Origin of the sequence: Thalassobacillus devorans (genome assembly GCF_900176565.1) — a bacterium.
Taxonomy (GTDB): domain Bacteria; phylum Bacillota; class Bacilli; order Bacillales; family Halobacillaceae; genus Thalassobacillus; species Thalassobacillus devorans_A.
Genome location: NZ_FXEH01000005.1, coordinates 691,137 through 1,152,509 on the forward strand (window position 1 = coordinate 691,137; position 461,373 = coordinate 1,152,509).

General features: G+C 44.3%; 442 protein-coding genes, 5 pseudogenes and 6 riboswitches (2 of these 453 running past the window's edge). Of the genes and pseudogenes, 163 read left to right on the forward strand and 284 right to left on the reverse strand.

Features of this window, described 5'->3' with window-relative positions; translation table 11 throughout:
• On the reverse strand, positions 1 to 816 hold the 5' portion of the coding sequence (locus B9Y67_RS08025; RefSeq protein ID WP_085506214.1) for an AEC family transporter. Its footprint begins 84 nt before the window's first position; the window shows 816 of its 900 coding nt (coding positions 1-816); its start codon is at positions 814 to 816; its stop codon lies off the left edge, out of view.
• Between the two features lie 149 nt (positions 817 to 965).
• On the reverse strand, positions 966 to 1,820 hold the full coding sequence (locus tag B9Y67_RS08030) for a MurR/RpiR family transcriptional regulator (RefSeq protein WP_085506215.1): 855 nt from the start codon (positions 1,818 to 1,820) through the stop codon (positions 966 to 968).
• A 202-nt stretch (positions 1,821 to 2,022) separates the two neighbouring features.
• Here B9Y67_RS08030 and gntK point away from each other — a divergent pair, with 202 nt between their 5' ends.
• The 3 genes from gntK to gnd are packed head-to-tail and all read left to right on the forward strand — an operon-like array spanning position 2,023 to position 5,868.
• Positions 2,023 to 3,582 (forward strand): gluconokinase, encoded by a 1,560-nt coding sequence (gene gntK, locus B9Y67_RS08035; protein WP_085506216.1) that lies wholly within the window; start codon positions 2,023 to 2,025, stop codon positions 3,580 to 3,582.
• Positions 3,583 to 3,596: 14 nt separating this feature from the next.
• Positions 3,597 to 4,946 (forward strand): GntP family permease, encoded by a 1,350-nt coding sequence (locus tag B9Y67_RS08040; protein WP_085506217.1) that lies wholly within the window; start codon positions 3,597 to 3,599, stop codon positions 4,944 to 4,946.
• Positions 4,947 to 4,971: 25 nt separating this feature from the next.
• Complete coding sequence (gene gnd / locus B9Y67_RS08045) at positions 4,972 to 5,868, forward strand: phosphogluconate dehydrogenase (NAD(+)-dependent, decarboxylating) (RefSeq protein WP_085506218.1); 897 nt, start codon at positions 4,972 to 4,974, stop codon at positions 5,866 to 5,868.
• 57 nt (positions 5,869 to 5,925) lie between these two features.
• On the opposite strand, the gene B9Y67_RS08050 is transcribed toward gnd, so the two are convergent.
• The 9 genes from B9Y67_RS08050 to B9Y67_RS08090 all read right to left on the reverse strand — a co-directional run bounded on the left by B9Y67_RS08050 (position 5,926) and on the right by B9Y67_RS08090 (position 13,805).
• A complete protein-coding gene (locus tag B9Y67_RS08050; RefSeq protein ID WP_085506219.1) occupies positions 5,926 to 6,243 on the reverse strand; it encodes a helix-turn-helix domain-containing protein in 318 nt (105 codons plus the stop codon).
• A 163-nt stretch (positions 6,244 to 6,406) separates the two neighbouring features.
• Positions 6,407 to 6,559, reverse strand: coding sequence for an anti-repressor SinI family protein (locus B9Y67_RS08055; protein ID WP_139823756.1), 153 nt, complete (start codon positions 6,557 to 6,559; stop codon positions 6,407 to 6,409).
• A 25-nt stretch (positions 6,560 to 6,584) separates the two neighbouring features.
• A riboswitch (cyclic di-GMP riboswitch) is annotated at positions 6,585 to 6,691 on the reverse strand.
• Between the two features lie 221 nt (positions 6,692 to 6,912).
• Positions 6,913 to 7,821, reverse strand: a complete 909-nt coding sequence (murQ, locus tag B9Y67_RS08060) for an N-acetylmuramic acid 6-phosphate etherase (protein ID WP_085506220.1) — start codon at positions 7,819 to 7,821, stop codon at positions 6,913 to 6,915.
• Positions 7,822 to 7,851: 30 nt separating this feature from the next.
• Positions 7,852 to 8,811 (reverse strand): N-acetylglucosamine kinase, encoded by a 960-nt coding sequence (locus B9Y67_RS08065; protein WP_176223938.1) that lies wholly within the window; start codon positions 8,809 to 8,811, stop codon positions 7,852 to 7,854.
• Positions 8,798 to 9,622: a carbohydrate ABC transporter permease gene (locus tag B9Y67_RS08070; RefSeq protein WP_085506222.1), complete on the reverse strand. Its 825-nt coding sequence runs from the start codon at positions 9,620 to 9,622 to the stop codon at positions 8,798 to 8,800. The genes B9Y67_RS08065 and B9Y67_RS08070 overlap by 14 nt, the downstream gene beginning before the upstream one ends.
• Positions 9,623 to 9,634: 12 nt before the next feature.
• Positions 9,635 to 10,522, reverse strand: coding sequence for a carbohydrate ABC transporter permease (locus tag B9Y67_RS08075; RefSeq protein WP_441007557.1), 888 nt, complete (start codon positions 10,520 to 10,522; stop codon positions 9,635 to 9,637).
• A 105-nt stretch (positions 10,523 to 10,627) separates the two neighbouring features.
• Complete coding sequence (locus B9Y67_RS08080; protein WP_085506224.1) at positions 10,628 to 11,920, reverse strand: ABC transporter substrate-binding protein; 1,293 nt, start codon at positions 11,918 to 11,920, stop codon at positions 10,628 to 10,630.
• Positions 11,921 to 11,946: 26 nt separating this feature from the next.
• The gene (locus B9Y67_RS08085; RefSeq protein WP_254901747.1) at positions 11,947 to 12,963 is read right to left on the reverse strand and encodes a serine hydrolase domain-containing protein; all 1,017 of its coding nucleotides are present in this window, start codon (positions 12,961 to 12,963) and stop codon (positions 11,947 to 11,949) included.
• Positions 12,960 to 13,805: a MurR/RpiR family transcriptional regulator gene (locus B9Y67_RS08090; RefSeq protein WP_085506225.1), complete on the reverse strand. Its 846-nt coding sequence runs from the start codon at positions 13,803 to 13,805 to the stop codon at positions 12,960 to 12,962. The genes B9Y67_RS08085 and B9Y67_RS08090 overlap by 4 nt, the downstream gene beginning before the upstream one ends.
• A gap of 255 nt (positions 13,806 to 14,060) precedes the next feature.
• On the opposite strand from B9Y67_RS08090, the gene B9Y67_RS08095 reads away from it, so the two are divergent.
• Complete coding sequence (locus tag B9Y67_RS08095) at positions 14,061 to 14,798, forward strand: CBS domain-containing protein (protein ID WP_062442334.1); 738 nt, start codon at positions 14,061 to 14,063, stop codon at positions 14,796 to 14,798.
• A 26-nt stretch (positions 14,799 to 14,824) separates the two neighbouring features.
• The gene (locus B9Y67_RS08100; protein ID WP_085506226.1) at positions 14,825 to 15,163 is read left to right on the forward strand and encodes a PilZ domain-containing protein; all 339 of its coding nucleotides are present in this window, start codon (positions 14,825 to 14,827) and stop codon (positions 15,161 to 15,163) included.
• 88 nt (positions 15,164 to 15,251) lie between these two features.
• On the opposite strand, the gene B9Y67_RS08105 is transcribed toward B9Y67_RS08100, so the two are convergent.
• The 5 genes from B9Y67_RS08105 to B9Y67_RS08125 all read right to left on the reverse strand — a co-directional run bounded on the left by B9Y67_RS08105 (position 15,252) and on the right by B9Y67_RS08125 (position 22,207).
• A complete protein-coding gene (locus tag B9Y67_RS08105; protein WP_085506227.1) occupies positions 15,252 to 18,317 on the reverse strand; it encodes an efflux RND transporter permease subunit in 3,066 nt (1,021 codons plus the stop codon).
• Position 18,318: 1 nt separating this feature from the next.
• A complete protein-coding gene (locus tag B9Y67_RS08110; protein WP_085506228.1) occupies positions 18,319 to 19,662 on the reverse strand; it encodes an efflux RND transporter periplasmic adaptor subunit in 1,344 nt (447 codons plus the stop codon).
• Between the two features lie 21 nt (positions 19,663 to 19,683).
• Positions 19,684 to 20,562, reverse strand: coding sequence for a TetR/AcrR family transcriptional regulator (locus tag B9Y67_RS08115; RefSeq protein WP_085506229.1), 879 nt, complete (start codon positions 20,560 to 20,562; stop codon positions 19,684 to 19,686).
• Between the two features lie 351 nt (positions 20,563 to 20,913).
• Positions 20,914 to 21,534, reverse strand: coding sequence for a hypothetical protein (locus B9Y67_RS08120; RefSeq protein WP_085506230.1), 621 nt, complete (start codon positions 21,532 to 21,534; stop codon positions 20,914 to 20,916).
• A gap of 205 nt (positions 21,535 to 21,739) precedes the next feature.
• Positions 21,740 to 22,207 (reverse strand): competence protein ComK, encoded by a 468-nt coding sequence (locus tag B9Y67_RS08125; RefSeq protein WP_085506231.1) that lies wholly within the window; start codon positions 22,205 to 22,207, stop codon positions 21,740 to 21,742.
• Between the two features lie 208 nt (positions 22,208 to 22,415).
• Between B9Y67_RS08125 and B9Y67_RS08130 the strand changes: the two genes are divergently transcribed.
• Positions 22,416 to 22,604 (forward strand): YjfB family protein, encoded by a 189-nt coding sequence (locus B9Y67_RS08130; RefSeq protein ID WP_085506232.1) that lies wholly within the window; start codon positions 22,416 to 22,418, stop codon positions 22,602 to 22,604.
• Between the two features lie 74 nt (positions 22,605 to 22,678).
• On the opposite strand, the gene B9Y67_RS08135 is transcribed toward B9Y67_RS08130, so the two are convergent.
• Entirely contained in the window at positions 22,679 to 22,951 is a 273-nt protein-coding gene (locus tag B9Y67_RS08135) for a hypothetical protein (protein ID WP_085506233.1), read from the reverse strand.
• Between the two features lie 152 nt (positions 22,952 to 23,103).
• Positions 23,104 to 23,526 (reverse strand): 3-hydroxyacyl-ACP dehydratase FabZ, encoded by a 423-nt coding sequence (fabZ, locus tag B9Y67_RS08140; RefSeq protein WP_062442357.1) that lies wholly within the window; start codon positions 23,524 to 23,526, stop codon positions 23,104 to 23,106.
• A 166-nt stretch (positions 23,527 to 23,692) separates the two neighbouring features.
• On the opposite strand from fabZ, the gene B9Y67_RS20435 reads away from it, so the two are divergent.
• Positions 23,693 to 23,839: a lmo0937 family membrane protein gene (locus tag B9Y67_RS20435; RefSeq protein ID WP_139823758.1), complete on the forward strand. Its 147-nt coding sequence runs from the start codon at positions 23,693 to 23,695 to the stop codon at positions 23,837 to 23,839.
• A 29-nt stretch (positions 23,840 to 23,868) separates the two neighbouring features.
• Here B9Y67_RS20435 and B9Y67_RS08145 read toward each other — a convergent pair whose 3' ends face one another.
• From B9Y67_RS08145 to B9Y67_RS08415, 54 genes are all read right to left on the reverse strand, one after another.
• On the reverse strand, positions 23,869 to 24,927 hold the full coding sequence (locus tag B9Y67_RS08145) for a class I SAM-dependent methyltransferase (RefSeq protein ID WP_085506234.1): 1,059 nt from the start codon (positions 24,925 to 24,927) through the stop codon (positions 23,869 to 23,871).
• Positions 24,920 to 26,260, reverse strand: coding sequence for an FAD-dependent oxidoreductase (locus tag B9Y67_RS08150; protein ID WP_085506235.1), 1,341 nt, complete (start codon positions 26,258 to 26,260; stop codon positions 24,920 to 24,922). The genes B9Y67_RS08145 and B9Y67_RS08150 overlap by 8 nt, the downstream gene beginning before the upstream one ends.
• Positions 26,261 to 26,435: 175 nt before the next feature.
• Positions 26,436 to 26,747 (reverse strand): DNA-directed RNA polymerase subunit beta, encoded by a 312-nt coding sequence (locus B9Y67_RS08155; protein WP_085506236.1) that lies wholly within the window; start codon positions 26,745 to 26,747, stop codon positions 26,436 to 26,438.
• A 20-nt stretch (positions 26,748 to 26,767) separates the two neighbouring features.
• The gene (locus tag B9Y67_RS08160) at positions 26,768 to 27,598 is read right to left on the reverse strand and encodes a flagellar hook-basal body protein (protein ID WP_085506237.1); all 831 of its coding nucleotides are present in this window, start codon (positions 27,596 to 27,598) and stop codon (positions 26,768 to 26,770) included.
• 12 nt (positions 27,599 to 27,610) lie between these two features.
• Positions 27,611 to 28,429 carry a flagellar hook-basal body protein gene (locus B9Y67_RS08165; protein ID WP_085506238.1) on the reverse strand — a complete coding sequence of 273 codons (819 nt, stop codon included), beginning with the start codon at positions 28,427 to 28,429 and terminating at the stop codon, positions 27,611 to 27,613.
• Between the two features lie 123 nt (positions 28,430 to 28,552).
• A complete protein-coding gene (locus B9Y67_RS08170) occupies positions 28,553 to 29,557 on the reverse strand; it encodes a rod shape-determining protein (RefSeq protein WP_062442373.1) in 1,005 nt (334 codons plus the stop codon).
• A 167-nt stretch (positions 29,558 to 29,724) separates the two neighbouring features.
• Positions 29,725 to 30,012: a sporulation transcriptional regulator SpoIIID gene (gene spoIIID / locus B9Y67_RS08175; RefSeq protein ID WP_062442375.1), complete on the reverse strand. Its 288-nt coding sequence runs from the start codon at positions 30,010 to 30,012 to the stop codon at positions 29,725 to 29,727.
• 337 nt (positions 30,013 to 30,349) lie between these two features.
• Positions 30,350 to 31,276, reverse strand: coding sequence for a M23 family metallopeptidase (locus tag B9Y67_RS08180; protein ID WP_085506239.1), 927 nt, complete (start codon positions 31,274 to 31,276; stop codon positions 30,350 to 30,352).
• 375 nt (positions 31,277 to 31,651) lie between these two features.
• Positions 31,652 to 32,683, reverse strand: a complete 1,032-nt coding sequence (spoIID, locus tag B9Y67_RS08185) for a stage II sporulation protein D (RefSeq protein WP_085506240.1) — start codon at positions 32,681 to 32,683, stop codon at positions 31,652 to 31,654.
• Between the two features lie 274 nt (positions 32,684 to 32,957).
• Complete coding sequence (murA, locus tag B9Y67_RS08190) at positions 32,958 to 34,268, reverse strand: UDP-N-acetylglucosamine 1-carboxyvinyltransferase (RefSeq protein ID WP_085506241.1); 1,311 nt, start codon at positions 34,266 to 34,268, stop codon at positions 32,958 to 32,960.
• A 34-nt stretch (positions 34,269 to 34,302) separates the two neighbouring features.
• The gene (locus tag B9Y67_RS08195; RefSeq protein WP_085506242.1) at positions 34,303 to 35,022 is read right to left on the reverse strand and encodes a YwmB family TATA-box binding protein; all 720 of its coding nucleotides are present in this window, start codon (positions 35,020 to 35,022) and stop codon (positions 34,303 to 34,305) included.
• Positions 35,023 to 35,113: 91 nt separating this feature from the next.
• On the reverse strand, positions 35,114 to 35,359 hold the full coding sequence (locus B9Y67_RS08200) for a DUF1146 family protein (RefSeq protein ID WP_085506243.1): 246 nt from the start codon (positions 35,357 to 35,359) through the stop codon (positions 35,114 to 35,116).
• 294 nt (positions 35,360 to 35,653) lie between these two features.
• On the reverse strand, positions 35,654 to 37,159 hold the full coding sequence (gene nuoN, locus B9Y67_RS08205; RefSeq protein ID WP_085506244.1) for an NADH-quinone oxidoreductase subunit NuoN: 1,506 nt from the start codon (positions 37,157 to 37,159) through the stop codon (positions 35,654 to 35,656).
• 4 nt (positions 37,160 to 37,163) lie between these two features.
• Positions 37,164 to 38,633 carry a complex I subunit 4 family protein gene (locus B9Y67_RS08210; protein WP_085506245.1) on the reverse strand — a complete coding sequence of 490 codons (1,470 nt, stop codon included), beginning with the start codon at positions 38,631 to 38,633 and terminating at the stop codon, positions 37,164 to 37,166.
• The gene (nuoL, locus tag B9Y67_RS08215) at positions 38,633 to 40,498 is read right to left on the reverse strand and encodes an NADH-quinone oxidoreductase subunit L (RefSeq protein WP_085506246.1); all 1,866 of its coding nucleotides are present in this window, start codon (positions 40,496 to 40,498) and stop codon (positions 38,633 to 38,635) included. Before nuoL ends, B9Y67_RS08210 begins: the two co-directional genes overlap by 1 nt.
• A gap of 52 nt (positions 40,499 to 40,550) precedes the next feature.
• Positions 40,551 to 40,865 carry an NADH-quinone oxidoreductase subunit NuoK gene (nuoK, locus tag B9Y67_RS08220; protein WP_085506247.1) on the reverse strand — a complete coding sequence of 105 codons (315 nt, stop codon included), beginning with the start codon at positions 40,863 to 40,865 and terminating at the stop codon, positions 40,551 to 40,553.
• On the reverse strand, positions 40,862 to 41,377 hold the full coding sequence (locus tag B9Y67_RS08225) for an NADH-quinone oxidoreductase subunit J (protein ID WP_085506248.1): 516 nt from the start codon (positions 41,375 to 41,377) through the stop codon (positions 40,862 to 40,864). Before B9Y67_RS08225 ends, nuoK begins: the two co-directional genes overlap by 4 nt.
• Positions 41,374 to 41,793 (reverse strand): NADH-quinone oxidoreductase subunit NuoI, encoded by a 420-nt coding sequence (nuoI, locus tag B9Y67_RS08230; RefSeq protein WP_062442402.1) that lies wholly within the window; start codon positions 41,791 to 41,793, stop codon positions 41,374 to 41,376. Before nuoI ends, B9Y67_RS08225 begins: the two co-directional genes overlap by 4 nt.
• Before the next feature lie 75 nt (positions 41,794 to 41,868).
• On the reverse strand, positions 41,869 to 42,888 hold the full coding sequence (nuoH, locus tag B9Y67_RS08235) for an NADH-quinone oxidoreductase subunit NuoH (RefSeq protein WP_085506249.1): 1,020 nt from the start codon (positions 42,886 to 42,888) through the stop codon (positions 41,869 to 41,871).
• Positions 42,888 to 43,988, reverse strand: coding sequence for an NADH-quinone oxidoreductase subunit D (locus tag B9Y67_RS08240; RefSeq protein WP_085506250.1), 1,101 nt, complete (start codon positions 43,986 to 43,988; stop codon positions 42,888 to 42,890). The genes nuoH and B9Y67_RS08240 overlap by 1 nt, the downstream gene beginning before the upstream one ends.
• Before the next feature lie 3 nt (positions 43,989 to 43,991).
• Positions 43,992 to 45,083 carry an NADH-quinone oxidoreductase subunit C gene (locus B9Y67_RS08245; RefSeq protein WP_085506251.1) on the reverse strand — a complete coding sequence of 364 codons (1,092 nt, stop codon included), beginning with the start codon at positions 45,081 to 45,083 and terminating at the stop codon, positions 43,992 to 43,994.
• Complete coding sequence (locus tag B9Y67_RS08250; RefSeq protein ID WP_085506252.1) at positions 45,080 to 45,598, reverse strand: NuoB/complex I 20 kDa subunit family protein; 519 nt, start codon at positions 45,596 to 45,598, stop codon at positions 45,080 to 45,082. The genes B9Y67_RS08245 and B9Y67_RS08250 overlap by 4 nt, the downstream gene beginning before the upstream one ends.
• Complete coding sequence (locus B9Y67_RS08255; protein ID WP_085506253.1) at positions 45,589 to 45,963, reverse strand: NADH-quinone oxidoreductase subunit A; 375 nt, start codon at positions 45,961 to 45,963, stop codon at positions 45,589 to 45,591. The genes B9Y67_RS08250 and B9Y67_RS08255 overlap by 10 nt, the downstream gene beginning before the upstream one ends.
• A gap of 484 nt (positions 45,964 to 46,447) precedes the next feature.
• On the reverse strand, positions 46,448 to 46,849 hold the full coding sequence (locus tag B9Y67_RS08260) for a F0F1 ATP synthase subunit epsilon (protein WP_139823759.1): 402 nt from the start codon (positions 46,847 to 46,849) through the stop codon (positions 46,448 to 46,450).
• 96 nt (positions 46,850 to 46,945) lie between these two features.
• Positions 46,946 to 48,358 carry a F0F1 ATP synthase subunit beta gene (atpD, locus tag B9Y67_RS08265; protein ID WP_085506255.1) on the reverse strand — a complete coding sequence of 471 codons (1,413 nt, stop codon included), beginning with the start codon at positions 48,356 to 48,358 and terminating at the stop codon, positions 46,946 to 46,948.
• A 42-nt stretch (positions 48,359 to 48,400) separates the two neighbouring features.
• Positions 48,401 to 49,264 (reverse strand): F0F1 ATP synthase subunit gamma, encoded by an 864-nt coding sequence (locus tag B9Y67_RS08270; RefSeq protein ID WP_085506256.1) that lies wholly within the window; start codon positions 49,262 to 49,264, stop codon positions 48,401 to 48,403.
• Between the two features lie 39 nt (positions 49,265 to 49,303).
• Positions 49,304 to 50,812 carry a F0F1 ATP synthase subunit alpha gene (gene atpA, locus B9Y67_RS08275; protein ID WP_085506257.1) on the reverse strand — a complete coding sequence of 503 codons (1,509 nt, stop codon included), beginning with the start codon at positions 50,810 to 50,812 and terminating at the stop codon, positions 49,304 to 49,306.
• Positions 50,813 to 50,827: 15 nt separating this feature from the next.
• Complete coding sequence (locus tag B9Y67_RS08280; RefSeq protein WP_062442425.1) at positions 50,828 to 51,376, reverse strand: F0F1 ATP synthase subunit delta; 549 nt, start codon at positions 51,374 to 51,376, stop codon at positions 50,828 to 50,830.
• Positions 51,373 to 51,897, reverse strand: a complete 525-nt coding sequence (atpF, locus tag B9Y67_RS08285) for a F0F1 ATP synthase subunit B (protein WP_085506258.1) — start codon at positions 51,895 to 51,897, stop codon at positions 51,373 to 51,375. The genes B9Y67_RS08280 and atpF overlap by 4 nt, the downstream gene beginning before the upstream one ends.
• Positions 51,898 to 52,085: 188 nt before the next feature.
• Complete coding sequence (atpE, locus tag B9Y67_RS08290; protein WP_062442430.1) at positions 52,086 to 52,298, reverse strand: F0F1 ATP synthase subunit C; 213 nt, start codon at positions 52,296 to 52,298, stop codon at positions 52,086 to 52,088.
• 51 nt (positions 52,299 to 52,349) lie between these two features.
• The gene (gene atpB / locus B9Y67_RS08295; protein ID WP_062442433.1) at positions 52,350 to 53,072 is read right to left on the reverse strand and encodes a F0F1 ATP synthase subunit A; all 723 of its coding nucleotides are present in this window, start codon (positions 53,070 to 53,072) and stop codon (positions 52,350 to 52,352) included.
• 22 nt (positions 53,073 to 53,094) lie between these two features.
• Positions 53,095 to 53,463: an ATP synthase subunit I gene (locus B9Y67_RS08300; protein ID WP_085506259.1), complete on the reverse strand. Its 369-nt coding sequence runs from the start codon at positions 53,461 to 53,463 to the stop codon at positions 53,095 to 53,097.
• A gap of 1 nt (position 53,464) precedes the next feature.
• Positions 53,465 to 53,683 (reverse strand): AtpZ/AtpI family protein, encoded by a 219-nt coding sequence (locus B9Y67_RS08305; protein ID WP_229717845.1) that lies wholly within the window; start codon positions 53,681 to 53,683, stop codon positions 53,465 to 53,467.
• A 252-nt stretch (positions 53,684 to 53,935) separates the two neighbouring features.
• On the reverse strand, positions 53,936 to 56,113 hold the full coding sequence (locus B9Y67_RS08310) for a S8 family serine peptidase (protein ID WP_085506260.1): 2,178 nt from the start codon (positions 56,111 to 56,113) through the stop codon (positions 53,936 to 53,938).
• A 177-nt stretch (positions 56,114 to 56,290) separates the two neighbouring features.
• A complete protein-coding gene (gene upp, locus B9Y67_RS08315) occupies positions 56,291 to 56,923 on the reverse strand; it encodes a uracil phosphoribosyltransferase (RefSeq protein ID WP_062442441.1) in 633 nt (210 codons plus the stop codon).
• A 678-nt stretch (positions 56,924 to 57,601) separates the two neighbouring features.
• Complete coding sequence (gene glyA, locus B9Y67_RS08325) at positions 57,602 to 58,837, reverse strand: serine hydroxymethyltransferase (protein WP_085506262.1); 1,236 nt, start codon at positions 58,835 to 58,837, stop codon at positions 57,602 to 57,604.
• A 35-nt stretch (positions 58,838 to 58,872) separates the two neighbouring features.
• The gene (locus B9Y67_RS08330) at positions 58,873 to 59,442 is read right to left on the reverse strand and encodes a TIGR01440 family protein (RefSeq protein WP_085506263.1); all 570 of its coding nucleotides are present in this window, start codon (positions 59,440 to 59,442) and stop codon (positions 58,873 to 58,875) included.
• Positions 59,443 to 59,692: 250 nt separating this feature from the next.
• Entirely contained in the window at positions 59,693 to 60,133 is a 441-nt protein-coding gene (rpiB, locus tag B9Y67_RS08335; protein ID WP_085506264.1) for a ribose 5-phosphate isomerase B, read from the reverse strand.
• Between the two features lie 74 nt (positions 60,134 to 60,207).
• Positions 60,208 to 60,831, reverse strand: coding sequence for a low molecular weight protein arginine phosphatase (locus B9Y67_RS08340; RefSeq protein ID WP_085506265.1), 624 nt, complete (start codon positions 60,829 to 60,831; stop codon positions 60,208 to 60,210).
• 67 nt (positions 60,832 to 60,898) lie between these two features.
• On the reverse strand, positions 60,899 to 61,447 hold the full coding sequence (locus B9Y67_RS08345) for a manganese efflux pump MntP (RefSeq protein WP_085506266.1): 549 nt from the start codon (positions 61,445 to 61,447) through the stop codon (positions 60,899 to 60,901).
• Positions 61,448 to 61,509: 62 nt separating this feature from the next.
• Positions 61,510 to 62,556, reverse strand: a complete 1,047-nt coding sequence (locus tag B9Y67_RS08350; RefSeq protein WP_441007551.1) for an L-threonylcarbamoyladenylate synthase — start codon at positions 62,554 to 62,556, stop codon at positions 61,510 to 61,512.
• A gap of 204 nt (positions 62,557 to 62,760) precedes the next feature.
• Positions 62,761 to 63,171, reverse strand: coding sequence for a hypothetical protein (locus B9Y67_RS08355; protein ID WP_085506267.1), 411 nt, complete (start codon positions 63,169 to 63,171; stop codon positions 62,761 to 62,763).
• Positions 63,172 to 63,228: 57 nt separating this feature from the next.
• Positions 63,229 to 63,846 (reverse strand): stage II sporulation protein R, encoded by a 618-nt coding sequence (gene spoIIR / locus B9Y67_RS08360; RefSeq protein WP_085506268.1) that lies wholly within the window; start codon positions 63,844 to 63,846, stop codon positions 63,229 to 63,231.
• Between the two features lie 64 nt (positions 63,847 to 63,910).
• On the reverse strand, positions 63,911 to 64,777 hold the full coding sequence (gene prmC, locus B9Y67_RS08365) for a peptide chain release factor N(5)-glutamine methyltransferase (protein ID WP_085506269.1): 867 nt from the start codon (positions 64,775 to 64,777) through the stop codon (positions 63,911 to 63,913).
• A gap of 1 nt (position 64,778) precedes the next feature.
• Entirely contained in the window at positions 64,779 to 65,849 is a 1,071-nt protein-coding gene (gene prfA, locus B9Y67_RS08370) for a peptide chain release factor 1 (protein WP_085506270.1), read from the reverse strand.
• Positions 65,850 to 65,967: 118 nt separating this feature from the next.
• Complete coding sequence (locus B9Y67_RS08375) at positions 65,968 to 66,360, reverse strand: hypothetical protein (protein ID WP_085506271.1); 393 nt, start codon at positions 66,358 to 66,360, stop codon at positions 65,968 to 65,970.
• 141 nt (positions 66,361 to 66,501) lie between these two features.
• Entirely contained in the window at positions 66,502 to 67,116 is a 615-nt protein-coding gene (locus B9Y67_RS08380; RefSeq protein WP_085506272.1) for a thymidine kinase, read from the reverse strand.
• A 174-nt stretch (positions 67,117 to 67,290) separates the two neighbouring features.
• Positions 67,291 to 67,536 carry a type B 50S ribosomal protein L31 gene (locus tag B9Y67_RS08385; protein ID WP_085506273.1) on the reverse strand — a complete coding sequence of 82 codons (246 nt, stop codon included), beginning with the start codon at positions 67,534 to 67,536 and terminating at the stop codon, positions 67,291 to 67,293.
• 137 nt (positions 67,537 to 67,673) lie between these two features.
• A complete protein-coding gene (gene rho, locus B9Y67_RS08390) occupies positions 67,674 to 68,975 on the reverse strand; it encodes a transcription termination factor Rho (RefSeq protein WP_085506274.1) in 1,302 nt (433 codons plus the stop codon).
• A 356-nt stretch (positions 68,976 to 69,331) separates the two neighbouring features.
• Positions 69,332 to 70,300, reverse strand: coding sequence for a class II fructose-bisphosphatase (gene glpX / locus B9Y67_RS08395; protein ID WP_085506275.1), 969 nt, complete (start codon positions 70,298 to 70,300; stop codon positions 69,332 to 69,334).
• 57 nt (positions 70,301 to 70,357) lie between these two features.
• Positions 70,358 to 71,644, reverse strand: a complete 1,287-nt coding sequence (locus B9Y67_RS08400) for a UDP-N-acetylglucosamine 1-carboxyvinyltransferase (RefSeq protein WP_085506276.1) — start codon at positions 71,642 to 71,644, stop codon at positions 70,358 to 70,360.
• A gap of 173 nt (positions 71,645 to 71,817) precedes the next feature.
• Positions 71,818 to 72,465 carry a fructose-6-phosphate aldolase gene (gene fsa / locus B9Y67_RS08405; RefSeq protein WP_085506277.1) on the reverse strand — a complete coding sequence of 216 codons (648 nt, stop codon included), beginning with the start codon at positions 72,463 to 72,465 and terminating at the stop codon, positions 71,818 to 71,820.
• Positions 72,466 to 72,559: 94 nt separating this feature from the next.
• Positions 72,560 to 73,423 carry a class II fructose-1,6-bisphosphate aldolase gene (gene fba / locus B9Y67_RS08410; RefSeq protein ID WP_085506278.1) on the reverse strand — a complete coding sequence of 288 codons (864 nt, stop codon included), beginning with the start codon at positions 73,421 to 73,423 and terminating at the stop codon, positions 72,560 to 72,562.
• 182 nt (positions 73,424 to 73,605) lie between these two features.
• Positions 73,606 to 73,989 carry a response regulator gene (locus B9Y67_RS08415; RefSeq protein WP_254901748.1) on the reverse strand — a complete coding sequence of 128 codons (384 nt, stop codon included), beginning with the start codon at positions 73,987 to 73,989 and terminating at the stop codon, positions 73,606 to 73,608.
• Between the two features lie 148 nt (positions 73,990 to 74,137).
• Here B9Y67_RS08415 and B9Y67_RS08420 point away from each other — a divergent pair, with 148 nt between their 5' ends.
• Positions 74,138 to 74,653: a DUF2529 family protein gene (locus B9Y67_RS08420; RefSeq protein WP_176223939.1), complete on the forward strand. Its 516-nt coding sequence runs from the start codon at positions 74,138 to 74,140 to the stop codon at positions 74,651 to 74,653.
• Between the two features lie 78 nt (positions 74,654 to 74,731).
• Here the strand turns inward: B9Y67_RS08420 and B9Y67_RS08425 are convergent, their stop codons facing one another.
• The gene (locus B9Y67_RS08425) at positions 74,732 to 76,333 is read right to left on the reverse strand and encodes a CTP synthase (protein ID WP_085506281.1); all 1,602 of its coding nucleotides are present in this window, start codon (positions 76,331 to 76,333) and stop codon (positions 74,732 to 74,734) included.
• Between the two features lie 261 nt (positions 76,334 to 76,594).
• Complete coding sequence (gene rpoE / locus B9Y67_RS08430) at positions 76,595 to 77,116, reverse strand: DNA-directed RNA polymerase subunit delta (RefSeq protein WP_085506282.1); 522 nt, start codon at positions 77,114 to 77,116, stop codon at positions 76,595 to 76,597.
• A gap of 238 nt (positions 77,117 to 77,354) precedes the next feature.
• Between rpoE and B9Y67_RS08435 the strand changes: the two genes are divergently transcribed.
• A complete protein-coding gene (locus tag B9Y67_RS08435; RefSeq protein WP_085506283.1) occupies positions 77,355 to 77,666 on the forward strand; it encodes a hypothetical protein in 312 nt (103 codons plus the stop codon).
• A 330-nt stretch (positions 77,667 to 77,996) separates the two neighbouring features.
• Here the strand turns inward: B9Y67_RS08435 and icmF are convergent, their stop codons facing one another.
• From icmF to B9Y67_RS08475, 8 genes are all read right to left on the reverse strand, one after another.
• A complete protein-coding gene (gene icmF / locus B9Y67_RS08440) occupies positions 77,997 to 81,242 on the reverse strand; it encodes a fused isobutyryl-CoA mutase/GTPase IcmF (protein WP_085506284.1) in 3,246 nt (1,081 codons plus the stop codon).
• A gap of 15 nt (positions 81,243 to 81,257) precedes the next feature.
• On the reverse strand, positions 81,258 to 81,899 hold the full coding sequence (locus B9Y67_RS08445) for a TetR/AcrR family transcriptional regulator (RefSeq protein ID WP_085506285.1): 642 nt from the start codon (positions 81,897 to 81,899) through the stop codon (positions 81,258 to 81,260).
• Entirely contained in the window at positions 81,892 to 82,842 is a 951-nt protein-coding gene (gene meaB / locus B9Y67_RS08450) for a methylmalonyl Co-A mutase-associated GTPase MeaB (protein ID WP_085506286.1), read from the reverse strand. The genes B9Y67_RS08445 and meaB overlap by 8 nt, the downstream gene beginning before the upstream one ends.
• A 16-nt stretch (positions 82,843 to 82,858) precedes the next feature.
• Complete coding sequence (locus B9Y67_RS08455) at positions 82,859 to 84,001, reverse strand: acyl-CoA dehydrogenase (protein WP_085506287.1); 1,143 nt, start codon at positions 83,999 to 84,001, stop codon at positions 82,859 to 82,861.
• A 21-nt stretch (positions 84,002 to 84,022) separates the two neighbouring features.
• The gene (locus B9Y67_RS08460; protein ID WP_085506288.1) at positions 84,023 to 85,168 is read right to left on the reverse strand and encodes an acyl-CoA dehydrogenase; all 1,146 of its coding nucleotides are present in this window, start codon (positions 85,166 to 85,168) and stop codon (positions 84,023 to 84,025) included.
• Positions 85,169 to 85,189: 21 nt separating this feature from the next.
• Entirely contained in the window at positions 85,190 to 86,044 is an 855-nt protein-coding gene (locus tag B9Y67_RS08465; protein WP_085506289.1) for a 3-hydroxybutyryl-CoA dehydrogenase, read from the reverse strand.
• A 37-nt stretch (positions 86,045 to 86,081) separates the two neighbouring features.
• The gene (locus tag B9Y67_RS08470; protein ID WP_085506290.1) at positions 86,082 to 87,269 is read right to left on the reverse strand and encodes an acetyl-CoA C-acetyltransferase; all 1,188 of its coding nucleotides are present in this window, start codon (positions 87,267 to 87,269) and stop codon (positions 86,082 to 86,084) included.
• Between the two features lie 193 nt (positions 87,270 to 87,462).
• Positions 87,463 to 89,595, reverse strand: coding sequence for a heterodisulfide reductase-related iron-sulfur binding cluster (locus B9Y67_RS08475; RefSeq protein WP_085506291.1), 2,133 nt, complete (start codon positions 89,593 to 89,595; stop codon positions 87,463 to 87,465).
• 205 nt (positions 89,596 to 89,800) lie between these two features.
• On the opposite strand from B9Y67_RS08475, the gene cls (B9Y67_RS08480) reads away from it, so the two are divergent.
• Complete coding sequence (gene cls / locus B9Y67_RS08480) at positions 89,801 to 90,991, forward strand: cardiolipin synthase (RefSeq protein WP_085506292.1); 1,191 nt, start codon at positions 89,801 to 89,803, stop codon at positions 90,989 to 90,991.
• A gap of 2 nt (positions 90,992 to 90,993) precedes the next feature.
• Here the strand turns inward: cls (B9Y67_RS08480) and B9Y67_RS08485 are convergent, their stop codons facing one another.
• The 3 genes from B9Y67_RS08485 to B9Y67_RS08495 form a co-directional block, all read right to left on the reverse strand.
• The gene (locus tag B9Y67_RS08485; RefSeq protein ID WP_085506293.1) at positions 90,994 to 91,173 is read right to left on the reverse strand and encodes a XapX domain-containing protein; all 180 of its coding nucleotides are present in this window, start codon (positions 91,171 to 91,173) and stop codon (positions 90,994 to 90,996) included.
• A gap of 200 nt (positions 91,174 to 91,373) precedes the next feature.
• Positions 91,374 to 93,044, reverse strand: a complete 1,671-nt coding sequence (gene argS, locus B9Y67_RS08490) for an arginine--tRNA ligase (RefSeq protein ID WP_085506294.1) — start codon at positions 93,042 to 93,044, stop codon at positions 91,374 to 91,376.
• Positions 93,041 to 93,484 (reverse strand): YwiB family protein, encoded by a 444-nt coding sequence (locus B9Y67_RS08495; RefSeq protein ID WP_085506295.1) that lies wholly within the window; start codon positions 93,482 to 93,484, stop codon positions 93,041 to 93,043. Before B9Y67_RS08495 ends, argS begins: the two co-directional genes overlap by 4 nt.
• Positions 93,485 to 93,851: 367 nt before the next feature.
• Here B9Y67_RS08495 and B9Y67_RS08500 point away from each other — a divergent pair, with 367 nt between their 5' ends.
• Positions 93,852 to 95,129, forward strand: a complete 1,278-nt coding sequence (locus tag B9Y67_RS08500; RefSeq protein WP_085505375.1) for an IS110 family RNA-guided transposase — start codon at positions 93,852 to 93,854, stop codon at positions 95,127 to 95,129.
• A gap of 733 nt (positions 95,130 to 95,862) precedes the next feature.
• Here B9Y67_RS08500 and speB read toward each other — a convergent pair.
• Both speB and speE read right to left on the reverse strand, forming a co-directional pair.
• Positions 95,863 to 96,735, reverse strand: coding sequence for an agmatinase (gene speB, locus B9Y67_RS08505; RefSeq protein WP_085506296.1), 873 nt, complete (start codon positions 96,733 to 96,735; stop codon positions 95,863 to 95,865).
• An 11-nt stretch (positions 96,736 to 96,746) separates the two neighbouring features.
• Entirely contained in the window at positions 96,747 to 97,574 is an 828-nt protein-coding gene (gene speE / locus B9Y67_RS08510) for a polyamine aminopropyltransferase (protein WP_085506297.1), read from the reverse strand.
• A 196-nt stretch (positions 97,575 to 97,770) separates the two neighbouring features.
• Here speE and B9Y67_RS08515 point away from each other — a divergent pair, with 196 nt between their 5' ends.
• Entirely contained in the window at positions 97,771 to 99,819 is a 2,049-nt protein-coding gene (locus tag B9Y67_RS08515; protein WP_085506298.1) for a transglycosylase domain-containing protein, read from the forward strand.
• A gap of 158 nt (positions 99,820 to 99,977) precedes the next feature.
• Here the strand turns inward: B9Y67_RS08515 and B9Y67_RS08520 are convergent, their stop codons facing one another.
• Positions 99,978 to 100,520, reverse strand: coding sequence for a YwhD family protein (locus tag B9Y67_RS08520; RefSeq protein ID WP_085506299.1), 543 nt, complete (start codon positions 100,518 to 100,520; stop codon positions 99,978 to 99,980).
• Positions 100,521 to 100,678: 158 nt separating this feature from the next.
• On the opposite strand from B9Y67_RS08520, the gene B9Y67_RS08525 reads away from it, so the two are divergent.
• Entirely contained in the window at positions 100,679 to 100,861 is a 183-nt protein-coding gene (locus B9Y67_RS08525) for a 2-hydroxymuconate tautomerase (protein WP_085506300.1), read from the forward strand.
• Between the two features lie 91 nt (positions 100,862 to 100,952).
• On the opposite strand, the gene B9Y67_RS08530 is transcribed toward B9Y67_RS08525, so the two are convergent.
• A complete protein-coding gene (locus tag B9Y67_RS08530; protein ID WP_085506732.1) occupies positions 100,953 to 101,726 on the reverse strand; it encodes a dimethylarginine dimethylaminohydrolase family protein in 774 nt (257 codons plus the stop codon).
• 318 nt (positions 101,727 to 102,044) lie between these two features.
• Here B9Y67_RS08530 and B9Y67_RS08535 point away from each other — a divergent pair, with 318 nt between their 5' ends.
• The 4 genes from B9Y67_RS08535 to B9Y67_RS08550 all read left to right on the forward strand — a co-directional run bounded on the left by B9Y67_RS08535 (position 102,045) and on the right by B9Y67_RS08550 (position 103,327).
• On the forward strand, positions 102,045 to 102,245 hold the full coding sequence (locus B9Y67_RS08535) for a hypothetical protein (RefSeq protein WP_085506301.1): 201 nt from the start codon (positions 102,045 to 102,047) through the stop codon (positions 102,243 to 102,245).
• Positions 102,246 to 102,349: 104 nt separating this feature from the next.
• Positions 102,350 to 102,562, forward strand: a complete 213-nt coding sequence (locus tag B9Y67_RS08540; protein WP_062442550.1) for a stress-induced protein, KGG, repeat-containing protein — start codon at positions 102,350 to 102,352, stop codon at positions 102,560 to 102,562.
• A gap of 71 nt (positions 102,563 to 102,633) precedes the next feature.
• Positions 102,634 to 102,849, forward strand: a complete 216-nt coding sequence (locus tag B9Y67_RS08545; RefSeq protein WP_085506302.1) for a stress-induced protein, KGG, repeat-containing protein — start codon at positions 102,634 to 102,636, stop codon at positions 102,847 to 102,849.
• An 88-nt stretch (positions 102,850 to 102,937) separates the two neighbouring features.
• The gene (locus tag B9Y67_RS08550; RefSeq protein WP_085506303.1) at positions 102,938 to 103,327 is read left to right on the forward strand and encodes a con-10 family general stress protein; all 390 of its coding nucleotides are present in this window, start codon (positions 102,938 to 102,940) and stop codon (positions 103,325 to 103,327) included.
• A gap of 134 nt (positions 103,328 to 103,461) precedes the next feature.
• Here B9Y67_RS08550 and B9Y67_RS08555 read toward each other — a convergent pair whose 3' ends face one another.
• Together B9Y67_RS08555 and B9Y67_RS08560 are read right to left on the reverse strand one after the other, a co-directional pair.
• Positions 103,462 to 103,965: a YwgA family protein gene (locus B9Y67_RS08555; RefSeq protein ID WP_085506304.1), complete on the reverse strand. Its 504-nt coding sequence runs from the start codon at positions 103,963 to 103,965 to the stop codon at positions 103,462 to 103,464.
• A 13-nt stretch (positions 103,966 to 103,978) separates the two neighbouring features.
• Positions 103,979 to 105,274 carry an HD domain-containing protein gene (locus B9Y67_RS08560; RefSeq protein WP_085506305.1) on the reverse strand — a complete coding sequence of 432 codons (1,296 nt, stop codon included), beginning with the start codon at positions 105,272 to 105,274 and terminating at the stop codon, positions 103,979 to 103,981.
• 246 nt (positions 105,275 to 105,520) lie between these two features.
• Here B9Y67_RS08560 and B9Y67_RS08565 point away from each other — a divergent pair, with 246 nt between their 5' ends.
• Entirely contained in the window at positions 105,521 to 106,360 is an 840-nt protein-coding gene (locus B9Y67_RS08565; protein WP_085506306.1) for an octanoyl-[GcvH]:protein N-octanoyltransferase, read from the forward strand.
• A 115-nt stretch (positions 106,361 to 106,475) separates the two neighbouring features.
• Complete coding sequence (locus tag B9Y67_RS08570; RefSeq protein ID WP_085506307.1) at positions 106,476 to 106,718, forward strand: hypothetical protein; 243 nt, start codon at positions 106,476 to 106,478, stop codon at positions 106,716 to 106,718.
• Between the two features lie 418 nt (positions 106,719 to 107,136).
• On the opposite strand, the gene pta is transcribed toward B9Y67_RS08570, so the two are convergent.
• A complete protein-coding gene (pta, locus tag B9Y67_RS08575) occupies positions 107,137 to 108,108 on the reverse strand; it encodes a phosphate acetyltransferase (RefSeq protein WP_085506308.1) in 972 nt (323 codons plus the stop codon).
• Between the two features lie 220 nt (positions 108,109 to 108,328).
• Here pta and hemQ point away from each other — a divergent pair, with 220 nt between their 5' ends.
• The 3 genes from hemQ (at position 108,329) to B9Y67_RS08590 (ending at position 110,222) form a co-directional block, all read left to right on the forward strand.
• Positions 108,329 to 109,072 (forward strand): hydrogen peroxide-dependent heme synthase, encoded by a 744-nt coding sequence (gene hemQ, locus B9Y67_RS08580; RefSeq protein WP_085506309.1) that lies wholly within the window; start codon positions 108,329 to 108,331, stop codon positions 109,070 to 109,072.
• A gap of 210 nt (positions 109,073 to 109,282) precedes the next feature.
• Positions 109,283 to 109,846: a spore coat protein GerQ gene (gerQ, locus tag B9Y67_RS08585; protein WP_441007552.1), complete on the forward strand. Its 564-nt coding sequence runs from the start codon at positions 109,283 to 109,285 to the stop codon at positions 109,844 to 109,846.
• Positions 109,847 to 109,973: 127 nt separating this feature from the next.
• Positions 109,974 to 110,222, forward strand: a complete 249-nt coding sequence (locus tag B9Y67_RS08590; RefSeq protein WP_085506310.1) for a hypothetical protein — start codon at positions 109,974 to 109,976, stop codon at positions 110,220 to 110,222.
• A 2-nt stretch (positions 110,223 to 110,224) separates the two neighbouring features.
• Here the strand turns inward: B9Y67_RS08590 and B9Y67_RS08595 are convergent, their stop codons facing one another.
• The 4 genes from B9Y67_RS08595 to B9Y67_RS08610 form a co-directional block, all read right to left on the reverse strand.
• A complete protein-coding gene (locus B9Y67_RS08595) occupies positions 110,225 to 110,593 on the reverse strand; it encodes a DUF423 domain-containing protein (protein ID WP_085506311.1) in 369 nt (122 codons plus the stop codon).
• A 12-nt stretch (positions 110,594 to 110,605) separates the two neighbouring features.
• A complete protein-coding gene (locus tag B9Y67_RS08600; RefSeq protein ID WP_085506312.1) occupies positions 110,606 to 110,932 on the reverse strand; it encodes a YwdI family protein in 327 nt (108 codons plus the stop codon).
• Between the two features lie 276 nt (positions 110,933 to 111,208).
• Entirely contained in the window at positions 111,209 to 111,664 is a 456-nt protein-coding gene (locus B9Y67_RS08605) for a GNAT family N-acetyltransferase (RefSeq protein ID WP_176223940.1), read from the reverse strand.
• 4 nt (positions 111,665 to 111,668) lie between these two features.
• The gene (locus B9Y67_RS08610) at positions 111,669 to 113,012 is read right to left on the reverse strand and encodes a sodium-dependent transporter (RefSeq protein WP_085506314.1); all 1,344 of its coding nucleotides are present in this window, start codon (positions 113,010 to 113,012) and stop codon (positions 111,669 to 111,671) included.
• 399 nt (positions 113,013 to 113,411) lie between these two features.
• On the opposite strand from B9Y67_RS08610, the gene B9Y67_RS08620 reads away from it, so the two are divergent.
• Complete coding sequence (locus tag B9Y67_RS08620; RefSeq protein ID WP_085506315.1) at positions 113,412 to 113,636, forward strand: hypothetical protein; 225 nt, start codon at positions 113,412 to 113,414, stop codon at positions 113,634 to 113,636.
• A 1-nt stretch (position 113,637) separates the two neighbouring features.
• Positions 113,638 to 114,123: a YwaF family protein gene (locus B9Y67_RS08625; protein WP_085506316.1), complete on the forward strand. Its 486-nt coding sequence runs from the start codon at positions 113,638 to 113,640 to the stop codon at positions 114,121 to 114,123.
• Positions 114,124 to 114,710: 587 nt separating this feature from the next.
• Here B9Y67_RS08625 and B9Y67_RS08630 read toward each other — a convergent pair.
• From B9Y67_RS08630 to coxB, 3 genes are read right to left on the reverse strand one after another with little or no spacing between them, the layout of a single operon-like run.
• Positions 114,711 to 115,286, reverse strand: a complete 576-nt coding sequence (locus tag B9Y67_RS08630) for a cytochrome c oxidase subunit 3 (protein WP_085506317.1) — start codon at positions 115,284 to 115,286, stop codon at positions 114,711 to 114,713.
• The gene (locus tag B9Y67_RS08635; protein ID WP_085506318.1) at positions 115,279 to 117,204 is read right to left on the reverse strand and encodes a cytochrome c oxidase subunit I; all 1,926 of its coding nucleotides are present in this window, start codon (positions 117,202 to 117,204) and stop codon (positions 115,279 to 115,281) included. Before B9Y67_RS08635 ends, B9Y67_RS08630 begins: the two co-directional genes overlap by 8 nt.
• Before the next feature lie 23 nt (positions 117,205 to 117,227).
• Positions 117,228 to 117,905 carry a cytochrome c oxidase subunit II gene (gene coxB, locus B9Y67_RS08640; protein WP_085506319.1) on the reverse strand — a complete coding sequence of 226 codons (678 nt, stop codon included), beginning with the start codon at positions 117,903 to 117,905 and terminating at the stop codon, positions 117,228 to 117,230.
• 267 nt (positions 117,906 to 118,172) lie between these two features.
• Here coxB and B9Y67_RS08645 point away from each other — a divergent pair, with 267 nt between their 5' ends.
• Entirely contained in the window at positions 118,173 to 119,027 is an 855-nt protein-coding gene (locus B9Y67_RS08645; RefSeq protein ID WP_085506320.1) for an STAS domain-containing protein, read from the forward strand.
• Between the two features lie 326 nt (positions 119,028 to 119,353).
• Here the strand turns inward: B9Y67_RS08645 and B9Y67_RS08650 are convergent, their stop codons facing one another.
• The 3 genes from B9Y67_RS08650 to B9Y67_RS08660 form a co-directional block, all read right to left on the reverse strand.
• Complete coding sequence (locus B9Y67_RS08650) at positions 119,354 to 120,709, reverse strand: IS1182 family transposase (protein ID WP_085506321.1); 1,356 nt, start codon at positions 120,707 to 120,709, stop codon at positions 119,354 to 119,356.
• Between the two features lie 142 nt (positions 120,710 to 120,851).
• A complete protein-coding gene (locus B9Y67_RS08655) occupies positions 120,852 to 121,160 on the reverse strand; it encodes a phasin family protein (RefSeq protein ID WP_085506322.1) in 309 nt (102 codons plus the stop codon).
• Positions 121,160 to 122,821, reverse strand: coding sequence for an ABC1 kinase family protein (locus B9Y67_RS08660; protein WP_254901749.1), 1,662 nt, complete (start codon positions 122,819 to 122,821; stop codon positions 121,160 to 121,162). Before B9Y67_RS08660 ends, B9Y67_RS08655 begins: the two co-directional genes overlap by 1 nt.
• Positions 122,822 to 123,133: 312 nt before the next feature.
• On the opposite strand from B9Y67_RS08660, the gene B9Y67_RS08665 reads away from it, so the two are divergent.
• Positions 123,134 to 125,251, forward strand: a complete 2,118-nt coding sequence (locus B9Y67_RS08665; RefSeq protein WP_085506323.1) for a M6 family metallopeptidase — start codon at positions 123,134 to 123,136, stop codon at positions 125,249 to 125,251.
• A gap of 57 nt (positions 125,252 to 125,308) precedes the next feature.
• Entirely contained in the window at positions 125,309 to 126,241 is a 933-nt protein-coding gene (locus B9Y67_RS08670) for a GNAT family N-acetyltransferase (protein WP_254901750.1), read from the forward strand.
• Between the two features lie 67 nt (positions 126,242 to 126,308).
• Here B9Y67_RS08670 and B9Y67_RS08675 read toward each other — a convergent pair whose 3' ends face one another.
• The gene (locus B9Y67_RS08675) at positions 126,309 to 128,603 is read right to left on the reverse strand and encodes a glycoside hydrolase family 65 protein (RefSeq protein ID WP_085506325.1); all 2,295 of its coding nucleotides are present in this window, start codon (positions 128,601 to 128,603) and stop codon (positions 126,309 to 126,311) included.
• Positions 128,604 to 128,791: 188 nt separating this feature from the next.
• Here B9Y67_RS08675 and B9Y67_RS08680 point away from each other — a divergent pair, with 188 nt between their 5' ends.
• The gene (locus B9Y67_RS08680; protein WP_085506326.1) at positions 128,792 to 129,541 is read left to right on the forward strand and encodes a helix-turn-helix domain-containing protein; all 750 of its coding nucleotides are present in this window, start codon (positions 128,792 to 128,794) and stop codon (positions 129,539 to 129,541) included.
• A gap of 38 nt (positions 129,542 to 129,579) precedes the next feature.
• The gene (locus tag B9Y67_RS08685) at positions 129,580 to 130,449 is read left to right on the forward strand and encodes a fructosamine kinase family protein (RefSeq protein ID WP_085506327.1); all 870 of its coding nucleotides are present in this window, start codon (positions 129,580 to 129,582) and stop codon (positions 130,447 to 130,449) included.
• A 4-nt stretch (positions 130,450 to 130,453) separates the two neighbouring features.
• On the opposite strand, the pseudogene B9Y67_RS08690 reads toward B9Y67_RS08685, so the two are convergent.
• A pseudogene (locus B9Y67_RS08690) lies at positions 130,454 to 130,908 on the reverse strand (DUF523 domain-containing protein).
• A gap of 133 nt (positions 130,909 to 131,041) precedes the next feature.
• Here B9Y67_RS08690 and B9Y67_RS08695 point away from each other — a divergent pair.
• On the forward strand, positions 131,042 to 132,391 hold the full coding sequence (locus B9Y67_RS08695) for a YjiH family protein (protein ID WP_085506328.1): 1,350 nt from the start codon (positions 131,042 to 131,044) through the stop codon (positions 132,389 to 132,391).
• 55 nt (positions 132,392 to 132,446) lie between these two features.
• Here the strand turns inward: B9Y67_RS08695 and B9Y67_RS08700 are convergent, their stop codons facing one another.
• The 8 genes from B9Y67_RS08700 to ribD form a co-directional block, all read right to left on the reverse strand.
• On the reverse strand, positions 132,447 to 133,112 hold the full coding sequence (locus tag B9Y67_RS08700) for a type 1 glutamine amidotransferase domain-containing protein (RefSeq protein ID WP_085506329.1): 666 nt from the start codon (positions 133,110 to 133,112) through the stop codon (positions 132,447 to 132,449).
• A 131-nt stretch (positions 133,113 to 133,243) separates the two neighbouring features.
• Positions 133,244 to 134,233: an acyltransferase family protein gene (locus B9Y67_RS08705; RefSeq protein ID WP_085506330.1), complete on the reverse strand. Its 990-nt coding sequence runs from the start codon at positions 134,231 to 134,233 to the stop codon at positions 133,244 to 133,246.
• A gap of 220 nt (positions 134,234 to 134,453) precedes the next feature.
• Positions 134,454 to 135,695: an aminopeptidase gene (locus B9Y67_RS08710; protein WP_085506331.1), complete on the reverse strand. Its 1,242-nt coding sequence runs from the start codon at positions 135,693 to 135,695 to the stop codon at positions 134,454 to 134,456.
• Positions 135,696 to 136,405: 710 nt separating this feature from the next.
• On the reverse strand, positions 136,406 to 137,800 hold the full coding sequence (locus B9Y67_RS08715) for an L-cystine transporter (RefSeq protein ID WP_085506332.1): 1,395 nt from the start codon (positions 137,798 to 137,800) through the stop codon (positions 136,406 to 136,408).
• Between the two features lie 188 nt (positions 137,801 to 137,988).
• On the reverse strand, positions 137,989 to 138,459 hold the full coding sequence (gene ribH / locus B9Y67_RS08720) for a 6,7-dimethyl-8-ribityllumazine synthase (protein WP_085506333.1): 471 nt from the start codon (positions 138,457 to 138,459) through the stop codon (positions 137,989 to 137,991).
• 21 nt (positions 138,460 to 138,480) lie between these two features.
• Entirely contained in the window at positions 138,481 to 139,674 is a 1,194-nt protein-coding gene (locus B9Y67_RS08725) for a bifunctional 3,4-dihydroxy-2-butanone-4-phosphate synthase/GTP cyclohydrolase II (RefSeq protein ID WP_085506334.1), read from the reverse strand.
• 14 nt (positions 139,675 to 139,688) lie between these two features.
• Positions 139,689 to 140,348, reverse strand: coding sequence for a riboflavin synthase (gene ribE, locus B9Y67_RS08730; RefSeq protein WP_085506335.1), 660 nt, complete (start codon positions 140,346 to 140,348; stop codon positions 139,689 to 139,691).
• Positions 140,349 to 141,446 (reverse strand): bifunctional diaminohydroxyphosphoribosylaminopyrimidine deaminase/5-amino-6-(5-phosphoribosylamino)uracil reductase RibD, encoded by a 1,098-nt coding sequence (gene ribD / locus B9Y67_RS08735; RefSeq protein WP_085506736.1) that lies wholly within the window; start codon positions 141,444 to 141,446, stop codon positions 140,349 to 140,351. It lies immediately after the preceding gene.
• Positions 141,447 to 141,587: 141 nt separating this feature from the next.
• A riboswitch (FMN riboswitch) is annotated at positions 141,588 to 141,766 on the reverse strand.
• Between the two features lie 151 nt (positions 141,767 to 141,917).
• On the opposite strand from ribD, the gene B9Y67_RS08740 reads away from it, so the two are divergent.
• Complete coding sequence (locus B9Y67_RS08740; RefSeq protein ID WP_062442641.1) at positions 141,918 to 142,232, forward strand: hypothetical protein; 315 nt, start codon at positions 141,918 to 141,920, stop codon at positions 142,230 to 142,232.
• A 42-nt stretch (positions 142,233 to 142,274) separates the two neighbouring features.
• Here B9Y67_RS08740 and B9Y67_RS08745 read toward each other — a convergent pair whose 3' ends face one another.
• From B9Y67_RS08745 to B9Y67_RS08760, 4 genes are all read right to left on the reverse strand, one after another.
• Positions 142,275 to 142,727, reverse strand: a complete 453-nt coding sequence (locus B9Y67_RS08745) for an OsmC family protein (RefSeq protein WP_085506336.1) — start codon at positions 142,725 to 142,727, stop codon at positions 142,275 to 142,277.
• A gap of 86 nt (positions 142,728 to 142,813) precedes the next feature.
• Positions 142,814 to 143,173 carry a DUF488 domain-containing protein gene (locus tag B9Y67_RS08750; protein ID WP_085506337.1) on the reverse strand — a complete coding sequence of 120 codons (360 nt, stop codon included), beginning with the start codon at positions 143,171 to 143,173 and terminating at the stop codon, positions 142,814 to 142,816.
• Between the two features lie 152 nt (positions 143,174 to 143,325).
• Positions 143,326 to 143,514, reverse strand: a complete 189-nt coding sequence (locus tag B9Y67_RS08755) for an SE1561 family protein (RefSeq protein ID WP_085506338.1) — start codon at positions 143,512 to 143,514, stop codon at positions 143,326 to 143,328.
• Positions 143,515 to 143,587: 73 nt separating this feature from the next.
• Positions 143,588 to 144,355: a TerC family protein gene (locus tag B9Y67_RS08760; RefSeq protein ID WP_085506339.1), complete on the reverse strand. Its 768-nt coding sequence runs from the start codon at positions 144,353 to 144,355 to the stop codon at positions 143,588 to 143,590.
• Positions 144,356 to 144,855: 500 nt separating this feature from the next.
• On the opposite strand from B9Y67_RS08760, the gene B9Y67_RS08765 reads away from it, so the two are divergent.
• Together B9Y67_RS08765 and B9Y67_RS08770 are read left to right on the forward strand one after the other, a co-directional pair.
• The gene (locus B9Y67_RS08765) at positions 144,856 to 145,947 is read left to right on the forward strand and encodes an AI-2E family transporter (RefSeq protein WP_369668748.1); all 1,092 of its coding nucleotides are present in this window, start codon (positions 144,856 to 144,858) and stop codon (positions 145,945 to 145,947) included.
• Between the two features lie 75 nt (positions 145,948 to 146,022).
• Positions 146,023 to 147,210, forward strand: coding sequence for an MFS transporter (locus B9Y67_RS08770; RefSeq protein ID WP_085506341.1), 1,188 nt, complete (start codon positions 146,023 to 146,025; stop codon positions 147,208 to 147,210).
• Positions 147,211 to 147,264: 54 nt separating this feature from the next.
• Here B9Y67_RS08770 and B9Y67_RS08775 read toward each other — a convergent pair whose 3' ends face one another.
• The 4 genes from B9Y67_RS08775 to B9Y67_RS08790 all read right to left on the reverse strand — a co-directional run bounded on the left by B9Y67_RS08775 (position 147,265) and on the right by B9Y67_RS08790 (position 151,371).
• The gene (locus tag B9Y67_RS08775; protein ID WP_085506342.1) at positions 147,265 to 148,341 is read right to left on the reverse strand and encodes a DctP family TRAP transporter solute-binding subunit; all 1,077 of its coding nucleotides are present in this window, start codon (positions 148,339 to 148,341) and stop codon (positions 147,265 to 147,267) included.
• A gap of 36 nt (positions 148,342 to 148,377) precedes the next feature.
• On the reverse strand, positions 148,378 to 149,643 hold the full coding sequence (locus B9Y67_RS08780; RefSeq protein WP_085506343.1) for a TRAP transporter large permease: 1,266 nt from the start codon (positions 149,641 to 149,643) through the stop codon (positions 148,378 to 148,380).
• 49 nt (positions 149,644 to 149,692) lie between these two features.
• A complete protein-coding gene (locus tag B9Y67_RS08785; protein WP_085506737.1) occupies positions 149,693 to 150,241 on the reverse strand; it encodes a TRAP transporter small permease in 549 nt (182 codons plus the stop codon).
• Positions 150,242 to 150,531: 290 nt separating this feature from the next.
• Positions 150,532 to 151,371 (reverse strand): GNAT family N-acetyltransferase, encoded by an 840-nt coding sequence (locus B9Y67_RS08790; RefSeq protein ID WP_085506344.1) that lies wholly within the window; start codon positions 151,369 to 151,371, stop codon positions 150,532 to 150,534.
• Between the two features lie 83 nt (positions 151,372 to 151,454).
• Between B9Y67_RS08790 and B9Y67_RS08795 the strand changes: the two genes are divergently transcribed.
• Complete coding sequence (locus B9Y67_RS08795) at positions 151,455 to 151,634, forward strand: SE1832 family protein (protein ID WP_062442668.1); 180 nt, start codon at positions 151,455 to 151,457, stop codon at positions 151,632 to 151,634.
• A gap of 41 nt (positions 151,635 to 151,675) precedes the next feature.
• Here the strand turns inward: B9Y67_RS08795 and B9Y67_RS08800 are convergent, their stop codons facing one another.
• Positions 151,676 to 153,529, reverse strand: coding sequence for a cation:proton antiporter (locus B9Y67_RS08800; protein ID WP_085506345.1), 1,854 nt, complete (start codon positions 153,527 to 153,529; stop codon positions 151,676 to 151,678).
• A 395-nt stretch (positions 153,530 to 153,924) separates the two neighbouring features.
• Here B9Y67_RS08800 and brnQ point away from each other — a divergent pair, with 395 nt between their 5' ends.
• The gene (gene brnQ / locus B9Y67_RS08805) at positions 153,925 to 155,238 is read left to right on the forward strand and encodes a branched-chain amino acid transport system II carrier protein (RefSeq protein ID WP_085506346.1); all 1,314 of its coding nucleotides are present in this window, start codon (positions 153,925 to 153,927) and stop codon (positions 155,236 to 155,238) included.
• 126 nt (positions 155,239 to 155,364) lie between these two features.
• Here brnQ and B9Y67_RS20990 read toward each other — a convergent pair whose 3' ends face one another.
• From B9Y67_RS20990 to B9Y67_RS08820, 4 genes are all read right to left on the reverse strand, one after another.
• Positions 155,365 to 156,216, reverse strand: a complete 852-nt coding sequence (locus tag B9Y67_RS20990; protein ID WP_254901751.1) for a transglutaminase family protein — start codon at positions 156,214 to 156,216, stop codon at positions 155,365 to 155,367.
• A gap of 96 nt (positions 156,217 to 156,312) precedes the next feature.
• Positions 156,313 to 157,275 (reverse strand): alpha-E domain-containing protein, encoded by a 963-nt coding sequence (locus tag B9Y67_RS20995; protein ID WP_254901752.1) that lies wholly within the window; start codon positions 157,273 to 157,275, stop codon positions 156,313 to 156,315.
• The gene (locus tag B9Y67_RS08815) at positions 157,268 to 158,728 is read right to left on the reverse strand and encodes a circularly permuted type 2 ATP-grasp protein (RefSeq protein ID WP_085506347.1); all 1,461 of its coding nucleotides are present in this window, start codon (positions 158,726 to 158,728) and stop codon (positions 157,268 to 157,270) included. Before B9Y67_RS08815 ends, B9Y67_RS20995 begins: the two co-directional genes overlap by 8 nt.
• A 99-nt stretch (positions 158,729 to 158,827) precedes the next feature.
• The gene (locus tag B9Y67_RS08820) at positions 158,828 to 159,763 is read right to left on the reverse strand and encodes an NADP-dependent oxidoreductase (RefSeq protein WP_085506348.1); all 936 of its coding nucleotides are present in this window, start codon (positions 159,761 to 159,763) and stop codon (positions 158,828 to 158,830) included.
• A 100-nt stretch (positions 159,764 to 159,863) separates the two neighbouring features.
• On the opposite strand from B9Y67_RS08820, the gene recQ reads away from it, so the two are divergent.
• Positions 159,864 to 162,008: a DNA helicase RecQ gene (gene recQ / locus B9Y67_RS08825; protein WP_085506349.1), complete on the forward strand. Its 2,145-nt coding sequence runs from the start codon at positions 159,864 to 159,866 to the stop codon at positions 162,006 to 162,008.
• Positions 162,009 to 162,247: 239 nt separating this feature from the next.
• Here the strand turns inward: recQ and rbsK are convergent, their stop codons facing one another.
• Genes rbsK through B9Y67_RS08845 form a run of 4 tightly spaced genes read right to left on the reverse strand, consistent with a single transcriptional unit; the run spans position 162,248 to position 164,743 of the window.
• Complete coding sequence (gene rbsK / locus B9Y67_RS08830; protein ID WP_085506350.1) at positions 162,248 to 163,138, reverse strand: ribokinase; 891 nt, start codon at positions 163,136 to 163,138, stop codon at positions 162,248 to 162,250.
• Positions 163,139 to 163,165: 27 nt separating this feature from the next.
• On the reverse strand, positions 163,166 to 163,663 hold the full coding sequence (locus tag B9Y67_RS08835; protein ID WP_085506351.1) for a GNAT family N-acetyltransferase: 498 nt from the start codon (positions 163,661 to 163,663) through the stop codon (positions 163,166 to 163,168).
• A gap of 11 nt (positions 163,664 to 163,674) precedes the next feature.
• A complete protein-coding gene (locus tag B9Y67_RS08840; protein ID WP_085506352.1) occupies positions 163,675 to 164,301 on the reverse strand; it encodes a fumarylacetoacetate hydrolase family protein in 627 nt (208 codons plus the stop codon).
• Positions 164,294 to 164,743, reverse strand: a complete 450-nt coding sequence (locus B9Y67_RS08845; RefSeq protein WP_085506353.1) for a GNAT family N-acetyltransferase — start codon at positions 164,741 to 164,743, stop codon at positions 164,294 to 164,296. The genes B9Y67_RS08840 and B9Y67_RS08845 overlap by 8 nt, the downstream gene beginning before the upstream one ends.
• A gap of 172 nt (positions 164,744 to 164,915) precedes the next feature.
• Here B9Y67_RS08845 and B9Y67_RS08850 point away from each other — a divergent pair, with 172 nt between their 5' ends.
• Positions 164,916 to 166,340, forward strand: coding sequence for an MDR family MFS transporter (locus B9Y67_RS08850; protein ID WP_085506354.1), 1,425 nt, complete (start codon positions 164,916 to 164,918; stop codon positions 166,338 to 166,340).
• Positions 166,341 to 166,388: 48 nt separating this feature from the next.
• Here the strand turns inward: B9Y67_RS08850 and yfkAB are convergent, their stop codons facing one another.
• Positions 166,389 to 167,513: a radical SAM/CxCxxxxC motif protein YfkAB gene (gene yfkAB / locus B9Y67_RS08855; RefSeq protein ID WP_085506355.1), complete on the reverse strand. Its 1,125-nt coding sequence runs from the start codon at positions 167,511 to 167,513 to the stop codon at positions 166,389 to 166,391.
• Between the two features lie 155 nt (positions 167,514 to 167,668).
• Between yfkAB and kynU the strand changes: the two genes are divergently transcribed.
• Positions 167,669 to 168,949: a kynureninase gene (gene kynU / locus B9Y67_RS08860; RefSeq protein WP_085506356.1), complete on the forward strand. Its 1,281-nt coding sequence runs from the start codon at positions 167,669 to 167,671 to the stop codon at positions 168,947 to 168,949.
• Positions 168,950 to 168,962: 13 nt separating this feature from the next.
• The gene (gene kynB, locus B9Y67_RS08865; protein ID WP_085506357.1) at positions 168,963 to 169,583 is read left to right on the forward strand and encodes an arylformamidase; all 621 of its coding nucleotides are present in this window, start codon (positions 168,963 to 168,965) and stop codon (positions 169,581 to 169,583) included.
• Between the two features lie 43 nt (positions 169,584 to 169,626).
• On the opposite strand, the gene B9Y67_RS08870 is transcribed toward kynB, so the two are convergent.
• Both B9Y67_RS08870 and B9Y67_RS20650 read right to left on the reverse strand, forming a co-directional pair.
• Positions 169,627 to 171,144: a BCCT family transporter gene (locus tag B9Y67_RS08870; RefSeq protein ID WP_085506358.1), complete on the reverse strand. Its 1,518-nt coding sequence runs from the start codon at positions 171,142 to 171,144 to the stop codon at positions 169,627 to 169,629.
• Between the two features lie 118 nt (positions 171,145 to 171,262).
• Positions 171,263 to 171,436 carry a hypothetical protein gene (locus B9Y67_RS20650; protein WP_176223941.1) on the reverse strand — a complete coding sequence of 58 codons (174 nt, stop codon included), beginning with the start codon at positions 171,434 to 171,436 and terminating at the stop codon, positions 171,263 to 171,265.
• 150 nt (positions 171,437 to 171,586) lie between these two features.
• On the opposite strand from B9Y67_RS20650, the gene B9Y67_RS08875 reads away from it, so the two are divergent.
• Complete coding sequence (locus B9Y67_RS08875) at positions 171,587 to 172,465, forward strand: alpha/beta hydrolase (RefSeq protein WP_085506359.1); 879 nt, start codon at positions 171,587 to 171,589, stop codon at positions 172,463 to 172,465.
• A gap of 113 nt (positions 172,466 to 172,578) precedes the next feature.
• Here B9Y67_RS08875 and B9Y67_RS08880 read toward each other — a convergent pair whose 3' ends face one another.
• The 3 genes from B9Y67_RS08880 to B9Y67_RS08890 all read right to left on the reverse strand — a co-directional run bounded on the left by B9Y67_RS08880 (position 172,579) and on the right by B9Y67_RS08890 (position 176,562).
• On the reverse strand, positions 172,579 to 173,040 hold the full coding sequence (locus tag B9Y67_RS08880) for a hypothetical protein (protein ID WP_085506360.1): 462 nt from the start codon (positions 173,038 to 173,040) through the stop codon (positions 172,579 to 172,581).
• Between the two features lie 266 nt (positions 173,041 to 173,306).
• Positions 173,307 to 174,548, reverse strand: coding sequence for an aminopeptidase (locus B9Y67_RS08885; protein WP_085506361.1), 1,242 nt, complete (start codon positions 174,546 to 174,548; stop codon positions 173,307 to 173,309).
• A gap of 109 nt (positions 174,549 to 174,657) precedes the next feature.
• A complete protein-coding gene (locus tag B9Y67_RS08890; protein WP_085506362.1) occupies positions 174,658 to 176,562 on the reverse strand; it encodes an ABC transporter ATP-binding protein in 1,905 nt (634 codons plus the stop codon).
• A 191-nt stretch (positions 176,563 to 176,753) separates the two neighbouring features.
• Between B9Y67_RS08890 and B9Y67_RS08895 the strand changes: the two genes are divergently transcribed.
• The 3 genes from B9Y67_RS08895 to B9Y67_RS08905 all read left to right on the forward strand — a co-directional run bounded on the left by B9Y67_RS08895 (position 176,754) and on the right by B9Y67_RS08905 (position 180,412).
• Complete coding sequence (locus tag B9Y67_RS08895; protein ID WP_085506363.1) at positions 176,754 to 177,863, forward strand: Fe(3+) ABC transporter substrate-binding protein; 1,110 nt, start codon at positions 176,754 to 176,756, stop codon at positions 177,861 to 177,863.
• 217 nt (positions 177,864 to 178,080) lie between these two features.
• Entirely contained in the window at positions 178,081 to 179,691 is a 1,611-nt protein-coding gene (locus tag B9Y67_RS08900; RefSeq protein WP_139823782.1) for an ABC transporter permease, read from the forward strand.
• 1 nt (position 179,692) lies between these two features.
• Positions 179,693 to 180,412: an ABC transporter ATP-binding protein gene (locus B9Y67_RS08905; RefSeq protein ID WP_085506365.1), complete on the forward strand. Its 720-nt coding sequence runs from the start codon at positions 179,693 to 179,695 to the stop codon at positions 180,410 to 180,412.
• Positions 180,413 to 180,481: 69 nt separating this feature from the next.
• On the opposite strand, the gene B9Y67_RS08910 is transcribed toward B9Y67_RS08905, so the two are convergent.
• From B9Y67_RS08910 to B9Y67_RS08920, 3 genes are read right to left on the reverse strand one after another with little or no spacing between them, the layout of a single operon-like run.
• The gene (locus B9Y67_RS08910; RefSeq protein WP_062442734.1) at positions 180,482 to 180,994 is read right to left on the reverse strand and encodes an acyl-CoA thioesterase; all 513 of its coding nucleotides are present in this window, start codon (positions 180,992 to 180,994) and stop codon (positions 180,482 to 180,484) included.
• 13 nt (positions 180,995 to 181,007) lie between these two features.
• Positions 181,008 to 182,363 carry a sensor histidine kinase gene (locus B9Y67_RS08915; RefSeq protein WP_085506366.1) on the reverse strand — a complete coding sequence of 452 codons (1,356 nt, stop codon included), beginning with the start codon at positions 182,361 to 182,363 and terminating at the stop codon, positions 181,008 to 181,010.
• The gene (locus tag B9Y67_RS08920) at positions 182,360 to 183,055 is read right to left on the reverse strand and encodes a response regulator transcription factor (RefSeq protein WP_085506367.1); all 696 of its coding nucleotides are present in this window, start codon (positions 183,053 to 183,055) and stop codon (positions 182,360 to 182,362) included. Before B9Y67_RS08920 ends, B9Y67_RS08915 begins: the two co-directional genes overlap by 4 nt.
• Before the next feature lie 183 nt (positions 183,056 to 183,238).
• Here B9Y67_RS08920 and B9Y67_RS08925 point away from each other — a divergent pair, with 183 nt between their 5' ends.
• Positions 183,239 to 184,384 carry a S1C family serine protease gene (locus B9Y67_RS08925; protein WP_085506368.1) on the forward strand — a complete coding sequence of 382 codons (1,146 nt, stop codon included), beginning with the start codon at positions 183,239 to 183,241 and terminating at the stop codon, positions 184,382 to 184,384.
• 813 nt (positions 184,385 to 185,197) lie between these two features.
• Here the strand turns inward: B9Y67_RS08925 and cls (B9Y67_RS08930) are convergent.
• The 5 genes from cls (B9Y67_RS08930) to megL all read right to left on the reverse strand — a co-directional run bounded on the left by cls (B9Y67_RS08930) (position 185,198) and on the right by megL (position 190,299).
• Entirely contained in the window at positions 185,198 to 186,649 is a 1,452-nt protein-coding gene (gene cls / locus B9Y67_RS08930) for a cardiolipin synthase (RefSeq protein WP_085506369.1), read from the reverse strand.
• Positions 186,650 to 186,788: 139 nt separating this feature from the next.
• The gene (locus B9Y67_RS08935; RefSeq protein ID WP_085506370.1) at positions 186,789 to 187,331 is read right to left on the reverse strand and encodes a transcription repressor NadR; all 543 of its coding nucleotides are present in this window, start codon (positions 187,329 to 187,331) and stop codon (positions 186,789 to 186,791) included.
• 76 nt (positions 187,332 to 187,407) lie between these two features.
• Positions 187,408 to 188,223 (reverse strand): PRD domain-containing protein, encoded by an 816-nt coding sequence (locus B9Y67_RS08940; protein WP_085506371.1) that lies wholly within the window; start codon positions 188,221 to 188,223, stop codon positions 187,408 to 187,410.
• A gap of 28 nt (positions 188,224 to 188,251) precedes the next feature.
• Positions 188,252 to 188,746, reverse strand: a complete 495-nt coding sequence (locus tag B9Y67_RS08945) for a PTS sugar transporter subunit IIA (protein WP_085506372.1) — start codon at positions 188,744 to 188,746, stop codon at positions 188,252 to 188,254.
• 344 nt (positions 188,747 to 189,090) lie between these two features.
• Positions 189,091 to 190,299, reverse strand: a complete 1,209-nt coding sequence (gene megL / locus B9Y67_RS08950) for a methionine gamma-lyase (protein ID WP_085506373.1) — start codon at positions 190,297 to 190,299, stop codon at positions 189,091 to 189,093.
• 170 nt (positions 190,300 to 190,469) lie between these two features.
• Here megL and B9Y67_RS08955 point away from each other — a divergent pair, with 170 nt between their 5' ends.
• From B9Y67_RS08955 to B9Y67_RS08970, 4 genes are all read left to right on the forward strand, one after another.
• Positions 190,470 to 192,047 carry an FAD-dependent oxidoreductase gene (locus B9Y67_RS08955; RefSeq protein WP_085506374.1) on the forward strand — a complete coding sequence of 526 codons (1,578 nt, stop codon included), beginning with the start codon at positions 190,470 to 190,472 and terminating at the stop codon, positions 192,045 to 192,047.
• A 316-nt stretch (positions 192,048 to 192,363) separates the two neighbouring features.
• On the forward strand, positions 192,364 to 193,263 hold the full coding sequence (gene rarD / locus B9Y67_RS08960; protein WP_085506375.1) for an EamA family transporter RarD: 900 nt from the start codon (positions 192,364 to 192,366) through the stop codon (positions 193,261 to 193,263).
• A 72-nt stretch (positions 193,264 to 193,335) separates the two neighbouring features.
• Entirely contained in the window at positions 193,336 to 193,713 is a 378-nt protein-coding gene (locus tag B9Y67_RS08965) for a PH domain-containing protein (RefSeq protein WP_062442770.1), read from the forward strand.
• 133 nt (positions 193,714 to 193,846) lie between these two features.
• Positions 193,847 to 195,202, forward strand: coding sequence for an IS1182 family transposase (locus B9Y67_RS08970; protein WP_085506321.1), 1,356 nt, complete (start codon positions 193,847 to 193,849; stop codon positions 195,200 to 195,202).
• Positions 195,203 to 195,422: 220 nt separating this feature from the next.
• On the opposite strand, the gene B9Y67_RS08975 is transcribed toward B9Y67_RS08970, so the two are convergent.
• The 4 genes from B9Y67_RS08975 to B9Y67_RS08990 form a co-directional block, all read right to left on the reverse strand.
• Positions 195,423 to 195,875 (reverse strand): hypothetical protein, encoded by a 453-nt coding sequence (locus B9Y67_RS08975; protein ID WP_254901753.1) that lies wholly within the window; start codon positions 195,873 to 195,875, stop codon positions 195,423 to 195,425.
• 115 nt (positions 195,876 to 195,990) lie between these two features.
• Positions 195,991 to 197,490: an alkaline phosphatase gene (locus B9Y67_RS08980; RefSeq protein ID WP_254901754.1), complete on the reverse strand. Its 1,500-nt coding sequence runs from the start codon at positions 197,488 to 197,490 to the stop codon at positions 195,991 to 195,993.
• A gap of 176 nt (positions 197,491 to 197,666) precedes the next feature.
• A complete protein-coding gene (locus B9Y67_RS08985; protein ID WP_085506376.1) occupies positions 197,667 to 198,896 on the reverse strand; it encodes an NAD(P)/FAD-dependent oxidoreductase in 1,230 nt (409 codons plus the stop codon).
• A gap of 178 nt (positions 198,897 to 199,074) precedes the next feature.
• Positions 199,075 to 199,272, reverse strand: coding sequence for a DUF2188 domain-containing protein (locus tag B9Y67_RS08990; protein WP_085506377.1), 198 nt, complete (start codon positions 199,270 to 199,272; stop codon positions 199,075 to 199,077).
• Positions 199,273 to 199,532: 260 nt separating this feature from the next.
• Positions 199,533 to 199,641, forward strand: a riboswitch (SAM riboswitch).
• Positions 199,642 to 199,774: 133 nt separating this feature from the next.
• On the opposite strand from B9Y67_RS08990, the gene B9Y67_RS08995 reads away from it, so the two are divergent.
• Both B9Y67_RS08995 and B9Y67_RS09000 read left to right on the forward strand, forming a co-directional pair.
• Positions 199,775 to 201,484, forward strand: a complete 1,710-nt coding sequence (locus B9Y67_RS08995) for an O-acetylhomoserine aminocarboxypropyltransferase/cysteine synthase family protein (protein ID WP_085506378.1) — start codon at positions 199,775 to 199,777, stop codon at positions 201,482 to 201,484.
• Between the two features lie 75 nt (positions 201,485 to 201,559).
• On the forward strand, positions 201,560 to 202,567 hold the full coding sequence (locus B9Y67_RS09000) for a homoserine dehydrogenase (RefSeq protein WP_085506379.1): 1,008 nt from the start codon (positions 201,560 to 201,562) through the stop codon (positions 202,565 to 202,567).
• A gap of 35 nt (positions 202,568 to 202,602) precedes the next feature.
• On the opposite strand, the gene B9Y67_RS09005 is transcribed toward B9Y67_RS09000, so the two are convergent.
• The 3 genes from B9Y67_RS09005 to rpiA form a co-directional block, all read right to left on the reverse strand.
• On the reverse strand, positions 202,603 to 204,033 hold the full coding sequence (locus B9Y67_RS09005; protein ID WP_085506380.1) for a polysaccharide deacetylase family protein: 1,431 nt from the start codon (positions 204,031 to 204,033) through the stop codon (positions 202,603 to 202,605).
• A gap of 107 nt (positions 204,034 to 204,140) precedes the next feature.
• The gene (kynA, locus tag B9Y67_RS09010) at positions 204,141 to 204,977 is read right to left on the reverse strand and encodes a tryptophan 2,3-dioxygenase (RefSeq protein WP_176223942.1); all 837 of its coding nucleotides are present in this window, start codon (positions 204,975 to 204,977) and stop codon (positions 204,141 to 204,143) included.
• 123 nt (positions 204,978 to 205,100) lie between these two features.
• Complete coding sequence (gene rpiA, locus B9Y67_RS09015) at positions 205,101 to 205,799, reverse strand: ribose 5-phosphate isomerase A (protein WP_085506381.1); 699 nt, start codon at positions 205,797 to 205,799, stop codon at positions 205,101 to 205,103.
• Between the two features lie 133 nt (positions 205,800 to 205,932).
• On the opposite strand from rpiA, the gene B9Y67_RS09020 reads away from it, so the two are divergent.
• Positions 205,933 to 206,121 (forward strand): hypothetical protein, encoded by a 189-nt coding sequence (locus B9Y67_RS09020; RefSeq protein ID WP_085506382.1) that lies wholly within the window; start codon positions 205,933 to 205,935, stop codon positions 206,119 to 206,121.
• Positions 206,122 to 206,138: 17 nt separating this feature from the next.
• Here B9Y67_RS09020 and B9Y67_RS09025 read toward each other — a convergent pair whose 3' ends face one another.
• The 7 genes from B9Y67_RS09025 to B9Y67_RS09055 form a co-directional block, all read right to left on the reverse strand.
• Positions 206,139 to 207,110 (reverse strand): ring-cleaving dioxygenase, encoded by a 972-nt coding sequence (locus tag B9Y67_RS09025; protein ID WP_085506383.1) that lies wholly within the window; start codon positions 207,108 to 207,110, stop codon positions 206,139 to 206,141.
• A gap of 268 nt (positions 207,111 to 207,378) precedes the next feature.
• Complete coding sequence (locus B9Y67_RS09030; RefSeq protein ID WP_085506384.1) at positions 207,379 to 208,149, reverse strand: sugar phosphate isomerase/epimerase family protein; 771 nt, start codon at positions 208,147 to 208,149, stop codon at positions 207,379 to 207,381.
• A gap of 21 nt (positions 208,150 to 208,170) precedes the next feature.
• Positions 208,171 to 208,803: a response regulator transcription factor gene (locus tag B9Y67_RS09035; RefSeq protein ID WP_085506385.1), complete on the reverse strand. Its 633-nt coding sequence runs from the start codon at positions 208,801 to 208,803 to the stop codon at positions 208,171 to 208,173.
• Positions 208,796 to 209,839: a sensor histidine kinase gene (locus tag B9Y67_RS09040; RefSeq protein WP_085506386.1), complete on the reverse strand. Its 1,044-nt coding sequence runs from the start codon at positions 209,837 to 209,839 to the stop codon at positions 208,796 to 208,798. The genes B9Y67_RS09035 and B9Y67_RS09040 overlap by 8 nt, the downstream gene beginning before the upstream one ends.
• Positions 209,836 to 210,561, reverse strand: a complete 726-nt coding sequence (liaF, locus tag B9Y67_RS09045; protein ID WP_085506387.1) for a cell wall-active antibiotics response protein LiaF — start codon at positions 210,559 to 210,561, stop codon at positions 209,836 to 209,838. The genes B9Y67_RS09040 and liaF overlap by 4 nt, the downstream gene beginning before the upstream one ends.
• A 73-nt stretch (positions 210,562 to 210,634) precedes the next feature.
• Positions 210,635 to 211,279, reverse strand: a complete 645-nt coding sequence (locus B9Y67_RS09050) for a PspA/IM30 family protein (RefSeq protein ID WP_085506388.1) — start codon at positions 211,277 to 211,279, stop codon at positions 210,635 to 210,637.
• An 18-nt stretch (positions 211,280 to 211,297) separates the two neighbouring features.
• Positions 211,298 to 211,657 carry a lmo0954 family membrane protein gene (locus B9Y67_RS09055; RefSeq protein WP_085506389.1) on the reverse strand — a complete coding sequence of 120 codons (360 nt, stop codon included), beginning with the start codon at positions 211,655 to 211,657 and terminating at the stop codon, positions 211,298 to 211,300.
• Between the two features lie 274 nt (positions 211,658 to 211,931).
• On the opposite strand from B9Y67_RS09055, the gene argF reads away from it, so the two are divergent.
• Positions 211,932 to 212,957, forward strand: coding sequence for an ornithine carbamoyltransferase (gene argF / locus B9Y67_RS09060; RefSeq protein WP_085506390.1), 1,026 nt, complete (start codon positions 211,932 to 211,934; stop codon positions 212,955 to 212,957).
• A 116-nt stretch (positions 212,958 to 213,073) separates the two neighbouring features.
• On the opposite strand, the gene B9Y67_RS09065 is transcribed toward argF, so the two are convergent.
• The 3 genes from B9Y67_RS09065 to B9Y67_RS09075 form a co-directional block, all read right to left on the reverse strand.
• Positions 213,074 to 214,174 (reverse strand): M24 family metallopeptidase, encoded by a 1,101-nt coding sequence (locus tag B9Y67_RS09065; protein ID WP_085506391.1) that lies wholly within the window; start codon positions 214,172 to 214,174, stop codon positions 213,074 to 213,076.
• Between the two features lie 435 nt (positions 214,175 to 214,609).
• Positions 214,610 to 215,035 carry a hypothetical protein gene (locus tag B9Y67_RS09070; RefSeq protein ID WP_085506392.1) on the reverse strand — a complete coding sequence of 142 codons (426 nt, stop codon included), beginning with the start codon at positions 215,033 to 215,035 and terminating at the stop codon, positions 214,610 to 214,612.
• A 24-nt stretch (positions 215,036 to 215,059) separates the two neighbouring features.
• A complete protein-coding gene (locus B9Y67_RS09075) occupies positions 215,060 to 215,440 on the reverse strand; it encodes a VOC family protein (protein ID WP_085506393.1) in 381 nt (126 codons plus the stop codon).
• Between the two features lie 167 nt (positions 215,441 to 215,607).
• On the opposite strand from B9Y67_RS09075, the gene B9Y67_RS09080 reads away from it, so the two are divergent.
• The gene (locus B9Y67_RS09080) at positions 215,608 to 216,009 is read left to right on the forward strand and encodes a hypothetical protein (protein WP_085506394.1); all 402 of its coding nucleotides are present in this window, start codon (positions 215,608 to 215,610) and stop codon (positions 216,007 to 216,009) included.
• A gap of 114 nt (positions 216,010 to 216,123) precedes the next feature.
• Here B9Y67_RS09080 and B9Y67_RS09085 read toward each other — a convergent pair whose 3' ends face one another.
• From B9Y67_RS09085 to B9Y67_RS09100, 4 genes are all read right to left on the reverse strand, one after another.
• Positions 216,124 to 217,188, reverse strand: a complete 1,065-nt coding sequence (locus B9Y67_RS09085) for a PQQ-dependent sugar dehydrogenase (protein WP_085506395.1) — start codon at positions 217,186 to 217,188, stop codon at positions 216,124 to 216,126.
• A 34-nt stretch (positions 217,189 to 217,222) separates the two neighbouring features.
• The gene (locus B9Y67_RS09090) at positions 217,223 to 218,773 is read right to left on the reverse strand and encodes a hypothetical protein (protein ID WP_085506396.1); all 1,551 of its coding nucleotides are present in this window, start codon (positions 218,771 to 218,773) and stop codon (positions 217,223 to 217,225) included.
• A gap of 194 nt (positions 218,774 to 218,967) precedes the next feature.
• Positions 218,968 to 220,203 carry an L-lactate MFS transporter gene (locus tag B9Y67_RS09095; protein WP_085506397.1) on the reverse strand — a complete coding sequence of 412 codons (1,236 nt, stop codon included), beginning with the start codon at positions 220,201 to 220,203 and terminating at the stop codon, positions 218,968 to 218,970.
• A gap of 226 nt (positions 220,204 to 220,429) precedes the next feature.
• Positions 220,430 to 222,733, reverse strand: a complete 2,304-nt coding sequence (locus B9Y67_RS09100; protein ID WP_254901755.1) for an ATP-dependent DNA helicase — start codon at positions 222,731 to 222,733, stop codon at positions 220,430 to 220,432.
• A gap of 186 nt (positions 222,734 to 222,919) precedes the next feature.
• On the opposite strand from B9Y67_RS09100, the gene B9Y67_RS09105 reads away from it, so the two are divergent.
• Positions 222,920 to 223,831 carry an SGNH/GDSL hydrolase family protein gene (locus B9Y67_RS09105; RefSeq protein ID WP_254901756.1) on the forward strand — a complete coding sequence of 304 codons (912 nt, stop codon included), beginning with the start codon at positions 222,920 to 222,922 and terminating at the stop codon, positions 223,829 to 223,831.
• Positions 223,832 to 223,870: 39 nt separating this feature from the next.
• On the forward strand, positions 223,871 to 224,503 hold the full coding sequence (locus tag B9Y67_RS09110; protein ID WP_085506398.1) for a YpmS family protein: 633 nt from the start codon (positions 223,871 to 223,873) through the stop codon (positions 224,501 to 224,503).
• Between the two features lie 42 nt (positions 224,504 to 224,545).
• Here the strand turns inward: B9Y67_RS09110 and helD are convergent, their stop codons facing one another.
• Positions 224,546 to 226,852, reverse strand: a complete 2,307-nt coding sequence (gene helD / locus B9Y67_RS09115) for an RNA polymerase recycling motor HelD (protein WP_085506399.1) — start codon at positions 226,850 to 226,852, stop codon at positions 224,546 to 224,548.
• Between the two features lie 266 nt (positions 226,853 to 227,118).
• On the opposite strand from helD, the gene cysK reads away from it, so the two are divergent.
• The gene (gene cysK / locus B9Y67_RS09120) at positions 227,119 to 228,048 is read left to right on the forward strand and encodes a cysteine synthase A (RefSeq protein ID WP_085506400.1); all 930 of its coding nucleotides are present in this window, start codon (positions 227,119 to 227,121) and stop codon (positions 228,046 to 228,048) included.
• Between the two features lie 114 nt (positions 228,049 to 228,162).
• On the opposite strand, the gene B9Y67_RS09125 is transcribed toward cysK, so the two are convergent.
• Entirely contained in the window at positions 228,163 to 228,774 is a 612-nt protein-coding gene (locus B9Y67_RS09125) for a trimeric intracellular cation channel family protein (RefSeq protein ID WP_062442836.1), read from the reverse strand.
• 265 nt (positions 228,775 to 229,039) lie between these two features.
• On the opposite strand from B9Y67_RS09125, the gene B9Y67_RS09130 reads away from it, so the two are divergent.
• Positions 229,040 to 229,564: a helix-turn-helix transcriptional regulator gene (locus B9Y67_RS09130; protein ID WP_085506401.1), complete on the forward strand. Its 525-nt coding sequence runs from the start codon at positions 229,040 to 229,042 to the stop codon at positions 229,562 to 229,564.
• A 22-nt stretch (positions 229,565 to 229,586) separates the two neighbouring features.
• A complete protein-coding gene (locus B9Y67_RS20440) occupies positions 229,587 to 229,742 on the forward strand; it encodes a sporulation histidine kinase inhibitor Sda (RefSeq protein WP_139823763.1) in 156 nt (51 codons plus the stop codon).
• A gap of 168 nt (positions 229,743 to 229,910) precedes the next feature.
• Here B9Y67_RS20440 and B9Y67_RS09140 read toward each other — a convergent pair whose 3' ends face one another.
• The 13 genes from B9Y67_RS09140 to B9Y67_RS09195 form a co-directional block, all read right to left on the reverse strand.
• Positions 229,911 to 231,860 (reverse strand): aconitate hydratase, encoded by a 1,950-nt coding sequence (locus B9Y67_RS09140; protein ID WP_085506403.1) that lies wholly within the window; start codon positions 231,858 to 231,860, stop codon positions 229,911 to 229,913.
• A 221-nt stretch (positions 231,861 to 232,081) separates the two neighbouring features.
• Complete coding sequence (locus tag B9Y67_RS09145; RefSeq protein WP_085506404.1) at positions 232,082 to 233,494, reverse strand: MBL fold metallo-hydrolase; 1,413 nt, start codon at positions 233,492 to 233,494, stop codon at positions 232,082 to 232,084.
• A gap of 392 nt (positions 233,495 to 233,886) precedes the next feature.
• Positions 233,887 to 234,390, reverse strand: a complete 504-nt coding sequence (locus B9Y67_RS09150) for a DUF6933 domain-containing protein (RefSeq protein ID WP_085506405.1) — start codon at positions 234,388 to 234,390, stop codon at positions 233,887 to 233,889.
• Between the two features lie 151 nt (positions 234,391 to 234,541).
• A complete protein-coding gene (gene treR, locus B9Y67_RS09155) occupies positions 234,542 to 235,255 on the reverse strand; it encodes a trehalose operon repressor (protein WP_085506406.1) in 714 nt (237 codons plus the stop codon).
• A gap of 24 nt (positions 235,256 to 235,279) precedes the next feature.
• Entirely contained in the window at positions 235,280 to 236,962 is a 1,683-nt protein-coding gene (gene treC, locus B9Y67_RS09160; protein WP_085506407.1) for an alpha,alpha-phosphotrehalase, read from the reverse strand.
• 73 nt (positions 236,963 to 237,035) lie between these two features.
• Entirely contained in the window at positions 237,036 to 238,445 is a 1,410-nt protein-coding gene (gene treP / locus B9Y67_RS09165; protein WP_254901757.1) for a PTS system trehalose-specific EIIBC component, read from the reverse strand.
• 21 nt (positions 238,446 to 238,466) lie between these two features.
• Entirely contained in the window at positions 238,467 to 238,961 is a 495-nt protein-coding gene (locus B9Y67_RS21000) for a PTS sugar transporter subunit IIA (RefSeq protein WP_254901758.1), read from the reverse strand.
• Between the two features lie 184 nt (positions 238,962 to 239,145).
• Positions 239,146 to 239,934: a putative hydro-lyase gene (locus B9Y67_RS09170; protein WP_085506408.1), complete on the reverse strand. Its 789-nt coding sequence runs from the start codon at positions 239,932 to 239,934 to the stop codon at positions 239,146 to 239,148.
• 19 nt (positions 239,935 to 239,953) lie between these two features.
• A complete protein-coding gene (locus B9Y67_RS09175) occupies positions 239,954 to 241,144 on the reverse strand; it encodes an NRAMP family divalent metal transporter (protein ID WP_085506409.1) in 1,191 nt (396 codons plus the stop codon).
• Between the two features lie 18 nt (positions 241,145 to 241,162).
• Positions 241,163 to 241,933 (reverse strand): LamB/YcsF family protein, encoded by a 771-nt coding sequence (locus B9Y67_RS09180; protein ID WP_085506410.1) that lies wholly within the window; start codon positions 241,931 to 241,933, stop codon positions 241,163 to 241,165.
• Complete coding sequence (locus B9Y67_RS09185; protein WP_085506411.1) at positions 241,933 to 242,946, reverse strand: 5-oxoprolinase subunit C family protein; 1,014 nt, start codon at positions 242,944 to 242,946, stop codon at positions 241,933 to 241,935. Before B9Y67_RS09185 ends, B9Y67_RS09180 begins: the two co-directional genes overlap by 1 nt.
• Positions 242,943 to 243,659 (reverse strand): 5-oxoprolinase subunit PxpB, encoded by a 717-nt coding sequence (pxpB, locus tag B9Y67_RS09190; protein ID WP_085506412.1) that lies wholly within the window; start codon positions 243,657 to 243,659, stop codon positions 242,943 to 242,945. The genes B9Y67_RS09185 and pxpB overlap by 4 nt, the downstream gene beginning before the upstream one ends.
• Before the next feature lie 833 nt (positions 243,660 to 244,492).
• Positions 244,493 to 245,770: an IS110 family RNA-guided transposase gene (locus B9Y67_RS09195; RefSeq protein ID WP_085505375.1), complete on the reverse strand. Its 1,278-nt coding sequence runs from the start codon at positions 245,768 to 245,770 to the stop codon at positions 244,493 to 244,495.
• Positions 245,771 to 246,194: 424 nt separating this feature from the next.
• Between B9Y67_RS09195 and B9Y67_RS09200 the strand changes: the two genes are divergently transcribed.
• The 7 genes from B9Y67_RS09200 (at position 246,195) to B9Y67_RS09230 (ending at position 255,354) form a co-directional block, all read left to right on the forward strand.
• On the forward strand, positions 246,195 to 247,409 hold the full coding sequence (locus B9Y67_RS09200; RefSeq protein WP_176223943.1) for an MFS transporter: 1,215 nt from the start codon (positions 246,195 to 246,197) through the stop codon (positions 247,407 to 247,409).
• A gap of 125 nt (positions 247,410 to 247,534) precedes the next feature.
• Positions 247,535 to 248,686 carry a CapA family protein gene (locus B9Y67_RS09205; protein WP_085506413.1) on the forward strand — a complete coding sequence of 384 codons (1,152 nt, stop codon included), beginning with the start codon at positions 247,535 to 247,537 and terminating at the stop codon, positions 248,684 to 248,686.
• 187 nt (positions 248,687 to 248,873) lie between these two features.
• Positions 248,874 to 252,137: a nitrate reductase subunit alpha gene (locus B9Y67_RS09210; protein ID WP_085506414.1), complete on the forward strand. Its 3,264-nt coding sequence runs from the start codon at positions 248,874 to 248,876 to the stop codon at positions 252,135 to 252,137.
• The gene (gene narH, locus B9Y67_RS09215) at positions 252,127 to 253,674 is read left to right on the forward strand and encodes a nitrate reductase subunit beta (protein WP_085506415.1); all 1,548 of its coding nucleotides are present in this window, start codon (positions 252,127 to 252,129) and stop codon (positions 253,672 to 253,674) included. Before B9Y67_RS09210 ends, narH begins: the two co-directional genes overlap by 11 nt.
• Complete coding sequence (narJ, locus tag B9Y67_RS09220) at positions 253,661 to 254,197, forward strand: nitrate reductase molybdenum cofactor assembly chaperone (protein ID WP_085506416.1); 537 nt, start codon at positions 253,661 to 253,663, stop codon at positions 254,195 to 254,197. The genes narH and narJ overlap by 14 nt, the downstream gene beginning before the upstream one ends.
• Before the next feature lie 15 nt (positions 254,198 to 254,212).
• Positions 254,213 to 254,923, forward strand: a complete 711-nt coding sequence (gene narI, locus B9Y67_RS09225; RefSeq protein WP_085506417.1) for a respiratory nitrate reductase subunit gamma — start codon at positions 254,213 to 254,215, stop codon at positions 254,921 to 254,923.
• 14 nt (positions 254,924 to 254,937) lie between these two features.
• Positions 254,938 to 255,354: a hemerythrin domain-containing protein gene (locus B9Y67_RS09230; protein WP_085506418.1), complete on the forward strand. Its 417-nt coding sequence runs from the start codon at positions 254,938 to 254,940 to the stop codon at positions 255,352 to 255,354.
• Positions 255,355 to 255,400: 46 nt separating this feature from the next.
• Here the strand turns inward: B9Y67_RS09230 and B9Y67_RS09235 are convergent, their stop codons facing one another.
• Positions 255,401 to 256,897 (reverse strand): nitrate/nitrite transporter, encoded by a 1,497-nt coding sequence (locus tag B9Y67_RS09235; protein ID WP_085506419.1) that lies wholly within the window; start codon positions 256,895 to 256,897, stop codon positions 255,401 to 255,403.
• A 231-nt stretch (positions 256,898 to 257,128) separates the two neighbouring features.
• Here B9Y67_RS09235 and trhO point away from each other — a divergent pair, with 231 nt between their 5' ends.
• The 3 genes from trhO (at position 257,129) to B9Y67_RS09250 (ending at position 260,503) form a co-directional block, all read left to right on the forward strand.
• Positions 257,129 to 258,079: an oxygen-dependent tRNA uridine(34) hydroxylase TrhO gene (gene trhO / locus B9Y67_RS09240; RefSeq protein ID WP_085506420.1), complete on the forward strand. Its 951-nt coding sequence runs from the start codon at positions 257,129 to 257,131 to the stop codon at positions 258,077 to 258,079.
• A 62-nt stretch (positions 258,080 to 258,141) separates the two neighbouring features.
• Entirely contained in the window at positions 258,142 to 259,557 is a 1,416-nt protein-coding gene (locus B9Y67_RS09245; protein ID WP_085506421.1) for an amidase, read from the forward strand.
• A gap of 76 nt (positions 259,558 to 259,633) precedes the next feature.
• Complete coding sequence (locus B9Y67_RS09250) at positions 259,634 to 260,503, forward strand: SDR family oxidoreductase (protein ID WP_085506422.1); 870 nt, start codon at positions 259,634 to 259,636, stop codon at positions 260,501 to 260,503.
• 51 nt (positions 260,504 to 260,554) lie between these two features.
• Here B9Y67_RS09250 and B9Y67_RS09255 read toward each other — a convergent pair whose 3' ends face one another.
• Genes B9Y67_RS09255 through B9Y67_RS09265 form a run of 3 tightly spaced genes read right to left on the reverse strand, consistent with a single transcriptional unit; the run spans position 260,555 to position 263,456 of the window.
• Positions 260,555 to 261,385, reverse strand: a complete 831-nt coding sequence (locus B9Y67_RS09255; RefSeq protein WP_085506423.1) for an ABC transporter ATP-binding protein — start codon at positions 261,383 to 261,385, stop codon at positions 260,555 to 260,557.
• Between the two features lie 14 nt (positions 261,386 to 261,399).
• A complete protein-coding gene (locus B9Y67_RS09260; RefSeq protein ID WP_085506424.1) occupies positions 261,400 to 262,455 on the reverse strand; it encodes a FecCD family ABC transporter permease in 1,056 nt (351 codons plus the stop codon).
• Complete coding sequence (locus tag B9Y67_RS09265; protein WP_085506425.1) at positions 262,452 to 263,456, reverse strand: FecCD family ABC transporter permease; 1,005 nt, start codon at positions 263,454 to 263,456, stop codon at positions 262,452 to 262,454. Before B9Y67_RS09265 ends, B9Y67_RS09260 begins: the two co-directional genes overlap by 4 nt.
• Positions 263,457 to 263,658: 202 nt before the next feature.
• Between B9Y67_RS09265 and B9Y67_RS09270 the strand changes: the two genes are divergently transcribed.
• Positions 263,659 to 264,648, forward strand: a complete 990-nt coding sequence (locus B9Y67_RS09270) for an ABC transporter substrate-binding protein (protein ID WP_085506426.1) — start codon at positions 263,659 to 263,661, stop codon at positions 264,646 to 264,648.
• A gap of 259 nt (positions 264,649 to 264,907) precedes the next feature.
• On the opposite strand, the gene argH is transcribed toward B9Y67_RS09270, so the two are convergent.
• The 3 genes from argH to thiD (B9Y67_RS09285) all read right to left on the reverse strand — a co-directional run bounded on the left by argH (position 264,908) and on the right by thiD (B9Y67_RS09285) (position 268,557).
• Positions 264,908 to 266,332 carry an argininosuccinate lyase gene (gene argH, locus B9Y67_RS09275; protein ID WP_085506427.1) on the reverse strand — a complete coding sequence of 475 codons (1,425 nt, stop codon included), beginning with the start codon at positions 266,330 to 266,332 and terminating at the stop codon, positions 264,908 to 264,910.
• Positions 266,329 to 267,588 carry an argininosuccinate synthase gene (locus B9Y67_RS09280; protein WP_085506428.1) on the reverse strand — a complete coding sequence of 420 codons (1,260 nt, stop codon included), beginning with the start codon at positions 267,586 to 267,588 and terminating at the stop codon, positions 266,329 to 266,331. Before B9Y67_RS09280 ends, argH begins: the two co-directional genes overlap by 4 nt.
• 165 nt (positions 267,589 to 267,753) lie before the next feature.
• On the reverse strand, positions 267,754 to 268,557 hold the full coding sequence (gene thiD / locus B9Y67_RS09285) for a bifunctional hydroxymethylpyrimidine kinase/phosphomethylpyrimidine kinase (RefSeq protein WP_085506429.1): 804 nt from the start codon (positions 268,555 to 268,557) through the stop codon (positions 267,754 to 267,756).
• A 150-nt stretch (positions 268,558 to 268,707) separates the two neighbouring features.
• Here thiD (B9Y67_RS09285) and B9Y67_RS09290 point away from each other — a divergent pair, with 150 nt between their 5' ends.
• The 7 genes from B9Y67_RS09290 to B9Y67_RS09315 all read left to right on the forward strand — a co-directional run bounded on the left by B9Y67_RS09290 (position 268,708) and on the right by B9Y67_RS09315 (position 275,479).
• Entirely contained in the window at positions 268,708 to 269,856 is a 1,149-nt protein-coding gene (locus B9Y67_RS09290; protein ID WP_085506430.1) for a conserved virulence factor C family protein, read from the forward strand.
• A gap of 59 nt (positions 269,857 to 269,915) precedes the next feature.
• Positions 269,916 to 270,344 (forward strand): BrxA/BrxB family bacilliredoxin, encoded by a 429-nt coding sequence (locus B9Y67_RS09295; RefSeq protein ID WP_085506431.1) that lies wholly within the window; start codon positions 269,916 to 269,918, stop codon positions 270,342 to 270,344.
• Between the two features lie 301 nt (positions 270,345 to 270,645).
• A complete protein-coding gene (locus tag B9Y67_RS09300) occupies positions 270,646 to 271,581 on the forward strand; it encodes a PD-(D/E)XK nuclease family protein (RefSeq protein WP_085506432.1) in 936 nt (311 codons plus the stop codon).
• Positions 271,582 to 271,691: 110 nt separating this feature from the next.
• A complete protein-coding gene (locus tag B9Y67_RS21005) occupies positions 271,692 to 271,826 on the forward strand; it encodes a hypothetical protein (RefSeq protein WP_254901760.1) in 135 nt (44 codons plus the stop codon).
• Positions 271,786 to 273,366, forward strand: a complete 1,581-nt coding sequence (locus B9Y67_RS09305; protein ID WP_176223944.1) for a M4 family metallopeptidase — start codon at positions 271,786 to 271,788, stop codon at positions 273,364 to 273,366. Before B9Y67_RS21005 ends, B9Y67_RS09305 begins: the two co-directional genes overlap by 41 nt.
• Before the next feature lie 190 nt (positions 273,367 to 273,556).
• Positions 273,557 to 275,077, forward strand: coding sequence for an acetaldehyde dehydrogenase ExaC (exaC, locus tag B9Y67_RS09310; RefSeq protein WP_085506433.1), 1,521 nt, complete (start codon positions 273,557 to 273,559; stop codon positions 275,075 to 275,077).
• A gap of 33 nt (positions 275,078 to 275,110) precedes the next feature.
• Complete coding sequence (locus B9Y67_RS09315) at positions 275,111 to 275,479, forward strand: DUF779 domain-containing protein (RefSeq protein ID WP_085506434.1); 369 nt, start codon at positions 275,111 to 275,113, stop codon at positions 275,477 to 275,479.
• A 35-nt stretch (positions 275,480 to 275,514) separates the two neighbouring features.
• On the opposite strand, the gene hutH is transcribed toward B9Y67_RS09315, so the two are convergent.
• Together hutH and hutP are read right to left on the reverse strand one after the other, a co-directional pair.
• Positions 275,515 to 277,032, reverse strand: coding sequence for a histidine ammonia-lyase (gene hutH / locus B9Y67_RS09320; RefSeq protein WP_085506744.1), 1,518 nt, complete (start codon positions 277,030 to 277,032; stop codon positions 275,515 to 275,517).
• A gap of 96 nt (positions 277,033 to 277,128) precedes the next feature.
• Positions 277,129 to 277,566, reverse strand: coding sequence for a hut operon transcriptional regulator HutP (gene hutP, locus B9Y67_RS09325; RefSeq protein ID WP_085506435.1), 438 nt, complete (start codon positions 277,564 to 277,566; stop codon positions 277,129 to 277,131).
• A gap of 439 nt (positions 277,567 to 278,005) precedes the next feature.
• On the opposite strand from hutP, the pseudogene B9Y67_RS09330 reads away from it, so the two are divergent.
• Positions 278,006 to 279,282: pseudogene (locus B9Y67_RS09330) on the forward strand (IS110 family transposase).
• A gap of 673 nt (positions 279,283 to 279,955) precedes the next feature.
• Entirely contained in the window at positions 279,956 to 280,135 is a 180-nt protein-coding gene (locus B9Y67_RS09335) for a small acid-soluble spore protein H (protein ID WP_085506436.1), read from the forward strand.
• A 26-nt stretch (positions 280,136 to 280,161) separates the two neighbouring features.
• On the opposite strand, the gene B9Y67_RS09340 is transcribed toward B9Y67_RS09335, so the two are convergent.
• Positions 280,162 to 281,601 (reverse strand): PAS domain S-box protein, encoded by a 1,440-nt coding sequence (locus tag B9Y67_RS09340; RefSeq protein ID WP_085506437.1) that lies wholly within the window; start codon positions 281,599 to 281,601, stop codon positions 280,162 to 280,164.
• Between the two features lie 230 nt (positions 281,602 to 281,831).
• Between B9Y67_RS09340 and B9Y67_RS09345 the strand changes: the two genes are divergently transcribed.
• Positions 281,832 to 283,004: a pyridoxal phosphate-dependent aminotransferase gene (locus B9Y67_RS09345; protein ID WP_085506438.1), complete on the forward strand. Its 1,173-nt coding sequence runs from the start codon at positions 281,832 to 281,834 to the stop codon at positions 283,002 to 283,004.
• 74 nt (positions 283,005 to 283,078) lie between these two features.
• Here B9Y67_RS09345 and B9Y67_RS20655 read toward each other — a convergent pair whose 3' ends face one another.
• Positions 283,079 to 283,240, reverse strand: coding sequence for a hypothetical protein (locus B9Y67_RS20655; RefSeq protein ID WP_176223945.1), 162 nt, complete (start codon positions 283,238 to 283,240; stop codon positions 283,079 to 283,081).
• 14 nt (positions 283,241 to 283,254) lie between these two features.
• Entirely contained in the window at positions 283,255 to 284,274 is a 1,020-nt protein-coding gene (locus B9Y67_RS09350; protein WP_085506439.1) for an AimR family lysis-lysogeny pheromone receptor, read from the reverse strand.
• Positions 284,275 to 284,529: 255 nt separating this feature from the next.
• Here B9Y67_RS09350 and B9Y67_RS09355 point away from each other — a divergent pair, with 255 nt between their 5' ends.
• A complete protein-coding gene (locus tag B9Y67_RS09355; protein WP_085506440.1) occupies positions 284,530 to 285,240 on the forward strand; it encodes a nucleotidyltransferase domain-containing protein in 711 nt (236 codons plus the stop codon).
• 71 nt (positions 285,241 to 285,311) lie between these two features.
• Here B9Y67_RS09355 and B9Y67_RS09360 read toward each other — a convergent pair whose 3' ends face one another.
• On the reverse strand, positions 285,312 to 286,145 hold the full coding sequence (locus B9Y67_RS09360) for an STAS domain-containing protein (protein WP_085506441.1): 834 nt from the start codon (positions 286,143 to 286,145) through the stop codon (positions 285,312 to 285,314).
• Positions 286,146 to 286,294: 149 nt separating this feature from the next.
• Between B9Y67_RS09360 and B9Y67_RS09365 the strand changes: the two genes are divergently transcribed.
• Positions 286,295 to 286,744, forward strand: coding sequence for a hypothetical protein (locus B9Y67_RS09365; RefSeq protein ID WP_085506442.1), 450 nt, complete (start codon positions 286,295 to 286,297; stop codon positions 286,742 to 286,744).
• On the opposite strand, the gene B9Y67_RS09370 is transcribed toward B9Y67_RS09365, so the two are convergent.
• Positions 286,741 to 287,130, reverse strand: a complete 390-nt coding sequence (locus B9Y67_RS09370; RefSeq protein ID WP_085506443.1) for an HIT family protein — start codon at positions 287,128 to 287,130, stop codon at positions 286,741 to 286,743. The genes B9Y67_RS09365 and B9Y67_RS09370 overlap by 4 nt on opposite strands.
• Before the next feature lie 238 nt (positions 287,131 to 287,368).
• Entirely contained in the window at positions 287,369 to 288,127 is a 759-nt protein-coding gene (locus B9Y67_RS09375) for a TrmB family transcriptional regulator (protein ID WP_085506444.1), read from the reverse strand.
• A gap of 370 nt (positions 288,128 to 288,497) precedes the next feature.
• Here B9Y67_RS09375 and B9Y67_RS09380 point away from each other — a divergent pair, with 370 nt between their 5' ends.
• Positions 288,498 to 289,655 (forward strand): MFS transporter, encoded by a 1,158-nt coding sequence (locus B9Y67_RS09380; RefSeq protein ID WP_085506445.1) that lies wholly within the window; start codon positions 288,498 to 288,500, stop codon positions 289,653 to 289,655.
• A gap of 16 nt (positions 289,656 to 289,671) precedes the next feature.
• Here B9Y67_RS09380 and B9Y67_RS09385 read toward each other — a convergent pair whose 3' ends face one another.
• The gene (locus B9Y67_RS09385; RefSeq protein WP_085506446.1) at positions 289,672 to 290,145 is read right to left on the reverse strand and encodes a DinB family protein; all 474 of its coding nucleotides are present in this window, start codon (positions 290,143 to 290,145) and stop codon (positions 289,672 to 289,674) included.
• A 138-nt stretch (positions 290,146 to 290,283) separates the two neighbouring features.
• On the opposite strand from B9Y67_RS09385, the gene B9Y67_RS09395 reads away from it, so the two are divergent.
• A complete protein-coding gene (locus B9Y67_RS09395; protein WP_254901761.1) occupies positions 290,284 to 290,895 on the forward strand; it encodes a peroxiredoxin in 612 nt (203 codons plus the stop codon).
• Positions 290,896 to 290,989: 94 nt separating this feature from the next.
• On the opposite strand, the gene nagE is transcribed toward B9Y67_RS09395, so the two are convergent.
• The 5 genes from nagE to B9Y67_RS09420 all read right to left on the reverse strand — a co-directional run bounded on the left by nagE (position 290,990) and on the right by B9Y67_RS09420 (position 296,258).
• The gene (gene nagE, locus B9Y67_RS09400; RefSeq protein ID WP_085506448.1) at positions 290,990 to 292,924 is read right to left on the reverse strand and encodes an N-acetylglucosamine-specific PTS transporter subunit IIBC; all 1,935 of its coding nucleotides are present in this window, start codon (positions 292,922 to 292,924) and stop codon (positions 290,990 to 290,992) included.
• Between the two features lie 191 nt (positions 292,925 to 293,115).
• The gene (pabB, locus tag B9Y67_RS09405; RefSeq protein ID WP_085506449.1) at positions 293,116 to 294,855 is read right to left on the reverse strand and encodes an aminodeoxychorismate synthase component I; all 1,740 of its coding nucleotides are present in this window, start codon (positions 294,853 to 294,855) and stop codon (positions 293,116 to 293,118) included.
• A gap of 1 nt (position 294,856) precedes the next feature.
• Complete coding sequence (locus B9Y67_RS09410) at positions 294,857 to 295,522, reverse strand: anthranilate synthase component II (RefSeq protein WP_369668749.1); 666 nt, start codon at positions 295,520 to 295,522, stop codon at positions 294,857 to 294,859.
• A 44-nt stretch (positions 295,523 to 295,566) separates the two neighbouring features.
• Positions 295,567 to 295,752, reverse strand: a complete 186-nt coding sequence (locus B9Y67_RS09415) for a YjzC family protein (RefSeq protein WP_085506450.1) — start codon at positions 295,750 to 295,752, stop codon at positions 295,567 to 295,569.
• A gap of 128 nt (positions 295,753 to 295,880) precedes the next feature.
• Positions 295,881 to 296,258: a DUF2512 family protein gene (locus B9Y67_RS09420; RefSeq protein WP_176223946.1), complete on the reverse strand. Its 378-nt coding sequence runs from the start codon at positions 296,256 to 296,258 to the stop codon at positions 295,881 to 295,883.
• 197 nt (positions 296,259 to 296,455) lie between these two features.
• On the opposite strand from B9Y67_RS09420, the gene B9Y67_RS20660 reads away from it, so the two are divergent.
• The 6 genes from B9Y67_RS20660 to B9Y67_RS09445 all read left to right on the forward strand — a co-directional run bounded on the left by B9Y67_RS20660 (position 296,456) and on the right by B9Y67_RS09445 (position 303,206).
• Positions 296,456 to 296,611 carry a hypothetical protein gene (locus tag B9Y67_RS20660; RefSeq protein WP_176223947.1) on the forward strand — a complete coding sequence of 52 codons (156 nt, stop codon included), beginning with the start codon at positions 296,456 to 296,458 and terminating at the stop codon, positions 296,609 to 296,611.
• Positions 296,612 to 296,803: 192 nt separating this feature from the next.
• Positions 296,804 to 297,916 (forward strand): M14 family zinc carboxypeptidase, encoded by a 1,113-nt coding sequence (locus tag B9Y67_RS09425; RefSeq protein WP_254901762.1) that lies wholly within the window; start codon positions 296,804 to 296,806, stop codon positions 297,914 to 297,916.
• A gap of 238 nt (positions 297,917 to 298,154) precedes the next feature.
• Positions 298,155 to 299,531 (forward strand): M28 family metallopeptidase, encoded by a 1,377-nt coding sequence (locus B9Y67_RS09430; protein WP_085506452.1) that lies wholly within the window; start codon positions 298,155 to 298,157, stop codon positions 299,529 to 299,531.
• A 62-nt stretch (positions 299,532 to 299,593) separates the two neighbouring features.
• On the forward strand, positions 299,594 to 300,937 hold the full coding sequence (locus tag B9Y67_RS09435) for a M20/M25/M40 family metallo-hydrolase (protein ID WP_085506453.1): 1,344 nt from the start codon (positions 299,594 to 299,596) through the stop codon (positions 300,935 to 300,937).
• Between the two features lie 227 nt (positions 300,938 to 301,164).
• Positions 301,165 to 302,781 (forward strand): mechanosensitive ion channel, encoded by a 1,617-nt coding sequence (locus B9Y67_RS09440; protein ID WP_085506454.1) that lies wholly within the window; start codon positions 301,165 to 301,167, stop codon positions 302,779 to 302,781.
• A 140-nt stretch (positions 302,782 to 302,921) separates the two neighbouring features.
• A complete protein-coding gene (locus B9Y67_RS09445; protein WP_085506455.1) occupies positions 302,922 to 303,206 on the forward strand; it encodes a hypothetical protein in 285 nt (94 codons plus the stop codon).
• 123 nt (positions 303,207 to 303,329) lie between these two features.
• Here B9Y67_RS09445 and B9Y67_RS21140 read toward each other — a convergent pair whose 3' ends face one another.
• The 3 genes from B9Y67_RS21140 to B9Y67_RS09455 form a co-directional block, all read right to left on the reverse strand.
• Positions 303,330 to 303,407: a putative holin-like toxin gene (locus tag B9Y67_RS21140; protein ID WP_220387482.1), complete on the reverse strand. Its 78-nt coding sequence runs from the start codon at positions 303,405 to 303,407 to the stop codon at positions 303,330 to 303,332.
• 136 nt (positions 303,408 to 303,543) lie between these two features.
• Positions 303,544 to 303,792, reverse strand: a complete 249-nt coding sequence (locus B9Y67_RS09450) for a hypothetical protein (RefSeq protein ID WP_085506456.1) — start codon at positions 303,790 to 303,792, stop codon at positions 303,544 to 303,546.
• A gap of 100 nt (positions 303,793 to 303,892) precedes the next feature.
• Positions 303,893 to 304,717, reverse strand: a complete 825-nt coding sequence (locus B9Y67_RS09455; RefSeq protein WP_085506457.1) for an aldo/keto reductase — start codon at positions 304,715 to 304,717, stop codon at positions 303,893 to 303,895.
• A 102-nt stretch (positions 304,718 to 304,819) separates the two neighbouring features.
• Between B9Y67_RS09455 and B9Y67_RS09460 the strand changes: the two genes are divergently transcribed.
• Positions 304,820 to 305,359 carry an HD domain-containing protein gene (locus B9Y67_RS09460; RefSeq protein ID WP_085506458.1) on the forward strand — a complete coding sequence of 180 codons (540 nt, stop codon included), beginning with the start codon at positions 304,820 to 304,822 and terminating at the stop codon, positions 305,357 to 305,359.
• A 70-nt stretch (positions 305,360 to 305,429) separates the two neighbouring features.
• Here B9Y67_RS09460 and B9Y67_RS09465 read toward each other — a convergent pair whose 3' ends face one another.
• From B9Y67_RS09465 to B9Y67_RS09490, 6 genes are all read right to left on the reverse strand, one after another.
• A complete protein-coding gene (locus B9Y67_RS09465) occupies positions 305,430 to 306,335 on the reverse strand; it encodes an NAD(P)/FAD-dependent oxidoreductase (RefSeq protein WP_085506459.1) in 906 nt (301 codons plus the stop codon).
• Positions 306,336 to 306,499: 164 nt separating this feature from the next.
• Positions 306,500 to 307,381 (reverse strand): hypothetical protein, encoded by an 882-nt coding sequence (locus B9Y67_RS09470; protein WP_139823766.1) that lies wholly within the window; start codon positions 307,379 to 307,381, stop codon positions 306,500 to 306,502.
• 155 nt (positions 307,382 to 307,536) lie between these two features.
• Positions 307,537 to 308,142 carry a hypothetical protein gene (locus tag B9Y67_RS09475; RefSeq protein ID WP_085506461.1) on the reverse strand — a complete coding sequence of 202 codons (606 nt, stop codon included), beginning with the start codon at positions 308,140 to 308,142 and terminating at the stop codon, positions 307,537 to 307,539.
• Positions 308,143 to 308,151: 9 nt separating this feature from the next.
• Positions 308,152 to 309,348, reverse strand: coding sequence for a ParM/StbA family protein (locus B9Y67_RS09480; protein ID WP_085506462.1), 1,197 nt, complete (start codon positions 309,346 to 309,348; stop codon positions 308,152 to 308,154).
• Between the two features lie 662 nt (positions 309,349 to 310,010).
• The gene (locus B9Y67_RS09485) at positions 310,011 to 311,717 is read right to left on the reverse strand and encodes an ABC transporter ATP-binding protein (RefSeq protein ID WP_085506748.1); all 1,707 of its coding nucleotides are present in this window, start codon (positions 311,715 to 311,717) and stop codon (positions 310,011 to 310,013) included.
• A 129-nt stretch (positions 311,718 to 311,846) separates the two neighbouring features.
• On the reverse strand, positions 311,847 to 313,565 hold the full coding sequence (locus B9Y67_RS09490) for an ABC transporter ATP-binding protein (protein ID WP_085506463.1): 1,719 nt from the start codon (positions 313,563 to 313,565) through the stop codon (positions 311,847 to 311,849).
• Positions 313,566 to 313,700: 135 nt separating this feature from the next.
• Here B9Y67_RS09490 and B9Y67_RS09495 point away from each other — a divergent pair, with 135 nt between their 5' ends.
• On the forward strand, positions 313,701 to 314,426 hold the full coding sequence (locus B9Y67_RS09495) for a DUF421 domain-containing protein (RefSeq protein WP_085506464.1): 726 nt from the start codon (positions 313,701 to 313,703) through the stop codon (positions 314,424 to 314,426).
• Position 314,427: 1 nt separating this feature from the next.
• On the opposite strand, the gene B9Y67_RS09500 is transcribed toward B9Y67_RS09495, so the two are convergent.
• Positions 314,428 to 315,024, reverse strand: coding sequence for a DNA-3-methyladenine glycosylase (locus B9Y67_RS09500; protein ID WP_085506465.1), 597 nt, complete (start codon positions 315,022 to 315,024; stop codon positions 314,428 to 314,430).
• Between the two features lie 201 nt (positions 315,025 to 315,225).
• Here B9Y67_RS09500 and fdhF point away from each other — a divergent pair, with 201 nt between their 5' ends.
• The 3 genes from fdhF to B9Y67_RS09515 are packed head-to-tail and all read left to right on the forward strand — an operon-like array spanning position 315,226 to position 318,888.
• Entirely contained in the window at positions 315,226 to 318,216 is a 2,991-nt protein-coding gene (gene fdhF, locus B9Y67_RS09505; protein WP_085506466.1) for a formate dehydrogenase subunit alpha, read from the forward strand.
• Positions 318,191 to 318,685, forward strand: a complete 495-nt coding sequence (locus B9Y67_RS09510; RefSeq protein ID WP_085506467.1) for a helical membrane plugin domain-containing protein — start codon at positions 318,191 to 318,193, stop codon at positions 318,683 to 318,685. The genes fdhF and B9Y67_RS09510 overlap by 26 nt, the downstream gene beginning before the upstream one ends.
• Complete coding sequence (locus tag B9Y67_RS09515) at positions 318,682 to 318,888, forward strand: heavy-metal-associated domain-containing protein (protein ID WP_062443057.1); 207 nt, start codon at positions 318,682 to 318,684, stop codon at positions 318,886 to 318,888. The genes B9Y67_RS09510 and B9Y67_RS09515 overlap by 4 nt, the downstream gene beginning before the upstream one ends.
• Positions 318,889 to 319,061: 173 nt before the next feature.
• Here the strand turns inward: B9Y67_RS09515 and B9Y67_RS09520 are convergent, their stop codons facing one another.
• On the reverse strand, positions 319,062 to 319,517 hold the full coding sequence (locus B9Y67_RS09520) for a hemerythrin domain-containing protein (protein ID WP_085506468.1): 456 nt from the start codon (positions 319,515 to 319,517) through the stop codon (positions 319,062 to 319,064).
• A 226-nt stretch (positions 319,518 to 319,743) separates the two neighbouring features.
• On the opposite strand from B9Y67_RS09520, the gene B9Y67_RS09525 reads away from it, so the two are divergent.
• Positions 319,744 to 321,528: a Xaa-Pro dipeptidyl-peptidase gene (locus B9Y67_RS09525; RefSeq protein WP_085506469.1), complete on the forward strand. Its 1,785-nt coding sequence runs from the start codon at positions 319,744 to 319,746 to the stop codon at positions 321,526 to 321,528.
• A gap of 29 nt (positions 321,529 to 321,557) precedes the next feature.
• Here the strand turns inward: B9Y67_RS09525 and B9Y67_RS09530 are convergent, their stop codons facing one another.
• Positions 321,558 to 323,225, reverse strand: coding sequence for an IS1182 family transposase (locus B9Y67_RS09530; protein WP_254901763.1), 1,668 nt, complete (start codon positions 323,223 to 323,225; stop codon positions 321,558 to 321,560).
• A gap of 510 nt (positions 323,226 to 323,735) precedes the next feature.
• On the opposite strand from B9Y67_RS09530, the gene B9Y67_RS09535 reads away from it, so the two are divergent.
• The gene (locus B9Y67_RS09535) at positions 323,736 to 323,897 is read left to right on the forward strand and encodes an aspartyl-phosphate phosphatase Spo0E family protein (RefSeq protein WP_176223948.1); all 162 of its coding nucleotides are present in this window, start codon (positions 323,736 to 323,738) and stop codon (positions 323,895 to 323,897) included.
• A gap of 76 nt (positions 323,898 to 323,973) precedes the next feature.
• On the opposite strand, the gene rpoN is transcribed toward B9Y67_RS09535, so the two are convergent.
• The 6 genes and pseudogenes from rpoN to B9Y67_RS09565 all read right to left on the reverse strand — a co-directional run bounded on the left by rpoN (position 323,974) and on the right by B9Y67_RS09565 (position 329,666).
• Positions 323,974 to 325,278, reverse strand: a complete 1,305-nt coding sequence (rpoN, locus tag B9Y67_RS09540; RefSeq protein WP_176223949.1) for an RNA polymerase factor sigma-54 — start codon at positions 325,276 to 325,278, stop codon at positions 323,974 to 323,976.
• A gap of 218 nt (positions 325,279 to 325,496) precedes the next feature.
• Positions 325,497 to 326,114: a thiamine phosphate synthase gene (gene thiE / locus B9Y67_RS09545; RefSeq protein ID WP_085506472.1), complete on the reverse strand. Its 618-nt coding sequence runs from the start codon at positions 326,112 to 326,114 to the stop codon at positions 325,497 to 325,499.
• Positions 326,111 to 326,881, reverse strand: coding sequence for a hydroxyethylthiazole kinase (thiM, locus tag B9Y67_RS09550; protein ID WP_085506473.1), 771 nt, complete (start codon positions 326,879 to 326,881; stop codon positions 326,111 to 326,113). The genes thiE and thiM overlap by 4 nt, the downstream gene beginning before the upstream one ends.
• Positions 326,878 to 327,684, reverse strand: coding sequence for a bifunctional hydroxymethylpyrimidine kinase/phosphomethylpyrimidine kinase (gene thiD / locus B9Y67_RS09555; protein ID WP_085506474.1), 807 nt, complete (start codon positions 327,682 to 327,684; stop codon positions 326,878 to 326,880). Before thiD (B9Y67_RS09555) ends, thiM begins: the two co-directional genes overlap by 4 nt.
• A complete protein-coding gene (gene tenA, locus B9Y67_RS09560) occupies positions 327,681 to 328,370 on the reverse strand; it encodes a thiaminase II (protein ID WP_085506475.1) in 690 nt (229 codons plus the stop codon). Before tenA ends, thiD (B9Y67_RS09555) begins: the two co-directional genes overlap by 4 nt.
• A gap of 72 nt (positions 328,371 to 328,442) precedes the next feature.
• A riboswitch (TPP riboswitch) is annotated at positions 328,443 to 328,545 on the reverse strand.
• Between the two features lie 213 nt (positions 328,546 to 328,758).
• Positions 328,759 to 328,873, reverse strand: a riboswitch (TPP riboswitch).
• Between the two features lie 76 nt (positions 328,874 to 328,949).
• Positions 328,950 to 329,666 (reverse strand): annotated as a pseudogene (locus B9Y67_RS09565) (sulfite exporter TauE/SafE family protein).
• Positions 329,667 to 329,879: 213 nt separating this feature from the next.
• Between B9Y67_RS09565 and B9Y67_RS09570 the strand changes: the two are divergent.
• The 5 genes from B9Y67_RS09570 to B9Y67_RS09590 all read left to right on the forward strand — a co-directional run bounded on the left by B9Y67_RS09570 (position 329,880) and on the right by B9Y67_RS09590 (position 332,813).
• Positions 329,880 to 330,569, forward strand: coding sequence for a DsbA family protein (locus B9Y67_RS09570; protein WP_085506476.1), 690 nt, complete (start codon positions 329,880 to 329,882; stop codon positions 330,567 to 330,569).
• The gene (locus B9Y67_RS09575; protein ID WP_085506477.1) at positions 330,562 to 330,981 is read left to right on the forward strand and encodes a disulfide oxidoreductase; all 420 of its coding nucleotides are present in this window, start codon (positions 330,562 to 330,564) and stop codon (positions 330,979 to 330,981) included. Before B9Y67_RS09570 ends, B9Y67_RS09575 begins: the two co-directional genes overlap by 8 nt.
• A gap of 153 nt (positions 330,982 to 331,134) precedes the next feature.
• On the forward strand, positions 331,135 to 331,560 hold the full coding sequence (locus B9Y67_RS09580; RefSeq protein WP_085506478.1) for a DMT family transporter: 426 nt from the start codon (positions 331,135 to 331,137) through the stop codon (positions 331,558 to 331,560).
• A 17-nt stretch (positions 331,561 to 331,577) separates the two neighbouring features.
• Positions 331,578 to 332,273: a Crp/Fnr family transcriptional regulator gene (locus B9Y67_RS09585; RefSeq protein WP_085506479.1), complete on the forward strand. Its 696-nt coding sequence runs from the start codon at positions 331,578 to 331,580 to the stop codon at positions 332,271 to 332,273.
• Between the two features lie 12 nt (positions 332,274 to 332,285).
• Positions 332,286 to 332,813 carry a DMT family transporter gene (locus tag B9Y67_RS09590; protein WP_085506480.1) on the forward strand — a complete coding sequence of 176 codons (528 nt, stop codon included), beginning with the start codon at positions 332,286 to 332,288 and terminating at the stop codon, positions 332,811 to 332,813.
• Between the two features lie 109 nt (positions 332,814 to 332,922).
• On the opposite strand, the gene B9Y67_RS09595 is transcribed toward B9Y67_RS09590, so the two are convergent.
• From B9Y67_RS09595 to B9Y67_RS09605, 3 genes are all read right to left on the reverse strand, one after another.
• Positions 332,923 to 333,246, reverse strand: coding sequence for a DUF4387 domain-containing protein (locus B9Y67_RS09595; protein WP_085506481.1), 324 nt, complete (start codon positions 333,244 to 333,246; stop codon positions 332,923 to 332,925).
• Between the two features lie 14 nt (positions 333,247 to 333,260).
• Positions 333,261 to 334,640, reverse strand: a complete 1,380-nt coding sequence (locus B9Y67_RS09600) for an acyclic terpene utilization AtuA family protein (protein WP_085506482.1) — start codon at positions 334,638 to 334,640, stop codon at positions 333,261 to 333,263.
• A gap of 234 nt (positions 334,641 to 334,874) precedes the next feature.
• Complete coding sequence (locus tag B9Y67_RS09605) at positions 334,875 to 335,624, reverse strand: GntR family transcriptional regulator (protein WP_085506483.1); 750 nt, start codon at positions 335,622 to 335,624, stop codon at positions 334,875 to 334,877.
• A 239-nt stretch (positions 335,625 to 335,863) separates the two neighbouring features.
• On the opposite strand from B9Y67_RS09605, the gene B9Y67_RS09610 reads away from it, so the two are divergent.
• The 4 genes from B9Y67_RS09610 to B9Y67_RS09625 all read left to right on the forward strand — a co-directional run bounded on the left by B9Y67_RS09610 (position 335,864) and on the right by B9Y67_RS09625 (position 339,474).
• Positions 335,864 to 337,234 (forward strand): TRAP transporter large permease subunit, encoded by a 1,371-nt coding sequence (locus B9Y67_RS09610; RefSeq protein ID WP_085506484.1) that lies wholly within the window; start codon positions 335,864 to 335,866, stop codon positions 337,232 to 337,234.
• A gap of 16 nt (positions 337,235 to 337,250) precedes the next feature.
• Positions 337,251 to 337,559, forward strand: coding sequence for a hypothetical protein (locus B9Y67_RS09615; RefSeq protein WP_085506485.1), 309 nt, complete (start codon positions 337,251 to 337,253; stop codon positions 337,557 to 337,559).
• A gap of 19 nt (positions 337,560 to 337,578) precedes the next feature.
• Positions 337,579 to 338,316 carry a gamma-glutamyl-gamma-aminobutyrate hydrolase family protein gene (locus B9Y67_RS09620; protein ID WP_085506486.1) on the forward strand — a complete coding sequence of 246 codons (738 nt, stop codon included), beginning with the start codon at positions 337,579 to 337,581 and terminating at the stop codon, positions 338,314 to 338,316.
• Positions 338,317 to 338,451: 135 nt separating this feature from the next.
• Complete coding sequence (locus B9Y67_RS09625) at positions 338,452 to 339,474, forward strand: LLM class flavin-dependent oxidoreductase (RefSeq protein ID WP_085506487.1); 1,023 nt, start codon at positions 338,452 to 338,454, stop codon at positions 339,472 to 339,474.
• Between the two features lie 41 nt (positions 339,475 to 339,515).
• Here the strand turns inward: B9Y67_RS09625 and B9Y67_RS09630 are convergent, their stop codons facing one another.
• From B9Y67_RS09630 to B9Y67_RS09655, 6 genes are all read right to left on the reverse strand, one after another.
• Complete coding sequence (locus B9Y67_RS09630) at positions 339,516 to 340,772, reverse strand: M48 family metallopeptidase (protein WP_085506488.1); 1,257 nt, start codon at positions 340,770 to 340,772, stop codon at positions 339,516 to 339,518.
• A 466-nt stretch (positions 340,773 to 341,238) separates the two neighbouring features.
• Positions 341,239 to 342,726: a glutamate synthase subunit beta gene (locus B9Y67_RS09635; protein ID WP_085506489.1), complete on the reverse strand. Its 1,488-nt coding sequence runs from the start codon at positions 342,724 to 342,726 to the stop codon at positions 341,239 to 341,241.
• A gap of 18 nt (positions 342,727 to 342,744) precedes the next feature.
• Positions 342,745 to 347,334: a glutamate synthase large subunit gene (gene gltB / locus B9Y67_RS09640; protein WP_085506490.1), complete on the reverse strand. Its 4,590-nt coding sequence runs from the start codon at positions 347,332 to 347,334 to the stop codon at positions 342,745 to 342,747.
• A 622-nt stretch (positions 347,335 to 347,956) separates the two neighbouring features.
• Complete coding sequence (locus B9Y67_RS20665) at positions 347,957 to 348,118, reverse strand: hypothetical protein (protein ID WP_176223950.1); 162 nt, start codon at positions 348,116 to 348,118, stop codon at positions 347,957 to 347,959.
• 182 nt (positions 348,119 to 348,300) lie between these two features.
• Positions 348,301 to 349,629 carry a S8 family peptidase gene (locus tag B9Y67_RS09645; protein WP_085506749.1) on the reverse strand — a complete coding sequence of 443 codons (1,329 nt, stop codon included), beginning with the start codon at positions 349,627 to 349,629 and terminating at the stop codon, positions 348,301 to 348,303.
• Positions 349,630 to 350,042: 413 nt separating this feature from the next.
• On the reverse strand, positions 350,043 to 350,765 hold the full coding sequence (locus B9Y67_RS09655; protein ID WP_085506492.1) for a 3-ketoacyl-ACP reductase: 723 nt from the start codon (positions 350,763 to 350,765) through the stop codon (positions 350,043 to 350,045).
• Between the two features lie 122 nt (positions 350,766 to 350,887).
• Between B9Y67_RS09655 and B9Y67_RS09660 the strand changes: the two genes are divergently transcribed.
• The gene (locus tag B9Y67_RS09660; RefSeq protein WP_085506493.1) at positions 350,888 to 351,346 is read left to right on the forward strand and encodes a DinB family protein; all 459 of its coding nucleotides are present in this window, start codon (positions 350,888 to 350,890) and stop codon (positions 351,344 to 351,346) included.
• A 71-nt stretch (positions 351,347 to 351,417) separates the two neighbouring features.
• Here B9Y67_RS09660 and B9Y67_RS09665 read toward each other — a convergent pair whose 3' ends face one another.
• The 3 genes from B9Y67_RS09665 to B9Y67_RS09675 form a co-directional block, all read right to left on the reverse strand.
• Positions 351,418 to 352,908 (reverse strand): Na+/H+ antiporter NhaC family protein, encoded by a 1,491-nt coding sequence (locus B9Y67_RS09665; protein ID WP_085506494.1) that lies wholly within the window; start codon positions 352,906 to 352,908, stop codon positions 351,418 to 351,420.
• 285 nt (positions 352,909 to 353,193) lie between these two features.
• Positions 353,194 to 353,634 (reverse strand): cell wall hydrolase, encoded by a 441-nt coding sequence (locus B9Y67_RS09670; protein WP_085506495.1) that lies wholly within the window; start codon positions 353,632 to 353,634, stop codon positions 353,194 to 353,196.
• A 318-nt stretch (positions 353,635 to 353,952) separates the two neighbouring features.
• Positions 353,953 to 355,209, reverse strand: a complete 1,257-nt coding sequence (locus B9Y67_RS09675; protein ID WP_085506496.1) for a cytochrome P450 — start codon at positions 355,207 to 355,209, stop codon at positions 353,953 to 353,955.
• Between the two features lie 152 nt (positions 355,210 to 355,361).
• On the opposite strand from B9Y67_RS09675, the gene B9Y67_RS09680 reads away from it, so the two are divergent.
• The gene (locus B9Y67_RS09680; protein WP_085506497.1) at positions 355,362 to 355,751 is read left to right on the forward strand and encodes a DUF1259 domain-containing protein; all 390 of its coding nucleotides are present in this window, start codon (positions 355,362 to 355,364) and stop codon (positions 355,749 to 355,751) included.
• Positions 355,752 to 355,790: 39 nt separating this feature from the next.
• Here the strand turns inward: B9Y67_RS09680 and B9Y67_RS09685 are convergent, their stop codons facing one another.
• Positions 355,791 to 357,221, reverse strand: coding sequence for a YfcC family protein (locus B9Y67_RS09685; RefSeq protein WP_254901764.1), 1,431 nt, complete (start codon positions 357,219 to 357,221; stop codon positions 355,791 to 355,793).
• A gap of 181 nt (positions 357,222 to 357,402) precedes the next feature.
• Between B9Y67_RS09685 and B9Y67_RS09690 the strand changes: the two genes are divergently transcribed.
• Positions 357,403 to 358,608 carry an amidohydrolase gene (locus B9Y67_RS09690; RefSeq protein ID WP_085506498.1) on the forward strand — a complete coding sequence of 402 codons (1,206 nt, stop codon included), beginning with the start codon at positions 357,403 to 357,405 and terminating at the stop codon, positions 358,606 to 358,608.
• 40 nt (positions 358,609 to 358,648) lie between these two features.
• Here B9Y67_RS09690 and B9Y67_RS09695 read toward each other — a convergent pair whose 3' ends face one another.
• Entirely contained in the window at positions 358,649 to 360,523 is a 1,875-nt protein-coding gene (locus B9Y67_RS09695) for a Xaa-Pro dipeptidyl-peptidase (protein WP_085506499.1), read from the reverse strand.
• A 564-nt stretch (positions 360,524 to 361,087) separates the two neighbouring features.
• Here B9Y67_RS09695 and B9Y67_RS09700 point away from each other — a divergent pair.
• The 3 genes from B9Y67_RS09700 to B9Y67_RS09710 all read left to right on the forward strand — a co-directional run bounded on the left by B9Y67_RS09700 (position 361,088) and on the right by B9Y67_RS09710 (position 363,715).
• Positions 361,088 to 362,458: an alkaline phosphatase gene (locus tag B9Y67_RS09700; protein WP_441007553.1), complete on the forward strand. Its 1,371-nt coding sequence runs from the start codon at positions 361,088 to 361,090 to the stop codon at positions 362,456 to 362,458.
• A 70-nt stretch (positions 362,459 to 362,528) separates the two neighbouring features.
• The gene (locus tag B9Y67_RS09705) at positions 362,529 to 363,188 is read left to right on the forward strand and encodes a hypothetical protein (protein WP_085506500.1); all 660 of its coding nucleotides are present in this window, start codon (positions 362,529 to 362,531) and stop codon (positions 363,186 to 363,188) included.
• A 140-nt stretch (positions 363,189 to 363,328) separates the two neighbouring features.
• Positions 363,329 to 363,715 (forward strand): hypothetical protein, encoded by a 387-nt coding sequence (locus B9Y67_RS09710; protein ID WP_085506752.1) that lies wholly within the window; start codon positions 363,329 to 363,331, stop codon positions 363,713 to 363,715.
• 37 nt (positions 363,716 to 363,752) lie between these two features.
• Here the strand turns inward: B9Y67_RS09710 and B9Y67_RS20670 are convergent, their stop codons facing one another.
• Both B9Y67_RS20670 and B9Y67_RS09715 read right to left on the reverse strand, forming a co-directional pair.
• Entirely contained in the window at positions 363,753 to 363,929 is a 177-nt protein-coding gene (locus B9Y67_RS20670) for a hypothetical protein (protein ID WP_176223951.1), read from the reverse strand.
• Positions 363,930 to 363,941: 12 nt separating this feature from the next.
• Positions 363,942 to 365,141: a CynX/NimT family MFS transporter gene (locus B9Y67_RS09715; RefSeq protein WP_085506501.1), complete on the reverse strand. Its 1,200-nt coding sequence runs from the start codon at positions 365,139 to 365,141 to the stop codon at positions 363,942 to 363,944.
• Positions 365,142 to 365,297: 156 nt separating this feature from the next.
• Between B9Y67_RS09715 and B9Y67_RS09720 the strand changes: the two genes are divergently transcribed.
• On the forward strand, positions 365,298 to 367,466 hold the full coding sequence (locus B9Y67_RS09720) for an FUSC family protein (RefSeq protein WP_085506502.1): 2,169 nt from the start codon (positions 365,298 to 365,300) through the stop codon (positions 367,464 to 367,466).
• A gap of 31 nt (positions 367,467 to 367,497) precedes the next feature.
• Here the strand turns inward: B9Y67_RS09720 and B9Y67_RS09725 are convergent, their stop codons facing one another.
• The 7 genes from B9Y67_RS09725 to B9Y67_RS09755 form a co-directional block, all read right to left on the reverse strand.
• Positions 367,498 to 368,151 (reverse strand): superoxide dismutase family protein, encoded by a 654-nt coding sequence (locus tag B9Y67_RS09725; RefSeq protein WP_085506503.1) that lies wholly within the window; start codon positions 368,149 to 368,151, stop codon positions 367,498 to 367,500.
• 236 nt (positions 368,152 to 368,387) lie between these two features.
• The gene (locus B9Y67_RS20445; RefSeq protein ID WP_139823768.1) at positions 368,388 to 369,347 is read right to left on the reverse strand and encodes a hypothetical protein; all 960 of its coding nucleotides are present in this window, start codon (positions 369,345 to 369,347) and stop codon (positions 368,388 to 368,390) included.
• A 56-nt stretch (positions 369,348 to 369,403) separates the two neighbouring features.
• Complete coding sequence (locus B9Y67_RS09735) at positions 369,404 to 370,339, reverse strand: prolipoprotein diacylglyceryl transferase (RefSeq protein ID WP_085506504.1); 936 nt, start codon at positions 370,337 to 370,339, stop codon at positions 369,404 to 369,406.
• Between the two features lie 124 nt (positions 370,340 to 370,463).
• Complete coding sequence (locus tag B9Y67_RS09740; protein ID WP_085506505.1) at positions 370,464 to 371,681, reverse strand: dicarboxylate/amino acid:cation symporter; 1,218 nt, start codon at positions 371,679 to 371,681, stop codon at positions 370,464 to 370,466.
• Positions 371,682 to 371,797: 116 nt separating this feature from the next.
• Entirely contained in the window at positions 371,798 to 373,204 is a 1,407-nt protein-coding gene (locus B9Y67_RS09745) for a LysM peptidoglycan-binding domain-containing protein (RefSeq protein WP_085506506.1), read from the reverse strand.
• A 117-nt stretch (positions 373,205 to 373,321) separates the two neighbouring features.
• Entirely contained in the window at positions 373,322 to 373,621 is a 300-nt protein-coding gene (locus B9Y67_RS09750; protein ID WP_085506507.1) for a 2Fe-2S iron-sulfur cluster-binding protein, read from the reverse strand.
• The gene (locus tag B9Y67_RS09755) at positions 373,618 to 375,273 is read right to left on the reverse strand and encodes an L-aspartate oxidase (protein WP_176223952.1); all 1,656 of its coding nucleotides are present in this window, start codon (positions 375,271 to 375,273) and stop codon (positions 373,618 to 373,620) included. The genes B9Y67_RS09750 and B9Y67_RS09755 overlap by 4 nt, the downstream gene beginning before the upstream one ends.
• Before the next feature lie 192 nt (positions 375,274 to 375,465).
• Here B9Y67_RS09755 and B9Y67_RS09760 point away from each other — a divergent pair, with 192 nt between their 5' ends.
• Positions 375,466 to 375,645, forward strand: coding sequence for a small acid-soluble spore protein H (locus B9Y67_RS09760; RefSeq protein WP_085506509.1), 180 nt, complete (start codon positions 375,466 to 375,468; stop codon positions 375,643 to 375,645).
• Between the two features lie 40 nt (positions 375,646 to 375,685).
• Here the strand turns inward: B9Y67_RS09760 and B9Y67_RS09765 are convergent, their stop codons facing one another.
• Positions 375,686 to 375,937: a hypothetical protein gene (locus B9Y67_RS09765; RefSeq protein ID WP_085506510.1), complete on the reverse strand. Its 252-nt coding sequence runs from the start codon at positions 375,935 to 375,937 to the stop codon at positions 375,686 to 375,688.
• A 212-nt stretch (positions 375,938 to 376,149) separates the two neighbouring features.
• On the opposite strand from B9Y67_RS09765, the gene dcuS reads away from it, so the two are divergent.
• From dcuS to B9Y67_RS09815, 9 genes and pseudogenes are all read left to right on the forward strand, one after another.
• Positions 376,150 to 377,760 (forward strand): DcuS/MalK family sensor histidine kinase, encoded by a 1,611-nt coding sequence (gene dcuS, locus B9Y67_RS09770; protein WP_085506511.1) that lies wholly within the window; start codon positions 376,150 to 376,152, stop codon positions 377,758 to 377,760.
• Positions 377,753 to 378,455: pseudogene (locus tag B9Y67_RS09775) on the forward strand (response regulator). Before dcuS ends, B9Y67_RS09775 begins: the two are co-directional and overlap by 8 nt.
• Positions 378,456 to 378,972: 517 nt before the next feature.
• The gene (locus tag B9Y67_RS09780; protein WP_085506512.1) at positions 378,973 to 379,776 is read left to right on the forward strand and encodes a carbonic anhydrase; all 804 of its coding nucleotides are present in this window, start codon (positions 378,973 to 378,975) and stop codon (positions 379,774 to 379,776) included.
• A 272-nt stretch (positions 379,777 to 380,048) separates the two neighbouring features.
• Entirely contained in the window at positions 380,049 to 381,317 is a 1,269-nt protein-coding gene (locus B9Y67_RS09790) for a 2-hydroxycarboxylate transporter family protein (protein ID WP_441007558.1), read from the forward strand.
• 19 nt (positions 381,318 to 381,336) lie between these two features.
• Entirely contained in the window at positions 381,337 to 382,173 is an 837-nt protein-coding gene (locus B9Y67_RS09795) for an HpcH/HpaI aldolase/citrate lyase family protein (RefSeq protein WP_085506515.1), read from the forward strand.
• A gap of 10 nt (positions 382,174 to 382,183) precedes the next feature.
• A complete protein-coding gene (locus B9Y67_RS09800; protein ID WP_085506516.1) occupies positions 382,184 to 383,332 on the forward strand; it encodes a CaiB/BaiF CoA transferase family protein in 1,149 nt (382 codons plus the stop codon).
• Positions 383,333 to 383,400: 68 nt separating this feature from the next.
• Positions 383,401 to 384,333 carry an AEC family transporter gene (locus B9Y67_RS09805; protein ID WP_254901765.1) on the forward strand — a complete coding sequence of 311 codons (933 nt, stop codon included), beginning with the start codon at positions 383,401 to 383,403 and terminating at the stop codon, positions 384,331 to 384,333.
• A 47-nt stretch (positions 384,334 to 384,380) separates the two neighbouring features.
• Positions 384,381 to 384,863 carry a PaaI family thioesterase gene (locus B9Y67_RS09810; RefSeq protein WP_085506518.1) on the forward strand — a complete coding sequence of 161 codons (483 nt, stop codon included), beginning with the start codon at positions 384,381 to 384,383 and terminating at the stop codon, positions 384,861 to 384,863.
• A gap of 219 nt (positions 384,864 to 385,082) precedes the next feature.
• On the forward strand, positions 385,083 to 385,889 hold the full coding sequence (locus B9Y67_RS09815; RefSeq protein WP_085506519.1) for a C40 family peptidase: 807 nt from the start codon (positions 385,083 to 385,085) through the stop codon (positions 385,887 to 385,889).
• Between the two features lie 66 nt (positions 385,890 to 385,955).
• On the opposite strand, the gene B9Y67_RS09820 is transcribed toward B9Y67_RS09815, so the two are convergent.
• The 3 genes and pseudogenes from B9Y67_RS09820 to B9Y67_RS09830 all read right to left on the reverse strand — a co-directional run bounded on the left by B9Y67_RS09820 (position 385,956) and on the right by B9Y67_RS09830 (position 388,547).
• The gene (locus B9Y67_RS09820; protein WP_085506520.1) at positions 385,956 to 386,498 is read right to left on the reverse strand and encodes a GNAT family N-acetyltransferase; all 543 of its coding nucleotides are present in this window, start codon (positions 386,496 to 386,498) and stop codon (positions 385,956 to 385,958) included.
• Positions 386,499 to 386,592: 94 nt separating this feature from the next.
• Positions 386,593 to 387,686: pseudogene (locus B9Y67_RS09825) on the reverse strand (NAD(P)-dependent alcohol dehydrogenase).
• A 117-nt stretch (positions 387,687 to 387,803) separates the two neighbouring features.
• Entirely contained in the window at positions 387,804 to 388,547 is a 744-nt protein-coding gene (locus B9Y67_RS09830; protein ID WP_085506521.1) for an SDR family oxidoreductase, read from the reverse strand.
• A gap of 182 nt (positions 388,548 to 388,729) precedes the next feature.
• Between B9Y67_RS09830 and B9Y67_RS09835 the strand changes: the two genes are divergently transcribed.
• Entirely contained in the window at positions 388,730 to 389,314 is a 585-nt protein-coding gene (locus B9Y67_RS09835) for an LOG family protein (RefSeq protein WP_085506522.1), read from the forward strand.
• A gap of 49 nt (positions 389,315 to 389,363) precedes the next feature.
• Here B9Y67_RS09835 and B9Y67_RS09840 read toward each other — a convergent pair whose 3' ends face one another.
• On the reverse strand, positions 389,364 to 390,575 hold the full coding sequence (locus B9Y67_RS09840) for a M14 family zinc carboxypeptidase (protein ID WP_085506523.1): 1,212 nt from the start codon (positions 390,573 to 390,575) through the stop codon (positions 389,364 to 389,366).
• Positions 390,576 to 390,767: 192 nt separating this feature from the next.
• On the opposite strand from B9Y67_RS09840, the gene B9Y67_RS09845 reads away from it, so the two are divergent.
• Both B9Y67_RS09845 and B9Y67_RS09850 read left to right on the forward strand, forming a co-directional pair.
• On the forward strand, positions 390,768 to 391,430 hold the full coding sequence (locus B9Y67_RS09845) for an NAD(P)-binding domain-containing protein (RefSeq protein WP_085506524.1): 663 nt from the start codon (positions 390,768 to 390,770) through the stop codon (positions 391,428 to 391,430).
• 82 nt (positions 391,431 to 391,512) lie between these two features.
• A complete protein-coding gene (locus B9Y67_RS09850; protein ID WP_062443250.1) occupies positions 391,513 to 391,716 on the forward strand; it encodes a hypothetical protein in 204 nt (67 codons plus the stop codon).
• Between the two features lie 47 nt (positions 391,717 to 391,763).
• On the opposite strand, the gene B9Y67_RS20675 is transcribed toward B9Y67_RS09850, so the two are convergent.
• The 3 genes from B9Y67_RS20675 to B9Y67_RS09860 are packed head-to-tail and all read right to left on the reverse strand — an operon-like array spanning position 391,764 to position 394,173.
• On the reverse strand, positions 391,764 to 391,940 hold the full coding sequence (locus tag B9Y67_RS20675; protein ID WP_176223953.1) for a hypothetical protein: 177 nt from the start codon (positions 391,938 to 391,940) through the stop codon (positions 391,764 to 391,766).
• Positions 391,941 to 391,970: 30 nt separating this feature from the next.
• Positions 391,971 to 392,870, reverse strand: a complete 900-nt coding sequence (locus B9Y67_RS09855; protein WP_085506525.1) for an endonuclease I family protein — start codon at positions 392,868 to 392,870, stop codon at positions 391,971 to 391,973.
• 55 nt (positions 392,871 to 392,925) lie between these two features.
• Positions 392,926 to 394,173, reverse strand: a complete 1,248-nt coding sequence (locus tag B9Y67_RS09860) for a vWA domain-containing protein (protein ID WP_085506526.1) — start codon at positions 394,171 to 394,173, stop codon at positions 392,926 to 392,928.
• A gap of 251 nt (positions 394,174 to 394,424) precedes the next feature.
• On the opposite strand from B9Y67_RS09860, the gene B9Y67_RS09865 reads away from it, so the two are divergent.
• The 3 genes from B9Y67_RS09865 to B9Y67_RS09875 all read left to right on the forward strand — a co-directional run bounded on the left by B9Y67_RS09865 (position 394,425) and on the right by B9Y67_RS09875 (position 397,295).
• Entirely contained in the window at positions 394,425 to 395,477 is a 1,053-nt protein-coding gene (locus B9Y67_RS09865; RefSeq protein ID WP_085506527.1) for a Delta(5) desaturase DesA, read from the forward strand.
• Between the two features lie 79 nt (positions 395,478 to 395,556).
• Positions 395,557 to 396,699, forward strand: a complete 1,143-nt coding sequence (locus B9Y67_RS09870; RefSeq protein WP_085506528.1) for a sensor histidine kinase — start codon at positions 395,557 to 395,559, stop codon at positions 396,697 to 396,699.
• Positions 396,696 to 397,295, forward strand: coding sequence for a response regulator transcription factor (locus tag B9Y67_RS09875; protein WP_085506529.1), 600 nt, complete (start codon positions 396,696 to 396,698; stop codon positions 397,293 to 397,295). Before B9Y67_RS09870 ends, B9Y67_RS09875 begins: the two co-directional genes overlap by 4 nt.
• Positions 397,296 to 397,580: 285 nt before the next feature.
• On the opposite strand, the gene B9Y67_RS20875 is transcribed toward B9Y67_RS09875, so the two are convergent.
• The 3 genes from B9Y67_RS20875 to B9Y67_RS09890 form a co-directional block, all read right to left on the reverse strand.
• Complete coding sequence (locus B9Y67_RS20875; RefSeq protein ID WP_085506530.1) at positions 397,581 to 398,570, reverse strand: hypothetical protein; 990 nt, start codon at positions 398,568 to 398,570, stop codon at positions 397,581 to 397,583.
• A gap of 139 nt (positions 398,571 to 398,709) precedes the next feature.
• On the reverse strand, positions 398,710 to 399,708 hold the full coding sequence (locus B9Y67_RS09885) for a helix-turn-helix transcriptional regulator (RefSeq protein WP_085506531.1): 999 nt from the start codon (positions 399,706 to 399,708) through the stop codon (positions 398,710 to 398,712).
• Positions 399,709 to 399,803: 95 nt separating this feature from the next.
• Positions 399,804 to 399,986, reverse strand: coding sequence for a YjzC family protein (locus B9Y67_RS09890; RefSeq protein ID WP_085506532.1), 183 nt, complete (start codon positions 399,984 to 399,986; stop codon positions 399,804 to 399,806).
• Between the two features lie 241 nt (positions 399,987 to 400,227).
• Here B9Y67_RS09890 and B9Y67_RS09895 point away from each other — a divergent pair, with 241 nt between their 5' ends.
• The 6 genes from B9Y67_RS09895 to B9Y67_RS09920 all read left to right on the forward strand — a co-directional run bounded on the left by B9Y67_RS09895 (position 400,228) and on the right by B9Y67_RS09920 (position 406,367).
• On the forward strand, positions 400,228 to 400,965 hold the full coding sequence (locus B9Y67_RS09895) for a YqjF family protein (RefSeq protein WP_085506533.1): 738 nt from the start codon (positions 400,228 to 400,230) through the stop codon (positions 400,963 to 400,965).
• A gap of 145 nt (positions 400,966 to 401,110) precedes the next feature.
• Entirely contained in the window at positions 401,111 to 402,694 is a 1,584-nt protein-coding gene (locus B9Y67_RS09900) for a spore germination protein (RefSeq protein ID WP_085506534.1), read from the forward strand.
• On the forward strand, positions 402,691 to 403,896 hold the full coding sequence (locus tag B9Y67_RS09905; protein ID WP_085506535.1) for a Ger(x)C family spore germination protein: 1,206 nt from the start codon (positions 402,691 to 402,693) through the stop codon (positions 403,894 to 403,896). Before B9Y67_RS09900 ends, B9Y67_RS09905 begins: the two co-directional genes overlap by 4 nt.
• 3 nt (positions 403,897 to 403,899) lie before the next feature.
• Positions 403,900 to 404,127 carry a hypothetical protein gene (locus B9Y67_RS09910; protein ID WP_085506536.1) on the forward strand — a complete coding sequence of 76 codons (228 nt, stop codon included), beginning with the start codon at positions 403,900 to 403,902 and terminating at the stop codon, positions 404,125 to 404,127.
• An 18-nt stretch (positions 404,128 to 404,145) separates the two neighbouring features.
• Complete coding sequence (locus B9Y67_RS09915; protein ID WP_085506537.1) at positions 404,146 to 405,246, forward strand: GerAB/ArcD/ProY family transporter; 1,101 nt, start codon at positions 404,146 to 404,148, stop codon at positions 405,244 to 405,246.
• Positions 405,247 to 405,266: 20 nt separating this feature from the next.
• Positions 405,267 to 406,367 carry a GerAB/ArcD/ProY family transporter gene (locus tag B9Y67_RS09920; RefSeq protein WP_085506538.1) on the forward strand — a complete coding sequence of 367 codons (1,101 nt, stop codon included), beginning with the start codon at positions 405,267 to 405,269 and terminating at the stop codon, positions 406,365 to 406,367.
• Here the strand turns inward: B9Y67_RS09920 and B9Y67_RS09925 are convergent, their stop codons facing one another.
• Complete coding sequence (locus tag B9Y67_RS09925) at positions 406,368 to 406,751, reverse strand: VOC family protein (RefSeq protein ID WP_085506539.1); 384 nt, start codon at positions 406,749 to 406,751, stop codon at positions 406,368 to 406,370.
• A gap of 4 nt (positions 406,752 to 406,755) precedes the next feature.
• Positions 406,756 to 407,163, reverse strand: coding sequence for a VOC family protein (locus B9Y67_RS09930; protein ID WP_085506540.1), 408 nt, complete (start codon positions 407,161 to 407,163; stop codon positions 406,756 to 406,758).
• 126 nt (positions 407,164 to 407,289) lie between these two features.
• Here B9Y67_RS09930 and B9Y67_RS09935 point away from each other — a divergent pair, with 126 nt between their 5' ends.
• Complete coding sequence (locus tag B9Y67_RS09935) at positions 407,290 to 408,351, forward strand: PRK06851 family protein (RefSeq protein WP_085506541.1); 1,062 nt, start codon at positions 407,290 to 407,292, stop codon at positions 408,349 to 408,351.
• A gap of 92 nt (positions 408,352 to 408,443) precedes the next feature.
• On the opposite strand, the gene B9Y67_RS09940 is transcribed toward B9Y67_RS09935, so the two are convergent.
• Positions 408,444 to 409,556, reverse strand: coding sequence for a 5-methyltetrahydropteroyltriglutamate--homocysteine S-methyltransferase (locus B9Y67_RS09940; protein ID WP_085506542.1), 1,113 nt, complete (start codon positions 409,554 to 409,556; stop codon positions 408,444 to 408,446).
• Positions 409,557 to 409,702: 146 nt separating this feature from the next.
• Positions 409,703 to 409,805, reverse strand: a riboswitch (SAM riboswitch).
• Positions 409,806 to 409,969: 164 nt separating this feature from the next.
• On the opposite strand from B9Y67_RS09940, the gene B9Y67_RS09945 reads away from it, so the two are divergent.
• Together B9Y67_RS09945 and eutH are read left to right on the forward strand one after the other, a co-directional pair.
• Positions 409,970 to 410,152, forward strand: coding sequence for an aspartyl-phosphate phosphatase Spo0E family protein (locus tag B9Y67_RS09945; protein WP_139823784.1), 183 nt, complete (start codon positions 409,970 to 409,972; stop codon positions 410,150 to 410,152).
• Positions 410,153 to 410,356: 204 nt separating this feature from the next.
• The gene (gene eutH / locus B9Y67_RS09950) at positions 410,357 to 411,433 is read left to right on the forward strand and encodes an ethanolamine utilization protein EutH (protein ID WP_085506544.1); all 1,077 of its coding nucleotides are present in this window, start codon (positions 410,357 to 410,359) and stop codon (positions 411,431 to 411,433) included.
• A gap of 93 nt (positions 411,434 to 411,526) precedes the next feature.
• On the opposite strand, the gene aceA is transcribed toward eutH, so the two are convergent.
• From aceA to B9Y67_RS09965, 4 genes are all read right to left on the reverse strand, one after another.
• Positions 411,527 to 412,822: an isocitrate lyase gene (aceA, locus tag B9Y67_RS09955; RefSeq protein ID WP_085506545.1), complete on the reverse strand. Its 1,296-nt coding sequence runs from the start codon at positions 412,820 to 412,822 to the stop codon at positions 411,527 to 411,529.
• Between the two features lie 146 nt (positions 412,823 to 412,968).
• Positions 412,969 to 413,091: a hypothetical protein gene (locus B9Y67_RS21010; RefSeq protein WP_254901766.1), complete on the reverse strand. Its 123-nt coding sequence runs from the start codon at positions 413,089 to 413,091 to the stop codon at positions 412,969 to 412,971.
• Between the two features lie 302 nt (positions 413,092 to 413,393).
• Complete coding sequence (locus B9Y67_RS09960; RefSeq protein WP_254901767.1) at positions 413,394 to 413,759, reverse strand: YbaN family protein; 366 nt, start codon at positions 413,757 to 413,759, stop codon at positions 413,394 to 413,396.
• A 50-nt stretch (positions 413,760 to 413,809) separates the two neighbouring features.
• Positions 413,810 to 415,159: a dipeptidase gene (locus tag B9Y67_RS09965; protein WP_254901768.1), complete on the reverse strand. Its 1,350-nt coding sequence runs from the start codon at positions 415,157 to 415,159 to the stop codon at positions 413,810 to 413,812.
• A gap of 185 nt (positions 415,160 to 415,344) precedes the next feature.
• Here B9Y67_RS09965 and B9Y67_RS09970 point away from each other — a divergent pair, with 185 nt between their 5' ends.
• The 5 genes from B9Y67_RS09970 (at position 415,345) to B9Y67_RS09990 (ending at position 419,628) form a co-directional block, all read left to right on the forward strand.
• Complete coding sequence (locus tag B9Y67_RS09970; RefSeq protein WP_085506548.1) at positions 415,345 to 415,995, forward strand: YdhK family protein; 651 nt, start codon at positions 415,345 to 415,347, stop codon at positions 415,993 to 415,995.
• Between the two features lie 131 nt (positions 415,996 to 416,126).
• Positions 416,127 to 417,248: a M14 family metallopeptidase gene (locus B9Y67_RS09975; protein ID WP_085506549.1), complete on the forward strand. Its 1,122-nt coding sequence runs from the start codon at positions 416,127 to 416,129 to the stop codon at positions 417,246 to 417,248.
• Between the two features lie 113 nt (positions 417,249 to 417,361).
• Complete coding sequence (locus B9Y67_RS09980) at positions 417,362 to 418,684, forward strand: APC family permease (protein WP_085506550.1); 1,323 nt, start codon at positions 417,362 to 417,364, stop codon at positions 418,682 to 418,684.
• 60 nt (positions 418,685 to 418,744) lie between these two features.
• A complete protein-coding gene (locus tag B9Y67_RS09985; RefSeq protein WP_085506551.1) occupies positions 418,745 to 419,095 on the forward strand; it encodes a DoxX family protein in 351 nt (116 codons plus the stop codon).
• A gap of 227 nt (positions 419,096 to 419,322) precedes the next feature.
• Positions 419,323 to 419,628 carry a MerR family transcriptional regulator gene (locus tag B9Y67_RS09990; protein ID WP_085506552.1) on the forward strand — a complete coding sequence of 102 codons (306 nt, stop codon included), beginning with the start codon at positions 419,323 to 419,325 and terminating at the stop codon, positions 419,626 to 419,628.
• Between the two features lie 221 nt (positions 419,629 to 419,849).
• Here B9Y67_RS09990 and B9Y67_RS09995 read toward each other — a convergent pair whose 3' ends face one another.
• From B9Y67_RS09995 to B9Y67_RS10020, 6 genes are all read right to left on the reverse strand, one after another.
• Positions 419,850 to 421,016, reverse strand: a complete 1,167-nt coding sequence (locus B9Y67_RS09995; RefSeq protein ID WP_085506553.1) for a lactate 2-monooxygenase — start codon at positions 421,014 to 421,016, stop codon at positions 419,850 to 419,852.
• Positions 421,017 to 421,240: 224 nt separating this feature from the next.
• Complete coding sequence (locus B9Y67_RS10000; RefSeq protein WP_085506554.1) at positions 421,241 to 423,163, reverse strand: endonuclease MutS2; 1,923 nt, start codon at positions 423,161 to 423,163, stop codon at positions 421,241 to 421,243.
• A 412-nt stretch (positions 423,164 to 423,575) separates the two neighbouring features.
• Positions 423,576 to 423,770 (reverse strand): DUF378 domain-containing protein, encoded by a 195-nt coding sequence (locus tag B9Y67_RS10005; protein ID WP_085506753.1) that lies wholly within the window; start codon positions 423,768 to 423,770, stop codon positions 423,576 to 423,578.
• A gap of 251 nt (positions 423,771 to 424,021) precedes the next feature.
• The gene (locus B9Y67_RS10010) at positions 424,022 to 424,519 is read right to left on the reverse strand and encodes a hypothetical protein (RefSeq protein WP_085506555.1); all 498 of its coding nucleotides are present in this window, start codon (positions 424,517 to 424,519) and stop codon (positions 424,022 to 424,024) included.
• A gap of 12 nt (positions 424,520 to 424,531) precedes the next feature.
• Positions 424,532 to 426,037 carry a sensor domain-containing diguanylate cyclase gene (locus tag B9Y67_RS10015; RefSeq protein ID WP_085506556.1) on the reverse strand — a complete coding sequence of 502 codons (1,506 nt, stop codon included), beginning with the start codon at positions 426,035 to 426,037 and terminating at the stop codon, positions 424,532 to 424,534.
• Between the two features lie 180 nt (positions 426,038 to 426,217).
• Positions 426,218 to 427,309 carry an NAD(P)/FAD-dependent oxidoreductase gene (locus tag B9Y67_RS10020; protein ID WP_085506557.1) on the reverse strand — a complete coding sequence of 364 codons (1,092 nt, stop codon included), beginning with the start codon at positions 427,307 to 427,309 and terminating at the stop codon, positions 426,218 to 426,220.
• Positions 427,310 to 427,485: 176 nt separating this feature from the next.
• On the opposite strand from B9Y67_RS10020, the gene B9Y67_RS10025 reads away from it, so the two are divergent.
• From B9Y67_RS10025 to B9Y67_RS10045, 5 genes are all read left to right on the forward strand, one after another.
• Positions 427,486 to 427,809 (forward strand): DMT family transporter, encoded by a 324-nt coding sequence (locus tag B9Y67_RS10025; RefSeq protein WP_085506558.1) that lies wholly within the window; start codon positions 427,486 to 427,488, stop codon positions 427,807 to 427,809.
• A gap of 18 nt (positions 427,810 to 427,827) precedes the next feature.
• Positions 427,828 to 428,175 (forward strand): DMT family transporter, encoded by a 348-nt coding sequence (locus B9Y67_RS10030; protein ID WP_085506559.1) that lies wholly within the window; start codon positions 427,828 to 427,830, stop codon positions 428,173 to 428,175.
• A 76-nt stretch (positions 428,176 to 428,251) separates the two neighbouring features.
• Entirely contained in the window at positions 428,252 to 428,446 is a 195-nt protein-coding gene (locus tag B9Y67_RS10035; RefSeq protein ID WP_085506560.1) for a hypothetical protein, read from the forward strand.
• Between the two features lie 2 nt (positions 428,447 to 428,448).
• Entirely contained in the window at positions 428,449 to 428,574 is a 126-nt protein-coding gene (locus B9Y67_RS21015; protein WP_254901769.1) for a DUF6254 family protein, read from the forward strand.
• An 818-nt stretch (positions 428,575 to 429,392) separates the two neighbouring features.
• Positions 429,393 to 430,283, forward strand: a complete 891-nt coding sequence (locus tag B9Y67_RS10045; protein WP_085506562.1) for a fructose bisphosphate aldolase — start codon at positions 429,393 to 429,395, stop codon at positions 430,281 to 430,283.
• A gap of 43 nt (positions 430,284 to 430,326) precedes the next feature.
• On the opposite strand, the gene ppsA is transcribed toward B9Y67_RS10045, so the two are convergent.
• Positions 430,327 to 432,684, reverse strand: coding sequence for a phosphoenolpyruvate synthase (ppsA, locus tag B9Y67_RS10050; protein ID WP_085506563.1), 2,358 nt, complete (start codon positions 432,682 to 432,684; stop codon positions 430,327 to 430,329).
• Positions 432,685 to 432,897: 213 nt separating this feature from the next.
• Here ppsA and B9Y67_RS10055 point away from each other — a divergent pair, with 213 nt between their 5' ends.
• Positions 432,898 to 433,467, forward strand: coding sequence for a biotin transporter BioY (locus B9Y67_RS10055; RefSeq protein ID WP_085506564.1), 570 nt, complete (start codon positions 432,898 to 432,900; stop codon positions 433,465 to 433,467).
• Positions 433,468 to 433,623: 156 nt separating this feature from the next.
• Here the strand turns inward: B9Y67_RS10055 and B9Y67_RS10060 are convergent, their stop codons facing one another.
• The 5 genes from B9Y67_RS10060 to B9Y67_RS10080 form a co-directional block, all read right to left on the reverse strand.
• Positions 433,624 to 434,160: a small multi-drug export protein gene (locus B9Y67_RS10060; protein ID WP_085506565.1), complete on the reverse strand. Its 537-nt coding sequence runs from the start codon at positions 434,158 to 434,160 to the stop codon at positions 433,624 to 433,626.
• Positions 434,161 to 434,178: 18 nt separating this feature from the next.
• Positions 434,179 to 434,610, reverse strand: coding sequence for a hypothetical protein (locus tag B9Y67_RS10065; protein WP_085506566.1), 432 nt, complete (start codon positions 434,608 to 434,610; stop codon positions 434,179 to 434,181).
• On the reverse strand, positions 434,607 to 434,816 hold the full coding sequence (locus tag B9Y67_RS10070; protein WP_085506567.1) for a helix-turn-helix transcriptional regulator: 210 nt from the start codon (positions 434,814 to 434,816) through the stop codon (positions 434,607 to 434,609). The genes B9Y67_RS10065 and B9Y67_RS10070 overlap by 4 nt, the downstream gene beginning before the upstream one ends.
• 186 nt (positions 434,817 to 435,002) lie before the next feature.
• Complete coding sequence (locus tag B9Y67_RS10075) at positions 435,003 to 435,596, reverse strand: hypothetical protein (protein ID WP_085506568.1); 594 nt, start codon at positions 435,594 to 435,596, stop codon at positions 435,003 to 435,005.
• Between the two features lie 81 nt (positions 435,597 to 435,677).
• On the reverse strand, positions 435,678 to 436,916 hold the full coding sequence (locus B9Y67_RS10080) for a GNAT family N-acetyltransferase (protein ID WP_085506569.1): 1,239 nt from the start codon (positions 436,914 to 436,916) through the stop codon (positions 435,678 to 435,680).
• 178 nt (positions 436,917 to 437,094) lie between these two features.
• On the opposite strand from B9Y67_RS10080, the gene B9Y67_RS10085 reads away from it, so the two are divergent.
• Positions 437,095 to 439,029 carry a DUF2075 domain-containing protein gene (locus B9Y67_RS10085; RefSeq protein ID WP_085506570.1) on the forward strand — a complete coding sequence of 645 codons (1,935 nt, stop codon included), beginning with the start codon at positions 437,095 to 437,097 and terminating at the stop codon, positions 439,027 to 439,029.
• 63 nt (positions 439,030 to 439,092) lie between these two features.
• Here B9Y67_RS10085 and B9Y67_RS10090 read toward each other — a convergent pair whose 3' ends face one another.
• Positions 439,093 to 439,560, reverse strand: coding sequence for a hypothetical protein (locus tag B9Y67_RS10090; protein WP_085506571.1), 468 nt, complete (start codon positions 439,558 to 439,560; stop codon positions 439,093 to 439,095).
• The gene (locus tag B9Y67_RS10095) at positions 439,557 to 439,766 is read right to left on the reverse strand and encodes a helix-turn-helix transcriptional regulator (protein WP_085506754.1); all 210 of its coding nucleotides are present in this window, start codon (positions 439,764 to 439,766) and stop codon (positions 439,557 to 439,559) included. Before B9Y67_RS10095 ends, B9Y67_RS10090 begins: the two co-directional genes overlap by 4 nt.
• Before the next feature lie 177 nt (positions 439,767 to 439,943).
• Between B9Y67_RS10095 and B9Y67_RS10100 the strand changes: the two genes are divergently transcribed.
• From B9Y67_RS10100 to B9Y67_RS10130, 8 genes are all read left to right on the forward strand, one after another.
• The gene (locus B9Y67_RS10100; protein ID WP_254901770.1) at positions 439,944 to 441,029 is read left to right on the forward strand and encodes a thermonuclease family protein; all 1,086 of its coding nucleotides are present in this window, start codon (positions 439,944 to 439,946) and stop codon (positions 441,027 to 441,029) included.
• Positions 440,968 to 441,111 (forward strand): excalibur calcium-binding domain-containing protein, encoded by a 144-nt coding sequence (locus tag B9Y67_RS21145; RefSeq protein WP_085506756.1) that lies wholly within the window; start codon positions 440,968 to 440,970, stop codon positions 441,109 to 441,111. The genes B9Y67_RS10100 and B9Y67_RS21145 overlap by 62 nt, the downstream gene beginning before the upstream one ends.
• A 128-nt stretch (positions 441,112 to 441,239) precedes the next feature.
• Entirely contained in the window at positions 441,240 to 441,650 is a 411-nt protein-coding gene (locus B9Y67_RS10110) for a hypothetical protein (protein ID WP_085506572.1), read from the forward strand.
• A gap of 129 nt (positions 441,651 to 441,779) precedes the next feature.
• Positions 441,780 to 441,908, forward strand: a complete 129-nt coding sequence (locus tag B9Y67_RS21020; RefSeq protein WP_254901771.1) for a hypothetical protein — start codon at positions 441,780 to 441,782, stop codon at positions 441,906 to 441,908.
• A 68-nt stretch (positions 441,909 to 441,976) separates the two neighbouring features.
• The gene (locus tag B9Y67_RS10115) at positions 441,977 to 442,231 is read left to right on the forward strand and encodes a hypothetical protein (RefSeq protein WP_085506573.1); all 255 of its coding nucleotides are present in this window, start codon (positions 441,977 to 441,979) and stop codon (positions 442,229 to 442,231) included.
• Between the two features lie 328 nt (positions 442,232 to 442,559).
• The gene (gene wrbA / locus B9Y67_RS10120; protein WP_085506757.1) at positions 442,560 to 443,171 is read left to right on the forward strand and encodes an NAD(P)H:quinone oxidoreductase; all 612 of its coding nucleotides are present in this window, start codon (positions 442,560 to 442,562) and stop codon (positions 443,169 to 443,171) included.
• Positions 443,172 to 443,318: 147 nt separating this feature from the next.
• A complete protein-coding gene (locus tag B9Y67_RS10125; protein WP_085506574.1) occupies positions 443,319 to 444,089 on the forward strand; it encodes an SDR family NAD(P)-dependent oxidoreductase in 771 nt (256 codons plus the stop codon).
• Between the two features lie 471 nt (positions 444,090 to 444,560).
• Positions 444,561 to 445,151 (forward strand): hypothetical protein, encoded by a 591-nt coding sequence (locus B9Y67_RS10130; RefSeq protein WP_085506575.1) that lies wholly within the window; start codon positions 444,561 to 444,563, stop codon positions 445,149 to 445,151.
• Between the two features lie 159 nt (positions 445,152 to 445,310).
• On the opposite strand, the gene B9Y67_RS10135 is transcribed toward B9Y67_RS10130, so the two are convergent.
• From B9Y67_RS10135 to B9Y67_RS10150, 4 genes are all read right to left on the reverse strand, one after another.
• The gene (locus tag B9Y67_RS10135) at positions 445,311 to 446,300 is read right to left on the reverse strand and encodes a LacI family DNA-binding transcriptional regulator (protein ID WP_085506576.1); all 990 of its coding nucleotides are present in this window, start codon (positions 446,298 to 446,300) and stop codon (positions 445,311 to 445,313) included.
• A 66-nt stretch (positions 446,301 to 446,366) separates the two neighbouring features.
• Complete coding sequence (locus B9Y67_RS10140; protein WP_085506577.1) at positions 446,367 to 447,197, reverse strand: carbohydrate ABC transporter permease; 831 nt, start codon at positions 447,195 to 447,197, stop codon at positions 446,367 to 446,369.
• 18 nt (positions 447,198 to 447,215) lie between these two features.
• The gene (locus B9Y67_RS10145) at positions 447,216 to 448,103 is read right to left on the reverse strand and encodes a carbohydrate ABC transporter permease (protein WP_085506578.1); all 888 of its coding nucleotides are present in this window, start codon (positions 448,101 to 448,103) and stop codon (positions 447,216 to 447,218) included.
• An 82-nt stretch (positions 448,104 to 448,185) separates the two neighbouring features.
• Positions 448,186 to 449,415 (reverse strand): sugar ABC transporter substrate-binding protein, encoded by a 1,230-nt coding sequence (locus B9Y67_RS10150; protein WP_085506579.1) that lies wholly within the window; start codon positions 449,413 to 449,415, stop codon positions 448,186 to 448,188.
• Positions 449,416 to 449,641: 226 nt separating this feature from the next.
• Here B9Y67_RS10150 and B9Y67_RS10155 point away from each other — a divergent pair, with 226 nt between their 5' ends.
• On the forward strand, positions 449,642 to 451,804 hold the full coding sequence (locus B9Y67_RS10155; protein WP_085506580.1) for a glycoside hydrolase family 3 N-terminal domain-containing protein: 2,163 nt from the start codon (positions 449,642 to 449,644) through the stop codon (positions 451,802 to 451,804).
• Between the two features lie 221 nt (positions 451,805 to 452,025).
• Positions 452,026 to 452,469 (forward strand): VOC family protein, encoded by a 444-nt coding sequence (locus tag B9Y67_RS10160; protein ID WP_085506581.1) that lies wholly within the window; start codon positions 452,026 to 452,028, stop codon positions 452,467 to 452,469.
• Positions 452,470 to 452,526: 57 nt separating this feature from the next.
• Here the strand turns inward: B9Y67_RS10160 and B9Y67_RS10165 are convergent, their stop codons facing one another.
• Positions 452,527 to 453,153, reverse strand: coding sequence for an NUDIX hydrolase (locus B9Y67_RS10165; RefSeq protein ID WP_085506582.1), 627 nt, complete (start codon positions 453,151 to 453,153; stop codon positions 452,527 to 452,529).
• 321 nt (positions 453,154 to 453,474) lie between these two features.
• Between B9Y67_RS10165 and B9Y67_RS10170 the strand changes: the two genes are divergently transcribed.
• Both B9Y67_RS10170 and B9Y67_RS10175 read left to right on the forward strand, forming a co-directional pair.
• Positions 453,475 to 454,773: an MFS transporter gene (locus B9Y67_RS10170; RefSeq protein ID WP_085506583.1), complete on the forward strand. Its 1,299-nt coding sequence runs from the start codon at positions 453,475 to 453,477 to the stop codon at positions 454,771 to 454,773.
• Between the two features lie 118 nt (positions 454,774 to 454,891).
• Entirely contained in the window at positions 454,892 to 455,533 is a 642-nt protein-coding gene (locus tag B9Y67_RS10175; protein WP_085506584.1) for an acetylglutamate kinase, read from the forward strand.
• Positions 455,534 to 455,562: 29 nt separating this feature from the next.
• Here B9Y67_RS10175 and B9Y67_RS10180 read toward each other — a convergent pair whose 3' ends face one another.
• Together B9Y67_RS10180 and B9Y67_RS10185 are read right to left on the reverse strand one after the other, a co-directional pair.
• The gene (locus tag B9Y67_RS10180) at positions 455,563 to 455,751 is read right to left on the reverse strand and encodes a hypothetical protein (RefSeq protein WP_085506585.1); all 189 of its coding nucleotides are present in this window, start codon (positions 455,749 to 455,751) and stop codon (positions 455,563 to 455,565) included.
• Positions 455,752 to 455,874: 123 nt separating this feature from the next.
• Positions 455,875 to 456,495 carry a DUF3298 and DUF4163 domain-containing protein gene (locus tag B9Y67_RS10185; protein ID WP_139823769.1) on the reverse strand — a complete coding sequence of 207 codons (621 nt, stop codon included), beginning with the start codon at positions 456,493 to 456,495 and terminating at the stop codon, positions 455,875 to 455,877.
• Positions 456,496 to 456,688: 193 nt separating this feature from the next.
• Between B9Y67_RS10185 and B9Y67_RS10190 the strand changes: the two genes are divergently transcribed.
• On the forward strand, positions 456,689 to 457,177 hold the full coding sequence (locus B9Y67_RS10190; RefSeq protein WP_085506586.1) for a hypothetical protein: 489 nt from the start codon (positions 456,689 to 456,691) through the stop codon (positions 457,175 to 457,177).
• 113 nt (positions 457,178 to 457,290) lie between these two features.
• Here the strand turns inward: B9Y67_RS10190 and B9Y67_RS10195 are convergent, their stop codons facing one another.
• Positions 457,291 to 458,715 (reverse strand): S8 family peptidase, encoded by a 1,425-nt coding sequence (locus B9Y67_RS10195; protein ID WP_085506587.1) that lies wholly within the window; start codon positions 458,713 to 458,715, stop codon positions 457,291 to 457,293.
• Between the two features lie 362 nt (positions 458,716 to 459,077).
• Between B9Y67_RS10195 and B9Y67_RS10200 the strand changes: the two genes are divergently transcribed.
• Positions 459,078 to 459,533, forward strand: a complete 456-nt coding sequence (locus B9Y67_RS10200; RefSeq protein WP_085506588.1) for a staygreen family protein — start codon at positions 459,078 to 459,080, stop codon at positions 459,531 to 459,533.
• On the opposite strand, the gene B9Y67_RS10205 is transcribed toward B9Y67_RS10200, so the two are convergent.
• From B9Y67_RS10205 to B9Y67_RS10215, 3 genes are all read right to left on the reverse strand, one after another.
• Positions 459,487 to 459,771: a hypothetical protein gene (locus B9Y67_RS10205; protein ID WP_085506589.1), complete on the reverse strand. Its 285-nt coding sequence runs from the start codon at positions 459,769 to 459,771 to the stop codon at positions 459,487 to 459,489. The genes B9Y67_RS10200 and B9Y67_RS10205 overlap by 47 nt on opposite strands.
• Before the next feature lie 312 nt (positions 459,772 to 460,083).
• Positions 460,084 to 460,221 carry a hypothetical protein gene (locus B9Y67_RS20680; RefSeq protein ID WP_176223954.1) on the reverse strand — a complete coding sequence of 46 codons (138 nt, stop codon included), beginning with the start codon at positions 460,219 to 460,221 and terminating at the stop codon, positions 460,084 to 460,086.
• Between the two features lie 69 nt (positions 460,222 to 460,290).
• Positions 460,291 to 461,373, reverse strand: partial view of a malate:quinone oxidoreductase gene (locus tag B9Y67_RS10215; RefSeq protein WP_085506591.1) — the 3' portion only. It continues 426 nt past the right edge of the window; the window shows 1,083 of its 1,509 coding nt (coding positions 427-1,509); its start codon lies off the right edge, out of view — the gene reads right to left on this strand; its stop codon occupies positions 460,291 to 460,293.

Genomic DNA, 461,373 nt, shown 5'->3' on the forward strand with positions numbered 1-461,373 from the left:
CGGTTTGGCATCGAACTGGAGGGCATACATTGTAGTCGTAGCTGCTGATGGGCAGGCGGCAGCTACAATCATCACTTTTGCCATCAATGGATCCATCGGCAGTACTAATGTCAACATATAGGCGATCAACGGGGATGCCAGCAGACGAACCGTCGCACCATAGCTGATTTTGACCCAGTTCATATTTTTTACGGTAATTTCAGCGAGCTGCATTCCGAGCGTAATCATCATTGTAGGAATCGTCGCATCCCCCACCAGCGTGATAGCAGATAACAGGCTATCCGGTACAGGAATCGACCCCAGGTTCATCACTAAGGCAATGATGACCGCGTAGGTCGGCGGCATTTTCAGCACGGATTGGAAGGCAAGCTTAATTCCCGCACTTCCCCTTGCTGCATAATACACACCGAAAAAGTTCATGATGATCGCCTGCAGCACCATAAACGAAACGGCATAGGTGAATGCTTCCTTCCCGAAAGCAAAAAGGATGATCGGCGTCCCGTAATTCCCTGAGTTCATGAAGGCAGTTGATAGAATCATGCCGCTCTCCATCGCCTGATCATAGTTTCTTAATTTAGCGACAATTTTATTAATTAAAAGGATCGCAATCAATAGCAATGCTGCAAAAATCAGCATGACGACATATTCTTTATCGAGCTCCGCTTCATAAAACGTATTGAATACGAGGTTCGGCAGCATGATGTATAACGTAATGGTAGCGAGCGACTTGATGTCGAGGTGCGCCACCAGCTGGATGATGTACCCCGCCCCGAATATGAGCAGGACCGGCAGGACAACGGAGAGAAATACTGTCATTGTGCTGTCAGCTCCTCTAGATTATTTGTTAGATATATGTGTGCTGCTGCCATAGTTATTTTCCTTTCTCTATACTGTTCGCGCTTTACAGTTGTGCTATCTCACTTGATTCCCCTGTTTGCGCTATTTTAATTCGCTCCTGCTCAACCTTATAATCTCTTCCGCGAAATCGCTTTTCGCATTTTCGCCATCGCCTTCTGGGATTGCTCTTTCTTTTTCACACTGTAATTAACATAGAGTGCATCTATAATCGAAAGTTCAGCAAGCCTCGATGCCAGCGCTTCGGAGCGATAGCCAGTTTCCGGTGAAACGGTATACAGACAGACGTCCACCGCCTTACTGAATGGAGATTTGGCATAGTTGGTGATACCTATTGTCGGGACCCCATTCTGTTTGGCGACATCAACGACTTCCAGCAAGTCCTTGTTCGTTCCGGTATGGGAAATGAACAGCGCTGCATCTTCACTCGTCAGCTGGGACGCTGCCATCAGCTGCAAATGCGTATCTGTATAGGCGTGGCTCGGCAGTCCGCTTCGCATGAACTTATGCTGGCCGTCCTGAGCCGCTACCCCGGAGCCCCCATTGCCATAAAAGTGGATCTGTTTTGCATTGAGTATGATATCGAGCACCTTTGTAAAATTATTTTCATTTTGGATTTCTCGTGTATATTCGATGGCATTGATGTTTGCCTGGAAAACTTTTTTCATAATATCCATTTCGGTGTCATCTTCAATGATCTCCTCATGAATATCTTTGATTGGGCTTACCAGCTCAGAAGCGAGCGCAATTTTCAAAGCCTGATAGCCTTTGAATCCAAGCCGCTTGCAAAAACGGAACACGGTTGCATCGGCCACTTTCAAATCGTCTGCCACTTGATTAATGGAAGAATGAACGATTTTCTCAGGATTGGAGATGATATAATCCGCAATCTGCTTTTCTTTTTCACTGAACTGCTGATATGATGAACGAATTCTTTTTAATACGTGTGATGGTGCTTCAGCCATGCTCCGTCCCCCTTTTTCAGACATGTAATCAGTTTAAACGATTTAATTTCCTATTAAAAGTAATAGGTGAAAATATTTTTCATCTGTAAGGGTTGATTCGAAAAATATTTATTGTATAATCGGTTTTGAAGAAAATAATTTTCACTACATGCATTATTTTTTTATTAAAATTGAAAACGCTTCAATGATGGGAGGGATAGAGATGCAGCAATCTGTTGTCATCGCCATAGATATCGGTACTACGAGCACAAAGACATTAGCCTATGATACCAAAGGAACCATTTGGTCAGAGGTGGAACAGGAATATCCGCTCCACTCCCCTGTGCCGACAAGAAAAGAACAAAACCCGGAAGAAATCTACCAGGCAGTAAATTCGACACTGACAGAAGTTGCTAAACAAGTCTCTGAGAAAAACGCCAGGATTGCAGGCATCGGCTTCAGTTCTGCTATGCACAGCCTGTTGGCACTCGATGAAAATGGCCAGCCGCTCACGAATGTGATCACTTGGGCGGACCAGCGAGCGACAGAGGAAGCAGAATCTCTGAAAGCGAATGGCGGGCATGACATCTATTTACGAACCGGAACTCCGATTCACCCGATGTCACCGCTGACGAAACTGCTCTGGTTTCGGAAATATAATCCGGAAGTTTTTGACCAGGCGGCGAAATGGGTTTCCATTAAAGAGTATGTATTTTTTCGATGGTTCCAGCGTTTCGTTGTCGATTATTCGATCGCTTCCGCTACCGGTCTATTCCATTTAGAAAATCTGAACTGGGATGAAGAAGCGTTGAAACTGGCAGGGATTAACGAACAGCAATTGTCCCACCCTGTTTCGACTACTTACACCCTTGAAGGAATAGACGAAAACCTGGCAGAAAAACTGCACCTTGACCCTTCAACCCCGGTGGTGATTGGTGCGAGCGATGGTGTTCTTGCCAATATCGGCGTCGGTGCTATTGATCCTGGAGTTGTCGCCTGTTCGATTGGGACAAGTGGAGCGATCCGGACTGTGGTCGACAAACCGACAGTCGATCCGAAAGGAAGAATCTTCTGTTATGCCTTGACGGAAGACCAATGGGTGATTGGCGGCCCGATCAATAACGGTGGCATCGCCTTCCGCTGGGCGCGGGATGAGTTGTTTGCTGACTTGAAAGAAGCTACAGAGGGAGATGTCTATCAGGAGCTGACCAGTCGGGCAGAGAAAATCCGTCCCGGTGCAGATGGTTTATTGTTTTTACCATACTTGACCGGTGAACGTGCGCCGTTCTGGGATGCCGATACCAAAGGAATGTTTTTTGGCCTGACCTTGAACCATGGACGCGACCATATGGTGCGCAGTGTGCTCGAAGGAGTCATGTTCCAGATGTATTCGGTCGTAATCGCTATGATTGAATCAGGCGTGGAACCAAAGCAGTTCCGTGCTGGCGGAGGTTTCGCCCGGTCGGAATTATGGCGGCAAATGATGGCGGATATTTTCGAAGCGGACATTGTCATTCCAGAAAGCCATCAAAGTTCGTGCCTCGGTGCTGCCTGGCTTACAATGAAAGCGCTTGGAATGATTGAAGACATAACTAGCATCAAATCAATCATCAATACAAAAATGAAGCATTGTCCAATTGATGAAAACTTGAAAATCTATCGTGATTTGAAGCCGATTTTCTTAAGGCTTGCCCGCCAGATGGGCGATGAATTCAAAGCAATATCGGATTTTCAGCGTACACACGGCCACGGAGACGAAAAATTGTCAACCAGAATTAACTAGAAAGGAGTTTTCACATGACTTCAACTGCAGGACTGATTATTACCGCTGTCCTCGGTGTTCTACTTTTGTTATTTTTAGTAATGCGTACCAAATTGCAGGCATTCATCGCTTTACTAGTCGTCAGTATTCTGATCGGGTTAGCTGTCGGAATGCCATTACAGGATATAATTTCGACAATTGAAGAAGGAATGGGAGGAACGCTCGGATTCATCGCCGTCATCATCGGACTTGGCGCAATGTTTGGCGAAATGCTGCGTGTCTCCGGTGGTGCTGAGCGTCTCGCCCTGACATTAATGGACAAGTTTGGGGAAAAGAATATCAGCTGGGCCATGGGGCTCACCGGCTTTATCGTATCCATCCCGGTATTCTTAGATGTCGCACTTGTCATCCTGGTGCCAATCTTATACAGTTTGACACAAAAAACACAAAAATCGCTCTTATACTTTGGTATTCCTTTATTAGCTGGTCTTGCTGTCACGCACAGCTTTATCCCGCCTACGCCAGGTCCAATTTCGGTCGCATCCCTGCTTGGGGCGGACCTGGGCTGGGTCATTCTGTTTGGTATTTTGGCTGGGGTTCCAGCGATGATAATTGCCGGCCCTATTTTTGGTAAATATATTTCCAAGAAAATTCATGTCGGTGTTCCGGAATATATGATGGAACAGATGAAAGAAACGGAGTTAGACAGAGATCTTCCCAGTTTTAAAAGCGTTGTAGCAATCATCACCCTGCCGCTTGTATTAATTTTATTAAATACGACTGCAAGCCTCGTATTATCTGAAGGCAGCACAGTGCAGAGCGTCCTGACATTTATCGGTCATCCCTTCGTGGCCCTGACAGTGGCTGCCCTGTTGACGTTCTATATCTTCGGCTACAAACGGGGGTATAAAAAAGAGGAAATCCAGAAAATCACGACAAAAGCGCTGGAGCCTGCGGGGATCATCATCCTTGTTACTGGAGCCGGTGGTGTATTTGGTGAAATGCTGATTACATCAGGAATCGGTGACATCTTGGCTGATATGATGAAAAATGCTCAAATGCCATTGATCGTGTTTGCTTTTATTACAGCAACTGTTGTGCGGATTGCACAGGGCTCTGCAACTGTTTCCATGATTACGGCAGCCGGGCTTGTCGCACCACTGCTAGATTCATTCGATGTCAGTGAACCGATGTTAGGGTTGTTGGTTATCTCCATCGCCTCTGGGGCAACCGTCGTTTCTCACGTGAACGATTCTGGATTCTGGCTCGTTAACCGTTACTTCGGTTTAACAGAAAAACAAACGCTCCAATCATGGACGATCATGGAAACATTGATCGGGCTGGTCGGATTCGCAGTAGCATTATTGTTGAGTATTTTCGTATAAAAAATAGAGAAAAGAGGTTGATCATATGAAAGTAGGTTTGATTGGATTAGGAAAGATGGGTTTCAATATTGGAGCTCAAATGCTGGAGAAAAATCATGAAGTTGTCGCAACTGATGTCAATGAGGAAGCTGTCCGCGACTTTGAAAAAGAAGGCGGAAAAGGCACGGACTCGTATGAGGAATTGGTGAATAGTCTGGAGCAACCACGCGTGATTTGGATGATGGTTCCTGCCGGGGAAATTACAGACCAAGTCATCGAAGAGCTCTCTCCTTTGCTTGATGACGGTGATATCCTGATCGATGGCGGGAATTCCAATTACAAGAAGACTCTCGCCAACCACGAGAAATTGAGCGCTAAAGGTATTCAGTTTTTCGATGTCGGAACCAGTGGCGGGATTTCCGGAGCACGTCATGGCGCCTGCTTTATGGTCGGCGGCGACAAAGAGACGTTTGAAACCATCGAGCCGCTATTCCGCGACCTAGCTGTTGAAGACGGGTACCTTTACACTGGAAAAGGCGGCAGCGGCCACTTCTTAAAAATGGTTCACAACGGTATTGAGTATGGCATGATGGCCGCAATTGGAGAAGGGTTCGAGCTGCTTGAGAAAAGCCCGTTTGATTATGACTATGAAGATGTCTCAAAAGTGTGGAACCATGGCTCCGTCATTCGCGGGTGGCTGATGGAACTGATGCAGGATGCCTTCCGTAAAGATGCCAATTTGGATGACATCAGAGGTGTCATGAATTCTTCTGGTGAAGGAAAATGGACCGTAGAAACAGCACTCGATTTCGAAACGCCGGCGCCGGTCATTGCACTTTCCTTGATGATGCGCTACAGATCCCAGGAAAATGATACATTTACCGGAAAAGTCGTATCTGCTTTACGCCATGAATTTGGCGGTCATGCTACTGAGAAGAAATAAGGAAAGTATAAAAATACCCTTGCACTTTCGGGAATGCCCGAGCGTGCAAGGGTTTTATTATTGTTTCAATTTCCATTTATTAAATTCCAGGTATTCTTTAAACTGTTCTTTCGTCACGCCTGACTCCTGTGCATCTTTGACGAGCTTCATCCATTCTTCATCGAGAGCAGGATCTTCCTCGCCGCCATGTAATAAATAATTAATAGAAACGTTCAACTCAGAAGAGATTTTCTCCAGGAATTGAATCGATGGATTCGTTTGAAGATTCCGTTCAATCGAGCTGAGGTATGATTTTGCCACCCCGGCCCGTTCCGCCAGCTCGGTTAACGATAATGCTCTTTGTGTACGGATTTCTTTAATTCTATCGCCTATCATCCCACTCACCCTCTTTTTAGAAAAACTGGCATATCACCAAGTTCTTATGGCGAAGGCCTAAGTATTTCTTATACTTTACCCCTTCAACAAAGGGAAACTTTTTTAAAGTACAAAAAAATTATACCATACAAAAGATGAGTGTTCTATGATAAGCACAAAGAAATCAGTTTCCGTATGTATTTGTTCTCCCTATCCGCCTTTCATCTAAGAAATGTCTCACCTCTTCCTTGCTCATCCCCATTTCTTTTGCCTGTTTCATCAATTCTACCCACTCCATGTCTAACCCGCCTGTTTTCACTTGTTTAGTAATCGCCATCACATGATCCTCCATTTTTAGTCTTTCAGGTAGTCCAGCCGCCATAGTTTTGTTCCTTTGTGTGCCATCTATGTACACCTTAGGCCTGCGACTTTGCGCCCTTATTTTTCAATAAGGTAGCCATTTTCTGAAGAATCTGTCTCATTTATTAAGTAGAATATACTATAGATGTGTTATTAAAGTGTGTAGAAATTTGTCGATGGTCGTGCACTAGTTTTGTCGAACGGTAATTTTTTGGAAAAATTGTAGGTTTTTAGTTTGTGTTTATGGTTCATTATGCCCAATCACTTACCAAGCGGGCATAAAAAAGCTTGCAGAATTTGGTTTTCTGCAAGCTTGAGTAGGTTCCTGTATTAATTTTTCTTCAGATGATTTACTGCAGCGGAGAAGTGTTCGTTTTCTTGTTTTAACACGCGGCTTGCTTTTTGAGCATCAATTTGGAACATGAGCATGAGGATGGCAATCCTTGCGTCTCCTTCTGCCTGGATGCTTGCTTTTTGTGCTTCTTCTTCGGTTGCGCCGGTCAGCTCCTGGATGATCGATACCGAGCGCTGCTTCAGTTTTTCATTGGTCGCCTGGACGTTTACCATCAGGTTTTTATAAACTTTCCCGGTTTTTACCATGGAAGCGGTGGATAACATGTTCAACACCATTTTTTGTGCAGATCCTGCCTTCAGTCTTGTTGATCCGGTCAACACTTCCGGTCCGACCAGCACTTCAATCGGAAAGTCAGCTGCTTCTGCCAGCGGAGTTTGTCCGTTGCATGTTAGGCCGACTGTTTTCGCACCGAGCTTTTTAGCGGCCTCGATCGCGCCTAGTACATACGGGGTCCGGCCGCTGGATGCAATACCTACTATGACGTCTTTCACATTGGCGGCTTCTTTAATCGCTTTTTCGCCTTCAGCCCAATCATCTTCGGCATTTTCGATAGCATGCCGGAGTGCGTGGTCGCCGCCCGCGATGATGCCCTGGACTAAAGTTTCCGGGACACCAAACGTCGGCGGGCATTCGGAGGCATCGAGAACGCCCAGACGACCGCTCGTTCCTGCACCTATGTATAACAGCCGACCGCCATTGTTCAATGCAGCGACAATCGTGTCGATTGCTTTTTCGATTTGCGGCAGGCTTTTTTCAATAGCAGCTGGGACTGTGTGATCTTCCTCATTCATCAGGCGGATGATTTCCATCGTCGATAATTCATCCAGCTGATGGGACTTGCTGTGCCTCGATTCGGTCAACGTTCGTTCTTTTGTGTCACCCATTCATTCAGCCCCCAATTTCTTAAATTTAGTTCACACTTTTCTGTAGGATTCTTTAATGGATAGTACCGTTGTATCGGTCACCGATATGCCAGCATCAAGCAGCGCGCAGCCGTATGCCCCAACGGCCGGCGGCATAGCGGCCGGTAAAAATTCCATGCCGTTTTGAAAACGCGCCCGGCTCCGCTCGATGAACCGTCCGGTGAAATAGTCGGATTGAAAAACCCCACCCGCCAGGACAATCGGTGATACCTTTTCCCTCTTTTCCATTTGTGCTGCGATTAATTGCAGCAATGCTGTCGCAGCGTTATGGACGATTTCATCTGATACCGGGTCGCCCTCACTAGCCGCTTTTATCACTTCATTGGCTAAGGAAGCAATCGCAAGTCTAGGATAGTCGTGTTCATAAATGAACGTAATCAGCTGTTCCGGCTCATCAAGGCCGAATCGCTCCAGGAACCTGCCAGTCAGCTTTGTTTGTTTCTTCCGTCCATCATAAGCCTGCATGACCGCCTGCAGTCCGTGACGTCCGATATCAAATCCGCTGCCTTCGTCTCCAAACAGATAGCCCCATCCTCCGGTACGGACTGGCTTTTCCCCTGGCTGGAAGGTATATAGAATCGAACCGGTGCCCGCAATCAGGACGGATCCTTCTTTTGTAAAAGTAGTGCCGGCCAGTGCGGCAATGGCGTCATTTTCGACGGAAACTTCAGGTTCCTCTCTTACAATTTCACGGATCCATTGTTCCCACCGCTGCTTATCTTCCGTACGATCGCCACCTGCTGCCGCAACAAAAATATGCTCAATTGGACCGGGAATATCCTGCAGCAGCTGGTGCACCGTTTCCCTGACTTTAATTTCACTTCTCGACTTCAAATTTGTGGACGCGCCTGTTTTCGACAAAGTTACCTTACCGGTCTCATCTCCCAAAACCAGCTCTGTTTTTGTGCCGCCGCCATCGATTCCGATGAAGTACCGCTTATTTGATGGCACCAGCCGTCAGTCCTTCCATGAATTGTTTCGATGCGATGAAGAATAGGATCATCATCGGCAAGGAAGATAGCGTCAGCCCGGCAAACAGCGCTCCCCAATCGGCTGAGTACTCACCGAACAAAGACAGCATCCCGACGGGTATCGTCTTTTTCATTTCGTTCGAGATGAAAATGAGCGGGAAGAAGAAATCATTCCACGCCTGGATGAAATTGATGATCATGACGGTTCCAAGTGCCGGACGCATTAATGGCAGCAGGACATTCCATAAGATGCGCAGGTCAGTAGCTCCATCAATCCGGGCCGCTTCTTCCAGCTCTACCGGCATCGTCCGGAAAAACCCGGTCAAAATCAAAATCGATAACGGAATGCCTGTAGCTGTGTAAATGAAGATCAACGACCATAACGAGTTCGTTAACCCGAGATCCTTCATCAAAATGAATAATGGTACAATGCCCAGTTTGATTGGGATCATCATTCCCATTAAGAAAAAGAAAAACAGTGCGTTATTCCACCAGAATGTGTACCTGGCGATATAGAAGGCCGCGAGCGACCCGCAAATCAAGATCAGAAGGACGGCTGTCACACTGACGACGACACTGTTATAGAAATAAGTCATGAACGGCACCTGTTCAATCAGGTTGCGGTATGGCTCCAGGCTGAAGCTTTTCGGAAGGGATAATGGATTCATGAAAATTTCATTGCTAGGCTTGAATGACGACATGATCATCAAGAACAGCGGATATAAGCTAATAGATGCGACTAAAAAGGCAATGACGTAATACAACGGTCTGGTCCAGATGTTTTCTTTCATGTTTCTCCCCTCCTACATTTCTACTTCTTTTTTGCGCATGAAATAAAGCAGGATTGCTGTGAATACTGAGATGAACAGGAACAATACGACTGCAAGCGCGGAACCTAACCCGATTGCTGAAGAACCGCCACCGGATGTACCACCGAATGCGAGACGATAGAAATAAATCGCCAGTGTATCGGTAGAATGATAAGGTTCTCCCTGTGATCCTTGCATCGCATAGACAAGTTCAAACGCTTCAAATGACTGGATGAATGTTAATACGGTAATGATCGTGATGGCCGGCATCATCAGTGGGATGATGATTTTGCTCATCATTTTCCAGCCTTTTGCCCCGTCCAATGTAGCTGCTTCTATCAATTCATGTGGAATTGACTGAATGCCTGCTAAGAAAATCAATACCGCAAAGCCTAAGCCGAACCAGGAGTTTACGAGAATGATAGCCATCAATGCCGTATCAGGATCCCCGAGCCATGCTTTTTGCAGGTTCTCCAAGCCAAACTTGCCTAAAATGACGTTAAGCGCACCGAAGTTCGGGTTCAGAATCAGTTTCCATAAGAAACCGACAACGATGATCGACAACAGCCGCGGCATGAAAAAGGCAATTTTGAAAAACTCTGCCCCTTTGATTTTTTTATAGATGATAAAGGCAAGCACGAATGCCAGCCCATTCTGTACAATCATCTGAACGACAAAATAAAGGATATTGTGCTGAAACGCATTCCAGAATAAATCTTTATAAGGCTGCAGGGAAAATAGCGCTTTAAAATTTTCTAACCCAACGAACGCTCCCCTAACGAGCCCATTCCAATCAAATAGACTGTATGTAAATGCAGCAAGTATGGGATAAACGATAAATAATCCATAAATGATTAAGGCGGGAATAGGGAAAAGATGGATAGCCCATCTTTTCCATTTCCTTTTTGTTTTCGTTTTAGCAGCTGGCTTGTTGACAGCTTTGACTTGGGTTTCAGCAGTATTCAACGTATTCACCGCCTTGAATAATTAGTTTTGAAAAGGTTCGTAGTAGCCTTCGGCGCTTTTCTGTACGGCTTCTGCTACGCCTTCTGGTGTCTGCTCTCCTAAATACATGCCTTGCAGTTCTGTTTCAAGTTCTGCTTTAGAGGATGGATTTCCTTTGGCAAAGTGGACCAGGATCAAGTATGGTGTCGAAATTTCATCGGCTGCCTGGGCAAGGTCACTGACCAATTGATTGTCAGACTCTACGCCAGGAACCGCACTGACCATACTGAATTCTTCTGTGAACATTTGACCGAACTCTTCGGTTGTCATCCACTCAAGGAATTTCTTCGCTTCTTCTTTATGTTCCGAATTAGCGTTGATGGCGTAAGAACCATCGACCCACGTGGTAATGGTTGGTTCTTTTCCAACTGCAGACGGCATCGGGAAGAAATCAAGTTCAAGGTCAGGGTTCATTTCTTTCAATACTTCGATTTCCCAGCTTCCAAGCGGGAACATCGCTGCCTGCTCGGTGAAGAACAACGTACGGATATCTTCCATACCGAGTCCTTCTGAATTATCCGGGAAGTAGTCTTTCAACTGCTCCATCGCTTCGATCGATGCTACATACTCGTCGCTGACAAAGTCCGTTTCACCGTTTTCAATTTGTTCCACGAATTCATTGGCTCCATAATGCGCTGGACCTACAATTCCATGCATCAGGGACATCAGCCAGCCTTCTTTTGTGCCCATGGCAAGCGGTGTGTAGCCCTCTGATTTAAACGTTTCATTAAGCTCGATGAATTCTTCATATGTTTGAGGTTCTTCCAATCCCAGTTCATCGAAAATTTTCTTATTATAGAACATTTGTGTTGTACTCATATTTAATGGAACGCCATATTGCGTGCCATCGGATCCTTGTGCTGCCATCAGGGATGAATCAGGGAACGTATCCAATCCTTCAAGGTCCTCGATTGGCTCCAGGTACCCTGCGTCAGCAAGCTCAGCACCTGCTGCGTACGGACGAAGCTGCATGATATCCGGGCCTTCCCCACTTTGCAGCGCCGTGTTCAAGATCGTATTGTACTCTGTGTTCTTTGACGGCTTGAACTCCAGTTGGATATCCGGGTGCTTCTCATTGAATGCTTCAAAAAGTTTCTCATACTTAGCGGTATCTTCCGTTCTCCAACTGCCCACTTCCAATGTGACCGTATCGCCATTTTCCTCGTTGTTTTCTGTTTCGCCCTCAACAGAACCATCTGTGTCAGACGAACAGCCAGTTAAGATCAAAATAAACGCTAATAATCCAATCATCCAAGCTTTCGTGATTTTCGCCATGCTTGTTCCCTCCTGTAATAAATGATTTATTTTGTAAAACATTGATGCACAAGACTGTGTAACTGTTTACGGATTTCCTTTAAGTTGTGGTTCCTTCCGTAATGGACGACATTTGTAAGAAAAACAGTGACGATTTCATCATGCGGATTGATCCACATGCTCGTGCCCGTAAATCCGGTATGACCAAAAGATCCCGCCGGCCACTCGTTCCCGCATGATGGCGGCGTTCCTTTACCATTCCACACTTCCCAGCCAAGACCGCGGCCGGGTTCCTGTTCTTTGCTGGCATTTTTCAAAAGAGACGGTGCAATGACTTGCTGTTGATCCGGATACAGCCAATTCAATCCGTAGGCTTCCACATCTTCCGCTGTCGTGAACAGGCCTGCGTTGCCGCTGACTCCGCCCATTTGAAACGCTTTTTCATCATGGACCTCTCCTTGAAGGTATTGGCCGTTATCCCATTCCGTTGCTGCCGCTTCTGCTTGCTGCGCTTCCGTCAATCGATATGTAGTGTTCGGCATGCCCCATGGCTCGAAAAGGTGTTCAGCTGTGAACTCATCGAGCGGCTGCCCGCTGATTCGTTCGATCACCTTGCCAAGCAAAATCATGCCAAGGTCCGTGTATTTGACGGTTGTTCCCGGTTTCGTCGTAAGCTTTGATGTCAGTACTTCATGGAAAACATGGCGCTTTTGCCAGCGGTTTTTATAGGTAAGATCCGCTGATAGGCCTGCTGTGTGGGTCAATAGATGATAGATGGTGATAGGCTTGAAGTGGAATTCTGGGATGTAGTGGTTCACTGGTGCTTCTGGTTTCAATTCCTGGCGGTCTATTAAAAATAGGGCTGCCGGGAGCGTCGCCATCACTTTTGTAAGTGAGGCTGCATCGAATCTCGTAGAGCGTGTGATGGGCTGTGGTGTGCCGTCCCGGGCCTGGTAGCCGCCGAACGCTTCGAAATATCGGCGCTCGCCTTTGACATTAACGATGACGACCCCTCCGGGAATTTCCCGATCAGCTGTAAGCTGGTTCAGATAGGCTGTGATCACTTAATCATTTTCACCACCTTCCGTGTCTTTTCAAGGGCTGCGATATTGGCCTCCTGGTTGTTACGTGTGATGCCTAAAAACAAGATATCAATCACATTCAACTGGGCAATCCGTGAACTGGTGGCACCACTCCTTATGTTTTTTTCCAGTGAAGTCGTGTGTAAAGCTATGTCAGCCAGTGAAGACACTGGATTCTCCCCCATTTTTGTAAGTGTAATGATCGTTGCTCCGTTATCTTTGGCTACTTTCAAAGATTCATAGATGTCCCGGGTCTGACCGCTGTAGGAGACCCCAAAAGCGATATCCTTATTGGTAAGGTTCGCTGATATCGTCAGCTGGGCGTCGATATCGAGGCCCACCTCACACCAGTTATCAATCCGGGTCAGCTTCTGCTTGAAATCCTGCGCGATGAATCCCGATGCCCCGATACCGTAAACAGCAATCTTGCGAGCATTGGTCATCAGCTGGATAGCAGCTTCTACATCTTTCGTGTCGAGAATATTGAGCGTATTTTCCAGCGACTGGATGTTGTTATAGGAAACATTGTTGATAAGTGACTCAATGGAATCGTCATCCGGAATGTCCTGATATTTCTCCGGGGTCGTTTCAAAAACAGCCATTTCCCTTGCGATTGTAAGTTTCAAATCCTGAAAACCCTTACATTTCAGCTTTTTCGAGTACCGGATGATGGTCGCCTCGCTGACTGCAGTATTCTCTGCAAGCTTTTGAATCGATGAGTTCACTACTTCATCCGGATGCTTTAGAATGTATTCGGCTACTTTTTTCTCGGATGGTTTACAGCTGTCGAGGGATTCCTGGATGAAAATCAGTTGATTGGTCATAAGCGTTGCTCCAATGTCGAAATATTTTTACTTATTGTTATCTTACAAAATAATGTTACTTTATACAATACATTTCATGAAACTTTATTACATTTTACGAATTGGCAGATAAGTTTATGCTTTTTCTTTAACTATTCCTCTCCAGCAAATATTTGACTATCTTTCACCTCGTGCGCCGGCCTGATGTTTTTTTATGCGTGAATCCGTTATAATAAGAAGAAACATCAATCTTTACATACAAAGCAGGTGACTACGATGAACGGCTCACAAGAAGAATTGGAGCTTGCCGAGCGTTTTGAGATTGCATTCAATCAGATCCACCAGCAATTGAAGGCAATCAACGGCTTTCCGAAAAACGACAATTTCATGGAACTCGTCCAGCGTTCGAAACAGAAGCACAGTGTCATCCGGCATTACTTCGACAATTTGAAACAATATGCGAAGCTTCGTAATGCGCTTGTTCATGAGAAAATCCGTGATGATTACTACATCGCCTACCCGCACCGGGAAGTCGTCGAGGAAATTGAGAAAATTAAACAAACGCTTGATCAACCGCCGAAAGCGATTGAAGTTGCGACACGCCCCGTGCTTTTTTTTAAAACGGACTCTCATCTGACAAAAATTGTCGAGGCATTCAACCGCTTCAAAGTCTCCCAGTTCCCTATTTATGGGGATAATCAGCGGTTTTTAGGTCTCTTGACAAATGACGGGGTCGTGCGCTGGCTGTCACAGAATATGCAAAAAGGCTGCATTGAGCTCGAAGATGTTCGCGCTGCTGATATCTTGAAATTGGAAAAGAATCACAACGTGCGTTTTTTGAGTGAGAATAATTCGATATTCGACCTGGAATCATCCTTTGAACGCAGCTTCGAGCAGAAGCAGAAGCTGAAAGCGGTCATCATTACAGCGGATGGTTCCCAGCATAACAAGCCGCTTGGCATCGTCACGACTTGGGACCTGATAAAAATCGATCGTTATGGGGATGAGAGTTAACATTTTTAAAGGGAGAGGGAGCAGCTATGTATTACCGAAGAAATGAAGCCTTCCGTTATGCTTTTGATCCAAGCTTGCCTGGGAATTTCATTGCCCATACCACCCCGCCAATAAAAGGAGAACTCCATATATTAGACCTCAGTGTAAAGGGCATGAAGGTTGAAGTCCCGGTTCATGATTATCAAATTGGCGACCGTATGATTATCCAATTCAACCTGGTAAATCAGCAATTGGATGTCGATGGCCAAATCGTCTGGGTAAAAAATTTCGGCAGAAAAGTCCAGGCCGGCATTAAACTACATACTAGTGAAGACATGCAAAAACAATTAGTCTCTCAATTAAAGTTATATGTAAAACAGAAGTAAGAAAGGTTACTGCAGATACTATAAAGCCCCCCTGTTTGAAAAGTACATCAAACAGGGGGGCTTTATTTAGAAATGATTCAACCCGATATTATTTATTTTTCCCGAACCAGCCTGTAACTTTGTTCGATAAGTCATCAAAATAAGTGTAGACAACTGGAATCAGCAACAGCGTGAAAAAGCTGGAGATCGTCAGGCCGAAGATAATCGTCACGGCAAGCGGCTGTTGGGCTTCCGCTCCCTGACCGAGTCCCAGGGCAAGGGGCACCATTCCGAGCACAGTCGTCAGTGTGGTCATCAGGATTGGCCGCATCCGGCTTGGCCCTGCTTCCAAAATAGCTTCGTAGCGGTCGACGCCTTTTCGCCGGATGATGTTGATGTAATCGACGAGTACGATAGCGTTGTTGACGACAATCCCGGCGAGCATGATAATCCCGACAAATGCCGGCAGACTCAATGGCAGGCCGGTAATGAACAAACCGCTCATTACTCCGACGATAATCGAAGGCAAGGAGAACATGATAATGAACGGGAACAGGAAGTTCTCAAACTGAACAGCCATGACGGCGTACACGAGGAAAATCGAGAATATGAGCGCCAGTGCCAAATCGCCAAAGGCCTCTTGCATATCCTGAGCCTGTCCGCCGATTTCATAACTGTATTCATCCGGGAAGTTCAAGCGTTCCAGCTCTTCGCGGATGTCATTGGTTACACTTCCGAGATCCCGTCCGACGATTTCACTCTCGACGTTGACCTGGCGCTGCTGATTTTCACGCAGCAAGGTAACCGGGCCTTGCACCTGCTTCAATTCTGCTACGCTGGCAAGAGGAATCAATCCCCCGGTTGGTGTCTGCAGGCTCATACCTTCAAGGTCAGCAATCGTCTGCCGCTCTTCTTCTGGCAATATCATACGGACATTGATTTCATCGCTGCCATCCCGGTAGCGTGTGGCTATCTGTCCGTTGAACCCGAGCTCGACCTGACTAAGAACCTGCTGGTAGCTCAAACCGTACTGTGCTGCTTTATCCCGATCGACTTCCACTTGCATTTCCGGCCGGCCCTCATCGGTTGAAGATTCCGGGTTGTGAACACCATCGACATCTTCAATCATATAAATGACCTGGTCAGCGAGTTCAGTCAGAACATCATAGTCCGGACCATTCAACTGAATCTGAATCGGTGCGCCGCTACCGAACCCTGCCCCGATTTCATTGACAGCAATCTCTGCTCCTGGGATGTCGGATACATCGGCATCAATCGCCTGCATGATTTCGCTGGTCGTACGTTCGCGATTGGCAGGATCCACAAGCTGAATCGTATATGTCGCTTCATTGGAAGAGGAAGAGAAACTCTCAAATCCACCGCCACCGACCGTAATGTAATTTGTCTCGATGATATCTTCATAAGCAGTCAGTTTTTCATTTACTTTTTCTGTCACACTCTCCGTAGTTGCAAGTGATGTTCCTGCAGGTGTCGTCACGCTGATTTCTACTTGTCCCTGATCGGAAGGTGGGATAAATTCCGTACCAATCATCGGAACGAGGAAACCGCTGGCTGTTATCGTCAGTACCGTAACAAGGACGGTTGTTTTTCGCCATTTCAACACACGGCGGAGCATGGACTGATACCCATTGTTCACTTTATCGAGGAACCGGTCAAACCAGTACCTGCGACCGGAAGTCTGCAATGGTTTCGTCAATAATTTCGAAGACAGCATCGGAATCAACGTAACAGAAACGATCAAGGCCGCAATTAAAGCGAACGAGATGGTCAGCGCTAGCGGCGTGAACAGTTCCGATGCGATTCCTTCTACGAAAATGATCGGTAAAAATACAACGATAGTCGTGGTCGCTGAAGCGATGACGGCTGGCGCCAGTTCAGACGCCCCTTCTTTGGCTGCTTCAATCATCGAGTAACCGCGCTGGCGGTAGCTGACGATGTTTTCCAGGATGACGATGGAACTGTCGACCATCATCCCGATGCCAAGTGCAAGACCACCCATGGTCAGTACGTTCAATGTCTCTCCGGTAAAATACATCAACGTAAATGTTGAAATAATGGCGATCGGAATCGAGATGCCAATGACGATTGTTGCCCGAATGCTTTTTAAAAACAACAGCAGGACGAGAACCGAGAAGATTCCTCCAATGATGATGTTCATCATGACAGAATCAATCGATTGGGTAATGAATTCCGAGGTATCGAGCACAACGCCCATGTTGACACTTTCCGGCAGGCGTTCTTCTATGTCCTCCATCGCCGCGGTGACATTATTGGCTGTCTCGACGGTATTACCATCCGATTTTTTCAAAATGGATAGTACTACCGATGATTTCCCGTTAACCTTAGAAATCGTTGAAGCCTCTTCATACGTATCCTCAACGTCAGCGATCTGATCGAGGCGGATCTGCGCTCCATTCTCTGTCTGCAGCACGGTATCCTCTATTTCTTCAACCGATTCAAATTCGCCATCAATCCGGATTTGCAGGTCTTTGTCGCCTTTTTCCACGGCTCCCGCAGATGCGGACTTATTGGCGGCATTCAAGGACTGGACAATGGTTTCCGAGGTCAGTCCATATTCGTTCATCTGTCCACGGTCGATTAAGACACGGACTTCACGGGCATTCCCACCTTCGATACTGACGGACCCTACCCCTTCCTGGCGCTCCAGAAAAGGAACGATACGATCTTCCGCAATCTGCTGAAGCTCTTCCGGACTATCACCGGTGAGGCCGACCCACATGACCGGAATCTGCTGAGGATCAAAACGGAGAACATTCGGCTCGCCCGCTCCTTCCGGCAGCATCCCTTTCACCTGGTCCACTTTTTCCCTTACATCGAGCAAAGCATTGTCGAGATTCACACCCGTATTGAATTGCATAAAAACAATCGAGGCGCCTGTCTGGGATTGCGACTGGACAGTTTCTATCCCTTCGATGGAACTGACCGATGATTCGATCGGTTCACTGATCAATTTTTCTGACTCCTGTGGTGCGGCGCCGTCATAACTGGTAGATACGACGGCAATCGGCAGGTCGATTTCCGGGTAAAGGTCGATGGCCAGATTACGCAGCGACATGAAGCCGAGCGCCAGAATGGCCAATACGATCATGATTACCCCAACCGGGCGTTTGACTGATGTATTGACGAGTTTCAAATCAAGCATCCTCCTTTATGATGCTGACTTTCGCTCCGTCAGACAACGTCAATTGACCCGTAGTGACTATTTCAGCACCTGCTTGCAGGCCACCTTCAACCGCAGTGAGATCGGATTGCGCTTCCACTATCGTCACTTCCACTTTTTCTGCTACTTCGTCAACGATTTCATAGAGATAAGCTTCGCCGCCTTCTTCCACGACTGCTTCTGTCGGTACTAAAAACGTGTCTGATACGACGGTTTCCGGAAGCAGGAAGGTGGCCATTGTCCCCGGCTTGATCGCTTCCCCTTCATTGGCGATCGTGGCTTCGACCGGATATAAGCCTGTGTCATTCGGTACGGAAGCCACATAATCGACTGTCGCAGTCACTGGCTCTTCGACACCATTGATATCTACGTCTATTTCCTGTTCTTTTTCGAATAAATTAAGCTGATCCGATGTCACTGTCGCTTCGACGGTCATTGGATTTAACGCAACAATTGCTCCAATTGGCTGCTGGTTGGATACCATGTCGCCAACTTTTGCATCAAGAGAAGTGATTTCTCCGGAAGATGGTGCCGATATGGTATTGTTGGAATTCTGCTCACGCGCCTGATTCAGCTGGACCTGGGCCTGTTCGACTTGAAGCTGCGCCTGTTCCACGCCTACTTCTGCCTGCGCAAGCTGTTCCTCCGCCTGATCAACCTGTGCTTCCGCTTGTTCTACTTCTGCAGAAGATGGGGCAGTCTGATTCTTCGCCTGCTCGTACTGAGCGTATGCCTGATCCGCCCGGTTCTTTGCTTGTTCATATAACACTTCCGGGATGGTGCCCTCGTCTGCCAGCTTCTTTGTCTGATCAGCGAGCTCTTTCGCCTGCTCATATTGCTGGTAGGCTGCCTGTTCCTGACCCTTGGACTGCTCAGCCCGTGCCTGTTGGGCCTCTTTCGCGGCATCGACTTGTTTCTTAGCATTCTCGACCCCAAGTGCTGCCTGACGTCTTGAAATCCTGGCATTTTCCAGCTGCTTGCTCGCCTGCTGGACGGCATTTTCCTGCAGCTCTACTTGACTTTGTGTATCCTGAGCGTCTACTTGCCCGATGGCATCTCCTTTTTCTACTCTGTCCCCTTTTTCTACGTTCAAAGCGACAAGTTCCCCTGGTGTCCGCGGAATGATTTGTGAAGTATCAGCTGGTGCCGTCCGTCCGACGATTTTCCGCTCAATGCTCAAATCCCCTTTTTCTACGACTGCCGTTTCTACCGGGGTGACGCGCTCTACTTCTTCTTCCGGTTCTTCATTATTGGAACAGCCACTGATCAATCCGATCGAAAGCAACGCCACGATGGCCGGCTGGATAATTTTTTTCATACCATGACTCCTCTCGTCTTCCTATATCAATTCAATATTCAAATCTCTGGCAATTTGGCGGCATTCCTTGTCAAATGCAGCTATCCCTTTAAAATGGGATAGCATGCCTTGGAACAAAATCGGCTGTGGCTGCTCTTTTTTTATTTCATTCAACAGTACATCCACTACTCCATGCAGGTCTTCCCTTTTCTGCTTTGCCATTTTCAGCGAGTCAATTTTGCCTCTCATCGCAGTCAGCTGCTCTTTCACCCGGCTGTGAGGGTCCTGCTGATGAAATGAAGGAAAATGTCGCTTGACATTATCCAAGGTGATCAACGGTTTTTCCTCTTTTTTCAGGATGCCCTCGACTGCATCGACAATTCGCTCCTGAATAAATGAAGCAAGCCGCTGCGGTTCGACATCGAGTTCATCAATAACGAGCCATTTGGCATACCCATCGAGAATCCCTTCCATAAGGATGGAGCTATCGACTATGTATGGTTCGACCGCTTCTCCGAATAGTTCTTTCAGATTTTCACTTGTCCAACGGAAGCTTTCTGCTTTCATCTCTAGGAGAAAGTCATCGACTTGCGGACTGAGCGACACATTATCACGCAGATGCATGATGATAAACTCTTTGTTCTCCATTAAACTGGTGATAAACACTTCGAGTTGACGGGTCATTTTCTCCTTGGGTGGCAAATCGGTCTGACGCACTTCTTCTACTTTTTGCATCAATTGCTGGTAATAAAATTTATAGATAGCCAAAGTCAGATCTTCTTTCGAGTCAAAATGAAGATAAAAGGCTCCTTTAGAGACGTCACTTTGGCTGGCAATTTCCTGAATGGAGGTTGCGTGGTAGCCTTTCTGGGCAAATAGCTTCATTCCAGCTTCAATTAACTGGCGTTTCCGTTCATGCATCTATATCCCTGCTTCCTTTTCTTTCTGACCAGTCAGTCACAACAAGGTTAATCGTACTAAATTACCAGACAAATTTCAATCACTATCGACTTGTTTTTTAAGCATTTGCTTTTTACAAAAAAAGAGACGAAAAGTCGAAGACTTGATTTTGAGATATCTAGGGTCCTTTACCATAAAAGTGTCAGGGGCGGCTGGAAGCTCACCGTACGCCCATGGAAAGCGAGTAATTTCCCGGGCCTCCAAACGCTCTCGAATATAACGGAAACTATCTGCAAATCTGAAAGAAACCATGCAGTAAGACGCAGAAAAGCCAGGTGACTGTGAGGTCACCTGGCTTTTTTGGGGTTCTTGTCAGGAAATTTGTCTTCCCATTTCTGACACCATTAAATCCAATTTCTTCACTTTTGAAAGACCGCTCTTTGGGAAACGGCGATCAAAATTATCGAACATTACCTTAAGGCTTTCCTCCTCCAGTAATATACTGTAGGTATCAAAGGTATGTCGGTACTGATCAATATACCGCTTCATCTTTTTATAAAAGCTATTCAAATGATAAGTTGAAGAAAAATCAAATGCCTTTGCTACATCACTGTCATACGTCGGGAAATTACCATTAAGTGTATGTAGCATAGCGGTAGCAAGCGGGAATTGCATCGTTGGGTTCCCTTTATGGTTTTTCACTTCATAAAGATCAGTTACGACCCGGACGATATTCGGCCTGCTTTCATTGCGTTGATTTTCCATGATTTCAAAAAAACGTTCCTGAAATTCCTGCGTCAGGCTCGGGTTGTCCAATTTATAAAAATAACGGAAAGCAAACTGGAAGACGAGATCCTTTGTTACATCCGTCTCTTTAAATCGGTCATGCAGGAAGCGATAAACTTCAATTTTTTCAGGATCGATTTGGTTGATTATGTTTTCCTGATCATCAAGCAGGAGATCTTTGATGTCATCTGCCGTTCTATATTTCATCCGAATCACCTCTCCTATTGATTTTCCCTTTGCCAAGAATAAGAAAACTATCAATTTTTCCCATTGGAACATGGCATTCAAACGCTCTCTTATTCTAAAGATGATGGCGTTTTCACGATAAATTATGTATGTTCATCTTACCATAAAAATAGGGAAGGAAAAACGAAAGGGTATTCATTAAGGCAGAAGAAGCTTCCTGCCTGTTTCAGGCGTGATGCAGCCGATTGACAAGCCGGGCGGCAAGTATGAATTGCCGGTTAAAGGAAGCTTTGGAGGTATCAATCGTATACGTCGTATTATCAGAAAAAAGTATTTCCATTTTGCCAGGGGCTGATTCTCTCTGGTCCTTGACATGATGGTAGTTAAACCATACTTGTTCGCCGGTAATATTATCACGAAGTGGAAACATGACAATTCCCGAAGGAGAACTTACTTCAATCGGCAACTTTTTATCGGTATGCAGGAAAGCACGGGCAAAATCCCTTCTTCCATTAAAGGAGGACCCATATAAAATACAGCTGTTATTAAGGATGTTCTGGACGCTCATCTTTGCACAAACCACGTGACTATCTTCCAGTATCAGCGCAGCCAGCTTACCTTCCTGCAGATTCGGTTTTACCATCATTGTCTTTTTATTGATCAAGTATTCTAACGCTCTTTCAGCACATTCCACATCTCCACCCCATCATCTCTCTATTCTATTACCTACGACCATATTACTATAATACCTATTTTCAAGTCGCATCGCTTATTGACAAAATTGTGAACAATACCCAATTCACCCATTTGTTGGTCACCCCAGAGGTGACCAGGAAATTCCATATTCATTAATCCAATATCAGGTCGATATTAGAAATAGTTCAGGAGAAAGGAGTGAAGCTATGGATGTTGCGACCGTCTCTGTCCTGATGAGCCAGCATTATGTGAAGCAGAATGCCAGTCTTGCCGTGATGGATAAATCGATGGATCAGGCCAGACAGCAAGGTGCCCAGATCGTCGAGATGCTTGAGACTGCCAAGCCGGAAGTTCAGCACCCGACACTCGGAGGCCGCCTTGATTTACAAGGTTAAGTGGTGGGAAAAACAAAGAAGACGCCGGCTGATCCTGTGCAGGTTACAGCGGCGTCTTCCTTTTTGTTTGGAAATTATTCGTTATTTTCATCGTCTTCCATAGTATCTTCGTTCGTCATGTCTTCCTCAGGGGCTTCTTCATCTGTATCTGCATCCCCATTTTCCTCATCTTTGTTTTCTTCCCCATCCATATTTTCGTCCATTTCGCCATCTTCTTCACCCATGTCAGCTTCTTCATTTTGCTCTGTGCCGTTTTCACCAGCGTCATCATCTTCAGTAGCACATGCACCTAAAAGGAAAATCGCCAGCGTAGCGGCACCAAACTTCATCCACCATTTATTAAGCATATTTTATTCCTCCTAATTATTTAGTTCACGCCTATCTTTCCCATATCGGAAAAAATAAACCATATTCAGGAGGAAATTTTTCAAATGGGCAGACGAAGAGTCGAACAACCTGCTTTACGAGCGAAAATCTGAATTTATGAGTGGTTTTTCATTTATTTCAACGCAAACATGATTTCCGCTTCACATGCCAGCTCGCCGTCGACCGTTGCTTTCGCTTTCCCTTTGCCCATCGGTCCCTTGGCGCGGACAATCTCGACCTCCAGCTTCAGGCGATCGCCAGGCTGCACCTGACGTTTAAAACGGCATTTATCGATACCCGTGAAAAAAGCAAGTTTACCCTGGTTATCTTCTTTTTTCAGCATAGCGACAGCCCCAACCTGTGCCAGCGCTTCAACGATCAATACCCCAGGCATAACCGGATATTCCGGGAAGTGACCTTCAAAAAACGGCTCATTCACGGTGACATTTTTGTAGCCAGTCGCTTTTTCTCCTTCTACGACTTCTTCAATCTGATCAATTAACAAAAATGGATAGCGGTGCGGGATGATCTCTTTGATTTCGTTTATATTCATCATATGTAAAATCTCCTTTCATTTATCAACTATGCTCATTATATACATGTTGGAGCATTTCGACAAAATTTCTTATGTAACTCCTTGCGAGGTTATAGGGTTAAAAAAATAGGGAATAATCAAAGTGAACTATATTTTTCCTGCCAATACATTTTAAGGAGGCCAAAACATGCTGTGGACCATTCTTATTGTCCTGTTGGTCTTATGGTTATTCGGTTTGATCGGCGGAATTGCCGGGAACCTGATTCACCTGCTGCTGGTCATTGCATTAATCGTTTTTATCGTGAGACTTGCACAGGGTCGAGGAAGACCTTAGCTAAAAAAACCCTCCTGAAGAGGGTTTTTTTAGTTAGAAGATACGGATTGGACAGGAGATTCTCTCTCCTCTTCCTGGTTTGCGTCTGTCTTCTCGTCAGCTTTCGGACTGAGCCAGAACGTAAACCACGAACCTTCTTTAATAATCGGATCCAAATCGAAAATATCAAAGTCTCCTTTTGCGAAAATCGTATCTAAGTCCGATTGTTTCGGCAGGGCATAGAGGTTAGAGTGCGCAACAAAGAAACTATTGAACGCGGAAGAAAACGCTTTGCCATGCTCGGTGCCGCTGAGTGGGGTGATAACGGAAACGACGCCATCCCCCTTCAGGTTTTCATTAATTTTCTCAAGCAGCAGGCTGCGATCCTCCGGATGGATATAATGAAAAATATTATGCAGCAGAATCATATCGACTTTACCTTCTTCAGGCTCCCATTCTTCAAAGTCACCTACTTCAAATCTGATATTCGGATAATCTTTCGATTGCAGCCTGGCACTCTCGATCACTTTTTCATTGATATCGACACCAATCATGTTTATGTCAGGAAAATGGTCGGCCAGCTTCCTTAAATATCCGCCATGACCACAGCCGAGATCGACGATCGTTTCAATTTTTTGCTCACGTACTTTCCGTTTGATTTTCCGGATGGCAAAATGCTCCAGTAATGCTGATGTCTCCGCAACGATGCCGCCAAACTCTTCATGGTCGAAGGAAGACCGTTCCTGCGAACGCATAATGTTCGGATAAGCAAGCAACGTCGGCAGGTGCAGTTCCATCATCTCCTTCAACAGTGCCGCTACCCCAGGGGATCCATAATCTGACATTAAGGCGCTGCACCGTTTTTTGGAGGTGCGGAATTTACTGTCCTTTTCTTTCAAGTGTTTTAATTCAACTCCGACCTGAACCCAGGATTCCAGCAAATCTTCGGGATAGCCGGTGCGAAATGCTACTTCTTCAATCGAAGCGGGTTCCTTGAATTCATCGAATAACCCAAGCTCCGAGCCGACATAGGCATGCCAACTGTATAAAAACGATTCATTTTTCTTCATCCATTTACGTGCCTGCATAGCTATCGTCCATTCATTCATCTATTTCTACCCCTTCCAGTTCGTTGCGTTTCCATGGATAATCATCTGTTTCATCAAAAATATAGCGTTGCTGCTGGTGATCTGTAATGCTTTTTTTGCGGACTGGCAGCATACTGCCTTGTATAGCCCGATCAACGAGGGAAAAATCCCAGATTCCAAGACCTGATGTATTGAGCATTTGTTTCACATGAAGCTGATCATCTTCGTACATCCGCTGCACGGCCTGCATCCTCAGCTTTCGCCACCAGGCATATGGATACGAATAGACAAGCGCTGATAGATGGCTCAGCTTCAATAAGAACGACACTCTCGGACGCCGTACCTGCTCATAGTAGGAAAGATAGCTATGATATGGCTTGCTCTTGTGCTTACACCAGCTGAGCAGTTCTCCGAGCACGTCGGCATCCTGAATAGCAAGGTTCATCCCTTCCCCCGCCATTGGATGGACTGTATGCGCGGCATCTCCCAAGAGCGCCATGTTCCCCCGGACGTAACGATCGACGTGATAGGTGTACGGCACCATCAGCTGGATCTGTTTCCAATCCTTAATGGCACGAACATACTCTTTCAGCCGCGGCTCCAAATCGCCATAGACTTCATAAACGTGTTCCAGTCCCTTTTCCTTAATGGCTTTATATTCACCAGCTTTGATTAAGAGCACTGTTCGGATTTCATGATCGGGCAAAGGGAACATCCCAAGGAAAGACTCCTTCGTCGTGACGATTTTCCCTTCCAAAAAAGATTCCGGCCGTGGAATGGTGACCGTTAAAAAATGATGGTTGTAATCCTTCCGTTTTATGGACACATCCATCGCCTGGCGTGTCGGGGAGCTTCTCCCCTCCGCACCGATATAGACATTCGCTGTTATGGCATAGGTTTCTTTTGCCTGCTTGATTTTGGCATGACCGTTTTCAAAACCGAGAAAACGTGCTCCAGGTATAAAATGAAAGTATTCCCCATACTGACTTGCTTTGTTGCGTAAAATCTCTTTGATTTTTTCATGGGGGATCATTACCGAATAATTGTACGTACTGGCAATCCGGTTATAGGTGAGCTCTGTGCTGCCAATTTCCTCAGGGGGTCTGCCGGGATTTATATCGGCTTCCTGGAAGGCGAGCGTTTCGATTTTATGTCCGTATTGCAACACTTCCGGCAAAAGATCCATTTGATCCAATATCGCTATCGTTTTAGGCTGGAGAAGTTCTCCTTTGTATAAGGGAGACTCATCTTTCAATTGTTCAGCGACCGTCACATGCACACCGCTGCTTGCCAATTTGACTGCAAGGGCAAGTCCTCCGACTCCTCCGCCAGCTACGAAAATTTCCGTTTGCAAAATCCAACCCCCTTTTTTCTGACTGCTTCTACTCTATTTCCACAAAAAGCAGCCAGGGAAACGCTTTACCATACGAAACACCCCGGGCCCTCCAGAATTTGGAGGACCCGGGGTGCAGCAGGCGGGCATGAAAAAAGCCCCGCATCATCATGCTGGGGCCGGGCTGGTTTCTATATCAATCTGTTTTTGTGGCGATATTCCAAATGTGCTCCCACGTCTCTAACTTCAGTACATCCAGTGGATCGCCGTCTCCAAGTACACCATAACCTACGATCAACCCGACAATCAATGCGAGTACACATAAAATCGTGATGACAATCAGACGCAGCCAAATCGGGAAAATCCTGCGACGTGGCGGCTTCTCCTCTTTTTTACGTGACGTTCGATTCTTTTCATCGGCACTTTTTGCAGCTGGTTTTGTTTCAGCTTCATTTTTATATTTTTTTCTTGTTGTCGGCTGTTTTTGACCGGTAGGGTTTGTTGACATGGTTGGGTAACTCCTTACAGTTAAGATCTCAGTTGATTGACCAAGCCACTCATCTGATCGCTCAAAGAAATAGATTGGCCATTGAATTGATAGGCTCGTTGTACCATCAGCATATTCGTCATTTGCTTTTGCATATCGACATTAGAGGATTCGAGTGCCCCAGTCTGTATATGTACGTCATCAGCAGCAACCGCCTGGATAATTTCATTTGCTTCCAGATTCAGTTCATCCTCTGCAGGCAGGCGGAAGGTATTGTTCTCACTGGCCTCCAGTATCCGTGGTCGTACCGCTTCTACAATACCGAGTCGCCCTTCGACAGATTGACCTTCTTCTCTGTCTACTATAATCGTACCATTTTCAGCTATTGTCAATCCATTAAAACCATCTTCCAGTACAATACGGCCGTTTTCACCAAGCACAGGCGCCCCATTGGAATCCGTCAGCATCAACTGATTGCCCCCAATCGGGTTCAAGTAAAAGTTTCCTGCTCGTGTATAACGGACCTCTGTCCCCTCATCTGTCGGCACTTCTACCTGGAACATATGGTTATCCGTAAGTAAGGCAGCATCAAGACTTCGTTCCGTTGTCTGCAGCGTTCCTTTGGTCAAATCCACTGTCACAGCACCCAGTTTGGCGCCGGAACCACTGCGGATGCCCTCAGGTGTCATTCGAGGGACAGAGGTGTTTTTCTCATCGAGGTTGTTGATCTGCTGCATCAATAAAGATGAAAATTCTGCATTACGTGTTTTATATCCCGGCGTATTGCTGTTTGCCAGATTATTACCGATTACGTCCAGTTTTTGCTGCAGCTGTCCCATCGTCACCGCAGCCTGGATCATTGACCTCGACATACCTGTCCCTCCTTACGTCAATCTGCCAATCTCATTGACAGCTTTGTCCATACTTTGATCATAAGCTTTCAACACCCGCTGATTCATTTCAAAATTACGGTAGGTATTCATCATTTCCGTCATCGTTTTGCCGGCATCCACATTGGAACGCTCCAAATGGTTTTGCTGTACAGAAAAATTCACACCTGGCGTCTGTCTTGCATTTTCCGCTTCGCCTTCTTCCAGGCGGAACGAGGTATCCCCTTCTTTAACAAGGCTGTTAGCATCATTAATATAGGCGATGCCAAGCGGAGTATCATTACCAGCCACATTGATCGTGCCATCTGAGGCTACATCAAAATCCATCCCGCCGACATCAATCCGGCTTCCTTCCTCATCGAGAACATAATTCCCTGTCTGTGTTACCAGGTATCCTTGTCCATCCACGGTGAAATTTCCATTTCGAGTATAACGCGCTTCTCCGTCCTCATGTTGAACGGTAAAATATAACGATCCCTCTTCATCAGGAAGGTCGCCGTTAACCAGTGCCAGATCTGTCCCGATTCCTGTCTCCCGGATATCTCCCTGGGCAAAATCAGGCACCGTTTCCTGCAAGTAAGTGCCGGTATTAAGTCCACCAAGTTCCTGGTTGAACGGGACGTGCAATCCCCTGCCGGTCGGCAAGCTTTTCGCTTCCATCCGCTGCATCAATAATTCCGGAAATGCACGCATAACACCCTGGTCCGATTTAAACCCTGGGGTATTGGCATTCGCCATGTTATTCGATAATGCTTCCTGGCGGCGCTGCTGTGCAATCATGCCAGAAGCAGCCGTATAGAATCCTCTCAGCAAGGGAATCGCTCCTTCCTATTAGAAAAACTTGGCTTATCGCCAAGGCTTTATGGCGAAAGCCTTAGTCTTTTCTTATACTTTAACCCTTTAACAAAGTTAAACTTTCTTAAAGTATAAAAACCGTTACCTTCTGATTTTATTTTTTGCGATCTTATCGATGTTTTCCAGCATAATTCCAGTACCCTTCGCGACGCAGTTCATCGGCTCTTCTGCGACAAGGACGGGTACCTTCAATTCTTCTGCCAGTAATTTATCGATGCCATGAATCAACGCACCACCACCCGTAATAATGATGCCACGGTCGATAATGTCTGCTGACAATTCCGGCGGTGTGCGCTCGAGAACCGATTTAGCCGCCTGTACAATGACCATCACCGATTCATGAAGTGCTTTTTCAATTTCGGAAGAACGAACCGTGATCGTACGTGGAAGTCCGGAAACCATGTCACGTCCGCGAATATCGATTTCTTCATCACGTCCATCAGGGAAAACAGTAGCGACACTGATTTTAATTTCCTCAGCCGTACGTTCACCGATCAATAGCTTGTACTCTTTTTTAATATAACTTAGGATTTCCTGGTCGAATTTATCACCAGCCATTTTGATAGAAGAAGCCGTAACGATATCCCCCATGGAAAGGACAGCAACATCTGTCGTTCCACCACCGATATCAACGACCATGTTACCGCTCGGCTGGAAAATTTCCATCCCTGCACCGATGGCTGCCACTTTTGGCTCTTCTTCCAGGTAAACTTTTTTCGCTCCGGATTTCTCTGCCGCTTCCCGGATCGCTTTTTGTTCGACCTTCGTTATATTAGTTGGACAGCATATCAACATGCGAGGCTTTGATAGAAAGCCACGCACATTGATTTTATCTATAAAATGTTTCAACATCGCTTCGGTAACGTCAAAATCAGCGATCACACCATCTTTAAGTGGGCGGATCGCCTCTATATTACCAGGAGTACGGCCAACCATCCGGCGGGCGTCCTCCCCTACTTCCAGGACTTTTCCTGTAGTCCGGTCCATAGCGACTACAGAAGGCTCATCCAGGACGATTCCTTTTCCACGCACATGGATCAGCACATTCGCGGTACCAAGATCAATTCCGATATCTCTAGCTAGCATGTTTAGTAGATCCTCCCTGTTCAACACAAGACTTTTCTCGCATCCGTTCGAAAACATAATGCATCTAATGTTATATTCTATCATAAAAGTACGACCATCGTCGCACCTCTACTGAAAAAACTTTCCAAAATTCGAGGAAATTATACAAAAGGGAGGATCTTTTCTGTTTATTGTGAGGGCTGTACAGGCTGATTGTTTTCTGGCTGTATTTTCATCTGGTACTTACGCTTCGTGGCTTCCCCACCACGGAGATGGCGGATCTCCTTATGGTAGTCGAGGATCTTTTTTACTTGCGCGGCCATTTCAGGATTCAACTCTGGGAGCCGTTCAGTCAAATCCTTATGGACGGTACTCTTCGAAACGCCGAATTCCTTCGCGATCACTCGCACTGTTTTTTTCGTTTCCACAATGTATTCCCCTATCTTGATGGTCCTCTCTTTGATGTAATCATGCACATCACTCGCCTCCTATGGTTGACTATCCAAGGTGTGTATTGAGACAAGGTGATTCACTTGGGGTATGTTATCGATGAAAAAGAGCATTTAACCGAAACTGTGTCATTTCTATGTGCGTAACGTTCACCTCGGATGCTACCGAATGCTCGGTTAATTACATCTTATTAGTGGGCTGGCAGGAATATGTATGAAAAACAAGGCGACAAGTCCTGAAATTAAGCGAAAACCGTCTTTTTGAGGGTATGAGGGGAAGGACAAGTTCATGACAAAAAAATTTATGCATAATATCCCAATAGGTGTACAAAATAAAAAAGCCGCGCAGGACGCGCGACTTTAATCAGGTTTGTGTCATGGAAATAGAGGATTCGGCATCTTCATTCATACCAGGCTCTTCTTCGACGCCTGTTTCTTCGTCACCTTCACCTGGTGCTTCTTCTTCCGCTCCAGGTTCCAATTCTCCGATTTCCTCGTCACTTACATCTTGATTTTCTTCTTCATTCGTGGCATCTTCACCTTCAGCTGATCCTTCTTCATTAGCTGCATCACTGTCTTTTGTTTTTTCAGTGTTCTGTTTTTCCAGTTCACTGAAAGGCTTTCCGAAGAATGATTCTGGATTCAAAGCTTCACCATCTTTGCGGACTTCAAAGTGTACATGAACTCCACTTGCCTGTCCAAAGATGTTTCTGCCTGAAGTACCAAGGACATCCCCTTGCTTGACTTCCGCACCAGCTTCTGTTTGTACTTCATCAAGGCTTGCATAAACAGTTGTCACTTCCTGGCCATGATCGATTTGGACGACATTCCCGTAAAGCGGATCTTCTTTCACTTCTGTAACGGTACCACTTAACGCTGCTGTGACATCGAATTTCTCATCGTTTTTCGTGATATCGACACCTGTACTCTGGTAATACTTATTGTCATATAATACAAGTGCGTTTTCCTGGTCTTCCTCAGAAGCGTCGTAATCATAAAACTTCGTTACAATTGTAGAATTCTCCTGCTCTGCTACTGGCATCGTCAACTCTTCACTTTGTTCCATGACTGGGACAGCATCTTCATCTCCGAATGGATCTTCTGTGATCACTTCATCATTCACATTCGGATCATCCGCAAAATCAACTTCTTCTCCACGCTGCTGATACCAAAGGACTCCTGCTAAAACTAGAGCTGCAACCGAAAGATAGATTGCCGGGTACACCCACTTCTTACCTAACAAGCGTCGGAACTTAAGTTTTGTGACGCTCTTTTTTTCTTCATCTCTCATTTGTTCATCACCTCAGCAACCATTCTGAGCAAAAAATGAGAGACTTATACATCCAATCAAAAAAAATTATCATAAACTGGAAGAAAATTCAGTTAAATAAATGTAAACCAGTACCTGTGAACCGTAGTTAGTTTAAGGTGGCCGGGAAATAACTCGCTTTCCGTGGGAAAGACGGCAAGCCTCCTCGGGCTTTAGCCCTGCGGGGTCTTGCCAGCCTTCTTCTCCCAGAGGAGTCTCGTCATTTCCCGGCCACCTTCTTCATAATTGCAATGGGAGTTACTAAATTAGGTATGGTACATTTATTCATTTACGTAAAAGCTAAAGATCTAAGGCATGAAAAAAGCCTGCAGAATGTTTCTACAAGCTTTACTCATATTATTCATTCGGGTTTATCATGGCCTGGAGGGTGTTGAGCTGGTCCATTTCGGTGATTTCTGCTCCCTGGTAGTAATGCTGGACGATTTCTTTGTAGTCACTTCCCTGCTCTGCCATTCCGTTTGCTCCATATTGGCTCATGCCGACGCCATGACCGTAGCCTTTGGTGGTAAAAATCAAATGTCCATCTTTTTGTTCAATGGAAAAGTCACTGGATTTAAGCCCGAGTTTTTCGCGGATTTCTCTCCCTGAAAACTCTTCACCGCCTACTTCAATACTGCTGACACGGTTGCCTTCTGTTTTATTGATACGGGAGGCGGTTACATCAGCAGGAAATGTAATTCCGAGCTTAGCTTCCACCTCTTGTACAGAGAGAACTTTCTGATCAAGAAACTTAGGGGATTGTTTATCCCATGGACTTTCGACGCTTTTCAAATAGGGAAAAGGGTTTTTCCAATAATCTTCCGAGTTTTCGGTATACCCATTGCTCGTTGAGAAAAAAGCAGCAAAAATCGGTTTTTCTTCATAGGTTATAATTTCACCTGCAGTTTCCCGAACTGCCTGATTGATTTTGTTCATCTTGGTGTCATAGTCAGCTTTCCATTGGTTCCGTAACTCCGATTCATTTTTGTACACTTGATGTTCCACGGTATCGGTGACATCGGCCTGCTCGGAAATTCCTTCTCCGTTGGAGTAATGCTGTACGATATACGTTCTTGCCGCCAATGCCTGTGCTTTTAAGGCTTCAGGTTCAAAATCTGCCGGCATTTCCGATGCGACCACCCGGGCGACATATTGTTCCAGCGGTACTTCTTCCACCTTGTTCGTGTTGGTGCGCAGGACATCGATGTTAAAAGGGGAAAGGTCTTCCGGAAGTTCTACCAGTTCCGGCAGCTCTTCCTGCTTTTCTTCGGCGATGCGCTGTTCCTTGTCTGAGTCAATAAATGGTAAGACGATCAGTGTGGGAATAATGAGTATCATCAGTAATAAAAAAGAAAATGTGATCAAACCTGGCCGTTTCCAATTTTTCATCCCATGCCCTCCTGCTAGAACGTTAATAGATGTCTCTAGTAAATATTTATACAGAAAAAGGATATGGTAGAACCTTTTTAGTAACATGTCTTCAGAAAAACTTGGTTTTTACCCAATTTAAACTGTATGTAATTAGAAAAAAACTGGCTTGTCGACAAGGATGAGAAAAATATTTTTTCATCATTAACCCTTTTCACAAAGTTAACCTATCTTAACGTATAAAAAAAGCTCACCCTGCCATTGAAGGCGGGGTAAGCTTCCATATTTCTTGTTATTAAGAAGTAGCTTGCACGGAATCTTCGACTGTTTCTTGTTCGCCTGCAGGATTTTCATTGATGCGCTCAATGTCAGCTCCAAGCTGTGCCAACTTATCTGCAAAATCGACATATCCGCGATCCAAGTGCTTCAATTCAGTTACACGTGTATAACCATCAGCTACGAGACCAGCAAGTATCAAAGCGGCTCCTGCCCGCAGGTCGGTAGCAGCTACTTCCGCACCCTGGAGATCGGAAGGGCCTTCGATGATTACACTGCGGCCTTCGATTTTCATTTTGGCATTCATGCGGCGGAATTCTTCCACATGCATGAACCTGTTTTCAAATACTGTCTCCGTGATAACACTTGTTCCTTTAGCAGAAAGCATCAATGCCATGATTTGTGACTGCATATCTGTCGGGAAACCTGGGTGAGGCTGAGTCTTGATATCGACTGCTTTTAAATGGTTTGGTCCGATAACACGAAGGCCATCTTCCTCTTCTTCAATAATGACACCCATTTCCTGCATTTTAGAGACAAGGGAACGCAGGTGCTCTGCTTCTGCTCCCTTCACAAGCACGTTTCCTTTCGTGATAGCTGCTGCTACCATGAACGTACCTGCTTCGATACGGTCAGGGATAATTGTGTGCTCCGCACCTTTAAGCTTATCCACTCCGGTGATACGAATCGTCTCTGTACCAGCGCCTACGATTTTAGCTCCCATCTTATTCAGGAAGTTTGCTAAATCGACAATCTCCGGCTCTTTGGCACAGTTTTCCAAGATTGTTTTGCCATCGGCAAGCGCTGCAGCCATCATGATGTTTTCTGTTGCACCGACACTCGGTACATCCATGTAAATCTTGGCACCTTTCAAGCGCCCATCAGCATTTACTTCGACAAAACCATTGCCGACATTTACTTTGGCTCCCATTGCTTCGAAACCTTTTAAATGCTGGTCGATCGGGCGGGATCCAATTGCGCATCCACCTGGCATAGCGACCTTAGCATGACCATACCGGGCCAAAAGTGGTCCCAGTACAAGTACAGAAGCACGCATCTTACGTACAAATTCAAATGGAGCCTCTGTTTTAATATCGCCAGAAGCGTCTACGGTAACTGTATTGTTTTCAAAGCCTACTTCAGCGTCAATATTGCGTAAAACTTCATTTATAGTAACTACATCAGCTAATGCTGGAACTTCATGAAGGACACTTTTTCCTTCACTTGCAATTATACTTGCTGCGATGACAGGCAGTACGGCATTCTTGGCGCCTTCAACTTTCACGGTGCCATTCAGCTGCCTCCCACCACGGACGATGATTTTTTCCACGGTTCATTCTCCTCCGAGTCCATATTCATTATTATTAATATTCAGACGTGATTATTGGTGTGCCTACTGTAATACTTGTCTTTGCGCCCAAACCTTTGCGGACAGCAAATTGGACATTCATGGCACCTTCTGGCAGCGGGATCGTCTGCTCCCACTCTGGTGTATATCCGGAAATACTGGTAAAGTCAGTTTCATTTATCGATTCGATTGTTTTTATATCTAGGGCTTGTCTTAATTTTTGATACACTAAAACATCATCAATAATACCATTAAATTCAGCTTTTGCACAAGAGAAAATAGCGACATTTTCTGTGAAGATTCGACCTTTTTTAACAAAAAAATAATTTGTTAAATAATGTTCACTTGCTTCCCCCCAGCTTGTCCCTGTTATTTTATAAATGAGTTCGATATGATTGCTCTTTTCCCTTGGGACAATGACAATAAACGTTTCGACGATCCCTTCCTTTTTTTGTGGGTTAGTCATCGAATATTTAATGCTGTTACGATCAGAAGCCTGCTGCCATTCTGCTTCTGGCAGTTCCTCTTCTATTTGTGCCTGGAGTTCCTCCAAGTGCTGGGACGGGAATGACTCCTTCGCCATCACATTCCAGCCATCCACCTCAATGCCCTGGTTTTGTAAATGTTCAGTAATGGCATAAAGTGGCATTTCTTCTGTGATTTTGACCCCTGCGAAAGTTTCCAAATCTGTGCTTAAAACCAAAGCAGCAACCAGGATGATCAACAGTCTTCTCATCGTAACAACCCTCTCCTTGATAGATTACTATTTTCATTGTTTCCAAGGAGAGGTTATTGCATACGGTTTATTTCTCAACATGATGCGACAATCAGAACAGATGGACCAACTGCTGCGACCATTGAAGGAAATCAAGGAAGAAACGGCTGACGCTTGTACCAATCGTGATAGTAACCAGAATCATCAATACCCTGACTTCAAATACATGGTCTTTACGGATCCACCCTTCCAGCTTTATCGCCTGAAGGACCCTCCAGGTAATAATGATAAAAATCAGATGAGAAACCATGCCGGCTAAAGCCTGTTGACCAGCCTGCTGTAAAAAAGTATCTAACATATTCCTATACACCTCTTCAATTTCATTTCCCTTATTGACTATAATCCTTTCCAAACATGCCATGGAGAAATGAAATTGTCAAACCAGCGGATATCCTAGTCTACTACTACCTTAATTTCACTCGCTGTAAACATACTGAAATTAAAAAAACTTGGCTTGTCGCCAAGTACATATGGCGAAAGCCTTAGTCTTTTCTTATACTTTAACCCTTTTAACAAAGTTAAATTTTCCTAAAGTACAAAAAAACCCCCCCGGCAGATGCAAAAAGCGCATCTCCGGAGGGAGTGATGTTTTTTAATAGAACATTTCTGCAAAGTTAAATTGAGTTTGGAAGAATTCTAACACCACTCCAGGGAATAAACCCAGGGTAATGGTACCTGCCGCACAGAATACCATGGCAATCGTAACTCCAACCGGCATCCTTATCGGTGCTGCACTGCCCGACGGCCGCATGAACATTTGTGCCATAACGCCAAAATAATAGAAGTAGGAAATGACTGTAGTTCCCATCATGACCGCCGCCAATATGTAGCGGGATGGATCCGAGAACAGAGCTCCTATGAAAATGTTCAACTTCCCAATAAAACCTGCTGTACCAGGAATCCCGGCTAATGATAACAAGAAGATCGTCATCATGACAGCCACCCATGGCCTGCGATAGAAGAGTCCGGCGAAGATGGATATATCTTCTGAATGGCTATGCTCACTCATGACCTGGATGACGGCAAACGCTCCTATGTTCATCAGCAAGTACGCCGCCAAATAAAACCACATGCTCTCAAACATCATCTCAGAAAAAGCGACGAACGGAACCAGTAGATAACCAGCGTGAGCAATACTTGAATAAGCGAACAGCCGCTTGATATTCCTCTGCTTTAAGGCGATAGTATTTCCAGCTATCATCGTTATTCCCGCCAGCACGCTTATGAATATCATCATCGATTGCAACAGGGAAGTATTCGCTTCTAATCCTTGCGCAAATGGAAAAACACTCAGTAAGACGCGTAGGATGATGACAAACCCTGCCGTTTTCGATACGACACTCAAGAAAGCGGTTACCGGAATCGGAGCTCCCTGATAGACATCAGGTGCCCACATTTGAAAAGGAACAGTGGAAATCTTGAATGCCAGCCCGACAAAAGTCAGGATAAAAGCGATACTTAATAAAACCAGTCCATTTTCCGGGGCAATATTCGATATTTCCCGGGAAATGTCGGCAAGATTCGTACTACCTGTCAATCCATAAATATAACTTAGTCCGAATAAGGTAAAAGCGCTTGAAATTCCTCCATTGATGACATATTTCATTGCCGCTTCATTTGATTGTGTCGATTTCTTCCTTGTTCCGGCCAGGATATAAGAAGAGATGGACAGTAATTCTAACCCAACAAACAGTGTAATCAAGTCAGCGCTGCTTGCCATCATCATAGCGCCAAGCAATGCGCTCATGAGCAGGTAATAGAATTCCCCGCGATAGAGAAGTTCACCTTTCGCTTCATAGGAAACTCCCATCAAAAGTACCAGCAGCGCTCCGATGAGCAGGAGAATTTTGAAACTCAAAGAAAATGCGTCCAGTCTGTAGGTGTTAGCAAGAATCATGGCAGGCTCATGCCCTATTTGACTGAAAAGGAAAATCAGGGCGATTCCTATACCCGCTGCGCCAAACCAGCCGAACAGCTTACGATCCACCTTTTTATCAGTAAATAAATCGACTAAGGATAAGACGGTAGCAATAATCAATATGGTGAACTCTGGGGCCATCATACTCCATTCATAACTTAACAATGTTTCCATATCCATAAGCTTACCCCCCTATCCCTGGCATGATAGATTCTAAAGTCAACTGCAGTGTATGTGTGATAATGGCAGGGTAGACACCAATCAATACAATTAATGCAAGTAAGGCAGCAGCTGGAATCATCTCTATTCTCGTCAAATCATACATTCCTGTAAAAGACTTGATCGTTTTTCCATAGGTGACACCGAGAACTGCCCGTAACATGTAGACAGCGGTCATAATTATTCCGAGCGTACCAATTGCAGCCATCCATGGCATCGTCTCGAATAGCCCAAGGAACGCCATGAACTCGGATACAAACCCGCTCATTCCCGGCAGCCCTAATGACGCCATTCCTGCTGCCAGCAAGAACCCTGCTGCGAGCGGCATCCCTTTGGCTAACCCGCCGAGACTGCTGAGTTTTGTAGTATGTGTTCTCTGGTGGATAATGCCAACCAGTAAGAATAATAAGGCTGCGATCAACCCGTGTGACAAAGTCTGGAAAATAGCTCCCTGAATTCCCGCTTCGTTCATTGCTGCCACTCCAAGTAAAACGATCCCCATATGGGAAACACTGGAATAAGCGAACACACTTTTCAATTCATTTTGCACAAAAGCGAGGAACGCCCCGTACAATAAATTAATTAAGCCAAGTATTGCAATGAACGGTGCCACTTTTGCAAACTGATCTCCGAATATTCCCAGACCAAAGTTGATTAAGCCATAGGCGCCAATTTTGAGTAAGATACCTGCGTGAATCATCACGACTGCGATCGGTGCATGAACGTGCACTCTTACCATCCAGGTATGCAATGGTACGATTGGCAGTTTGACCCCAAATGCGACTAATAAAGCCAACATACTTCCATAACGGAATTCTTCACTAACTGCCTCACCGCTTGCCATGATAGCTTTCAGCTCTTCGATATTGGTCGTTCCTGTTTTTGCAAAGATTGCTGCAAACAAAATCAACAGGATTGCTGAACCTAGACCGTTGTATATAAGGAAGCTATAGGCTGCCTTTTCTCGTTCAACAAAGCCCCATCGGCCAATCAGGAAAAACATCGGCACCAAGGTTATTTCAAAGAAAATGAAGAACAGGATCAGATTCTCTGCTGTGAATACTCCAAGCATTCCGATTTCCAAAATGAGGAACCAAAGGAAATAGGCCTTCAATCCTTGCTTAATCTGAGCAGCTGCCACACTGGCTGACAATGTCGATACGATTGTGGTCAGTAATATCAGTAACAAAGAAAAACCATCGATGCCAAGCTCATAGTTTACCTGGAACATTCCGTTCCCGAAACTGATCCAGCCATGAGAAACTCCCAGGTTACCTCCTCCATGAAACTGTGTGTAGATTACCAGCGATAGTAAAAGCGGCAGTACCGTAGCGAGAATCCCCGTAAGGCTTACCGTTTTCCTTTCTGCAGACTGAACACTTAATAGCAAAATACCAATCAATGGGGAGAAAATCATTAACGTCAACCAATCCATTATAGGTACCCCCCTGTCCAGACGACGAGGAAGACAAGAATAGCCAGGCCGATGAATGCCATAGCACCATATGTCTGCACTTGCCCCGACTGCAGCTTCGAGCCAAGGCTTCCGGCAGCCCGGGTGACACCTGCTACGGCTGCTACAATGACTTCCACAATGTATTTTTCTATAAAGCTTCCAAGATAACCGACGGCGCGCGCAGCGTATTCGACGGTATATTGATAGAATTCATCTATAAAATATTTGTTAAAGACCAACGTATAGGTCGCAGGCATATGACTGGATAAAAAGTCACGCTGCAACGATTTTTTATAATAGATAAGATAGGCAAGGCCGATACCAGCAAAGGCAATCAAGCTTGCCGCCAGCATCACCCATACCGGGCCCTCATGATGTTCAAATGGAAGAAATTCGCTGTCCCCTGCCAGCCAATCCCCTAAAAACGTTCCAAACCGGGGAGTATTGATGTAACCGGCAAAAGCCGCCAAGAATGCGAGCACCACCATCGGGATTGTCATCGAACGTGATGATTCACGTACTTCTGAGAGCGCAGAGCGATTTTCTCCAGTAAATACCATGAAAAATAACCGGAACATATAAAAAGCTGTAAAGAATGCGGCTACAAGTCCGATGATAAACAATCCATAACGCCCGTCGTACCAGGTCGCCAGTAAAATTTCATCTTTACTGAAGAACCCGGAGAACAGTGGCACACCGCTGATGGCAAGTGTACCGATTAAAAATACAGGGCCTGTGATCCGCATCTTCGTCCATAACCCGCCCATCTTTTCGATGTTCTGCGTGTGTACCGCATGGATGACACTGCCTGCTGCTAAGAACAATAGTGCTTTGAAGAAGGCGTGAGTCATTAAATGAAAGACACCCGCGACATATCCCGCTGCACCTAGAGCCATCATCATGTACCCCAGCTGAGAAACGGTAGAATATGCTAACACACGTTTGATATCTGTTTGTACAAGGCCGATGGTGGCGGCAAAGATCGCTGTAAATCCACCAACAACAGCCACAACCGTCATAGCTGCCGGGCTTGCTTCGAAAACTGGGAACAAGGCTGCAACAAGATATACACCAGCCGCTACCATGGTTGCCGCGTGAATCAAGGCGGATACAGGCGTTGGCCCTTCCATAGCGTCAGGAAGCCAGGTATGGAGCGGGAATTGACCTGATTTCCCGACTGCCCCGACGAAGATAAGAATAGCAATCAACGTCAGTAGTCCTTCCGGCACTTCTCCACCACTGACACCTGCAAAAATTTCGTTGAATTCAAGACTGCCGACCTGCCAGAATAAGAGAATCATCCCGATAAGTAATCCGACATCGCCGATCCTCGTCATAACAAACGCTTTTTTTGCTGCTGCTTTTGCTTCTTCCTTATAAAAATAGAAGCCAATCAGCAGGAACGAGCCGACACCCACTAATTCCCAAAATATATACAACTGTAAAAGGTTTGGTGAAATCACCAATGCCAGCATCGCAAAGGTGAACAATCCGAGATAGCTGTAAAATGTCGTCAGTCGTTCATCACTATGCATATAGCCCTTGGAATAAATATGTACAAGAAAACTGACGAGTGACACGATGACAAGCATCAATGCATTTAGCGGCGTGACTATTACTCCAAAGCGAAATTCCAACTGGCCGATCGTCAGCCAGACCATATCCGCTCCACCGCTTCCATTTGCTATTTGCGTAAATAGCACGATGACAGAAAGCAGGAAAGAAACCCCTGTAAAACCGATGCCTACATAGCTGCTCTTTTCCTTCCACTGTTTTCCGAAGAAAAGGAGTAAAAGAAACGACAGCAATGGAAACAAAGGGATCAACCATGCATTTTCTAACATCCTGACACAACTCCCTTCTGTTCCAGGTTTGCAATTGAACCGATAAGGAACCTCAGTGCTTCATCGTATTCATCTCATCAATCTGCACTGTCGAGCGGTTCCGGTAAAGGGCGATAAGAATCGCAAGGCCGACAGCAGCTTCAGCAGCTGCTACGGTTATGGTGAATAACGAAAAAATTTGACCGGTAATACCCGGATTAATGCCATACTTACTGAATGCGACCAAATTGATATTGACCGCATTCAACATCAGTTCAATCGAAATCAGGACTATCACTGTATTCTTTTTTGTCAAAGCACCGTAAAGACCAATACAAAACAGCACTAGAGCTAAGAGAAGATAGGCATTGACTGGTATGGCACTCATTTTTGCTCCGCCTCCTCCTCGTCATCCCGTTTAGCTAATATGATCGCACCTACTAAAGATACGAGCAGGACCACAGACATCAATTCAAACGGGATAACATATTTGCTGTACAATTCGATACCGATCTGCTTTGTGTTTTCCACATGCAGACTGGTCGCCTGGTCGCCGAATGACACCTGGTTGATCGAGAAGTACATCGTAAAGAAAAATAATACTACTCCGGCACCGACAACCATATTTCTTGTCCGGTTGCCTTTTGTTCTTTGGGTATCGTTATGCCGTGTGAGCATGATTCCGAAAATCATGATGATCGTAATAGCACCGGAGTAGATCAGCACTTGAGCAATGGCAACAAATTCAGCTGATAACAGGACATATAGCCCGGCAATAGCAAGAAAAGTAAGGACGAGCGACAGCAACATGTGGATGACTTTTGTTAAATTCAACATCAGAATGCCACCTAATATCGCAAGCAATGCCAGAACGAGAAAGGCGAATAATTCTCCACTCATGCTTTATTCTCCTCTCTGATGTTCTGATCATTTTCATCCAGCCACTCCAGATTTTTGAACAGATCGTCACGAGAATACTCCGCCAGTTCGAAATTGTTCGTCATAACGATTGCTTCCGTCGGACATACCTCCGTACAGAGATCACATAAAATGCAGATTTCAAAGTTGATATCATAGGTGTCGATGACTTTTCCTTTTTTATCAGGATCCGGGTGTTTTTTCCCTGTCAACTGGATACAATCTGTCGGGCAGATGTTGGCGCACTGGTTGCAGACAATACATTTTTCCGGGTAGAACTTCTGGATGCCCCGGAAACGATCCGGCATCGGAACCGGCTCATCAGGATACTGGTAGGTCATTTTTTCCCTTGTCATATTTTTCAGGGTATATTTGAGACCTTTCGCTAAACCAAGCATATGTTCAGCCCCCTTTCAGTTGGTATGCTGTACCTTTGTTGAAAACCTGGCTTCTCGCAAAGCAAGACGAAAATATTAGAAAAACAGCTCTTTGATAATCGCTGTTACAAAAATATTCGCTAAAGCGATTGGAAGCAGTACTTTCCAGCCAAATTCCATCAACTGGTCTGCGCGCAGTCGTGGAAAAGTCACACGCAGCCACATGAAGAAGAAAACAACGACGATGAACTTCATGGTGAACCACACCGCTCCAAGCCCGATGTCGTTCAGGCCTATCCCTGGAATTGGTGCATTCCACCCGCCAAGGAATAACACAGTAATCAACGCAGAAAGTGCAAATAGATAGACATATTCCGCCAGCATGAAGAAGGCGAAACGAAAACCGGAGTATTCTACATGGTAGCCCGCTACCAGCTCTGACTCCGCTTCTGGAAGGTCAAATGGTGTCCGATTGAGTTCTGCTGTCCCGGCGATCAGGAAAATTATGAACGCAACTGGCTGTAAAAAGACAAACGCTACATTCTCTTGATAAACGACGATGTCATAAAGATTAAGACTGCCTGTAAACAGGATGATCCCTACTACAGACATCACTAACGGAATCTCATAGGAGATCATCTGGGCAGCGGCACGCATGCCCCCCATCAGGGCATACTTATTATTAGAAGCCCATCCTGCGGTTACAATGCCGATCGTGGATATACCAGAAATCGCGATGTAATACAGCAACCCGACACCGATATCTGAAAACTTGAATGCCGGTGTAAATGGAATGACTGCCAATACTAAAAAGGCAGGAGCATAAGCAATCATCGGTGCTAGAATGAACAGCGGTTTATCCGCTTGCTTAGGCATCGTGTCTTCTTTTATTAATAGTTTCAATACGTCAGCCACACTTTGGAGCAAGCCGAAGCGTCCACCGACACGGTTTGGGCCGTGTCTAAGCTGCATGAAACCCATTACTTTTCGTTCTGCCAGAATCGCAAAAGTTACGAAACCAAGCCCAATCCCCAGCATGGCAACACCTAGTGACAGGAAAATGGCCATGTTCCCCCAGCCTGGCTGGGATTGTAAAACGGAATCGATCCAGGTCATCAGCCATCCACCTCCCCTAAGACGATATCCACCCCTCCGAGAATCGTAATTAAGTTGGCCATGTTTTCCCCTTCGAGCAGTTTAGGGAGAATTTGAAGGTTGTAAAAGGATGGCCTTCTGAACTTAATACGGTACGGCTCTTTTTTTCCTTCACTGGCAATATAACAGCCGATTTCTCCACGAGGAGATTCAATTCTGACAAAAGCCTCCCCTTTAGGGGCTTTTATAATCCGTGGTACTTTTGCCATGAACTTACCATCATTCGGAATTTGCTCGACAGCCTGTTCAATTATTTTCAAGGACTCTTCGATTTCTGCCAGTCGGCATTGGTAGCGCGCCCAGGCATCTCCTCCATCTCGTGTGATGACGTCGAAGTCAAAGCGATCATAGATGGAATACGGTTCGTGCTTCCTGAGATCCCAATCGACCCCGGTACATCTCAAGTTTGCTCCGCTTAGCGAATATTGCAGGGCATCTTCCTGGGTGTAGCGCCCGACCCCCTTCACGCGGTTTAAAAAGATTTCGTTGCCTGTCACCAGGTCATGATAGCCAGCCAGCTGTTCTCTCATATAAGGAACGAAATCGCGTACTTTATCAATCCAGCCTTCTGGTGCGTCCCATTTGACCCCGCCGACACGCATATAATTGAATGTCAGCCTGCCACCGGAAAGTTCATTCAGCAGATTGATAATCGCTTCCCGTTCTCGGAAAGCATAAAGGAAAGGGCTTACCGCCCCGATATCCAATAAATATGTACCGAACCAGACCAGATGACTGGCTACTCTGCCGAGTTCCATTGCCAACACCCGTAAATATTCGGCGTGATCCGGGAGTTCAAGACTCATCATCGTTTCTACGGCGTGGCAAATGACATAGTTATTTGTCATTGCTGATAAGTAATCCATCCGGTCTGTATATGGAATGATTTGTGTATATTGTAAGTCTTCCGCAAGCTTTTCTGTCCCCCGGTGAAGATAACCGATGACCGGGGTCGCTTCCTTGATGGTCTCCCCATCGACTTTGATGACAAGACGGAACACACCATGGGTGCTCGGGTGCTGCGGGCCTACATTAAGCATCATTTCTTCTGTTCTGATCATTGCCTACACCTCCACATCATGGGGCTCGTAATCTTTTCTCATCGGATAGCCGACCCAATCTTCTCCAAGCAGAATCCGCTTTAAATCCGGGTGGTTAAGGAACTTGATTCCGAATAAATCGTATGTCTCGCATTCCGGCCAATTCGCACCCTTCCACAGGTCCGTCACCGACTCGATTTCCGGCTGGTCCCTGTCAATTTTCACTTTGAGGGCAACCGACTGTCTGTTGCGGAACGAGAAGAGATGTAAGTAAACTTCCATATGCGTTTCAAAATCGGTTCCATGCAGTTCTGATAGATAATCGAACCCAAGCTGTTCATTGAATTTTAGAAACTCCGCGATTTTATGATAGGTATCTCTTTTTGCTACCAATGTCGGTACGTGTTTGGATAAGCGATTGATATAGGCATCCTCAAATACATCTTCCCCGAGATGCTCCTTAATGACTTTCTTATATTTATCAAGGAGAGGCTGGTTCGGAGACGGTTTCTCTTCTTCAGTTTCCTCTTTTTTGTCAGCCCCTGCTTTTTTCTTAGCTCTGGCTGCCGCCGCTTTTGCTTTAGCGGCTGCTACTGCTTTTGCTTTTTCATCGTCTTCGGCCGACTCGCCGTCAGATGCTTCACGTTTTTTCCTGGCTGCTGCAGCTGCATTTGCTTTAGCAGCTGCTGCCGCTTTCTTCTTAGCTGAATCATCTTTATCAGAGGTTGAATCACTTTCGGTTTTCGATGACTCTTCCTGATTTCTTTTCTGTTTGGCTAAAGCAGCTGCTTTCGCTTTGGCTGCGGCCGCTGCTTTCTTTTTTGCCAGGTCATCCGGCTTTTCGGATGTCTTCTCTTCCGGATTAGCCGCTTCTTCCTGCTTTCGCTTCTGCTTGGCTAAGGCTGCAGCTTTTGCTTTAGCCGCGGCTGCTGCTTTTTTCTTTGCCAGGTCTTCATCAGTATCTGAGGTTTGGGATGCTTTCTCCTTATCTTTGACTGTGGCATCTTCTTCTCCCTCAGCCGCTTTTTCTTTCTCCTTCTTTTTCCTCAATGCCTCTGCCTTAGCTTTTGCCGCTGCGGCGGCTTTCTGCTTTTCCAAGTCTTTTTCATCACTCATCGACTGGTCACCCGCTTTCCGGTTTTGGCTTCATAGCGGATTTTCTCCTGTAATTTGTTGATTCCATAAATAAGCGCAGCTGGGTTTGGAGGACATCCCGGGATATATACATCAACTGGGACGATTTGGTCGACTCCTTTCACAACTGCATAGGATTTTATATAAGGGCCTCCTGCTGTTGCACAGGATCCCATGGCAATCACATATTTGGGTTCCGGCATCTGATCGTACAAACGGCGTAATACCGGCGCCATTTTTTTCGTAACGGTGCCCGATACTATCATGACATCCGAATGACGTGGAGATGTTCGGAAAAAGGATCCAAAACGATCCAGGTCATAATGTGAGGATCCGACCCCCATCATTTCAATCGCACAGCAGGCAAGACCGAAAGTCATCGGCCATAACGAATTGCTCCTTGCCCAGGCTTTGACTTGTTCTAATGTCGTCAAAAAGACATTTCGTTCCATTTCTGCTTTTTCTTGAAGGGAAACATTTTCTAAATTTAAATCCATCGTAGCACCTTCTTTTTCCAAGCATAGATGAGGCCAATCAAAAGCATGACGACAAAAATAAGCATTTCAATCAATGCGAAGACGCCCAGTTCTTCATAGGCAACGGCCCACGGGTACAAGAAAATGGTCTCCACATCAAATATGACGAACATCAAAGCGAAGATATAATAGCGGGCGTTGAACTGGACACGTGCATCCTGGAAAGGGTCAATCCCACTTTCATACGTCGTCCGTTTCTGTTCCGTCGGTTTATTTGGACGGAGCAGCCTCCCAAGTGATAAAGCCACAATCGGAAGCAAAATACCAAGCGCCAAAAAGATAGCTACCACTAAATAACTGTTCTGATATGTAAAAAGATCCGCCATTTCCCCTCCCCCTTCTAAATAAAAATTTTAGAAGATTAGCAATTTTGTAATCGCTATCATTATAGCAAATCCTGTATATAGTGTCGATATGACCCGAGTGATATATATCCAGAATTTACTATCTTTCGTTTTCTTCCCATCTTTACTTTAAATCAAATACAGTTTTCGTGCGATGACAAACGTGGTTGCCGGCAAAGGTTTTTTCAATTATAATGTTTGTTTAAGTTTTATGAGTTGTCCTGCTGAATCATGAATTATTCTTTTGTTATAAAACAAAGAAATCCTGCTGCTCTCCCAAAATATATCTGGCTCCTCACCTGTATATGCTACAGTTGGGGAGCCAGTTGCTTTTACCGAAATTAGAAATTCTATTAAATTTGCTGGATTGTCACAAAAAAGATAAGTAGTTTTCAAATCGATTTATATTAAAGATTTCTTAGACTACAAAAAAACTGCTTTCCAAATGGAAAGCAGCTTTTTGTTATTAATTATTTTGATATACATCTAAACGGTTGATCGCACGTTTTAGTGCCATTTCAGCCCGTTTGAAATCAACATCTTCCTGCTTCGTTTGCAGACGGCGCTCAGCACGCTCCTTCGCCTTCCGTGCACGTTCTACATCAATCTCAGAAGGCATTTCTGCCGATTGTGCCAGAATCGTCACTTTGTCCGGACGAACCTCTAAAAATCCGCCGTTGACAGCGATACGCTCGGAGCTGCCTTCTTTTTTCAGACGGACGGCACTGATCGTCAAAGGAGCGACCATTGGGATATGCCCAGGAAGCACCCCGAGTTCACCGCTTTCCGCCTTACAGCTCACCATTTCAAATGCATCTTCCAAAACCGGGCCATCAGGAGTGACAACACTCACCGTTAGTGTCTTCATGATTACCCCTCCTTGGGCTAACTCGACCTATAGGGATGGGCTGGCAAAGAGGCATCCGCACCCTTTTGCCTGCCCTTCCTTCAGGTAAGAAAATTCTTATTGCATCTGTTTCGCTTTTTCAACGACATCTTCGATACGTCCGACTAGGCGGAAAGCATCCTCTGGAAGGTCATCATATTTGCCATCGAGGATTTCTCTGAAGCCTTTGACCGTTTCCTGAACAGGTACATAAGAACCTTTTTGGCCTGTGAACTGTTCGGCAACGTGGAAGTTCTGAGAAAGGAAGAACTGGATACGACGAGCACGAGAAACTGTTTGCTTGTCTTCATCCGATAGTTCATCCATACCAAGTATCGCAATAATATCCTGAAGTTCCTTGTAACGCTGCAGGGTACGCTGCACTTCTCGAGCTACCTCATAGTGTTCCTGACCAACAATTTCAGGGTCAAGGGCACGGGAGGTAGATGCAAGTGGATCCACCGCAGGGTAAATACCTTGCTCGGAAAGTTTACGTTCCAGGTTAGTAGTTGCATCCAAGTGGGCGAATGTCGTTGCTGGTGCCGGGTCTGTGTAGTCATCGGCAGGGACATAGATCGCCTGAATGGATGTTACGGAACCTTTATCTGTGGATGTAATACGTTCCTGCAATTGACCCATTTCCGTCGCAAGTGTCGGCTGGTAACCAACGGCAGATGGCATACGGCCAAGCAACGCGGATACTTCCAGACCACCCTGGGTGAAACGGAAAATATTATCGATGAAGAACAATACGTCCTGCCCTTGTTCATCACGGAAGTATTCAGCCATAGTAAGACCTGTCAGCGCCACACGCATACGTGCTCCAGGCGGCTCGTTCATCTGACCGAATACCATCGCTGTACGGGAAATAACTCCGGAGTCCTTCATTTCAAAGTACAGGTCATTTCCTTCACGGGTACGCTCACCAACACCGGCGAATACGGAAATACCACCGTGCTCCTGGGCGATGTTGTTGATCAATTCCTGGATTAGTACAGTTTTACCTACACCTGCACCACCAAACAAACCGATCTTACCACCTTTAACGTAAGGTGCCAGCAAGTCTACGACTTTGATTCCTGTTTCCAGGATTTCCGTTTCTGTTGCCAGGTTTTCGAATTTTGGAGCCTGGCGGTGGATTGGATCGCGGCGAACGTCCGCTCCTAATGGCTCATCAAGGTCGATATTTTCACCTAACACGTTGAATACACGTCCAAGTGTTACTTCACCGACCGGCACAGAAATCGGGCCGCCTTTATCATTGACTTCCATTCCGCGCTGCACACCTTCAGTAGATGCCATAGCAACGGTACGGACTGCGTTGTCCCCTAAATGAAGGGCAACTTCCAATGTAAGGTCGACGTTTACTTCATATTCGTTTTGCGCGGGTGAATACACGTGCAAAGCGTTATTGATATCAGGGAGTTGTCCGTCTTCGAAAGAAACATCGACAACCGGTCCCATGACTTGGATTACGCGTCCTTTACTCATCGATTTCCCTCCTAACTAACTATTCGAAGTCCAGGAAGCTTACTACTCGAGAGCAGCTGCTCCACCGACAATTTCGGTGATTTCCTGGGTGATGGCTGCTTGACGGGCACGGTTGTATTTAAGTGACAGGTCACCGATAAGATCATCGGCATTATCTGTAGCACTCTTCATAGCAGTCATACGGGCTGCATGTTCACTGGCTTTACCGTCGAGCAAAGCGCCATATATCAAGCTTTCAGCATATTGAGGCAGCAACACTTCCAGAATTTCTTCCTGGTTCGGCTCATATTCATAGGAGCTTGTCGTTGCTTTGACCCCTTCGCTCAAATCTGTCAACGGCAGAAGCTTTTTCTCAGTCACTTCCTGAGTAATAGCACTGACGTAGTGGTTGTAATAAAGATAAAGCTCATCGATCACTTCATCGGTAAATAGCTGCACCGTTTCCGAAGCGATATCTTTGATATCCGCGAAGTCAGGCTGATCTGCAATAGCAACAATCTCTTTATCGATCGGCATGTTTCGCTTACGGAAAAAGTCACGACCCATTTTCCCGATGGTGATAAGTGTATATTCATCAGCCGAAACGTGGCGCTTTTGGATCGTTTGATAAACAGCACGCAGAACACTGCTGTTATAGGCTCCTGCAAGGCCGCGATCGGAAGTGATGACGAGATATCCAGTACGTTTTACGTCGCGTGACTTAAGCATCGGATGGTCAGCGTCACCGCCGCCAGTGGCGATACTTGCCACGACTTCCTGGATCTTTTCGCTATATGGTACGAATGCTTTGGCATTTTCTTCTGCACGATTCAATTTCGCAGCAGAAACCATTTCCATCGCCTTCGTAATTTGCTTCGTTTTTTTCGTGGAGTCTATCCGGCCTTTAATATCTCTAAGGGATGCCACGCTATTTCACCACCCTTTCTAACAAAGGTTGCGTTCCAATTATTCAGAAACGACGAACGTCTTTTTGAACGCTTCGACCGCTTCTTTCATATCTTCTTCATCTGCAAGCTTTCCGGTTTCACGGATTTGCTTAAGAAGTTCTTTGCGGTTGCTTTCTGTCCAGTTGTGGAATTCTTCTTCAAAACGTGTAATGTCCTCAACCGGGATATCATCTAAGAACCCTTTGATCAATGCGAAGATGATCATAACCTGCTTCTCGACAGCGAGCGGCTTATGAAGCCCCTGCTTCAATACTTCTACCGTACGGGCACCACGGTTCAGCTTAGCCTGGGTAGCTTTATCCAGGTCAGAACCGAACTGTGCGAATGCTTCCAGTTCACGGTAGGATGCCAGGTCAAGACGAAGTGTACCTGCAACCTTCTTCATCGCTTTGATTTGGGCAGAACCACCAACACGAGATACAGAAAGACCTGCGTTAATCGCCGGACGTACACCGGAGAAGAACAAATCAGACTGCAAGAAGATCTGTCCATCTGTGATGGAAATTACGTTGGTCGGGATATAAGCGGAAATGTCCCCGGCTTGTGTTTCTACGAAAGGAAGGGCTGTCAAGGAGCCTCCACCTTTTGCATCACTAAGTTTCGCTGCACGTTCTAACAGACGGGAGTGAAGGTAGAATACATCACCCGGGAATGCTTCACGACCTGGCGGGCGGCGTAGCAATAGGGAAAGTTCACGATAGGCAGCAGCCTGTTTGGAAAGGTCATCATAGACTACCAATACGTGCTTGCCGTTATGCATGAATTCTTCACCCATGGACACCCCTGCATATGGTGCTAAGTATAGAAGTGGAGCCGGCTGGGAGGCACTTGCCGTTACAACGATCGTGTAATCCAAGGCACCATGGCGGCGTAAGGTTTCTACTGTTCCACGAACGGTAGATTCTTTCTGACCGATAGCGACATAGATACAAATCATGTCCTGGTCAGCCTGGTTCAAAATTGTATCGATGGCAACTGTGGTCTTACCAGTCTGACGGTCTCCGATGATCAACTCACGCTGTCCACGACCAATCGGTACCAGTGCGTCAATCGCTTTAATACCAGTTTGAAGCGGTTCATCGACCGATTTACGATCCATAACACCTGGTGCAGGTGATTCAATCGGACGTGTTTTTGATGTTTCAATCGCTCCTCTTCCGTCTACCGGCTGACCGAGCGGATTTACAACACGACCCAGCAATTCTTCCCCTACAGGTACTTGCATGATGCGTCCGGTACGACGAACTTCGTCGCCCTCTTTAATATCTGTGAATGGTCCCAAAATGACAAGACCGACGTTGTTTTCTTCCAGGTTCTGGGCAAGGCCCATCACACCATTCGAAAATTCAACCAACTCACCAGACATGACGTTGTCAAGTCCATGAGCACGTGCGATACCATCACCGACTTCGATGACCGTACCTACATCGTTGACTTCAATATCAGATTCATAGTTCTCAATTTGCTGTTTTATCAGTGAACTGATTTCTTCAGCTTTGATGCTCATGCCATTTCACCCCTATCATCTATTGTTTCCAGATACCAATTTCCGTTCGATGCGCTCGAGTTTTCCACTGATAGAACCATCATAGATACGGTTTCCAATGCGGATTTTGATACCGCCGAGGATAGAACGATCGATGATGTTCGTAATTTTCAGGGTGTTCTTTCCAATCTTCTTGGCAAAAACATTTGAAATCTGGAGCTTCTCATCTTCGGACAGTTCTCGAACAGAATATACTTTTGCTTCCGCAATTCCTTTTGCATCATTCACCTTTTCGATAAAATGATCGATCAGATCAGGAATAATGTCCTCACGATGGCGATCCAGCAATAACATCAATGTATTCAGCACTTCGGAGGAATAACCTGCAAAGCCAGTCGCGATGGTTTGCTTTTTCTTATCGATGGAGACGCGTGGATGCTTCAGGAATGTCAGCAGTTCTTTATTCGTAACCCAGACCGCGCGGATATTGCGCAGTTCTTCTTCGAATTGTTCCAGCTTGTTTCTTTCTTTACCGAGTTGAAAAAGAGCATTGGCATAGCGTCTTGATACCACAGATTCACTCATCGCTCTTCTCCTACTTCTTTAATGTAGTCATTGATCAATTGCTGCTGGTCCTGCTCAGACAATTCTTTTTCGATGACTTTGCTGGCAACCAGTACAGATAAGGATGCCACCTGGTCTTTCAAAGTCTGAACGGCTTTTTCTTTTTCCTGCTCAATTTCCTGGCGAGCAGAAAGTTTCAGGCGCTCTGCTTCGGTACGTGCTGATTCCATGATCGCACGCTCCTGCTGTCCAGCAGTTTTCTTGGCTTCATCAATAATCGCTTGCGCTTCTTGTCTTGTCTTTTTCAACTCTTCGGAAGCTTCACGCTGCATGCGTGCGGCTTCTTCCCGACTTTTTTCAGCTGTATCTATTTCATTGGCGATATGTTCTTCACGTTCTTTCATGATGTTCATGAGCGGTCCCCAGGCGAATTTAGCAAGGAGTGCCAAAAGAACAAGGAAGAAGAACAATTGAGCCAACATATCTCCTACCATGAGGCCGCCTTCAGCGCCGACCATCAACCAACCAGTATATGCTTGCACAGTGTCCACTCCTTTCCACAACGTTACCGTAATAGGCTCTACATGAGAAAAAACCGGCTATGACAAGGTGTCATCAGTCGAATTCTCTTAATTTGAACATGTACAAATTCCCTATCAATCCGTTACAAAGTACAAAGCAATGGCGAAGACCTGCTTAGATGCCCTTCGCCATCACTCAAACTGCTATATTATCCACCCATTACGATAAACGCGATAACAACCGCGATGATCGGAATCGCCTCAACCAATGCTACCCCGATAAACATTGTAGTTTGAAGACCGCCGCGTAATTCTGGCTGACGCGCAATCCCTTCTACTGTACGACTAACAATCAAACCGTTACCAATACCAGCACCAAGTGCCGCCAAACCTACTGCAATTGCAGCTGCTAATAGACCCATAATGAAAATCCTCCTCTTATTTGTGAAAAAAATTATTTTTTAAAACTTATATTAATGGTCGGTGCTAACCTTGTGAGATAGATAGACCATTGTCAACATGGTGAAAATAAATGCCTGGATAAACCCGATGAATGTACTGAAACCTTGCCATGCAAGCATCGGGATAGCTGCTCCGAAGAATCCTCCGAAGCCGGAAACTGCAGTGGCTGCTAACATCGTTAACAGTACCTCACCTGCAAAAATGTTACCGTAAAGTCGCAAACCGAGAGTCAACGTGTTGGCAAACTCTTCAATGATTTTAAATGGAAGTAAAAATGGCAATGGACGGACAAATTGCTTTCCGTACTCTTTCACTCCATTCAGTTTAATACCATAATAATGGCTCAATACGACAACCATCGTCGCTAAAGTCAAGGTAATGCCGGCATCTGATGTCGGTGATTTCCACCATAAATCATTTCCGACGACTACCATCAAAATGACCCCGAGCATGTTCGCTACAAATATGTAGGTGAAAAGCGTCAGTCCAAGCGGCAAAAACCGTTTACCGGTACGCCAATCCATGTTCGAGCCAATAATACCTTTGACGAAGTCAATCAACCACTCAATGAAGTTCTGATACCCCGTGGGCTTTCGCTGCATATTGCGTGTTGCTGCTACACCGATGATGAAAACAATCAACGATGCAATAAACATCATCAACACGTTGGATAAGTTAAAATCCAGCCACGAAATCCCAAAAGCATCATTCCAAATCGGTGCTCCGTGATCCAACCTGTTCACCTCTCTTCTAATGCTAGTCTCTGGTTCTAAAAAATAAAAAATCTATCATAATGACAACGTAGGCTGTCATTAAACCCAATACAACTGCATGCAAATGGAAATATTCTTCAAACTGAAGAGCGATCAATACAGCCAGTGCCCCAGCCATTAATCGCGAAAAAGAGCCAATCCCCTTCACTGATTTAAGCTGGGCGGTAGCTTCGCCAAACTTGTCCACTTTCCGCTGCATCAACCAGAGATTGTAAAAACTGAGTGAACCTCCAAGAAGAAGTCCGAGGAATATACTGGTATAAGGGGTCAATCCCCAACCCAGTACAAATAATGCCAGAAGATAGAACATCCATTTCCGTTGACGGGTGATCATTTGCTGATACGCTTCCATGCTATTCGTCTCCCGTATATTCTCGTACTAAATGAATCGTTCCGTATGTACCTGCTCCTACCCCTAAAAATATACCGAGGATCAGAAAGAGTGGTTGAACAGCAAACTGTTCGTCGAGCCACTTCCCGAGGAATGCTCCAGCAAGTGGTCCGCCAGCCAACTGCGATACGATTGCACTCGTCAGCGCCATCGCTCGTAATGGATTTTTCGGTACCTTCAAACCCAACGCTCCCATCATTATTAGTGGATGGAAAACACAGTAGAATACAGTTATGAAAACCTTATCATTCCACACTAAGTAAGCATACAATAGGGGTTTTGGGATGTCAATGTGTTTGTGAGCAAAAATACATAAGAATTGACAATTTTCAACAGGAAATCCTCTTCCTGAAAAATGCCCTTTTAACATTATATAAGATTTTTGAAATTTGAAAAGAGACACCATAAAAAAAAGGACCTGTAAAGCCCTTTTTTAATGGAAATTATTGATTTCGACAGGAACGCCGTAGCTATAATGTTTATTTTCGTTTTCAACTGTGATGACAGCGATATAGCGCCCATCTTTCCCGATTTCATGACTGGAAAGCTCCCCTTCCACTACTCCTTGCTGCTGATCTGACAGCTCGAACAGCGTCCGTTCATGCATAAGCGTATCAGGGTTATACAGGTCCACCTTCACGTTGTCGGCGTCTTCAGGCAAGTAAAATTGGTAGTCATAAGTGGAAGAATCAAAGTCTGAAACTGCTATTTCAAAGCCCATGGCGCGCGGGTAATCACTTGTTTCCATCATGAATAAATAAGGTAGATCAAACGTTTGATCAGGCACAGCCATGCGAATCCAGCCTTGATGGAGGCCCTTTTCAAGGAAAGCAGGCGTCACATTCAGTCCGATTTCGATGCTTTTCGACTGCTCAGGTGCCAGTGTAAAAGCTTTTGGAAGATCCCAAATTAATCCCTGCATTTTCTTCGGAAGTGAAAAATGAACTTTTTGTGAACTTTTGCTGGTGTTCTTAATCTGGACCTTTATTTTCTTTTTTGGAAAGCTGCTGTTGAAGCGACCGAAGTTCAATTGGGCAGGTTCAATTTGCAGTTTCGGCTCTACTGCCGATGGAACATTCACCTTCCCCATCCCCTGTTCCGTGGGAGCAAGCAGATGCCCTTTTTTGTTTTTTAAGGGCGTGGCGGTCGATAGTAAAGCTGTTTTAATATCTTCCGGCTGCCAGTCCGGATGTGCTTCTTTGATTAAAGCTGCCACCCCGGCAATATGAGGCGCGGCCATACTTGTACCCTGAAGCTCCTGATAGCCGCCGGGAATTGTGCTGGTGATGGCTACTCCCGGAGCCAGAATATCCGGTTTAATCGCCCAATTGGCCGTAACAGGACCCCGGGAGCTGAATGGTGCCAATGAATCGACGATATCCACATACTCTGTGTCCACCCAACCTGCATTTGGGGAGTCACTCTGCTGCTTCAGCCATTCACCATCTTCTTCAGACACAGCTACTACAGGTATGTTAATCGAGCCATCATCAATCGTTCCCTGAAACTCTCCCGCTTCATTATTATATACAATCAATGCAATTGCTCCGTTTTTCTCAGCTAACTCAGCTTTTTCCGTGAATGGGACTTTTCCACGTTTCATGACGACAATTTTACCCTGGGCTTTTTCGATTGGCTTATCACCCAGCCCGCCGTATACCAGTTGATAACGTTTGTCCAGCTTCCAATCGGTCGATCCCATCATCGGGATAAGTGGAATCTCTTTTTTTGCAAAACGATCGATCAATACGGGTATCTTCAAAGGCGGAGTCGATGCCCCAACCGTAATAGCCTTAGTAGCTGTAGCTGGTGAGCCGACTGTCCAATCATCCGGTCCTGTATTGCCGGCTGCTACGACAACAGTTGTTCCAAGTTCAACCGCTTTATCCACTGCAACACTTGTCGGCCAGTCTGGTCCGTTGACATCATTTCCGAGCGAGAGGTTGATGATGTCCATGTTATCTTTCACTGCTTCCTCCATGGCAGCAATGACATGGACTGAAGTTCCGAACCCTCCTGGACCAAGCGCTCGATATCCGTATAACTCCGCATCCGGTGCGATTCCTTTCATCTTACCATTAGCCCCAATTACCCCGGCAACATGTGTGCCGTGAATGGTCGGGCTTTCTTCTGTACTTTCCATCGGATCGTCATCGAAATCAAATACGTCAAAGCCGCCTTTGTAATTGGCAGCAAGGTCAGGGTGGGTATAATCAAGACCAGTATCAATGACCCCAACCTTCACCCCTTTTCCTGTAAAAGGAACAGTTCGTTTTTCACGGTTTTCTTGCAGCAAAAATGGCACCGATTCGTTTAGATTCTCATCCATCGTTCGATAGGTCTGAACCGGATGCTGGTTGACAATCGCTTCTATTTTGCTCAGTTTGGACAGGTGAGCAGGCTTTCCTTTCACGGCTATACCATTGAATACCGTGTCATATACAGCCATCACTTCAAGGCGAGGAAGCATTCGCTCGATATCTCTTTTGACAAAATGAGGATCACCATCGACCTCAATGATTCTCGTGATTTCCTCTCTATCCTCTGGTTGTTCAAATCCGGGTAGTATGGTAAGTGTTACACAAAATAGTATCAGGTACAGAAATCGCAATGTCGTCAAGCCCCTTTCGTTGCTTCTATTATTTGAAAAAACAAGCGGGCTATACTTGCGAGAGGTTATAAATAAGTAAAATTGGCAGGTGGCTTATTGGCTCCCCAGGCCTTTCACCGTATAAAAAAAGCCCTGCCTCCCTAGTAGGGGCGGCAAGGCTCTGAGTGAATATAAAGTTTATTTCGTTCCGAACAAGCGGTCGCCGGCATCGCCAAGACCTGGGACGATATAGCCTTTTTCGTTCAACTTTTCGTCAAGAGCAGCGAGATAGATATCTACATCCGGGTGCTCTTTCTGTACAGCTTCGACACCTTCAGGAGCAGCAACGATACACATCAGGCGAATCTGGCGTGCGCCGCGTTTCTTCAAGGACTCGATAGCCGCATTCGCAGAACCACCTGTTGCGAGCATTGGGTCGAGAACGATCAGTTCCCGTTCTTCAATATCGCTTGGGAGTTTCACATAGTATTCAACAGGCTGGAGTGTTTCTGGATCCCGGTACAACCCGACGTGTCCTACTTTAGCAGCCGGAATAAGCTGGAGCATTCCGTCCACCATGCCAAGCCCTGCACGTAAAATCGGTACGAGGCCGATTTTCTTTCCGCTCAATGCTTTCGCCTTCGCTCCGTCCACGACTGGTGTATCGATTTCCACTTCTTCAAGAGGCAGGTCACGTGTAATTTCAAAAGCCATCAAGGCAGCCACTTCATCTACCAATTCACGGAAATCTTTCGTACCTGTGCTCTTTTTCCGTATGTATGTCAACTTATGCTGGATTAACGGGTGATCCAATACGTACACTTTTCCCATTGCCGATCCACTCCTTATTAAATAGTAGTTTTCCATAATCCCTTAAATTTTGCATCCTTCAAATTGTACATAATAATAGGCATTCCTGCAAGGCACATCACAAAGGAAAATATACCCTTATTCAACACAACAAATAGAAAGTCGAAGACTTGATTTCGAGATGTTTTTCTGGTTAACGGTCCGGTGGGGAACGACTCCCTTTCCGCGGACATGCGCTGAGCCTCCTCGAGCTGACGCTCTGCGGGGTCTCACCTGTCATGCTCATCCCGCAGGAGTCTCGCCGTTCCCCACCGACCCTTCCCATAGGAAGTTCACGAAATCACGCTTGTAGAAACCGCTTCCTCATGTCACACGTTTGGTCTCCATTACATTTATTATAAATGCGCATTGATGAAGGTTCAGTTATCCACTTTTTGAAGGGGCCGTTTATCCAAAACTGGCTGGATGGGCAGGGAAACGGGGAGACTCCCGCGGGAGAAGGGGCTAGGCGAGATCCCACAGGGCGTAGCCCGAGGAAGCTCGCCAGGTCCCCCGCAGGAAAGCGAGTCGCTTCCCAGACCATCCTTTCTCCAACATGGCAACGGCCCCAACTTTTTGTAATACTAATATTAATATTTAGCAGTGCCGAAGTACAAGAAAGTCCCGCTGCCGAAAAACGGAGCGGGACTTGGTTCTACGTTATTGATAAAGCGGGAATTGATTCGTCAAACGAAGCACGCGGTCTTCTGCTTCTTTCAGCTTCGCTTCATCTTCATGGTTTTTCAATGTGAAAGCGATAATTTCTGCAATTTCGTCCATTTCTTTTTCACCAAAGCCACGGGAAGTGACAGCGGCCGTACCAATACGGACACCACTAGTTACAAACGGACTTTCCGGATCGAATGGAATGGTATTTTTATTGGTTGTGACACCAATATCATCTAAAGCTTTTTCCGCCACTTTACCTGTCAGGTTCAACGGTCGTACATCTAATAGAAGCAAGTGGTTGTCCGTACCGCCGGATACGATGCGGATTCCATGCTTTTGTAACGACTCGCCAAGGCGCTTGGCGTTTTTAACCACCTGTTCAGAGTATGCTTTGAAATCTTCCTGCAGTGCTTCATAGAAGGAAACAGCTTTCGCAGCAATAACATGCATCAATGGACCACCCTGCATACCCGGGAAAACGGTCTTGTCAATTTTCTTGGCGAATTCTTCTTTGCAAAGAATCATACCGCCACGAGGTCCACGCAATGTCTTATGCGTGGTTGTTGTAACAAAATGAGCATGAGGAACAGGGTTCGGATGGTGACCGGTAGCCACTAATCCGGCGATATGAGCCATATCAACAAGCAAATAGGCATCTACCTCATCAGCAATCTCACGGAATTTAGCAAAATCAATCTTGCGGGAATACGCACTTGCGCCAGCAACGATCAATTTCGGCTTCAATTCTTTCGCGCGTTCCAGGACAGCATCATAATCAATTTGTTCTGTCTCTTTATCGACACCATAATCTTCGAAATTGTAAAGCTTACCACTGAAGTTGACAGAGCTTCCGTGCGTCAAGTGACCACCATGATTCAGGTTCATACCAAGTACAGTGTCGCCAGGTTCAAGGACAGTGAAATAGACTGCCATGTTCGCCTGCGCACCGGAATGTGCCTGCACATTGACATGGTCAGCTCCAAACAATTTTTTCGCGCGGTCACGGGCAAGGTTTTCGACAACATCTACATGTTCACAGCCACCATAATAGCGACGGCCAGGATAGCCTTCCGCATATTTATTGGTCAGAACGGATCCCATCGCTTCCATGACTGCTTCAGAAACGAAGTTCTCCGATGCGATCAGTTCGATTTTTTCCTGCTGGCGTTTCTTTTCCGCTTCCATTGCCTCGAATACTTCTAAATCCCTTTGTTTGACTTGTTGCATGTTCAGTTCCCCTCTCTATTTCCATCAAATTTGATTTAATCACAATCTGCTTCCACTTGAGGTTTCTTATAAACCGCACGTTCGCCGCCAATCAGTCGTGGTCTCGTCCGGGCAGCTGTCAGGTGAGCTTTCCCAATCGTCTTCTGGTTAAACCGAAGCGGGACGGCCACACGTTTTAAATGCATACCAATCATCGTATCACCGATGTCGATACCGGACTCAGCTTTGATTTCCTCAACAACGACAGGGTCTTCCATATGGTTAAAGGCGTAAGCAGCCATCGCTCCTCCCGCTTTTGGGACCGGGATAGCCGATACTTGCTCGTACCCTCGTTTTTCCATCGTCGTTCGTTCCATCACAAGAGCTCGATTCAAATGCTCACAACATTGGAAGACGAGCTCGACTCCTTCGTTCTCTTTCAATCCCTGAAGTTCTTCAAACAACACAGCAGCAATTTCTTCACTCCCGGAAGTGCCGATCCGCTCGCCTGCGATCTCGCTGGTCGAGCAGCCAATGACGAATTGTTCCCCAGTTTTCAAATGATCGCTGGCGGACAGTTCCTCTACAAGCTTCTGGACGTCTTGCCGGATGGATTCCTTACTCATGATGCAGGAACACCTCCATGAGGATGTAATGTAAAGCTTTGTTATATTTTAGCATTGACCGGGATCCATTTCCAAAAGGAAACCATAGATTTATCCTCTATTGCCATGGCCAATGTAGAAAAACTTTTTGCTTACCGCTAATTAATTTTTGGGAAAATCTACTTTACCCCTTTAAAATGTTAAATTTTCTTAAAGCGGAAAAGGAGAAGCGTATCCCTAAGGCTTCTCCAACACTCTATTTTCTATTCTATTATTTATTTTCGTATTCGGCAATCTTTCCTACGCGGTTGGCATGACGACCACCTTCATAGTCAGTCGACACCCAGGTACGGACGATTTCTTCGGCAAGACCCGGGCCGATGACACGCTCGCCCATGCACAGGACATTGGAGTCATTGTGCTCCCGTGTTGCTTTGGCACTGAATAAGTCATGCACTAGGGCAGCACGGATGCCTTTCACTTTATTGGCAGAAATGGTCATACCAATCCCTGTACCGCAAATCAGGATCCCTTTATCGAATTCGCCACTTGCGACACGCTCAGCCGCCGGCAAAGCGTAATCGGGATAGTCGACAGAACCTTCACAGTCGCATCCGATATCTTCATATTGAATGCCCAACTCTTCCAGTACCGCTGCTGCTTGTTTTCGTAAGTTTGTTCCTCCATGATCGGAGGCAAGGATAATTTTCATGCTGACACCACTCCTTCATCTACTAACAGTATTGTAACGTGTCAGACGATCAAATGGAAGCGGTGAAAAATTACTTATTTATCGTCATTCTGGTTCTTCTCCAGTTTTTCCAAAAGCAGGACGACATTCTTCTCTATCTCTTTCATCGTTTCGTGATAGATTGTTTCATTTCCCCCAAACGGGTCACTGATATCAAAGCTCGGGAGGTTACTTTCCATCTTACGGATTTCTTCCAAATCATCTTTCAATGCTTCATATAGTTTTTCCTGCATGGTTTCTTCACCATAGTCATTCCGGTGTTTGTTGATAAACTGGATCCGTTTCTCTTCCATTTCCGTATAAGCCTGTTTCAGATCCTCCCAATCGGAGGCCTGATCTTTGGCTGCATATTCTTTCAGAGTAAAATATTTATCCTGCCACTGCTCGTATTGCATGGCGAGTGACTGTTTATGCTGTTCGCTCATCGTCAAAACGAGGTCCGCCCATTCCAGCAGCTCCGGTGTCACCGGCTGGGATTGATGATCGATGTCGATCCCTTGTTTCTTCAGCACTTGTTTCGCTCCCTCAGAAATGGGCATTCCACTTCCGGCAAAAATCCCGGCGGATTGAACGTTCACATCGCCGGCTTTATTTATGAGTAATGCTTCTGCCATCGGGCTGCGGCATGTATTTCCGGTGCAGACGAACAGTATATTCATAGCCTGAACTCCTCCTAGTATCCCTGTTTTCACCTTATTATTTTACCATAGGAGAAAGCTTGAAACATTAGAACAGCATGTTGAGACCGATACCACATAAAATGCTGCCGCCCAGCAATTCACTATATACACCAAGAAAGCCTTTCGCTTTCCGCCCAAGCAGGAAGCCTGTCCATGTAAGGATCATGCTCATTACCCCAAACATCAATACCGCCATCAGCACCCCGACTCCGGAGAGTCCAAGACTCAGACCGGCGGAAAAACTGTCGAGGCTGACGCTGAAAGCGAATAGTACAACACCGATCCCGATAGGCGACTGGGGCTTTTTATCGTCACGGAAGGAAGAAAAAAACATGTGAGCCCCAATCCCAATCAACAACAGTCCTCCAATCAGCATTGTCATATCACTCAACGGCGCAAACACAAGCTTGCCGATAATTATTCCGATAAATGGCATGAGGATGTGAAACATACCTACTAACATACCTAAGAAAAATATTCGTTTCAATCGCATCCGCTGCATTCCCATGCCCAACGACACCGAAAACGCATCCAATCCGAGTGCGAATGCAAGTATAAATAAGGATGTGAACTCCCCTAACCAAACGGTTTCCATAGAAAAACCTCCCCGGACATGCTATCTCACTATATGCGGGGAGGTGCTTCGATATGCTTTTATCAAAATTGGTTAATTTTCTTAACAGCCGCTTTTTGCAGACGGTTCATAATTGCTTCTCCATACTCTTCTTCCGAAAAAGTTTCGCAAAGAATGACATCGACATCTGCTTTTTTGAATTCGCGGAGCGCGCTATATAGATGTACGGCAATTTCTTTCAAATTTTCCCGGGATCCGCAAGCAAGGACTCGCTGACCTGGAAGCTGCCCGGCCAGTTCATTGCTGGCGATTATTCCGACACGGCTGCCGTCCTGTTCAATGGTATAAAGCTGATCCTTAAAAAACTGGTCGTCTCCATCAATCAGCCATAGTGGTGCTTCTGGAGCATAGTGGGTGTATTTCATTCCAGGGGATTTTGGAGCTTCCTGTTGAGAAGCAAGAGCAGGATCCATCATAGTCGTGCCCACAGCTGCTTCCATTTGCTGCCTGGTAATGCCACCGGGACGCAGAATGATGGGGATTTCACTGGTACAGTCGACTACCGTGGACTCAAGACCAACCCCCGTTGCACCACCATCGATCAAACCCGCTATCCTTCCGTTTAAATCCTGAAAGACATGATCGGCAGTTGTCGGGCTCGGCCGCCCTGAGCGGTTGGCACTTGGAGCCGCCAGTGGTACTTCACATGCTTCCAATAACGAAAGGGCGACAGGATGGTCAGGTATTCGTACGGCTACTGTTGATAACCCGGCTGTAACATTTTGGGCAGCAGCGCCACTGCTTTCCATTACCAATGTCAGTGGCCCCGGCATGAATGCTTCCATCAATTTTTTAGCCATCTCTGGAATTTCAGTTACCAGCTGGTGCACTTGCTCAGGCTGTGCCACGTGAACAATCAGCGGGTTGTCCGAAGGCCGTCCTTTTGCTTCAAATATACGGCGGACCGCCTGTTCACTGGTTGCATCAGCGCCCAGTCCATACACGGTTTCTGTCGGAAAGGCTACTACCTCCTGTTGTTTCAGTAGTTCAGCTGCTCGCTTGATATCATTTTGGTGCTCCTCTATACGCATCGGATCTATTTTCCACACTTTTGTTTCTGCAGGCATCATTCTTTAAGCTCCTTCACAAATCGTCTACTGCTATTATGCGACGGGAGATCTCAGGAAGCAAGTAAAGGAGTTAATCACAAGTTATTCACATTTTGTAGACAATTCTCTCATTAAAAAAGCCTGTAATTCCACGATTTTGTGTAAGTTTTACACAGGACACTCCATTTATCCACACAAATCACCCACAGACGTGTATAACTTTTCTCAATTGGATACATAAATCCAGGAATTCTCTGTGGATAAGTCAGTACCTGTTGGTAACTGCTCAGAATCAGAGGGCTTGAAATCGAAATGCCTCAACAATGTGTCCAGCTGTTGTGAGTGACTGTTTACGACAACTGACTCATATTCTGATTGGTTAATGTCTGCAATGATAGCTTGGAAAATTACCAGCAATAATTCCGGTGTCGCTTCACTGAATAAGGTCAGCTGTTTCAACTGCACCGTCGACTGTCCCATTGGTTTCAGCAGATAGCTGCCGAGCAGCATCTGACCTTCCTGGATCAAGAATCCATCCGAAAGGAGTTCGTCACGATTCCAGGTAACATTTGCCGGGTGGTTATACTTATTTTTTAATAGTTTCCAGTGTTTTTCTTCCAGCTTAATAATTTCCATAACAAAAACACACTCCTTTTCTATCACTAATCTATGAAAAGGAGTGTGCGAATTATGCTAAGAAAATAGAGATTTAATCTGATTCCAGACTTTTACGAGGAAAAATTCTACTTCCACTTCCTGTGTGCCTGGCTGCGCGCTTGTCTCCTGACCTGCGTCCGCAGCGGATGCTGTGGAAGTACCGTTGCCAAAATCGAGGAAACATAGCGGCGGGAATAATACGCACCACCAATTATCGCCTTTGCCTGCTCCCAGCGTAATCAAAATAGCTTCATACGTGCCAGCCGGGTAGATAAAATTACCGTACAGCTTAGTCGGGAATTCCACCCGATCATCGTATTTTACCTGATAGGCCTGATCCACTTCTGCATCTTCCAGTGTGTCAGCAACGATCTTCTCTACCTCTCCAATTCGCCGTTCGATCAATGTCCTTGCTGTTTCGATCGATGTCAGCTTTTCAACCCACGTGGTAATTTCCTCATTGACTTTGTCGCGGATCTCCCGCTTCAATTCCTGATCGTCTTCTCCATTGCTGTTAGCCAGTATCCGAAGACGAATCGCCTCATCCGGGATAACCTGGTATTCCGGTCCAGTAGTTGTTGCCCCTGTTGTTGTGATCGGTGAAGCTGTTATAAAAATCGTAATAATAATAAGCGATATAAGTGCTTTTTTCATTGTTCCTGCCCCCTTCTTGTTTTCAAGTATGGGCAGGACAATCTGTTTTTAAACTCTTAATCTATTAATTTTCTGCTATTGCAAAAATCATGCGTGGCTTTCCATTGATATCCGTACGTATTTCAATTTGATAGACAGGCAGCTCCTCTTCCATAATCGCTCTGACCGCTTCCCCCTGTTGATGGCTGATTTCGAAGGCGATCAGCTGAGGACTGGAACCTGATTGCTTTATCTGTCTGGCGATTGTCCGGTAGGCAGCAAGACCTTCGTCCTCTGCAAATAACGCCAGGTGAGGATCGAATTGACTGACTGTTTCGGACAGCTCTTCCTGTTCGGCATAGGAAATATACGGCGGATTGGAAACAATGATATCAAATTCCTGGCTGGCAACCGGTGAAAGGAAATCTCCTTGATGAAAGATGACTTCCGCACCAAGGTTCTTCGCATTTTGACCGGCCACTTGTAAGGCTTCTGCCGAGATGTCCGTTGCATGAACCTCAACATTTTCCGCTTCAAGCGCGAGTGTACAGGCAATCGCCCCACTCCCGGTTCCAAGATCTACAATGTTCAAAGGATTGGAGCGGGATGTCTGGTGAAGCAATTGCAGCACTCCCTCAACCAGCTCTTCTGTCTCCGGTCTTGGCACTAGGACGTCAGCGTTGACCGTATATCGTCGTCCATAAAATTCCGCCCAGCCAGTCAAGTGCTGGACCGGTATCCCCGTTTCCGCATGCTGCTCAACATCCTTCACAAAAGGTTTCCGTTTATCATCAGGAAAAGGGTCGCGTCCATGGACGAGCAGCCCAGTATAGGTCATATTGAGATGATGCTCGAGCAGCCAGTCTGCGACACGCTCTTCGCGGTGATGTGTTTTTAAAAAAAGAGAAGCCCAACGCCGGGCTTCCTCAATAGTGGTAAAAGCTCTTCCCATGTTATTCACCAATCTGTTCCAGTTTTTTCGTCTGTTCTTCCACAATCAAAGCATCAAGAATTTCATCCAGCTTGCCTTCAAGAATCTGATCAAGCTTTTGGATCGTCAAACCGATACGGTGATCAGTGACACGGCTTTGTGGGAAGTTATACGTACGGATTCGTTCGGAACGGTCCCCGGACCCGACAGCAGATTTACGGTTTTCATCATACTCCGCCTGTGCTTCCTGCTGAAACTTGTCGTAAATACGGGCACGGAGTACCTTCATCGCTTTTTCTTTGTTCTTAATCTGTGACTTTTCATCCTGACACGAAACGACAACTCCCGTAGGTTCGTGTGTCAGACGCACGGCAGACATGGTCGTGTTGACACTCTGACCGCCTGGACCACTGGATGCGAATGTATCGACACGGATATCCTTATCATGAATTTCGACTTCCACTTCCTCTGCTTCCGGAAGTACCGCTACAGTCGCTGTCGAGGTGTGAATACGACCGCCGGATTCTGTTTCCGGTACACGCTGGACACGGTGAGCACCATTTTCATATTTTAGCTTGGAGTATGCCCCCTGTCCATTCACCATAAAAATGACTTCCTTATAGCCGCCGACATCATTTTGATGAGACTCGATGACTTCTACCTTCCACCCCTGTGTCTCTGCGTAGCGGGTATACATACGGAATAAATCCCCGGCAAATAAAGCTGCTTCATCACCGCCGGCTGCCCCGCGAACTTCCATGATGACGTTTTTATCATCATTAGGGTCTTTCGGCAGCATCAGGAACTTCAACCGTTCCTCGAGTTCTTCTTTTTGCGGGTTCAATTCATCGATTTCTTCTTTTACCATTTCATGCATATCATCATCCAGGTTATCCTTCAGCATCACTTTTGCATCGTCCAATTGGTTGCTGATCTCTTTATATTCACGATAAGCCTGAACGGTCTCTTCCAGGTCCGACTGTTCTTTGGAGTACTCGCGCAATTTATTGGGATCACTGATGACCTCCGGATCACTGAGGAGTTCATTCAATTTTTCATAACGATCTTCAAGGGATTGCAAACGTTCTAACATGTTGATCCACCTCTTTCTCTATAACAGTCTAATTATATTATAGAGACATTGCACTTACAAGATGACGGGTTAAACAAAAAAAGAAAGGCAGCTTTTTAGCCGCCTGAAGATGAGTCTTTTAGCGCACCCGCACTTCGATATCGTATCGTGGTACGGCGCGGTATATTGCCTGTTCAATTTGCTCTTCCCACTCTTCGCGTTCACCGTCGGCCAAACGTCCGTTATCCACATTTGCCGTGACACGTACGATCGGACCTTCTAATATGACGCGTTCTACTTCGACTCCCGGCACACTTTCAGCAGCCTGTCTGACTTTTTCCCTATCCTGCTTTAACCCCCAGCTGTCACCGACGTTATTGATTGTACGAGGGTTATCGATTTGTGAGCCTCTTTCTTCTGGATGCTGTGTATCCATCAAGTCCTGGGTAGGTCCCTGGCCTTGTTCATCTCCTCCGCATGCTGCCAGGAGAATCGCTGTAAAAACCATTATTGCAGTCACATGATATTTCATGAATTTCCACTCCTTGCACTTTTCTTTTAGCATGCCCGCGGAGTTAGAAAATATGAATTAATAAACCTCAATAACACGTTTAGTCAAAAAAAGCACCAAAACCTCCTTGGAAGGTTTTGATGCTTGATTGTTTAAAATCGTTTAATTGGAAATTTTGGCTTTCAGCTGCGATTGCCTGGGCTTGTTTGGTACTTCATGGTGGTGGCGGCAGCGGGGCTCGTATGATTCTGATGCTCCGACCATGATGATTGGGTCGTCATAGGAAGCTGGCTTTCCATCAATCAAACGCTGCGTACGGCTCGCCGGTGAACCACAAACAGGGCAGATCGCATTCAGCTTTGTTACCATTTCACTTAATGCCATCAATTCCGGCATACAACCGAATGGTACACCACGGAAGTCGGTATCAAGGCCTGCGACTATGACACGGATACCTTTATCTGCAAGCTCCTCCACGACGTCTACTACTTCTTCATCAAAAAATTGCACTTCATCAATACCGACAATATCGATCGTATCGTCGACCGCCTTCAAAATTTCTCCAGAGTGCTCTACAGGGCGGGCGAGCACAGAGGTTCCATTATGAGAGACGATTGCATCTTCGGAATAACGATCGTCGATCAAGGGCTTGAACACCCGAACAGACAGATTGCCATATGTAGCACGGCGAACACGACGAATCAACTCTTCGGACTTACCACTGAACATACTGCCACAAATCACTTCTACCCAACCGCTTTGCTTCATCACATACACGTTGTTAGTCGCTCCCTTCCCGAATCTCCATCTCGAACAAACAGGCGTTAACACAGAAGAAGAGGGCTGACGGCATTCCTGCGACAGCCCTCTTTCGTACAAAAAAACAGGCAAAGTTAGACAATTTGCCTGTTTTTCGCGTGAATTCGTCTATCCCTATCAGGATAACGAAGATTACTTAATGTTATATTTTTTCTTAAAGCGATCGACACGTCCGCCTTCTTTGTCAGCTTTTTGCTTACCTGTGTAGAACGGGTGAGAAGCTGAGCTGATCTCCACGCGGATCAATGGGTAAGTGTTGCCATCTTCCCATTCGATAGTTTCGTTGGAGTCCTTAGTGGATCCAGTTAGAAACTTGTAATCAGAACTTGTGTCTTGAAATACGACTTTGCGGTATTCTGGATGAATGCCGTTTTTCATGTTCTTCCACTCCTTTTTGCCCTGAATCCTTTGGAAACAGAGTTATTGTAAGAGCCGTATCAGGCAGAATCTGCCCTGTCTCGAAACTCACATAGAATGATTATAACAGGGGCATTTTTGCAATGCAAGAACTTGTTTTATTTTCCTGAAGTCTGTGTTCTTCTCCCTGTCGATTTGCCTTTCATCTCTTTATCCATGATATCGAAAAACTCTTCGTTATTCTTAGAAGTTCTTAACCTGCGTAAGAAACGCTCCGCGAAATCAGGCGTATCGGACAATGTTTTGCGGACCGCCCACATTTTTTCCAGATGCGCTTTCGGAAGCAGCAATTCCTCTTTCCGTGTACCGGAGCGAAGAATATCGATTGCCGGGAAGATACGGCGCTGCGCCAGGCTGCGATCCAAATGAAGTTCCATGTTCCCGGTACCTTTGAATTCCTCATAGATGACATCATCCATGCGGGAACCCGTATCGACGAGTGCGGTAGCTAAAATCGTAAAGCTGCCGCCTTCTTCAATATTACGGGCAGCCCCAAAGAATCGCTTCGGACGGTGGAACGCTGCCGGGTCGATCCCGCCGGAAAGCGTACGGCCGCTTGGCGGTATGACCAGGTTGTAGGCACGGGCCAGGCGTGTGATGCTGTCCATCAAAACGATGACATCACGCTTTTGTTCTACGAGACGCATGGCACGCTCGAGCACCAGTTCAGAAACTTTGATATGGTTCTCCGGTACCTCATCAAATGTTGAGCTGACGACATCGACATCGGCAGCTACAGAACGTTCGATGTCTGTTACTTCCTCCGGTCGTTCATCGACGAGCAGAATGATCAGCTTGGCATCGGGATGGTTTTTAGAAACACTGTCTGCGATTTCCTTAAGCAGCATCGTTTTCCCTGCTTTTGGTGGTGCCACAATCAGTCCACGCTGTCCGAACCCTACAGGAGCCATCATATCCATTACTCGGGTTGAAATGTTCTTGCTTTTTGTTTCCAGCTTCATCATTCGATCCGGATATAGCGGCGTCAATGCCGGGAAGTGGACACGTTCTTTCGCTGTCTCGGGATCTTCGCCATTGACGGCATCAACATGCAGGAGGCCGTAATAACGTTCATTTTCTTTTGGCGGACGGACTTTACCAGATACTTTATCTCCGTTCCGCAAATCAAAACGACGAATTTGGGACGCAGAAATGTAGATATCCTCCGCGCTAGGTGAATAATTGATTGGACGCAAGAAACCGAACCCTTCTGATGGGATGATTTCCAGGATTCCGTCCATGAATAAATAGCCGCCTTTTTCGGCCTGTGCTTTCAAAATCGCAAAAATCAGTTCGCGTTTTGTGAGTTTAGCGTAATAAGACACTTTGAACTGCCGTGCCAGTGCATATAAATCTTTGAGAGTCAACGTTTCTAAATGAGAGATTGTCAATTCAGCCACAAAATCACCACACTATTATATTTTTGTTACTTGTCCGTCTGCCGTCTCGAGCCCTGCAACACTATCTATCTAACGAAAAATGAAAAGTAGGAGGGGACAGCCATACACTTAGCAAAAGATGCTGTACTTTTAGCAGAACACTTCTTAGGAAGTGAGAGAAGATATTCTCGAAGCTATAATCAGAAGCTTACAGAGGTTTTTCACTATTAACGGGTTGATTAAACTTTAATCATTTTAACTCTTTTCCATGAAACTATTCAATATAAAACATAAAAAAAATCAAATTACTTTCCTGTACGTTTGTTTTGCGGCTTTTATAAGGGAAAAGGAAGCCGTCAGGACGGCTCCCTTGCCAGTTATGGTCTGATTACTAGATTCGGTTTCTTTTTCAAACTGTGGTCACCGTCGATAAAACGGACAGTCCCTGATTTGGCACGCATGACGACAGTCTGGGTCGTTGCTTTCGTCCCTTTGAACTGGACACCTTGCAGCAATTCGCCGTCTGTTACGCCGGTAGCGGCAAAGATCGCGTCATCACCGGAACAAAAATCGTCCATGTACAGGACTTTGTCGATGTCTGCAATGCCCATGCTTTTGCAGCGCTCCAGCTCCTCATCGTTAGCAGGGAGGAGCTTGCCTTGTATTTCTCCGCCAAGGCATTTCAATGCCGCGGCAGCAAGTACTCCTTCAGGAGCACCGCCAGAGCCAAACAGAATATCAACGCCGGTATGATCAAATGCCGTGTTGATGGCTGCTGCTACGTCACCATCCGGGATCAGTTTGATCCTCGCGCCAGCTTGACGGATTTCTTCAATGATCCCTTCATGGCGTTTTCGGTTCAAAACGATAGCCACAACATCTTCCACATCTTTATTCTTCGCCTCAGCTACCGCCTTCAGGTTGTCCGCAATCGAAGCATTGATATCTACTTTCCCTACTGCTTCCGGACCGACTGCGATTTTATCCATATACATATCAGGGGCATGAAGCAGGGCACCATGATCGGCAATCGCAATTACCGCGAGAGCATTCCATGTCCCCTGTGCAACAATGTTGGTCCCTTCCAGAGGGTCGACAGCAACGTCGACACGTGGACCGTATCCATTACCGAGCTTTTCCCCAATATAAAGCATCGGTGCCTCATCCATTTCCCCTTCACCAATAACGACAGTACCTTTCATCGGGATGGTATCAAAGACGTCACGCATGGCAGATGTCGCTGCGTCATCCGCTTCCTCTTTTTTCCCTCTTCCCATCCATCGTGCCGATTTAAGTGCCGCCGCTTCGGTGACACGTACTAATTCCATTGTCAAACTTCTTTCCATGGTTTTTCCTCTCCATTCATATCTGAATTTTTCCTCATCTCCATGGAAACTAAGATCCTATGAATTCTGGAACTGCTCTACTTCTTCTTCGGTCATTTTTTCATGCCAGATGGTCGCACCTAGATTCGTTAGCTTCTCTACGAGGTCCTCATATCCTCGCTCGATATGCTCGATTCCGGTGACTTCTGTAATCCCCTTAGCCATCAGACCAGCAATAACAAGTGCTGCTCCGGCACGGAGGTCGGTCGCTTTGACTTTCGCCCCTTGTAACGGAGATGGACCTGCCACAATCGCGGCTCCACCTTCCACTTTAATGTGGGCATTCATACGTCGCAGTTCGTCGATATGCTTGAAACGTGCCTGATAGATTGTATCAGTGACGACACCTGTCCCATATGCTTTTGTCAAAAGCGACGTGAACGGCTGCTGTAAATCCGTTGGAAAACCTGGGTGCACGAGTGTTTTGATATCGACACTCTTCAGCTTATCGCTCGTTTTAATGAACAATTGCTCATCGCTTTCTTCCACTGTGACTCCCATCTCACGCAGTTTGGCAAGCAGGGATTCCAAGTGTTGAGGAATTACGTTATCGATCAGGATTCCATCCCCAAGCGCTGCTGCTAGAATCGTATAGGTTCCCGCTTCGATACGGTCAGGAATGATGGTGTGGTTACAGCCGCTAAGTTGATCCACACCTTCAATCCGGATGACATCGGTTCCTGCACCCTTGATCTTCGCCCCCATACTGGTAAGCAAGGTCGCTACATCAATGATTTCCGGTTCCTTGGCAGCATTTTCGATAACCGTTTTTCCTTTAGCCCTTACCGCTGCCAGCATAATATTGATGGTCGCGCCGACACTGACGACATCCAGATAGATCCGTGCCCCGCGCAGCTCTTCTGCACGCAGATAGATAGCCCCCTGCTCATTAGTCACCTGCGCCCCAAGCGCTTCAAAGCCTTTAATATGCTGATCGATTGGGCGAGGGCCAAGATGACAGCCGCCGGGAAGACCAATGACTGCTTTTTTGAACCGGCCAAGCATCGCTCCCATGAAATAGTAGGATGCTCGCAGCTTTTTCACTTTTCCATTTGGCAATGGCATCGAAATCATTTCACTCGGATCGATTTCAATCGTCTGCCCCTCTTTTTTCACTGTACCGCCGATTTCCTCGAGCAGGTCGCTCAGAATCTGCAGGTCAGAAATTTTCGGCAGGCCTTCGATCGTGACTGGAGAATCCGCCAGAATCGCCGCAGGAAGCAAAGCAACCGCGCTGTTTTTCGCACCACCGATTCTGACTGTCCCCTCTAATCTTTTTCCGCCTTCTACAAGTAATTTTTGCATGGCTAACTCCTCGCTTTTATGTCCTGCAATCCACCCGCAAATGTCAGGCATTTAACAAGCATTCACCGGCGATTGTCCGATTGATTGACTTTCCCGGTACTCTTAATAGAAATCCAGTTTTCAGTCAACCTGTTCCTGCGCTGTTAGTTTGTACAATTTTACCAATTTCATGCTTATTTTTGTTGACTCTGATTCCAATCCGAAAGAAACTTTTCAATTCCCTGGTCAGTCAATGGATGTTTAACCAATTGGCTTAATACTTTGAAAGGAACCGTAGCGATATGTGCGCCGTTCAGTGCTGCTTCTGTGACGTGGACGGGATGACGGACAGATGCGGCGATGATTTCCGTTTCAATTCCATGGCGATCGAAAATTTCCGCAATCTGCGCAATCAGGTCCATTCCGTTATGCCCGATATCATCCAGACGGCCTAAGAACGGGGAAACATATGCAGCGCCCGCTCTCGCCGCGAGCAAAGCCTGATTAGCAGAAAAAATCAATGTGACGTTGACTTTGATGTTAAGTTCAGACAAGGCTTTGACTGCTTTCAAACCTTCCAGCGTCATTGGCACCTTAACGGTAATATTCGGTGCGATGGCTGCCAGTTCCTTCCCTTCCCGGATCATTCCTTCTGCATCTTCAGAAACAACTTCCGCACTGACAGAACCTTCGACTTCCTTTGTGATCTCCTGCAAACGTTCATGAAAAGAAACACCTTCTTTAGCTACCAGGCTGGGGTTAGTCGTAACCCCTGCCAGCACGCCTAAAGCATTGGCTTCTTTGATATCGTCGATATTCGCTGTATCAATAAAAAATTTCATGTAAATAATCCTCCCTATCGATGGTTGCGTTTTCATAAGATTGTTAAAAGGAAACCGTTTCTAGCAACGGCTTCCTTTGGACATACTTCATTATTTACGCTTTGTTAGAAGAACCGAATTCACGCATTTTACCAATGACTGTTTCTTTGATGGCGTCGCGTCCTGGTCCAAGGTACTTACGCGGATCGTAAAGGTCCGGCTTTTCAGCCAGTACTTCACGTACTGCTTTCGCCTGGGCAACCTGGTTTTCTGTATTGACATTAATCTTTGCAGTACCAAAAGAAATAGCTTTTTTGATGTCATGAGTCGGGATGCCAGTACCACCGTGCAGGACAAGCGGCTTATCGACAAGACCCATGATTTCTTCCATGCGGTCAAAGCCCAGGTTAGGCTCCCCTTTGTAGGGCCCATGTACAGAACCCAGTGCTGGCGCAAATACGTCAACATTAGTTTCATCCACAAGCTGTTTGCATTCAGACGGAATAGCATAAGCTGCTTCTGCGTCATCAACAATCAAGTCATCTTCTTGTCCACCAACACGGCCAAGTTCTGCTTCAACAGATACGCCATGCATATGTGCAAGCTCGACTACTTTTTTCGTAACAGCAATGTTTTCTTCAAGCGGGTCATGGGATGCATCGATCATGACAGAAGTGAATCCGGCATGAATCGCTTTTGCACAGCTCTCGAAGCTGGAACCATGGTCCAGATGAATCGCAACAGGAACAGTAGTTCCATAAGCATCCATCAGTGCTTTTACCATGGATACTACGACATTGAAACCACCCATATATCTTGCTGCACCTTCGGATACACCGAGGATGACTGGTGATTTTTCTTCTTCTGCTGCTTGAAGAATCGCTTGCGCGTATTCTAAGTTATTCAGGTTAAACTGCCCAACGCCGTAGCGCTGTTCCTTCGCAGTTTCGAGCATTTCCTTCATTGATACTAAAGGCATGAAAGCTCCTCCTTCGATAGGTATATTATTTACTAGCACATGTGCAAGACGTATCACAGATATGCTATGTAAGTTTAATCACAGTATAAGAATACCAATACCCAGAAGAAGGTGCAACAACCGGAGAACGAAAGAGCGCTTACATCAATAATTTTCTCAAAAAGTCATTTTTTGTACAACTATTATTGCAAGATTTTGGAGATTTCTTCCCGGATATCCATGATATTGAAGGGTTTAGACACCACTTTCTTTACAAAGTGGAAATCCTTCTCTTCCCCGAGGCTTTCCACGGATAATCCAGTCATCAGAATGGCTGGTTTGTCGTATCCTGTCTCATTCAAACGGTGCAGCAGTTCCCCGCCATTCATGACCGGAAGATTATAGTCAACCACCAGCAGGCTCGGGTCATTTTTCTCAATATAGTCAAGGGCTTCCTTTCCGGTTTCCGCGGTTGATACCGCGTACCCTTCTCCTTTGACCACTTCTTCCAGTAAGAGCCTGATCCCTGGCTGGTCGTCTACAATCAACACTTCTTTGGCCATGATTGCTCGCCTACCTTTCTGCAATTAAATTACGCTTCATCCGATACCTCCTTCTCTTTCCATTCGATATAAATTGACTTATTTCCTGCTTATTAGCCGGTTAATTTGTTCTCAAGCTTTCGGATTTATGCTAAGCTATGAAAACTGAATGGAAAAATAAAGGGGGATGTTCATGTTAAAAATGCTAACGACCCAGTTGACTGGTAAATTTCAGCAAATTCAGGAGAAGGAAGCATTAGCTATCGAAGATGCAGCGCGTGCATTAGCTCAGGCTATTATAGGGGATGGCAGCATCTATGTAAAAGGCTTTGAGGAAATGCTGGCAATTGAATCGGAAATGATCGACGGAATAGAAACATTGCCGAAATGCCGACGCTATGAACCTGGTGCAGCATTGACTTCCATTGACCGGGTGATTGTGGCTTCCAGGTTTGCCGATCATGAAGAAGCGATTACCATCATGAAGGAAGCACAGGAGCAAGGTGCCCAGGTCATCGGTCTTTCTGCTGTGAAAACGAATGATGATCCACTATTTAAGCAAGCGGACTTCCCGATTGATACAAAAGTGACCGAACCCCTGCTTCCTTTTGATATGGAACGAATCTGTTTTCCAAGCGCGATGGCAGGATTGTACAGCTATTATGCTATCTATATTACAGTAAAAGAAATCCTGTCCGAATACGAATAAGTCCCGCTCTGCACCCCAGGGGTGTCCAGGAAATGGAAAAAAAGCGCGAAACCTTCGATGAGGGTTCGCGCTTTTTTATTATTTATTATGGGCGGAAGCTGCTCCGATGAATCCGTAGAACAACTCTTGCGGACGAGTTGGACGGGATTTGAATTCCGGGTGGAACTGGCTTGCCACAAACCAAGGATGATCTTCCACTTCGATGATTTCAATCAAACGGCCATCCGGGCTTGTACCAGTGAAGGAGAATCCTTTTTCCTCCATTTGTTCCCTGTAATGGTTATTGAACTCGAAGCGGTGGCGGTGGCGTTCATAAATAACTTCTTCGCCATAGGCTTCTTTTGCTTTGGAACCTTCTGTCAGCTTACACGGGTAGATACCAAGACGCAGTGTTCCCCCGAGGTCGGACACTTCTTTTTGTTCCGGGAGAAGGTCGATGATCGCATGCGGTGTCGATGGATCGATTTCGGCAGAATGAGCACCTTCCAGGCCGAGTACGTTTCTTGCAAATTCCACAGTAGCCAATTGCATTCCCAGGCAAATGCCAAGGAACGGCACTTTATTTTCTCGTGCATAACGAATCGCTTCAATCTTACCTTCAATACCACGGTCGCCGAAGCCGCCAGGTACAAGAATGCCATCTACTCCAGCAAGTTTATCTTCCACATTGGAAGGGTCCACCTCTTCGGAATTGACCCAGTTGATATTGACATCGGCATCATATGGGTAACCGGCATGCTTCATCGCTTCTACAACGGAAATATAAGCATCTGGCAATTCCACATATTTACCGACGAGGGCGATGTTCACTTTTTTGGATAAATGGGTTACTTTATCGACAAGCTGGTTCCACTCTGCCATCTCTGCCGGCTTGCAATCCAATCCAAAATGATCGCACGTCAGCTGGTCCAGTTTCTGATCCTGAAGAATCAACGGAATTTTATATAATGTATCTGCATCCGGACACTCGATAACTGCCTGTTTATTGAGATCGCAGAATAAGGCGATTTTCTCTTTCATTTCTTCTGATATTTCCATTTCTGTACGTAATACAATTACATCCGGCTGGATACCAAGCGAGCGCAGTTCTTTGACGCTATGCTGGGTCGGCTTTGTCTTCATTTCCCCTGCAGCCTTGATGTATGGGACAAGTGTACAATGCAGGTACATGACATGGTCTCGTCCAATGTCACTTTTGATTTGGCGAATCGCTTCCAGGAAAGGAAGGGATTCAATATCTCCTACTGTTCCGCCAATTTCTGTAATGACGACATCTGCATTGGTTTCATGGCCGGCACGGAAAACACGTTCTTTAATTTCATTAGTGATATGCGGAATGACCTGCACGGTTCCACCCAAGTAGTCCCCGCGTCGTTCTTTTTTAATAACATGGGAATATACTTTCCCAGTTGTCACATTACTGAACTTATTCAAGTTGATATCGATGAAACGCTCATAATGGCCCAGGTCCAGGTCTGTCTCGGCGCCATCTTCCGTTACGAAAACTTCCCCGTGCTGGTAGGGACTCATCGTCCCAGGGTCCACGTTCAAATATGGATCAAACTTTTGGATAGTCACTTTCAATCCACGGTTTTTCAATAAGCGGCCAAGTGAAGCGGCAGTAATCCCTTTACCTAAGGAAGATACAACCCCACCTGTTACAAAAATGTACTTTGTCACGGTCATCCCTCTTTCTTCTTTAATCTTTCTTATATCATGACCTACTGGTTCCTTCAGCAGTCATAGAAATCCTGTTTTATAGGCTGGAGCAATTTAGAAAAACCTGCTATCGCCAAGTACTTATGGCGAGAGCTTAATTTTTCATAGTAAAAAATAAAAAGCGCTCCCCTATTATGGGGAGCGCTTTTGAAATTCGTTCAACGTAATTTTAAGAGCCCAAATAGAATTGTACTGATTTACGATTTGAAAGTCAAGGAGCAATTAGAGGTCGTCATCTTCCTCTTCATCATCACCTACAAAGCTGATATCATCCTCAATGACTTCTTCATCTTCTTCGTCGAGATCATCATTATCATAATCACCTTCGAAGTCATTACCGCTCTCATCAAGATCCAGATCCTCATCGTCCAAATCGAGTTCTTCATCCAAATCTTCTTCGAACAATGCTTCATCAGCTGTTACTTCTTTACGCTTCGCCTTTTTCTTCTTACGCTTCTTCGGAAGGTTGGAAATTTCTTCTTCCATCTGCTCCACTGGATACCAGCGTTTCAACCCCCACTTATTCGTACCAATGGTCATGAAGCCACCATCAATATTCATATCCGTATAAAACTGGGCGATAAAATCTTCTTTCTCCTTTTCCGTGTAGCCCTTCATATCTGCAATTTCGTGGAATAGGTCATTGAAGTCGACTGCCTCTCTTTTTTCTTCCAGCATGACTGCTGCAAGATCGATCATAGACATTTCTTCAATCTGATCTTTACTATACTGTTTCAAGCTCAAGGTTCAGCACTCCTTTAATGAAAATTAAGGTATATATGTGTACATTCATTAAGTCATACGTATCTCATATTTAACCATACCTCATATTATATGGTTAGCGTATATAAAAATCAATGATTGGCCGGTTTTCCTTTCCACCCTTACATTTCCCTTACCCTTTGAGTTGGTTTCCCACCTGTTTTTATCGTAAAATAAGTCTATCCGACTTACAGCTATCATAAACAAAGGAGAGAGAATCATGCGGACATCAAAGTGGCTGCTTATCATTGTGGCCGTCCTTATTGGTGGGGTCTACTTTTATAATAATTACGGCATGCTGCACAGCGAAGAAATGAGCGATGCCCAAATCGAGAAAAAGGATCATTCGGAGGACGACTATTATATTTATGTAGACGGTGAAAAATATAAAGTCAAAGACGAAAATACCTGGATGCTTTTAGATGAAGAAAAAAATTATGATTTTACTTACGAATGGTACGGACAAAAGACGCCTTACATCAAAGAAATCAATCAGACCGGTGACCACGACGACGTTGGCGGCGGTCATTAATGACAACTAACACTCCCACTCAGTTTGGGAGTGTTTTTTGCGCATTTTTGCAGACATGCCACGAGCCAGATGAGTGTCTCTCTTATAAGGTTTAATCCTCTCTTTTTTTAAAATTTGTCTCTCTTTTTCTCAAAATTGTCTCCTATCGATAGGAGATTTTCACTCTTCCTTAGGGGGATGTCTCCCATATTCCCAGATTGTCTCTTATCCCCACCAAAAGCAGGGCAGCACAAGCCCGCAGAAATCGATCCGTTCCCTCGCTCCCCCTGATGCTATCTAAAAAATCGAGTATGATACCTTTTCGGTTTCATACTCGACTTCGATGCTATCTTACATATTCCGGCGATATTGTCCCCCTACTTCGTAGAGGGCGTTGGTGATTTGGCCAAGGCTCGCTACCTTTACGGTTTCCATCAATTCCGCGAAGATGTTACCGTTGCTTGCCGCTACCTCTTTCAAGCGCTGCAAGGCTGCTTCTGTTCCGTCTTCATTCGATTGTTGGAATGCGCGCAAGGACTGGATTTGATGTTCTTTTTCCTCTTTGGTCGCACGCGCGATTTCCATGGAATTGATTTCATCTTCTGAAGGCGGTGTCGGATTCAAGTAAGTGTTTACGCCCACGATCGGCAGTTCGCCGGTATGCTTTTTGCTTTCATAGTATAGCGATTCTTCCTGGATCTTACCGCGCTGGTATTGGCGTTCCATGGCGCCTAATACCCCGCCGCGATCGTTGATTCGTTCGAACTCCTGAAGAACTGCTTCTTCCACCATATCGGTCAACTGTTCAATAATATACGCCCCTTGCAGGGAGTTTTCATTTTTGGTCAGACCGAATTCCTTGCTGATGATCATCTGGATCGCCATGGCCCGGCGGACGGATTCCTCTGTCGGTGTGGTGATCGCCTCATCATAAGAATTGGTGTGAAGCGAATTACAGTTATCCTGGATAGCAATCAACGCCTGCAATGTCGTACGGATATCATTAAAGTTGATTTCCTGTGCGTGCAGGGAACGTCCAGACGTCTGGATATGGTACTTCAGCTTCTGGCTTCGCTCATTGGCACCATATTTTTCTTTCATAATGATTGCCCAGATTCTGCGGGCAACACGGCCCATGACGGTATATTCCGGATCAAGACCATTAGAGAAGAAGAAGGATAAGTTTGGTGCGAACTTATTGATATCCATACCACGGCTTAAATAGTACTCGACGTATGTGAAGCCGTTTGCCAGCGTGAACGCGAGCTGGGTAATCGGGTTGGCGCCTGCTTCTGCAATATGATAGCCGGAAATGGAGACAGAATAGTAGTTACGGACATCATGGTCGATGAAATACTGCTGAATATCCCCCATCATGCGCAATGCGAATTCCGTTGAGAAAATACACGTGTTCTGTCCCTGGTCTTCTTTCAAAATGTCAGCCTGGACGGTACCCCGGACAACGTGAAGCGTTTCCGCTTTAATCTGCTCCACTTCCTCTTTGTCAGGTTTACGTCCATTCTCTTCTTCAAATTTTTCAAGCTGCTGGTCGATTGCTGTGTTCATAAACATGGCTAAAATGATTGGTGCAGGACCATTGATCGTCATGGAAACAGACGTCAAAGGATTGGTCAAATCAAAGCCGTCATATAGCTTTTTCATATCTTCCAATGTACAGATGCTGACACCGCTTTCGCCGACTTTTCCGTAGATGTCGGGACGTTCATCCGGGTCTTCCCCGTACAATGTTACCGAATCAAATGCGGTACTCAGACGCTTCGCATCATCATCTTTCGATAAGTAATGGAATCGGCGGTTGGTACGTTCTGGCGTTCCTTCACCTGCAAACTGTCTCTTTGGATCTTCTCCTTTTCGCTTGAACGGGAATACCCCTGCGGTAAATGGAAAAGCTCCTGGTACGTTTTCTTTTAACAGCCAGACGAGGCGATCGCCCCAATCGGTGTAAGATGGCAAGGCGACTTTCGGGATTTTCAGACCGGCAAGGCTTTCTGTCGTCAAATCCATCGTGATTTCCTTGTCACGTACCTTAAACGTATACGTATCTCCGCTGTAGCGCTCTTGGAGATCATCCCAATCATCCAGCTTTTCTTTCGCATCCGGGTCGATATCCCGCTCGTACTGCTGGATCAGTGCCTCGATTTTTTCCTTCGCTTCCTCATCATCCAGCGCTTCTGCAGTTCCCTTCAATTGATAGAGTTTGCGGGCTTTTTCGGCCTGCTGCTCGGCATTATCATGATAGTTGCGCACCAGCATGGCTATGTCGCGCAAGTATTGCTTCCGCTCATTCGGAATGATGACATTCTGCTTTTCCACACTGGCTGTTCTTTCAAAGGAAGTGGTGTCTTCCCAGGCATAGTCTTCATTCAGCTTATCAACGATCGCAGCAAAAAGGGTGTTTGTGCCCGGATCATTGAACTGGCTTGCAATCGTTCCGAATACCGGGAATGTCGACGGGTCTTCATGGAAGAGCATATGACTGCGCTCATATTGCTTCCGCACTTGCTGGAACGCATCCTCCGAGCCCTTCTGTTCGAATTTATTAATAACAATAAAGTCAGCAAAATCGATCATATCAATTTTCTCAAGCTGGGAAGGAGCACCAAATTCAGCGGTCATCACATACATGGATAAATCGGAAACATCTGTGACAGCCGCATTCCCTTGACCGATACCGCTAGTTTCGACGATGACAAAATCCACACCTGCAGCTTTCACGACCTGGATCGCTTCTTCGATCGCTTTTGATAATTCAGATCTGGAATCACGTGTTGCCAGCGAGCGCATGTAGACGCGGGGGTTAAAAATTGCGTTCATACGAATACGGTCACCTAGTAAGGCCCCACCTGTCTTTTTCTTCGTCGGGTCAATCGACAGGATGGCCACTTTCTTATCCGGAATCTCATTAAGGAAGCGGCGGATCAATTCGTCTGTCAGTGAGCTTTTCCCCGCTCCTCCTGTACCTGTAATCCCTAATACCGGAATATTTTTCGTTTCACTTTGTTTCACGGCAGCTTCAAACTGGGCAGCCGCTTCCCGTTCCTGTTCTGGTGTATTCTCCACGTAAGTGATGAACCGGGCAATCGCCTGATGGTTTCCGCTTTCCAGTTCCTTGACGGTTTCTTCGGGTACTAGTGGTGGAAGGAAGTCGCATTCTTCTATCATCTGATTGATCATGCCTTGAAGACCGTTCTCCCTGCCATCCTCCGGTGAGAAAATGCGGGCGACACCATAATCATGGAGCTCTTTGATTTCACGTGGCAGAATGACACCACCGCCACCTCCGTACACTCGGATATGGCCCGCTCCTTTTTCATTCAATAAGTCAATCATATACTTGAAGTATTCGACGTGTCCCCCTTGATAGGAAGAAACGGCGATCCCTTGAACATCCTCCTGTATCGCTGCATTGACGACCTCTTCGACTGAGCGGTTATGACCAAGGTGGATCACTTCGGCACCAGTTGATTGGAGAATCCGGCGCATGATATTGATCGAAGCATCGTGACCGTCGAATAAGCTGGAAGCTGTCACGAATCGGACGGGATACTTCGGCTGATATACCTTTGGTTGTTCCATCGTTCCATCCCCCTTTTAGTTAGGAAGTTTGTGATTCTTTAAGCTGTTGACGTTGAGACCTTCTAATAAAAAATGAACCTGGCGTTCGGTATAGCTCTCGAGCGTGAATTCTTTTTGCAGCATCCAGCGCCGGAACCCCCACATTTGGCCCTGGATGAATATATTGTTGGCAACGAGTGAAATATCCTGCTCCGACATCGGTTCGGCAATGCTGTTGCGTATCACCTGCGTCAGCATTTCGAGCATATCTTTCTCTTTTTGCAGCACATATTCCTGCGAATCACGAGGAAGAGACTTGACTTCCTGATACATGACTACGACTTCATCCTGCATATCGTCCATCAGTTGGAAGTAAGAAGTGACCGCATGGATGAGGCTGTCGATCGTCTTTTTTTCTGTATCGATCACCTGCTCCATCCTGTCCTTCACTCGTTCATAAATCGAATCACAGACAAGAAACAGCACATCTTCTTTGGTACGGATATATTCATAGAGAGTACCGATGCTGAACCCGGAAGCTTTCGCGATTTCCCTTGTCGTCGTTTTATGGAACCCTTTTTCGATGAAAAGAGATACGGCACCCTTGATCATCTGGTTGCGTCTTTTTTCAACGAGGTTCTGATCCTTGATGGAAGAGGGAACCTGTTGATCAGTCATGGCTATTCCCTCCTTTCCCTTTCCACTCCTGAAACCATTCCTTAGCCAACTGATACGGGTCGGCACTGGCATTATGAAAAACCTGCTGTTTCTCCTGGTCGCTTTCTATCGTTCGTTCGACATCGCGCCAGATTTCTTCCCGGATTAAATCATAGACTTCCAGTTTCAACTGCTGTTGGCGCTGTTCTTCCCCTTTGGCTGTTTGGTACAAATAATCATGATGCCGACGGATTTCACTCCATAGCTCACCAATTCCTTCATTTTGAGTGGAAATCGTCTGGACGATCGGCGGCACCCAGCCTTTCGGGTTGGCGATCATCATGTATTCTTCCAGTGTCGTCTTTAACCGCTGAACTCCTGGCAAGTCGGCTTTATTAATGATAAAAAGGTTGGCGATTTCCATGATTCCTGCCTTGAAAATCTGTAAGACGTCGCCACTGTTCGGCGTAAGCACAAGCCCTGTCGTATCGGCAACTTTCATAATATCCAGCTCGGACTGGCCGACCCCCACTGTTTCTACGAGAATGACGTCAAATCCGTAAGCATCACAGACACGGATCGTATCCTTGGTAGCCCGGGCAAGACCACCGAGGCTCCCCCGCGTCGCCATACTGCGGATAAAAATACCGGGATCCGTAAAATGCTGGTTCATACGGACACGATCCCCTAACAGGGCACCGCCGCTGAACGGACTGGTCGGGTCTACCGCGATGACTGCCACCGTCAGGTCCTGTTCACGCAGATGGGTAAGCAGCCGATTGACGAGCGAGCTCTTACCGGCTCCTGGTGAGCCGGTAATACCGATATAGTGAGCGTTCTTTTTCAAGGAAAATATTTCACTCAGCATATCCAATTTTTCCGGCGCATCATTTTCTACGAGGGTGATAGCTCTCGCCAGCGCTCTCATATCCTGTTGTTGGATCCGTTCAGCTAATGGGTGCATAATAGCTTCCTTTCTACTATTCTTTCGTCAGCATCCGTCCGATGACGAGACGCTGGATTTCATTCGTACCTTCATAGATTTGGGTGATTTTCGCGTCACGCATATAACGCTCGACCGGATAGTCCTTTGTATAGCCATAGCCGCCGTAAACCTGGACAGCTTCGACTGTAATCCGCATTGCTGCATCACCAGCGTATAACTTAGCCATGGCAGATGCTTTGGCATATGGCTTACCTTCTGATTCCAGGTAAGCTGCCTGATAAGTCAACAGACGAGCAGCTTCGACTTCTGTCGCCATATCCGCAAGTTTAAAAGAAACACCCTGGTTCTGAGCGATCGGCTTACCGAACTGTTCGCGCTCTTTCGCATAGCCAACAGATGCATCCAAGGCTCCCTGGGCAATACCGACAGCCTGGGCTGCGATGCCGTTACGGCCGCCATCCAAGGTCATCATCGCAATTTTGAACCCTTTGCCCTCTTCGCCTAATAGATTTTCTTTTGGTACCTTGCAATCTTCAAAAATCAATTCTGTGGTTGGAGAGGAACGAATGCCAAGTTTCTTTTCTTTTTTACCAAACGTAAAACCAGGTGTACCTTTTTCTACGATGAAAGCACTAATTCCGCGGCTCCCTGCGTCCGGGTCGGTTTTAGCGAATACAATGTAGATATCCGCTACCCCGCCATTGGTAATCCAGACCTTGCTTCCATTCAGGACATAATGTTCGCCGTCCAGTTTCGCCTGCGTGCGCATCGATGACACGTCACTGCCGGCGCCGGGCTCAGACAACGCGTAAGCTCCAAGTTTCTCACCGGAAGCGAGCTGAGCAAGGAATGTCTTTTTCTGGTCCTCGTTCCCAAACTTATAAATCGGCCAGCTGGCAAGGGAAATATGGGCAGACAGTGTTACACCGGTAGATGCACATACCCGGGATAATTCTTCTACTGCAATGACATAGCTGACAAAGTCTGATCCGATTCCATTGTATTCCTCCGGCCAAGGTATACCGGTCAGTCCGAGTTCTGCCATCTTATCGAAAATTTCCCGGTCGAAGCGTTCTTCTTCATCCCGCTCAGCAGCTGTCGGCTCCACTTCATTTTTTGCGAAGTCGCGCACCATTTTACGGAGCATTTCTTGTTCTTCTGTCAATTGAAAATTCATGTCGGTATCCCCCTTGATATATTAGTCCTTCAGTAGATGTTTGCTGATGACGATATGCTGTATTTCATTCGTTCCTTCATAGATTTCACAAACTTTTGCATCACGGAACAGCCGTTCAACTGGATAATCTTCCGTATATCCATATCCGCCATAAACCTGAACAGCTTCAATGGCATTTTTCATTGCGGTTTTCGAAGCGTACATTTTCGCCATCGATACTTCTTTGTTGCACGGAGCCCCAGCTTCTTTCAGAGCAGCAGCATGATAGGTCAATAGTTTTGCCGCCTCCACTTCAGTTGCCATGTCGGCAAGCTTGAAAGAAAGTCCCTGCTGTTTAGCAATTGGCTTTCCGAATTGCTCCCGTTCTTTTGCATAAGCGACTGCATGTTCCATGGCAGCTTCAGCGATACCAAGTGACTGGGCAGCAATTCCAATTCGCCCGGAGTTGAGGTTAGACATCGCTATCCTGAAGCCTTCCCCTTCATTACCAAGCATCTGCTCTGCCGGGACCTCACAGTTATCGAAAGTCAATTGAACCGTATTTGACCCATGAAGGCCCATCTTTTTCTCCTTTTTGCCGATGACAAGTCCCGGGGTATCTTTTTCGACAATGAACGTGCTGACTCCCTGATAGCCTCTTTCCTCCATATTCGTGCGTGCGAACACGATATAGGTGTCCGCCTCTCCCCCATTGGTGATGAACACTTTCGAGCCGTTCAGAATGTATGTGTCACCCTGTTTGACTGCACGCGTTTTCAGACTTCCAGCATCAGAACCGGCGCTCGGTTCTGTCAGCGCGAAAGCTCCGAGATATTCCCCTGACGCCAGCTTCGGAATATATTTCTGCTTTTGCTCCTCGGTTCCAAAGTTAAGGATCGGCAGCGTCCCAACAGAGGTGTGTACCGACAGGATGACACCGACCGTTGCACTCACTTTCGACAATTCGTGGATGGCAATGATATAGGACGTATAATCCATTTCAGAACCGCCGTATTTTTCCGGAATCGGAATCCCCATTAACCCCAATTCACCCATTTTGGTGACAACTTCCCTCGGAAAGCGGTCCTCCGTTTCCATTCTCTCTATGGCTGGAGCCACTTCTTTTTGAGCAAAGTCGCGCACCATTTTACGCATCATTTCCTGTTCATCTGTAAAATGCAGATTCATTGTTGTTCTCTCCCCTGAGAATCAATTTTCATACGTATAGAAGCCGCGTCCCGATTTCTTACCTAGCCAGCCAGCTTTGACATATTTACGAAGCAATGGACATGGCCGGTATTTGCTGTCGCCGAAACCTTCATGCAATACTTCCATGATGTATAAACATGTATCGAGTCCGATAAAATCAGCCAACGTCAACGGTCCCATTGGATGGTTCATGCCGAGCTTCATGACCGTATCGACGTCTTCCGGTGTCGCGACCCCTTCATAGACCGTGTAGATAGCCTCGTTGATCATTGGCATAAGGACACGGTTGGATACGAAACCAGGAAAGTCATTGACTTCTACTGGTGACTTGCATATCTTTTCAGTCATATCTTTGATAGATTGATAGGTTGCATCACTTGTCTGCAAGCCACGAATGATTTCTACCAGTTTCATGACAGGAACCGGGTTCATGAAATGCATGCCAATCACCTGTGAAGGACGGTTAGTGACTGCCGCGATTTCTGTAATTGGGAGGGATGATGTATTGGATGCAAGAATCGCGTGCTCCGGGGCAATCTCATCCAATTTTTTAAACAGGCTCGTTTTGACGTCCATATTTTCCACGATCGCTTCAATAACAAGGTCACAGGATGAAGCCTCATTAAGGTCGGTTGTATAAGACAGATTTTCCAGCGTCTTTTGCTGCTCTTCTTCTGCAAGGCGGCCTTTTTCCACCGAGCGTGCCAGCCTTTTTTCAATCCCTGCCTTCCCTTTTTCCAATGCTTCATCTGCAATATCATTCAACTTTACGGAAAAGCCGTACTGGGCACACACTTGCGCGATTCCTGCCCCCATTTGTCCGGCTCCGACTACCATTACTTGTTTAATTGACATAGAAAAACTCCTCCCTGACTAACGTGTTCGACATTAATTATTGCTTGGGAACTTCGATCAGGACAGCATCACCCTGACCGCCGCCACTGCAGATAGCTGCGATACCAAGACCACCGCCACGGCGCTTCAATTCATATGCGAGTGTCAGGATAATACGCGCCCCGCTGGCACCGATCGGATGACCCAAAGCCACGGCTCCACCATTGACGTTAACTTTTTCTTTGTCCAAACCGGCGATTTTCCCACTGGCAAGTGATACTGCAGCAAATGCCTCATTCACTTCGAAAAGATCGATATCATCCAACGATTTTCCTGCCTTTTTCAATAGAGAATTGATGACAATCCCTGGCGTTTTCGGGAAATCCTTCGCTTCGACAGCCACTTCATCGTGTGCGAGGATGGTTGCCAATGTTTCTGCTCCCATCTCTTTCGCTTTTTCATCAGACATCAATAGCATCGCACAAGCACCATCGTTGACCCCTGGCGCGTTACCAGCTGTGATTGTTCCATTTGATCCGAATACCGGACGAAGTTTTGCCAAGGATTCCTTTGAAGTATCTTTGCGAGGAGCTTCATCGTTTTCGACAACGACCGGATCGCCTTTTCGCTGTGGCACATCAACAGCAACAATTTCTTCTGCCAGTTTGCCTTCTTCCATGGCCTGTACGGCACGCTGGTGGCTGCGATAAGCCCAGTCATCCTGTGCTTCACGGCTCAACTCGTATTCATCAGCGACATTGTTTCCGTAGTTGCCCATATGCACCCCATCAAACGAACATGTCAGACCATCGTGTACCATCAAATCCTTCACAGCTGCATCGCCCATACGTAATCCCCAGCGTGCTTTTGGCATGAAGTAAGGCGCGTTACTCATGCTCTCCATACCACCAGCAACGATTACGCCTTCATCACCAAGGCGAATGAATTGATCAGCCATCGTGACACTGCGCATTCCGGAAGCACAGACTTTATTGATCGTTTCTGTCTTCACTTCCCATGGAATTCCTGCTTCACGTGCTGCCTGACGGGAAGGTATCTGTCCCTGGCCTCCCTGCAGAACAGTCCCCATGATCACTTCATTGATATCTTCCGCTTTGAAGTTGGCGCGATCCAATGCAGCTTTGATCGCTTTGCCTCCAAGCTGGGATGCAGTCAATGTACTCAATGCTCCTCCAAACTTTGCAAATGGCGTTCTTGCTCCTGAAACAATCACCGTTTTTGTCATAATAAAAATCCTCCCTTATGTGATAACGCTTTCAAAACTTATGGTATAAAAAGAGAGGTGGAAACAGTCCGTAACACCTGCTGCAGCCTCTCTTGCAAAAACTTCCCCAGTACGATTGAACGCTCGCTCAATATACCCTCATAAGGAAAGTGTACAAAACTTTCTGTACACTTTCCACTAAAAATTCAAAATATTAGGCTGATTTTTCCTGTTTTTCTTCAAAAATCGACTTAGCCAAAATCTCCGCAATATCCATCGTTCCAACGGATTCTTCCACTTCCTTCGCTTTCGTTCCATCGGAAAGCATCGTCAGGCAGTAAGGGCATCCACTGGAAATCATCGTCGGACTGGTTTCTAACGCCTGTTCTGTTCGTGCCACATTGACGCGGTGGCCTGCTTTTTCTTCCATCCACATCATACCGCCGCCGGCTCCACAGCACATGCCGTTTTCGCGATTACGCTTCATTTCTACCAGTTTGACACCTGGAATCATTTCCAGTACTTCCCTAGGCGGCTGATATACCTCGTTGTAACGTCCGAGGTAGCAGCTGTCATGGTAGGTGATCGTTTCTTTCACTTCATGGACAGGCTTCAAACGGCCATCCTTCAGCCATTCGGCAAGCAATTCGGTATGATGATAGACTTCTGCTTCAAAGCCAAAGTCCGGATATTCATTTTTGAATGTGTTATAAGCATGAGGGTCGATGGTAATAATCTTCTTCACATCATTCTTCTCGAATTCTTTGATATTCTTTTCCACAAGCTCCTGGTATAAGAATTCATTGCCCATCCGGCGCGCAGTGTCCCCGGAGTTACGTTCTTTGTTACCAAGAATGGCGAACTTGATTCCCGCTTCATTCATCAGTTTGGCAAAAGCAAGCGCGATTTTCTGACTGCGGTTATCATAGGCACCCATGGAACTTACCCAGAATAGATAGTCAAATTCTTCGCCTTCTTTTTTCAATTCTTTTACCGTCGGAATCCGGACATCCGGTTCCTGGTCACGCCAGTCTTCCCGCTCTTTCTTAGACAACCCCCATGGATTACCCTGCCGCTCGATATTCGTCATCGCCCGTTGTGCATCCGGATCCATTTTTCCTTCTGTTAACACCAGATAACGGCGAAGGTCGATGATTTTATCCACATGTTCATTCATCACCGGACATTGGTCTTCACAGTTACGGCAAGTGGTACATGCCCACAGCTCTTCCTCTGTAATGACATCGCCGATCAGGTTATGGTTCTGCGCAGCCTCTACAGAAGCCGCGGCTTCTCCACTACCTTGAGTCTGAGCCATTTTGGCAAGTTGATTTCCCTGTGTATTGGAAAAGGCATAGGCCGGTACCCACGGTGATTTTCCAGTTACCGCTGCTCCTTTTTCCGTCAGCTGATCACGCAATTTAATGATCAGGTCCATCGGTGACAGCATTTTTCCTGTACCAGTTGCCGGACAGACATTGGTACAACGGCCGCATTCGACACAAGCATAAAAGTCGATCATTTGCAGCTGGCTGAAGTCTTCGATTTTGCCGACCCCAAAGGATACATCTTCTTCCGCAGTCTCATCATCGACATCAAAGTCGATTTTGGAAAGCTTTCCAGGCGGTGTCTGGCGAGTTAAGAAAACGTTGACCGGAGCCGCCAGCAAGTGGGCGTGCTTGGATTGTGGTACATAGACAAGAAAGCTTAATAACACCAATAGATGAATCCACCACATGATGAAAAACACAACCGCTGCAGCAGTCGGGCTTATCCATCCGAAAACGCTTGCAATCGAGGTCGCAACAGGTTCTGTCCAGGCGCCTTCATGGCCGTGCCAGATTAAGCCCATACCATTACCAATCAATACACTTAACATTAATGCTCCGATAAATAATAGCACAAGCCCCGCTTTAAAGCCTCGCTTCAAGCGGACAAGCTTTTCCACATAACGGCGGTGGAATGCCCATACGACAGCGACCAGGATCATCAATGTGACCAGTTCCTGGAAAAATGTGAACCCTGGATAAAAAGGTCCTAACGGAAGATGACTGTCAGGAGCCAGACCTTTCCATATAAAATCAATGGCACCGAACTGTACCAAAATAAAACCGTAGAACATCATCACATGGATGATTCCGGATTTTTTATCTTTCAATAATTTCTTTTGACCAAAAACGTAAATCCAAATATTTTTCAATCTTTCTTTGATTTCGCCATCGAACTCGAATTTTCTTCCGAGCCTGATATAAGCGATCCTCGTCATGACGACGCGCACGAATAGATAAAATCCATAAATGGTTACGCCTAAAAATAATATCCAGTTCAATAATAACAGCGTGCTCATCCGTCTTACCCCCTCGTTAAGTATGAATCTCTCTCACTTGCTGTCTCGTGATTTTCAGGAAACGAGCCGTGAAAATTCTGAATCTTATAGCTTTACTATAAAATATGAATGAACATTCAGTCAACATATTTTCTTTGCTTTTATGTACAAATTTTGGTGGATTTGGGGAAGCTAAGGGCATGTGAAGCGATGGAGGAGGGAAAAAATGACTATTTTACTATGGTTTCTCGTTATCATTTTAATTGTTTTTCTATTGGTTATATTAGATTTTCAGGCGGGGAAGAAAAACCATAAAAAGAACCTGAGAAAGCTCACTTTCCCAGAGACTACTGGCAGCTACCGTTTCTTTCAAAGTGGTAATCGTCTGTTTGAAGCCATGTTCACCGATATCAAAAACGCGGAAGCCCACATTGATATTCTTTTTTTCATAATCAAAAAGGATGAAACCAGCCAGCGTTTCTTTCAATTACTCCAGCAGAAAGCGGAGGAAGGTGTGACTGTCAGGCTGATGGTAGACCGGCTTGGAGGATTTCGGATTGACAAATCCCTGCAAACCCAATTAGAAAATTCAGGTATACGATTTATATTCGCCGCAAAGCCTGAATTTCCTTTTTTTATTTACAAATTGAATCGTCGAAACCACCGGAAAATTGTTGTAATCGATGGAAAAATCGCCTATGCCGGCGGCTATAACATTGCTGACGAGTATGTCGGCAAAGATGCTGAAATGGGGGATTGGCGCGACTATCACTTGCGATTTACCGGCGAAATTGTAGAACAGATGCATGCCGTCTTCTTAGATGATTGGTTTTTAAATACAAATGAGAAATTATTTCCGACTGAAAACAAAGAAAAAGGCAGCCATGCGCTCCAAATACTGCCGACAGAATACGGAGAATTAGAGGAAGTACTCGTGGAAAAGTTCTCTGAAGCCAAAGGGGAAATTCTGCTTGGAAGCCCCTATTTCATCCCACCACGCCGTGTGATGGACGCACTGATACAGGCTGTAGAGCGAGGCATTACAGTCAAGTTGCTCTGTCCGTTGAAATCGGATCACCCCTTCGTGAAAGAAGGCGGCATCCCTTTTTATGAAGAATTATATCAGGCCGGTGGAGATGTGCGTTTCTACGACGCAGGTTTCTATCATACGAAAGTGTTTATTGTTGACGGAAACTTCTGCGATATTGGTACTTCTAACTTAGATCTAAGAAGTTTTTATCTCAACAAAGAAATCAATGTTTTTTTCTATGACAAGGAATTCATTGAGGAAATGAGACAGCGCTTTATAAAAGATTTCGAAATAGGCTTACCTTTTGATGAAAATTGGCTTGCGAAGCGCTCCATCGGTACAAAAATCAATATAAAAATCGCGCGGCTGCTCCGCCCGATTTTATAATGTCATCGTATTAAATTTGAGAGCATCGGCCCTACCCATGCAAATACTTTAAAACCCATGTAAATACCAATGATTCCGGCAACTCCGGCAAAAGCAGGCGGTGCTGGAATCGGAAGTTTAAATAAAGCGAATAAAAAACCTACGATAAACCCTGTCAGCAGCGCTAAAATTACTTCTTTCATGACATAGCTCCTTTCCTGTAGAGACAATCCCTCTTAGTATAACGTTTACACAGGATATTAAAAAAAGATTTCTCACATACGTGGGAAATCTTTTTTGATCACTCTGCTTTCTTAACAGCGATAATCAATGGTATTAAATAATAAAGCTTGCAGAAAACCAATTCCGGTTTTTCTGCAAGCTTTATTCACGCATTTTAAAGTTACATCCGTTCTGGTGCGGATACGCCGATTAGTTCCAATGCATTAGATAGCGTTGTGCGGACGGCCTTCATTAGACCAACACGGGCTTTGGTGCGTTCTGGCTGCTCTTGATCCAATACTTTTGCAGCATTGTAGAAGCTGTGCAGGTTAGAAGCCAGGTCGAATACATACTGCGTCACCCGATGAGGCGTGCGTTTTTCGGCTGCATCGGCTACTACTTGTGGAAATTCACCAAGCCGTTTCAGCAAATCTTCTTCTTTTTCAGAATCAAGCAACGTGGCATCGAAGTTCTTATCGAACGTGACACCCTTTTCTTCTGCCTGGCGAAGCATCGAGCAAATGCGCGCATGGGCATACTGGACATAATAGACCGGGTTTTCGTTCGATTCGGAACGTGCCAGATCCATATCGAAGTCCAGGTGAGAGTCTGCCGAACGCATCGAGAAGAAATAGCGCATGGCATCGATGCCCACTTCCTCCATCAATTCGCGAAGCGTGACAGCTTTCCCCGTACGCTTACTCATCTTCACTTTTTCACCGTCCTGGAACAGGTTGACCATCTGGATAATCGCTACTTCCAATGTATCTTTTTTGTAACCAAGTGCCTGGATAGCCGCTTTCATACGCGGGATATATCCATGGTGGTCTGCTCCCCAGATATTGATCAGCGTATTGAAGCCACGATCCATCTTATTTTTGTGGTAAGCGATATCAGGTGTCAGATACGTGTAGCTCCCATCCTGTTTGATCAAGACACGGTCTTTGTCATCACCAAATTCCGTAGTCTTGAACCAGGTTGCGCCATCCTGCTCATATGTGTAGCCCTGATCTTCCAGGACTTTCAACGCTTCATCAATTTTCCCATCCTCGTATAGAGAGGTTTCAGAAAACCACTCATCAAAAGGGACACGGAAATCTTCCAGGTCAACTTTGATTTTATCGAGCTCAAACTTCAAACCGTACTCCCGGAAGTAAGTGAGGCGTTCCTGTTCCGGTTTATCTGCCCACTCGGAACCATGTTCTTCTGCAAGCTTTTTACCTAGTTCAATGATATCCTTCCCATGGTACCCATCTTCCGGCATATCCCACTCCTTACCAAGCGCCTGCATATAACGTGCTTCGACGGAATAAGCCAGGTTATTGATCTGGTTTCCGGCATCATTGATATAGTATTCACGGGAAACGTCATATCCTGCCTTTGCCAAAATATTGGAAAGGGAATCACCAACTGCAGCACCGCGCGCGTGTCCCAGATGAAGAGTGCCTGTCGGGTTAGCTGAAACGAATTCGACCTGGATTTTTTCGCCTTTTCCAGTATCGCTTTCTCCATAAGCATCTCCTGCTTCCAAAATGGTGGATACAAGGTTAGTCAAATACTGATTGTCCATATAGAAATTGATGAAACCGGGACCGGCAATCTCAATTTTATCGATGGAGGCTTTTGTATTATCAAAATTCGCAACGATATCCTCCGCGATCATGCGCGGAGCTTTTTTGGCGATTCGTGCCAGCTGCATCGCCATGTTAGTCGCATAATCACCGTGCGCTTTATCTTTCGGCTGCTCGAGTACGACTTCCGGCATTTCCTCCTCGGTCGCCAACCCTGCCTTTAATACCGCCTGCTGGATCTCCTGTTTCAGTTTCGTTTCCGTCTGCTCCACAATATTCATTGCGCTGTTTCCTCCTTACGATAGCTCAAAGTTAATCGATGACGCTGAGTGATTTCCTGATTTAAAGTCAACTGGTAGCTGATGAACAGCCGTCCTTTTGCTCCCTTGGATAAGGATTGGTGTTCAATCTGATCCGTAAACGTGTTCATATGAAAAATACCATACGTATGATGGTAGTTGTTCTCTGTTGTATGTTTTTTTCGGAAAATCTGATGCATTTTGACAGCACCAGAGCGTTTGATGCTGACTTTTCCAGGCTGGATGGTAATCATGGTATCGATTGGTCCGCCTTCGTCGGGATGTTCGGTGAACTTGAGGACTTGTGTGTTTCCCCGTTCGTATAGTCCTCCCTGTTCTTCCATGACGACTGTTTCTTTTCGGCCGCTGTCCCTGATTTCTGTCACAAGGCGAATCGACACTGGTGTCTCGGCAGCACTCATACTATCTCTCCTTACGTTCCTCTTAACCTATCCATTATAAAAACTAAAAAAGAAAAGCGCAAGCCCTCCATAAATAACTCTTTGGTTGTTGATTATTTATACCCGAAAAGTCGAAGACTTGATTTCAAGTTATCAAGGGTTCTTTGCCATAACAGTGTAAGGGCTGGCTGGGAAACTACTCGCTTTCCTGCGGGGGAACTGGCAAGCCTCCTCGGTCGTTACACTCCCTGTGGGGTCTTGCCTAGTCCCTTCTCCCGCGGGAGATTCCTGTGGGATTCAGTAGAGGGGTCTTGAATGAAAAAAAGCCCTCCGTTATGATGCATTTGTACAACCAAATACAAACAAACATCAAAAGGAGGACTTCCCCTTGAATTCTAATAGGAATGCTAAAATAAATCAAATCTCTGGAGAATCCTTAGTGATCGGTATCGATATCGCTAAAAAAACCCATTATGCATGCGCGGTCGATGATCGCGGACGGGAACTCCAACGTCCCGTTGGATTTACTCAGAGTAGGGCTGGCTTCGAAGGGTTTCACAAACAGATAAAGGAATGGCTGCACCAACATGGAAAAAGTGAGGTTATCATCGGGTTTGAACCCACAGGTCATTACTGGATGAACCTGGCTGCTTTCCTCCTTGAAGAGGACATCTCTTTTGTGGTCGTCAATCCTGCGCATGTGAAACAATCGAAAGAGTTTGATGATAATCTTCAAACAAAAAACGATAAAAAGGACGCAAGATTGATTGCGAAACTCATGATTGGTGGTAATTTCAGCTATCCCAGAATTCCAGAAGGTATAGAAGCTGAACTGAAAAACGGCTCCATAACGCGGTGGAAACTGAAAGACAAACAAGCGATGTTGAAAAACCAAATGACGGGGTTGATCGACCAGTACTTTCCTGAATTTAAAACCGTCATCAAAGGGTTTGGTCAATTGGCTTGCGCCATTTTGAAATACACGCCTTTTCCTGAGGATCTACTAAACCAGGAGGTAGAGGAACTGGCACTGATGTATAAAGAAAAAGCGGGTATATCCTCTCCTTCGAAAAGTAAGATTCGAGAGATGAAACGGGCAGCTGAAAACTCCATTGGTATTTCGACAGGCAAAGAGGTGGCACGCTTTGAAATCGCCGCACTTGTCGATCAGTTTCTTCTAATCGAACGTCAACTGACAGAACTCAATCATCACTTAGAAGATTTAGTCACCCAGCTGGATGAATACGAATACCTGATATCGATTCCCGGCATTGGAAAGCATACGATCATTGATTTGATTGCGGAAACGGGTTCACTTAAGCAGTACACACATTCACGCCAACTCATTAAATTAGCGGGATTAACACTGCGCGAGAACTCTTCCGGTTACCATAAAGGTCAAAAGAAAATTTCCAAACGGGGACGAAAACGGCTCAGAAACCTTCTTTTTCGCGCCATATTGCCTTTGATTCAAAATAATCGTGCGTTTAAAGAATTGTACCAGTACTACATTACTCGTCCCGTTAATCCTTTGAAAAAGAAGGAAGCAATGGTCGTGTTGTGCGGAAAACTGTTAAAGATCTTTTTTGGTTTATCGAACCGCCAGGTTCACTTCAATGAGGACCGAATGAAACAGGACCTCCACTGTCTTCAACAGGCAGCGTAACCTATATTTCTGACCCATAAGATGACACGGAGAAGCTGGCGCAAAGCGAGACAACAGACTACGAGTCTATGCGGGAGAATAAAGCCGGCCTCTGCCTTATGATGAGACCAAACGAAGGAATGTAGGCGCACGACGCCAAGAGACATGGGAGGGTAAGTCCTCATAAGAAAGCAGGGATCCAAGGTGCATCGATTCATACAAAAAAGATCGCCTAATACAGTTAGGAAACGCAACGCGTCCCTTCGATTTCCTTAATATTGAAGAAAAGGAATAACTTGTTTAACAAATGAAGTATAAAAAAAATTTAAAAGTGTTAAAACGATCTTTAACCCTTGGTGTATCAACATTTCCGGAGGGAGTCTCGCAGTTTCCCAACCACCCCATTCGAAGAATGGGAGAAACGAAACCTGCCATACATGCAACTGTCTTCCGCGAACTCTGGTTACAAGCACGATTTTATAAGGAGCTCACCCTCTGGTTGAAGGACTACATATCCGTGTTTCCGTTTCTCCCATAAACACAAGGAGGTCAGGGAAATTGCGAGACTCCGATGGGAGGATAGTACATGGTGAGATCCCGCAAGGCGAAGCCTGAGGAAGCTCACCGTACGCCCATGGAAAGCGAGTGATTTCCCGGACCTTCACACCGTTACTACCGTAACGGAAACAACACATCAAGAAAGGGAGGTTATGTAAAAAACTGCCGCATGTGGGGGGGCGGCAGTTTGCTGTTATTATTTCACCCAGCCAAGCAGCATTTCGCGGACGAATTTGCTGGCTGCAATGGCAGTCTGTTCTGTTGGATCATAAGCAGGCGCTACTTCTACAAGGTCGCCGCCTACCACTTGAATATCTGAACCGGCAATCATATGGATGGCTGCCAGAAGTTCCTTAGAAGAAATCCCCCCTGCTTCAGCTGTTCCTGTTCCGGGGGCGAACGCAGGGTCCAGCACATCGATGTCAATCGTGACATAGACAGGCCGGCCCGCCAGTTTTGGCAGTACTTCTTTCAGCGGTTCGACGACGTCATACTTCGCCAGGTACATGCCGCTCTCTTTCGCGTACTGGAACTCTTCGCGCATGCCGGAACGGATACCAAAGGAATAAACATGTTCAGGCCCCATCAGTTCGCATGCTTTTCTAATTGGGGTCGAATGGGAAAGCGGTTCCCCTTCATATTCCTCCCTTAAATCAGTATGGGCATCAATATGGATGACGGCCAGATCGGGATATTTACGATACATTGCTTTCAACACTGGCCAGGTAACCAGATGCTCACCGCCCAGCCCTAAAGGAAACTTCCCTTTGTCTAATAGTGTTCCGATATACTCCTCGATCATATCAATGCTCCGCTGCGGGTTTCCGAATGGCAGTGGAATGTCACCGGCGTCGAAGAAATTCACTTCTTCCAGGTGACGATCCAGGTACGGACTGTATTCCTCAAGGCCAATGGATGCTTCCCGAATCCGGTTCGGACCGAAACGGGACCCAGGACGGAAGCTGACTGTCCAGTCCATCGGCATACCATAGATGACGGCGTCAGCTGCTTCACCGTCCTGTCTGCTCATAATAAAAACTTTTCCTGAGTAAGCTTCGTCAAAGCGCATGGAAGTCCTCCTCACTCGGTCAGATCTTTCACGAATTTCGGCAGAGCAAATGCCGCTTGATGTAATTCTTTTGTATAATACTTCGTCTCGATTTCATGGAAACGTTCGTCTGGCACTTCCAGTGGATCATGCTGTTTGCTTCCTATCGTGAAGGTCCATAGTCCGCTTGGATAGGTCGGAATATTAGCCGTATACACCCGTGTGATCGGGAAGGTTTCTTTTACATCACGGTAGACTTGTCGAATCAAATCGGCTTTGAACCATGGGTTGTCGGTCTGAGCGACGAAAATGCCATCACTTTTCAAAGCTTTGGCTATCCCCTCATAAAAACCTCTGCTGAACAAGTTGACCGCCGGCCCTACGGGTTCAGTAGAATCCACCATGATTACGTCATATTCATTGTCGCTCTCTGCAATATGCATGAAGCCATCTGCCACCTTCACTTCGACACGAGTATCGTCCAGCTGTCCGGCGATCTCTGGCAGATACTCTTTGGAATACTCAATTACTTTACCGTCGATTTCTACGAGGGTCGCTTTTTCCACTTCCGGGTGTTTTAACACTTCACGGATGACCCCGCCGTCTCCCCCACCGACTACGAGTACATTCCCAGGCTTCGGATGCGTAAACAACGGCACGTGGGCTACCATTTCGTGGTAGACAAACTCATCTTTCTGCGTTGTCATCACCATATCGTCCAGAACGAGCATGTTGCCCCACTCTTCTGTTTCAAGCATGTCCAGCTGTTGGAAATCTGTTTTTTCTGTATGAAGCGACCGTTTGATTTTCGCTGTAATACCGAAATTTTCGGTCTGTTTTTCTGTAAACCAAGTGCTCATCTATTGTAACTCCTTTCGTTTATAAGACAGGTATCCTTCTATTTATTCCAGTAAACAATCAAATTATAGAGAATTCCAGAAAAAAAGCAATAGTTTTTTTAAAAATGCCGATGATCAGCCTGATGTTTAAATTCTTACCCATTATCCCATAATGTAAGAAAACATTCGAAAAAATCGGATAACGGGAGCGCTTACGATGAAAAAATGGTTCCACCGTCAAAACAAGTGGATACGAAGGGGGCTTTTGCTCGGCTCATTCTCCATCGCATTGATTGCGATAGCAATGACGCTGATCCTTTTGTATGCGCTCATCAGTGGTCCTCCATCTTTGACGACTGAGCAAAATACGATTTATTACAGCCAGGATGGCAGTGTTATTGAAGAAGATTTCGGAAGCAAACGTCGGTACTGGGTCGATTTGGATGACATTTCCCCCTATATCATCCAGGCGACACTCACTTCCGAAGACCAGCATTTCTATGACCATTCCGGATTTGACATGAAGCGGATCGGAGCAGCGGTATTGAAGAATATCCGCAACCTGGCTAAGGTCGAAGGTGCAAGTACAATCACCCAGCAATACGCCCGCAACCTTTATTTATCCCATGAAAAAACGTGGGTTCGTAAAACCAAAGAAGCCATCTACGCACTCAGACTGGAGATGTTCTATGATAAAGATGAAATACTTGCCGGTTACTTGAACACCATTTATTACGGACATGGCGCTTACGGTATAGAAGCAGCCAGCCGTTACTTTTTTGACAAGCATGCCAATGAGCTTTCACTCTCTGAAGCTGCTATGCTTGCCGGTATCCCAAAAGGGCCAAGCTATTATTCTCCTTTTAATAATGAAGAGAATGCCAACGACAGGCAGAAGCAGATATTGGCCAGCATGGAAGCAGCAGGCCATATTGATGCCAGTAAAAGTACACTAGCTGCTCAGGAGAAACTGGAGTATCACGAGCCGAACGAAGAAGTTGCCCCCGATATTGCTCCCTATTTTCAAGATGCAGTAGCTGTAGAAGCCATGAACAGGCTGGATATCGACCGGGAGCAGCTCACAGTCGGCGGCTATCATATTCATACGACACTCGATATTCCAACCCAAAAAGTATTAGAGAAATCCATGGAGCAGCATATCGATAAAAATTCGGAAATTCAAGCTGCTGGTATTGTTATACAACCAGAGACAGGGTCAATTCAGGCTTTGGCGGGAGGACGCGATTATGAAGAAAGCTCATTCAACCGGGTGACCCAGGCAAAACGAATGGTCGGGTCCACCATCAAACCATTTTTATATTACGAAGCATTAGGGAGTGGTTTTACACCGACGACCCAACTGGTCAGTAAACCAACGAAATTCGAGCTTGGTAATGGCGAAGTTTATGCGCCGAGCAACTTCGACGGATATTATGCCAACGAACCGATTACGATGGCACAGGCACTCGCGCTCTCTGATAATATTTACGCTGTGAAGACCAATGTCTACCTTGGTCCGGATCGATTAAAGGAAACGCTTGAGAAGTTTGGAATTTCAGGAAAGATTCCTGCTGTACCTTCTCTTGCGTTAGGAACAGCCACCCTCTCCTTATATGATATGACGAAAGCCTATAGCAAACTTGCTCGCCCTGAAGAAGAAAATGTCCCGCACACCATTACGAAAATAACGGACAGTCATGGAAATACGTTATACGAATACGAGCCACCTGATAATGAGAACATGATTGACCCTAAGCGGGCCTTCTTGACTGCTCATATGATGACAGGCATGTTTGATTCATCACTCGACGGCTATATGCGAGTTACTGGTTCAAGCATTGCCGGGAAGCTAAGCCGCCCATACTCCGGAAAATCAGGAACAACAAACACAGACAGCTGGATGATTGGGTTCAGCCCTGATCTTGTGACAGGCATATGGACAGGATATGATCAGGGAAAACAAATCACTCGAACGAGCGAGCTGCAGTATTCGAAAGACATATGGGCCGATGTGATGGAACAATCTCATCAGGATAGAACATTCTCCACGCTGAAAGCACCTGAGGGAGTCGTGGGGGTATATGTAGACCCGGCAACAGGACTGCGGGCAACACCATATTGTGACGCCCAGCGTTTAATGTATTTTGAAGAAGATAAGATCCCGGAAAGTTTTTGTACAGAGCATACGTTTGAGGAGAATAGACACCCGCGGGAGAAGGAAAAGAACAAAGGTGGCTGGAAAGATTTACTGGACTGGCTATTTTAACGAGGTCAAAAAGAAGAAGGTCGAGGGTTACATCCCCGACCTTCTTCTTTGTCCTAGTAAAACATGTATAACCCATGTGATACACATTTTACAAATTTCACAAAAAAACCTCAAGATTTTCACACATCATTCACAATTTAGACACATTTTCTATACTTTTATACACTTAACCCTTGCTTTAATTCGTCAGAAGAGTTCTCCCACATTTCTTCGCTGTGCTCCTGCAGGAATTTCTTAAGAACAGCTTTGGATTTATCATCCATATGCTCGACAACAAACTTTCCTTTCAAGGATTTGTCCATATGGTTGACATGTTCAGGAAGCAGTTTATACCCCCGGCGAATTTCCCGGTCCACAAGAATTTCACTGCTGGCGACTCCATAATAATACGGGCCTTGCTCGCCTCTCTCAATTGTCACCCACGTAATCCAATACAGCAATCCATTAGGCACTTCTGATTTATCTGTAAGGAATTTAATCCGCTTTTCTACAGCACTGCGGGCATGCATCGCACCCATATCCACATAGGCTTTTTCTTCATTGGGATCCACAATGACCGGTGACATATTCTCTAATGTAATCGCCCCGACCCCATAACCACCGTGCCCATCGGTAGAGTCATCTTTCAATATAGTAAATTGATTCTTCTTTTTGTCTTTTTCATTATCATTGCCTTTTTTGAACTGATCAAATTCTTTCACTATGTGGTCCTCCTTTTACCGTTCGTTTTGTTTATTTTTTCATTCTAACATAATGTCCCTATTTCCTTCAGATTATAAACCTTACGTTCTTGTAATGGCGCTGCTTATGAATTATTGTTACGATTGATAGTGAATGACTAATTGAGGGAGCGGATATTATGCCGATTGTAACTGTACAAATGCTGGAAGGTCGCTCGGATGAGCAAAAGAAAGCGTTAGTGGCAGAAGTGACGGATGCGGTGACTAACACAACAGGCGCACGAAAGGAAGCAGTCACTGTGGTGATCGAAGAAATGGCTAAGAATCATTATGCTGTTGGTGGTAAACGCTTGAGTGACTGATTAGAGAAACCCGTTTTGTCTAACAAAGTTAAACTTTATTAAAGTAGAAATATTAAAAATCCCGCTGCACAGGTGCCCGGGATTTTTAAAATTATTTATTTGTAGAGCGTTGTAACGGCATGGTGCAGCAACGGAAAGACCCGCCAGATTTGATGATTTCCGAAAAGTCAACTTCAATGACTTCAAAACCTTTATCCCTCATGGCTTTATTCACCTTTTCATTTTGAGGCAGACTGATTACTTTCCCGGGCGCGATCGATAATACATTCACTCCCATTGTAAACTGTTCATCCTCCTCTACTTCGATCAGCTGATAGCTATGACTTAGCCTTTCATATTCTTCTTGCCGCAATGCCCCAGGAAAAATCAACGCATACTCAGAAGAGAGAATGTTGAACACACAATCCAGGTGAAGGTATTCTTCTTTTATCGGTACCGCTGTCACCTGATGATTTGGCAGCAGCTCCTGAAGACTTTTCACTCCAGATTCATTGGTGCGGTCACTTATCCCAACCCATACCTTGTTCTTATCAAGTATGATGTCTCCGCCTTCAATCGTCCCCGTTTGAATCTTTTCCCAATAAGAATTTTCCTGCTGCAAGGTTTCCTCCAGTAACTCCTCTTCTCCTTTACGAATTTCGTTGCCCATATTGGAGACGATTACTTTATCATCAATGCAAACTCCGATGTCTCTCGTGAAAACTTGTTCATTATATTGCTGCGCAGGCTCTAATTCGATCACTTCTATGTTGTGGTTGCGCATCACTTCCACAAATGAGTGGTGCTGTCTGCATGCTTTTTCAATATCTATATTTTCATCGACATATTTTTTTTGCGTTTCATTTATTGCTTCTTCAATCTTCATATATGCAGGTGAGCAGACAACGACTCGTTTTAAAGAATCGAACTCTGACCGGCATCCGATTTTTTGATTCCGTTTATTTTTATCCCTGAATACTACGGCCAACTTTACCACCTCTATACGATTTATTATTCACAATAATTCCCTGTTTCGTATGAAACAAACCATCTGCAACATTCAATACCATTTATTTTGTCCTAAACCGTCTGATTCATTATTCACATCTTTCACATTGACTAGTTTAAATATGTAGAAGATTGGCAATTGAACTTATGTAGCATTCAAGAAATTCAAATTTCATAAGAAAAGGAGGTAACCCGATTGGCAAAGGATAAAAGCGACCAAAAGCAGATGGGCTATGATGAAGCAGGTCCTAAAAACAAACGTAAACCAGAAGAAAAATATAATCCATCCAGACTTTCTAATATTGCAGATAAAGATGAACAAGATCCTGTCAGTCATAAATATAAACAGGATAATTTCAAAGATGTCAGGAAGAATGACAACCCTTCTGACACGTAAAAATTACAAAATAATTACAGATAGGTAAAAAAAAGGTTTTTAAGTTTTAAGTTTTAAAATAGGTGGTAACTTTAACAACAACTACTCAAAAGGAGGTTTAAACAATGGCTAACAACAAAAACAATAATCAAAAAATGAGTTATGAACAAGCTGGTCAAAAAGGTGGAGAGAAAACAAGCAACAAATACAGCCAGGAGCACTTTGAGGAAATCGGTAAAAAAGGCGGAGAAAAAGTAAGCGATAAGTACAGTAAGAAGCATTTTGAAGAGATTGGTAAAAAAGGCGGCAGAAATTCCAACTCTAACAATAATTCTTAATTTGACAAGGCGATCAAACTTCATTGTTTGACATATAAGCGACACATAATCATTATTAGGAGGTTTTTTCATTGGCTAACAACAATAAGAACAACAACCGTAAAATGAGTTATGAGGAAGCTGGTCAAAAAGGCGGCGAGAAGGTAAGTAACAAATACAGCCAGGAACACTTTGAAGAAATCGGTAAAAAAGGCGGAGAAAAAGTAAGCGATAAGTACAGCAAGAAGCATTTCGAAGAGATTGGCAAAAAAGGCGGCAGAAATTCCAACTCTAACAACAATTCTTAATAGTGAAGAGTCTCTACAGAATTTTTAAGCGATTGTTCGACACCTGATTCGGGAAAGACATCACGAAATTTCTAAGGAGGTTTTTCAATTGGCTAACAATAACAAGAACAACAACCGTAAGATGAGTTATGAACAAGCTGGTCAAAAAGGCGGAGAGAAAGTAAGCAACAAGTACAACCAGGAACACTTTGAAGAGATCGGCCAAAAAGGCGGAGAAAAAACGAGCGAGAAGTATAGCCAGGAACATTTCGAGGATATCGGTCAAAAGGGTGGAAAAACAACAAGCAGCAAATACAACCAAGACCACTTTGAAGAAATCGGTAAAAAAGGTGGAGAATCCACCAGCCAGAATAAAGATAAAGATTTTTATCAGGAGATTGGTAAAAAAGGCGGAGAAACAACAAGTGAGAAGCACGGAGAGGAATTCTATGAAGATATCGGTAAAAAAGGCGGTAGAAATTCCAACTCCAACCGTTAATACTTCTCACCTGATGATATAGAGGGCTGTCCTGTGACGAGGGCAGTCCTCTTTTGCATAGGGTTATCCCCTGATGCGCCTTCATTATAACAGAATTAAGTTCATGTGCAAACAAAAGGCCATACTTCCCATTATCAATGGGTGGTATGGCGTATTTCTTCGATAAAACCCCAGGCATCTTCTATTTCTTCCTCACTATAGTTCTGTTTACTTTTGACAGTAAATACCTTTTCCTCTACTTCTTCCCGAGGAAGATGCTCAAAATACAACATAGTGGAAACAAGTTCCAAAAAGCGCGAACTTTTTTCTTTCATCTTTGCCACCGGTTCTCCGATATCCGGGAGTTCGACCTGGTAATGATTTAAAAAATCCTTTCCAGCATCCGTCAATCGATAACGGTATTGATAATAGTTCTTCTTTTCTTCTCTCGTCTCATTAATAAAACCTAAATTGCACAATTCCTCAATTCTCAGTGTCAATTCCTCGGAATAAGGACCATAAAAATGAAACTGATAGCGATCTTCAAATGGCACATCGCACTTTTTTAGTATATAAATAATCTTTTGCAGCTTCTTTCTTCCTATTATTTCATCAGAGCTTGCGAAGAAGTGCATTAATTTCGCATGATTTTCTAACACAACGGCTCATCCCCTATCCGTACAAAATTTCCAGGATCCGCTTTTTAGTCTTACTACGATTGGACATTTCCTCCAGGCGATCAAGCGGAAAATATAGTTTATGATCGGTCCGCTTCTTCCCTGAGATCGATTCGACGATTTCTGATTGACGGGAAAGTTCTTTCAATTCCTGATTCGGCATCAATAAATGAATCGGCAGACGTTCTTCTTCCTCTCCAGGACGATAAAAATCATATGGTAAATCGGAGCTTGAGTCGACTACAAGATAATAATCCGGATTGAGACCGGCTTTGTTAAATAAACGATACAGCTCCATCCACTCACTCATTTGGAGGTTCGGATTGAACTCAATATATTTAAATAGGCGCCGATTCACGAAACGTTCGCATAAATCACTCAGAATCGGATCTTCTTCATTGATCCAGATTTGAAAATAATACATCGCGACCGCTTCGTCTAATTCTAAGTACTCTTTCAATGTAGGTTTTTCTTTGAAAAAAGATAAAAAATGCGTCGGTTTAAGCGAGAACTCGTATCCTGTTTCATGAAGTTCTTTGGCACGGTGAAGGATTTTTGAAAGAATCACTTCCGCACTACGGGTCACTGGATGAAAATAGACCTGCCAGTACATCTGATAGCGGCTCATGATATAATCTTCAACCGCATGCATGCCACTTTCTTTGATAACTACCTGATCTTCCATCGGACGCATTACCCTCAAAATCCTCTCCATATCGAAGTGGCCATAACTGACACCAGTAAAATAGGCATCACGCTGCAGGTAATCCATCCGATCCGCATCGATTTGGCTGGAGATCAAACTGACGACTAATTTATTATGGTAAGTCTTGTTGATGACATCGGCTACTTTTTTGGGAAAACCATTTTCCACTTTACTAAGTATGGCGTTGATCTTCGTATCTCCCAACAATATTTCCTGGGTAAAATCCTCATGATCGAGCTTGAAAACTTTTTCGAAGGAATGGGAAAATGGCCCGTGACCTAAATCATGCAACAATGCGGCACATAAGCACAGCAGTCGTTCATTCGGATCCCAATTCGGGCGGTCCTCAAAATTATGAATAATCCGACGCACGATTTCATAAACACCAAGCGAATGGTTGAAACGGCTATGCTCAGCGCCATGGAAAGTTAAATAAGAGGTACCCAGTTGTTTGATACGGCGCAGACGCTGAAACTCAGGGGCTCCGACTAAATCCCAAATGACACGATCCCTAATATGTACATACCTGTGAACGGGGTCTTTAAAAACCTTTTCTTCATTTAATTTTTCATCTTTATAAGCCATCGGCTACCCCTTCCAATCGCCATTTTTTTCTATTATAGCTGTTTTCTGCATTTAAAAAAACACCTTGACAGACAAGGTGCGTATTATTTTTGTCAGGGTATAGACTCCTGACGGAATACATTACCCATAATGTTCTTCTTTCCCTTTGAACCAATACAATATTTTACCGAGAATCCAGGATACATGCAAGCCAGTTGTTCTGTTATACTAGGAAAGGTTGAATGTGAACGGAAGGAGCATATCGCAATGTCTGAAATCCATCCTTTATTGAAAACAGAACAGTACCGCTTCATCGACCAAAGTACACTCGGGCCTGAATTCTCGGCGCTGCAGTCCTTCGCCATGGATGATGCGTTATGCATGTCCGTTGGGCAAGGTACTTCTCCCACTACGGCTCGTCTATGGGTGCACCATAACACAGTAGTACTTGGCATACCTGATGCCAGGCTTCCTTATATTGCGGAAAGCGTCGAATACTTAAAAACACAAGGCTACCAGGTGATTGTCAGGAATTCTGGAGGTCTCGGAGTGGTGCTTGATGAAGGCGTTTTGAACCTGTCGCTGATCTTTCCAGATTCAAAAACTGTAAATATTCATGAGGGATATGATGCAATGGTGGCTTTTGTCCGGTATTTATTTAAAGATTATACAGACCGGATTGAAGCGTATGAAATCACCCAATCCTACTGCCCTGGCACCTATGATTTAAGCATCGATGGAAAAAAGTTTGCCGGCATTTCTCAGCGCCGCGTCAAAAATGGTTCGGCTGTACAGGTTTATTTAGATATTACCGGTAATGGTTCGGCGCGTGGCCGTATTATGCATGACTTCTATAAAATTGGAAAACAAGATGAAATGACACGCTTCCACTACCCTGATATCGATCCGGAGGTCATGGCTTCATTAAATGAACTGCTAGATACGGACTTAACTGTTTCCAAGGTTCGAGACATGATACTAATGACACTGCATGAATGGAGTGGAGATATTTCTATGCAGCAGCTCGATGGCGCGGAAATTGAATGGTTCCATAAACGTTTCGAGCAAATGATCGAACGGAATAAGAAAGCGTTGGAATCTCTATAATAGCCGCCTAGCCACACACTTTCGATTCCTGTAACGAAACAAATACTTTCTTGTGTATCCACCTTAAGCTGCTTGGCCATGTTAAAATAGAAATAATTATTCAGGGGGTGGGGTTATGTTCACGATTTTCGTAATCATAGCTATTATTTTAAGTGTTATCGCATTGGTCGCTACGATTTATGTGGGAAAAGATGTCAATAAGACGATTGATAGGTATGAGCGGGAAGGTGACACGCCGGAGAATGAATTAGCCAGGTCGCATGAATATGAAAAAGCTTCTAACCTTCGCACCTTATCGGTTATTTATATTATAACTTTTATCGTTACGATTGCGTTAGTATTCATATTTATCCTTTAAGCTCCCTTTAATTGAAGACTCAATTTCGAGACATATTGTTTCCGTTACGGTAGTAACGGTATGGAGGTCCGGGAAATTACTCGCTTTCCATGGGTGTACGGTGAGCTTCCTCGGGCTAAAGCCCTGCGGGATCTCACCATGTACTATCCTCCCATAGGAGTCTCACAATTTCCCGGACCTCCTTGCGTTTAAGAGAGAAACGGTAACATCGATATAAATCACTTCAAACTTAGAAAGTGTACTTCTCAAAAAATGCCTACTACCTGAATCCTTGTTTACAGTTCGAAAACGGAGGACATCTTCATCCATGGTAGTAGCCCGTACATAATAAATTAATCATTAGAACACTTTAATTATTAAATTCACACCTAATAAAGCTTTATAAAAACGAGCCCCCATGGGAGGCTCGTTTTGTTTGTTATAGTGATTGGGCTGCTGTGATTAGGGCTAGTTTGTAGACGTCATCTGCGTTGCAGCCTCGGGACAGGTCGTTAACCGGCTGGTTCAGACCTTGAAGCACCGGTCCTACGGCATCAAATCCACCGAGACGCTGGGCAATTTTATAGCCGATGTTCCCTGCTTCCAGGCTCGGGAAGATAAACGTGTTTGCTTCCCCTTTTAATGGAGATTCTGGTGCTTTTTTCTCCGCTACTGATGGAACAAAAGCAGCATCAAACTGGAACTCGCCATCGATCATCAAATCTGGATTCTTTTCTTTTGCCATCTTAACTGCCTCTACTACTTTTTCCGTTTCCGGAGACTTGGCTGATCCTTTCGTGGAAAAGCTGAGCATCGCGACTTTTGGATCAACATCGAATAGTTTCGCTGTTTCGGAGCTTGCAAGTGCAATTTCTGCAAGATCCTCGCTGTCTGGAGTCATATTGATGGCGCAATCCGCAAACACATACTTTTCCTCTTCACGGACCATGATGAAGACTCCTGATGTCTTCTTGATACCAGGCTTTGTTTTAATGATTTGCAGTGCAGGGCGTACAGTATCGGCAGTTGAATGCACCGCACCACTTACAAGGCCATCTGCTTTCCCCATATAGACAAGCATGGTTCCGAAATAGTTGCCATTCTTCAGAATTTCTTTAGCATCTGCTTCTGTCGCTTTCCCTTTTCTGCGTTCCACAAAGCTTTGAACCATTTCCTCCATACCTTCGTAGCTCTCCGGATCAAGTATCTCTGCGGAGGAAATATCAACACCTAATTCGCCCGCTTTCTGTTTCACTTCATCTTCATTGCCAACTAGTACAGGAATCACTAACCCTTTCGTTGCCAATCGGCTTGCAGCTGTCAGGATTCTTTCGTCTAATGCTTCTGGAAGTACAATTCGCTTACCTTTACCATGAACTTTATCTGTCAATGTCTCAAAAAGATCACTCATATTTTTCCCTCCAATATCTTATCCTGTTATATATGATAAGACAATTTGTGTGTGAATGAAAGTATTATGTAGCCGAAACCGGTTTCCTCTATAAAATGTGTCAAAAGCGTGAAATCATACCAGATAATTACTTCCGGCATGAAGGGGAGTTTTGATTATGTTATATTAATTAAGGAGAATATTACTAATAGTAGTTTATTAATAAAGGAGCGTATGATCTATGCCAGAACCAGCGATCACCCTTGATGGATGGTATTGCCTTCACGATTTCCGTTCCATCGACTGGACTGCCTGGAAAATGATATCCAGCGATGAGCGTGAAAGCGCCATTCACGAGTTCAATCAATTAATCAGCAAATGGGAAAAAACAGAAAGCAACAAAGCAGGAAGCCATGCTATCTATTCCATCGTCGGACAGAAAGCAGAATTCATGATGATGATTCTCAGACCAACCATGGAAGAATTGAATGAAATTGAATTGGAATTCAATAAGACCAAATTGGCAGAATTCACTATTCCTACTTATTCCTACGTGTCTGTCGTTGAACTTTCCAACTATATGGCTCAAGGCAAAGACCCGGAGACAGACCCTGAAATTCAGGCCCGTTTGAAACCAATTCTCCCTAAATGGAAATACGCTTGCTTCTATCCAATGGACAAGCGCCGCCAGGGTAATGACAACTGGTACATGCTTGAAAAAGAAGACCGTGGAAAAATGATGTACTCGCACGGGATGATCGGGCGGCAATACGCCGGTAAAGTGCGACAGATCATTACCGGTTCCGTAGGATTCGATGATTGGGAGTGGGGCGTCACCCTATTTGCACATGATGTCCTTCAATTCAAAAAGTTAGTCTATGAGATGCGCTTTGATGAAGTGAGTGCCCGTTTCGGTGAATTTGGCTCTTTCTATGTCGGGCATCTGCTTGAAAAAGAAGCACTCCCTAAATTCCTTTCCGTCTGAATATAATGTTTCTACAGCACGCAGCCTTTTCAGCTGCGTGCTTTTTTTATTTTCATAAACGATTAACCCGTACATATATATTTACAGAGAAGCTCATCTTGTGGAATCGAAGCGGGGTGAAAAGATAGCGGTGATTCCTTCCACTGCTTCTTTTCCCCACTACAAAACGAGTGCCCAAACGTTTATTAATCACAAAAAGGAGTGATTGTATTGTCACAAAATAATAAGGAGAATAAAACTTCTTCTAACACGCAACAAAACCAGCCTTATTATGCAGCAAACCCATACCTTTATTATTACCCATCCTCTCCCGCACAGACAGGATATTATAAAGCCGCCAGATCTGACGGTGGGCAACAAGGCATGGGAATGATGGATATGGCAGGTGCAGGTCAACAAGGAATGATGCCTGGAATGATGTGGGCAGGTCAACAGGGAATGATGCCTGGAATGATGGGCGGTACTGGTAATCAAGGTGGTATGGCACCACCTGGCACACCAGGAGGTATGCTACAGACAGAAGAATCGTACATTGAAAACATTCTTCGGTTGAACCGCGGAAAAGAAGCTACTGTGTATATGACTTTTGAAAATAATGACCAATGGAATGCGAAGATTTTCAAGGGTATCATTGAAGCTGCCGGAAGAGACCATATTATTTTAAGCGACCCGCAATCAGGAAAACGATACTTATTATTAATGGTTTACCTGGATTATATCACTTTTGATGAAGAGATTGAGTACAGCTATCCCTTCAACAATACCGGAAGATAACTGGCGAATTACTCTCCAATATAAACCATAAGTAATCATTGTTCGTTCATATTCTTCCTACTCGTTGAAAAAAGCCACGCCGAATTCTCGTGCGTGGCTTTACCTTATCCAAGGTGGTGACATACTAGTGAAACACCCCTATGAAAAAATGCAGCGCTTCCAAGTATTAGCAATGGTGATTGCGCTCGTACTCGCTATCGTAGCACTTGCTCAACAGGCCTTTTCCTGGACCGTTCTAGCGATGTTTTACGCTCTATCTCTAAGCTTTATGTTTGAAGCGTTAGTAGAAATGCAAAAGAAAAATGCGTTCAATTTCATCTCTCAGATCATTCGCGCCTTCCTGATTGCTATCTTTTCCACCTTATTATTTTTCTAAATTCACAGCATTCGTGTTACAGCTATTCCCAGCAGCACCCATCCTACTAAAAAGGTCAAGCCGCCGAACGGGGTGATCATAGCCAAAGCCTTAATTCCGGTCGGCGCATATACATACAAGCTTCCTGAAAATAATACGATACCTATAAAAAACAGCCATCCAGCTCCTGTAAGCAACCCAGACTGGGTTTTCATCATCAATATACCGACAGCCAAAAGCGCTCCGGTATGAAACATTTGATAGGTTACTGCTTTTTCCCAGGTCTTCAATGCTTTTTCAGTTATCTTGCCTTCCAGCCCATGGGCACCGAATGCGCCAAGCGCTACAGCTAGAAACCCATTAATTACAGCCAATAAGAAAATTAATTTCACGTTACTCTCCCCTTAAAAATCGAATATAGAATCACCATTTGCTTCATCATGCTCGTCTTTCTGCTTTTTCTTTTCTTTTTTTTGATAGCTGGAACCAGCCATATCACCCATCATCGCCCGTACTTCATCAGCGGTCGGTTCCGATACATCCGTCGGATCGGGGTAACTTGATACCCTTTCCTCTGTATCTGGAGCAGGCCGATCATCCAGCATTAAATCACACAACAAGCGGACGGCACGCACGTGTTCACGAACCGATGCTGTTTCTCCGTGATTCGCCATTGCTTCCTGTATCTCGTTCATCATTTTCTTTAATACAGTTTCGTTTGAAATAGCCATCGCTATGACTCCTTTTGTTATACTCCAATATTTTTACTGGGTTAAATAAAAGAAATACCAGGTCTTCACCATAGGCCACTAGCTATGTATTTCTAATGGCAATCTCCCATTATGTAGTTTAACATGTTCCTGCATTTTCGCACTAGAAAGAAGATAAACCCAAATCAATTTATAGGTTATCATTTACTTGCCAGGGAGAAATAGGAGGATTCTATAGGAAAGACAAATGAAGGGGTGGAAAATAAGTCTTCCACCCCTTGAACTCAAATTCTTATTTTATTGTTCATAACAAAGAAGGGCTAGTGTGATCCCTTCTTCTGTCTTTACTTCTTGTATTTGTTGAAAACCATTCTTCTGGTAGAATCGCATCGCCGGCTCGTTCTTAGCCCCAGTTGTAACCCAGCATTTATTAGTGGGATTCAAGAACAATACACGGGAAAGAAGTTCTTTTCCCAGTCCCTGCCGCATCCACCGTGGATGTACGGCGAGCCTGGTAATCCAAAAGTCTCCAGCTTCCAATGTATAGGCGACAAGACCTACCAATTTCCTTTCTTTATAAATACCTAAAAAAGTTTCTTCTGCCCTGCTGATATCTTTATACGTTTCGATCAACGGAGGCAGTTTACGGTTATGGACATACCTCGCCTCCTGATGATAAGAAAGCTGCTGCAACGCTTCGATTTCTATAGCAACCTCTTCTCTGGTATGGTCCAATTCAAAAATGATAGCCATCCGCTTACATTCCCAAAAGACCGATAGCATTCAAGAAGATCAAAATGATCAAAACAGGAGCGATATATTTTACGATTCCATACCAGATGGGACCGAATGCGTTCCCGGTCAAATCAGTTGCTTCTAAAGCTGTGGCTTTTTTGAAATACCAGCCAACAAACAAAGCCATCGCTAAACCGCCAAGTGGCAGCAGAATATTAGAAGCGATAAAATCCATTGATTCCTGGATATCCCGATCACCGATTGGGGATACCCCGGCCAATACACCGTACCCAAGCGAGACAACCAGCCCAAGAATGAACATGATAGACCCGGTCAGGACGCTCGCCATTTTACGGCTCCAGTGAAAAATGCGCATGAAATAAGCGACAGGTACCTCCAGAATAGAGATAGCTGAAGACAAAGATGCAAGCGCTAATGCAAAGAAGAAAACCAGTCCGACAATACCTCCGAATGGCATCTGATCAAAGATACCAGGTAGTGTTATAAATACGAGTGGTGGTCCTGAACTTGGATTGATACCAAACGCGAAAACCGCCGGAAATATGACAATACCTGAAATGACGGCAAAAAAGCTGTCCATAACGCCGATACCAATTGTAGCACTAGGCAGTTTATTCTCTTTTGACAAGTAACTACCGTAAGTAAGCATGGCCCCCATACCAAGACTTAATGAGAAGAATGCCTGTCCCAATGCGGCTAAATAAACTGCCGGATTCGTTAATGCAGACCAGTTCGGCTGGAACAGAAAGCGCACGCCTTCCATTGCACCTTCCAATGTCAGGCTGTAAACAGCTAATCCAATCAACAGAATAGCCAGTGTTGGCATGAAAATTTTATTCGCTGCTTCAATTCCTTTTTTTATTCCTACCAGAACAATTCCGATGGTCATCACCATGAACAATGCATGCCAGAACAACGGCTGCCATGTGTGAGAAATAAAGCCGCCAAACGCTGCTTCATATCCGCCCTCCGGAGTAGTAAAGAAATCGCCGGTCACATATTTCCATAAATAATAGACAGACCAGCCTGCCACCACACTATAAAAACTTAAAATTAAGAAGGACGCGGCCACCCCAAAGAATCCTGAAAAGAACCAAGGCGTCCCTGGTGATAATTTCGCAAAAGAGCCAACGACATCACTTTGCGCTTTTCTTCCAATACTTACTTCTGTCAATAGCAATGGGATGCCAATTACGAATACAAAAAATAAGTACACAAGCAAGAAGGCTCCCCCGCCATTTTCACCGGCAACATAGGAAAATCGCCATATATTGCCAAGTCCGACAGCTGACCCCATAGCCGCGAGCATAAACCCGAGCTTGGAGGCCCATTTTTCCCTAGCCAATAGTATTCAACTCCCTCACTCAATTTTCTAATCTTTGTTAAATATGCCTCAGCATATCATAAAAATATCATTCCGACGACCTATATTCTGAAATTTCATATTATTTACAGTGGTTATATCCTAAAATCAAAGGAAGAGCTCCGGGGTGGCGGCTGCTCCGATATCTCCTTCTCTCTAAATTGTAAACATTTGAGTCCAGTCGTTTTCTTAACAAGATCAGCCGGCATTTCTCTTGTTTTAAACCCATAAGCTTTACATCCTCTAGGAAAATCAGTGTTCCAGGTAGTGAAGAAAAATTCACAGCGGAAGCAGTTGATCATCTTGACCACTTGTCGCCCTCCTTTTAGCCTATGGTAGAATGATAGCATAACAGCATTTATGATAATAGGATGATTAGCTATGAATCAATGGTTCAGCAGTTATATGGATCACCCCTTTTCTATGTTCGGCGTTAGTCATATTGCGATGCTGATGATTTATTCAGCTGGGTTAGCGCTGATAATATTCGCGCATAAACCACTTCGAAAACAGCAGACGAACTACCAGATTGTCCGGTGGGTGCTATTCGTCCTTTTAATCGTTTCTGAATTCTCTTATCAGACATGGGCTGCTGTCCACGGCTAGTATGAAGGAATACCTTCCGCTTCACTTATGCGGCATTGCTTCTCTGGTGGCTGCAGCTGCGCTAGTTACCCAGCATCATAACCTGATAAAAGTCACCTATTTCATTGCTATTATCCCGGCTCTCATGGCCCTGGTAACGCCTGATCTCCCCCATGACTACCTTCACTACCGATTTTGGAAGTTTTTCTTTCATCACATGGCGATATCCTGGGCAGGAGTTCTGCTCATCCTTGTCCACCCGGTTACAATCACATGGAAAACTACTGTAAAGGTGTTTGGGCTGCTGGTTTTGTACACTATAGCGATGGGCTTCGTCAATCAAGCACTCGGTGCAAATTATTTATATTTATCCAGAACTCCGTATGTCGAGACTCCTCTCGACTGGTTAGGAGACGGGTTCTGGTATTATATTAATCTCGGTCTCCTGGCTTTTGGATCCTTTTGGCTGCTTTACTTTATTTACCGGATTTTTTCAAAGTCCGTTTAAGGTTCATCAATAAATAAAGACCCGTAGATTCGGGTCTTTTTTCATTAGGCTCTGTTAATCTTTATTGATCTAATCACTTACTCAATAATAAGGCCGAAAAGTCGAAGACTTGATTTCGAGATGTTTGCCTGCATAACGGTCCGGTGGGGAACGACTCCCTTTCCGCGGACATGCGCTGAGCCTCCTCGAGCTTACGCTCTGCGGGGTCTCACCTGTCATGCTCATCCCGCAGGAGTCTCGCCGTTCCCCACCGGACCTTGCCTTAGGAAATTCTCGAAATCACACTTGGAGAAACAGCCTTATGAATGTAGACGTGTTGGTAATAAAAGCCTTGGCACCCCTGAAATTCTTTATAAATACGTTCAGATTAAGGGTGTTGTTTTACACTTTTTGAAGGGTCCGTTTATAACAAAAATAGCTGGATGGTCAGGGAAACGGGGAGACTCCCGCGGGAGAAGGGGCTAGGCAAGATCCCACAGGGCTTTAGCCCGAGGAAGCTTGCCAGGTCCCCCGCAGGAAAGCGAGTCGTTTCCCTGCCCATCCTATTCCTTTCATAGTGACGGACCTAACTATCTTGTACCTGAGCCTTATATTAAATAAGGGATATAGACGATGATGAGAATGCCTACCCAGATGATATCGACAAAGTGCCAGTAGTAATTGAAGATCTTATGCTTTTCTTTGAAGAGATTATAAGGCAAAAGCTTCCGTTGGATTAACAGGACGATCATCCAGAAAAGCCCAAACAGAACATGGGAGGCATGGAGACCGACCAGCACATAGAAAGAAGATAAAAAGTTATTGGTCGAAATGGTATGCCCTTCTGTGACAAACGTGTAGAATTCATGCACTTCAAAATACATAAAGATAGCTCCGAAAGTGAATGTGATCAATAAACCAGTAAGAATCATCTTTATATTCCGGCGATCCAGCCCTTTTTCCGCAATCATTAATGTACCACTGCTCAACAAAAGGAAGATAGAAGCCAGGACTACCGTTTTCACTTCGAAGACTTCACTTGGATGTGGTCCTTGCGGAGCTGGGGTGTAAATCAAGTATGTCGCAAACAGCGTCGCAAACATGACCGCTTCTACAAAAAGGTAGATAAAAAAACCCATCCGTTTATCACCAAACAAGTCTTTAGACATGGTTTTACTATTCATCGTCCTGTTCCTCCTTCCTATAAGCCTCTGTCCGTTCATCATTAAATGCACGTAATAGGAAGAATCCTAACGAAGCGGCGCCGCCTAAGATCTGCATCCATACCCATCCATAAATGAACCCGAAACTCAGAATCGTCAGTGCTGCTGACAGGACGAGTGGCTGAACTGTACGGACGGCTATCGGGGAAGCGCGTGGATGGTCTGCAACAGGAAGCGATCTTCCTTCCTGTTTCGCCCACCATAGCGCATCGCGACGATCGATAACCGGCATTTTTTCGAATGGGTGTTCAGGTACAGGTGATGGGACCGACCATTCCAGTGTCCGGCCATCCCATGGGTCCGGACCTACATTTTCCTCTTTCGTCCGGTGCGTTTTGTAAATGTTCCAAAGCACAAACAGCATGCTTGCTCCCATTAAAAACGCTCCGATCGTACTGATGAAGTTATAGACAAAAACCCCATCTTCCCACGTATAGTCATAGACACGACGAGGCATGCCGTTCAAACCAGCTAAATGCTGCGGGAAGAAAGTCAGGTGGAAACCGATGAGGAACAACCAGAAATGCCATTTACCTAACTTATCATCGAGGACTTTACCGGTCATTTTCGGATACCAGTAATACAGCCCGGCGAACGCACCAAGCACCGTTGAACCAATAATGACGTAGTGGAAGTGAGCAACTACAAAGTAAGTATCGTGATACTGCATATCCGCTGCGGCAGACGCCAGCATAACACCAGTCACCCCTCCCATAACGAAAGTAGGGATGAACCCTAAGGCAAATAGCATCGGAGTTTGCAATCGTATGACGCCCCGTCTCATCGTAAACAGCCAGTTGAAGACTTTTATACCGGTAGGAACCGCAATCATCATCGTCGTAATCGCAAAGAATGTGTTTGCGAAAGGTCCCAGGCCAACCGTGAACATATGGTGGGCCCATACCATGAAGCCTAGCAGTCCAATCAGCGCTAGTGCGATCACCATCGAAGTGTAACCAAATACATTTTTCCTCGAAAAATTTGATATGATATCTGAAAAAATTCCGAACGCTGGAAGTGCCAGAATATAAACTTCCGGATGACCGAAGATCCAGAAAAGGTGCTGCCAATATACAGGATGTCCCATCTCTCCAATGAAAAAAGTCGCCCCGTAGAAACGGTCGAACTGTAATAACAGCAATGCGATTGCCAATACCGGAAAGGCAACCAGAATCAGAAAAGAAGTAATCAGGCTCGCCCATGGGAATAGTGGCATCCTTGTCAATTTAAGCCCCGGTGCCCGTAGCCTGAGAATCGTCACAATCATATTGATGGCTGCAAATATTGTACCCAGCCCCGACACTTGGAGTCCGAAGATATAGTAATTATTGTTTGGCCCGCTCGTAAATTCATAGGTCGATAATGGCGCGTAAGCAGTCCAGCCGGCATTGGGTGCAGCATTAAAAAAGAAAGCTGCGAAGAATATCATCCCGCCGGTTAAAAACAAGTAGAAACCGATGGCATTCAAAAAAGGAAATGCCAGGTCATTCGCTCCGATTTGTAGTGGGACAGCAACGTTCATGAGTCCGATTAACAGTGGCATGGCAACAAAGAAAATCATCATCGTCCCATGTGTGGTGAATATCTCATTATATTTATCGCCCTGGAATACCCAGAATTCGTTCTCCGCTGTGACTAGCTGCATCCGGATAAACAAGGCATCTATTCCGGCGCGAAAAAAGAACAGCAAAGCAAAGATGATATATAACATGCCAATTTTACGATGGTTCGTGCTGGTGGCAAAATCCCACACAACGGGCCAGTAACGTTTCTTTGTAAACCAATATAAGACAAGCGGGGCTCCAATTATGACGGAAACCCAGGCGGCTATGACATCTGTTGGCAATACGATCAAATCTCCAAATAAGTAAAACTGCATATTTTCACCCTTTTCTCCCCCGATTATTCTTCAAGCCACTGTTGAAATTCTTCCTGGTCAACCACTTCGGTATCAAAACGCATGTCTGTATGGAGGGTTCCACAATATTCCGCGCATTTCCCCTGGTATGTTCCCTCTTCGTTTGGAGTGATCTTCATTTGATTTTCTTCCCCAGGCAGCACATCTATTTTCCCGCCTAACTTAGGAACCCAAAAAGAATGAATGACATCATTAGAAGTTAAATGTAAAACGACCTCCTGATCGACCGGAAGGACTAAATTTTTGTGCGTTTGTTTACCATTTTCATATTCAAATGTCCACCGGAACTGCTCCCCTGTCACATTTACATGAAGCGTCTCATCTGAAGTGGCCCCTATATCGGATACATCATACGTAATCATTACAGTAGGAATAGCCAGGCCGATCAGCAGAATAATCGGAAGTACGGTCCAAATGATTTCAAGCGTCCGATTCCCTTCTTCATGCTTTGGAGTATCATATCGATTTTTTTCAGTCTCTCTGTATTTCCATGTAAAACCAATAAAAAGGACCGTCACTACAAGTACGACGAACATCATAATGCCAAAACTTAAATAAATTAAAAAGGCCTGATCAGAAGCTGTTTGGCTTTTCGGATCAAGCACACGCAGATTGCACCCAGACAGGACCAGCAACACTGCCATCATCGCAAGTTTTTTCATAATGCCACGCAACCTTTGCCGATAAATTTTATTAGGAAAACGCTTAACAAGACTTATGTTACTTAAGGTAAAAAAACGTTATTATCCTTTTAACCTATCTATTTAGCTATCAAACATGTATTCTTTATCAATAATTGGGTATATACGGATGGAGACCCAATGAAATAAGCTGCAAATTTACGATTGTTAGGATAATTTAAATTTACTTAATTACGGTGACAATATATAATAATAGTAATTTATTGCTAAAAGGGACTGAATTGCTTTATGGTGCAAAAAGAACATGTGGTATTCTTCCAAAAGAAAATATCCGACAATGTTGATGAGTTGACTGAAAGAATATTCACTATGTCTCAACATAGATATCCAGAAGAGCTTGAAAGTTTGTCAGAAGAAGAGCTCGAGAATAGTAAAAGAATTGTACATCAACTATTCGAAACCATCGCTAAAACCATGCTGCACGTGGAAAAATCAAACGAAATCGCGACTCAATGGGGAGAAGAAATCGGAAAGAACTCTGTATCCCGAGGCGGTTCTCTAAGCCAGGCGTTGGAGAGAATTGGCATATATAAAGAAGTGTTGTGGACGTTCATCGAGGAGCAATCCCATGAAACGAATTATGAATTCAAACATATCATCGAAGTAGTGACACGTACGGATGATATCTTCAATCATATCGTTCATGGTTTCAGCCTGAGCTTCGCCAGAGAAGAAGAACGAATTCTCAAGAATTATGAAGAGAAATACTTAAAGCTTTCCACACCTATCGTCCCCATCAAGGATACCGTTGCCATCCTGCCAATCATCGGGGAAATCGATCAAATGCGGGCCGACGTGTTGATGGATGAAACCTTAAAAGAAGTAAGCAACTGGAATATCGAATGGCTGATCATTGATCTGTCTGGCGTTTATGACGTCAACAATTCCTTCATGAGTCACTTATACCGCCTGCTTGATTCCTTGACATTGCTCGGAATCACTCCACTCCTTACCGGTATGCGGCCGGACCTCAGCATGCAGGCGACTAAGCTGGGAATATTCCAGTCCAGTAAAAACCGGGTAACGACTTGCTCTTCACTGAAACAAGCTATCGAACTGCTCGACAAGAAAAATATATCTTAGAAAAACTTGGCTTGTCGCCAAGTTTTTATGGCGAAAGCCTTAGTATTTTCTTATACTTTAATCATTTAACAAAGTTAAACTTCCTTAAAGTATTAAATGAAACAAGCCAGCCTCTCTGTAGAGGCTGGCTTTCAGCTTGTAGAGAAACCCCGTGTTTTTCTACAAGCTTTTTTTGTGCGCCCGTGCGGGCGAATACCACTCGCTTTCCGCGGACGAACGCCCGAGCCTCCTCGTGAAAACCACACTGCGGGGTCTCGGATCGCCCGTTTTTCCGCAGGAGTCTCCTGGTATTCGTCCGCCCTTCACCGAAAAAGACTCTCCTTCACCTAACTCACCTTGGATAGGTGAAGGGCAATCTTCTTCATGTTCTGGCAGGCAGCCGTCAGTAACGCTTGTTCGCGTACATTTTCTTTTCCGCGCAAGCGACAATAACGCAGCCCATGCAGTTCTTTTGAATCTGCGAAGCTACGTTCCACTTTCTCTTTTCTCATTCGATAAATCCATTTACCTTCATTAGAAAGTCGGTTCAATCGAACCTGCTCTTTCGAGCCTTCCCACACATGACGGGTAACGGTTTTCTGGTGTTTCTTATTTTGTGTACACTTCGTAAGAAGAGGACAGTCCGCACAATTTTCAGGGTTTGATTTGTAATGCCGATATCCCTCACGGTCGGTTGTCGCATAACTCAACACTTCACCCTGCGGGCACACATACACATCTCGCTTTTCATCATATGTATATTTCCATTTCGGAAGGAACCCCTTTTTTGACTGATACCTCCGATGAGCAATTACTCCGAATATTCCTCTTTCCATAATAAGCCCATGACATATAGGGTTCGTCAAATATCCGGAATCCAAACCTACGGCTTCCACGTCAAAGCCAAACCGTTCGATCTGACGATCCAACCGTTGTAAGTAAGGTCTGGAATCATGAATATTTCCCGGAGTCACATGAACATCAGTAATAATGTTATGCTTCAAATCTGTGGTGCGGTGATCAAGATAGAAGAAGCCTTCCGGCTTATTTTCCCGATAGAGATAACCACTCTCGCTATCCGTGTCACTGACCTTGATTTCTTTTTTCTTTTTCGCCTCCTCCTTTTCCTTCAGAGGCTTTTTTCCATGATCTTCACGATCTTTCCTTACTGCCTCTTCCAAATCTTCGATGTAGTCTAACGTTTCTTCTTCAACTTCTTGTTTCGAGAATTTCTTCTTATTCGCATTAGCTTTCAAGTGTGTGGAATCTGTAAATAACACACGCCCTGATACCATACGGTGATTCATCGCTTGTAATACAATTTCATCAAATATTTCTTGGAAGATATCCGTATCTTTGAAACGAGTACGGCGGTTCCAGCTAATGGTGGAATGATGGGGAACGGGATCTTTAAGGTTCAACCCTAAGAACCAACGATAAGCAATATTAGTTTCGATTTGTCGTGCCAATTCGCGTTCGGAACGAACGCCATAGATATAACCAATGAACATCATTTTAAATAATACAAGTGGATCTAGTGAAGGGCGACCATTATCTTCTGAATAGTAAGGACGAACCTTTTCAGGGATGAAAGAAAAATCTATGTATTGATCAATTTTACGGAGGAGATGATTTTCGGGCACAAGCTCTTCAATCGTGACTATTTCCATTTCACTTTGTCGTTCTTTTTTTGATTGAAACATCAAATCACCTTTCAAATTATTAGTTATAAGTATTATAACAAATTAACGCGGTGATTTATTAAAGATGAGTGAAATAAGTAAAGGCTGTCGAGACTTTCTCGACAGCCTGCAAGCCAGCCTCTCTGTAGAGGCTGGCTTTCTTCTATTGTTCATTATGATCCTGGTGAAGCTTCTCCAAACGCTGAATACGGGCTTCTAACAGTTCATATTCATCTCGGGTGACAAACCCCATTTCTTTCGCCCGCTGCTGCATTTTCGCTTTGCCCTGTTCGCTCCATTCGGCATCTTTCTGCATCCCTTTTGCTATGAATTCATCAAACATTTCACGGGCCTGCGATGGACTGAGATCCCCGCGCTGTACGAGATCATCCAATAATTTTTCCGCTTTTTCTTTTCCGCTAAGCGCAGCTCCCAGCCCTAAATAAAATCCCTTTTTTAATAGATCACTCATCATGGACCCCTCCTGTTAGTATTGATGGTCTGCATCATTTTGACATGTTTCCTTCCAAAAGCCAGCAGCCCCGCTGTCCCAATCAAACCGATAGCGAACCCTATCCACATCAGCAGCAGATCAGCAGATTGGTACCAATATAAACCAAATACTCCTCCGGCTATCATAGTGAAAAAGGATATGCTTGTGTAAAATAAATAAAATTGGTGGAACATATGATTTTGCTGCTTTTCAGCAGCCCATTCCCGATCCCTGTCGCCACTCTCCAAGAAGCTTACTAGAGCCCTTGGAAGAGACAACAATGGTCTGGCTGTATCGGCTGCTATATCCTTGTAAAAACCATACTTGGAATCCGCCCCGCTCATCCATTCCCTGATGACCGGCTTTCCCCACGCCATCAAGTCGATTTGCGGATAGACTGCCGTCAATACCCCGATAATAATAGAGGTCGCCCTTCCTAAAAAGGCGTAATCCGCCGGCAGCTGGATCGGCTGGTTTTTAACGAATTGCTGGATATCCTCCATAATGTCGTTCATGATTGTAGCATCAAGCTTTGTAAAATCACCTTCCAAATACATATCAACGGTTTCCCGCAGCATCTTTTTCACACGCTCTGTATCCGCATTGTCTAATAGAAAATTCATCTTATATAATGCATCAATGACCTGATCGTAATCATCGAGTATGAAACCTTGAATCATCATACGAAGGTAACTGGCATCTCGCTTCTTTATTTCCCCTACCATGCCAAAATCAATCACGACAACTGCGCCATCCGCTTTAAGCATCAGGTTTCCAGAATGTGGATCCGAGTGGAACATCCCGGTATATAAGAACTGTTCGACACACAGATCAAACAATGTCCTTGCCACCTGTTCCCGACTGATACCATTTTCCTTAATGAATGGGATGTCGGTGACTCTGGCTCCTTCAATCCATTCCATAACGAGCACGCGTTGGGTCGAAAGATCATTATAATATTCCGGAATATAAACATTCTCCATATCCTTGAACCGCTTTTTGAAATGGTTGCCGTTTTGGAGTTCCTTCTTAAAATCCAGTTCGTTGCTCATCACCGTGACAATTTCACGGTACAATGCCTGCAAATCTGCTTTTTTCCCATAGCTTGAGAACCGGCGGAGCATCCAGAAGACAATCCTCAGTGCTTTAAAATCCATCTGGAAAATCTCTTTGACTCGATAACGCTGTACTTTGATAGCAACTGGCGTACCATCTTTTAACGAGGCTTTATATACCTCGCCTATCGAGGCGGATGCGACAGGTTCTTCCTCCATATCGTCGAGAAATTCTTCCAGATCCCCTCCCCATTCTTCCTCGATTATCTTCTTAGAATAGGAAAAGGGTACCGGTTTGACGCGATCGACCAGCCCTTCTAATTCCTTTATAAATACTTGGGGAAGCAGATCAGCCCGAGAACTGAGGAACTGTCCGAACTTTATCAGCAGCCCGCCTAATCGGATGGATTTAATTCGATACTCACGTGCTTGCTTTGCCATCATGTCGTCCCATTTACGCTTCGTTTCCTCATCCCAGATCCGGTTGGTCTTCTGGAACCAGAATAATTGCAGCATGAACTTGGATGACATCCAGACAATAACGAATACCCGATAAAACCCTATGTATTTCATCCGATCCCGCACGGCCTCTCACCCCCCTGCTTTTTCTCTCTACTTATTAGTACCCTATTTTTTATCACTCAATCTTAGAATTCAGCACACGGATTTAGCTAATAAAAAGAAAGTTTTATTTTTTCGGTGACAAAAATAATTATTAAATTACATATTTTTCTTTTTTAAATTGTATTAAGTAGTGCTTACGTCTCTATCTATCATTACTTTAGAACCATTTCTGGTATAAAATCCCTCCTATTTTACCATTCACAATTTTCCGAATTTTGCCGATAATTATAAACATATGGAAAATATCCATGAATTTTAGGGGGAGGAATCACATTGAATAAAAAATTTACAGCCTTGCTGTCGGCTAGTGCGTTAACATTATCTTTGTTCGCGCCAGCTGCAGGAGCAGGAAACGTAAGTGCTGAAAGTAAGTACAGCAATTTCGACACGGAGCGGTACACAGACCGTATTGACATTGACGGATTGCTAGAAAAGCAGTCACAGGATGAAGACTTCCAAAAGGAAGCAAAGCAGAAGATTAAGGAAAATGCGGATGGTATTAATTTTAATGAGGATGAAGTTACGGGAACTAGCGAAGGAAATGATGCCAACTTTACATACGATGGGGGCACAAAGCTATTCCTAGACCGTGACCTGGCATTTAAAGAATTCACTTTACGCAGTGTAGGAGAAAATGTTGAAGTATGGGTTGCAGAAGATCTTTCATTTGGTGAAGATGACCCACGTGATGCGCATGTAATTACTCAACAACAAGTTGATAAAATGAAAGAAGAATTCGATTCGAATATCTACCCTACTGCTACAGAATTTTTCGGTACACCGGAAACTTTAGATGGCAGTAATTCACCATTACCGGAAATGGTCGGTCTTCCATCCGGATACTATGAAGGTGATGGAGATAAAGTGCTTATCATGGTCGACAACGTAAAAGACGACAACTATTATGATCCCGAGTACCCTTTCTTTGTCGCTGGTTTTTTCTGGCAAACATTAGAAAACTATATGGATCGTAATATTATTACAATTGATTCAAGGGATTGGGAAACCCGTTTAGAATCAACATTTTTTGGAACAACTATCCATGAACTCCAGCACTTGATTCATGCAGATAATGATGGTGACGAAACTTCCTGGCTAAACGAAGGAATGTCTACTTTTTCTGAATACCTTGGTGGTTATGGGATGGATGCTGGTTCGATCAACTTCCTTCTTGATCACCCAGAGAACTCCTTAACTAACTGGGACGAACACCAAGGTGCTGAAACTGGCCCTGAAACAATCGCAGACTACGGCTTGGTACAGTTATTCACTCTTTACAGCTATGAGCAATTCGGACAGGAATTCATCCGTGCACTTGCTAAGAGTGAAGATAACAGTATTGAAAGCTTCAATACTGTATTAAAAGATTTTGGATATAATACAAGCTTTACTGAAGTTTATCAAAACTTCTCTACTGCATTGGCTATTGATGAAAATAAATTCAAAGGCGGTATATATGGATTTGAAAACATCAACCTCCGTGATCTCCCTGTAGGAGATGGAGAAACTCGTGGACAAACAGTAAACTTTGAAAAGGCGAAGGAATATGAAAAAGATGGCGTTCCTGCTTGGGGAACCGACTATAAAGTCTTCGATTTTGATAAAAACCAAAAAATTGATACTATCAATTTTGATGGCATAGACTTCTTCCCTACTAAATGGGAAACCGTTGCTGATCCATTGGGTTCTAATAATCAAGTCTTTTGGGCTAATGAAGGACATGAGATGGATAATAGCATTATTTTCGAAGCTGATCTGACTAATATCGATGAAGCGACACTTCAATTCGATAACTTTATCGATATCGAAGAAGGATGGGACTTTGGAATGGTCCAGGTGACTACGGATAATGGTCAAACTTGGACATCTCTGGAGAACGAAAGCACTAGCTCTGATGTTGTAGAACAAGGCTATCCTAAAATCAAAGCAAACGTTCCTGGCTTTACCGGTCATTATGAAGACTGGCAAGAAGAAACGTTTAACCTTTCTGACTTTGCTGGCGAGAAAGTACACATCGCTTTCCGCTACCTCACAGACTGGGGGTACAATGATTCTGGCTGGTTCGTTGATAATATCGAAATTCCTGAAATCGGACTCAGCTATGATGGTTCTTCGATTAAACCATTTATGTCTATGGATAAACTACAGGAAAACTATGTTGAATATGGTGTAAGCTTCATTAACGAGAAGAAGAATGGCAAACACCGTGTCCTTCATGTTGATCCGTTTAATGTTACTGAAGAAGATGCTCTGCAATTGAGACAATTGTTCAAAAGCGGGAAGACTTACATGACTACTTACTATGCTGCTCCGCAAGACAGCCTGAACCCTGTTCCATTTGATTATAATATAGATTTTAAAGACAATGGTAAGGGTAAAGGTAATAATTAATTGAGACTTTGAAAACCAACCGGAGACACATTCTCTGGTTGGTTTTTTCTTTATTCTATGGCATGCTTAAAGAAAAAAGGCAGGCGAATACCTTTGCATATAAAAGAATTAGAAGTAAAAGATTTACAGAAGGTTTCGGAATGGCTCTATCATATGAATGAGCAGGACAAGCATTTTGTTGCCTGGCTCGCATCGGACCAAAACGAAATCTATGAACAAATCTGGACCTTGACGCAATTCACCGATCCATTAGCTTACGTAGCATGGGAAAACGAGCAGATTATTGGTTTTCTTGGCATCCTGCCGTTTTTCGAACAGAAGCTATGCCGGCTGCTTGGCCCGTTCGCCATCGATCAGGAAGCGGAAGTGATGGAAGGTTTATGGGATAAAGCATCGTTAACGATGGAACTCCATTTCAAGGCTGTAAAGGTAGCCAGTTTCAAAGCGAACAAGCATTTGATCGATTTTTGTGAGCGACACCGCTTCCATCTGTATAACATTGAAAAAACAATGGTACTCTACCGGGACGACTATCGCTCGGGAGAGTACGAAGCTCGTAATATCGTGGAAGTGACTGATCAGGACGAAGCGGAAATTAGCCGACTTCATCCAGAAGGCGCCTATTACACCACTTCCGAGATGATGACCCTGTCCCGGAAAGAATCGAACAAATTATGGGGCTACCAGAGTGGCGGCGAGCTGAAGGGCTATCTCTATTTTGAAACAATCATTCCAGGAATTGAGGGAGAAATCTGTTTCGTAAACGTTGATCAGAGCGAGCGGAGTCAGGGGATTGGCTCTGTTTTGATCGATCATGCCCTTCAATACGCATTCCTGGCACTTGATTTAGAAGAAGTGACGATTTCGGTACGAACGAATAATGATGGAGCCGAAAGTCTCTACCGCGAGCTTGGTTTTGAAGAAGCTCAAACCATTTATGCTTACGAAAAATTGTTCCAGGAACCGGTTCTGAAAAACCCTTTCCATTAAACACAAAAAGCCGCAGCTACCCTAATCCAGGTTGCTGCGGCTTTTTTACATATACAGGCCAACTCGCTTATAACTCTAACTTTCTAGTTTGACCAGGTACGATTTCTATTTTCTCTTCCTTTACAAACAGCTCTACCCTGTCTCCTTCAACAACCTCCAATTCTACGCCTTCCCGGGAAACCTTTACTTTGATTGCACTCCCGTGATCATGCAGATGGAAGGCATAATTCTCCCATTGTTCCGGAAGCTGTGGTGACAAATGCAAGCCGTCCTCTTTGATACGCAATCCGGCAAACCCAAAGACAATAGCCATCCAGGTGCCGCCCATATTAGCCATATGAAGACCGTCTTTTGTATTCCCATGGGTATTATCTAAATCGAGACGGGCTGTTTCTTCAAAATAATGATAGGCCTTTTCCATGTTCCCAAGCTTAGCTGCCATCATACTGTACACGCAGGAAGACAGAGAAGAATCATGGGTAGTGATTGCTTCATAGTAATCATAACTCTGTCGGATCGTATCGTCATCGCTGTAATCTTCCAATAGAAAATGAGCCAGTACGGTATCTGCCTGTTTGCAAACCTGGTAACGGTATAATGTCAAAGGATGATAGTTCAATAACAGCGGGTAATGCTCTTTCGGTGTATTTTCAAAATCCCAGACCGCCTTATTTAAAAAACTGTCATCCTGCGCGTTGATTTGCAGCTTGTCATCGTATGGCAGGTACATGGCTTCGGCAGCCTGTTTGAAGTAGTCGGCTTCTTCTGCCTGAAAATCAAGACGGGCAAATATCGTATCGGACTCGTCCTTTTCCCAGTCCTTCATTTTTTCATAGATTCGATAAGCCCATTCCAGATTAAATTTCGCCATGGCGTTTGTATAATAGTTGTTGTTGACGACGCAAGTATACTCGTCAGGACCTGTCACATCATCAATGGCAAATGTCCCGTCATCACAGAAATGCCCCATATCCATCCATAGTCGTGCTGTTTCCAATAGTACCTCTGCCCCGTAATCTTTCAGGAAATCGTCGTCCCCGGTGACATGGTAATATTGGATATAGCTATAGGCAATATCAGCGCTGATATGGTACTGCGCTGTTCCAGCCGGAAAATAACTGGAGCACTCCCCGCCATTGATTGTTCGCCATGGAAACAACGCTCCTTTTTCATGCCCCATTTCTTTCGCTCGCTCCCTGGCACGGTCAAGGATCGAGTGCCGGTAAATCAGCAACTGCTTGGCTAATTCTGGAGCGGTCATCAAAAAGACTGGAATCATATATATTTCGGTGTCCCAGAAATAGTGTCCTTCATAGCCTTCACCACTTAACCCTTTTGCTGAAATGTTACTGAATTTATCACGACCGGCAGATTGTAATAAATGGTACAGGTTAAAGCGAATCCCCTCCTGCAAAGCATCGTCCCCTTGCACCTCCACATCACTATGCTTCCAGAACTGGTGCAGATACTTTTCCTGAGCTTCCTTCAGCTGTTCTGCATCCATTGTATCCAGTTGACCTTTGACACGCAGTGCTTTTTGGCGTAAATCTCCATTGTGCCGCAGATCATCGACATAGATATTCCATTTACTGAACGCCAGGGACTGCCCCTCTTCTGCCTGCATCTCGTAAGTGTACACGAGCCGCTGGTCATCTGCCTCTTTTTCAATATCCACCAGTTTTCCATCGAGCCCTTTATGGTAACTTAGACAGGCCATTTCCAGTTCCGATCTTTCTGTTTTGCTTTTCATAAACGTGTTATCTTCGAAAGCATCTGCTTCCTGTACATGCAGCAGCTTGGCATGCCCTGCACCGACACGGGGGTCTGTCGGATCGACATGGTTTTCCACTTCTCCATCCACCGTAGAAACTATAGTGATGACATCACTGAAGTTCAACGGGGTAATTGTTATCTGGATCAAAAACAATTCTCGGTGTACAAACGAGACGACTCGTTCAAAATGGATTTCCACTTCTTTTCCCAGCGGTGATTTCCATGTGACCCTCCGGTCTGTTTTTCCTTGATCAAGATGCAGTTTCCTTGCGTATTCCAGCACCTCTCCTTCCTGAATCGAAAAATGTTCTTTTTCTTTTCCCAGATAAATGTGAATGGTTTGGCTATCAATGACATTCAGCATTTTTTGCTGTGTATCAGGAAAGGCAAATAGTTTTTCACCATAAGGGATATCAATGATATCATGAAAAGCGTTCAGATACGTCCCGCGTACGGTGGGTACCGCTCGTCCATATGATTCTTCAAAGTTCCCTCTAACGCCGATATAGCCATTTCCAAGGAAAAACAAGCTTTCTTCGTTATTTAAATCTAATTCTTTCAAAGAATGCCGTTCAATTGTCCAACTCATTTTCTCACTCCTCATTCTAATTAATCCAATGGAGCTATCCGTCCAACCTTTTTCACAGCTATCATTGTTCCCGTTATGCTTAACCAGCAAACACCGTCAAAGGACGGGTTTAAAAATATGTTGAAATCGCTTACAATGGTGATGGAATCATTACATAGCGAGATATTTTATGCTTAGGGGGCATCACGATGTTGACAATTAAGCAAACGATGATCGACCAGTTTATGAGCATACGCACGGCTAATACGAACCAGTACGCCCACCCACCCTACTTGATGGAACAACAATTGTTAGAGGCTATCACAAACAAAGATAGAAAACGGGCGATTCTGCTTTTGAAAAACATCAACCAATCGGATCGCATTATCCAGTCTAAGCAGCACTTGCGCTCATGGAAAAATTCTGTGATAAGCTCGTGTACTCTCTTTACAAGAGCGGCCATCAAGGGGGGAGTCGATCCGGATACAGCCTTCCGCTTGAACGATGCTTACCTCAATAAAATAGAAGCCATCAGGTCTCCTCGGGATATTTCTGAACTCGAGCATATGATGCTGGAAGATTTTATACATACCGTCGAACAAGCAGATAATCTCCCCTACAGCCCGGTCATCAACAAGGCCATCGCTTATATTCACGATCATATATTATCCGACTTAACGTTAGAGGAGATTTCCAGAGAATGTTATGTAAGCCCAAGCTATTTGTCCCACTTGTTCAAAAGAGAAGTCGGCGTTTCGATTGTTCAATTCATCAACGAAAAAAGAATCGATGAATCCAAGTATTTCTTACTTCATACTTCTACATCCATTTCAGATATCGCCAAGCTGTTTCAGTTTTGCAATCAAAGCTACTATACCTCTGTGTTCAAAAAGTATGTCAAGCAAACCCCGAGGCAATACCGCGAAGATCTGGCAACACCCATACAAGAGGAGTGCTGAACAACAATTCAGGGTATGAGTTTTGGTGGAGGGATAATATGAGAGAATTAATACAAGCCGCATTAGCTAAAGCGGGAGACAATCAGGAGATCAACACATTTAAGAAAATCTCAGGAGGAGATATCAACGAAGCTTTTCAAGTGACTACTTCAGAAACCAGCTATTTTATTAAAGCCAATCAGCAAATACCTCGCCACTTTTTTCAAATGGAAGCAAAGGGACTGGAGCTTATCCGCGCAACTGAAACCATCCCCACACCGGCCGTCTACCATTATGACCTTCCAGAAAATGGAGGACCTGGGGTGATGGTGATGGAGTGGATACATGGTACTCGAAAAGATGATACAGGGGAACGGTTAGGGAGACAGCTGGCGGCCATGCACCAATCCCAACAGGACTATTATGGATTGGATGGTGACACATTTGTCGGGACGCTTCCTCAGCCAAATGGCTGGTATGAAGACTGGCCAAGTTATTATCATGAGCAAAGACTGCTTCCCCAGATGAAATTAGCAGACAGTCAAGGCCTGCTCCATGATGGACGCAGAAAAAGGCTAGAGCAACTGTTCACAAAGCTGGACGAATGGCTTCCAAAGCAACCTGGTGCCTCACTGCTCCATGGGGACCTTTGGGGCGGAAATTGGATGGCAGGTCCCGGTGGGCAGCCATATCTGATTGATCCTTCTGTGTTGTACGGAGACCGGTCATTCGAGCTGGCCTTCACCGAACTGTTCGGTGGTTTTCCTGAAGACTTTTATGAGGCTTACAACGAAGTTTATCCACTGCCGGACAGCTATGCTGATCAGAAAGAATTTTATCAGTTATTCTACTTGTTAGTACACTTGAACTTATTTGGAGAAAGTTACGGGTCATCCGTAGATCGTGTCCTGCAGCACTACATTGGCTGACGACTTACGAGTAAGCCCTCCCCTTGCCGGAGTCTGATATTTCTACCAGTTCGAGCGGGTATGGTTCGAAATACGTCTGCCGCTTCAAATATTTTTGATCAAACCGGATGGTCCAGGCCTTCAAGATAGCCAGCACCGTGCTGAGCGGCACTTTTTCTTCCTCGTACTGACGCAGTTTAAACTGTCCAGGTAGCCTCTGGTGAAACGGACCATTTTTTCCGTAAGGTCTTTCTCCGTCGCAGGCTGGACAAGCCGTGGTCCATTCTCTGCATCAACAAGACGAATGACATCACGAGGTATACCAAGCCCGATTTCAACTTCCGGACATACCGGCATAAATTCAACAAATTCATCCAGTCGCTGTACTACCTTGTCCGGGATTGCTTCCCCATTGTACCGGACAGGACCAAACTCTAAACATTTGCTCACTACAACTATTGGGGTAGGAAAGTAACGCATTTTTGCATATCCTCCTCAGAAACTATGATGCTCGTTTTATCGCTTCTAAATTTTTCTATTGGCAATTCATATATTTTGTATTAAAATAAATCGTGCTGTATTTTTATGAATAATCTTATAGGAGTGTACAATCATGAAAAACTATCGCGCTGTCGATCACTTGAAATTTATTATTCCATCCTTAATCGGTATCATCCTGTTTATGGTGCCTTTTTATGATAAAAACCAAGAAGTTGTCACCATTCCAATCGCTATTTTATCCGGGTGGCTGGAAACCGCACTTGCGGATCATCTCTCCTTCATTATGATGATTATTATTTCCATCACTGCCATCGGTTCGATTGTTATCAGACTGACAGGTCCGGCATTTCTCGACCAATTCCCTTTTTTCCAATCCTTATTCTATGTGTCTCCTGTTTGGCTGATTACAAGGATTCTGGGAATGGTTTTTGCCATCATGGTTTATTATCAAATCGGACCGGAGGCGATTATTTCAGAAAATACAGGTGGATTACTCCTGGACTCACTGCTTCATGTCCTGTTTGCTGTATTTTTGTTCGCCGGTTTATTCCTGCCATTATTACTTAACTATGGACTATTAGAGCTTGTCGGTGTGTTATTGACAAAAGTCATGCGGCCACTTTTCACACTACCGGGACGCTCATCCATCGATTCCATTGCCTCCTGGCTTGGCGATGGTACGATCGGTGTTCTTTTGACAAGCAAGCAATATGAGGAAGGTTATTATTCCAAACGTGAAGCAGCAGTTATAGGGACAACCTTCTCTGTCGTTTCCATCACGTTCAGTCTGGTGGTTATCAGTGAAGTCGGTTTATCTCATATGTTCGTTCCATTTTATTTAACAGTGGCCTTTGCCGGGTTCGTAGCAGCCCTGATCATGCCAAGAATTCCGCCGCTATCCCGTAAACCTCGGACGTATGTAACCGAAGAAGCAGAAGATATCGAAGAGGAAATTCCTGAAGAACATAGTATGTTCAGCTATGCCTACCAGCAGGCAGTGGAACGTGGAAGTAAAGAAACCAGTGTGAAGAAATTCTTCAAACAAGGGGCCCAGAACATCCTGGATATGTGGATGGGGGTAGCACCAATTGTAATGGCGCTTGGGACGATCGCACTCGTCATTGCTGAATTCACTCCATTTTTCACATGGCTCGGCTACCCGTTCATTCCATTGTTGGAATTAATGCAGGTACCATATGCAGCGGAAGCATCCGAAACGATTCTCGTCGGTTTTGCTGACATGTTCCTGCCTGCAATCATTGGTGCCTCCATTGAAAGTGAAATGACACGATTCATCATTGCTACTTTGTCGGTCACCCAGTTGATTTATATGTCTGAGGTCGGTGGCTTGTTGCTCGGTTCCAAAATACCAGTGAATATGAAGGATCTATTCATCATCTTCCTTCTACGTACTCTGATCACGCTGCCGATCATCGTCCTTGCCGCTCACCTGATATTTTGATTGATAAAACACACCCCGGAGCCCTCCAAAATCTGGAGGCTCCGGGGTGTTACTTTTATTTATTCATTTCATCGACGAAGGCACGACCGGCGCTTAGGCTGGATTGTGGGTTTTGTCCAGTGATGAAGTTTCCATCTACTCGAATATGGTCTTCCCAATTCTCCTTCGTTACAAATTCTGCACCTTCTTCACGGAGTTTGCTTTCCAGCATGAATGGCATTAATCCATCAAGTCCTGTATCACGTTCTTCCGCGTCCGTAAATCCTGTGATTGTTTTTCCTTTCACAATAGAATCTCCATTGCTGTCTTTCACACCGACAAAGCCAGCTGGCCCGTGGCATACCGCACCGATCAGCTTACTGTTATCGGCAAAATGCCTGAGCACGGACTGTAATGTTTCATTCTCAGGGAAATCGAACATGGTACCATGTCCACCCGGAAGAAAAACGCCATCGTAATTCTCAGGTGTAATATCATCCAGCTTCACGGTACTGTTCAGGGGATCCATTACGCTGTCATCCCACTCATCCGGCAGCTCGTTGGAGTAGCTGTTCGGATCAATATGAATCTTCCCTCCCTTAGGGCTTGCAGTTGTTACATCATATCCTGCTTGCGTAAATTCCATATAAGGCTCGACAAACTCAGATAGCCAAAGACCTGTTTCATGCTCTTCATCAATTTTTTGGGTACTTGTTACAATCATTAATACTTTCTTAGCCATGGCGTCGCCATCTCCTCCTTTATAGTTGAAACTCTCTCTACTTACTATTTCACATTTCCTGTTATTTCAAACAAATGAAAAACCGTACCTGTCCGGAAAGATACCGGAAGATACGGTTTAATGTTTTTCTTTTATGAAGTTTGCTGCCTTTTTCTTAGGAATGCAAACTTACCTTCAATAAATGGCTGCGCAAGTGTCAATGCGGGTTTGCTGGATAATAACAACACAATCAGCATGGATAACACGGCTAAACCGAAGACATCAAGAATACCGTCGACCTTGAAAGCGTCAATTTGCCGGAAATATTGGATAAAAAATCCATGGAGCAAATAGACATACAACGTGCGTTGGCCTAAGCTGGTCCATCTTATTTCTCGCCCTGGCATCCAGGCGATTACACTAACAATCATCAGACCGGCAAGCATATAGGTGCCTAAGCGAATCAAACCGCCCCAATTTTCCATATTCAATACCGCATAAGATTTAGAACCTAACAGCCAGCCTGAGTTGATTTCAGGCAATGTTATTAACAGTCCTGCCACTACTGCCATGACTGCTAATGAGACGATTCTTACAGGAACCGTCCGCCATTGGGCGATATTTTCTTTCGACAGCCAGTAGCCCGCCAGGAAAAATGGGAAAAACACGAATGTCCGTGACAAACTGTAAGCGTGGCCAATGGTATCAAAGTACCCGACCAACACCCCAATGCTTACGGTTATAGCCATCCCGGCAAGCGGCGGTATTCTGCTGAATAACTGTAAAAGAAGATGCCAGCAGAACATACTCACTAAGAACCATAGTGACCAATGGGGATAAAAAAGCCCCGTTGCCCAGCTTTCTTTTCCTATAAAAAAGAAATAACCGGTATAAATGGTCTGGAAGATTAAATATGGGAAAAGCAGCTTTTTAGCTAATTTAGCTATATAGCCTTTATTGCCTGCACCTTTCGCAAAGAATCCCGCCAGCAGGATGAAAGCCGGCATGTGAAAGGTGTAAATCCACATATACAGGGTATACATCGGTTTGGATCCATCTGTAAACGGCTGAATCATGTGACCGAATACCACAAGAAATATCAAAATGAATTTGGCATTATCAAACAATGCATCGCGTTTCATACGCCTCAGTCCTTTTTTGCTTCATAAGTGTTCGCTTTCCTATTCACCGTTTCGCTTAATTCTAAACGGCTATTCTCCATTATTTTATTAGAAAAAAACAATAGGTAGTGCAATTTGAATAAGATGTTATGAGATTTTAAGCAGGGTGACAAACTATGTAAATAACCTGTAACAGAAAGAAAAGCAGCTGATGCTATACCAGCTGCTTTCGTCATTCTTATTATTTGAAATCAATCGCCCAGGATCCGTCGATGAACAGGGGCTCCGTATGGCCATTATCTGTCTCCCCCTGAATTTGCAGATCTGCTGATCCCATCATGAAGTCCACATGGATGAGGCTGTCATTGACCCCTTGCTTGTCCATTTGTTCCTTGCTCATATCGGAACCGCCTTCGATGTTGGTCGGATATGCCTTCCCCAGTGCCAGGTGGCAGGAAGCATTTTCGTCATACAACGTATTGAAAAAGATATGACCGGACTGGGAAATTGGTGATTCATGCGGGACCAAAGCGACTTCACCCAATCGTTTAGCTCCTTCATCGGTGTCGAGCAGGTGCTTCAAGGTATCTTCTCCTGCTTCTGCTGAGTAATCAACCACTTTCCCCTCTTCAAACGTAAGTGTAAAGTTTTCTATTAAGCTTCCGCCATAGTTTAATGGCTTCGTGCTGGTCACTTTACCATTTACTCCATACTTATGAGGCATTGTAAAGACTTCTTCGGTTGGAATATTAGGGTTGAATTCAACCCCCTTGTTCGTCTTTGTAGAACCGCCATGCCAGATATGTCCTTCCGGCAAATCGATGGTCAAATCGGTCCCGGGCGCTTTGTAATGGAGCTTCCGATATTGCTTTTTGTTTAAAAACTCTCGAGCGTGGCGAAGGTTTTCATTATGCTGGTTCCAGGCTTCCAATGGATCTTCTTGATCGACACGCGAAATTTTGAAGATTTGGTTCCACATCTTGTTGACGGCCATTTTCTCCGGAAGATTCGGGAATACCTTTTTCGCCCATGCCGCTTGTGGAAAGGCGATTATACTCCATGAAACCTTATCATTCATGACATAATCGCGGTAGTTGCTTAAAGCTTGAGCACTTGCTTTGTTGGCTTCTGCAATTCGTTCAGAATTTACGTCATTCATTAAGTCAGGATCTGGGCCATAAATAGTCAACAAGGAGTAACCATCCTGGACCATTTCTTCTAGTCCTTCTGCTTTCCACTTTGGATAATTTTTCAGGACATCTAATGGAGCGTTTTTCATTTTCATGTAGGAAACCAGTTCATCATTCCATTCTACATGAACGTTTTTTGCTCCTTTCCCATAAGCCTTCGCTACAATAACACGTGCGAGATCGGAGGCTTCTATGGGTGCATTCACGATTAACCCTTGTCCTTTTTGTAGGTTGACTCCCTTGGTAAGAGCTAAGTCTGCATATTTTTCAAGATTTTGCTGGTGGTTTTTCATCTTTTTACCTCCATTAATCCGTTTTTCTTTCTAACTATAATTATTTCATAATTTTTGCTTCTTTCCCAGCAAGAGCCTCACCAACATTCCTATAATTCCACCCTAAAACCTCTATGTTAATTTTCCAGTTAAGCTCCCTTTTGCTGAAGACTCAGTTTCGAGACGTTAGGTAGCGATTATGGTGGCCGGGAAAACGGATCGCTTTCCGTGGGCATGTGGTGAGCTTCCTCAGGCTCCGCCTTGCGGGATCTCACCGCTCATGTTCATCCCACAGGAGTCTCGCAATTTCCCGGACCTCCTTGCGTTTATGAGAGATACGGAAACATCGGTATATCGTTCTTCAAACCAAGAGTGAGCTATGCATGAAATGTGAGCTTAAAACCGCGTCTTTATTCAATTATCCATTAAAAGTAGAAGACATCTGCAATATAACAGGGGTTCTTTTCTCCCATCCTTCGGATGGGGTGGCAGGGAAACTGCGAGACTCCCGCGGGAGAAGGGACTAGGCAAGACCCCACAGGGAGTGAAAACGACCGAGGAGGCTTGCCGGTTCCCCCGCAGGAAAGCGAGTAGTTTCCCGGACATCCCTGACGCTATTATGGTAAAGAACCCTCACTATCTTGAAACTGAGTCTTCCACAATTCGGCCCTATTATTGAATAAAAAAACTCCTGTTGATCAAACGTTTGATCAACAGGAGTTTTCGTTCATTTAAACAGCAATATCTTTATCAATGGCAGCTTTGTCATTGAACATTTCGTTATTGAATTTACCAAGAATACGTGAGGTTAATGTACCCGATGTCATGGCTCCATTAACATTCAAAGCGGTTCTTCCCATATCGATCAGTGGCTCTACAGAGATAAGGAGACCAGCCAGATAAACAGGGAGATTCATGGAAGACAAAACAATCAAGGCTGCAAAGGTTGCCCCTCCCCCTACTCCGGCAACACCGAATGAGCTGATTCCAACTAACAAAATCAGTTGGATGAGGAACCCGGGACTGAGTGGATCAATACCTACTGTAGGGGCTATCATGACAGCAAGCATAGCTGGATAAATCCCGGCACAGCCATTTTGACCGATTGTAGCTCCGAATGAAGCCGACATGTTTGCAGTTCCTTCATCCACTCCCAAACTGTTCTTTTGAGCAGAAATGTTTAATGGAATGGTTCCGGCACTCGAACGGGACGTGAAAGCGAAGCCTAATACCGGCAAAACTTTTTTCAAATAAGTCAACGGGTTCAAACCGCTTAATGCTATTAATGACAAATGAAGTAAAAACATGACGAGTAAAGCTACATAGGAAGCCAGCACAAACTTCCCAAGCTCCATTATTCCGGCAACGTTTGTTTGTGCAACGGTGTTGGCCATCAATCCCATGATTCCAAATGGAGTTAAACGAAGAACGAGTGTAACGATTCGCATGACTACGGCATAAATCGCATTGATTCCTTTAATGAAAACCGCTGCCTGTTCCGGGTTCTTTCTCCTTACTCCCAGCACTGCTACCCCGATGAAAGCAGAAAATATGACAACCGCAATCGTTGAGGTGGCCCTATCACCCGTCATATCCAGGAATGGGTTGGCAGGAATAAATTGTAGTATCTTTTGCGGAGTACTCATTCCTTCCACATCCGCAAGCCGCTCTTCCATAAAGCTGCCACGTTCCTGTTCCGCCTGGCCTGCTTCAATTTGATCTGCGTTCAAATCGAAGGCAAGGGAACTGCCAATTCCAACAACCGCGGCAACCATGGCTGTCGCTACTAATATACCGATAATCCATCCAGACATTTTTCCTAATTCCGATGATTTTTCAAGATTTATAATCGATTGAATAATGGAAACCATAACAAGCGGAATAACAATCATCATCAATAATCGAACATACCCGCTTCCCAGTATACTGTACCAGTCTGTCGTTTGAGCTACGACATTTGAATCCGCCCCATAAATCACTTGCATAGCGATTCCCAACAGAATACCGAAGCCTAAACCAGCAAACACTCGCTTGCTGAAAGAAAAATGTTTTTGCTGCATTTTTACGAGAATACCGATAAGGACAAGTAAAACAGCAATATTCAAGCCAACTAACATATGAATCATCCCTTTCTCATCTAAAACTTTATAATTCCTATAAGTTTAATTGGTATTAAATAAGATACACTCATTCTATGCAGTTGTCAATAAATAGTTTCCTGCTTTATCCTATGAAAATTTGGCCTTGTCCTAGTCATAGTCTTACTAAAATAAAAAAGCCCACGCATTTAAGCGTGAGCCATATGAAGCTATTATTATTGGTCGAACATTTTATTCAAATTAGCCATTTCAATAGCAGCAGATGCTGCCTCCCAGCCTTTGTTTCCGGCTTTTGTACCAGCGCGTTCAATCGCCTGCTCAATCGTATCGGTTGTAATCACACCGAAAATGACTGGAATACCGCTCTTGCTGGCAGCCTGGGAGACACCTTTTGCAGCTTCACTGCAGACATAATCAAAGTGAGGCGTTGAGCCACGGATGACTGCGCCAAGTGTTATGACTGCATCATATTTTCCGGATTCCGCCATACGGGAAGCAATCATTGGAATTTCAAATGCACCCGGGACCCAGGCAGCTTCTACCTGTTCCAAATCGACACCATGTCGCTTCAAGCCATCCAGTGCTCCTTCATAGAGTTTGCTTGTAATAAAATCATTGAATCGCCCGATGACAATTCCTATTTTCAAGTCTGTACCGACTAGATTACCTTCATATTGTTTTACCATATCCTTCTCCTCCTTCAACATTTAAAAGTGAAATAGATGACCTAGTTTTGATTTCTTCGTTTGTAAATATTTTTCATTTTCTGTTCGGCTTGGCATCTCAATTGGAAGCCGTTCAACTACTTCTAGTCCATGCCCGCCTAAACCGGATATTTTTCTTGGATTATTGGTAAGCAGGCGCAATTTTGTAATGCCCAAGTCTTTTAATATTTGTGCACCGATGCCATAGTCCCGAAGGTCAGGGGCGAACCCCAGCTTCTGGTTGGCTTCTACGGTATCAAGCCCTTGTTCCTGTAATTTATAGGCGTGCATTTTATTCAAAAGGCCAATTCCACGGCCTTCCTGGCGCATATATAGCAGTACACCGCTGCCATTTACCTCAATTTGACGGAGTGCCGCTTCAAGCTGCGGGCCACAGTCACAACGGTAGGAGCCAAAAACATCACCGGTCAAACACTCGGAGTGTACCCTTACTAACGTCGGTTCATCCGGACTTATTTCTCCTTTGACCAATGCCACATGTTCACGAAAATCAACGTCATTGGTATAGCCATAAGCTTTAAAGTCCCCATATTCTGTCGGGAGATTGATTTCTACCTCTCGTTTTACATGATTCTCATAACGGTTACGGTATTTAATCAAGTCAGCAATCGTAATCATGGTGAGATCGAATTCATCTGCCATCTTACGCAAGTCGGGAACCCTGGCCATTGTTCCATCTTCTTTAATGATTTCACAAATTACACCTGCAGGAGCTGATCCTGATAGCTTAGCCAAATCGACAGCGGCTTCCGTATGACCGGCCCGGCGCATCACGCCTCCGTCTTTTGCCAGCAAAGGGAAAATATGACCTGGTTTATTGAAATCTTCCGGCACGGATTCCGGATTCAGTAACTGCTTAATGGTTTTAGCGCGTTCTGCAGCTGAGATTCCTGTGGTCGTATTTTTATGATCGATACTGACAGTGAACGCAGTAGCAAGAGAATCCGTGTTTTTCTCCACCATCGGGAATAAATTTAATTTTTCAGCAATCGGCTGACTGACAGGGGCACACACTAACCCTTTTCCATAGGTTATCATGAAATTGATCATTTCCGGTGTCGCATATTCGGCCAGCCCGATGAGATCCCCTTCATTTTCCCTATCCTCATCATCACATACAATGACTACTTTACCTTGTTTCAAGTCTTCCAGCGCTTGCTCTATCTTATCAAACATCTCGGTCACCTCTCTCAATTTCCTCCAAATCCGTGTTCATCCAGGAATGCCTTCGTCAAGTTTGAAGGTTGGCTCTTTTGGCTTTGCTGTCCTGATAGAAAATGTGCCACATACTTACTAATCATGTCACATTCTATGTTCACACTGTCTCCGACACTTTTTGCCCCAAGTACGGTATGTTCCATCGTGTGCGGGATTAATGAAATGGTGATGGTGTCCTCACTTACACCAAACACCGTCAAGCTGGTTCCATCCACTGCAACAGAACCTTTATAAACAAAATATCCAAGTAAATCGTCCGATAAGGAAATATCATAATATACCGCATTAGACCGGTTATTTTTGCTTACTATCGTTCCTTTACCATCAATATGACCGGAAACTAAATGGCCACCGAACCGGCCATCAGCTGCCATCGCTCTCTCTAAATTAACTTTGCTGCCTTTTTTCAGTTCATTTAAATTCGTTGCATGGTACGTTTCCGGCATAACATCGAAGGAAAGGTTGTTATTTTTTATATCAGTAATCGTCAAACATACTCCGTTAATCGAAATACTGTCACCCAGCTTGGCGTCTCTTACAATAGTATTAGCAGTTATCGTCAGTTCCATCGCTTCTGTTTTTGATGTAATCGCCTGGATTTCACCAATTTCTTCTACAATACCTGTAAACATTTATGTTCTCCCCTTTGGAATGGCTGTCAATTTGATATCTTCGCCCACCATCTCTGTCGATTGAATACGTAAATCCAGGGCCTGCTTTAATTGCTCGAAGCCTTTTCCTTCTACGGGAGTAAGCGCGTTTTTACCACCTAGCAGTTTTGGAGCGATGTAGGTGATTAATTCGTTAATTTTACCTGCGCGTACAAAAGCATCAGCTATCGTTCCTCCGCCTTCTACCAGCAGGGAGGTGACCTCTTTCTCCCCTAAATAGCTGAGAACTTCCGCAATTTTAATGGCAGGAGATTTAAGGGAAATTACTTCGACATGATTTTTAGAGCGATATGCTTTCAATTGATGAGGAGAGACTCTGCTGCTTGTAATAATCCAGGTCGGGGCCTCATCATTTTGAAGCAATTGAGAAGAAAGCGGCGTCCTTAAATGGTTATCCAGAATAATACGAATTGGATTCTTACCGTTTCCATCGATTCGGGTAGTCAACTTCGGATCATCGTTGATAACCGTCTGCACGCCGACCAGGATAGCATCACAGCGGCGACGGTAATTATGTCCGTCGTTCCTTGCCGCCTCTCCGGTTATCCATTTACTTTCCCCGGAGGAGGTAGCAATTTTTCCATCCAGCGTCATCGCGGTTTTTAAAAATACATACGGTGTGCCCGTTTCAATGTAATGAAAAAAGTCGGTGTTCAGGTGGTCTGCCTGTTCCTTCAATACGCCGGTCACTACTTCAATCCCGGCATTTTCCAACATCTTCACGCCTCTTCCCGCCACTTGGGGATTCGGATCGTTTGATGCGATGACCACCCGCTTCATACCAGCGTCAATGATAGCCTGGGCGCACGGCGGAGTTTTTCCATAATGGCTGCAAGGTTCCAATGTCACATAAATGGTAGCGTCTTTTGCCTTATCTCCAGCCATCTTTAATGCGTTTATCTCCGCATGGGCTTCCCCCGCTTTAATATGGACACCAAGCCCGACTACTTCATTATCTTTAACGACTACCGCTCCTACAGCGGGGTTCGGCGAGGTCTGGCCTACTGTAGGTTTCGCCATATCAATGGCAAGCTTGATATATTGTTCATCTCTCTCCATCATTTCCTCACTCCACATCTTTGCTGCAGAAATTCTACAAAGAAAAACCCTGAAGAAGGCATACTTCTCCAGGGTCTGTAAACGTCTTTATTTTTGAGTATGCTAAAGAAGCCATACTAACAGAATTTATGACCATTTACTTTTTTCCTTCTCCCATCCAGACTGTCACTGTCGGCTTTGGAATTTCACCAAATCAGGGGGAGAACCAGATGCAAAAGCACTTTTTCCATAGCCATTTATGGAGGTACTCCCCGTCGCGGGCTGAAAGCAATACGCTTATAACCGCCGGTTGAGAATTTCACTCGACCCCGAAGGAACTTGATACGTATTCGATTGACTTATACTAAATATAAAGGAAAAAGTCGTATTTAGCAATTCATTAGTTTAATTAAGGCTTTACACATATATTTCCACTATATTTTTCTTTTGCACGGCTACACTAAACATAAACATCATGAAGAGGTGCTGAGTATGAAGCATAAAGAAAAACGAAAAGAACAAAAGTATACGGACTTCTCTAACGTAGAAACACAACGCAACTTTCTGGTACCAGAGGACTTTCCAGATGGCCCTTACGGTTCACCAATTCGAAAAGATGAGCCGGTGGAATATAAAAGCACCCCTTGGAAAGAGGGTCAACAATATTATAGTAATTTCGCTTATGAAAATCGCAATTTGCACGAGGATTTGCCCCGGCAATATCCAGGAGCACATCCGACTCATGACGATAAAGAAATGGACAGTGAAGCCCCTTACGACAATGCTTCAAATAAAGGAGATAGTTAAAAAAAGTGCAAAGAGGGATTATTCCTTCTTTGCACTTAGCATTTACGATTCAGCTATAAACGTGTCTGCTTCCAGGGTAAGTTTCACATTTCCCTGGATTGCTTTTGAAATCATGCAGCTGGTTTCCGCTTTTTTCACCAACTTATCCAGTTTCATTAGATCATTTCTTGCTGCTTCTTTTTTTAATGCAACTTTAGGACGGTGGATAATCTCCTGATAGGTAAAAATACCATCTGTCACATCGACAATCCCTTCTGATGTCAAACCCATTTCCTTTAATGGCAAACCGGCTCGTTCAATCATAGCTGCAAGAGTAATGATATAGCAAGTAGACGCAGCCCCCAATAGCATTTCGTCCGGATTTGTTCCAATATCAGGACCATCCATTTCTTTTGGAATCGATATTTCTGTTTTAAGTTTTCCAGCATCTATATAACCGACATTATTTCTTCCCCCAGGCCAATCTGCCTTTAAATGAAAATGATGTTCTGCCATTATATCCCCTCCACTTCTTTATTCTATTGTATACAGGAACAAATTGTTATTCAAAAAAACAACCATGCCTCAAAGACATGATTGTATCATTCATCATTTTCAATTAGTTCTTTTAATACAAGCGCGTGATTATAATCTTCATTCTTTGCCCCGAACAATAACACCAGTCGTTCGTTTTGCGCCATTTCCTTTAACTGATCGAGCTGTTGTTTACGTTCCTTACTGTTATCAATCTGTTCTTTGTAATAGTTTTTAAACTCTTCATATTTTTCAGGATCATGGTCGAACCACTGTCTTAGTTCCTTGCTTGGAGCAATTTCTTTCATCCATTCGTCTACTTTTGCTTTTTCTTTCGAGATTCCACGCGGCCAGATGCCATCGACCAGGACACGGTTACCTCCTAATGGTTCGGATTCATCATAAATCCTTTGTAAAACTACAGACATTTCTCTAACCCCTTTCTCATCCTTATCCTTTTCTTATAACCGGTTTACACATCAAATAAACTACTTTTTTAAAAAAATTTCAGTAGTTCAGCATCGGGAGAAAAATCCCCCTATTGATGTTTTATTTTTGAGAAAGGATAGTCTGGGGTTCGTTACGCTTGCCAATCTTTTTGGAATCGTTCGATTTTGATCTGGAGGTCTTTCAGCATACGTGATAATTGTTCCAGCTCAGCACTGCCTGCTTCCTTTTCGTCCATCGAGTCTGCCACTTCATGAAGCATTTTTATTCGGTTTTTAATATATTTCATTTGTTCGCTTGGCTGATCAGCCGCTTTCCCCATCGTGCCACCTCCAAACCGTTACTACCTTAGTTTTATTTTAAAACAGCCGCACCATTAGGGTGCGGCTGATATGTTACTCCTCCGGGAGTTCTCTTTTGCTGGATAAGAACCAGCCTGCTGCTGCTATTAATACCAATACAGAATAGAAAATAACTTTCCAGAGAGTTGAATGAGCAAAGTGCTCATCCAGTATTTGGATGTTCGGATGCGCCAGCACAGATACAACCAGCTTGATACCGACCCAGCCGACAATAACGAAGGCTGCAATTTCAAGCCCCGGACGGGTGTGAAGCAGTTTTACGAAGACATTGGCAGCAAAACGCATAATGATAATACCAATCATTCCACCTGCCAATACGACCGCAAACTGTCCACCATCCAAACTACCTACGTTCGGGAGACCAGTTTCCGGCAGTGCAACCGCCAAAGCCACCGCTGCAAGAATGGAGTCGACAGCGAACGCCAAGTCTGCAATTTCTACTTTCAAGACAGTTGTCCAAAAACCACTGCCAGATTCCGGCGCTTTATCCTTCTCTTCTCTTTCGGCATCCGTTTCCCGCCATTTATCATACAGGTGCTTGACAGAAATGAAAATCAGGTAAGCAGCGCCCAGTGCTTGTACCTGCCATACATCGACAAGGAAAGAAATGACAAATAAAGAGCCGAAACGTAATACGAACGCTCCTGCCAACCCATAGAAGAGCGCTTTTTTTCGTTTTTCCTCTGGAAGGTGTTTGACCATAATGGCAAGCACTAAGGCGTTGTCTGCTGCCAATATGCCTTCCAAACCAATGAGTACAATCAGTACCCATCCATATTCAATCAATAATTGCGTTTCCATGCTAACTCCAGCTCCTCCAAATAAAAAATGATCTTCACCTCATGGCAAAGATCATAAAAACAGACCTTTACCATGAGTGGTAAAGGTCTCGCTCACAACGAATGTTGCCAATAAAGCCGGGGAATACATCCCGAAATGACGACTTTACTGTTTAAAGCTACTCCCCTTTAAGGAAATACTAATGTACTGAATATCATACCACGAAGCGACTGAAAGTCAATTACTCTCTATCGCTTGTAGTGGCTTTATTTTTTATCATAGCTGCTATATTCTTCCTATACCCATATCCAGCTATAATAATCCTATTATTAATATTTTTTTAGAACGACCTACCACTATCATTATTGTTTACAGGAAGTCTATAATGGATACATAAGGAAAGTATTATCTACATAGAAAAACATCGTTACTCGATAAGTACTTATGGCGATTGCTTTCGTTTTTTCTCAAACGTTCATTCTTTAAGTGAGGTAAACTTTTATAAAGTACAAAAAAGGTGTGTGTATAGCTTGTTGGATAAAACGTGGTTTAAAGTACTGGTTGCTGCTATCCTTATTTCTTTATTGATTTTCTTGTTGGCTAAAATCGATTTCATCTTTGATCCGCTCTGGTCTACTATTGGTGCCGTAGGTGTCCCGATAATTGGTGCAGGGATACTCTTTTATGTAACGCGCCCTATCATGTATTTTTTGGAACGATATAAATTTCCAAGGCTGCTTGCTATTTTAACTGTCTATTTAATTCTTATATTCATCGGATTTATCATCTCTAAGTTTATTGCACCGATTGCTCAGGAGCAGTTCTCCCGTCTGATTGATAATCTGCCTAAGATGATGGAGAGCGCCCAGGAATTTATTGTGTATTGGCAAACGAACCAATCACTTCTTCCAGCACAGGTCACGGAAACCATTAATCCAGATAACATCATGGAAAATATTGAGAAATATTCAGAGAGTGTTACTACTGCGATCATAAACTTTATCACCTACCTTGTCAGCTTTGTTATCGCATTGGTTTTGGTTCCATTCTTCTTATTTTTCATGCTGAAGGATGGCGAAAAATTAGTCCCATTCATTCGGCAGTACCTGAACAGACGTGTTGGTGACAGCTTCACACGATTAGCAAGCTCTGTCGATCACACGCTGCAGGCTTTCATTCAGGGTCAGCTGATAGTCAGCTTCTTTGTCGGTGTATTGCTGTTCATCGGTTATGCGATCATAGGGTTGCAGTATTCTCTTACCCTGGCATTATTCGGGATGGTCACTAACGTTATTCCATTTGTCGGTCCATTTTTAGCAGTCATTCCCGCGATACTGGTTGCTTTATTTCAGGATCCCATCATGGCGGTTTATGTAGCCATTATCATGCTTGTCGCCCAGCAGATCGAAAGCAACTTAATTTCCCCGAATGTCATGGGAAAAGCACTCAGCATCCACCCGCTTACCATCATTACGATTATATTAGCCGCGGGAAGTATTGCAGGTTTCCTTGGAATCCTGTTCGCAATCCCGGTTTATGCTGTTTTTAAAACTATCATCCATCATCTCTACCAGGAATGGCTGACAAGTAAAGAAAAACAGTACACGGATTAAATTTCTCCCTGCAGCTCCTGCAGGGAGAAATTTAATGCCAGGCCATCAGCAAAAATAGAAAGAAGGAGAATCAATATGCAAGAGACACCCCGGCTTTGGACAAGGCCGTTTATTTTTCTTTTACTAGGAAACTTGTTCACTTTTATGAGCTTCCAAATGCTGTTGCCCAACCTTCCTCCTTACATTGAAGCCATAGGTGGAAACAAAATGGAAATTGGCCTTGTCACCACCATGTTTTCCATTGCAGCTATTTTAATCCGTCCATTTATCGGACATATTTTAATGACCAAAGAACGAAAGGCACTTATACTTGCCGGTGCCATTTCCCTATTGTTGATGACACTGCTTTACCCGGTAACCCAGGTTGTTCTCATCGTTTTGCTGCTCCGGTTCGCCCACGGACTGGCATGGGGGTGGTCGACCACTACAAACGGAACCGCCGCTGTAGATATTGTACCCAGAAAGCGGGTCGGAGAAGGTATGGGGTATTTCGGATTATCGATTACCGTCGGGATGATTATTGCCCCCAGTCTTGGAATTTACATTTATCAGAACTATACTTTCCATTTATTGATATGGATTTCTGCAGCACTGGGTATTATAGCCATTGTTTTATTTACCCTAACCACCTTTCATACTCCTGAAAGTGTAAAAGAAAATCAGGAAGCTCCTCCTAAGTTTTCGTTTATCGGTTCCCTTGTTGAAAAAAGAAGCTGGTATCCAGCTTTCGTCACTTTTCTCACTACATTTGGTTATGGGTCGATTGTTACCTATATCGTAATATTCGGAAACGAACGAGGGTTAAGCGGCACCTATTTGTTCTATTTATTTAATGCTTTGCTTGCTACCATTTCACGTCCTGTTACTGGCCGATATTTTGATAAGCGTGGACCGTGGAACCTTATTATGTTCTGTACATCCATCACTTTCATAGCTATGTGGATTCTTGCCAGTGCGGATACTAATATGGATTTAATTATCGCCGGAGCTTTATTTGGTCTTGGTTATGGTTCCATGATGCCAGCCTTCCAGGCCTGGGTCATCTCTAAAACGACTACTGCAAGAAGCGGGATAGCTAATGGGATGTTTTATTCTTCCATAGACCTTGGCATCGGCTTAAGCGCTGTAGTATTAGGGGTAATCTATCAATTTGTTGAAACAGCTTCATTATTTAAAATATCCAGCTTTTTATTTATTCTTGTCTTCATCCTGACCTGGCTGGATGCCAGGAAGCAGACAGAGCCCTGGCAGCCTGTCAGTTAAATCAAAAGAAAAGGGCGACTCCCAAAAAGAGTCGCCCTTTTCTTATAAATATAATTATTCGCCTGCGATATCTTTAATTTCCTGCTCAAGTTTATCAAGGATTTCGCCGTCTACAGTTGAAACTTCCTCACGGTAGAAATCACGTACAGGCATTGCTTTTTCCCTGAACTGATCACGTTGTTCTTCTGTCAACTCGATGATTTCCGTCTTGTTTTCTTCATCGTTTTTAATGGTTTCGAGATACTCTTCATTTTGCTTTTTCTGTTCTTCAAATACCCATTCCTGCATCTCTTCTGTTGTTTCTGTCACCATGTTCTGCAGATCCTCTGATAGCCCATCAAACCAATCACTATTTACAGTAGTCATGGCTACGTAGTTGTTATGATTAGAAATGGTCATATAATCTTGAACTTCATGGAAAGAAGCATCTCCAATGAAGAAGATCGGGTTCTCTTGCCCTTCTACAGTTCCACGGTCAAGAGCCGTATATAGTTCTGACCAGGACATTGGAGTCGGCTGAGCTCCATAAGCCTTGTAAGATTCAAGAATCAAAGGAGACGTCTGGGTACGCATTTTGAAGTTTTGAAAATCTTCAGGTGTTTCAATTTTCTTGCTGGAAGTCCACTGCATCGCACCTTCCGTCCAGAAAGAAAGCGGTGTGATGGAATGTTCTTTATACTTTTCTACTAAATCCGTGTTCAATGCTTCACTCGTATTCAGAATTTCCTGCGTTTGTTCTACACTGTCTGGGAACAAGAAATGAAGAGCGAAAACTTGTCCTTCTTTTACCATGTTACCAGTGAACCCTGGAGACATAACAGCCATCTCTACAGCCCCGCCCTGCAGCTGCTCGACCTGGTCACTTTCTGTTCCAAGCCCACCGTACTCATACACTTCAATGTTCACTTGGCCGTCGGACTTTTCATTCATACGATCCGCAAATTCTTGGGCATATTCATACTGAACCTGCCCTTCAACTTCTTCCGTGACGAATTTCCAGTTTTGTGTGCCTTCACCACCAGATTCGCCACCATCTCCGCCGCCTTCATTACCTCCACAAGCAGCTAAAACCATACCAATCGACAACAACAGTATGAAACTAAGTAACCCTTGTTTGTTAAAAATAATCATTACCCCCTACAAGTTTTTTATATTATCCCCCACTCCTTACAATAAAATGAGTGAGAGCTCCTCAAAGAAAATCAGCAGGAACGAAACAAATACCAGCATGATGATGTATGGCGGTGTTCCTTTGATAACTTCCAGGTACGGCTTATTGAACACCGCACTGGCTGTAAATATGTCGACACCGAATGGTGGTGTTGCAGATCCTAGTGCTGCCTGGAATGTGATAACTACTCCTAAATGAATAGGATCGATACCCGCACTCATTGCAGCCGGATAGAAGATCGGTGTCAATACCAGAATGACGACGATTGGATCTACGAACATACATCCGATGAAGAAAAATAAGGTAACCATAAGTAATACGAAAATCGCACTAGGTTCAGGGCCAAGGACAGCCTCAGTGATCATTTGAGGAATTCTGGCAAACGAAATGACCCAAGTGAATGCCTGTCCACCTGCTACCAGCACAAATACAGCAGAGGTTACTAAACCGGTGGAACGTGCAATCTTCGGCAATTCTTTTATATGGATGGAACGATAAATCAATACTTCGAGAACAAAAGCATAGAGGACAGAAACCCCCGCCGCTTCTGTAGGACTAAAGATACCCTCATAAATACCACCTATGATGATAATCGGGAATCCCAGCGGAAGCAATGCTTTACGGAAGGATCGGAAACGTTCTCCCCAGCTCGCTTTTGCTGTCAATGGAATGTCAGCGACTTTCGCATAAATAACACTATAAATGGCAAATAATAGAAAAACAATAACCCCTGGAACAATACCGGCAATAAACAAATCACCGACAGATGTTCCCGACACAAGTCCATACATGATCATTCCGATACTTGGTGGAACGAGCAATGCGATATCACTGGAGTTAATAATCAGTGCTATTGCAGTAGGATCTTTGTAGCCCACTTTCAATAACCTTTCCCTCATCGGTGTACCGATTGCAACAACTGTCGCCTGTGTCGATCCTGAAATAGCACCGAACAACGTACAGGCAGCCGCGGTGGTAATCGCATATCCCCCGCGCAGATGACCAATGAAAGAACTGATGAAATCCAACAGCCGTTTAGAAGTCTTACCAGTCGTCATGATATCAGCCGCAAAAATAAACAATGGAACAGCCAGTAGTACATAAGGCTCGATTCCTGTAGCGAACTGCTTCATCAATAGCATCGGATCTAAGTTTGGAAAATATAAGAATAGGACAACCATTGGCGCCGCCATAAGCGGGATCATCATTGGGAAGTTCAATAACAATAGTACAACCATGATTGTTAACAGAGTAGCTACCATATTGTTTTCCTTTCCTGAATAGATTTGTTTGCATCAATTTAATTATCGTCTACAAATGAACTTCATCCTGGACGTCCCGTTCACTCAATTCTTTATCATTATAATCTGTAGCATCTGTGCCCAGATAAACGGTGTCCCTGTCTGTTATATTGATTAACATATTCCGTATAAATTGGATTCCTCCCAGCGCGAAGCCGATCGGTATCGCAATGTACATATAATATAAAGGTGTTTGCATCGCTGAAGTTACTCGCCCTGAATTTTTGATATCGATTACATATAAATAAGAATAATAAGCGAGTACAAACAAGAAAAGAGCTGTTATCGCGGGGATGAGAATCATAAGTACCTTTCTTATTTTAAACGGAGCCATATCGTAAAATGCCGACATACTGATATGCCTGCCTTTGCGTGCGGCGTAACTGATACCCATAAAAGTTGCGATAATGACGGAAAACTGACTGACCTCGTCAGCAAATGGAGGGGAATAAGTAAACAGCGCTCTCATCAGAGCTTTACCGACAACCATGACTGCAATGATGATTACAGCATAGCTTAATATGAATTCTTCTAATTTAAGTATAAAATTGTCTAGCATCCTAAGTAATTTCAATGTAAGTATTCCTCCTAATAAATTGCAGGAATTATCTAAAAAAGCTCATGTATTCATTATCATACCGAATGGCTTTCCTACATTCAAACTCCCCACTTCGCTATAAGACGCTTTCACTACATAAATATTGGCATATATAGCAGTTACGTCGCATATAGTTATATATTATCTCAAATGCTGGGTAATAATGCTTACTCTATATATTATCAGAAAATTCACTATAATTCTACCTAAAATATGACAGCTTCTAAAGGATGGAAGATTATAGGGTGTTATTATTCACGCGAAAAGCGATAGACCACCGATTCCCCGATAGGATAATATCCTATCTTCTTATAAATTGAATTAGATGTGGGATTTTCGGCATCGGTATAAAGGCTGCAAAACCGGTAACCTTGCTCTAATAGTTTTTCCGTCAATGCCCAGACCGCTTGGGTAGCGTATCCTTTCCGTTTGTATTCATCAGGAGTATAAACAGCGTTGACTGTTGCACCATGTTTCGTACTCCTTGACTGATTAACCATCGATACCGGGGTCCCATTCACAATCCATAAGTGCATGGAACCAGACTTAACCATATGTTCCGCCAGCGTTTCGGCGTCCTCCATAATCGATCTTTCTCCTGCTTCTCTTCCAAAGAAACGCAGCCATTCCGCAATCAAGGCTTTATCGCTTTCTTCTGCAACTTTTAGCTTTCCTCCATTTACATGAATTTGTTCAAGCTGGTCTAACCGATAGACAAGCTGTTTCATATGGATGTAGCTCGTACGTTTACTCTTCTTAGAACAAGCATCTTTAAACACGGCAGCACCCTCTGCTTTCCCTACTATCCCATCAACCGGATAGCCATTATCATATAGATAGCAGGCTGCCATTTCGATGACTGATTGATCGGTATCACATGCAGGAAGCACCCACTGATTCCGCATCGTATGTAACAGGGTATAGACTACCTCGCCGCCATTTTCAATTGTAATCAAGTCCGCTTCTGCAGGCTGTTTCTTTAAACGCTCTGCGATACCTAAAGGCAAGTTATTCATCGCCTCCTGTTTCATCAGCAGAGGCTCTACCTTATGTAAATACTCCTTTGGATCTTTGTATTCCTTTACCTCCATGTTACCCTCCCCCTTTTGGCTAAAAGTGCACTTACTATACCACACTTGACAGCTCCTCTACAATGGAATTAGAGGTGATGACAGTGACAAATAATGAAATCAAAGATCAGATTGCCGAGCTGAAATCCGATTACGTCCGCATCCAGGGTGATTTAGATAAAATAGAAGCTACTGGTGGAAATGTCACGAATGCGGAAAAGCAGCTTCATCATATTGAAGAAGAGTTGAAACGTCTGAATCATAAACTTGCTGAAAACAAATAGAGCAAAAAACGGCAGTCCGTAACGTGACGGACTGCCGTTTTTTATGACTCATCCCTACCGTTCCGCTGTTCTTCCAGTCGGGATTGAATTTTATCTTTTTCTTTATCAGGCGGCATCAAACTGACGACAGTATCGCCCTGTTCTGCCTTCGTGGGGAAATCTTCCGTAAAGAAATCAATTTTACCTGATGGCTTTTTAATAAATAACAGAATGGCACCGGGGTTTTTGTTCTCTAAATAATCTTTAAAGGTAAACTTCTGCGTAATACTTGTTTTCCGGAATTTATACCCTTCCTTTGCCAACTCGTTCAGTTTTTCCCAGGAAGCTCCTTCCTCAAAAAGGATACGGCCACCGATGGAGTGTACCAGACCTTCTAAATTATCTCCACTTTGGTTGCGCAAGCTTAATTGATAGAGGTTATTCCTGCCAAAAGTTGGTACAAAGGTAGTACAAATCAGAGCGTTATACGAATCAAGCTCCGACGCGGCAATCAAGTATTCGAACGGGGTCATATCCATCGTATATTCCGTCTGTTCAGACAGAATTTCTCCATGGTAGATTGGTACCCCTGCCTGCCTTGCTATTGATAAACGTTCCCATGAAGAATCAATAATCATTACTGGCACTTTTAATTCTTCCAGCGTTTTCGCTAAGGTTACCGTAAAAGAGCTGCTCCCGTTAATCAGGACACCTGGAGGCCCCTCCATGGATAAATTCAGTTTCTTTGCAAGCCATTGGATAGAAAAACCATGGGCAACCACGGTAGAAAACACAAGAGCAAAAGTAATCGAAAGCAGTAAGTTCGCATCTTCATACCCCTCATCCAGCAGGGCACTGGCGAAATAACTGGATACGGTCAACGCGACTATTCCTCGGGGAGCAATCCAGCCGACAAGCAGCTTCTCCGATTTGGTCAGGTCCGTTCCCATAGTAGAAATCCAAATAGAAAGCGGCCTTACGACAAATAACATTAACAGCACAAAACCGATGATTTGGAAATTGAGTATTTGAAATAAGGTATCTGTCGTCAAAGAAGCCGTCAGCATGATAAAGATTGTCGATATCAATAGCAAAGAAATATTTTCTTTAAAGTGTCTCATATCTGAAATAGATGGGATATGAAGATTAGCGAGTGTCATCCCCATCGCCGTCACAGCCAGCAACCCTGTCTCATGCATGATTTCATCCGATATGGTAAAGCAGGCGATGACGACCGTAAACACAACAGGTGATTTTAAATATTCCGGCACATAGCCGGTCTCGAACATCCACCCGACTCCTTTTCCGCAGGCCCAACCAAGCACAGCGGCGAACAGGGATGCAAGGAAAAACGCCAGCAGCGCCGGTACGCCAACTTCATCACTGAGAATAAATTGTATGAATTCAAAAGCGAAAACGGCTAACAAGGCTCCAATAGGATCGACGATAATACCTTCCCACTTTAGAATTTTAGCAGGTCGAGCCTTCAGTTTCGCTTGTCTTAATAATGGTAAAATTACGGTTGGACCAGTAACAATAAATAACCCGGCGATGACAATAGCTACGGTCCAGGACAAACCGGCAACGTAATGGGCAGCCAGTGCACCTAAAACCCAGCCAAGAAAGGCCCCAAACGTTACTATCCTGACAACCGGACGGCCGAGACCTTTAATTTCTTTAATATCGAGGTTAAGACTTCCCTCAAACAGGATAATCGCTACCGCCATCGCAATGATTGGACGGTATACATCGCCAAAGTCCTGCTCGGGGTTAATCAATCCCAGTATAGGACCTGCCAGTAAACCCGCAATTGACATGAGTACGATTGCGGGCAGCCGGAATCGCCATGCCGCCCATTGGGACCCTATTCCAAGCAGACCAATCAGCATGAATTGTAGTAAAATTGAATCAATCATTACATAACTCCTTTTCTATCACAAAAACAACACCTTTCTCCACCGTTTCTATCAACTTAAAATCATTCTATATTTCTATGATTCTACTGTAAATCATGTTGTTTAAGACTCTTTCCTTTACCCAAACAGAACTCCTTCTAACCATCCGGTTAAAATTGTCAACAAGCAATATAAAAATATATTGACATCGAATTTCGCCCCTGATAATATTAGCTCGTCTTATAAATATTCAAAAAAATCAGAGCTGGTGCAACAGTTTGAAGATAACTATTCTTAGTCCTATCGTAATACATGAAAATTATAGGTAAGGGTTAAAGTAAGTAGAGGGTCGTCCCTGCGGTCAGGGGCGGTTTTTTTACGCCTTCACCCTTTTGCCCATAAAGGAGGAAATATAAGTGAAAACAAGAGATACGGTCTTTATTGGTTTTATGTTATTTGCATTATTTTTCGGGGCAGGAAACCTCATTTATCCGCCTACACTGGGGATAGAAGCAGGCACTTCTTACTGGCCCGCTATCTTTGGCTTTGTATTGACCGGAGTAGGAATTCCAGTATTGACAGTTACCGCCCTTTCTTTAGTAAACAATGGAACCATAGAATTAGGGGCGAGAGTACATCCCTTATTCGGACTTATTTTCACTTCCGTCGTATACCTTGCTATCGGACCCTTTTTTGGCATACCACGAGCTGCCAACGTAGCTTATGAAATGGGCGTGCAGCCGTTGGTTAATGGAGGGAACTCCGCCGTATTATTGGTATTTACGCTTATCTTTTTTGCCCTTGTATTCTGGATAAGCCTAAATCCATCTAAACTCGTGGACCGTGTCGGTCAATGGCTTACACCGCTATTGTTAGCCGCCATTATAGCGTTAGTGATTGGAAGCTTCTTTTTATTGGATGGTACTGTTCAGCAGCCAGTTGAGAAGTATCAGTCTTCCCCATTTACCACTGGCTTTCTTGAAGGGTATTTAACGATGGACGCGATTGCGGCGCTTGCATTCGGTATCCTTGTGATTACCGCTTTAAAAGATCGCGGGGTAACAGACCGCCGACAACTCACCCGCTTCACCTTAAAAGTGGGAGCCGTAACAGCCATTGGTCTCACAGCAGTCTATACAGCGATTGGGTGGATTGGAGCGAAAATGGCTACGGAAGGCTCCTATACCAATGGCGGAGAAATTTTATCCGGAGCAGCGCAATTCATGTATGGACAGCCAGGGACGCTTCTCCTCGGAATCATTGTAGCACTGGCTTGTTTCACGACATCTGTCGGTTTGACGGTTGCCTGCGGACAATTTTTCAGCAAAACCTTTTCCGGTCTTTCTTATAAATTAGTTATTTCTATCGTGATCATCGGCAGTTTTGCTGCGGCCAATTTAGGGTTGGAGCAGATCATCGCATTTTCCGTTCCGGTGTTGGTCTTCATCTATCCGATTGCCATCGTACTGATTGCGCTTGCCTTTGCCAACAGGGTGTTTAACGGTTCTACCTTTGTTTATCAAGGTGCTATTTTGCTTACAGCAATCACCAGCTTATATGATGGGTTAGTAGCATTCGGGTTGGACTTATCCAATTTGGAACCATTGATGCAGCAATTACCTTTCTTTTCGCTTGGACTCGGCTGGGTTTTCCCTGCCCTCGCAGGAGCGTTAGCAGGCGGACTAATACAATTGCTTGTAACGTCCAACGATAAAAAACTAACAAACTAACCTTTGGACTCAATTATTAAAAGGGCTGTCCTGCTGGTCTTCAAAAGACTTCCAGGACAGCCCTTTTGGTTATGATTATATTTGAGAACAGAACACGAAATAGTTGATCAAAACTTTCTTATCACATCATTGCTCTAATAATGTGACACTGACTTTTACATCGAGCGTCTGCTGACCGCCCCGATATACACCCTGCAGCGGACTGACATCGGCATAGTCACGTCCCGTTCCAATACGGACATGCTGCTCAAGAGCCTCTACGTTATTCGTCGGATCAAGGCCGACCCAGCCGATGCCGGGAACCATTACTTCCACCCAGGCATGAGTAGCAGCATCCCCTATTAGCGCAGAATCTTCCCCAACATACAAATAACCGCTGACATATCGTGCCGGAATCCCTTTGGCCCGCAACACTGCCAGCATGATATGTGCATAATCCTGGCAGACACCTTTTTTATTCGGCCAGCTTTCATACGCCTTCGTATCTACATGGGTGGCTGTTCCATCATAAACAATCAATTGATGGATATAGGCCATCAAATCGAGCGAAAATCTGACCGGATCAGCGGGGTCTCCGACAGCTTGCGTAATCTCCTCTATCTGTTCTTTATACAAAAACGTATAGGGCGTCTCATTCAAGTATGCCAAATAATGTTTATGAAACAGGTCCGAGTGGAAAATCTCTCTCATTTCATCTGTGAAATGAATCATTCGGATAAACGGACTTTTCTGAATACTGACGATCGAATTCGTCTTCACTTCTAAATGTTCATGTTTCTCCGGTATGAAAAACGTCTCGACGTGGTTTCCCCACAAATCAATGTGTTCCTTTGTCATGGAAGCAGGCGTGATTTCAGTACGATAAGACAATAGCCGCTGACACTCATCTGTTCTCGGCTTAAGCCTGATATGGTTCATACTTTGGTCCACGAAACTTTCATAATAAAAGATATTCGTATGTTCAATTTTATACTTCATGATGCCATCCCCCAACCGCGAAAAAATTCGTTACGTACTAATTTATGATAAGCGTACTCTTATAGTACCCGCTCTTTGTCGTGAAACCCTTACCTTCTATTTTATTTCAACTGGCTCAATCAAATAGTAAGTTTCCGAGAAGACCCTGCTCACCTGTATACAGCGGTTTTGGAAGTGATCCAGAAAGCCCATCAGCTCTTCCATTGCCATTGCCTCGAGGTTGAAATCAGATACTTCCTGCTGGATCGTTTCAAGCAGGTGGAACAACCTTTCTGAATAATGGTGGATTTCCCCTTTTTCTAATTTGCGAATGGTTTCCATTACATGATCAACACAGTAACGAATCGAGCGCGGGAACCTTTCTTCTTCAATGATGAAATGAAGGACGTGCATCGCATTCATTTTTGGAGGATATTCCTTGATATAGGCATCATATCCATTTACCAGCCTTAAGGCAGCGAGCCAGTAATAATGATGATTGACCGATCCCTGTTTTTCCTTTCTGGCTTTCTCACAGATGACGTTCAGAATTCTCGCCGTCTTCTCTGCCCGCTCCAGCCATTTGCCTATTTTTATGAAGGAATAAGGGACACCGCGAGTCATTGTTGATTCAATGACACCCTGGGCATTCATCGATGTCATCGTAATTGTGTTTAGGAAATTTTGAATTTCCTGGATCGTAAATTCATTTCGGCGGACTGCCGGAAGTTCCAGATAAAAACGATTCAGCCCTTCCCAAACTCCTTCAGGAATAATGTCCCTTGTAGCACGAGCGTTCTCACGCGCATAAGTCATGCAATTGACGAGCGAATTAAAATTTCCCGGCTCAAACGCCACGTAATGGATAATCTCTTCTGACTTCAAGTTTGGATACTGGACTTGATAATCCGCTAAAGAAGCAGTGATTTCTAATACTTCCTCCCAGTCACGATTCAGTACCTCTCTGTCGTTCGCTTCCAGCATATTGATCAACTGGACATCAAGAACCCGGGCATTATTTTCCGAGCGTTCCAGGTTACGCGCCATCCAATATAACGAGTCAGCCACTCGACTAAGCATAGCCATTCCCCCTCTTTTGCAATACCCATGTGTCTTTTCCGCCGCCACCTTGGGAAGAATTGACGACAAGCGATCCTTCTTTCAAGGCTACCCGGGATAACCCGCCAGGCAATACGTGACTTTCCTGCCCGCTCATGACAAATACCCGCAGGTCGACATGGCATGGATAAAAACGTCCTTTCTGAAAAGCTGGAGCCCGTGACAATTTAATGGTTGGCTGGGCGATATATTGATTCGGTTTTTCTAAAATCTTTTCACGGAAGACAGCAATTTCTTCCTTACCCGCATGAGGACCGATCAGCATATCATAACCGCCGGATGCTCCCACATTCTTCACTACTAATTCATCCAGATGATCAAGCACATAAGTACGCTGTTCCTCATTACGCAAAAAATATGTTTCTACATTTGGAATGATTGGTTCCTCATCTAAGTAATAGCGAATCATGTCGGGCACGTACGCATACATAGCTTTATCATCGGCTACTCCATTACCGATGCCATTTACGATCGCTACATTGCCTTTACGATAGGCATTTAACAGTCCTCGTACACCTAACACAGATTTAGGGTCGAAAGCATCGGGATCCAGAAAATCATCATCGATCCGACGATATATAATATCGACTCGCTTCAATCCTCGAATCGTTTTCATGTACACGACGTCATCCCTGACGAGCAGGTCTCGTCCTTCGACAAGCTCAATGCCCATTTGCTGGGCAAGGAACACATGATCATAATACGCAGAATTATAACTTCCCGGTGTTAAAAGGACGGCACAGGGGTTGTCCGGTGAGGTAGAGTTAGCTGGAACATGAGCCATCAGTGCCTGATGAAGTTCCGACAACTGATGCTCGAGTGTTTCAATGGCATGCTCAAAAAATAATTCCGGGTAGACCTGGCGCATGACATAGCGGTTTTGAAATACATAGGATAAGCCTGATGGGTTGCGCAGGTTATCTTCGAGTACCCGGTATTCCCCATGCTCATCACGAATTAAGTCGATTCCAGCGAGGAAAATATGGTTTTGGTAAGGGATATCAAGCCCTGATGCTTGCTGGCGATAGTAATAAGGGTTTTGTTCTACTAATTCTCCAGGAATGATACCATCTTTGATAATCTCCTGATTCCGGTAAATATCTTCCAAGAATAGATTTAGTGCTTTGACACGCTGCTTCATTCCTTTTTCTATGCGCTGCCAATTTTCAGAGGGAATGATGATCGGCACGAAATCAAACGGCATGGTACGTTCCGTGCCGACAGTGTCGTTATAAACGGTAAAAGTGATTCCTTTTCGTAAGAAGCTTAATTGGGCTGTTTCATTTTTTTCATGGAGGTTATCAATCGAAAAGCGGCGAAGCATTTGGTAGAAGTGTTCATAATGAGGCTTAGGCTGTTCTTTGTCTTCCATCATTTCATCAAAAAAACTTTCCATTTCATATTGATCCAGCATAAAATCCCCCCTATTTTAAATGGTATAAGTTCTTATACCCTAAAAAAGCACCAATTAGTCAGAAAATTATCCAAACTACCTGGTGCTTCTGTTATACTATTATTTGATAGAAATAGCAATCTTTCCTTGCGCGTGGTGCGTTTCACTCAGTTCATGCGCCTCTTTCAACCCTTCTTCAGAAAAGTCGAATTGATGGCCGACAACCGCTCTTACCTTGCCGTTCTTAATCAGGTCTGCGATTTTAGCAAGCTGCTCTCCTTCTGGCTCCAGCCAATGGAATCCTGCTTTGATTCCTAGTTCTTTTGCTTTTTCTTCTTCAGGCGGCTGGACGATAGAAACAAGCTTTCCGCCCTCTTTCAAGACTTCATAGCTTTTCTCCTGAACCTCACCACCGATCGTATCAACGACAATGTCAAAATCTTCGAGTACTTCACTGAAATCTTCTTCCTGATAATTGATGAAGCGATCGACACCAAGTTCTGTCACCCAATCCTGGTTCTTGCCGCTCGCTGTGGCAGCGACATAGGCACCGAAATGCTTCGCCAGCTGGATCGCATAGCTCCCTACTCCTCCAGAACCGGCGTGAATCAATACTTTATCGCCGTCCTTAATTTCAGAAAAGTCGACGAGACATTGCCATGCAGTCAGCCCTGCCAATGGGACAGATGCCGCTTCTTCGTAAGTGATATTTTCCGGCATGTGGGCAAGCAGCCGTTCATCGACTGCTGCATATTCCGCATATGTTCCAAGTCGTGTTAAATCCGGACGTGCGAACACATTGTCACCCTTTTTAAATTTCGTTACATTTTTACCTGTCTCTGCGACAACACCAGCCAAGTCCCAGCCAAGGATGATCGGAAAATCAAAATCAATATTTTCTTTCAAATATCCTTGTCGCAGCTTCCAATCAATCGGGTTGATCGAGGTCGCATGAAGTTCGACAAGGACTTGATCTTCTGTAATTTCCGGTTTATCTATCTCTCTCATTTTCAACTGTTCTTTATCGCCATAATTGTCAATGACAATTGCTTTCATGAATCATCCCTCCAGAATTGATATTCTTACATCATTTTTCCCCTGTCAGATTGAACTAAACATGATACGATTAACAAAGGATTTATAAAGGAGATACATTATGTTAGAACAAGCACGAAAAAAATTACAAGAATACTTCGGATATCCAACCTTCCGCCCCGGCCAGGAGGATGCCATCAGCCAGATTCTTCAAGGAAAAAACACCCTTGCTGTTATGCCGACCGGTGGTGGGAAATCAATCTGTTATCAAATACCAGGGCTCGTTCAACCTGGGACAGCTATTATCATTTCGCCATTGATTTCCTTAATGAAAGATCAGGTTGATGCGCTTACTTCTATGGGGGTAGCCGCTACCTATATCAACAGTTCCTTAAGTATGGAAGAGCAGCAGGAACGCCTGCGCGCAATGAGACAGGGGCGTTACCATTTTGTCTATGTCGCACCGGAACGTTTTGATTCCTCCAACTTCTTTTATGCGATTCAGTCGATTCCGTTATCGTTGATCGCCTTTGATGAAGCCCACTGTATCTCGCAATGGGGGCACGATTTCCGGCCGAGCTACCGATCGATTGTTCCATTGCTGAAAAAACTCACGAACCTTCCAACCATGATGGCTTTAACTGCCACAGCCACCAAGGAAGTCATCAACGACATACAGCATTTGCTGCATGTTCCTGAAACCTCGGTTATCAACACAGGGTTTGCACGGAGTAATCTATCCTTCCGCTTGATCAAAGGGCAGGATAAGCGTGATTTCCTGCTGAATTATGCTACGGAACGAAAAAGTGAGTCCGGAATCATTTATGCAGCAACTCGAAAAGACGTCGATTTTATCCACCAATTTTTACTGAGAAAAGGGTTCCAGGCAGGCAAATATCACGCCGGCCTTTCGGAAGACGAACGAAAAGAAGCCCAAAACAGCTTTATTCAGGATGAAACGCTGATAATGGTGGCGACCAATGCATTTGGTATGGGGATCGATAAATCAAACGTCCGCTACGTCATCCACTACTCGATGCCGATGAACATTGAATCCTACTACCAGGAAGCGGGGCGCGCCGGAAGAGACGGTGAACCGAGTGAGTGCATCCTGCTATTCTCGGGACAGGACGTCAACTTGCAGAAATATATGATCGAGCAGTCGACCTTGCCTGAAGACAAAAAAGCAAAAGAATACGAAAAGCTCCAGTCGATGGTGAATTACTGTCATACCCACCATTGTCTGCAACAGTATATCCTAGATTATTTCCATGACCCGACAGGCAGTGAGCCATGCGGCCGTTGTTCGAACTGCTTGTACGATGGTGAGCGGGAGGACATGACGAAGGAAGCACAAATGGTTTTATCCTGTGTGAAACGGATGGGGGAACGATTTGGAGCAGGCTTAACCGCCAAGGTGCTCCGCGGGTCCTCTGACCAAAAGGTAAAAGAGTTCGGTTTTAACCGGCTGAGTACTTACGGGTTAATGTCGCAATACACAGAAAAGGAACTGACGAGCTTCATTCACTTTTTGACAGCAGAGGAATTGTTGAACCCTGGTCAGGGTAAATTCCCAACATTACAGCTGACACCAAAAGCAGTCGAGGTTTTGAAAGGGGAAAAGCAGGTCTGGATGAAAATCGAAAAAACAGCCAGGAGAACGGAAGTGGATTACCACGAAGAACTGTTCGAGTCCCTGCGCAGCCTGAGGAAAGAAATTGCTGATGAGCATAACCTGCCGCCATATGTCATCTTTTCTGATGCTACCCTTAAAGATTTGGCTCGCTATTTACCAGCATCCAAGTCAGAGATGCTATCCATAAAAGGTGTGGGTGAACGGAAATACGAACAATACGGAGAGACATTCCTGGCTGCTATCGAGCCATTTAAAGAACGACAGCCAGCCAATAAATCTGTCAAAGGGCCGACGCCGATTTTCCAAAAGAAAACCGAGCAGGATAAAGAACCTAGTTATATGATTTCTTACCGGTTGTGGAAAGAAAAAGGAAAGGATCTTCCGGCAATCGCCCGCGATCGAGGAATGAGTGAAATCACCATCGAAAACCATCTGTTCCGCGCTGCCAGCGAGGGTCACGAGTTTGACTGGAGTCAATGGTTTGACGAACAAACCGAAGCAGAAGTGCTTCGGGCACGGGAAACGTTGGACGAGGATGAAGGTTTAAAAGTATTAAGAGAAGCGTTGGATCATGCTTACGATTACACCACGATTAAAGGTGTACTTGTCAAAAACGGATTAGCCAAATAACAAGAGCCCCGGCAAATGGCGCCGGGGCTACTTTGCATTTATTTGTCTCATATATGCTTAGCTTTTCTCATTTAAATTTGAAATTGTCTCTCATAATTTTAATATTGTCTCGTTTATTTTAAAAATTGTCTCTCTTTTCTTGAAAATTTGCTCATATAGCTTTGTTTTTTCTCATAACTCTACCAATCGTCTCTCATACAAGCTTTTTTTAGGATGTTCAAGTGAGGTTTAAATCTGAATTACTTCCCTCGTTCGCGCAGAAACCGTACAACTTCCGATTCTGTCGGCATGCCTCCTTGCGCGCCCGGTTTCGTCACAGATAATGCCGCACCAGCATTAGCAAATTGGCACGCCTCCTCTAACGAATATCCTTGAGCGATACGCGTACTCATCAAGCCACAGAAGGTGTCACCTGCACCAGTTGTATCGACTGGGGTGACCGGGAACCCTGGGACAGTGACTGCTCTCCCCTTCTCATAGAACATCACCCCTTGTTTCCCTTTTGTAATAATTAGCTTCTCTTCAAGAGCTTCCCTATTTTCATCATCGGTCATTAAATCTGCTGCTTCCGATTCATTCGGCGTAAGGTATGTAATTTTATCCAGCAACTCTTTGCTTAACGGCTGTGAAGGTGCAGGATTCAGCATAATGGGTACATTCGCTTCGAACGCGATTTCCGCTGCTTTCTTCACAGACTCCATCGGTATTTCCAACTGTAGCAGAACAATATCACTAGCGGTAAGCAAATCACGCTGTTCTTCTACATGTTCTGGTGTCACTTCGCCATTTGCTCCGGGTACGACAATAATCCGGTTGTCCCCCTCGGTTAAAAGGATTGTCGCCGTTCCCGTCCCCATTCCTGTCATCGTTTTAATTCCTGCAGTAGTTATTTTTTCTTTTGCTAAAATTGTTTTCAGAGATTCTCCAAAAGCATCATCCCCAATAGCGCCAACCATGGAAACCTCAGCTCCGCCTCTTGCGGCTGCTACTGCCTGATTGAAACCTTTTCCGCCAGGGTAGGTAGCAAATGACGTGCCAAGTACTGTTTCTCCCTGGTGCGGCATTCGGTCAAAAGAAGTAGTCAGATCCATATTGATGCTCCCAACAACTGCTATTTTCGGTTTTGTCATTGGCATTACTCCCCTTATCACCCATCTCTATAATAACTTGGCCATAAAATACTCATCAACATAACGTTGGTTGATATATAATGAGTTTCGTTTCACACCTTCAATTTCAAATCCTGATTTCTTATACAAACCAAGACCGCCTTCATTCGGTACGGCTACCGTAAGTTCCAGGCGATGGATACCTTGTTCCTCCGCCCATGCTTCCATCGTTTGAAAAAGAAGGGTTCCTACCCCTCTCCCTCTGAAACCAGCAAGGATTCCAATCACAAGATACACGGAGTGACGGGTACGTTTCGTCTTTCCGCCTACAGCAATTAAGTACCCGACCAACTCTGTCTCTTCTTCTGCCAGAAAAATAGCAGCATTGGGCTGCTCTGTAATCGATTCGATCATTGCGTGCTGTTGCTCCACATTTATCGCCCGTTCGCCAGCTTCATATAGCATATAATCTGATTCTGCTTCGACTTGCTGTACAAGCTTTCTAAACTTATTAGCATCTGCCGCTTTAATTTGTCGTATCTGCATGGTTCTTCTCCTCAGGCTAACCTGAATGTGCAATGTCCAAGAGGTTTACCGTCCCATAAAAACTCTATATGATCACCATTAGAGATAGGCCCCACTCCTTCTGGTGTTCCGGTGAAAATGATATCCCCTTCTCCTGCCCCTAGATGCATGCCACAATAATCAATTAACGTCTGTAAATCAAAAATCATCTGTTTGGTATTTCCTCGTTGTGCTTGTTCACCATTTTTCAAAAGCACAAAATCATTTTCCTTACACTCTTCTACTCCAGGAAACGGAATGAAATCGCCTATTACTGCTGCGTTAGGAAAGCCCTTGGCCAACAACCAGGGATGCCCTTTTTTCTTTAGCTCACTTTGGACATCTCTCAAAGTAAGATCAAGCCCAATCGCCATGCTATCGACAATGTCATCCACTTGGATGCCTTGTTCATAATTTTTCCCAAGACGAATGACCAGTTCGGCCTCATAATGGACTTCCCCTTTATCGCCTGGGAGCATAACTTCCCGACCATCCGCTTTCACAAGCGAACGATTAGGCTTGGAAAATAACAACGGTGAACTCGGTACGTCATTATTCAATTCCTTTGCGTGGGCTACGTAATTACGTCCCACACAATAAATGTTATGTATATCACTCATGTTCTTCATCCTCTCGATTTTTAAACACATAGCTTACTTTGTCATAATTCATTTTATCTTCATAAAAGCGGTGGGCATCTTTTCTATTTAATCCAGAAGACAAAGCCACACTTTCATAGCCATTCTCCTCTGCCCATCCTTCGACAAACCTGAGCAATTCATCACCATAACCACGAGAACGCTGTTTACTGTCTGTCACCAAATCACACACCCACACAAATCGGCCGTAATACAGGGTAGTCATCGGTTCAAAACCTACGACTGCTACTATATCCTCTCCTTCAACTAAGGCAAACAATTTATATCTATCTTTGGCCTGAGCTTCTGTTACAAGCTCCATGTAGGTATCTTTATCCAAATGAGTACGTAATTGATTCATAATTGGATACGCTTGAAGAATTTCTTCATCAGATTCCAGTTCTTTTATGGTTATAGCTCGCATTACAAAGCTCCTTATCTGAATTTTTTTAATATCACTAGATTAACATATTTACCTCCTTCACTGGGTAATAGACTGGGGACGTTTTATTTGTCAGTCGCTGTCAAAAAAAGTATAATCTTATAATTAGTCTGTGAAACTATCATTTGATTTATATAGAAAAGGAGGAAGCAGTATGCCGGATCAGAATTACAACAAAGTCTTAATGGCAGGATTATTACTGGCGGGTTCGTTTATCACCATTCTTAACCAAACATTGATGATTACGGCGATTCCTCCGATCATGCACGAAATGAATGTCTCAGCCAATTCAGCACAGTGGCTTACGACCGTTTTTATGCTCGTGAATGGAATAATGATTCCAATCAGTGCGTTTTTAATCGAAAGGTTTACAACAAGGCAGCTCTTCCTTACCGCTATGAGTGTATTTACATTTGGTACGGTCGTCGGTGGTCTTGCCCTGAACTTTCCAATGCTGCTGGCAGGAAGAGTCATCCAGTCAGCTGGTGCCGGAGTATTACTGCCATTGATGCAAACCGTTTTTCTATTGATTTTCCCTGTTAATAGACGTGGAGCTGCGATGGGATATATCGGTCTGGTCATTTCCTTTGCTCCTGCAATCGGCCCGGCATTATCGGGGTGGATCACGGAAAATTATTCATGGCGGGCATTGTTTTGGCTGGTGCTTCCACTGGCACTGGGTATCATTGCTATCGCGTATTTCATCTTAAAAAATGTTACCGAGCTTACGTATCCGAGGGTCGATATACCATCCATCGTCATGTCTTCCATCGGATTCGGGAGCCTTTTATACGGGTTTACCAGTGCTGGCAACAATGGGTGGGAGAGTTCCATAACCATGACGTCGCTAAGTGTGGGTGTTATCACCCTGATGCTATTCATTACGCGACAATTGAAAATGCATCATCCAATGCTTGAATTCCGCGTCTTCAAACTACGCACGTTCACGATTGCGACGATCATTGGGATGATCGCCTTCATGGGGCTGATTGGTTCAGAAACACTGATCCCATTATATATGCAAAACATGCGTGATTTCACTGCGATGGAATCCGGGCTGGTGCTTTTGCCAGGGGCCCTGATTTCAGGCTTCATGTCCCCAATTACAGGAAGGATTTTTGATAGAATCGGCGCCCGCCTGCTTGGTATTGTAGGGATGACGCTGATCACGGGTGCTACCCTTGCCCTTTCCTTCCTGGACACCCAAACGACAATGGTCTATTTAACCGTCATGTATGCCATCCGTATGTTTGGATTGTCGATGGTGATGATGCCCGTGACTACAGCCGGACTCAACCAGCTTCCGAAAAAGCTGATCCCACACGGGGCGGCCATGAATAATACGATGAGGCAAATCGCTGCATCAATCGGAACTGCTATTATTGTCACTGTGATGACAACAACTGCTCAAACAGCTTCCCAGAAGCCTGATATTGCTAACCCTGATATTTACGGTGTAAATGTAGCATTTCTAGTGATCACAGCATTATCATTTATTGGTATCTTCTTATCGATTTATGTAAAGAAAACTTCCCCTCCAACAGAGGAAGAAGCGGAAACAGGAACAGAAGACAGCTAATGCAAAAAGAACGGGCACTGCTTAAATAGTCGCAGTGCCCATTATTTTTCACATTTCTATAGAAGCTTTTCTTTTCCGAAAGTCAGTAGTTTTATAATACGTGTCTTTCACTAAGATATTAGGACCGAGACATTTAACTGCCGGACAATGACAGTTCAACCTTTTGGCTGTTTCTGTCTTCATCCAACGCGAATAAGCTTCAGGCAGTGAAGTATCTTTAATGTTTCCTAACGGGGGTTCATCCCCAAAGTCAGTCACAATCACCTCACCTGTAAAGATATTGACATTCAACCTGGACCTGCCATCTGGATCATTTCTAACCGTGACATTTTTTTCGTCATATAGTCGACGAAGTAGATTCAAATCATCCTGAGATGAACTGCATGCGTAAAAAGGCAATGTCCCAAATAGCATCCATACCTTCTCATTCCGGTGATCCAGCAGTCTTGTAATAGCCGTACGCATCTCATTTAAATCAAGGGTTTCTAAGTTGCTGGCAAAGTCAACCGGGTACATGGGATGGATTTCATGGCGGGCACACCCCATCTCTAAGATGTGATCATGGATTTTTTCCAAATAAGGAAACGTGCGTTTGTTCAGCATTGTTTCGGCAGATACCATAACCCCTGCTTCCGATAACCTTTGTGAATTTTCTACCATCCGGACAAAAAAAGATTCTCGTTTCTCAAGAGATGGTTTTCTATCCATTCGTGTAAAACCAGTTTCTGCGAATTCTTCTGAAGTGCCCCAGTTATGGGAAATATGTAAAACATCTAAAAATGGGATGATCGGGTCGTAACGCTGGTAGGGCAAAGTTAAATTAGAATTTATTTGAGTTTTCACCCCACGGCTTTGAGCATATTTTAATAACGGCAACACATGATTTCTTATTGATTTCCTCGACATCATCGGTTCCCCGCCGGTAATACTAAGTGTACGCAAGTTAGGTACTTCATCCAGACGTTTCAAAATCAGATCCATAGAAAGAGATTCCGGGTCTTTATATGACAATGTTTCACCTACAGCGCAATGAGCACAGCGCATATTACAAAGTGTAGTTGTGGTGAATTCAATATTTGATAGTGTCATTTCTCCGAATGCTTCAACATCCATATAAGCTTCCCACGGGTCATTGGAAGGAGTTATTTCTTTATTGTTTAGTTGCGTTTTCACATCGGGTTGCTCCCTTCCTTCATTAAGTTTTTAAATCTATCAAAATGAAGCTCTTCCTATTCTATCATCTCCAGCACCTATTATTACAGAGCTGACCGGTTAGTTATTGGAAGGCTCAACAATAACAGGCTATAATATAGCCAGGAGGCGATTTGATGAAAAATTCCAAACTTTCCCGTCAACACGCAATTGATAAAGACCAAAAAGATCAGCTAAAGCAATTCAAACAAGAATTTTACATAAAAGAAGGAACGTTATATATGGATGGAAACTCGCTGGGACTTTTATCAAAGCGAGCGGAAAAAACACTGCTCACTTCCCTGGAAGACTGGAAGGAGCACGGCATCGAAGGCTGGACGGAAGGCGAACAGCCATGGTATTACATGTCTGAAAAGCTTGGGGAAATGACAGCCCCGTTGATCGGTGCCAAAAAAGAAGAAGTGATCAATACCGGTTCGATTACAACGAACCTTCATCAGCTGCTGGCAACCTTCTTTAAACCGGATAATAAGAGAAACAAAATACTGGCCGACACCTTGAATTTCCCCTCCGATATCTATGCCTTGAAAAGCCAACTGCGCTTACACGGCCTGGATCCTGAAAACCATTTAATCCAGGTAAACAGCGACGACGGCCGCACCTTGAATGAGGCGGAAATCATTGCGCAAATGAATGAAGAGACAGCTTTACTCCTCCTCCCTTCCGTTTTATATCGAAGCGGTCAGCTGCTTGATATGAAGAGGATCACCGAAGCCGCACATGCCAAGAGGATTATCGTCGGGTTTGATCTGGCACATTCCATTGGCGCCCTGCCACATCAGCTTCATGATTGGGGTGTCGACTTCGCTGTCTGGTGCACTTATAAATATTTGAACAGCGGCCCAGGAGGCGTTGGCGGCCTGTTTGTCCATGAAAAGCATTTCGGACAGGCTCCTGGTCTTGCCGGCTGGTTCAGTTCCAGAAAAGATAAACAGTTCGACATGGACCACACCCTGACTCCGGCAGAAACAGCAGGAGCTTATCAAATCGGCACGCCTCACATACTAAGCTCGGCACCTTTGCTGGGATCCCTGGAGATCTTTAAAGAAGCAGGTATCGATTCTATCCGGGAAAAATCCCTCGATCAGACTTCCTTTATGATGGAGCTTATTGAGCAGGAACTTGATGGTTACGGCTTTGAGATAGCCAATCCACGGGAATCAGAGCGCCGGGGTGGCCATGTCAGCCTCGAACATGAAGAAGCTGCCAGGATTTGCAAAGCACTGAAAGAAAAACAAGTTATCCCGGATTTCCGTGCGCCTAACGTCATCCGGCTTGCACCTATCGCCCTTTATGTCTCTTATGAAGATATTTACGAGATGGTCATGCGGTTAAAAGAGATTATGGATAAGGAAACCTATAAAAAATTTGAAAACAAACGAGGAATTATTGCATAAAGGAGGCCCCATCTTGAAAATCATTGATATTTCGATGAAGCTAGACGTAACTACTCCCTCATGGCCGGGGGATGAGCGTTATAACTATAGCCTGACCTGGTCCATGGAAGAAACAGGATCCGTCAATGTCGGCAGTATCAAAATGAGCAATCACACCGGCACCCATGTCGATGCTCCTTTTCATTATGATTCCACCGGACTGAAAATTGCAGACTTACCTTTGGAGAGATTCCACGGCAAAGCCCTCGTCGTTGATGTAGCCGGCAAAAAAACGATTGAAGCGAAAGATTTGCAGGACACGGATTTATCAGGGATCTCTAAGCTGATTTTGCAAACGAAGAGCTGGCGGGATCGAACAGAGTTTCCAACTTCTTATACCGTACTCGGCGAAGATTTAGGTTCATTTTTAAAAACAAATGGCATTGATCTGGTAGGAGTCGATACGCCGTCGGTCGACCCGGAAACAAGCAAAGAATTGAAAGCACATCATAGCTTGTATAAAAATGATGTACTGATTCTTGAAGGGCTCGTGCTCGATCACGTAAAGGCTGGGCTTTACGAGCTTAGTGCTTTTCCTTTAAAAATGACGGAAGCTGACGGCAGTCCCGTACGTGCCGTGTTAAAACAGATTTAATAGTAAAACAACCCCAGCATCATTGGATGCTGGGGTTTCTAGGTCATAATTTTTGATAGCGTGCCATTTCATTCGCTACCTTAGGGGCTAACCAGACTACTGGAAGTAATAGTAACGAAACAGGTACAGCGGTCACAACAATGAAAGATTGTAATGCACTAACGCCGCCTTCCCCAATGAATAACAAGATAGCAGCTACTGTTCCCATGACTACAGACCAGAAAATACGAAGCCATCGTTGCGGGTTCCCCTCTCCTGTAACGGCCATCGATATGGTATAGGACATCGAATCATTTGTAGTAACTACAAATAATATAGTCAGCAGCAAGAAAAGCGGAGAAATAATTTCACTTAGTGGGAACTTCTCCGTAATTGCGAACATGGCAGCTCGCTTTCCTGCTTCATTCAATGCTTCAGATACAGAGCCTGCTGTTTCCATTTCGAAGAAAATACCCGAACCGCCAAGCACGGTAAACCAAAAGGCTGAAATTACTGGAGCCATAATTGAAATTGCAAGGATAATCTCCCTTATCGTCCGGCCTCGAGAAATACGACTGACTAAAATCGCCATCATCGGACCATAACCGATAAACCATCCCCAGAAGAACACCGTCCACAACGACAGCCATTCTTCATCGGCACGGAACGTACTCATCGGAATGAATTCTTGTACGTAAAATCCGAAAGAAGAGATAAAGTAATCAATAATAAAACCACCGGGACCAAATAACAGTACAAATAACATCAAAGCAACTGCCATCCGGACATTGAAGCTGCTTAACCATTGAATCCCCCGGTATAAACCAGTGACTGCTGAGATTGTGGATATGGTTACAACAGCAATAATAATGGATAGCTGTGTCCCGAACGTATCCGGAATACCAAAAATCACGTTCAGTCCATAACTTGCCTGCGCCCCTAAGAAGCCGATTGGTCCAATCGTTCCTGCGGCAACCGCAATAACTGAAAAGGCATCAATAACCGTCCCAAACCAACTGTCCCTGAGCTTTTCACCGAAAATAGGATACAACAGGGTTCGCGGCTTCAGCGGCATCCCCTTGTGATAGTGGCCATACATCATGACGACAGCACTGATGGTACCTAATATCGCCCAGGCAAGAAAACCCCAGTGCATAAAACTTTGTGCTAATGCTGCGTTAATTGCTTCTGTGGTTCCGGCTTCTATTCCTTCATGAACCGGAGGAACAGTAAGAAAATGATACATCGGTTCTGCAGCTGCCCAAAATACTCCGCCTCCTGCAAGCAAAGTGGCCATTATGATCGATAACCATTTCCATAACCCGATTTCCGGCTTATCTAATCCTCCCATCTTAACCTTTCCTCTTTTAGAAAAGGCCAGCCAAAGGCCGACGAAGAAGGTAGCCAACATCAACACCTGCCAAAAGGCTCCAAAATAATTCGAAGAAAGAACAAGCCCTTCCGTTACCAGTTCAGAAACCATAGGTAAATCTATAAATGCCAGTAAAATAAAAAGAAGCAGAGCTCCTCCACTTATAATTAAAACAGGCCAGTCTATCCGACCGTATTTCTTTTTTTCCATAATAATCTCCTTTGAATTTAAAATAAAGCACAATGACGGACTATACCATTTATAATAAAAGTTGTAAAACAAAAAAACTCATCCTTTAAAGGATGAGGCATTCTCTCGTATTTTATTCTTAGTCACCAGCAATATCCTGGTCCTCTCCAGGATTCAATCGTTCCTGACACTCTGCGCATAGTTTTACTTTTTCTTCCTGTTTGCTGGTCAACAGCTTACCACAGTTACTGCATTTACCAAATTCATTCGGATTAGCCTGAAAGCCCATTAAATGCTTATCCGGACCAGTCATATACAAACAACTCCTTGTACAAGGGATTATATCTTTGCTTTACCCGCCTCAAGGAAATCGAAACTTTCTGGTTAAAGAAGATGATTGAGCCCTTAAAAATAAGGGCAGTGTATATTAAAATGAAAGCAGTTCGCACCAGGAGGACATCATATGTTCAAGCAGATGATTAAAAAACATAAACTCTTATCACTTCTTACTGTTTCTATAGCGTTAGGGGTTTCGATATTTTTTATAAAGTCCCCTTATACGAGTTCCCAGGACAATTCTTCTATCACTCCGACTTTGTTCATCCATGGGTATAAAGGTGGTCCTGGATCGTTTAATACGATGATGGATCGTTTGGAGGATAACCGATTGGGAGAGAAAGAAATGACCGTGCGTGTGTCTTCTAAAGGGAAAATTATGATGCGAGGACGATTCTCAGCTGAACAGCATCCATTTATTCAAGTGATCTTTCACGACAATCGTGCCTCACTTACTAATCAGACACTTTGGCTGCAGAAAATCATGCATAAACTGAAAGTGGATTACGGGATACAGCAGGTAAATCTCGTCGGCCATTCCATGGGTGGCTTGGCTGCTGCGAACTTCATGACTCAAAAAAACAATTCCCTCCCAACGGTTGAGAAGCTGATTGTAATGGGAAGCCCGTTTAAAGGAATAGATAAGGAAGAGTATTTTGACATCAATTCCGGGGAAGCTCTTACAGATTTACGACCAGACGCTCAATTATTGTCAAGGCTGACAGGGAATAAAAACTCATTTCCTAACCACCTGAAAGTGCTGGCAATCGCTGGCGCTATCGACGCAAAATATACGAGTGAAAATGCAGATACTATAGTAAAACAAAAAAATTACGATGGAGGCGACGGACTCGTCAGCGTATCCAGTGCTCTTGGTATCCAAGAGGTTGTACCAGCGAACAACTACCACGAAGTAATCGTACGAGATATCGAAGCCACCCATTCCGGTTTGCATGAACATCCAGATGTGGACAAGGAAGTTGCAGCGTTTCTCCGGAAAAAATAAACCCTCCCGCCAGGCGGGAGGGAATTTTTATAAAGTTCACTTTTGTTAAAGGGTTAATGGATACGAAGTTACTAAAGCTTGCGCCATAAATACTTGGTGACAAGCCAGGATTTTCACTTCGCCTCTATGATAAAGCTTGCGAATTCCTCACCTTCGACGGTTACTTCCATCAGCCATAATCCGGCTTTATCCAAACCGAATTTCGCACCACTGGAAGCATCGGCACTGACTTCTGAGGAATTGTTACCGCTGATCCTCCATTCATAAAGCGTAACCGATTCATCTGCTTCCTCATGAGTGGCTGTCAGGGTATAGGTTTTTCCTATCAATTCATCTGATTCGCCCCAGAAATAGACGGAATAATGACGTCCTTGAGGACCGGCAGGAAAGGCAGGTTCATTTTCATTCCCGTTCTCTTTGACGATGGCAAATTTCCCTTCTTTTCCATAAAAAGTCCTTTCATCGACTTGGAACGTCTCATCCTGGCTCCATACTTCCTGCGGTTCTTCTGCTTCACTTGTACATGCAATTAAAATTAAAAGCATTAGTATTGTACTGACAGCTGCTCTTTTCATGGCGCTCCCACCCCTTCACTATCATCATCCATTACTAAGGATATTCGAGACTAGCTTGAAATAACCTGCTACTTTTTCATTAAAGCTCCCTTTAATGGAAGACTCAGTTTCAAGATATATTGTTTCCGTTACGGTAGTAACTGTGGGGAGTTCCGGGAAATCACTCGCTTTCCATGTGCGTAAGGTGAGCTTCCTCGGGCTAAAGCCTACATATAAAAATGCAAATGCCGGATGTCTGAGGCATCCGGCATTTGCATGTTATAAAACTAATCGAATTTTATTGCCCAGCTGCCATTTCGCATGACCGCTTCTGTTGTTCCGTCTTCTAACACACCATCGATATCCAATTCCCCGGATCCCATCATGAAGTCGACATGGGAGAGGCTATCATTGACACCGTGCTTGTCCAGTTCTTCTTCATTCATATCAGAACCACCCTCCAGGCTGTTCGGATATGCTTTACCTAACGCCAAATGACAGGAAGCATTTTCATCATAAAGGGTATTATAAAAAATCAGCCCGGATTGAGAAATCGGTGATTCATTCGGTACAAGTGCCAGCTCGCCAAGACGGGTTGAACCTTCGTCCGTCTCCAAAAGATGCTTCAGCGTAGCTTCTCCTTGTCCTGCTTTATAATCAACAACCATTCCATCCTTGAAAGTCAATGTAAAATCATCAATCAGGTTTCCTCCATAGTTCAATGGCTTCGTACTGGAAACCTGGCCGTTGACACCATATTTATGCGGTACAGTAAACACTTCTTCTGTTGGCATATTTGCATTGAATGGGATACCTTCTTTTTCAGTTTTAGAAGCTCCGCCCTTCCATATATGTCCTGCTGGAAGCTCAACTTCTAAGTCTGTTCCTGGTGCTTTATAAACAAGCTTTTTATATTTTTTGCGATTCAAAAATTCACGTGCCTGCGCCAGAATGCTGTTGTGTTCTTCCCATGCAGACACTGGATCTTCTTTATCGACCCTTACAATAGTAAAGATTTGTTCCCACAAGCTGGCCACTGCCTCTTCTTCATTGGCCTCGGGAAAAATCTTTTGTGCCCAGGTCGTGATCGGGATTGAAACGATGGACCACTGAATGCGGTCATTCATCGTATAATTACGGAAGTTCTTCATCGCTTGTGCCCCTGCTTTATTCGCTGCGGAAATCTTATCTCCATCTATCCCCTGAAGCAAGTCAGGATCAGTAGAGCGGATAGATAAAATGGCGGCGCCTCCTTCAGCAAAGTAGTCATACATATCCACTTTCCATTGGGGGACCTCTGAAAGTGTTTCTTTGGATTCATGTTCGTATTTAGTACGAGTGATGGCATCATCCGACCAATTGATATGGACCGTTTTTGCACCCATTTCATAAGCTTTCTTCACGACGATACGGGTAAAGTCTGCGCCTTCAATGGTCGAGTTTACCATCAGCATTTGATTTTTCTGCAGGTTAACACCTGTTTTCAATGCTAATTCGGCATACTTTTCTAACATTTTTTGTTCTGGCATATGTAACTCCCTCTCTCCATTTTCGTGATCTCGCTAATTTTTATTATTCCATAATTTGTCTTGATAAACAAAAATATCCCACAACAATAGCTGTGGGAATTTTTTACATTCAGCTGTTTTCTAACTCTTCGACGAGCAGTGACAACTCCTCCCATCGTTCCATCGCCTGCTCTAATTCCGTTTCCAGGTTTTCCTGTTCCCTGTACAACTCCTGTACTTTGCCAAGGTCGCTGCCTGCTTCCGCAATAGATGCCTGTAACCCTTCCATTCTTCCTTCCAGGTCGGCGATTTTATCTTCAATGCCTTCCCATTCTTTTTGTTCATGGTAAGAAAGTTTCCTTTTCTTGCGTACTGGTTTCTGTGCAGCTTTTTCTTTTTCAGTCTGCTCTTTTCTTTCCATACTCCTTATACGGTCGGCTTCTTTTTTCTCTTCAAGGTATTCGCTATAGTTGCCATGAAACTTTTTAATCTGTCCCATGCCTTCGAAAGCGATCAGGCGATCCGCTATCCGATCAAGAAAGTAGCGATCGTGGGAAACCGTTACTACAGCCCCAGGAAAATGATCCAGGTAGTCTTCTAAAATACTTAATGTCTTTGTATCCAAGTCATTGGTAGGCTCGTCCAAAAACAATACGTTCGGTTCCTGCATCAGTACACGCAGCAGATATAATCGGCGGCGCTCTCCCCCTGACAGTTTTCTGATATAGGTCCATTGCTGAGATCTTGGAAATAAAAATCGTTCCAGCATTTGTTCTGCAGTTATTTCCTGTCCATCCGCAGTAGTAATCACTTCGGCTACTTGTTTGATATATTCGACTACTTTCAAGTTCCCATCGATTTCCTCGTGATCCTGGGTGTAGTAGCCGATTTTCACTGTTTCCCCTACATCTATTTCACCTGTATCGGGTTCCATCCGCTGCGACATGATGTTGAGTAATGTCGTCTTACCGCTTCCATTCGGACCGATAATACCCAACCGTTCTTCAGGGACAACCAAATAACTGAAACCATCAATCAACGTTTTCCCTGCCATTCCTTTACTGACATTTTCCAGCTCGATGACTTTCTTGCCAAGGCGGTTCGAGCCGATAGCCATATCCATTTGCTCTTCTGTCTTTGGACCAGACTGGTTCTGCAATGATTCTACCCGTTGTTTGCGGGCCTTTTGCTTCGTTGTACGTGCTTTCGCTCCACGCTTTAACCACGCCAATTCCCGCCGAAGCGTATTTTGTCTCTTTTCCTCGGAAACCCGTTCCTGCTCGTCACGCTCGGCTTTCTTTTCTAAATAGGTTTCATAGTTTCCCTCATAAATATAAAGGCTGCCCCTGTCCAATTCATAAATCAGATTGGTCACTCTGTTTAAGAAATAACGGTCATGTGTGACGACTATTAATGCTCCCCGGTATTGGGAAAGATGCTCTTCCAGCCACTCGATCGTTTCATTATCTAAATGGTTGGTAGGCTCATCCAAAATCAACAGGTCGGCAGGCTGAATCAATGCCCTTGCGATAGCGACCCGTTTTTTTTGGCCTCCAGACAGTGTGCTGATCTTTTTGTCAAACGTATCAATTCCCAGCTTCGTCAGGATAGTCTTAGCAGTGGTGTTCGCTTCCCAGGCATCATTTTCATCCATTTGCTGCTGGTTCTTCAGTAACTCTGCCTGATACCTGGTATTTTCGGGATCCCTTTCAAGATGCTGGAGAGATTGTTCGTATGCCCGCATCGTTTTCATAATTTCGGAATCACCGTAATAAATTTGCTCTAATACACTCAAATTCGGATCCAGTTTTGGTTCCTGATGCAGATATTCAATCCGAAAATCCTTCGCATGCTTCATCTCTCCTGCTTCTTTTGAATCCAGACCGGCTAGTACTTTCAGCAATGTCGACTTCCCTGTACCATTAACGCCAATCAAGCCAATCCGCTGGTTTTGAGAAATTGTAAATGAAATATGGTCAAACAGGGTTTTATCCCCATAGGTTTTTGTTAAATTCTCTACTTGCAAAAGACTCATGTCTATCACCCTACCTTTTAAACTTCCCCTATTATAACATTCTCGCTCTTTTCATTAACACTTGTGACAAAACTGAAAAAAGTTATCCATTAGACTTGACTTGAGAATCATTTTCAGTAAAATTGAAGATGACATTGAAAACCATTATCATTTAAGCAATGCAAAAAAATTACATACGAGGTGAAAGGGACATGAAGAAAAGCAAGTTGTTTTTATTAGGTTTTGTATTTATTTTTTCCATCTTCGCATTAGCTGCCTGCGGTGGAAGTTCTGAAGAAGAAGGGGCAGATAATTCTTCAGAGAGTGAAGAAAATTCTTCTGAAGGAACAGAAGAGAATGCTGAAGCCGGTGGCGAACTAAACCTTTATACAGGACGTCACTATGAAACAGATCAACAGCTGTATGATAAATTTACAGAAGAAACAGGCATTAAAGTAAATGTCATTGAAGGTAAAGATGATGAGTTGATCGCACGCCTGGAGCGGGAAGGAAAAGCATCAGAAGCTGACCTTTTCATCACAGCTGATGCCGGTCGTCTGCACCGTGCTAAAGATAAAGATCTCCTTCAAGAAGTGGAAAGCGATACACTGAACGAGAATATTCCAGAAAAGTTCCGTGATGAAGATAGCAACTGGTTTGGCCTGACCAAACGTGCTCGTGTTATTGTATATAACAAAGAAACAGTCAACGAGGACGATATCAAGAATTATGAAGACCTTACGAAAGACGAGTGGAATGGCAAAGTCCTGATTCGTTCTTCTGACAACATTTACAACCAGTCCTTGTTAGCATCCATGATCGCTACAGAAGGAGAAGAAGCTGCCAAAGAATGGGCTCAGGGAATTGTTGATAATATGGCACGTGATCCTAAAGGTGGCGACCGTGATCAGGCGAAAGCTATTGCTGCCGGCGAAGGTGATGTCGCTGTCATGAATACGTATTACCTGGGGCAGATGTTGAACTCTGAAGATGAAGAAGAAGTAAAAGTCGCAGAGGATTTAGGAGTCATTTTCCCTAATCAGGACACTACCGGTACTCATGTCAATATCAGCGGTGTTGCTATGACTGCAAGCAGTAAGAATAAAGAGAATGCCGTGAAATTCATGGAATTCCTTTCCCAGGAAAAAGCTCAGAAAGATTTTGCTGAAGCGAATTATGAGTATCCAGTAAACCCTGATGTAGAGCCTGCTGAACTACTTCAATCCTGGGGCGAATTTGAAGAACAAGACATTAATCTGACAGAACTCGGTGAAAACAATGGAAAAGCTATCAAAATTATGAATGAAGTCGGTTGGAAATAATTTGACCATTTCATGACACATGGGCCGTACCAAAATAAGGTACGGCCTTATGTATATGTACATTTTCATTGAGAACTGTTATCATTAAAAGTGAAAATGATACATAAACCAATGTATATAAGTTAATTATGGGTATTGGTTTATGTTCCAAAGTCTTAATGTCGTCGCGTAGAAGGAAGTGTCCCAGTTGAAGTTTTACCGAAAGCTCCCAGGTTATATGAATATGTGGACAGTATTGAGTATGGTCATCGTCCTTCTAATTTTGATGCCTAACCTGACGATTCTGATCAGCTTTTTCACTCAAACAACTGATAATTGGGAGCATATCAAAGAACATATCTTACCATTACTCTTAAAAAATACTTCTATTATTATTGTGGTTACCGGAGTTTTAACGATACTGATCGGTACCAGTCTGGCGTGGCTGATTTCTGCATACGATTTTCCGTTGAAGGGCTTTTTCAAATGGGGACTCATCCTGCCTTTGGCGATCCCTCCCTATATTGCGGCTTATACGTATAATGGAATTTTAAATTATACAGGGATCATCCAGACGACATTACGCAATGACTATGGTATCCGAGTGGATCAAAAATACTTTGACATCATGAATATTCCTGGTTCCATTTTTATTTTCACTTTATTTTTATTTCCCTATGTCTACACGATTACACGGGCCTTTTTAGCAAATCAATCTTCTTCCCTGATTGAAAACGCAAGACTCCTTGGCCGGAATGCCTTTGAGATTTTCTTCCGGGTAGTCCTCCCGATTTCCCGTGGGGCCATCATTGGCGGAGCAAGCTTAGTGCTGCTCGAAGTGTTGAATGACTATGGGGTTGTCAAATACTTTGGTGTCCCGACTTTCAGTACAGCGATTTTTCAAACATGGTTCAGCATGGGGGACTTGAATGCTGCTATTAAACTCTCAGCTACCCTGATGTTTATTGTCTTTGCTATATTAATCTTTGAAAAAGTGTTACGAGGCCGTAAAAAATACAGTTATACGACCGCGAAAGTGAAGCCGCTCACACCTATCAAACTCACCGGGTGGAAAGCCTGGACAGTGTTCTTCTATAGTCTGCTTATATTCAGCCTGGGCTTTTTGATTCCTTTCATCCAGCTCCTGGACTGGATGTTCCTGACTTTTGAGAAAATCGCCAGTCCTGTGTTCACTCAATTAATCATGAATTCATTATTAGTCGCCTTTACCGGAGCTTTCATGATTGTTATCTTTGCTGTCATCATTGCTAACTTTACCAGGATGCATAAAAGCTGGCTTTCTAAGTCGGCATCAAGAATCACCATTCTCGGTTACTCGATTCCTGGTGCCGTCATAGCTGTCGGTATCAGTTCTGTATTCATAGATATCGACAACCTGTTGTTCACGTTTTACGAATCTTTCGGGATGGAAGCCAGCCTTTTTTTAAGCACGAGCCTATTTATGCTAATCTCAGCTTATGTTATCCGTTTTTTAGCAGTAGGCTATAACTCTATCGAATCGGGTTTTGACAAAGTAGGCAATAAATTCACTGAAGCTTCCCGAATGCTCGGGATGGGCATGACGAAAACTTTCTTCAAAGTGGATGTTCGCCTCATCAAAGGGGCGATATTCAGCGGATTCATCCTGGCATTCATCGATATTCTTAAAGAGCTGCCGCTCACATTAATTTTAAGGCCGTTCAATTTTGACACGTTATCAACAAAAGCATTCCAATATGCCAGCGATGAGCAAATCCATGAAGCATCCTTGGCATCGATCATCATTATTGTCATCAGTGGTATTGCGATTTATCTTTTCCACCAAGTACTCGAAAAGGAGCCGAAGTGATATGTACATTCAAATCAAAGACTTATGCTTCTCTTATACAAACCAAGGGGATAAAACTATTAATAACTTCTGCCTTGAGATTGAACAAGGGGAAATCATCTCTATTCTTGGGGAAAGTGGAAGCGGTAAGAGTACCGTATTACGTCTTCTGAGCGGGTTGGAGACACCGACAAAAGGTACCATTTCCATCGGCGGAAAAATCGTAACCGATGACCGTACCTTTATTCTTCCGGAAAAGCGCGGAATTGGAATGGTATTCCAAGACTATGCGCTATTTCCACACATGACGGTTGCAGAAAATATCCAGTTCGGTCTCAAAGGGTATTCCCGCAGTGAAAAGAAAAAGCGTATCGATGAAGTACTTGAGCTTGTCAATATGGAAAAATTTAAGAAGCGCTATCCACATGAATTGAGCGGCGGCCAGCAGCAGCGGATTGCTCTTGCGCGGGCGCTCGCTCCAGAGCCTTCCCTGTTATTATTGGATGAACCTTTCAGTAACCTGGATGCTGACTTGCAAATCAAGATTCGAGAAGAATTGAAGCAAATCATCAAAAAAACAGGCATTACATCGATTTTCGTGACACATGACCGGGAGGACTCCCGAGCAATTGCTGACCGGATCATTACCATGCGCGATGGTGCGGCACACGAATGGGAGTCATTATGCACCGTAAGAAACACTTCCAATACGTACGATTACGAAATGGAAATCATGTCGTAAAGCCTAGCCAGTTAATCAATGAAAAAGCCAGATGCCGCGTTAGCTGCATCTGGCTTTTTCACTATACCCCTATTTCCAAGGAAAGTCTGTTCCGAATTCTTTGGCCAGTTGTTTTGATTCTTTACTGCGTTCCTTCCTCTGTTCATGACGTGCCGGTGCCCCGGAATGCAGCAATTTTTCTTCATCGGATTCCGGCTTCACAGGAGGGACTGGCGTTGGCCGGTTATTCTCATCTACCGCAACCATCGAGACAAAAGCGGTCGTACAGACTTTCCGCTCTCCTGTCAACAGGTTTTCCGTAATAGCTTTCACAAAAACCTCCATCGAAGTCTTATGCGTCCAAGTCACATAGCTGACGAGACATATGGTATCCCCTTCAAACACCGGTGCCAAAAAGTCGATGGAATCAATCGACGCAGTAACGACAGGTTTTCGGCAGTGACGGGTGGCAGAAATCGCCGCCACGTCATCAATGTATGCCATCAATTTGCCTCCGAATAACGTCCCATGACTATTCGTATCTGGCGGCAGAACGTGTGAATTCTTTACTGTCAATGAATCAATGCATGCTTTTGTTTCCATATCTATCTCTCCTTCATTGCTCGTTACGGTTGGACCGTTGTTTCGGCAATATTATTCTAAAAGTTGCTCCAGTTGACTTTTCATTGTTACGTGCAATAATTTTCCCACCACTCCGCTCGATAATCGCTCTCGAAATGGCTAGCCCTAAACCGGTTTCTCCTTCTTTTCCTTTGATGAAGCGTTCAAAAAGCTGAGGAAGGATGTCCTCAGGAATTCCCGCCCCATCATCCTGGACTTCAATAATAATTTCATCTGAGGATTGCATCGTTACAATAGTTACGGAAGAAGTAGCATGTCGAATAGCGTTGGCAATGATATTAATGAACGCCTGCATCACTTTTTCCGGGTCAATCGATAAATAATAAGAGTCCTTTTGATTATGGACGAGTTCTACCCCTTTTTCCCTGGCTAGCGGGTAAAGGCCTTCCGTCGCCTGTTCCACTAACTCATGAATATCGACTTCTTCCGGGTGATACACGTTCTCATCACTATCCAGTTTTGCCAATAAAATCATTTCATTAACAATTTTCTTCAATCTTTCTGTTTCTTTTATCATAACGTTTAGTCCTTTATCCGCTGCCTCCCCTTCAAACACCCCGTCCCGGATCCCTTCTGCATAACCCTGTATGGACATTAATGGTGTCTTCAATTCATGGGAAGCATTTTGAAAAAACTGCTTTTGTGTGCGGATATAATTTTCTAATTCAGCTGCCATCGTTCGGATACTGTGCTCCACTTCTTCAATTTCCCCACTCGCTTTTACTGGCTGAAGCTCCTGGAATTTACGGTGTTCTATTTTTTTCAGTTCTTTCTTCAACCGGATCAGCGGTGTCACCAGGCGCCGGTTAAGCATATGACTGATACCTATCGCGAGCAGAAGCCCAATGAACAATACATAAATCATCCGCCAGGCAAACATCGTCTGCACCGCCTGTAAATCTTTAAGTGGTGTGGCCAAAACTAAAATAACACCATCGGCCTTGGGGGTGAATGCAATATCATAAACGACAAAGTCCTGCCCCTGACTTTCCCAAAGATCCTCTTCATGTAGTTGTTCATCGTATTGGCTGGCCCAAAGGGTGGCAGTTTCAAACGGCAAACTGGAAAACAGGATTTCCCTTTGTCCTCGGTCGAACATCAACACCCTCAAATCACTATCTCGAAGCAGCTGTGATAACTGATTCACCTTCACGGGACTGTCTTCTTCGTTCAATAAATCGATCAACAGTTCCCCTTTATCTTCCAGTTGTCGTTTTTCATCTTCAATCAGCATATTGAGAATCAATGAATATAAAATAATCGCAGTTATCGACATTACAATGATGATCAGCACAGCGAATGCCGTATTCAATTGATGCAAAAGCTTCATGATTCGATGCCATCTTTTCTAAGACGGTAGCCATAGCCCCACACGGTTTCGAGTGGAAAATCGGCCAGCTTTTTTCTTAGCCGTTTCACTAAGTCATCAACTGCACGATCACTGCCAAAGTAATCTTCCCCCCAGATTTGCACCAGCAGTTCTTCTCTGGAAAAAGCACGGTTCGGATGCTGAGCAAGCAACTTTAACATATCGAATTCCTTAGCAGTCACTTCCACTTCTGCTCCTCTCCAAACAGCCCGGCGTTCCGCCATGTACAGGGATAATTCCCCGACTTCCAGTATCTCTTTGTCCGCTGAGGCAGTATTCGTATTCATTACTTCCCACCTGGTCAGCTGCCGTTTAACCCTTGCGACAAGCTCACGAGGACTGAATGGCTTAGTCAGATAGTCATCGCCTCCCAGTTCCAAGCCTAAAATCCTGTCCACTTCCTCATCTTTAGCTGAGATGATGATGATTGGAACCTGGGAATCCTTACGTACTTGTTTACAGAATTCGTAACCATCCATTCCAGGCAGCATGATATCCAGCACCCATAAATCCGGCGGGTCTTGCTGAAACAATTCCCAGGCCGCTTCCGCAGATTCCATCTCGGCTACGTGATAACCTTCTTTTTCTAAATAAGCTTTGACAATGTCGCGAATGTTCGGATCGTCTTCCACTATTCCAATGGTTTGTTTCATGGAAAAGCCTCCTTCTCCATATAAGTCTGCTCTTATTCTCCCACAATTCTATAATTGATGTTCCATTTCTTTTTTATTTTACACATTTATTCCACATTTTCTCCAATCTCGTGCCATAACTCAAGTGTAGACTAAGAATTGTTCAGGAAACAGATAAACTATTTTCAAAGGAGATCTGCCTATATGGATACAGAACAACAGCGGCAAAGGCGCGCCAAAAAACGTGCTTATTTTGCCTATGTCGTTTTTGGAGCAATCGCAGCTATATTCCTTGTGACTACTGTATTTCAATGGAAAGGAATCTCCATTCAAATCAATACCGATGAACCGACAGCCCAAGCTAATGAACTGCAGATCGGCGAAGAGAAAGAGCCGGTTACTCAGGCGGTTGAAAAAGCTGGAGGCGCAGTCGTCGGTATCTCAAACATTAAACAAAGCAACCCGGTATCTCAAAATTCCGGTACAGGCTCAGGGGTCATCTATAAAAAAGAACAAGGTAACGCCTACATCGTCACCAATCATCACGTAGTTGAAAATGCGGAACAACTGGAAGTGATTTTGAATGACGGTACGAAAATCAAAGCAGAATTAGAAGGAAGTGACCCGTTGACTGACCTTGCCGTTTTGAAAATAAATGATAAGCATGTCAAACAGGTTGCCAAATTAGGTGACGCAAAAGACGTAGAAGTAGGGCAGACAGCCATCGCCATTGGCAACCCGCTTGGAATGGAATTCGCTGGTTCCGCCACCAAAGGCATCGTCAGTGGATTGAACCGCAACATTCCGGTAGATATGAATAAAGATGGCCAAGCCGACTGGCAGACAGAAGTCATCCAGACAGATGCGGCCATCAACCCTGGTAACAGCGGCGGTGCACTCATCAACCTTCAAGGCGAAGTTATCGGAATTAACACGATGAAAATCGCTCAGAACGAAGTGGAAGGATTAGGATTTTCCATCCCGATGGATGTAGCCAAACCAGTCATTAAAGACTTGGAAAACAATGGTGAAGTGAAACGTCCTTATATGGGAGTATCCTTACAGGACATCAAGCAGATTCCTGCTAATATCCTGACCGAGCAATTGAACCTCCCAAGAGACATTCAGCATGGTGTCATTGTAGGAGGCGTCGAGCCCGGGTCACCAGCGGATAAAGCCGGACTTAAAAAGAGCGATGTTATTACAGAGATTGAGGGTAATAAAATAGAGTCACTGGTTAACTTACGTCAATTCCTATATAAAGAGACAGAGGAAGGCAATGAAGTAGAATTGACGATCTACCGGAATGGCGAGAAGATCAAATCTGATTTACAGTTGTCTTCCCAATAGAACAGTATGAAACAACCTCCCCCCTAAACGATATAAAAAAGAACCTGTACCTTTTCCAGCAGCAAAAGGCACAGGTTCTTTTTGTATTTCTCCTCAGAAGATTATTCAATCAAAAGACCAACAAGTCGAAGACTTGATTTCAAGATGCTTTGGGTCCGTTACCAAATCAGTAGTAAGGGCGGCTGGGAAACGGTTCGCTTTCCAGCTTCATCGCCTAGACACTCGCGACATAAGCAGTCCATCAACGGGAAGAAAAAACACTTCCCTTTTGATGTTCTGCTTATGCGTGTCGTGTCTCCCAAGGCGATTACGCATTCATTTCTATCCTGTGGGGGAACCGCCGAGCCTCCTCGGTCGTTTCACTCCCTGCGGGGTCTCGTCTGGGTCCTACTCCCACGGGAGTCTCACCGTTTCCCTGCCGCCCAGCTGTTATAGGTTAACGAACCCACAAAATCTCCGAATCAAGATTCTTTTCATTGTATATTGCATAGCACTTTTTTGTTGTCTTATAGCTTTTCGTACTAACTTATAGCGTTTCCGTGACACATACAAATGCAAGGAGGTCCGGGAAATTGCGAGACTCCTCGAAAATGCTACGCATTTTCTTCGTGCGGTGTCTATTCAAGAAGCTTATTCAAAGTCCTATGGGAGGATAGTACATGGTGAGATCCCGCAGGGCTTTAGCCCGAGGAAGCTCGCCAGATCCCCCGCAGGAAAGCGAGTCGTTTCACAGCCCATCCCTTACCTTTCGGTAACGGACCAAACTATCTTGAAACTGGGTCTTCAGCAAAAGGGAGCTTAGCTGGAAAATAATCAAAGGATTGGTGATAATAATCTTGCGATGGATTCCTTGAAACGTATCCATTTTGACCTGCTCTTATAAAGACGAAGCGTCAATTGGGTGGATTCTACGATATCATCCAGGAAAGAATCCGATAACTCCTTAGCTACATCCGGGTGATAAAGGAATGCATTCACTTCAAAATTGAGACGGAAACTGCGAACATCAATATTTGCTGTACCAACAGAGGCGATCTTATCATCTACCACAATCGACTTCGCATGCAGGAAACCTTTTTGATAGATATAGATTTTTGCGCCGGCTTCCAGCAAATCCCCGACATTGGAATAAGTCGCCCAATAAACAAAAGGATGATCCGGCATTTTGGGAATCATGACTCTGACATCGACTCCGGATAGCGTGGCAATCCGGACAGCATCCAACAGGCTGTCATCCGGAATGAAATAAGGAGTTTGAATGTATATAGATTCCTTTGCCGAAAGTATCATTTTGATATAACCATGCTTGATTTGTTCCCATTCTGAATCAGGTCCGCTGGAAACAATTTGCATGGCAACATCCCCTTTTGCTTCGGCTTGATAATAGCGGTCCTCATACCCGATGTCCCTTCGGGAAGCGTGATTCCAGTCAAGGATGAACCGCGTCTGCATATTATGCACCGCACCGCCTTCAACGCGCAAATGGGTATCACGCCAATAACCAAACCTCTGATTGTAACCGAGGTATTCATCTCCGACATTAAAACCGCCAATATAACCGATTTTCCCGTCAATGATTGCAAGCTTACGATGGTTGCGATAATTGATTTTCATATTTAATTTAGGAATTAGAGCAGGAAAAAATGCTTCCATCTCCCCGCCTGCTTTTTTTATCCGTTTGATGTACTTCCTGCTCAATGTCCTTGAGCCCATATCATCATATAATACTCTTACTTTGACGCCTTCCTCTATCTTCTTAATAAGTAATTCTGATAACCTTTGGCCAAGCTGATCATCCCGCCATATATAATAAAGCAAATGGACATGATCGGTTGCACTTTCTATGTCTTCTAACAGAGCATGAAATTTCTCTTGACCATCGGTGAATATTTCCACTTCATTATCTTTGGTTAATAAGGCATCATTATTTTTGAGATGCAAATAAAAGAGGTCTTCAAATTCTTCTAATTCGGGATGGTCCAGCTTTAATGTATCCTCTTCAATGGAACGAAGCTGGTCCTGAACGGCTGTCAAAAGCCCTAAACGATTCTTTTTATCCCAGGTAAATATCTCTTTTTTGCTCAACCTTCTGCCAAAAATCAAATAAAGCAAGAATCCACCAACAGGGATGAAGAGCAGTACCATCAGCCATGCCCATGTAGCACTGGCATCCCGTCTTTCCAAGAAGATGATGGCGAAGGCAAGGAATACGTTGATAATAATAACAATTGTAAATAAATAAGGGCCTACTTCAAAATTTGGCATTCACCTTCACCCTTTCTTCTATAACTGCCTGAATAAAATATAGCATATTTCCTTCCTGCACAGTAAAATCAAAGGAAGAGATATTACCTTTTAATGGTATATCTCTTCCCTTATCCTATTCTTATGAATGGGTTTTGCTTCAAGATTTTAATAGGATGCCTTCTCTCTGCAATGCTTCTAACGCTTCATCCAATGCTTCCTCACTGTCGGCAGCGATCGTATGAAGATGAATGCCATCGGTAAGCTCTGAAAGAAAAGAGGCTTCTGTCTCTTTGATATTTTCCAGGAACTTTTGGACATCACGACGATTCCAAATCAATACAGAGGCTGTCAAATCTCCATATACGGGATGTTCGACTGTTACATCTTTTATAAAAACGCCATGATCGACTAAGATCGTCAGTTCCTTCTCTGTTTCTTGCGGGGTGTGCTTTACAGCTATCGTTCGTTCAATAGGAGGACTATCGGCCTTATCCGTCATATAGATATACCCCTGGCTTGTTGCTACAATCGGTTCACCCTTTGCTTTCAGCAAGGATATATCACCGACGATTACCTGGCGGGATACTTCCATTTTATCGGCTAATTCACGGCCGGTTATGGGATCTTCCCTGTTCTTCAACATGAACAGAACCTCTTCACGCCGCTCGGAAGCTGTTGATTTCCTTTGCTCCTTCGCCATGCCTATCTTCCTTTCCTGTCGGTATATTATGTTCTCATTTTACCATAAACATACGACAGTAAAGGAGTGACAACTCTCACGCTTTGGCTGCCCGGTGAATATGAAGGGTAAGATATCCAACTTCAGCAGAAGGGAAGTGAATATAGTATTCATCGGATAGGTAAGCCGCTATATCGACGGCGCACTGGTATGCCGTTTGATATTTATTCTGAATCATCACTAACATGTCTTTATCAACAACCTGTCGTTCTTCCCGCCGTCCTATCGCTCGGTTCAAGTGAGTGACTAAATGCTGATAGGCAACATTCTCCCTGGCCAGGTACCTCTGGTAAACTCGTTCAATGATATCAATTAAATCCCGGATAATAGCAGCTTTTTTTACAGATTGGTCATTGTTTGAATCAGAGGATCGCCCTCCGTGGATGAAAACAGCAATATGACCTGCTTCCTTTTCCGGAAGCTCACGATTAAAGCGCTCTTTGATGAGTCTGACAGCCCGAAGCCCCACCTGATACTCCTTAGCATAAAGAATATCTATTTCTTCAATCAAACCATTCTGGATGGTCACATGTTTTGGAGGATCGGCTAATAAAAATGCCAGATGATCAGCTAGCTCCATGTGCAATGATTCACTTAAATCAGTTTGAAGAAATTCTTCTGCATGTGTAATGATATCTTCCGTCAATCGAATGACTTCTTCTGACACCAGGTGAAAAAATCCTTCATATCGGCTGATATCGCCCTCCATACTAATTACTATTTCAATCGCTTCCGAATCAAGGTAATCTCCCCTTTTCTTTTCATGAGCTATATCCTGCCCCAGAACCAACTTGTTCTGTTGATTATCTGCGGCAATTACAATATTCTCATTGAGTATACGTTCAATCCTCACTCCGTCATCTCCCTCTCCAGATAGCCTGCTACTTCATTTGAATCATCATAATTTCGGTTTCTCCGCGAATAGCATTATCCATCGTATGCTGTTCCATATTTGCAGCGACATCATTATAATTTGTAATAATAATTGGTGTTATCGTACTTTTTGCTTTTTCCTGTACAAGATTCATATCAAACGTAATTAATTTATCACCGGTTTTCACTTTATCTCCGGCTTTCACATGGCCCTCGAATCCCTCTCCTTCCATACTCACTGTTTCTAATCCAATATGAACCAGGACTTCAACACCGGATTTCGTTTTGATCCCTACCGCATGGTTCGTATGGAATAACTGGACGATTTCCCCATCCACCGGACTGACGACTTCTCCATTGACTGGTTCAATCGCTACTCCCTCTCCCATCATTCGCTCGGCAAAAACAGGATCAGGAACTTCGTTCAGATCGACTACTTTCCCTTCTAATGGAGCATAAATTTTTAATTCACCTGTATTCTTTTTGAATAAATTTTTTAACATAACTTTCACCCTTTCCTAAATTAAATAGTTTGAAGCGGAATTACAAAATCGCGGTCTTATCCTGGGAATAAACATAACAACTACTTATTTATATTTGTTCTATTACCCTTAACCACGATTAATCATTCATCAATAATTTGACCTAAATAAATTAATCATTATGTTCTCCTAAAATTATAAACTATAGGGGAGTCTGAAGAAGGGGGTATGGTACCCTGAATCCAAAATCAATACATTAATATAAAAAGCAGGAACCGCCCCTTCGGTCCCTGCTTTTCCTTTTGTCAAATTATAGTAGTATTATTGATAGAAGAACGAATTACCTCCCCTTCCTGCAACAAACACTAATTTTTTATTCCTTCTTTTGCAGCTGGCAATTTGCTTAATGCTTTCTCCAAATCAGTCCAGATATCTTCCCATGCTTCTAAGCCGACAGACAGCCGGATCATTTGATCGGTAATCCCCATCTTCAACCTTTCTTTTTCCGGTACTACCGCATGCGTCATCGTTGCCGGATGCTGGATTAGGCTCTCTGCGTCGCCGAGACTGACCGCTATTTGAATGAACGATAAATTATTCAATAACTGCTGGGCATCTTCCTTGGTCCCTTCGATTTCAAATGCAATGATGCCTCCTCCCTGCTTCATTTGTTTTTCTTTGATTGAATAATCCGGGTGCTGGACATCATCTGGATAATAGACACGTTTGATACCAGCGTGCTTTTCCATTTCTTTAAATATCATTGCAGCGTTATAGGAATGACGGTCCATTCTCACCGGAAGCGTCTTTAAACCTCTGAGCAGGAGCCAGGCATCAAATGGTGATATAACCCCGCCAATATCTTTTTGCGTCATCATTGCCACTTCACTTAAAAACTCCTTTTTCGCCACGACAAGTCCAGCGATGACATCTCCATGCCCACAGATATATTTCGTCGCACTGTGGATGACAATATCACATCCCAGCTCGAGCGGACGCTGCAGATACGGAGTCGAAAACGTATTATCGACAACGACTGGTATGTTATATTCTTTTGCTACACGTGCAATCATTTCCAAATCCAAAAGACGCATCGTCGGGTTGATTGGCGTTTCAATGTAAATGCAGCTGGTATTAGGCTGAATCAGCTCCCGTACCTCTTCTTCTGTTTCCATCAAACTGAAATCACTGGTGATATTGTATTTTTCATTCATCATACGCAGTAATCCGAATGTGCACCCATACAGCCCCTGAGAGCAGAGGATATGGTCACCTGTTTTCGTCAGCGCTACCAGTACCGCAGAGACGGCAGCCATCCCGGAACCGAATGCAAGTCCCATTTCCCCTCCTTCCAGCTCCGCTATTTTTTCTTCCAAAGAACGTACTGTCGGATTTCCTAACCGGGAATATATATAGCCTTCCTCTTCACCCGCAAACCGTCTTTCCCCTTGTTCCGCAGAATCAAAAGTGAATGTAGACGTTTGGAAAATCGGTGTGGATAGACTTCCTAAATGTTGTTTCGAGTCATACCCCGCATGAATGACGGAGGTTTCAAAGCGTTTAGATTTGTTCATTCTATCTTCTCCCCTTTTTCAAAAATCTCCCTCTTCCCTTATGATATGTGAAAACCTTATTTTTTGAAAGCGTTTTCAGTTAAGTATTTGTTTTCTCTCCTTCCTTTTTCACATGAAAAATACACAGTTGGTAAACCTAAATAGAAATGAAATCATTAGGAGGATTTCTTATGAAAGAAACGAGAAAATGGGAACAGCCTGAACCAATATGGCGGAAAGATACAAAGATAAAGCAGTTCGACGCTCTTCAAGAGAATACGACTGCTGAGACAGTGATCGTTGGCGGTGGAATCACCGGAATCACAACCGCTTACCTGCTGGCAAAAGAAGGGCAGGACGTGGTGCTTCTTGAAGCTGATGAGCTGTTGAATGGGACGACCGGACATACGACCGCTAAGGTCACTGCCCAGCACGGCTTGATTTACCATGAGCTTTTGCAGCACTTTGGTAAAGAAGGTGCCCAGGCTTATTTTAAAGCTAATGACGATGCTATCCGTTTCATACGTGGCACAGTGGAACAGAACCAAATCGACTGTAACCTTCATAACGAAGATGCCTGCATTTATTCGACAACAGACCAATACACAAGAAAACTAGAAAAAGAATATAACGCTTATCAAAAACTCGGAATTCCTTGTGAATACACCGATGATGTCCCTTTTGATGCCGAGGCCCAAAAAGCTCTTTATATGAAAGATCAATCGCACTTTCACCCTTTAAAGTACTTGAACTTTTTGCTGGGTGAATTCACAAAGCTCGGCGGACGTGTGTATGAACAAACAGTAGCTGTCGATGTTGAACATGATCCGGAACTTCGGGTTGTTACTAAGAATGGAAACCGTATCTCTTGCGACCATATCATCTCCTGTTCGCACTTCCCTTTTTATGATGGGACTGGTTTTTATTTTGCACGTATGTATGCAGAACGTTCTTATGTAGTGGCCATTGAACCTGAACAGGAATTTGCAGGCGGAATGTATTTATCGGTCGACCAGCCCGTACGCTCTGTTCGCAAGGCACATTATGACGGAAGAAATGTATTATTAATTGGTGGAGAAAGCCATCGTACCGGCGAGGGAGTCGATACGGACTTCCATTACCGTGCACTTGAAGAATTTGCAGCCGAGACCTTTGGAATAAAAGAAAAACTGTTCCAATGGTCAGCACAAGACCTTTATACCTTAGATAAAGTACCATATATCGGACAAATCACCCGGAACAAAGAAAATATTTATATAGCTACTGGTTATAAAAAATGGGGAATGACTTCAGGAACTGCTGCAGCTTTGATGTTGCGGGATCAGTTAACCGGAAAGGAAAACCCATACGCCCATTTATTCAGCCCATCCCGTTTCCAGGCAGACCCAAGCTTGAAAAAATTCTTCTCTAATAACTTGAACGTTGCGGGTCACCTTTTGGAAGGTAAATCAGAGCGGGTAGGCTTTAGCCATGAAGCCCTGAAAAAAGGAGAAGGCGGAGTCATACAATATAACGGCCAGCGCGCAGGTGCCTATAAGGATGAAGATGGCCAGGTCTACCTGGTCGATACCAAATGTACCCACATGGGATGTGAAGTGGAATGGAATAGCGGCGAGCATAGCTGGGACTGCCCATGCCACGGTTCCCGCTTCTCAATCCAAGGGGAAGTAATGGAAGGACCGGCTAAACAACCATTGAAGCGCATAGCTATGGAAAAAGATATTCAAACAAACGAGCATCCAGAAAAAGACATGCCAGAGCCGGTATAAGATCAGCAAGCCAGAATCCTATGTTGAAACAGGGTTCTGGCTTTCTTTTTGTTGGCGTATTAGAGACAAAACGTACGTAAAATAGACAATGCTTAACTTAAGAGAGACAGAATCAAAATTAAGAGTGACAATTTTGAAGAAAAGAGAGAGGTTAGGAAGCATTTGAGAGACACTTTGGCGAATTTATGAGAGTTTTTTCAAGTATATGAGCATCATCTTATCCGGTACTCATCCCACAAAAACCCTATTGCTTTATCACGATAAATTACCTTATAGTGGAAAGATAATGAGATGCATGTAAAGGGGATAAGCAAGAATGAATGATAATAAATTAGGAGTTATCTATACAGGCGGGGCTTACGTGCTATGGGGATTCCTGCCGATATACTGGAAGCTGGTGCAAGAGGTTTCCCCGATCGCTATTCTCGGCCATCGTATTGTCTGGTCTTTCGTATTTATGATCGGGGTTATCTTGATATGGCGGAAATGGAATGAGTTTCGCTCAGAAATAAAAAGAACATGGAAAAACAAAAAAAGCGCGCTCGGTATTACTTTCGCTTCCATTGCCATCAGCATCAATTGGCTGACATACATATGGGCGGTAAACAGCGAGCATGTCGTCGAAGCCAGTCTGGGCTATTATATCAACCCTCTGGTGAGTATTTTACTTGGTATGATATTCTTCAAAGAAACTTTTAACCGGCCGCAATGGCTGGCATTCATACTGGCAGCTGCCGGTGTAGCTTATATGACCATCAATTTTGGTTCTGTTCCATGGCTCGCATTGATGCTGGCGTTCAGTTTCGGGATTTATGGCCTCTTGAAAAAGACAGTCGATTTAAACGCCATGTTCGGTTTAACAATTGAAACATTGATCATGACTCCGATTGCTGCCATCTACTTGCTGAGCCTGCCGCAAGCAAACTGGGGAAGCATCGACTGGCTGTCCACCACTTCGTTATTATTATTCGGAGCCGGTGTGGCTACCGCCATTCCACTGCTGCTGTTTGCTGCCGGAGCAAAACGGATTCCATTATCCATGGTTGGCTTTTTGCAATATATTGCTCCTACCATCATGCTGATCATCGGCGTATTTCTATACAAGGAACCATTTACACACGTTCATCTGGTGTCATTTTTATTCATCTGGGCGGGCTTATTAATCTATACGTATGCCAGAGTGAAACGACTGCGGCGATATGACCAGGCCGCCTAGGCAAGCTGGTTGAAGCTGGACACTTCACTTGTGGTATGATGAAGCTAAGAACCGAGGAAAGGTGGAATAAGAATGGGTCTATTAGATGGATTGATGGGGAACGCCTCTGAGGTTGATTTGAAAGATGTAGAAAAACAACTAGAAAAAGTCATTACTTCAAACGAACGGATTGAAAAGGCATATAGAATCCTTCGTGATATGATGATTTTCACGGATAAACGAATGATCATGGTAGATAAACAGGGGATGACCGGAAAGAAAATCGAGTTTCACTCTGTACCTTATAAGTCGATCACCCACTTCAGCGTGGAAACCGCTGGAACGTTCGATTTGGATGCTGAACTGAAAATCTGGCTATCTGGTGCATCAGAACCGATCTATAAGCAGTTCCGTAAAGATAAAAGTATTTATGATATCCAGCGGGCGATTGCTGAATATGTCACCCAGTAAAAAGCACAGGATTGCTCCTGTGCTCAGGCTGTCGAGAAAGTCTCGACAGCCTTTACTTATTTCACTCATCTTTAATAAATCACCGCGTTAATTTGTTATAATACTTATAACTAATAATTTGAAAGGTGATTTGATGTTTCAATCAAAAAAAGAACGACAAAGTGAAATGGAAATAGTCACGATTGAAGAGCTTGTGCCCGAAAATCATCTCCTCCGTAAAATTGATCAATACATAGATTTTTCTTTCATCCCTGAAAAGGTTCGTCCTTACTATTCAGAAGATAATGGTCGCCCTTCACTAGATCCACTTGTATTATTTAAAATGATGTTCATTGGTTATATCTATGGCGTTCGTTCCGAACGCGAATTGGCACGACAAATCGAAACTAATATTGCTTATCGTTGGTTCTTAGGGTTGAACCTTAAAGATCCCGTTCCCCATCATTCCACCATTAGCTGGAACCGCCGTACTCGTTTCAAAGATACGGATATCTTCCAAGAAATATTTGATGAAATTGTATTACAAGCGATGAATCACCGTATGGTATCAGGGCGTGTGTTATTTACAGATTCCACACACTTGAAAGCTAATGCGAATAAGAAGAAATTCTCGAAACAAGAAGTTGAAGAAGAAACGTTAGACTACATCGAAGATTTGGAAGAGGCAGTAAGGAAAGATCGTGAAGATCATGGAAAAAAGCCTCTGAAGGAAAAGGAGGAGGCGAAAAAGAAAAAAGAAATCAAGGTCAGTGACACGGATAGCGAGAGTGGTTATCTCTATCGGGAAAATAAGCCGGAAGGCTTCTTCTATCTTGATCACCGCACCACAGATTTGAAGCATAACATTATTACTGATGTTCATGTGACTCCGGGAAATATTCATGATTCCAGACCTTACTTACAACGGTTGGATCGTCAGATCGAACGGTTTGGCTTTGACGTGGAAGCCGTAGGTTTGGATTCCGGATATTTGACGAACCCTATATGTCATGGGCTTATTATGGAAAGAGGAATATTCGGAGTAATTGCTCATCGGAGGTATCAGTCAAAAAAGGGGTTCCTTCCGAAATGGAAATATACATATGATGAAAAGCGAGATGTGTATGTGTGCCCGCAGGGTGAAGTGTTGAGTTATGCGACAACCGACCGTGAGGGATATCGGCATTACAAATCAAACCCTGAAAATTGTGCGGACTGTCCTCTTCTTACGAAGTGTACACAAAATAAGAAACACCAGAAAACCGTTACCCGTCATGTGTGGGAAGGCTCGAAAGAGCAGGTTCGATTGAACCGACTTTCTAATGAAGGTAAATGGATTTATCGAATGAGAAAAGAGAAAGTGGAACGTAGCTTCGCAGATTCAAAAGAACTGCATGGGCTGCGTTATTGTCGCTTGCGCGGAAAAGAAAATGTACGCGAACAAGCGTTACTGACGGCTGCCTGCCAGAACATGAAGAAGATTGCCCTTCACCTATCCAAGGTGAGTTAGGTGAAGGAGAGTCTTTTTCGGTGAAGGGCGGACGAATACCAGGAGACTCCTGCGGAAAAACGGGCGATCCGAGACCCCGCAGTGTGGTTTTCACGAGGAGGCTCGGGCGTTCGTCCGCGGAAAGCGAGTGGTATTCGCCCGCACGGGCGCACAAAAAAAGCTTGTAGAAAAACACGGGGTTTCTCTACAAGCTGAGCACAGGATTGCTCCTGTGCTTTTTCTATGCCTTTTCGGCTTCTACTACTTCATCTAAGATCGGGTAAGCTTCCTCTACCCCTTTTTCGGCGACAAGGCATGCGACACCGAGCGGGGTTTGCCAGAAGGAATCAGGAATCTGTGGTGTTTTTAGTCCAGCTGGCTTAAACAATGCCCGGTACACCCGCTGTACATGTTCCTGGGTCAACTGCCTGTCCTCCACCCGTTCTCCCCGTGCAATCAAGAAAATGTAACGCATGGATTGGAATAGGTTATCACCCGGCATGAACGTATATTCCTTGAATAACTTCAATTGCTTTTCGACATCCTCTTTCAGTCCATTCCTAGCCTGTAAATCATCCAGATGAGCGAGTAGATGACTGTACACTTGTTGAAATACACGCCGTTTTTCTTCCTGCATGACTTGATCTGTATAGATCTCCTGTAACTTTTCGTAAGCTGCTGCCTTTGTCCACAAAGTTGACCTTCCTCCCCTTCGCTATGTTACTGACTACATTCATTTTAACATTATTTTCCGTTAAAAAAAGGACCACCCTGTTCATCATCCGGGTGATCCTTCCTTTGTTTAAAAACTATTTGTTATGCCCATTCCCTTTTCCTTTTTCATGACCTTTTCCATTGCTATTTTCATGGCCATGGCCTTTTTCTTTATCCGGCTTGGCAGGGTTGGCAATTAAATTGATGATATCACTATTATCCATGACGCCCTCAAAGTCCTCGCTGCCTGCACCAGTCGCAAATACCGGCACCATGTTACCTGTATGGCCGCCAGTATCACTTTCTGCCCGGATGTCCGTATCCACAGCACCAACTTTGTAGTAATCTGCAATAATAGAGCCGATTTCCCAGCCAACGCGGTATTCTGCATATACTTCGCCATCATTGTCCCTTACATTGACCAAAAACTCATCTACTTCTTCATCTGTCAAATCAATATTCGCATGCTCGCTGAATACTTGCTTGACACTGTCCACGGTAAATGTCCCTGTCTCTTCATCTGTCTCAAGCTGCTGGGCCATGTATTCAGGTGATACTTCAATATTTTTCAACCCATCAATGTCCATCGGCTCCGTTGCTGACATCCCCATGGTTTCATGGTCTGCCAAAACAACAACCATGGTGTCATCGCGGTCTTCTGCCCATTTGACTACTTGTTCAACTGTGCGGTCAAATTCCATTGTCTCCTGCCATATTCCGGTAGCATCCGCAGCATGAGAAGCATGGTCGATTCGTGCACCTTCCACCATCAGGAAGAATCCGTCTTCATCCTGAGACAGGACATCCAATGCTTTATCTGTCATCGCTTCTAATGTTGGTTCCTCACTATTCAGTTCATCACGATCTGTTTTATAGCTCATATAAGAATCATGGAATAAACCTAGCAGCTTATCAGGTGTACCGGTATCCTCAAGACTGTTTGCATCATCAACAAACGCATACCCTTTATCCTGGAAGTCATCAACAAGACCATCTCCTCCCTGACGCTCTGCACTAAAGTAGTCCGCTCCTCCGCCCAGGAGAACATCGTACTCATGTGCCAGCATCTGGCGCGCGATTTCATCTTGACCGCTGCGGTCCGACACACTTGCTGTAAAAGCTGCCGGTGTCGCATCTGTCACTGTATTAGTAGAGATAACCCCCACTTTTTTACCAGCGTCCTGGTAAAGGTCTAAAATACTATCTGTTTCTTCCCCTGCGCTGTCTACACCTATTCCGCCATTATAGGTTTTCTCCCCGGTAGCAATAGCTGTTCCTGCTGCCGCAGAATCTGTTACAAAGTTGTCAGCTGAATATGTACGCATTAAGCCGACGTTATCAAGAGATTCCATGAAAAGATCGCCCTGACCCTCATATTCTAGCAATCTGGCAATCTCTAACTGTCCGACTCCCATGCCATCACCCACCATGACGATAACATTTTCCGGTGATTTTTTATTAACTTCGACTTGTTCTTTCTCTTCACTATCCGCTGTAATGGACATAGGCAGTGAATCTGAAGCAAACCCGAAGGCGCTTCCAGAAACGATTACTCCAGCCGTAATGGCAGCTGATATTTTTTTCTTAACTGACATATTTCTCCCTCCAATTGAATTTTTTGTAAAAACAATGAATCCGCTTTCAGTGTAAATTCGCTAATATAATATCGTCAACAAAGGCTTCTCGAAAATTAACAGACAAAATGAAAATGAATCTTTTCTACTAGATTGCCAGATTTCCAAACCAATAATAGGGCTTAAACAATATCCTATTATTGGCAGGAACCTTTATTCATTATAATTTCTGCTTCTTGCTTCACTGCCTCCCATAAAATTGGACTGTCCTTTGAATGATGTTCGAGCAGCTCCGGTAAATGAGGAGTTAATTTGTTCCATACAATGGGATTAGCGGCTATAGTATTAATAAATGCCCTTTCTTTTTCTGACCATGGACGAACAGATTGTATGTAATCAAGCGTCAATTGATAGGAGGGTATCAATTGCTTGTCCCGCTGCTGATGAAATCTCTCCATCGATTGTTTCCAGTCTGCTCCCTTACTGTATTGGTCAATTGCTTCAGCAAGCAGAAAAGATTGCAGGAAAGCATCATTAATACCAAGACCAGTGCTCGGATCTTTGCTATGTGCCGCATCCCCAATCAATGCCCAGCCTTTCCCATAGGGCTTCCGAAAAAAGTTCTCCACTCCGGCACCGCCTGTTATTCTCCCTTGGAGCTTCGCTTGCTTCAACCGTATATTCATGCGGTAAAACTGGCCATAATAATGTTCAAACATTTGTTGAGGATTTCTCGTAAATTCTTTGAATTCCTCCGGATGAATTTCTAACCCGAGACAATCCCTCCCTGGCTCCATCGGAAACAAAAAGCCAATCCTGCCATCCTGGAGAAAAATTTCGGTGGCAGGCTCCTCCAATGGGTCTACACCTTCATAATAACCATAAAACACCGGTCTAAGGGCAGGCAAAGCGTTATACTTTTCCGCTTGTACCCATTGGGCTACTCGGGAACGCATCCCGTCTGCTCCCACGACAAGATCGCCGTAAATTTCACTTCGTTCGCCATTGTTATGTACAACTTCCACTCCAAAAACCCGGTCTGAGTCCCAGACTAGTCCGTCCACTCGTGTTTTTTCCATCACTTCTACCTGAGGGTATTCAAGCGCGCGCTTAAGTAATGTATAATCCAGAAAATCCCGCCTTGGAGCCATGGTATATGCCTGTCGGGGCCCTTCCATCAAGCTGTCTCCAATATATGTACGCATCCTTGTAATTTTCCTCAGTCCACCTTTTTCAACCTCCTCCAGCACACCTAATTGTTTTAAATAATTCAGGTGTGAAAGGTGGTGCGTGGACAACGTATCGCTGGGAAATGATGCTTTATCAATCAGCAGCACCTTTTTCCCTTGCCGGCCTAATAAAATTCCGAGGCTCGCTCCGGCCGCTCTTGCCCCAACAATGATGACATCATAATCTGCTCGCTTCATGTAATCCCGCCTTTGCCGATTTTCTCTTACTTAAGGTTAGCCGATTACACAAATTGCGCCAAGAAAAAAACCTGATTATTTTCAAAGAAATGGAGAAACAAAAGCGCCCTAAATAAAACAAGCCCAGAGCCAAATAGTGAACTCTGAGCTTGTTTGCATTTATGAATTAACTTGTTTGTTAAAAGGTTCTTTCTTCGATTACTTCTTTATTTTCATCCTGGATGGATACTTTGCTTGGTTTATTTTCTTTTGCCAGCTCTTCCGCTTTTTCAATGGCTACTGATTTTTCATCGTATAGATCTGTAGGAGCTGTATCCTCAATTTTTACAAACCAGCCTGTTACATCTTTGTTAGGTTCTACGCTATATTTTTTCATGTCATCCACTCCTCTATCTTTTGTTCTTGGTACTCCTGTTCCCACTAACCTGCACAGCAAAACATCGCCTGCTCTATAAATCACCATTAAGTCTTTCCTGGTCGAAAAGTCGAAGACTTGATTTCGAAATGTTTATTGGAGTTAAAATCAACACTAGGATTAACAGGTAATCTTTCTTAAAAATAAAAAATTGTTTGACTTTAAATTTGTAATCATCTAGAATACGTAGCAAGCATAAATATTGCATTAACCAATCGAATCTCTTATCGAGAGCGGCGGAGGGACTAGGCCCGACGATGCCCGGCAACCATCAAGCATTGCTTGAAAAGGTGCTAATTCCTACAGATCTGTGGATCTGAAAGATAAGAGGAGGACCGTATATACGCCCTCTTCTTAGGAAGAGGGCTTTTTGTTTTCCCTTCAAAATCTTTCCCCCACTTTTTCTGCGTGGAATACCTTTACATCCGAATCAATCATTTACAATTTTTAAGGAGGAATATTAATGAGTCTACCATTCAATCAATACAACCCGGAAACATTATTATTACACGGAGGACAGGAAGTCGACCCTTCGACCGGCTCCCGTGCTGTTCCAATCTATCAAACTACTTCCTATGTATTCCGTGATACGGAGCACGCTAAAAACCTGTTTGGTCTTGCTGAGCCAGGAAACATTTATTCCCGAATCATGAACCCGACTGTCGATGCTTTCGAGCAACGAATCGCTTTACTGGAAGATGGTGCGGCTGCAGTAGCTACTTCTTCCGGAATGGCTGCAATTACGTTGGCCATTCTTAATATCGCTTCTGCCGGGGATGAAATTGTTGCGTCCACCAACTTGTATGGTGGGACGTATAATTTATTCACTCATACTTTGCCGCGTTATGGCATTACAGTTAATTTCGTCGACAGTACGGACCCGGAAAATATCAAAAAAGCTATTACGCCAAATACGAAAGCTGTTTTTTCTGAAATCATTGGCAACCCGAGTTTAAATGTACTAGATATTGAAGCAGTGGCAGATGTCGCTCATGAAAATGGTATCCCACTCATTATCGACAACACATTTGCTACTCCATATATTTGCAAACCGATATCCTGGGGAGCAGATATCGTCGTTCACTCGGCTACTAAATGGATTGGGGGGCATGGCACCACCATCGGCGGCGTAGTGGTAGACAGTGGCCGGTTCGATTGGACGAACGGCAAGTTCCCAGGTTTCACGGAACCTGATGAAAGTTACAACGGACTTCGTTATGCCTATGATGTCGGTCCATTGGCTTTCGCCATCAAACTGCGTGTCCAGCTGCTTAGGGATATCGGTGCTTGCCTAAGCCCACAAAACGCATTCCTGTTATTACAAGGTCTGGAAACTCTCCACCTTCGTATCAAGCAGCACACACAAAACGCGCGTGAAGTAGCACAACATCTAGTGGAACATGATGGAGTCGAATGGGTGAATTATCCTGGTCTTGAAAGCCACCCTACCCATCACCTGGCCAAAAAATATTTAAACCATGGCGCAGGTTCTATTGTCGTATTTGGTATCAAGGGCGGACGAGAAGCCGGCCGGAAAGTAATCGATAACATCAACCTGTGGTCACATGTTGCCAATGTCGGTGATGCCAAGTCATTGATCATCCACCCAGCTTCTACGACACACCAGCAGCTAAGCGCCCAGGACCTTGAGAAAACGGGTGTTACTGAAGAATTGATCCGTTTATCCATTGGTCTGGAATCTACCACCGACCTGATCGCTGAACTGGATCAGGCAATTGAATTAGCAACAGGAGCGGAAACTCCTGCTCCTAAGATTTCAAAAGATACTGTTCATTCTGTTCTTGGTTCCTCGCTGGACCGCGAAAATGGAGAATTGAGAAGACGTGTGATTGTGACGACAGGTGAATTTTCTGAGACTGGTAAAACAGAAATCAAGAAATTGGAACGTCTAGGGTTCCAAGTGAAAGATATATCAGAAAAAGATGAGCTGCTCGATACTAAAGTCGATATTGTATACAGTGAATCTGCCACTGAAATCAGAAATAACCGGGAGGAAGTTACTCAACTGGCTCCTGCATTGGTTTGGGTGAAAGAGAACGAAGACATTACTTTAGAAGAAGGACCAGAAACGATTACCGGGGAAAATTTATATGAACGTGCCGTCACATTAAGACAAGCGACCGATCATTCTGATGTAGCCCTTACGCTATAAGTCCCTTATCAAGCGTTCGTATTTTCAAAAACAGCCGGGGAATCAGCACCCCGGCTGATATTAAGGAGGATAACTATGCAAAAAATCAAAGCCGCACTGCTTGGGTATGGCACAGTCGGCCAGGGAATACAGGAAGTGATTTATCAGCATCAAGAGCGGTTCCGCCTCCTCCTGGGTAAGGAAGTAGAAATTGTGGCTGTTCTTGTCCAAAACCCTGCGAAACAAAGAAACTTGCCGGAAAACATTCTTGTTACAACTGATTTTGAAGAAATTATCTCTCTTCCTGATTTGAATGTTGTATTCGAAGCGATTGTTGGTGAAGAACCAGCGCTCACCTACTTAAGAAAATCGTTGAATAAAGGCATCCATGTCATTACGGCGAATAAAATGATGTTCGCGAAGCATGCCAAAGAATTGCTTGAAACAGCCAGGGAAAACAATGTGCATATCGGCTTTGAGGCAACTACTGCAGGCGGTACACCAATCATCCGTACAATCGATCAACTGCTTCAAGTGAATCGGGTAGAAAAAGTAGAAGCAATCCTCAATGGCACCAGCAACTACATTTTAACGGCAATGAACGACCGTTTTATTGATTTTGATACCGCTTTGAAAGAGGCCCAGGAAAAAGGGTATGCCGAGGCCGATCCAACTCATGATATAGATGGCACCGATGCTTTTAATAAATTGATGATACTCAGCCAGCTGATCTATGGAGAGCAGCCCAACTGGCTGAACGTAAGAAAAATGGGAATCAATGGCCTGACAGAAGCAGATATAAATCACGCAAAACAAGAAAACAAAAAGTATAAGCATATTGGAGTCATTAAAAAAGTGGAGAATGACATCATAGCGGAAGTCTCCCCGGTGTTACTCTCTTCTACCCACCCATTACATCATATTGACGGTGTCGATAATGCACTTGCCATTACAAGTGATATCGTAGGTACGATCACGCTGACTGGTCCAGGCGCAGGAAAGCTGCCAACAGCCAGTGCCATGGTAGAAGATTTAGTACAGATTTTTCAGACGGAACATGCGGAGTTCTACGAAAAAATCTATGAAAAACAGGCCGCAGGATAAAAAAGAGCAACAAGCTTCAGGCTTGCTGCTCTTTTTTATGGGCGCCATGACGACAGAGTTGGTTGTCCTGTTATTTCCGGTTGTTTTTCCTGCAACAGCTGACTTACGGTTACCAGCTGGAACCCTTCCTCGGTCAGACGCTTTATTAGTGGTTCAATCACTTCTTGCATATGAGGTGAGACCTCCTGCAAAGAAATAATTGCTCTGTCTTCCGCGTGCTTCATCACTTCGTTAATAATCGCCTTTTCTTCTGATAAACGCCAAATCTCTATGTCATGACTATTCTCGATGACAGGAAGTTCAGTAATTCTTTGGATTTCCCGCTTTCCACGATTATAAGGAGCCTTAATAACACTTGGCTGGTGACCGGTCAATTCCTCTACTTTATCAGCAGTTCTCTGGAGCTGTTCTTCGATAGCAGCGTCACTCAATCGGCCCCATTGACGGTGATTCCATGAATGGTTACCAATTTCATGTCCTGCAGACGCAGCTTGGCTGATCAGTTCGGGATAATAAGTGAGCCTGTTTCCTAAGACGAAAAACGTAGCTTTTGCTTCATAGTTATCTAATACTTCCAAAATCCGTTCTGTAATGGAATGATGGGGGCCATCATCAAAGGTTAAAGCAATTTGCTTCTTTTTCTCATTCATCAGTACCTGGTCGGCCGCCACAGGAGCACCTTCCGCTTTAACATTCAGCTTTTTAACTGGAATCTCTGTACGATACTTTTTCAATGCTTCCATATACCTGTCCTTCATAAGTCCTTCAAGTTTGTTTAATGGTATGGTCACTTCAACTGATTCGCCCGGATTTTCACCAGCCGATATTTGATAATAAAAATTCATGCCGTTACTGTCCAGTGAAAACACATCGAAATTAGCTTCGTCGGGTGAAGTGATTTGTTTTACCCACGCTTTATCAAACGAGGTTCCGAGGTTTTCATGGGCAAGCAGCTGGTCTGAGACATGTTCTGACAGCTTATCTACATAATCAATGTTACTTTTAAATAATCTATCCAGTTTCAAGCGCTTCCCATTACTCACGTCAAAATTAAGGACCGATGTATCCACAGATGGATGCTCGCCCCCTAGATCAACCACTTCATTGAAAGTTATGCTGACAATCTCCCCCGATTTATAAAGAATATCATAGTCAATGTTTAGTTCATGGGGAATATCGCCCTTTTTCTCTTGTTTCAACTGGTAACTGTCCTGCTTGAATTTAGCAATGCTCTTTTTCACATAATCCATGATCACTTGATTCAACTGATCACTGGAGGTCTGAGGATAATGGACAGCTAACCGGTACTCATCGTATTCTTCAATGATTGATTCTATCGATATATTCAGTTTTATTTCTTTTTCCTTATTAGATGATAACGCTTGTTCTTCCCCTGAACTTGCCTGTGAAAAAGAGCAGGCAGTCATTAAAACAAGCATGATTAGTAATACAGTCATTTGCTTCATAGTCAGGTTACCCTTCTATTCGTTAATAGTGAGCAACCTTATTGTAACATGTTTGTAATATTAATCGACATTTTTTTTGAAATCCACTAGAAAAGTTCCCTATTCTATCACAAATTCGTTCGAACATCCCATAATTCTGGAAAAAATCGGTGGTCCAGTACTTTTTTCAAGTAACCTACTCCCGATGAGCCGCCTGTACCAGTTTTATGACCAATAATCCTCTCCGCCGTTTTCATGTGACGGAAGCGCCATTGCTGAAGCCAATCTTCGATATCTACCAGCTTTTCAGCCAGTTGATATAGGTCCCAGTATTTTTCTACATTCTCATATACTTTTGTCCAGGCAGCTTCCACCGTCTCGTCTCCGTGATAGGTCTCTGTAAAATCACGATTGACTAATGCAGGATTGATGTTCAGCCCAGCTTTGGCAAGTGCTTCTATTGCAGCGTCATATATGCTTGGCGCTTCATACGCCTCCTGTAATTTTCCGTGGAGCTCTGGATTCTTTTCATAAATCTTCAATACGTGGGGAGTTTTATATCCGAGAGCAAATTCAATCATCCTGTATTGATAGGACTGAAATCCGGAAGCCTGGCCCAGCTGATCACGAAATTGAATATACTCTGCAGGTGTCAAGGTCGATAATACGTCCCAGGCGTGGATAATCTGGGTCTGGATTTTCGAAACTCTGGCAAGCATTTTAAAGGCCGACTGCATGTCTCCTCCACGTATAGATTCAATGGAAGCCCGCAATTCATGAAGAATCAATTTCATCCAAAGCTCACTGACTTGATGGATAACAATGAACAACATTTCATCATGGTGGTCAGATAAACGATTCTGGGCGTCTAGCAGCTGATCAAGATCGAGGTACTCTCCATAAGTCATCTTTTCCCGAAAGTCTGTATGTACCTTTTCCTTTGCTTTTGAATCCTCATACTTCAATTTAGATACTCCTCCCTTTTTCCTGTTTATTATAGTTTACCATGTTATCCTCGGCACTTTAGTTGTTAATATTAAACTTTCTTACGTTTAAAAAGCTCACCAGCAGCGGCTGATGAGCTTCGCTCAATTAGAGAGCACTTCCACCGGGTAATTGAAAAAGATACCGTTTTCGATTACTCCAGGTATAGCATTTAAGTCCTCCTCTGTTGTCAACCCGATATGGTTGAACCTGACCTCTACTATTATATTCCCCGTTTCCGTAATGACAGGACCATCCTTATGTTTAGCCATCCGCAGACCGACTGCTGTGACATCCATTTCCTGAATCTTTGTTTCGACAAGATGAATGGCTCGTGGATCAACCTCAACCGGAACCGGAAAATTATGGCCGAGACGGTTGACGAACTTGCTTTCGTCAACCAGGATAAAAGTTTTTGGAGAGCTTGCCATCACTAACTTTTCAGCAAACATGGCCCCTCCGCGTCCCTTTATCAAATTAAATTCGGAATCTACTTCATCAGCACCATCAAACCCCCAGTCCGGCCGCGCTTCCGTTAATGTCGTGGTCGGGATTCCCAAACGCGCACAGCTTAAAGCCACTTCAATTGATGTAGGAATAGCTGTAATCGATAAATTTTCTTTTTTCACTTTATCGGCAATTGCCTGGATAGCCAGAAAGGAGGTTGAACCAGAACCTACACCAATGACTTGTCCATCTTTTACATGTGCCGCTACTTGCTCGGCCACTATTTCCTTTTGCGGTCGATTAGAGATATCAGCAGACCATTTCAAATTACCTGCTAATTGATTTTTCCATTCCATAGGAGTCACCTCTTCCGGTTATGCTATTACCAGTATTCCCAACTTATTAAATAGACAAGCGCATAATTGTATCTTTAAGAAGCATTGCCTTACAATAACTTAGTGGATAGGCTTGTACTGGGAGGGTGATGAAATGGGTACTTATTTATTAAAAGGAATTGGGCAAATGCTGTTGATTGTCTTTGCCGGGATATTTTTTTGGAACCTCATTCGATATGGGAATCTTTATTTTGTTGAATTAGGAATGGCGATCGTTGGATTACTCCTTTATGTATGGGGGCGAAAAAGAGCAGTTAAGAAGAAAAGGAACCAGCCCCAATGACATAGTTCCCTTCTCTTTTAATGTAATTCAAGCGGACGGAGCTTCGATTCTATCTCTTCTCTTTCCTGCTCTAAAAATGGCGGTAAAGAAAGGTTTTCCCCTAACGCTTCGAGCGGTTCATCAACATCAAAGCCTGGCATATCAGTGGATAGCTCAAATAAAATACCATTTGGTTCCCTGAAATAAAGCGCTTTGAAGTAATGGCGATCCACTTTTCCTGAGTTAGGTACACGTGCCTGTCTGATACGTTCTGCCCAGGCATCGTACTCTTCCTCATTTGGGACGCGGAAGGCTACATGGTGGACCCCGCCTCGGCCAAGTCGTTCTTTTGGCAGCTCAGGACGGGTTTCGATATGCACCTCTGCTCCAGCTCCACCCTCTCCGGTTGCATAAACTTCGATATCGGGAAGGTTTTCACTGACAAGAGATGGATAGGAGCCGACATGAGTAAATCCCATCAGGCTGGTGAGTATTTCTGCCGTCGGCGTTAATTCGGCGACCGTCAATGTGACAGGACCGAGACCGACGATTGCATGTTTTGCGGGTATCTCCTCCGTCTCCCATGGTTCTCCGGCTGCTGCACCGACTTCGCCGTTATCAGCTACTAATATTATTTTTGTTCCTTCTGTATCTTCCAAAGCCAGTGTATCTCTTCCTGCCCGCTTATTAATCCCCCCATGCTTGATACGCTTCTCTTCCAATCGCTCCTTCCAAAAATGCAAGGCATCCGTATCTTTAACTCTAAGTGACGTGGAGGAAATACTGGACACTCCTGGATGGGTCCTTCCTAACATCGGAATATCAAAAAACGTCACCTCTGTACCTGGGCTTCCTTTCGCATCCCCGTAAAATAAATGATAAGACTGGGTATCATCCTGGTTCACGGACTTTTTAACGAGGCGCATCCCTAATACTTTTGTATAAAAACGGTAGTTCTCTTCTGCTTTACCGGTCAACAGCGAAACATGATGAATCCCTAATAATTTCATTATAGTTCCTCCTGTAAATATCTCGAATTTGAGATAATTTTATCTCAGATTTGAGATAATGTCAATCGATTGAAATATTTCAAGCTTATCTCCCCTGTCTACATTCCTTCCCGGCTTACTGCGATCCTATTACTAAACATTAAAAAAAACTTAGCTTATCGCAAAGTACTTATGGCGAAAGCCTTAGATTTTCTTATCTTTAAAAAAGTTAAACATTCTTAAAGTATAAAAAAGAGCCTCCTCCAAAAGGAAGCTCCTCCTTATCACCTTATTTTGCATTCAAATATGGTAATTTATTTTTTAAGTAATTCATACTGATCTCCAGGCTCTCAAACGGCGAACGCCGGCTCTCGTCCTGTTCAACAATCCACCACTTCACTCCTGCTTCTTCCCCTGCCGCAAGCACTGCTTCTATATCGACGCCTCCAGTTCCGAGCTCCGCGAAGAACTGCTCATCATCATTCGTCATATCTTTCAAATGAACGAGCGGCGCCCTTCCTTGATAGCGTGTCAGCCAATCCACCGGATTCTCCCCTGCTTTTTTCAGCCAGTAGATATCGAGCTCTGTATGTACCTCCTCAGGATTCGTATCATCAAAAATCGTTTCCAGTGCCCTTCTGCCGTCGGATAAACGATCGAGCTCAAAATCATGATTATGGTAGCAAAGTGTAATGCCCTCTGCCCGACAGCTCTTTCCTGCTTGCTGTAAAAATGGTATCAGAGACCGGTAATCGGCTTCGTTTCGTTGCTCGGGCAGCAGGAACGGAACTACAATATATTGGCTGCCCAAAATTTTTTGCTCCTCTATAACTTTAGGTAAGTTTTCCTGTAAATCTTCCAGCGGTACATGCGAAGATACGGCCTGAAGGCTCAGTTCATCTAAAAGACTCTTCACTTCCTGTACGGTTAAATCGCCATACCCTGCAAACTCCACTCCGTCAAAACCTAGTTCCGCTACCTTTTTTAGGGTGCCGGAAAAATCTCGTTCACTTTCATTTCTTAAGGTATACATTTGGACGGCTACTGGTATATGCTTCATACTCTCTCCCCTTTTCCTGTTTTATTTGACGAGGTCATGCTTGAAGGCGTAAATGACAGCTTGCGTTCGATCATGGACCTCCAGCTTACCAAGAATATTGCTGACGTGGACTTTTACCGTCTTAAGAGCGATATACAACTCGTCCGCGATCTCCTGATTCGTTTTCCCTTCCGCTATTTTAAGCAGAATTTCCATTTCCCGCCCTGTTAATTGTTCATGTGGCGAGTCCTCTACTCGATTCCGCATCCGGCTCATGATTTTCCCCGTCACTTCCGGTTCCAGAATCGATTGCCCTTCATAGGTAGCACGTATTGCTGAAGCAATCTCTTCCGCTTTTGATGTTTTCAGTAAATAACTGGTCGCTCCCGCTTCAAGCGCCGGATATACCTTTTCATCATCAATGAAGCTGGTAACAATGATTATTTTAGCTTCCGGCCAGCCAGCGATAATTTCCCTGGTAGCTTCAATTCCATCCATTTCTTTCATGACCAGGTCCATCAGTATAACATCAGGCTTTAAACGTAAAGCTAAATCTACCGCTTCCCCGCCATCATCCGCTTCTGCCACCACATCAATATCTGCCTGTGCAGATAAATAAGCGGATACACCAATGCGAACCATTTCATGATCATCCGCAAACAGCACTTTAATCATTGGTCTCACCTTCCTTTAACGCTGGAACTTTTACTTCCAGCCTGGTTCCTTGTCCTTCAATACTGACAATTTTAAACGTACCTCCTACTTCATACGCTCGTTCTTGCATATTCTGTAAACCATAGGAACTCGACTTTGCCTGTTCGACATCAAAACCGGTCCCATCATCCACAACTCGCATAATGATCAGTTCATCACGCTCGATCAACAAAACATCCAGTCTATCTGCTTTCGCGTGTCTTAACGTATTCGAGATGGATTCCTGCAATATACGGAAAAGTTGATCTTCCACGCCTTTATCCATTTTTATATCTTCAATATTCCATTCAATTGTCATCGGCACTTTTTGCGTGAGTTCTGCCAGGAGTTCTTCCACCCCTTCGCGAATCGACTTACCTTTTAATGCTACTGGCCTTAAATGAAGCAGCAGGGCGCGCATTTCAAGCTGGGATTGATGAATCATTTTTTCAACCATAGCGAGCTGCTTTTTAATAGCGATGTTGCCCGAATTGTCTCCTTCGTTTATCGCTGACATCATCATCGATGCAGCAAACAGCTGCTGGCTGACAGAATCATGCAATTCACGCGCCAGCCGGTTACGCTCCTGGATGACTACTTCCTGAAGACTTTGCTCTCGTTCATTCGTTCTTTCTGTCGCCAGTCGTTGTGAAAGTTCAACCTGTTTATTTATTTTTTCTTCCAGTTGGGAAATATGCTTTTCAATAGCTGTGATTTCCTGAATCGTTTCATTTTCAAATTTGGATCGCTTCTGTCCTTTCACCAGTTCATTCAGCTGCCTGTCAATACCATGCAGCTTTCTACGCCAAAACCAGCCATAGACAACACCGATGATCATCCCAATAATAAGAGGGGCACCCACAATCACCATTAAGTAAGGAAAATCAAACACTTCTACTTCCCATAACCTCTCCCATTCTTTCAAAGGAAAAGCTAAAAAAGTAGTTCCTGCTATGATGATTGTTATCAATATACTAAACAGTACTGCCGACAAGATTTGGCGCATAACCATATTCATATGCGCTTCACCTCAATATTACCGGAGAACACGCTAGTGATGATTTTCACCTGTGGCTGTTTCGTTCCATACCCTTCTGTCCGGTAAGCAAGCTGCTGGTTGATCAGATTTGTATGAGGGTTATCAAAAACAGCGGCACGCCCAAATACGGCACTGTGCGAAATGCTTACTTCCACTTCATATGGAACATAGATTTCAATATTACCTATCAGATGCCGAATAGAAATAACAGCGGTATCGTCAACCGGAAGAACGGTATTGCTTAAGTCAATGATTCGATCACCAAAACCCCCGTGAATATTAATATCTTTCCATTGATATGCTGTATCGTCCGTTTGCTGGTTGCCAAAAAACTTCTGCTGAAAAAGAGGCTCCACTTTAAAAAGAGGTTCCCGGGCATCAGGCGACCATTCTGGCTTCAGGTGTACCGCTTCCTTTTTGGAACGGGAATAGTGAACCAAAAATAATATAAGCCCTGCTACAATCAGGAATCGTACCGCCATCATATTAAGAATTGTGAAGGTTAGACTGACCGCTCCCACCCAAAACACTACTTTGGCCCATAAGCGAGCGTATTTTTTCCAGCCCATGTACATCAGTAACCCCGAAAAGAGGACAGAAAAGATCAGTCCCCCATTAAAAAAAGCGATTTCAAGCACAAAAAGGAGGACACCGATGATGATAATCCAGTTTAAAGTATCGGTATTCAATCGTTGCAGCATCAGTGGTTCCCTCCTTTTTGTTGATTATGTATAAAAAGACGCAATGCCTGCGCCTTTTTAGGATATCATGTTTTTAATGATTCGCTGTAGTCTTTTCTTGTTCCTGCATTTGCTTTTCCAGGTGAGCAATTTTGCTGTCGAATGTATTGCGATAATAAGCACTGTTCACTTTATATTCCAGGTTGTCGATGTAATGCTCCATCTCCTGAAAGCGATTATAGGAGCTTTCTGATGTATGTTCGATTACGTGGTTCATTTTATGGTGAGCTCGCGCGACATTTTCCCGTCCCATCAATTCCATCCGTTTCAGGTGCATATCCTTTAACCTGTGTTTCATATCTTCATATTTCTGTTCCAATTCTACTAATTGCTCAATTGCTTCCTGTCGGGAGTCTTTCATACGTTCCGCACGCTCATGGTATTCCTGGTATTCCTTCATCGCGAATTCATACATACCCTCTTCTCCTGCCTGTTTCGCGATGTCTGCCTGCTTTTGCCGCTTATCAGCCATGTCCTGTGCTTTCGTTTGTTCCCGGGCAAACTCTTCTTTCAACTTATGCTGACGTTCCACTAATACTCTCACTTTCTCCGTTTCCTGTTCACTTTGACGCAAATATTGATTCAGTACAGCCATTGGGTTTTTTTGTTCTTTCTGATCTAATAATTCATGAAAGTCAGCTGAAATAGTATCTTTGATACGTGTAAATAAATTAGCCATTACTATTCTCTCCTTTAATTAATAATTTTTCATTTCTGCCCATTGCTTTTCAAAATTAGTGAATGGATCGGCTTGCTTAGCGCTGAAACTTACATCTTTCTCCAGCTTGTCTTCTTGCCATTTTTTATAAATGACATACAAGACATAAGCAGCAGCAAGACCAATGACCGCGTACCCATTCGCAACCGCTATACTCAGGATAAGCAGACCGGCTATGACCCATCCAATTTTACCTGCTGTAGAATCGCTCTTGATAAATTGCTTGAATACGATATACAACAGCCACACGCTCACCCCAAGCAAAACCATAGGTCCAAGATTAGCCAATAACACGAACAGAGCGATCAAACCAATAATAAATAACATGAACTTCTTCATTTTTCCTGCCTCCTTTCCGTTATCTTGATTTCATTCTACTTTTAAAAACTCGCTTTCATAATGAGCCTGAGCTATATTTCTTCCTAAGACCTGAGGCGTATATTTTTTTTGAAAAACATTTCATATAACACTGGTCATATAAATCACACATGTGTTAATATACATATTATCGTATTTTTATTCTTAAAAAACTTAATCTATCTACTTGATCGTTATTTTTGTTGTATAACCATGGTATAAATATGAAATAAGAAACAGAGGGGAGAATGGATGGATGATTCAGGAACAGACTGTTGAAAAACCAGTGAAATCCCTGGCAGGAAGAAGCTTTTTGACATTGAAAGATTACGTAAAGGAGGAAATTCATCAACTGATTGATCTCGCGGAAGATTTAAAGGCTAAAAAGAAAGCCGGGATTCCCCATCGCTACTTGGAGGGGCAAAATGTTGCGATGTTATTCGAAAAGCCTTCCACTCGTACACGCTGCGCCTTTACAGTGGCTTGTAATGACCTGGGCGCTCGCGCAGAATACCTGGGGAAAAATGATATTCAACTCGGAAAAAAGGAATCAGTTCGTGATACAGCAAAAGTTCTTGGAAGTATGTTTGATGGTATCGAATTCAGAGGGTTCAGCCATCAGACTGTAGAAGAGCTGGCGGAACATGCGGGAGTCCCTGTCTGGAACGGCTTGACGGATCTGTACCACCCAACCCAGGTGCTGGCAGATTTTCTGACTGTGAAAGAACAGCTTGGTTCTTTGAAGGGTATCACTTTTGTGTATGTGGGAGATGGACGTAATAACGTGGCTAACAGCCTGTTGATTGGTGGAGCAAAAGTTGGGATGGACGTGCGAATTTGTGCACCTGAAGCCCTTTTTCCAGATACATCGATTGTCCAGTATGCCGAACAGACCGCACAGGAATCCGGGGGAAAAGTGACTGTTTCAGCCAATATTGACGAAGCCGTTGCCGGAGCAGATGTCCTCTATACCGACGTATGGGTTTCTATGGGGGAAGAAGATCAATTCGAAGAACGAATCAAGCTCCTCCACCCCTACCAGGTCAACCAAACGATGCTGGAAAAAACCAATAACCAGGAAGTCATCTTCCTCCACTGTCTGCCGGCTTTTCATGACTTAGAAACAGAAGTGGGCAAAGAAATCTATGAAAAATTCGGGTTATCCGAAATGGAAGTGACGGATGAAGTTTTTCGCAGTAAACACTCCTTTGTTTTCGACCAGGCAGAAAACCGCCTGCACACCATTAAAGCATTGATGGCAGCAACCAATCAAAAAGCCTAAGCATAACTTACTTAATGAAACTGTATTAGGATTTAACCAGGAGATATTCCTCTAAGTTAATTCCCAGCAACATCAAAAAAGCGGCTTACCTCTCGTAAAAGGTAAGCCGCTTATTACTACTCGATGACCTGGAGTTCTTTCGGGAACTTTGTTAACGTTTCATAGCCTTCGTCGGTAACCAATACATCATCTTCGATTCTCACTCCGCCTATGGCCGGGTCATAGATTCCAGGCTCAATGGTGTAGACCATCCCTGCTTTCAGCTGACCGTCATTTAAATGGCTCATGGAAGGAAACTCATGCACATTAATGCCCATTCCATGACCGATTCGGTGCGGGAACTTGTCTCCATAACCAGCCGCTTCAATGATATCCCGCGCGGTTTGATCCAAGTCGCCGATTCTCGCTCCTGGCTTGCTGATTCCCAACGAGGCTTTCTGAGCTTTTAGTACGGTGTCATAGATTTCTCTTTGCTGATCGCTGGCAGCTTGATAGATAAACGTACGGGTTATATCAGAAGCGTAGCCTTCCAGCACTACTCCTAAATCAAATAATACAAAATCCCCTTTTTGAAGCCTGCGGTCTCCAGGGGACCCGTGGGGCTGTCCAGACTTTTCCCCGAATAAAACCATAGTTGAAAACGACATCTCCCTGACACCTTTTTTCTTTAGTTCATATTCGATTTTAGCTAGAACTTCCATTTCCGTAATTCCGGTCTGTAATGCTTCTGTTCCAACCTGGACTCCATAGTCTGCCAGTTCCGCTGCACGGCGGATGATTTCTACTTCCGAAGCATCCTTAATAACCCGCATGTTATTCAATATTCCAGCAATATCTTTTACCTTTGCTTCTGGGAACTGCTGAAGCAGCAATTCGCTTCTGCCGTACGAAAGGACATCTTTTTCTATCCCTATTATATTAATTTCGTCAGTAGCTTTTTCTTTAACCGATTTACCCAGCATCGCCCACGGGTCCTCATGGTCTGCGTAACTAATCACCTCGTATTTCCAGCCGGCCTCACGAAGCTGAGCCCTCTCCATGCCTGGTACGACAGCTATAGGGTCGTCTTCCGGGAAAATCATGAGCCCGATTAAACGTTCATGGGGATCTGTATGGAAGCCGCTTAAATAAAAGAAGTTTTCTTTAGCATTGATAAACGCTGCATCTAGTCCTTCACTTTTCAGTTGGTTCGCCATTTTTTCCAGGCGGTGTTCCATTCTACCACTCCTTATGTAAATATCTTCTTCTATCATAGCTCAAGCAACTAATTTAGAAAAACTTATTCAACTAAAGGGCCGAAAAGTCGAAGACTTGATTTCGAGATGTTGTATGAGTGAAGGGGCGTTGGGGAAGGATTCGCTTTCCGCGGGGAAGCCGTCAAGCCTCCTCGAGCTAAAGCTCTGTGGGGTCTTGCCAGTCTATCCTTTCCCGCAGGAGTCTCAACCTTCCCCCACGCCCTTACCATAAAAAGTTCTCGAACTCACCCTTTGGACAGGCCCATCAATAATGAAAAAAGACGTTTTGTCCTTTATATAGGCGTCTAGATAAAGGTTTTAGTTATGCACTACCTGAAGGGTCCGTTTATTACAAAACTGGGATTTAAAAGAGCCAACTATAAAAAAGCCGACCTTAAAACAGGTCAGCTGTGGAGATTATAAGAGAGTTTTCATGCTTAATCCTATCTCCTTGAAATCATTCATTACTTTCATAAGAGAAGAATCTGCAAGTTCCTCCTCATCAATACTTTCACTATTCAGGTCATCCATTCCCTGCTGGAATTCCTGTTTTATATTTTCACCTAATGATAACAGCTTTTCTTTAGCGGTGTTCAGATAAGTTTCAATGTCCGTTTCTTTTACTTTTTCAGAAACTGTTTCATAAAGGCTTTCCAGCTGGGGCAATATGTTGGTCTCCTCTAAATTTTGCTTCGACTTTTCATACGCAACGATAAAAAACTGTTCTATTTCATTCCAACCCTGTTCCCCATTCTCACTGCCATCCGCAGCCTGAACACCTTCCACTGGTGTATAGGCGGATATAAGTAACACAGCTATAATTACCGCTAGGATATTTTTCAATTTCATTCCTCCCTGATGTTTTTTCTATTGCTGCGGGACATGGAATTCTATAATGTGACCATCGGGATCACAACAGAATATTTGCGCAAAACCACTAGTGCTGTCCGGCTTTTCCTTTATATCTACTCCACTGGCTTTTAAATGGTCGCTTGTTTCCTGAAAATCTTTTACCCGGAATGCGACATGATTTCCCCTTGTATCAATATGAAGCTCAGGATTGTACACGAATTCAGGATCTTCAATCAAGTGAAGCTGCTGGTAGTCACCGATACGGTACCAGGCTCCAGCAAATGAAAAATCCGGTCTGTTTTCTTCCTCCAGCCCAAGTATATTTCCATAAAATTGTTTCGCTTTCTTCAAATCTTTCGTCTTTAGACTGATATGATGAATCATAGTTATATCCATACTCTCTCTCCTTTTTATTTTACAATACATCTGAACTGCTAAAAAATAAAACGTTTCTGGGAAAATTGACATTCTTGTGATAGACATTTTCTTCCTTGATTGCTTCCGATATAATTAGGTAGTCACTATGTGCATGTTACTAATTACATCATACAGGAGGTTGAATGATGGATCGTACACGTTTTCTGATTCGTGTGTCTGCTATATATGCCGTTATCGGTGCTTTTATCGGTTCGCATATGGCCGGAGCAGGCGGCTATGAGTTCAGGGCTGTCCATGCCCATATCCTCGTGGTCGGCTGGTTATCACTGTTTGCTTTTGCTATCTATTATAAAGTTTTCCCTATTCCGAAAAGATCCGCCATGGCAGCTTTCCAAGTCTGGACTGCATTTGTCGGTTCAATTGGTCTGACTGCAGGAATGTGGCTCTATTATGTCAAACCTTTAGAAGGAATGGATACTTTTAACTTGATATTCTTCATTGTCGGCGGATCGGTTCTTATGATTTCTTTCATTGTATTCGCCATTATGACTTTCATCCAGGGGAAGTATATTTCGGAAGATAACTAATTGCGAGGCAAACAAGATATATCCGCTATCATGCTGGCAAGGTGCCCTGCCCGGTCCATCGATTATGATTGGACCGGGCACTTTCTATAACAATGGGTACCTCGCTGATATATATTACGGAAGGTTCATCCGGACCAGGCGGTCGTCATCTTCTGAAGGAGTCCCACGTCCATCGGTATTATTCGTAATAAAAAACAACGCATCGTTTTCGATTATGACATCACGGATCCGCCCATAATCATCGGTCACAATCTCAGGTTCTAACGCCTTCAAGTCCATTACTCGCAAAGCCTGTCCCCGCAAGCTGGCTACAAATAGCTTACTTTCATTAATAGCGATACCGGAGGGTGCCCATGTATCAGTTCCGGTATGGAAGATAGGTGTCACCATGCCCTCCCGCTCTTCGTCACCACGAATTTCCGGCCAGCCGTAATTATTGCCCGCTTCAATTTTGTTTATTTCATCGTGGGCATCGGAACCATGTTCAGAGGCATACATTTCATTCTCTTCTGTCCAGGCAAGACCCTGTGGGTTTCTGTGACCTGACGTATAGACGTAAGAATTACCAAAAGGATTATCATCAGGTATGCTTCCATCCAGACTCATGCGAAGGATTTTACCTGCCAGGCTGTCCTCTTGCTGAGCTGTCTGTTGATTTCCCGCATCCCCTGTCGTTACGTACAGTTTTTGATCAGGGCCAATCTTAATTCTTCCCCCATTATGGATCCTGCTTCCAGGTATATTCTCCAGCAATACGTCCACTTCTACCCATCCTTCATTTTCCAAACGAATGACAATGACACGATTTTTTGTTTCTCCATTATTTTGATAAGTATGGTAGACAAAAGCTTCTCGTGACTCCTCAAAGTCCGGGCGGAGTTCGAAGCCAAGCAATCCCCCTTCTCCTTGCTGATGTACTGCCTCCTTCGTATTCACACTCTCTCTTACCCGTCCTTCACTTTCCGTCCAGGTCACTATATTTCCCGCTCTTTCTGTTATATAGAAAGTGTCACCTGATACCTCGATATCCCAGGGAGACCTCAGCTCGCTTGCCAGGATTTCCATATCGCTTCCCTGCGTAGTTTTAGAATTTGGTTCCGTCTCTTCTTGATTTTCTCCATTTTCACTACATGCAACAGTAAGCATCATGAGTAAAAATAATAGAGCATATTTATACATGGTACCCACCTTTCTCTTAGTCTGACAAATTATTTTAAAGGAGATATGGTCCTATAAATACGGCGATTAGAAGAATGTGCACTGTCACAAAATAAGTGAACTTCAACACAACTCCCCAGTCCCTCTTTCCTGCTTCCTGCTTCATTAAAAGGAAGGATATTAAACCAAACACAATCAGCAATGCCAAGGAACTTCCAGGAAAATCGAAATATACAGGCAGACGATTCATCAGGCGTTCTGTAAACAGCAGGTCATACCATATCCCTGCCGATACAATATAAATCGCAAAAGCACCATACAGCACCCAACTCTTCTCATCTTCTAATGCTTTATGAAACCCTACTATGATGATAAACAAATATAAAAATGGCCCAATATACCACATCAATGTGACAAATATCGTGAGCGGGGCGTAGGAAAACATAGCGAGCGTCTTGCCAAGAGCTTTTAATAAATCATCCCTGCTCCAGCCTGATGCCTTCTCATCAACATCATATTCACTTGATGCGACTTTAATTTCCTTGTAATTCCCTGTTCCCTCCATCCAAAGAACGGTTTCTTCCTCGACCCGCGTAGGCTTTTGTGATCGTTCCGGTGTATTGCTGATACGAGTAACACCTGATTGACTTTCATTAATAGTCATCTCATAAATATTGAAAGCTGGATCATCTTTATATGTAGTTTGAGTAGCCCCATGGGCGGAAAACAGGATATTTGTACCTTTGCCGGTCAATGACAGTTCTAAGTCGCTCCATTCGTTCAACTGGCCAGGTCCAAAGGGATCTTCTGCATGAATTCTATTTAAAGCCAGCTCACTATCTTTCAGTTCATGTAAAGCGAGGTAATAATGATATTTTGAGCTGCCTTGTCTTAGATGAGTTGCCAATACTATTCCGAGTTTATCACCTTTCACATCAAAAGCGATCTCCCGGATCGACTCACCTGGTGTCACAGAAAAGGTATAAGCAGCCTCTTTTAGCATATGGCCTTCTTCAGGTAATCGATAAACCTCCAATATGGACTCGTTATTTTCAGCCCTATGAATCAGTGTATAAACTTCTCCATCGTTCTCCTTCACCATAACTTTACCGAAGGCTTTGTCCAGTTTTAAAACCTCTTTGGTTTCCAGCGTCTCACGATTTATCTGTATGAGCTGCTCATCTTTTAAAAATAACAAATGTGATTCAGTGGGGTGAAATTTATCAACCGCCGTAAACAGCTCGCCCTCTACCTCTTGATGCAGGCTATTAGCTTTAGAATAAAACATTGTTTCCCCATCGTTGAAAACCCGGGAAAATTCTTGATGATCAATTGGAAAACGATTCTCTGACTGTTGTGTCCAGGCACGATCATACCTGCTTTCTATCAAAAACCCATCAGAAAAATAACTGATCGTATAGCCATTACTGTCCGAATGAATGAAAGGCTTTGTGTTGGCTGATGTTTCACCCAGCTGCCAATCACGGCTTATATTTTCATCCGGAGCTTCTGTCACCTTAAGTAAGTTTTCAGTAAACAACACGGCCACGCCGATTAACAAAAGAATCAACGGTAATAGCCAATAACTTCTCTCCCTATACCACATGCAAGCTCCCCCTTGTTTCTACCTATTACGGCTGGGGCGGGAAAAAGGTTTCATTAGAAAAAATCGGCTTGTCTCCATGTGTTTATAGCAGAAGCCTTAATACTTTTCATATACTTGAATCCTTCTACTTCGTTAAACTATCCTGAATTATAAATAAGAATAAGAAGGGGAAATATCCCCTTCTTATAGTAAAATTACTGTTCTTTTCTCAATCTGCGGATATCTAATTTAGTTAAAATCGATACGACTAAGGCGATGACAAAAAATCCGGCAAAATAAATCAGGCTGCTTTCATAACTTCCCGTGGCGTCTTTCATCCAGGCTGAAAAAGAAGGTCCAACTAACCCTGCTGCTGCCCAGGCCGTCAGCAAATAACCATGGATTGCCCCCAGCTCTTTCGTGCCGAATAGATCTCCTATGAATGCTGGCAACGTAGAAAAACCACCACCATAACAGGTATAGATGACAGCCAGGAATATAACGAAAAGCGCCGTAACGGTTGTCCAAGGCAATAAGATGAACAAGGCTATTTGCAGAATGAAAAAAATCAAATAAGTATTTCCTCTTCCAATGTAGTCAGATAAGCTCGCCCATCCGATTCGACCAGCACCATTGAAAATCCCCATTACCCCAACTAAGGTAGCTGCGGCTGCTGTGCTCATTCCAACGCTTTCCACCGCCAAAGGTTTGGCCGCTGATATGACAGCGATTCCACATGTTACATTAATGAAAAGCATAATCCAAAGATAATAAAATCTTTTTGTTTTCAACGACTTCTTAGCACTCATATATGCAAGGTCTTTTTTATTATCTTCCCCTGTATCTCCTTCGAACCCTTCTGGCTTCCAGCCTTCAGGCGGTCTCTCTATATATAAAGAAGACAGAATCATAACGGCAAAATAGCTTGCACCTAAAATATAGAATGTCATCGCAATGCCGACGCTGTTAATCAAAAAGTCCATGACTGGACTGGCAATAGCCGCCGCAAAACCGAATCCCATGATTGCCATGCCGGTAGCCAGACCTCGCCGGTCAGGGAACCATTTGACCAGCGTTGAAACGGGTGCTATATAACCGACTCCTAGTCCGATGCCGCCTAAAGCACCATAAAAGAAGTAAAGAAGCCAAAGTGATTCCATCTGGACGGCAAACCCGGAGCCGAAAACCCCAATCCCAAAGAATATGGCCGCTGTAATCCCAGCTACCCTCGGACCATATTTTTCTACAAACCAGCCTAAGAAAGCTGCTGATAAACCTAAGAATAATATAGCAAGACTAAAAGTGAACTGAACTTGACTGGAAGTCCAGCCAAATTGATCACTCAATGGCGTAGTGAAGTTGCTCCATGCATAGACAGAACCAATGGAAATATGGATGCCTACGGCACATAAAGCAATTAACCAGCGGTTTTTCACTTTCCCATTTGACATATTAACCCTCCATCACTATTAATTGGTAAACTCACTAATATAGACATTTCCTTTCTCGCTGTAACTAAAACTTAAAATATTCATAAAATGTTCATATTTCATACCTGCTTAGTTATTTCTCCATATTCTTTCCGCTATACAAAAAAACGATGCAGCCTCTCTTTAGAGAAAGTATGCATCGTTTTTCGCAAAAACTTACAAAACATGATTATTTCCGGGGAAATAATCATGTTTTCGATCCATTTCCCACCTGGTAATGAGACCACTCAGGCGGGAAAAGACTTAAGTACTTATTGGTAAGAAAGCGATCATCTACTAAAAGTATCGCCCCATGGTCTTTTTCTGAGCGTATCAATCTCCCACCAGCTTGCAGCACTTTATTCATGCCCGGGTAAACATAAGCATAGTCATACCCAGGTTTACCTTTTTCATTAAAATGGTCCTTAATTAAATTCCGTTCCATACTTGTTGGAGACAACCCTATCCCTACGACGGCAACACCGTTCAAACGGTCACCCCTCAAATCGACCCCTTCAGAAAAAACGCCGCCCAAAACTGCAAAACCTACCAGCTTCTGTTTATCCCCTTCCTGGAAGCTGCCGAGAAAGTCATCCCGTTCTTGCTCTGTCATGCCTTGACTCTGGATAATTGAGCGGTACTTTTTACCTTGCCTGTTCCGTTTCAACCATTCGGCATAGACAAGTTCCATATAGTGATAGGAAGGAAAGAAAAATAAATGATTTCCCTTCACGTTATCCACCATAGTATATAAGTTTTCTGCCAGCTGTACGCTTGTTCTTTCGCGATCTTTATACCTCGTTGATAGAGGCTGTACCGTTATATCCACTTGCTCATAATCATACGGGGATGCCAGCTGGAGAATGTAATCTTCTTTTTTTCCTCCAAGCATATCTTTATAATAAGCAAATGGTGACAATGTTGCCGAAAAAAACACAGAAGCACGATAGTTCTTGGTTACCTCTTTCAGCAAATAGGAAGGATCGACACAAAACAAGCGAAGAAGCAGATTGTTTTTTTCTATCGTCCCATAAATGACGTAATGATCATCTACCAGCTGCATAACTTTCAAGAAATTCTGTGCTGCAAAAAATGTTTCTAATAACAAATCATTTTCATGCCGTTCCGGTTCTTCCCGCAACTCTAATTCCGCTTTTGTTATGAAATGTTCAACAGCTTCTTCTATCATTCCTGGAACTTCTTCTAAAATAAAGGACTCCTTGCCCCTATGCTCCTTTAACAAATAATCAAAAGCAGCACTTACGTATTCAATGGCTTCAGCCAGTTCTCCCCCATGATAAAGCTCCTGAAGATCATAGAATAGACCTCCTGACAATTCGGCGGAGTACATTTCCCGTGACCTTTCTACAAGGTTATGGGACTCATCGACAAGCAGTGCAGTTTCTTTTCTGTCCTCCTGAGCCATTCGCTTTAAAGAAACCCTGGGATCAAAAATGTAATTATAGTCACCAATCACCACATCTACGATATAGGCAAGGTCCAGGGAGAATTCAAATGGACACACCCGGTGCTTTCTTGCATATGCTTCGATTACGTTTCGTGTCATCCGGGTTTCATTGCGAAGAATATCTACCATCGCTTCGTTCACCCGATCATAGTAGCCATCTGCGAATTCACAGTATTCAGGCTGGCAAATAGTTTCTTCCTGAAAGCAAATCTTGTCTTTTGCTGTTAATGTAACCGAACGAAGCCGCAAGCCCTTCTCTTCCATTAGAGCCAAAGCTTCCTCCGCAGTCATTCGGGTAATAGTTTTCGCCGTCAAATAAAAAAGCCGTTCGGTATCGGAATCTCCCATAGCTTTGATGGCGGGGAACAATGTCGACACCGTTTTTCCAATGCCAGTCGGGGCCTGGCCAAATAAATTACGCTCTTCTTTAAGTGTTTTATAAACAGCACCTGCAAGCTTCCGTTGTCCTGGCCGGTAAGATGGAAAGGGAAAATCCAAATCAGGGATGCTCTTTGTTTTCTCCTCTCTAATATGAACTAAAATCCTCGCATAAGATGTATAGGCTGCAATTGTTTCTTCCATAAAAGCGGATAGTTCGTCAAAACGGCAGGTTTGAATAAACCGTTTCTTTTCTTTCGTTGTTTTTTGAACATAAGTCACCTGTACATGAATTTCATCCAATTCGTGATCCAGGGCATAAATATAGGCATACCCTTTTGCCTGTGCCCAGTAGACAGGGAAACTTTCTTCCGTTAATTCATCCAAAGGCATGGAGGTTGACTTGATTTCGTCGATCACTACCCCTTTATCCGTTTTTAACAACCCATCACAACGGCCATGCACTATAATTTTCATATCGCCGCTATGAAACTCTGTCTTTAAAAATACCTCTTTTTCATCTTCCCCTTTATACTCCCGCTGTACATGTTGATGAATCAGCGTTCCTTCCAATAAAGAGCTGCTTGAACGGAAGCGGTTATCAATATTTCCGCCACGATAGACATATTCAACTAACGATCGGACAGAAATCTTCATTTCATTCATTATTTTCACCTTCATTTATAGGAAATCCTTTAGTCACGGACATGTTCTTTAGAAATTTATCGAATCAATTATAATAAACGTTTGTCTGCTAGAATATTACTATTAGTAAGAATCAAAATAATTTCCACAACCCGTTGATTCAGCATATAATAGAAATAATAAAACACATAATACAGGTGTGATACTGTGAAAAATAAATGGTTCGTAACCGGAATTATGGCCATCATCTTATTGACAGGCCTTTTTATTATAACTACTACACAAGAACAGCCTGGTAACAATAATGATACGCCCCAGGAAACACAAGAGCAAGCAGACAAAAATAATGATACTACTGAAGAAGATAGTGCTGAAACAGAAGCCCCCGAAGAGGAACATAGCATTGGGGAGGATCTGAAAGAATCCTTTACCAATGTGATAGAAAACGCTGTCGGTTTATTTATTAAAAAAGATCTAAAAATTGTAGCACTTGGAGACTCATTGACCCAAGGAGTCGGTGATGATTCTGATAACGGTGGGTATGTTGGTATCCTGGAAGATAATTTGGAAAATGAAGAGCTTAATCCCAACTTAATGATTGAGAATTATGGTAAACGGGGAAACCGCACCGATCAACTCATTGAACGTATGAAAACAGAAGAAATATCAAGTTCCCTGGAGGATACCGATATCGTTTTGATTACGATTGGTGCTAACGATGTCATGAAAGTAATCAAAGACAACTTCCAGGACCTTGATTACCAGGACTTTGTTGAGCAGCATGAGCAATACGAACAAAATCTGAATCAGATTTTCCAAATGATCCTTGAGAAAAATCCGGATGCGAGCATTTACCACCTTGGCCTCTTCAACCCTTTCGCCGGCTATTTCAACAATATCCCGGAAATGGGAGACATCATGAGTGACTGGAACCAAATAGGAATTAAAGTTTCCGAAGAATATGAAGAGGTTACTTTCATACCGATCGAAGACCTGTTTGTAAACCCGGAAGAAACCTTGCTTTGGGAAGATCATTTTCACCCAAATACAAAAGGCTATAAACTTATTGCCGAACGCGTGTTAGAATATATAAAACCGGACATTGAACGAAGTGAATAAACCGGTATAAAAAAATTATCATCTATCAGGTGGAATGCTATGAAAGCCTTAGACTTTAAAAATAAATGGAAAGTATTATTTTTGGCCTTGGCCGCATTGAATATCGGTATTGTTCTCTGGATTCTGGCTATGATTTTTTTACCGACTTCTTATACACTCGTCAATGTAGACAACCAGGAGCAGAGCGATGAAGCGGAATTTACGATTGTTTCGACAAAGGAAAATATGGAGCAGCTTGTCAATGAATTTTTAAATGAACTCCCGAGTGATGAAGATATGAATTTTTCTGTTTCACTCGAGCGCAATGTTGAATTGAAAGGCAACATTAAAGCTTTCGATCAGAAGATACCTTTGACTGTGAGCTTTGAACCGATCGTTCAAGAAAATGGCGATGTCATTCTCCAGCAGGAGGGCATATCGCTTGGGAAGCTTCCTTTGCCTAATAAAAAAGTATTAGAGTATGTCGATAAGAGTTTTGACCTGCCGGAATGGGTCATCGTCAACCCAAATGAAGAAAATATCTACGTAGCGGTCACCGATATGAAGCCAGCAAGTAACTTCGACCTTAGAGTTGATCGCTTCAACCTTAAAACGAACCAATTGGCTTTTAAAATTCGTGTCCCGAACCAGAGTTTCCGGTTTGCTCACGACTTCGCCCAGAAAAACTTTTAACATGAAACCACCCGTCAGCTTTTCTGACGGGTGGTTTCATGTTTATTCATATAATTCAGATGGGATTTGTTTTAAAAACGGACTCATTTCATCTCGATAACAAATGTCCAATTCATGCATCGCCCTTGTACAAGCGGTATAAAACAGCTTTCGTTCATTTTCACGATAGTAGGTGGCTGCCGATGCATCTGGAATAATGACGGAATCAAATTCTATCCCTTTCGCTAAGTAAACCGGAAGGACCATCAGCCCCTTCTCAAAGGTCTGAGACTCTTTATAAATAAAGCGGGGAGAAAATTCATCTTGCAGGCTTGATACAATATGCTGACAATCCTCTTTTGTTCGACCAAGAATTGCGATCGTCTCCTGCCCTTCTTGCTGCCTCTCACGGATAGTTGCTTTTATTTGGTCCAACTGACTGGACTCACTAACAGCTAAGTGGATGCGCGGCAGCCTGCCGTCACGATTGAATGCCTGGATTTCATGCCCACCCGGCACAATCTTGCTTGTAAATTCTACGATTGGCTTGGTGGAACGATAGCTGCGCATCAATTTCATTCGTTCTACATGCTCATAACCACCTGCAGCTTCTAATATGGTCGGTGATTCTCCTACATTAGCCAATATCGCCTGATTGTAATCGCCTAATAATGTAAAATGTGCATTTGGGAACAATTGTCTGATGAACTCAAACTGAAAAGGAGTATAATCCTGCGCTTCGTCAATGAACACATATTGGATAACCGGATTAATCTTCCTGCCCTCGATTTGATCCTGCAAGTATAAATAAGGAGTGACCTCTTCCGCATGGAGTATGTTAGATTGTAAAGCAGCGATAGACTTCTCACCTATCCGTTTCCAATTATCCGGATAGGAAACAGGCAAATCGTGCTCATATAGCCCTTGGTAAATTTTCCGTAAATGAATGAATTTCAGCTTTTTTATTTTCTTTCTTAACGGTCGCAGGCTTCGCTCTACTACTACCCTCGTCAGGAGCTCCTCTTCTCTTTGATAGTCATCAAATGTCTCTTCGTTGAATTGCTGATTCTTTTGCAATGACTTGTAGGCATCCAGATAATCTTTTTTGTCCATGAAAGCAGCTTCTTCTACCGGCCAATCTTTCTCAATCTCCCGCTTCTCCAGTTTCTTAACTTTTTCCAGCAGCCACTCCATAACCTGTTCTATTTTGTTCGGAATAGACATAGCAGCATCCAGCTGATAAAAATAGTTAGAAATTTCATTAGCCGTGACTATCCGCTCCCCGCGGAACTTTATATTGCGAAAATGCATTCCTTTTTTAGCAAGATCTTTAACATATTCATCAATCAAGTGCTTGAATTCCAACCCAGCCTTGAAATGAATGCCATCGATTCGGGCGTCAGCGCCATCATCTTGAGAAGTTAACAGATATTCTAACTGTTCAAACGGCGTTTCTAATTTATATTCATCATCCAGGCGCTGTGCTGCATATTCCTGAAATGTATTCTGTCTCATGTTCTCTTCTCCCAATTCAGGAAGAACGGATGAAACATAGCTGATGAACATTTGATTGGGAGAAAATAATAACACTTGATCGGCACGAATTGTTTTCCGGTAGCGGTAGAGCAAATAAGCAATCCGCTGCATCGCAGCAGAAGTTTTTCCACTTCCCGCAACACCTTGCACGACAAGCATTTTATTCTTCTCATAACGTATGATCCGATTCTGTTCTCTCTGGATGGTGGCAACAATACTTTTCATCTGTGATGATGCATTTCCGCCAAGCACCTGCTGGAGCAATGCATCTCCAATAGTGATGCCGGTGTCAAATAGTCCGGTTATCTTACCCTTCCGAATCAGGAATTGGCGCTTTAAGTCCATTTCACCTTCTATCTTGCCTTCTGGTGTTTCATATTCACCCGCTCCTGGGGAATAGTCGTAATACATGCTTGATATAGGGGCTCGCCAGTCATAGATAAGGAAATCATCTTCTTTTTTATCCACCAAGGAACCAATTCCTATATATACCGTTTCTTTTTCGCCTCCATCTTCTGTAAAATCAATTCGGGCAAAATAAGGGGAATCTTCCAGGCGATTATATAGTTTGATTGACTTATAAAATTGACCGTGGCTTCTTTCACGCTCAGACAATAGTTCTGCCTGCTGCTTTATACTGGCATACGTTTCAATCACTTCGTCCGGTTCATCGATATTGACGGTAACATCGTCCCAGAAGTTTTTACGTAGATCAATTATATTTTCTTTCAGTTGTCCCGTGTTCTGTTCAAGAGCCGTCCTTTTTGTACGGATTAGCTCAATAATATTATCGACACGTGATTGTTCAAGCTCCCATATACTTTTCTTCTCCATCGGCCTCACTCCCCAACTTTTTATCTGTTCCACTTGACAAGAGATTTTCAATGCTGTAAAATTATAATTGGATATTTATAATTAAATCGTCATAAAATGGATAGACGTTTCTTATTTTACTATACGTTGAAAACAGATACAATATGTAAAGGGCACTTTTGTGTCCTTTTTTGTTTGCGCAGGCTAATCCCTATCACATTCGTAGGTATTAGACGTTATGATATGTTAAAATCAATGATATATACAGACCTAAAGGATGTGACGACATGAAAGTAGTAAATAACATGGCTGAACTAATCGGAGATACACCCTTAGTCAAATTGAATCGGCTGTCACCGGAAAACGGAGCGGATATCTACTTGAAACTGGAAATGTTCAATCCAAGTGGAAGTGTCAAAGACCGGGCAGCTTATAATATGATTGTAGAGGCTGAAAAAGCCGGGCATTTAAAGGAAGGATCGGTTATCATCGAACCGACCAGCGGCAATACCGGTATAGGTCTGGCTATGAATGCTGCCGCAAAAGGCTATCGCGCTATTTTGGTCATGCCTGATACCATGACCCAGGAGCGGATCAATTTATTAAAAGCCTACGGTGCTGAAATTGTTTTGACACCAGGAGCAGATAAAATGCCAGGAGCGATTGAAAAGGCAAAAGAGTTAGTCGCAGAAACACCGGGTGGTTTTATGCCAATGCAATTTGAAAACGAAGCAAACCCGGACGCCCATCGTCATACAACAGCTACAGAAATTATCAAGGCTATGGAAAAGCTCGGTAAACCGTTATCCGCCTTTGTTTCAACCGCTGGAACAGGAGGTACGATCACAGGTACCGGTGAAGAGCTTAAAAAACATTTCAAAGATATGACGATTCATGTAGCAGAACCAGCTGGCTCCCCTGTTTTATCAGGAGGTAAACCTGGAAAGCATAAACTAGTGGGCACAAGTCCAGGGTTTATTCCGAGTATCCTCAACCAGGATGTTTATGATGAAATCTTTAAGATAGAAGATGATGATGCCTATGACATCACCCGACGTCTGGCACGTGAAGAAGGTATTTTAGTAGGAACTTCTGCAGGAGCTGCATGCTATGCAGCTATCCAGACAGCAAAACAGAAAGAGCCCGGTGATATTGTCGTTGCTATCGCCCCGGATACAGGCGAACGCTATCTCTCCGGTGACCTCTTCCGTATATAAACATCTTTTGACAGATAATCGAGTATGAAATCGGATAGATTTTATACTCGATTTTTTGTGATGCTTATGGAAAGCGAAAGTTATTTTTTTCTTTTTTTATTAGAATAATAAGCTTTACATTCGGTAAAGGTCTCGGAAACGCAGGTGCCAGCCGAGATGGTAGGAAAGCACACGTAACAAAATAATTACAAAAAACAGGAGGTACATTTCAAAGGTATGATTGATATCCACCCATCCTAAGCCGATGGCTAACCCGGCAAACATTGCCCATACCGCATAAATCTCCTGGTGCAGCACCATCGGCTTCCGCTGCGCCAATACATCTCTGGTCATTCCTCCGCCAACCCCCGTCAAAATTGCAGCAAAAATGACGCCCCCTAACGGAAATCCAGCGGCCACCGCAAAAGCGCCACCCTGAAGAGCAAAAGCTGATAGTCCAATAGCATCAAGGTAAATATTCCAGCGATCCCAGAATAGCACCCAGCTTTTCGGAAAAAAATAGACGATGGCTATGGTTGCTACAGCTATGTAGAAAAGATATCCCTGTTCCCATACGTGAACGACAGGTACATCCAGCGCAATATTCCTTATTATTCCCCCAGCGAAAGGCGTGGCAATCCCCAGCATAAATGTCCCGAATATATCGTAACGCTCACTTAAAGCAACAATCGCTCCACTAAAAGCGAAAGCTGCTACGGCGACAATATTAAGTATTTCCCAAGTCATGAATAACGCTACCCTTCAACAATCTTTTAAACTTTATATTATCAGGATTAACCCAGGAGCACCACCGATTCTTACTTATTTGACTTCTGATAGTCTAAAATAAAGATTCTAAACATGGTTGTGACACTAAACATGTAGCTAAATTACCTAAGACCTATATTTTTTCATACTTTTCTATTATTGTTGCAATTTGCCACAAGGAAATCTTATGATAATGCCGAATTAAGTTTGTATAGAAGTATGGCTACAGTGAGGAAGCGGTTAAATGAGAACATGGCTGATCAAGCTTAGAAAAGAAAAAAGGTATACCCAGCAGGAAGTAGCATCCAAGGTTCATATCGATCGAGCCTATTATGCACAAATCGAAAACGGAACAAGAAATCCTAGTATTTTTGTCGCCAAACAAATCGCTGATTTTTTTCATATTCATCCTTCGGTATTTTTCACGGAGCATATCAGCGACCCGTTTCAAACGGCATTACTGCATTCCCCGATAGTTCTCGCCCATTGCGGAAGAGATTTGCGCTATACTTGGGTTTTTAATGCTCCCCCTCCCCACGGTGAAGAAATTCTCCTCGGGAAAAGGGATGATGAATTGGATGAAAACGAAGGAACATTAGAATTGATGAAAATGAAACAAGATGTAATCCATAACGGAAAGCCCCTCAGAAAACAGATAAGCTTTCCCCTTCACGAAGAGCTTGTCACCTATGATATTTACGCACAGCCAATTTACGATCCACCAGGTACTATCATTGGGGCAGCTACATGTTCAACCAGGCTTTCCTGACGGGGTGAAAGGAGTCGAACGCATGGAAAACCTATCTTATGAAATGCTGGTACAAGCCTATCGCGCTGCCCTCCAGTTAAATGTAGACGAGGATTTTATAAAGCTATTGAAAAATGAACTGAGACGCAGGGAAGACAAAAGAGGAAAAACATCCCCAAGTTTCCCCTCTACCCGATAACCTCTTTATGACCTCCTTCATATATTCCATTAGAAAAACTTGGCTTATCGCCAAGTACTTATGGCGAAAGCCTTAGATTTTCTTATACTTTAATCCTTTAACAAAGTTAAACATTCTTAAAGTATAAAAAAGGACGCAGTTTCCTGCGCCCTTTAACAAACTCTCCTATCACCTGTTCAATCGTTCTTTCACCCAATTGATCAAGCCGCCCATCAAGATGAATTCTAACTGTCTTGGTGATAAAGCGTGCTCTACTTTAATTGTTTTGTCTTTCCCTTTCACCTTCACTTCCAATTGATTACTTTCCTGAATTTTATCCCGCAGCTGATTGAATTGCAGAATATCCCCTTGTTCAAGAACATTCCAATCTTCTTCATTGACAAAAGTAACGGGTAATATACCGAAGTTGGCCAGGTTCTGCCAGTGAATTCTGGCAAAGTCTTTCACAATAGCTACTTTCAACCCTAAATACCGGGGAGCTAAGGCAGCATGCTCACGACTGGATCCTTGCCCATAGTTTTGACCTCCAACGATAGCATGACCACCCTTGTCGCGAATTTTCATTGCCCGATCATAATAAGTCTCATCTACAATTTCAAAACAAAACTTACTGATTTCCGGAAGGTTGCTTCGGTATGGCAAGACCCTTGCTCCTCCTGCCAAAATTTCATCTGTGGAGATATCATCGCCCATTTTTAGAAGAATAGGAACTTCCAAATCTTCAGGAAGTGCGTCCATTTTAGGTATCGTAGCAATATTAGGCCCTTTAACCAGTTCTACCTGCTTCGCTTCTTCTTCCGGGAGTGGCTCCTGGAGTAAATCGACGTCAACTGTCGGATTTTTTGGTTCTTCCACTTTTGGATATTTCATATCAAATGTTCTTGGATCCGTAATCACCCCAGTAAGCGCAGAAGCAGCAGCGGTTTCGGGACTGACTAGAAATACGCGGTCTTCTTTTGTACCTGACCTTCCCGGGAAGTTACGCGGGGTCGTCCGCAAACTATTCCTGCCTGTAGCCGGTGCCTGCCCCATTCCAATACAACCGTTACAGCCAGCCTGGTGCAATCGTCCGCCTGCCTGGATAAAGTTCGCAATGTGCCCCTCCTTCGAAAGGTCAAGCAACATTTGGCGGGATGTAGGGTTTAAATCAAACGAAACATTTTCAGCAACTTTGCGACCTTCCACTATTTTTGAAGCGATAGCAAAATCGCGATAACCAGGATTTGCTGAAGACCCGATATAGGACTGATAAATTGGTTCGCCCGCTACTTCACGGACAGGCACTACATTTCCTGGACTTGTGGGCTTGGCAATCATCGGCTCTAACTCGGACAGGTTTATTTCTTCTTCTAAATCATAAGTAGCACCTTCATCTGCAACAAGTTCGATCCACTCATCTTCCCTTTGCTCCTGCTTCATGAATCTTCTTGTTTCTTCATCAGATGGAAAAACTGTGCCGGTAGCTCCAAGTTCTGCTCCCATGTTGGCGATAACATGGCGATCCATAGCAGAAAGGTTCTTAACTCCAGGACCATAATATTCAAATACATGGTTAGCTGCTGCTTTGACTCCATGCCTTCGGAGCATTTCCAGAATGACGTCTTTAGCACTTACCCACTCAGGCAGCTCCCCCGTCACTTTTACGCCCCATACTTTCGGCATTTTAACATAAAATGGCTCTCCAGCTATTGCCATGGCCACATCGATTCCTCCAGCTCCGATTGCCAGCATTCCCATACAACCATTCGCGCATGTATGACTATCTGAACCCAATAAAGTTTTTCCGGGTCTTGCTAAGCGCTGCATATGAACCGGGTGGCTGACTCCGTTCCCGGGTTTGCTGTAATAAAGGCCGAATCGTTTTGCAGCACTTTGTAGAAACAAATGGTCATCCGGGTTCTTACTATCCTCTTGAATCAAATTGTGGTCGACATACTGGGCAGATGCTTCCGTTTTCGCCCGATCAACCCCCATCGCTTCTAACTCTAACATGACCATTGTCCCAGTAGCATCCTGGGTCAATGTCTGGTCAATTTTCAAACCGATTTCTGCGCCCGGGGTCATTTCACCCGAGACCAGATGATCCTTAATCAATTTTTGCGCTACATTCAACCCCATCTTATTCCTCCTTTTCATGAATAACTAGTAAGTATTTACATTCGACACAGTATTATCCTGTATATGTCTTTACCCGTGCCCGACTAATAGTATTCGCTATATTTTATTAGAAATACTTTTCACTCCATTAAGTTCCGGGTGAGGAATATTCAAATTGACGACTAAACATCATTAACCATAAAAAAATGCACCCGCATTAGCTGCGAGTGCATGTGATATTATTATTTTTCTTCTACTACTGGCATATCTTCTTTTACCCAGGCGTCAAAGCCGCCTTCAAGGTTTTTGACATCTTTATAGCCGTTTTTCTGCAAGACACTTGTAGCAATAGCAGAGCGTGCACCAGATAAGCAATGAACAATTGGTGTTTTTCCTTCAGGGATTTCATCCAACCGATCTGGAAGTGTACCGATAAAGATATGCTTGGCATCTTCAAGGTGTCCTTCATTCCACTCCGACTCTTCACGGACGTCAATGGTCACATAGTCATCATCATTACTATATTTTTCATGAAGTTCTTTTGGTGAAATATTCTCATACATTTCCAGGTTGGATTGTTTGGATACCTCTTCTGCTTTTACATAAGCGACAGCTCGATCAAGGGCGATGGATTGCAAAATGAGGTTGATATCATACGTGTCTTCCTCATTAGCGATTAATACAATATCTTTATCATAATCCATCATCCAGCCTGCCCAGTTGGCAAAAGATTTATTGAATGGAATATTGATTGTTTCTTCCAAGTGACCCTTGGCATATTCCTGCTTTGGACGCGTATCCAAAATAATAGCATCCTCTTTCTTATAGTCTTCTAATTTATCAATAGAAATTTGCTCTAAATCTTTATCTTCCAGGAAATCTGGTCCTTCTTTGTTGATCTTCTTCATCATTGCAAAGTATTTTGGTGGTTCAGGCTGACCATCAAGAAGGTTTTTCACAAACTCATCTTCATTTTCCTCTTTGACCGCCCAGTTATTGATTTTTTCATAACCGACGGTTGAAGTTGGAACAGCACCAAGAGACTTACCACAGGCACTGCCGGCACCATGGCCTGGCCATAGCTGCACATAGTCAGGAAGCTCTTTGAACTTCTTCAAGGATTCGAACATTTGGTGAGCACCTTTTTCAGAGGTACCTTCTTCTCCGGCTGCTTTTTCAAGCAAGTCAGGACGTCCTACATCACCGACAAATACGAAGTCACCGGTAAAGATACCCATTGGCACTTCGGAACCGCCACCTTCATCTGTTAACAGGAAAGATATACTTTCTGGTGTATGACCCGGTGTATGCATGACATCAAAACGTACTTTACCGATATAAAACTTATCGCCATCGTTTAGCAGTTCATGATCGACATCATTCAGATACTGATACTTCCAGTCTCCTCCGCCTTCATTGGATAGATAAAGTTTAGCGTTCGTACGTTTGGATAATTCACGGGCTCCCGAGACGAAGTCAGCGTGAATATGCGTTTCTGTTGTAGCTGTGATGTTAAATCCCTCTGCTTCTGCTGTTTCCAGATAAGGTGTAATATCACGGGCAGGATCGACAACCAGGGCTTCTCCTGTCGCCTGGCAACCTACCATATAGGACATTTGTGCAAGATTTTCATCGAAAAAATATTTGAAATACATGAAATACCTCCGTTTCTTGTGTTTTCATTGTACATTCATTATATACCCTTATAGGTATATAGTAAACACATATGCTTATCAATAATTTTGGTTATATTATACCCATAGCCGTTTGTGAAATATTTAAACCCAACGATTTTTTTCGTTAGGCTCTGTTAAACGCAAGGAGGGCCGGGAAATTGCGAGACTCCTCAAAAATGATACGCATTTCCTTCGTACGGTGTCTATTCAAGAAGCTTATCAAAGTCCAGTGGGATGAACACTGAGTCTTCAAGTAAAGGGAGCTTTACTGTAATATCAACAACGAATTTTAACAGAAAAAAACCACCATATGAACTTCACCAGATTGTCTATGATATAAGACAAAGGTGTATGTTCATTGGTGGCATTCATTATTTTTCATGAAAGTAGTCATTTAGCGTATCCAGCGGGACCATTTTTTTCAATGGGGATAAAATGATCTGATTATTCTCTTCATTAACCTTTATTGCATCAATTTCATCATACGATTGATCTCTTATCCCATGCTCCATATAAGACTTCACTTCATTCATCATACCAAGCACTCGGCGGTCATGTGTCTTCGTATAAACGATTTCCTGGCCAGCTTCCAGAAAATCATCAATAATCGTCTGGTCGACCTTTAACAGCCTCAATAGTTCTCTTAACGAGCCCATCAGGACCTGGTCGATATTTTTGAACTGTTCCTGTTTCAATCCGAATAACGTAAGGTTCAATCCTGTCTCGTCATTCATCAAAAGTACACATTTTCTTCTCTGGATGGTGAAAAAATTCATGTGCCATTGATAGATTTTTGGTACCTCCACGGAGTCAGCCGACTGGATCTCCCGCTTCAATTCTTTAGCCATTTTAGCTGTAGCTCCTATTTGCATCATTGCTGCTCACCCATTTCTAAAGGTCATTCATAGTCTATCCTTCATCATAAAGGAAAATGTATGTTTATCCAAGCGTAATCATTCCTGTGAAAGAAAAACACCTCCAGCGAGGAATTGCATGAAGCAGTTACTCACTAGAGGCCTTTTATAATTATTTACTACGACGGGCAAAGTCTACGAACCTGAACTTATCCGGTCGATGTCTGGATTCTGTGAATTGAAATAACGTGGTATCTTCAAGGAATACAAAGCTCCGGATGACAACCATCTGATCATGCTCTTCGACGTCAAGCAATTCACGATCTTCCTGTGTGACAGTTTCTACCACTATTTCTTTTTTAGCATAACCGATGACAAGCTCTAATTTGTTTTCGATATATTCATATAACGAATTTTCACAAACTTCCTTTGTCAGACCTGACACAATATCTTCCCGGATATAATCTTTATCCAAGATAACTTTTTCACCGTCTATTTCTCTGGAACGAACGAGGCGCCAGATCGGTGCATTGTTCGTATTACCTAACAGTTCTGCAATCTTCCCGTCAGATTCCAATTGGTATAACTCATGTACCTTTGTTCGGATCGTCTGGCCGGAGTGATGGGTCAATTCTTTAAAACTGGTCAAACCGGAGACAGGGAATTCATATTTGTCTAAATCCAGAACAATGGATCCCTTTCCCCTCACTTTTTGTATATAACCATTTTGCGCCAATAAATGAAGGGCTTTCCGGATGGTTTCGCGGGAGGTGTCATAACGGCTGCCAAGTTCATGTTCCGAGGGAAGCCTTTCTCCCGCTTTAAAATTCCCTTCCCTTATTTCCATCACAAGCTCATGATAGATATCTAAATATTTCTTTTTCATAGTATCACCGCTATCATTCTAACATCAGTGGATGTGATAGACGACAGATTCATACGGCCTCAATCCTATTCCGTCAATGATGCTCTTGCTTGTATCCTCATAATTGCTGATCAGAATATCCACTTGTTTCCCATGGGCATTAAACTTCTCAGGCAGTTGGAATCGGGTGGCCAGTCCATAGAAATTGTTGACGACAAGCAGAGTTTCGTCCTTCCACTTACGTACATAAGCGAAAATCTGCTCATCATCCTGGAGAATCCATTCGTAATCCCCGTACGTGATAATGTCATATTCTTTTCGCAGTTGAATCAACTGTTGGTAATGATAGAATACAGAATCTTTCTGTTCCATCGCCTTTTCAGCATTGACCGTCTCATAGTTGTCAGCTATTTCGATCCATGGTTCAGCTTCAGAAAAACCGGCATTTTTGCTGTCATCCCATTGGACTGGGGTCCGTGAGTTATCCCGGGATTTCTGTTTCAAAATCTCAATGATTTCGTCTTCCGTAACCCCTTCTTCTTTCAAAATTTGATACATATTCAATGATTCTACATCCCGGTACTGGTCAATGGTATCAAAGTAAGGGTTGGTCATACCGAATTCCTCCCCTTGGTAGACATAAGGGGTTCCCTGCATCATGTGAATGGTTGTCGCCAGCATTTTTCCTGACTCTACTGGGTAATTGACGTCATCACCAAATCGGGACAGTACGCGAGGCTGGTCATGGTTGCACCAGAATAAAGCGTTCCAGCCTTTTCCGACATTCATTTCTTTCTGCCATGTAGACAGGATTTTCTTTAGCTCATAAAAATCAAAATCAGCTACGGTCCATTTTTCACCGTTCGGGTAATCGACCTTCAAATGGTGGAAATTGAAGGTCATGCTAAGTTCTTTACGTTCCGGACGTGTATAAAGAATACAATGATCAATAGTTGTTGAAGACATTTCTCCTACGGTGAGCAGGTCGTATTTTCCGAATACCTCGCGGTTCATCTCCTGCATGTATTCGTGGACACGGGGGCCGTCTGTATAATACTTACGCCCGTCTCCCGGTGCGACACTGCCATCATCATCCGGAAATGCCTGATTTTTGGAGATTAAGTTGATCACATCCAAACGGAAACCATCCACGCCTTTTTCCGCCCAAAAGCTCATCATTTCGTAAATGCTTTTTCTGACCTGTTCGTTTTCCCAATTCAAATCAGCCTGGGTGACATCAAACAGGTGCAAGTAATACTGGTCTGTCTGCTCATCATATTGCCAGGCGGAACCGCCGAATTTTGATTTCCAGTTGTTCGGGGGACCGCCATCTTTGCCATCTCTCCAAATATAGTAATCACGATACGGATTGTCCTTCGACTGCTTCGACTGTTGGAACCATTCGTGGTCAGTTGATGTATGGTTGACGACGATATCCATAATCAGCTTCATACCCCGCTCGTGTACACCGGCAATCAATTCATCAAAGTCTTTCATCGTTCCGTATTCCGGATGGATATCATAATAATCACTGATATCATATCCGTTATCCCGCTGCGGAGATTTATAAGGAGGGGTCAGCCAAAGGACATCGACCCCTAATCCGTTTAAATAATCCAGTTTTTCCACGATGCCTTGCAGATCACCGACACCATTCCCTGTCGTATCGTTAAAGCTTTTCGGGTAAATCTGGTAGACTACTGCTTTCTTCCACCATGCTTGATTCATAAAAAACACCACCAACATATAGTAATACTTAGCTAATTATATAAAAACCAGTCGTTTGTTACATAGGTAAAAATCAGCAATCGCCTCTACGCTTCGCCCACAGATAAGTGATGACCATTGGCAAGATGATGACGATCGCCATTCCTACGAAGAAAGGTCCCCATTTTCCGGCGCTGATCGACAAGAAACCAGGGATGCCGCCGACGCCAATAGAAGTAGCAGTTACCCGCGCCACTGTAATATACATACCTGCAATACCAGAAGAAATCAGCGCTATTACAAATGGATATTTAAAACGCAGGTTGACACCGAATAAAGCCGGTTCCGTGATACCAAGGTACGCTGAAATCCCTGAAGTAGAAGCCAGGCCTTTCAACTTTTCATCCTTGGTTGCAAGAAACATAGCAAATGCTGCAGAACCTTGCGCGATATTGGACAACGCAAGCATCGGCCATAGGAAAGTTGTACCTGTACTGCCAACCAGCTGTATATCAACAGCAAGGAACGTATGATGCATACCAGTGACAACTAACAGTCCGTATAAACCACCATAGATCAAACCACCTAATGCAGCAAATTGGTCAAAAATTGATACCAATCCATCGGTCAGCAAGTTTCCGACAAAGAACATCGCTGGTCCGATAAATAAGAAAGTCAAGAACCCTGTCACTAATAAGGTTGTCGGAGCAACAATCAGTAATTGTAAGGAATCCGGTATACGCTTACGCAGCCAAACTTCAGATTTAGCCAACACCCAGGAAGCTAACAAGACTGGCAGCACCTGCCCCTGGTAACCTATTTTTTCAATTTCCATTCCGAACAAGTTCCAGGTCGGGATATTGCCTTCTTTTAAAGCATTACCATAATCCCAGGCATTCATCAGGTCGGGATGAACTAAAATAAGACCAAGAACAATACCGAACAATGGACTTCCGCCGAACTTTTTCACGGCCGACCAGCCAATCAGACCTGGCAGGAATACGAAAGCCGTATTCGCAATCAGATTGATCATTTCAGCAATACCGGACCATTGAGGATAGACATCAATCAAAGATTGCTCCTCATAAAAAATACCAGGACCAGCAAGGATGTTGTTAAGACCCATCAGTAGACCAGCGGTAACAATCGCCGGAAGAATCGGTATAAAGATGTCCGCCAGTACTTTTATCGCCTTTTGAAGCGGATTCATTTTTTCTGAAGATGCCGCTTTGACATCTTCTTTTGTCTGTTCACCGATACCCGTGAGAGAAATCAACTCCTGGTACACTTTATCGACTGTACCTTGTCCGATTACAATTTGGAACTGGCCGTTAGTTGAGAAAGAACCTTTCACTGCCTCTATGTTATTAAGCTTTTCCTGATCGACATTACTTTCATCATTCAAAGCCAGCCGCAAGCGTGTGACACAATGGGTAGCGGCATTGATATATTCCTTGCCGCCGATGGCTTCTAAAATCTGTTTTGCCTGATTATTCAAATCCATTATGGTTTCCTCCCGTAAAAGTTAGTTGGCCTTTGGCTTGATTTCCATAATTTCTGTGGACCCTGCTTGTACATCTCCCTGATTATAAAACTCCAAGGTAAATTCATTACTATTCGTAATAATGACAGGAGTCACAGTGCTTGAAGCTTGTTCCTCAATTTTTGAAAGATCGAAAGTGACTAATGTCTGGCCTGTTTTCACTTTATCTCCTTGTTTCACAGAAGCTTCGAACCCTTCTCCATTCATTCCTACGGTTTCGAGGCCGATATGCACTAACACTTCAACACCGGCTTTATTTTTTAAGCCGATTGCATGCTTGGTAGGGAATAATTGCACGACTTCGCCGTCAAACGGGGCCACTGCCTTCCCTTCCGATGGTTCGATTGCAAGACCTTCTCCCATCATTTTCTGTGAAAATGTCGGATCCGGAACCTCCGTTAAATCTACCACTTTCCCTGTCACAGGTGCAGTCAGAATTGTCTCTTTATCATTTTTGCCAAAAAGTTTTTTAAACATTGGTATACTACCTCCTCACAAATTTCCCAGCCGTCATTACATGTATATACAAGTTATGCTCCAAGTATAATTTGTATATACAAGTTTTGCAAGCGTTAACACTAAAAAATTTTTAGTAAAGATACCCATAAAAAAACTGCTCCTGAAAGGGATTAACAATCAAGAGCAGCAGCTAGGTTGCTTATCAAATACTATATTCTTCATTTTTCTTATCAGTAATAAACATGTGTCCTGGTGCATGAGTGATCATGATTTCCGGCTTCATATGCATGGCAACTGCCTGAGGAGTAACTCCGCAGGCCCAGAATACCGGAATTTCTCCGGATTTGATCGTGACCGGATCGCCAAAGTCCGGATCGGAAAGGTCAGTAATACCAATCGCTTCCGGGTCACCGACATGGACTGGGGCTCCATGTACCGAAGGAAACCTGCTGGTAACCTGGACAGCTTTAGGAATATCGGCTGCTTTCACTGGCCGCATGCTCACAACCATCGGCCCGGAAAAACGGCCGGCAGGTACACAGGGAATACTGGTTTTATACATGGCAACATTCTTGTTTTCTTCTATATGACGAAGTGGTATTCCATAATCTATCAGTGCCTGCTCAAAGGTAAAGCTGCATCCAAGGAGGAAGCCCACCATTTTTTCGTCCCATTGTTCTGTTATGTCCCCCAGCTCTTCTGTGAGTTGTCCATTGCGATAAACACGGTAACCGGGAAGATCTTTACGAAGATCTGAATCTGGAGCAACGAGACGAGGAACGGGAGAACCTGGCTCTGTTACATCCAAAACGGGACAAGGCTTTGGGTTGCGTTGACAAAACAATAAAAACTCAAAGGCCATTTCTTCTGGCAGGACGACCAGGTTTCCCTGGATATATCCCGGAGTCAAACCTGATGTCGGGCCTGTCCAGTATTGCGTTCGAATTTTTTCCCGTGCTATTTCTGGAGTCCACTTTTCCGGCAGTTCCATAAGTGTCTCTCCTTTCCTTTTATTCAAATAAATGCGGGATACCATCGAGCAGCGTGACGAAGCCCATATAAGACATGACAATAACTATTAATGCCCCGAAAATAGTCATCCACAGCGGATGCTTATAATCCCCAACGATTGATTTTTTATGGGCAGCGATAATCATAACTCCAAGGGCAAGTGGCAAAATCAAACCATTCAGGGAACCGACCAGAATTAATATACTGACAGGACGCCCGACGGACACAAATACCAAAGTAGATATAGCTATGAATCCAACGATGAACCATTTATGGTTCTTTTCAATGGTGTTACTGAACGAACGGATAAAGGAAACGGATGTATAAGCTGCTCCTACGACAGATGTAACAGCAGCTGCCCAAATGACAACCCCGAAGATCTTATACCCGACATTTCCAGCCGCTGATTGGAAGACAGTGGCCGCCGGGTTGCCTGGATCTAATTGAATGCCCTGGGCAACTACTCCGAGGGCGGCCAAAAATAGAAAGACACGCATGATGGAAGCGAAACCGATGGCTGATACCGCGCTGCGATTGACATACCCCAGGGATTCCTTCCCCTTGACTCCCGCTTCTAGTAAGCGGTGCCCGCCGGCAAAGGTAATATAGCCGCCGACAGTCCCGCCGACGAGTGTTACAATCGCAAGAAAATCGATGGTATCAGGGGCAATCGTCTTCACAGCTGCCTCTCCAAGGGGAGGGGTAGCGGTGAACATGACATAAACCGTCAAACCGATCATTAAAAAGCCAAGCATTTGGGCGAAGCGGTCCATCACCTTACCAGCTTCCCGAACGAGGAAGACTCCAATAGCAACGAGACCACTGAAGAGCGCCCCCATTTCTGGTGAAATTCCGAACAGTACGTTAGTACCAAGACCTGCACCAGCTATATTACCAATATTAAAAGCCAATCCGCCTGCCACAATTAAGGCAGACAAAACAAAGCCAAGGCCAGGAAGAAGCTTGTTGGCAATGTCCTGGGCCGGTTTTTCTGAGATAGCGATAATCCTCCAAATGTTCAACTGAGCTCCAATATCAATGATGATAGATACTAGAATAACAAAGCCAAAGCTAGCCGCTAATTGTTCCGTAAAATGTGTCGTTTGTGTCAGGAATCCAGGCCCTATGGCTGAAGTCGCCATCAAAAACGCTGCCCCCAGCAGCAGCCTCATCCGTGATTTTTTGTCCATCTGTTTCACTCCTCGCTGTTATTTCAATACATCCCTGACCTTTACTGTTTCAATGCCAGATTCCTTTAGTGCCCGATTGATATATTTTGCGAAATCCAAAGCGTTTTCGCCATCCCCGTGGATACAAATCGTATCCGCCTGCACATCAATATCCTTTCCTTGGATAGTGTGTACTTTTTTTTCTTTGACCATCCGGATCACCTGGGAAACTGCCTCCTCATAATCAGTCAGCAGGGCATTCTGTTCTTTCCTCGAGGTCAATGTTCCATCCTCCTGATACGTCCGGTCGGAGAAAACTTCACTGGCAGTACGGAGGCCGGCCTGTTTGCCTGCTTTCACTAATTCACTTCCTGCCAGCCCGAATAAAACGAGCTCCGGATCCACCTTGTAAACCGCTTCTGCTATCGCTTCAGACAAGTCCTGACGTTTGGCGGCCATATTATAAAGAGCACCATGCGGCTTCACATGCTGAAGGCTTCCTCCTTCTGCTTTTACAAACCCATTCAACGCTCCAATCTGATAGACTACCAGTTCATAAGCCTCTTGAGGGCTGATATCTATATTTCGACGACCAAAGCCCATCAGGTCCGGCAATCCCGGGTGTGCACCGATGCCTACTCCTTTTTCCATTGCCATTTCTGTTGTCTTTCGCATCGTCGTAAAATCACCGGCATGAAAGCCGCATGCTACGTTGGCCGATGTAATATGTTCGAGGATCTCCTCATCCCGACCTTTTTGATAGGTGCCAAAGCTTTCTCCCATATCACAATTCAAATCTATGATTGCCATTATCGTACCTCCTCTTTTAATTTCAGACGTATACCCTGGGCAAGCTGCTGGATGCTTTTTTCTCTTTCTAAATAAAGCTGTTGGGCTTTTTCAAGTGAAATTTCCTGAAAACGGGCTTTCTCACCAGGTTTTAATTGCGCTACGACTGGTATGTCGACGGAGGCAACCTGTCCGATTTTCGGGTACCCTCCTGTCGTCTGCCTATCAGCAAGAAGGATGATCGGCTGGCCATTGGAAGGTACCTGGATGGTGCCAAACCCTACCGCTTCAGAAATCATCTCCTGTTCCTTATCCAGCTGCAGCTTTGGCCCTTCGAGACGGTAACCCATCCTGTCTGATTTGCTTCCGATTTGATATGGCTCAAAGAAGAACGCTTCCTGACTCTCTTTTTTGAATAACTCGTATTGCCTTCCTTTTATAACCCGTACCGGCTGTTCTTCTTTGAATACAGGAATAAATTCAGATGCTACGTGCCAATCCATACTAATAAACGATTCTCCACCAGCTTGCTTCTGCAAGAAACTTTGAATCTTTGCAGCTGCTTCCGATAATTCCTGCGCTGCAAGTTCGTCTCCTTCTTTTAAGGCTCGTCCATGAAAACCACCCAGGCCGGCGCGAAGATAGGTAGACTTGCTCTCCATTACTTCCGGCACATGAAAGCCGCCAGCAACCGCTAAATAAACCCGGCAGCCTTCTTTTGCCTGACCAAAACGAAGTTCACTTCCCTTTTTCACATAAACCGGACGCCATGGTTTAACCTGCTTACTCCCGATTGTTGCGGAAAGGTCACCTCCACATAAGGAAATCAGCGCATCCTCCTGAAATTCCAGTACCGGCCCGCTCAGTGTAATTTCCAGCGTAGCTGCACCCTCCCTATTTCCTACAAGTAAGTTAGCGATACGGTGGGCTGCCGGATCCATTACACCACTGGCAATGACGCCATAGGTTTGATAACCTGTTCTACCAAGATCCTGCACACTGGTAAGCAATCCTGGTTTCAAAACTTTAATCATGATTGCTCCTCCTTATAAGCGTCAAATTCGCTACGGCTGATTGCCTTGAATACAACTTTATCGCCAGCATGGAGCAAGGAAGGAGGCTCCTGGTCCGGTTTAAAAAGACGTACAGGCGTTTGACCAATCAATTGCCAGCCTCCAGGGGTTTCTATCGGATATACGCCTGTTTGGCTCCCCGCGATCCCGACCGACCCAGCTGGTATGCTCAGACGCGGCTCTTCCTTTCTTGGCGTGGCAATCTCTTCTTTCATTCCCCCAATATAGGGGAATCCAGGGGCGAACCCAATCATATAAACCAAATAGTCGCCGGCAGTATGAAGCTCAATGACTTCTTCTTCCGTTAAATCATTATGTCTGGCCACTTGAGTTAAATCCGGGCCTAAATCCCCGCCATAGCAAACAGGAATTTCTACAACCCGGCCTTGTTTTTTTTCTCCCACTCCCAATTTAGGGAGCTCTTTCTCGATCGTTGTTCTGACAATTTCATAAGGCAATGCAAAAGATTTATCTTTTTGTTCCATTACTTTGACAGGGTCGTAGAATAACGCCACGGTAGTAAAAGCAGGAATATACTCTATTAGCCAATCAAATGGTTTATCATTCAGAAATGCTGTTACTTGTTTGACTCGTTCATGGGATGCTTCATCAATCGTTTTACCAAGATCGATGATGGCTCCATGATCGCCTAACGGGGATATGTTAAATTCCAAACCACAACCTCCTCTATTCACTCGTCTTTCGTATCTTCAAAAAATTCTATATTCCTAAATAGTAAATCAACTTTCCTAATGGTTCAAATGAATATTCAGATTATTTTATTGGTTATTATTCCCTTTAAGCTCCCTTTACTTGAAGACTCAGTTTCGCGAGAAACTATTTCCGTTACGGTTGAGAGCGTATGGAGGTCCGGGAAATTACTCGCTTTCCGTGGGTATGTGGTGAGCTTCCTCAGGCTTCGCCTTGCGGGATCTCACCGCTCATGTTCATCCCACAGGAGTCTCGCAATTTCCCGGACCTCCTTGCGTTTATGGGAGAAACGGAAACATCAAATGCAGTCTTTCAACCAAAGGGCGAGCTACTTGTAAGAACGTGCTTGTAACCAATAATTGCTGAAGACAGTCTTATCTATAATAGGAGGTTCTTTTCTCCCATTCTTCCGAGGGGGTGGTTGGGAAACTGCGAGACTCCCTCCGGAAATGTTGATACACCAAGGGTTAAAGATCGTTTTAACACTTTTAAATTTTTTTTATACTTCATTTGTTAAACAAGTTATTCCTTTTCTTCAATATTAAGGAAATCGAAGGGACGCGTTGCGTTTCCTAACTGTATTAGGCGATCTTTTTTGTATGAATCGATGCACCTTGGATCCCTGCTTTCTTATGAGGACTTACCCTCCCATGTCTCTTGGCGTCGTGCGCCTACATTCCTTCGTTTGGTCTCATCATAAGGCAGAGGCCGGCTTTATTCTCCCGCATAGACTCGTAGTCTGTTGTCTCGCTTTGCGCCAGCTTCTCCGTGTCATCTTATGGGTCAGAAATATAGGTTACGCTGCCTGTTGAAGACAGTGGAGGTCCTGTTTCATTCGGTCCTCATTGAAGTGAACCTGGCGGTTCGATAAACCAAAAAAGATCTTTAACAGTTTTCCGCACAACACGACCATTGCTTCCTTCTTTTTCAAAGGATTAACGGGACGAGTAATGTAGTACTGGTACAATTCTTTAAACGCACGATTATTTTGAATCAAAGGCAATATGGCGCGAAAAAGAAGGTTTCTGAGCCGTTTTCGTCCCCGTTTGGAAATTTTCTTTTGACCTTTATGGTAACCGGAAGAGTTCTCGCGCAGTGTTAATCCCGCTAATTTAATGAGTTGGCGTGAATGTGTGTACTGCTTAAGTGAACCCGTTTCCGCAATCAAATCAATGATCGTATGCTTTCCAATGCCGGGAATCGATATCAGGTATTCGTATTCATCCAGCTGGGTGACTAAATCTTCTAAGTGATGATTGAGTTCTGTCAGTTGACGTTCGATTAGAAGAAACTGATCGACAAGTGCGGCGATTTCAAAGCGTGCCACCTCTTTGCCTGTCGAAATACCAATGGAGTTTTCAGCTGCCCGTTTCATCTCTCGAATCTTACTTTTCGAAGGAGAGGATATACCCGCTTTTTCTTTATACATCAGTGCCAGTTCCTCTACCTCCTGGTTTAGTAGATCCTCAGGAAAAGGCGTGTATTTCAAAATGGCGCAAGCCAATTGACCAAACCCTTTGATGACGGTTTTAAATTCAGGAAAGTACTGGTCGATCAACCCCGTCATTTGGTTTTTCAACATCGCTTGTTTGTCTTTCAGTTTCCACCGCGTTATGGAGCCGTTTTTCAGTTCAGCTTCTATACCTTCTGGAATTCTGGGATAGCTGAAATTACCACCAATCATGAGTTTCGCAATCAATCTTGCGTCCTTTTTATCGTTTTTTGTTTGAAGATTATCATCAAACTCTTTCGATTGTTTCACATGCGCAGGATTGACGACCACAAAAGAGATGTCCTCTTCAAGGAGGAAAGCAGCCAGGTTCATCCAGTAATGACCTGTGGGTTCAAACCCGATGATAACCTCACTTTTTCCATGTTGGTGCAGCCATTCCTTTATCTGTTTGTGAAACCCTTCGAAGCCAGCCCTACTCTGAGTAAATCCAACGGGACGTTGGAGTTCCCGTCCGCGATCATCGACCGCGCATGCATAATGGGTTTTTTTAGCGATATCGATACCGATCACTAAGGATTCTCCAGAGATTTGATTTATTTTAGCATTCCTATTAGAATTCAAGGGGAAGTCCTCCTTTTGATGTTTGTTTGTATTTGGTTGTACAAATGCATCATAACGGAGGGCTTTTTTTCATTCAAGACCCCTCTACTGAATCCCACAGGAATCTCCCGCGGGAGAAGGATCTAGGCAAGACCCCGCAAAGGCGAAATCCTGAGGAGGCTTGCCAGGTCCCCCGCAGGAAAGCGAGTAGTTTCCCGACCAGCCCTGACGCTATTATGGTAAAGAACCCTTGTTATCTTGAAATCAAGTCTTCGACTTTTCGGGTCTTTTATTGATTAGGCCTCTTATGGGAATGCACTGCAAGCAGTGTGCATTTTTCTTTCAACCAGGTGAAGAGTATGTTATAAGTTTAGAATGATGCAGTAATATTTAGGGTTACGAAATAGTTTGAAAGAAGTGATTCATTATCGTGGACCAGGAAAGTATGGCTAAACGAAATTTATTCATCATGTGGTTTGCTAACTTCTTTATTGCAGGAAGCATCACCATGGTTCTTCCGTTTATTTCTTTATATATCGATAGCTTTGGTAATTTTTCTGACGCTTACGTCCAACAGTGGTCGGGCTGGGTGTTTGGCGTCACCTTTGTAACGGCATTTTTATTTGCGCCCGTATGGGGCCGGGTCGGTGATCGTTATGGCAGAAAGAAAATATTGATCATTTCTGCCGTTGGCCTGGGGGTGTCCGTCTTTTTGATGGGGTTAGCTGATTCTGTCTGGCAATTATTCTTCCTGCGCTTATTCATGGGAGTATTTACCGGATTCATTCCGATGTCACAAGCGTTGATTGCCACACAGACACCGAAGCATATTGCCGGTAAAGTTCTGGGGACACTGCAGACCGGCAGTATTACCGGGAGTTTGATGGGGCCGATGCTTGGGGGAGTGTTGGCTGACACATTCGGGTATTCCGCTACTTTTCAGGGGACTTCTATCACCGTCTTTCTATCTGCTTTTATCGTCATCTTTGGAATCAAAGAATTCAAGATTAACGATGAAAGCAGTGATAGTAAGACAAGCTATTCCCGGAAAGAGGTAATCGGACATATTTTACGGCATCCTGTGTTGCTGATGGTAATGCTCGTATCTTTATTTGTCCAAATCGCCCATTTCAGCATCCAGCCGATTTTATCCTTGTATGTTGCGGAATTACATGGTCCTGCCAACCTTGCATTCTTTTCCGGCATTGCCTTTTCCGCTGCGGGACTTGGTAACCTGTTGATGGCGAGACGCTGGGGCAGCATTGCCGACAAGGTCGGTTATATTAAAATCTTGGTGTTCCTGTTATTTATGGCAGGGATTGTCTATCTTCCAGGTGCCTTTGTTACAAGTATCTGGCAGCTAGTCATCATCCGATTCCTGTTGGGGGCCTCCATCGGGGGAATCATTCCAGTCCGCACTGCTTACATTCGCCAGGAGGCTCCACTTGCCATGCAAGGAGAAGTACTCGGGTATAACACAAGCATTCGCTTCTTAGGGAATATGATTGGCCCCGCGCTTGGCGGGATGCTTTCCGGGTTCTTCGGGTTCTCTTCTGTCTTTTATGTCACCAGTGCCTTATTAGCAGCTTCTGGGTTCGTCATGTATTTGACGATGCAGCGAAATCCCCGAACAGCTAAACACCATGCTCATTCCATATAACAGCAAATCCCTCCTTTCTTGTCGAAGATTGGAGGGACTTGCTTTTATTTTTGTGAAAACGCTTTATACTATAGGTAAAAGGTCTTTCCAATTCCAACAATCTACTTATTAAAGGGGCACTTCATATGAAAAAAGTATTTTTGCTGGTAATGCTTTCGTTTGTTATGGGAGCATGTGCGCAGTCGCCCGACAAACAATTTTTCGCCAATGACTTAACCGCCAAACAGTCTGACGACCCTACTAAACAAGAATATCCTGTTAATCCTAAAATAACACTGGCTGCCATCGGTGATATTTTGATTCATGCCCCAGTCTATCGTGATGCCCAAACCGCTGATGGGTATGATTTCACGCCAATGTTCGAGAATACAGCGCCCTACTTGGAAGAAGCAACTATAGCCATAGCTAATCAGGAAACGATGATTGGCGGGGCTGATTTCGGTTTATCCGGCTATCCAGCCTTCAACAGTCCTACTGAAGTCGGAGATGCCCTAAAGGAAAGTGGAATCGATGTCGTTTCGATCGCCAATAATCATACTCTTGACCGAGGAGAACAAGCAATTAATAACTCTCTTTCCCATTGGGAGTCTATTGATATGACCTACACAGGAGCATACAAAAGCCAGAAAGATCAGAAGAAACTTCGCGTGATTCAGACAGAAGAAGGAATCGATGTTGCATTTTTAAGCTATACGTATGGAACCAATGGTATCCCTTTACCATCCGGAAAAAATTATCTCGTCAATTTGATTGACGAACAAAAAATTAAATCAGATATCACACGAGCGAATAAACAAGCGGATGCTGTCGTCGTCAGTGTGCATTTTGGCTCGGAATATGAGCGCATGCCCAATCGCGACCAGAAAGAATTAGCTCAAGTGATGGCTGATGCCGGGGCTCACGTGATTCTCGGCCACCATCCTCACGTCCTGCAGCCCATCGAAATGCTTGAAGGAAAAAAGGGAAATGATACCCTGGTAATCTATTCACTTGGAAATTTCATCTCTGCACAGGAAGAAATCCACCGCCGGATCGGCGGTATCCTGCAAGTAGAAATCGAATTAGATAGACACGATGATTCCATAGCTTTGAACAAGCCTTCCTTCGTCCCTACTATTGTAGATTATGAACCCTTCACTGACGGGCAAGCCGGTACAGATTTTCAAGTAATTCCCATGCACGAAACAAAAAGAGTACTCATACCTGACCAGGAGGAAACTTACAAAGAAATAAAAGACCATATGTCTCAATGGCTGCCTGAATTAGACTTACCTTAATCATGATAAATATCACATTTTCACTTACCCGAGCATAAAAATTGCTCGGTTTTTTTGTCGAATTTATAAAATATAGGTTAAAGTTAACCAAATATTGTGAAAATAAGAATGGAATCTGTTACCATAAATTTAATATCAATATTCTTCATGCATGTTTTACCCTTAAAAAATGTAAGGAGATGTGAAAATGCCTAGAAAAACTCCACCATTTTTACAGAAACTGAAGTACTTAGGTAAAACACAGCCAGAGACAGAACACAGCGAAATGTCCCCAAAGTCGCGCAGTAACACGGAAAATTATTATCGCAGCCGCTGGCAGCATGATAAAGTTGTCCGCTCGACACATGGTGTCAATTGTACCGGTTCATGCAGCTGGAAAATCCACGTCAAAGACGGAATCATTACCTGGGAAACCCAGCAAACGGATTATCCGACCACCGGACCGGATATGCCGGAATACGAGCCACGCGGATGCCCGCGGGGTGCAAGCTTCTCCTGGTATACATATAGCCCCCATCGGGTGCGCTATCCTTATATCCGAAGTAAACTGTTAGAAATCTGGCGAGATGCAGTTAAGAAAACCGATGACCCTGTCAAAGCGTGGGCTTCCATTGTTGAAAACACTGAATTATCCACGCAGTATAAACAGACGCGCGGAAAAGGAGGATTCGTCCGGGCGGAATGGGATGAAGTAGAAACACTGATTTCCGCTCAGCTTATCCATACGATACAAACGTACGGACCGGACCGGATCTTTGGATTCTCTCCTATTCCTGCCATGTCAATGGTCAGTTATGCAGGCGGAGTAAAAAATACCAGGCACGGCTTAAAAGCGGACCGCTTCCTGCGTGCAAGCGACCTTTCCTTCACCACAGAAAAAGCAGAATGGAAAACAGTAGTCTATGACGAAGAGACCAAAGATTTTGCCATACCAAATGGTTCGATTGGACACCGCTGGGATGGTGAAAAGAATTGGAACCTGCTAAAGGCAGATAAAGTCAATAATATTGACACAATCTCCCCTGCCCTGTCCTTACAGGGCCACGAAAGTAAAATCGACCAGGTATGTGTCGCAGCGTTTGAGCAGGATGATAACCGCGTCTTCAAAGCTGACATACCTATGAAAGAAATCGAGACCACAGACGGCCCGGTTTATGTAACGACCGTCTTTGATCTGATGTGTGCCCAGACAGGGGTTAACAGAAGTCTGACGAAAGAAAACCCCGCCAATTATGACGAAGACCGGCCGTATACCCCAAAATGGCAGGAAAAGTATACAAGTGTCAGCCCCAAACTTGTCGCTCAGATCGCAAGGGAGTTCGCTCAGAACGCCATTGATAGTAAAGGGCGTTCGATGATTATCATGGGATCAGGGATTAACCATTGGTACCATTCTGATACTATCTACCGGGCGGTACTTAACCTTGTTTTGTTGACCGGTTCTCAGGGAGTCAATGGAGGCGGCTGGGCCCATTATGTCGGCCAGGAGAAGGTACGCCCGCTGGAAGGCTGGCAGACTGTTGCGATGGCCCGGGATTGGGGCGGACCGCCAAGGCTGCAAAATGGCACCTCTTTCTTTTATTTCGCTACCGAACAGTGGAAATATGACGAACAGAAAACACGCGATTTGGCTTCCCCATTGATTGATCAGCCAAAATATCAGAATTTAGCAGATTATAACGTACTGGCGGCACGGCTCGGTTGGCTGCCGTCTTACCCACAGTTCAATAAAAATGCTATCGCAATGTATGATGAAGCAAAATCACCAGAAGCCAATACCGAGCATTTAGTGGATGCTGTGTCCAAAAAGGAGATGAACTTTTCCATCGAATCTCCGAATGATCCGGTCAATTTTCCAAAATCCATGTTTGTCTGGCGGGCGAATTTGATCGGCAGTTCCGCCAAAGGGCATGAATATTTCCTTAAGCATCTGCTGGGTACGCACGGTCATAACCTCAGTGAAGAAACAGAAGACCTGGAGGCAAAAGAACTGAACCTGGAGATTCCATCGGCGACCGGGAAACTGGATTTACTCGTCAATCTGGATTTCCGGATGTCAGGCACCGGCCTATACTCCGACATCGTCCTTCCGGCGGCCACCTGGTATGAGAAGCATGATTTAAGCTCGACGGATATGCACCCGTTCGTCCATCCGTTCAACCCGGCCATCACCCCTCCATGGGAAAGCCGGTCGGACTGGGATATTTTCAAAAAGCTTGCCAGGCGATTTTCTAACCTGGCTGCACAGCATTTACCGGAAAAGGTATATGATACGGTCACTTCCCCGCTGCTGCATGATTCTACCGATGAAATTGCCCAGACATACGGGCACGTACCTGATTGGAAAACAGACGGCACCAAGCCGGTCCCTGGGGTTAACTTCCCTAAAATCCAGGTGGTTGAAAGGGAGTACTCTAAAGTCTATGACAAGTTCATTTCCCTTGGTCCGAAAATCAAACATTCTATTGGAGCCAAAGGAATGGCCTGGGATGCAAAGGAAGAGTATGCCAAACTTTTCGATATGCTTGGCCCATCGAAAAAATCGGCTTTCTATCAAGACTGTCCAAGCTTATATAACGATATTGATGTGGCCGAAACGATATTGACATTATCCAGTACCACCAACGGTTCTCTTGCAATGAAAGCCTGGAAGACACTCGAGGATAAAACAGGACAGGAATTAAGGCACCTTGCAGAAGAGCGCGCGGAGGAACATATCTCTTTCGCCGAAATTACAGCCCAGCCGCAAAAGGTCATCTCTTCGCCTGTCTATAGTGGAACGGAAACAGGCGGCAGGCGCTATTCTCCGTTTACCACGAACGTTGAACGGATGATACCGTGGCGGACATTGACCGGAAGGCAGCACTTCTATTTGGATCATGAAACGATGCTTGAGTTCGGGGAAGAACTTCCTACATTCAAGCCGCCATTAAAAAAGGCGTCATTTTATTCATCCGATAATAGACCGGCCGAGGGACAAAAAGAGATTACATTAAGATACCTGACCCCACACTTCAAGTGGTCGTACCACAGCACGTATGGTGATACGCTTCCGATGCTGACTTTGTTCCGCGGCGGCCCGCACGTCTGGCTGAACAACCTGGACGCGGATGAAGCAGGTATCAAGGATAATGACTGGCTCGAAATGTATAACCGGAATGGTGTCGTCGTAGCCAGGGCTGTCACGAGCCACCGGCTTCCTCGAGGGGTCGTGTTCATGTATCACGTTCAGGACCGTCTGATTAATGTGCCCGGTTCCAAAATTACGAAAGATCGCGGAGGTACCTTCAATAGCCCAACAAGAATCCACATCAAGCCGACGCAGATGATAGGCGGATACGCCCAATTAAGTTATGGTTTCAACTACTATGGTCCAACCGGCAACCAGCGGGATGAGCAAGTACAAATCCGCAGAATGGACCGAAGCGAGGTGGATTGGCTTGAAGATTAAAGCGCAATTTGGAATGGTCATGAATTTGGATAAATGTATCGGCTGCCACACCTGCAGCGTGACCTGTAACAATACCTGGACAAACAGACCAGGCGCCGAGTACATGTGGTGGAACAATGTCGAAACGAAACCCGGGATCGGTTATCCGAAGGAATGGGAGAATCAAGAGAAGAACAAAGGCGGCTGGGAAATGCGAAACGGAAAGCTTTCCCTGAAAGCCGGCGGGAAAGCGAACAAGCTTTTGAACCTTTTCTATAATCCTGACATGCTTGACCTAGATGAATATTACGAACCGTGGACATATGAATACGAGCACCTCGTTCATAGCCCCGAGAAAAATCATCAGCCGGTCGCACGTCCGAAGTCGCAGTTGACCGGTGAATATATGGACATTCTATGGGGACCGAACTGGGAGGATGACCTGGCAGGGGTTCACGAGACGGGTAAGCGAGACCCGAACATGCAAGGGGTCGATGAGAAAGTGAAGTTCGAATTCGAGCAGGCATTCATGATGTATCTGCCCCGGATTTGCGAACACTGCGTCAACCCATCCTGTGTCTCTTCCTGTCCATCAGGTGCCATGTATAAACGGGAAGAGGACGGCATTGTCCTCGTCGATCAGGATGCCTGCCGGAGCTGGCGGTTCTGCATGTCCGGCTGCCCGTATAAAAAAGTCTATTTCAACTGGCAGACCAATAAAGCGGAAAAGTGTACATTCTGTTTTCCGAAAATCGAAAACGGCGACCCGACCATCTGCTCGGAAACGTGTGTCGGAAGAATCCGTTATATCGGTATCGTCCTTTATGATGCCGACCGAGTCAAAGAAGCAGCTTCGGTTCCGAATGATCAGGATCTTTACGAAGCACAGCTCGATTTAATTTTGGATCCGAATGACCCGGAAGTGATCGCTCAAGCGAAAAAAGACGGCATTCCTGAAGACTGGATCGAAGCAGCTCAGGAATCCCCAGTATACAAGCTGGCCTGCGAGCAGAAAATCGCTCTTCCGCTCCATCCGGAATATCGTACCCTTCCAATGGTCTGGTACATTCCGCCGTTGAGCCCGATCGTCGATGCTTTCAATGGCCACTTTAACGACCTTGATCCATCTGTTGTTTTTCCGGCAATCGATCAATTCCGGATCCCGATTGAATATTTAGCCAACCTGATGACAGCTGGAGATACCGAGCTGGTTGCTTCCGTGCTTAAGAAACTGGTGGCCATGCGTACGTACATGCGGAGCGTAGACCTCGGCAAAGAACCGGATACCACTCTTATCGATGAAGTCGGCGTCTCGGAACAAATGGCGCGGGATATGTATGAACTATCCGCAATTGCTAAATATGGCGACCGTTACGTCATCCCGAAAGCGCACCGCGAGCAGGCTGAAGACATGTTCGCCCATCAGGGCAGCGCAGGCTTCGATTTCATGGATGGGTGTGAATCATGCGCCATGAATGGGGAATGGAAAGATCCTTACGAATACAGTGAATCTTATTGGAGCGATGTGACAGGAGGTGCCAAAGATGGAAGACAGTAGACATATTCTGAAGCTATGCTCCCTGTTCCTGCGCTATCCGGAAGAAGAATGGTTCCGGAACGAAGACGTCAGGCTTTTCATGGAAGGCTTATCCGAGGCGCCCCAAAGAGATAATCTGTTACGTTTCTGGAATTATGTGGAGAATTCCTCCTGGCTTGAATTCAGCCAGAATTATGTGAAGCAGTTCGACTTCAGCAAAGATTGTTCCTTGTATCTTACTTATGGCGTTTTTGGCGATAAACGGGAACGTGGCCTCGGATTCGTCAAACTGAAACTGGAATTCGCCAAAGCAGGCTATTTTATCAAAGATGATGAGCTGCCTGATTATTTCCCGTTAATTCTTGAATTTCTGGCAGAAGCCGAAGAAAGTTTTATCCAGAAGCTTTACTATATTCATAAAAAAGCGATCGATCAACTTTATGCACAATTGCGCGAGCAGCGATCTCCATATGCATTTGTCGTAGCAGCCGCTTTGGAAACGCTGGATTCCATCGTCGCCCGTCGCGAAGCCAAAACGGTATGAAGGGATTGATATCAGTTGACGCCAGTCGATTTTTTACTATGGGTAGCCTATCCATACATTACCTTAACGATTTTTGTCGTTGGCCATATTTATCGGTACAACCATGATCAGTTCGGATGGTCCGCTCAATCCAGTCAGTTTTTAAAAACCGATCCCCTCCTGAAATGGGGAAGTATTCTATTTCATTATGGGGTCATCTTAGTATTTTTCGGCCATGTTGGCGGAATTCTCGTACCTCAAGGCTTTTACCCGATGATCGGGGTCACGGAAGAAATGTATCATTTCGGAGCTGTCTGGTTTGGTGGAGCGGCCGGTGCAGCGATGGTCATCGGCGGTGCGCTGCTTACGATTAGAAGGCTGCGCAATAAGCGCGTCAGCACTAATGGATCACGCAAGGATTTGTGGGTGCTTCTGCTGATTGGAATCGTCACGGTCGTTGGTTTTACCAATACGGCCTGGTATACGGCTACAGGAGGAGAATTCGATTACCGTGATACAATCGGGCCCTGGTTCCGGGGAATTTTAACATTCCGGCCGATGCCTGAAATGCTGGCTACTGCTCCTTGGGGCTTCCAGGCTCATGTGTTTACCGCCTTCACCTTGTTTGCCGTATGGCCGTTCACTAGGCTCGTCCATGTATGGAGCCTGCCATTGGAATATATCAAACGAAGATATATCATTTACCGGCGTGCTAACTCGAAACAAACGAACAAGAAAGCACAATAGAAAGGAAGATGAAGATGTCAGGACCCGCACTTCGGCAGCTGGACGCCCACCGCTCCATTCATGAAGCGGCTTATGGGCAAGTGAAGGATATGACAGAGGTATTAAAGCGTCTATATCGCGAGGAGCGTTTGGAAGAAGCAAAGCAGGCGGAATTGATTTTGATTGAACATTGGCGTGACCATATTATCTCCCACGCGACATCGGAAGAAGAAGGACTATACCAGGATATCAAACAGGCCTATCCTGATATGGCTGACACCATCACCCAGCTGACCAGAGATCATGATTTACTAAGAAAAATACTAGCTCGTATCGAAGAAAGCTTATCGGCTGATCAGCAAGCCGAGGAACGTCTTATGATGTATGACAGCCTGCTTGTCGTAAACTGGCATCATAGCCGCGATGAAGAACACTACTTGCTTAACCTCTAAAATAAACGGGATGCCGATTGAGGCATCCCGTTTTATTGGTTCCACGTTATTCCTCCGGTGTGATTTCTGAAAACATAGCAACATAACCGGTAACGGGTTCATTTTTATTCCGGATGGGGCTAATCGTCAGCCATTCCAGGAACATCTCACCATTCTTCCGTTTATTCCATATCTCCCCTTTCCAATAACCTTCCTGTTCTATCTCCTGCCACATATCACGATAAAACTTTTCATCATGTTTTCCTGATTTGAGGATTTTTGGTGTGTTACCAATCGCCTGGTCTTCTTCAAACCCGGTAGTTTCCGTAAACGCCGGATTGACGTATTGTATCACCCCATCCTGATCGGTAATCATGATACCTTCTACTGTATTTTTCATAGCAGCGTGACTCATCTGCAGTTTGTCTGTAAAATACATCCAGATTACGATAATCAGACTTGCGAGGGCGAATTGTGACAATGCCATAAAGCCAATGGCATAATGGCCGGTCAACCCATACACAGCACTTAGGACGAGAGGTGGAAAGAAGCCGCCAAGTCCGCCGATAGCGGAAACAACTCCGTTGACAACCCCCGCCTGTTTGGAAAAATAAAATGGCACCAGTTTGAACACAAGTCCGTTCCCAATACCGGCGCAGACGGCCACACTTAATACACCGACTGTGTAAAGCTCGATGGTTGGGGAAAAAGACAGCACCACGCCAGCCAGCGTCAACCCGGCGAATACTGCCATCAATAAGATGAACGAATTGAATTTATCTCCGAGCCAACCCCCTACCGGCCGTAAAAAAGTTGCCAGCGCGATGAAACCTGCTGTTCTAAGCCCTGCATCTCCACTTGTCAGGCCGAAGTTCGATACTAAGAAGTTTGGAAGGTAAATAGTAAACGCCACGAAAGATCCAAATGTGATGAAATAAAATAAGCTGAGAAACCACATTTTTTCATTATCGATGACTGATTTAATCTGAGGAATGATCGGAGCCTGTACTTTCTTTTCATGACGATCTCCAACCAAAAAGTTAAGTAGAATAAAAAATAGTAGTAATCCTAAATAAAGACGGATTGTGCTTTGCCACCCGATTTGGGCAGCCAGAAAAGGTGCGGCAAAGGAGGTGACGGCAGTACCGACGTTACCCACACCATACACACCATTCACAAAGCCATGGCGCTTTTTTTCATAGTATTTTGGAAGTGACGTGACACCAATCGAGAACACCGCCCCACCCAGACCAAGCAAAAGACCGCCAATGACGAGGTCCAGGAATGAATCAGCGATACTTAAATAAAATACCGGCAGCAATAAAATGATGAAGCTGATGATGAATATCACTCTGGCCCCGAACTTATTCGCCCAGTAGCCGAGCGGTACCCGAAGTAAGGAGCCAAGGATGACTGGAATAGCTGTAGCTAATGCTACTTGATTGGCATTTAATGCGATATCTTCTTTGATGTATGGCATCAAAGAAGATATAATGACCCATACCATAAAGCCTGCAAATAAACTGAACGTCTGCAATCCTAATTGAATTCCCGGTTTTCTCATTCGCACACCCTTCCCAACGGAATATTTTTCCTCTAAGTGAATTATAACAAAGCAATCCTTTTAAATTCCATTTTTGACAAAAAATTCAGAAATTAAAAACGGTTTACGTATGCCAAATTAAGGTTCTATTGATAAGGATATCTAGTTGAAATTTTTTCTAAAACTAGATATTATGTAGTGTGGCACAAAAATGTTATCACACTTGCAATGTGAAACAGGAGGAATAAATAAATGAGTACTAAAGACTACCGAGTATTGTTGTATTATCAATATGTCGACTTGCCGGAATATGAAGAATATGCCGCTGAGCATTTAACGTATTGTAAAGACCTGGGTCTGAAAGGCCGGATCATTGTTGCTCCTGAAGGAATCAACGGCACCGTATCCGGAACTGTAGAACAGACCAATGAATATATGGAACACATGCATGCTGACGAACGTTTTAAAGATATGGTTTTTAAAATAGATGAAGTGGAAGGACATACCTTCAAGAAAATGCACGTACGTGCGAAATCTGAAGTTGTCAATTGGAGTATTGAAAATGATGACATCGATCCAAAAACCTTTACAGGAAAACGTCTGAAGCCTAAAGAGTTTTATGAAATGCTACAGGATGAAGATACGATCGTCATTGATGGCCGTAATGAATATGAATACCGCATCGGTCACTTCCGCAATGCAATTCAGCCGGAAGTAGAAACTTCCCGCGAGTTCCCTGAATGGATCGCTGAAAATGCAGATCAGTGGAAGGATAAAAAAGTCCTTACCTATTGTACGGGAGGCATCCGTTGCGAAAAGCTTACGGGCATCCTGATGAAAAACGGAGTGGAAGACGTTTACCAGCTCGATGGCGGCATCACCACTTACAGTAAAGATCCAGAAACAAAAGGGCGTTATTTTGATGGAAAAATGTATGTGTTTGATGAGCGGATTTCTGTCCCTGTCAACCATACCGAAGAAGATACCGTTATTGCGGAATGTGAACATTGTGGTAAAAAAGAAGACCGCATGATCAACTGCAGTAATCCGGTCTGCAACCGTCAGTATGTCTGCTGTGAAGAATGTGAAATCGAGCAGCATGCTGCCTGCACCACCGAATGCCGCGAACACCCGGAAAACCGCTGGGATGTTGACAAACAAAAACAAATCGACAAATATGATAAAATCCCAAACAAAAACTAAAACGACGTTGGTCTGTATTCAGGCCAACGTTTTTTCTTAACTTTTCAAGGAGGTTTTCAGCCATGTCAGATATAGCTTACCTGGATGCTACCGCACAGAAACAACTGATAGACGAAAAAGAAATTTCCCCCTATGAATTGACTAAGCATTACATAGAAAGAATTGAAGAACTCAACCCTAAATTGAATGCAGTGGTGCATACCATGTTTGATGAGGCGCTCGAACAGGCAAAACGGTATAAACCGGATAGCTCTTTATTTGGTGGTCTCCCTTTTCTTATCAAGGACTTGAATAATATCCAAGGCCATCCGACAACCTCTGGTTCGAAACTGATGGACGGATTCACAGCTGGAGAAGACGATATTTTTGTTGAACGTTATCGGGAAGCAGGATTGACTTTTCTCGGTAAAACCAATACACCTGAATTCGGCTTTTTACCCACCACGGAACCAGACCACCTGGGGGCAACCAAAAATCCATGGGCACTGGACAGATCCGCCGGTGGTTCCAGTGGAGGTGCAGCGGCAGCGGTGGCCTCAGGAATGGCTCCTTTCGCACACGGAAGTGATGGTGGCGGATCGATACGGATTCCTGCTTCTGCATGTGGGCTGTTCGGTTATAAACCATCCAGAGGTCAAGTACCCTACGGTATGTATATGAATAACTTCGGTGTCAACCATGCCCTGACCAAATCTGTCAGAGACAGTGCCGGACTGCTGGATATCATAAAAGGAGCCGGGCCAGGAGAAAGCTACCCTTCCCTTCCCGAGAGCACTCCCCTTCTTTCCAATATCGCTAAAGATCCTGGTAAGCTTAAGATAGCAGTGGATCCTGATTGGAGGGGGCGGGTCTCTATTTCTGAAGAGGCCAGGGAAGCGATCAACCATACCGTTCGTCTGCTAGAATCTCTGGGACACGAAATCGAATACCAGCCGTTGCCGTTTGACTTTGAAGCGTTCGCCAACCATTTTATTACGAGCTGGATTGTCGGCGGCTCCCTGTTGATCAAACATATGGCTGGGTTAGTAGATACTCAACCAACCGAAGAAAATCTGGAGTCGATTTCCTATCACGTCTACAATCTTGGATCCGAGCTTTCTGCCTCTGATTATGAAGAAGCAAGGGTCATGCTTATGCGGGAATCCCAAAAGATTCATAGGTTTCATGAACAATATGATATTCTTTTAACCCCAGTATTGAACGGATTGCCGGCAGTTCTTGATACGTTCTCTAATGGGGATGATGCAACTAAGGATATGATGTTTAACTTTACGGATATATGCAGTTTCACACCAATTGCGAATGTCACCGGCCAGCCTTCGATGAGCGTCCCTTTATATTGGACAGAAAAAGTACTTCCAGTAGGGGTTCAATTTACTGGAAGACTTGGCGAGGATGACCTGATGTTCCGACTGGCTGCCCAGCTGGAAGACGCACAATCCTGGCAGTACCATTACGAAAACTTAAACCAGTACTAAGAATTTTCCAATTTGTTTACTGTCATCCATCAGGTGGTAAAGTCCACTATCAACAAAATATAAGGAGGCAGTATTCATGAAACCGACAGATCGTCAAACCGAAGGACAACCAAAACAGGTACAGGACAGACAACCGGGATTTCGTGAAGAAATGGATCCCAAACCGATTGTAGAAGATGATGATTATAAAGGCAGCGGTAAGCTGAAGGATAAAGTAGCATTGATTACAGGCGGCGACAGCGGGATTGGACGCGCCGTAGCGATTGGGTACGCCAAAGAAGGCGCCCACCTTGCGATTGTCTACCTCGATGAACATGAAGATGCGAAAAGCCTGAAAGAACGAGTAGAGCAAGAAGGCGTTAAGTGCCTCTTGATCTCTGGGGATGCCGGCGAAGAGCAATTCGCCAAGGACGCCATTCAACAGACTCTCGATGAATTCGGAAAACTGAACATTCTGGTCAATAATGTTGCCGAACAGCATCCACAAGCCAGTCTGGAAGAAATCTCGACCGAGCAGATGGAGCGTACATTCAAGACCAACTTTTATTCTTACTGGCATTTTACAAGGGCAGCGGTCCCTCACTTGAAAGAAGGAGATGCCATCATTAATACGACTTCGATCAATGCCTACCGTGGAAACAAAGAGTTGATCGACTACACCGCTACAAAAGGGGCTGTCGTCGGCTTCACCCGTTCAATGGCCCAGGTATTGGTAGATAAAGGTATCCGTGTCAACATGGTAGCTCCAGGACCAATCTGGACACCACTGATTCCGTCCAGCTTTGATGAAGACAAAGTCGAAGTATTCGGTACTAACACACCAATGGATCGTCCTGGTCAGCCGGTCGAACATGTAGGCAGCTATGTACTGTTAGCTTCTGATGATTCATCTTATATGACTGGTCAATGCATTCACATCAATGGCGGCCATTGGATGAGCAGCTAAGATTAAAAAATGCCCTGGGAGAATCAAACATTCTCCCAGGGCATTTTTTGTTTATGACGAAATTTGACGGGTCTGCTTTTGAGCTGCTTTAATCAGGCAGCGTCCTTTTCCATGCGGGATGCACATTGGTGTACCAAACAATGGATCCTCTCTGACATCGCAAGTCATGTCAAAAACATCCTGCACCATTTTACATGTAACAATTTCTTCTGGTTTTCCTTGCGCATATACTTTTTTATCTTTCAACGCCACGATATGGTCGGCATATCGACAAGCAAGGTTAATATCATGAAGCACCATCACAATGGTACGTCCATGCTCCTGGTTCAAATCAAATAAAAGGTCCAGGATTTCAATTTGATGGGTCATATCCAAATAGGTCGTAGGTTCATCCAGTAACAGCGTATCCGTGTTCTGAGCAAGTGTCATCGCGATCCATGCCCGCTGTCTTTGTCCGCCGGATAAAGAATCAACCGAACGGTCCTTCAACTCCAGCATGTTAGTGGCTTCTAAAGCCGTCTGTACCGATTCCTCATCCTGCTTCGACCATTGGCGCGCCCAACTTTGGTAGGGATAGCGCCCCTGCTTCACCAATTGCAGCACGGTCAGTCCTTCAGGAGTAACGGGGCTTTGCGGCAGGATAGCCATCTTTTTTGCCACTTCTTTCGTACGCATCTTAGAGATGTCTTTATTATCCAGTACAATATGCCCGGATTTCGGCTTCAGAAGTCTGGCTAAGGAACGGAGCAAGGTGGACTTCCCGCAGCCATTCCCTCCGATTAATACCGTCACTTCCCCTTTTGGTATGGAAATGTCCAGTGAATCGATAATAAGATCTTCTCCATAGCTTAGCGACAATTCATTGGCAATCAGCGTTTTCATATCAATCTCTCCTTTTAAGACCGCTTGCTTTTATATAGCAAAAAGATGAAGTAAGGCGCCCCGATCGCTGCCGTAAAGACTCCGGCAGGGACTTCCAGCGGGGAAAACATGGTGCGTCCCACGAGGTCCGCTCCTAAAACAACAATGGCACCGACTAGTGCAGATACAGGTATTAAAGCGCCGTAAGAAGACCCAACTAAACGCCTGGCAATATGGGGCGCCATCAAACCGACGAAACCGATCCCGCCAGCAAAGGCAACTGCGGCTCCTGTCATGGCCGTACATAATGTGAGAAAAATCAACCGGTCCCGTTGCAGATGGGCACCGATACCTGCCGCGGCTTCCTCTCCTAACTCTTGCGCATTGATCCTTCTAGCTACCATCAACGATAATACGAACAAAACAAGGACGACAGGGACCAGAATTTTGACTTCAGCCCAATTAGATCCATACACGCTTCCCGTCAGCCATATATTAGCCTGAGAAGCCCGGAAGATCGGTCCCAGTATCATGAACATTGTCGTCAAAGCTTGTGTTAATAATGAAATCCCAATCCCAATAAGAACGAGCGTCATGGGCGAAATGCCATTTTTATAGGCAAGAATGTATACCATAAATCCGACCACCACCGCTCCGATGAAGGAAGCAAAAGGCAGCCATTGCAGACTTACTGTCAAAGCATTGTCAGCATTGCTGAAAATCGCCAGAAAAGCGACAACCGCAACTCCTGCACCACCTGTGATTCCGATAATGTCTGGAGAAGCGAGCGGATTTCTAATCATTCCTTGTAGAATTGCTCCGCTTACAGATAAGGCAACCCCTACGAAAAGTGCTGTCAAAATTCTCGGCATTCGGAAAGAGTTGACGACCATCTGATTTATTTCATTTCCCTGCCCGATTAAAACTTTGATTACATCCAAAGGGTGTACAAAAATTTCACCCAAAGCAGCTGAAAATAGAAACAATGCAGCTAAAGCAATAAATAGCAGGGCGGTTACGATAATCGACCTCGGATCGAAAAGAAACGATATCCAATCATTTTTTGTGCGAAATACGCGATATCTGCTCATGTGCTTTTCAATCCTTTACGGGCAATGTAGATAAAGAATGGCGTTCCGATGATGGCAGTCATGACACCGACCGGAACTTCCTCCGGCATAATGACGTACCTGGCAGCAATATCGGCAGCCAATAATAAGATAGCTCCTAATATACCTGCGTAAGGAATCACCCAGCGATGATCCTGCCCGACAATCGACCTCGCGAAGTGTGGAACCACGATGCCAATGAACCCGATAGGTCCGGCGATGGCAACCGCTCCACCCGCTAACAGTACAATCAAAATACCAGAGGCTGCTTTTATCCATCCGGTTTTTTGACCAAGACCCTGGGCCACATCCTCTCCCATAATCAAAATATTGATATGACGGGAAATTAACAGTGCACCAATCCATGCAGCTGCCAGATATGGAAAAACGGAGGATAAATACTCCAGGCTTCTTCCTTGTACGGATCCGGCAAGCCAGAACAACACTTCATCCAGGGCTTTTTCATTCAAAACAAGCATCCCCTGGGTGAATGATGAAAATAAAGCGGCAATCGCAGCACCAGCTAATGTAAGCCGTACCGGTGTTAAACCTTGCCGGCCAACAGAGCCTACCACGTAAACGATGACAGCAGCCACTGCTGCCCCGGCAAAGGATATCCAAGTCATTCCCTGGAGAGAAATGGCTTGAAAATAAGAGACTGCGAGAACAACGAACAAGGAAGCACCTGCATTGATGCCGAAAATCCCGGGAGATGCAAGCGGGTTCCTTGTTAGTGCCTGCATCAATACTCCGGCAATTGCTAAGGACGCCCCCACTACGGCGGCAATTAATGCCCTGGGCAGCCGGACGTCTTTTATAATGATATGTGTATTGGTTTGTTCAAAATGAAAAAATGCCTGGTATGCTTCTTTTAGTGTCACATCGGTATAACCTAATACGATACTGCAGCAAAGAAATACAATCAGCAGCAACAATCCGGCAAGAATACCTGACCATTTCGCCCCGGCTGTCCTCAACCCCATAATTTATATCCTCTCATTATACAGAAACTAGTAAATTCTCTACATTATCAAGTCTATTTGACCTATGTGCTACTGTCAATGATTTTGAGAATCATTTTCATTTATGTCACAAAATATTTCAAATTTCAGTTGACTAAAGGGAAAATTTTATATAAGCTACTAATTGTGAATGATAATCATAATCAATTAGGGAGTGGGAGTTATGAGTAAAAAATACTTACCCGCATTTATTTTAATGTTGGTATTATCTATTGTATTAGCAGCTTGCGGAGGATCGTCCAGTGAAGATACTTCTGATGAGCAAGAACAAAATAATGATGATAGCGGCAATTCAGAGGACTTCGAGCCTTATACCATTGAACATGCGATGGGCGAAACTACAATCGAAGAGAAGCCGGAACGTGTCGTGATACTTACAAACGAAGGTACGGAAGCTTTACTGGCACTTGGTGTCCAGCCGGTAGGTGCTGTGAAGTCATGGCTGGGTGATCCTTGGTATGACCATATCAGCGACCAAATGGAAGGTGTCGAAGTAGTCGGTGATGAGTCAAATGTAAACATAGAAAAAATCCTGGCCTTGAAGCCTGACTTGATTATCGGTAACAAAATGCGCCAGGAAGATATTTACGATAAATTGAGTGAAATCGCTCCGACCGTTTTTGCGGAAACCCTGCGCGGTGAATGGCAGGAAAACTTTATGACTTATTCCAAAGCGTTGAATAAGGAAGAAGAAGGTCAGCAGTTGATTGAGGAATATGATCAGCGGTTGGAAGACTTCGCAGATCAGGCCGGTGACAAACTGGATCAGGAAGTATCAGTTGTACGATTCATGCCGGATCATGTCCGTATTTACCATAAAGACTCCTTCTCCGGTGTCATCCTGGATCAAATCGGCTTTAACCGGCCGGAATCCCAGCAAGCAGAAGACTTCATGGAAAAAGCAACAAAAGAGCGGATTCCAGCAATGGAGGGCGATGTCCTGTTCCATTTTGCATACGAAACAGGTGATGGCGCAGCTGAAGAAATGCAGCAAGAGTGGCTGAACGACCCGCTATTCAAGAATCTTGAAGTTGTGAAATCAGGAGACGTTCATGAAGTAAGTGATGCCATCTGGAATACAGCAGGAGGATATCTCGCTGCCAATGAAATGGTCGATGACCTGGAAAAAGTATTCCTGGATGAAGAAGAATAATTGCTAATAATAAGGCTGCCCCCCCTCAGGGCAGCCTTACTTTATATCAATAAAACCGCCCTGCCGTATGCTGCCGGCCAGGGCGGTTTTACTAGACAATCTTTTTCAAATCTAGACACCAGCATGAGGTTACTGGACATTTTTAGAACGATACTAGACATTCCTGAAGGTTAATAAAACAAAATAATAATTTTACTAGACACTTTATGAAGTGAACTAGACAAACGAATTAAATACTAGACAACCTATCTTTTCACAGTCAGCCATCCAATTTAACGGCAGATTGCAGCGACTGCACCCAGCTCAAGCTGGCTGTAATCGACTGTTCGGCACTGAGAAACTGTTCCTGTACCCGGTTCTTCGCCGGCCCTCCAGGCACATTTCGTGCTGCCACTACCGACTCCGGTGTCAAAGCTTCATAGATATCTTCTTCAATAGCGTCAGAGAATTGATGGAACTCCTCCAATGACAGGTCGAGAAGATAACAGCCTTTATTGATGCAATGCAGCACTACCTGGCCGACTACAGCATGAGCTTCACGAAACGGTACATTCTTCCCTACCAGGTAATCTGCAAGGTCGGTTGCATTGGAATAATCTTCCGCTACCGCTTTGTACATCGCCTCTTTGTTGACATGCATCGTTTCAATCATTGGAGCAAACAACGCTAACGCTCCTTTCAAGGTTTCAGCTGTATCAAACATCCCCTCTTTATCTTCCTGCATATCTTTGTTGTAAGCGAGCGGCAGTGACTTCAATGTCGTCAGCATACCGATCAGGTTGCCATAGACCCGTCCGGTTTTCCCGCGGACCAGTTCCGGGACATCGGGATTTTTCTTTTGCGGCATCATACTGCTTCCGGTACAAAACGCGTCATCCAGCTCGATGAAGTTGAATTCCGTGCTTGACCATTGGACAAGCTCTTCCGAGAGCCGGGATAGATGCATGGAAACCATTGATGTATTCGCCAAGAATTCAATGACAAAATCCCGGTCACTGACGGCATCCAGACTATTTTCGCATAGACCGTCGAACTGCAGCTTGTCGGCTACCTGCTGACGGTCAATTGGGAAGGTCGTGCCTGCCAGGGCTCCAGCACCAAGTGGCATCTGGTTGATCCGCTTGAAGCTGTCCTGCAAACGTTCGACATCACGCTGGAACATGAAGACATACGCCATCATATGATGAGCGAACGAAACAGGCTGTGCCCGCTGCAGGTGGGTATATCCTGGAAGAATCGTATCCAGATTGGTTTTCGCCTGGGTAAGCAAGGCTTGCTGCAATTGGACAAGCTGCTCCACCATATCGACGACTACCTCACGCAGATAGAGACGCATATCAAGTGCAACCTGATCGTTACGGCTTCTCCCGGTATGAAGCTTACCGCTGAGCGGCCCGATTTCCTTGCTCAATAGCTGTTCAACGTTCATGTGGATGTCTTCATGTCCGACATCCAGCTCCACTTTGCCACACTCGATTTTATAATCAACTTTATTCAGGCCTTCAATGATGATAGCCGCTTCCTGGTGGGTAAGAATCCCACAGGAAGCGAGCATATCTACATGAGCCATGCTGCCGATGATATCGTAACGGGCAAGTTTCCGGTCAAAGTTGATCGATGCTGTATATTCTTCTACGAGTTGATTGGTCGCTTTCGTGAAACGACCTCCCCATAATTTAGTCACGACTTAACCGCCTCTTTCAGATCTAATTTGACTTTATCTAAAGAGCTTCCTGTAATTTTTTCACCCTTTGTTACTGATGAATGGACTTTTGTCGGGAGTCCCCAAAGCTTGATGAAACCAAGAGCCGCTTCATGATCAAAGGCGTCATCCGGATTGTAAGTAGCCAGGTTGAAGTCATAAAGGGAGTATTCAGATTTACGTCCGATTACCTGCACCTGCCCCTTATACAATTTAACCTTTACGACACCGGAGACATGTGTTTGTGTTTCTTCGATGAATGCTTTCAAGCCATCCATCAATGGCGAATACCATAGACCTTCATATACCATTTGGGCGAATTTTTGTTCAACGATCGGCTTGAACTGAGCCACTTCACGAGGAAGCGTCAAGGATTCCAATGCCTGGTGAGATGTGATCAATGTTGTCGCAGCAGGAGTTTCATAGATTTCTCTTGATTTAATCCCGACAAGACGGTTCTCGACGTGGTCGATACGTCCGACGCCATGCTTCCCTGCGATGTTATTCAGCTTCAAAATCAATTCTTCCAATGGAAGGGTCTCGTCATTAATAGCGACAGGCATCCCTTTCACAAAAGTGATCTCCAATTCTTCCGCTTTATCTGGTGCGTTTTCCGGTGAAGTTGTCAGATCGTAAGCTTCTTCCGGCGGCTGTGCCCAAGGATCTTCGAGTACGCCGCATTCGTTACTTCTTCCCCACATGTTCTGGTCAATGCTGTAAGGGTTATCGACATCGACGGGTACCGGGATGCCATGTTCTTTCGCATATGCGATCTCTTCATCTCGTGACATCGCCCATTCTCTTACTGGTGCTACGATTTCCAATTCTGGGTTCAATGCTGTAATTGCGACATCGAATCTTACCTGGTCGTTCCCTTTTCCCGTACAACCGTGAGCGACAGCTACCGCTCCCTCTTTTTCCGCAATTTCTACCAGTACTTTAGCGATCAATGGACGGGATAACGCAGATACAAGCGGATACTGTCCTTCGTACATAACATTTGCTTTCAAGGCTGGAAGCAGGTAATCCTCTGCAAACAATGCCTTTGCATCTACGGTATAAGATTTCAACGCTCCAACGTTCAACGCTTTTTCTTTTACAAAATCAAGGTCTTTCCCTTCTCCGATATCTAAACCGACAGCGATTACGTCATAGTTGTATTTATCCTGCAGCCATTTCACCGCTACCGAAGTATCTAATCCACCTGAATACGCTAATACTACTTTTTGTTTTTCCATTATAGTCAGCTCCCCTTTGCTGTTGTTTTCCTCGTTCTTTTAAGATATGAATTATTATGCATTATTAAGTATATTAATTCAACCGTTTATCGTGAATTTTTTAAAAAAGTTTTTGAAGGCATAAAAAAAGCGCGCAGTGACAAGCTTTTGCGCGCTTTATTTCTTTTATAATTTTTTATTGCGGTAGGCTGCGTGGTTTGTTGATCCTATTCCCCGTTCGAATGACAATGCATGGCGAATTGCCTCAGTTACAAACGACTTTGCCAGGGTTACTGCCGCTTCCATCTCCTCACCCTTTGCCAATTCGGCTGTGATCGCGGCGGCATAAGTGCAGCCGGCCCCGCTTGTATGAATCGTATTGATCCGTTCCGAACGAAATTCTTTGAAATGGTTCCCGTCATATAAGATATCAACTGCCGGGTAGTCAGCGAGGGCACCGCCTTTGACTAGGACATAACGAGAGCCCAGCTGATGGAGTTCTTTAGCTGCCTGGTACATCGCTTCGATATTATCAATCGTCTTCCATTCTAAGAGCTTAGCCGCTTCCATTGTGTTAGGAGTGATAATATCGGCAAGGGGGAAAAGTCGTTCTTTCATGTTCACAATCGCGTCATCTCTCAATAACTGTGACCCCATTTTACCGATCATGACCGGATCCACGACAATATGGCCTGTCCTTTCTTTTGTTACTATAGTAGATACATGTTCAATGATTTCTTGCGTGAACAGCATGCCGGTTTTCAAAGCATCGACCCCGACATGTTCAAATGCTGAGTATAGCTGTGCTTCAATCGCCTCAAGCGGTTGGGTGAAAATTCCCTGTTCCGTCTTAGCATTATTAGCAACGATAGCAGTGATGGCACTCATGCCATATACTTCCCGCTCCTGGAAAGTCTTCAAGTCTGCCTGGATACCGGCACTCCCTTGTGCAGCTGACCCTGCAATCGTCAATGTCCGGGCAATAGTCATAGCGAAAATCCTTTCTTCTCTCTTTTTTTCATCATCATACTACGACTCCTGTAATAAACCAATCGGGATGCTGCAGGCTGCGGGAATGGATAGCAGCGCAAATCTCTGTTAAAATCATCAGTAGAATAAAGGAAAAAGGGGGACCACCATATGAAAATCGTGTCGATTGAACCGACGCCGAGTCCCAATTCAATGAAAATCAATCTGGATGAAGAGCTTCCAGCAGGTGATACCTATAATTACAAACAAGGGGATAACCTGGAACAGGCTCCCCAGCATATAAAAGACCTCCTTGCTATCGATGGCGTGAAAAGTCTCTACCATGTCATGGATTTTATCGCACTCGATCGTAACCCACGCGCTTCCTGGGAAAATGTCCTCCCTGAAGTGAGGGAAGCGCTTGGAACAAAAGAGGAAAATCGTGATCAGGAAAACACGCAGCAGCAGCCTGCTCAAGCAGAAGATGCTTTCGGAGAAGTGAAAGTGTTCGTGCAAATGTTCCGAGGCATCCCTATGCAGATTAAGCTTGATGACGGTAGTGAAGAAAAGCGGGTCGGGCTGCCGGAGATGTTTATGAATGCAGCTATGAAAGCATCCCCCGCTTCTCCCAATATGGTCATGGAACGAAAGTGGGTCGAACAGAATCCTCGTTATGGCGATATGGAAGAAATTGGCCGGGAAGTCGCCGAGGAACTGGCTGCAAGCTACGATGAACAACGACTGGAGGCACTGGTTGAGCGAGCATTTGAAGAAGGAGCAGAAGAACCCGTTGAACCTCGCAAGGCCACCCAGGAGGATATTCTGGCAAGCCTTGACGATTCCGATTGGAAAGTACGTTATGCAGCACTTGACCGTATGAACCCTGCTTTTAAAGATTTGCCGGTCCTGGAAAAAGCTCTGCATGATGAAAAAGGGTCGATTCGCCGGCTGGCAACCGCCTACCTTGGTATGATTGAAGAACCGGAAGTCCTCCCTTATCTATACCAGGCGTTGAAGGACAAGTCAGTCACCGTCCGGAGAACAGCCGGGGACTGTTTATCCGATTTAGGTTTCAAAGACGCCATGCCGGAAATGATCGCTTCCCTTTCTGATCCGAATAAACTTGTCCGGTGGCGGGCGGCGATGTTTTTATATGAAATCGGGGACGAAACAGCAATCACTAAGTTGGAAGAAGCTATTGACGATCCGGAATTTGAAGTAAGGATGCAGGCGAAAATGGCACTGCAGCGTATTAAAGGCGGCGAAGAAGCCAAAGGCTCCGTCTGGCACCAAATGACCCAGGCCCGGAAAAACAATTGATTTTTTCGCTGTAGGGGTCCATCGTATAACTACGTTAATTATTTAAAGGAGGATTTAATATGAATGCTTATGAAGAATATATGAAACAAATGGCGCAGCCAATGCGTGATGAATTGACGAATGCTGGTTTCAAAGAATTAACCACGCCAGAGGAAGTAGACGAATTCGTAGCGAATACTAAAGGCACAGCACTCGTTGTCGTTAACTCTGTATGCGGATGTGCAGCGGGGCTTGCCCGCCCGGCAGCCCGTGAATCCCTGGCTTACGAAAAAACACCAGAACACCTGGCTACTGTCTTTGCAGGCCAGGATCGTGAAGCAACAGCTCGTATGCGTGAACACTTTGAAGGGTTAGAGCCTTCCTCTCCCTCCATGGCACTGATGAAAGATGGCAAGGTCGTTCACTTCATTCCACGTGAAGATATTGAAGACTTTGAAGTGGAAGAAATCGTAGATAACCTGAGCAACGCTTACGACAAGCATTGTTAAACAAGTTTACGCAGCTATACAAATTGACAATACCCCTCTCCCGATATACCATAATAGGTATATAACGAGGAGGGGTTTTTCTTGAGCAAAGAAGACAAGAAACATTGTTACCAGGGCTCCTGACAAATTTCCAAATCCGATGATGGTCAGAAAGGGAATAACGGCGGCAAACCGAAGTTCCCCCCAATATGACCAGGTACCATCGGAATGCTCCTGGTAGGAGTATATATTGTCATCATGCAGTTGATGCGCTAAAGAGGGGCCTTTTGTGCCCCTCTCATTACATATTCGGAGTGATTGTATGTTTGAAGTCAAACCCCATCCGGAATTATCCTGGTCCATTTCCCGTCACAAAACACTGATGGAATGTCCGAGAAAATATGGTTACGACTATTACGTCTCTCATAACGGATGGCTTCGTGATGCAGATTCCCTCGCACGTCATACCTACCGTCTAAAAAAGCTGACCAATCTGGAAATGCTGTTCGGAAGTATTGTCCACGATACCATCTATCAAGTTATCCAGCATTTCTTAAAGACAAGGAAAATACCATCCGAGCAAAAGCTGATTGACCGGATCAGGCAACAAATGAATCAGGGATTCATTGACTCGACACGACGGGAGCATCTTTGGCATGACAAGCCGAAGCATTATACGATGCTGCATGAAATCTACTATAGCCAGCAGGATAAGCTTCCTCCCAACAAAACGGCTAAAATCCAGGCACGTCTGGGTACAGCGATGAATAACTTCCTCAAGAGCCAAACGTTTCACGATATCCAAACTCCGGAAAATATTCGCTTTGTCGCCTCGGAGGACTTTCGTTATATGATGATTGGTGATGTGAAAATTTATATCGTTATGGACCTTGTCTACCGTGATATTAACCAGGATAAATGGGTGATCGTCGATTGGAAAACAGGTAAAGCATCAGCAGAGGACCGCAATCAGCTGGCTTTATATGCCCTTTACCTGAAGCAAAGGTACCAGATAGATTCTTTAGATAAAATCATAATACGAAATGAATATTTGCTGGAAGGCCACCATAAAGAACATGCCTTGAATGCAACGGATTTGATCAATGTACAGAACCTGTTCGGGATGAGTATCCAGGAAATGTCCCGTTATCTTGCCGATGTAGAAAAAAACGAGCCCTTACCCATCGATCAGTTCCCGAAATACCAGGAAGACCATAAGTGTGCCCGGTGTAACTACCAGGAATTATGCTTTGGCTAATAGATTAATAGAAACAGGACTATTATCCCACAAATATAGTGCGTAATATTCTGACTTTTCTGCCTCCTTTCTTTTATAATGGATATCAAACCATTAGAGGAGGAATTTTTTTGAAGAAAAAACGTTTATTACCAGCACTCGTATTATCGACGACCATGCTTGCCGGAACGTTTGCCCCTCTCCCTGCCGAAGCTGTACATACCAATGTGTTCAACAGAGGCTATCGCACAAAAACATGGCCTTGATAACGGAAACAAGCCTCTGTTTGTTATTGAAAAACAGGCAGAAAAGCAGCACGCCAGCAATGCAACTGCAGCACTTGACCACTTAGAAAAGAATACAAATAAATATAAAATCAATAACCCAAAAGCAAACTTGTTGGAAAAAAAGACCGAAAAAGATGAACTGGATATGACCCATGTCCGGATGCAACAAAGCAAAAATGGCATCCCTGTTGAAGGAAGCGAAGTGATTGTCCATTTTGACAAGGATAATTCGGTAACTGCTGTAAACGGGGAGTTCAATACGGCTGTGGATAAGGCTGAAATGAATACCGATCCTTCTATCACACAATCTCAAGCGTTAGCTGCTGCTAAACAAGCGGTGAAAGCCCCTGAAAAGCTGGAATATCAGCCAACGAGTGAGCTGGTTATCTATCCTTTCGAAGGGGATAGCTATCTCGCCTATAAGGTGAATGTCAATTTTATGGGTGAAAAACCGGGGAATTGGTTTGTATATGTGGATGCACAGACTAATGAAGTAATCGACCAATACAATGCCTTGATGCATGCCGATGGTTTCCTGCCAGCTGAGGGATCAGGTTTGGGGGTCCTCGATGACCACCGCAAACTACACGTCTCTCATAAGAATGAAAAAAATGGAGAAGGAACAAAGTTTTACCTTAGCGATTATTCTCATAATAATTTAGATGGCATCCATACCTATGACCTGGCAAACGAGTGGGGAGGCACTGGTGAAGTGCATTCCAAAACAGGCAGTGCCTGGAAGGATGACTACGACCGTCCTGCTGTTGATGCCCACTATAATTCTGAAAAAGTATATGAATACTACTTAGAAGAGCATGACCGTAATTCGATTGATGGAGAAGGAATGGCCATCGTATCCAAGGTCCATTTTGGCGAAGACTATAATAACGCTTTCTGGAATGGACGTGAGATGACTTATGGCGATGGTGATGGTGAATTTTTCATTCCACTGTCAGCCGGTCTTGATGTGGCTGCCCATGAAATGACACATGGGGTCATCACTCACTCTGGCGGTCTTAAATATCGCAACCAGTCTGGTGCCTTGAATGAAGCTTTCGCAGATATATTCGGAGCACTTGTCGATGAAGACGATTGGGAAGTCGGTGAGGATATCATGGCAGATGCCGCCAAGGAATCCGGCAGAACATCTCTACGCAGCCTGAGCGATCCGAGCAAATACCCTGTGGGGGCGGATTATGTGCCATATGGTGATGGCAGCGGCATGTACCCTTCTCATATGGAGGAATATTATGACCTTCCGCTTAACCTTGATAATGGCGGCGTCCATATCAACTCTTCCATCATCAACCATGCCGCTTACCTTACAGGCGAACAGATCGGGAAGGAAAAACTCGGACAAATCTATTACAGAGCACTGACTGTCTACTTCACACCTGATACTAACTTCAGCCAGGCCAGACAGGCTTTGATCCAATCTGCAGTTGATCTATACGGTGAATCCAGTGAAGAAGCACTTGCTACAGCAGACGGATTGAACCAGGTAGGTATTACAGAATAGTTCAAGGATATCTCCCCCGGAGCCCTCCAGAATTTGGAGGGCTTTATTACTGCTTATAGTTTTAACAGCCAATACAAACAATTGACAATATTCTGATAAAATGGTAATCTCGTTTTACACTAAGTGATAAAACTAGTGTTTTATTTTGTAAGCGGTTGCAAATATAGAAAAGTGAAATGGAGGAATCAAAATGGTTTATGCATTTCCGAACACAGACGGATCCATAGTTGAATTTAAAAAGAAGTATGATAACTACATAGGTGGAAAATGGACGCCTCCGGTTAAGGGGCAATACTTCGAAAATGTCACACCGGTGACCGGCAAATCATTCTGCGAAGTAGCGAGATCTACGGAAGAAGATGTAGAGCTTGCACTAGATGCCGCTCATGAAGCCAAGAAGTCCTGGGGTAAGACCTCTGTAACCGAGCGCTCCCTTATTTTGAACCGCATTGCGGATCGCATGGAAGAAAACCTTGAAAAGCTTGCGGTAGCGGAAACATGGGAAAATGGTAAAGCGGTACGTGAAACCTTGAATGCCGATATTCCCCTTGCCGTGGATCATTTCCGTTATTTTGCTTCTGTCATTCGTTCTCAGGAAGGCACAATTGGTGAAATTGATGGAGACACCGTTGCTTATCATTTCAACGAGCCTCTTGGAGTTGTCGGGCAAATTATCCCTTGGAACTTCCCATTACTGATGGCAACGTGGAAGCTTGCCCCTGCTCTGGCAGCCGGGAATGCCGTTGTCCTTAAACCGGCAGAGCAAACGCCAGTGTCTATCCTTTATTTCTTTGAAATGATTGAAGACCTGCTTCCGCCTGGTGTTGTCAATATCGTAAACGGTTTTGGTCTGGAAGCTGGCAAGCCACTCGCCTCCAATCCACGAATCAATAAAGTAGCATTTACAGGAGAAACGACTACAGGACGTATGATTATGCAATATGCGTCGCAAAACATCATTCCTGTTACGCTTGAACTTGGAGGAAAATCACCGAACATTTTCTTCGAGGATATTATGCAAAAAGATGATGATTTCTTTGATAAAGCAATTGAAGGTCTGGTCATGTTCGCTCTTAACCAGGGAGAAGTCTGTACCTGCCCTTCCCGTGCCTTGATTCAGGAATCCATCTATGATGAGTTTATGGAGCGGGCGCTCGAACGCGTCAAGCAAATCAAAATCGGCAACCCGCTGGACCCGGAAGTGGCAATGGGAGCCCAGGCTTCATCCGAACAAATGGAAAAAATTCAATCTTATCTTCAAATTGGTAAAGAAGAAGGTGCTGAATGCCTGATTGGAGGTGAGCGTAATAAACTTGAAGGAGATCTGTCTGAGGGGTATTACATCCAGCCGACCGTATTTAAAGGAAATAATAAAATGCGGGTTTTCCAGGAGGAAATTTTCGGACCGGTCCTTTCAGTTACTACGTTCAAAGACCATGAGGAAGCGATGGAGATTGCCAACGATACACTTTATGGTCTGGGAGCAGGCGTATGGTCCAGAGATATCAATACTGCCTACCGTTTCGGCCGTGGTATCGAGGCTGGACGCGTGTGGACAAACTGCTACCACGCCTATCCAGCACATGCAGCATTCGGCGGTTACAAGATGTCTGGTGTCGGACGCGAAAACCATAAGATGATGCTGTCTCATTATCAACAAACAAAGAACTTGCTGGTCAGCTATAGCCCGCAGAAACTTGGATTTTTCTAAAATCAGGCAAGTTTGAAAAGGAGCGTGACTACGATGGTTGAGCGCGTAACTGCAACAGATTCCGCTCTCCAGCTGATCGAAAAATTGAAGGAAAAACACGGTCCCCTCATGTTTCACCAATCAGGCGGCTGCTGTGACGGCAGCTCCCCGATGTGCTATCCGGAGGGAGACTTGATTATTGGAAGTCAGGATGTACTGCTGGGTAAAATCGGCAACACGCCATTTTATATCAACAAACAGCAGTATGAATATTGGAAACATACGCAGCTGATCATCGACGTCGTCGATGGACGTGGCGGCATGTTTTCCCTGGAAGGTGTCGAGGGTAAAAGGTTCCTTAGCCGCTCCCGCGCTTTTACAGATGAAGAATACAAAGAGCTCAAATCCGAAGGAGCACTATAGAAAAACAGGCCCGCTGACTTTCAGCGGGCTTGTTTTTAATTGGTGACCGACACAGATATAGTCTCCCAGGAAAAATCGCCTTCTTTTAACCAAACTGCAAGACGTTCGATATCTTCCGAAAAAACACGATCTTCCTTAATTGAAGGGATGAAACTTCTCACTTTCTGGTAAAGTTCTCTTGTTGCGGAGGCCATGTTTTCGACTCCACGATACTCGACAGCCTGCATGGCGCAAATCAATTCGACGGCTAACACCCTGCGAAGGTTTGTGATAATCTGATAGGCGTGTCGGGATGCAATCGTCCCCATGCTGACATGGTCTTCCTGATTGGCTGAAGAAGGAATCGAGTCAACACTCGCCGGATGAGCAAGCGTCTTATTTTCTGAAACGAGTGAAGCGGCAGCATATTGCATGATCATGGCTCCTGACTGTAATCCAGGTTTCGGGCTCAAAAATGCTGGCAGGTCACTTAACTGCGGGTTGACCAGCCTTTCTATCCGACGTTCTGAAATATTGGCGAGTTCTGCTACAGCCACTTTCATAAAGTCCATCGCAAGAGCTATTGGCTGACCATGAAAATTCCCTCCTGAAACGATTAGCTCACCATCTTCAAGAATCAACGGATTGTCTGTAGCTGCATTCGCTTCGATTTCCAGTTTGTCATGTACATAAGCTAAGCTTTGCCAGGAGGCACCATGCACTTGAGGAATGCAACGGATCGAGTATGCGTCCTGGACACGCTTTTCCCCCTGGCGTGTGGTAAGACCGCTGTCAACCAGCAAGCACCTCATCCTTTCTGCTACATCCATCTGTTCCGTGAAACCTCTCGCCTCATGGATCGCAGGGTGAAAGGCATCGATGATTCCATTCAGCCCTTCCATCGTCATAGCTGCTATCCATTCGCTTTGCCGGGCCAGTCGTTCTGCTTCAATCATATTGATTACTCCCATGGCAGTCATAGCCTGAGTACCATTGATTAACGCCAGACCTTCCTTCGCTTTTAATTTCATCGGCTTGATACCAAGAATGTCGAGTGCGGCAGCAGCAGGCATCTCTGTCCCCTTAAAATGTACACGTCCTTCTCCTATCAAAGCTAAAGCCAGGTGGGAAAGCGGTGCTAAATCCCCGGAAGCCCCAAGTGATCCCTGGCTGGGAATGATGGGATGAATATGTTCATTAACGAACAGACACAAGCGATTAACGACAGCTTCTCTTACCCCGGAAAATCCTTTTAAAAGTGCATTCAACCGTAACAATACCATGGCACGTGATACTACTTCAGGAAATGGCTCTCCAATCCCGCAGGCATGGGAGCGGATCAAATGTAATTGCAGGTCATTAACATCTTCTTCTTCAATGGATACGTCACTGAATTTTCCGAATCCGGTATTAATACCATAAACAGTCCGGTGTTCCGAAACAATTTTCTCTACAGCCTTTCTCCCTTTACGTACTGCTTTCAAACTTTCTTCTGAGATACTGATTTCTTCGCCATCGATACAAATTCTTTTTATATCCTTGATTGTCATCGATTTACCATTTAGTTCAATCATGCCCATCACTCCTCTACTGATATAAAAAGAGACGACAATGGCATGTGAAAAAGCCATTGTCGCCTCCTATTATCTAAATACTTTAGGCAACATTTTTTATATATGATTGATTCCTAATCCCATCGTTTCATGCTCAAGGCCCTTTACCGGTGCTCCGATTGTTCCGTAAAAAGCTACCGCCAGCCATTCCCCTTCTCCATTTCGGTCATAGGGTTCCCCTCTTACAACAGCGAATTTCAGACCAACGGTCCGCATCATATCCCCGATGGCTATCTGCCCCCTGGTCACCCCTTCCAACGCTTCCAGGATGGCATGGTACAGGGAGTGGGTCTCGCGGTATACTTCTTCAGAAATGATGTCCTGGCGTTTTGCAGCCGTCTCTACAGCTGCTATTACCTTTTGCATGTTCATGGAACCAGCCCGGCCAATGCAAAATTTCACGCCCTCCAGCTGACCTTGGAAAGGTGTAAGTTCCTCCTCCTCCAAAGAAGCAAGCAAGACAGCTAATTTTCCGATTTTCACTCGTTGACTCATTACAACCACCAACTTCATAAGCTTAACTAGTCACTAGTATCTAGTTTAATTGTAATCGCTTTCATAATTGTCTGTCAATGCGTTAATGGAAATTTTAGTAAGTTAGCACACTAAACAAATAAAACAATAAAATCTTTTGTATAGGCTCTGTTAACATTGTGATTGATTGCTCATAAGAGTATTTATTCAATTATAGAACCTAAAAGTCGAAGACTTGATTTCGAGATGTCTGCCTGCATAACGGTCCGGTGGGGAACGAATCCCTTTCCGCGGACATGCGCTGAGCCTCCTCGAGCTGGCGCTCTGCGGGGCCTCACCTGTCATGCTCATCCCGCAGGAGATTCCTGTGGGATTCAGTAGAAGGATCCTTGAATGAAAAAAAGCCCTCCGTTATGATGCATTTGTACCCAAATACAAACATCAAAAGGAGGACTTCCCCTTGAATTCTAATAGGAATGCTAAAATAAATCAAATCTCTGGAGAATCCTTAGTGATCGGTATCGATATCGCTAAAAAAACCCATTATGCATGCGCGGTCGATGATCGCGGACGGGAACTCCAACGTCCCGTTGGATTTACTCAGAGTAGGGCTGGCTTCGAAGGGTTTCACAAACAGATAAAGGAATGGCTGCACCAACATGGAAAAAGTGAGGTTATCATCGGGTTTGAACCCACAGGTCATTACTGGATGAACCTGGCTGCTTTCCTCCTTGAAGAGGACATCTCTTTTGTGGTCGTCAATCCTGCGCATGTGAAACAATCGAAAGAGTTTGATGATAATCTTCAAACAAAAAACGATAAAAAGGACGCAAGATTGATTGCGAAACTCATGATTGGTGGTAATTTCAGCTATCCCAGAATTCCAGAAGGTATAGAAGCTGAACTGAAAAACGGCTCCATAACGCGGTGGAAACTGAAAGACAAACAAGCGATGTTGAAAAACCAAATGACGGGGTTGATCGACCAGTACTTTCCTGAATTTAAAACCGTCATCAAAGGGTTTGGTCAATTGGCTTGCGCCATTTTGAAATACACGCCTTTTCCTGAGGATCTACTAAACCAGGAGGTAGAGGAACTGGCACTGATGTATAAAGAAAAAGCGGGTATATCCTCTCCTTCGAAAAGTAAGATTCGAGAGATGAAACGGGCAGCTGAAAACTCCATTGGTATTTCGACAGGCAAAGAGGTGGCACGCTTTGAAATCGCCGCACTTGTCGATCAGTTTCTTCTAATCGAACGTCAACTGACAGAACTCAATCATCACTTAGAAGATTTAGTCACCCAGCTGGATGAATACGAATACCTGATATCGATTCCCGGCATTGGAAAGCATACGATCATTGATTTGATTGCGGAAACGGGTTCACTTAAGCAGTACACACATTCACGCCAACTCATTAAATTAGCGGGATTAACACTGCGCGAGAACTCTTCCGGTTACCATAAAGGTCAAAAGAAATTTCCAAACGGGGACGAAAACGGCTCAGAAACCTTCTTTTTCGCGCCATATTGCCTTTGATTCAAAATAATCGTGCGTTTAAAGAATTGTACCAGTACTACATTACTCGTCCCGTTAATCCTTTGAAAAAGAAGGAAGCAATGGTCGTGTTGTGCGGAAAACTGTTAAAGATCTTTTTTGGTTTATCGAACCGCCAGGTTCACTTCAATGAGGACCGAATGAAACAGGACCTCCACTGTCTTCAACAGGCAGCGTAACCTATATTTCTGACCCATAAGATGACACGGAGAAGCTGGCGCAAAGCGAGACAACAGACTACGAGTCTATGCGGGAGAATAAAGCCGGCCTCTGCCTTATGATGAGACCAAACGAAGGAATGTAGGCGCACGACGCCAAGAGACATGGGAGGGTAAGTCCTCATAAGAAAGCAGGGATCCAAGGTGCATCGATTCATACAAAAAAGATCGCCTAATACAGTTAGGAAACGCAACGCGTCCCTTTGTTTTCCTTAATATTGAAGAAAAGGAATAACTTGTTTAACAAATGGAGTATAAAAAAAATTTAAAAGTGTTAAAACGATCTTTAACCCTTGGTGTATCAACATTTCCGGAGGGAGTCTCGCCGTTCCCCACCGGACCTTGCCATAGGAAGTTCTTGAAATCACACTTGTAGAAACATCCCCATGATGTTACACGTGATGATAGAAAAAAGACTTGGTTCTCTGTAAATTCTTTATAAATACGTATAGATTAAGGATTATACACTTTTTGAAGGATCCGTTTATTACAAAACTGCCCTTCCCTTTCCTCTTATGGTAACGGAGCCAACTATCTCGAAACTGAGTCTTCAGCAATTGGGAGCTCTTACAGGCTTTTGTATAAAATATAAGTTGTTCTGCAAACTAATAAGAGAATATATGGAGGTGGCAAAATGCAGGCACATCGAGCCAAGGAAATTACAGAAGCTCCGAACATGATCAACGTGACATACAATGGAACCCCTATTTACATCCAGCATGTGGACGAAAAAAATGAAACGGCCAGAATCTATCCGTTAGACAACCCACAGGAAGAAATGGAAGTAGCTTTACGTGGTTTAGAAGAAAATTAAAAAAGTGCTGGATATCCAGCACTTTTTTATTGTCTTGAAACAGGAATGATGAGCGAAACTTTTGTGCCTTCACCGACTTGGCTTTCCACTTCCATCTCTCCATCATGACTTTTAATGATGTTATTTGTAATCATCATTCCAAGACCGGTTCCATCAGTTTTTGTAGTGAAAAATGGGGTGGTAACCTTACGTAATTCTTCCTCTGTCATGCCGCAGCCTTCATCAGCAAATCGGATGATTATATTACCATCCCATTTGCTGATTGCAATATGGAGATTGCCTCCACCCTGCATTGCTTCAATAGCATTTTTAATAATATTAATGAATGCTTGTTTCATTTTATTTTCGATTGCATGGAGCAACGGGATTGGTGGAATCTTTTCTAAATGGATGGTTACGTTATGGGCTGTGGCATGTGCGTTTAGTAATCGAATGGATTGTTGTAAAGCTGCGTGAAGATCGGTTAGTTTCATATCTTCTTCTGATGGTTTGGCTAAGGTAAGGAATTCATTGACCATGAGATGAATGCGATCGATTTCAGAAAAAATGAGGTTTTCATATTGGGTGTATGCTTTATTTTGTTTGCTGATTTCAATCAATTGGATGAAACCCTTCAAAATGGTGAGGGGGTTTTTAATTTCGTGTGCTACACTGGCGGCAAACTCACTGACCAGATTCATCTTTTCATACTGCTGCAGGAGATAATTGCTCTTCGTTTCAAACTCTTTTTGCGCTGTATTGTTCCGAAATACAGCCTGGATCGCTTTTTTCCCCTGATAATTGATAACAGATCCTGTGCTTAAAATATCCATAAGCTTCCCGTCAGGCAGGACTACCGTCAGTTCGACTACACCTTCCGCCCTGCCAATCTCGAGTGCCTCTGCCACTCGCTCATGAAAACCTGGCCATTCTTCCTGACGGATGATTTTTGTCAATGGTTGTCCAACCAATTCCTGTGGAGAGGATTGTAATGCCTCGGCACCAGCCTGGTTGATAAATAAGAATTTTTCTGCATCATGAATTACCATAGCATCGGGTGCTTCTTCTACGAGCTTACGATATTCTCTCTCTCGCTCCAGGAGTTCTTCTTCCTGGAGCTTCCGTTCTGTAATATCCTGAAGTTGAATGATGAGGTACCTATCTTTTTCATCCTGGTAAACAGAAACACTCAGTCGCCCCCACATGATTCCTCCGCCTTTTTTATAGCAGCGTTTTTCAATTTCAAAAGCATCCGTTTCTCCATTAAAAAGCCGTTGCAGCTGGCAGGATACTAGATTGTAATCCTGGGGTGGTGTCACTTCTATTACGTTTTTTTGCAATAATTCTTCTTGTTCAAATTCCAGTATGCGGCAAAACGAACGATTGACCATAATAAAGTTTCCATCCACATCTACAATAGCCATTCCAATGAACGCATGCTTAAAAGCATTCATAAAGGCTCCTTGTGTTTCTATGTTATCCAGCATTAAGAAGAAACCCCTTATTAATTAGTTTTGTTATCCCTATTATAAACGATTTAGTATGAAATTCCTGTAATATCAGTAAAAAACTCTCACACATTTCGACAAAAGATGAACGGCGTTTACCGTAAGAAGCCGTATGGACAGTCCTTTACAAAAATTAATTTTCGTTATACCATGTTAAGCATTAAATTGAAAGAAGTTTGAGAAAATTTGTGTAAAAGGGTGGCTCATATATGAAAACATTCCCGAAATCTGATATGTTAAAGCAATTGCCAGAGCAATTCTTCGCCGTATTAGCTGACAAAATGGAAAATGCAGTTGCTGAAGGACACGATGTCATCAACCTGGGACAAGGAAGTCCGGATAAACCAACTCCACCTCATGTAATTAAGCGGTTAGAGGAAGCTTCACAGCAAGTGGAGAACCATAAGTATCCACCGTTCCGTGGTAAGAAAAACCTGCTGAACGCGGTAGCTGAATTTTACCAGCGTGAATATGGGGTGGATATCGATCCAGACACCGAGGTTGCTGTACTTTTCGGAGCGAAAGCCGGGCTTGTCGAACTTCCCTTGTGTCTCATGAATCCCGGTGAAACAATGCTTGTGCCCGATCCTGGTTATCCCGACTACTGGTCAGGACCTGCCATGGCAAACGTTCCGATGTATAAAATGCCTTTGACAGCTAAAAACAATTTTCTACCAATTTACGATGATATACCAGAGAAAGTAAGAGAATCCTCGAAAATGCTGCTGTTGAATTATCCTAACAATCCTACTGGCGCAATGGCTTCACCTGAATTTTTTGATGAAACGATTGCATTCGCTGAAAAACACGATTTATGTGTGGTTCATGATTTTGCATATGGTGCGATTGGTTTCGATGGCAACAAACCGACAAGTTACTTAGAACGCCCAGGGGCCAAGGATATCGGAATCGAAATTTATACCATGTCGAAAACCTATAATATGGCTGGATGGCGGATCGCTTTTGCAGTAGGAAACCCATCTGTGATAGAAGCAATTAATATCATCCAGGACCACTTGTACTGCAGTGTATTCGGCGCCGTCCAGGATGCTGCAGCCGAAGCACTGACAGCCTCCCAAAAAGGGGTGGATGAGCTGGTGGAGCTTTATGAAGAACGTCGGAATGCCCTGGTGGAAGGAGCACATAATATCGGATGGAATATTGACGCTCCTGAAGGGTCATTCTTTGCGTGGCTAAAAGTTCCTGCCGGCTACACATCAGCTTCCTTTGCCGATATGCTATTGGAAGAGGCAAAAGTATTGGTGGCACCGGGTATTGGTTTCGGTGAACATGGAGAGGGATATGTCCGGGCAGGTTTAGTGATGGAAAAAGAACGAATTCTGGAAGCCCTGGACCGGATTGATAAACTAAATATCTTTTAACCAGGCTTTATTATCAAAAGAGTACGAAATGATATCAAGCAGCTTGTAGCATTCTTGCTTCAAGCTGCTTGATTTTATTTCCAGCTCCCCATCCCGCCGTCACCGGGATCAGAGGATTGCATGACTTTCTGTTTTAACTGCAGATTGTTCCCAATGAATTTACCAGGATTGTCCAACTGTTCCAGCGATCCAAACAATACGAATATCAGGCTAATAACCACTACGAGCTTTTTCATCACTCTACCTCATTTCATTTGATATATTTCAAATAATAGAATGGCAGCCTGGCAAAAAAGTGATCCCCGTATTCATTTTTAAAACGCTGATAGGCTTTATGCAGTAACAACCGGTCATTTCGTGCCACCCCTAAGTAGGTTTCCTGAAACGGGGTCAAAGATGTCAGGGAAGATAATATCTCATCTGCCTGCTTCCTATGATCTCTAGCTATTGCAAGGTGGGCAGTTTCTACTAAATCACGTGTAGTAACTCCGTCTGTTTTACGGTGGAAAGCTGCAATAAAGGGCAGTGACTGCTCTTTCAATTCGTATAGGGAATTTGTCAGTCCATATTTTTTTGCCAGAGTGATGGACGTCTGTAAATGATTCATGGAGGATTGGTAATCATCAAAAACGTCTGTTAAAGCAAGATGATGATACATGCCGGACTTTTTTTCAGGAGATAAGGTTGCATTAATCACTCGATAGGCATATTTCTTAGCTACCACCCCCATATTCACTTTCCAATAATGCTGGAACATTAATTCATCGAACCGAAGCTGATAATAATATTTAAGTAAAGGTTTATTAATCTGATTCATGACGAAATGAATATCATCAACATAATTATCAAGGATGCCATACTTTTTACTATCATAATAATGATATACCAGCAGAAAAAGGCGTAAGGCCTCAGCAGCAGCATCTTCCTGCTTAATTGATCTTAGCTTCCTTGCTTCTGACAATTTAATTTTACTTCCCGATTTCCGGTTTTTTAACAAGGTATAAAAAAAGTTATACGGGCTTTCTACTTCACCCTTTGCCAAAATAGTTCTTACTTCGTCAAAATAGCCGTTCATGTAGAGGAATTCTAATGCAATCACTGTTTCTTTCTGAGTCAGCTTATTTTGCATACAAAAATTCCTGGTCATTTCTGTCGCTTTTTCCCGGGAATGATCTTTCAGTAAGTGATGGTAGGTAATATAAATGCTTGAAGGCACAGTCATCTTCCACTGGTCAACTCGACTGGGTTCTATTACTTGATAGTCTTCCACATTCACACCTTCTACTCTGTTTTGTTTGTTAGTTAAAACTCAGACATCATCTACTACAATCACCTATCACCCACAAGATTAAAAGATACAAAAATAGTTTCCTTAATCTTTGAAGTATTAACTCTATTATATAATGGTTCCTTCTAAAGTGCCATTTAATAGGATTGAAGGGCCGACAAATATCCTAGAAGGATACAAATAGCAAATATGTAACAGGTGAATATCCTGGTAGGAGGAAAAGGAGAGGATAGAAAAATGGATAAAAAAATAATGGCAATCGCTGATCGTTTTATTACAGCTCATTTTCCTCACGCCGCTATTGTTTTTATCGGAGGAAGTACCGTCCATGGGAATATTACGTCGGAATCTGATATCGATTTAATTATCATTGATGAAGAGGAACCTTCTTCTGCCTTGGAATGCCATCTGTTCGAAGAATGGAGAATAGAAGCCTTTATTTACCACCCATCCTCCATTCCGATTCATTTTGAAGCCGGCAGATATAAAGGGCTACCTACATTAATCAAAATGTGTATGGAAGGTGTGCAGATAACTGGAGATAAGAAAGAAGGAAACAAAATCAAAGCAAAAGCCCGGGAGATCTATGAGGCAGGACCCTCTCCCTGGAGCCAGCAACAAATAGATGAAGCCCGATATGCTGTTACAGACTTATTATCAGACTTTACTAGTTCCACAAGGGTGGATGAAGAAATATTTATTCTGCATGAACTGACCAGCAAGTTGACTGAACTGGTGTTGAGAGGTAATACTCACTGGCTGGGGTGGGGAAAATGGCAGGCAAGAGCACTTCGCAACTATTCCCCTGAACTATCCGAGCAAATTACACATTTATATAAAATTTTTATACAAACCCACCAAAAAGAGGATGTAGTAAGGTTTGTGCAACAGCAATTAGAGGAATTCGGGGGAGAGAAGTTCTCCGGTCATAGAGAAGAACATCTCTGAAATAAGCTGGTTGGATGGTTACAAAAAACAAAATGCCACACCTTACCATGTAAGGTGTGGCATTTTGTTTTTTATGAATCCTTCACTAGATATTCTTCCAATGCCTGCTGGAGATTTCCTTTGATTTCGGCCTTATCACCAAAATCAATTTCACCCTCAATCATATGTTTAACAATGTCAGCGCTCATGCCGGTTATGACAGATTCACACCCCATCATAGCAATTCCATCCAGCATTTTTGTCAGATAATGACTGACTTCTTTCTCCATATCAGCTACTCCCGAAAGATCGATGATCAATGTTTGAATATGTAATCGGGCTACTTCCATCAGGACTTTTTCTTCAATAACCTGGTACCGTTCTCGATCTATCTCCCCAATCAACGGAAGGATACAGACATTGGATTTAATCGGGATGATCGGTACAGATAAATTTTTGACGAGACTTTTTTGCGACTCGAGAAGTTGATCTTTAAAATCGGAAAAACTGATAAAAAACCAATTCAAAAACTTATCAATCTGATCATTGATTTTTTCTTCTAATCGGTAGAAAGCTTCTCTGTTTACCGGCTGCCCACTCAGATTCTCATACTCATAGAGAAAATTCCAAATCGTACGGCGAATCGCCTGAACCCATTCCAATTTAAAAGAGAGTGTCATGGCATATTTTGCCCAAATTACCCCCTCTTGCTTGGCGAAAGCAACCACTTCCTCCTCCTCTTGTTCAACAACGTGAACGGTTAGCTTGTGAGCATTCTCTAGCAAGTTAATATTACCCGTAAGAAGGATCTCTTCAATTTTATCTCGTACATTAACTGCTTCATTCAATAAATTTACTTCAAATTGTTTTTCGTTTGCAGCGATAAAATCCCTGATGTCTTGCCCATCTTCATATTTTAAATCCATGGAGAATCCCCCCTTCATCTTTTATTAGAGTAAATGACTAGTATTTTTTAAATGTTTTTATTAGTATGTACCATTTTATCAAACTCAGCCTTTTATTAAAAATAAAAACCATTTCTATAGGGCATAATAGGGAAAAGGAGGTAAGCTTGATGTGGATCAACCTGCTGTTTGGCCTTATTATCCCCTTATTCATACTTTTTTTCTTGTATAAAAGGAACCCGGCACTTGTGCTCTTGATGTATCCGTTAGGTGTTACCATCGCTTATACAGCCAATGATTGGGGGTTCGATTTGTTCTGGGAAGTGGAACCGGCCCATAAAAACCCTTCTTTATCAGCAATACCGGCAAGCCTTGGGTATTTCCCTATGATAACTGCATTATTTGCATTTACCAGAAAGAAATACCCCATTCATACTCTGTGGCATATTTTTATCTATGCATCTGTGACTACATTGTTCGAGGGAATGATGGTTCTTGCAGGAAAGGTACATTATTACAATGGCTGGAACATTTTTTTTACTTTTCTCATCTATGTCAGTGGGTTTATTACCGTATCCGTCTATGTTTATATTCTCCGAAAATACCACATCCGGTTCTAACCCCGCTTATTTTCCGGCTGCTTCAGCCAATAACGGATTCCCTTATAAGCATAGGGTTCATCAGCAAATCGGGGAATGACGTGTAGATGAGCATGAGGGATAGACTGCCCTCCAACTTCACCTGTATTCCACCCTGTACTGTACCCATCGGGGGAATACTTCTCATCCAGTAAAGCTTTAGCTTGCAGCAGTAATGACCTGGTGTCATTCCATTCTTCTTCAGTGAGCTCAAAGACATTAGTACGATGAGCTTTGGGGATGATCAGCCCACTTCCTTCTAATACCTGCTGTTCTGTTTTCTTCTGAATATAATAGCAAGTGTCATTTTCCAGGACAATTCTCTGATTGCCATCTTCGACAATATGACAAAACATACACTCTTTCATCTACTTTACCCTCTTTTTATATGTTTTTTGAAATTAAAATCAATCGTTTTCGACAGGAATATACAGAACATTTCCAAAAAATGAATATTTCTGAGTGCTTTTGGTGGATTTACTTTTTCACTTTTATGCGTTAATGTATAGTGGAAAGGGTGACCTCCCTTTTATATATTCACTTTCCCACACCCTCTGAACGCCTCGGAGGGTCCTTTTTTTGTTTACCTCCACTCAGTTTTCCCTCTTAATATCTAAGTTTCAACAATACTTCCTTAATTTCTTCATCCTTCATAATCGTATCCTTATACTTTTGGGTGATTTCCGTCAGTGCCACGTCATGGTAAAAGAATTCCGTAAAGAATTTGACTAATGGGCCAGACTGGGTTTGGATTGCCTGCCACTTTTCATCCTCCACCCCGGCAAACAGCATTTCTTCTTCATCTACAATCAAGACTCTACTACGCTCTAACGCTTCATGATGAGTATCCGGAATCAATGTAGATACACCAGGGATATTGGTATTGATTTCACCGATGACATGGATGTTAACTAATAGTCCGGCTTCATTTTTCTCTTCCAATACATCCAGGTTCGCCTGGATGTCATCTTCCCACCCGGAGATAAAAATAGACTGGTTTGCTTTCCTCATCATCTCTCTTAAAGATGCCTGGATAGATCGGTCTTCTTTCAATGTCCAAACCCGATCATCTTTGGGCGTCTGCCTCGTTTTGGCCGCTTTTAACCTTTCAATATTCGCTTCAAAGTCAGCCTTTAATTTCTCTATTGTCATTTCAACCGGCAGGGCGGAATAAACCCTTTTTTTCTCTGTCGTAGCTTCCAAAATCATTCCTTTTTCGCTTAAGCGATGAAGAACTTCATATACCTTTGCCCGCGGTACTCCCGACTGTTTGACGATGGTTGTAGCGTCCATCGGCTGATCGAATGCAATCAATGCCTGATAAACTTTACTTTCATATTGGGTGAATCCGAACTCTTGCAACATGGTAATTTACGCGCTCCTTGTAACAATTTATTGCTTACATCATAGCACATAAGAAAAGCGTAAGCGCCCTGAAAGACACGACACGCATAAGTAAAACGGCTGGAGGAAGGCGATCTTTCCTTCCGCAAGACGGGGTGCTTATGTTGCGAGTGACTGGGCGCTGAAGCTAGCCAATTCTTCGCGTTCCAAATTTTATAATTTCCTACCTCATTAGAAAAGCCTGGCTTATCGCCCACGATTCTTATGGCTAAATCCATAGTCTCTTCCTATACTTCAACCCTTAGAAAAATCGCAGTAATTCCCTCTTGCATTCACCCTTTTTAATAGTTACTATTGTAGTGGTAACATAACAGAAAGGACGTCATCATTTATGGATAAACGTGTATATTTATTGACCATCGTTTCCTTTATCGTCGGTATGGTCGAATTGATCCTTGGCGGTATTTTAGATTTAGTAGCAAACAGCCTGAAAGTAAGTCTCGGCCAGGCTGGTCTTCTTATCACTATTTTTTCACTTGTCTATGCCATAGCAGCTCCGATTCTTTTGACAGCAACCGCGAAAGTAGAGAGAAAGCGTCTCACTTTGATTGCGTTATCTATTTTCCTGCTTGGTAATATCATCGCGGTTATCAGCCCTTCTTACCTGGTCTTGCTGCTGGCTCGGATTGTTTCAGCGGCAAGTGGCTCCTTACTGGTTGTATTGTGTGTCACCCTTGCCTCTAATATTGTGGAAGAAAAATACCGCGCCCGTGCTATCGGGATTGTATTCATGGGCGTCAGTGCTTCTCTTGTATTAGGAGTACCAATAGGGCTGATGCTTGGTAACGCTTTTGGCTGGAGAGCGCCATTTGCTCTGATCACCCTTTTGACGGTCGTTTCTATGCTTGGGGTTCACTTCTTCATGGGCAGGATTGAACCGAAACCAGCCATTCCTATTAAACAGCAGCTGGCAACGTTAAAAAATCGTAGAATTCTTTTCGCTCAGTTGACGTCCTTCTTATTTTTGACGGGACATTTAGCATTGTATGGTTATTTGACACCATTCTTAAAAATGACGATGGGCTTGAATGGCACATGGGTGAGCATTGTCTACCTTATTTTTGGAGTGGCTGCCGTAATTGGCGGTGGTGTCGGCGGGATGCTGTCGGACCGCTTCGGAACGAAACCGACGATTGTCGGGATTATCGTTATCTTTGCTTTCTCCATGTTCGTAATTCCTTTTACTACTTTCTCCCTGCCGATTTTTTTAATCGTCATGGTGGTGTGGAGCATGCTTAGCTGGGCCATCACACCTGCTATGCAAAGCTATTTGATAGAATCATCACCGGAAACATCAGATATCCAGCAAAGCCTGAATAATTCAGCCCTTCATTTTGGGATTGCGTTTGGTTCGTTCATCGGCGGTATTGTCATTGAACAGGCATCGGTTGATTACAACGCAACCATCGGTGGACTATTTATCATTATCGCTCTTGCAGCCGCTGTATTTTCGATGCTCAAACAGACAAAGCCATTGCTGTCTCATTAAAACTAATGCCAGTCACCTATTTAAGAGGGCTGGCTTTTTTAGTGGATTGGTTAATCTTGTTGATAACCGATAAGTGCATGGCTTCATGAGAGATGTGAAATAGGAACATTTCACCTAAGGTGGTCATATGTAAAAACGGTTCCTCCAGCTGTGTATCCAGCTTACCCTTACTAATCTCAATCAGTTTAGCGGGCTGCTGTTCCAATTGTTCCATCAACTTACTTGCATTTGGCGGTTCATCCTTCCATTCTGAAGGGCTGCTTCCCCTTGGAAACAGAAGGTGATATTGTAAGGGCAGCATTCTTTCCAGCTTAAAATGATTACACACCGTATGGTCCCAGCCAACGAGAATATGCCCGGCATTCCACCTGATATTATTGGTGTAATGTTCCGGTATGAGATCCCATTTCTCTTCAGGAAGCTCTTTCAGAAACTCCAACGTCCATCCTCTCCACATTTTCCATTGATTAAAGACTTGTAGTTCATTCATCAGATCTCTCCTCTACTAATGACGTCGAAAAAGTGCCTTTTATTTTTATTCTCTTTCCATACCTTCCTTCCCTGCTTTTTTCATGAACAATTGAAACGATGAATAAGATGTTAAAAACACAGGAAAAGAGGTGAATCTATGGACTTCTCTGTGAACGACCTTGATCCGTGTGATCTTCCATTTTGTGCCCATACGAATGACACCGCCCCTTCTTTCCAGGCGGAAGCTTATGATAATGTCTCTAAAAAAATTACATCAGTAGATTTAGCAAGCTACCGTGGCAAGTGGGTCGTACTCTTTTTCTATGCCAGTGATTTTACTTTTGTCTGACCGACCGAACTGGCAGCGGTCGCTGCCATTTATCCTCACCTGAAACACTTAAATACGGAAGTGCTGGCTATCAGTACCGATAGTGTCTATGCGCATAAAATTTTCACCGAAACCTCGCCATCGGCTTCCAGGGTAACCTTCCCACTTGTCAGTGATCGGACACAGGAAATCAGTAAAGCGTACCGGGCCTTCAATCCAAAAACCGGTGCGGCGCTCCGTACCACTACCATCATCGATCCCAATGGTATCATTTCAGCAAAGCTCACCAACCCGCCTGAGGTAGGAAGAAATGTGCCAGAAATTCTACGTCTGATCCAGGGCATACAGTATGGCAGAAAAACAGGTGAAGGCGTGCCCGCGAATTGGATGCCAGGACAGCCGGGAATTAAGCGAGACCCTAATATGATTGGTAAAATATGAGAGATACTGAAACCCCGGATGATGCTCACATCAGGGGTTTCACTATACGAAGAAAAATCCAGGGTTCCACGTTGGGAAGCCCGGATTTTTGAATTTAACGTAAAATATTTCGTTCATTGGCGCTGACATCTTTTACTTGTGTGACAGATACTTTTTCTCCTTCGTTTAAATTGGTAAACACGATTGGAGAAATCGTGGATGGTACATTCCCTTTCAGATACTCAAGATCTGCCTGCAACAATTTATCACCTTTTTTAACGCGCTGTCCTTCGGAGACAAACACTTCAAATCCTTCCCCTTGAAGCTTAACGGTATCGAGACCAACATGGACTAAAATTTCATGACCGCTGTCAGCTTTGATTCCGATTGCGTGCTTTGTCGGGAATACATTGCTAATCTCTCCATCTACCGGGGAAACGAATAACCCGTCTGCAGGGTCGATGGCAAAGCCTTCGCCCATCATTTTCTGTGCGAACACTTGGTCAGGAACATCGCTTAAATCCATTAATTTCCCTTTCGCAGGAGAAACAATGTCCGCTTTATCCAAAGCAGGTAACCCAGCGCCGCCATTAGTTGTTGTTTCTTCCTGAATCTCTTCCCCACCAGGTGCCTGCATGTCATTATTGTCCATTCGCTTACGCATGGCATCAGCAAGGAAATCGACCGTCGTACCGACAATGACGTGCAAGTTAGTTTTATTAAGCTTCATAACCCCATTGGCGCCCTGACGCTTGAGTGCTTTTTCATCTACCGCTTCCATATCATTTACCTGGAGGCGAAGACGTGTGGCGCAATAATCTAATGTTTTAATATTTTCCGGTCCTCCAAGCGCTGTCAGGTAATGATAGGCTTTTGTATCATAATTTCTTCCTTTACCGCTGGCAGGCTGACCGACCTGCTGATTTTCTTCTGCAAGCTCTTCGTCTTCATCTTCCCGTCCTGGTGTTTTCAAATCAAGTTTTACAATCAGGAAGTAAAATACAACAAAGTAAATAGCCGCGAATACCAAGCCCTGGACGAACAGCATGATTGGTTTTTGTGCAATACCGAAGTTCAGCAAATAATCAATGAACCCGGCAGAGAACCCGAATCCATGCCTAATATCCAGCCATAAGGAAACCATCATGGATAAAGCTGTCAATAATGCGTGCACCACGTAAAGTAACGGTGACAGGAACATGAAAGAAAATTCAATTGGTTCCGTGACACCCGTCAGGAATGATGTAACGGCGATACTGAACAACATCCCACCGACCGCAGCTCTGCGATGCTTCTTCGCTGCCGCATACATGGCAAGACACGCAGCAGGCAGACCGAACATCATGATTGGGAAGAAACCGGCTAAGAAGCTTCCCGCACTAGGGTCTCCCGCCAGGAACCTGCTGATTTCACCACGGACCGCTTCATCAGCACCTGGTGGCATATACGAACCGAAATCAAACCATACGACCGTATTGATAACGTGATGCAGACCGATTGGAATCAACAATCGGTTGAAGAAACCGTAAGCCCCTACACCGAGTGCTCCTGCGCCAAGCATCCATTCTCCTAATCCATTGATTGCTGCCTGGATTGGCGGCCACAAGAAGCCGAAGACACCAGATAATATAACCATAACGACAGCCGTGACAATTGGGACAAACCGCTTTCCTCCAAAGAAGGAAAGCCAGTCAGGAAGCTGAGTCTGGTAATAACGATTGTATAAAAGACCTGCAATAATCCCAGCTATAATACCTCCAAAAACTCCCATACTTAAATCATCACCAAAAGACTCTACCCCTCCAGTCAGGACGAGGTAACCTACTGCCCCCGATAACGCCGCTCCCCCGCTGCCATCTTTAGCGAAGCCCATGGCAACACCAATAGCAAAAATCAGCGGAAGGTTAGCTAAGATCCCATTACCAGCCTCAGCTACAAACGTGATGGCCAGCATGTCATCCGCGCCCAGCCGTACAAGCAATGCGGCTGCCGGAAGCATGGCGATCGGGAACATCAATGACTTACCGATACGTTGCAAAAATGCTAACATTTCTTTTCCTCCCTTTTATGTAATTGAATTTTGAAACCGCTTAATTGAATTGTAACATCCACTTATATAGACGTATAGACCAGAAGTGTAGGTACTCCACTATAATATATTAATTAACCTTATGTAAGATAATTCCTGCCTTATCAAAAAATAAAAGTGAATGGCTCGTTTTCCTGCCATCCACTAACACGCTAGTCTTGTAAGTTTACTTTCACCCAGCCTCTGACCCCATTAATCAGCCAAATAGTATCCGCCGTATCCAGTTCGCGCTTGTTAATTTTTCTCTCCATCACCGCTCCTTGCTCCAATAACTCTTGTCGGAAAGTACCATTTAAAAGCCCACATTCCACGGGAGGGGTTAACAGCTTCCCGTGTTTTTCTATCACCACATTACCAATGGTGAATTCTGTGATCTCTTCATTTTCATTCCAGAGCAGCACAGAAAAAATGTCTTCGGGTGAAGCTTTGGTGTGCGCATCATAAACATCACGATGAGTCGTTTTATGATATAAAAAAGGATCCTGCTTATCAACTGGAGCTTTTGCCAGGGAACAAACTACAGTTTCCAGCGGACGGACGGCAGCAGCTTCCACTGTGACTTCGCCAGACTTACTCACCAGCAGTCGAACTTTGAAAGCACCCACTGGATGATCATCGGCTACATTTTGCAAAGCTTTCGACACGATTTCGGCATCCATGGAAAAGCCAAAATAACGGGCTGAGGAGATCAGCCGGTTCATATGCCGCTGATACAAAGGATAGGATCCATCCTGCAGTTTCAGAGATTCCAAAAGATGAAATTTCTTTCTTTTTTCCTTTAACAGCCGGGCTTTTGCCATTAGCTCCTCATACTCCCCGTCCACGGTAGAATCCCATGTAACACCGCCTCCGGCCCCGTAAATGGCTGTTTCCTCTTCTTTATCTATTAAGACTGTTCTGATAGGAACATTAAATATCGCCTCTCTATCAGGGGTAATGTAGCCGATCGCTCCACAGTATACATGGCGAGGGGATTTTTCCAATTTGTAAATATAATTCATCGTGCTGATCTTCGGCGCACCTGTAATGGAACCACATGGAAACAGAGCATGGAACCAATCCAAAATGGTAGTATCAGGCTCCAATTCCGCCTCAATAGTAGAGGTCATTTGATGAACGGTCGGATAGGAATCAATAGCGAATAAGTTGGGCACCTTTACCGTTCCCGGCTTTGCGATTCGTCCCATATCGTTGCGCAGCAGGTCAACGATCATAAGATTCTCTGCCCGGTCCTTTTCAGAAGTAGAAAGTTTATGCTTAAACTGCTCATCTTCTTCCATGCTTCTTCCCCGTTTTGCTGTACCTTTCATTGGTTTTGTTGTAATGACCCCATTACTGACTCGAAAAAAGAGTTCGGGAGATGCCGATAAAATCCGGTATCTTCCTATATTCAAATAAGCGGCATAGTCAGACTGCTGATTTTCCTTCAGTTGTTGATAAAAAGAATAATCCTCCCCTTGAAAATGGGAAGTCAGCCTTGCTGTATAGTTGACCTGATAGGTGTCTCCTGCTTCAATTGCCTGTTTAATAGCCATAATTCCCTGACGGTATTCTTCCTGGGTCGTATCGAGCTTCCAATCAGAAATCTGATACTCGGAAAGGGACTCAGTCCGGGAATCAGGTTCGACAGGATTTTCAAAAATGCCAAACCAGACGAGTGGGAGGTCTCCTGTTGCATGATGGACCTGGTACGCTGTATCAAAACCTGGAGCAGCTTCATAAGAGACAAACCCCGCTACATAATACCCTTCTTGAATGGCATCTTCTATTTTTTGAAAAGCTGCTGGAATTTCTTCCGGGTGATTTACTGCAATCACCTCGAGAGGGTTCGCAAAACATATCGGCTGATTATTGTCTGCTTCAGTAAAGTCAAACTGTAAGAATGGTTCCATATCACACCTCTTCCTGTATCGACCTCATTGTCCAACATTTGGCGTTACGATAAACATTTTCAAGCATTTGTAAGCCGGTTTCTGACAGGATGGATTCAGGATGAAATTGCAGCCCCTCAATGGGGTATTTCTTATGCCGGACACCCATCACTACTCCATCTTCTGTCTCGGCGGTTACCATCAGGCTTTCTGGCATGGTATTTCGTTCCGCTACCAAAGAGTGATAGCGTGTCACCAAAGAAGGAGAAGGCAGATTACGAAATGCCCCATGATAATCATGAATGATTTTGCTTACTTTTCCATGCACCGGCCTTGCCCCTTTGACTACGTTTCCTCCAAAGTAGGTAACAATTGCCTGATGCCCAAGACAGACTCCTAAGATTGGAATTAAGGCATGGAAAGTATCCAGAATAACCTGGTTTCCCAGTGTATCCTCCGGCCTTCCCGGTCCGGGAGATAGGACAATCAAGTCCGGACCTAAGCGTTGGAGTTCCTTCACGGTCACCTGGTTGTTTCGATATACAAGCACTTGTTCATCCATCTGCCTGAAATATTGAACCAAATTGTATGTAAAAGAGTCATAATTATCTATGATGACAACCATCTTGCCCACCACTTTCTGAAGGATGCATCCCCACTTATTATAAACCGATGGAACAATCGCCACAAACTAAAAATCCCCCTAAGAACTTCAGTCTCAGGGGAATCTCTTTATTGTTCAACTCTTATCCAATAAGCAGGCTTTCCACTTTCAGGGGCTCCCGGAAATTGTTCATCCTGTGCTACCCGAATCACCTTATTCTCCTGCTGCTGTGAAAAACCTTCGACCAGACTGTCAAACCGGTACTGTCCTGTCTCCGGTGCCTTATCACCTGTTTGATAACGCTCTTCTGACATTGTGCTCACCTCCATTAGGGCTCTGCTGACTATTTAGGTGTATTTTTACCGAATCCCTTCATTCGTAAACGTCGCCAGGTGAAATATTAAATCCCAAGACATGAGCTATAAGAAGATAACAGGGGTGCTCAGTATTTATGGTTTTCAAAAGGATATTTACGATGGAGGACAATCCTGGCTATATATTTGTGAAAAAAATATTCACCGACAGCCATGGTAAATGCAACTATTGCCCCGGAAATAATAAGCGATACTGAATTATTAACCAAAAGGTTTCCGAGCAGCCATATCACGCCAAACACTATTGCAAAATCGACCAGCGTTGCTACCTTATTACCTGCTTTAGGGAATACTTTCAGATCACCTAATGGATAGGAAAGCGCCGCGATGGTAAGAGTCAAGATCATAACTTGCCCTAATGTCAACTGCCAACCTAAACCAAGGATAAAAAACACAGCAGCAAAGGTCATTACACTTTTGATTCCAATAGCTTTAAGGTGTTCCATCATCGACCTCCTCACCCTAGCTCTCAAAGGAAATATTTCCTGTTTTTATCTGATAAAAACATAATCTGACAAAACGTTAAAATAATGTAAACTCATAGAGGATGTTGTCTTCTACTTGTAATTCTTATCAAGTTTTAAAAAGTAGCAAGAGTGAAATGAGAACACAAAGACAACTACTAAGAAGAGAGGGTGTTTGAATGACAGACCAAAATAAAAACAGACGCTATGAGGACTCTCCAGAACAAAAAATCAAAGAAAAAGATAATCAAAAAGATATTGATCCACAGCGCGAGCAAGTGGATGCCAAGAAGAACAAAGAGAGCGAAAAGAACCCGGATGATTTCGAACAATAACTCCCCCTTGGCTAAAGCTGCTTTCCCGGAAAGGAAGGCAGCTTCTTTTATGTTGGTAGGTCTTTTGGGTGATGATGGTAGGTTAAAAGAATTCCACACATGGTTGTATTTTTCAAAAATCACTCTAATCCTCTTAGCAGTGCGTTTATTTCTGCTATAATTTTACTAATTTACATGGAGGAGGAGTTCTTTTTGAAAAGATTGCTTACAATGATGGCTGTGTTTGGTATGTTATTCGCTTTTACTGTGCTACCTGACGTTTCTGCCAATACTGATACAGTTCCTGGCGGGCCTTCTACTGATGGGAACACAAACATCAACAGTATTATTACATACGATGAAATGATTAAAAAGCTGGAAACTATCGAAGCGACCAGCAAAGGAAATGTGGAAGTATTTACACTGGATGACTACGGTAAATCTGAACAGGGGAACAGCATTTATGTAGCTAAGGCAGGAGACGGAGATAAAAAGATTTGGGTACAGGCTCAAATTCACGGAGATGAAAAGTTAACGACAGAAGCCGCTTTACAAATGTTGAAAACATTCGCCAGTAATGGCTCCCCGGACGTCAAAACCATTCTCGAAGAAGCAACCATCTATGTCATTCCAATGTATAACCCGGATGGTTCCATCTTGAATACTCGCGGAACCTATCTTGAAAACGAGGACAGGTATCTGGATTTGAATCGTGACTGGGCCACAGATAAGTTCGAAGCAAAAGAATCACGGATTGTATACGAATACTGGACCGATTTGAAACCTGATTTTGCAATTGACCTCCATCACCAAGGATTTAAAACTGTGTACGGCACGAACGAATCTACTTCCTTTTCACTAGGGATCTCCCTTGCTCCTGACGGGCCTACGCTTCCTGACATTAAGGACGGTTTGTATAATACTGTGACCAAACAGATGCAGGCATATGTATATGATTCGATGATAGATTATGGTTATACCCACATTGACCAATACCAGGTCTGCGGTGGAGATGAAAAATATTTCATCGACATCAGAGGCGGGGTCGTGTCCGCTATGATGCTGGGGACAAATTATAATAACCTGAATGACGATGGCCATAGCAACCCGGCTATTTTCTTTGAAACAAAAGGCAATACTAGAGAAGGAAATCTTGGTCAGAAATCTAATGGTTATCTGACGAAACAAAACTATCAGGCATTGAAAGCACTTATGTATGGGATTGCTACCGAAGAAATCTATGATGTTGATCCAGAGCGCTGGAATGACATCCCCGCTTACCCAAGTGCAGGGTATTTAACAGATTATGAAACAAGTGGATATTAAATGTGCAGCTGCCGGCAGCTTTTATGTGTCATGTGACCATTTTCCCTTACTAGTAGATAAGGGTTATTTTTTTGATAAATATCTACACTATTATTAGTTAATCGACAATTTTTTCAGGATAAAAGTAATAGATTCACCATTCTACATCCATTATTTGGAATTTAAGAAATTTACTTACAATTCAAAAAATAGGATAATGACACTGTCTATTAATCTATCAATACAAGGGAGGATACTTATGTACCGTAAAACATTAACAGCTATTCTGGCAGCCGGACTGGCAGTAAGTTCAGGGATTTTACCGGCAGAAGCAGGAAACAACGCTCCAAACGAACAATCGGATCACGCTTTTGACAACAAGGTAATCAAGAAAATCGACTCAGAGAACATGTACGAGCATATCGAAGTGTTAGCACAGCAGCCTCGCGAAGCTGGCACGGAAGGCGAATGGCAAGGTGTCCAATACATTAAAGAAAAATTTGAAAGCTATGGGTACGAAACAGAAATTCAGCCCTTTGAATTTAATAAGGGGTTCGAACCTGGAACATCGTCTATTTCAGTGGACGGTAATGAGTTCGATGGAGATGTCCATACATTTACAGGTTCAGTAAATGCTGAGGTGGAAGCACCGCTTGCCTATGTCGGTCTTGCTTCCGAAGAAGAAGTCAGTGAGGAAGTCGACGGGAAAATCGCTTTGATTGAACGAGGTCAGATACCTTTTTATAACAAAATCCAAAACGTGCTTGATAAAGGTGCTATAGGGGTCATCATGTTCAATGGTGAAGGAAGTACAGGCAACCAATTCGGTTACACCTATGATGGACAAGATATCCCCGCTGTCGCTATTACACGTGAAGCCGGTCTGGAATTGATCGAGCGTCTGGCTGCGGAAGATGTAATAGCGACGGTTTCCGTAGAAGGTGCAGGCTATATTACAGGGACAAGCCATAATGTCATCGCAAAAAAGGCACCACACCCTAACAAGGACAACGGACAAATAGTTATGGTCGGAGCCCATCACGATTCGGTGAGTAATGGTCCAGGTGCTAATGACGACGCCTCCGGTGTGGGAGCGGTTTTAGAATTAGCAAAGGTTATGGCAAACACTCCTACGGATACCGAGCTCCGATTTGCTACGTATGGCGCAGAAGAAAAAGGTCTGGTTGGATCCTATCATTATGCTGGTTCTTTGAGTGAGGAGGAAGTAGATAATATCGTTGGTCACTTCCAGCTCGATATGGTAGGTAGTCGTGATGCCGGAGAATTGATCATGTTCACCCCGGACGGAGAAAAGAACTTGGTGACAGATTACGGATCAGCCGCTGGTGCCCGCGTTTCAGAAACTGTGCCATACGGACAGCTTGGCCGCAGTGACCATGTTCCTTTCTTTAAGCGTGGAATCCCGGCAGCATTGTTCATCCATGCGCCACTGGAGCCATGGTACCACGGTCCTGAAGATACGATCGATAAAATCAGTAAGGAAAAGCTGCAGGACGTTGGGGAAATTGTAGGAGCGGCGGTCTACCAGATCGCCAGACCGGATACGCCTGCTTTAGAGAATGCTAATGTTGCCCCAGGACCAGTAGAATATGACTTCGACGACCGCCCACTTTAATCACAGCCTAATTTTTGCATTGTAATAATTTCACCAAAACCTAATTACAGGAGGTACGTCGTATGAATAAATTCAAAAAGAAAGCAGCAGTTTTGCTGTCAGCGGTCATGCTGTCCAGCGGGCTGGCTTACTCCCCTGCAGTTTCATTGCCGTCAGCGGATGCAGCTCCTTCGGAATATAAGAGTGGTTTTGATCAAAAGGTCATCAAGCGATTTCAGGCTGAGCGAAGCATCGAGCATATTGCCTACTTAAGCGAAGAGATCGGACCTCGTGTTACTGGTACAGAAGCAGAACAAGAGGCTGCTGACTATATTAAAAATCTATTAAACTCTTATGGCTACGAAGTCGAAGAGCAGGAATTCGCAATTCCGGACCGGATGTCGGGCACATTAGAGACAGTGGATGGAAATGAAGTTCAAGTGAATATTCCTTCCGGATCTGGATTTACAGACACAGACGGAATCACGGGCTTGTTATTTGATGCCGGCCTGGGTTATCCGGAAGACTTTTCAGAGGAAGCAGAAGGAAAGATTGCCCTCATCTCCCGTGGCGAATTCAGCTTTGCTGAAAAAACACAAAATGCGGTTGAAGCAGGTGCTCTTGGTGTATTGATCTATAATAACTCAGCAGAACAGCCTCCCCTCAATATGTCACTCGGTGATTATGAATCTCCAGTTCCGGTAGCAGGGTTGACCATGGAAAGTGGTCAGGCGTTGCTTGAAGATGTGGCAGCTGAAGAAAAAGAGGTGACATTTGCTGTCGAACGGCTGGAGGATGCCACGTCGAAAAACATCATTGCTTCTAAGAGTCCAAAGCATGTCGACAATCCTGAGATTGTTCATGTGACCGCACACTTCGACAGTGTCCCTTATGCCCCTGGAGCAAACGACAATGCATCAGGAACCAGTGTTGTGCTGGAATTAGCACGTATACTGAAAAGCTATCCAATCGATAAAGAAGTTCGTTTTGCCTTCTTCGGAGCAGAAGAAATTGGTCTTGTCGGTTCAGAGCATTATGTAAATGAACTGTCAGAGGAAGAAGTCAACCGGAGTATCGGCAACTTCAACCTGGACATGGTCGCAACCAATTGGGAAGAAGCATCTTCCATTTATATGAACACGCTTGATGGACAAGCCAACACGGTAACGGAAAGTGCAGAAGCAGCAGCAGAAAGAATTGGCACCCCTTCCCCATTGACCCTGTACCAGCGCGGTGCTTCTGACCACGTTTCCTTTTACGAAGGCGGTATTGATGCCGTAAACTTCATCCGACGTGAGCCGGAAACGGCCAACCTGGAGCCCTATTACCATACACCAGATGATGTCCTAGAATACATCAGCGAAGAACGGCTGCAGGAGATTGGCGAGCTGGTTGGAGCAGCAGTATATGAATTGATAAGAAAATAACTTCACCTCCCCTCCTTGTGAGGGGATTTTTTTGTGAAGAAATGAGTATCCAACTCCTATCATTAGTATATTTATCAGATAAAATCTACAAAAAATGAAAAGTACTATAGTAATTAAGTAACAGAGCTGGTTTTCCCGATTAAGGGAAGGACAGCCTTGTTTGTTTAAAGGTAGCAATTAAGGGTAGAGTACCTTTGAAATAATTTCATTGAAAAGGGGATGAGTAAATGAACAATGTTCAATGGTCAGGTTTCCTGGAAGGAATCCCTAACCTGATAGTTGCACTGTTAGTCTTACTTATTGGCTGGATTATTGCCAAAGCCATTGAAAAAGGTGTCAAGAAAGGACTGGAGAAGACCGACCTTGACGACAAATTATTTTCTGGAGGAAAAGAAAGAAGGAATGACAATAAAAAATGGACCTCCGAGAAAATAATCAGTAAAGTCGTCTACTGGATTGTACTAATTTTTGTATTTGTCATTTTCTTTAATATTTTAAATCTGGATATCATCGCTGCGCCACTTTCCGATATGTTATCCACCCTATTCGCAGCCATTCCTAACATCTTGAAAGCTGCACTTATTCTATTGGTTGCCTGGTTAGTCGCAAAAGCGCTAAGCTGGCTTGTCATTAAAGCTGGTGAGAAGTTCGACCTCGGACACAAAATGGAGAGATTCGGATTAGCAGAGGATGAGCATTCTTCCAATCGTGGCATTCAAAGCGCCGCTAATATTGTTTTTTATTTAGTATTGCTGCTCTTCCTGCCAGCTGTTCTGTCTGCATTACAGATCACTGGGATTTCTGAACCGTTCACGAACATGATCCAATCTTTCTTAGCCTTTATTCCAAAGCTGTTTGCAGCGGCTCTCATTCTACTGATCGGGTGGTTTGTAGCTAAGCTTGTACGGGATATTTTGACTAAATTCCTTAAGAGTATCGGCACAGAACGAGCCGCTCACCGCATGGGGCTCGACAAAATTCTTGAAGGAACGAGCTTATCCAGAATCATAGGTACGATTGTTTATATCCTGATCTTGATTCCTGTTGTAATCTCTGCACTGGAGCAACTGGAAATCAGAGGTATTACGGACCCGGCGATCAACATGCTGAACAACGTTCTAGCCATGATTCCAAATATCGCGATTGCCATCGTTCTTATTTTGGCAGGTATTTGGGTCGGTAAATGGGTCGGCCAAATTGTAGCCAACTTACTAGAGCGCCTTGGCGTCAACTCCATGGCAAGAAACATGGGAATCGGAAACTGGGATCCTAACGAGAGCAGTTACAGCATCTCCCGTATTATCGGACGTATCGTTCAAATCCTGATTGTCGTCCTATTCACTGTGGAGGCTCTGCAGATTATTCAGCTGGAATTCCTTGTCGATCTTGCAACTGGCGTTATCGCTTATCTGCCTAGCGTGTTTGCAGCTATCGTAATATTATTCGTAGGTCTCTATGTCGGAAACCTTGTTCAAAAACTATTGCATAACATCCTGCATGGTCCTGGTTACCGCATGCTCTCTGCAATTGCTAAATATACAATCTTCGCCCTAGCTGTATTCATGGCACTGGATCAGCTTGGTGTAGCAGACAGTATTGTCAACGCAGCATTCATCCTGATCCTTGGGGGACTTGCTATCGCCTTCGGTCTTTCCTTCGGTCTTGGTGGACGCGAGCTGGCAGCTAAGTATCTGCATAAATGGGATACTAAGTTAGAGAAAATTGAAGTACAGAATCAAAATAAATCTAAGTATGACCAGACAGAAAACGATATGCAGAATAGACCAAACCGACCAGACACAGATCCAAACAATCCATTCAATGGACCCGACAACAAACTTTAATTATTAAAGAAATGGGAAAGCGGCCAAAAGGTCGCTTTCTTTTTTTAGGTAACAGCTTGTCACACAACTATCATTTAACAAACCATACGAACTTTGATAAAGTTTAAGAAAGAAAAGCTTTGTACAAAGGAGGATTCACCTTGTTACAGCTGTTCATCGCATTCATTGCAGCAATTTTAATCATTAGTGCTTTTATAATAAATCGTTATTTCGCAAGGAAAGGTCAAATCACCAACAGCATGATCTACCCTTCGGTCATCGTAGGGGGAAGTCTCGGTCTGATAATAGGACTTGTGGGAAAAGGCTCGGTTGCGGGAGTTATCCTGACCATGGCTATTTTAACCTTGCTCGTTTTCATCCAGATGTTCATCATACATCGTATTTCTAAATTGATTGGTCCTATGAGAAAACATAGAGAAGAATAATAGCTGGTCAGCTCTTGCAAAATAGGGAGCTGACTTTTTTAATGAGCTTGTGCATCGTAAAGGTGTAAATCAGTATCTGAATAAAAAAATAACACGCCGGTTAAGCGTGCCAAGTAAAGGGGATTACTTATCAAAATTCAGGACAGCGACTACAAACATGCCAAAGCTTAACATCAACGTCAGTACTTCAAAGGTGTTCATCAACTATCGCCTCCTTATGTTAAGCATCCCCAAACATATGTTTGTCCTATTCAATTTTTCTTAAAAAAAATATTTTTAAAGAAGTTGGCTTGTAACCAAGATTCTCTTTTAATCGTAAAAAAAAGAACGGCTGGCTTCAACCGTTCTTCTCTATATTTTCCGGCTTGGTTAATATGATTCCGATTAAGGCACCAATACTGATAATGCCAGCCACTGTCATTACCTGGCTTCCTGTATCACCATTGATGATAAATGTACCAATCAAGGAGATCGTAATACTGATGAGGGAAATAACATATAAGGTGGCTACCGTTTTTGACTTTTTTACATAACCGCTAAATCCCAGCGTTCCGATTAACGTCAATACGACCGCTACAAATATCACGTGCAGCCACGCTCCTTTCCATACTGAGGATCTTCTTATAGGTTCCCTTGAATAGTCAATATCATGCCTTCTTCCACATATTTTTCTTATAAACTACTGGTTAGCGCACGTTCATTTCCGAAGGCTTCGGCCCTTTGCGTTCGTTACGGTCCAGCGCATCGATTTGCTCCATATCCAACGTATCCAATTCAAAATCAAACACATTAAAATTTTCTTCAATTCGTGAAGGTGTCACTGATTTCGGAATGACAATTGTATCGTTTTGTAAATGCCAGCGAATGATAACCTGCGCCGGGGTTTTGTCATGCTTTTCAGCAATTGTCTTAACTGTATTATTCCCCAGCACTTCCCCGCCTTGCATCAAAGGGCTCCAGGCTTCAACGTAAATCCCATGCTGCTTACAGAAGTCTTTCATTTCTTTTTGAGCAAGGTATGGGTGGCATTCGACCTGATTCAATACAGGCGTCACTTCACATTCATCCAGAAGACGCTGCAGATGGTCGATATCAAAATTACATACCCCGATGGCTTTTGCCCGTCCATCGTGATACAACTTTTCTAAAGCTTTATAGGTTTCTACGTAGTCATCAAATTCCGGTGTCGGCCAATGGATCAAGTATAAGTCTACGTATTCAAGACCCAGTTTTTCTAAACTCTCATCAAAAGCTTTTAACGTGTTTTCATAGCCTTGATCGGTATTCCATACTTTTGTAGTAATAAAAAGCTCCTCACGCTGTAAACCACTTTCCTGGATGGCCTTTCCGACTCCGCGTTCATTTCCATAAATAGCAGCGGTATCAATGGAACGATAACCAGTTTCTAAAGCCTTTTTCACTGCTGGTACCGCCTCATCATCCTCTACTTGCCATACGCCAAATCCAAGCTGGGGCATGGTAAGACCGTTATGTAAGGTTACTTCCTGCATAAAAACACTCCTTTATTTATGATAATTGTAGTTTATCATAGGAGAATAGGGTAAGGCCTATATAACAGCTTTTTAATTTCGTAGACCGGAGGGATCGCATGCATGCTGGATAAAGCTAAACTATTCTCAGAAAAAGCCCACGAAGGCCAAGTGAGAAAAGGGACCGGCAAGCCATATATCGTTCATCCTACACGTGTAGCTGAAACCTTGCACCAGGCTGGCTGCTCAAAGGAATTGATTTGTGCCGGGTACTTACATGATGTAGTGGAAGATACCGATTATACGATTACAGATATTGAGAAAGAGTTCGGCAAGAAGGTAGCAGGCCTTGTAGCAGCTCATACGGAAGATAAAACGAAGTCCTGGCAAGAACGTAAGCAGCATACAATCGATACCGTAAAAACAGCATCGAGAGATATAAAATATCTAATAATCGCTGATAAACTCGACAACCTGTTATCAACGGAAGAGGAAATGAAAACGAAGGGCGCACAAGTTTGGCATAACTTCAATGCAGGCTACGAATCTCAAAAATGGTATTATGAATCAATAGCCAACCATATGTATGACGACCTTCTCAAGAAAGACGCTCCAGAATTCTTCCGAACGTATGAAGAAGCTGTTTTGCGGGTATTCTCTTAATATTACAAAACGATTAATAGTACACCAAATACGTTAAAAATGGACAGCTCCTTTTAATGGGCTGTCCGTTTTACGTTTGGCCAATAATTATTTTATGCATCCAGATGGCAGCCTGCAGACCATCTCCCATTGCGATGGCGACTTGCTCGGAGTGAGCGACCACATCCCCTGCGGCCCAAACACCAGAGACATTGGTCATTTTCGTACGATTGTCGACAAGAATATGACTGTTTTGATGCAATTCTACACCAAGTCCCTTTGCTAGTTCTGACTTTACCTTATTCCCCCCAAACGCTATAAAAGCATAGGACGCTTCTACCTTTTCCCCATTTTGCAGGATGACTCCTTTAACAGCCTCCCCTTCCTTTAGAACACAGGCAACTGGTTGATGGATATAGGTGATCTTCTTCTCCTCCAATGCATTTTTCAATTGCTCATCCACATCACGTAATTCGTGATTGATATACGTCAAGTCCTCCGTCCAGTACGACAGGGTCAAAGCCATATTCGCTCCCGGGTTCCCTGTCCCCAACACCATTGTCTGCTTATCTTTAACTTCATAGCCATCACAATCCGGGCAAATGAATACACTCACTCCTAAACAAGGATAAAGCTCTGCAAATACAGGCGGAATACGGTCAACTACTCCTGTAGCTAATAAGACAGTTTTGGTACGAATATTTAAATCATCATAGGTGATAATATGAAAGTTTTCACGCTCTTGCTTAATATCGGAAACTGTATCCTGCAGGAATTCAACCCCCAAATCAGCGGCTTGCTTTCTTCCAATAGCCCTTAAATGCTGACCACTGACACCCTCAGGCCAGCCAAGCAAATTGTGATAACAGCGACAAAGGTTCGAGCGCCCGCGATCAGAATCAATAACAAGCAACTGGTGCTGGTATCTTCCCAGTTGAATAGCCGCCTGAAGACCGGCAATTCCCCCGCCTACAATTACCGCCTCATAGTTTTTCAATGCTCACCCTCCTCACACGCACCAATTTATACTTTTCTTATTGTCACATTTAAAAAAAATCTCATGCATCTAATTTCCTTTTCACTTCATATTCCCCGGGAAATACACAGTGAAAAGGAAGAAAAAAGAAGGATTTCTAAGTAAAAAACCTCTCAAATGAGAGGCTAACTTTTTATTGAATCTAATAATGGGAGTCCTAATTCCTCGAAGGAATACAATAGAAACTCTACTTTAAACATTTCAGAAGTAACGGAGTTAACATTAGCATCCAGCTTTCGTAATAGCTTTTCTTTCGCCCCATTGTTGAAAGTGCTAACGATCACATAGCTTACATGAAGTTTTTTATTTCTGGGAAGCAGCTTTTTATATTCAGCAGTTTGGTGGAGTATATGCTGGACGGATTGGTATAGAGGTTCTAGTGGAAATGAAGCATGAGGTATGATTTTTGAAGCGCAAATGATACTTTTATTTTTCAGTTCCAGCAAGCCATCAAATTCTAATTCTTTATCTGGAGAGATAATACGTATATGACGCTGTATGGGTTTATTATAACGCCTTTCTATTTCCTTAAAAGCAAAGTCTTCAGCAATCAAAACAAGCTGCAGCGGGGTCAATGATTCACTCATGGGTTTGGCTGTCACTGGCTCCGTATCTTTTTTCTCAGGTTCTTCGTGTTTGAATTCGATTATATCCTGAAGTTTATGATCGAATACTTCCTTATTCGACACGAACTCTTTTTTGTAATCAAAATAATCTTTATTCCCTCGTATTATAGCAGCTAAATTCTGCAAATACTCGGTCCTTGTAACAGCTGTTGCAATAATGAATATGCCAGCAAGGTAGCTCCATGTGTTATTGGCGAAAAGGCATAAGCCAAGCAGCAATAAAATTCCCGCAATTTTCAGGGCATGGGCCTTCCATTGCTTCTTAAAAGACAGAAATGAACTGACCAGACCTAATACCAGGATGACAGCAGCTAACCCTTCACGGAAGTTTGCCGGTAAAAGTATTTCGATTCCCTCCACCTCCCCGATTATTTCTTTCATTATATGCGCCAAAACATGGAAAAACAACGAGCCATCCTCACTAAATATCTAGGGAGGGATACTTATTTTATTGCTCCTTTTATTTCATCTTTCACCAAATTTTATATAAAAATGACTTTCACGAAAAGCTGCTACTTTTCTGAAAGCCATTTTTCTTAATTATTCATTTTAGAAAGGAAACCACTGAGCAGATCTTCATCCGACTCTTCTTCTTCCTCATTTCCGTCGACCTTTTGTTCTTTTAGCTGATCTTTCATTTCATCAAAATTCAAATCATCTAATGCCTTATCCATTTCAGACCAGTCTTTCTGATCTTGACCCTCACTTCGAACTTCAGGTTCCGGGGCAGGTATTTCTTCCGCCTGCACCGTTGTAGCTGCTACTTCTTCCTGTAAGTATAAAGCTTCATCAATATTCACCTGATTACTGTTCATCGAAGCAAGAAGCGCAGTAGCCCGGACGGGATCAGCAAGCAAGTGGTGGATAATGCTGCCCAGCAGCGCCTCCGAATGCTCATGTTTGAGCCAGTTGCGCTGTTCCTTCGTCAATTGTCTTGGTAGTGGAATCGTGACAGTTTCTCTATCTTTCGAAAAAGATTGATTGACACCTTCTAAAACAAACTGAGCGATTTTACTGGAAAAGTTTCTTCGCTCTGTTTCTTTTAATTTACTTAATTGCTTTAAAAGATGGTCAGGCGTGTCAGAGGGGACACGAAAGGTAATCGATTGTCCCCTCTGAATGCCTTTCCCTGCATTACTCATACAATCACCCTATTTTGATGAAGATGCTTTTTGCTTTTCACCTTTTTTATCTTCCACTTTACGGCTGTCATTTTTACGGATAAAGTCAGAAATCAACTTGTAGTAGGCATTGGACATCATCCAGATGCTTTCCTTTTCATCCTCAAAGAACTCAATATTGAAACCATCCAGGTTGTTGTTCAATGTTTTCAAATAATCTTTAAGCACGGAAGCTCCGCCACCGACAAAGTAGCAGATTTCAGACTGTGAATTCTTTTGCCAGACATTACGAAGGAAACGGTATTCCTTCTTCGCAAGCTCAAGCAAAATCCGGTCAGTAATATCATGGACACTCGTTCTGCTTCCTTTAACCATGATATGATTGCGGTCATTTTTACGAGTGATGATATCGACCACATCTCTACGGCTATCTAGTTCTACACCATGCTTGCTTCTGATCTCTTCACGAATTTGCTCAAGAGATTCCGAAACTCCAAGGTTGAAACCTTGCGCCTTATCGTCATCTACATTACGGTTACGAATAACAGCGATATCTGTAGAAAGTCCACCAATATCCTGAATCAAAATCTGTTTATCTATCAGATCTTTGTTGATGATATTCAGGTGGTTGTCCATTACCAGGTTGATATAGGCCGCAAACCCTTCTGGATAAACTTTAACTTCATCAAATTTAATATTTACTTTTTTCCCCTGATATTTAGGTGTAACCAGAAATTCCACCTGGTGCACAGAGCCCAACAATTGGGAACGGTAACCAACATCTTTTCCTTCTTTTACTTCTCTTAAAGGAAGTCCAGTACCCAAGGTGTAATTGGCATCAATCACGCCATTATTCGTTTTAAACCCTTTTTCCGGCGTTTTTTCATTTACAGCATCCATTGCCAAGGCCGCAAACAGCATGACCAATGTCTGATCCTCTTCCGCTTTACTGCTTCCTGGATCAAGTTCTGTAGAGTTACTGCTTTTAGTTGCCAGATTTCCGACACGGTAAATCGCATTATTCTCTGATAGGGCAGGGGAGTGGACGCGAATGTGGATATTATCGAGCGGATCTTTATCATCCAAATCTTCAATACCGATTACCGGACGATCTTCTACCTCACGCGCAATCACATTAGGTATGTACAGATCAGAATCTAATTTCCCAAATAGTGCTTTCACAGCATCATTTCCAACATCAACTGCTGCAATTCTTGAATTTGTCATCTTCACAACTTTCCTTTCTATTATGAGATTACTAATAGGCTTATACCAAAAACTACCTATTTAACCAGTAACTACTTTAAAGTTATAGTAGATTGCTAATATCGTCAATAAGAAAAAAGTTGCATACAATCAAGCAAACATGCACACAAAACTGTATACTTGTAAGACAAATTGTACACATCGCTTTAAATCAACATGTGTGCGTGTTTGTATACATGCACACATAATTGCGTGCGTTTTGCATTCTTTTTGTGTACATGTTTTCAATTTTGTATACTTGTATACGTTTTTGTAAACATAGGGTGTTACCGAAGGTAAATATATGGAAGATAGTGAAGTTTTATTTTAAATGAAGTGATTGGAATTTAATAATAATCGGATTTGGTCGAGCCTGGTAGAATTAAATAGATAAGGAAGGTGTGGAGAAGATAGAAAAATTGGAGGAATGGAAAGGGGGAAACCGAATAGGAACGGAGGGATTTAGAGGAATAGGGTTAAGAAAATGAGGATAATAAGCTCTCTCCCCCACCCTAAAGAGGGGGGAAAGAGGATTAGAATAATAGACAGTTACATATTTTGTAAATATGATCGAAGCCCCGTACTATTCACGTCTATTGAAAATAAAAATTACAAAGGCAGGAGAACTCTATTATCCCCTGCCTTCAGCCTGTGTTTAAGCTATCATTTTGCTGAGTTTTTATCATATCAGCATAAAAACCATCATTATTAAGCAACTCCTCATGGTTCCCCTTCTCGATAATTTCTCCATCTTTCAAGACAAGAATTAAATCCGCGGAGCGTATGGTATGGAGCCGATGTGCGATCACAAAGCTGGTACGGCCCTTCATCAATTTACTTAATGCTTCATTGATTTTAATCTCTGTCACAGTGTCTATGCTGCTTGTAGCTTCATCTAATATTAATAAAGATGGATCGGCAAGCAACGCTCTAGCTATCGACAACAGTTGGCGCTGACCGTGGCTGATACCTTTGCCATCGGCATCAAGGACAGTATCATAGCCATCGGGAAGACGACTGATGAAGCTATGAGCATTGGCTGCCTTTGCCGCCTGCTCTACCTCTTCATCACTGGCATCCAAACGGCCGTATCGTAAATTTTCCCTGATTGTCGTATGGAATAAAGTCGAATCCTGCAATACTACGCCCATTTGTTTGCGAAGACTGTCACGGGTGATTGTTTTTATGTTTTCCCCATCGATCAATATTTCCCCCTCATTTGTCTCGTAAAAGCGTGACAGTAGCGATATGATCGTAGTTTTACCAGCTCCAGTAGGTCCTACTAATGCAACAGTCTCCCCTGGTGCTGCATCAAAAGTGATATTCTTCAATGTCGGCTGTTCATCTTCATAGGAGAAATAGACGGATCGAAACTCAATGTTACCTTGTAGTTCTCGAATAGATTCGGCATTCCCTTCATCTTTGGTCTCTATCGCCTCATCAATAATTTGAAAGACACGGTCTGCACCTGCCACTGCGGAAAGAATCATATTGAATTGATTGGCCAGATCATTTAAGGGCCTGGTGAACTGTCTCGAGTAGGTCGTAAAGGTGACAATTACCCCAATTGATACAGCCCCATTAACAGCAAGGATCCCTCCCCCACCGACAATGATGGCAAAGCTGACGTTGTTCAGCATATTCATTAACTTCGGAATGAAACCAGTATAGGTTTGTGCCCAGTAACTCGCATGTCTTAAAGCTTCATTCTTCTTTTGAAATGTGTCGATGACTTTCTGCTCCTGTGAAAACATTTTGATGATTGTCTGCCCGGAAAACATCTCCTCTACGTACCCATTCATTTCCCCCAGTTCTTTCTGCTGTTCTTTAAAGAAGCGTCCTGTCCGTCTGGTAATCCACTTCATACCCGCATACATCACTGGGACGATTGTTAGTGTAAGTACTGTCAGCAAAGGACTAAGCCATAGCATCATTCCTATCGTACCGAGAATGGTGATCACACTGGTTGTAAATTGAATAATTGCCGTGTTGAGGGTTCTGCTTACATTTTCCATATCATTGGTCAGGCGGCTCATCAGTTCACCGAATTGTCTTTCCTGGAAAAATAGGATCGGCAGCCGCTGGAGATGCGAGAATAAGTGGTTGCGCATCGTAAATACAGTGTTTTGGGATATACCGATCATCCAATAGTTTTGCAGCCATAACGTCAAGGAATGAAATAGATAAACCGTTCCCAACAGTACCACCATTTGAAGCAGTGTACTCGTTTCAGGATCTTCAATCACTCTGTCGACTGCTACTCCGAGCAGGTATGGGCCGAGTAAGGATAACAGCGAACTGATCAGGACAATAACCAGCACTAGCCAGAATAACCGCTTCTCCCTTCTCATATAAGTCCACACTCTCTTTACAGTGGCCTGGATGTTCTCTACTTTTGGCGGGCGCGTGCCAATGCCATGGTGGTGAGCCCTGGGCCCACGGAGGTTATCTGTCGTTTTTTGACTTCCTTTAACTGCCACTTATAACGCCTCCGCTTCCTGCTGGGACTGGTAAACCTGCTGATAATAACCATTGTTACGTAACAAGGAGGGATGATCGCCGCTTCCGATTATTTTCCCCTGGTGCATCAATAGAATCTTATCAGCAGCTTTTAGCGAACTTATTTTTTGAGCTACAATCAAAACCGTACAGTCTTTTTTGCGTAAAGAGGTCATTAATCGCGATTCTGTATGGGCATCCAGAGCGCTTGTACTATCATCCAGCATTAATATATTTGGATTGCGAATGAGAGCCCTTGCTATAGATAATCGCTGCTTTTGTCCACCCGAAAAGGTAACGCCTTTCTGGCCCAATCTTGTTTGATAGCCATCCGGCAATGTGGAAATAAAAGCATGGATTTGCGCATCCTTCGCTGCTTCGATCACTTCTTCTTCACTGGCATCGTTCTTTCCCCATTGAATGTTTTCCATCACCGTTCCTGAAAACAGATGTATTTCCTGAGGTACGAGGCTGATTTGCTCCCGCAATGCTTTCACATCATAGTGTTCGATAGGGAGGCCATCGATGAACACTTGTCCATCACTGGCTTCCTGAAGCCGTGGAATAAGGTGTAAAAGGGTGGATTTTCCTGAACCGGTTTCCCCTAATATTCCAATTGTCTCTCCTGCTTTTGCCTCAAAGGTAATCGCTTCTATAGCCGGAACCTTCATGCCTGGATAGGTATAGTTAACCTCTTGGAACCTTATAGCACCTTGTATTTTTTTGTTTGCGCCATCCCCCCGGTTATCAATAGTTTCTCCTTCAGCATCCAGGATTTCCGTAATCCGGTTGGCAGAAGCTTTCCCCCGGGAAAAGACCATGATTAAAAACGTAAAGACAGAAAAGGTGAACATCATCCGGGTAGCATAATTGATAATGGCAACAACCTCGCCCGCCTGAGCAGTGCCAACATTCAAACCGATAGCTCCAAACCATAGAATGACTAATATTATCAAGTTCATGCCAAGCATGACCATAGGCATGGCCAACTCCATCAGCCACAATGCCTTTTTGTTATCGTTCATTAACGAGTTGTTAGCCCCTTGAAAACGTGATTCTTCATAGTCACCCCGATTAAAGCCCTTAATCAGCCGGATTCCGGCAAGATTTTCACGGATAATCGTATTAAGGTTATCTAACTTCTCCTGAACACGCCGGAAATACGTGACCCCTTTTGTCAAAATCCAGAATAAAAACAACAGCATTACTGGCACAGACAATAATAGAATGGTCGCCAGTTCTTTATGTACGGTAAACGCCATCACCAGCCCTCCGATGATGAATAACGGGGCTCGTAAGGCGATTCGCATAAACATGAATATCAAGTTCTGGATTTGGGTGACATCATTTGTCATTCTGGTTATTAATGTCGGGGTGGCAAAACGCTGAAAGTTCTTACTTGTAAATTCCTGGACTTTCCGGAACATATCATCACGCAGATCATAACCTGCCCCCTGACTGACATTCGCAGCGAAAAAGGAATTGATGATACCGGCTGCAAAGGCAATCAAAGATATAGCGATCAGGATGCCGCCCCAAATCGCCACGGTTGTCAAATCTTCCTGTAAAATTCCATCGTCAATGATTTTCGCCATGAATAAGGGTTGAATCAACTCGACGACCAGCTCGACAAGCATAAGAAATAATCCAATATACATGGACGTTTTGTATGTATAAGCATAAGTAAAAATTCTTCGCATCCAAGCTTCCCCCATAAGTTCTGAAAGTTCTTATAATTATACAGGAAAAATCATAGTGAGCGTACTAATTAGGCAGGTCTAATAACCCTCCTTTTTGGAAAAGATGCTAAGAGCTGCAAATAGGAGTGAAACCTGATGTTAGATATGATAAAAGAATCGCTGCTTGTTGTCGGAAGAATATCAACCATTGTTCCATTAATGCTTGTCGTTGCTATTTTCATGGGAAAGCGTGCCATCGGAGAACTGCCAATATTCGATCTGTTAATTATTTTGACACTTGGTTCTGTTGTAGGGGCCGATATCGCAGACCCCAATATCAATCATATTCCTACCGCTGTTGCTATCGTAGCGTTAGGGGTATTGCAGCGGCTTGTCGCCAAATTGAAAATATCCAGTCGATCGTTCGGACGGTGGATCACCTTTAAGCCAACGGTTGTCATCCAGAATGGAAAATTCATAGATGCGAATCTGAAAAAAATCCATTACTCCATTGACAATGTTCTGCAAATGCTGCGGGAAAAGGACGTATTCGATATCAATGAAGTGCAGACAGCGATTGTCGAGGCAAATGGTGAGTTAAGTGTGCTAAAGCAACCCCGCTATCAAACCGTGACGAGAAAGGATATGAACATCATTCCTTACTCCTCAGAAATTGCGCTGCCAATCATTATTGAAGGGGACATCTCCAAGGAAGTGATGAAACATTTCGGCGTGAAATCCTCCTGGATTCGCAGGCAGCTGGCACACCATGGGGTAACCGATATTTCGGAAGTCTTTTACGCATCGCTCAACCGGGAATTGGAGCTGCACTTTACTCTGAAGAATGAAGTCGAGCAGAATATCCCTCCGTTTCAACATTAACTTACTTTTTCGCCTTAGAGACGAAGCGGTTTCCTGTCACCCAAAAACGCCATGGGTAATCCCGGGCTTCCCCGCTGTTATCGATACCGACACGGGGTCCTGTCGATATGGAATCAGGCACTCTCCCTTCTGCAATATATAACGGCGGTTTGTTGAACGGAAGCCCATAATCGGATTTCACAATCCCTAACGCTTTCGTCAGCTTACCAGGACCATTGGTCAGTTCGATTTCCTTCTTATTTTCGCCACGACGCTGGTACATCAGGTCAATCCCTTCCAATGGTTCGACTGCACGAATTAATACGGCTTCCGGTTCCAGCACCTCTCCACTCACGACATTGACCAGACAATGCGTGTGCATCACATACGTATAAACGTTACCCGGCGGCCCAAACATTACGTCGGTGCGTTTGGTCCGTCGGTTCCCATAGCTATGGGCTGCCCTGTCTCCAGGACCTATGTAAGCTTCCGTTTCTACGATGATTCCTGATGCTGTTCCTGCTTCTGTTTCTTTTACTAATATCTTTCCTAATAAAGATTCGGCCAACTCTAATGTCGGCTGTTGAAAAAACTCCTCATTCACTGGCTGATAATCCATACAGACACCTCCTCTACCGTTTGTCATACCCGATTTTTACTCAGTTTAAAGATTTTACCCTTGTTTTATCCTTGTACCGCGTCCGCGATAGTTTGAGAACTTTTATTATTACGTACTTTTTTCTTATCAAAAATACCTATTCATAGAATACACGTTTTTTGTACATACTTTTACTATCTAAATTTACAATAGATGGGTTTGATGGAAATGAAAAAAGTGACAATCAGTATTAATGGTCAGGAAATTGAAGCGTCAGAAGGTCAGTCTATTTTTGAAGCAGCACGCGACAATGATATCTACATGCCAGGAATTTGTGCTTCACAGCCTGATTTAGGCGTAGGTGTTATCCAAACGTGTGACACTTGTTTTGTTGATGTGAACGGAAAGCTTGAGCGGTCTTGTTCCACAAAAGTCGAGCAAGGCATGGAGGTGACAAATAACTCACATAAGGTTAAAGAAGCTCAGCTCGAAGGTATGTCACGGATTCTGGAAAATCATGAGCTCTACTGTACGGTCTGTGATAACAATAATGGGGACTGTGTGGTACATAATACAGCGGAGCACTTGCAAGTGAACCACCAGAAATACCCGTTCACCCCTAAGCCTTATACCGCTGACAACACCCATCCGTTCTATCGTTATGAACCGGATCAATGTATCTTGTGCGGTTTATGTGTGGAGGCTTGCCAGGACTTGCAGGTGAGCGAAGTATTATCCATTGACTGGGACAGAAAAGAACCACGTGTCATTTGGGACAACGATGTGCCGATCGATCAGTCTTCCTGTGTCTCCTGCGGGCACTGTGTCAGTGTTTGCCCTTGTAATGCTCTCATGGAAAAATCGATGCTCGGGGAAGCCGGTTATCTGACGAAAATGCCGAAAAATATTCTTGAGCCGATGATTGACGTTACTAAAGAGGTCGAGCCAGGCTATAGCGGCATTTTCGCAATTTCTAACGTCGAGGCATCGATGCGTGAGAGTAGAATCAATAAAACGAAGACGGTATGTACCTATTGTGGAGTGGGGTGCAGTTTTGAAGTATGGACAAAAGGTCGCGATATCTTGAAAGTGCAGCCACATCCGGAGGCACCGGCCAACGGTATTTCTACGTGTGTCAAAGGTAAATTCGGCTGGGACTTCATCAACAGCGAAGAACGCCTGAAGACTCCGTTGATCCGGAAAGGCGATAAGTTTGTGGAAGCCACGTGGGATGAAGCCCTGTCACTCATTTCGGAAAAACTGCAGGGAATCCAGCAGCAAAATGGCTCCGATGCGCTTGGTTTCATCGCTTCATCCAAGTGTACGAATGAAGAGAATTACCTGATGCAGAAACTGGCTCGCCAGATTTTCCAAACCAACAACATTGATAATTGCTCGCGTTACTGCCAGACTCCCGCATCAGCCGGCCTGATGCGCACAGTCGGTATCGGCGGTGATTCCGGTACAATTGAAGATATTGCTGCAGCTGAATTAATTATCGTCGTAGGGGCGAACCCGGAAGAATCCCACCCGGTACTTGCGACGCGGATCAAGCGCGCTCATAAATTACATGACCAGAAACTTGTTGTAGCCGATTTACGGAAAAACGGTCTTGCCGAACGTGCAGACTTACATCTTCACCCTAAACCTGGAACGGACCTCGTCTGGATCTCAGCCGTAGCTAAATATATGATCGATCAGGGCTGGGAAGCAAAAGACTTTTTGAAAGAACGAGTCAATAACGTGGATGAATATAAGCAATCTCTTGATAAATTCACGCTGGAATATGCAGAAAGTGTGACAGGACTTACCCAGGAAACCATGAAAAAGGTGGCGGAGATGATCCATGAATCCAATGCTACCTGTATTCTCTGGGCGATGGGTGTCACACAGCATATGGGTGGGACCGATACGAGCACCTCAATCGCAAACCTGCTGCTTGTGACGGGAAACTTCGGTAAGCGCGGCACAGGGGCTTATCCGCTTCGTGGTCATAATAACGTCCAGGGAGCCAGTGATTTCGGGACAATGCCCAACTTCTTCCCTGGTTATGAAGCGGTTGAAGATGACACGATTCGCGGCCGCTATGAGAAAGCATGGGGAACAAAGCTCCCGAAAGAACCGGGCCTGAACAACCATGAAATTGTCGCAGCGATTCATAAAGGTTCTGTCAAAGGGGTTTACTTGTTCGGGGAAGAAATGGGCCTCGTGGATTCCAACATCAATTATGTTCATGAAGCTTTTGAAAAGCTTGACTTCTTCGTAGTCCAGGATGTCTTCTTCTCCAAGACAGCACAGTATGCCGACGTCGTCCTCCCTGCTGCACCAAGTCTTGAAAAAGAAGGCACGTTCACTAATACCGAGCGACGCATTCAGAAATTGAATAAAGTAATGGAACCTTTAGGCGATAGTAAACCGGATTGGGAGATTTTCCAGGAACTCGCTAATAAACTCGGGGCTGACTGGAACTACCAGAACCCTGGAGAAATTATGGCCGAAGCAGCATCGCTTGCTCCTGTCTTTGCTGGTGTAGACTATAAGCGGCTGGAAGGCTGGGACAGTCTCGTATGGCCAGTTGATAAGGGCGGGCAGGATACGCCGCTCCTCTATGAAGATACATTCGCTTTTCCGGATGGAAAAGCCAAGCTCTTTCCTGTCGACTGGACGCCTCCTTATGAGGCAGGTGAAGGTTATGACCTCCATTTAAATAATGGGCGGATTCTTGAGCATTTCCATGAAGGGAATATGACGTACCAATCCGATGGGATCACTCATAAAGTGCCGAACCCTTGGCTTGAAGTATCACCGGAACTTGCGAAAGAACGTAACATTGAAACCGGTGCCCTTGTACGTCTCACTTCCCCTTATGGAAAAGTGAAGCTGCGCGTCTGGGTGACCGACCAAGTGAAAGGCAAAGAACTTTACCTGCCGATGAACACGCGTAAAGAAATTGAAGCTGTCAACAAACTGACAAGCAGTTACCATGATAAAGATACCCACACACCGAACTATAAAGAGATGCAAGTGAAAATGGAGGTTCTGGAAACGAAGGGCGAGTCCCCTGTCGTGGTCGGAAACTTCCGCCTCGGTAATCCCAAGCCTCAAATCGGTGTCCGTGTGGCAGATAAATGGGGACGGGAAGACTTTACCCCAATCCCTGAATTGATTGAAAAGGAGGGTCTGACCGATGGCCAAAGCGATACAGCAAATTGAGCTGCAGCAATCAACCGCAGAAGAAATGCAACAGAAAGATATGGAAAGGATAGTCAGCCAGATTGCAGATAACAAGCAGGCGATCACCAGTATGCTTGAGATTGTCGATCAGCTGGAGGCCACCGGCGTCCTTGATATTTTGAAAGGATTCTTAAGTGCCCGGGAGAAAATCGGCACCATTGCGGTTGAACAAATCAACCAGCCGAACATCCATCATACCATTAAAAATATGTTTTACACGATGGGATTTGTCGGTCATTTGGAACCGGAAAAATTAAGGACGATGCTGGAAAGTGTCCAAAAAGGCGTGGAAACAGCTTCTACCCATGCGGAAGAGAACGAAAAAACGAGCACCTGGGGACTCGTCAAGTCCTTCCGTGATCCCCACGTGGTGCTTGCGCTTTCCACAATGGTCAGCTTTTTAAAAGGAATGGGAAAAGAATTAGAGGAAAAAGGTGATGCCCAGTGATTACACGTACGTTTTCCATTGCTGGTTTCCATAAAGATGATGAGGCACGAGTCGAAGAAATTTTATATGACGTATGGGGAGTGAGAAATGTAGCGGTTAACTCCCACTTAGGATTAGCAACCGTCTCCTTTGATGAAAAAGCCGCCTCCTGGGAGGACTTTACCCAGGCAGTCGCTGATTCTGGATTTGAAGTAAACGGATAAAGTAAACAGCAGGGATGAATATCTCTGCTGTTTTGTATGTCAGCCCGATATTCTATGTTCTGCCCCCACGAAGTAAACTTCTCCCCCTAATCTGACTTAATGCGCAAAGAGGCACAAATCCCGATAAGGATTGTGCCTCTTTTTCAATAATTATTTCCCGGGAAATAATTTGTTTACCTGCCACTGACGGAATCACGATGGAAGCGGCCATTCGCCTGATATAACAGTTTTTCCGGCACAACCTCTTCAATCATCGGAAAAACCGTCCGTTCTTCTAACCGGACATGTTTATCCAATAACTCTCCCAGTTCGCGGAACTGTTCTGCAGTCAACCTCGGCTGCTCCCGGATCCGCTCGACCATTCCTCTGATTTGTGCATGTTGAATCAGCATCTTTTTAATGGAGTCCTGATTCACATTTCCATATTGAGCGTATAGGGGAAGCAGTACCTCTTCTTCATCGCGAAAATGTCCCCGGCCGTCCTGATTCCAAAAATCGATGACGTTTCTACGAAAATCCTGCAAACTTTTTTCTGTCTTCTCTGTGCCTGCTTTTTTCAGTTCTACTGCCGTCACCAACGCATGATGATGGTGATGAGACAATGGGTATAGCGCTTCGTGCCGTTTCATATCGCTTCGACCTCCCATCGAAATAAATATACTACTTTAATTATATAACATTCGACTTTATTAAGAAGTGACCTGCCCCACAATACATAATTAACTTTCCCCTTTATTATCTGTGCTATATCTCCTATTTTCATCAAACAAAAGCACCGTTTTCAGATTATTCAGCAAAATCAGGCTGGTTTTGTCTTATAATTTCAGTTATATGATCACAAAGGAGGAATATGGTGTGAAAAAGACAGGATTAATGCTGATGCTTTGTGCCAGTCTGGTGCTTCCTTCAGCAGCCCATGCTGCACCTGTCAATGACACCCCTGCTACATACAACACGAACATTGAGATTGAAAACGGCATGACGCAGCCAATTTACGACATGGATGATGCCATAATGGAAGAGGTGGTTATTGAAACTTCTGTCGACAGCGACAATGATGGTGAATTAGATCGGGTAAATGCCAGAATTGTCCGTCCAGGAGAGACAGAGGATGGTGTCGAGGTTCCTGCCATCTATACGATGAGCCCCTATAATGCCGGACTCAATTATCCATTGGAATTTTATGATGTCGATAAGGAATTAAATGTTGTCGACCACCCTGGCAAACCATTGGTTACTGGGGCAGGAAACGCAGCCGGGTTGCCTGGGGATCTCGATGATTATTTCGTACCGAGAGGCTATGCTTATATCTCTGCCGATAGTATCGGAACTGGAGAATCTTATGGATGCGCAACGACGGGTGACTATCAGGAAGTCGAAGGTACAAAAGCTGTGATAGACTGGCTGAACGGAAACGCGAAAGGTTTTACAGAAGACGGCGAAGAAGTGACGGCTGACTGGTCTACCGGAAATGTCGGGATGACCGGTGTTTCATACAATGGTACACTTCCAAACGCCGTTGCTACTACTGGTGTCGAAGGTCTGAAAACAATTGTTCCGATCGCCGCCATCAGTGATTGGTATGATTATTACCGCTCTAATGGTGCTGTCATTGCACCAGGCGGCTATCAAGGGGAAGATGCCGATGTTCTGGCAGAAGCAGTTTTGACACGGGAAAACCCGGAAGCATGTGCTTCTATCATGGATGAGCTAACAGAAGGACAGGATCGTGAAACAGGGGATTACAATGAATTCTGGAATGCTCGTAATTATGTCAAGGACGCTAAAAATATAGAAGCCAGCGTATTGCTGGTGCATGGACTGAATGACTGGAATGTCAAAACAGAGCAGTTTTCTCAGTGGTGGGATGCGCTGGAAAAGCATGATGTTCCGCGAAAAATGTGGCTCCACCAATATGGTCATAGTAATCCATACTACATCCGGCAGGACGAATGGATGACTACGTTGAATAAATGGTTCGATTACTGGTTATATGAAATTGATAATGGCATTATGGATGAGCCGATGGTCGACATCCAGCGGGAAGACTTGTCCTGGGAAACGATGACAAACTGGCCAGCGGAAGACGCTAAGGACACGACACTTCATTTCCGTGCGGAAGAAGGAACCCTTGGCTCCCTCAGCTTCTCGCCGGTACCGAACAGTGATAAGACAAAAGATACGATCATCGATGACCCGACACGTACGGCAGAAACAATTGTGGAGGATCTGGAGGACAATTCCGAAAATCTCGCCGCCTATCTTACAGAACCTTTTGAAGAAGAGGTGCGGCTTAGCGGGGTACCTGAAGTTTCACTTCGCGCAGAACTGGACGCTCCTACCGCAAACCTTACCGCTTTGTTAGTCGACTATAGCGGCGAGGAAACGGAAATTATCACCCGCGGATGGATGGATCCGCAAAACATTAATTCCGATTGGAAAGCAAAATCCCTCTCCCCTGGAAAGGAATATACGTTCCAATGGGACCTGCAGCCGGATGACTATATCTTTGAAGCCGGACATCAACTGGGTGTCGTAATCATTTCAACGGATTATGATTATACACTTCGTCCGGAAGGTGGTACGAAAATAACGATTGATCCAGCAAGCAGCTACATCAAGCTCCCATTAGTGAAGTAAATCAAAGGGGCTGTCCCAAAAGTCCTCTTTTAAATGAAAAAAACCACGAAGAAATTGATTTTTCTTCGTGGTTTTTTCATTGTGAGCTTATTTCCTCCCCGAAACAGCCGGATCAACTCCGCCTGTTTCAGGAAGTTGTGGGCAATGGCGACCAGCCCAAACTCTATATTTACTTTATCGAGACCCCGGAGAAAAAATCTCCGGAACGACCGATTGCCTTTGATATGACCGAACACACTTTCCACCTCCACTTTTCGTCTGGCGTAGATTTGTGCTCCTTCGTCACACCAAAGGCTTTCCCTTGCTTCCCTCTTCAGTTGTTCATATGCCGGGTTATAGTAAACACGCCGGTTTCCTTTTGCTTTCGTGCATTTTTCTTTTATAGGGCACCCGGTACACGCTTCGCATTCATAGACCTTGAAGGCTCGCGTGTATCCGTACCGATCGGTACGGTGAGAATGGAATTGAAAAGGGACCTTTCGTCCATTCGGACAAATGTAATAATCCCCTTCTTCCTTGTACTCCCAGTTCATAACCTGGCTTGGGTCTTTCTTGAACGAACGAGACTGCTCTTTTCGCATCGTGTTATAGGGAATGAGTGTATCAAACCCTTCCTTCTTTGCGTATTTGTAATTGGTTTCTCCACCATAACCTCCATCAGCGACAATTGTATTGGGGAAAGGAAGCTCTGTAGCCTGCAGCTTTTGAATATGCGGTTCAAAACAACGGGTGTCCGTAGGACGCTGATGGATCGAGTAGCCAATAATGAATTGGTTTTCTGTTCCTGCCTGCACATTATAACCAGGTTTCAGTTGCCCGTTCTTCATATGATCTTCTTTCATTCGCATAAAGGTGGCATCGGTATCTGTCTTGGAAAAACTATTTCGATCACCGAAGGTGGCCAACTGGGTTTCATACTTTTTCAAACGAGGAAGGTAGTCCTGACTCAACGTTTTATAGATACGTCGTTTGGCACGGAATACTTCCTTTTTTTCTTTCTTCTTTTCCTTATCATTTTCTTCTTCGACGGCTTTTTCTGCCTGTTCTACCTGAGCTTCTACCTGCTCGACAACTTTTTCGAGTTGCTCCGAAGTTACTCGCTTGGCAGGAGACCCCTCATCATTGAGTATTTTTTCATCCATCTCAATGGCATCTTCAATATCCGCGAACGTTTGATTTAATTTTTCCTGTAGTTTTTCTTCGTAACGTTGGGCGGATTTTTTCCACACAAACGTGTATTTATTGGCATTCGCCTCAATTTTGGTTCCATCAAGGAAGTAGTTGTCCATGGATACGTACTCTTGGTCGATTAGAAGTTTAATCAACTCCGTGAATAAAGGTTCAATGATGGCTTTCATCCGTTCGGAGCGGAATCGGTTGATGGTTCGGAAATCTGGTGTCTGTTGGCCGGCCAGCCACATCATCGGCAGATGTTCCCGAAGAGCTTTGGCGATATCACGGCAGGAGTAGATTTTTTGCGTGTAGGCGTATAAGATAACTTTTGTCATCATTTTGGGATGATAGGAGCTCCGGCCGCCGCCTTGATATTGGGAAAAGAAGATGTCATCGTTCACCTGTTCCACCATGGCGTGAATGACCCGGACCACATGGTCCTCAGGAATTAAATCACTGAAGTCCATTGGTAGAACCAATTGCCCCATGTTATAATCAATGAAAGTAGCTGAAGAGTTACTCATAAAAAAATCGCCTCGCTTTTCGTTTTTTGTTGGTTTGATCGCTTACATTATAACGAATGAGGCGATTTTTTTGTATGTAAAAAAGAAGATTTTTGCATTGTTGATGGGCAATTTAGGCAGGGGAACGATGAGACTCCTGCGGGAGAAGCAAGGCTGACGAGGCCCCGCAGGGCGTAGCCCGAGGAGACTTGTCGTCTTCCCCGCGGAAAGGGAATCGTTTCCCAGCCCCACTTTTCCGATATCAACAATAAACGAAAAAAGCTGCCCCAATTAGTCTGTTACAGACTTATGGGACAGCCCCTTTTTGTATGGAAAATAGCCTCATAAAGTAGTTTTTAGCTAATAAAGGCTCTATTGATCGCAACGGCTCCTCATCTTCCTGATTATTTACAAATTTATGTTTTGTCACTTCTATCAAAGGAAAGAATAATATAACCCAGATTATTAATTACAATTTTTCCAAAAATAATACACCCCATGGTATAATGGATGTATTCGGAGGTGCCCTTTGTGAACAACTTAGAAGAATTAGAACAAAAAATAGAAGAGATGCGAGTATATATGTATTCCCTTTATAATCTCAACCCCTTGGATGATAAGCTTATTGAAGCCTCTCAGACGCTTGATCGGTTATTAAATGAACTGTCGGCGGCAACCAGGACATGCAAATGACACTTTGCCGGAAACCAATATGTTACTAAAAAAGCTGCCTTTAGGAATGGTAGAAAGATTCCTAAAGGCAGTTTTTTCAGGAGAGCTGCTTACGCTTCGATGAAGCAGGGATGCGCAGCTCCTCCCTATATTTAGCTACTGTCCTCCGCGAGACGGTGATCCCTTCTTTCGTTTTAAAATAATCCGATATTTTCTGATCGGATATCGGTTTGTTTTTATCTTCTTTTTCTATCAATTGCTTTAATAACGCTTTCACTTTAGTGGAAGATGTATCGCTGCCCGATTCACTGCTAAGCTTTGAGGTAAAGAATATACTTAACTCAAAACATCCCTGGGGCGTTTGGATCACTTTATTTGCTTTCGCCCGGCTTACCGTAGACTCGTGAACACCGATTGCTTCAGCCACTTCCTTCAGCGTCAACGGCTGAATGGCGGTAAATCCTTTTTCGAAAAACTCTGCTTGCTTGTCGACTAGAACTTCTGCAATCTTCATCATTGTCGCCTGCCGTTGTTCAATACTATTCATGAGCCATATCGCCTTCTGATAATGGTCCTTTACATACTTCGCCGTCTGGTCATTTTGTGTGATCAATGAACGATAGTTGGTATTTACCTGTATGGAAGGTAAATAACTATCGTGAAGAATTATTTTATATTTTCCCTGGTGTTTTTTCACGGATATATCCGGCCGTACATACTCTGCAGGAGTTTTAGCGATTCCCGCTAGCGGTTTCGGTTTCAGCTGTTGAATGGTTTCTGCAGCTTCCTGGATTTCTGCTATGTTTACATCTAATTCCTCCGCAAGCTGTCGCCATTTCTTTTCTGCCAGTAGATTCAAATGCTGAACTACCATCTGTTCTGCCAACGAATTCTGTTCAAGCTTTTGTCTTAATTGAAAGACAAGGTAGTCTGATAGATTCTTTGTACCGACACCTGCCGGCTCCAGCTGCTGCAAGCTTTCCAGCACCGTAACAACCTTGCTTTCCGGAAGCCCGAATTCTTCGGCGATTTCTTTTTCCGGGATAGGAAGGTAGCCATTGTCATCTATATTCCAGATTAGATACTGCATTAATAATCGATCTATTTCCGACAATTCCAGTAGACGCGCCTGATCCCACAAATCTTCCCTGATATCTTTCTCTTTCGTTGCAAAATCAAGGGGACTGACGTTGGTCTGATAGGGTTTGGGGGCATAGCCTGGTTCATGGTCGATATCAGGGCTTCTTTCCTTTAATTCAATCAGCGGATTTTCCAGCGCTTGTTCCTGGATGAACGCCGTCAGTTCCATCGAAGAGAATTGCAGCAATGATATCGCCTGTCGTAATTCTGTTGTCATAGCCAGATTCGTCGTTTGTCGTTGAGACAGACTGAGCTCCATCATGTTTCTCCTCCCTGCTTTAACCTTCATGAACACGCTTACATTTAACGGCAGACTGTTTAATGAATGTTATTCTATTTTACTATGTATCTCTTTTAATTAGAAGTTGTTCGAGGCCTTCCTTTATTACATTTTGGGGTATCTGCCGTGGATTTGCAAGCTGCGTTCCATAGAAAAAGCCCATGAATAACCAATTCCTGGTTATTCATGGGCGGGAAGTGTTAAAGCTGTCGAACAGCCCGTGGTATATCAGCTGCCTGAGTAACGGCGCTGATAACTGCCACCCCATCAGCACCTGCGGAAAGGACATCCTTAGAGTTTCCACAACTAATGCCGCCAATTCCCACTATCGGCAAAGAGGAGTATTTTCTTCTCAGCTCTCTCACCCATTCAGGACCGACAGGATTTTTTGCATCTGCCTTAGTATTGGTGGAAAACATGGGGCCTGCGCCCAGGTAGTCCACCGCTGCTAACGTGCTTTTCTCAACCTCTTCCCAGCTTGATACGGATAATCCGATAATTTTGTCGGGGAAAACTTCACGCAGATCGGCAGGCGATTCATCGCTTTGCCCGACATGTATCCCATCGGCATCAAGTGATTCGGCCAAGTCTGTATCATCATTGACGATAAACAGGACATCATGTTGCTTGCAGATTTGGCGCAAAAGCAACCCTAGTTGTACTTTTTCTTTTCCTTGTAAAGCTCCTTCTCCTTTTTCCCGGTATTGAAAAGCGGTAATCCCCCCCTTGATGGCTGCTCTTAAAGTTTCTTCCGGTGCTCGGTTGCAATTCACGCTGCCCATCACTAAATATTTACGGAGCCTCTCCTTTAAATTCATGGGCGCGTCCTCCTCAGTTGAGCAGTTTCCAGGGAAAGAGCATCGATAAATGCAGGAACAAACGTGCCTGGCCCAGTAACCGCAACACTATTCGCGGCATACTCGGCTGCTAACCCATAAAACTCTACCGCTGCCAGCGCCTTCCTTTCAGCCATGCCTTCTACTGTCAGACAAGCAGCCAAAATCGATCCTAACAGGCAGCCTGCTCCTGTTACTTTAGAAAGGATGGCATGCCCGGTCTCATTGGTTTCCATACGCTTGCCATCACAGACTACATCCGTAGCACCCGATACGACCGCCAACGTGTTGTAACGGTTAGCTACCTGTTTTGCTACCTCACTGATATCCCCCGATCCGCGCGATTCGACACCTTTCATTTCCCAGGAAATATCGACAAGGTTCGCTAGTTCAGCAGCATTCCCTTTGATAGCTGTTGGTTGGACTATTTGTAATATTTCCTCGACGGCATGTCTGCGAAAAGGGGTTGCGGCCACACCAACTGGGTCTAGTACAACCGGAATGCCTTTGTCGTTGGCTGCCTTTCCCGCATTTACCATGGCTGGAATTTCTGGAGCAGTCAGCGTGCCAATATTAATTAGCAGACCATCGGCATTGGCAGCCATTTCTGCTGCTTCCTCTTCAGCTTTTGCCATGACTGGCGCTCCACCAAAAGAGAGCAGGCCATTAGCTGTAAAATTCATAACCACCTGATTGGTCAGATGATGGATGAGTGGTGTATTTTTTCTAACCTCTTCGATTACATTCACTGCCTGACCTCCTCCCGTATCGCCCAGTGATTCGTTGGACCGTTTCCATATCCCAGGTCGAATGCATGGCGTATCGCTGCTGTAATATAATGCTTTGAGCGTTCTACCGCCCTCACTAATGGAAGGCCCTGGCTTAAATAAGCCGTAATTGCAGCAGAATACGTGCACCCGGTACCATGGGTGTTTTTGGTAGAAATCCGGTCTGTCTCAAACACATGCACTTTATTACCGTCATACAGAACATCGATGGCTGCCTCTTGCAGGTGTCCTCCTTTGATAAGGGCTGCTCCTGCTCCGAAGCCATGGACCATATGCTTTGCCGCTTCCTTCATATCGGCTACTGTTTCAATTTTTTCTTTCGTAATAAATGCAGCCTCTGCTATATTGGGCGTCACAACAGTGGTCATTGGAATCAGCTGCTGACACAGATAATCACGTGCTTCCGGTTCAATAAGCGGGTCACCGCTTGTCGCTACCATCACGGGGTCCATGACATAAGGTGCCTGGAATGCTGAGATGGCCTCTGCGATAACTTCCATCATCTCTATATTAGCAATCATGCCTGTCTTCACTGCATCAACGCGGATATCTGAATAAATGGAGTCTATCTGTTGCTTTATCATACCCCCGGGCAAATGATGGACACCCTGGACTCCTGTTGTATTTTGTGCCGTCACGGACGTGAGAACGGACATACCGTAGCATTTCAGCTCTTGAAAAGTTTTCAAATCAGCCTGAATGCCTGCTCCGCCACTTGAATCGCTTCCCGCTATAGTAAGGGCACAAGGGGTTGCGTTACTCATCGTTGCATCACCCCTTCCTTAACAGGCCATTCTTCACACGTATAAGCCATCTCCCAGAACGCAAGTTCCAGCTGACAGCTTTTTCGGAAAGCTTCTTTCATGCGAATGCGTTGAGGTGCGGATGCTTCATCAGCTAATTTATCCAGTCGATCGCACAGCTTGCCAGTCAGGCCTCTCACCTCTGCCTCTGCATAGAAAGTTATCCATGGATAAAATGGATGATCGCCATTCGGTTTATATTTTTCCATCAGTACTTGACCGATTTCCAGGTAAGTCCATGGACATGGCAGCAGGGCACAGAGAATTTCAGCTAAGTCTCCTGTTTGGGCATGGTACATCATGTGCTTGATATAGTGGTCTGCCGTTGGCGGCAGCGGGTACCCTTGCATGTCTTCATAAACTACACCCGCCTGTTCACAAAAGTTATGGTGTGGATGCGTTTCACTGTTTAAAACAAAGCCTATTTGATCATGGAAGAGAGAGATATCGTCTCGATTGCTTGATTTAGAGACGGCAATACCATAGATGTGCATGAAGGCATTCAAATACTCAAAATCTGCCTTAATATAGTGCTTGAGGGCTTCTTTAGGCACCTTGCCTTTTCCAATTCCGTCAACAAATGGATGATTGAATATCTCCTTAAATATAGCATCATTTTCTTTTCTTAAACTTTCTGTGAAAGTCATGGTAAGCCTCCTTTAATAGTCAGGAAGCTACTAGGGGGAATAAAAGTAGATTGATAGATAGAGGGTAATGAAGTTTGTCCTCTCCTACTTCCCTGCGCTGGCATTATCCAGATCAGGTTCCAAGGGACAAAGGAATGATTCCTTATCTCAGCTGAATGCGCCCCTAGCAGTTTTCCGTAAATGGGTTATTTAAGAAACTCTTCTTACAGAATGAAATAATTGATCTTGCCTGATTTTTTTATGAAGTACCGATAGCTACAAACACCGCCATCGTCGTAAGCAGACGCGTCCTGTTCACCTTCTCCCTCCTTTCTCTACCGGGGGTGTCTGAAATGCAAAAAAGCCAGATCCTCATAGGACCTGGCTTGGTAGGTTAAAAGAAAATAGACGTCTCTTCCGACTACTTCCCTCCGCTGGTACTAACCAGATCAGGTCCATAAGAGTCGGAAAGCTTTACGCGCTTCCCTCTCAGCCCGCCATTCAGGGCACCCCTAGTAGTATTCATAACTATTCATTTGATTGTTACGAATCTATCATAGCAAAAATCCGTCAGCGCTTTCAATAGCTAATATTGATTGTTTACAGGCTTTCCAGCAACAAATACATCCCGGTAAAAAGGAGAATGATATAGGTAACCACCCGAAACAGCCGCTGGCTGATCCAGTGAAACAACAGCTGTCCCAGAATTAGTCCAGCAAGTACCACCGGTAAAGCAAACCCGCTCGCTTTCCACACTTCTGCATTCGTTCCTGCGAATACCACTTGAATGATCAAACTGACCAAATAGATAAATAAATAGAAAGCAAGTGTCGTTGCACGCAGTTTTTCCTTATTCGTATCGGTACCGGAAAAGTAAAGGAGAATTGGCGGTCCGGGCATACCGATACTGGTCGTCATCGCCCCCGATAAGCCTCCTACTACAAAGTCCCTTTGTAGAGACTGATGGGTTCGGAACCGAAAGATCAAAAGTACGGTCAACACTAAAATGACGATGCTGATACCGAGCTTCAATTTCGTCATATCTGCCAGCAGAAACAGGAGGATACCAGCAGGAAGCCCTCCCACACTTCCGATCACGAATCTTTATAACACACCGAGGTCGACATCCTGACTGATTTTTCTGATCAACACAGCAGATATGACAAGAGAAAGTGCCAGATTAATCTGGATAGCCTCTCTGGGTTCAAATAGAAATAGTAAAAACGGCGTCGCCATGATGGAAAAGCCGAAGCCGGTACTCGTTTGTAAAATAGAAGCAATAAGAATAATGACTATGAATACGAGCAGGGAATCCACATAAACACCTTCTGTCTGAGACTTTTAAACTTCCTTTTTCTTTGTAGCAAGACAGCATCCTTTTCACCAATGTATAGAAAGTATATAATCAAAGAAGATTGTCAAAAAATATCAATATTTTTTCGCGTGAATGATGTCTTTCTATGATAACATGTTGATGTTATTGGTTTAGGTTTAAAATAAAAATATCTACATAGATACAGGAGTGTAATTATGGCGGAAAACAAAGGATCCATGAAGTTTATTGTAATACTGACGGTCGTAGTCATTGGACTGATTGCTGCTTTTGTTATGTTAGACAATAATAGCAATGGCGGTGAAAGCGATATGGCTTCTTCCGGCGGTGATGCTCCGGCAATCGATGGACACCCGACAATCGGGGAATCGGATGCACCGGTTGAAATCGTGGAATTCGGAGATTACTTGTGCCCGGCATGTAAAGTGTGGAGCGACCAGGCATTTCCCCTGGTAAAACAGGATTACATTGACACCGGAGATGCCAACTTCACGTATATCAATGTGCTATTCCATGGCGAGGACTCCGAGCTTGCATCCTCGGCAGGCGAAGCGGTTTATAAGCAGGACCCTGATGCATTCTGGGATTTTTCCAAAGCGTTATATGAAGCCCAGCCGGAAGAGCATGAGGAAGGCTGGCTGACGAAAGAAAAGATCTTGGAAGTAGCGGAAGATAGCGTGCCATCTATTGATACCGAACAGATGAACGAAGATATGGACTCTGAAGAGATCCAGCAGGAAGTGGAAAAAGATGACAACCTGGTCAAGGAACATGGCGTCCAGGTTACACCGACCATCATGATCAATGGCGAGATGGTGGAAGATCCATTTAATTATGAAGAAATCTCCACGAAAATTGAAAAGGCGATAGAGGAAAGCAATGAGTAAGAAAACGAATGGTCAGCCGATTTTTCTTTACCTCGCATGGCTCGCTGCTGTCATTGCTACGTTAGGCAGTCTTTACTTCAGTGAAATAAGAGAGTTCATTCCGTGTGAATTATGCTGGGTACAGCGGATTTTCATGTACCCGCTCAGCATTATTCTTGGTATCGCGACTTTCCTGAATGACCGCAGCATCATTAAATATGCCTTGCCGCTTTCCATTATTGGCGGACTGGTTTCCATTTTTCATTATATGGAGCAAAAAGTCCCTGGATTTGCGAGCATCAAACCTTGCGTCGGCGGTGTTCCTTGCAGTGCGGAATATATCAACTGGCTAGGGTTCATTACGATCCCTTTCCTGGCACTCCTTGCTTTTACACTGACTACAATTTTCTTATTCATCGCAAGGAAGAAATAAACTTTTTAAGCTTAGAGCATGACACAGATGCTCTGAGCTTATTTTTTGTGGTAATGGGAAAGCTGTTTTAAAGAATTTATGACTCTTAGGACATATGTCCTTTCCAAAACTTTCAACTTCCTTTTAAATAAATGCAGAAAAGGAGGATGAAGGATGAAAGGTGCTTTATTTTCCCTGCTTGGAGGAATCTGTATCACGATGCAGGGAATATTCAACGCAAGAATGAGCGATGCGATTGGTGGATGGCATACGACGGTAATGGTCCATATCGTAGCCTTTACAATCGCTATGATTGTTTATATAAAAGTAAGAGATGGAAAAGGAAAGAGCTTCAGAAACGTTCCATTACTATATTTAATTGGAGGGTCATTTGGTGTCATTGTCGTTTTTTCTGAGTTGACAGCCATTCACAGTATTGGCCCTGCCGCAGCTATTGCTATCCTTCTCGTTGCACAGATAGGAACGGCATTTATCATAGAATCACAAGGATGGTTCGGGGAGAAGAGAATTCCTATTACGCTGCGACAAGGACTCGGCCTAACGATGATGCTTGCCGGTGTTATTCTTTTTCAATTGTAAAAGAAGGTGTGTAAACGGTGAAAGAAATCAAAACCGCTGATGCAGAGGTCTATATCAAGCGTTATGAGCTTGGTAAGGTCTTTCCAGAGCATTTCAGACCCCTAATAAAGGTTTATCAGTTCAAGAAAGGAAATGTCTTATTCTCAGCAGGCGAAGAGCTGGAGGAGCTCTATATTCTGGTGGATGGGAAAATAAAAATCTTTACGCTTACTCCTGAAGGAAAATCATTAATCAACCGGTTCAAGCGTCCTCTGGAGCTGATCGGAGATGTGGAGTATGTTAAAAGAAATACGGTGTTCAATTCCGTTGAGGCTGTAACGGATGGCGTGATGCTTGCAGCATCATTTGCCGATTTGGCGAATCTGGAACAAGATCACCCGCCATTTACACGTTTTTTACTGGAAACGTTAGCCCGAAAGTTTTATACCGAAGCCCATACCACGAACCTTAACATGCTTTACCCGGTGGAAGTGCGGCTCGCCAGCTATTTATTATCGATTTCCTCCTTCAGTGAAGGAACGATTTTCCATCAGGAAATGCATACATCGAATTTAATGGAGCTGGCCGAATGGTTAGGCACCAGTTACCGTCATTTAAACCGTGTGTTAAAGAAGATGGCGTCTGACAATATCATTGAACGGGCTAATGGCTCGATTGCCATTAAAGACCTGGAAAAGCTCAGCATCCTTGCAAAAGGGAACATCTATGAATAAGGAGGAACATCTATGACTGGAGTGTTATTAGCGGTTATCGCAGGTATTTTAATCAGCCTGCAGAATGTATTCAATGCCAGAGTAAGTGAAAAAACAGGTCCGTGGGCGACGACCTCTCTTGTACTCGGTCTAGGTCTTGTCTGTTCATTACCAGTCTTTTATTCCATCGAGAAAAAAAGCATTTTAGAATTTGGAAATGTGAATCCTGTATTTTTGTTTGGGGGAGTATTTGGCGTAGGGATCGTATTCTTTTTAATGAGAGGGGTAACTTTGATTGGCCCGGCTTACGCCATTTCGATTGCACTTATTTCGCAGATTACCATTGCTTTTATTATTAATACCGGCGGCTGGTTTGGATTTGAGGCTTCTCCCCTGTCCTGGCAGAAGCTGCTTGGGATCGCCTTGGTAATCGGGGGAGTGCTTGTCTACAAGCTGGAGAAACAGACCGGTAAAAACGAGCGTGAACAGGAAGCAGTATCTTTTAAAAGAAAGCAGGCTTCCTACTCTGCTAAGCAGGGTTTTTATCAGGAAAAACCCTAAGAGCGTTGGCCTCTCGTGCTTAGAAGTAGGTACCGTTCTTTATCCACCAGACCATCAATATAATGAAAAAGAAGCCGTCTTCTTAGGAACGGCTTCTTTTTTATTGGCTCTATTGCACGGGTACTTCGATCCCCAATAATGGCGGATATTGCTGTGACCCGAAGATATCTCCCTCTCCAGGGTCCCCGCTTGGTGCAAACCGACGGATCGTGAATTTGATGGCATTGGCCGGATCATACTCGACAAAATCAGTAATCCGGTCCTCTTTGATATTGTACAGGGAAGCAAGCTTTTCCCTGTTGATCGATTTACTGTTCTTCACCATCTCATACGTATCTTTTTCTTTAAAAATGATATCAAACGTAATTTTATCGGTACCGGCATTTTTACTGCGAATGGTTTTTGCCAGTTCATTTAATGTACTTGTCTTCATTTCTATTCCTCCTCTTAGGCCTTTACTGGTTCACCGATCATTTCTGTACGTACATCAAACAACTCCAATGGATCATCGACTGGCATGGTGTGGTTCATGGTCCAGGAGTAGGATGCTGTTGCAGGTAAGACATCATCGACAATGAATGCGGCTGTTCCAGCTGTACCTTTTACCTCTGGAAGGCGGGCGTAGAATATCTGCCGAGTGCCGAATAGTGTCAGTGCTTCTGCTTCTTCGGCTGTTTCAGCAATCCCTTCCACGACAATACACAACTCATGAGATTTGATTTCTTTTACCGGCTCAAGGTCGCCCATGACACCGTTTTTACCAAAGACACGGAAGCTGATCTTGTAATCCTGGTCTTTGAACTCCTCAGCCACTTGCTGTTCTGCCATCTCAACTACTTTATCGATGTTTTGAATGGTATAAGGATCGCGGACACCTGCAATACCAATATATTTTTCACCATTTTTTCCGGAACCTTCTAATTTGACTTTCACCTTTCCTTCTACAGGTACGAACTCCATTCCAGTAATCCGAGTCGTTTTCTCATCGTACTGTTCGTATTTACAATTGGTCATATCCAGCATGCCGCCTGCGACATACTCAAAGTAAGGGTTGGCGCGTTCATACATGGCATGGCCAGCTACAGAGGCAATCGTACAGCGCTGGTTCGGATGCATCGCCGTAACTTTTACATCTTCATGGGTAATCGTTCCGACGACACTTTCCTTGGCACCATAAGGTTCAGCGCAGAAGGAAGCGCATTCAAGAACTTTCCCAAGATAGTACGATTGTGCTTCCGGGAAGCCTTCCCTGATCGCTGGTGCTGCAAAAATGGCACAATCACTGGAGCGACCGCCAATGACAACATCCGCTCCCATATCCAATGCCTTGATGTAAGGGTGGACGCCTGCAACTCCGACGATACGTTCTGTTTTATCGACTTCTTCTTTCGTAAGCGGCGGGCGTTCATCCAGCCCCTCGACGATGACGTCCTGATCTATTTTACCTTTTACACCTTCCTTATCGACTTCCGAGTAAAAATAGCCGATTTTAAAAGGAGGAAGGTTATGTTCCGCTGCAATCTCCTTGATTAAATCTACATACATATCAACACGGCTGTTGGATCCGGAGTCTCCTGCTGATCCGACAAGCATAGGTACATTCTGTTCTCGTGCGGCAAGAAGCATTAATTCCAGGTCATGTTTCTGCCATTTACGCATGCTGACGGAACGGTCAGCTCCAAGGGCAGTTGCCCCGATATCATCACTTCCGGAATCACAGCAATAATAATCCGGTTTCGTAGCCGCTGCTATTTTAAAACTTTCTTCTTTCGTGGGTGCGAATCCTAAGTGGCCATTCGGGCACACAATGCGAAGTTGCTCTTTCATGTAAAAGTTCCCCTTTCGGAAAATAAAAGTGTATGACATGTTATAACCAGTTGAACCGAGTATAAGACATCTAAATTTGTTTGTCAATTCTGAATTTTAAAATTGTTATTTTCAATCATTATTTATTGCCCCGACCATCAGGATAACCACCACGTAGGGTGAGGCACTGGAATCTATTAAATTCCTGAATCATTTAAGAGTATCCATCAAAAAAAGAACCTATGTTCAATAGGTTCACTGGATGGATCTTGTTATGAAAAATTTGTATTTATCACCTTTATAGTAAGAAGTACGGTATTCGATTGCTCTGTCTTCAGCATAAATGATCGATGTCACTTTAAAGATGGGTGTTACTTCGTCCAATCTTAATATTTTTGCAAGCCGATCATCGGAAAGCACAGATTCAAAGGTCTGCTTACTATGGGTCGGCGATATGGCTCCTATATTTTTATATAAATCTAATGTCGTAAACGGTCTTCCCGCTTTCTTTTCCTCCCTGGCCGCTTCAATCACCTGTTTACCGATATCTATTGGAAAGAAGCTGTCGTAGAATACTATCGGCAATTCATCCCCATACCCGACCAGTTGCAGGTTATAAAGGCTGTCTATCATATCAACCCCTAATAACGTACCAAGCTGCAAATCTGTCACTGTCATTTCAGCTTTAACGATATCAGTAGATGCCACCAGTCCTTGCTGGGATAAAGTAGATTGAAAGCTATCCACCTTGCTTAGTTCCTGCTTGATCGTAGGTGTTGCTACAAACGTCCCTTTACCATGTGTACGATATAACAGGCCTTCATTCACCGCCAGATCGATCGCCTGCCTGACGGTTATTCTGCTGACTTCATAATCCTTCCCGAGTTCCCGTTCGGAAGGTATCTGCTGTTCCGGCGCCCATTCCCCAGCGTTTATTTTATCTGCTATGATGTTTTTCAATTGTATGTAAAGCGGAGTCGAGCGATCACGTTTGATATCCAACATTTCCTCACCATCATTCTCTAATAGTTGTATGCACTGATTATAACAACATTTATGACCAGATAAAACTATTACGCTGTTAAATTATAGTAATACACAAGTTTTTTAAAAAATTGTTTGATAATTATTAATAATCTGATATAATCGAAAATACATTACATGTTATAACCAGTTGAAATAGTGTTAACGTCAAAACTTTTATTTTTACCATTAACTGAAAGCGCTTTTATGGAGGTGTACGTATGGGAATCCCTTTACCGATGTTTTACTTGATCGGCTTGATTGTTTTTGTTGCTGTCCTGTTCATTGGCTTTAAGCGTCCGATGTACGAAGTCATGACACTTTCCTTCTTTTTCATCGTCCTGATATCCGGCCAGTTGGATATCATGTGGTCCGCTCTTCTTTATCCATCAACCAGCAGCTTATTTTATGCCATCTTCGCATTTATGGTGGTTGCTGTGTTATTTGATGCTACCAAAGTAGTTCAACGCATCATCAATCTCATGCTGTCCGTTGTAGGAAAATTCCGAGGCGGGGCTGGTTATGTTTCTTTATTAGGAAGCACGTTCATGGCCTCTCTTTCCGGTACTGGTCCTGGAAACGTGGCAGCTACCGGAGTATTCACCATTCCGACTATGAAGAAAGCAGGTTACCCTGCCCCATTAGCTGCTACAACTGAAATGTCCTCCAGTATGCTCGGGAATATTATCCCTCCGTCCGGAATTGTCCTGTTAACCTTTGGAATATTGAACGAAGTCAACCCTGGCAGTATTACCCTCAGCCAGTGGATCATCGCTGCCTATGGTATCGGCTTATGGTTCTTCGTTCAGCGCTGGCTCACGTTATGGGGGCTTTGCAAGTACTATAAAGTACAACCCATTGCGAAAAAAGAACTCCCGTCTTTCAACAAAAGCCTCCGTATCGGCTGGCCGGCACTGGTTTTGCCTGCGTTGATTTTTGTACCACTGTTTGCTGATGCTCAGTTCAAAGACCTGATCACTGCTCGTATTGGAGCGGATGGATCGGACGCTTTTTCTGCATCGGTTCTTATGTTCACCCCTGCGATAGCAGGTGCCTATGCGATCGGAATTGGAAAGAAAGCTTTTTTCAACACGAAACGCTCTCATATGGACAGACTGATTGAAGTTTTCAAAGACTCCTTGCCCCAAGTAGTTCCGATCGGTATCACCATTTACATGACGTACGCCACTTCCCAGGTATTCATCGGCATGCAGATGGAAGAAGTTATCCGCAACTGGTTTGTTTCGATGGGGATGACGATTCCAGTGATGATTCTGATTCTGCCGTTTTTCTTCATGCTGCTTGGCATGGTGCTTCCTGGTTCCGGACAAATCGCTATCCTTGGCGGTGCCATGATTGGTGCGTTTGGCGCCCTTGGAGGAGATCCGGTACTATTTGCCCTCATGCTTCCTGCCATGACCGGCGCACTGGAAGGAATGACTCCACCGCTGGCACTCGGGCTTTTTGTCGCCATGGGGATTGCAGGGTCTGGATTCAAAGAAACCTCGAAGCTCGCGATTATTTGGATACTGCTCCATGTGGTGTTAAGTATCATCTTATTGACTGGTGTCCTTCCGATTTTTGGACTATAACCCGGAGGTGTGTATAATGAAAAAAACGATTACTAATCTTTTCGCTAATCTATATGCCTGGATTGCTTTTTTGACGATGTCCCTTGGACTGTTGACTGCTGTCATGTTTGGCGCTTCCCTTGTCATCGGCGGCAGTGCCGGTGAGTCTGTTGCTGTATTGGCAGGAAACATGATGAGCTGGGGCATCCGGTTCGCTGCCATAGCGATGGTAGTGGGTATTGTCCATACCTATGCTGCAAAAGAACACAGCCTGACACTAAAATCTGAATCAAAAGAAGTAGCAGATAAGGAAATTCAAAATGCACGTGTAGAGGAAGCGATGTAATTAAACGAGGTGAAACGTTTTGAAACCTTGGATTGGTGTCACTGTCCACATGGACGAGGGGAAAGAGGACGACCTATACCCTCATCATCCTTTGTTATATGTGGAGCGTGACTATATACAAGCATTAGAAGAGCATGATATGAATCCTGTATTAATTCCGGTATTGAGTAATGCGGGTAATGTTCCTGACTACCTGGAAAAGCTGGATGGTCTTATCATGACCGGCGGTGGCTATTTAAACTTAAGTAAACCGTTGTCTGCCTCTACCCGCCTTCGGGAAACGGGCAGCAAACGGTTCGCTTTTGAAGAACAGTTTTTGAAAGCGGCTGTAGAGAGTGGGATGCCTGTACTTGGTGTCTGCCGGGGCATGCAAATGATCAATGAAGTGTTTGGAGGAAATCTACAAAACCTCAAGAACAACGACCACCACCAGGAGGTAAAAGGACTTGAGGGCTCTCTTCCTGTTCATGGTTTAGAGCTCGATAGTTCTTCTTACCTGGCAAATATTATCGGCAATAAGCCATTACAAGTGAATTCACGCCATCGTCAGGTCATCAGCCAGACAGGCAAAGGCCTGAAACCTGTCGCCTGGTCCAAAGACGATCAGTTGATCGAAGCCATTGAAAGTGTAGAAGACAGGTGGTTAATCGGCCTGCAATTCCACCCGGAACAACTATATAAAAAGGAACAAAGATGGTCCTTGCTGTTTCAATCTTTCAAAGATGCAGCACTAGCCTATCGGAATTCCCAGGTTTAGTCAAAAAGTACAAAGGCGCGTTGCCTTTGTACTTTTTTAATGCATGAAACATTTTATTTGGTGCCCGTTTCCTGTAATTGTTAAACTGTACGTAAGTTTTAAGATTCAAACTTTGATAGAAAGAAGTGGAATAACATGTCTTCTGAATATAAAACATTACAGGAAATGCCGTTTTCCGTACTGGATTTGGCTCCCATCATTGAAGGCGGGACACCGCGGGATGCTTTCAAAAACACGGTAGATTTGGCTCAGCAAGCAGAAAAGCTGGGATACAACCGCTATTGGCTGGCAGAACACCATAATATGCCGTTCATTGCCAGTTCGGCTACTTCTGTCATCATTGGTCATGTCGCTGAAAATACATCTACCATCCGGGTCGGCTCCGGTGGCATCATGCTCCCTAATCACGCTCCTCTGATTATTGCTGAGCATTTCGGCACCCTGGAGTCGCTTTATCCAGGACGGATTGACCTTGGACTGGGACGAGCTCCCGGAACGGATCAACTGACCGCTCAGGCCCTTAGAAGAGGACGAAGAAGCGATGGACAGGACTTCCCTCAGCTTCTCCAGGAATTAAGGGCTTATTTCGATCCTGCATTAGCTGTTAGCGAAAAGCCGATCCGTGCCGTACCTGGACAAGGGCTGGACATTCCAATTTGGCTGCTTGGTTCCAGCGGATTCAGCGCACAGCTTGCCGGACAGCTCGGTTTGCCATTCTCGTTTGCCAGTCACTTTTCACCAAACAATACGCTGGCAGCGCTTGATTTATACCGCCGACACTTCCAGCCTTCAGAAGCGCTTGAAGAACCTCACGCCATGATGGGCTTGAATGTAGTTGCTGCGGAAACAGATGAGGAAGCGGAATATCTGGCGACTTCCCTTTACCAGCAATTCCTGAACCTGATCCGCAACGATGAAGCACCATTGCAGCCTCCAGTGGATAATATGGACGAACTGTGGTCGCCGCATGAACATGCTGCATTACAACAACAGCTGGGTGCTTCGATCATCGGCAGCAGAGAAACAGTGAAGCGGAAGCTGGAAGAATTTATTGAGGAAACAAAAGCGGATGAGATTATGGTTACTTCTCAAATCTATGATCACGGGAAACGTCTGCGTTCATTTGAAATTGTGGCAGACATCATGAATGAAAAATAATAGTAAGAGTCAGGCTCAACAGCAGCCTGGCTCTTCTTTTATCATTTTTGATAGGATTCCAGCATCGCTATTCTTTCCATCATCGTCGGATGCCCGTAACGCAAGTATTTTACCAGTGCAGGCGGGTTGACATCGCTGAGCGATGTGACGGTCAATTGCTGAAACGACCCCACGGCGGCCTCCCTATCCTGTGTCATTTCTATCGCATATTCATCAGCCGACTTCTCGGCACTTCGCGAGACAGCGAGTTCCACCGGGTTAGCAATAAAGGACAACAAAGAAAAAATCAAGAGCAGCGCTGGAAGAGACGCGACATCCGTAACCCCTTTTACCTTCCATATGTTTCCCCACCGGTTAATAACCACATGGAAAATACGATAACCGACGTATAATCCACCGAACGTGACGGCAATAGATCCTATCAACATCCATAATAAATGGTTTTTTACATAATGGCCGATTTCATGCGCCATAATGAACAGCACTTCTGATTCGTCCAGTTTATTCAAGGTCGTATCCCACAATACGATACGAAGGTTCGACCCAATGCCATTGACATAAGCGTTCATGGCGTTAGTTTTCTCGGACATATCAACTTCATAAACACGTTCCGCCGGGATCTCCGCTTGTTCGGCCATCGCCAGTATTTTTTCTTCCAGCTGAGGATTGCTCAACCGGGAAAAATCATTGTAAAGCGGGTCGATGACAACCGGCTGGATGTACATCATAAAAATCATAAATGGAATCATCAATATCCAGGCATATAACCACCAGCGTTTTTGAAAGCGCCGGATTAACATATAAAGGACCGTAATGAGCAGTGCCATAATAAGTGTACCGATCCAGAAGCTGATCAATTGATCGCGCATCCATCCCGTGAAGCTTTGTGTCCCGATCCCATAGTTGACCGACAGGGTCCGTCTCGCGTAATCCAGCGGGAATGTCAGCAGCCATGTCAATGTGGACAGCAGCAGTACATAAATGGGAATATTGATAAACATAAAGCGGGACACACGTTCACCGAAATCTCTGAACAGTCGTGATACCCCAAAAACCAGGACGCCGAGGTAAATCATCCACTCCAGGGGCAGGCCAAGGAAATACAACATGGATTGATAGCGGGAATAGTCCTGGCTCAGTTCAAGCTGTCGATCTGTCATGAATGTAGCCGGATCTGCCCCGGTCCCCTCGTAAGCTTCGGGCACGCCAAAATCAGCCCACCAGAATAAGTAAGCCCCCATAATGAGGGCATAAAGGATATAGATACCGGCAGTCCAAAGCACAAACCGCTTTCTCACAACGCCCACCTCCACTACTTGTACTACTTCTATCTTATGTTTGATAAAAATGAATTATCTCGTTATCTATTATTTTACCATGTATGGATCGTCATCCTTTATCAGGGTTTATTGGAGTAACACCCATTTACTGTATAGAACGATTTTAGGAGCTACTCGATTCAGAGATAATTTGGTCCGTTGCTAAGTTGGAGTTAGGGCGGCTGGGAAACGGTGAGACTCCTGTGGGAACAACGGACTAGGTGAGACCCCGGAAGGCGATAGCCTGAGGAGGCTCAGCGTTCGCCCGCGGAAAGCGAACCGTTTCCCACGCCCCGGTCAGTCTTTTTATAGCAAATGGAACCGATCGATGTTCAGCGAACGGGGCTTTGAGGGAATAAGGCACATAAAAAATCGTCCTTTGGCGTATAACCTGGACGATTTTTTATGTGCTATTTTCTTTTGTTTACCATTTTCATTCGAAACTTTATGGCAATACGGTGGAGCCCATGAGGTAGCGGTCGCATTCGCGGGCTGCTTCGCGTCCTTCATTGATTGCCCAGACGATCAGGCTTTGACCACGACGCATATCTCCGGCAGCAAATACGCCTTCAACATTGGTACGATAGTCGCCGTATTCCGCTTTGATAGTGGAACGTTCGGTAGTTTCGACACCAAGCTGCTTGATTAAATCCTGATCCGGACCTTTGAACCCGATAGCGAGCAGGACAAGATCAGCAGGCCATACTTTTTCAGTGCCTGGAATTTCTTCACGGATGCGTTTGCCGTTTTCATCCTTGGTCAACTTAACGTTTACCGTGTGGACTTCTTTGACGTGACCGTTTTCGTCACCGACGAATTTCTTCGTCATGACGGCATAGGCGCGTGGGTCGTCGCCTAACACAGCCGCAGCTTCTTTATGGCCATATTCGACACGGTGGACAACCGGCCATTGTGGCCATGGATTGTCTTCTGTATCACGGGCAGAAAGCTTTTTATCATAAATATCAAACTGGGTAAGACTCTTGCAATTGTGACGGACAGAAGTCGCAAGGCAGTCTGTTCCCGTGTCTCCCCCACCGATGACGATTACGTCCTTATCTTTCGCAGAGATATAATTACCATCTTCGTGGTTGGAATCCAACAAGCTCTTCGTATTGGAATGAAGGAAATCCATCGCATAATGGATACCTTTTAATTCCCTGCCGTCAGCCGGGATGTCCCGGTGCACCTGTGATCCTCCGCAGAGAATGACAGAGTCAAAGTCTTCGCGCAGTTTATCTTCTGGATAGTCTTTACCGACTTCCGTATTCGTTACGAATTCAATGCCCTCCGCTTTCAGGATATTGACGCGTCGTTCGACTACCTCATATGGCAGTTTCATCTCAGGAATGCCATAAGTCAAAAGGCCGCCGACACGGTCACTGCGTTCATATACAGTCACCCAGTGTCCGGCTTTATTCAATTGGGCAGCAGCTGCAAGTCCAGCAGGCCCAGAGCCTACTACAGCAACTTTTTTACCAGTACGCTGAGCTGGTGGTTCCGGTTTTACCCAGCCCTCATCAAATCCCTTTTCAATGATAGCGCGCTCGACACTACGGATAGCCACGGGCGGTTCATTGATGCCAAGGACGCAGGCACCTTCACAAGGTGCCGGGCAGGCGATCCCGGTGAACTCAGGGAAATTGTTGCGCTCATGCTCTTTTTTCAGTGCTTCCTGCCATTGACCACGGTATACGAGGTCATTCCATTCCGGAATCAGGTGGTTGACCGGACAGCCTGTTGTCTGTCCTTGAATTTCTGTGCCTGTATGACAGGTGGGAACGCCGCAGTCCATGCAGCGCGCCCCTTGAATTTGGACCTCTTCATCTTTCATCGGAGCTGTATAGTCCGACCAGTCTTTCGTACGTTCAGAAGGGTCACGTTCACGTTGTGATTGACGTTCGTATTCCATAAATCCTGTTGCCTTTCCCATCGTATCCCCCTCCTCTTATTATTTTACAAGCTCTTTACTTCGTTTACTTTCTTCAAATGCTGTCATTTCAGCATCAAACTTACTCATACCAGTATCGAGCAGGCTCTTGATACGGTCTTCCATTTCACGGTAAGCCGTAGGGATGACACGTACGAATTTAGGTACGTAGGAATCCCAGTCATTCAAGATGCGATGTCCTTTAGGACTGTTGGTATATTCCACGTGCTTCGCGATCATTTTGTATAGCTCCGTGATTTCCTGCTGATCAGTCAAGCGCTCGAGATCTACAAGTTCCTGGTTGCATTTACTGTCAAACAGTCCTTGTTCCTCTTCCAGGATATAAGCGACACCGCCGGACATACCTGCTGCGAAGTTACGGCCGGTTGCACCTAGAACGACGACTTTTCCGCCAGTCATATATTCGCAGCCATGATCACCGATTCCTTCGACAACGACATTTGCTCCACTATTACGGACACAGAAACGCTCTCCTGCGAGTCCGTTGATATACGCTTCCCCGGCAGTGGCGCCATAGAAAGAAACGTTTCCGACAATCGTGTTGTCTTCCGGAACAAATGTAGAGTCCTGGGATGGATGGACGATGATTTTCCCGCCGGATAATCCTTTACCGACATAGTCATTGGCATCGCCAATCAAGGTCATCGTCATGCCTTTAGGAATAAATGCACCGAAACTCTGTCCGGCTGATCCTTTCAGGTTCAGGCGAATGGTGTCTTCCGGCAAGCCCTCCGCACCATGGCGACGGGTGATCTCGCTTCCAAGTATCGTACCGGTTACCCGGTTGATGTTACGGATGGAATGGTTTACTTCCACCGGTTCTTTCGTTTCAATCGCTTTTTTACATAGCGGCATCAATTCTTGCATGTCCAGCTTCGAACCCAGTTCGTGATCCTGCTGTTGAACCTGGTAAGTTCCACCGCCTACTGGTACAGCCGGCTGGTAAAGTAGGGACGTGAAGTCGATGCTTTTCGCTTTCCAATGATCGATCTCTTCTTTCGGTTCTAATACATCGGAACGACCGACCATTTCATTAATGGTGCGGAAGCCAAGCTCCGCCATTAATTCGCGTGCTTCCTGCGCAATAAAACGCATGAAGTTGGCAACATGGTCAGCATCCCCGGTGAATTTCTTACGGAGTTCCGGGTTTTGGGTCGCGACGCCGACTGGACAAGTATCCAGGTGACAGACACGCATCATGACACAGCCCAATACGACGAGCGGTGCCGTAGAGAAGCCGTATTCTTCTGCCCCTAACAAGGTAGCGTAGATAATATCGCGTCCAGTCATCATCTTACCGTCTGCTTCAACAGCAATACGGTCGCGCAGATTATTCAGAACGAGTGTCTGGTGAGTTTCGGCGAGTCCGATTTCCCAAGGCATACCAGCGTGCTTAATACTGGTCCGCGGAGCTGCACCGGTCCCTCCATCATATCCACTGATCAATACATGGTCGGCTCTACCTTTTGCTACACCGGCAGCGATCGTACCTACCCCATCGGCAGAAACAAGCTTGACGCTGATACGGGCTCTTGGGTTAGCGTTTTTCAAGTTGTGAATCAATTCAGCCAGGTCTTCGATGGAATAGATATCATGGTGCGGTGGTGGTGAAATCAATTCAACACCTGTGGTGGAACCACGCACTTCCGCAATCCACGGGTACACTTTCTTGCCAGGCAAGTGACCGCCTTCTCCAGGCTTGGCCCCTTGAGAAACTTTAATCTGCAGCTCATCAGCGTTCACCAGGTAATGACTGTTGACACCGAATCGTCCGGATGCAATCTGCTTGATGGCACTGCGGCGCAGGTCCCCATTTTCGTCCGGAGTGAATCGCTCAGGGTTTTCCCCGCCTTCCCCAGAGTTACTTCTTCCACCGATCTTGTTCATGGCAATCGCAAGTGCCTCATGGGCCTCTTGACTGATGGCACCAAATGACATGGCACCTGTTTTAAACCTTTTACAAATATCATCGACCGATTCGACTTCTTCGATTGGAATCGAACGCCGATTTTTAAACTTCAGCAAGCCACGGAGTGATTGCAGGTTGTTCCGCTCATCCGTAAGCAGCTGGGAATATTCTTTGAACAATTCATAGTTATTGGAACGGCATGCATGCTGCAATAAATGGATCGTGTGAGGATTATATTGATGATCCTCTCCATTTTCACGGTATTGGAACTCATCCCCCGCTTCCAATTGCTTAGAAGCTACACGATTATCACCATAGGCACGCTCATGACGCATCAATACTTCTTTTTCAATGACATCAAGACCAATCCCGCCAAGACGGGTAGACGTCCATGTGAAGTGCTTGTTTACAACTTCACTGCTGATACCGACGGCTTCAAAAATTTGAGCACCGCGGTAACTTTGGATTGTCGAGATCCCCATTTTCGAGAGTACTTTGACAACTCCATCGGTAACCGATTTGACATAGGAGTCAACTGCTTCATCAAACGTGATGCCCTGCAGGTCGCCTCGTTCAATCAAGTCATTGAGGGAATCGAACGCCAGGTAAGCGTTAATACCTTCTGCACCATAACCAAGCAATGTAGCAAAGTGATGAACTTCACGAGGCTCAGCCGACTCGATCAACAGACTCACTTTGGTCCGTGTTCCCTGGCGGATTAAATGATGATGCAAGCCTGATACTGCAAGTAAGGCAGGAATAGCAGCTTTGTCACGGTTTACTCCGCGGTCCGATAAGATGATTAACGTGGTGCCATTTTCTACTTCCTTATCCGCTTTGGCAAACAGCTCCTCTAAAGCGGCTTCCATCGCTCCTTCTCCTTTTGCATCGAATAGGATGGACAACGTTGCTGCCTGGAATCCATCGACGTTCTGCTGACGAAGCGTCTCCAATTGACGGTTGGTCAAGGCAAACGTATCAAGACGGATATGTTTGCAGCTATTCGGCTTAGGATCGACCAGGTTTCCTTCTGCCCCAATCGTCGTACCTACTGCCGTTACGATTTCTTCACGGATCGCATCAATCGCAGGGTTGGTTACCTGGGCAAAAAGCTGTTTGAAATAGTTATAAAGAAGCTGAGGCTTTTTTGATAACACAGCGAGCGGGGAGTCGTACCCCATGGAACCGACCGGGTCCTTTCCGCCGGAAACCATCGGCTTCAGAATCTTACTCAATTCTTCAGTCGTATAACCGAAGGCGAGCTGGTGATCCAGCAGCTTTTCATCTTTTGTCAGCGGAGCTTCTTCCACCGGTTGTGGAAGATCATCGAGATCAAGCATATGCTTGTTGATCCACTCATCATATGGCTGCTCTTTGACTACCTGCCCTTTGATCTCCTCATCTGGAATGATTTTTCCTTTTTCCAAGTCGACAAGAAGCATCTTGCTTGGCTGTAAGCGATCTTTATATTCAATTTCATCGTCAAAGATATCCAGAGCGCCTACCTCCGAACCAAGGACGATCATGCCATTTTTCGTAACATAATATCTTGCTGGACGAAGGCCATTACGGTCAAGGCATGCCCCGATCTGGCTGCCGTTAGTGAAAACAAGCGCTGCCGGTCCATCCCACGGCTCCATAAGCGTGCTGTGGTACTCGTAGAAATCACGCTTATCTTTTTCAATAGACGTGTTATTCGGCCAAGGCTCCGGTACCATCATCATGGCTGTATGGGCCAGTGAACGTCCGGATAAATGCAAGAATTCAAAAGCATTATCGAACATAGACGAGTCACTGCCATTATCGTCAATGACCGGCAGGATTTTCTCTAAATCCTCTTCATTAAAGTATTCCGATTGGCATAACGTTTGACGCGCCCGCATCCAATTGACATTTCCTCGTATTGTATTGAATTCACCGTTATGAATGGTATAGCGGTTTGGATGGGATCTTTTCCAACTTGGGAAAGTGTTCGTACTGAAGCGGGAGTGTACTAATGCCAATGCGGATATAAAATCAGGGTGGTTCAAGTCAATATAAAAAGAGTCTAACTGTTCGGGGATGAGCATCCCTTTATAAACGATCGTGCTTGTCGATAAGCTGCTGATATAAAAATCATCACAAGCTTCCATCTTGCCAATTTCATTTTCAGCACGTTTACGAATGATATATAGGCGTCGTTCAAATTCCATCCTGTCTGTGATTTGTTCCGATTGTGCTACAAACACCTGACGGATGAACGGCTTCGTTTTCTTGGCACTGTCTCCGACAAAGGAGTCATTGACAGGCACCGTACGCCAGCCTAACAGTCCTTGGCCTTCCTCACGGATGATATCTTCGACAATTTCAATACATTGCAATCGTTTGTACTCATCTTGAGGAAGGAATATCATACCTACACCATATTCCCCTTCTCCGGGAAGATCGATATTTTCCTTCTTACATTGTTTTAAAAAGAAACGATGGGGTATCTGTGTTAGTATACCGGCTCCATCCCCCGAGTTGACGTCGGCTGATTGACCGCCGCGGTGTTCCAGGTTACACAGAATGGTAACCGCGTTTTGAACGATATCATGGGATTTTCTTCCGTTGATATTCGCGATCATACCGATTCCACAAGCCTCATGCTCATTGGCAGGATTGTAAAGACCTTGTGGAACTGGGTATCCGTGTTTTTCCATGATCATTCCTCCTCTATATAGTAGAAAAACCTGGTTTGTCACCAAGTGCTGGTGGCAAAAGCATTAGTCTTTCTTATAATTTATCCCTTTAACCAAGAAGAACTTGTTTAAAGGATTTAAAATTGTAGTGTTAATGAAAAAATTCAGTCTTTTCGAGTATGAAAATTAGTATACCATGAAATTGTCAGTCAATTACAGCGTTATACAATAACTGCAACTTTAGACCTATGCAATGTTACAAAAAAGACAACGCTTTCATGTGTTTCTTTTTGCTTATAAACCCTTTAATGACAAGGGTTTTCCAAGTTTTCATTCTTCGAAAAAAATTTTTTGTGTAAGTTATCCTAAAAAGTGTTAATTTTTACTCTGTATAAAAATAAGGTAATCATAGTATTTATACAAAAAACTGTATATTTTAAGTAGATGGACAGCCTATTTATTAGTAATTGAAATTCCTTTACATACATAATCCCCTTGCATCCAGCAGCCGGGGATTATTTTTCGTAAATAGGGATAGCGAGTCTTTTGCTCCCCACTTTTTTTATCTGGAAATACCATTAAAAAAGCAGTACCCCCTTATATAGGAAGGTACTGCTTTTAAAGAATCTATATAATGAGCAGCTTACTGTTGTCCAAACTCCAGTACAGGCTGCTGATGGATAGGTTCCGTTTGTGGTGTTATGCGCTTGCGTTTCTTGATACGCGTAACCAGTGAATCAAACGCCGCATAAACAGAGAAAAAGCCAAAAACAGTAAGAGACAAAATTGATAGAGAGGTTACCATACTCGCTATCCCCTTTCATTTATCTTTATATAGTATTATTTCCACCTATATAATATCAAATTTTATTATAAAGTAAATACATTTACGCAAATTCTTAAAAATACTGTCGTATTCTTGGCTATATTGTTAATAACTTTAAATTTACAGAAAAATTGCACCCCCGTTTCCGGGGAATGCAAGTGTTAATTTATGGCTTTTTCTCCATTGATATAGCCTGCCCCATATACATTTGGGTTCTTGTCCTTCCATAATAGATCAGCATTGCGCATCAAGCGGTCTTTGATTTCTTTTGGAGAATCTTCCGGGTGCCTCTCTTTCACCAGAGCAACGATACCAGCACATATCGGTGTAGCCATCGATGTTCCGGAAAGCATAAAGTAGTGGTCCTCCACCCTGGCTGTTTTCTGTGCTTTATCCAGATAAGAACCAGGTGATCGTAAGGAGACAATGTTAACTCCTGGGGCTAATATATCCGGCTTTATGACATCATAAATGGTTGGTCCTCTGCTGGAGAAATTAGCTACTTCATCGTCACTTCTCGTTTCAGCTGTATTTTTATCGTCTAAGGCACCGACTGTGATTACCTGATCGCTTACTCCTGGGCTTGCAATCGTTTTTGGTTCAGGACCTTCATTTCCTGCTGCTACACAGACTACAATTCCTGCATCCCAGGCGGCCTCTACCATTTTTACCATGGGATCTTGATTTTCTGAACCGAAATTCTGTGCGGCTGCCCCTAAGGACATGCTGATGATATCGATCCGTTTATTTGGTTGTTCCTCGTTATACTTAATACACCATTCGACACCTTCCATGACTGTTTCCAATGAACCCGAACCGATTTTATCCAGTACCTTTACACCGATAACGTCAGCTTCAGGGGCTGGCCCCTGATATTTGCCATTAGAGGCTGCCCCATCACCGGCAGCGTCCCCTGCACAATGGGTACCATGGCCGTTGTCATCATATGGCTCACTACGGTCATTGATAAAGTCGACAAATCCTGTAATTCTACCATTTAAATCTTGGTGGGGATGAATTCCCGTATCGACAACCGCGATTGTCACGCCCTTCCCTGTCAATCTTGCTCTATTACGTACGATGTTATGCGCGTTGGCTGCGGGGACAGCTACGTCAAGCAGTGCATTGACTTCATGGTTAAGATATACTTTTTTAATATGATTACACTGGGTTAACAGGTCTTCCAGTCCTGACGGGGTAACTTGAGCGCTACAGCAGGATATTCTGGCAAAATCATGCTTGAACTTACAGCCGCTATGGCGTTCGAGTACTTCGTGGAGCTTGATACAGTCTGCTTCATAATAGTTTTCTTCAAATTCGACAATCAGGGAAAGTTTCTTTCTTTTCTTCACATAACCTTCAAACATACGATGCAAAAAGCATGGTGTCCATTTGAATGGACGGTAGCCATTCAGGACTTCTTCCCGGAGTGGCTTTTCCAGTTTATCCGCATGCATTCTTACCATTTGAACCATCGAATAACCAAACATTTCCTTTTCCCTACCTTTCATTGGAGTTCTTATAACCTATGAAGATAGGGAAGAAAGGGAAAGGTGATTGTCCATGATTCTAGTAAATTGGCTAATAACCTGTAATATGTAGATGTCACGAAACATTCCAGCAGTTGATTGGGGCGGAATCTGATCGCTTTCCGCGGACGAACTTGCGAGCCTCCTCGTTCGTACCTCACTGTGGGGTCTCGCCCGCTCGTTTTTCCGCAGGAGTCTCTCAGATTCCGTCCCAATCAACATCATTGCTAGATACTTTATAGATGTTTCAAGATGGACTTCATCCATAAAATGTTCCGTTTTTTCTATTTTATATTCCTGATGCCATAGCAACGGAAATCTTAAAAGTCACAAAAACCCCCTGAGATGGTAAGTCTCAGGGGGTTTTTGTGTGATTAGAATGGGTTGGTTGCCCATTGGGCGGATGTTTTGATAAAGATACGTGGATGGAGCTTCAACTGGGAAATAATATATTCAGCGATGTCTTCCGGCTGCGTGAATTTCTGTTTTTCTTCTTCGGTAATATCGCCTTTGCCAGTTAGTTCTGTGGCCACCATGCTAGGTGTCATGGCAAATACACGGATGTTATGTGGTCTTACCTCTTGCATCAGGGCTTCGCTCATACCCAGCAGACCAAACTTGGAAGCACTGTAAGCGGTCGATCCAGCTGTTCCTTTCAAGCCGGACATAGATGAAATGTTTATGATATCTCCACCCTGTTTTTCAATCAAATGTGGTAAAACATTACGGGTAACATGGTAGACACCATACAAATTGACATCAATGGTTTGCTTCCAGTCTTCCGGGTCCATTTCCAGGAAGCTCCCTTTTTTCATGATTCCTGCATTGTTGATAAGGATATCAAAAGTACCGAGTTTATCTGTCAAACTTGCGATTGCTTTTTCGACTTCTTCTTCTGAAGAAACGTCAGTGACAGCATAGGCTGCTTGTACACCAAGTGTTTCTGCTTCGGCTGCTACTTCCTTCAATGCCGCTTCCGTTCGTGCAATCAACCCGACATTGACCCCTTCTTTTGCTAAGGCAAGTGCAGTTTCTTTACCGATTCCTCTTCCTGCTCCAGTGACCAGAGCTACTTTACCTGTAAGTGATTGTGCCATCATTCATTCTCCTTTCTATGATTCTATCCATCCTAAGCGTATCAGAAAAAAGCATATCTGTTTATTTAGACGCCTCCCTTCTTATAAACTGAAATAAGTAATACCAATAGGGAGGAATCAAAATGGGAAAGAACGAGCAGTTTAAGCAATACTTTTTATCTCACCGCAATGTGACGAATGAATTGATCGGAAAAATCAGTACAGAGCATGTCGATTATCAGCCAACACCTACTTCTATGTCTGCACGCACATTAGCGCATCATATGCTGAAAAGCTTTTATCAGTTCACTTCTGCCGCCGCTCAACAACAGACGAAAGAGCTATTTGAAAAGATAGAGGAAACTTCCTTGAACGAATTGGCAGAGGTGTATACGAAAGAAACGGAAAAATTAATCGAATCCATGTCTGACGAAGATTTTTCTGCCACCATTGACTTGACGGAAATGATTGGCACCAAACTTCCAGCAGAGCAAGTATTGAACTTGGCGATGGATCATGAAATCCATCATAAAGGAAACTTATTCGTCTATGTCCGCGAAATGGGCCATACCGACCTTCCTATGTTCGTCAAACAAGGGTAACATTTACATAAAAGTAAACCCGAGCAATGAATGATACATTGCCCGGGTTTCTTTTTGTCTTAGCCTCACGTTTATCTCGATTCTTCATAGTCTTTCGGCTTGATTTCTTCGCCATTTTTTCCGCTGTAACGTAAACCCCAGCCTGTCCATGCCGCAATCAGCATGACAAGCAATAGTCCCCAGCCTTGGAAGACAAATGGAAACACTTCGGTAGGACTTACAACTGGAAGGAAATCATATTCCTGCGCAGCACCCTGGATAGTTGCCCAGGCAAGCAGCACCCCACCACTCCAAGGGAAGATGTAGCCAAGGGACGAGGTCACGGTATCAAGAAAGTTCGCTCTTCTGTATGCATGGATGTTCATTTCTTTACCGATTTTTCTTACAAATGGCGCGGCAGCAATTTCTGCTGCGGTATTGATAGTGATAAAGACATTTAAGAAGGCGACGATTGCAAACATGGAAAGCTCCGCTCTGCGGACAACATTCTTAATGATATTTAAGAAAAAGTTTTTGATTACTTCCATGGTACCGGCCACTTCCATCAAGTGAGCGGCTGCCAGAATAAACAGTATCAGGATCGCCATATTAAAGTAACCACCAATCCCGCTCATCAGTGCCCCTTCAATGACGGCATCACCCGACTCATCGCGATAGACATGAAGCACTTTGGTCAGGCTTGTCCCTGTCAGAAAAATGAACAAAACCGATGCAACAATTCCCCATGTCAGAGAAGTCAGTAAGTGGTGGCCCGATAAGGCAAGATAAAGGACGAGAATAAATGGCAAAAGCATCAATAACCCGTTCGGGCCGACCTGACTTTGGAACTCCTGAAGAGCTGCCGCGCTTTCAGCTGAACCTCCACCACCAAAAGTGACAAATAAAAGCAATGCCGGTATTGCAGCTGCAATCGAGTATTTGAACCTGGATCGAACTACACCAGGTACATCCGCTTCCTGCGTTGTTGCCGAAACAATCGTCGTATCGGATACAGGCGCCAGGTTATCCCCAAACACGGCACCACTCAAAATCGCTGCTAATAAGATAACCGGATCAGCTCCAAGGATGACCCCTGCCGGATACATTAAAATACCAAAAGTAGCCACCGTCCCATAACCCGTCCCGACTGCTGTCGCAAACAGAGCGGCAAGCAGGAACGTCAATCCGACGAACATACCGCCTTCTACACCAGTTTGAAACCCAAACCAGATCAGTCCATCAACTAATCCGCCGGCAGAAAGCAATGTCGCAAACATTCCAGCCCAGAACCAGGCAATGACCGCGATGACCCCGATCGGCTGCGCCATACCTGAGAACAGACTCTGAGCGTAATCAGACCATTTCGATTTTGTAAAAAACAGTCCGAGCGCAATTCCGATAACCATACCAAGCACCAGCGCTTCTTCCGTGACGAGCTTCGCCACGCTGAGCGAGATCGCCCAGATGATGAAAAACACCAATGGAATCGTCGCAGCAAAAACACCGCCGCGGAATTCCAGCTTCTTGATCGATTTTTCACCGACCGCTTCATTAATAGCTTCATCGTGTTGTTTTTTTCCCATAAAACACCCTCCAAGAAAAAATTTCACTGCATAAGTGTATCATATCTACGATTTTTGTAAACGTTTACAACAGGATGCAGAGCTCGGGGACAGGCTCCCATTTATACTTTCGAACCATACCTGGATTTTCTGGCAAGGGAAGGACAATTATTATTAAATAAATTTGCGGGAGGGCAGGGATTTCGGTCACAAGAAACTTAAATAAACCCGGATTTATGATCCGGGCTTACCTTTATGATTTGCATGCTGTTTCTTCCAGAGCAAGTTAAGTGTCCTCTGAGGCCCCTAACCCATATACACACTATCACACGTATTAGCCTGTGGTTCATAATAACAATGATTCTTAAATTGACCCGCAAAAGGCTGGCCGTACCAGGTTGGCGGACACGGAGCATATGGATTGAAATACCAAAGAGCATATTTTCCTGGATGTTGTCTCCAATAGTCTAAATTCTTTTTTGCTAATCTTTTTTCCACGGACCTCGCCCGGTTATAAAATACATTGCCTTTTTGGACAGCCTCAAAAGAATAATTTCCACCCTGCACCTGAAAAATGACATCATTGATGTTTCTTACATCTTTGAAGTCTAAACAATCGGCTACCGCACGATTAACAATGACATTGCCGACGTACAGCATTCCCTGCTTTCCTTCCCCTTCGGCTTCCGCTCTCATCATCCTCGCCATTAAGGCAACATCTGAATCTCTGTATTTTACTCTTGGCATTTTCTCACCCCAAAGATATTGTATGAAAAAAGCCTGGATTCAATGAGAGTAAATTTCAGATGACCTTTTTCTCTATATATAAAGACTGTTAAACCAGGTTTCCTGCTTCCTGGTGGTCTTTATGGGATTTTAAATGACCGTCCCTGACGTATCGACTGTTCCGTGTGGTCTTTATCTATGCTGTAATGACCTTCCCCATGGATGTTTCGCCCGCTTATGGTCTTTAACCCATCTATAAAGGCTGTCCACTCAAGGTTTTCACTTCTCAATGGTCTTGAGTGTAAAACCTTTCTGATCTCACACTCGATGTTATGCCATTTATTTTCTTTTGATTTCGCTTAAAATTATTCCTGACTCGGGGACAGATGGCATTCTGACCGTGCTGTAGGTCAAACCCTGTTCGGGAACGTGATAGGTGATGTCTTTTGTTAGAAAGTCGAGGCTCGCCTTCATAACGCGTAATGTTGCCCATTCTCCCGGACAGCGATGGTTTTTGTAATAGTCGCCGCCTCCTTGCGGGATCAGGTCGAAGAGACCTCCATTCCATTCACGGAATCGTTCCGGATAGAACTTATACGGTTCTTCCCAGAGACGCGGATCATGGTTGGTTCCGTAAATATCCAGCAATACGAGCCGGCCTTTTTCGAATTTGATATCATTCCAGATAAAACCCCTGCGCACCCGCGCTCCTAAAAACGGTCCGAACGGATAATAACGGCGTACCTCCTGGGAAAACATCTCAAAAAAAGCATCATCCGCCTTCTGCAATTTCCTGCGATATTCCGGGTGTTCATGCAAAGCTAATGCGCTGAATGCGATAAAGTTTGTAATTGCGACGATAGGACGCAGCACATTAATTAATTCGATTGCTGCCATTTTCGAGTCAAGATGCTCGCCGGCCAAATCACGGTGGAAGGCCATGGCATAAAGCGCTGTATCCTCTTCTGCTTCCAACTCGCCATCACGTACTTCATGGATTATTTTCTTAATCCACGCTTCGCCTCGTCTTCTGGCTTTTCTTCCTTGCCGGTGTCTCGGTCCGACCGCTCCGAAGGCATCGACCATATCCCAAAAATCATCTGCCCGCTCTTTTACTTCTTCCTCTTCTAACGGAACGCCGGCCCAGCGGCAAGCAACACGGCAGAGCACTTCTTTCGCTTCCTGAAAAAGGGCGGTTTCCTCTTCCTTTTCCCACAGGGAAAGTCTGGCCCGCCATTCTTCTGTTGTCAGATTCGAAAGCTTCTGCAGCCTGTCCTCTGTCATTAGGGACATGAATAATTGTTTCCGGTGTTCATGGGCTTTTCCATCCATCCCTTGAATAGCATTCTCTCCAAACAGTGTCTTTTGAATCCGTTTTGGCGCAGCGTTTTTGCGCGTGAATTTATCCTTGTCATAAAAAAGTGCGGCGGCCTCTTCACCACTCATACAGATTACTTTTTCTCCTAACAATCGTGTTTCAAAAACGTCCGACCCATAGGTTTCACATCTGTTTTGAATGAAATGGTAACCTTCTTTCAACAAAGCAAGGCTATTATCCAATGTTTTTTCACGTGGGACTGGAGTTACTGCATTCATCTGAATAGATCGCTCCTTTTCCATCTTAAGATAGTTTGTAGTTATGTTCCCCAGAAACCTCTCAGCAAACCCCTGCATGCCGGATGATACCGATAAGTTCAGCCATATTTTTTTATGTGCCACATATGTTGAAGAGTAAGGAGTTGATCACTATGAATAGGAAACAACTATGCCAACAGTTTGGAAGAATATTGGGAGGAGAATCGAAGTTCGAGCATGGGGTTTGTTCAGTGGAACTTGAACGTGACTTAAAGGTAACAATTCAAGGCCGTCCCAGCAAAGCAGAATTACATGCCGAGATGATGTTCGAGTCATTGGATCAGAATGGTTGGGCGTTGAATATGGGAGAGACGGTGATTTTAGAAGAGGAGGTCTATCCATTTATTTCGATACTGCAGAAAAATGGCATCCTGGTCAGCGCATTGCATAACCATTGGCTGTTTGCGGAGCCAACAATATTATATCTTCATTTTCAATCAGTAGAACCACCTTTGTCGTTCGCCCATAAGATCGCAGAGGCATTGCGGGTGTTTCAAAAATAAACGGGCCATCCTTTCTTAGATGGCCCGTCATGTGAAGTTTTATACTGGCCCCCAGCCAATCATGACAGCAATCACCAGCATGGCGATAGCAATAACCGTCCAGATTAACAGCAACGGCAGCATCCATTTTGCCCACTTGATCCAAGAGACTCCTGCAACGGCTAAACTGGCCATCAGTGGACCAGAGGTAGGAAAAATACTATTGGTAAATCCGTCACCAAATTGATAGGCCTGGACAGCAACCTGTCGTGTGACCCCAATCATATCTGCCAGTGGTGAGAGTATTGGCATGGCAATCATAGCCTGGCCGGATCCCGATGGCACCAGAAAGTTCATGGCACCATTAGCTACAAACATACCTAATGCTGCGAATACAGGCGACAGTCCTTCTAATGGTATTGATAATGCATGAACAAATGTATCAAGAATTGCCGCATTTTCCATAACAATTAATATGGCTCTTGCCACTCCAATAATCAAGGCCCCATATACAAGCTTCTGGCAGCCATCTAAAAAAGTAATCGCAAGTTTGTTGTAATTCATCCCGGCAATCACGCCGGAAACGAGCCCGATTATGATGAAAAAGGCAGCCATGTGGTCGATTGTCCACTCATATTGAATGGTTGCAAAAATGAAAAACAGCAAAGAAATTCCTACAAAAGAAAGAATGACTTTATGACGGCCGGTAAAAGGTGCGGTCAGTTCCCCCTTACTTCCCTGTTCCGCGTTCAATACTCCAATCAGACTTTTACCTGGATCCTCTAATACTTTTTTAGCGTAGAACCAAGTGTACATGATGGTCGCTCCTACGATGACAACAAAAGCTATCACCCGCAGCAGCATTCCTGAAAACAGGGGTATATCCGCAATCGATTGGGCAATCCCGACTGTATAAGGGTTCAGGAAACCGACGTTGAAGCCAGCAAATGTAGCACCGAATGTGATGGCTACAGCAACAATCGCATCTAATTTCAGTGCTCTTGCGATAATTACTCCGATGGCTACAAAAGGAATGACGGAGTTAGCTACAGCTCCGACTGCTCCCCCAAGGGCAAACAATACAGATACTACAGCAATCAACAAAAACTCTTTTCCTTGGGTCTTATTGACCGCCCGTAAAATACCTCCCTTGATGGCTCCAGAACGCTCCACTACTTCAAAAGCTCCACCGGCAAATAACACTAGAAAAATCAATCCGGCGGACTCTATCATTCCAGTCTGCAACGCTAAGAATATATCCATGAATCCCGTAGGGTTTCCTTCGACTGTTGTATATGTACCAGGGACTACACGTTCTACTTCATCCACAACTTCTCTTTCAAAGGAGCCAGACGGCACAAGATAAGTGGAAATAACTGCTAATAATAGCACCAAAAACAGAATAACGTATGTATCTGGCATCTCCCATGTTCTCTTAGTTTTACTTTTTTCATGATGTTTTTCCATATTCTCTTCAGGTTGCGCACTCATTTATATTCATACCTCCAATATTATTTTTATGCAATCACGCCGTTCTACCACCCTCGCTAAATCCTTATTTTTCAACATTTATCGAGTTGATAACTTGAACGATGTTGTATATTATATAAGTTATAGTGAATAATTGCAAAGTGGTTTTTTATATTATGGTAGATTATTAGGAGGCTTTTTCATGATTCAATCAATGTTTCAATTACTAGATGAGCAACATTCAGAAATAGTGGAAATTCGTAGAGATTTACATATGCATCCAGAACTTTCACACCAGGAACAACGTACCCCCGAACTAATTGCAGAATACTTAGAAGGTTTAGGTTTGGAAGTAAAAAGAGGAGTCGGCGGGAATGGTGTGGTCGGTTATTTACACGGTAATCATCCAGGAAAAACCATTGCGCTAAGAGCAGATTTTGATGCTCTCCCCATGCAGGACGAAAAAGATGTAGCTTATAAATCAAAAGTGGATGGTGTCAGCCATGCTTGCGGCCATGATGTTCACACTGCAGCGCTGTTAGGAGTGGCAAAAGTATTAAGCGGATTAAAAGATAAACTTGCCGGAACGGTCGTCTTCATTCATCAATTTGCCGAAGAAGTCAGCCCGGGTGGTGCAGAAGCGATGATTGCTGATGGCTGCCTTGAAGAGGTTGATGCGATCTATGGGGCACACGTCTGGTCCGATAACCATACTGGTGAAATTCTATTCAACGAAGGTTTTACAATGGCGGCAGCTGACACGTTTGAAATCGATATTCAGGGAAAAGGCGGGCATGGAGCTCTCCCTCATTTAACGATAGACCCTGTTGTTGCAGCCAGCCAGCTTGTCATGAGTTTGCAGCAAATCGCAAGCAGAAACGTAGATCCATTAAAAGCAGCTGTCATCACTGTCGGATCTTTTCATAGCGGAGAAGCACTAAATGTCATTCCTGATTCTGCTTCGGTAAAAGGTACGGTACGGACATATGATGAAAAAGTTCGGAAAATGATTAAAGACAAAATACAAAAAACTGCAGATGCGTTGGAAGTTCAGACTGGTGCTGAAATAAGTGTTGACTACCATTTCGGCCATGCTTCTTTATATAATCACCCAGCGGAAACAGCTTCATTAAGGGTATTAGCAGAAGAAAACTTACCGGGATTCGATGTTAAACAAATGCCACCGTTTATGGGGGCAGAGGATTTTGCCTATTACTTAAAAGAAGTCCCTGGCACATTTTTCTTTGTTGGTGGGAAAAATGAAGAAATGAATGCCATCTACCCTCATCATCACCCTAAATTTGATGTGGATGAAAGCTCCATGGCTACGATCGGCAAAGTATTCATGCTTGCTTTGATGAATCATGGATTCTTTACTGAAAAGGAGCAAAAAATAGTAGAAGTTTAATAGGAAAGGCTGGCCTCATCATGGCCAGCCTTTTTTCAGATTAAAAACCCAGTTCCTGCTTCCCTCCGACAACCGGAAGTGTAACGGTACTTTGTCCAAGTGATACCTCAAACTCTACTGATTCATCATATGCGTTTATATACCTGCGGTCACTGCTTGCAATAACTACACCGATCCGGTGACCTGGTTTGAACACATAGTCTTCCGGATGCAAGTCAAACCGGAAATGGTAGTTTTTGTCCGGTTTTAGCCATTCTTCATAGGATAGGGACTTCCAGTTTTTCGCATCCATCCACCCGCGCGTCACAATTTCATATGGAGCTTCATGGGTAACGATTTCTGTTTGTTTATAGCAGGCGTCGTCGCCTTCTATACTCTCACCCCAGCAATCTTCAACGTCCAGGGTGCGGATCCCTTCGCCGCGATTCGTGTGGTTGATCCGTTCATCGCTGCCATAGTCAACAATCAAGGCAGTCAGCCCGGCATCTTCCATATCGACATTCGAACGAATTTCTACCGTTGGTGTGCCACTGAATCTTACTTCCTCTTCCAATTCAGGCGATAAAAACATCAGACGGTTCTCGCTTTCTGTGAATTCATTCGCTACCATATCACTTTCCGACTGACTCGGGTCGTTGATAAAGAACTGATCGAAGTTTCCCCGTACAGGCCCCGTGGTCAAGGTGCCAGGGGCTTCATCGTCAGCAGGAGCGAGCCTGATTTTTGTTTCCCTGGCCTCATCTGCCGGCCACGTTTCATATGTCTCCCATTCTTCTTTTCCGCGTTCGATATCGGCCATCGGTTCATCCATAATGCCGTTGTCAATATCAAGGAGCCAATGATCGAACCAGCGATGCAGTGTATTCACCCATTCGTCTCTTCTGAAATCGAACGGATCGACATGTCCGGTTTGGGTGAGCCATATTTTTCTTGGCACATCGTTTGCTGACAGCTCTTCCCACCATTGCATGAAATGCTTTGGTTTCACGTTAAAGTCATTCAATCCATGGATCAAAAATACACTAGCTTCTACATTGTCAGCGTCCGGGACATAGTTGCGCTCATCCCAGAATTGATTGTAATCCCCTGTTTCATCGTCAGCTTCCAGGACCATTTCTTCACGGACACCTGCACATGCTTCTCTTCGTTCCGAATTGACTACAGTATTAGCAAGACCAGAAGGACCATTCCTCCAATAAATCAGGCCGCCATAACGATAGTAGTCATACCAGCTTGAAATGGCACCGATGGGTACAATCGTTTCAAGCCCTTCCACTCCAGTGGAAGCTACTCCATTGGCAAGCGTGCCGTCATAGGATTTTCCAATCATGCCGACTTTCCCTGTAGTCCAGTCAGCAGTGACCTCTTCCCCGCCTTCTGTATAAGCGGGCGCATTGCCATTCAGCCATTCCACCACAGCCTTGATACTCTCCGTCTCCTCTGGACCTCCTGTGTTCGGGCAGCCATCAGAATTATTTGTGCCTACCATATCAGAAAGCACGACTGCATACCCTCTTGGAACAAAATAGTTGTCATAGAATAACGGAAACTGGTCATTTACCCCGTCACCGTCCGTATCTTTAATTTCTGATTCATTACCGCGGCCAAGCCTTTCATAATAAGGGCTCGCATCCATGATTACCGGCACCTCTAATCCATCCTCTGTTTCACCTGGACGGATGATGTCAATAGCTATCCGATCCGGCTCTCCATTTCTATCTGTATCTAAATCGGATTCCACATAGACTGTTTCACGAATGGCATCTTCATAAGAGAAAACAGGCTCTGTCACACCATCCTGCAGTTGATGGGCAGACCCCTGTTCTTCCGCGCTTACCGGGACTGTTACTGCAAACAACGCAATGATGAATAGATTAATAGACAGCAGCCACCCCTTACCACTAGCTTTTATCATGTAATTCCTCCCTTAAAAAATAGAGAGGGTGCCCTGTATATATACACCCTCTCGAAAGTTGTTATCCGCCTTTTAGCTCTAGCAAAAAGCGTACCGGAAGGCTCAATCTTCACACTTATCTTCCTCCCTGATTTTAGCTAAAATGCTTACTTATGTAGGATTCATGGTGGGGGAACACGAAGGTCAGTCGTCGGAGCAACAATAATGCATAGGTAATAACTAGTAATCTATCCTCCTTTCTTATATTAGAGTTATCGTAATACCAAAATCTAGGAAAGGCAATGTTATCAGAATATTTTGATATCATAGGACTGATAAGCTAAAAAATGAAGGGTTATAGGCCTAGATACCTTTTGAATATTTCGTATCACGAAATATTATATATGGTTAATTAGAATCAGTTAAGTACTTCACATAACAAGGTCTAAAGAATCATCAATCTAGGCATTTGTGAAATTCATCGAAAATTACAAACCCTTAACATTCTCTCCATACTAGATTAATAGTTTCTCCGTAATATGATTGCTGTACATCAATAACATAACGTAATGGGAGGAATCAGGTTTGTTTAAAAAAAATTTTTCAAAGAAATTGCTGCCCGTCGCTATCATGTCTACCGTTGTTTTTGGAAGTGCGGCTGGAACATTTGGGAATGAAGCAGCGGCTCAACCAAACAGTAAAGGCGAAATTAAAAATGTCATTTTTCTAATTGGGGATGGCATGGGCACTTCTTACACTTCAGCTTATCGATACTTAAAAGACGACCCTTCAACCCCTTACACGGAAAACACAGCATTCGATGAGGACTTGATCGGGATGCAGGAAACCTATTCATGGGATGAAGAGGAAAGCATCACAGACTCGGCTGCCGCTGCTACTTCGATGGCTGCCGGAATCAAGACATACAACAACGCCATCGCTGTCGACATGGAAAAGAATGAAGTGAAGACAGCTTTGGAACTGGCAAAGGAAAAAGGAAAATCGACCGGGCTTGTCGCCACCTCCCAGGTGAACCACGCAACACCGGCATCGTTCGGTGCACATAATGAATCTCGCCATAATTACAATGATATTGCCGATGATTATTTCGATGAAAAAGTGAATGGCGAACATAAAATTGATGTCATCCTTGGCGGTGGAACTTCTTATTTTGACCGGGAAGACCGCAATCTTACCGAAGAATTCCAGCAGGACGGTTTCAGCTATGTAGATTCACGTGAAGAAATGCTGAATGATGACAGTGAACAGGTACTTGGCTTATTCGCACCAAAAGGGATGGACAAGATGATTGACCGTACAGAAGACGTACCATCACTCAAAGAGATGACGTCTTCCGCTTTAGACCGCTTAAGCAAAAATCAGGATGGATTTTTCCTAATGGTCGAAGGAAGCCAGATTGACTGGGCGGGTCATGATAATGATGTCGTAGCTGCAATGAGTGACATGCAGGATTTTGAAGAAGCTTACCAGGAAGCAATCGAATTTGCCAAAAAGGACAAGCACACGCTAGTGGTCACAACGGCTGACCATTCTACCGGCGGGATGGCTATGGGGCGTGATGGTGAGTATAAGTGGGATCCAGAACCGATCAAAGCAGCGAAGCGCACACCGGACTTCATGGCTGCTGAAATTGCAGATGGTGCAGATGTAGAAGAAACGCTCTCCAGCTATATCGATCTGGAATTGACACAGGAAGAGATCCAATCGGTTAAAGATGCGGCAGATAAAGGAGATACAACAGAGATTGATAATGCCATCGAGCACATTTTCGACCTTCGCTCCGGCACGGGCTGGACGACTGGCGGACATACTGGGGAGGACGTTATCGTATATGGCTACGGTCCACAATCCGACCAGTTCGCAGGTCTGCATGATAACCATGAAATCGGACAGAAAGTGATGGCAGTATTAGAAGGTAATCGATCAGTGAAATAATAATTAATATGCCGCTGTCTTTCCGGCAGCGGCCACTTTTCTAACACGATGATATAGGGAGGCAACGTTCATGAAGTACCTGATAATGGTGGTTCTTAGCGTGATGCTGCTAGCTGGATGCTCAGCAAATGGCACCAACAGCGAAAGTCATGCGGAAGCAAAGGACAGCACAGCACCTTTTGACATCCCGGAAAAAACCAAATATACCAACAACCCGCAGGCAAGTAACGACCGTAATCTTAAAAAAGCAGGCGACCATGCCGAGGATGAAAACGGCCAGCTGACACTCAAGGCCATCAAAGAAGGACAAACAGTTGAAGAAGTCGGGCCGATGCAGCTTGTAATCGAAGATATAAAAGTGATGAACTACTCCCCTTCCCCTGACTTGATCGACTATTTTCATGCATTCAGCCATAATGGAGCGAACTTCGACTATATCAAGTTTACCGTTGCCATTAAAAACACCAGCGATCAGCCAGTTAATTTTGCCCCGATAGATTTACTGGAAACGAACACAGGTGAGAAAAAAGATTTCGATGACGACTTCTATCTGGAAAATCTTTATGGAGACTATGAACCTGGTGAAGTTAAGGTTGGAAATATGGGTTTTGTGCTGAATGAAACAAGTGTCGATGAGTTGGAATCTATCACCATTACTACGAGTGATGTCATGGATGGCGAACAGAAATCTATCAATGAAGGCGAGGAAATGACGATTCCTTTTAAATGATTTTAGCGGCAGTATAGACCATATCCCTTGAGGATGTGGTCTTTATTTAAATTATTTAAAGGATTTTTGTAAGGTAATGTCAAATCAATAATAAAGGATGGTGAGCCAACATGGTGCAGACTAAAAAAAGGGGCATCTGGATGAAGAGGCCATTAGGGGTTACATTAATAAGTTATTTTTACATATTTGGTGCATTGGTTTTATTATTTACGGCTATCTTTTATCAGGCTGAAGCTGAACCTATTAGTATAGCAGAACGGTTTGGTATTCCAAACGCCCCTGAAAAAATCGTAAGAGCGACTGTTGCTTTGTTTTCCGGAGGTATGATTTATGGTTATATGAGGTTGAAAAAATGGGGGTTCTGGCTAATGGTCACCTACTCGATGCTTTTTGGAGTGATTAGCCTGCTGCTTATAACGGATCAAGCTCCCCAGCCCTATACCGGTAACTTTGTGTGGTCTATGATTGTATTAATCTATACGGTTAATGTAAGAGAAGCGTTTTTCAAAAGAAATTTCCACTATTAATAAACATGACCAGCCTGTGCCAGACTGGTCATCTCTTCTATTCTGAGAAAAACTTCTTCAACCCTAACCCAATAAACGTACCAATCAAACCAGCTGCACTTGTCCTTACCAAGCTTCCCCAATGGGTTGGCCCGTCTTGAAACAAGCCCAAAACAATTACAGCCACGAGCGCTCCAAACACGTAAGGATATCCTTTCTTTATTACTTCTATCAAAGGGTTTACCCCCTACTCCTTTACATGTGCAAATACCGTCTGATTGCGCGCAGCGCCAAGCCCTGCTGCTATCATGACAACCAATATTCCGATAAAAATTACAATTGGTGTGATGACGGTTGCGGAGACATCAAGTATCATTCCGATCAGGGTCGGACCGATAGCAGCCAAGGCATATCCAAATGATTGCGCCATTCCGGATAACGCCGCACTCTCACGGGCGTTGGCGGCACGGAGACCAAGCAGGGTGAGGGCAAGGCTGATACTGGACGCCTGTCCCATCCCCATCAGCATTACACTCCCGGTCAGCCAACCAGTAGTGGTGCTAACTAACATTCCGGTCAAGCCGGTGAGATACAGTACCCCAATCATTATAATCAGGCCCCGCTGGTTACGGAAGCGGTCAGCCAATACGGGCGTCAGAAAGGTCATCGGCAGTCCGGCCAGCTGCATTGTCGATACCATCCAACCTGCTGCTGCAATCCCAAGTCCTTTTCCGGTCATAATCTCCGGCAGCCAGGTAATCAGGCTGTAAAATAAAAACGATTGAAGCCCCATAAAAATGGTCACTTGCCAGGCTATTTTCGATTGCCATATTGGTGGTCCTGACAGCCTGGCAAAGGTTTTATCCTCATTTTTCACCGGTCGGGAAAGCTGGGGAATCCATAGTAAAGCGGCAATCATTGCAAGCAGTATCCAGGCGAACAGTGCTTTTTCCCATCCAAGCCCCAGTCCTTTTGCAAGCGGAATGCTAAGCCCTGATCCGACAGCGGAAAAAACGGACATCGAGGTGGTATAAACGGCTGTCATCAAGCCAATTCTGCCTGGATACCTGCCCTTGATGATTCCCGGAAGCAGCACATTGGAAATGGCGATTCCTATTCCAACAAGCGCAGTACCTGTATATAACGTCGGAGGAGCGGCAATATAGCGAATCGAGATACCGAGCATCAGTGTCACTAACCCTGCGAAAACCATCCGTTCATAACCAAAACGGTTTCCAAGCTGCGGAGCTAGAAAAGAAAATACTGCAAAGGAAATCAACGGCAGCGTGGTGATAAAACCGGCAGCCCCATAAGAAATTCCAAGATCAATCCGAATGGAACTGATGAGCGGACCGACTCCCGTAATTGCCGGTCGCAAATTGAACGCCACAAATATGACCCCTATGATGAAAAGAAGCTTTTTCGTTTGTTGAGGGTGGTCTGTCATTATTATTTTCCTCTCATGTCGTGAATCTTTAATTATCATCCTATCATTTTCAAAATTATTGTAAATCGGGAAGACCTTTCAAATAAGTTGCCCATAGACTGATGGGAACGTAAAATAGAAAGAATATAATACATCGAAGAAAGGGGTGAAGAAGCGTTGAAGAAACTTTCACTCAAAGACTACTGGCTGGGAAGACTACTCGCTTCTGATCCCGGGCGCAAACGACTGCACCAGGCGGGCAAAGCGACCCTCAGTTTAATATCAGCGGTGTTTACCATCATTTTTCTGTATGGAATGGCTGGACAGGAAGCATTGTCACCTGCAATCGTAGCCGGCATGTGCGGAATGCTTGGAGTCATGGCGGTGATGGACGATACAAAACAGGAAAAACAAGTAACCACCGTGCTACTTGTTTTTCCTGCTATGGGAGGTGTGACATTCGGTGCATTGCTGGCGGAAAGTGTGTTTCTCGTCTCCTCACTGATGGTCGCTGTTGTTTTTTCCGCTTTTTATTTCACCCGTTTCGGAAGCAGGTACTTTTCCTTTGGCATGATCGCCTTCATGACAGTCTATATTTCATCTTTTTTAAAATTATCACCCGCTCAGTTCCCGTGGTTTTATATCGCCATTGTCATTGGAGTCAGCTACGCTTTCCTCTATAATTTCATTATTTTCAAAGATTCTGCGCACATGCTGAAGAGAAGCATCCAGTCCTTTCATACCCAGGCAAACCTCACTTTCCAATTGCTGATCGATATGATCAAGGATCCGGAAATAAAGGAATCCCGGGCAAAAAAGCTGTATTACAACGTTGGAAAGCTGCGGGAATACGCAAGAAACGTTGCGACGGATTTGAATACCCATGATGTCAGCGAGTTATGGCCAGGGCTTAACACTTCACAGGTAAGACTGTATGTCTTTGATGCCGCTATGTTTGTCGAGACTTTAGCGGATTCACTTGCCGAACTGAAGCGGAACGATGCATTTGAAACGGAAGAAGTGAGGCAATTACTCGTGGAGGTCATCGCTGCACTTCGGAAAGCTGATGTGCTCTCCCCTGCCTACGAAAGAGAAAATTTGCATATCGCTCAGCGAGCCACTGTGAAATTCCGTGATACGATCAATCAGCTATTTGACGACCATGGTCCCCGTCCCCAAGGCAGGCTTTATTTACTGCGACGTATCGAATCAATTGCTGATCATGTCACCAACGGGGCAATCGAAATTCAACTTTCTTTGCAAACAGGAGATAACGGACAACACGCTGATGAGGAACTGAAGAATGAGGACGAAGAAGCTTCAGAAGAGGAAAAGGAAGAAGGACTCAAACCTTCCACAAAGAAAGCACTGCAGGCCTTGGCAGGCGGCACAATCGCCGTTATTGTCGGTCATATCATTTCACCAATCCAGCCTTACTGGGTGATTTTGACGACATTCATCATCTTACTCGGGACAGAAACCGTTGGCCGCACCTACCTGAAAGGATTTCAGCGATCCGTCGGAACAGTCATCGGCGCGATTATCGGGTTCGGGCTTGCCCGCCTTGTTTCCGACTATACTGCCCTTGAAGTGTTGCTGATCTTTATCGTCGTATTTTCCGCCTTCTACATTTTGACTGTTTCCTACACAGCGATGAGCATTTTCATTACTTTGCTCATTGCCTTCATGTACGACCTGTTGTTAGGCGGAATCAGTTTTGCTTTATTAAGCGCTCGTGTTGTGGATACGATTGCCGGCGGAGCGATTGCATTTATCGTATCGGCGGTACTTTTACCGACCAAAACCCATGACAAGGTAAACGAGACGTTCGCTGACTACCTTGACGAGTTAAAAGGATATGTGATTCCGTATGTAAGAAGCTTTCATGAGCCGGTTAAGGTGAAGGACCTGGCAGAACAGGCGTTTACAATGGAAGAAAAAGTCCAGGCCATCAAAGACGAGTCCCGCCCGATGCTTCAGCGGCCGGGCGCAATGAAACGCTCCGAATTATCACGATGGATTACGATTTTCACAGCGATCAACTACTACGCCAAACACCTGGTGGCCTCTGCTTATCAGAAAAATTTTGTCTATCCGGAGGAACTGAAGGATGTTTTTCCGAAGATGGAGGATAAGCTGGAGCATAATCTTGACGTTCTGTCCGCGAAAATTAAAGGCGAAGCACCTGCAGTCGAATTATATGATCTCCAGGAAGAGCGGGAACAGATTGAGCGCCTGGCCCCTGGCAGCGAGCTGGGACAAGGGGACCTTGTTCACCACCTTTATTATGTATGGCGCATTAACCAGTCGCTGCTGGTACTAGCAGCAAAATTAGGATTGAAATAAAAAAGGACTCCGCCGATGGAGTCCTTTTTCTTTATTCAAGCAAGCCATCATTGATTTCTCCGCAGGCAATTCGTATGCCGGCATCACCGGATGGCTGGGATTCATTATCGTCAGGCTTGGCATGAATGACTAATGCTGTTCCTTCTTCTTTCAATAAGGAGTTGTCTTCCCCTTTTTTCATGGTTACATTTTCTGCCAATATTTCCTCCTGAATGGATCCGTCATCACCTACGTCGATGTTTGGAAGGTCTCCGGCATGCGGTCCATCTTCGCTATTGGTTCCATGACTCACACCTTCCGGGTTGAAGTGACCACCGGCCGATTCAAATTCAGGTGCCTCGCATGTGCCTGTTTCATGAATGTGGAAGCCATGTTCATCCGGTGGAAGTCCTGACGCATCCAGGCTGATCAGTACACCGTCTTCCTGCTGTTTCAACTTGGCGGTACCAATATTTTCATCATCGGGATCTTTTAGATCGACGGTGACCTCTTCGGTCTCGGCACCTTCTTCTTCCTTGCTCTCGCCGTCTTCGTTTTCCTGACTTTCTTCGCTGTTCTGCTCTTCGTTATTCTCTTCGGTTGTATCCTCGTTTCCACTGTTTTCGCCGCTTTCTTCGTTGCCGCCACAGGCAGCAAGTATGGCGATCATCAATACGGTAATCGCAAGCAACATCCAGCGCTTCATCGGCACATCGCTCCTTTTTTGTAAAAATTTCATGCTATGTATCTTTTTACGAAATAAGGAGCTGATAAACGTGATGGATGCAAAATTGGACTTTCATCCTAATGGAAGTGTGCAAGAAGTCGGGGGTTGGTGCTGTTTTTTTGCGGATAGATGGAGGGTTCTGACTTAACTCTCGAACATTCTTCCCTAACGCCCCAAAAAATAGAAGCCGGGGGAGTCCCCGGCTCACTTGCTGATTATTCTTCTCTAGCTTCTACAGAAACAGTCTCCGTTTCTTCATCTTCTTCTTTTTCGTCTTCTTCTTCAACTGCTTCTTCAGTTTCTTCGTCTACTTCCACTTCTTCTTCAGTATCTTCATCAGTTTCCACAGACTCTTCCTCTGTTGCTTCCTCTTCTAATGCCACAGCAAGGACTGCAGAATTTTCAGATGCATTCTCTTTCGCTGTTTCACTTGCGTTTGCAGATGCTTGAGCATTTACTTTGTTTTCTTCTGCTTTGTTTACTTCTTCTTGTTCTTCATCTTCTTCGGTTGCTTCTTCACTTTCTTCATCTGTTGCCGCTTCTTCTGTGGAATCTTCTTCCGTTGCTGTTTCTTCTTCAGCTGCTTCTTCTTCTATCACATCTTCGTCAACTTCCCCTGCTAGAACCGCGGAATTTTCAGATGCGTTTTCTTTTGCTGTTTCACTTGCATTTGCTGATGCTTGGGCGTTTGCTTTGTTTTCTTGTGCTTTGTTTACTTTTTCTTGTTCTTTGTCTGCTGCCTCGTCTTCATCTTCTTCCGTTGCTTCTTCACTTTCTTCGTCTAGTTCAACTTCTTCTGCAGCCTCTTCTTCTGTACCTTCTTCGGTTGTAACTTCAGCTTCTCCAGCCAATACCGCGGAGTTTTCAGATGCGTTTTCTTTTGCTGTCTCGCTTGCATTCGCGGAAGCTTGAGCGTTTGCTTTGTTTTGCTGAGATTTATTTACTTTTTCTTCGGCCTGAACCGTTTTTTCTTCTTCGTCAGCTTTTACAGAAGCTTCTGCTTTTCCTTTCGCTTTTGCTTCTGCTTTTTTCTCAGCTGCTGCTTCTTGTTTTTCCACCACTTTTACTGATTTTTCTGCATTGGAAGATGCCGCGTCTGTGGACTGGACGCCAACGAATGCTCCGATTGTCAATGTTCCTGCAAATACTAGAGATTTAACCCATGTGTTTTTCATGTTTGAATCGCTCCTTAATTTTTATTAGTCATTTAGTTTCTATCCTCTTATAAAAATTAAGAAGTGGTTTTCGGTGGTTCCGCTGGCGGTGCATTCACCCATTGATCTGTGAGAAAATCAGATCGCATACCGATTGTTTGGGAATGGGCAGCAACAAGCAGGAACGAATCTGGCAGATTTCCTTTAATAAAAGAAAAAGTAGTTTGGCCGCCAAGGTCGCCTCCGCCCGAAGATACTGGTGATGGGAACGAAGCTGGCTTAGTCATATGTATCTGAGCGATTGGTTTTTTCCTCGGCTCTGGTTGTGGTGCAGGCTTTTCTTGTTCCTGTTTATTGCGTGACGGATCGTCCGCTGGAACAGAAGCCTTCGAATCCCCTTGAGCAGCTGCTGAAGGCCCAACTTTTATGTTCGTTGGCTCGGCTTCAGCTTCTACTGGCTGCAAATCCTCTTTTCCATCAGCCTGATTATCTTTAGAGCTCTTTGGGGTATTCGTCTTTGTAGTAGGCTCTTCTTTTTTGGCTGAGCTCTTTTCTACCGGTCGGTTTGACCTCCCCTTATTTTCATGCGGCTTATCGGTAACCGCTTTTTTAACGGTTTCTTTTTTCTGTGCTGCCTCCTGCTTCACCTTATCCCCAGTTTCAGAGGCTTTGTCATTCGCCTGTTGCGGAAGGGGTTTGGCAGCAGCATCCTGCGCATGCTTGTCATTTTTATTTGGCTTATTAATATTACCTGTCGTCTCCTTGCCATGACTTGAAGCTGGTTCAGCAGTATCAGAGGCTTGGCTCACCTTCTCTGCTGCTTTTTCTTTAGCAGCCTGAGAAGTTTCTCCACCTTTCTCTGCAGCCTCTTCAGTGACAGGGTTTGATGTTTCTTCATCAGCCTGTGGCGATGCCTGTTCAAGGGTATTTCCGTTATTCGCAAACGTATCGGCTGGAAGGAAAAATACCGCCAGTACCATTAGACATACATATAACAATGGTCTTGTGCGCATATATTCACCTCCTTTCCTCTATTTACAAACATTCCTGAATTTCGTTATTTTTTTGTCCGTTTTCTGAAAATTGTGGCAGGATTTGGCGAAATTAAGCAAAAAAAAGACCGGAAGCACCGGTCTTTTAACTTTCTTCTTTTTCGGTCTTACTGATGATCGAAGTTCCAGCAAGGTCACCGGTTACGTTCAATGCTGTCGCTCCCATGCCTACAAGGGCATCGACTGATGTGAGTAAGGCGACGACTTCCATCGGCAGGCCGACTTGCGTAAACACGGTAGCAATCATGACAATTCCGGCACCTGGAACTCCAGCTGTCCCGATTGAGGCAAGTGTACCTACAATGACGATAGCCAGCATTTCTCCGAGCCCAAGTTCTGTCCCGGTATAGTTGGCAGCAAATACAGCAGAAACGGCAATCCGAATCGCAGCGCCATCCATATTGACGGTTGCCCCGAGCGGCAAGCTGAAACCGTATAAACTTTTCGAAATACCGAGGTTGTTAGCGGCATTCAATGTCAGCGGCAAAGTTCCAGAGCTGCTTTGAGTGACAAAAGCGGTTATCATTGGTGTCCGTGCCTGCGAAAAGAATTTTCCTGGACTTACTTTAAACAACAGCATCAGTACAATATAAATAACAATTTGCACGATGATCGCAATATAGAGCACACCAATCATGTTCCCGAGGGATAAAATTGTGTTCATCCCCTGATTGCCGACCGTTTGGGCGATGATGGCAAAAATACCGATAGGAACGTACTGCAAAATCACATGCATGATTTTGAAGGTAGCTTCATTCAGTCCATCGGCCATTTTATAAACGTGCTCCCCGAGAGCCCCATGCTCTGTCGATCCTCTCAATGCGGAAATCGCAATTCCGAATGCGATAGCGGTGAAAATGATGCCGAGCAGATTCATTTCATTAAACGCTGTTACGATATTTTCCGGTACGATATTGAGGAGGACGCTTGCTACTCCTGGATGTTCTCCTGCATCGACTGTCTGATCGGTCTGCTGTGTAACTCCTTCGCCGGGATTCATGATACCAGCAACAGTCAAGCCGACAATCAGTGCAAGAGCAGAAGTGGCAACGTAGTAAAGGAATACTTTTCCACCCATCCTGCTCAGGTTAGCCAGGCGCGTCTGGTTCACACCTACAATTAAAGTAAATAAAATCAAAGGAATGATGATGAATTGCAATAACCGGAGCAACAAATCACCAAATGGTGCTAACACGCTTGTGTCTTCGCCAAAAATAAACCCTGTGATAATACCAAGAATAAGAGCAATCGTTATTTTTACGATCAGCGATACATCTCTATAACGCTTCCAAAGTGCTTTAATACTAATACCCCCCTCACTTGTAATACCCTATTTTATTGATCGGAATTTTTATAATAACTTACTAAAACAGGGGGGAAAAGTCAAAACAAAGGACTTATTTCCTGCAGGAATTTACTCTAAGAATGAGGAGACCATTGCAAAGAGGTAATTGATTCACCTGCGATTAACCGAACCGGCACCGGACGTAAAGGATCGACCACCCACATCTCAGTGGCTATTCCCTCCCCGTTACACCCTGACAGATAGGCGATTTTCCTACTGTCCGGTGACCATGTGACAGGAGTAGCAAAGCAATCCGAAATTGCTTTGGTGCGATCGTTTTCCCCTTGCCTGCCTGTTGTGTTCACTAATGAAAAATACCCGACATCTTCAAAAGCAGTGGCACTGTATGCGATTGCTGAGGAATCCGGAGACCATACAGGAAAATAATTTTTCGCAAGGGGTCCTCCTCTCACTTCAAACACACGACCAGTCGAAAGCTCGATCGTATAAATAATTGAAATACTGACCCCAGGAGTTGTATAGAGAACATAAGTATTGGCAGGAGACAGGCGAACATTGTTGTAAGTACTACCGGTATTTTGGGTGATTTGCCGCTTATTGGTCCCATCTGCCTCCATCGTGAATAGCTGACTGATTCCAGAAGAATCAGGTGCTTGAAAAAGCAATGTTTTCCCATTTGAAACCCATTGGACATCCGTCGCTCCCGGCTGGTTGAGGCGCTGGACTTGATGAGTAATGATGTTGTACAAGATAATTTCATTCGGTTTGGCATACGCAACTATCCTGCTGTCCGGTGACCAGCTTAAAAAAACGCCCAGCCCGTCTGGAAACTGATCGATAGAAGCTAATAAATTTTCCGCGATATGAATCACATAAAGGATTCCTCTATTTCCTATAAAAGCGATTCGACTGCTGTCAGGTGACCAAAAAGGGATGGCAGTGGGTGAACCTGCACCACTAGTAAGCTGTCTTCGGCTGCCATCAACAGGGTCATACAACCATAAATCATAACCCCCGCCACGATTGGATGAATAAGCAATCATCCCTTGGTCTCCTGTTGGAGCATAGGGGACAATCAGTCGCATGCCTGGATAAATAACGTCAGATGGGAGCCGGTTTACTGACTGGATAAGCTGCCAATGTACACTTCCCTTCGTAGTTACATTGTAGCGTCTTGCGATATGGAACAGGGTATCTCCTGGCTGCACGACATAGTAAGAAACACCAGGAGGAACCTTTATTAGCTGACCAGCTTGAATCGTATAAGGAGGTAAAAGCCGGTTCGTCTCAATAATGACAGACATCGGTATCCCGAAGAATTGAGCGATACTATATACTGTATCGCCAGGGTTTACACGTACTTTATCCACGCCAGGCGGAACAGAAAGCTGCTGACCGGGGAAAATGATGTAAGGCGATGCCAGATTATTAGCAGCTATGAGAGACTCGACCGGGAGCCTCCATCTGCCGGCAATCTGATAAAGTGTTTCTCCAGGACGTACGGTATAAAATAGCTGCATGAATTACCCCTCCAGGAAAAGCATATTCCCTAATACCTTATCGTAAGGAAAAGCAAAAAATGCCCCTTTCCCGGGCAGACATAAAAAAACCAGAGCAACCCCCGTCCAAATACCTATTTATACTTCTTTTATAAGATCCTTAATCGTTCTCCCTTTTGGAAGTGGAGCCAGATGAAGAACCCCATCTTCCCCGGGTTCAGCCATCTTCATACAGCTTAAACCAGGCTTGCCATTAATCAGCATCATGCATGTCGTACATAAACCGGTGCGACAGGAATAACGGTAGGCAAGGCTTGGATCATGATGATTATAAATGGCCTCTACTGCCTCAAGGACGGTCCTGCCAGTTTTTAAATCTATTTCATATTGGTCGGTTCTCATTTCTGAACGATCAATTTTAACAACAAGCTGACTCATACTTCCCCTTCTTCCTGTACAGTCATCTTTCCGTTTTCGACTTTCACAATTGTATGCTTCGCTTCTGTCAGTTGCTCAGGAAAATTTTTATTATGATGGGCTCCTCTGCTTTCTTTCCTGGTTAAAGCAGCTTCCACAATAGCCTGGGCGGTGGTTACCATAAGCACAGCTTCGATATAATCCAAGATTTCTTTCGAATAAAAATCGAGTGAACTCGTTATTTTTACCTGATCTAACTTTTCCTCGATTACTTTTATTTCTGCTTTTGCCTGGAGGAGTCCTTTTGTGGAACGTACCACCCCCACATATTCTCCCATGAGTGCTTGAACAGCTTTTTTACATGCATAGGAACGCTCTGTCCCTTGCTCGGAATTGGAAATAACGTTTATCATTTTATCTGCTTTTTTTGTTTGCAGGGGGACACCAGCCATTATAGACTTCATGCGCGCAGATTCCCTTGCAGCTGCCTTTCCAGCCCTTGCTCCGAAAACAATACACTCTGATAATGCATTGTTCCCAAGCCGGTTGCCACCATGCAAGCCGCCAGCTGATTCACCGGCTGCGTATAAGCCTGGCGTTGTGGAAGCAGCATCCCCATCAATCCATATCCCACCCATAATAAAATGGGCGGCTGGACCTGCTTCTGCCTGCTTTCTTGCAAGATCTACGCCGCGATCCAGGCATAATTGATATTCATGATGAAATTGCCGCTTCACTTCCTCTATATTTCCCGTTGCATCCACCCAAACTCCTCCACCAGGGGTGCCCAGTCCTTCTTCAACTTCAGAAGCGATTGCAATCGCTAACTTGTCACGGGTTGTGTTTTCCATTGTCTCCGGCTCATATTTATCCATAAACCGTTCCCCGTTACGATTATAGAGTTTTGCAGAATGATAAAAGCTGAGACAAAGACCGGAAAGTGATGATGGATGGATTAAACTGACGGGGTAGAATTGGATTTGTTCCATATCTACCAGAGCAGCACCAGCCGTTAAACTTAAAGCAAACCCGTCACCTGTAGATTGTGCGGGATTGCTGGTGGTTGGATACAGCTGTCCGATTCCCCCAGTTGCAAGGATAACTGTTTTGCAGCGAATCAAATAAGACTTGTTTTCTTTCAAATCTAAAACTACAGCTCCTGCCACTCTTCCATTCGCTTTTACAAGTTCCAGCGTTATGACATCACTCCAGCGTTTGATGTTGCTGCTGTTCTTTGCCCTTTTAGTTAAAACCTGGAGAATCGCGAGGCCTGTCTTTCCTTTTTTTGAACTGATGGAACGCGGTGTGGTATGGCCGGATGTTGCGGCCACCAAAATATCATTGTGTTCGTTTTTATCCAGTTTCAGGCCCCATTGAAGCAAGTCTTCCAGGCGAGCGGAGATATCCTGGACAAGTACGTCTGTAAGGACAGGACTGCTTAATCCCCTTCCGCTTTCACGGATGTCCTGCTGGTAAGCATCTAAGCTGTCTTCTCGATGACTCCAGCTTCCCAGACTGGCGATTTGAACAGCCCCTACCGTAGAACCGCTTCTGCCGATGGCTCCTTTGTCGATGACCAGAATTTGTTGACTCGACTCAGCAGCATACACACTGGCTGCCAGCCCAGCTGCTCCCGATCCTATTACCAGAATGTCTGTTGTTATTTCATCCATCCTCATCCCCCTCGTAACGTTGTGTTTACCTACTACTTATTTTAACGGAATGATTTCGTTTTTAAGAGCCCTTTAATAAGTATGTGCTGAGACTCCTGACCGCCTAAGATAATTTTCAGCCATGAAAAGTATATCTCGTCAATGGAAAACAAATAGTATGATTATTACTGATTTAGAGGAGGTGATTACGAAATGGAAGCTCAAAGAGCACAGGATATTGCTTTCTCGTCCGATATGGTGAATGTGACCTATAACGGAGAAAGTGTCTACATCGAACACGTTGACGAAACAAGCGGAACAGCTACGATTCACCCGCTTAATAATCCAGAACAAAAGCAAAGCGTTCCGGTAAACAGTTTACAGGAACAATAAGAAAAAAGGACCCGCCATTTTACCTGGCGGGTCTGAGTCTTTATGATAGACCACCGCAGTTATTTCCAGATTGTCTCCTCGCGAACTCATCTCGTTCTCCACCGTCGGCCAGCTCCTCAGAAAACTCTGCTCGGTCACCTGGCTGTTCATTTAAATATCTGTTTTCACCCGGAGCAAAGTTATCGTTTTGCACACTGTAGTCTTCCAAACCGGGGTGAGCGGTTTCAAGTTCTATTTCTTTATTGTCTCTTGTTTCAACTTCTAATTTCCGTTTTTTCGCCTTATCATCCATGCGATCTCATCCTTTCTAGTTTAGCTTTTGTCTTTCCATGTTTATAATGGTACAAAAAGTGGTGTTTATGTATGCTTGGATATGCATGCCGTTTTCCCCACACTCTGCCATAAGTTTTGTCTCCTATCGCCCACCATATCCTTTGTTTTTCTTGCAACAGTTACCTGCCAAATAAACGCAGCCATTCCCTTATCAAATAGAGGTGATATCCATTGCCAAAACTCCGGTTCAAACTAAGTACGATGATTATAGTATTTGTCTGTATCGTCGTTTTAGTATCTTTATTAATCACAGACCTTCTTATCACCAATACGACAAGCGGAAACATTGAAGCGCAATTAGAAGAAAAAGCTCTCATCGTTTCACGTACAGTCGCAGAGTCGCAGGTAGTCAAAAGTGGTCTAAAGGACGAAGCAAAGGAAAACTTTATTCAGGATTATGCGATGACGATCCAGGATGCGGCTGATGTCATGTTTGTGGTCGTCATGGATATGGATGGCATCCGGAAATCCCATCCAGAGCCGGAGCGGATTGGCAATCATTTTGTCGGCGGTGACGAGAAACGCGTCCTTCAAGGAGAGGCGTATACATCCAGGTCGACCGGCACGCTTGGAAAATCACTGCGTGCGTTTACGCCGATTTATGATGAAGAACAGAATCAGATCGGAGCGGTAGCTGTCGGTATCTCACTGCAGGCTGTGGAGGCGTCCATAAAGCAGAGTCAGAAACAGATTGTCATCGGAACTGTCATCAGCTTGATTGTCGGTATTATTGGCGCTTTCCTGCTGGCTAATTATATAAAAAGAAGCTTATTTGGTTTAGAGCCTCATGCTATTGCAAGGATTCATGAAGAAAGGAATCAAATGCTTCATTCTGTCCATGAAGGGATTATTGCTATCGACAAAGATGCTAACATCGTGCTTGTAAACAGGTCCGCACGCCGGATTTTTCAAAAGGCCGGACTAATGGATAAAGAACCTATCGGAATGAAAATCAATGAATTTTTGCCTGGAACGTTGTTGGCTGATATTTTAACCAATCCGGAGCCAGACCTTGACGAAGAGCAAGTCATCAATGGCGTATCGATCATTACCAACCGGGTTCCGATCGTCGTTAACGATGAGATTGTCGGTGCCATCGCGACTTTCCGGGACAAAACAGAGGTCAACCAATTAGCTGAGCAGCTGACCGGGGTACAGATGTATGCCGATACACTCCGTGCTCAGTCTCATGAGTTCATGAATCAGCTGCATGTCCTGCTTGGGATGATTAAATTAGAGGAATACGATCAGGTGAAAAGCTTCATCAGCAAACTGGTCGACCACCAGGCACATGAGGTAGGCAATGTCACTCGGTCGATTAAGGATCCAGCGTTAGCCGGTTTTATCATCGGAAAAATCAGTTATGCCCGTGAATCGCATGTTAATTTTACGATCAATAGTGAAACCACGATCCCACAACCTGATGACCCATCACTGACGCATGAGTTGATAACCATTCTCGGAAATGTCATTGATAATGCCATCGAAAGTGTCAGCCATTCAGAACAAAAAGAAGTCAGGCTGGAGCTATCTTATATTGATGAGCTTTTGACAATGACAGTGACCGATACTGGAAACGGGATAGATGAACATAAGCAAGAGGAAATTTTCCAGAAGGGAATATCCAGCAAAGAAGGACACCATCGCGGCTTTGGCCTCTATTTGGCAAAAGATAGTGTAGAGCAGCTGGAAGGGTCGATTGAAGTTCACTCCAGACCCGGACAAGGTACAACCTTTTCCATCATAATCCCTTACGAATCAGGAGGTGACGGCAATGATTAAAGTACTGATCGTAGAAGATGATCCCATGGTCGCGGCACTCAACAAGCAATATGTCGAACAAATGGACGGCTTCACCCTCAGCGGAACGGCGGCAAACACGGATGAGGCCATTGGCCATATGGCTCAAATCAAAATTGATTTGATACTGCTTGATGTGTATATGCCAGGGTTGAATGGTATTGATTTTCTAAGACAGATCCGGGAGCAAAACGAGGATGTGGATGTCATTCTGATTACAGCCGCTTCGGAAATGGAGCAGATTCAGCAGTCATTACGACTCGGGGCAATCGATTATTTAATCAAGCCATTTGAGTTCGACCGCTTTCAAGAGGCACTTACACGGTACAAAAATAATTATTATAAACTCCATCAGCCAACAGGAACTGGACCGCCTGTTCCGGAAGAAAAGCCAGCCTGCCTCCAACCAGCCGAAGCCACAGGAACTGCCAAAGGGGCTTACGAAAAATACGCTGCAGACGATTAATGAAGTAATCCTTTCCTATGTGGGGCAAGCTTTTTCCACCGAAGATATTGCAGAAGCAGCAAATATTTCACGGGTATCGGTAAGGAAGTATTTAAAATTCCTGACGGACATCGGTTATTTGGAAGAAGACTTGATCTATGGCGTGGGACGCCCGATTTATCAATATCAGCTGCATGAGGACAGGCAGCACATTATTGCTTCTTATTTATAAGCTCTTGAAAAGGGAACTTCCTGATTAGAGAAGTTCCCTTTTTATTCTGTGAATGCTGGCTCAGGATTGATCAACGAAATGTTCAGCCTCCGTTTCTGTCAGCCACTTATCTATGGCTTTAGTAGGAAAGTAATATTCAGAACCAATTTTTATGTATGGTGATGCCCCCTCTTTCCCGCCTTATTAAGACCGTTCAGGCAGGATTTTCGTTTCCCTTCTGGTTTTTATACTATCTATTAAAACCATCTCCCAACATCCTTTCTTTCTAATAGTCTTGATACCCTCTATTAAGACCATTACTTTTGTGTTTCTGTCGGTGCCTGATCATCATGAGGGTGACTCATGAACATTTTAACTTTCACTTATATAACGAATTGGTTATTTGTACTTATAAAAGGACCGTCTATTTTCCCTTTTTGGGAGGTGTAATCGCTTTCATAAAAAATAATATTTTGCTGCTATTTTTCTTTCATGTATTTTTATGGATAGATAATATTAGAGGAGGAGATGACAGCTCATGAGAACAAAACTTGCGCATACCTGTTTAGCTGTGTTTTTCAGTTTTTCATTGGGAGCTTGTTCGGAAAAAACGAATGAAAACTCTGAGACAAGCAATAGTGAGTCTGACCAGTCAAAATGGTCTTATAAAGGTGAAACAGGCCCTGAGCACTGGGGAGAATTGGACCCGGCATACGAAGCATGTGCCAACGGAAGTGAACAATCTCCAATTAATCTTGAATTCTCCCACTTACAAGCGGATGAAGATATAGAAAATATTCAAATTCAATATGAGCCAACCCCTTTTACAATCATAAACAATGGGCATACCGTGCAGGCTAATGCTTCAACAGACAGCAACCATATGGTACTGGAGAATAATAAGTACCAGCTCGCTCAATTTCATTTCCATACGCCAAGCGAGCACCAATTTAATGGAGTAAGTTTTGATATGGAACTGCATCTTGTACATGAAGACGCTAATGGGGAGATTGCGGTCCTTGGAGTAATGATACAAGAAGGAAAAGAAAATGAAGCACTGGCATCAGTTTGGGATATATTACCTGACGAAGAAATATCGGAAGAGAAACAATTAGATGGAAAGATTGATTTAGAAACGATACTTCCCCAAAACCAAACGTCTTTTCATTATCATGGTTCGCTAACAACTCCTCCTTGTACAGAAGAAGTAAAATGGGTTATTTTTAAGCAGCCGATTGAGATGTCAAAAGAACAAATTCAAGCATTCCAGCAAATCTTTCCAGACAACCATCGCCCTGTTCAACCTTTAAACGACCGTTCTGTATTAGAAGTTAAGGAATAATTCATTGAAGATAAACGAATCCCTAAAAAAAGATGGAGGCGTGGGTAACATAGCCATTTTAAAAGCAACCGATTCGGTTGCTTTTTTTAATTACAATATTATCAATAGTTTCATAATGTGTGAAATTTTTGTGAACTTTCTTATTATTAAAACTACGAAATTGAAAACGTTTACGTTTTTATCTATTTAAATTTCAAAAAGGAGTGGTCGAGATGTCTCAAACAGCCAGAGAACTCGAATATGAACGACAGACGGATACCCAAGTCACGGAAATGCACAGCGAAAAGAAGAGCCTTAAGATATTTGAAATTCCGATATTATGGTTCGGGATTTTTGCAGCGATTACTATTTTAAGCCTCTATACAGGCAACCTGCCCGGCGGTATGATTGGAAGCTTACTTGTCATGATGGTATTCGGTGAATTGTTAGGTTTCGTTGGGGATCGTACTCCGATCGTCCGGACTTTTCTTGGCGGCGGTGCAATCATCGCCATTTTCGGAGCAGCATTTATGGTTTATGCCGGATGGCTGCCGGAAGCATCGGTAACATCCATGACAGATTTCATGAAAGACGGCGGCTTTCTTAACTTCTATATCGCCGCTTTGATCACCGGAAGTATTCTCGGTATGAACAAAAAGATTCTTGTAAAAGTCGGATTGCGCTACTTCCTGCCAATCTTCGGTGCTGTTATCGGTGCCATGGCGTTTGCCGGCCTGTTAGGTGCTTTAGTAGGATTCTCCATCAGGGACGCGGTTCTCGTCATTACGATGCCGATAATGGGTGGCGGCATGGGCGCTGGCGCAGTACCAATGAGTCAAATTTACTCTGAGATGCTCGGAAATGATCCAAGCTACTATATTTCCATGCTTGTGCCGGCACTGGCACTTGGTAACGTGTTCGCCATTGTACTTGCCAGTATGCTTAACCTGCTTGGTAAAAAGGTGCCTTCCCTTACCGGGAATGGCCAGCTGATCCAGGGATTCAGTTATAAAGAGGAAAAACAAACCTATGATATTCAAAAAATGGGAATCGGGCTGCTTGCGGCCATCACTTTCTTTGCTGTTGGTACCTTGCTCGGAGACGTGATCCCGCTTCACCCGTATGCGTTGATGATCATTATCGTTGCAATTGCAAAAATTGCTGATGTCATTCCAAAGAACGTGCTGGAAGGTGCAAGTCAGTGGTATAAGTTCGTTGCCAGCAACTGGACCCTTGCTTTGCTGTTTGGTATCGGAATTGCCTACACGGATTTAAATACTGTGATTGAAGCGATGACTCTGCAGTACATTCTAACGGTATTCGGAGTAGTGTTCGGTGCCATCATCGGAGCTGGACTGCTTGGTAAACTTGTCGGGTTCTATCCAATTGAAGCAGCAATCACAGCCGGATTATGTATGGCGAACATGGGCGGTACTGGTGATGTTGCGGTGCTTTCTGCTTCCAGAAGAATGGAACTGATGCCGTTTGCCCAAATTTCATCCCGATTGGGAGGAGCACTTATTCTGTTATTAGCCGGATTGATCATTCCGCTATTATCGTAACATTAGGAGGTTTGTAAAGATGTACAACCACCGTTCCTATTTATTCGTTCCTGCTTTCAAGCAGTCGATGATAAAAAAAGCGATCGCTTCCGAAGCAGATTGCGTCATCATTGATTTAGAAGATTCCGTTGCTATTACGGAAAAAAGATTGGCTAGAGAGACTATATTGGAATCGCTGGATAATACCAGCGGTTCCAATGTTTTTATACGTATAAACGACCTACACACACCGTTCTGGGAAGATGATCTATCCTGTGCGATTCAGGCAGGCGTAACCGGCATTATGCTACCTAAATCGGAGCATGCCAACGACATCCGAACCATCACGGAAAAAGTCGACAATGAAGCGTTAGCTCTCATCCCCTTGATTGAAACGGCAAAAGGTGTCCAGCATATTGCTGATATCGCGAATGCAAGTCAAAGTGTGGAGCGGCTGGCATTTGGTTCCATTGATTATTCCCTGGATATTGATTGTCAGCTGACACCGGGAGGATTGGAACTGTTATTTGCCCGTTCCCAAATCGTCAATGCCTCAAGAGCTGCTGAAATTGGTGCGCCAATTGATGCTGTCTACCCGGATTTAAATAATGAGGATGGACTGGTTCAGGAAGCGACACTGGCAAGACAGCTCGGATTTAAAGGAAAACTATTGATTCATCCCAAGCAAGTGGATCCCGTCCACCAGATTTTCTCCCCCTCTCAACAAGAGCTGGAAGAATGCGAGGAAATCGTCGAAGCATTCGAACGGGCGGAGCAGCAAGGAGTCGCTTCGATCGCTTATAACAATAAACTGGTAGATTACCCGGTGTATAGAAGAGCCAAAGAGCTGTTGGCATCATCAAAGACAAACGTCTAGGAGGAAGCATATGTTACCCTTAAAAGGAATTACTGTTGTATCATTAGAGCAAGCGGTAGCCGCTCCTTTTGCAACCAGGCAGCTGGCTGATTTAGGGGCACGCGTCATCAAAGTCGAACGGGAAGACGGCGATTTCGCCAGAAGATACGATCAGACAGTAAACGGGATGTCGAGTCATTTTGTCTGGCTGAACCGTTCCAAGGAATCGATCGCTCTGGATTTGAAGTCGGAAAAAGGAAAATCCGCCTTGGATAAGATTCTTTCACAGGCCGATGTGTTTGTTTATAATCTAGCTCCCGGCACTGTAGACCGCCTGGGTTTTGCCCCTGCTGAATTGAGAAAAAAGTATCCGCAATTGATCATTTGTGGCATATCAGGCTATGGAACCGACGGTCCCTACACCAATAAAAAGGCGTATGATCTTCTGATCCAGTGTGAAGCAGGGCTTGTTTCGATTACAGGGACCGAAGATGAACCATCTAAAGCAGGTATTTCTGTCGCTGATATCGCAGCTGGCATGTATGCCTATACAGGCATCCTGACCGCGATCATCGCACGCTACCAGACAAATGAAGGAACAGTCGTCGAAGTTTCAATGCTGGAAGCGTTATGCGAGTGGATGGGATATCCAATGTATTTTGCTGACTATGGAGGTAAGGATCCACAGCGGACTGGTGCGAGACACGCGACCATTTATCCTTACGGGCCGTTTGAAGCAAATGACAAGAAAATGGTGTTTTTAGCCATTCAGAATGAAAGGGAATGGCGGCAGTTTACCAAGAGTATATTGAACCAGCCTGAGCTGGCAAAAGATGAGCGCTTTCATACGAATTCCATGCGAGTCGAAAACAAGGATCAATTACAGAAGATCATTGCTGAAGCTTTGGAAGAAGTGAATTCCAGTCAGCTGATTGAACTGTTGGAAGAAGCTAAAATCGCTAACGCTCGCTTGAATACGGTGAAAGATATCCCCGATCACCCTCAATTGAAAGCGAGGGATCGCTGGAGCGAGGTGGACTCACCTGTCGGCAGGCTGAAAGCATTGATTCCGCCGGTCACTTTTGAGAATATTGAAACAATGATGGAGCCGATCCCTGATATCGGTGAACATACAGAAGCCATCCTTGAGGAGTTTAACTGTCAATCGCTGCGAGCATGAACTGTTCCCTTATCCGGGGCTGTCTTTGAGTTTTCAGAGACAGCTCCTTTTATGATTTTTAATTTCAGATGAATGTGGTGAAGAATATGGACGTCATACTAATTGTAATTCCAGCTTTTATCATTTTTGCTGTCGGGTTTATCGGACAAAAAAAAATCGGCTTTGACCGAAAGTCTATTTCCACGGCCGCTCTTTACTTAATGTATCCATTCCTGGCTTTTCGTACGTTTTATACGAATGAAGTAACGATCGATTACTTATACATTGTGATTTTTTGCGTTTCGCTGATGCTGCTTCTGATTTTACTGGTCGTAGTCGTCTCAAAAGTTCAAGCTCAATCGCAATCGAAGTCTTCCGCATTAGTACTTGCCAGCGTATTTATGAATAGCGGTAACTATGGTGTACCTATCATTTTATTTGCTTACGGAGAAGCCGGGGTAGACTATGCCATCATCATGATGGTCGTCCAATCGCTATTAATGAACACCGTCGGGCTTTATTTTGCCGCCCGGGGAAGCAGTACGGCTGATCATAGTTTTAAAGATTCACTCGTAAAAATCGCGCGGATGCCTATCAATTACGCTGTCATCCTGGGATTGATGACACAGGTATTCAGTGTAAGCGTGCCGGAATTCATCATGCAGTCCGTCCACTTTATTGCAGATGCTACAATTCCGACCATCATGATCGTACTTGGTATGCAGCTCGCATCACTGACAAAAGGTACGGTAAAATGGGCTGACCTCTCGACTATTTTTTCGATACGATTGATTGTCTCGCCGGTCATCGCTTTATTATTAACCATGGTTATGGGGTTAGACCCGATGCTAGCCAGTATCCTGATCATTCTGGCAGCTATGCCGACTGCCGCTAACACAACGATGTATTCGCTGCAATTCAATACCGAACCGCAGTTAGTTTCCTATAGTACATTAGTGACGACTGTTGCCAGTTTAATAACCGTGCCACTGATGCTCTGGCTCGTTGGTGCTGTATCCTAGCAACCTCTTTTTTCATGCTATACTAAAAGAAAAAGGAGGCGAATCTATTGGCAGAACAGGTTGAAAATGCGATTCAGGATGTCTATCCAGACGACTTTTCCTGGTGTTATGGATGCGGAAGGCTGAACAAAGAAGGCCATAATTTCCGGACGGGATGGAATGGAGATCAGACAGTGACGATTTACACACCCCGCCCGGAACATACTGCTGTACCCGGATTTGTTTATGGCGGTTTGACCGCGTCCTTGATCGACTGTCATGGAACAGGGTCAGCTGCTTTAGCCTTACATCGGAAGAATGGGCATGAGCCTGGGGACGGTGCAAAAGCACCGCGTTTTGTAACAGCTTCCTTGGATGTGAAATTCCTGAAGCCGACACCGCACGACGTTCCGTTGAAAGCTGTGGGTACTGTAGAGGAGGTTCATCCTAAAAAATTCAAGGTACATACAGAAGTGTACGCCGGTGATGTGCTTTGTTCTAAAGGAGAAGTAGTTGCCGCGTTGATGCCGAAATCCTTTGGTCAGCAATAGATTTTTCCAGCCACTCTATTAACAGGGTGGCTTTCCTTTTGCAGGAAGGCTATAACATAGATGGTTCCTTTACCTTTTATTTCTTGTAAAACTATTATTATCTCAGCTTAATGTCAGTGAAACCTTTTTACAGTATTCATCTGTTAGACTAGGTATTGGCTTGGAAGCGACATGCTTCGACAAGCTACAACAACACGAATACTCTCTAGGAGGAATTTCATGTACAACACAAAACTGTCAGTAAGGAAATATCTTGTCTCGTCCGCTTTGGTTACGTCACTGGCATTCATTCCCGTTTTAAGTGATGGGGCGTTTGCAAAAGCTGACCCTACCCAGGACGATTCCAATGTTTCTGAAACACAGGTAGAAACATCTTATATAGATAATGGGGACACTGGCCAGGAGGTAGAAGCACTGCAGGCGGATCTTGAGGCACTAGGTTATTATACATATAACCTGGACGGCATTTTTGGTCCGATTACAGAAGATGCTGTTAAAGACTTTCAGGCAGACCAGGGTCTTGCTGTAGACGGAATTGCCGGACCGGATACGATGGCAGCGATTGACGGAACAGCAAATGTGGAAAGTGAAGAAACAGAAGCTCAGGAAGAAACGGTTTCCTTGAATGACGCTACCGAGGATTCCTCTTCTGAAGAGGCAGCCTCATCTTCTGATGTTGTGTCTATCGCAGAAAGTGTCATCGGCACACCTTATGTTTGGGGAGGAACTACTCCGGACGGCTTTGACAGCAGCGGGTTCATCCAGTATGTATTCGCACAAGTAGGCGTCGAGCTGGATAGAAAAGAAAGTGACATGTGGTTGAATAATGGGACTACCGTAGAATCTCCAAGTGTCGGCGACGTCATCTTCTTCGAAGGTACGTATGATACAGAAGGAGCTTCTCACAGCGGTATCTATATCGGCGACAACAAAATGATCCACGCTGGCTCTGGTGGTGTAGAAGTAGCTGACATTACGATTGACTACTGGCAAGATCATTATCTAGGCGTTAAATCCTTTCAATAATAGTTGAAAGTTTTTCACCCCGGGGCCTCCAGAAATTGGAGGTCCCGGGGTATTATTTTGGTTACATCATCTTTTCCATTCGTCTTTCAGCATGCCATAAACGATATGGTCGACATAATGGTCATATAGCCATTCCGCCTGTCGGATTCTTCCCTCTTCCACGAACCCCAGCCGCTCTGGAACTGCCCGGCTTTTTTTATTCTCATAAGCTGCCTTGATATCGACGCGGTTCAGGTTTAACTCCATGAAGGCATAGTCGGTCAGTGCTTTTGCGACCCTTGTCATGATGCCGTTTCCCTGGTATCCCTCTCCGAGCCAATACCCGATGTAAGCTACCTTGTTTGTCCAGTCGATTTCGTTATAACCAGCCGTACCTGCGATTTCTCCTTTATAAAGGATGAAAGTGGTCAGGCTTTTGTTCTCTATGTACCCTTTTCTGGCTATCTGGATGAAAGCTTTCGTATCTTCCACGCGCTTTGTCATATCCACCCATCCGAGCCATTCCCTCAAATGATTACGTGAGTTATCCGTCAGCTCAAATACACGATCGGCATCAGCAGCCTCTGGCAGTTTCAACGATATATCTTCATCGATTTTAAAAGTAAACATGGGACTCCCCTCCCTTTTTATTTTTAAATTCTATTCTAACACTTTTATTTCAAAATAAAAGACGCACCTGGTAACAAGTGCGTCTTGCTTCAAGTCAGCCATTAAATTTTACAATCGGTTTGACGGTTTTCCCTTCTTTAGATTCTTCGAAAGCCTGGTTGATTTCATCCATTTCATAAAATTTCACCAGTCTATCAAATGGGAATTTACCTTCTTTATAATATTCTACAAGCTGAGGAATAAAAACCTGTGGCACAGAATCGCCTTCAATGGCACCGACCAGGCCTTTGCCTTCAGCCATGATATCTTCAAAGACATTGAACTCTGTTTCTTGTGTAACTCCAACAACTGCAGAGGTGCCAAGAGGCTTCAAAGACTGAACAGACTGTACGGCAAGAGCGGGAACACTGGTTGTCTCCACAGCATAATTTGTTCCCCCGCTGGTGATGTTTTTAATTTCTTCAACCGTGTCTACTTCTTTTCCGTTGATCGTATGAGTCGCTCCTAACTCTTTTGCCATTTCGAGCCTGCTATTGTGAACATCGATTGCTATAATTTTGGAACAACCGATGATTTTGGCAGCCATTACGGCGCTTAGCCCAACAGCTCCACAGCCGTAGACAGCAATAGACTCGCCAAATTTTGGTTTCAATTTATTCAATACTGTCCCTGCTCCTGTTTGTATACCACATCCCAATGGTCCGAGCAGCTCTAAATCCACCTCTTTATCCACTTTTACTACGTTTCTCTGGTTGGCTACGGCATAAGTTCCGAAAGAGGATTGGCCAAAAAAGCTGGAAAGCTCTTCTCCATCTTGACGGAGGCGTTTGGTTTCATCGTTCATGATGCCGCCAAAATTGAGCTTGTTAAATTCCAAACAGTAAGCAGGATGGCCGGTATGGCAATTTTCACAATGCCCGCATGAAGAGAAAGCAACACCACATGGTCGCCTGGTGCTACTGATCTAATCCCTTCTCCCACTTTCTCGACTATGCCGGCACCTTCATGACCAAGCACTGCCGGAAGTGGAACTGGAACATCCTGATCCCTCGCTACAGCGTCGGTATGGCAGACACCAGTTGCCACTATTTTAATTAAAACCTCATCATGTTTGGGCTCATCCAATTGAACATCTTCTATTTTAAAATCCTCACCCTTATCATGGGTTACAGCTGCTTTTATGTCCATCGTATAACGCTCCTTTCCATTTAGTTCATGGTAATAATTTTCCCCCAAACGAAACCTAAAAAACCCCACCACTCAGGTTCCATTATCTGGAGGACCCGGGGTAGGGTTGTTCTTTTATTACATTTCCTGTTCGGTTGGGCGGGCGACGATTTCGTTGATGGCTACTTCGGCTGGTTCTTCGAGCGCAAAACGAATCGTTCTTGCGATGCTGTCTGGCTGGATCGCCATGTCATAAAGGTCATCCACACCGGACTTCAGATCATCATCGGTAATCGTAGAGGTAAGCTCTGTAGAGACAGCACCTGGTGAAATGATAGTTGCCCGGATGTTACTGTTTTTCGATTCTTCCATCCGCAATCCATCTGTAATCGCGCGGACCGCAAACTTGGTGGCGCTGTATACGGCGCTTCCAGGGAAAACAACATGACCTGCGACAGAGGAAAGGTTGATAATATGTCCCTGTTTCCGTTCACGCATATGTGGAAGTACTGAGTTAATACCATATAGTACACCGCGAATGTTCACGTCGATCATTTTATCCCATTCGTCCACTTTTTGTTTATTCAATAAGGATAGAGGCATCAGCCCGGCATTGTTAACCAGGGCATCAATCTGACCAAATTCTTCAATCGCATGTTGAGCTAATTGTTCCATTTCCTCCGCACTGGTAACATCGGTAGCTTTGTAAGTGGCCTCTCCACCACCCTGGTTGATCTTGTCTCTCAATTCTTGTAACCGTTCCTCGCGGCGTGCGGCCAAGACCAACTTCGCGCCTTTTGAGGATAGTTCTTTGGCGGTTTCTTCACCAATTCCGCTGGAAGCTCCAGTAATAATGACAACTTTATCTTGTAAATTAGGCATTCCAATGCCCTCCTTATAATTAATCTTTCAATCCCCCTATTCCATTCCACTTTCCATAGCTGCTAAACTTAGGTAGTGGCTCGCAAAAGCAAAAATAGTTTTCTTTTTTGAAAGATTTACGGTTTTATCGCATAGAATTAGTGTAAGAATAATATAAGATGTTGTATCAGAGGAGGGAGTAAATGGACAGGATTGCAGTGTTTTGCGGAGCTAGTATGGGCGCATCCGATGTATATGCACAAGGTGCGAAATCATTAGGGAAAGAATTGGCCAGACAAAACATCACCCTTGTCTACGGCGGAGCAAGTGTCGGCATGATGGGGGCCATTGCAAACGCCGTTCTTGAAGAAAATGGACAGGCTATCGGAGTTATGCCAGGTTTTCTTGATGAAAAAGAACATACCCACCAGCATTTATCCGAACTGATTGTCGTGGATTCGATGCATGAAAGAAAAGCGAAGATGGCAGAGCTAGCCGATGGGTTTATCGTAATGCCCGGCGGAGCAGGAACGATGGAAGAATTCTTCGAAATTTTCACCTGGGCTCAGCTAGGACTTCATCGCAAACCGTTCGGCCTCTATAATATCAATCAATATTATGAACCGCTTGTTGCATTGTTCAATCACATGGCCAAAGAGCGGTTTTTGGCAGAGGAACACCGAACAATGGCGTTAGTTGACGAGGATCCTGCCGGGCTGGTAAAGCAGCTTCTCCAATACAATGTTCCACGTGAAACAAAAGCCTATATATCGGAAGAACAAACATAAAAAATACAGACCAGCAGGAATGCGGTCTGCATTTTTTATTGCTATCGTTTTAAAAACCGTAATCTTGGTCGCGATCTGTTAGCGGGATATCATAATACCGATCAGCATCAATTTCATATACGTCTCCGGAGGCCACCTGATCGATGATACCATAAACACCGAGCTCAACAGCTTTTACCAGCTGTCCCCGTTTCTTTTGACCATAGCTTTGTGTCTGGCCGGTTACTTCAAACAGTACGGAACCGCTTCCGTTCAAGGCGAACGAACCGAGCGCAGTTCCTGGAAGGTTGAGGTTCTGCGGGTACAGAGTAATATTATCAAACGGTGAATCTCCTCGCTCCTGCAGCGCATCGTAAGCCGCCACATTCAACTGCCTGGAGAATTCGAAATCGTAAGTGTCGGCATACTCGCTATATTCTCCTCCTTCTTCACTGTTCGGATCAGGGATAAAGTCACCTGAAATCGAAAGGGTGACTTTGTCATCGCTTCCTTCTACATAATATTCACCCTGGTGGTGAAGGTCGACGAAAACATCCACTTTCCCGTGCTCTTCCATCAAACCTTTGTAGACATCACGTACTGTTTGAGCTTCCGATGTAATGTACCATCCTGGCTTGGTGGAATTAGCAGGAAAATCCTCAGGCTGTGGAACATAGTCCAGGTCAGGGTTGAAGTCACGGTTGACGTCAAAACCTGGCTGGGAGGCATAATCCCAGTACTGGTTCGTATAAGTATAGTAGTTCCAGGAAGGCTGAGCATCTTCAAGCTGTGGAAAATCTTCCACAACATCTTCCCATGCCATATCATTTCCCCGGCGATTCAGTTCCGTTGCATCCGGGTTGACCATCGGCATCGCTACAATCGTAACCTCTTCTCGCAGCTGCTTCATCTCAGGAGAATTACTGGAACCGATGTTTTGCAGCAGGTTCAGCAACGCGGCTGTTCCTGTCTTTTCATTTCCGTGAATTTCACTTTGGAGCAATAGAACTTTATCTCCTGTTCCAACAGTCGCCGTATAGATTTCACGGTTCTGGTTGGAATAACCGGCTACCTCTACATCGACAACCCCCTGGCTGCTCTTTTCAATTTGAGCCAGTTTGTTGCTCAATTCCTCATGACTGATAAACCCATTGATGGAATATTCCTGGTTTATCGGTGTACCTGGATTCGTCCCGTGGGAATCGGCATAAACAGGAGCGGCGAGACCAGCTGTCAGAACGACGGAACTGCACAGCAAAGCGAGTTTGTTCTTTTTCGTCAATGAAATTCCTCCTCATAAATTCAGAATATTCAACTTTATTCGTTCTTTTTCTACCAGTTCCTTTTGAAAAATGTAAAAACAGAACGTTCGGCTCACTAATTTAGGAATTATGGTTCATGTCTCAGACATGTGTTCTCAAAAGATTACGAGACTGTATAATAGAAAGATAGTATGGATAAAGGAGCTGATGTTATGGCGAAAAGCAGAATCGGACTGGCTGGAATCGGCAAATTGGGAAGGGCGATGATGAATCATTGGTATCGGCAGGAGGTCTCCCTTGGTATCTTTCATCCCGAGCAGCAGAAAGTAAAGAGTTTCATCAACGATTATCCGAACGGCTACCAGGTAAAAGCAATCAGCGAACTGGACATTGTACTTCTGGCACTGCCTGCGGATGCCATCATCCCTTTTCTCCATCATCATAAAAACACCGAAACGCTATTTATTAATATGGCAACATCCTTAATGACAGAGGATATTAAAAATGCATTTCCAGACGTGCACCTTGCAGGTCTGAAATTCATGGGACATGCCACTGACCTGCAAGAGCATGGAAATGGGCTGTTTATCAGTGAACAAACCCTGCCTGATTCTCTTATCGGTCTCTTCCAAAAAGTCGGAAGTATAGAAAATGATAATGAGGAGGTCGTGATCAACGTTAATAAACTGGCTACCTACCATGCTGTAAAAGCTGCTGTAGAAATAGAAGAACAATTCGAAAAAAAAGGACTCCCTGCTAAATATAAGGAAAGAGCATGGCGTTCACTGGCACCAGAAGTCATGCGCTCTTACAGCGAAGGAAAACTCGGGCACTTTGGTCAGGAAGTTGTGAAAGAAGTGAAGGGTGAAAAATAGAATCATTTTTTCTGTAAAACAATGGAAGTAACATGGTTGTGCTACAATAACGCAGGAAGTGTTTATACAAGGAGTTAAAAAATTGAAGAATACAAAAGCTTTAGAAAGAAAAGCAACCGTACTCCAGACAGTCTCCCTTTTATTAGCCGTACTGGCCATCGTCCTGAAAGCCATCGGTGAAGGGAACGGCCTATTATTTATCGTCACCGTGGTTCTGGCCATAGTCGTGGCAGCCTGGTGGAGTTATACCAAATACAAAATGATTAAACCAGGTCAACGTAAATGAAAACGCTCCGGGCAAAAACCCTTGCCCGGAGTTTTTTGTACCTCTTACTATTTACTACCGTTTTCCTTATCTCTAACGAGTATAGTAAAGATCAATCCTCCTATGGTTCCTCCGATAAGCATAGTTATCCACCATCCCCAGTCAAAATCACCCGTCCATACCCCTTTTATTAGAAATGCAATAGAAAAACCAATTAAAATTCCTGCTAGAATGTTAAGTTTCATTACCAACCCCTATTCCATAAAGCATCATCTTTAACTAAATTTCATCATTTCTTCAGGAAAGTCAATAAAAGGATTACGGTTACCCTGGATTCCCTGGATCGCCTGGTTACGATGACGTTCGTAAATCGTCGGTGGAAAGTTACTGTGCCAATCATACAACAGGGCAACATCAATCTTCTTTCGATAGGCTGGTTCAATTTTGTCCGGGTAGCGAAGCAAAAAGTAAAGCATCGCCCTGGCGACAGTGCCTTTGGCGTATTCCGGTTCAAATAATTCATTTTCTGCTTTACCACAGGATTCTACTATACGTTCGGTGTCGATGGAGCCTGGATTGTAATTCTCAAAATCATGATAAGGGTAGTTGCTTCTTATCGAGTTACACAAGGGATCACACGTGAATAGCTGATGGATATCGCCTCGCATCGGCTCTTTGGCATCATACCAGGATTGCGGGACGGTGTGTTCACAATTAAATTTCAGCTGGCTTGCGATTTGTATCAATTGAGCTTTGGCCGCACCTTTACCTGATACTTGTTCCAGGACCTGTTTGCGCTTGATCGAAGTTTCATAGTCTTCCCGGATCACATCTTCCACCTCGCGCTTTTCCCCGGAATAAATACTTTTCAGGTCTCCGTCCGGACGCAGGTCCACCCATGGATAGACATATTCACCAGGATCATATCTCACTGGATTGGTGTGTGTTTGTTCCAGCAGATTCTCGAGTTTTCTCATGGTATCCGGATCAGCAAAATCGATGCACCGATAGTATGCTTTCCGATTCTGTCGATCCTTGTCTTCGTCATAATAGGTTTTCTCATTGTTCCTGAGGGCATTTTTGTTGGTCTTCACCCTGGCCAGAATTTTATGAAGCTGGTGCCGATCGGTCGTAACAGCTAACAGGGCTTCCTTTTGTTGATTGGTAAATGTCACCTGTTTCCCTCCTGACTGCGGGAACCGATCGATCGGCCCCCAGAATAATCTCACCTTAATCCCGCTTTCTTCGCTTCATCTGCCGGTATTTCTCAGCATGGAGTTCCTTTCTTGTCTGCTTGGAATAATCGAAATCCGCAAGCTTCTCTTTCATGACTGCCGATTCTACTAATAGCTCCTCATCTCCCAGTTCGTTGGCCATATCTTCCATATGGGAGATGTTGCTATATAATAGATTCTTGCCTTCTTCAAAATCTCCTTCATCGAATAATTGCAACGCCTGCTCCAACGTTTGGGCAGACTTAGTTATTTGCACCTTATCTACCTCAGGATCACTGAATTGCGTCAATTTTCCGAGGTCTTTCGTATAGGTAACAGAGACAGGATGAACGAAGGAGTGCGGTTTTGCTCTTTCCGTGACGTCGACGAATGAACCTGCGACTTGCATCACCTCTTCCTCTCCTTCCATGCCTGGCGGGACAGCACATTCAATCAAAAGCGATTTCATTTCCTTCGCATAGAGATCGCCCAGTTTGATTTCCACTCCACCAGCTGTTTCACGGGCTTCGTAACCAAGCACACTTTTAATGCTCACTCCCTCAGCGGGATTTAGCGTCAGGGTTACATTTTGGCCAACAACAGATAGAAGGCCCTCTAATTCTTTGGCAAAAATGTCCGGGATTGCTTCAACCTTGTCAATAAAATAAAAGGTACCCTTGCCTGCATCTGCAATTGTCTCCAATAATTCTTCGTCAAAGTGCTCGCTGACACCCATAGTGGTCATAACGGCCCCGGCTGTGTTGTAGTCTTCTGTAATATATTTAAGCTGGTCGATATCCGTGATTCCGGCATTAGCTACACCATCTGAGAGCAGCAGAACCCGGTTGACATAGTCGTCGACCGGCTGCTGGAGCACGTTCTGACAACCCTGGATTAATCCTCCGCTCAAATTAGTTATTCCCCGTGTTTCGATTGCGTCGATGGTGTTTTTCAAGCCATCTTTATGGGTGACTGGCTGTGCATCAAAGAGTGTGTCCACCTCTCCGTCGAAGACAACCATATTCATCAAATCCTGATCAGAAAGCTGATTTACAACGAACTTGCTTGCTTCTTTACAGTATTCCAGGGGTTTTCCTGTCATCGACCCGCTCCGGTCCAATACAACCGACAGATTAATCGGGGAACGGTTCAATGCTTTTACATCATCTGCGGTCAGCTCCAGCAAAAGGTACAAGGAATCTTTGCCGGTCGTCGGCACATACGGGTACTGAAGGGCGTAGGTAAAACTTACAGACTTGCTCATGCTTAACACTCCTCTATTGTAAATGGTAATTAGAGGATAGCACTGCACGAGTCCTCCACCCTATCTAAAAATTGTATGGGTATCCGAACACCCCGGGTCCTCCAGAATCTGGTGGACCCGGGGTAGATTATATGACATTTGTCATATAGGCTACCTGACGTTTATGTCTTACATCCATGACAGTATTTTTTTATGATAGGGATGGCGTAATTGAAAGCCATATTACTATGAACCATTAAGGAGTTAATTCCATGACTGATCAAAAAAAACAAGCGCAACTGAAAAAGAAAGTTTCTGCCTTTGCTAAACCGGATACAATGGTTGGGGTTCGGCAGCTGATTAACACAATGGCGCCGCTTTTCCTACTATGGTTTCTTGCATACCAGAGTCTGTCCGTGTCGGTTTGGCTGACCCTTGCCCTTTCTGTGATGGCAGGCGGGTTTGTCGTACGGTTATTCATCATTTTTCATGACTGTACCCACCAATCGTTTTTCAAAAGCAATAAAGCGAACCGAATTGTCGGGACGATCACCGGGATTCTGACGCTGTTTCCTTTTGAGAAATGGAAGCGGGAGCACGCGATTCACCACGCCACCAGTGGTAATCTAGATAAGCGCGGCACCGGAGATATCTGGGTCATGACCGTGGAAGAATATAAAAAAGCCGGAACGTGGGAGCGGCTGGCGTACCGTTTTTATCGTAACCCGCTCGTCATGTTCGGCCTAGGACCGCTTTACTTGTTCCTGATCACCAACCGACTCAACCGTAAAGACGCCAAGAAAAAAGAACGCAGAAACACGTACCTGACCAACATATCGGTAGTTGTTCTCTATTCGATGTTGATTTGGGCAGTCGGCTGGCAGGCATTTTTGTTAATCCAGCTTCCCGTTCTATATGTTGCAGGGGCACTTGGCATTTGGTTATTTTACGTACAGCACCAATTCGAGGATTCCTACTTTGAAGAGGAAAGTGAGTGGGATTTCGTCAAAGCAGCTGTCGATGGCAGTTCCTATTACAAACTCCCGAAAGTACTGGAGTGGATTTCCGGAAGCATCGGCTACCATCATGTCCACCACTTAAGTCCGAGAGTGCCTAACTATCATCTCGAAGAAGCGCATGAGTCAACACCGCCGCTTCAGAAGGCGACAACAATTACGATGGCTTCGAGTTTAGAATCGCTCCGCTTCCGTTTGTATGATGAAGAGAATAAGACATTCGTCAGCTTCAAGGGAGTGAAGCAGCGCATGAAAAAACCGCAAGCTGCTAAACTGGCAACTAAGCAGCCAGGATTCCAGCAAAAATAATCAAAAACACCCATTCATACAGCATGGAATGGGTGTTTTCTTGTACAATAAAGATAAGTAAGACAACAAGGAGGCCACTATGCAGAACTGGTATCATATCATCCCGAAAAACACAGGACTCAGCATCTATGTCTGGATCATCTTCTGTGGTCTGCCATTCTTTTTCATTTTCCGGTCGTCTTCCGTTCTGGATATCGTGTTAGGCATTCTTATGGTACTGCTATTTTTCCTTGCCTACCGGTTATCCTTCATTTCCGATAACTGGATGGTCTATGTCTGGGTCAGTATCGAGATGGCGATCAGCATTGTGATGACGATCCTGTTCGGCTATATTTACTTCGCACTGTTTCTCGCGTTTTTCATCGGGAATATCCGGAGTAAAGCAGGTTTTCTAACCTTATATATTGTTCATCTCACGACGACTGTAGCGACGACGACGTTCGTTTTCATTATCAAAAATGAATCCCTGTTTCCTCACCTGCCATTTATTATCATCAGTGTGCTTGGGGTCATTTTGCTTCCGTTTACGATATACTACCGAAACAAAAGAATCGCACTCGAAGGACAACTGGAAGATGCTAACAAACGGATCTCCCAGCTGCGGGTAATTGAAGAACGGGAGAGGATCGCCCGGGATTTACACGATACTCTGGGGCAAAAGCTTTCTTTGATCGGGTTGAAAAGCGATTTAGCCGGGAAGCTGTTGGAGGCGAAACCGGAAGCCGCCAAAAAAGAAATCCATGATATCAACCAGACGGCACGGACCGCTTTGAAGGAAGTACGGGAAATGGTGGCGAATATGAAAGGTGCCAAACTTGAAGAAGAAGTCATCCGTGTCCAGCAGTTACTGGAGGCAGCGCAGATCGAGTTCCAGCTTGAAGGTGATACGCATTTGAAGCATGCTCCCCCATTAGTCGAAAACGTGATGAGCATGAGTCTGAAAGAAGCATGCACGAATGTCGTCAAACATAGTCAAGCGACGGTTTGTCGCATCCATGTCCAGCAGTCAAAGGAAAAGACAATGGTGGCCGTGGAAGATAACGGTACCGGCATTGCTAAGGAAAAAGCCGGCATGCACGGGCATGGCCTGCAAGGCATGAGAGAGCGCCTGGAATTTGTCAATGGAACCTTGGAAGTGTCCTCTCCACCAGGCGGTGGCACCAGCCTTTACATTGAGGTGCCAAACATTATCCAATCAACCAAACAGGAGGAATCGGTATGATTCGCATTGTCATAGCCGAAGATCAACGTATGCTGTTAGGAGCACTTGGTTCGCTGCTTGACCTCGAAGAAGATATGGAAGTCATCGGCAGTGCCAGCAATGGCGAAGAAGCGTGCGAACTCGTGAAAAAACATGATCCAGATGTCTGTATCATGGATATTGAAATGCCAGTGAAAACCGGCCTGGATGCCGCTGAAGAACTGAAAGACCATCCGTGCAAAATCATCATCCTGACAACATTTGCACGAGCCGGTTATTTTGCCCGTGCCCAGAAAGCCGGGGTCAGCGGCTACTTGTTGAAAGACAGTCCAAGTGAAGAGCTGGCAGCCTCGATCCGGAAAATCATGGACGGCCAGCGCATCTATGCACCGGAGCTCGTAGATCTCGCTTACAGTGAGGACAACCCGCTGACGGAACGGGAAAAGCAAGTCATCCAGCTGATGGCTGATGGAAAAAACACGAAAGAAATCTCAAAACAGCTGTACATCACTCCCGGTACCGTCCGTAATTACATTTCTGTAATTTTGGAAAAACTCGAAGTCGGCAACCGTATTGAGGCAATCTCCCGTTTTAAGGAAAAAGGCTGGTTCAAATAAAACTATTTTCAATAGGCGCCATGTCTCCTCCAGCAAGGGACATGGCGTTTACAAAGAAGGATACTGGACAATACCCGTTTGATACTAGACAGCTGTCCTTAGTTACTGGACAGACGAACCTCACTCTCCCTGAAAAAGTACTATCTTTATAGAACGATTGGTAGATTTTCTTCCAGAAGCCTTCCATCTCCCCTATTAATCACAGGAATAGTTATTTCGTCTTCTCAAAAATAAAAAAGGGTGGTATGTGTCCACCCTTTTCTATATTTCAGTCGCTCATAAAAACTATTCGATGCTATCGGCAAGAATACCAGGTAAAGTAATCTCCCAACCAGCTTGAGACTCATACGAATAACTGCCATATACCTCACCGTAAATGGTAACATTATCTCCTTCTACGAAATCGGTATAACCATTATATTCTACAAATAAAACCTGATCGCCCCAATCATCAAGTGCCAATCGTATTTGTGTCAGATCATTGCCTTCCATAATCTGAATAATTTCTCCAGTATAAGTTACGTATTCTCCTGCATGACGATCAGCATTTTTATCAAGTTGTTTAAAGTCAATTGTTTGTGCATTTTCTTTCTTCTCAGCTATTTTTATTTCTTCAATTTCTGCTTCGCTATAGGCATTGGCTATGTTTACTTCTTGTTTGTTAATATCTTCTATCAAATAACCTGCATCAGTATTTTTTACCTCTCCATCGATTTGATAATTAGCTACAAATTTATCATAATCCCCATATTGTTTTATAAGATGAAGGTTACGCTCTTGTTCTTCATGGATGGAGAGACTTGCAGCCAAAACAAAAGTACCGTTTCGTATATATTCTCTGCCATCGATCTCATCTACCCACTCACCTAAGGCTACCTCAACTTTCCCATCTTTTACTATTGCACTTTGGGGGACACCATTATAATCATACTCTTCCTCCCCTTGTAGACCAAAGGTTATTTCTGTTTCTTCAGGCAGATTGGTGTTTGCTACAATCTTGAAGGTCTCAGAATCAGCTAAGTATTCTGCTTGATCGTATTCGAATGAAATGACCTCTTTCTCAACCTCATCTTCTACTTTCTTTTCTTCCGCATCCTCAGGTTCAGTGTCCTCGGCCGGTTCTTCGGCGCTTGCCTCTGTGGCAGGACTCTCATCCCCTTGTGTTTCCGTATCTTCTTCTTCTCCCCCACCTGCAACAGCAATAATGATAATAACGGCGACCACCCAAAACCACCAACGTTTGAAAATGCTTTTCTTTACTTTTTCTTTAGCCATTCCTGACACGCTCCTTTTCGTTAAGCTTTATGTTGATTTACTGTAAATAAATCGTATCACCGCACAAGCAACAGACCCTCACAAAAAAACGATAGGGTGGGATTGCAAAAAAAAAGAGCCTCTTCATAAGAGCCTCCTTTTAATGATATAGCTTATACATTTTCTCCGCTTCTTCTTTCATCTTCTTTTTCAGCTCTGGCGGGGCGATCACTTCCGCGCTGCTCCCCCATGTCAGGAGCCAGCCGACGAGGCCATCGCTTAGCACCGCTTTTGTTTTCAATGTGAAATAGCCGTCATCGCCTTCTTTGATCGGAACGTTTTTACCGAACCGGTCGACAATGACGTTGATCAGATGATCGGCGAATTTGATTTCGATCCATTGTTCTGTACCCGTGAACATGTGAAAGAGCTGGTGAGTGTACTTCGAAACGTCGAAATCTTCCCGCTGCTCAAATACTTCGTCGGTAATCTGCAGCTTGACGATCCTGTCGACACGGAAGTGACGGAGGTCCTTATGTTCCGGCGACCAGCCGATCAAATAGTAATAGTCACGGTTCCATACTAAAGAATATGGGTGCAGGTGATAGGTTTTGCCGTTTCTGCTCAATACAAATTCTTTTTTCACGTTGTAGCGGCCGTATTGGAATTTGATCGCTTTATGATCATTGATGGCGTTATGCATATTGTAAATGGCATATTTCACCTTGCTGGACTGGCTGTGTGCTGTCTCGTGGTCGATATGTATCTGGTTCTCCAGTTTGGCGGCGAGATTTTCGCTGGTCAGCTGTTTAATTTTATCGATCAGCAGCTCTTTTTCCTTTTTCGTAATGAATCTTGCGGAAACAACGGCGTCACTCAAAAGGCGAAGCTCCTGAATTTCAAACAGCCGGTTCTGAAAGCTGTAATACTTCGGCTTGCCGTTCATTTCCTGGTTGACGATCAGATCGATGACGTTTGAGGCTTCGAACGTGTTGAGGTCTTCTTTGATTAAACGTTTATTAAAATCGTAGTTCTGGTCGAATTCTTTATGCAGATGGTCGACAATTTCACTTAATGTCAGTTCATTTTCATCATCTGTATATTTTTCGAGTACGCTTTTCAAAACCAATACGCGCTCCCGAGTTGTCAGGTTGCTCATAGATAGTCCCCCTGTTAAAACTATCTATATTTTACCATTACCTGCTAAATAATAAAGCAGCCTTCCTGAAATCCAGGAGGCTGCCTGACTATAGATTATGAAGTTTTTGTCCAATAAGCTGCTTCGCCAGTTTCAGTAGAAGGAGGAAACTGTTCACCTTTTTCTAATTTAATAGATGTATCATCTTTGCTGGCGTCCCCGCCATTTACGAGCCTTTCTACTTTGTACGTGCCGCCTTCTGGTGCTTTTTCGCCTGTTTTATGCTTGTTATTTGCCATGTTGATCATACCTCCTGAATTAGTTTATTGGGGTGTTATTCTTTTCATTGCACCTTGGCCATAATGATAAACATGATTTGGCAGATTTGGGAAAAAAGGATGATATAAAACGTGTGACGGTATTTTAACGGGAAATGTCGCTCATTTAATCGTTTCGAATTCCGTAGCACACTTCACTCTGTTTGATACTATTCATTATTCGGGTAGTGGATAGAAAAGCTTTCCAGAAAGGAAGATAGGCATGTATCAGGATATTTTGCAGCAGACGAGCCATCGCGAGACTCCACTCCCTGCCCGGCCGTGGCTGCTGACTCAGAAGTGGGACCATCTGCTTTTTATGCATGTACCCATCACCAAACAAAAAATCGAACCGTTGCTGCCGAAGCAATTGGAGCTTGATACGTATGACGGTGAGGCATGGATTAGTATTGTCCCGTTTGAAGTGACTGGGATGCATGCCAGGGGGGTACCGGAAATTCCTTTTTTGCGTTCTTATTTAGAACTGAATGTCCGGACGTATGTGAAATACCATGGACAGCCAGGTGTCTATTTTTTCAGTTTAGATGCGAACCTGCTGCCGGCCGTTATTGGAGCAAAAGCTTTCTCCCTGCCTTACTATTACGCGGATATGGAAATGAAAAAAACCGCCGGTCATTACAATTACCGGAGCATACGAAAAAAAGCAGCAACAGGAGACTTCGAGGGAAGCTACCATCCTGTCTCGAAGACTTACTCGCCTGAACATGGAAACCTTCCCCATTGGCTGCTGGAACGCTACGTATTTTGGCAAAAGAAGGGGAACGGGTTAATACAAGGCGGCATCCATCACCTTCCCTGGGAAGTCCAGGACGCTTCCGCTAACATCGACACGGAAACCCTCACCTCTTTCCTGCCTCCGTCTTCCTTCACTGGCGAACCCGTTTATCATTATGCTTATTCACGGCGAGTTCTTCTCTGGCCATTAAAAAAGGTAACCTGATGCCCTCCTCTGCAGGGCATTTTTTTATGCGCTTTTCTATCAATTTACAGGATATGGTTATTACTAGTTAATAGTATAGCTTTATAAAAAGATGGTAAGGATGGTGAGAGAGGAACTAGAATTAATAATGTAGGGGTTGCTTATCATGTCAAGATTTTCCCGTCGTAAACGCCAAACCCCCGAGGAGCAAACTTCCAGTAAAAAGCTTGATAAAACTCTTCAGAATAATATCAAGCATTTCAAGCAGACGCTTGGCGAAAGTACCGACATCGTTATCCGTACGTTCAAAGCGGGTCAGACTGGCTCCATCGATATCGCCGTCCTTTATACTTCCGGACTTGTGAACGACACGATTGTTCACGATTTTGTGCTGGACACGTTAATGGTGCAAATCAGGCAGACCCCTCTTGATACGATAGAAAAAGATAATTATCAAATTATCAAAGACTTTGCGATGACAGGCGGAAACATCACCGATATCGACACTAGAGAAAAACTGTTCAACCATGTTTTATCCGGAGATACCGTCGTCATGCTGGATGGTTCCAGTGAGGCGATGGCGATTGATACGAGGGAGTGGGAGTCAAGATCCGTCGAGGAGCCGTCGACTCAGTCGGTTGTACGTGGACCGAAGGAAGGGTTTACGGAGAATTTACGGACCAACACGGCTCTCCTGAGGAGAAGAATTAAAGATCCAAACCTCTGGATTAGTACCAAGCCGATTGGAACTAAAAGTAAGACAGATGTTGCGGTCGTTTACCTGCATGGGGTAGCTGATGAAAAAGTCGTTAAGGAAGTAACTCACCGTTTAAACAAGATTGATATTGATGCCATTTTAGATAGCGGCTATGTAGAAGAATTGATTCAGGATGAAACGTATACCCCTTTCCCAACGGTGTATAACAGTGAACGTCCAGACACCATTGCAGGCGGCCTCCTTGAAGGAAGGATTGCCATCATTGTGGATGGATCGCCATTCGTTCTGCTTGTTCCGGCCTTATTCGTGAATTTTTTTCAGTCAGCAGAAGATTACTTCCAGCGGGCTGACTTCTCAACACTCATCCGTTTGATTCGTTATTTGGCCTTCTTTCTAGCTTTGCTTACGCCATCTGCCTATATCGCTTTGACTACTTATCATCAGGAAATGATTCCAACATCGCTGCTGGTCAGTTTATCCGCCCAAAGAGAAGGTGTGCCATTTCCTGCTTTTGTCGAAGCCTTATTGATGGAAATCACGTTTGAAATCCTGAGAGAAGCGGGGGTGCGCCTTCCAAAGGCAGTGGGTTCCGCAATTTCTATTGTTGGAGCATTGGTACTTGGACAGGCTGCGGTTGAAGCTGGCATCGTATCGTCAGCCATGGTTATTGTCGTGTCATTGACAGCGATTTCGAGCTTTGTGTCTCCCAGCTTTAACTTTGCGATTTCAATCCGGATGCTCCGTTTTGGGTTTATGATTCTGGCGGCTACACTCGGGCTGTTCGGAATACTCCTTGGTTTGATCATTTTGACCCTGCATCTGGCAAGCCTGCGTTCTTTTGGGGTTCCTTACCTCACGCCAATGGCACCATTCATAGTATCAGACCAGAAAGATGCCATTCTCCGGTTTCCACGGTGGAAACTCACTACTCGGCCGCGCCTGGTCACCCAGCAGAACATAACTCGTGAAGATGTGGAGGCGCCGAAACCTCCCAAGCGTTCTAGACGGAAGAAAAGGAAGAAACAAAAATGAAACGAACCATATTACTGAAACTGGCGTTGTTAAGTTTATGCGCTCTTTTATTAACCGGCTGCTGGAGCAAACGAGAATTAAATGAAATAGGGATTGTCACAGCAATTGGGATTGACCGACAGGAAGAACAGTATAAAGTGACGGTCCAGGTGATCAACCCGAGCGAGGTTGCGTCGAAGGAGATGACCACTCGTACAGCTGTTTCCACTTATACCGCTGTTGGAAATTCTATTTTCGAAACGATTAGAAAGCTGATGACGCTTGCTCCGCGGCGAGTCTACTTGTCTCATGTCCGGGAAATCGTGTTAGGGGAGGAAATGGCGAAAGAAGGAATCGGAAAAACACTTGATTTTTTATCTCGGGATCATGAAATGCGGACGGATTTTCATTTGACTGTCGCTCAAGGAGTGGAAGCAGAAGAGTTAATGAAAATCTTAACACCCTTAGAACGAATCCCGGCAGAAAAGGCTTTTTCTTCGATTAAAAGCGGGGAGGATAGTTGGGCCCCCATCGAAGCGGTAAAAATCAGTGATGTGCTAAATGCAATGCTTTCGGAAGGGAACAACCCAACACTGAGTGGTATAAGAATCATTGGTAATCCTGAGCAGGGGAATCAGCTGACTAACGTCGAACAGGTCGATTCTCCTGCCAATTTCGCAATTGATGGACTGGCAGTTTTCAGGAAAGACCACCTCGTCGGTTGGCTAAATGAAAACCAAAGCAAAGGTTATAACTATATTACCGATAACGTAAAAAACACGGCTGAATACGCGCCTTGTGAAAATGACGAAAAGGGCGGAATTACGTTAGAAGTATTTGATTCGACTAGTAAGCTAAAAGCTGCCGTCACAAGTAATCAGCCGAGAATATCCATCAATATCGAGTTAGAAGCAGGCATCGCCGAAGTAGAATGCCCACTGGATTTATCCAAAACAGCAACCATCCGTCAGGTAGAAAAACAATTCGAGGAACATGTGACAACTCTTGCTAAACGGACCATCCAGGTACTTCAGCAAGACTTACAAAGCGACGTACTCGGATTCGGCGACCTGATTCACCGGGAAGATAAAACCTATTGGAAATCAATAAAGCATGAATGGGACAACATTTTTCCTGAGGTGGAAACGGAAGTGAAGACTACTGTAAAAATCAAACGAACAGGAACCATCGTCGATTCCTACCAAAAGGATGTGGAGGGGTAATTCATGTGGGCTATTTCTTTTACTGCTCTACTGATATGGGCGGGTTTAGGAATTAAGAAATTATACAACAAAGGGTTATGGAAGGATCTGATCGTCTATGCCTGTGGATGGGCAGTTGCAATGACGATCATTACTTTATACCGCTTCCACATTCCTGTTCCTAATCCACTTGATGGTATTTCCTATATATATCAACCTTTAAGTAAATTATATCAACAATTATTTTCTTGATAGATTGGAGGGAAGGAAATGGAATTAAATGAGAAAATCACACTGAGACAGTTCAATTTATTGATCATCCTCTTTACTATCGGTACTTCCATCCTTCTCTCTCCGGCCAGCTTGGCTGCCTATGCCGGGAATGATGCATGGTTAAGCGCTATTTTATCGGTAGTGATCGGTTTGGTGATCCTCGTGTTTTTCTGGTCAGTCAGTCGTCAGTTCCCAACTAGTAACCTGGTCGACATCAGTGAGCAGGTACTTGGAAAGTGGCTTGGGAAATTCGCCGCTCTGTTGTTCGCCTGTTTTTCCCTGATATCAGCAGCAACCGTCTTATGGGTAATCGGTAATTTTCTTGTCACCCAAATTATGCCGGAAACACCAATGATGTTCCTTCATTTCTTACTAATGGGGTCCGTTGTATACGGTGTATTGCTCGGCATTGAAGTGATATGCCGGACAGTGGAAATATTTTTCCCTTACATTGTTACATTGCTGCTTATTATTTATATTTTCAGTGTGCCATCTATAAAAATTGAACATATCCAGCCAATGCTGGATGGAGGATTCAAGCCAATATTGGAAGGAGCAATTTTTGATGCCAGTGTTTCACTGCTGCCTTTAATTGCTTTGTTCATGGTTTTTCCTAAGCTGGTAACCGACAAGAAGCGAGTCCTCCCGAAGGTGATGGGCAGCTACTTGATTGCGGGCACATTCATTATCGCAATTACTTTCATCACCATAACTGTCCTCGGTGTAGAAATTACAGCCAATCAGACATATCCGACTTATGTTGTAGCAAAAAGCCTGAATGTCGAAGGGTTGATTCAACGGGCAGAAGTCGTAATCGCTGTTTCCTGGCTGCTTACCATTTTTTTTAAATTATCCTTATACTTTTATGCTTCTGTAACGGCCTTAGCACAGGCATTGAATCTCACTACTTACCGCACGATAACCGTGCCAATGGGAATGCTTACGGTTGCTTTATCTCTGATTGTTTACCCGAGTACTACCTACGCAAATGAATGGAATGAATCAACATGGTTATGGTTTGCCTTAACTTTTGGTATCGTCTATCCGCTGTTGTTATCGCTTATCGGAAGGGTCCGGGGAATCAAGGGGGAAAAATAAACATATAGGAGGGGGGCACGATGGTGACGGAAAAAATCAATGGATTGCAATTATTCATCATGATTCTTTTATTGGAACTGGGCAGTGCTGTCGTTCTCGGCTTCACCTTCGAAGCGGGAAACAGTTCATGGCTCGTGATTATTATGAGTACGCTTGGTGGAATCGCCTTGTATGTTTTGTATACCCATTTATCCAGTTATCATCCCACACTTCTGCTGACACAGGCTGTTCGAAAAATTGCGGGGCCTGTAATCGGTTTTCTGATTGCCATCTTGTACATTGGTTACTTTTTTTATATTGCAGCCAGGGTACTTGGTGATTTCAGCAACCTCCTGCAATTGACGATATTGCAAGGGACTCCTTTGCTTGTGGTAGCAGGTGCCTTCACACTTATGGTAGGAATCGCGTCCTACTTGGGGGTAGAGGTACTCGCTCGGACTGCGGAAGTGTTATTCCCGTGGGTCATTGTTTTTGGCGGCCTGTTTCTTATATTCGTCTATATTGATGGGCTGCCTGATTTAAGAAACCTGCAGCCCATCCTGGATAAAGGCTGGAAACCGATTATCGATACGACGTTCCCGCAGGGATTGACATTCCCTTTCGGTGAGTTAATCGTCTTCCTGATGTTCTTCCCTTACCTGGCTGGTTCCACAAACAAAACGAGGATTGGGATCATGGGTGTTATTATGAGCGGAATTATTCTAACTATTACACAGGTAACGATCTTAGCTGTCCACGGAGCGGAAACAGCCAAATTATTGACGATCCCTTTGTTAGAAACGATATCACTTGTCAATATCCAGGACATCATCCAGAGGATGGACCCGCTTGTCATTATAACGATGATTGTTTTAGGCTTTTTTAAAATCGCCCTATTTTTTCATGCCGCCATCCTTGGCATGCATGAAACTTTTCTCATTCCCCGATCGAAACGCATATGGCTCGTGAGCGGAGCGGGAATCATTCTGATCATTATTACTTATATGATCAGCCATGATTATGTGAGACACATCTTTGTTGGTTTGGAAATTGTTCCCATGTATGTCCATGTCCCGCTGCAAATCATCCTGCCGGTCCTTTTGATCGGAATCGCCTTTCTCCGTCATAAAATCAATCCCTGATTATGCCTGGACGAGCTGAATCATGTTGCCGCACGTATCATCAAAAACGGCGACCATTGATCCTCCCATATTGGTCGGCTTCGTTTGGAATCTCACACCAAGGGACGCCAGTCGTTCGTACTCCGCGTCAATATCATCGACAGCAAATGAAGTAGCCGGAATACCGTCACGGTAAATGGATTCCTGGTATTGTTTGGCGGCAGGATGATGATTCGGCTCCAGCAGCAGGTCGATTCCTCCGGCATCTTCCGGTGAAACCACCGTCAACCAGCGGAAATCTCCGGCCGGAAGGTCCATTTTTTTCTCAAAACCGAGCACCTCGGTATAAAATTGCAATGCTTTCGCCTGATCTTTCACAAATACACTGGTAATATATATACGCATGAAATTATCCTCCTTTTTCCATGGAACCGGGAATCGGTTCGTAAAGCTCAATCAAATTTCCTGCCGGATCGCGGAAATGAGCAACTTTAATGCCCCAGTCCTGCTGTTCCACAGGAGTAGTAATAAAGGAAACTTTCCCTTTCCAATTGTGATAGGCTTCCTCGACATCGTCAACGTTAAAAACCAGCGTCGCTGTATCGTGGTTTTTCGCATCACGGTCATAGGATTCCCCCACCGCTGCTGCCATCTGCTTTCGTTCGAATAATCCTAAGGTTGCATCACCGATTCCTTTGAAATCGGCATAATTCGACTGCTCATTTCCCCAGGTAACCTCAAACCCTAACGTATCCCGGTAGAAAAAGAAACATTCCTCATAATTATCGACCAGCAGCCTGATATGTGTCAGCCTCATGGTATCCCTCCATTCCCCTACTATTTCGACTGATTCCGCCTGATTCCTGCTAGACAATCACCCATAACAGAAAATTGCATAGCCTATTACACAAGGAAAAGAGAATAAATCGGGGAGCGTGTTACTGTGAAAGGGAATGTTATCCATTACTTCGCCGGCGACCACACGGCCAAAGGCTTTTTCACGTTGTATGACAGTTGTTTTCAGGATACCGGCCTGATATATAAATTAAATGGGACCTCTCCAGGTGTGAAATCGCGGCTGATGAAGCGGCTTGCGGAGGCATCGTTGAAAAAAGGTATGGCTTTGGAAATGATTCATCGGTCTTCAGATCCCGAAGAACTGGACGGCATAATTCTTCCGGGTTTGAACATCGGTTTCGTGGATGGGGACTGCTTTACGGGGAGCGGCAAAGACATAGATACCGATGTCGCGCTGGATAAAGATCAGCTTGCTATTCACGAAGATGAAATCCTCGGTTTGAAGGAAAAAATAGAAAACGAATTTTCCTCGGCCCACGCTTCCTTTGCGACCGGTCTGCATATCCACGATGGCCTCGAAGAAATATACATCAACCAGATGGACTTTACGAAAGCGAACCAGCTGGCTGTCGATCTGAACAAACGCTTTTTCGACGGGGTGGCATCCACAGGCCGGACCGCCATTGTCAAACACCGCTTCTTTGGTGCTTCCACTCCACATGGTGTAATGGACTACATCGATAATCTTACCGAAGGGCTGGATAAACGCTACTTCATCAAAGGCCGGGCAGGAACCGGAAAATCGACGTTATTGAAAAAAATCGCCGCCGCAGCGGAAGAACTTGGCTTCAATATCGAAATGTACCACTGCGGGTTCGATCCAGAGAGCATGGATATGGTCGTTGTCCGCGAGCTCGGATTTTGTATTTTTGACAGCACCGACCCCCATGAATATTTTCCTGAAAGAGACGGGGATGAAATCGTCGATATCTATGAAAAAGCGGTTACACCAGGGACGGATGAGAATTACGCCACCGCGATTATGGAATTGAATCGCAGCTATAAATCCTATATGAAAAATGGCATTGTCATATTGCAGGAAGCGAAGCGGCTGCATGATGAGCTTGAGCAAATCTACGCGGCGGCGACAGATGACAGTAAAGTAGATGCACTATTTGATCAGCTCATAGCAGAGATAGAAGCCTGATTGCCATGGAGATGTTCGCTCCTTGCCAGAAGATTCTAAATCCCACTTAAAAAGCCAGCCACTCTTCCAATAAGTGGCTGGCTTTTGATTAATTAATTCCAAACGTCGTCTGCGATTTCAAGGACATGCCTGATTTTCGCCCATTGCTCATCTTCAGAAAGAATATTGCCTTCTTCAGTGGATGCAAACCCGCATTGCGGGCTGAGGCACAGCTGATCTAATGATACATATTCCGCCGCTTCCGCGATTCGTTTTTTGATACGATCTTTATCTTCGAGCTCCCCTGTTTTAGAGGTGATCAGTCCAAGGACGACTCGGAGGTCATCGCGCTTCACGTGACGTAGCGGTTCAAACCCGCCGGAGCGTTCATCATCATACTCGAGGAACAACCCGTCTACATTCAGTTCGCTGAAAATCGTTTCCGATACCGCATCATAGCCGCCGGATGCGGTATATGTGGAGCGGAAGTTGCCCCGGCAAATATGCATCGTAATCACAAGATCCTCCGGCTTTTTAGCAATCGATTCATTGACTGCCTGGACAAACCATCCTTTTAGTTGATCCGGGTCCTGGCCACGGTCACGGATCATCTGCAGGCCTTCTTCTGAGAAAAATCCTGCCCATGACGTATCATCGAGCTGCAGGTAGCGGCATCCGGCATCGTAAAAGGCCTGGATCGCTTTTTGATAGGCTTTTGTCAAATCGCTCAGCAATTCTGTTTCATTTTCATAGATTTCCTTATTGATATTGCCTCGGAATAATAGCATATTCGGGCTCGGAATCGTGAACTTCGGCGTATGACTCTCTCCCACCAGGGAATGAAGAAATTTATAATGCTCAATCATCGGATGGTTATCACTGAAATCGACTTTATCGATGACCCGGACCGAATGTGGTTTCGTTTCCACCCCTTTGAACTGGATGCCGGATTCCGGCTCGTATCCTTTGACACCAACTAAATGTTCAAGAAAATCAAAATGCCACCAGGCACGGCGGAAATCCCCATCGGTAATCGATTGCAGGCCTGCTTCTTTTTGCTTTTCTACCAGTTTGATAATCTCTTCATCTTCCATCCGTGTCAGTTCTTCTGCAGAAATTTCCCCATTCTGCCTTTGCTGGCGTGCTTTCTTCAGCCGCTCCGGGCGGAGAAAACTTCCGACATGGTCCCCGCGGAATGGTGCTGTTATAGTTTTTGTGTCTGTCATTTCTAATCCTCTCCTCTGCTTTACAAAAATTGCTTTGTCTCCAGGAACTTTTGGCGAAAGCCTTAGTCCTTTCTTACACTTACTTAAAGGATAAAAAAATAAAAGTCCCTTCCAATAAGAAGAGACTTTATAATAGAATTCGCCGCTTCTTATCTCTCAAGTTCAAAGAACTTGCAGGAATTAGCACCTTGTATGATACAGGTTGCTGAGGCGTCGCCGGGCCATACCCTCGACCTCTCTTGATAAGATTTTTATCCAATTTTCAGAAACCAGTATGCTAGTAATCATATCAGCTGAAGACGAAAAAATAAAGCCAAAGGAAAAATTTCTCTATTGCTTCAATTTGAAGTTTTTTCCATCCCCATTTGGAAACTTTTGCTATCGAATAATGTAACGAAATGGAGGGAAAAAAGATGAAAAAAGCTGAATTGGAACAGAAAATTGAAGAACAACGACAAAAAATGTACCACATATATATAACAGAAGATCCCTATCCTGAAGTCGTAAAAGTATCTCAATACTTAGATGAACTATTGAATGAATACACCCGTTATACCAATAGTTTCAAACAATCAAAAGGGTTAAGTTTTGATTGAATCCAGCTTGATAGCTATACAGCCATCCTTGCACTACCTTCCGATAAAAACAGTGACCCCTCGTTACTAAAAAGCATTCTCTTAACCTATTATCTCCAGCATAAGTCCGGATACCGGCAAGTAAAATTCTTTCATATTTAGCTTCTATTCTGCCTACTACTCTACTATGATAGAAATTAACTTGAACGAAAGGGCAGATGGGCTATGGGAATCAACGATATCATCATACTAATTGTAATAGGATTTCTTTGTATTGGAGCCACCGATAAAATACTCGGCAACCGGTTCGGGTTCGGCGATCGTTTCACGGAAGGGTTCATGGCGATGGGGTCTCTGACGCTCGCGATGGTCGGAATCATTTCCCTGGCACCTGTGATAGCCAAATTCCTGACCCCTGTCATCTCTCCGGTATACGGAGTGATCGGTGCCGATCCAGCCACTTTCGCAAACACGATTCTCGCCATCGATATGGGCGGCTACTCGCTGGCGACCGAAATGTCTCAGCACCCGGATGCCGAGCTGTTCGCCTGGGTTTTCCTTGGAACGATGATGGGCCCGACGATCGTGTTCACCATACCTGTTGCACTCGGAATCATTGAAAAACAGGATCACCCCTACTTCGCCAGAGGTATTCTTCTCGGACTGATCACTGTCCCTGTCGGCGCGTTTACAGGTGCGATGGTGGCAGGGCTGGAGCTGACTATTATTCTCATTAACCTGATACCTACGATTATTTTTTCGACTGTGATTGCCATCGGATTATGGAAAAAACCTTCGATGATGATCTCCGGGTTTTCGATATTCGGTAAAGGAGTAGAAGCATTAGCGATTATCGGACTCACCGCAATCGCAGTAGAAACCCTGACCGGCATTGTCGTCATCCCCAACATGACGCCCCTCGATGAAGGGATTCAAATCGTTGGCAGACTCGCCATTTTCCTTGCCGGTGCTTTTCCAATGGTTGCGTTCATCTCCCGTGCCTTTGATAAATACTTAGCAAAAATCGGCGGAAGACTGCAGATCAGTGAAACTTCGACAACCGGGCTGATTGCATCACTCGCACACAGTATCCCGATGCTGGCGCTTTTAAAGGAGATGGAACCTCGAGGAAAAGTCATCAATGTCGCGTTTGCAGTAAGCGGAGCGTTTGTGTTCGGTGGCCATTTAGGTTTTGTCGCGGGGGTCAACCAGGAGATGGTGTTTGCCATGATTGTCGGTAAACTTGCCAGCGGCTTTAGCGCAGTTGCGCTTGCTGTTTTCGCATTGAAAAAGACGGTTTGAACGACAGGCGTACGATTAGCAGGCAAGATCGTACCATTACAACCAAAAGTTGCCCATTAAAAAAGGTGCCGATTGCCGGCACCCTTTTGCTGATTATTTTTGAGGAGACAGTTCTCGTTCGTTAAATTGATCCGCTTCCGTCGAACCTTTCAATGCCGTCGTTGAAGATGTTCCGCCAGAAATGACCTGGGCAACTTCATCAAAGTATCCAGTTCCGACTTCGCGCTGGTGGCGGGTAGCGGTGTAGCCATGTTCTTCGCTGGCGAATTCAGCCTGCTGCAGCTCGGAATAAGCTTCCATGCCGCGGTCTTTGTATTGGCGAGCCAATTCGAACATGCCATGGTTCAAGGAATGGAAACCTGCCAGTGTCACGAACTGGAACTTATAGCCCATTTTGCCAAGCTCCTTCTGGAAGTTGGCGATCGTCTCGTCGTCCAGTTTCTTTTGCCAGTTGAATGATGGCGAGCAATTGTACGCCAAAAGTTTACCAGGGAATTGCTCATGGATGGCATCGGCAAACTGCTGTGCTTCTTCCAGGTTCGGTTCTGAAGTTTCACACCAGATCAGGTCGGCATACGGTGCATAAGCCAGACCGCGGGAAATCGCCTGTTCAATGCCTGGTTTTGTACGGAAGAATCCTTCTGCTGTCCGTTCGCCAGTCATGAATTCAGCATCATACGGGTCCAGGTCGCTCGTGATCATATCTGCCGCATTGGCGTCGGTCCGGGCGATAATTATGGTTGGAACACCCATTGTATCCGCTGCAAATCTGGCTGATATCAAGTTGCGTACTGCATTCTGTGTCGGCAGCAATACTTTTCCGCCCAAGTGCCCGCATTTTTTCTCGGAAGATAATTGGTCCTCGAAGTGTACCGCAGAGGCTCCTGCTTCAATCATTCCTTTCATCAATTCAAATACATTCAACTGGCCGCCGAATCCTGCTTCGGCATCGGCAACGATCGGCGCGAACCAGTCGATATCGTCCTTACCTTCCATATGGTGAATCTGATCAGCACGCTGCAATGCCTGGTTAATCCGCTTGACCACCTGTGGCACGCTGTTTGCCGGGTACAGGCTTTGGTCAGGATACATATGACCGGACAAGTTGGCATCTGCCGCAACCTGCCACCCGCTTAAGTATATAGCTTTCAGTCCTGCTTTCACCTGTTGCATCGCCTGGTTACCAGTAAGAGCTCCAAGCGCATGTACGTAACCTTCTTCATTCAGCATCTTCCACAATTTTTCTGAACCCTTTTTCGCTAAAGTATATTCAATGTCCATCGATCCGCGGAGACGAATGACATCTTCCGGCTCATATGGACGTGTAATCCCTTCCCAGCGTTCCTGTTTCCATTGTTCTTTCAGGTTTTCGATTCTTTCTTGTTTCATAAAATCTGACTCCTCCTTAGAAATGGTTATATATAAAGATGTTGCTCATGGATTTATGGACGGGACAGGCCTGGTGCCTGCCCCTATTTGTTATAACACATAGACCGAAGTTTATAATTATTATATAACAGTATGGTTAAAAAAATTTACTCTTCACTTTTCGCCAGGCAATGTTCACATTCCATAAAGTAAATCGCGCTGTGATCTCCTACTGGTGTACCGCACTCCGGGCAATGATGTCCGCTGTTTCGTTCGATCTGTTTTTTCATGTTAATTCCTCCTTTTATAATACAGTAAAATTTTTTGTTTAACTGTTATGATACAGTCTATATAGTTTGGCCGGAAAATGCAACCACTTTTTCAGAATTTTTTATGAATTAGTGCTTTAGTCTATTATTTAGGTGTTTTTTATCATAGAAAAAGACTACGGAGTGGCGTTAAGTAAGAACATGTTTCCGTTAGGGAAGAAGTTTATTGAGACAGGGCGGAACATTTTTGAGACAGGGGAGAAGATAGCGGAGATAAGGCGGAAATACAAAAAAACAAACGTAAACAGCAACGTTTACGTTTGTTATCTCAATGTTTTGAATGACAGCATCACATAGGTGAAAAAGGCTCCAATCAGAATCATCAACACCCGGATCACCCAGAGATCGACGAAAAAGAAGGCAGAAGAAAGCATCGATACCCACAAAACAGTCACCCCGATAACTTTTGCTTTCAGCGGGATGCCTCGTTTTTCACGGAAATCACGGATATATTTGCCGAACCATTTGTTGGTGATCAGCCAGTGATACAGCCGGTCGGAGCTCCGGACAAAACAGGCGGCCGACAACAATAAAAATGGTGTCGTTGGCAACAGCGGCAGTACGATGCCGAGAATGCCAAGGAACAGGGTAATAAATCCGGAAACGATAAGAGTGATACGTAAAATCATATGCATGGCTACGACACGCCTTTAGAAAAGATTCTGTATTAATACAGTGGTTAGAAAGATTGCAGGTATTCGCAGATCGTCTCGATTCCTTTTTCAAAATTGTCGAGGTGGAAATGTTCATTCGGCGCGTGAAGATTTTCCGTGGGGAGACCGAACCCCATCAGTACAACCGGCGCATCCAGTACCCGCGCAAAAACTTCAACAATCGGAATCGAGCCGCCTTCTTTCGGGAAGAGCGGACGGACGCCGTAAACTTTTTCGTATGCATCAGCGGCTTTCTGAATCATCGGATTCCGGGAATCAAGTGCTACAGGCTTCGCCTGGATGAACTGCTTTGTCGATACTTTGGCACCAGCGGGTTTGTGTTCCTCCAGGTGCTCTTCAATTAATTCGTATACGCGTTGCGGATCCTGGTCACCCACCAGCCGGCAGCTGATTTTGGCACTCGCTTCTTTAGGAATAATCGTTTTGATACCTTCCCCTTGATAACCCCCGGTCACCCCGTTGATCTCCAGCGTCGGGCGAATGCCGGTTTGTTCATGGAAGGTGAATCCGGACTCGCCGAATAATGCATCAAGGCCCAATTCCTGCTTCATCTCTTCTTCGTCAAAAGGAATTTCCGCTACTTCTTTCCGCAGTTGCTCTGTCGGTTCCGGCACCCCTTCATAAAAGCCTTCGACCGAAATTTTCCCATCTGCTTCATGGAGGGAATCAAGCAGGCGTACCAGCGCATGTACAGCATTAGGAACCGCTCCTCCGTAAGCACCGGAGTGAAGATCAGAATTGGCGGTCTTCACCTCGACTTCCATAGCAAGCGCACCGCGCAGGGAAGTACAAATCGCAGGCTGACCTTTTTCAATAAAGGATGTATCCGAAACGAGTACAGCATCAGCAGCAAGCTTATCCACATTTGCGTCAATGAATGGACCGAGGTTCGGGCTCGCGATCTCCTCCTCCCCTTCAATACAGAATTTCACATTCACCGGGAAGATGCCATGCTCTTTTTTCAATAGTTCCAACGCTTTGATGTGCAGGAACAGCTGGCCTTTATCATCAGTCGCCCCGCGTGCAAAAATTTTGCCATCACGGATCACCGGCTCGAACGGCGGTGTTTCCCATAATTCTAATGGTTCCGGTGGCTGGACATCATAGTGGCCGTAGATGAGAACCGTCGGACGCCCCTCTGCATGGAGCCAGTCGCCATAAACGATCGGATGCCCGTCTGTTTCAATGATTTCGACATGCTCCATGCCAATGTTTTTAAGTGCACCTGCGACCCATTCAGCCCCTTTTTTCACATCGTCCTTATGGGCTTCAACCGCGGAGATACTCGGAATTTTTAAAAACTCTTCCAGTTCATGCAAAAATGTTTCTTTATGTAACTGTACCTTCTCCTTCACTGTATAACCTCCTTGTGTTCTTATTAATCCCATTATAAGCAATGCTAGATGTGCCCTTCCACTTTTCCCCCCTAAAGATGGCCTATTCCCGATGGGAAAATGGTTGGAATTAAAATAAAATCAGCATTTTTTCTGAAAATAAGGGAATGTCACGAGGATGAAAGATCAAAAGGAGGGCAAAAAGGATGAAAAAGTATACTGGCTTAGCGATGTTGTTTCTATCTCTTCTTCTGCTGCTGGCAGCTTGTGGAGGAGACGAATCCAATAATAATGATTCCACTAATGAAGAAACGACTCAGGAAGAACAGACGGAAGGCGATTCTTCTAAGGAGAATGGCCAACCAGAAGATGACGATAATTCAACGCAGGGAGGTCATGGCGGAAACCATATGTCCAGTGATGGAGATGTTCCGGAAGAGCTGAAAATTGCAGAAGACCCTGCCTTTAATGAAGGAGATACCGTCATCATCGAAGCAGAACATTCAGAAGGCGGAGAAACGATGATGAAAGGAGCTGAAGCAACGGTAACGGGAGCTTTTACCACGACGGCTTATGCCGTATCTTTCACTCCCACGGATGGCGGCGACCCGGTAACGAATCATAAATGGATCATCCATGAGGAATTGGAAGATCCAGGTGAAGCTCCACTAGAAGAAGGAACGGAGGTTACATTGAATGCTGATCATATGGAAGGCATGAATGGCGCCAAGGCTACTATTGATACAGCTGAAGAAACAACTGTCTACATGCTCGACTTCACCACTGTCCATGGTGATCAGGAAGTGACCGACCATAAATGGGTCACCGAAGATGAATTGAGTGCTGCTGAAGAATAAAAGGAAGCAGCATTACTATACAACACGCTCGGATATAATCTGAGCGTGTTTTCATCCTTGATAGACACGTAGTTTGATATCCCTCAAATGTGGAATGAATAAAGAAAAACGCCAGAAAGGATGGAAAGCGTATGAGCGAACCTTTACACTATTTTCCGAAAAGCTATGAAGAATCACGCGCTGCATTTCGCAGCCATCTCGATAAAATCAAAGAAAAGTGGCCGGAGGCTGAACTGATTAGTGAAACCATCAGCGCCGGAGAAGATAATACCATCGATATGATCTATGCGAATGCCCGCAAATCCAAGGACCAGGTCCTTTTTTTCACTTCCGGTGAGCACGGAATCGAGGGATATGCCGGGGCAGCGGTCATTCACTTATTCGTAGATGAGTATTTGGATCAAATGGACCCGGACACGACGGGTATCTGTCTGATTCATGGGCTCAACCCATGGGGAATGCGGAACTTCCGCCGCGTCAACGAAAACAACGTTGACTTGAACCGCAACCAGCTCTATGATGAGGATTCTGTCCCTGAAGACGTCAACAAATATTATGAAAAAGAAAGTGAACTCTTTTTACCGAACGGAACAATCACCGACCTGACAAAAGATAAAAATGAGCTGCACGCCCAGCTGACGAAAGCATTAGCCAAGGAAGGCTACAGCGCCATCAAAGAAGCGAAAGGCATGGGGCAGTTCGAATTCGAAAAAGGCGTCTATTACGGCGGAAATAAAGAAGAAGAATCGGCTGCGTTCCTGAAAAAGATGCAGCACAGGTTATTGTCGGATTACTCAAAAGTCATTCACATGGACTGGCATACCGCACTCGGCCCAACCAATGAAATTACGATGGTCGCTTCAGAACTCGAAGAACGCGATGAAGATGAACTGAAATCCTTTTATGGAATTAAAAATATCCAGAAGTTCACACCGAAAAAAGTAAAAGGAGATTCCACCAACCATTTTCATAAACTCAGAAAGGAAGAATATCCAGACACCGAACTTTTTTCCGCCTTATTCGAATTCGGCACCTTCGGCGAAGGGAAAAAAGCAGAGTTACGGGAGTTTACGACGATCGTTCTCGAAAATCGGCTATACTGGGAAGGTGCCGAAAAAGAAGAAGACCGGCAGTGGATTCTTGATGAGTTCAAAGCGATGTTCTATCCACAAGAGCAAGAGTGGCGGGAAGCTGTTTTGAAAGAAGGGCGTTTTGGCATCGAAGCAGTTTTGAAAAAGGAAGAGATTATCTAACAGACAGAGCTGGCGCCAGCTCTGTTTTTTTGTGTGTGCATAAAATCTGCATATTTTCCGGGTAAGCATCTTAAACAGGCGAATCCTAAAAGTAACATTCGGAGGTGTTATCCATGTCTGATTATAGAAAGAACAGCTTATCCTTGATTGGTACGGTAGGCCTCGGCACAGGTGTCATGATCAGTGCCGGGATTTTTGCACTGCTCGGTCAGGTGGCCGAACTTTCCGGTTCCTGGTTTCCCCTTATTTTTATCATAGGGGGCATCGTTACAGGTTTCAGCGCTTATTCTTATGTGAAAATGAGCACGGAATTTCCATCGGCCGGCGGTATTGGCATGTTTTTAGTAAAAGCGTACGGGAAAGGAACGTTGACAGCTGCCGCTGCTTTGCTGATGGCTTTTTCCATGGTGATCAACCAAAGCCTGGTGGCAAGGACGTTCGGGACTTATACGCTGCAATTATTCGGCATCGACGCGTCAAGTTTTCTCGTCCCGTTGTTGGGTGTTGGGTTACTGACGTTTGCTTTCCTGGTCAATATATCAGGGAATGAATTCATTCAGACGTTTACTTCGATCGTGTCTCTACTAAAAATTGTAGGGCTTGCGATTTTTGCGATTGGCGGTTTATGGGTTGCCGGTTTTTCCTTCTCCCCCGCTGAGGGTGGAGGGGAGACCCCGCAGACGACCATCGCCACCATCATCGCTTCAGTCGCATTGACTATTCTGTCGTTCAAAGGGTTTACGACGATTACCAATAGTGGATCGGAAATCGTCAATCCGAAGAAAAACATTGGCCGGGCGATTATCATTTCGATACTAATCAGTCTGGTTATTTACTTGTTATTAGCCTGGGCGGTGTCGAGCAACCTTCCACTCGACCGGATCATTGAAGCGAAAGATTACGCTCTGGCTGAAGCAGCACGACCTGCTTTCGGCAGTCTCGGGTTATGGTTTACAGTTATTATCGCCATTATCGCTACCATTTCCGGTATCATAGCGAGCGTATTTGCCGTTTCCCGGATGTTGGCGATGTTGACAGATATGAAGCTTATCCCGCATAAGCATTTCGGGATGCCTGGAAGAATTCAGAAACACACGCTTGTCTATACGATAGTCTTTGCGATGGTACTGACGATATTTTTCGACCTAAGCAGGATCGCATCGATGGGAGCTATCCTTTATCTCGTTATGGATATGATTGTTCACTGGGGTGTGTACAAGCATTTACGAGAAAAAGTGAATGCCAGCACAGGGGTGGTTTTAACCGCGCTAATGCTTGATGCAATTGTGTTAGGCGCCTTTTTGTGGGTGAAATTGACAACAGACCTGCTGGTTGTTGCCGTTTCTGTTGTGTTTATCATACTAATCTTTATTGGGGAAAGATGGTTCCTTAACAATGCCGCTCCCGAGGAAGAGGATTCTGGCCACGACCATTAAACAAATGTCTGTCATTGTCTGTCCCCCGTTTGCATAGTCTCTTACAAAGGGGGACAGGCGATGACGACAATGAAACTGATCCGCTATTTAGTTGCTTTTGTATTCCTGACGTCCGCATTGATGAAGCTGCTAAACTCAGAGATGGGGAGTGTGTTTATAAACCTGGGACTACCAAGCCCGGTCCAATTGATGTACGCGGTTGCTACGGCTGAATTAGTTGCTGGCATTCTATTGATTATGGGCAGATATATTAAATACGCGACGATGGTTTTAATGTTCATTATTACTGCCGCCATTATATTGACAAAAATCCCCGCTTTGCATGGCGGGTTTGTACATGCTTTGTTCAGCGCCAGGCTGGATGTTCTCCTGTTAGGTTTACTGATTATCCTTTACCGCAATCATCCATAAGAACAACCTTAAGTCCCTCTCCAGGGACTTTTTTTATGCAGTAAATTAAAGTTTGTAAGATTTTCTTACAACAATGATGATATAATTACTATTATCCTCTACAATCAACATATTAAAAGGTATATCAGCATACACAAACCCTATAAACCCCTCATATAATAGAATATGTAAACTTTCCTTACATGAAATAGAACAGAAATGATCACGGTTTGGGGGTGTCATTCGCTTTGACTTCTTATAAAGATAAAAAAGTAATAACAATCGGTGTTGTCCATGAGCTTACCGGTTTATCGGAACGGCAAATCCGCTATTACGAAGAACGCGGGCTGGTCTTCCCGGATCGCAGCAAAAAAGGGACCCGAAAATATTCCTTCCACGACGTAGAACTGCTGATGGATATTGCCAACAAGCGCGAGGAAGGCGTACAGACATATGAAATCAGACAGGATATGAAAAAAGAAGAGAAAAAACGCCAGGTACGCGAAGAAATGCTCCGCGGCCAGTTGAATGCGCACTTTAACATGCGTAAATAATTACAAAAGCGCAAGCGCCTTGCTCACCCCCGACAAGCTTAAGACAAGACTCGGCGTGACGGTCTTTGTCACAGAGAGGATTGACTTAAGACCTCGAGGGGGTAGGCGCTGGAGCTGGATGTAACCCACCACGTAAAGTTGACAAAAAAGTTTTATAATTTCCTAGACATTAAGAAGAAGGCTGACACAAAACAGTCCTGCCATTTTGTATCAGCCTTCGGTTAGTCTGCTTTTTTGAGGATGGACGAGTCCATTTCCCGTACTGAACTCTCCCCTGTCAAAGCCAGGGTGATGTCCAAATCTGCAATCATATTTTGCAGCACTTCTTTTACACCTTGCTGTCCCGCTGCTGCCAGGCCATACATACACGGCCTTCCTACAAGAACGGCTTTTGCTCCTAAGGCCATCGCTTTGATAATATCAGAACCTCGCCTGATGCCACTGTCCATCAGGACGGGAATCTTATCCTGGATAACTCCGCAGACTCCAGGCAATGCATCAAGCGCTCCTATTGCTCCGTCTACCTGGCGTCCGCCATGGTTGGATACAATGACGCCATCCGCTCCATATTCTACTGCCCGTTTCGCATCATCCGGGTGCAGAATTCCCTTTAGAATAATGGGCAGGTTCGTATTCGCCTTCAAAAAGGCAATATCCTCCCACGTTAAACCAGCGTTGCCGAACACCTGTGTCCAGAGCATGATGGCGGCTTCCGGGTCTTCCTTTGGATGTTTCTCCAGCTTGGAACAAAATGCCGGATCCGTAAAATAATTTCCGACACCTTCTCCTAATAAAAACGGCAGGTATACATTTTTCAAATCCTTTTCCCGCCAGGCCATCATAGGCGTATCCAGTGTCACAACGATGGCCGTGTATCCGGAAGCTTCGGCTCGTTTCAAAAAGCTGGCAGCGATGTCCGGATCATTACTCCAGTATAATTGAAACCAACGAGGGGAATCCCCCATCTCTTCCGCAATTTTCTCCATAGGCGTCGTCGAAGCACTACTTGCAATGAAAGGAACACCAAGCTCCGCACACGCTCTTGCCGAACCCAGATCACCTTCTTCATGAATGATCGACTGCACCCCGATTGGTGCATGAAGGACTGGAAACGGGTATGTATCACCAAACAGACGGACATGTAAATCACGCTTCTCTACATTTCGGAGCATCCTCGGTACAAGCTCCCAACGATCAAAGGCGTTAAGGTTGGCCTGCATGGTTTTACCCGCACCAGCGCCGGCTGCTACATAATCATAAGGACCATCTTCCAGTGCTTCTCTTGCCTTTTCTTCCCATTCCTCGCAAACAACCGGAAGACGATTGGGGTCAGGCTGCTGCATCGTCTGATATAAACGAAACTGTACTTGATTTCCAAAGTTCTGCATGCATACACTCCTTTTTTAAATTACGGTTCACACTTATGTCTGATTATTCTGTCTATTTTTAGCATACCGATGATGTGAAAAAATGGCAACTACGTATAAACCAGCTTACATATTCCTGCATAAAGAAAACTTCAGTGAAAGGATCTCCTCACTGGTAAAAAAACCCTTTCCATCATCAGAAAGGGTCAGTAGTCATTCCAACTCTTAAATTAATAACATTTCGTTTAGAAATCATCGTCGGTCTCAATTGTCAGACCTTCCACATGTTTACGATCAAGCTCCTTGGTAACTTTGCGGTATTCCTTAGATTGAAAGATGATATCAAAATCGTAATCAGGGGGATATAGATCCTGAGCTTTAATGTACAGCTCCAGTCGTTTATAGTTCATTTTCAGCTTTTTATCCTGCTGCTGTACGATGTAATTTCCACTTTCATCTGGACCTTTATAAACAATGGCTGTTTCCCCTGTTGCTTTAATCTTCACATTATCACCCATATTAAAACGGGAGAATGTTACCTCTCGCTTAGGAGCAGCGTTCTTTTTCTTGTAACGTGCCACGTTTATCTGTTGTTTCATTTCATTAGAATTGAGCACTTCTTGATCTATCGTATACTCCTTTGTTTCGTGATAGGTAACTTCATGGGCACGCTGGATGATGGAAGGGTGAAGACCCAACTTTAATGCAATTTGAAATGCCTGACTATCCCCCGATTCCCCAATCACCAATCGATAGGTCGGTTGTAATGTCTCCAAATCAAAGGACATGGAGCCATTAATAAAATCATTACGCTGATGAGCGAGCTCTTTCATCTCCGTAAAATGGGTCGTAACCATTAATTTCGCTTTCTTGGCCACCAACTGCTCCAAAATAGCCTGAGCAAGACCCATCCCTTCATTGGGCTCTGTGCCTGAACCAATTTCATCAATTAATGCCAAGGTTCCCGGTCGAGCATGTTGTAAGATGTCAACGATATTGACAAGCCTTGAACTAAAAGTACTTAAATTGGCCTCAATGCTTTGTCCGTCGCCAATGTCGCAAAAAATATCATCAAATATCATCACCTGGGATTCTGGACTGGCTGGAATCCATAAGCCTGCCTGGGCCATCATCGTTAATAGACCAGTCGTTTTAAGGGTCACAGTTTTCCCACCAGTATTAGGACCTGTAATTATCAACGCTTGCTCCTCCGGTTTCATTTCGATGGTCAATGGTACAGCTTCCTTCCCTAATTGGAGATGACGGGCCTCAATCAGGGAGATCTGATCATCCCTATTTAGCCCTGGCATATCAGCCTCTATATGAACAGCGTATTTAGCCTTTGCGAAAATGACGTCATACTGATGCATGACATCAATTGCTATAAGGATTTCCTGCTTGTATTCGAGGACAGCCCCCGTCAGGTAGTACAATATTTGTTCAACTTCATGCTGCTCAGACAGTTTCATATATTCAATCATGTCTTGCCGCTCTGTCAGTTCCTTTGGTTCTATGAATACGGTTGCGCCTGAAGAGGAGGTATCAATTACGGAACCCTTTACTTTCTGGCGATATTCACGCTTGACCGGAAGAGTAAGTCGACCATTTTTCTCTATAATTATATATTCTTGCAACAAAGAAGATTGTTTTTTCAACACTTCTTGTGCACGATTTTTCAGCTTTGTCTGTTCTGTCTGTAAATCACGCCTGAGTTTTAATAGCGTTTTGGATGCATAGTCATCGATTCTTCCATTTTTCAAGCACCTTCGTAATTCCTCCTCCAGAAAGGTTAAGTCTGACATGGAATCAACGTAGACGGAAATCGTCGGGGCAACATATCCTTTATCATTCATAAACCGCTTCAGCTTGCGACAATGATCCAAAAACTCAATAATCCCTTGAAGGGAACCGACTGGAAGGTAACGTCCTTTCTCTCCTTCTTCCAGGGAACGGATAACAGAATCCAAAGAATGAATTGGGACACTGGAATTAAGACGCAATATTGCGATAGCCTCACCAATTTCCTGGAAAGAACGTTCAATGTGTCTTTTATCTACCATAGGTGTTAATTCACGTATCGTCTGCTTTCCTTTGTGTGTCAGTGCGTAAGAAGCAATCTCTTCGATAATTTGATTAAACCCTAAATCATTCATCGCTTTTTTATTCACTTTCCATAAGCTCCTTAATTATTTAATTAGTTAAAAATACAAAAAGCCATCGCAGGCTGTACTTCCCCCGCGATGGCTTTCACACTTACCATTCTGCATGCAGATATAAAGAAAGAGCTACGACAGGCCCGTCACAGCTCTTTCTAAAACCTTTGGGTATGCCTGTTCTTAACTACCCCTGATCAATCCAGCACAAATAACACCTTTAAGAAGGCGATTTTGAAAATAATCAGGGATTATACGATTCGTATTAGTTAAGAACAGCCACACTCATAAAAATATCTCCTTTTTTCATACCATATTTGCAGAATGGTATAGATTTAAGATATGCCACTCTTTCCTTAATGTCAATAGTTGATCAAAAATGCCTGCCCCCTCTGCTGTAACGTGGGGGCAGGCTCGTTTCTAACTTTTACTTGACCTTTTTCAAAAGCGTTAGAGAATATATAGCTGCGATACCAACCAGGATGTAGACAATTCGTGCAACCGGACTGTCCATTCCTCCGAAAATTCCACCAACCAGATCCCACTGGAATAAGCCGAATAATAGCCAGTTCAAGCCGCCTACAATAATAAGAATAAGTGCAATCATGTCTAAACCTTTCATTTTCATCTACCACCCTTCCATTTTTGTTTAATCTTTGTATAGTTATTGTATAACTATTTTATGAGTTTGTAAAACCTTTTATCACCTAAAACAATAGAAAAATTTCCTAATCTTAAAAAAGAGCCTGGGATAAAAGTATTTCAGCCAAAAAAGCCCCCGACCAATACTTTGTAGGTCGGGGGCTGTTTGTCCCAAAATCGCTGGCAACGTCCATCGCCATCCGAAGAGGAAGTGTATTGCCTGTATGTTACTTATACAGACGGCTCTCTGTTTCTGCGGATTTGCTGATATACTTCTTCTTTAATTTCTTTTATCGTTTCTGCTTCCATCAGCTTGGCTGCACTCAGTTTCAGGTAGGCCTTCTCATCGATTTTCCCCTCTTCAAACATCTTATCTAACGTAGGGAGCCGGAAATCTTTGATAGGAAGGTACGCTAAGCTCATATGTTCATTTCCTGTCTCGACTACGACTTCTATTCCGGAGACCCTTGGACACAGCAGAGAACCATAATCAAATCGTATAACCACGTCTTCTTGCCCCGCTTTTTTCAGCAGGGGGATATTGCTCGGAAGCGATATAAAATAGACCATCTGTTCAAACGAAAAATTCAAACCTGCCAAATTGATCCCATGTCTGGTTTCGATTCGTTTGGCAAACTGTTTCAACTCGCTGTAGTAAAAGTGACGGCTGCTAAACAGAATAACCGAGAGAAACAGGACGGCTGTTATCAGAACCTCGATTTGTATCATATTCATTTCCCCCTATGCTAAGAAGACCTTATTTTTCCCGGAAGCTTTCGCCTGGTACAATGCCTGATCGGCGGCGTCGACCAGACACGTTGGCTGATTAGATGGCTCTCCGTTCATAGCTGCGACTCCGAGACTGACCGTCAAACAGCCGCCGGGCTGCTTTTCCCCGCAAGGAAAAATTGTGTTTTCTACGCTGCTGCGGATACGTTCAGCAATAAGTTCCGCTTCTTCTTTCGTTGTATTCGGGAGCAGCACGACAAACTCCTCGCCTCCGAAGCGAAAAGCCTTGTCACTCTTCCGGATCGAAGAACGAATCACTTGTGCCAGCTGAATAAGCACATCATTCCCCAGCAAGTGTCCGTTTGTATCATTGAAATGCTTAAAGAAATCAATATCGAGGAGGATCAAAGAGAGATACCCCTCCCTATCGTCGGGAAAATGTTCCGTCAAAGCTGACTGAAAAGCACGCTGATTAAGCAGCCCTGTCAGCCCATCTGTGTGTGCCATGACATCGATTTTGTTGTACAGCCGGGAATGATGGATGGCAATCGCAGCCTGGTTGGCAAGTGGAAGGACGGCATCTATCTCTCCTGCGGTGATTGCTCGTTTGTTTACCGGATTATCAATAATCAGGACACCAACCTTCACACCTTGATTTATCAAGGGAAATACGACCAGTTCCTTCATGTGAAATTGCTCTGCAAATGAGCGCAGAGGGGCACCTTTTTCCGTTGGATTTTCAATATGTAATGGTTTCCCGGAGGCCAGCGCTTTCGTCAGAAAGTTTGGCTGGTCCAATGGTATTTCCAGCTTTTTGACCCGTTCATTCAGAGAGCGGTCGGTATTCGTTTCTTCTGTTTTAATGGCAATCAGGTCTTTCAGTTCATACCGGTTCCTGGCAATCTCTTCCCAGGCGGTATATCCTTCTTCCGCAGTCATCGGTCCGGTTCCCATCACACCGGTAAGCTTTGTTTCCTCCTCATCATTCAAAAGAATCATCGCCCGGTTGAAGCCAAGGCCATGTCCGGCTGTTACTGAAGTCAAAATGGTCTGCAACAGCTTTTCCATCTGGAAGGTCTGCTGCATCGCGAAACTGACCTCCTTGAACACGTTCAGCTGTTTGGCATTGTCAACAAGCATGGACAGCATCTGACGGCGTTCGCTCCTCACTTTTCTAATCAAATAACCTGTGGCATGAATAACAGCTGCAAACAGGAGATAATGGAACAGAACATTCCACTCCCGATCACCGTACCCCAGCAGAACACCCCAGGCAATCACGGCACTTAACAACCCGCCTGGTATCCGAAAAGCAAGTGTAGCTACCGCAATCAAAAGAAAGGCCAGCTGCCGGAAATAAATGATATCGGCTGACAACAGCTGGAGACTTAACAAAGCAAAGGCTGCCACCACAAGGATGGATTTATTGAAGAAGGTGCCCCCTTTAAACCGGATAAAGTTAGCTAGAATTGCAATGAGCAAAGCAAACAGATACAACGGCCACCCTTGAATGATCATATCCTCAGCTCCAAATTTAACTTATAGTTATAATTACCTAATAATATTTTACCACAAATCATGAAGGATTTAACATGAAATGGCTCTAGGATTTTTCAACAATAACAAATCAATAAAAAAGCCGACAAGCTCCCTAAGATCCTATCTATCATAAGGAAGTGTCAGCTGTTTTTTTGAATTTTATTTAGTCGAGACAAACGGTTTTAATAAGTGGCTGAGTCCTTTCAGCACACTCATATTCGGCTGGGTGACCACCTTCTTCACCATTGAATTGTGAAGGGACTTGGTCACTAAATCCAATTGATGATTGCTCAGGCTTTCAATCGCACGTCTTAACACGAGGGAATCATCATAATCCTTGTATAGCGGTTTACAAAGTGTTTCATAATCACCCAGTCCGCAAATATCCTGTGCCGCATAGATACCACTCAGGATAGATCCCGTCTGGCCAAACCCTAAGAATGGCGTGATTCCTCCGAAACAGTTGCCTGCAAAGAAGGTGTTGCCGATACGCGGATACTTACACCTTCCAACCATGTAATCTGTTATCGTGAATTCTTCTTTAATTGTTATTTCCTGGTTCAATGTCCGTGAGGCTTGCGAAACAAACGTCTCCCAAAATTCACTCCGGTCTTCTACCCATTCCTGTTCATATTGAGGATAGACGATCACCAGCGTCGCTTCCGTTTTCGAGTGAGGGAGCAAGTAGCCCATACCTTTTGGCGCAAAATGGTTATTGAACCAGGTATGTACCTCATTACGAACAAAATCCCCTTGAACGATTGCACCTGCAAAACAGGACTTGAGCGCTATTTCATACGGCTGGATTTGCTGGGTGTCCTGTGGGTCGCCTGTCGCTAACACGACATGCGTATATTCTTTTGCTATGTCATCATATGTCACATGGCTGTCCGTATGAATCTTACTGTGAACCAGCTGCTCGGCTAATTGCTTTTCATAGGCTTCCTCATGCCTGCCCCGCATATTGATAAAGCCGATATTCCCTTCTACATAAGCAGATTCATTTTCGGAATGGACATAAATTTTTTGGACATTGTAGGTAGGTTTCAGATGGATATCATGTTTTTCGGAAAAATACTGAACAGCATCATCGATAGGAGCGTGAAGGATGGGAGTCATCAATTCTGCGATGGTATAGCCAAACCCTACTTCCTTTCGCTGCTCAAAGATATCCGCGGTATGGCCATGTTTTTCCAGCGTCAAAGCACAGGAAAGACCAGCAAGACCAGCTCCGATTATCGCTATTTTCACCAGGGCTTCCTCCTTTTTTCCTAGTGTTTGTATGGAGGGAAAATTTATGCTTATTGGTAATAGCTTCTTCGAGGAGCTTATTAAAATGGTGCTGTACTTTTTTAGATGATTAAATTTATTAGATAAAGGAATAGCGGAAATTAGCAGGAATGAAAGGCAAGAGAGGAGTGAGGGTAATGTACGCGTATGGATTATTAATGCTTGCAATCGTTTCGGAGGTTTTCGGCAGTGCGATGCTGAAGGCTTCGAATGGGTTTAAAAATAAATTGGCAGTCATTGGTGTATTGGTGGGATATGGCTTGGCTTTTTATTGCCTGGCTTTATCGCTGGACACGCTGCCGCTCAGTGTCGCGTATGCGATATGGGCAGGTTTAGGAACTGCGCTTACAGCCTTAGTAGGAATTACGATATATAAAGAAAAATTCAACCGTAAAAATGTTGCAGGATTAATGCTGATCATCATTGGGGTCACGCTGTTGAATATGGCAGGATCTCATTAAAGGATGGAGGGGACTATTATGAAAGGTTATCTAATATTAGCGATCGCTATTATCGCTGAAGTGTTTGGAGTAACGATGATGAAACTGTCCCAAGGCTTTACCGTCTTGTTTCCTTCCGTCGGTGTAATTGCTGGTTATCTGTTGTCATTTTACTTATTTTCGTTAGCGCTCAAAACCATACCACTGAGTTTTGCCTACGCCATTTGGTCCGGGTCGGGAACCGCATTCTCTGCTTTGTTGGGTGTATGGATATGGGGAGAGGCGTTTACCATGCTCACGTTCTCCGGCATCACGCTGATCATTGGTGGAATCGTCTTATTGAATATGTCGGGCCACCGAGGTACAGGAAAGGAAGTATCTTCATAATGGTTGTTTTTACTAAGGGGTGGTCAGCATATTGTCCTTCTTTTTCTTCATACTAAACAAAAAAGGAGGCAAACCGATGGCAAAACGTACAAAGAAAAACGACCCGCAGCAAAAGAATAAACAAGGCTTTGATTCCAGCAAAAAAGATACGGAGTTCGCAAAAGAATTCGGCAGCGCCAAAGCAAATCAGGCGCATAAAGAAAAAGCTAAGCGAGCAAGAAAGTCCAATAAAGTGAGCAACGAGCTTAATAAAGAACAGGAGCAGAGATAACAATGACCAAATCCAAACGGCAAGAGGAACGAGAATGGAAAGCAAGAAAGCACGCCCAGAATCCCCACGGAAAAGTTCGTTCGTTCGATGAAATAGCAGACGACGCAAAGAAAAACGATGCGAAATAAAATGCGAAGCCCAGACTGCTTTCCGGTCTGGGTTTTGTTTTTTATATATATGGAAATTACCCTTATTTTTCCTTATAATAAAACCTAACTAAAAGGGAGAATTTCATGCGACCCGCACAAATTACAGCTTTACTTATAGTCATAATCCTTTATGGAATATTATCCGCTTTTCTTCCTGATTTTAAGCTTACAATAGGATGGCCAGAAATTCTTATCTTCTTCTTGTTCCTCATACATATCCTATTCGGGCAAATGACCATGAAAGAGGTTAAGAAATATGTGATCCTTCTACCCTTACTTATAGTTGCATCCAATGTAATCATTAGCTGGATTTTTTAAAAGATAGGGAGGATCCGGCCGCAAAAACATGCGAGTAGTTGTTGGGAAAATTTTTTGGCTTTCCCGTATTTTGCTGTCTGAACAAGCGCTGGATTCGGACAAGTTACCTCCTTTCTTGCCTTATCCTGTCCTAATCAGCCCGGTATTCGGACAACTTTTCCACTTTCTCGCTTCAACCTGTCCTAATCAGCCCAGTATTCGGACAACTTTTCCATTTTCTCGCTTCAATATGTCCTAATCAGCCTAGTATTTGGACAACTTTCCTACTTTCTTGTTCCAATCTGTCCTTATTAGTAGCAATTTCGGACACCATTCGATTCTAAAAGTGTCCCAATAAAATCAAGTGAACTTGGAAGAAAACAACCCACGGCTTTACATGTTAAAATAAAAATAGCGCATCCATCCTGTGTTATACATGACCGGATTAAGGGAAGAGTATAGGTGGATGTTTTTCGAACACTAAAAAAGGAGTGGTAAGCATGAACAACACCCATTTTGACAAAATCAAAAACGGAAAAGGATTTATCGCGGCACTTGACCAAAGCGGCGGAAGTACCCCGAAAGCACTGGCAGCGTACGGTGTACAGGAGGATTCTTATTCCGGCGAAGATGAGATGTTCGACCTTGTCCATGAGATGCGGACGCGTATTATCACGTCTCCTGCTTTCAGTTCTGAAAAGATTCTCGGTGCTATTCTGTTCGAACAAACGATGGACCGGGAAATCGAAGGCCAGTACACGGCTGATTACCTTGCCAGCAAAGGTATCGTGCCATTTTTGAAAGTAGATAAAGGACTTGCCGATAAAGAAAATGGCGTTCAGTTGATGAAGCCGATCCACGACCTTGATGAAACTTTACGTCGTGCCAATGAGCGCAACATTTTCGGTACAAAAATGCGCTCGGTTGTCCATGAACCGAACGAAAAAGCGATTAAAACAGTCGTGGATCAACAGTTTGATATCGGAAAGCAAATTATTTCTGCTGGCCTGATTCCAATCATTGAACCAGAAGTGGACATTAACAGCGCCGATAAGGTGAAAAGCGAGGAAATTCTGAAGAACGAAATTCTGAAGCAGCTGGACGCACTGACAGATGATCAAAACGTGATGCTGAAGTTGACAATCCCTACAAATGCAAACACGTATAAAGAACTGATCGATCACCCGCGCGTGGTTCGTGTTGTTGCCCTGTCCGGCGGTTATTCCCGTGATGAAGCCAACGAAAAACTGAAAGAGAACGACGGCCTGATTGCCAGCTTCTCCCGCGCCCTTGCCGCTGACTTGAACGCCAATCAGTCAGACGAAGAGTTCAACGAAAAGCTGCAGCAAGCAGTCGACAGCATCTATGATGCTTCCGTTAATAAGAAATAAGCTAAAATAAGTGCCTGCCCAAACCGGGACAGGCACTTTTCGTTTATTTAGAGTTGCGTACGGAGTTTAAAATTAACCGTTGTTCTACAGAAGCGACGAGTCTTCTAGTATCGGCCACGGTATCCGGATTGATGCTGACACTATCAATTCCTTCCTGGATTAGGAACTCGGTGAATTCTGGATATAGGGATGGTCCCTGCCCGCAAATCGACACCGTTTTATCATGCTTATGGGCGGCATGAATCAGCGTTTTGATTGCCTGTTTGACAGCCGGGTTGCGTTCATCAAAGTAGCCCATCGTGTTCAGAATTCCGGAGTCGCGGTCTGAACCTAGAATCAACTGGGTAAGGTCGTTGCTGCCAATGCTGAACCCGTCGACCAATTGAGCGAAATCTTCAGCCTGGAAGATGACGGATGGAACTTCTGCCATAATCCAGATTTTGAACTGCTGGTCCTGCTTCAATCCTTCTTCTGCCATGATTTCTTTGACGCGTTCGACTTCCCAGGTAGTACGGACAAACGGGAGCATCGTCCATACGTTGATTAAGCCATATTCTTCACGGACCTTCTTAATCGCACGGCACTCGAGACGGAAACCTTCCTCGTATTCCGGGGAAATGTAGCGGGAAACTCCGCGCCACCCGATCATTGGGTTCGCTTCGATCGGTTCTACTTCTTCTCCGCCTTTCAACCCGCGGAATTCATTGGAACGGAAGTCACTTAGCCGGACGACAATCGGTTTTGGATAGATGTCCTGAGCTACCTTGGTGATTCCTTCAGCCATTTTTTCGATAAAAAATTGTTCTTCGCCATTTTTCAACAGGTACATCGGATGAGCACCGACCAGGTGAGTAAAAATGAACTCGGTACGCATTAAGCCAATCCCATCAAACGGGAGGTCTTTGTACTTGCCGATTAAATCTGGCTCACCAAGATTCATGTACACTTTTGTACCTGTGATTGGCGCCAGCTGGTGAAGGTTGATTTGTTCGACAGCAGAGGGTTCTGCTTTCTTCGTCTCTTCCTGCTTATCTTCCAGAATTCCCTGGTACACGACCCCGCGAGTGGCATCGACTGTCACTTCCATTCCTTCAGACAGCACTTCCGTTGCATTGTTGGACCCGACGATACAAGGAATACCGAATTCACGGGAAACAATTGCCGCGTGACACGTACGCCCGCCTTCGTTTGTAACCACGGCTGCTGCCTTTTTCATCGCTGGCATCATATCGGGGTTTGTCATAATAGTAACGAGGATATCCCCCTCTTCCACCTTCGAGACTTCCGTAATATCTTTAATTTTTCTTACCTTTCCGCTTCCTGTACCTGGGGATGCCGGGAGACCGCGGACCAGTGACACACGGCTGGTTTCTTTTTGAGCTTCTTCAATCACGTTTGGTTCCTCCTTAGTTAATGTCGTAATCGGCCTTGCCTGTAGAATGTAAAGTTCATTGGTATCAGTATCAATCGCCCATTCAATATCCTGCGGGGAATTGTAAAGTTCTTCGATACGAAGCGCATCGGTGGAAAGCTGATTGATTTCAGTTTCAGTCAGGCACTGTTTGGTTACAAGGTCTTCGCCTAAAAACTCTTTTACAGCGACTTTAGTCGTTCCTACAGCCTTTTCATTTTTGACAATCAAAAAATTCTTGGAAGCAATATGCTTTTCAATGACGCTGTTGTCCCTTTTATCGACGATGTATTCATCCGGGGAGACCATCCCGGACACCACGGATTCGCCAAGGCCCCAGCTGGCATTGATCATCATTTGATTATGGTCTTCATTAATCGGATTGGAAGTAAACAGAACGCCTGCTTTTTTGCTGTTTACCATCTTTTGCACAACAGCCGATAGTGACACATCAAAATGGTCGAAGTCCTGTTGTTCACGATAATAAATCGCGCGTGCAGTCCAAAGCGATGCCCAGCATTTTTTAATATGGTGAATGACCTCTTCCACGCCTTCAATTTCCAGGTACGTATCCTGTTGTCCGGCAAAGGATGCTTCTGGTAAATCTTCCGCCGTTGCAGAACTCCGCACAGCTACATACAGGTCATCGACTTGAAGGTTACGCTGAAATTGTGCGTAAGCCTCGCGAATTTCTTTATCAATCGGCTCAAGTATATCTGTGTCCATGATCACGCTTCTGATTTCTGCACTTGTCTGCTGAAGCTGGTAATTGTTGTCGATATCGAGGCCGTTGATCGACTCGAGTATGTACTTATCCAAGTTACTCTCCTCGATAAAATTACTGTATGCGTTTGCAGTAACACAAAAACCAGGTGGGACTTTCACGCCTCCGTTTATAAGCTCACCCAGATTGGCCCCTTTCCCGCCTACCAATGGGATGTCTTCTTTATGAATTTCTTCAAACCAACGAATATAAGGATGTTTCGACACTCTCGATCTCCTCCTTACTAGATTTGCAATATAATATAACACATATTTTCAATTATGTCATACTTAATATTTAATAATGTTATACTATATAAAAAATAATTGGGTTTTGTGTAGGTCATTAAAGAATTTTTTTATAGAAAATGCATCTACCCTTCTGGCAAACTATATGTTAACCTTAATTTCATAAAGGTTTACATATAGGAGGATAAACAGATGAACAGGCAAAGCAAAAAACTGAGAGTGATCATTAATTGCGCTATTTTCGCAGCTATTACTGCCATTTTTGCCCAGATTGAAATTCCCTTGCCAGTGGTTCCAATCAGCGGCCAGACCCTGGCTGTCGGCTTGACGGCAACAATTTTAGGCAGCAGGCAAGGCGCTATTGCTATGATCGGTTACGCTGCCTTAGGAGCTGTAGGTGTTCCTGTCTTCGCAGGATTCAAAGGGGGCGCACAGGTGTTAGTGGGGCCGACAGGTGGTTATATTATTGGTTTCGTGGCAGCCGCATTCATTACTGGATATATCCTGGAACAGACAAAATTCAACCTTACGATGGCCATGATCGCCAACACAGCAGGAATGATCGTTACCCTGTTATTTGGTATGGTGCAATTGAAACTTGTCCTTGATTTAGGTTGGGGAGAGGCACTGGCTGTAGGTGTTTATCCTTTCATCGTGGTAGGACTAATTAAAGCATTTCTTGCGAGCTGGCTCGGTATAACCGTAAGAAAACGTTTGGTTCAAGCGAGTCTGCTTCAACTAACCAGGAAATCAGCTGCTTAAGATGTGGCTCTATCGCTTATTCATAAAAAAAGAGCACTTTTCCCTGGGGAGAAGTGCTCTTACTTTGAATACGTAGCAAACTACTATCATTCTCTTAATCAATTGCCTATCAAAAGTGCCCCATCTACTCAATCATTTCGGTTTTGCCGTCCACTTTTAGGCATTGAACAGACGGATTAAGAAACCACTTTCTTCAACATTAGGCATGAAATAAGTAACACCATAGTTAGAAGCAACAGCAGTAACTACAGTCCAAAAGACTAAACTGGTCATCATCCAGGTCGTGACCAACTTTCTCTTCGAGCCAAAGCTCATCCCCATTAGCGCGGAGATGTGGGAACCGACGAGAAAAGGGCCGATTATCGTTAACCCCGGTAAACCATACTTGTCAAAGAGTGCCCTCGCACGTTTTCCCTTTTTCGACTCCTCCATTTCCTCGGAACTGGATTCTGTTGCCTGGCCTTCCTCTTGTGGGACACTCTGCATTCGTTTTTGCTTCCGCCTTCTCATCCATAGCTTTACTTGGTCTACAAAAGCAATCAACAGTACCACTGTCAAGGCATTCCCCAAGAAAGCAAGTAACGCAGTCGGGAATGGAGACAGCCCGCCAATAACAGCCAATGGGATCACCGCAATTAGTTCAAACAACGGGATGGCTGCCAATAGAAATACAAGCAGATACGACAATAACATAATCCTCATCCTCCCCCATTATTCATATAATTTTTTTATTTCAGACCAGAAAATAAAATATTGCCCGATTCCAAGCACCGTCAGAACAATGACAGGAAGCAACTCCACCCCTTTGAACAAAGCAACCGCCACGATGGCTGCCGGAATAGCAAAGTAATAGTAAATGTAAACTTTCCGACAAGCCCGGTACGTAATGTATTGATGCCCTTCGTCTTCTTCCTTCAGCTCATATGGGATGAGGGTGAAGATACGAAACCTCCGGTCCGGAAATTTGCGGTTGTAATAGGCCATCAGCCCAAAATAACTCAGAACAAAAATGGCATAAACGCCAGTTATTATAAGAAACAGCGCATCCCGCTGCTCCATTACGATACTCATGGAATAGATCACCGCAACCCCAATCAGAAATACACTCATCGTAAAAGGTGATCGTAAATAACGCTCCATCATTTTTCATCCTCCCCCTCTATCCAAAACACTTCCTCCAAATCGACAGCCAGTGCTTTAGCAATTTTTAATGCTAACAGCACGGAAGGGGCATAGTCACCTTTTTCTATCATGCCAATCGTCTGTCGAGTCGCTCCAACCAATTTACCTAGGTCAGCTTGGGTAAAATCATGTCTGGCTCTTAATTCCTTCACTCGATTTCTAAGCATGTCATAAACAACCCCTCTTACTGTTTCCTGCTATTTAAATGTAAATGATCCTTAACATTAAGTCAATGAAATTTGTCATTTTGGTAAGTTTTTTTTCCATTTATTTTCTTCATTTCAATAATAAAAGCCTGATTTCCCCGTAGCTATACGAGAAATTCAGGCTTTGGTTATGTGTATTTATAATTTTTATTTTAATTTCCGGACCAGCCCCTCGACCGTCCGCCGATCCACGACATGTTCTTTTCTACCCCACATCATAAGCGTATAACCTAATAAAAATGTCATCACAAACACAATCGAGCCGATAACCGTATAGATGCCTGTAGTGTGAGAAGGAAAATAATGGCTCGCAATAAAGGCGTACACGCCCAACACCAACATATTGACCACAAGATAAAGCGATTTTTCTCCTAGCGAAAGCGGTTTGGTATTCCGGCCAGCCCCGAGGAACATACTCCAAAAAAGAAACGAACTAGCGAACAGGAATAACTCTAAGACAGGAAGGACCCATACTACAGTACTGGTGAACACGAGCAAGTCATATCCTAGGGTTAACACCAAGAACAGCATGGATATAAACAAGGGATGATTACACCAGCGCCATGTTTTCTGGATGTAATGATGGAACCAGTAGCGATTTTTATTGATCCAATAAATAGAGGCAAGTGGCAGAAGCAGTTGTATGATCAGCTTGTTCATTAAGCTCAAATCCGAAAACCAGACCAACAGAATTCCTGCTATGGAAGCAGCAAGCATTACTCCGAAGAACAGTTTTCGCATACAATTCCACTCCCATATGTTTTTCGCTATTTTCTCCAATCAAAGGCCAGTTACTTTTCTCTTTTGAATATTCCCTTTTATTTATTTTTTACCCGCGGCTTTCGCCCGCTTATACACCTTGTTCTTCTCTACAACCGTGCAGCCATTTGCTTCAAAGGTCTTGAGCATCGGAACATTATTCCGACTCGTGGAGCCGATGTAATAGCTGGCGCCGAACTGACTTTTTAATATGTCAAGCGCCTGACGGTGTAGCTGTTTACTTTTCCTTTTGCCTCGCACTTCCGGAACGAGACCGAAATAAAACAACCTTCCTTCATCGGCGGTCCCTGGTTCGATGTGGGGCATCACAACCCCAATAGGTTCGCCGTTCTCATAAGCAACCAGGCAGGATTTGCGATAATCTTCGCCAAGCTCTCCTTTGACGCTTTTCATGTGACCGTGCATGTCCAGTGAAGATGGTGCGTTCAAGGAATCGCTCATCGCTTTTTCCAAAATACGCTTGAATGCTTCTTCCGAAAATTCATAGAGGGAAGCTATCTCAAAATAGTCTGCTGGTGTCACTTTCTCGCTCAGCAATTTTTTCACCGTGATATTTTCATCGTGCAGTTGAAACCCATGCTCTGTTAAAAACTCTTCGATGCCTTCACTGAATTTATGGTGGACAAGGAGTGCCCTGTCCTTGGAATGGAAAGCTGGATCGTTCAGCAAGTGCTTGACAAGGCCTTTCATCTCCTCATCAGTCAATTTACTGGTATCTTCCACGGTCACATATTGCTCCCCTTCAACAAACTTCACTTTATCGTACATATCCAGTCTCTCCGCCAGCCTCTGATAAGTGGGCGACTCCAGTACTTCGGTCAGGAAAGCGGCCTTGGCCTTCCGGTATGCTTCCATGTCGGCTCCTTCATACCGTTCTTTCAACGCATTATACTGATCCGTGTAGGATGGGTTTTCCTTGAAAAATCGTGTCACCTGGTAAAAATGGTCCCCCGTAGTACCTTTCACCGTCAATTGTACACCAACTGGCAGTACATCTTCTTCATATTCAAAGGCACAGAAATAAGACGTTTGATCGCTGCCCGTATTCACAGGATATAAATCCAGCAGGGCATTTCTCGCTTTTTCAAAGTCTTTCTGGGTGACGCGCACCTGGAGATCGACATCTCCTTTTGTCAGCGAGCCCCTAACGGCTGTGCTGCCAATATGATAGATTTCCGCTTCCGGCAATTTATCTATAATGATATTTTTATGCTTATTAGAAACTTTCTCCGCCCCATCGCGAAAGACTTTTTCAGGGGAGAAGTTTACTTTTTCATTCATTTTAAAAACCTCCTGAGTTAATAAATCCGCTGGTTGAACTCAGTTAATTACATGTCTATCACCGCTTTGCTTAAATTTGTTTTTCTACAATCAAGTGGGAAAATAAGGTAAGCTGAATATATAACTCTTTCTATGCAGGAAATTAATTACCTTTATTTTTTATAAGGAGATGATTCACATGATCATATACGAAGCAACAAAAACAGAATTCATCTCGGACGTCACCAATGAACTACTGGTAGAACGTCTCTATAACTCCTATCAGGAAAAAATCGGCCGGACATCAAAAAGTGAGATTCTGTCATGGGAAAATTCCCTGCAGCGTATGTCCAATGTTATGCAGGATAGAGATATTCCGAAGGATTCTTCGGTTGCCATTGAATTTAACATTCCAAACACATCCAAGCGAGTGGATTTTCTGGTAGCAGGAAATAACGGGTCCAAGGATCATGTCGTCATTGTTGAATTAAAACAATGGTCCGAAGTGGAGAAAGTAGAAGGAAAAGATGCTTTAATCGATACCTATTTAGGGGGAGGAAAAAGGTCGGTCACTCACCCTTCCTACCAGGCCTGGTCGTATGCAGCATTGATTGAAGGGTTTAACGAAAATGTTCAGGAACAGCATATAACCCTAAACCCATGTGCCTACCTTCATAATTATCGAAAAATAATCGATGATCCGCTTACTGACGCTCATTATGAGGAGCACCTGGCAAAAGCTCCGGTTTTTACAAAAGGGGAAATCCAGAAACTACGCAATTTCATTAAAAAGTACATACGTAAAGGTGATGAAAAACAACTAATCTATCAGATTGAACATGGTAGAATCCGACCTTCCAAATCATTGCAGGATTCCCTTAGCAGCATGCTGGAGGGAAATGAAGAATTCCTTATGATAGATGAGCAGAAAGTATTTTACGAGCAAGCCTATCACCTGGCATTAGATGCCGTTAAGGAAGATAAAAAGCAAGTGATGGTCATCGAAGGTGGTCCGGGAACAGGAAAATCCGTCATGGCTGTCCATTTACTGGTTAACCTGATTAATCAGGATTTGATGACCCTTTATGTTTCCAAAAATTCTGCTCCGAGGGACGTCTACGCCTCCAAATTGAAAGGCACATTGAAGAAAACAGAAATCGATAACCTATTTAAAGGCTCTGGAAGCTTCACCAACTCGGATTTAAACGAATTCGACGTCATCGTCGTTGATGAGGCCCACCGGCTAAATGAAAAATCGGGATTCTACGGGAATCAGGGCGAAAACCAGGTCAAGGAGTTAATTCAAGCATCTAAGTTCACTCTGTTTTTTATTGATGAAAAACAACGGGTAACATTGAAAGATATCGGCAGCATGGACTTAATAAAAAAGTACGCCGAGGAATTTGACGCAGAGTTAATAACAGGCAAACTGATGTCCCAATTCCGGTGTGACGGATCGGATGCTTACATCGCCTGGCTGGAAGATGTCCTGCAAATTCGCGAAACAGCCAACACCCATGACTATGGGGTCGATTATGACTTTCAAGTTTTCGATAACCCCCACCGAATGCTGGAAAAAATTGAAGAACTGAACAAAGTAAATAATAAATCCCGTATGCTGGCAGGATACTGCTGGGAATGGCCGACAAAAGAACGAAGAAATACTGACTTCAAAGACATCACCATTCCAGAGCATGATTTTGAAATCAGCTGGAACCTGCAGGATAGCATATGGGCGATTGACCAGAATTCCGTCAGTGAAGCAGGCTGTATACATACCGCTCAAGGACTGGAATTCGATTATGTCGGAGTCATCATCGGGCCGGATTTATATTACGAAGACGGATACGTCAAAACCGATTACACTAAACGCGCCCGCTCTGATCAGTCTTTAAAAGGGATTAAGAAAATGGCTAAAGAAGACCCTGTGAAAGCTCAGACTATTGCCGACGAGATTATAAGGAATACTTACCGCACATTAATGACCCGTGGACAGAAGGGTTGTTTTATTTACTGTGTCGATCCGGAACTGAATGAGTATTTTAAGTCCCGTTTGAAGAATACAGTGCTTTATAACGACTTATCGCCTCGTAGTTTTGATAAGGTTGCTGAAGACAGAGAAGAATATAAATAAAACCATCATACTTAAAATGCCTGCCCTACTCCTTAGTAGGTGCAAGCATTTTTATTGGTCAATTTAGAAATTCTTTTTCCAGGAAACCGTATAGGTGATGATTTGGGTAATGGGAAGCAAGGCAAATACCAGGATTGGATAGGAAGGCAGCGTTTCTGCTACGAATGGATACAGAAGCAGCAACGCACTGATTACTGGGAAAGAATACCACATGCTAATGTAGGCTGAGCGGCAGGCTTGCGCGGTGAGTTGCTTTTCCCGTTCATCTGATTCTTCAAATTCATCGGGAAGTAAAAATACCTTTTTCCATGATTGATACTTCCGCTTTTTTCGGATGGATATAAACGCCAGCCATCCACCAATAAGGAAAAATGCAACAAACGGAATAAGCCTGACCTCAAACATATACTCCCTCTCCGGATCTTGCAAAAACTTCGATATATCAATGGATGCGGAATAAAACTCAACTAATGCCCAACTAAACAATCCCAGTACCGCCAAAGAAATCCACACACTCTTCATGATTTTCATGAATCCTCCCCCTCTATACTGAAAATCTCCTCTACTGGCAACTCGAATGTTCGTGCGATGTTCATCGCAAGCAGCAGCGATGGAACGTAACTTCCTTTTTCAAGGGCGACGATGGTCTGCCTGGTTACATGGACCCTCTCTGCCAGTGCGCCTTGCGTCAGCCCGTCTCTCGCTCTCAATTCTTTGACTCGATTTTTTATTTCCATACTTATACTCCCTCTACTTTCTTCCATTTCTATTGTATGGTTAACTATACATTTTGTAAAGTTAATTTTACATATTAATGTCTTCCTTCTCCTCATTCCCATTGATATCCTCTTGAAAAATCCAGCATTTTCCTTAGAATAGTAGTGTAAGATTTTACTAGGGAGAGGTTTAAAACAGTGGATATATTATTTATGTTACTTGCCTTCGCGACCCTGATTCTCATGGTCGTTGGATTATTTTCACCAAAACGCGCGTTGTTCTGGTCAAACAAAAAGCCGACTCGAAGGCGGGTGCTTCTCATTTACTCCCTCGCCTTCATCATCAGCATAACTTTGTTCGATATTACCTACAGCGAGGAAAACGAGACGACAGAAGATGCCAACGAAGAACAGGTGGAAGAAACCGAAGAGCCCCAGGAAGACAAGGACACAGACGATAAAGAAGAAAAAGATTCGTCTGAACCTCAAGAGGATTCATCAAACGAATCTGATAGTGAAAAAACAGATGAATCAAAGGATGACGGTTCGGCAACAGAAGATCGTAACGATGATTCCGAAAATCAATCCGAAGAGAAAGATAGCACCAGTCAGGAAGAAAAAAAGAATCCTTCTGACGATAAACAAGAAGATACCTCAAAGCAGGATGAAACTCCGGACACGAATGCTACGGTCACCCGCGTAGTCGATGGCGACACGATTGAAATTAACTACAACGGTGAGACAGAAAGCGTCCGCCTGCTGCTCGTCGATACACCGGAAGTGCACGGCGGTACGCAGAAGTACGGTCCTGAAGCATCTGCTTTTGCCAAAGAAATGCTCAAGCCGGGAACAGAAGTGCAATATGAATCGGACGGACCGAAGCGCGACCATTACGGCCGACTGCTCGGCTACCTCTGGGTAAACGGCGAGCTGTTCAATGAAAAACTGCTGGAAAACGGTCTCGCCCGTTATGCTTACGTGTATGACCCGCCATATAAATATCAGAACCGGCTGAAACAGGCGGAAGCACGCGCCCGCAACCAGGGAATAGGAATCTGGAGTATCGACGGTTACGTCACCAGTGAGGGGTTCGCTTCAGGAGCGACTTCTTCAGGCGGCTCAAGTGGCTCTTCCAGCGGCTCTGATTCTGGTAATGACTCTGGAGATTCTGACAGTTCATCTTCCAGTGATTCCGGCAGTGGTTCTGCAGCTTTAAAATACGATCCCAACGGACCGCGACTGTGGCGACTTCGACACCCAGGAAGAAGCCCAGGCGTTTTATGAAGCAGCTGGAGGACCTGAGTCTGACCCGCACCGGCTCGACGGATATGATGGAGACGGGATCGTATGTGAGAGTTTACCTTAAAACTATTTGCCTGCCCCTGAGCTTATGTGGGCGGGCATTTTTCGTTTCGAAAAAACTTTGAAACCTGTAATAATCATGATAGGCTAATAGAATAGTTACAAATAATTCCAAACACAAGGAGGTCTTTCGTGAAGTATTTATTGTTGCTGGTTCTTACAGCTGCATTGCTCCTAACGGGCTGCTCCACCCCATCGGAAGTAATAAGGGTTGGCGAACCAGACATGGAAGAAGATGGTGACCAGGGGTACATAGTCAAGGGGCATACCATCGTCAAAGAACTGGAAAATAAAGAAGATGTGCAACAGGTCAAACAAATAATGAAGAATGCCGATAAAATAGAAGAACCGTATAACCACAGGGACGAGCCCCATGATATCTTTTTGGAATTATATGCTCCGGATAACCACGTAGCCATACAGCGGGCATATCTGTGGTATAAGCAGGAAGGCAAAGCCGTTATGATGAATGGAGACGAGGAATATTTTGAGGTTTCGGAGGGACAAGTAGAAACGCTGCAACACTATCTATCTGAAGAATAGCACCTGTTACATACCCAACAGCCGGAGATCTACACGAAAATATTAGAAAAATTTTTAAACGAGGTTTATAACTAATGAGAAACCAAATCATCCCCGCCATGCTGCTCATTCTCCTAAGTGCAACTGTAAGTGGTTGAACTGGACGTTGAAGTCGGCGGAGAAAAATATCAATGGAACGAAACTATTGATGAATGGGAAGGGAAAGCTTGGTCATTCAAGCCAATTATCCGTTTGCCAAATACCGGGACGGAAAAGTGAATTTTGATATCGAAAAAGAATTAGAAACAGACGGTATATAATAATCCTTAAGAAAAATGAGGTGCCTTATGAAGGTTCTTTTCACTATTATCATAGCAGTTGCTCTTATGGTTTCCATTATAATAGTAATAAAGAAAAGAAAACGGCTTGGCATCACAGGGGTCAAAAGCATGCTGACTTCTATCACTTTCTTTATGATTGCAATCATCAATGGCTTAGCTTACTGGTTTGATTTTTTAGGGATAGCAAGTTGGCTGATCACCATTGTGCTATTGATGCTGGGTGCTTATTTCACCAAATTTTTGTCAGTTGCTTCTAAGTGAACGAAGAACGTCGGAAGTCCCCTCTCCGCTTTTATTCAAGCTAGTGAGTAAAAAAATAATCGTTGACAATATCTCGAATTCGAAATATAATTATCTTGAAAGCGAGATAACACACTACCACCTTTGCATAGGTGATTTATTTTTGTTATATATCTCGAATTCGAAATAAATTCCTTTAAATAATCTGCTTCCATTTGGGCATAAGAAGAAAAGCGCATTTGTTTATATGGAGGTGGTCCTTAAAGGTTCAGTTCAAGTAACAGGCAGGAAGGTGTTAAACATGGGATTACTAGATAAACTATTCGGAAAACCAAAGGAGATGGATGCAATGTCAAACGTAAAATTAGCTGTGATTTTCTACACCATGAGCGGGACGAACTACCAAATGGCTAAATGGGCGGAAGAAGGCGCAAAAGAAGCCGGCGCTGAAGTGAAAGTGTTGAAAGCCGAGGAACTGGCACCACAATCCGTTATCGAAGCAAATGAGGCATGGAAAGCAACCGTCGAAAAAACGAAAGACGTACCGGTAGCGACTTCCGCTGACCTCGAATGGGCCGACGCCATCATTTTCAGCATCCCGACACGTTTTGGCAACATGCCATCACAAATGAAACAATTCCTTGATACACAGGGCGGGCTTTGGGCAAGCGGCAAGACAATCAACAAAGTCGTAAGCGGTATGACTTCCGCACAAAACCCGCACGGCGGACAGGAAGCAACCTTGCTTTCTCTTTACACTTCTATGATGCACTGGGGTGCGATTATCGTTCCTCCAGGTTACACCGATGAAGTACTGTTCGGTGCAGGCGGGAACCCATATGGTACAAGTGTCACCGTGGACCAGGAGGGCAATATGGCTGATGACGTAGAAGGCGCCGTCAAACATCAGGCGAAACGTACCGTCACGGTTGCTGACTGGGTCAAAAAAGGAATTCAATAATTTAAAGTTACAGAGCCGATCCTTGCTTGGATCGGCTTTTTACATATTGTTTGGTTCGTTGTCACAATGTTCACTTTGGGCAGTGAAATTTTGGAATATAATGAATGAGTAAGCTGTAAAATTTCATATCTGTCAGGAGGTTTTATGATGAGTTTTCAAGGTAAAGTCGTTGTGATTTCCGGTGCTGCTGGCGGGATTGGTAAGGAAGCCGTTAAGACCTTTTCGGATGATGGAGCAAAAGTAGTGTTAGTTGACCTGAATCAGGAAGATTTAGATCATATGGTTACAGAGCTGGACCTGAAAGATGGAGAATACGTAACGGTCCAGGCTGATGTATCTCAGGAAAACCAGGTCAGGAATTATGTCGAGAAAGCTACAGAAGCTTTTGGTACCATTGATGTCCTTTTTAATAACGCAGGGATAGAAGGCAAGGTGCTTCCGATTCCCGACTACCCTTCGGAAGTTTTTGATCAAGTACTGGATGTCAATGTGAAGGGTGTCTTTTACGGGATGAAATACGCTATGCCTATTATGAAAGAAAAGAAATCGGGGACAATCATCAACACGGCGTCAGTTGCCGGACTCGGCGGAACGGCGGGAGTATCTGCGTACATTGCTTCCAAGCACGCGGTCGTTGGATTGACAAAAACAGCCGCCTTAGAAGGCGCACCGGATGGAATTCGCGTAAATGCGGTATGCCCATCTCCTGTTAATAATCGAATGATGCGTTCATTAGAGAGTGGATTCAGCCCGGAAAACGCAGTAGCAGCTCGGGAAAACTTTGCAGCAGCTATCCCTCTTGGCAGATATGCAGAAAATAGTGACATTGTTAATCTAGTCTATTTCCTGGCCTCAGAGAAAGCCAGTTTTATCACAGGTGCTATTTACCCAATCGATGGTGGTATGCGGGCACTATAATTCTTACGGAAGACAAGCCTACCTTTTAAAAGAAAGACCAAACCCAAACTGGTCTTTCTTTTTTCTTTATAATGGCCATTTCCGCTTTGCTCTCCTCTACTATTAGTCTTTAACCCTTTTATAAAGACCTTAAAAGATGAACGCCTCTAAGCGGACAGTCTTTATATACGTCATAATGACCGTTAAATCAGAGACAACCCCTTCGCGTGGTCTTTATACCTAATCTAAAGACCGTCAACTTTCGTTTGCAATGCCACAACGGTCTTTATCCATGCTTTAATGACCGTTAAACCAAACCACTACAAATCTATGATTCTAAGACGATATTAATATATTCTTCACTGTCATATTTTGCTTAAATAGCAGGAAAACCAATAACCCACATGGAAATTATTAGAATATAACCGAATAAAATTTGAATACCGCCATAGTTATACTACATGGCATGCACGGAAGCGGGGGCTTGATTCAGTGAAAAAGTACTTGAATTTAAATACGTTATATATCGTTATGGGGATTATCGCCTTTGGCTCCTTTCTGATACCTCAAGCCATTGACATGTATCACCTTCAGGCTCAAGGAATCAGTCACATAGCCGACGACGCCGAGCGTTATATGAATAATGCACATAATATGGAAGGTGACTATACGATAACGATTGATTTAAGTGATCCGGAGAGCAATGAAGGAAAATTCCTTTTTGATGATGAGGAAGGAAATCAAATCTATGTCTCGAAAATTATAGAAAATGAATCAAACTATGAGGTTATCTTCCGGTCCAGCGGAACTTATAGCCGTGGCGGTGCGACTTTAGTTTCGGGCATCGAACACTACCGTAACATCAACGGCTACACCCATGAGCTGAAAGCCGAAGCACACGCAACGTATGATGGCGATACGTTTAAATTAACACCTTCTTCCTCTTCAGCATTACACTCCCGTAGTGGTGACGAGTTCGGCTTTTATTTATTTCCAACAGATAAAAACATTGATTTGGAAAAACAACCAAACATTGAAGTGACCATTACAAATCTGCAGTTGAATTTATGGGCAAAGTTTTAATCAGAAACTTTCTTGGCTACTACCGCTTAGCTTATTCATCGTCTGTTATGGCTTTAACGATCACCCTGTCCCTAATTAAAAAGATGCAACAGCCAAATCAATATAAAAAAGCCTGGATCCTACGCTGCTACATACAGCGCCATAGGAACCAGGCTTTTTTTATCTTCTTACAACAGAATCACGTTCAACAAATTCGGTTGCAAGTTTATATGTCTGATCGACCGATTCACCGGCGATCATCTGGAAAATCAGATGGACGGCGAGAGAGCCGGCTTCGTACTTTGGCTGCCTTACCGTCGTGAGTGGCGGATTTACATATTCCGCCAGTTGAATGTCATCAAACCCGATAACCGAAATATCTTCCGGCACGCGAATCCCTTTTTCGGAAAAAGCCTGCAGCCCGCCGATCGCCATTTCATCGTTAGCATAGAAAATGGCATCCGGCATATTTTTTTGGGCGATCAATGTGCGGGTTGCCCGATAGCCGCCTTCCCTTGTGAAATCACCGTTGATTTTCCAGCGGGAATGATACGGGACTTCGGAAGCGGCTAACGCAGCTTGATAGCCTTTGAACCGCTCCTTGTTGTCATGGGAATCTAATGGACCACTGACATAAGCAATCGAGCGATGACCTTTATAGAGCAGGTGTTTCGTCGCCTCATAGCCGCCCTGCTCATTATCGACTTCCACGTGGATGACATTCGGATTGTCCACTTCGCGATCAAGCACGACAATCGGAAAATCTTCCCGTGCCGAAGCTGCAATCACTTCACTACTGATATTCGTCGCGAGAACAATCGCTCCATCGACCCGTTTTTCACGCAAAAACTTCGTCGCGGTCGATTTATCACCGCCGACGGAACTGCAGGCGATCAGGTCGTATCCGTTCGACGTAGTTACGTCCTGGACGCCTTTGATCAATTCCGAGAAATACGGTCCGGATAGGTCACTCAATATCAAAGCGATTGTATTCGTCTTCGTCCGTTTCAAATCAGAGGCAATGCCGTTCTTTTGATAATTCAACTCCTGTGCTGCCTTCAGCACTTTATTGACGGTCGCCTGACTGACTTTATTTATTCCATTAAGCGCGTAGGATGCTGTCGACACAGCAACCCCCGCCCGTTTTGCAACATCTTTGATCGTTGCCATCTTACGTCCCCCAATCACGCAGCACTGTCTAGCTCCATTGTAAGCGATTCAGTTACTGCCATACACTCATTTAATTCCAGACATTGTAAAACCTTCGACAATGTACTTTTGGAAAAAGGCAAAAATAATGATGATCGGCACAACCATGAACGCCGCCCCGGCCATTTGCAGTGCGAAGTTGTTCGCATATTGTCCCTGCAGCAAGGACAGGCCGACCGATAATGTATACAAGCTTTCATCGTTTGCGATAATCAACGGCCATAGGAAGCTGTTCCATCCGGCGATGAACGTCAGGATTCCCTGCACGGCAAAAATCGGTTTCGCAATGGGGATGATCAGCCGGAAGAAAATGTAGAATTCACCGGCGCCATCGAGTCTTGCCGCTTCAATCAAATCATCCGGGATCGTTATCATGAACTGGCGGAACAGGAAGATGCTGAATGCCACCGCAAGCCCTGGCAAAATGATCCCCGTCATCGTGTTCGTCAGTCCCATGGAGTTTAAAATCAAGTACACCGGAATCATCGTTACCTGCCCCGGAATCATCATCGTGGCCAGCACCAAATAGAAGATTCTTTCCCGGCCCTTGAATTCATATTTAGCCAATCCATACCCTGCCATCGCATTGAATAACAGGCCAAGGAAGGAAAAAAGAACGATGATGATCGTATTTCGTAAATACACCGTAAAGTTCATGCTTGTAAATAGATTGATATAATTTTCTATCGTCGGGTTATCCGGAATGATGGTCGGCGGAATCGCCAGCACTTCATTTTCCGGCTTGAATGAACTGGAAATCATCCATAAAAACGGCAGGGAAACCAGCACGCCCCCGATAATCAGGAGCAAGATGACAAGCGATTTTTCCGCCTTGCTCCGCTTCGTAGCTGTAGCCATATCCTCCACTCCTCTCTATTATAAGTCCGTGTCTTTTTTCTGCAGCTTGAACTGGAAGACCGTAACGATAATAATCATCGCAAACAGGATGAACGAACCTGCAGCCGCATAACCAAACTCACTATAACGGAAGCCTTCCTGGTAAATGAAGAGCGCAATCGATATCGTTCCGTCCAAAGGTCCGCCATCGGTCATGACGAATGGTTCTTCGAAGAACTGCATCCAGCCGATCAGCGTTGTCACGGTTACAAAGAACGTTGCATAACGCAGCAATGGCAGCGTGATGTGAAACAGCACCTGCAGCCGGCTGGCTCCATCCATTTCAGCTGCTTCATAGTAGGATTTCGGAATGCCTTGAAGCGCTGCAAGGAAGATGATCATATTGATCCCGATCCCTTTCCAGACAGCGAGAATAATCAAGGAAATTTTCGCAATCGTCGGTTCCTCGAGCCACGGAATGTTATCGACAGTAAGTAGCGAAAGTAAGTAGTTGAAAAGCCCATATTCCGTGTTATATAAGTATCCCCAAATGACGGCTACCGCAATGATATTCGTAATCGACGGCATGTAATAAACAGCCCGGAATGTATTGAAAATCCAGCTGGTGCCATAATTCAATAACAAGGCAATCGATAACGATGCAATAATGACGAGGGGTACACCGATGATGACATAGAAAAAGGTATTGAATACGGACTTAATGAATGTCGCATCTGAAAAAAGTTCTTTATAATTTTCCAGTCCAATAAAGGAGATCGCCGACCAATTGGCCAACCCTTTCAAGTTCATGTCTGTAAAACTGATCACCAGCGCAACAATGATCGGGATGACGCTGAACAATGTCAGCAAAATGACAGCCGGAGCAATGAACATATACGGATGCCGGTTATTCAGTAATTGTTTCAATGGAACCACCTACCTATCCTTGATAAACAGAAAAGGGAATGAAAGCTAGTTCCATCCCCTTCTCCCTTCAACAGCAAAGCTATTATTTTTCCAGAAGGCTTTTTGCCTCTTCATTGAATGATTCTAACTCTTTGTCCAAATCAGCACCGCCCTGGGTGATTCGTTCAATCGAGCCAAGGAGTTCTTGTGCGATCCGTTCAAACTGTTCGGTCTGCAAGCCTGGTTTCGCATCTTCCATTTGCTTACCAAAAGTAGCGAACATCTCGTCCTCTTTAAGCATTGGATCTTCCCATGCTTCGGTACGGGAAGGCAGCGTGTTGGAAGTTTCAGCCCAATCCAATTGGGTTTCGGTTTCTGTCATGTACGAAATGAATTCCATGCCTCCTTCAGGATTGTCGGCACTTTCAAAAACAGACAGCACCGATCCGCCCATGCTGGATGTATTGGATTCTTTTTTCGGCATGACGGCAGTTGCCCATTTACCTTCGATATCAGGAGCCTGGTCGTTGATGATGTTGACCATCCAAGGACCACTGAAGAACATCGGCTTTGAACCATCCGCAAATGCCTGTGTAATATCTTTTCCTTGCTGCGTCTGACTGATGCCTTCTTCAAAATAGCTGGTGTAATATTCGATAGCTTCTTTGAATTCTGGTGTATCAAAGTTCAGTTCATTGTTTTCCAGTTTCGCCTCATACCCATTTTGCCAAGCAAAAATGAATGGAGTGATCTGGTCATTACGGTCAATATCAAGGCCATACATACCGTCACCGCGGTCAGCAAGCTGGCCTGCCGCATCCTTCAACTCATCCCACGTCTTCGGTGCTTCGTCATACCCAACTTCTTCTAAAAGATCAGTACGATAGAACAATACGCGTGTATCGAGATACCAAGGAATACCGACGACCTGATCATCATATTCCATGGATTCCACAGCACCATCAAAGAAATTCTCTTTGGCAAATGAATCATAATCCTCTGTGTACTCTGAGAGATCCTTCAACGCACCGGCTTCTGCAAACTCAGGAACCCATGTAGTTCCCAGCTGCACCACGTCCGGACCGTTACCGGAAGCTACGGCTGTCAGCAGTTTATCATGTGCCTGATCCCACGGAATCGCTTGCACATCTACGGTGTAATCCGAATTCTCTTCAAATCCTTTACTGAAATCTTTCAATAGCTTACCTTCTTCTCCCATCGCCCATACAGTCACTTCGTTATTATCTCCGCTGGATTCGGAATCCCCACCGGAACAACCAACCAATACAGCGGACAGAACCACGATAAGCAGCATCATTAATTTACCCTTCACTACCAAGCACCCCTTTATTTAGTGAAATTTGTTGAAACGTTTCGATAACTGCATTATAATTTAATTTGAATCCGCTTTCAAGTGGTTTTCTAACTTTTTTGAAAAGTTATTTAAAAACTGCCTAAATATGGTTTTATCCGTATTGACTTTAAAAACAGCCGCGTTTATACTGCAATTATTATCGAAATCGAAACGTTTCAATTAATTAGTCAGAGGAGGATGTCATATGTCCGAAAATAAAATGGAACAACTGCTTGAACAAATGACGATAGAAGAAAAGGTCGGCCAGCTGGTTCAATTGGCTACCCCATTTTTCCGGGGAGCTACCGATCGCGGGGAGATCACAGGCCCAATGGTAAACATGAACATCGATGAAGAAGATATCAAAAATACCGGATCGGTGCTGGGCGCTTCAGGAGCTAAAGAAACAAACAATATCCAGAAAGTACATATGGAAGAAAGCCGGTTAGGCATTCCATTGTTATTTATGTCGGATATTATTCATGGCTTCCGTACTATTTTCCCTGTTCCGCTGGCAATCGGTTGCTCGTTTGATACGGAACTGGCAGAAAAAAGTGCCGCAATCGCAGCAAAAGAGGCGGCAGTATCCGGCGTTCATGTCACATTCGCTCCGATGGTCGATCTCAGCCGGGACCCGCGCTGGGGACGGGTGATGGAGTCCACTGGTGAAGATAAGTATTTAAACAGTGAATTTGCCCGTGCCTTTGTCCGTGGATTCCAGGGGGATCTCGATAATGAAAAATATAAAGTCGCTTCCTGTGTGAAGCACTTTGCCGCTTACGGTGCTCCAGAAGGCGGCCGGGACTATAATACCGTTGATATGTCAGAGTGGATGCTGCGCGAAAACTACTTGCCGGCCTATAAAGCAGCACTCGACGAAGGCTGTGAAATGGTAATGACGGCCTTCAATATTTTGAACGGCATCCCATCGACAGGAAATGAACCATTGATGCGCGGCATCCTTCGGGAAGAATGGGGATTTGACGGGGTTATGATTTCCGATTGGGGCGCGGTAAAAGAATTAATTCCGCACGGGGTTGCCGAAGATCAGAAGCAGGCTGCCGAACAAGCATTGAAAGCTGGCGTTGACATCGAAATGATGACATCCTGCTACGTCAATCATGTAGAAGAATTGATAGAAGAAGGAACATTAGAGGAAAATCTTCTCGATGAAGCAGTGCTTAGGATTTTGAAATTGAAAGAGAAGCTCGGACTGTTCGAAAACCCATACCGTTTTGCCAATGAAGCGGAAGAGGAGCAATTCGTTCTTTCTGACGACCACCGCCAGGCTTCCCGGGAACTGGCTTCCAAATCCATCGTTTTATTGAAAAATGATAACCTGCTTCCGTTATCCGCAGATAAAAAAATGGCACTCGTCGGTCCGTTTGCTGACAGCACCGATATTTTGGGGCCTTGGTCCTGGGGTGGACGCTCAGAAGATACAATCACCGTCGATTCTGCGTTAAAAACGCATCTTTCTGATGACAACCTGCTTGTTGCGAATGGCACCGGAATCGAAGATGGCACGGAAGAACAGCTGGAGGAAGCTTTGCAGGCAGCAGAACAAGCGGAAGTCGTTATACTGGCACTTGGCGAAGATTCCGATATGAGCGGGGAAGCCGGCTGCCGCGCCGACATCCGCCTGCCGGAAGTCCAGCTTGATCTAATGAAAAAAGTCCGGGCACTCGGCAAACCGGTTGTCGCTGTCTTATTCAACGGAAGACCACTCGATTTACGAGAAGTCACCGAGAACGCGGACGCGGTGGTAGAAGCATGGTACCCGGGTACCGAAGGCGGGCATGCTGTAGCTGACATCCTGCTTGGAAACGTCAACCCTTCCGCTAAGCTGGCCATGTCGATGCCTTATTCCGTTGGTCAGGTACCTGTTTACTACAACAGCTATAACACCGGCCGTCCTCAAAACGCGCCAGACGCACAGGAACGCTATGTCTCTCAATACTTGGACATCCCGAATGAACCACTGTTCCCATTCGGCTACGGGCTGAGCTACAGCCAGTTCGAATATTCCGATTTGCAGCTTTCCAGTGAGACGATTACAGCCGAGGATAGCTTGTCCGTCTCTGTCACCGTGACCAATACGAGCGACCTGGCCGGTGAAGAAGTCGTGCAACTGTATATCCGCGATCACGTAGGACAAGTCGTGCGCCCGTTGAAAGAACTGAAAGCCTTCGAACGTATTTCGCTGGAAGCAGGCAAATCGCAAACGGTAACTTTTGCGATTACGGAAGAACAGCTGCGCTACTATCATGCCAACATGGAACACAAGAGTGATGCCGGAGAATTTACTGTTTTTGTCGGAACCAACAGTGAAGATGTCCTGGCCAAAAGCTTCCGCTTAGAGAAATAAATAGGATTACTAGACCAAATCGCAAATTGATTTGGTCTATTTTTTTACACTTTAAGAAAGTTTAATTTTGTTAAAGGATTAAAGTATAAGAAACACTTAGGCTTTCGCCATAAGGACTTGGCGATAAGCCAAGTTTTTCTAATATCAAAGGATAATTGTAATTTTATGACGAATTTAATAAGAACACGTAAAGGTCAAATTTTTTAAAGGAGAAAAAAGTGATGAACCGATTAAATCTTATTACGCTGGGTACTAGGAACATCGTCAAAGCACATCAATTTTTTAAGGAGCTTGGATTTGATACTTCCATTAGAGGGACAGAGACAAACCCTGTCATTATTTTCTTTCGGAATGAGGGAACAAGGATAGCCTTATACCCTTTAGAAGAGCTTGCCAAAGATGTCAACGAAGACAACCCTCCCGCTCTATCGGATGGGTTCCCCGGCATCACATTGGCTTATAATGCCAAGTCAATGGAAGAAGTCGATAACGTAATGAGAAAAGCAGAGGCAGCTGGAGCTACTATTCAAAAAGAGCCTAAAAAGACAGATTGGGGAGGCTATGGCGGGTATTTCACCGATCTTGACGGTTATTATTGGGAAGTTGCCTATGGAGAAGATTGGGAATTTGACGCAGGCAATATGTTAATTATTGAAGATCAATAAGATCAACCCTTTACCTGTAAAAACGCCTGGTTACCGTTCCAGGCGTTTTTTATTATACTATCCAGTTTCCTCCCGCAGAATATCGATGAAATGATAAAGCACCCGAGCGGTAAGGCCCCAGATCACTTTTTCTCCATAGATATAAAAATACTCCTCCATTTGACGCGGACGCCAGTTATAATCCTTCCCATTCGGAATAAGCTCATATGGGAAGTCGTCTGCCGGCTTCACTTCCAATGTTACATAGTGAACTTCCGGTTCATGGTTGAGGAAAAAGGAAAGCGGTACGGTGAACACTTCCCCGACTTCATCCGGATTCGGGACAATCGCGTCTAACGGACGATTAATAAAGCCCACATACGTATTGACACGCATATCCATGGAACCTACCAGTTGCCCTAATGGAAATACCTGTTCAATATCCTGATCGTCTACTCCCAGCTCTTCCATCGACTCACGGACAGCTGTGTCCTTGTCATGCTTGTCTTCGGCATCTTTTTTTCCACCTGGAAAACAAACCTCTCCGGGCTGGCGAATGTTATGAGAACGCACCTCGAATAGCAGATGCAGCTCGCCGTCTTTTTCTATTAAAGGGAGTAATATGGAAAATGGCTTCAACCGTTGCTTGCCGAGTATGCTTGGCGTATGGTTTTTCATTTTAGTCATGATGGCATCGAGATTCATTGCTTCACCCCATCTAACTTTTACTTATACCTACTATATCAGATTTAATCCTATACGTAGCAGATTATGCCCTTTCTTATACAGTGCACGTTACTCCTGCTTTTAAAACCTTTTGCTAGTTTAATAGATTTACAGTATGACCAGGTTTTTCTTCACCTTTGTTAGAGGTTTAAAGTATAAGAAAACACTTAGGCTTTCGCCATAAGTCCGGCCACAAGCCAAGTTTTTCTAATGGTAATATGAGACGGTTAGCGTTACAATGAAGTAGTAATTATACCATGAAGGGTATCTGGATTTGCATTTTAGAAAGGAAGAATAGCGATGTCTGAAAAAGCTGTGAAAATAGATGAAACGAACAGCCAGCCTGCCTGGCTGCAAAGTTATATAGATTCAACAGAAAAACAACAAAGCCTGTATCGCCGTACGCTGATCATCGTCATCATTGCACAAATCTTTGGCGGGGCCGGACTGGCCGCTGGTATTACCGTTGGAGCACTGCTAGCCGAGGATATGCTTGGCACTAACAGCTTCGCAGGACTTCCGGTAGCACTGTTTACCCTTGGTTCTGCCGGAGCGGCGATGATTGTCGGACGGCTGTCGCAAAGGTTTGGGAGGCGGCCTGGCCTCACCATCGGATTTATAGCCGGTGGTCTCGGCGCGATCGGGGTTATTTTTGCTGCTATCATAAATAGTGTCATTTTATTATTCATTTCCCTATTAATCTATGGAGCCGGAACAGCTACCAACCTGCAGGCTCGCTACGCCGGAACTGATATGGCGAATACAAAACAGCGGGCTACCGCAGTCAGTATGGCGATGGTTTCCACCACGTTTGGTGCTGTCGCAGGACCGAACTTAGTCGGTGTCATGGGGAACTTCGCTACATCTATCAGTGTCCCTGCATTAGCAGGCCCATTCATTCTGGCAGCCGCTGCCTACATCCTTGCCGGGTTGGCGATTTTCATCCTCATGCGTCCGGATCCATTTTTAGTTTCCAAAACACTGGCTGCTGTCCAGGGTGTCGATGACAATGCTGCGCCAGGAGTAACCCTGCCTGCTTCTTGGAACAAACGCGGCGTCATCATTGGCGCCACGGTCATGATTTTGAGTCAAATTGTCATGGTTGCCATCATGACGATGACCCCGGTACACATGGGGGCACACGGTCATGGCCTGAACGCCGTTGGGCTTGTCATTGGCATCCATATCGGAGCCATGTACCTGCCATCGCCGATTACTGGTATTCTTGTTGATAAGGTCGGCCGATTCACAATGGCTATCGCGTCTGGTGTGACGCTACTTGCTTCCGGAATTCTTGCTGCTGCCTCACCAGGCGAATCGATGGTCGGATTGACAATTGCCTTAGCTTTACTAGGGCTGGGATGGAATTTCGGCTTGATTAGTGGTACTGCTATCCTCGTTGACGCGACTACCCCTGATAATCGTGCAAAAACACAGGGAAGTGTCGATGTCTTCATCGCGCTGGCCGGTGCGTCAGGCGGTGCTGTGTCCGGTGTGATCGTAGCACTATCGAACTTCCCTACGCTCTCAGTTATCGGAGGAGTTGTCTCGATCTTACTTGTACCATTTATAATTTTATATCGACGAAAATCCAAATGAGGTAGATAACGTTTTGTTATCTACCCCTCTTTTTTTCATTACATGAGTGTCACCGACCAAAAGTCATCGAATATCATAGCTGTAGATTGCTTAAAAGTGCGAAGAAAAGAGGGGTTACATGAATCGTTACTACTGGCAAAATTCTGCCCATCCCTGGCCAGTCCCATATTACTTCTATCCTAATCCGGCTTTTTCAGCCATACGGCCTGCCAAATGTATCAGTCCAGCAGAGGTTAAGCTCAAGAGTGACATGCGGAGTCTGTGGGAAGAACACGTCGCCTGGACGCGTATGACCATTATTAGCTTAACGTTTAAACTGCCAGATGTTGATGAAGTGATCACACGACTGCTGCAAAATGCAACCGATATGGGGAATGCACTCAGACCGCTGTATGGAGACCAGATCGGTGACAAGTTTGGAGAGTTGATAAAAGAGCACTTGCTTATTGCCGCTGATCTCGTCAAAGCAGCACTTGCAGGCGATCAGCAGGCAGCCCCCGAGGCGGAAAGAAAGTGGTATGCCAATGCAGATGAAATTTCTTTCTTCTTAAGTACGATTAACCCTTTCCTAACGGAAGAAGCCGTACGCGAGATGTTCTATAAACATCTGGAGCTTACAAAAATGGAAGCAGTCTTCATGATTCAGATGGATTATAAGAAAGACATCGCCATCTACGATGAGATTGAAGAACAGGCATTAGAAATGTCCGATGCCATTACAGATGCCATCATAAAGCAATTTCCAGGTGTATTTGGGTAAAGGCAGCTTCTTTGCTTAGAAGCTGTTTTTTATTTGCTTTTTAATTCTTTGACTTCCTTTTCCAATTGCGCGACTCTAGCCTGTAACCCAGGACCAGCCTCTACACGTTGGGCTTTTCTCCTCTTTCTAACGGTAATGACTATGGCTATCACCACCGTTATGATACTTACGAAAAATAAAAACAGGATAATTAAAGGCATCAGCTCTTGAAGCGTCATATTACCCCTCCTCTTTTTGTAAAATGTTTACATACTATGGAATACGATAAACATACATATAAGTTTCATAGAAAAAGCTGTTCCGTTTAAGGATACTTACTTAAACGGAACAGCTTGCCATAATCAATTATTCTGGGCCATGCGCCCGAGTGGCCCTTCTTCATCGATGATATCCTGGATGGCATACACAGAAATCGGGAACATCGGGAAACCGAAAGCGTACGGAGTAATTTCATAGAGCTGGAAGTAGATCACCAGCACCTTATCTGCAATATAGAAATCCTGGTCAGGACTAATCGTTACAGGACTATCGAACGTCTGGATATCCCTTTGCTTTATCTGCTCATTAATCAAGGAAGAAAGCCTAGCAACATAATCACTCCCCGGCTTGAACAGATCCTTCAGCTGACACTGCTTCCCTCTTTGCAGATCGAATGTCAACGACTTGATATACGTCATGCCGTGAGCTGCCTGATAATGGTACGTATAATTGGAGAGTGACAGACTGAGCACATTCCGCTGATTGTTTTTAATTTCATACAGCCCAAGCATCTCTACCACCGTCGATGGCATATTCCCCACCTGTTCATGTATCAGCTGCTGGGTCTGACGGACAATCGCCATATTGAACATCCGCTCAAGCGAACTATTTTGCATCCTTACTACTCGGGGATAATAAACGATTTTATTCGGACCGCCACTGATTTGCTCCGTTCTGATTGTTACCGGAAACGCATTAACCATGATAACCACCCTCTGTCATGTAATACACACATGCTCATACCTATTAAAAATGGAGCAGAATTATTACGAGCGGGTGAACCACTATTAGGAAAGAGGCAGCTATTCATCACCAACCAGGCAGCCTGACATAGGTTAATAGCATATGTGGCTTCTGCCTGGGATACGGTGGAAGCACGTTAATGGAGGGATCAGGTTGGTTCAATTTAACGCTTTTTGGGGAACCGTGACGATGATTCAAGACTTTATCACCGGGGTGAATGAAGAAGAAGGATGTTATAAAATAATTTCCGTTGAAAACGAAACCGGCGCCATGGTTAACTTTGTGATAGCTCCGAATACTTACTTTGTGGATCAGGCAATCGTTGCTGTAGGCGACAGGGTAACCGGCTATTACGACCGGAATGCGCCCGTCCCTTTCATTTACCCGCCCCAATACCGGGCACTTGTTATGGTAAAAGAAAGTCCTTTTCAAAACGTAAAAGTAGACTATTTCGACAATCAGCTGGTGAGCAGTGATGGCTTTTTGAGATTGAATCTCGCCCCCAACACAACGATCTTATTAGCAAACGGGCAACCTTTTTCTGGGAATCCAGCGAATAGGAATCTAATTGTCATCTATGGACCGGCGACAAAAAGCATCCCTGCTCAGACTACGCCTTATAGAGTGATTATCTGGTGTTAATGACTTAAAAGAAGTTTTTCTATATGGCATATAAAAAACCAAGGCTTGAATTTAAAATACAAGCCTTGATTGCAAGATTATTAACCATTTTCTTTACTTAGGGATGTTATTCATTAATTCAATGAATCAAACGCGTCTAAATGACCATTACCAAAAATTGACTTCTCCTTTCCTTTAACAGGATCCACTGCTTTTTTATAAAGAAGGTCTTCTAGTTTAGCAGGAGACATTTTTCCATACTTATCAACTAGTAATGCCGCAACTGCAGATACTTTAGGAGTTGCCATAGAAGTACCTAATGACCAATAATGACCTCCGTCTTTACTTGCGCTTATATTGAACTCTGTTTCAAATAAGCGGTTAGCTAAATATTCCTCAAATTTACCTTCTAACTGATATTGAACATATGATCGCATATCTCCACCAACGGCAGCTATATCAATAAATCCAGGCCCGTAGTTAGAATAGCTAGCTAGAACATCTTCTGGTCCAGTTGCAGATACGGTGACCACACCTGGTATTGTCCCTGGAACTTCAAATCCAGCTCCTACAAAATAAAAACCATCCTCCCCATAATTAGCATTTAAGAAATCTGTTACCTCTCGTTTATTTGTCGCGTTTATAGCATCGTTTCCTGCAGCGGCAACAACGAGAGAGCCTTTCTTAGTAACGTAATTCATCACCCGTTTATAAGCTTTAAAATCCGCTACGTCATTACCTAACCTTGTTTTTACACCAGTTTCTGGATCTACATGAAATACTTGTCCAATAACATCAAACCCACCCAGACTCATGGAGATTACATCAACACCGTCATCAGCTGCAGCAATCATTGCTTTATAAATCCATGCAGATTCAGCAGAACTGGTACCAAATACGCGATAGGCACGAATTCCAGTATCAGGTGCTACCCCAAGCATGGCACCATTTCCTGCAATGGAACCTGCCACATGACTACCATGTCCGTGGCGGTCGTCAAAAGCATCTGGCTCACCGCTTTCCTTTTCTTCTGTACCCTGGAACCCTCCTGGTGGCACAAAGTTTTCAGAGCCTGGCTGTAAGTTACCAACCAAATCAGGATGATCACGATCAATACCGGTATCGATAATACCGACCACAACATCATGGGAACCAGTACTTAATTTATAGCTTTCACCATTATTGGTAATCCGCTGAATATCCCATTGCAGACCCCAATAAGCAGCATCTTCCGTATTCACTACACTCTCTTGAATTCTTTCAGCTTCCGGAAGAGACCATGAAATAGAAGGGTTGGCCGCACTAACTCCCTTTAATCCTTTTAATTTAGAAAATGCAGTTTCAGGTGCTTTGACTTGGACAAAACCTATTTCAGGAACAGAATAGGCAATTTCTCCCCCTATATCTTTTAGATTTTTGTTAAAGTCTGCAGGAATACTCTCACTACTAAATAACACGGAATAATAATCCATCTTTTTACTAGCCTCTGCACTATACAGTGAAGGTACTAAGCTTAACACTAATACAAAACTAAATAACACAGCCAAAAACTTTTTCATCTTCTTCCTCCTATGTAATAGTTTTATACGAAATAACGAACAGATTCGTATACTTGATAATTGGCTATATATTCGGGTTTTCCTTTAATTTTCGTTCGCCATTTTCCCTTAAAAAGCTTCAGGGTAAAGGCTGATTTTGTCGTATCAAATATTAGCAGGATACATGTTAGCCAGATTATCAGATGGTTTCACCTATATATCGACCCCAACCGTTTAAATAACCTTACTTATCGCCTGATTTTCAGCTCATTCCCCTCAAACAGCCCCTCGGAGCACCCAATTATGTCGCCCGGCAATAGGCATTTTCCTTCCACCAAGGGAATAATTTGGCCTAAGAAGTTTTTTTCGAGAGGAGTGGGGTTTTGAAAAAATTAGATCCTCAGAAACTTTCTGTAGAGTTCCGTGAAGGAGTCACCGCGACCACACCTACGCTGCCAAGGCGTTACACCCTTACGCATTCGGACATCACCGCTGAGCTTTTTTTAACCATTGGACGAAATTATGCTTACGATACCATCAATCCGATGAGGGATGAAGTGCTTGGCGAGTGGATCAACACGGGAGAAGGCTGCTACTATCAGGCATATGTATTTGTAGACGGTTCCGGGCCATTTAACCAGGCTGCGGCTGCTCTACGCAACACGATATTCAGGCGGGAACTGCCACTTGCCTTGCAGGCGATTCGCTATGGCGATCAAAAGTTTTTTGCCAGCCATCCTGCATTAAATCACGCACCGCTTTTCGTTCATTTTATTTCTGTCAGTCCACAATTTAATCGAAATGAATTGTGGGGAACGTTTTCCGATTATGAAATTTGAATTTCCCTAATGCCCGTTTCCCTGCCATTTCCGTCGGCCCTCTAATCTCCACAAAACTGTTTTCGTGTGCAAAACCGGCAACCACTTCTGTGCGTGCTATTAATTTTTCACCAATCCTGCCTCCGTCATTGAACCAGCTACTGTCATAGCTTCCTAATGCCAACTTGACCACTCTGACAAACGGTAACAGCCCTGCCAGCAGCACAAAGCCCAACACAACACTTAATAAATTATCCATCCAATCCCTCCTAAAATAAATTTGGTTATACTAGCATATTGGCTAAAAAACTTCCATTTCCTTTAATTTCCGTTCATCAAATTCACTGAAAAACCTACAGCAGCAAGGCTGTTTTTGCCGCATGATGTCCGTGTTTTTGATAAAAGGAAGAAGTTCGTCGCGTTAAGTCAGAAGGTGGTACCATTAGGGAAGAAGGTGCCAGAGTTAGGGCAGAACATGGCTGTGTTAAGGCAGAAGCTCCTGCAGTTGGGGAGGAACATCACAATAAAAAATGCCCGGTCCCACACTGCAATCATGCAGGGGGCCAGGCATTCAGTCCTCTAAATCAATCTTCTTTTTCAAAGATTCAGGCAGCATCCGGTAGCCTAAACCTTTATATTTGATATCCAATAACGCGGCAGCCACAAAAGCTATTCCAGCGAGTATCCACCAACATTGGTTGTTTTTCAAACCATCAACTCCTTTCCCATAAAAAAAGGAAGCATAGAAAATGCGACTATGCTTCCTCTTGGCTATCTATTAAATCGTATCTGCTAATTTTTGGTCTTCCACAAGCTTCAATGTCCGGTCGGTTGTCGCATTCACTTCATCCAGCAGTTCTGGATTCTCTGATAACAGCACGCCGTAAGAAGGAATCATTTCCTTAATTTTTGGTTCCCATTCTTTAATGTTCTGCGGGAAGCATCTTTCGAGCACTTCCAACATAACAGATACTGCCGTGGAAGCACCTGGAGAAGCACCTAAGAGAGCTGCGATCGAACCATCTTCTGAAGTGACTACTTCGGTACCGAATTGCAGGGTCCCTTTTCCGCCGGCTTCAGTATCTTTAATTACCTGCACGCGCTGGCCTGCTACCACAAGATCCCAATCCTCGCTTTTCGCATCTGGAATAAACTTACGCAATTCTTCCATACGTTGTTCCTTCGATTGGATCACCTGCTCAATCAGGTATTTGGTCAGGGAAGCATTCTTAACTCCTGCTGCCAACATGGTAATAAGGTTATCGGATCGTACGGAAGAGACTAAATCCATCAAGGAACCTTGTTTCAGGAACTTTGGCGAAAAGCCGGCAAATGGTCCAAATAATAGCGCTCTTTCACCGTCAATAAATCGCGTATCGAGATGTGGCACTGACATTGGCGGAGCGCCTACTTCCGCTTTGCCGTATACTTTTGCCAAATGCTGGTCGGCAACTTCCGGGTTCTTACACACCATGAACTGACCGCTTACCGGGAAGCCGCCGATGTGTTTCGATTCAGGAATACCTGTCTTTTGAAGGAGATGCAGGCTCCCGCCGCCGCCTCCAATGAAGACGAAGTTCGCCGTATGGTATTCGATTTTATCGTTAGCGTGATCAAGCACTTTCACTTCCCAGGAGCCGTCGCTGGTACGTGTAATATCTTCCACGCTATGCTTGTAGTTAACCTCAACATCATTTTGTTCAAGGTGGTCAAAAATTTTTCGTGTTAACGCGCCAAAATTGACATCTGTGCCGCCATCGATTTTTGTAGCGGCAATCGCTTCATCCGTTGGTCGGTTTTTCATGACCAGCGGCATCCATTGCTTCAGCTTTTTCGGCTCATCGGAGAATTCCATATCCCG

Bases quoted from the DNA above. Each gene is read 5' to 3' on its own strand.
- B9Y67_RS08030 (WP_085506215.1), bottom strand. From the start codon at position 1,820: ATGGCTGAAGCACCATCACACGTATTAAAAAGAATTCGTTCATCATAT.
- gntK (WP_085506216.1), top strand. From the start codon at position 2,023: ATGCAGCAATCTGTTGTCATCGCCATAGATATCGGTACTACGAGCACA.
- B9Y67_RS08040 (WP_085506217.1), top strand. From the start codon at position 3,597: ATGACTTCAACTGCAGGACTGATTATTACCGCTGTCCTCGGTGTTCTA.
- gnd (WP_085506218.1), top strand. From the start codon at position 4,972: ATGAAAGTAGGTTTGATTGGATTAGGAAAGATGGGTTTCAATATTGGA.
- B9Y67_RS08050 (WP_085506219.1), bottom strand. From the start codon at position 6,243: ATGATAGGCGATAGAATTAAAGAAATCCGTACACAAAGAGCATTATCG.
- B9Y67_RS08055 (WP_139823756.1), bottom strand. From the start codon at position 6,559: ATGGCGATTACTAAACAAGTGAAAACAGGCGGGTTAGACATGGAGTGG.
- murQ (WP_085506220.1), bottom strand. From the start codon at position 7,821: ATGGGTGACACAAAAGAACGAACGTTGACCGAATCGAGGCACAGCAAG.
- B9Y67_RS08070 (WP_085506222.1), bottom strand. From the start codon at position 9,622: ATGAAAGAAAACATCTGGACCAGACCGTTGTATTACGTCATTGCCTTT.
- B9Y67_RS08080 (WP_085506224.1), bottom strand. From the start codon at position 11,920: ATGGCGAAAATCACGAAAGCTTGGATGATTGGATTATTAGCGTTTATT.
- B9Y67_RS08090 (WP_085506225.1), bottom strand. From the start codon at position 13,805: ATGACCAATCAACTGATTTTCATCCAGGAATCCCTCGACAGCTGTAAA.
- B9Y67_RS08095 (WP_062442334.1), top strand. From the start codon at position 14,061: ATGAACGGCTCACAAGAAGAATTGGAGCTTGCCGAGCGTTTTGAGATT.
- B9Y67_RS08100 (WP_085506226.1), top strand. From the start codon at position 14,825: ATGTATTACCGAAGAAATGAAGCCTTCCGTTATGCTTTTGATCCAAGC.
- B9Y67_RS08110 (WP_085506228.1), bottom strand. From the start codon at position 19,662: ATGAAAAAAATTATCCAGCCGGCCATCGTGGCGTTGCTTTCGATCGGA.
- B9Y67_RS08115 (WP_085506229.1), bottom strand. From the start codon at position 20,562: ATGCATGAACGGAAACGCCAGTTAATTGAAGCTGGAATGAAGCTATTT.
- B9Y67_RS08120 (WP_085506230.1), bottom strand. From the start codon at position 21,534: ATGAAATATAGAACGGCAGATGACATCAAAGATCTCCTGCTTGATGAT.
- B9Y67_RS08130 (WP_085506232.1), top strand. From the start codon at position 22,416: ATGGATGTTGCGACCGTCTCTGTCCTGATGAGCCAGCATTATGTGAAG.
- B9Y67_RS08135 (WP_085506233.1), bottom strand. From the start codon at position 22,951: ATGCTTAATAAATGGTGGATGAAGTTTGGTGCCGCTACGCTGGCGATT.
- fabZ (WP_062442357.1), bottom strand. From the start codon at position 23,526: ATGATGAATATAAACGAAATCAAAGAGATCATCCCGCACCGCTATCCA.
- B9Y67_RS20435 (WP_139823758.1), top strand. From the start codon at position 23,693: ATGCTGTGGACCATTCTTATTGTCCTGTTGGTCTTATGGTTATTCGGT.
- B9Y67_RS08145 (WP_085506234.1), bottom strand. From the start codon at position 24,927: ATGAATGAATGGACGATAGCTATGCAGGCACGTAAATGGATGAAGAAA.
- B9Y67_RS08155 (WP_085506236.1), bottom strand. From the start codon at position 26,747: ATGTCAACAAACCCTACCGGTCAAAAACAGCCGACAACAAGAAAAAAA.
- B9Y67_RS08160 (WP_085506237.1), bottom strand. From the start codon at position 27,598: ATGTCGAGGTCAATGATCCAGGCTGCGGTGACGATGGGACAGCTGCAG.
- B9Y67_RS08170 (WP_062442373.1), bottom strand. From the start codon at position 29,557: ATGCTAGCTAGAGATATCGGAATTGATCTTGGTACCGCGAATGTGCTG.
- B9Y67_RS08180 (WP_085506239.1), bottom strand. From the start codon at position 31,276: ATGAGAGATGAAGAAAAAAAGAGCGTCACAAAACTTAAGTTCCGACGC.
- spoIID (WP_085506240.1), bottom strand. From the start codon at position 32,683: ATGAAAAATTGGAAACGGCCAGGTTTGATCACATTTTCTTTTTTATTA.
- B9Y67_RS08195 (WP_085506242.1), bottom strand. From the start codon at position 35,022: ATGAGAAGACTGTTGATCATCCTGGTTGCTGCTTTGGTTTTAAGCACA.
- B9Y67_RS08200 (WP_085506243.1), bottom strand. From the start codon at position 35,359: ATGTTAGATACTTTTTTACAGCAGGCTGGTCAACAGGCTTTAGCCGGC.
- nuoN (WP_085506244.1), bottom strand. From the start codon at position 37,159: ATGGATATGGAAACATTGTTAAGTTATGAATGGAGTATGATGGCCCCA.
- B9Y67_RS08210 (WP_085506245.1), bottom strand. From the start codon at position 38,633: ATGGATTGGTTGACGTTAATGATTTTCTCCCCATTGATTGGTATTTTG.
- nuoL (WP_085506246.1), bottom strand. From the start codon at position 40,498: ATGTTAGAAAATGCATGGTTGATCCCTTTGTTTCCATTGCTGTCGTTT.
- nuoK (WP_085506247.1), bottom strand. From the start codon at position 40,865: ATGAGTGCCATACCAGTCAATGCCTATCTTCTCTTAGCTCTAGTGCTG.
- B9Y67_RS08225 (WP_085506248.1), bottom strand. From the start codon at position 41,377: ATGAGTGGAGAATTATTCGCCTTTCTCGTTCTGGCATTGCTTGCGATA.
- nuoI (WP_062442402.1), bottom strand. From the start codon at position 41,793: ATGCTTGGTTTAGCGAAAGGTCTCAAATATACCCTGAAAAATATGACA.
- nuoH (WP_085506249.1), bottom strand. From the start codon at position 42,888: ATGACCTGGATCGATTCCGTTTTACAATCCCAGCCAGGCTGGGGGAAC.
- B9Y67_RS08240 (WP_085506250.1), bottom strand. From the start codon at position 43,988: ATGATCAGAACAGAAGAAATGATGCTTAATGTAGGCCCGCAGCACCCG.
- B9Y67_RS08245 (WP_085506251.1), bottom strand. From the start codon at position 45,083: ATGAGTGATGAAAAAGACTTGGAAAAGCAGAAAGCCGCCGCAGCGGCA.
- B9Y67_RS08250 (WP_085506252.1), bottom strand. From the start codon at position 45,598: ATGGATTTAAATTTAGAAAATGTTTCCCTTCAAGAAAAAGCAGAAATG.
- B9Y67_RS08255 (WP_085506253.1), bottom strand. From the start codon at position 45,963: ATGGCGGATCTTTTTACATATCAGAACAGTTATTTAGTGGTAGCTATC.
- B9Y67_RS08260 (WP_139823759.1), bottom strand. From the start codon at position 46,849: ATGAAGACACTAACGGTGAGTGTTGTCACTCCTGATGGCCCGGTTTTG.
- atpD (WP_085506255.1), bottom strand. From the start codon at position 48,358: ATGAGTAAAGGACGCGTAATCCAAGTCATGGGACCGGTTGTCGATGTT.
- atpA (WP_085506257.1), bottom strand. From the start codon at position 50,812: ATGAGCATCAAAGCTGAAGAAATCAGTTCACTGATAAAACAGCAAATT.
- B9Y67_RS08280 (WP_062442425.1), bottom strand. From the start codon at position 51,376: ATGAGTGAATCTGTGGTATCAAGACGCTATGCCAATGCTCTTTTTCAA.
- atpE (WP_062442430.1), bottom strand. From the start codon at position 52,298: ATGGGTCTATTAGCAGCTGCAATTGCAGTAGGTTTGGCGGCACTTGGT.
- B9Y67_RS08300 (WP_085506259.1), bottom strand. From the start codon at position 53,463: ATGGAAGCGTATCAGCAAATGATCACCCGTCAACGGAAATGGATGTTC.
- upp (WP_062442441.1), bottom strand. From the start codon at position 56,923: ATGGGAAAAGTGTACGTATTGGATCACCCGTTAATCCAGCATAAGTTG.
- glyA (WP_085506262.1), bottom strand. From the start codon at position 58,837: ATGCAACAAGTCAAACAAAGGGATTTAGAAGTATTCGAGGCAATGGAA.
- B9Y67_RS08330 (WP_085506263.1), bottom strand. From the start codon at position 59,442: ATGAGTAAGGAATCCATCCGGCAAGACGTCCAGAAGCTTGTAGAGGAA.
- rpiB (WP_085506264.1), bottom strand. From the start codon at position 60,133: ATGAAAATTATCCTTGCCTCCGATCATGGAGGAACAAACTTACGAAAA.
- B9Y67_RS08340 (WP_085506265.1), bottom strand. From the start codon at position 60,831: ATGAATATACTGTTCGTCTGCACCGGAAATACATGCCGCAGCCCGATG.
- B9Y67_RS08345 (WP_085506266.1), bottom strand. From the start codon at position 61,447: ATGGAAACCGTTTGGTTAGGGGAGTTCACATCCTTATTTATACTTGCA.
- B9Y67_RS08350 (WP_441007551.1), bottom strand. From the start codon at position 62,556: ATGATGCCTGCAGAAACAAAAGTGTGGAAAATAGATCCGATGCGTATA.
- B9Y67_RS08355 (WP_085506267.1), bottom strand. From the start codon at position 63,171: ATGGAAATTATTAAGCTGGAAGAAAAACACTGGAAACTATTAAAAAAT.
- spoIIR (WP_085506268.1), bottom strand. From the start codon at position 63,846: ATGAAAAAAGCACTTATATCGCTTATTATTATTACGATTTTTATAACA.
- prmC (WP_085506269.1), bottom strand. From the start codon at position 64,777: ATGGGAAGAGCTTTTACCACTATTGAGGAAGCCCGGCGTTGGGCTTCT.
- prfA (WP_085506270.1), bottom strand. From the start codon at position 65,849: ATGTTAGAACGTTTGCAATCCCTTGAAGATCGTTATGAAAAATTGAAT.
- B9Y67_RS08375 (WP_085506271.1), bottom strand. From the start codon at position 66,360: ATGAAATATCATGTGACTGCAATAATGGTTTTTACAGCGATTCTCCTG.
- B9Y67_RS08385 (WP_085506273.1), bottom strand. From the start codon at position 67,536: ATGAAAAACGGCATTCATCCAGAATACCGCAAAGTCGTATTTCAAGAC.
- glpX (WP_085506275.1), bottom strand. From the start codon at position 70,300: ATGGAAAGAAGTTTGACAATGGAATTAGTACGTGTCACCGAAGCGGCG.
- B9Y67_RS08400 (WP_085506276.1), bottom strand. From the start codon at position 71,644: ATGCAAAAATTACTTGTAGAAGGCGGAAAAAGATTAGAGGGGACAGTC.
- fsa (WP_085506277.1), bottom strand. From the start codon at position 72,465: ATGAAATTTTTTATTGATACAGCGAATATCGACGATATCAAAGAAGCC.
- fba (WP_085506278.1), bottom strand. From the start codon at position 73,423: ATGCCTTTAGTATCAATGAAGGAAATGCTCGAAACTGCGAAGGAACAG.
- B9Y67_RS08420 (WP_176223939.1), top strand. From the start codon at position 74,138: ATGTTAAAAATGCTAACGACCCAGTTGACTGGTAAATTTCAGCAAATT.
- B9Y67_RS08435 (WP_085506283.1), top strand. From the start codon at position 77,355: ATGCGGACATCAAAGTGGCTGCTTATCATTGTGGCCGTCCTTATTGGT.
- icmF (WP_085506284.1), bottom strand. From the start codon at position 81,242: ATGGAACAACCAAAGGTATATCAGCCGAAGTATCCCGTCCGATTCGTG.
- B9Y67_RS08445 (WP_085506285.1), bottom strand. From the start codon at position 81,899: ATGACTGATCAACAGGTTCCCTCTTCCATCAAGGATCAGAACCTCGTT.
- meaB (WP_085506286.1), bottom strand. From the start codon at position 82,842: ATGCACCCATTAGCTGAACGGATCCAACAACAGGATATGAGAGCGCTG.
- B9Y67_RS08455 (WP_085506287.1), bottom strand. From the start codon at position 84,001: ATGAATTTTCAATTGACAGAAGAACAAGAAATGCTCCGTAAAATGGTG.
- B9Y67_RS08460 (WP_085506288.1), bottom strand. From the start codon at position 85,168: ATGAATCTGCATTTTACAGATGAACAGGAAATGATGCGTAAAATGGTG.
- B9Y67_RS08465 (WP_085506289.1), bottom strand. From the start codon at position 86,044: ATGTCAATTAAACAAGTAATGGTAGTCGGAGCCGGACAAATGGGGGCA.
- B9Y67_RS08470 (WP_085506290.1), bottom strand. From the start codon at position 87,269: ATGACAAAAACGGTGATTGTTTCAGGAGCAAGAACGCCATTTGCAAAG.
- B9Y67_RS08475 (WP_085506291.1), bottom strand. From the start codon at position 89,595: ATGAGCACGCTGTTATTATTGAACTGGATATTATTTTTAGGCGTAACC.
- cls (WP_085506292.1), top strand. From the start codon at position 89,801: ATGACTATTTTACTATGGTTTCTCGTTATCATTTTAATTGTTTTTCTA.
- B9Y67_RS08485 (WP_085506293.1), bottom strand. From the start codon at position 91,173: ATGAAAGAAGTAATTTTAGCGCTGCTGACAGGGTTTATCGTAGGTTTT.
- argS (WP_085506294.1), bottom strand. From the start codon at position 93,044: ATGAATATTGTGGAGCAGACGGAAACGAAACTGAAACAGGAGATCCAG.
- B9Y67_RS08495 (WP_085506295.1), bottom strand. From the start codon at position 93,484: ATGAGTGCTGCCGAGACACCAGTGTCGATTCGCCTTGTGACAGAAATC.
- speB (WP_085506296.1), bottom strand. From the start codon at position 96,735: ATGCGCTTTGACGAAGCTTACTCAGGAAAAGTTTTTATTATGAGCAGA.
- speE (WP_085506297.1), bottom strand. From the start codon at position 97,574: ATGAGCACTTGGTTTACAGAAAAACAGACCGAAAATTTCGGTATTACA.
- B9Y67_RS08515 (WP_085506298.1), top strand. From the start codon at position 97,771: ATGAAAAAATGGTTCCACCGTCAAAACAAGTGGATACGAAGGGGGCTT.
- B9Y67_RS08525 (WP_085506300.1), top strand. From the start codon at position 100,679: ATGCCGATTGTAACTGTACAAATGCTGGAAGGTCGCTCGGATGAGCAA.
- B9Y67_RS08530 (WP_085506732.1), bottom strand. From the start codon at position 101,726: ATGAAGATTGAAGAAGCAATAAATGAAACGCAAAAAAAATATGTCGAT.
- B9Y67_RS08540 (WP_062442550.1), top strand. From the start codon at position 102,350: ATGGCTAACAACAAAAACAATAATCAAAAAATGAGTTATGAACAAGCT.
- B9Y67_RS08560 (WP_085506305.1), bottom strand. From the start codon at position 105,274: ATGGCTTATAAAGATGAAAAATTAAATGAAGAAAAGGTTTTTAAAGAC.
- B9Y67_RS08565 (WP_085506306.1), top strand. From the start codon at position 105,521: ATGTCTGAAATCCATCCTTTATTGAAAACAGAACAGTACCGCTTCATC.
- B9Y67_RS08570 (WP_085506307.1), top strand. From the start codon at position 106,476: ATGTTCACGATTTTCGTAATCATAGCTATTATTTTAAGTGTTATCGCA.
- pta (WP_085506308.1), bottom strand. From the start codon at position 108,108: ATGAGTGATCTTTTTGAGACATTGACAGATAAAGTTCATGGTAAAGGT.
- hemQ (WP_085506309.1), top strand. From the start codon at position 108,329: ATGCCAGAACCAGCGATCACCCTTGATGGATGGTATTGCCTTCACGAT.
- B9Y67_RS08600 (WP_085506312.1), bottom strand. From the start codon at position 110,932: ATGGCTATTTCAAACGAAACTGTATTAAAGAAAATGATGAACGAGATA.
- B9Y67_RS08605 (WP_176223940.1), bottom strand. From the start codon at position 111,664: ATGGCTATCATTTTTGAATTGGACCATACCAGAGAAGAGGTTGCTATA.
- B9Y67_RS08620 (WP_085506315.1), top strand. From the start codon at position 113,412: ATGAATCAATGGTTCAGCAGTTATATGGATCACCCCTTTTCTATGTTC.
- B9Y67_RS08625 (WP_085506316.1), top strand. From the start codon at position 113,638: ATGAAGGAATACCTTCCGCTTCACTTATGCGGCATTGCTTCTCTGGTG.
- B9Y67_RS08630 (WP_085506317.1), bottom strand. From the start codon at position 115,286: ATGAATAGTAAAACCATGTCTAAAGACTTGTTTGGTGATAAACGGATG.
- B9Y67_RS08635 (WP_085506318.1), bottom strand. From the start codon at position 117,204: ATGCAGTTTTACTTATTTGGAGATTTGATCGTATTGCCAACAGATGTC.
- coxB (WP_085506319.1), bottom strand. From the start codon at position 117,905: ATGAAAAAACTTGCGATGATGGCAGTGTTGCTGGTCCTGTCTGGGTGC.
- B9Y67_RS08645 (WP_085506320.1), top strand. From the start codon at position 118,173: ATGGTGCAAAAAGAACATGTGGTATTCTTCCAAAAGAAAATATCCGAC.
- B9Y67_RS08650 (WP_085506321.1), bottom strand. From the start codon at position 120,709: ATGTTTCAATCAAAAAAAGAACGACAAAGTGAAATGGAAATAGTCACG.
- B9Y67_RS08655 (WP_085506322.1), bottom strand. From the start codon at position 121,160: ATGAGTGATCTATTAAAAAAGGGATTTTATTTAGGGCTGGGAGCTGCG.
- B9Y67_RS08670 (WP_254901750.1), top strand. From the start codon at position 125,309: ATGGCATGCTTAAAGAAAAAAGGCAGGCGAATACCTTTGCATATAAAA.
- B9Y67_RS08675 (WP_085506325.1), bottom strand. From the start codon at position 128,603: ATGAGTTGGACAATTGAACGGCATTCTTTGAAAGAATTAGATTTAAAT.
- B9Y67_RS08680 (WP_085506326.1), top strand. From the start codon at position 128,792: ATGTTGACAATTAAGCAAACGATGATCGACCAGTTTATGAGCATACGC.
- B9Y67_RS08685 (WP_085506327.1), top strand. From the start codon at position 129,580: ATGAGAGAATTAATACAAGCCGCATTAGCTAAAGCGGGAGACAATCAG.
- B9Y67_RS08695 (WP_085506328.1), top strand. From the start codon at position 131,042: ATGAAAAACTATCGCGCTGTCGATCACTTGAAATTTATTATTCCATCC.
- B9Y67_RS08700 (WP_085506329.1), bottom strand. From the start codon at position 133,112: ATGGCTAAGAAAGTATTAATGATTGTAACAAGTACCCAAAAAATTGAT.
- B9Y67_RS08705 (WP_085506330.1), bottom strand. From the start codon at position 134,233: ATGAAACGCGATGCATTGTTTGATAATGCCAAATTCATTTTGATATTT.
- B9Y67_RS08710 (WP_085506331.1), bottom strand. From the start codon at position 135,695: ATGAAAAACCACCAGCAAAATCTTGAAAAATATGCAGACTTAGCTCTT.
- B9Y67_RS08715 (WP_085506332.1), bottom strand. From the start codon at position 137,800: ATGATTCATATGTTAGTTGGCTTGAATATTGCTGTTTTACTTGTCCTT.
- ribH (WP_085506333.1), bottom strand. From the start codon at position 138,459: ATGGTAAAACAATATGAAGGTAATCTAGTCGGTACAGACTTGAAAATA.
- B9Y67_RS08725 (WP_085506334.1), bottom strand. From the start codon at position 139,674: ATGTTTGATAAGATAGAGCAAGCGCTGGAAGACTTGAAACAAGGTAAA.
- ribE (WP_085506335.1), bottom strand. From the start codon at position 140,348: ATGTTTACAGGTATTGTAGAAGAAATTGGTGAAATCCAGGCGATTACA.
- ribD (WP_085506736.1), bottom strand. From the start codon at position 141,446: ATGGAGAGAGATGAACAATATATCAAGCTTGCCATTGATATGGCGAAA.
- B9Y67_RS08740 (WP_062442641.1), top strand. From the start codon at position 141,918: ATGAAGCATAAAGAAAAACGAAAAGAACAAAAGTATACGGACTTCTCT.
- B9Y67_RS08745 (WP_085506336.1), bottom strand. From the start codon at position 142,727: ATGGCAGAACATCATTTTCATTTAAAGGCAGATTGGCCTGGGGGAAGA.
- B9Y67_RS08750 (WP_085506337.1), bottom strand. From the start codon at position 143,173: ATGTCTGTAGTTTTACAAAGGATTTATGATGAATCCGAACCATTAGGA.
- B9Y67_RS08755 (WP_085506338.1), bottom strand. From the start codon at position 143,514: ATGGGGAAAGCGGCTGATCAGCCAAGCGAACAAATGAAATATATTAAA.
- B9Y67_RS08760 (WP_085506339.1), bottom strand. From the start codon at position 144,355: ATGGAAACGCAATTATTGATTGAATATGGATGGGTACTGATTGTACTC.
- B9Y67_RS08770 (WP_085506341.1), top strand. From the start codon at position 146,023: ATGCAAGAGACACCCCGGCTTTGGACAAGGCCGTTTATTTTTCTTTTA.
- B9Y67_RS08775 (WP_085506342.1), bottom strand. From the start codon at position 148,341: ATGATTATTTTTAACAAACAAGGGTTACTTAGTTTCATACTGTTGTTG.
- B9Y67_RS08780 (WP_085506343.1), bottom strand. From the start codon at position 149,643: ATGGTAGCTACTCTGTTAACAATCATGGTTGTACTATTGTTATTGAAC.
- B9Y67_RS08785 (WP_085506737.1), bottom strand. From the start codon at position 150,241: ATGCTAGACAATTTTATACTTAAATTAGAAGAATTCATATTAAGCTAT.
- B9Y67_RS08790 (WP_085506344.1), bottom strand. From the start codon at position 151,371: ATGGAGGTAAAGGAATACAAAGATCCAAAGGAGTATTTACATAAGGTA.
- B9Y67_RS08800 (WP_085506345.1), bottom strand. From the start codon at position 153,529: ATGATTGATTCAATTTTACTACAATTCATGCTGATTGGTCTGCTTGGA.
- B9Y67_RS20990 (WP_254901751.1), bottom strand. From the start codon at position 156,216: ATGAAGTATAAAATTGAACATACGAATATCTTTTATTATGAAAGTTTC.
- B9Y67_RS20995 (WP_254901752.1), bottom strand. From the start codon at position 157,275: ATGCTTAGTCGAGTGGCTGACTCGTTATATTGGATGGCGCGTAACCTG.
- B9Y67_RS08815 (WP_085506347.1), bottom strand. From the start codon at position 158,728: ATGCTGGATCAATATGAAATGGAAAGTTTTTTTGATGAAATGATGGAA.
- B9Y67_RS08820 (WP_085506348.1), bottom strand. From the start codon at position 159,763: ATGAAAGCAATTGTCATTGACAATTATGGCGATAAAGAACAGTTGAAA.
- recQ (WP_085506349.1), top strand. From the start codon at position 159,864: ATGTTAGAACAAGCACGAAAAAAATTACAAGAATACTTCGGATATCCA.
- rbsK (WP_085506350.1), bottom strand. From the start codon at position 163,138: ATGACAAAACCGAAAATAGCAGTTGTTGGGAGCATCAATATGGATCTG.
- B9Y67_RS08835 (WP_085506351.1), bottom strand. From the start codon at position 163,663: ATGCAGATACGACAAATTAAAGCGGCAGATGCTAATAAGTTTAGAAAG.
- B9Y67_RS08840 (WP_085506352.1), bottom strand. From the start codon at position 164,301: ATGAGTGATATACATAACATTTATTGTGTGGGACGTAATTACGTAGCC.
- B9Y67_RS08845 (WP_085506353.1), bottom strand. From the start codon at position 164,743: ATGCGAGCTATAACCATAAAAGAACTGGAATCTGATGAAGAAATTCTT.
- B9Y67_RS08850 (WP_085506354.1), top strand. From the start codon at position 164,916: ATGCCGGATCAGAATTACAACAAAGTCTTAATGGCAGGATTATTACTG.
- kynU (WP_085506356.1), top strand. From the start codon at position 167,669: ATGAAAAATTCCAAACTTTCCCGTCAACACGCAATTGATAAAGACCAA.
- B9Y67_RS08870 (WP_085506358.1), bottom strand. From the start codon at position 171,144: ATGGAAAAAAAGAAATACGGTCGGATAGACTGGCCTGTTTTAATTATA.
- B9Y67_RS20650 (WP_176223941.1), bottom strand. From the start codon at position 171,436: ATGACTGGTCCGGATAAGCATTTAATGGGCTTTCAGGCTAATCCGAAT.
- B9Y67_RS08875 (WP_085506359.1), top strand. From the start codon at position 171,587: ATGTTCAAGCAGATGATTAAAAAACATAAACTCTTATCACTTCTTACT.
- B9Y67_RS08880 (WP_085506360.1), bottom strand. From the start codon at position 173,040: ATGAAAAGAGCAGCTGTCAGTACAATACTAATGCTTTTAATTTTAATT.
- B9Y67_RS08885 (WP_085506361.1), bottom strand. From the start codon at position 174,548: ATGCCAGAACAAAAAATGTTAGAAAAGTATGCCGAATTAGCATTGAAA.
- B9Y67_RS08890 (WP_085506362.1), bottom strand. From the start codon at position 176,562: ATGAGTCTTTTGCAAGTAGAGAATTTAACAAAAACCTATGGGGATAAA.
- B9Y67_RS08895 (WP_085506363.1), top strand. From the start codon at position 176,754: ATGAAGAAAAGCAAGTTGTTTTTATTAGGTTTTGTATTTATTTTTTCC.
- B9Y67_RS08900 (WP_139823782.1), top strand. From the start codon at position 178,081: ATGAATATGTGGACAGTATTGAGTATGGTCATCGTCCTTCTAATTTTG.
- B9Y67_RS08905 (WP_085506365.1), top strand. From the start codon at position 179,693: ATGTACATTCAAATCAAAGACTTATGCTTCTCTTATACAAACCAAGGG.
- B9Y67_RS08910 (WP_062442734.1), bottom strand. From the start codon at position 180,994: ATGGAAACAAAAGCATGCATTGATTCATTGACAGTAAAGAATTCACAC.
- B9Y67_RS08915 (WP_085506366.1), bottom strand. From the start codon at position 182,363: ATGAAGCTTTTGCATCAATTGAATACGGCATTCGCTGTGCTGATCATC.
- B9Y67_RS08920 (WP_085506367.1), bottom strand. From the start codon at position 183,055: ATGAAACAAACCATTGGAATAGTGGAAGACGATCCGAACATTCGCGAC.
- B9Y67_RS08925 (WP_085506368.1), top strand. From the start codon at position 183,239: ATGGATACAGAACAACAGCGGCAAAGGCGCGCCAAAAAACGTGCTTAT.
- cls (WP_085506369.1), bottom strand. From the start codon at position 186,649: ATGCCAAATTTTGAAGTAGGCCCTTATTTATTTACAATTGTTATTATT.
- B9Y67_RS08935 (WP_085506370.1), bottom strand. From the start codon at position 187,331: ATGGCGAAGGAGCAAAGGAAATCAACAGCTTCCGAGCGGCGTGAAGAG.
- B9Y67_RS08945 (WP_085506372.1), bottom strand. From the start codon at position 188,746: ATGTTAAAAAATTTATTCAAAAAGAATACAGGTGAATTAAAAATTTAT.
- megL (WP_085506373.1), bottom strand. From the start codon at position 190,299: ATGAACAAATCTAAACGCTTTGAAACCTCCGTCATTCATGCGGGGTAT.
- B9Y67_RS08955 (WP_085506374.1), top strand. From the start codon at position 190,470: ATGAAAGAAACGAGAAAATGGGAACAGCCTGAACCAATATGGCGGAAA.
- rarD (WP_085506375.1), top strand. From the start codon at position 192,364: ATGAATGATAATAAATTAGGAGTTATCTATACAGGCGGGGCTTACGTG.
- B9Y67_RS08965 (WP_062442770.1), top strand. From the start codon at position 193,336: ATGGGTCTATTAGATGGATTGATGGGGAACGCCTCTGAGGTTGATTTG.
- B9Y67_RS08970 (WP_085506321.1), top strand. From the start codon at position 193,847: ATGTTTCAATCAAAAAAAGAACGACAAAGTGAAATGGAAATAGTCACG.
- B9Y67_RS08980 (WP_254901754.1), bottom strand. From the start codon at position 197,490: ATGTCAGTTAAGAAAAAAATATCAGCTGCCATTACGGCTGGAGTAATC.
- B9Y67_RS08985 (WP_085506376.1), bottom strand. From the start codon at position 198,896: ATGAAGCGAGCAGATTATGATGTCATCATTGTTGGGGCAAGAGCGGCC.
- B9Y67_RS08990 (WP_085506377.1), bottom strand. From the start codon at position 199,272: ATGAAAAAATATAGCGTAGAACCTAACAAAGATGTAACAGGCTGGTTT.
- B9Y67_RS08995 (WP_085506378.1), top strand. From the start codon at position 199,775: ATGAGTCTACCATTCAATCAATACAACCCGGAAACATTATTATTACAC.
- B9Y67_RS09000 (WP_085506379.1), top strand. From the start codon at position 201,560: ATGCAAAAAATCAAAGCCGCACTGCTTGGGTATGGCACAGTCGGCCAG.
- B9Y67_RS09005 (WP_085506380.1), bottom strand. From the start codon at position 204,033: ATGAAGCAAATGACTGTATTACTAATCATGCTTGTTTTAATGACTGCC.
- rpiA (WP_085506381.1), bottom strand. From the start codon at position 205,799: ATGGAATGGAAAAATCAATTAGCAGGTAATTTGAAATGGTCTGCTGAT.
- B9Y67_RS09020 (WP_085506382.1), top strand. From the start codon at position 205,933: ATGGGTACTTATTTATTAAAAGGAATTGGGCAAATGCTGTTGATTGTC.
- B9Y67_RS09025 (WP_085506383.1), bottom strand. From the start codon at position 207,110: ATGAAATTATTAGGGATTCATCATGTTTCGCTGTTGACCGGTAAAGCA.
- B9Y67_RS09030 (WP_085506384.1), bottom strand. From the start codon at position 208,149: ATGAAGCATATACCAGTAGCCGTCCAAATGTATACCTTAAGAAATGAA.
- B9Y67_RS09035 (WP_085506385.1), bottom strand. From the start codon at position 208,803: ATGATTAAAGTGCTGTTTGCGGATGATCATGAAATGGTTCGCATTGGT.
- B9Y67_RS09040 (WP_085506386.1), bottom strand. From the start codon at position 209,839: ATGAATATGGTTATGCGCCAAATCTTGTCGGCAGTACTGTTTAGTATA.
- liaF (WP_085506387.1), bottom strand. From the start codon at position 210,561: ATGCTGCAACGATTGAATACCGATACTTTAAACTGGATTATCATCATC.
- B9Y67_RS09050 (WP_085506388.1), bottom strand. From the start codon at position 211,279: ATGGCTAATTTATTTACACGTATCAAAGATACTATTTCAGCTGACTTT.
- B9Y67_RS09055 (WP_085506389.1), bottom strand. From the start codon at position 211,657: ATGAAGAAGTTCATGTTATTTATTATTGGTTTGATCGCTCTGTTCGTG.
- argF (WP_085506390.1), top strand. From the start codon at position 211,932: ATGATTCAGGAACAGACTGTTGAAAAACCAGTGAAATCCCTGGCAGGA.
- B9Y67_RS09065 (WP_085506391.1), bottom strand. From the start codon at position 214,174: ATGGAACACCGCCTGGAAAAAATGGCGAACCAACTGAAAAGTGAAGGA.
- B9Y67_RS09075 (WP_085506393.1), bottom strand. From the start codon at position 215,440: ATGGATATAACTATGATTCATCATATCAGTCTAAAGACGAAAGATTTG.
- B9Y67_RS09080 (WP_085506394.1), top strand. From the start codon at position 215,608: ATGGATCGTACACGTTTTCTGATTCGTGTGTCTGCTATATATGCCGTT.
- B9Y67_RS09085 (WP_085506395.1), bottom strand. From the start codon at position 217,188: ATGTATAAATATGCTCTATTATTTTTACTCATGATGCTTACTGTTGCA.
- B9Y67_RS09090 (WP_085506396.1), bottom strand. From the start codon at position 218,773: ATGTGGTATAGGGAGAGAAGTTATTGGCTATTACCGTTGATTCTTTTG.
- B9Y67_RS09095 (WP_085506397.1), bottom strand. From the start codon at position 220,203: ATGTCAAATGGGAAAGTGAAAAACCGCTGGTTAATTGCTTTATGTGCC.
- B9Y67_RS09100 (WP_254901755.1), bottom strand. From the start codon at position 222,733: ATGAATGAAATGAAGATTTCTGTCCGATCGTTAGTTGAATATGTCTAT.
- B9Y67_RS09110 (WP_085506398.1), top strand. From the start codon at position 223,871: ATGAAAGCCTTAGACTTTAAAAATAAATGGAAAGTATTATTTTTGGCC.
- helD (WP_085506399.1), bottom strand. From the start codon at position 226,852: ATGGAGAAGAAAAGTATATGGGAGCTTGAACAATCACGTGTCGATAAT.
- cysK (WP_085506400.1), top strand. From the start codon at position 227,119: ATGAAAGTAGTAAATAACATGGCTGAACTAATCGGAGATACACCCTTA.
- B9Y67_RS09125 (WP_062442836.1), bottom strand. From the start codon at position 228,774: ATGACTTGGGAAATACTTAATATTGTCGCCGTAGCAGCTTTCGCTTTT.
- B9Y67_RS09130 (WP_085506401.1), top strand. From the start codon at position 229,040: ATGAGAACATGGCTGATCAAGCTTAGAAAAGAAAAAAGGTATACCCAG.
- B9Y67_RS20440 (WP_139823763.1), top strand. From the start codon at position 229,587: ATGGAAAACCTATCTTATGAAATGCTGGTACAAGCCTATCGCGCTGCC.
- B9Y67_RS09140 (WP_085506403.1), bottom strand. From the start codon at position 231,860: ATGGGGTTGAATGTAGCGCAAAAATTGATTAAGGATCATCTGGTCTCG.
- B9Y67_RS09145 (WP_085506404.1), bottom strand. From the start codon at position 233,494: ATGTATTTCAAATATTTTTTCGATGAAAATCTTGCACAAATGTCCTAT.
- B9Y67_RS09150 (WP_085506405.1), bottom strand. From the start codon at position 234,390: ATGATGCAAATAGGAGCTACAGCTAAAATGGCTAAAGAATTGAAGCGG.
- treR (WP_085506406.1), bottom strand. From the start codon at position 235,255: ATGAAAAAGAAATATTTAGATATCTATCATGAGCTTGTGATGGAAATA.
- treC (WP_085506407.1), bottom strand. From the start codon at position 236,962: ATGAATCAAGCATGGTGGAAGAAAGCAGTAGTCTACCAGATTTACCCG.
- treP (WP_254901757.1), bottom strand. From the start codon at position 238,445: ATGGATTTGAATAATCAGGCAAAACAGATTTTAGAAGCCATCGGCGGC.
- B9Y67_RS21000 (WP_254901758.1), bottom strand. From the start codon at position 238,961: ATGTTTAAAAAACTTTTTGGCAAAAATGATAAAGAGACAATTCTGACT.
- B9Y67_RS09170 (WP_085506408.1), bottom strand. From the start codon at position 239,934: ATGGAACTGCCGGAAAAGTGGACTCCAGAAATAGCACGGGAAAAAATT.
- B9Y67_RS09175 (WP_085506409.1), bottom strand. From the start codon at position 241,144: ATGGACAAAAAATCACGGATGAGGCTGCTGCTGGGGGCAGCGTTTTTG.
- B9Y67_RS09180 (WP_085506410.1), bottom strand. From the start codon at position 241,933: ATGGCAATCATAGATTTGAATTGTGATATGGGAGAAAGCTTTGGCACC.
- B9Y67_RS09185 (WP_085506411.1), bottom strand. From the start codon at position 242,946: ATGATTAAAGTTTTGAAACCAGGATTGCTTACCAGTGTGCAGGATCTT.
- B9Y67_RS09200 (WP_176223943.1), top strand. From the start codon at position 246,195: ATGGCTAAACGAAATTTATTCATCATGTGGTTTGCTAACTTCTTTATT.
- B9Y67_RS09205 (WP_085506413.1), top strand. From the start codon at position 247,535: ATGAAAAAAGTATTTTTGCTGGTAATGCTTTCGTTTGTTATGGGAGCA.
- B9Y67_RS09210 (WP_085506414.1), top strand. From the start codon at position 248,874: ATGCCTAGAAAAACTCCACCATTTTTACAGAAACTGAAGTACTTAGGT.
- narJ (WP_085506416.1), top strand. From the start codon at position 253,661: ATGGAAGACAGTAGACATATTCTGAAGCTATGCTCCCTGTTCCTGCGC.
- B9Y67_RS09230 (WP_085506418.1), top strand. From the start codon at position 254,938: ATGTCAGGACCCGCACTTCGGCAGCTGGACGCCCACCGCTCCATTCAT.
- B9Y67_RS09235 (WP_085506419.1), bottom strand. From the start codon at position 256,897: ATGAGAAAACCGGGAATTCAATTAGGATTGCAGACGTTCAGTTTATTT.
- trhO (WP_085506420.1), top strand. From the start codon at position 257,129: ATGAGTACTAAAGACTACCGAGTATTGTTGTATTATCAATATGTCGAC.
- B9Y67_RS09245 (WP_085506421.1), top strand. From the start codon at position 258,142: ATGTCAGATATAGCTTACCTGGATGCTACCGCACAGAAACAACTGATA.
- B9Y67_RS09250 (WP_085506422.1), top strand. From the start codon at position 259,634: ATGAAACCGACAGATCGTCAAACCGAAGGACAACCAAAACAGGTACAG.
- B9Y67_RS09255 (WP_085506423.1), bottom strand. From the start codon at position 261,385: ATGAAAACGCTGATTGCCAATGAATTGTCGCTAAGCTATGGAGAAGAT.
- B9Y67_RS09260 (WP_085506424.1), bottom strand. From the start codon at position 262,455: ATGAGCAGATATCGCGTATTTCGCACAAAAAATGATTGGATATCGTTT.
- B9Y67_RS09265 (WP_085506425.1), bottom strand. From the start codon at position 263,456: ATGGGGTTGAGGACAGCCGGGGCGAAATGGTCAGGTATTCTTGCCGGA.
- B9Y67_RS09270 (WP_085506426.1), top strand. From the start codon at position 263,659: ATGAGTAAAAAATACTTACCCGCATTTATTTTAATGTTGGTATTATCT.
- B9Y67_RS09280 (WP_085506428.1), bottom strand. From the start codon at position 267,588: ATGGAAAAACAAAAAGTAGTATTAGCGTATTCAGGTGGATTAGATACT.
- thiD (WP_085506429.1), bottom strand. From the start codon at position 268,557: ATGACTATTGCCCGGACATTGACGATTGCAGGGTCAGCTGCACAAGGG.
- B9Y67_RS09290 (WP_085506430.1), top strand. From the start codon at position 268,708: ATGAAAATCGTGTCGATTGAACCGACGCCGAGTCCCAATTCAATGAAA.
- B9Y67_RS09295 (WP_085506431.1), top strand. From the start codon at position 269,916: ATGAATGCTTATGAAGAATATATGAAACAAATGGCGCAGCCAATGCGT.
- B9Y67_RS09300 (WP_085506432.1), top strand. From the start codon at position 270,646: ATGTTTGAAGTCAAACCCCATCCGGAATTATCCTGGTCCATTTCCCGT.
- B9Y67_RS09305 (WP_176223944.1), top strand. From the start codon at position 271,786: ATGTGTTCAACAGAGGCTATCGCACAAAAACATGGCCTTGATAACGGA.
- exaC (WP_085506433.1), top strand. From the start codon at position 273,557: ATGGTTTATGCATTTCCGAACACAGACGGATCCATAGTTGAATTTAAA.
- B9Y67_RS09315 (WP_085506434.1), top strand. From the start codon at position 275,111: ATGGTTGAGCGCGTAACTGCAACAGATTCCGCTCTCCAGCTGATCGAA.
- hutH (WP_085506744.1), bottom strand. From the start codon at position 277,032: ATGATTGAACTAAATGGTAAATCGATGACAATCAAGGATATAAAAAGA.
- hutP (WP_085506435.1), bottom strand. From the start codon at position 277,566: ATGAGTCAACGAGTGAAAATCGGAAAATTAGCTGTCTTGCTTGCTTCT.
- B9Y67_RS09335 (WP_085506436.1), top strand. From the start codon at position 279,956: ATGCAGGCACATCGAGCCAAGGAAATTACAGAAGCTCCGAACATGATC.
- B9Y67_RS09340 (WP_085506437.1), bottom strand. From the start codon at position 281,601: ATGCTGGATAACATAGAAACACAAGGAGCCTTTATGAATGCTTTTAAG.
- B9Y67_RS09345 (WP_085506438.1), top strand. From the start codon at position 281,832: ATGAAAACATTCCCGAAATCTGATATGTTAAAGCAATTGCCAGAGCAA.
- B9Y67_RS20655 (WP_176223945.1), bottom strand. From the start codon at position 283,240: ATGAAAAAGCTCGTAGTGGTTATTAGCCTGATATTCGTATTGTTTGGA.
- B9Y67_RS09355 (WP_085506440.1), top strand. From the start codon at position 284,530: ATGGATAAAAAAATAATGGCAATCGCTGATCGTTTTATTACAGCTCAT.
- B9Y67_RS09360 (WP_085506441.1), bottom strand. From the start codon at position 286,145: ATGGATTTAAAATATGAAGATGGGCAAGACATCAGGGATTTTATCGCT.
- B9Y67_RS09365 (WP_085506442.1), top strand. From the start codon at position 286,295: ATGTGGATCAACCTGCTGTTTGGCCTTATTATCCCCTTATTCATACTT.
- B9Y67_RS09370 (WP_085506443.1), bottom strand. From the start codon at position 287,130: ATGAAAGAGTGTATGTTTTGTCATATTGTCGAAGATGGCAATCAGAGA.
- B9Y67_RS09375 (WP_085506444.1), bottom strand. From the start codon at position 288,127: ATGTTGCAAGAGTTCGGATTCACCCAATATGAAAGTAAAGTTTATCAG.
- B9Y67_RS09380 (WP_085506445.1), top strand. From the start codon at position 288,498: ATGGATAAACGTGTATATTTATTGACCATCGTTTCCTTTATCGTCGGT.
- B9Y67_RS09385 (WP_085506446.1), bottom strand. From the start codon at position 290,145: ATGAATGAACTACAAGTCTTTAATCAATGGAAAATGTGGAGAGGATGG.
- nagE (WP_085506448.1), bottom strand. From the start codon at position 292,924: ATGTTAGCATTTTTGCAACGTATCGGTAAGTCATTGATGTTCCCGATC.
- pabB (WP_085506449.1), bottom strand. From the start codon at position 294,855: ATGGAACCATTCTTACAGTTTGACTTTACTGAAGCAGACAATAATCAG.
- B9Y67_RS09415 (WP_085506450.1), bottom strand. From the start codon at position 295,752: ATGTCAGAAGAGCGTTATCAAACAGGTGATAAGGCACCGGAGACAGGA.
- B9Y67_RS09420 (WP_176223946.1), bottom strand. From the start codon at position 296,258: ATGGAACACCTTAAAGCTATTGGAATCAAAAGTGTAATGACCTTTGCT.
- B9Y67_RS20660 (WP_176223947.1), top strand. From the start codon at position 296,456: ATGACAGACCAAAATAAAAACAGACGCTATGAGGACTCTCCAGAACAA.
- B9Y67_RS09430 (WP_085506452.1), top strand. From the start codon at position 298,155: ATGTACCGTAAAACATTAACAGCTATTCTGGCAGCCGGACTGGCAGTA.
- B9Y67_RS09435 (WP_085506453.1), top strand. From the start codon at position 299,594: ATGAATAAATTCAAAAAGAAAGCAGCAGTTTTGCTGTCAGCGGTCATG.
- B9Y67_RS09440 (WP_085506454.1), top strand. From the start codon at position 301,165: ATGAACAATGTTCAATGGTCAGGTTTCCTGGAAGGAATCCCTAACCTG.
- B9Y67_RS21140 (WP_220387482.1), bottom strand. From the start codon at position 303,407: ATGAACACCTTTGAAGTACTGACGTTGATGTTAAGCTTTGGCATGTTT.
- B9Y67_RS09455 (WP_085506457.1), bottom strand. From the start codon at position 304,717: ATGCAGGAAGTAACCTTACATAACGGTCTTACCATGCCCCAGCTTGGA.
- B9Y67_RS09460 (WP_085506458.1), top strand. From the start codon at position 304,820: ATGCTGGATAAAGCTAAACTATTCTCAGAAAAAGCCCACGAAGGCCAA.
- B9Y67_RS09470 (WP_139823766.1), bottom strand. From the start codon at position 307,381: ATGAAAGAAATAATCGGGGAGGTGGAGGGAATCGAAATACTTTTACCG.
- B9Y67_RS09475 (WP_085506461.1), bottom strand. From the start codon at position 308,142: ATGAGTAATGCAGGGAAAGGCATTCAGAGGGGACAATCGATTACCTTT.
- B9Y67_RS09480 (WP_085506462.1), bottom strand. From the start codon at position 309,348: ATGACAAATTCAAGAATTGCAGCAGTTGATGTTGGAAATGATGCTGTG.
- B9Y67_RS09485 (WP_085506748.1), bottom strand. From the start codon at position 311,717: ATGAGAAGGGAGAAGCGGTTATTCTGGCTAGTGCTGGTTATTGTCCTG.
- B9Y67_RS09490 (WP_085506463.1), bottom strand. From the start codon at position 313,565: ATGCGAAGAATTTTTACTTATGCTTATACATACAAAACGTCCATGTAT.
- B9Y67_RS09495 (WP_085506464.1), top strand. From the start codon at position 313,701: ATGTTAGATATGATAAAAGAATCGCTGCTTGTTGTCGGAAGAATATCA.
- B9Y67_RS09500 (WP_085506465.1), bottom strand. From the start codon at position 315,024: ATGGATTATCAGCCAGTGAATGAGGAGTTTTTTCAACAGCCGACATTA.
- fdhF (WP_085506466.1), top strand. From the start codon at position 315,226: ATGGAAATGAAAAAAGTGACAATCAGTATTAATGGTCAGGAAATTGAA.
- B9Y67_RS09510 (WP_085506467.1), top strand. From the start codon at position 318,191: ATGGCCAAAGCGATACAGCAAATTGAGCTGCAGCAATCAACCGCAGAA.
- B9Y67_RS09520 (WP_085506468.1), bottom strand. From the start codon at position 319,517: ATGAAACGGCACGAAGCGCTATACCCATTGTCTCATCACCATCATCAT.
- B9Y67_RS09530 (WP_254901763.1), bottom strand. From the start codon at position 323,225: ATGAGTAACTCTTCAGCTACTTTCATTGATTATAACATGGGGCAATTG.
- rpoN (WP_176223949.1), bottom strand. From the start codon at position 325,278: ATGATGGAGCTCAGTCTGTCTCAACGACAAACGACGAATCTGGCTATG.
- thiE (WP_085506472.1), bottom strand. From the start codon at position 326,114: ATGAATTTAAAGGAGAGGCTCCGTAAATATTTAGTGATGGGCAGCGTG.
- thiD (WP_085506474.1), bottom strand. From the start codon at position 327,684: ATGAGTAACGCAACCCCTTGTGCCCTTACTATAGCGGGAAGCGATTCA.
- tenA (WP_085506475.1), bottom strand. From the start codon at position 328,370: ATGACTTTCACAGAAAGTTTAAGAAAAGAAAATGATGCTATATTTAAG.
- B9Y67_RS09570 (WP_085506476.1), top strand. From the start codon at position 329,880: ATGGCGGAAAACAAAGGATCCATGAAGTTTATTGTAATACTGACGGTC.
- B9Y67_RS09575 (WP_085506477.1), top strand. From the start codon at position 330,562: ATGAGTAAGAAAACGAATGGTCAGCCGATTTTTCTTTACCTCGCATGG.
- B9Y67_RS09580 (WP_085506478.1), top strand. From the start codon at position 331,135: ATGAAAGGTGCTTTATTTTCCCTGCTTGGAGGAATCTGTATCACGATG.
- B9Y67_RS09590 (WP_085506480.1), top strand. From the start codon at position 332,286: ATGACTGGAGTGTTATTAGCGGTTATCGCAGGTATTTTAATCAGCCTG.
- B9Y67_RS09595 (WP_085506481.1), bottom strand. From the start codon at position 333,246: ATGAAGACAAGTACATTAAATGAACTGGCAAAAACCATTCGCAGTAAA.
- B9Y67_RS09600 (WP_085506482.1), bottom strand. From the start codon at position 334,640: ATGAAAGAGCAACTTCGCATTGTGTGCCCGAATGGCCACTTAGGATTC.
- B9Y67_RS09605 (WP_085506483.1), bottom strand. From the start codon at position 335,624: ATGTTGGATATCAAACGTGATCGCTCGACTCCGCTTTACATACAATTG.
- B9Y67_RS09610 (WP_085506484.1), top strand. From the start codon at position 335,864: ATGGGAATCCCTTTACCGATGTTTTACTTGATCGGCTTGATTGTTTTT.
- B9Y67_RS09615 (WP_085506485.1), top strand. From the start codon at position 337,251: ATGAAAAAAACGATTACTAATCTTTTCGCTAATCTATATGCCTGGATT.
- B9Y67_RS09625 (WP_085506487.1), top strand. From the start codon at position 338,452: ATGTCTTCTGAATATAAAACATTACAGGAAATGCCGTTTTCCGTACTG.
- B9Y67_RS09635 (WP_085506489.1), bottom strand. From the start codon at position 342,726: ATGGGAAAGGCAACAGGATTTATGGAATACGAACGTCAATCACAACGT.
- gltB (WP_085506490.1), bottom strand. From the start codon at position 347,334: ATGGAAAAACACGGATACCCAGTTCCACAAGGTCTTTACAATCCTGCC.
- B9Y67_RS20665 (WP_176223950.1), bottom strand. From the start codon at position 348,118: ATGGTAACCTCTCTATCAATTTTGTCTCTTACTGTTTTTGGCTTTTTC.
- B9Y67_RS09645 (WP_085506749.1), bottom strand. From the start codon at position 349,629: ATGTTTGGTTATTCGATGGTTCAAATGGTAAGAATGCATGCGGATAAA.
- B9Y67_RS09655 (WP_085506492.1), bottom strand. From the start codon at position 350,765: ATGGCACAATCACTTACAGGTAAAGTAGCTCTGGTCACTGGAGCAGGA.
- B9Y67_RS09660 (WP_085506493.1), top strand. From the start codon at position 350,888: ATGGGAAAGAACGAGCAGTTTAAGCAATACTTTTTATCTCACCGCAAT.
- B9Y67_RS09665 (WP_085506494.1), bottom strand. From the start codon at position 352,908: ATGGGAAAAAAACAACACGATGAAGCTATTAATGAAGCGGTCGGTGAA.
- B9Y67_RS09670 (WP_085506495.1), bottom strand. From the start codon at position 353,634: ATGCCAAGAGTAAAATACAGAGATTCAGATGTTGCCTTAATGGCGAGG.
- B9Y67_RS09675 (WP_085506496.1), bottom strand. From the start codon at position 355,209: ATGAATGCAGTAACTCCAGTCCCACGTGAAAAAACATTGGATAATAGC.
- B9Y67_RS09680 (WP_085506497.1), top strand. From the start codon at position 355,362: ATGAATAGGAAACAACTATGCCAACAGTTTGGAAGAATATTGGGAGGA.
- B9Y67_RS09685 (WP_254901764.1), bottom strand. From the start codon at position 357,221: ATGAGTGCGCAACCTGAAGAGAATATGGAAAAACATCATGAAAAAAGT.
- B9Y67_RS09690 (WP_085506498.1), top strand. From the start codon at position 357,403: ATGATTCAATCAATGTTTCAATTACTAGATGAGCAACATTCAGAAATA.
- B9Y67_RS09695 (WP_085506499.1), bottom strand. From the start codon at position 360,523: ATGATAAAAGCTAGTGGTAAGGGGTGGCTGCTGTCTATTAATCTATTC.
- B9Y67_RS09705 (WP_085506500.1), top strand. From the start codon at position 362,529: ATGAAGTACCTGATAATGGTGGTTCTTAGCGTGATGCTGCTAGCTGGA.
- B9Y67_RS09710 (WP_085506752.1), top strand. From the start codon at position 363,329: ATGAAGAGGCCATTAGGGGTTACATTAATAAGTTATTTTTACATATTT.
- B9Y67_RS09715 (WP_085506501.1), bottom strand. From the start codon at position 365,141: ATGACAGACCACCCTCAACAAACGAAAAAGCTTCTTTTCATCATAGGG.
- B9Y67_RS09725 (WP_085506503.1), bottom strand. From the start codon at position 368,151: ATGAAGCGCTGGATGTTGCTTGCGATTACCGTATTGATGATCGCCATA.
- B9Y67_RS20445 (WP_139823768.1), bottom strand. From the start codon at position 369,347: ATGAAAAACACATGGGTTAAATCTCTAGTATTTGCAGGAACATTGACA.
- B9Y67_RS09735 (WP_085506504.1), bottom strand. From the start codon at position 370,339: ATGCGCACAAGACCATTGTTATATGTATGTCTAATGGTACTGGCGGTA.
- B9Y67_RS09745 (WP_085506506.1), bottom strand. From the start codon at position 373,204: ATGCAGCTATTTTATACCGTACGTCCTGGAGAAACACTTTATCAGATT.
- B9Y67_RS09750 (WP_085506507.1), bottom strand. From the start codon at position 373,621: ATGAGTCAGCTTGTTGTTAAAATTGATCGTTCAGAAATGAGAACCGAC.
- B9Y67_RS09755 (WP_176223952.1), bottom strand. From the start codon at position 375,273: ATGGATGAAATAACAACAGACATTCTGGTAATAGGATCGGGAGCAGCT.
- B9Y67_RS09760 (WP_085506509.1), top strand. From the start codon at position 375,466: ATGGAAGCTCAAAGAGCACAGGATATTGCTTTCTCGTCCGATATGGTG.
- B9Y67_RS09765 (WP_085506510.1), bottom strand. From the start codon at position 375,937: ATGGATGATAAGGCGAAAAAACGGAAATTAGAAGTTGAAACAAGAGAC.
- B9Y67_RS09780 (WP_085506512.1), top strand. From the start codon at position 378,973: ATGAGAACAAAACTTGCGCATACCTGTTTAGCTGTGTTTTTCAGTTTT.
- B9Y67_RS09790 (WP_441007558.1), top strand. From the start codon at position 380,049: ATGCACAGCGAAAAGAAGAGCCTTAAGATATTTGAAATTCCGATATTA.
- B9Y67_RS09795 (WP_085506515.1), top strand. From the start codon at position 381,337: ATGTACAACCACCGTTCCTATTTATTCGTTCCTGCTTTCAAGCAGTCG.
- B9Y67_RS09800 (WP_085506516.1), top strand. From the start codon at position 382,184: ATGTTACCCTTAAAAGGAATTACTGTTGTATCATTAGAGCAAGCGGTA.
- B9Y67_RS09805 (WP_254901765.1), top strand. From the start codon at position 383,401: ATGAATGTGGTGAAGAATATGGACGTCATACTAATTGTAATTCCAGCT.
- B9Y67_RS09815 (WP_085506519.1), top strand. From the start codon at position 385,083: ATGTACAACACAAAACTGTCAGTAAGGAAATATCTTGTCTCGTCCGCT.
- B9Y67_RS09820 (WP_085506520.1), bottom strand. From the start codon at position 386,498: ATGTTTACTTTTAAAATCGATGAAGATATATCGTTGAAACTGCCAGAG.
- B9Y67_RS09830 (WP_085506521.1), bottom strand. From the start codon at position 388,547: ATGCCTAATTTACAAGATAAAGTTGTCATTATTACTGGAGCTTCCAGC.
- B9Y67_RS09835 (WP_085506522.1), top strand. From the start codon at position 388,730: ATGGACAGGATTGCAGTGTTTTGCGGAGCTAGTATGGGCGCATCCGAT.
- B9Y67_RS09845 (WP_085506524.1), top strand. From the start codon at position 390,768: ATGGCGAAAAGCAGAATCGGACTGGCTGGAATCGGCAAATTGGGAAGG.
- B9Y67_RS20675 (WP_176223953.1), bottom strand. From the start codon at position 391,940: ATGAAACTTAACATTCTAGCAGGAATTTTAATTGGTTTTTCTATTGCA.
- B9Y67_RS09860 (WP_085506526.1), bottom strand. From the start codon at position 394,173: ATGAGCAAGTCTGTAAGTTTTACCTACGCCCTTCAGTACCCGTATGTG.
- B9Y67_RS09865 (WP_085506527.1), top strand. From the start codon at position 394,425: ATGACTGATCAAAAAAAACAAGCGCAACTGAAAAAGAAAGTTTCTGCC.
- B9Y67_RS09870 (WP_085506528.1), top strand. From the start codon at position 395,557: ATGCAGAACTGGTATCATATCATCCCGAAAAACACAGGACTCAGCATC.
- B9Y67_RS09875 (WP_085506529.1), top strand. From the start codon at position 396,696: ATGATTCGCATTGTCATAGCCGAAGATCAACGTATGCTGTTAGGAGCA.
- B9Y67_RS20875 (WP_085506530.1), bottom strand. From the start codon at position 398,570: ATGGCTAAAGAAAAAGTAAAGAAAAGCATTTTCAAACGTTGGTGGTTT.
- B9Y67_RS09885 (WP_085506531.1), bottom strand. From the start codon at position 399,708: ATGAGCAACCTGACAACTCGGGAGCGCGTATTGGTTTTGAAAAGCGTA.
- B9Y67_RS09890 (WP_085506532.1), bottom strand. From the start codon at position 399,986: ATGGCAAATAACAAGCATAAAACAGGCGAAAAAGCACCAGAAGGCGGC.
- B9Y67_RS09895 (WP_085506533.1), top strand. From the start codon at position 400,228: ATGTATCAGGATATTTTGCAGCAGACGAGCCATCGCGAGACTCCACTC.
- B9Y67_RS09900 (WP_085506534.1), top strand. From the start codon at position 401,111: ATGTCAAGATTTTCCCGTCGTAAACGCCAAACCCCCGAGGAGCAAACT.
- B9Y67_RS09905 (WP_085506535.1), top strand. From the start codon at position 402,691: ATGAAACGAACCATATTACTGAAACTGGCGTTGTTAAGTTTATGCGCT.
- B9Y67_RS09910 (WP_085506536.1), top strand. From the start codon at position 403,900: ATGTGGGCTATTTCTTTTACTGCTCTACTGATATGGGCGGGTTTAGGA.
- B9Y67_RS09915 (WP_085506537.1), top strand. From the start codon at position 404,146: ATGGAATTAAATGAGAAAATCACACTGAGACAGTTCAATTTATTGATC.
- B9Y67_RS09920 (WP_085506538.1), top strand. From the start codon at position 405,267: ATGGTGACGGAAAAAATCAATGGATTGCAATTATTCATCATGATTCTT.
- B9Y67_RS09925 (WP_085506539.1), bottom strand. From the start codon at position 406,751: ATGCGTATATATATTACCAGTGTATTTGTGAAAGATCAGGCGAAAGCA.
- B9Y67_RS09930 (WP_085506540.1), bottom strand. From the start codon at position 407,163: ATGAGGCTGACACATATCAGGCTGCTGGTCGATAATTATGAGGAATGT.
- B9Y67_RS09940 (WP_085506542.1), bottom strand. From the start codon at position 409,556: ATGACAGACACAAAAACTATAACAGCACCATTCCGCGGGGACCATGTC.
- B9Y67_RS09945 (WP_139823784.1), top strand. From the start codon at position 409,970: ATGAAAAAAGCTGAATTGGAACAGAAAATTGAAGAACAACGACAAAAA.
- eutH (WP_085506544.1), top strand. From the start codon at position 410,357: ATGGGAATCAACGATATCATCATACTAATTGTAATAGGATTTCTTTGT.
- aceA (WP_085506545.1), bottom strand. From the start codon at position 412,822: ATGAAACAAGAAAGAATCGAAAACCTGAAAGAACAATGGAAACAGGAA.
- B9Y67_RS21010 (WP_254901766.1), bottom strand. From the start codon at position 413,091: ATGAAAAAACAGATCGAACGAAACAGCGGACATCATTGCCCGGAGTGC.
- B9Y67_RS09960 (WP_254901767.1), bottom strand. From the start codon at position 413,759: ATGATTTTACGTATCACTCTTATCGTTTCCGGATTTATTACCCTGTTC.
- B9Y67_RS09970 (WP_085506548.1), top strand. From the start codon at position 415,345: ATGAAAAAGTATACTGGCTTAGCGATGTTGTTTCTATCTCTTCTTCTG.
- B9Y67_RS09975 (WP_085506549.1), top strand. From the start codon at position 416,127: ATGAGCGAACCTTTACACTATTTTCCGAAAAGCTATGAAGAATCACGC.
- B9Y67_RS09980 (WP_085506550.1), top strand. From the start codon at position 417,362: ATGTCTGATTATAGAAAGAACAGCTTATCCTTGATTGGTACGGTAGGC.
- B9Y67_RS09985 (WP_085506551.1), top strand. From the start codon at position 418,745: ATGACGACAATGAAACTGATCCGCTATTTAGTTGCTTTTGTATTCCTG.
- B9Y67_RS09995 (WP_085506553.1), bottom strand. From the start codon at position 421,016: ATGCAGAACTTTGGAAATCAAGTACAGTTTCGTTTATATCAGACGATG.
- B9Y67_RS10005 (WP_085506753.1), bottom strand. From the start codon at position 423,770: ATGAAAGGTTTAGACATGATTGCACTTATTCTTATTATTGTAGGCGGC.
- B9Y67_RS10010 (WP_085506555.1), bottom strand. From the start codon at position 424,519: ATGATACAAATCGAGGTTCTGATAACAGCCGTCCTGTTTCTCTCGGTT.
- B9Y67_RS10015 (WP_085506556.1), bottom strand. From the start codon at position 426,037: ATGATCATTCAAGGGTGGCCGTTGTATCTGTTTGCTTTGCTCATTGCA.
- B9Y67_RS10025 (WP_085506558.1), top strand. From the start codon at position 427,486: ATGTACGCGTATGGATTATTAATGCTTGCAATCGTTTCGGAGGTTTTC.
- B9Y67_RS10030 (WP_085506559.1), top strand. From the start codon at position 427,828: ATGAAAGGTTATCTAATATTAGCGATCGCTATTATCGCTGAAGTGTTT.
- B9Y67_RS10035 (WP_085506560.1), top strand. From the start codon at position 428,252: ATGGCAAAACGTACAAAGAAAAACGACCCGCAGCAAAAGAATAAACAA.
- B9Y67_RS21015 (WP_254901769.1), top strand. From the start codon at position 428,449: ATGACCAAATCCAAACGGCAAGAGGAACGAGAATGGAAAGCAAGAAAG.
- B9Y67_RS10045 (WP_085506562.1), top strand. From the start codon at position 429,393: ATGAACAACACCCATTTTGACAAAATCAAAAACGGAAAAGGATTTATC.
- B9Y67_RS10055 (WP_085506564.1), top strand. From the start codon at position 432,898: ATGAACAGGCAAAGCAAAAAACTGAGAGTGATCATTAATTGCGCTATT.
- B9Y67_RS10060 (WP_085506565.1), bottom strand. From the start codon at position 434,160: ATGTTATTGTCGTATCTGCTTGTATTTCTATTGGCAGCCATCCCGTTG.
- B9Y67_RS10065 (WP_085506566.1), bottom strand. From the start codon at position 434,610: ATGATGGAGCGTTATTTACGATCACCTTTTACGATGAGTGTATTTCTG.
- B9Y67_RS10070 (WP_085506567.1), bottom strand. From the start codon at position 434,816: ATGCTTAGAAATCGAGTGAAGGAATTAAGAGCCAGACATGATTTTACC.
- B9Y67_RS10075 (WP_085506568.1), bottom strand. From the start codon at position 435,596: ATGCGAAAACTGTTCTTCGGAGTAATGCTTGCTGCTTCCATAGCAGGA.
- B9Y67_RS10080 (WP_085506569.1), bottom strand. From the start codon at position 436,916: ATGAATGAAAAAGTAAACTTCTCCCCTGAAAAAGTCTTTCGCGATGGG.
- B9Y67_RS10085 (WP_085506570.1), top strand. From the start codon at position 437,095: ATGATCATATACGAAGCAACAAAAACAGAATTCATCTCGGACGTCACC.
- B9Y67_RS10090 (WP_085506571.1), bottom strand. From the start codon at position 439,560: ATGAAAATCATGAAGAGTGTGTGGATTTCTTTGGCGGTACTGGGATTG.
- B9Y67_RS10095 (WP_085506754.1), bottom strand. From the start codon at position 439,766: ATGGAAATAAAAAATCGAGTCAAAGAATTGAGAGCGAGAGACGGGCTG.
- B9Y67_RS10115 (WP_085506573.1), top strand. From the start codon at position 441,977: ATGAAGGTTCTTTTCACTATTATCATAGCAGTTGCTCTTATGGTTTCC.
- wrbA (WP_085506757.1), top strand. From the start codon at position 442,560: ATGTCAAACGTAAAATTAGCTGTGATTTTCTACACCATGAGCGGGACG.
- B9Y67_RS10125 (WP_085506574.1), top strand. From the start codon at position 443,319: ATGAGTTTTCAAGGTAAAGTCGTTGTGATTTCCGGTGCTGCTGGCGGG.
- B9Y67_RS10135 (WP_085506576.1), bottom strand. From the start codon at position 446,300: ATGGCAACGATCAAAGATGTTGCAAAACGGGCGGGGGTTGCTGTGTCG.
- B9Y67_RS10140 (WP_085506577.1), bottom strand. From the start codon at position 447,197: ATGGCTACAGCTACGAAGCGGAGCAAGGCGGAAAAATCGCTTGTCATC.
- B9Y67_RS10155 (WP_085506580.1), top strand. From the start codon at position 449,642: ATGTCCGAAAATAAAATGGAACAACTGCTTGAACAAATGACGATAGAA.
- B9Y67_RS10160 (WP_085506581.1), top strand. From the start codon at position 452,026: ATGAACCGATTAAATCTTATTACGCTGGGTACTAGGAACATCGTCAAA.
- B9Y67_RS10165 (WP_085506582.1), bottom strand. From the start codon at position 453,153: ATGAATCTCGATGCCATCATGACTAAAATGAAAAACCATACGCCAAGC.
- B9Y67_RS10170 (WP_085506583.1), top strand. From the start codon at position 453,475: ATGTCTGAAAAAGCTGTGAAAATAGATGAAACGAACAGCCAGCCTGCC.
- B9Y67_RS10175 (WP_085506584.1), top strand. From the start codon at position 454,892: ATGAATCGTTACTACTGGCAAAATTCTGCCCATCCCTGGCCAGTCCCA.
- B9Y67_RS10180 (WP_085506585.1), bottom strand. From the start codon at position 455,751: ATGACGCTTCAAGAGCTGATGCCTTTAATTATCCTGTTTTTATTTTTC.
- B9Y67_RS10185 (WP_139823769.1), bottom strand. From the start codon at position 456,495: ATGGTTAATGCGTTTCCGGTAACAATCAGAACGGAGCAAATCAGTGGC.
- B9Y67_RS10195 (WP_085506587.1), bottom strand. From the start codon at position 458,715: ATGAAAAAGTTTTTGGCTGTGTTATTTAGTTTTGTATTAGTGTTAAGC.
- B9Y67_RS10205 (WP_085506589.1), bottom strand. From the start codon at position 459,771: ATGGATAATTTATTAAGTGTTGTGTTGGGCTTTGTGCTGCTGGCAGGG.